This is a genomic window from Bacteroides sp. 14(A) (assembly GCF_000526555.1).
Lineage (GTDB): Bacteria > Bacteroidota > Bacteroidia > Bacteroidales > Bacteroidaceae > Bacteroides > Bacteroides cellulosilyticus.
The window spans coordinates 230,686-692,058 of record NZ_JAGH01000004.1; the positions used below are offsets into that span (position 1 = coordinate 230,686).

Sequence of the window (461,373 nt, forward strand, 5' to 3'; positions counted from 1 at the left end):
CCTTTTTTAGTATGGGGATACATGACTGTGGTGACCTCTTTGCTGGTTTGGTATCTTTTGAAAGAAACCGGCAATTATTACTGGCAGTTTTTATGGCTTCTGATGCCGGCTGTTTCTTACCCGGTCACTATCTATAGCCAGAGGAAAAAGCAAAGGATGGCAAAAACGTATATTGACCGGATAGTAGGATATGTATGGGTAGTTTTCGGACTATGCGGATTACTGATTTCATGTGTATCTATGATCTATTGGAGTCTGCCTATACTCTTTGTGATCCTGTTGATGATGGGGATGGGAACTACTTTAACCGGACTAATTATAAATATGAAACTGGTTACGGTAAGCGGTGTGCTGGGTATATTTGCATCATTGGGTTGTCTGTATATAGACAAGTTTGATCAGATATTGCTTTTCGCTTTAGCCTTTGTTTTCATGATGGTCATCCCGGGACACTATTTGAACATAATGTCAAAACGAAGAGTTTAATGTATTATCTTTGCACTATAAAAATAGAAAGAAAGCATGTTTAAAGAACTGAACCCCTTACTGCATTCCGAACTGCGCCTGGCGGTGATGTCGTTGCTTATTGGTGTCGAAGAGGCAGACTTTGTCTTTATCCGGCAACAGACGGGAGCAACGGCGGGCAACCTCAGCGTACAGATTGATAAACTCAATAAAGCAGGGTATGTGGAGGTGACGAAGACGTTCAAGGGAAAGATGCCTTGCACTATCTGTAAGATTACGCCACAGGGAGTAGACGCTTTTGAGGAATATGTGGAAGCACTGAAAACGTATATTATAAAATAATGAAAGCAAACTTTATAATCAGAGCAGCTTTGCAGTCAGATGCTGTTGAGCTGAAAAATTTATTTCAGAATACCGTTCTCGCGATAAATAGGCGCGATTACTCACAGGCGGAAGTTGAAGACTGGGCATCATGTGGGGATGATCTTTCTAATATAGAAAATATGATAAAGACCCATTACTTTATTGTAGCTGTTAATCAACAGTCGGAAATCGTAGGTTTTTCATCTATCACTTCCCAGGGTTATTTACACTCTATGTTTGTTCACAAGGATTTTCAAGGTGAAGGCATTGCTACAATGCTTTTGAATGAAATAGAACAGTATGCAATTACAAATGGGATTATGCGGATTACATCCGAAGTGAGTTTAACAGCCCGCCCTTTCTTTGAAAAAAAAGGTTATATAGTGGAGGAAGAGCAAAAGCGCAAAGCTAATCAGCTTTCTCTTACTAATTTCTGGATGGCCAAACAGACGATATGTCCGAAAAACTTATAGAATAGACAAAAATCAGATTGAAGTTTTCCGATACTATTCTCTTTTTCTTGTAACATTTCGGAGTGACCCGTATCTAAAGGAAAAACTTTAGAATATATGGTGATGAAAAGATTACTTTTGACCCTGATGTTATTGGGAACTTCTCTTTTGATTTTTGCACAGGATTATCCTTTTTCGGTAGTAAAATCGGGAACAGGAAAACAAGCGGTTATATTTATACCCGGTTTTGCATGCTCGGGTGATGTCTGGGCGGAAACAGCCAGCGTATTGAAAGACAGCTATACCTGCTATGTGCTGACGATGGCGGGCTTTTCGGGTGTTGCACCTGAAGAGTGTCCATCATTCGAGAGATGGAAAATGCAGATTGCAAAGTTTATCAAAGAGGAGCGGATAGAGAAACCTATTCTCGTGGGGCATAGTATGGGAGGTGGTTTGGCACTTGCAATTGCGGCTGAATTCCCGGAGCTTACAGGAAAGATTGTGATTGTAGATGCCTTGCCTTGTCTGATGGCTTTGACAGTTCCTGATTTTAAATCTGCTCCTGATAATGACTGCACAGATTTAATTGACAGGATTACAGCTATGGATGAGGAGCAATTTGCACAGATGCAAAGAATGAGTGCGGCAACGCTTACCACTGATTCATTGAGATTTGCCGAAATAGTAAACTGGGGATTGGCATCTGACAGAAAGACGTATGCTAAACTATTCTGTGATTTCTCGAATACAGATTTAAGGGAATGTATAAAGAATATAGTTGTCCCTTCTCTCGTACTTTTGGAACCTTATTTCAAACATATAGATACGGTCATTAAGAATCAATATAAGAATTTGTCAGTAGCACAAATCAGATATGCAGATAAAGGCTTGCATTTTGTGATGTTTGATGATAGGGAATGGTTCATCCATCAAATTTGTGAATTTATAAAAGAGCGTTAAGTGGAATTTGAAGATATATATAGGAGATACTGGAATAAAATATTCCGCTTATGCATGGGGTATGTAAATGACTACAGCTTAGCTCAGGACATGGCTCAGGAAACTTTTATTAAAGTCTGGCAATATCTGCCCACCTTCAGGAATGAAGCCAATATTGATACCTGGATATTTCGTATTGCAACCAATAACTGCCTGCGTCAGCTGGAACGGAAGAAGCAAATCTTATCTACGCAGTTTCCTGCCGATTTATTTGAAGATGAAAAGACGGATATTGAGCCGCAGATTCAGTTGCTATATAAGTTTATTGCAGAACTTTCGGAGATAGACCGCATTATCATTTCGTTGGAACTGGAAGAGGTCAGGCAAGCGGATATAGCGCAAATCATTGGATTGTCGGAGAGTAATGTCCGTGTAAGAATTCATCGTATAAAAGTTCAGTTAACAAGAAAATTCAAAGAATATGGAGAGTAATATTGATATAAAAGAGTTGTGGAACAGGCAGACTGTTCCGGCTGCCGATCAATCTGAAATATTGAATAAGATCAGCCGTTTCAGAAAAAACGGTCTTAAAAAGGGGATATTTCTTGATGTTATCTTAGTGTTGACTATCCTTTTTATGATATTTATCTGGATCTATTTCAAACCGCAATTCTTGAGTACTAAGATTGGAATCATTGTGGGAATCCTGCCGATGTGTATTGTGGTGGTGGTCAATCGGAAGATAACTTCTTTGTATAGGTCATTGGACGAGAAACAGTCGAATATCGATTATCTGAATAATTTGCTTATGCTGAAAGGGAAAGAAACTTTCATGCAGACTAAGGTAATGAGTTTATATTTCATTTTGCTATCCTCCGGTATCCTTCTTTATATGTATGAATATACTCTTAATTCATCTTTTACGTTCAGACTGATAGCGTATTCTGTTTTGTTTTTATGGATTGCCCTTAATTGGTTTGTTCTACGTCCTGTAATGATTAGAAAGAATAGGCGGAAGATGGATTGCTTGATCAGACAGATCGAAAAGATAAAGTCGCAAGTGAATGAATTTTAGTTTCTAAAAAAAAGTTGTACATTTACTCGCTCAAAATAAAAAGATGCAGTATGAAAATTTTAGTTACTTACGCCGTACAGGGCGAGTTTACGGAGTTAAAGTTTCCCGGATTGATAGGAGAGGAAGAAGTTCACATCGGCTATATTCGTACGGGAGTAGGCAAAGTGAAGTCAGCTTATTATGTTTCTGAAGTGCTCAATCAGGCCAAGCCGGACTTGGTGATCAACGTAGGTACGGCGGGAAGCATTGATTGCCAGGTAGGAGATATTCTGGTGTGCCGTCATTTTATAGACCGTGATATGCAGAAGTTAGCCGATATGGGTTTGGAATATGAGATTGATTCTTCTGCCTTGCTGGCAGAGAAGGGATACTGTATGCATTGGGCAGGAGAAGGCATTTGTAATACAGGTGATACTTTTCTGACGGAACTTTCGGATGTGAAAGGCGATGTGGTTGATATGGAAGCTTTTGCGCAAGCCTTTGTTTGCCGTGCTAAAAATGTGCCTTTTATTGCTGTGAAGTATGTGACGGATATCATAGGACAGAACTCCGTGAAGCATTGGGAGGATAAACTGGCTGATGCACGTAAGGGGCTGGGAGAATTCTTTGAACAGATAGGTGGAGCGGTAAAATAAGCATCTACTTCAGCGTCTTAAATGAAAGGATATGATAGGTTACTCCTGCTGCAATAATCAGGAGTATTACTTTTACCCACATATATGGAACGATAAAAAATACGCAGTAGAGCATGGTGATCCACATCAGCGAGATGGAAATTATCTTTGCGCGTAGAGGGATGGCTTTGTTTTCACGAAAGTTGCGGATATAAGGGCCGAGATGCTTTTGATTTAATAACCAGTTATATAGGCGAGGCGAACTTTTAAAGTAGAGTGCAGCCGTGAGTAGCAGAAATGGAGTAGTGGGTAACAACGGCAGAAAAATGCCGAGGATACCAAGTGCTAAAGAGAGTGTACCAAGTGCTATATAAAGGGTTTTCATGCCGCAAAAGTACTCTTTTTTTGTTTACGGAGAAAGTTCTGTTTGCTTTGTTGTCTGACATTCGCTTTAAATGCTTATGTTTGCGAAGAATTTTCAATAAAGTCAAAACATGTATTTGAGAAAGTCCGTCTTCACGCTATTGCTGATACTGTGTAATGTATTTGTTGTGGTGGCACAGACCACCGCAGACTCTTTAGCACTTGTTACTGCTCATTGGAATGTAATTTCTATGGGAAAAGGTGTACTTTGTCGCGAAGCGGAGTTCGTTTCTTTGTATGGTGTTCCGCAGCATGTTGCTATTCTTGAAATCAAACCGGAGCAACATCGGTTTGACATTTTAATTCATTCTCCTAAAGAAGAAACCAGTAGTGCGGCCCGTCGTTCCGGTGCAGTGGCGGCTATTAACGGTTCATATTTCGATATCAAGCAAGGAACTTCTATCTGCTATTTGCGGAAAGACGGGGTGGTGGTAGATACTACTGCGACCGGTGTACTCAGCACTGTATCCAATGGTGCCGTGAAAATAGATAAAGGGAAACTGGACATCATAGCCTGGAAGAAACAGGATGAGAAAACTTGCGAACAGAAAGAAGGGAGTATTCTCGTTTCCGGTCCGTTGATGCTGCTGGATGGAAAAGCTTGTGACTTGTCTGCTTGTAACCGGTCATTCGTTCAGACTAAACATCCACGGAGTGCCGTGGCTCTGATGAAGGACGGAACGGTGTTTCTGATTGCGGTTGCGGGCCGTTTCGAAGGTAAGGCGGAAGGTATCAATATCCCTGAGTTGACACATCTTCTCCGTGTATTGGGTGCAAAAAAAGCTTTGAATCTGGATGGTGGTGGCTCTACTACACTTTGGAGCGCTTCTGCACCGGATAATGGAATTGTAAACAAGCTTACTGACAATAAACTTTATGATAATAAAGGGGAGCGTAAGGTTGCCAATTCACTTTGTGTTTACGAATAAAAGCGGAAGATTTAAACTGTAATCCTTAGAATTTTTGTACTTTTGTGCCGTGCCGAGGTGACATTAGGTGCGACAACAGACAAAGTATTTTCTTAATTAGCGTATTAACAAGAATATGTATACAGTTATCAAACGCATGGAAATATCAGCTGCCCATAGCCTGAAACTTTCCTATCGCAGCAAATGTGAGGATCTGCATGGTCACAATTGGATTATCACAGTCTACTGCCGTTCCCGGGAACTCAATGCCGATGGAATGGTAGTTGATTTCAGTCACATCAAAGAAACGGTGAAAGGAAAGCTAGATCACCGTAATTTGAATGAAGTTCTTCCATTCAATCCTACCGCAGAGAATATAGCCCGCTGGATATGCGAGCAGATACCTACTTGCTTTAAAGTCGAGGTGCAGGAATCTGAATCCAATGTAGCCACTTATGAGAAAGAATAACCCTACTGAAAGCCGGCACAAATATTTTTTATGAGAAAGATTAATGAGATTTTTTATAGCTTGCAGGGTGAAGGCTATTACACCGGCACGCCTGCTGTCTTTATCCGCTTTTCCGGTTGCAATCTGAAATGCTCTTTTTGCGATACACGGCATGAAGAAGGTGTGCTGATGTCCGATGATGAAATTATTGCCGAAGTAGGAAAGTATCCGGCTGTTACGGTTATCCTGACGGGTGGAGAACCTTCTCTCTGGATTGATGAGGTTTTTATCGACCGTTTGCACCAGGCGGGAAAGTATGTCTGTATCGAAACGAATGGAACGAACCCATTGCCCCAAAATATTGATTGGGTGACTTGTTCTCCCAAGCAAGGGGTGAAGTTGGGGATTACCCGTATGGATGAGGTGAAGGTCGTTTACGAAGGTCAGGACATTGAAGTCTACGAGTTGCTTCCTGCTGAATATTTCTTTCTGCAACCCTGTTCATGTAGTAATACTGCGGAAACAGTGGCGTGCGTCATGCAACATCCTAAATGGCGGTTAAGTCTGCAAACACATAAACTGATTGACATTCGTTAATGAATCGGGTAGTGTTATAGGAATGTAATGTGAATGACATCTTTCTTTTGCTTTTTAGGGCTTACTTTGCCGTGAAATTAAAATTCTAAAAAGAGAAGAAACATGAAATCAATTCGTTTTTTATCCTTGCTGCTTTTGCTGAACTTGTTTGCAGCAGGAGGGTACGCAGTAGACCAACCCGTTAAAAAAGAGATTGTCGTAAGTGGTGTGGTGACAGATACGCAGAAACAACCTGTCGCAGGTGTTGTTGTGACAGATGGTGTTAATTTTACGCAGACTGATGATAAAGGGCGTTATCAGTTGGTATCTGATCCCGCACAGTCTAAATTCGTTTATCTTTCTGTTCCGGCGGACTACAAAACTAATGTAGAGAATGCATTACCTGTTGGCTATTATGCCCGGATTGATGCAAAAAAGAAAAAGAATCGTTGTGATTTCAGCTTGGTGAAGAGAGAACAGCCGGTTCAGGATTTTACCTTTATAGCTATCTCTGATCCGCAGGCAAGAAATGAGGAACAGCTGGATCGCTTTGCTTCGGAAACTGTGGTTGATTTGAAGGAAACATTGAAGCAATTGTCTTCGCAGGAAGTTTACGGAATGGTTCTGGGAGATATCGTCTGGGATGTTATGCCTTTGTATGATTCGTATAAGAAGGTTATCTCTGATTTGGACTTAACCATGTATCATGTGATTGGTAATCACGACTTTGATCAGCAATATACGGCACTGAGCCTTGCTACGAACAAGGAAGAATACGGGGAATCGGTGTTCGGTGACCATTTTGGACCGACGGATTATTCTCTTAATGTAGGGAAAGTGCATATTATTTCGATGAAGGACATAGACTATAAAGGTAAGAAAAAATATACGGAGCAGTTTACCCCTGAACAATTGGAATGGTTGAAAAAGGATCTGAGCTATGTGAAGCCGGGTACTACCGTACTGTTGAATCTTCATGCTCCTACGGCCAACAGTACGGGTAGAGGAGGAGCCAATGCCCGTAATGCCGAACAACTTTTTGAGATACTAAAAGATTATAAGACGCATATCTTTGTCGGTCATACTCATTTTTATGAAAACCGCATTGTGACTCCTGTTATCTATGAACATAATATTGGTGCAGCTTGTGGTGCCTGGTGGGCAGGACATGTAAATCGTTGCGGTGCTCCCAATGGTTATCTGGTGGTAAATGTGACCGGTGATGACATCTCTTGGCAGTATAAGGCTACCGGTCGGCCATTCGATTATCAGTTTCGTGTGTATAAGCCGGGTGAGTTTCAGAGCCAACCTAGGTATCTGGTGGTTAATGTCTGGGATTATGATCCGGCATGGAAGTTATCCTACTATGAAGAAGGTGTTGAGAAACCGGGTGTAATGGAGGCTTTTGACGATGAGGATCAGGATTATATTACAATGAAAGAAGGAAAGGCTACAGGGTATCATACATCGCACTTATTCCGGGTACGTCCTACGGATAAGGCTAAATCAGTGAAGATCGTAGCAACAAATCGTTTCGGTCAGAGCTTTACCCAGACTGTAGATTTGAAATGACAGGCTTTGAATACTCGTTTATGACGGGTTTATAAACAAAAATAGCTGCAAGTAAAAACTTGCAGCTATTTTCATCTTGCACGGGAGGAGAGGCTCGAACTCCCGACACCTGGTTTTGGAGACCAGTGCTCTACCAACTGAGCTACTCCCGTGTTTGCGGCTGCAAAGGTAATGTAAACTTTCAAATATGCAAGAGGGATGAGCGATTATTTTAACGCTCTCTCGTCTTATAACATCTGTAAGTCCTGATACATAATGCGGTAGGCTGCTGCTTTTTTTTCTAAAGCAAGCGGATAAGCGCGCGAAGAAGAAGGCATCCGATAGAGTCGCATAGGTCTGCCATCAAAAACAAACTCTGTAAAATCTCCCACTTTCGGCTTTTCAAGAGAGAACTGTTCGCATAAAGTTTCCGTTGCTTTCTCACCTGTGGTAACTATGGCTTTACATTCCGGTAAGCGATGGAGCATACCCTCGATATCCGTAGGTTCTACAACTTCCAGAAATTTGTCGGATGCATTGTCCTGTAACCGTCGTATGGCGGTAGCTGTATCAAATAGGGCAATACCTTTTTCTTGCAGGAAAGGGATAATGCGATCTTTGTCGAAAGCTTTTGCCGCTTCGTTCAGAAAATGGTTTTTATCATTGAAGAACAAGAGTCCTACAATCCGCCACATATCATTGTTCCAGTTCGGATAATAAAACTCCATCGACCACCTTTTCTTTTGAGGTGGAAAACTTCCCAGCATCAGCAAACGGGCGTTAGCAGGAAGAAAGGGTTCTAAAGGGTGTCGCTCGATTTCCATACTTACTATTTTTAGGATAAAAAATGTCTGAAAAGCCCGGAATATGATTCAGACTTCTCAGACGACTCTGTGATTTTCTTATGCAAAAGTATAGATTATTTCCGGAAGTTACTCTGCTATTTCCAAATTACTCATCTTTTCTGTGATGCGGAAAGGGAAGTCCGGATATTCGTACAGGCTGAACCGTGATTCGGTTTTGCCTTCCGTATAATTCCAGATACTTGCGTAGTCTTCCACATCTTCTCCCATGGCACGCAGTTGTCTCAGGTAGGCGGCTATGGACTTATTCTCTACGATATATACCTGTCCGAGCTGATTGATTATCGGGCTGTGGCGACGTGTTCCGTCGTGGTCGAAACGAAGGATACGCTTTCCGTCTTCGGTCATTCCCACCAAATTGAACGTCATGCTCTTGCCAATGGCGGGCAGGTTTAACACGCTGCGGTCTGTGGCAAGGAACGGAAGATGATGTATCTTCAGGAACTGGCGGATACAGGATGCAGGATCAAGTGCGGTTTCGAGCGATGCAGACAGATTGAAGGCATCTTCTTTATTCAGTTTGCCGAAACGCTTTTCTTCTTGCTGTTCCTGCATGGAACGGCTGTTTGGTGTAAAGACTGCATTATTTTCTTCGAAACCTTTTACGGAGAATGTATAGTAACAGACAACTCCCAGTTCGTTAAGTACCTGACGTAGGCGAGTGGTATGTCCCCGACGTGAGGCAGCTACGTTATACACAAGTTGGTTGGTAATCAGCCAGCCTGCCGATAATAATTTGCGAATACCTTCCTTTGCCTCGGGAGTAACCTCCAGTGGAGTTTGGAAATGCGTTTGAATAATGAACTGACGGATACCGATGACGGATGCTTTCTCCTTGAAAGTTCGCAGAATTTCTACCAATTCATTGTTGATACGCATTGGCAGATAAGCTGGCAAACGCGATCCGAGGCGGATACGCTGTAATTCGGCATACTTTTCTCCTTCCGGGCGTTCCTGATTGGCTTTCCGTTTACGGGCAGCCATACGGTAAACGGCTTCCAGAATTGTGTTCAGCGTCTTGTTCTGACTCATGAGGGCATCTCCACCTGTGATGAGGATGTCACGCAATTGGGTATCTTCCTCGAAGTAAGTCATCAGACGGCGTAATTTCTTCTCCCATGTTTCTTTAGGACGCAGGGAGTCAAACTCAAAATTGAGTCGTTTACTCTGGAAGTCATACATACGCTGGCATGAAGCACAAAGCCCGCCACAAGCGCGTCCCATGGTGTCGGGAATGAGGATGGCTACTTCCGGATAACGACGGTGAATATTGTGTCCGTCGGGCAGGAGCCAGCCGGCCGCATTGGGTTTTCCGGCTTCTACTATGTCTTCACGTTCCCAGGCGCGGATTTGCCCGTAAGTTTCCACCAGTTGCGGGGAGTAGAGGATATAGCTGCGCAGAGATTCATCGTTGTATCCTGTGCTACCGGGATTTAACAAGTGCAGATAGTAAGGCGTAACGAAGAAAGGCATTCCTTTCTTACGGGCACGAGATAACAGATACATGGTTTCGGCAGAAAGTGAATTGCCCAGAAATCGATTCAGTTCTGTAGGGCTTTTGGCAGCCATGGCCAGATGGAAACGGAAGTCATTCCACCATTCGTTGACGAGGCGATATTTCTCTTCGTAGCTGATGCCTTCTTCAAAGTGGTAGCGGGAAACAGCGGTACGGTGCTCTATCTTCTGTATCAATGCGTGCAGAATACGCTCTTTATTTTTGGCATGGATCAGTTGTACGTCTTCGTCCAGTCCGCTGGGCCAGCGCTCGGTCCACGCTTTGACGCGTTGGGGTGCGGGGAGTGGGGCAGCAGGATGCTGTAAGCGTTTGAATTGCTGGAAAATATCCAGGAACACGTCTGTTTCCACATCTTCTTCCAGGTTTCCGGTAAGAAACGCGTATAGAAGTGACAGGGTAGAAACAATCATTTGTTCATCGGTAGAAAGTTCATGGACTTCCTGGCCGTCATATTCAATCAGAAGTCGAATTTGCCTGACAACTTCACTTTCCGTATCAGCCTGATTGGTAATGAATTCCGAAATGCCTTGCTTGAAGCTTTCCGTACCGTCGCTCTGTTCGGCGATGCGTACAATTTCGGGAAGTTCATTTCGATAAAGTTGCTTCAACTGGGATAAAGTGAGTGCAAGCATTTTCTTTTGTTTCATAAGCGGTTGTTTTTTAATGATTAATACTGAAATAGTTGCGAGCTGCGAACTGCAAACAATAAACTACGAGCTACAAATTACGAGCTACGAGTTACAAATTATAAGCTACAGATAACTCTGATAGCCTTTCAGGCTGCCTGACTTATTGAGCCTAAATCAAGCTATTTGAATTCTCAAATCTTCTGAATTATGAAATCTTCTGAATAATCAGATTACTTGAACTAATAGGTTTTGAACTATCAACTTATCAGAGTTTTTTTTAACTTACCCAGTGCAATGGTTTGTCACTGATAGCTTGTAGCCTGTGGCTTAGCGGATAAAGTCCGCTATATCTTACAACAATCTCTTTGCATAAAGTGTTGTTGCTCCTTCGAGCAAAAAAGTTGCATAAAAATAACAAAAAAAGGCGAGGAAATCATTTCTCGCCTTTTCTATTGATTGTTTCTTTAGAAAACTTTTTCTTTTGATAACAGTTTTTACCTGATAGATATTTCAAACTTATTTCTCTTCCGTGGCTTTGTTTTTGGGTTCTTTTTTAGCCAGTAATACAACGTTGTACACGTATTCTGTCATCCACTGCTCGGAGTATCCCAGACGCTCTTTATATTGGCGGACTGCCATAGCCGTCTTATGTACATCGTCCTTTTTCCATACGGTTTTGGTGCAGACGTCATGTACGGTCTTTTCGGTCATACTGCGCAGTGCACCTTTAAAAACAGAGGGCACGCGGAACTTCCACTGCATCAAGTTGCCCATCAACATCATCAGGTCTTGTGAGAAACCTTGATACATAAACAAGTATGCCTGCACATCATTCTGTGTGCGGCAATGCTTCTTTACGGAAGCGTCGATTTCCTTGAAGAAGTTTTCACTCAGTCCATAGTCCTGCATCAGCATTTTGCGTGAAGCAGTCTTTTCGGCTTGTCCCAGTCGTCCGCCCTGAGTCGGTATTTTGAACAGGCGTTTGAAGTTGGCTACATCCGGCACGAAACGAATGTTCGTAATGCCTAGATTAGCGGCAATTACGGACTGGAAATAAACACGTGTCAGTGACACGAAATCTTCCACGTTTTTGGAGGAAGTACCCTCGGAATTCTTTTTAAATAGTTTGGCAAATATACCCATCTTATTTATGTTTTATGATTTATGATTTATAATTGCCGGGGCAATTGCGATTGCAAAAGTACGAAATAAGTTGATTTACACCAACAATTGTATAAATCATAATTTATAAATCATAAATCTCTTACCAGCACTCCACGTCATTTTCTACCTCTTTGAGGCGGTCTTTTGTGAAAACAGGGTCTTTGATACCCGCCCGTTTCTGTGCACGGTAGTCTTCCAGCAGTTTAAAAGCGTATTTACCGAGCAGGCTGATGGCAATCAGGTTACAGAGCGCCATCAATCCCATGGTGACATCTGCCAGACTCCAGGCCACATCCAGTGCGGCGAGTGCACCAAATAGCACCATACCACCTACCAGAATACGGTAGATGTTCAATATCCATTTCTTACGGGTAAGATAACGTACATTGGCTTCTCCATAATAATAATTACCCAGAATGCTGCTGAAGGCGAAGAAAAACAAAGCAATAGCAACAAAAATACTTCCTGCCGAACCAATCTCGTTCGTTAGCGCCTGTTGCGTAAGTTGTACTCCATTGGTAGAGCCGTCCAGTGGCGCACCGCTGAAAAGTATAATGAACGCGGTGCAGGTACATATAATTAATGTATCGGTGAAAACGCCCAAGGTCTGTATCAGCCCCTGCTTTACGGGATGTGTGACGTGTGCGGTGGCTGCCACATTGGGAGCGGAACCCATACCGGCTTCATTGCTGAACAATCCCCGCTTGATACCTTGCATCAATGCAATACCTACACCACCACCCAATGCCTGTTGCCAGCCGAAGGCATGGCTAACGATGAGTTTGATAACGGCAGGAAGTTCAGTGATATTGATAGCTACAATGATCAGTGCCAAAGCAATATATCCCAATGCCATAACGGGAACAATAATGCTGCTTACTTTAGCAATGCGCTGTACACCACCGAAGATAATAAGCAGCGTGGCTATGGTAATAACCCCTCCTACGATGGCGTGGTCGAAACCGAATGCATGTTCAAAAGCTGCACACAGCGTATTGCTTTGTACGGAGTTGAAGGCGAAGCCGAAAGTGATCGTAATGAGTACGGCAAACACAGTACCCATCCACGGTTGTTTCAATCCTTTTCGCATATAATAAGCGGGACCGCCAATGAAAGAGTCTTTGCCTCTTACCTTATATAATTGTGCCAATGTGGACTCTACGAATGAACTGGCAGCACCAAACAGGGCAATGACCCACATCCAGAACACTGCTCCCGGCCCGCCTACAGCGATGGCAGTGGCCACACCCGCCAGATTGCCCGTACCTACACGGCTGGCAATGGAGATGGCAAATGCCTGGAATGAAGAGATATGCTTTTCACCCGGCTTTCCATTCGTTCCTGCCGAATCACCCAGTAAACGTACCATTTCACCTATCATGCGGAACTGTACGAAGCGGGTTTTCAGCGTGAACCAAAAGGCACATCCCAAAAGCAGAGCGATAAGGATATAAGTCCAGAGAATATCGTTGATTGAATTGATTATATTCATGCTATATTGTTTAATATTTACTTGTTTAATGATAAACTGTCGGTTCTTCTGTCTGAATTTATTGATTATAAAGGTCGCAAAAGATATATTTTGTAACTGATTGAATATTACTGTGTTGTGTTGAGGCGTTCTAAGACTGCGACTGAGGTACCCTAAGTATACGACTGAGATACCCTAAGTATGGGACTGAGGTACCCTAAGTATCATACTGAGATACCCTAAAATAACAACAGTTTTGGTTTTTTGTTTTTCTGTAAATAACTTTTTCTTCATAACCCAAAAGTAAAAGTCAGGATAGAAGAATAATCATTTATTTTAGTCTGAAGTGAAACTTATGCCCTTCAAATACCGGTTCTACAATATCAAACCGGATGAACTTGGCAAGTAAATGTTCCGCTGCACGTCGGGAAAGGCGTGCCAGCCTACAATACCTGTTTAACGATAGACTGTCATTTTCTTCCAACAAGTCAAGCAACAACTGTTCGCGCTCAGTATAAGTTATCAGTTCTCCCCGCGGACTACCACTTTGCTGCCATACACGCAGATGAACCGGTGTAGCGAGTATATTCTCATCCTTGATGCGCAGATAAGCCAACGGTTTTCCTGTTTCATCCTTGGCATATACGGGTTTTTGCAGACTTTCTTCAATCTGCACTACCAGCACGCTGCGTCCTTCCGCCTGAAAGGTCTGCATGGTATAATTCACTTCCGGCTGACAGTACATTTGTGCTGCCGCCTCTATCATATATTGTTCCTCATCGGAGCGAACTCCGGCGATCTTTCCGTTATCTTTTACCCCGATCAGCAACCGCCCGCCGTCCGTATTGGCAAAGGCGGAGAGCGTTTTTGCGATCTTACGGGCATCGGAAATCTCAAACTTAAAGTCCTGCCTTTGGTGTTCGCCTTCGGCTATGAGCAAGTGTATGTATTCCGTATCTGTAAGGGGTTTCATGCCTGCAAAAGTAGGTAAAAAACGCCAGAGGACGTTTTTTTGTGCAATTTTTGCGGATTATTTCAAAAAAAATATTGTTTTTCTGCATTTATTTCAAGAAAGAGTGTATTTTTGCCAGACATTATTAACGAAGTAATATTAATAAGAAAAGGATTATGAAAGAATTAGTTGAAAAAGTTGCTGAATTGTATGCAGCATTCGAGAAAGATGCAAAAGCTCAGATTGAAAATGGTAACAAAGCTGCCGGTACTCGTGCACGTAAGGCTTCTTTGGAAATCGAAAAATCAATGAAAGCATTCCGCAAAGCATCTTTGGAAGCTGCTAAATAATAAGCACGCTTACTGAAAGAATTGAAAGACCGTCTCAATGAGAACGGTCTTTTTTGTTTTATCCGGTACAAACATAGGGCCACCCGATATTTTCGGTATACCCATCAAATAATAAGCAATTTGTTCAGCCGCAAGATAACGCGGATCTCTTTATTAATTCTTTTTCAAACTATATACATTGTGTATATGATATATCTTTTATATCTTTGTAAAAAAAGAAAGGAGTTATTATGGCGACAATGACATTAGAGAAAAAAAGGAAAAATATAGATTTGCCTGTTGACGTATTACAGCGCTTATCGGTTTTGGCTGCTTCACAAGGTAAGAGTTTGAAAGCTTTCATAGAGCACCTCTTGGTGGTAAAAGCAAATTCTATTTCTGTGGAAGTTTTAGAAAATCCCAGTCCAAGTGGCGATTCCTTTTTCGAAGATGCAGAAAATATGGCTGAGATTTCAGCACGAGTGAAAGCACATAAAGCAGGAAAGACAAAATCTGCCATAAAGCTTAAATCAGCCGAGGAAATCAAGAGCTTTATAGATAATCTCTGAGATGAAATATATCATAGAGTTTGAAGCCAAGGCTATAGAGGATTTAGCTAAATTGAAGAAATCGGGAAATAAAGCATTAATTACTAAAATCGAAAGATTACTTTTGGAAATAGCAGAACACCCTACTGTGGGAACTGGACAAGTGGAAGCATTGAAAGGTACTCTATCCGGTTATTGGAGCAGGAGAATTGATAAGTTTAATCGTATTATTTATACCATTGAAGAAGAAATTGTGACAGTTACAATAATTTCGGCTAAAGGGCACTATGGTGATAAGTGATAAGTTGTGTAGTGGATATGAATGAAAACGTCCTCAATAAACTGAAAATACTGGCGGAGTCGGCTAAATACGATGTCTCATGCTCGTCCAGCGGTACCGTGCGTTCCAACAAACCAGGTATGTTGGGTAATACTGTCGGCGGCTGGGGCATTTGCCATAGTTTTGCTGAAGACGGGCGTTGCATTTCACTACTGAAAGTGATGCTGACGAACTATTGCATCTACGACTGTGCATATTGCATCAATCGTCGTTCTAATGATTTGCCGCGTGCTACGCTTTCTGTCAGCGAGTTGGTAGATCTGACGATGGAGTTCTATCGCCGCAATTATATAGAAGGATTATTTCTGAGCAGTGGTGTGGTGCGAAGTCCGGATTATACCATGGAACGCCTGGTGCGTGTGGCCAAGGACTTGCGCACAGTGCATCGTTTCAATGGCTATATTCATTTGAAAAGTATCCCCGGTGCCAGTCGTGAACTGGTGAACGAAGCGGGATTGTATGCCGACCGCCTCAGCGTTAATGTAGAAATACCGAAAGAGGAGAATCTGAAACTTCTTGCCCCCGAGAAAGATCATAAAAGTGTATATGCACCGATGCGTTATATTCAGCAAGGCGTATTGGAAAGTTCGGAGGAACGGAAGAAACACCGCCATGCACCACGTTTTGCTCCTGCCGGACAGAGTACGCAAATGATTGTAGGGGCTACGGCGGAAACGGACAAAGATATCCTTTTTCTTTCATCTGCTCTTTACAAAGGACCTACAATGAGGCGTGTTTATTATTCCGGTTATATCTCTGTGAATACGTATGATACGCGTTTGCCGGCCCTGAAGCAACCACCGCTGGTGCGTGAAAATCGCCTGTATCAGGCAGATTGGCTCATGCGCTTTTATCAGTTTAAGGTGGAAGAAATTGTGGATGATGCATATCCTGACCTGGACTTGGAGATTGATCCTAAACTGTCGTGGGCCTTGCGCCATCCGGAGCAGTTTCCGGTAGATATTAATCGGGCGGATTATGAGATGTTATTGCGTATTCCGGGTGTCGGAGTGAAGTCGGCAAGATTGATCGTGGCATCCCGTCGTTTTTCTAAGTTAGGTTTCTATGAGTTGAAGAAGATAGGAGTGGTGATGAAGAAGGCGCAGTACTTTATTACTTGCCATGAACTCCCCATGAAGACGGTGAATGAGATGACTCCGCAAGCAGTGCGCAGTTTGCTGATTACGAAACCGAACAAGAAGAAAGTGGACGAAAGGCAGTTGTTGCTTGATTTCCACGACTAAGAGAGTTCCTTTCCATGAATATATTTGTTTTTGATAATACTTTCGAGGGCTTGCTGACTTCTGTTTTTGAAGCCTATTCCCGTCGTGTTTTTCCTGATGCATTGTCTCCGGAAGGAGAGCCATTACCCTTATTTCATGATGAAGTCTTCACGGTAATCACCGAAGAAGAAAAGGCGAAGCGCGTATGGCGTGGTCTGCAAAAGAAACTCTCTTCCGGTGCTCTGTCTTGCCTTGCCCAATGTTGGCTGGCGGAGGAACAGGAAACTCCGATGCTTTTGTTCCGCTATATCTGTAAGGCGATTGATGCCCCCCGTTCCATTGAAACCAATTTTGCCGATCCGGATGTGCTGGAATTCTCGCGTATGTGGAAGCGGGTGGATTGGGAACGTCTTCGTATGCTCCAGTTTATCCGTTTTCAGAAAGCTGCCGACGGCACCTTCTTTGCTGCGGTAGAGCCGGAAAAGAATGCTCTACCACTGGCTATCGATCATTTTAAGGATCGTTTTGCCGATCAGCCCTGGCTGATATACGACATAAAACGGGCGTATGGCTTCTATTATGATTTGAAAGAAGTACGTCAGGTTACCTTTGAAGAAGGTTCACGCGAGGGACATCTGGTCACGGGTATGCTGGACGAAAGCTTGATGGATAAAGACGAGAAGCTTTTTCAGCAACTCTGGAAGACATACTTTAAAGCCATCTGTATCAAAGAACGACTAAATCCGCGGAAGCATAAACAAGATATGCCTGTACGTTACTGGAAACACATGACAGAGAAGCAGTAACAAGATCATTCGATTTGTTCTACTGTTACATCCGGCCATTCCTGCATCAGTGACAGCATGTGCCCTTCGTCATTACTCCGCTTGGATTTGATAACCATAGTCACTATATACCTTTCTGTATCTCCGGAACCTAATCTTTCCATTTTGTAGGAGACTAACATATAATTTCGGGAGTTAAAGCGATCGGATACTTCCTTAAGGATATCCTTATTTTCGGTAGAGAATGTTATCATGGAGCTTTTCATCCCTACACTTTTGAACAGGATGCTGAGCAGTTCCAATCCAGCCAGAGTGAGCAGGGTAGCAGCTATACTTATTACATACATTCCGGCTCCAACCGCCAGACCGATGCCAGCTGTAGCCCATATTCCGGCAGCAGTGGTCAGCCCCCTGACAATTTGTTTTTGTAATATGATGGTACCGGCACCGATAAAACCGATACCGCTGACTACCTGGGCCGCTACACGGCTCGGGTCCAGCGAGACGCTGTTTTCTTTGATAATGTCCTGAAAGCCATATTGGGAAACAATCATGATGAGGGCACTGCCCAATGATACTAAAAAGTGAGTACGGTATCCTGCTTCTTTGGCACGGTATTCTCTGTCCAAGCCGATGATGGCACCTAAGATGCCGGCTACTAATAATCTGAGTACGAAATCGAAATCTAATGTCATATTGGCTCCTTTCTGTGTTTTAAGTTACTGTACTTTTTCTTTCGGCTTGCCCCGAAAGAAAAAGATACCAAAAAGAAAGAGGCACCGGCTACGTCTCCGGAGTAGCCCCGGAAGTGCAGCCTTGAGTTTTTCTTTTGGTATCTTTTCTTTTGTCTCAAGACAAAAGAAAAGTACTTAATTTATAACCCATGCCCTATTATGCGGCACCGTCTTCTTCGGATCATAGTGCATTCCCGCCTGTGTCGGTATTTTAAGAACGTATGTACGTCCGCTTTTGTTTTGTAAAGAACTATCGCGCAGCCATGGGTTGGCATCCTTCAGTTGGGCGTAGGTAATACCTTTACTCTTGGCAAATTGTGCCAGATTGTCGATACTCGTTGTTACATTGACCTCTGTATGGGGGATGACCGGGTAAAGATGTTCCCGTTTCAGTAAAAAGCCATAGCGCTGCGGATTACTGATGACGGCTTTAGCGGCAAGCAGGCGGAACATGTAACGGGAAGTTTCTTCTACAAGCCAAAGGTCTACGGCTTGATCTACGAGCTGTTTTTTCAGTTCGGAGGAGATGCGGCCTTGTCCGCCATTGTAGGCAGCGGCTACGCAGAGCCAGTTACCATATCTTTGGTAGGCATCTTTCAGATACTGGCATGCGGCACGGGTGGCCTTCTCCACGTGATAACGTTCGTCGATATTGGGGTTTACTTCAAGACCGAATTCGCGTCCGGTAGTTTGCATGAACTGCCACATTCCGGCTGCTCCTGCCGGACTACGGGCAAGGGTATTGAGGTTGCTCTCTATTACGGCGAGATATTTGAAATCATCGGGTACACCGTTTTCCTTCAATATAGGTTCTATGATGGGAAAGAAGCGGTTCGCACGCTTGATGGTGAGCATAGTGGTGGAGTGCATATAGGTGAACGACATTTGTTCGCGATCCATACGTTCACGATGATCGTAACGCGTCAGGTCAATTTCCTGTCCGGCAAAGGTGATTTTATCCGGTACGGAAGGGGAGGTGACACAATAGGGAACTTCGGATTTAACGGATTGCTGTTCAGGGTCTATCGTGCTGTGCCCAAACAGAAATGGAAGTGTGGCACCGGCGCATAGAGCAACTGAGGTAACTATCAGGATATGTATTGAGCTTTTTTTCATTTTCAAAAGTTTGTTTGGTTCGAGGTCGAATATACAATATTTACGGGAATGAGGCAAGAACTATGGTGTCTTTACAACGAATCTTAGTTCTTTATAGGTAATCTTTCCCATAACCACCGGGGGATCATTCGCCAGAAAAAGACAACTACACGGTATCTGCCGTCGATTACAATGACCCGTTTTTTCCGGTTCAAGGCACGGACGATACTCTTCGCTACCTGATTGGCTTGCATCAACATAGGGAACTTACCACTTTTCAGTAAGTCGGTGGCGACGAAACCCGGGCGTATGTCTGTGAAATGGATATTCAAGTGTTGCATCCGGGAGAGTTGTGCCAAGGCTTCGATGTAAGTATTCTGGAAGCGTTTTGTTGCGGAATAGGCCGGGGCGATGCCCAATCCTTTGGTGCCTGCAATGGAACTGATGACAGCGATGTGCCCACCTCCTTGGGTTTTGAAGTGATTGAAGGCGGCGGTCACCATGCGGGTGAATCCTTCTACGTTGGTACGGGCGGTATTAAGTTCTATTTCCGGTTTCAGGTCCGGGTTCTGGCTACCTATGCCGGAGCTGAGAAAGAATAAATCCATGCCACCTAACTTCCGGATGAGTGTTTCCAGCAGGGTGGGGGTATTCGCATCTGTTACGTCCAGACGTTGAATTTCGATTTGTCCCGGGGCGGTGGCTTGCAGTTTCTCCAATGCTTCTTCCCGTCTTCCGGCAATACCGATGTGCCAACCTTGCTGAATTAGCAGTTTGGCAACTTCTTCTCCTATGCCGGAGGTGGCTCCTATAATAATGGCTCGTTTCATAATTGCTGTATTAGTAGTTTGTTAATTGCATGTGCAGGATGGGAAAGGGCTTACCTTGCGCATCTGTTTCATCCCGACTTATTACTTCAAACCCCCTGTTACGGTAGAAGCGGAAAGCCTGTTTGTTTTGTTCATTGACATCCACTTTGTGGAAACCTCGTTCGTTTACGGCAAACTCTAATAATGTCTTGCCATATCCTTTTCCCTGTTCGTCGGGGTGGATAAACAGCATTTCTATTAAATCGTCGCTTAGTCCTAGAAAGCCACTGATGTGGTTGTCTTTATTCTTTATAATATGGAGTTGCACTGCGGGGAAATAAACGTTCTGTACCAGAGGTTTGTAGTATTGAATATCTTCTTCACTCAGAAAGTGATGTGTACTGCGTACGGATGCTTCCCAAAGCTCAGAGAGTTCGTGATAATCTTTCTCCGTGGCGACGAAGATATTTGTAGGAAGATTGTTCATTTTCATATATTCTATTGTCCGATGACGGTTGCTACTATTTTTCTTCCACCGCCACGATTGCGGAATTCACAGAGGTATATACCTTGCCAGATACCCATATTCAGTCTACCGTCAGTGATAGGTATGCTGAGACTATTACCTGTCAGGGTCGATTTGGCATGGGCGGGCATGTCATCATCTCCTTCACAGGTATGCATATAGTAGGGTTCCCGTTCTTTTACCAGGTGGTTGAAGATGGCTTCCATGTCCGTCTGAACATCCGGATCAGCATTTTCATTGATGCTAAGTCCGGCAGAAGTATGCTTGATGAACAGATGTAAAAGTCCGGCTTGCGGCAGACGCGGCAGGTTACGTATTATTTCATCCGTTATCAGGTGAAAACCACGTGCGCGGGGACGTAGGGTAAATTCTTTTTGAGTAACAAAACTTTGTTCCATTTTTATATATTTCTATGCGTTATTATTTGCCGATATGATTTAGAATGAAAGTCTTTCTATTCTTGAGGGGCTTTATCAAGTGATGATCCGCAATACTTACAGAACTGCGCACTTTCTTCGTGTCCTCGCCTGTGACAGTTGGGGCACTCTCTTGCTACATTCTTTTCATGTCTTTTCATCAGCGATACGGAAACGATGCCGGTAGGTACTGCGATAATAGTGTAACCTATCAGCATGACACAACCCGAAAGGAATTTCCCTAGGGCGGTGACAGGAGTTATATCTCCGTAACCTACGGTGGTAAGGGTGACGCAGGCCCAATAGATACTGTTGGGAATATTGCTGAACTGCGTATTGGGTTTTCCTCCTTCAATCATGTACATCAGTGTTCCGATAGATATCACCAGAATAACCACAAACATAAAGAAAACTGCGATTTTCTTGCTACTGTCTCGTAGTGCTGTCAGTAGCATTTGCCCTTCCATCCAGAAGTTGAATAACTTGAAAACGCGGAATATCCGTATCAGGCGGAATGCCCGTATAATAAGCAGATAGCGTGCTCCGGGAAACAGGAAAGCGAGATAAAGCGGCAGTGTAGCCAGCAAGTCGATGATGCCGAAAGCACTGAAAGCGTATTTGGAAGGTTTAGGCGAACAATACAACCGGGTGATATATTCGAAAGTAAAGAAAGCGGTCAGTAAATACTCCATAACAATAAATGGAGTTTTCAGCCATACCGGCAATCCTTGCAGGCTTTCCAGGATAACAAGTCCCACGCTAAGCAATATGCACCAGATCAGGGTAACGTCGAATAGCTTCCCGGCAGGTGTGTCAGCTTCGAATATGATGACATATAGTTTTCGCTTCAAAGCCTGATTATGCATCAGTTCTGTGAATTTATCTTTCAGTTTCATGTTTCACAATGTTTGTTACAAAAGTAGGAAAACCTTTCCGAATGAGAAAAAGGGTACTTGACTTTTTGTAACTTGCTGGAATATGGAGTATATTTGTTACCTGTTTTCACGATTTAAAAGTAAACAACCATGAATCGAATAATAACCTTCGTTATCGGGGTTTTGTTCATCATACTTAAAATAAAGAGCGTATGAATAAAGTATGTGTAGTAACAGGTGGTGCCGCCGGTATCGGTCGTTGCATTGTCGAGATGTTTGCAGAATCGGGATATACGGTGTATTTCATTGATAAGACACCCGAGGCGGTGGAACTGGCGGAAGGAAAGATGTCGGAAAGAGGGCTTTCGGTTACAGGCTTTGTCGGAGATATTGCCGAGGAACAGACGCTGCGGGATTTTGTAGACTTTGTCTTATCCATAGAAGATCAGATTGACTGTCTGATAAATAATGCTTGCCTGACAAATGGAGGAATATTGAGCAATTGTTCGTATGAAGACTTCCTGTATGTGCAACGTGTGGGAGTAGCGGCTCCTTATTTCCTGGCTTTGTCGTTTAAAGACTATTTCAGTGGTGCAGGTGCTATTGTGAATATTTCTTCTACCCGTGCTTTTCAGTCGCAGGCCAATACGGAAAGTTATACGGCAGCCAAAGGTGGAATAACGGCTCTGACCCATGCACTTGCGGTCAGTCTTTCGGGAATTGCCCGCGTGAATTCTATCGCTCCCGGTTGGATTGATACGGGAAGCTATCATGAAGAGGATTATGTGCCGGCATATACGGAAGGAGATATCATGCAGCATCCCTCGCAAAGGGTAGGAGAACCGGCCGATATAGCCCGTGCAGTTCTTTTCCTTTGTGACGAACGGAACTCCTTTATCAACGGGGAGAATATTACGATTGACGGAGGCATGAGTAAACTAATGATTTATCATAATGATTATGGTTGGGATTATCAACCGTAGAAACTATTAAATATAAAAAGAGAATAATGGAAAAAGTAATTATCAACTCGTATGAGGATTTTGAAAAGCTGGTAGGTCAGCAAATTGGTGTTTCCGATTATGTGGAACTTTCGCAGGAACGTATCAATCTGTTTGCTGATGCTACGTTGGATCATCAGTGGATACATGTAGATACGGAACGTGCTAAAACAGAGAGCCATTTCAAGACTACTATTGCGCATGGTTATCTCACTTTGTCTATGTTGCCGTATCTGTGGAACCAGATTATTGAGGTGAACAACCTGAAGATGATGGTTAATTATGGTATGGATCAGATGAAGTTCGGTCAGGCGGTATTGTCGGGACAGAGTATTCGTTTGGTTGCGAAACTGCACTCATTGACAAACTTGCGCGGTGTGGCAAAGGCTGAGATTAAATTTACGATTGAGATAAAAGACCAACCGAAGAAGGCACTTGATGGAATTGCAGTGTTCTTGTATTATTTCAATTAAAATTCTTTCATTATAAATTACACGGATATTCACAGATTAAGAAGAAGAGCTTTACTGAAGCTTCATTATTAAATTTGTGAATATCCATGTAATCTGTGATGTATTCTTTATTGCTTCCTAATATACTCCTGCCACAAATGCCGGATAGCCGCTACCGGATGATACAACAACATTCTTGGCCCTGCCCATCTCATGATTTCTCTCATCCGTTCCCGCATCTCCGGTTTGTAACAATGTATGGTACAGAGTCGGCAAGTACCTTTCTTTTCTCCGAATGGACAACGTGACAACCGTGCATGTGCATATTCCAACACTTCCCTGCATTGCGGGCACAAAGTTTCGTTCCCCTCTTTCTTCCGGCAGTAGAGGCGGATCATTTGTTCCACGGTTTGTTTTTCCTGTTCGATGCGGGACATTATTTATGCTTGCCAGCGTTTCAACTTCGGAAACTCTTGCTTCATCATCGCAATAGCTTCTTCTTTAGTAACTTTCTGCTCCGAGTCTTTATTGAATTCTTCTACAAACTGGGCACAATGTTCTATCATTTCATCCATGGTGCAGTCTTGTGCGAATTTACCTTGCTGATAGCAGTAAGTGCAATAATCTGCGCTGAGGCTACCGTCAGCATTTGTTCCGCATACTTCATCGGATGTGAGCGGCATTCCGCAACTTTGGCAAAATTTCATTTCCATAATAATTTTGTTTTAACAATATTAATTTATTGATTATATCTGGGAGATAAGCTTTTATATTTTTCAAAGCCATTATCCTGACTTTTATAAATGATTGTATCGATAAAATAAAGATGCCCGTCATTTCCTACTAATACATTATTAGGAAGAGCATCGAATATATCATAATTGCCATTTGAGAAAAATTCACCATCTAATTCAGAACTGAATCCCATTTTATTAAGCTCTTCTTCTATTTCGGGTTCAGTAGCTTCACGCATAGCTACAATAAATGGTTGTGAAAGTACGGCACAAACTTTTTCGGCTTTATTATATGCAAAACCTATTAGCTTATAAGAACAATCTGGAAAATAAATGTTATGAATCCTTATACGTTCAAAAAACTGAGAGAGATTGTCATCTGAGTAGCGAAAATCATTTAATTTGTAAACAGTAGTGTTATTCTCTATTGATAGATATACTTCATTTTCAGATCCTCTATCAGAAAATATTCCTATTGTATTAATATCTTCTATCCAATACCCTCTGTCTCTTGCGAATCTTTCGAGGTTTGAAATCTGGACTCCCTTAACGACCGTTGTTCCCGCAATTGCTTGAATTGATTCAAGCACTCCTCGCGCGACATTGGATGCTTCCTCCAATAAGCAATGGATTTCATTTTCTTCGCTATGGCTTGGCGATGATATTGATTCAGTTTTTCCATATTGTTTGTTTTTATTATACATATAATGCAAAGATACTGTTTTTGTTCTTTCCTTAATTATCGTAGCAGCAATTTTTTCAGTAAACCTTCATTCAACAGGTGCACTGTTTCGAACTTTCCATTATAGAATACAGCCCAATTATTAAAGATGCAAGGCAGTTGTTTAGCTTTCTCCAAAGTATCTATCTCTACCAACCGGAGAGGTATTTGATTGTTCTCGCAATAATTGTATATCTGTTCGATACAATTGGGAATATAGGGACATTGCACACCGTAATAGATGGTCAGTTCTTTGCCCTCAATGCTCTGTTTCCGCACGTTTGATGTGAATTGCGGTTGGGTGCCGTCAAAGGAAAGAGCTAATAATTCATATTCGTCATTGATGGTATCCACTACTTTGAAGCCATATTTCAACATGAACTTCTTTTCTGATAAGAAAGGTTTCTTCTTTTTGGAAGAAAGGAGGCAGATGCCGGATTTTCCTTGCGCTTTTGCGTCGTCGATGCACGATTGTAACAATTCCTTTCCGTATCCCTTTCCTTTGTAACTGCCGGATACCCACAGGCAATAAATATAGAAATAATTATCACCGGTTACGGGAACCCAGGCTTTTTCCAACGGGGCATACTCGATGAACACTTTTCCCTGCGCATCCAGTTTGCGGAAGACGTGTCCTTCTTTGATACGCTCTGCCAGCCAGTTGCGTTTATCGTTTACGCCGGTTTGGTGTTTTTTGTCTGCAATGGCGCAACATAGGTGTTCGCTCATTACGTTCTCAGGGGTTAGTGTGATGAATGCCATATTTTTATCCATTCTTGCTAATTTTGAGATAAACCATATCTTTCAGAAGCTTTCCATCTTCATACATGGGATGATCGTAGTTATCAGTAAAAAAGTTGGGTATGCGGTGCGAGTAGGTAAATCCGCATTGTTTGTAGAAATCCTCTGTGTACGTATCTTCTGCTGTACCTACCAATAGCGTATGATAACGATCTTTGTAGTGCTCTAATAGAAATTCTATCAGCCGTTTTCCATATCCTTTTCGTTGGTAGTGGGGATAAGTGGCGATGTTCTTGATTTCATAGACTCCGTTTCCTTCATCTGTTATCACACACGCTGCCTTTAAGTCGCCGTCGTAGAGAGCATACATTTCTCCCCGTTCCAGGTAGAGATCTATCATGGACTCTTGTTCGTCGGCAAGTAGCAGTAGTTCGAGGAACTCCTTTTTGTTCTTTAAAATAGGGACGATGTTTATCATTCGTGTAGATTTAGTTGTTCTTGAATCACCTCAAAGGTAGGCAATTGGTATGAGAAAGACAAATTCTGCTACCAAGTTGAAAAACATTATTCCGAAATTTGCTACTTATAATTAATTTCTGTTCTTTCGTACAGGAATTTATGGTTGCCCGATAATGGTCTATGCTTTTTAGGGAGAGCGAGTTTTCTAAGTCAATTCATTTGGGGGATAAGATTAAAAGTAGTCAACCTATGTGAAAAGACTATGTGCTCAATATCAGTAGATTATGATTCTCAGTTATTCTCGCTATATTGAGAATCTTTTCTCACTATGATGAGTATTTATTCTCATCGCATTGAGAAGTTCTTCTCATCGTATTGAGAATACTTTCTCTTTACGTTGAGAAAATCTTCATTATAGGCATCCTGTTTCCGACTGATAAGTATTGTATTGCAAAGTAATATAGGTTATGGATAAAACATCCTTTGGAGAAGAAGTATATAGCGTTGTCGCCTCCATCCCTCCGGGACGTGTGCTGACGTATGGACAGATTGCTTATCTTATAGGTAAGCCCCAGTGTTCACGTATGGTGGGGCAGGCCATGCATAACGCACCTGAGGAACAAAATCTGCCTTGCCACCGGGTAGTGAATAGTCAGGGACGACTGGCCCCTTTCTGGCCCGAACAACGGGAGTTGCTGGAAAAAGAGGGTACCGTCTTTAAGAAGAACGGATGCGTAGATATCAAGGCATCCGGTTGGGAAATACTGAAGGAAGTTATTTCTTAGCGAATATATTGATGAGCAGCGAGCAACTTGTCAGCAAGATACCTGTTCCCACCACTCCCGTCCAGCCGAACCATTGCCAGAAGGTTCCGGCAAGGAAAGTTCCGGTGGAACCGCCAATGAAATAGGTAGTCATGAAAATAGTATTGATGCGATTGGATGCCTGCGGACAAAGGGCAAATGCACTTGTCTGATTGCTGAGCTGGATGCATTGCATACCTATATCTATCAACAAAATACCGGCTATGATACCTGCATAACTATATTGTCCCGCATAGAGCACTATCCATGCACTGATTATCAGCGAACATCCTATATAAGTAAGCCGTTTCACCCCGACCGTATTGATGAATCTTCCGATGGAAGAAGCGGTCAGTGCCCCGGCTATGCCACAAAGTCCCAACATTCCTATGATATTGTTTCCCGCAAAGAAAGGCGCCTGTTCCATCTTGAAAGCCAGACAACTCCACATGGCAAGGAACGATCCGAACGAGAAACCTGCACGCAACGAAGCTATGCGGAGTTGGGGGTACTTCTTGACGATGGAAAACAGGGATTTCATCAGTCCGGTGTAACTTCCCTGATAATTGGAAGGAAGGTCCGGGAGTATCCTTATTATGATAAGCAAACAAACGACCATCAATCCCGCGGCAATAAAGTAGATAAACCGCCATCCCATGTATTCGCCTACAATGCCGCTCACTACGCGCGAAGCAAGAATACCCGTCAGTAGTCCCGAAAGAATAATACCTACATTCTTTCCTTTGGTTTCGGGAGTGGAATATTGTGCTGCAAGGGGCATGAATATCTGGGGTATAACCGAACAGGCACCCGTCAGCAGAGAAGCGAACAGTATCAGGTGGATATTGGGAGCTAAAGCAATGGTGAGCAGTGAGACTACCAGAATGGAAATATTTACGAGGATAATATTTCTTCTGCGGTATAAATCGCCCAGTGGAATGATGAACAATAGTCCGATGGCATATCCTATCTGCGAGCACATGGCTATCAGATTGGCGGTGAACTCACTGATGTTCAGGTCACGGCTGATACGGTTCAGTAGTGGTTGGTTGTAGTATATGTTGGCTACCGTTACGCCTGAGATGATGGCCAGCGTCCAAAGCAGGGACGAGGGTACTCCTTGATTTTCTTTTAGTTCCAATTTCATGCCGCAAAGGTAGTAATTTCATGAAAAAGAAACATGCATAATGATCAATGATTCATATACAGGGGCATCAGGCGATGGTAGGCCTTCAGATATTTCCTGAGTCTGGTGACTTCTTTTTCTCCGATGCAGGGCATGCGGCGCACATCCATATTATCCGTCAGGTCGTGAATCTTAACGGCAACGGCTATGGGATTGGAGGCACATCTTTCGACGTATTCTTCGTAATCTTCTTCATCGGAGGTCTTTGTGACACACCGCACGGCTTCAATGATTTCGGCAGAGAATCCTTCCTTTTCCAGGTCTTCGAATGTCCATTCCGTATCTTCTACAACGTCGTGTAGAATACCGACAATCCTTTCTTTCAGATTCCGTCCCATATTCATTACGCGGATGGGATGATGCAGATATTCCTGTCCGTATTTGTCTTTTTGTCCTTTGTGAGCTTCGGTGGCAATAGCGATGGCATGTGAGAGAAGATGATTGTCCATAAGATTTTTTTTAGAATTGTTCGATACAAAGTTACTGAAATCTGTTATTAAATATAAGAGAGGCTTATTATTAAAATTGTATATTAACCCAATAAATGAAACAGATTATGAATATAGAACATTTTCCGGAGAAAAAAGTTTTTCAGACCGTAGTCGATGGAGAGACTGCCCGCCTGATGTATCATGTAGCTGACGGTGCTTTGGATGTGCGCCACACGATTGTACCCGGTGAAATAGGTGGTAGGGGAATTGCCTCTGCTTTAGTAAAGGCAGCCTATGATTATGCATTGACTAATGAACTGGTGCCTGTGGCAACCTGTTCCTATGCCGTGAAGTGGCTGGAAAGGCATCCTGAATATAATGGAAAGACGGGAAAGGATTATGCGGGAGAGGGGACTTGTGCATTATAGAAACTCCTTAAAACTTTGGGCAGCCATATATTATCTATATATGACTGCTCAAAGTTTATTCACTTAATTATTCTGATTGATAAGGTTTATCACAACCTTTACCATTATATCTTTTTCTTCTGTTCTGCTTTCTGCAATCATTTATGTAAGGGCGACTAATGTGTTGTTGCTTATTAATTTTTCTCTCTGTATTCTTTAGGCGACAAACCAGTAATTCTTTTAAAATACTTCCCAAAGAATGATTGGGAGGGGAAATTTAGTTCATCACTAATTTGTTGTATCGTCAGGTTGGTAGATTTAAGGAGCGCTTTGGCTTCTAATGTAACATAGTCATCAATCCATTCCGCAGCAGTTTTCCCACTGACACGTTTTATAATGGTTGATAAATAGCCTGCGGATAAATGTAGCCTGTCCGCATAATAAAGTACCTTTCTTTCTTTTTTGTAGGACAATTGGACTTCCTTTGAAAAGTTATTCATTAATGCTTCGTCGTTTGATAGTATTTTATTTTTCGATATTTCATGAAAATAGTATCCCATGCCATAAAAGAAAGCGCAGGTTAAATGCCTGATAACATCTAACTGGTAGGGATGTTTATTCTCTATAACCTTACGAACCATTGTACAATAAGAAATCATGGCTTCAAGTTGCCCGGATTGCAAATCTAGAACGGGGTTATCTTGTAGCAGCATATAGGTCTGAAAATTATAGGGTAATCCTAAGCTATTGATAAAGTCGTTAGACATAAAAATACAAATCCCTTTAAAATCGTCACTTATAGATATCTGCTCCAGGATTTGCCCCGATACGTTGATTGACATTTTTGAACTACTCATGTGATGGGGTAGCAAGTTTATTTTCCCGATGCTTTCCCCTTGAAGGCAGATGCAACAAATGTACATATCTATTTTGAATGGATGATTTGATAAGTCATTGCCGGCTACATCAAAAATATAAAAATCATCATTCACACATAAGAACCGTCCCTTGTTTTGTATTTCAGCCCGTAAGTTTAGTGTATTCATTTTATTTGCGAAATTAAAGATTCGGACACAAAAATAGGGCAATTTTATCACAAGTGAAATGATTATTGAAAGTTTCGTCCAATATCGTCAATGAAATGACCTTTTGGCACTGTGTGGCTTTACCTACTTTTGCGGCATCAAAAAAACATTAATATGAAGAAAAAGTATTTTATTATCTTATTATTAGCCGTAGGTTGTATGAGTGCTCTGAAAGCACAACCTCTAAGTGTAGTCAAAAAAGATACAGAGTCCTCGAAAGAGCAAAAAATCATCTTTACAGGCGGTCCGATTTTAGAAATGAACGTATCTAATTTTATTCATTCGGGTATTGGGGATAGCAAGAGCAAAATGAAGTTTGGCTTCAGTACCGGTGGATTCTTGAATTTAGGTATTTCAAAATCTTTCTCCGTACAGGGAGAAATGCTATTTCATTACAAAACTTCTGATTTTGAATGGAGTAACCAAACAGGCGAGTATCGTTATTGGGGAATGGAGATTCCTGTTTATGCTATGTACCATTATTGTTTCTCGAAGGGTAACCGTCTACACATTGGTATAGGACCTTATACGGAATTTGGTTTAGGAGCATCATTCAAGTACGGCGGAATCAAACAAGACCTTTACGAAAAAGACAGCGCTACAGGATTGCCTGCTTTATGCGATTCAAATACAGGTTTTGGTATTAAGGTAGGCTATGAGTTTGTTTCAGGATTTCAGATTAATGCCACTTATAAGGCGAGCGTAACCAATCTGCTCGACGAGAATAGCAGTAGGATAAAAATGCATCCTCAAACATTCAGTATTGGAATTGCCTATCGGTTTGCAAAGTAAAAGTATGACGAATATGAATATAAAACACTCTGTTTTTAGCACAATTATCCTTTTTGTTTTTGTAACAAACGTTCTTGGCCAGTCAGACTCGATACAAGAGAAAGGATTAAAGAAATACTGGAATAGCCTTTTTCATGGTAATATAGACAGAACATTCGAGAAAAAAATGGATATGAGTTTTGTGGTAGCTCCTTGTTATACAAAAGAAGGGAGTTTTGGTATCGGGGGAGCTGCAACTGCATTGTACCGTTTAGATCGTAAGGATTCTATTATGCAACCTTCTGACATATCATTATCCGGAAGTGCAACGATTAATGGATTTTATGGGATTACCATAAAAGGAAACAATCACTTCAAAGGAAATAAAGCCCGTTTAAGTTATCGCCTGCAATTTCAGCATAAGACATTGGATTTCTGGGGGATTACATATAATGCCTGTAATGTGAATCCTATTTCCGAATATACCAAACGACTCGTCAATTGGGAGTCGGATTATGTTTATAAACTTACCAAGAATATTCATGTAGGTGCAGCTCTCAATATAAAATATGCCGATTTGGCCAAAATGGCTAATCCGGCTTATTTAGAAGGGCAGAGAAAAGCCTACTTTTTTACAGGTTTTGGAGTGTCCATTCAATATGATACACGGGATTTTATTTTAAATCCTAAACGTGGTATTTATTTTATGGCAAGAGAGATTTTCTATCCGGATTTTATGAGTTCTTACCATAAGACTCTATTTAATACTACTATGATTTTCGATGCTTATAATCGTATGTGGAGTGGCAGTGTTCTCGCATTCGACCTCTACGGACAATTTAATAATCAATATACTCCGTGGCCATTAAGGGAAGAATTGGGAAGTGGAGATAGTAGGATGCGTGGTTACTATGGCGGTCGTTATATAGATTGTAACCAAATGACGGCGCAATTGGAATTGAGGCAGCATATTTATAGTCGCATTGGTTGTGTAGCATGGATGGGTTGTGGAACAGTGTTTCCATCTTTTGATAAATTAAAAGTGGAACACATTTTACCTAATTATGGTATAGGTTTGCGGATTGAGTTCAAACATAATGTAAATGTACGTATTGATTATGGCTTCGGTAAAGATACTGCTGGATTTTTATTTCAGTTTGCAGAAGCATTCTGAAAATGTATGTTTGGAAAAATAGAAACATTGAGTAGTCCATATATTATCTATTGTGACTACTCAATGTTTATTCATTTAATTATTCTGATTGATAAGGTTTATCACGACCTTTACCATTATATCTTTTTCTTCTGTTCTGCTTTCTGCAATCATTAATGTAAGGGCGACTAATGTGTTGTTGCTTATTAACCGGGAACCATCAGGTTTATATAAAATTCTGTTTTTCTCGAGAAACCATAGGAAGAGAAAAGCAGCAATACGTTTGTTTCCATCATTTCGAGATTGTAATATTCTACCTGCCGGGTAACGCTTCTTTCACCCTCTTGTTGAACTGTCGCAAATTTTGCGACAGTTGGAATTTCTTTTAGTTCTTCCTTTAGTGCATTAGTGATATGCTTACCAATCGTTTTTACATCACGGTCAAACAGTTCAGCCATTTGTTGGCGATTAATCCATACCGTTTCATTTTCCAGTCTCACATCTATCAAAGTTTGTCCATCCTTAGTCTGGTAGATGATAATATTTCCTTTGTCGTTCATTTTTTATTCTTTTTAAATACGAATTTGTAAAGGTAAGCATTTTCTTCTTTGCTGCCTTCGGATTTTTCTCTATCTTGCTTCCGTTTTTAATCATTCACTAAAGAAAAACTGAATATGAAGAAATATATAGGAGCGCACGTAAGTGCGAGTGGGGGAGTTGAGATAGCTCCTGTTAATGCGCATGAGATAGGTGCGGATGCATTTGCTTTGTTTACAAAGAACCAACGGCAATGGGTGGCCAAACCTCTGACCGAAGAAAGTATTCGCGGATTTAAAGACAATTGTGAGAAATACTCTTTTGATGCCCGCTATATCCTGCCTCATGATAGTTATTTAATCAATCTGGGACATCCTGAAGAAGAAGGACTGGAGAAAAGCCGTGCCGCATTTCTGGATGAAATGCAACGTTGTGAGCAATTGGGTCTGAAGCTTCTGAATTTCCATCCGGGCAGTCATCTGAATAAGATTTCAATAGAGGAATGTCTGGATAGGGTGGCAGAATCTATCAATATCACATTAAGTAAAACGAAAGGAGTGACTGCTGTTATTGAGAATACAGCCGGACAAGGAAGTAATGTTGGCAATGAGTTTTGGCAACTAAAGCATATCATTGATCGTGTGGATGATGAATCCCGTGTAGGTGTATGCTTGGATACTTGTCATACTTACTCGGCAGGATACGATATCGTAAAGGAATATGATAAAGTGTTTCAGGAGTTTGATGAAGTCGTTGGTTTTAACTATTTGCGGGGTATCCACCTGAATGATACTAAGAAAGAACTGGGTAGCCATGTAGACCGCCATGACAGCATAGGGAAAGGCTTGTTAGGCATAGACTTCTTTAAGCGTTTTATGAAAGATGAACGGTTTAATGATATGCCTGTTATTCTTGAAACGCCGGATGAGAGTTTATGGGCGGACGAGATAAAGTTGTTGCGTAGCTTTGAAGAATAGATACGCGGACGACGCGGACTAAACGGACGAACACGGACTTCTTATTATGAATTAAGAAAATCCGTGTTCGTCCGTTTAGTCCGCGTCGTCCGCGTATCCTTTTATTGATTTACCTTCACATTATTCCATTCAGATGACGGGATAATCGACTTGTCATACTCACCATCTTTCGCTTTAATATTCAGATTCTCAAATTTGAAATTCGTCAGTTTGTACTGCTCGGATGCACTTACGTTGAAAAATACGTCACATTCAAAGTCTATATTACGCATTGTTACATGGTCCGAGTAAGACATCGGAATATCTTTACGGTCTTTCAGATCAAAGAACTGAGTCCACGGCTTGATGTATAGGAAGCTTTTGGCATTTCCTTTAATATCCTCCACAAGGATATATTCATAATTTTGGGGAGTATCGGCACGCATCTTCAACCACAACAGACGGCTTGCCTGATTGATGGTACAACGACGGAGAATAATATTACGGTTATGGATAGACTCGCTACCACAAGTCAGTGCACTATGGCAGAAACCGTACGTACAATCTTCTATAATAATATTAGTGTTACTTCCGTTGTTAGAATCCTTATCAGCCCAGGGGCCTTTTCCACCTTTAAGAGCAATAGCATCATCGTTTACAGAAAGGTAGCAGTTCTTAACCAACACATTGTTGCATACATCAATATCTATGGCATCCGTGCTGGGTGCCTTAACAGGAGCAGCCGGAGAGAAAATATATAGGCCTAATAGCTTCACATTGTTACATTTGTAAATGTGTGTCGTCCAGAAAGGAGAGTTGATGAGGTGTACGCCGGAAAGCTGTACATCATTGCTATTGGAAATGTGTACCAGGCGCGGACGCAACTCATCCATATTCGTGCATTTCGGAATAACGGTGCGGCGCAACCAGAAAGATTTCCAATAGCGTAGTCCGTTGCCATTGATGGTTCCCTTACCGGAAATGGTGAAATCATCTACTTTGTCGGCATTAACCAGTGCGGCAAAGTATTTAAGTGATTGCCCCTCGATGCGGGTGTTGATTATAGGGAAGTTGCTGATATCATCGCTACCTTTCAAAACAGCTCCTTCTTCCAGATAAAGGTGCGTTTTAGGCTTGAAAAAGAGTGCACCGCTCAGATAAGTACCTTTCGGGATGATGATCACACCGCCACCTTTGGATGATACCTGGTCGATAACCGCCTGAATTTTCTCTGTTTGAAGTAAGGTGCTGTCATTTACCACACCATGATCAGTAATCTTATATTTACCGCCAAGGGTTTCGATATTTACAATTTCGTTCTGTCTGAACCAGTCGGGAATAAGGGTACCATCGGGGAATTTCTCTTGTGCAAAAGATGGTAGGCAGAAAAGCAAACTACATACTAAAGTTACGAATTTCATGGTCTTTATCATTAATTGAGTTAATAGTGTCTGATCGGATAGATTTATCCGTTTGCAAAAATAGGGATTAAAATCTACATGCTGCTTATGAGGATAAGCCCATTTCCTAAGTTATTTGTTGGTTTATATAGGCTTTTTGATTCTTTCTCATTTTGGTAGGCACCCTTTCAAAATGGAAAGGTACGTGGTTTGGGAATCTTGTATGCCGGATAATATATATGATTGTAGATTAATCTATTATAGATATTCCTTTCATTTTGGCATGGTATTGGTCGGCTATGGGGCATTGAAACTTTTACGAATGAAATATGAATGGGTGTATTAATAGTAAAATGATAGGTCGTGTACTGGGCGTTTTACTTCTCATTGAAATAGGGATGCTACTACTATGCGGTGGAATATCATTCTGTTATGGAGAAAATGATTATATCTATTTCCTTTATACCTGCGGCATCAATGCTGTGGCGGGAATTCTCCTTTTACTTTATGGGCGCGGTGCGGAAAATAAGATGAACCGGAGGGACGGATATTGCGTCGTGAGCCTTTCCTGGTTGTTTTTTACGATCTTCGGTATGCTTCCTTTTTATCTGAGTGGTAGTGTAGATACAATTACAAATGCCTTTTTTGAGACGATGTCGGGCTTTACCACTACCGGAGCCACCATTTTGGACGATATTGAATCTTTGTCTCATGGCATGCTGTTTTGGCGAAGCCTTACACAATGGATTGGTGGTCTGGGTATTGTATTCTTTACGATTGCCATTCTACCCATATTCACAAGTGGGGGCGTCCAGCTTTTCTCTGCCGAGTCTACAGGGGTTATTCATAACCGTACCCATCCTAAAATCAATGTGATGGCTAAATGGTTGTGGGCGGTGTATTTAATTTTGACCTTGCTTGAAACTATTTTGTTGATGTTCGGTGGCATGAATCTATTTGATGCCATTTGCCACTCATTCACTACTACGGCTACAGGCGGTTATTCTACAAAACAAGCAAGTATTTCTTATTGGAACTCGCCTTTTATAGAATATGTGGTGTCTGTATTCATGTTACTTTCAAGTATGAATTTTGCCCTGTTCCTGATGTGTCTGAAAGGGAAGGTAGGGAAAATATTTAAGGATGAGGAAGTGCGTTGGTTCTTAGGTTCAGTAGCTATTCTGACCGGAATGATAACGATAGCTCTTGTCTTTCATAATCATTATGATTGGGAACTGGCATTCAGGAAATCTCTTTTTCAGGTTACTACGGTACATACTTCTTGTGGTTTTGCTACGGACGATTATAACTTATGGCCTCCTTTCACCTGGTTATTGCTATTCATTGCCATGTTATCTGGTGGATGTACAGGTTCTACGAGTGGAGGTATCAAGAACATGAGACTACTCATCGTGGCACGGGCCATCCGTAACGAATTCAAGCATTTGCTACATCCTAATGCCGTGCTTCCGGTACGCGTGAACCAACGTACGGTTTCTTCTTCTATCGTTTCTACTGTAGTGATTTTTATTGTTTTCTATTTCATCATAATCCTGGCAGGATGGACTATCCTGTTGTTTCTGGGAGTAGGTTTTACGGAGTCTGTCAGTACAGTTATATCCAGTATAGGTAATGTGGGACCGGGACTTGGATCTTGTGGTCCAGCTTATTCATGGAATGCATTGCCCGATACGGCTAAATGGGTGCTTTCCTTTTTGATGCTGATCGGTCGTCTGGAATTGTTTAGTGTGTTGCTTTTGTTCTATCCGAGCTTTTGGAAAAAGCAATAATCAGAAGTCTGCTTTTTCCGTAATACACATGGACTGCCCGTTGACGGGATGGGTGAACTCTATGGATTCAGCGTGCAGATAGAGCCTTTTGTCTTTCTTTCCATAAAGCTCGTCGCCTATGATGGGGCAATGCAGTCCTGACGGATGTGCCGCATGTACGCGAAGTTGGTGAGTACGTCCGGTATGGGGATAAAAGGCTATACGTGTATATTTATCTGTACGTTCGAGAACCTGATAATAAGTGATGGCAGGCTTGCCATATTGTGTGTCTACCATTTGTCGGGGGCGGTCCAATGGATTGGGGCAAAGCGGTAGTTCAATAGTGCCCTCATCTTCCGGGACGACGCCATCGAGCAAAGCTATGTACTTCTTCCGGATACTACGATTCTTGAATTGTGCCTGTAAGTGTTGGTGTGTCTTCTTATCTTTGGCAATGATTAAAAGTCCTGATGTAGCCATATCCAGCCGATGTACGATCATGGGACCCTCTGCTTCCGGATAAGCCTTTCTTGCCAGGTCGTATATGGATGTTTGTCTTTCTTTTCCGGGTACTGAAAGCATTCCGGCAGGCTTATTAATAATCAATAGCCATTGGTCTTCATAAACTATATTCAATTTTTCATTGCCTCGTTCCGCCTCCTGTTGCATAGGATTTGCTTCTACCTCCAATCCCAGCAACATGTGCCGGAGAATTGGTTCGCATTTACCCTTACAGGCTGGATAGTAATAACCGTGATGCCGTACTTCGTTTTTGGGAGAATTACCCCACCAGAATTCGGCCATGGCTATCGGTTTCCAATGATGCAGATAAGCTTGTTGTAACATTTTAGGAGCGGCACATTCACCCGCACCGGCGGGAGGAGTCTTATGTACGGTTTGCTCGAATATGTCGCATAAAGTTATCACTTCTCCTCGGTAGTTCAACATTCTGAATTGTTCGAATAGTTGTTGTTGCAAGGCGGCAGAGCGGACTTTACGTTCTGCTTTCAGCTCCTGTATTTGTTTTTCCCAATTACCTACTTCTACTTGCAAGGAAGCTATCTTATCTTTCCAGGAGCGTTCCAACCGCTTATATTCTGCCTTCTGGAACTGGCTCTCTCGTATCAGATCAGCTTCTTCCTTTGCATCAAGCTGACCTGTTTTTCTGAGCAATTCTCTTTTATCTTTTGCTTCTTTCAATTGTATCTTGGCAATTGACAATGCATCTTGTGCAGATTGGGTGGTCTGGGTAAGATCTGATAACAAGTCAATATATTTCTTATCCTCTTCCAACCGGCGGATACGACGGTTGATAGTGGATATGTTTTCTTCTTCTATTTTGAAGAAGCCTTGAGGTTGTAATAAATCGTACACGGGAGGTACAAAATACGGATGTATATTCTTCCCGGCTAATATGCCCGAAAAGGCGGTTAAATAACCTATGCTTCCATCTTCGGTTTGCACAATCAGCACCCCGAACATTTTCCCCTGGCTTAATTCCTCTTGCCAGTCGCTTTGCTTGCTGAGGTAGTTTTGTACCTCTTCCGCCGCCATTACACACAATGGATGAGGAGTATAACAGAAAGGATAAGTAAACCTTTCCGGAAGTGGAATATCGCTGATTGAAGTAGTAAAACGGTGCAACATAATGGTGCAAAGATACTACATTCTTTGGGTATCTGTGAAGTTATCCGGCAGAAAAGAATTCCTCGCTTTCATTATGGTAGGGTAGGAGGAAAGTGAACCGGCTTCCTTTTCCAATCTCTGAGGCCACACTAATCTTCCCACCGAGTTTTTCCGCAATTACCATGCTGATGGAAAGTCCCAGACCCGTGCCTTGAACAAATTCATCTTGTTTGTAGAAGCGTTCGAATATCATTCGTTGCTCTTCTTTCGGAATACCTTTGCCGGTATCTTCTACGTAAATGGAGACTTCGTATGTTGAAAAATCAATTTCATAGCCCAGTTTGATGTATCCTGATTTGGTAAACTTAGTGGCATTATTCAGGAAGTTAGTCATTATCTGGCTGAGGCGGTTCACGTCTGTATTGATGAAGAATGCGGCATCGGGCACTTCTTTGATGAACTCTATTTCCTTGGGTATCAATAAGGAATGTGTCAAATACATACTATCCACCCAATTATTCAGATTACACGTTGAATAGGAGAAAGTCATGTTGCCCGATTCGATACGGGAGAGTTCCAGTATATCATTGATGAGTTTCAGAAGCAATTCGCAATTCGTATTGATCGTATTGATGAAGTCAGCTTTCTCTTCATCGGGGAGGTCGTCTTCGCTGACAAGTAAGTTGGAGAACCCCACAATTGCATTCAGTGGAGTACGTATTTCATGGCTCATATTGGCGAGGAAAGATTGCTTCAGTTCTGCCTCTATCGCCAGGTCTTTTGCTCTCATGAGTTCCTCTTCTTTGTCCTTGAAGTGTTGCACATTGGTGATTAAGCCTATAATGGAGGCTGTTTCCGCCATTGCTTCCGTGGGATTGACATAACGGAGTTCATACCAGATATACCCTTTACCATTAAAGTTGCACCGGCATTGGGTGTGCGTTTTGGAATCCGGTTGGTTTTTTACATGATAAAACGTGTTCAACACATCCACTCTGTCTTCCAGATGTATCGCTTCGGCCATTTCTTGTAGGGTGAAAGCACGGAAAGGCATATCCAGATGCTCAAAGAATTCTTTATCACAGATGAAAGCATTTGTTTTCTCTATGTATTTCCAGGCATAGATGTTGCTCTTTTCGAGTGATAGCGATAATAATTCCTTTTCCCTGGTTAGTTCCCTTTGGGCGGTGCGCTTTCTTTTAGACTCTCTGACATAGAGAAGTAGCGGATAGATGATGAAAAAACAAATGGAAGAGAGAGCCAGAACAATGATACAAATAAAAAGAGGCTTGTACTTGGCTTGGAAAGGTATCTTGATTACAATATAATCTTGTGGATGTTCTTCAACTTCAACATTGGTTTCTGTTTTCTGAATATCTTGGGATTCAGCGTACTGGGGTTCTACCGCATGCATCTTTGTAAATAGGACAAAGAAGATCAGAATAATCGAAACTCTTTTCAGTAGCTGATAGCGTTTTTTCATAGCTGAAGAATAACTCATTTTGCAAATGTACATGAATATTTTAAATTCTTGCACAAATAAATAAAAATGTGAGAATTAACTCGTTTTATGTCCGAATAGCATATTTTTTTCATCTTAAAAAAAGACTATTTTAATGTAAATCTTATTTTTTTATTTTATATACTGATTTTTCGCAATTCACGGCTTGGCCAGATAGTAACATTGATGGTCGTATAAATGTCCATCGTAGGTTAACTCGGCCTGATGGAGAGTACCTTCATAAATAAAACCGTGGCGTTTCAAAACCTGTTGTGAGCGCTCGTTATGGGGATAGCAATTTGCGGTGATGAGGTTTAGTTGGAGGGTGTTGAATCCGTAATCGAGAACAGATTGCACCGCTTCCGTCATGTAGCCCTTTCCCCAATGGGATTCATCGAGCCAGTATCCCAGCATGCGTGCTTGCGGGTTTTCACGCTTGGGATCTGGAATGATGCCGACTGAACCGATCAAACGTCCGTCTTCTTTTAGGATGATAGCCCATATCCCGGACTGGGATATAAATACGGAACGAAGGATTTCTTGTGATTCTTCTAAGGATCCGTGAGGTTTCCAGCCGGCATTGTTTCCTATATTCGGATTTTGGCAACATTCGAAGAAGGCTTCCGCATCACTTTCCCGGAAAGGGCGTAATAGTAGCCGTTCCGTTTCAATCGGAGCATCAGGTTCATTACCGGTTTCTTCCTTTCTGTATACACATTCCACTCGATTGCCATCCGGATCGAGTATGACGCTTTCGAAATATCCATCGCCCGAAGTCCGCGGTTCGCCGGCTATGGTATACCCATCGCTACGGAGTTGTTCAGTAGTGCGGAGAACGTCTTCTTTGCTTTGGAAAGAGAGAGCAAAGTGCGTGAGTCCCAACTTGTTCTCTTCTATCGGAGTGTTTTGCACATCTGTGCGGCTCATTAATTCTAATGCCGCGCCATCATCAAAATAGATGAAATAGGACTCGAAACCCTTTTTCGGATTGATGTATTTTTCATTGCTTGTTCCGTTAAAGTAGCGGATATAAAACTCTCTCAATTCTTCCAGGCGAAAAGTCCAGATGGCGATATGATGTATTTTCATGCGATATAATAGTTTGAATATCTGTTCTTTGTAGTTAATTAAAAACTACTTTTCATGCAAATATAATGATTATTCCTTATAAAAGCCTACCTTTGCGCCCTAATTAAAAGAAATGATGACATTTAAACAGATGAATATTTCGGAGCCGGTGTGCCGTGCGCTCCTTGAAAAAAACTATTCTACTCCTACTCTTATACAAGAACAAGCCATACCGGAAGCTCTGACAGGGCGTGATCTATTAGGACTGGCTCAAACCGGAACCGGTAAAACGGCGGCATTTGCCATACCTATCATAGAACAATTGCTTGCCGACCCCACATCTCAGCAGAAAGGTGCTCCACGTAAGATTCGTGCTCTTATCCTTACTCCAACGCGTGAGTTGGCAATCCAGATTGATGAATCGCTGGCAGACTATACACGATATACCACGTTGCGCCATACCGTTATTTTCGGTGGGGTAAAGCAGAAGTCGCAAACCGATGAATTGCGTGCCGGAACGGATATCCTGACGGCTACTCCCGGTCGTTTGCTCGATCTGATGTCACAAGGATTTATCCGCCTCGACCATGTGCGGCACTTCGTGCTTGACGAAGCTGACCGTATGCTCGATATGGGATTCATCCACGATGTGAAGCGCTTGTTGCCTAAGCTCCCACCCAAGAAGCAAACCTTGTTCTTTTCGGCTACCATGCCTGATAGTATTGACCGCCTGGCTAAAAGTTTATTGCGCAATCCGGCGAGGGTGGAAGTCACTCCGGCATCCAGCGTAGTGGAAATCATCAGTCAGTCCGTCTATCGTGTGGAAAAGCCTCAGAAGAAGGAATTGCTGGCACAACTATTACTCGGAGAGGCCGGACATCAGGTACTTGTATTTTCCCGCACCAAACATGGGGCGGATAATATAGCACGTTATTTATCACGTCGTGGCATCACTTGTGAAAGTATCCATGGAGATAAGTCACAAAATTCCCGCCAGCGTGCATTGAGTAATTTCAAGGAAGGTCGTTCCAATGTAATTATCGCTACGGATATTGCGGCACGCGGTATTGATATCAAAGGTTTGGATTTGGTTCTCAACTACGATTTGCCCGATGTACCGGAAACTTATGTCCATCGTATCGGACGTACGGGACGTGCGGGTTGCGAGGGACGTGCCATTGCCTTTTGTTCGGGCGAAGAAGTGCCGATGTTGCGTGAAATAGAGAAACTTACAGGTATCAAACTGGAGCAACGGAAACATGATTTACCGCCTTTGGAGGAGACGAAAACAGCTCCGGTTGTCAATGTTGCACGAAAGGTACAAGCGAAAGCACCGGCAGAGAAGCAACAAGGCAAGCAGAACAATAAGAGGCGGGAGGGCAGAAAGCCTGCCGAACCCTTGAAGAATACTCAGCAAGCAACGGTTGTTGCCGAAAAGCCCAAACGTCATAATCGTCCGGCGAAACCGATATTAGCTCGGGAATCGCAACAAAAGCAATCGGCGGATAAAACGGAGCAAGCATCCAGTCGTTCGGCAAAGTTGCGTTCGCGTTATGAAAATTATGAATGATTGGCTATAGTTTATCTAACGATTAAAGTTTTCCATTGGTGGAGTTGGTTTATTCTGGAAAAGAAATGAATAAATAGATACGCGGACGACGCGGACAAGGCGGACGAACGCGGATTTTTATTTTTCATCCGCAGATGACGCAGATAACGCTGATTCTTTTTCAATCTTCCACTAAACATAGCGCAGCTTTAAAAATCTGTGTTATCTGCGTCATCTGCGGATGAAAAATTACTTGCATACCGAAAGGCAATTTTACTCCGCGTTCGTCCGCCTTGTCCGCGTCGTCCGCGTACCTATTTTACTCATTACCGTATAGAAAGAAATAGCTTTCGCCAACGGATTAAAGTTGTATTTCTTAATAAATGAACTTGTAAAATAAATTAGTTTTTATGCTTCTTGTTTTGTTCGAAAAGAAGAAAAAAGGTGATAGTTAAGTACATAGAAAATCTTTTTTATTCTTTTAAAAGTTTGTATATTAGCGCCTTGAAGATACTCGAAAATGTATTTTATTTTTGTTTTAAGTGTCTCTAACCCTAAGGTGTAAAAAGTAATATGATCGAAAAGAACAAGAGTTTAAGTGTATTTCTCCTTCATTTCTTAGAGCGTTTAAATGGATGTGAATCCATTGAAAAGAAAATCACGGAATCATTGACGGATATTTGTACTTTCTATAAGTTTAAAAAAGGATTTGTCTATCAGACCGATGGTTTTCGCTATTTCTTCCTGAAAGAAACCATTGGAAATGAAGACCATTCTCTGAAGCCTCGCTTTGAGATGAGTGAAATGACCAAAATACATTCCGATCGTATGAAGGTCAAGAACCGTCCTTTTTATGCCAGTAGAAACGATGACAATTCCTTAGTCGATCTTGACGTTCTGGATTTTTATGGAACGGACTCCTTGCTGGTCCGTCAATTTGAAGATAGTGAAGGAAAGATTATCGGGTTTATTGGATTTGCGGATAGGGAGGATACAACTCCTTTCACGGATGAGGAATTGCAAACCATTCATCTATTGCTGGGGTCGCTTTCTAAAGAAATAGCCGTTCGTGAATATAAAGAGCGGGAAGTGCGGGCAAGCAATACGCTGGGTAGCATCATGAACAATATGGGAGTCGACATTTATGTGAACTCTTTTGATTCTCATGATATGTTGTATGCCAATGCGTCTATGGCGGCTCCGTATGGTGGCATTAAGCATTTTGAAGGAAAGAAGTGCTGGCAGGCCCTTTATACCGATAAAACGGGCGAATGTGAGTTTTGTCCTAAAAGACACCTGATCGACGAAAACGGTCTACCTACTAAAGTTTACTCCTGGGATTACCAACGCCCGTTCGATCAATGTTGGTTTCGTGTATTCAGTGCGGCATTTCCCTGGATAGACGGCCAGATGGCACATGTCATTACCAGCGTTGATATCGACCATCAGAAAAAGATAGAAGAAGAATTGATAATAGCCAAGGATAAGGCCGAAAATCTGGATCGCTTGAAGTCCGCCTTTCTGGCTAACATGAGTCATGAGATTCGTACTCCGTTGAATTCCATAGTCGGTTTCGCAAGTATGCTTGTTGAGGAGGAGGATAAAGAAGAGCGTCAGGGCTATATTGAAATCATGCAAGAGAACACGGAATTGCTCTTACAATTGATATCCGACATTCTGGATTTATCCAAGATAGAGGCGGGAACGCTCGATTTCAACATGGGATATTTGAATATCAGGGACTTCTGTGAAGATATACTGCGTGGTTATGAAATCAAGGAAGATAAGCCTGTACCGGTTGTGTTGGCTTCCGGTCTGCCCGATTATCGTATCTATACGGATAAGAAACGTCTGATGCAGGTCATCACCAACTTTATAAATAATGCTCTGAAATTCACCAGTAAGGGGCAGATCACTCTGGAGTACCATTTTAAAGAGGGGACCAATGAAATAGAGTTCTCGGTTACGGATACGGGTATCGGCATCGCACCGGATGCGGTAGGTCAGGTTTTCGACCGATTTGTGAAGTTGAACACATTCTCCAAGGGCACCGGCTTAGGGTTGTCCATCTGCCGGAGTATCGTGGAGCACCTTGGTGGCACGATTGGCGCCGAATCGGAAATAGGGGTCGGGAGTCGTTTCTGGTTTACGCATCCTTGCGCGGAATCGGCCTGATTATGGAGTAGTCTATTATTTATAAACTAAATTTATAAGCTAATGAGAAACAAAACGTGGAAGTATCTGGTTGTTACATCTGCAATATTCGTGTTATCAGCTTGTGGCGGAGGCACAAAAAAGCAAGTAAATGAGGATGTAAGTATGGATAGTGTAAATGTGGTGTGCGATGGCCTGAAGACATTGCAACTGGATGAAGTGAAAGTTACCTGGATACAGGATAATGCGAAAGAGCGCCTGATGGAAAGAACGCTTTTCGCGGATGCTGACGATAGTCTGATAGAGAGTTTGAAACTACAAGGCGGAATACCTTCGTCCATGAGTGCTTTTCTGGTAGAAACGGGTGGAATCCGAATCCTGTTCGATACGGGCATGGGAGCACCGGATAGCCGTTTGCTATCGGGCTTGGCTTCTTTGGGAGTTACCCCTTCCGATATTAAATATTTGTATCTCACCCATTTCCATGGCGATCACATCGGTGGAATGATGAAAGGGGATCGTGTTGTGTTTCCTGATGCTGAAGTGTATGCATCGAAAGTGGAATATGATGCCTGGCTCAAGATGCCTGCCGACAGGAATGCGCAAGTGTTGAAAACGATGAATGCTTATAAAGACCGTTTGCATCTGTTTGAGTTCGGAGAAACATTGCCGGGTAATGTCGTTGCGATGAATGCTGAGGGACATACTCCCGGGCATACCGTGTTCCAGGCGAACAAATTGTTGGTGATTGCCGATCTTATCCATGGAGCCGCCCTTCAGTTGGAGCATCCCGAAATCTGCGCTACGTATGATATGGATAAGGAGAAGGCGGTGAAATCACGTAAGTATTTCCTTCAATATGCCAAAGACAATGGTTTGACGATGGCAGGTATGCATTTGCCGGCTCCGGCATTCAAATAGTATTTTCCAAATTGGTACTAACAGAGGGTGTTTCTTCACCCTCTTTTGATTTTTCCAAAGTTTTCGGACGCTTCATAGGAGAGGGTTTCTTTCCGTATTTACGTTCTTTTTCCCAAGCGGCTTTTCGGGCTTGGTATGTTTCGTATTGCTTTTCTAAATAATTGTCGGCCATGGTGTAATCGTTTAAAATAAAGTTGCTTATCGTTGGGTAGGTAATGAGAACTCTTGCCAGTCGTACTCCTGTCCGTTTTCATCGGCTACGGCAACGCGTATGATGACTTCTCCCGTCTTTATCCGTTCTCCGGCATTGATGCTGGCGGTATATTTCACACCTTCATGAGGCTTAATCTGCTCTATCATGACCGAGGGTGAAATATAGATACGCTTCATGCCCGTGATTTCGGCCACTACCGGTACTACGTTGAAAGCTGTTCTGTTTCCTTCGTTTATGATTTCGAAGATCACTTTACAATTTTCGCCTGAGTTGATTGTGTGGTCGCGATTGGCGTCAATGAAACGTATATTATGTATTCTCAGATTCTCGATAGCTGATGAATATTGGGGTTGGGGTCTGGAAGGTTGAGTCCTTTCTACCCGGTAGCTATATTCTTCTGTCTGCTTGGGGGCGGTAGCGGCATTTGCGATGGCTGCTCCGGCGATGGTCCCGACGATGGTACCAATGGCGGAACCCCGGTAGCCACCTCTCCATCCTCTGTTGCTTTCGCCAATGAGGCCTCCGATGGCGCCTCCCACATTTCCTCCGATGGATGCTCCGGCCAACACCGCGCCCGGGTCACCTGCCGCCATACGATTGGTACTACATCCGCTACATAGCATGGCTAATGCTAATATTCCTATGAAATACGTAGTAATTCGTTTCTTCATATCTGAATTCTTTAACACCTGCTTGATAACCGTTGATTTGCCTATCTGACGAGTACCCATTACGACTTGAATGAACTTTCGCTGTTCTTTAAGCCGATTCATAATTACTTGATATTCTGATCTTTTATACATAGGGTTACATTTTACTCAGTGCACTAAGTGTTTTTACTCAATACAAAGATAACAAATATATTAAATTAATAATCATGTGTTTACGAAGAAAATCCGATTTTTGCAATTAGACAAGTGTTCTGTAATACAAATGTGATCAGTACAACTTGTGAGAACCAGATAGCCGGAAAGGTGAGTTTTGGGAACAAAAGTTCTTTAGAATATTGTGGATTTGGAGGATATAGCCTATTTTTACGAGAAATAAAATGCAAGATTGGCTATGAGTGCTTTTCGTTCCATAGAAGAATTCGTGAAGAGTCTTTTGTAATTTATCCAACGGAAGGAACTTCTGTTTTTATAGAAGATTATGAGCACTTCCGAATTCCCGATGATGTGGTTGTGGTAGGGATGGAAAATGGAGCGAATTTTCAACGGATTCGTGGGCGGAAATACTTATTTGAGGACTTGAAAGTTCTTTTTGTGTCCCGTTATCCTCAATCAACAGATTTGCATACTTGGTTGCAGATGATTCATAGATATGGGAAGGGAGCAAGAGGGGTATATAATTGGATTATAAGAGACGGGCTGATTTTAATACAATGAATAACAAAAATAAAATCTGTATTTTATGGTAACAATATCTAACTTTGAACGCTATGTTCTTCCTAAGATTCTGGCGCGCGGTGAAGATTATTACGACTCTGGTGCTGTGCTGGGAATTGAAGAAGAGTCTCCGGGGGAATGGTTTGCAACAGTCTGTGGAACGGAGCACTATGAGGTAACCGTGTCGCTGGCAGGGGATGAAATTGCTGAGTGGGAATGTGATTGTCCTTACGATGGAAATATTTGTAAGCATGTGGTGGCTACGCTTCTGGCAATTCGTGATAATAGAAGCAAAGCCGGCTGTTTTTTGTCTGCTAAAGAAGTGGATGCTCGAATGAATATACTGGGACAGAGTGTATCCGAAATTGTGAAGGATAAAGAAGTAGAGCAGGTCCTTCGGTTTGTAGAATCGGATAAGTTATCCGGTTTTGTTTTGCAATATGCTTCTTCACATTCTGATTTTAAGTCAGCTTTGATGGAGGCTTTTTTGCCTAAGAAACCGGCGAAAAAGGTGGATTATCGAAGTGAAATAGAGAGTTGCTTTAATTCTTCATATAGAAAAAACTTCAAGAGGGGAAGATATTATGAACCAGAGATTGATTGGGATGAGTTATCTGATAAAATAGAGAAATATTTGACTAAAGCAACTTTGTTGTTTCAACGGCAGGCTTTGGAAGAGGCGGCGACAATTGCTCTTCAGATACTTCATTCTATAGGAGGTCATTATATTGAAGAAGATTTTCTGTATAATGATGGTTATATTGATTTTGGAATTAGTTGTGAAGACGCCGGGGATTTATTGCTTAAGGTAGTTCAACATTCGGATACGTCACAGGCATTGAAGGAGAATATATTGAGCGAAATTATCCAAATAGGTAAAATGGCAACATATCGTGAGTATGATATTTTTGATATGGATGATTTGATACAACAAATTATGCTTTCAGTGCAATCTAAAGAGGAGGCGTTGGCAACTGTAAACCAGCTTATAATGGAGAAGAAGGAACATTGGGACCTCTATAAGCTGGTGGTTCGGAAAATAGAAATATTAAAGGAATTGGGTAAGACTGCCGAAGTTGAAACTACGATATCTGAATTTCTTTATTTGCCTGAAATAAGGCGGCAGGAAATTGCAAAGCTATTGGAAGGGAAATGTTATGAGAAGGCTATCGGTATGCTGAATGAAGGGATAGTGATAGCTGAAAGAGCGGGAGAGCTTGGTATAGTAGGAGAATGGCAGGAACAATTACTTTCCATTTATGAGGAAATGCATGATGTCGCCAAAATTATTGAGATGTGTCGATTGCTATTTATTCATACGGATGGAAGTCTGGGTTATTATCATAAACTCAAATCATTGGTGCCTTCCATGGATTGGAAAGAGTACTTAAACGCATTGATGCAGGAAACCACTTTCTATGATTACTGGGGGACTGGAAATAATAAAGCCGAGATTTATATAGAAGAAAAGGATTATGATAAATTATTTGGTTATCTGTCCGCTTTGGAATACAGGCGTTTGGATGCTCTTTTGCAGTATGCCTCTCATCTGAATGCTACTCATTCCTCCCAAATTCTTCCTTTATTTACAGATGATCTTCGTACGTATGCGGAGAAAAATCTGGGGCGGAACCATTATGAATATATAGCCCGGGTGCTGCGAGGTATGCGGAAATTGAATGGTGGGAAGGAGGCCGTGAAACAATTGGTGGAAGAATTCAGGATCTTGTATAAACGTCGTCCGGCGATGATGCAGGAATTGGGGGAATTCTAAAGATTATCCAATTCACTAGTGTCTCTTTATTCATGGGACACTAGTGAATCGCTCTATTACAGAAAATAAAACTTTTATAAATTATAGTAGTACGATTTTATCTTTTGAGCCATTAGCCTACGGCGTTCATTCAAAAAGGAATCATAGTCAGTGTGTTCCATCTCAATTATGTTGGCTGGAATGCATTACATCGAGGTTGTAATGGTCGATGTTACGTTTTACTTGCCGTGCACCTTCTTGACGAACTAATAAGAATTTCTTATAAGTTCGATTTTCATCCAATTCTTTATCCTCGTAGATGTTTTTGATATGCATAGAGATATTCTCCTGCGTAGTATCATAAATTTCGGCTAACTGATTTTGAGTCAACCAAACATCTTCATTAGAAAAGCGTACATTGACTTTTGTTACGCCGTCTTCATCTTGATAGATGATGATTCCATTATTTTCTTTCATAAGTAGATATTCATAATTATTTCAGTTGCTTTCCTTCTATTCCTCTTCCTACACCATTGGAACCTATCAACACGTTCAGGCTGTTCAGCCTAATCTTTGCGTTGCGGATGGATTTATAGTTTTCTATGAAGATTTGTTCTATCATACTCAATGTTTTTATTTCACAAAGTTAGAAAAAGAAATTGTATAAGTGGTATGAGTGATGATGTTTTCTGCTGTATAAAGAAAATACAATTCTATATTCTTTCCACCTTCTTCACCCACAAAAAATAACTCTTCAGCAACGTCTCTTCCGGTATAAGTTCCATCATTCCGTGCTCTTCCAGATACAACTCCGTAGCCCTTGTAAACATCATCCCGTTCTTAAACTTGTTCCTGCGCAGGAAGCGGTAATAATCCATTCTCATTTCATAGTTGATTTCCTGTTCCAGGATTTTTACGGCTTCTTCTCCTAAATAATTGTAGGTTCGTGGATCTTTCCCTACACTGGGGCAGGGTAGGGAAAAGGTGATATTTCCCTGATCCCGCCATGACACACCTTTGGGGCGGGGAGTGGTGAGCTGTAGTAAGCAACTGTAAAGATTCTGATTTTTTGTGAAACGGATGGCACCCTCTATGGTACAATGCGCGTATGCGCTTTGCAGATAAGCCGCGAGATAGGGCTTTACCTGAATGGTAACTGTAATCATTTTGTATATTGTTTTGAAGTGAAAAATATTTCCATACGTTTGTGTCCCTGTGGCGGGGAGCGTTCCTCGGAGCAGTGGAAGAAGGCAGATGTGTTACTCCGGCAAACGATGGAAAATCAAATGATTACGGTATGTCGATGTTGCTCTACGACCAATAGGTCGTTTCTCTACGAGGAAGGGTGCTTTGCCCGTAGAGGAACGCATGGCTCTTCTACGGGACTAAATCACCCGCCTCTGACCTTTGGTGCAAATATCTGTCAAATTAACATTTCTGGCAAAACTTGAAGGCGGTGGTTAAAGATAGTATTGTAATGAAACATTTGTCTTTAATGCCTGTTTGTGACGTAGTATATGCGCGTGCAATAACGTGCGAAAAAATGAATGAATATGAAGACAGTCTATTTAAACAATTTTATGAGTTCGGTGGTCACTGAACTTGAAAGAAACGGGCAGTACAGTACCGCCCATGTATGTGGTAGCGTGTTACGGTCCGTGATGGCCTTTGATGGCGACGGGTTGCTCCTGTCCGGCATTACGCCCCTGTGGTTGAAGGCGTATGAGTATTACCTCCTCCATAAGGGCGAAAAAGGCCTGGAGTGGAATACAATCTCTACCTATATGCGTATGCTTCGGGCGGTTTATAACCGGGCAGTAGTGCGTAAACTGGTGCCTTTCGTTCCCCATTTGTTCAGGGAAGTGTTCACAGGGCGCAAGGCAGACCATCGGCGGGTATTGGAACGGGATGATATGCGGCAATTACTGGCAGAAAAGGATTTGGATATTATCTCTCCCGGTATGGAGTGGGCACGCGTATGTTTGGAACTTATGTTTCGCTTTCATGGGATGCCTTTTGTTGATCTTGCCCATCTTCGGAAGTCCGATTTGAAGGATGGCTATCTGACCTTGCGTCGCAGAAAGACGGGGATGCCGCTTTCTGCGCGTGTGGATAGTCGAGCTATGCAGTTGTTGGAGCGCTACCGGAACCGGGACGACACTTCGCCTTATCTGCTTTGTTTTTTGGATGGAAGTCTGGAAGGAATGGCTGCTTACAGGGATTACTTGCGGATATTACGCTTGCTTAACAGTAAACTGCGTGCGCTTGCTCTGTGGAGGAAAGTACAGGGTAAAGTGACATCGTACACGGCCAGACATACGTGGGCTACTGCGGGCAAGTACTGTCACATTCCCATTGAAATCATTTCCGAAGGGCTGGGACACGCTTCCGTAACTACTACCGAGGGGTATATGAAAGGGTTTGGAAATAGTCGGATGGATCGGGCGAATAAGGTTATAATGAATTACATATTTGAGAGCTAGTCTAATATGTTATTTGAAGATTAAATGCTTGATTTATAGTTTGATGTGAATAAATTACCTTGTAGGTAACGTAGATGTTATTATGGCGCAAAAGTAGATAATATATTTCTAAATCCCAAGAGAAATATATTTTATTTGCTTGTTTACATGCATTTATCAACCGGTGATTTATATTAGAAAACAAATACTACAGATTTTACAAGTTTCTTTTCCTGTATACAGGTCTGGCGAATGATTATTTTCTCCTGCACCGTGCAAATTTGTATACTACTTCCCTTACCCGTTTCTGGAAGCTGAAGACGGGAAAAGGATTATTGTACACCGTGAATCATATGTACATATAAATTTTTGTATATATCGGGCTTGTATGAGTCTTGTATCTTGCTGTATATGTGTATATCCGTTACCTACAAGGTAATGCCAGTGCATATAATGGATAAAACAGAACAATTACCATGATAACATCCAAAACACAAGCTGCCATCGCAGTACTTAACGACATCTATGCGGGAGGAGACATAATCCATGCGGATGCTTGCCAGCTTACAGAGCAAGATATGGACATCCTGCTTTCAAAGCTTTTAAGTGCCGGACTCATAAAACTGTCTGACAAGGGAGGTTCCCGTGATATACAGGTGTACAGTCCTGCACGTGACTCTTCTGATGTTTCCCTTCTTGATATCCTCGAAGCTACTGGCGAGCATCTGGATTGCAATCACCCCACTACTGAAGAATTTCACATGCGATATGGGAAAGCTGCGCAGAAACTCGGTATAGTAAACTATATCACAAGGGAATATCTGAAAGAGATAAAGCTGTTTGAGTTGTAAACGTAATTGGCGAAACCTTTTGAAAAGAAATACTTTCATATTGTCCCTGATTATGCTGCTGTTCTGTCTTGCAGACTTGCATTCTCAGATTCTTGCAGTGAAGAGTGATCTGCTGACGGGAATACTTTCTTCGCCCAATTTCGGGGTGGAAGTGAAGCTTTCCAATCGGCTCACATTAGAAGCTGGTTTTCATTACAATCCTTTTCCGGCAGGCGGAGACAAGCGTTGGAAACATTGGTTTGTGCAGTCTGAACTGCGCTACTGGATGTGCCAGCCTTTTGGCGGCCACTTCTTCGGTGCGCATTTGTTGTACGGAGTATATAATGTGGGAGGTATGAAACTCCCTCTGGGGCTCTTTAAAGGAGTACATTCTTCAAGATATGAAGGGGACTTCATGGGGCTGGGAGTATCATACGGCTACCACTTTATTCTCGCCCCCCGGTGGAGTATCGAGACAAGCGTCGGCGTAGGATTTCTGCATACCGGATACGAACGCTACCGTTGTTTGCATTGCGGTGAACAGACTGGAGGAGAACATAAAAACTTCATTGCGCCAACCCGGGTTGCGGTATCACTGGTATATCTGATAAATTGAGAGTTGTTTATAATTTAGTAATTTGTAATTAAACATAGAGCATGAAAAACTTAATCCGTATTCCTTTGACATTGACACTCTTGTTCGCTACGTGCTGTCTCTGTCTCGGGCAGGAGTTTTACCGGGGAGAACTATTTGTTACCGGACAACATTTTTCGCTGACGAATGGGCACCTGAATGTGGAATTGTCCGTTGACTTCGAAGGACTGAAAATGCCTTCGGATGAGTCGCTGACCGTGACCCCCGTACTTAAAAACGGTGAATACGAGCAGGAACTTCCTGCCGTACTCATCAACGGGGCGGAGAAACAAAAAGTATATCAGCGGACACAGGCTTTGGCGGCTGGTAAACGCAATAGCGCTAAGGCACGCACTTCGCCAATTCCGGCAGTGGTGATACGCAACGATCATGCGGTTTCCCGCGCGTTTACCTATAAAGTGTCGGTACCCTATGGGCAGTGGATGGAGCGGGCTATACTCTTGTTGCGTTCACAGGAATGTGCCTGCCATGGTAAGAAAGGGGATGTTTATGAAGATAAGATAGCGGATGGAATCCACCTGCCGAAGATAAGGGTATCCCGGTTGGATGCGGATATCGATGCCGAGTTTCTTTCATTGGTGAACTTTATTCAGCCTGCACCGGATAAGGACACGTTGCATTGCATAACGGGATCTATCCCATATTTCAAACGGAAGGAAGGACAGAAAGATGGGAAGCAACTTGGCGAACTCTCCGAGGAAAAGCAGAACTTCGAGATTTACTGCCGTCTTCGCGACGCACTGCATGATGTACGTCAGGAGATGGGTACAGAATTGGCGAAAATCAGTGTAACCGGTTACGGTGTGCCTGTGGGAAACCTGAAGAAAAACGAGACAAATGCCCTGATACGTGCTATTAAGCTAAAGGAGTATTTACGTGAAAACCGCCTGGCGGGAAGAGCCTTGCTGGATGTGAGTTGGATTTCTGAAGATTGGGACTCTATCACCAGTCTGGTGAGAAAAAGTGATATGTTACTGAAGGAGGCTACCCTCGATCTTATTAATAATATAGAGATTGTTAAAGGCCGCGAACGTATGTTGATGTCGTTTGCAGACGGAAAGCCTTACAAGTATCTTATGGAGAAGATATTTCCTGAAGTAATGCGTGTGGACTATCGGATAGAATACACCCGCAAGCCTCTGGGCGCTGCTGAAAGTCTTCAGTTGCTACGTAGCGGAAAACAGCGCGCCCTTCATCTGAATGAATTCTTTGCCGTGGCAGGTAGCTATCCGGTGGGTTCTACTGAATATAATGATATACTGGACCTTGCTGCAAGGCTTTTCCCGGAGAGCCCGGAAGCCAGCATCAATGCGGCGGCAGTGGCTTTGAGCAAAAAGGAACTGTCTAAGGCGCGTGGGTATCTGGAATCTTTTGCCACCCTTCCGATAGCCTATAATAACATGGGGATTCTTTGTCTGCTTGAAGGTAACCGGGATAAGGCGGAGGTGTATCTTACGATGGCGGCAGCTGCCGGAGTGGAACAGGCGATTCAGGCGTTGGAACAATTGAAAACTAAGGATTAAGGATTAAGCAATGAACAAATAACCATAAACGGTATAATATATGAAAACAAGTAATTATTTGTGGGCGGTGCTGGCAACAGCAACCCTTTCGCTGTCTGCATGCAGCAGTGATGAAAACGAGAATGGAATGCAGCCGAAAGAAAAGACTGCAAAACTTGAACTTACATTAGTGGGAGCACCAGCGGACAGCCGTGCTACGGGGACTCTGCCCACCACCGATGAATCCCAGATCAACCGCCTGACAGTAGCTGTATTCACCGGAGCGATGGGTAACCCTGTCAATGCCTTGCGAGAATTTACAGGCAAGGATATCAAAGACGCAGCGACTGGTAGTGGAAAGACGATTTCGATACTTTGTGAACCCGGCGACGAGCAAACAATCTATGTGGTAGCCAATGCTTCACCGGCACTTTTTGCGGGAGTAACCAACCTTGCCGGGTTCAAGGCCAAGCTGATGCTTCTTTCGGAAACGACCAAGGCTGCGGGAGCAGGTGAGATAACGGATGCACAAAAGGCCAATAACCTTCCGATGTTGGGAATAGTAAACAAACAGAATCTCACGGCGGGTGCAGAAGCCACGGCTACCGCGGAGCTAACCCGTCTTGTTGCGAGGGTATCCATAAGCAGCATCAAGACCGCTTTCGACAAAGCAGGGCAATTTAAAGATGCCACATTCAACGTGACCGGTATCTATCTGAAGAATGCGAACAGTTCCGTCAATGCGGAAAAGACTGGCAGTGTTCCTATCAGTGGGAGTGACAAGGCCAATAAATACCTGTATGAAGCGGTGGCTTCCCATACAGCTAATACGGAACTCACCACTCCGTACTATTTCTATGCATTTCCGAATGCTTCGGCTACACCGACCAAACTTATAATTAAAGGAACATTTGATGCAGATGGAACCGGTTCAACCAGCGCTCCCGTGACCCGGTATTATCCCATCACTATTAATAAAAAACAGGCGAACACCACTATTACAGGAGGAGAGGGCACAGACAAAGGCAGCATAGTGGCTAACACCCGATACGTGCTTACCGCCGTTATCAAGGGAGAGGGGGTAGACGATGATGATACAGAAATAGACCCTGCTACCTTGCAACTCACGGTTACTGTTGCCGATTGGGAGCTTACTATCAACCAGAATGTGACTTTCGAGTGATATTTCTACGAGACAGAATATGATATTATAAACCAATCCGTACCAGCCTATGCGAGTTCTCGGAATATTTCCCATCTTTCCGCTTCTTTTTATTCTTCTTTGTTGCGTTTCGTGCGTACGTGAGGATATGGAAGGTTGTGTCCGGTATGAACTGCATGTCCGTGCGGTGGATGCGGACGGGAACGACCTTACCGGAAATGGAGTTTTGCAGAAATCGGATATCTATCTTTTTAATGAACAAGGTTTCGTCAGAATGATTCCCTCTGAGGGCTTCTCGGAGTTTTCATTTGGAGAGGATAGGGGCGAACGGCTAACGCTCGTAGCTTGGGGTAATTTGAAAGAAGATACTCTGATTACTACGGAGATAGCACCGGGAACATCCCTGAAAGATGCGAAACTCCAGCTTCGGCAATATACCCACGGTACGCACATTCCAATAACAGACCTGTTCTATTGCCGCAGAGAAATAGGGGAGATAAACACGCGGGGTGTGGAAGGAACGGATATTACGCTCGTAATGGAACGTATGGTGGCGGGCCTCAGTATACGCACGCGTTATCTTGCCGAACGTTATCCTTATAACGGTGAAGCATACCGTTTCATCGTACACTGCATCGGTACGGAAATGGATTTTATGGGTGAGGCTTCGGGGGACGGAGCCGGATACGAACCGGTTTCCGTTACCGATGCCAAGGGGGATGTCTATGCACCGCTTTTTCATATATTCCCTACCGGGGAGGGAAAAACGTTGGAAATAGACGTCTACCGGAAAGATGAGAAATTATTTACTATCACTAAAGATAATGAACTTCGTCCTTTGTATGCCCCTGTGGGGCAACAGACCAACATTGATATAGACTTTCGTTATGCGGAGGTTAAGGTTTTTGTGAGTGTGGTTCCCTGGGGAACGGTCGGTCAGGATGTAGAAATGTAAGTAAGAAATGTATGAATAGGTTATTTGAATACAGGGTATACCCGAAAACGGAAGAACCCATACCGTTTTGTTGGAAGGTACTTTTCGTGCTGTTCATGCTGGGTACACTGTTGGCAATGACGGCTGTGTGCAGTTCTTGCCAACCGGAAGAAGGGGGTATGGAGGATTTGGATATGGAGGAAGGTTTGCCCGCTACCATTCGGGTGGAAGTGCAGGGGGAAGAACAGGCGAACTTCGTTACCCGGACAGTCAATGAGAGTGTGATCAGTGACCTGCACATTTTGGTCTATAACAGTGCGGGTGAGCTGATCGGACAGAAATACCAGACGGGTAGTTCTACGGTTACCATTAATACGCGTAGTGCTACCGGATGTACCATATATGCCGTTGCCAATACGGATAAAGCTGACTTGTTCAAGGGATATACCATGCATAAGGAGTCTTATCTGAAAAGTATGGTATACAGCCTGACCAATTGGGATGACTTGAATAAAGGCACCAATCTGCCAATGACGGGAAGCATGAAGAGTGTGAATATCAAGACGGGAACACAAACTTTATCTGCAAAACTGGTATTAACCCGTATGGTAGCCAAAGTTGTATTGAATATCAAAGTACAAGAGAGCAGTGGGATTACTATTACGAATTATTCCGTAAAGAACATTCCTGCACGTTCCTATTATGTAGCCCGTGTATCGGAAGATGCCGTTCAGGCTGCTACTGCTGCACATTGGAAAGAAAGTGGGGTTATAACTACGTCTGGAGCAACTTCGGTGAGTAAGACTTTTTATATGTTTGAGAACCGTAGGGGAACTAAAACGATTTCTGCCCAGAAAGATAAAACGACTGCCAATGCACCTGCCAATGCTACCTGTGTAGTCATTCATGGATTAGTTGGTTCTATAGCCGTAACGTGGACAGTGTATCTTGGCGAGAACAATACGAACGATTTTAATATTAAACGGAACAGTTATTATACTTATAACATTACGCTGAAGGCTACATTTGATGGATATGGTATGACTAGTGACTCCAGGGTTATTGTTGGGGTTGATCTCAGCACAGAAGGCTGTGCAAACTGTTATCTGGCGGCTACAGATAATGCATGGTATAATTTCAATGCAACCGTAAGAGGCAACGGTGAGACAGAAGATTATGCAGCACAACAGTATGGTTCGGGCATAAGTTTGATGCCTAGTAGGATTACAGGAAGTACGAGTGCTGTAACAATTCCCAAAGCGCAAATAAAAGATGCTATTCTCGTATGGGAGACAAATAGTGGAATTATTACCTCTTTAACATGGGACGATAATTCCGGGTACGTAAAATTTAAGACAGGAATTGCCAAAGGGAATGCTCTGATAGCTGTGCGAGATAATTCAAACCAAATATTATGGAGTTGGCATATCTGGCGTACCGATGGAGTGAATTTGACAGAATTAAATAAAAACCATACTCTAAAGATAAAGACTAATACTAAACGGGAATGGTATGCAAATACATTTCCGGATGAAGCTGTAAAAAGGATAGCCATGCGTGAACGTGAATTAGTCTTGATGGAGTGTAAATTGGGCGCATTATTAGACAAGGGTAATAGCTCTCTGACGTTTGAGGGAAACACCGGAGCCTTTAACTTGAATTATCAGTTTGGGCGGAAAGATCCTTTTCCCTTGAATGGTACAAATGGTTCGACCAGTGATACTTTTTATACAAAAGCTGTAGATGCCAAGATGACAGGGAGTGCTATTCAAAATAATTTGGATTATAGTATCCAGCATCCTGATATATTTATTAAGGGGGATAATTGGATAAATAATGCAACATTGAATTCCAATCAATGGAAAGTCTCGAACTGTTTATGGGGTGACAATGATACAGCGAAAGGTAAGAGTAATAGTACAAATCCTCCTCCTTGTACAATTTTGGATCCTGCTCCTTGGGGTACGGAAGATGAACGTGGAAAAAAGACAATCTATGATCCTTGTCCTGCAGGCTGGCGTGTTGCTCCGGCGGATACTTGGACAGGGATTGGATATAGCGATATCGGATCTTGGTATAATTTATTGAATCTTGTTTGGAAAACGACAAGTGGCAGTAATTATTTTTTGTATTTTGGTGGTATGACGGGCGCGACTGCCTTTTTGCCGGTATCTGGTTTCCGTAATGGTTCTGATGCCCTAATTAAAGGAATAGGAACAAATGCATACTTATGGATGGCATCTCCTTGTGGTCCAGAATATACAATGGCATGCGTTATGTATGCTGGAACTGATCAGATACATATAGCACATGCAGGAAAACGTTCGCTCGGGTTTTCAGCGCGTTGTGTTAAAGAAGTATCTCGGTGAGTAAATATTCCGTTTAATCAAATGGCGGTAAAGATATGAATGGGAATGTGATTTTTGTTTCAAAAATGACACTTATACGTTTGATAAGATAAATAAAAGACTAAAGACACGTTTAGAATGAAAGAGTTCAATATTGCATCGAACTCTTTATTTTATGCTTTTACTCCGTTTAACTTTATAAAGCGTCAACTTTTTCTGTTATCAAGTATATTCCAATACTTTAATGAACCTTGTTTTATTGGAGAAAATGTGTTATTTTTTTACGTATATAAATGATAGAACTCATGGAAGAAGAAAAATATCAGAAGAAAAGAAAGCTAAAGGAAAGAACTGTGAGTAGGACATGGGAAACTGCGATGAAACTTTAAAGGTCGTTTGATAGTGAACAATCTTAAATTTTACTGTAGTTAATGAGATATATAGATAACCGAGCTTTATTACAGGGCTATGCAACGAAAAATAAATAGTATATTCATATTGTAAATCTGTATCCTGTTTGACTGGAATATACTTGTGGATAATATCCTTCGAAAGCAACTATTATATATTTATTGGTTTACTTTTGTAGAAAACATCCTTATGTGAAGAATTATCCTATAAATGCAATAGGCAACAAATATATTAGAGTAGCTAAAGGCTATTAAGCTGCAAATTCATTCTATGAAAATATGAATGATAAAAACAGTCAATATAGAATTGATGTACTTTTATTGGTGGTTGGGGCGAATGATTTCTCTAAAACTGAAAGAGCAGAATTAGGGTGATAGGGTAATTAACAAGCTTTCAATAGATTTGCACAATGATTTTCCTGATGTGTAGGGCTTTTCCTGTCAAAATCTATACTATAGTAAGAACCTCTATGAATTCTACACGGAGTAAATACACTTTTTACCCAGTAATGTAATTGTTTTCCAATTGCTGTTCAATCACCATCCATAACTTTCTATTTATTGAATATTGTTTTCTAGCAGATCCCCCCCAAAAATATCCTAGATAAAAATATTCAAAATCTAAACAATACCATTTTTATTTTATATTTTTGCAAAAGAATAGACAAATCAAAAAAAGATAATGAATAGATTTGGACATAGAATTAGAGAATTACGTGAAACAGAAAGACTTTTACTTAGGCAAGTCGCTTCTAATCTGGAAACAGATATTGCTCCTATGAGTAAACTAGAGCGAGGCAAACGTAAAGTAAAAAAGTAAGTCTTAAAATTAGCACGAATGCTCAATGCTAATCTTGATGAGTTATTAACCTTGGGGTTGGCAGATTAAGTATATGAATTGGTGAAAAATCCAATAGTAGGTATTGAAAATTGTAAAAACTGAAATGACAAACAAAGATATATGAATTTAATAAATAAGGGTATACAAAAGAAACTGGTACAGATAAGTGAAGATGGTAAGTTTATAACTTATCTGCGTCAAGGAAAGAAGCCTCGTAGTTACACAAATCCCGAAGAAATAATACAGGCTGAAACATACTTGAAATTGATATTTGATTATGGCTATAAAGCTGAAAAAATCAAATTGTATGAGTCTGTTAAAATGGGTAGCGGATCTAAAGAAGCTGATATTATTGTATATAAAGATGATGAATGTACAGAACCATATATTGTTGTTGAATGTAAAAAACAAGAAGTAAGTGAAGCTGAGTTTCAGCAAGCGATAGAGCAAGCTTATAGTTATGCTTACGCATTGCCGAATGATGTAAAGTACATTTGGGTAACTTCCGGTATTAAAAATGAATATTATGAAGTAAACAAAAATAAATATTCTCGTGTAGGTAAATCAAATATACCCAAATATGGTGTACACCAACTCCCGAATTATAATTTTGTATATGACGCAAAGAGTGTTTCGATACAAGAAGGAGAACAGACATTTTCAGATTTATCGGTTATTACACAAGATGAGCTAACCCGCACTTTTAAACAAGCTCATGATGCTCTTTGGGGCGGTGGTCAATTAAATCCTTCAGAAGCTTTTGACGAACTCGACAAACTTATTTTTTGTAAAATATGGGATGAACGTAAGGATCGACGAATAGGAGAACCTTATGATTTTCAAATAATAACAGTTGACAAGGACGAAATTAAAAACTGGAATAAATTAGGTGAAAGAGAGTTGAATCAAGCGATTCGAGATTTAGAAAACAGAAGGTTAACCGAAAGAATAAATAAATTATATGAAGAAGGACGTAAAAAAGACCCGGAAGTGTTCAGAGATAATATTCGTCTTTCTCCCGAAAAAATAAGAACAGTTGTAGGCTATTTACAAGGAATAGATTTAAGTCAAACTGATTTAGATGCCAAAGGAAGAGCATTTGAGACTTTTATGGATTCTTTCTTTCGTGGAAACTTTGGCCAATACTTTACCCCTCGTCCAATCGTGAAATTTGTAACAGATGTGCTTCCTATCACAAATGAATCTTTGGTATTAGATACTTCATGCGGTAGTGGAGGTTTTCTTTTATATTCATTAGATAAAGTTCGTAAACAGGCTAGTGAACTATACCCCAATTACAAAAATGATATCAGACAAAATCAGAGGCATTATAAACATTGGCATGATTTTGCTGAAAAGAAACTTTATGGCATAGAAATAAACGAGCAAATATCCCGTGCGGCTAAAATGAATATGATTATTCATGATGACGGACATACTAATGTTATAACAGCAGATGGACTTCTTTCACCGGAGAAGTTGGAAGAGATAACGAAGAACAGAGGTTTTCAATATAATAGTTTCGATTTTATTGTAACCAACCCTCCTTTTGGTAGTATTGTTCGTCAAACAGAAAAAGCTTATATAAGGGAGTATAAGCTCGGCAAAAAAGAAGATGATTGGTTGGCTGTAATAACTAAACCTGAAACTCAAAGAGATAATCAGAGTACTGAAATATTATTCATAGAACAAGCCTATCATTTTCTAAAAGAAGGTGGATACTTAGGTATTGTTATCCCGGATGGCATTTTGACCAACAGCAGTTTACAATATGTGCGTAACCAAATTGAAGATTGGTTCCGGATCGTTGCTGTCGTATCTATGCCCCAAACTGCATTTATGTCAACAGGAGCAGGAGTGAAAAGTTCGGTAATTTTTTTGAAAAAATGGACGAAAAAAGAATCAGAAAAGATTACTGTTCAAAAATCCACTTTACAACAGGCTTTAAGAGAAGAGCAGAGATACTTAATGCGTATAGAAGCATTAGACAAAGAAAAAAAGCAGATTGTCAAAGATTGGGCTGGATTTGAAAACACAACAGGAAAAACCGATAAAAAACAAGTGGAGGGTACAGATGCTTTCAAAGCATGGAAAGCAGATATAAATGCATTGTATTCTCAAAAAGTGAGTGACATAAAAGACGAGCTAATCGAATTATATCAGATAAAGAAAGCTCAAACACTTGCCGATTACCCTATTTTTATGGCTATTGCGCAAGAGATTGGTTATGATGCAACAGGTAAACCGACTGCAACTAATGAGTTGGATATAATTAGTGAAGAGTTAACCAAATTCATAAACTCAATTGAGGAGGACGGATTATGATTTTAAGAGGTATATTAGATCATTCATTAAATGGGCAAATATGTATAAGAGGGTTCGCTCCCATTAAAGAGTTAGCTCGTATATCAAAAGCTGATTATTCCTATCAACGTAGTCCTATAAATCGAAGTGATATTACAGATTTTCTTGAAAACCAATCCTATTTGTTTTTTCCGGAGATTATATTGGGATATAAGTTCAGACACTCATTTGCAAAAGGAAAATCAAGCCTTACTCCTATGAAAAGTGTTCCTGAGGGAAAATCATACAAATCTAATGTCGATAATACACAAATAAAATTTAGAACAGTCGATTATAAACAAAGTCAGGATATTCGAGGGGAAAATAGTATACAAGTTGCAGAATTAGTTTTTGATGATGTAGAGCTTTCAAAGCTCATACAAGATAATATGCAGCCTTTATCCCGAATAGATGGCAATCATCGTTTGCGTGCAGCAGAAAGTGTAAATTCATCAAAAGTGGAGAGAATGATCGCTCCTTTTTGTATAATACTAGGTGAGGAAATTTACGGTTCGGAAACATTGAATGCTATTAATGAATTTGATAAAGCTACTAAAGTTTTTTTTCATAATATTAATACAAAAACAATACCTCTTACTTCTGAAGAGAATCTAAAAGTACTTATTGATGACCAGATTTGTTTTCCTGATAATGAACTTAAAGATATTTTAGGAAAAGAAGGAGTCTTAGTGCGTCAGTTAATTGAAAAATATAATTATAAAGAGTTTACTGGAATTGAGCATATTATTGGTGACAACTTTCGTTCCTGTTATCTTGATATTTTTAATATTCTTGAAGGTAAGAATAAAAATGTAAATAAAGTTCTTGACGCTCTTAAATCTGTTGATCGTCTTTATGCTGATAATGACAGATTAAAAGCAAATTCAAGTTTTGGTTTATTATATGCTTTCTTGTATTATTGGATTCTTGACAAGAAAGGGAAGTTTTCAATGTTCAAGAATTGGGTGCTCAATAATAATCTATTTGAAACAGAAGAGGTTTTAGCAGAAAATTTGATTAAGATTTTTGATAAAATTGCTGAGCAAGAAATCATGGTCTTTATTGCTATGCCATATTTTAGTGATGAAGAAGTTGAGGCGCATAATGATATATATAAGACGGTTATAGAAGATCTTAAGAATGATTATCATATAAATATAGGTCACTATGAAATCATGAAATATCAAGGAAAAACTGTTGATATTACACAAGATATTTTAAACAAAATTGAAGAGTGTGGAATATTTGTCGCCAATATTACCAACAATAATCCGAATGTAACTTATGAGATGGGGTGGGCGAGAGCTTTAAGAAAACCAACGATTTTAGTTAGAGAAGAAAAATCGAAAGAGCCTAAATCCGATTACAAAATGTTGTATCATGCAACTTATAAAAAAGAAGCTCATACAACACTAAAGAAAACTATTAGAGAAAATATGGAAGCTATTTTAGCTAAAGAATATGGATATGTTTTAGATAAATCGTAAAATCTATGCAGACAAACATGAGCAATATATTTATAGTAAATTATTCAAATCTTCAAGATAGATATGACGCTGAGTTTTATAGCCCATATTATACTATAAAAGGAATTCGCCATTTTCTTCCTTTAAAGAAACTAACAACTAGTATTATTCATCCACCTGAATATCCGAGAGAATTTTCCGAAGAAGGTACTCAGTTAATTAGATCGCAAAATGTACGTCCTTTAGGAATTAATTTGGAAGAAAATCCAGTCTTTTTCTCGCAAATTTTTTTAGAGAATCGGCGCATTATAAAACCTAAAATCGGTGATGTTTTAGTTGTAAGATCAGGAGTAAATGCGGGAGATACTGCTGCTATAGAGCAGAATTATTCAAATGCTATAATTGGAGCAGATACCTTGCTCTGTAAATGTGATGCGAAGATTTATCCTAAGTTTTTGCAAGTGTATTTTTTTACTGATCTAGGAAAAAGGCAAATGACAAGGCACATTACTGGTGCTACTAATAAGCATTTAAATTCAAGTAATTTGGGAAAGGTCCAAATCCCTTTACTTAATTTGAGCGAACAGATAAAGTGTGTTGATTTTTATGAAAATGCCATTAAAGTAAAGCTGCAAAAGGAAAATGAAGCTAAAGCATTGTTAGTTACAATTGATGATTATTTACTTAGGGAGCTTGGGATAATACTACCAGAAAAAGATGAATGTTTAAAGAGCCGCATATTTACGACTCAATTTATAGAAGTGTCGGGGAAAAGACTTGATCCAATCCCTTATGATATAAATACAAGGAAAATTAAAAAGGCGATTACTAATGTTGATAAAACAAAGTTCAAGGTTGAAAAATTAAACAAATATGTAATTAATAGTATTTCTGGAGATTGGGGAATTGAGGAAGCGAAAGAGGATTATACAAAATGTTTAGTCATACGATCAACAGAATTTGATAATCAGAATAATTTGAATCTGGAAAATAATAGAATAAAATATCGCTATATCAAGGATGATAAATTACAAAAGATGGATATTCAGGAAAATGATTTGCTTATAGAGAAATCTGGAGGAAGTCCTGATCAGCCAGTAGGAAGAATTGCGATTATTACAAAAAATATTATTGAAAATAACATCATCTGCTTCAGTAATTTCATCCATAAGATAAGAGTCAACAATCAAATAGATGTTATGTATTTGTTTTATTATTTAAGGACTATTTATAATATTGGATTAACAAATTCGATGCAGAGCCAAACTAATGGCATTAGAAATCTTATTATGAATGAATATTTTAATCAAAATATAATTTTACCATTGAAAGAAAACGGAGATGTTGACTTTAATAAACAAAGGAAAATTGTATCACACATAAGAGATATCCATATTAAAGCACAACTACTTCAGCAAGAAGCAAATGATATTTTAGAACAAGCTAAGAATCAAATTGAAAAAGAGATATTAGGAGAAACAATATGATGAAAATTCCATTATATCCAGACTATAGCATGACAATTATGCTATTAAAAATAATAGTTGGTATGCCTATTGCCGATTTTAAAAACATGTGGAATACCATTTGGGGATTGCGGGGGACTCCTCAAAATACAGTAGACTGGACTAATCCCGATGAATGGATTGACCAACGGCTTTTAGGAAAAGATAAAGAAATCGCAAATAAAATCTGGCAAAGGAGTAATAAAAATGTAAATCCTCGTTGGACCCGTGGTTGCCAATTCCTTATTTCTGGTTATAATTTAATTTCCGAGGATAATGGAACTTATCAATTAACAGATGCTGGAAAAGATTTTGTCTCTAATCCGACAAGTGATATTGTAAAAAAGATAGATATGGAAGAAGGCTTGATTCAGATTCTTCGGCAACTGTCTTTGATCGAAAGGGGCAAACGAGCCGACTTGCTTGTCGAATGGGGAGAATACACTAAATACCATTCCAATATCAAGCAGGATTCTGTTCGCAAAGATTATCTTCGGAGAAGATTAGCCAATCTTGTAGATCGTAAATATGTAAAACGTAATGGTGTAACTTATTGCATTACAGATAAAGGCTTGAACTATCTTCAATCGGCAGAAGACACTAATTCGAATCCAACTATAAATAAGGAAAATCGACTAAATAGAGATATTGAGCTTTTTAACAAGGAGCAAAGGATACTGTTGAAAAAGTTTTTATCTGAAACTACTCCTTATCGGTTTGAGAATATAATTAAAGATCTTCTCTCTGCGATGGGATATGATGATGTTAAGGTTACTTCTCCAACAAATGATAAAGGCGTAGATGTAACAGGTATTAGTCAGAACGGGATAACAACGGTTAAAGAAGTAATTCAAGTAAAACGAAATACGAATTCAAATGTAACTCGTCCCGTTTTAGACGCACTTCGTGGATGTCTTCATCGTTTCGATGCTTTTCAAGGTACAATAATTACATTATCCGACTTTGCTAAGGGAGCAAAAGATGCTGCATTTGAAAAAGGTGCCGCACCTCTTACTCTTATCAATGGAGATAAGCTTGTTGATCTTCTGATAAAAAATAATATTGGAATTATACCTAAAATAGCTAATTACTATCTTGTTGATGAGAAATATTTTGAAGAAGAAGAGAATACAGATTAACGTAAAGAAACAATATTAATAAAATTGGCGTGGCCAAATTTATACTATAGTTTAGATAAAATCACCTAATAAATATATATCTAAATGACGAAGTTAATAGATTAGGATTTAGGATATGCAGAATCATTGAAAGTTTGAGAGACAAGAAGATATAATGTTCTTGAATTTTCATATTTTAACGAAAGTCGGAATATCTTCTGTTGTATTTGATTTTTGCTTTACTTTTTATATAAAGAGTCGTTTGGAGCTATGCAATGTACAGAAATACAGGATATTCTGTATGTCATTAATTTGCAATCTATTTTACGATGAGGTAGTCAGATTCTGATAATTAATAACTAATCTCAATTTTATATATTCTGGATACGAAGTAGGGATCACTTGGTAATTCTGTTCTCTTTCGTCCAAGGCCTTATTAGCAGGTTTGCCTGTACGGCACACGGCAAGTTGAAAACATGATCCTCTGGTGTCTTGTCGCCACGCTCCGACATCCATTTCAACACTTCGGGAGAAAGTGGCAGATAAATAGCTTTTAGGGCTTCTGCATGGATATTGTCAAATGGTATTTTCCTCTATTGACAAATACATCTTTTCACCTCAAACCTATAAAATCGTTTATTTGATTCCGCAGAAGCTGGAAAAACGGATTTTGTTCGAGTTGTTGATTTGGGTAAACGGATTGACTTTGATTATATCCACACGGAAAACAGTGCTCAAAGCTCCATTTGTTAGAAATTGCTATATCTAGCATATATTTAGCAGATTGGCACATTAAAGTATGACTAATCATTATACACAATCGTTGTTACAATAAAGTATATAGTTGTGCTTTTTAATTTCTGCGCTTGATTTAGTCTCTTGAATTTTCCGGATATACTACCGTGTTTTCTTCCTGTTTTTTTGAGTAGGTATGTGATATGTACATACGAGTAAATGATGATTCGCTCTTACAAGGCGTATAGGTCTTATATTGTATAGGTGTATAGCTTTGAAATACCATAGTAAGTGTTCATTTGAGCTTTATAGAAGTTGCCGCATCTTTGCAACGTTAACGTTAGCAAAGAGGTTTTGAACATGATTTATTTAATTTAAAAAGAAAGAACTATGAGTATTTTGTATAAGAAGGTTTGGAGATTATTAAATCCCCTCGATAAGAAATCGGCAAAGAAGGTATATCCGGTAATCACCTATAAGTATGGTGTGGCGATGGATCTGAAGCAGATTGCGAAAAAGATCAGCCGACTTTCCGGTGTGAGTGAAGGTGTAGTGAACTCTGTGTTAAAAGATTTCCGTACGGAGTTGAAAGAAGAGTTGCTTTTGGGGCGGTCGGTGAATATTGATGGACTGGGATTTTTTTATCTTGCCGCCCGTAGCAAGGGGGCGGATACAGCAGAGGCGTTTACGGCGAATGATATCACTGGCTTGCGCGTTTGTTTCCGTGCCAACAAGGAAATTCGTATTACGGCTAACGGAAGCACCCGCTCCGAAGGACTTAGCCTCAAAGATGTGGATCGCATCAATGACGAACTTCCTACAGAAGGTGGCGGTTCATCGTCACCTGACGGAGGAATAGTGGAAAACCCGCTTGGATAAAGTTTAAAGCTGAGGGTTTTAGAGATTAAAAAATGAAGAATTAAAAATTAAACGATTGTATTTATGAAGAAGTCTGTTTTGAAAAAAATACTGAAAGTAGTGATGGCTATTGTTTCGGCTGCGCTGGGAGCACTGGGGAACAATGCAATGAAGTGATGACGAGGAGATATAAGATCTGAGTTAAATAGATAGATAGGGGAGTGTCGGAATTCAGGCACTTCCCTATATTTTTAATGAACCATTCCGTAAAGTAAAGATCGTAAAAAAGCTATTCTGTGGAGTCAGTACTGTGCTTGTTGTATTGATGAGCAAAAGAACTATGTGTAAATAACGAATGAAAATGCGTAAGAAAAAACTCGTTACTTAATTGTGTTTTCGCCTGAATAACTTTACCTTTGTTTTCATAAACCTAAAAAACCGGTAAGTCATGAAATACAAACTATTAGTTCTTGATGTAGACGGAACTCTGCTCGATAGTGAGAAGAAAATCAGCAAGCGCACACTGGCCGCCTTGTTGAAAGTGCAACAGATGGGCGTACGCATCGTATTAGCTTCCGGCAGGCCCACCTATGGCCTTATGCCCATTGCCAAGGCTCTGGAACTGGGCAATTACGGAGGCTTCATCCTCTCCTACAATGGCGGGCAAATTATCAATGCTCAAAGTGGCGAACTACTCTTTGAACGTAGGATAAACCCCGAAATGCTGCCCTATCTTGAAAAAAAATCCCGTAAGAACGGGTTTGCCATTTTTACGTATCACGAAGATACCATCATCACCGACTCGCCCGAAAACGAGCACATACGCCACGAAGCCGAGCTGAATGGCCTGAAGATAATTGCCGAAACCGAATTTTCGATAGCGGTGGACTTTGCCCCTTGCAAGTGCATGCTGGTAAGCGATGACGAAGAAGCCCTCGTGGGACTGGAAGACCACTGGCGCCGGAGGTTGAACGGAGCGCTGGATGTATTTCGTTCGGAACCCTATTTCCTGGAAGTGGTGCCCTGTTCCATTGATAAATCCAATACGCTGGGCGCCTTGCTTGAGAAGTTAGGCATCAACTCCGAAGAAGTCATCGCCATTGGCGACGGAGTTTGCGATGTCTCCATGATACAATCCGCCGGACTGGGCATCGCCATGGGAAACGCCCAAGACTCGGTGAAGGTCTGTGCCGACCGCATCACCGCCTCCAACGATGAAGACGGCGTGGCCGAAGCCGTGGAGAAGGCGATACTTGCCGAAATCCGCCCCGCCGACGTGCCTCTGGAGCAACTCAACCAGCGTGCCCGCCATGCATTGATGGGAAATCTGGGCATACAATACACTTATGCCTCCGAAGATAGGGTAGAGGCCACTATGCCCGTGGACGAACGTACCCGCCAACCTTTCGGCATCCTGCACGGAGGTGCCAGCCTGGCATTGGCCGAAACCGTGGCCGGACTGGGTTCCATGATACTTTGCAAGCCGGACGAAATAGTGGTCGGCATGCAAGTCAGCGGAAACCATATCTCCTCCGCCCATGAGGGGGATACGGTAAGGGCGGTGGCGACCATCGTGCATAAAGGCCGCTCCTCGCATGTGTGGAATGTGGATGTGTTTACTTCCACGGCCAAGCTGGTGTCTTCGGTGCGTGTAGTCAATAGCATACTGAAAAAGGGATGATCGAAAATGAATTGGACAACGGGCCACAAGAACCACCCGTTGAATCCGCTAAGAAGAACAATACCCGGACCCTCGTAAAAAGAACACTTGCGATTGCCGGTTTAGCCTTGGTTGTATATTTTTTGTACTCCATCGTTCACCTGTTTGTTTCGCCCGACCGCAACATTCAGCAAATCTACCTGGTGCCCGAAGACGCGGCATTTATCATCCAGTCCTCGGCGCCCATCGACGATTGGGCAAAGTTCAGCGGAAGCGCAACCTGGCAATGCCTGAAGCGGGCGAAAGCCTTCGAGGACGTCACCCGGAATGTGGAAACACTCGACACCGTGGTCCGAAGCAATAAAATGTTGTTATCGCTTGTGGGCAAACGGGATATGCTCATCTCGATCCATAAAGTCCGTGCCCGCGATTGGGATTTCCTGATTGTGCTGGACATGCAAAAGGCCTCCAAGATGGACTTGTTGAAGGATCAGCTTGAAACGGTGCTCACCATGGCGGGCAGTTCCGTGACCAACCGGATGCACAACGGGATTAACATCCTCGAAATGCGCGATCCGGATACACGCGATATTTTTTATTGCGCCTTCGTGGACAATCATTTTGAAGGTTCCTATACCTCCAAACTTGTAGAATCGGCCATCGACTCACGCAACAAGCCCAAAATCGGTCTCGATCATTCTTTTATCGAAGCCGAAAAACTGGTGTCCGGCAAAGGACTTGTCCGCGTTTTTATCAATTATGCACGCCTGCCCCAATTCCTGAATATTTATCTGGGAACCGGGAACGAGTACATCGATATGTTCAGCAATTCCATGGATTTTGCCGGACTCTATTTCAATACCGACCACAAACGGATGGAGGTGAAAGGATATACCTTGCGGAAAGATACCGCCGATCCGTACATCATGGCCTTGCTGAACTCGGGCAAGCACCGGATGAAAGCCCACGAAATCCTGTCCGGACGGACGGCACTCTATACCAACATCGGTTTTAGCAATCCGGTGACATTTGTAAAGGAACTGGAGAATGCACTCGCGGTCCACGATCCGCAATGGTGCGAATCTTATAGGAGTTCCCGGAAGAAGATTGAAAGCCTGTTCGACATCTCTCTGGAAGAAAACTTCCTGAGCTGGATGTCGGGAGAATTTGCCATTACCCAATCCGAGCCGGGGCTGTTGGGGCACGATCCGGAACTGATTCTGGCCATCGGCGCCAAAAGCATCAAGGACGCCCGTAAGAATATGGAGTTTATAGAAAAGAAGATCAGGCGACGCACCCCGCTCCGGATAAAGACGGTTGATTATAAGGGATTTGAAATCAACTATGTGGAAATGAAAGGCTTCTTCCGTTTGTTCTTCGGAGGGCTGTTCGACAAGTTCGAAAAACCCTATTACACGTACGTGGACGATTATGTGGTGTTTAGCAACAAAGCCTCGTCTCTGCTCTCATTTGTAGAAGATTACGATCAGAAGAACCTGTTGAAGGATAATCCGGGTTTTAAAAATGCCTTCTCGTACCTGAATTCGAGCTCTACCGTTTTCTTATATACGGATGTGCATAAGTTTTATTACCAGTTGAAGCCTATGATGAATGCCGTTACGTGGGGAGAGATACAATCGGACAAGGACATTGTCTACTCATTTCCCTATTGGACCATGCAGATTACGGGAGACGGCCAGTCCGCCTCGTTGCAATGCGTGATGGACTATAAACCTTATCAACCGGAAGAAGCGGCCGTAGCGGTGGTAGTGGACGATGAAGCCGACGAAGTAATGAACGAAGATGCCGAAACGGAGAAGGAGCAAATGAGTGAGTTGCAACGCTTCTATGTTGAGAAATTTGAGGGCAACGTCTTGCGGGAGTTTTATCCCGAAGGAGCGCTGAAGAGTGAAGCGGAAGTGAAAGAGGGAAAACGCCACGGACGCTATCGCGAATATTATGAGAACGGCAAACTGAAACTCCGCGGAAAATACGGAAATAACATACCCAAGGGCACATGGAAGTACTATACGGAGGAGGGAGAGTTTGAACGGAAAGAGAAGTATTAAAAAAGAGAAAAACAATGCTTGCATATACTTATATTGAACACGGAAAATTTGAACTTATAGAAAAACCGAAACCCGGGTTGAAAGACCCCCGCGACGCCATTGTCCGCGTGACGCTCGGCAGCATCTGCACCAGCGATTTGCACATCAAGCACGGTAGCGTGCCGCGTGCCTTGCCCGGAACCACGGTGGGGCACGAAATGGTAGGCATCGTGGAGCAAGTGGGCGCGGACGTCACTTCCATCAGGCCCGGCGACAGGGTTACGGTGAACGTAGAAACCTTTTGTGGCGAATGCTTCTTTTGCCGACACGGATATGTGAACAATTGCACCGATGCCAATGGTGGTTGGGCACTGGGTTGCCGCATCGACGGAGGTCAGGCCGAGTACGTCCGCGTGCCTTATGCCGACCAGGGACTGAACCGCATTCCGGATGCGGTGAGCGACGAACAAGCGCTCTTTGTGGGCGACGTGCTTGCCACGGGCTTTTGGGCGGCCCGCATATCGGAGATTACCGAAAAGGATACGGTGCTCATCATCGGCGCCGGCCCTACCGGAATCTGCACCCTGCTTTGCGTGATGCTCAAGCACCCCCGCCGCATCATTGTTTGCGAGAAATCTCCTGAAAGAATACGCCTTGTGCGTGAACATTATCCGGACGTACAGGTGGTGAAGCCGGAGGATTGCCGGGAGATTGTGTTGCGGAGTAGCGATCATGGCGGAGCCGACGTCGTGCTCGAGGTGGCAGGAACCGACGACACCTTCCGTCTGGCGTGGGAGTGTGCACGCCCCAATGCCATCGTCACCGTGGTGGCTCTCTACGACCGCCCCCAGGTGCTTCCCCTGCCCGATATGTACGGAAAAAACCTGACCTTCAAGACCGGTGGCGTGGACGGGTGCGATTGCGCCGAGATACTTCGCCTGATTGAAGAAGGCAAGATAGACACCACGCCACTTATCACACACCGCTTCCCGTTGAATGAGATTGAGGAGGCTTACCGGATTTTTGAAAATAAACTGGACGGGGTGATGAAAGTTGCGGTATCTGAAAAAGAAAAGAAAGGAATAAGAGTGATTAGGGTTTAGTGATAAGTGATTAGCACCATTCGGTATATGATTTCAGTGGATTCTTTGTACCGGAGACATAACAAATGATGCGGGAACTGTACACCGAATGGTGCTAATCACTTATCACTAAACTCTAATCACTTTATCCATACCCTTATTAAAAAGAATACAGCCTTATGCCCATTATTGAAATATCCTCCTTGTCGCACCCCGGAATCGAGGTGTTCTCCACCCTCACCGAGGCCCAGTTGCGCAATCGCATCGAGCCCGATAAAGGCCTGTTCATAGCCGAAAGCCCGAAGGTGATCCGTGTAGCATTGGATGCCGGATATGAACCTCTGGCCCTCTTGTGCGAGCAAAAACACATCACCGGTGATGCCGCCGACATCATCAGTCGTTGCGGCGACGTGCCCGTCTATACGGGCGGACGGGAGTTACTCGCCACGCTGACGGGCTATGTCCTGACGCGCGGAGTGTTGTGCGCCATGCGTCGCCCTGCGCCTCGCACGGTGGAAGACACATGTCGGGATGCCCGGCGTATCGTCGTCATCGATGGTGTGGTGGACACCACGAACATTGGTGCCATTTTTCGTTCGGCGGCCGCCCTCGGGATGGATGCCGTGTTGCTGACGCGTAACTCTTGCGATCCGTTGAACCGTCGTGCGGTTAGGGTGTCCATGGGTTCGGTCTTTTTGGTTCCCTGGACGTGGCTGGACGGCACTCTCAGTGATCTGGCCCACCACGGCTTCCGCACCGCCGCCATGGCACTTACGGACGATTCTATCTCCATTGCCGATCCTGTCTTGACGTCCGAACCCCGGCTGGCCATCGTGATGGGAACGGAGGGAGAGGGGCTTCCACCCGATACGATTGCGGTAGCGGACTATGTAGTCCGTATCCCGATGGCGCATGGGGTTGATTCGCTCAATGTGGCGGCGGCGGCCGCCGTGGCGTTCTGGCAACTTAGGGCTACGGATTAAAACTATTCTTGTTTTAATTTCGATATGGATAATCTTCGGATGTATAAAGAATTACTTGCGGATAAATATTTCTAAGGAAGGAATTCCATGTGGCTGTTGGATGTGTAGAGAGGAAGAGTATGGCCGTAAGGAATATAAAAGAGAAACTTGGTGCATTATCAAAGAATGAGCCAATAGATTAAAATACCATTCCTCGCTCTTTCTATACTATAAGCGTGAAATGGTATTTTGTTATTCAGTGCGTAATGTTGGGAATTCTTGTTTTTTTATTGATAATTTATTATAGGTTACTTACCAATACAAAAATGTTGAAATATATTTTGTAGCACCATATCATTCGTCACCTCCCCCGCGATGTCGCTCAAATGGAAGATGCACTCCCTGATGTCCTGGGCCACGAAGTCCCCGGAAAGATTGTTTGCCAATCCCTGTTGTACGCGTCCGATGGCTTCTAAAGCATGCGTAAGGGCTTCGTAATGGCGGGCATTGGTCACTATCACGTCGTTCTGGGTTATCGTAGGCAGATTGGCGGCGGCTATAAGTTTCTTCTGAAGCACATCCGTATTTTGCCTTTTCTTGGCGGAAATAAAAATACATTCGGCGTCAGGAATGATGGAAGAGGCAGCAGACAGCACCTCATCAGAATGAGCTGTGCCCAACAAATCCGCTTTGTTGAATACCAATATCAAATGCTTTCTTTCCAGGCGCGGAAGTATCTGCCCCGATAGCTGATTCATTTGCGACGTTGCGTCCGTTGCATCAATCATCCAAAGCACGATCTCCGCTTGTTCCAGTTTTTGGAACGTACGCTCTATGCCCAGACTCTCAATCGTATCATTGGTTTCGCGGATACCTGCCGTGTCAATGAAACGGAAAGTAATGCCGCCGATACTGGTCGTATCTTCAATCACGTCGCGCGTAGTGCCGTGAATGTCGCTCACGATAGCCTTGTCCTCGTTCAACAATACATTGAGAAGCGTTGATTTCCCGGCATTCGTTTCGCCGATGATGGCTACCGGTACGCCGTTTTTGATCGCATTTCCTACGCTGAACGAATGTACCAGTCGGGAAATGACCCCCTCGATATGATCCGCCAATCGGCAAAGCTCCGTTCTGTCCGCAAACTCCAACTCCTCATGGTCGCTGAAATCCAGTTCCAGCTCAATCAGTGAAGTGAAGTGTAGCAACTGGTTGCGTAGCTCCGTAAGCTCCTTGCTGAATCCGCCACGCATCTGGCTCATGGCAAGGCGGTGGGTGGCGGCAGATGAAGAAGCAATCAGGTCCGCCACGGCTTCGGCCTGGCTCAAATCCATCTTGCCATTGAGAAAGGCGCGTTGCGTGTATTCTCCCGGTCCCGCCAGGCGGCAACCGTGCTTGATGAGCAATTGCAAAACCTGTTGCAAGATATAGCTCGAACCGTGGCAGGTGATCTCCGTACTATCTTCGCCCGTGTAAGAGTGCGGGGCGCGAAACAGGCTGACAAGAACCTCGTCGATGATTTCCTCTCCATCGTGTATCTTCCCGAAAGTCAGTGTATAAGGTTTGCAATCCGCCAGCGTTTTACCGGATTTTGCCGGGGTGAAAATGCGGCTGGTGATACGAATGGCGTCCGCTCCTGAGACGCGAATGCTTCCGATTGCTCCTCCTTGGGCCGTGGCAATGGCACAGATGGTATCCTGATTCATCATAAAAATTGTTATTTGAGTTGCAAAGATAGCCTTTTGGGGTAAAAAAAAGAACGCGATTGTATATTACTTACTCTTTTTTATTACATTTGCTCAATTTTCGTAGCCTTTACATGATACACTTTGTTATTATGGCGCAAGACAAAATAAAAATGCATGATTCCGCTTCTCATACTACCGAGAAAGACGAGAACACGGAACTACTGAAAGAGAAATTATTGAAGGTCAACTCCGTTCTGGCTGCCCATCAAATTGCTCTCTGGGAGATAAATATCAATACCCTGGAGTGCACTTTCACTCAGGAATATTTCGAAAGTTTAGGCTTGGATAAAGTCGGCATCCGTTATCAGAATTTGGAAGAGTTCTGTAGCTTTGTGCATCCCGATGATAAGCATTTGGTGTCGTTGGAGGGCTTTCAAAAGAAATTGGATGGCTTTGATGAGTCCAATGTCTTACGGGTGCGTTGCGTAGGTGCGCATGGCGAAATAGTCTGGTTGGAGGACCACCTCTTATCTGTAGAGAAAGATAAAAGTGGAAATCCGGAAAGGCTCTTATGCTATACCGTGAACGTCACCGGGCAGTGCGAACGCGAAGCACACATATCGCGCGTGGAAGAGCGAAACCGGAAGATAATACAGGCATTGCCTGAATTTATATTTATTTTGGATCAGGATTTCTTCATCACCGACGTGTTAATGTCTTCTGACACCATTTTGCTCCATCCCGTTGAACAGCTACGGGGAGCGGACGGGCGCACCATCTATTCTCCCGAAGTCAGCGACCTGTTTCTACGGAACATACGTCAATGCCTCGAAGACGGGGAGTTGAAGGAGATAGAGTATCCCCTGGATGTGGATGATTGCGAAAGGCATTATTTCCAGGCACGCATCGCGCCGTTCGAAGATAATAAAGTGATGGCATTGATACACGATATCGGTGACAGGGTGCAACGCTCCAATGAACTCATCGAGGCGAAGCAACGGGCAGAAGAGGCCGACCGCATGAAATCGGTGTTCCTGGCCAATATGAGCCACGAAATCCGCACTCCTTTGAATGCTATCGTGGGATTCTCTGAAATCATAGCTTTGACGGAAGATGAAGTGGAGAAAGCCGAATACCTGAACATCATCCAGAAGAATAGCAACCTGTTGTTGCAACTCATAAATGACATTCTGGACCTTTCCCGCATCGAGTCGGGAAAATCGGAAATGAACTTCCAGTTGGTCGAAATGACCGGACTGATTGACGAAGTGGAGAAAGTGCATCGCCTGAAAATGAAAACGGGCATCCGACTGAATGTGATGCGTCCCGATGAGGAAATCTGGATTATGGTGGACCGGAACAGGATTACGCAAGTGCTGTTCAACTTCCTCTCCAATGCCATTAAGAATACCCATGAAGGGGCCATCACCCTGGGGTTGGAGGTCTGCGGAGAATGGTTGAAGGTGTATGTAACGGATACCGGTTGCGGCATTGCGAAGGAGAAATTGCCCTTGATTTTCAACCGTTTCGAAAAGCTGAACGATTTTGTTCAGGGCACGGGTCTGGGGCTCCCCATCTGCCAGAGCATCGTGGAGAGATTGGGAGGAAAAATTTCCGTAGAGTCCGAAGTAGGAGTGGGGAGCACTTTCGTGATGACCCTTCCTTACCGCCAGTTTGTGTTGGGAGCGGATGGTGAACCTGTTGAAATCAATGCCCACGTAGAGCGAAGATCAGACGGCAGGAAGAAAATTCTGATAGCCGAAGATACGGAGTCTAACTTTATGCAGATAAACATTTTGCTGAAGAAAGACTACACCATTTCGTGGGTTACCAATGGCGAAGAGGCCGTAAATAGTTTCTTGCGTGAGCGTCCCGACCTGATATTGATGGACATCCGCATGCCGGTGATGAACGGTATTCAGGCTACGGAAAAGATACGTACCATCGATATCGATTTGCCTATCGTTGCGGTGACGGCCAATGCTTTCCTGATAGAACAACAACAAGCATTAGCCGCCGGATGCAATGATATTATTGCCAAACCATATACTTACGAAAGATTGAAGGAAACAATCATCAAGTATATTTGAGTGGGTGTTTCTTAAATTCTGTCCAGTACGGTTTTTATCAAAGTGTCAATCGTATTCTTGTAGCCTGTATTGGCTTCTTTAATCAACCGGTTGGCTATGACCATGCATACCGTGGTCGCCTTGTGTCCCATCAGGCGGCTCAAACCGGCCAGTGCGGAGCTTTCCATCTCGAAGTTCGTAATGCGATAGCCATTGTATTCAAAGTTCTCGATTTTTTCATTCTGCTTCGGGTCGGCCAGCGGAATACGTAGTTCGCGTCCTTGCGGGCCAAAGAAACCACCGGCGGCAATCGTTACACCACGTACCATATCGTCTCCGGCAATGCGCTCTATCAGTTCGGCATTGGCGTCGATCACATACGGAGCAGGTGCGCACATATTCCCCGACCATCCCATGTGGTTCAGGAACGCACGTTCAAATGGCAGGTCGCACACTTCATTGCGCCCTGAATAGAAGTTCAGCAGGCCATCGAAACCAATGGACTTTTGCGAGCAGATAAATGTACCTACGGGCGTATTCGGTTGCAAACCGCCACAAGTACCGATGCGTACCAGTTCTAACTGGCGAAGTTGGGGCTTTTCTTCACGTGTGTTGAAGTCGATGTTGGCCAAGGCGTCCAGTTCGTTCATCACAATATCGATGTTGTCGCAACCAATACCCGTAGAAACCACCGTGATGCGTTTGCCCTTGTAAGTACCTGTAATGGTTTTGAACTCGCGGCTTTCCACTTCACATTCTTTATTCTCAAGGTGTGAGCCTACCAGTGCTACTCTGCCCGGGTCGCCCACCAGGATTACTTTGTCTGCCAGCCACTCAGGCTTTACGTGCAGATGAAAAACTGAACCGTCATCATTGATAATAAGTTCGGAAGATGCAAAATACTTTTTCATATTCTGGATTTTTTGGTTGATACGTTTATAAATAGAAAACGCCGGAACGGGATTACTGTTCACCGGTTCCGACGTTTTTCTGAGGCAATAATATTCTACCGGTTATTTACTCAACGGCTGGTTTGAGTTGTTTCCCGATGGTTTGGCTATGGTTTCGCGCATGGAAGTATCAGCTTCGATGTTCTTCATCCGATAATAATCCATGATGCCCAGGTTGCCGTTACGGAATGCTTCTGCCATGGCCTTAGGTACTTCGGCTTCCGCCTCGATCACCTTGGCGCGTGCTTCCTGAGCTTTCGCCTTCATTTCCTGTTCGCTGGCCACGGCCATTGCACGGCGTTCCTCAGCTTTGGCCTGGGCGATATTCTTATCGGCATTTGCCTGGTCTATCTGCAAAGCCGCACCGATGTTCTTACCTATATCGATATCAGCGATATCAATGGACAGGATTTCGAAAGCCGTACCGGCATCCAGACCTTTGCGGAGCACAAGTTTGGAGATTGAATCCGGGTTTTCCAATACTGACTTGTGGTTTTCGGACGAACCGATGGAAGATACGATACCTTCGCCTACACGGGCCAGGATAGTGTCTTCACCGGCACCACCCACCAACTGGCGGATATTGGCGCGTACCGTTACACGGGCTTTGGCTATCAACTGGATACCATCTTTTGCTACGGCGGTCACCGGAGGAGTATCGATCACTTTCGGGTTTACCGACATCTGAACGGCTTCGAACACATCACGTCCGGCAAGGTCGATTGCGGTAGCCATCTGGAAGGATAATTCAATATTAGCTTTAGAGGCGGATACCAAGGCGTGTACCACTCTTTCTACGTGTCCACCGGCCAGGTAGTGAGCTTCCAGCTCGTCGCGGGTAATGTTGCTCAATCCGGCTTTGTGTGCTTCAATCATACCCGGTACAATGATGTAGGGAGGTACGTTACGGATACGCATTAAAAACAATTGCACCAATGAAATCCTGACTCCCGAAACTTTGGCGGACAACCATAGGAAGAAAGGAACATAGTGGAAGAACAGTACGATGAAGATAATGCCTCCTATCACAAGAAAGGCAGTTAGGTACATAGTGTCTACGTTCATGATTTATAAGATATTAAGTGTGAATATTAATCTTTTTTCTTTTCTACCATGATAACGCCGTCCGTAATACGGTTTACAATGATAGGGGTTTTTTCATTCAGAAATCCGTCCATGGATTTCACTTCCACGATGTTGCCGTCTATTTCGGCATTGCCGATCAGTGCCAGGCGTGTAATGGCCACACCCGTATCGCCTACTTTTACTTGATCCGCGGCCGTACGGTCCACCTTCGATGTGATATTCTTTTTCAACGCCACTTTATCCAAGGTCTTGGAGCGCATGAAGAGTATCAATGAGCCTATGCAGGCTATTGCCGATACACCGAGCGTGATGAAACCAGCCGTTGTACCCAGATAGGCAAAGGCATAGTAGTTGGCATAGATCATGCAAGCTCCGGCCAGAATTCCGGCTATGCTGATGCCCGGGATGACGAACAGTTCTACCAAGAACAGGATAACTGCCGCAACAATGAGTACAATGATGATAAGTATGTCCATAGTTTTCTATTTAAAGGATTGTTTTTCTGTATTACGCACTTCAATGGCGGCCTTCTCCAATTCACCTGATAATTGTTGTATCTGCTTTTCCAGGTCGAGTATGGCGGGAGCCAGTTTGGTTTTATCGCTTTCCTTGGCGCGGGAGTACAAGGAACGTTGCTCTTCCAATTTGTTTTGCTGCTGTCTGAAGCTTTTCTCCAATTGGCGGTATTTGCTGAATAAGCTCTTGGCCTGAGGAGATTTGAAATCACTCCATTGATAATACGTAGTGTGGTCATCAATTACAAATTCAAAGTCATAGCTCCGTTCGGCTTGTGGCTTTTCACTGATAGCGGCTTGCAGGCGGCGTTTGGCATCAGATACTGTATTTTGATCTACCCATGTATCTTTCAGGGAGTGAATTTGAGCAAGTCGGACAACTTTTTTCTTGTCCATAGCTTCGTAGTTATACACCCGTTTGGAAGAGTTGGGAATAAATACGTAAATACATACTTTCCCTTCCGGCTGGTAGCGATCGGAAGCAAACCATCCGAGGTTGTTGAACTCGTCGATGGCAAACATATAGTCGTTATAAGGAGAATTGAATGGCATGCCCACATTCTCCGGAGTCAGATAAGTGTTGGTATTCGTATTGTAGCGGGTAACGAATATGTCGTATCCACCTATTGAATTCTCACCGTCGGCGGCATAGTAGATAGTTGCACCATCCGTTAATACGTACGGATAATTAGCGTTGATGGAGTCGTTGATGCTACCGGGCAATAGGCTGCCTTTACTCCATTCGCCTTGCATCTTGTTGCGGGCAAGGATGCTGAGTTTGCCATCAGGCTGGCGTTCACCGTAATAAATCTTATTACCGAGTTCAGTTTCGTATACAGTAGCTTCTATTTCTTCTTTATTCTGGAAGAAATCGTTGTACGTGAATAATTTACCGGATTCCGGACTGATTTTATAAGCTTCCAAAAAGCGGTCTTTATCCACTACGATACTATCGATAATGCACACTTCTTCAATACCTTTCAGCATGCGGAGATTGGTCTTGCTCTTTTCCAGAAGTTTTTCAGCTTCTGCGGTAGACCTTTTTCGTTTGGAAAGATCACTGATATACTCTTCGTAACACTTGATGGCATCTTCAAAACGATACAGGTCGTTATAATTTCGTGCCAGATACAGTTGTCCGCTGGGGATACGTTTCTTAACGGCTGTTTCCAGGTATTTCAGGGCTACGTCAGGTTCTCCTGTTTCCAAGCAGCATACACCGTACCATAAATTATAATTTCCGTTTGCCGGTTGTGTCCTGACGAATTTTTTGAAAACGGGTTTGGCTTTCTCGTACTGCCCCTTGTTGTAAAAAGCTTTAGCTTGTTCCAACGTCTGTGCCGATGCACCGACTAATACGAGACAAAATAGAAGGAGTAAAATATATCTCTTTTTCATGCTAGTTATCCAACTTACAAATTCGAATGTTCAAAAATACAAATTAATCGGGAATAATGCTGCTTTCCGTTATTCTATTATGTTAATTCTTCTTTAAATCATTCTTTTCTCTTACTTTTGCAGGACAAAGAGTAAAAGAGCTATAAGCTACATGAGCTACAAGCTACAAGTAGTTGCGTAACGTCCGCATGGGACTTGTAGCTCTTAGCTTGTAACTCGTAGCTTTGAATTATTATGGCGCAATTTACTGAAGATGAGAAGACCATCCGCCGCATAGAAAAGCGGTTTAGTAAGGGACTGGTAGAATATGGGCTGATAGAGGATGGGGATAAAATCCTCATCGGGCTTTCCGGTGGCAAAGACTCTTTGGCGTTGGTGGAATTGTTGGCAAAGCGCGCCCGTGTCTTTAAGCCCAGATTCTCCGTGGTTGCCGTTCATGTGGTTATGAAGAATATACCTTATCAGAGTGATTTAGCATATCTGCGTGAGTATGTTGAGTCGTGGAATATCCCTTTCGTACTGTATGAGACGGAGTTCGATGCAAGTACGGATACGCGTAAGTCACCTTGTTTTCTTTGTTCATGGAATCGGCGTAAAGCGTTGTTTACTGTTGCCAAGGAACAAGGTTGTAATAAAATAGCATTGGGACATCACATGGATGATATTCTGGAAACATTATTGATGAATATCACTTTTCAGGGCGCGTTTAGTTCCATGCCTCCTCGTTTGGTAATGAAGAAGTTCGATATGACGATTATCCGTCCGATGTGTTTGGTACATGAGTCTGATTTGCTGGAACTGGCACAGATAAGGGGATATCGGAAACAGGTGAAGAATTGCCCTTATGAAGTGCAATCTCATCGAAGCAATATGAAAGACATTTTGCATCAACTGGAAGAAATGAATCCGGAAGCTCGTTATAGTCTTTGGGGAAGTATGGCAAATGTTCAGGAAGAGCTTCTTCCTAAAAAAGTTAGTAATTTAGATTAATTAATTATCGCTTAAATATTCATAACTGAAATGAAAGGTCTTTATACGATTCTGCTTTTAATTGTCTCCAATGTCTTTATGACTTTTGCTTGGTATGGTCATCTGAAGTTGCAAGACATGAAAATTATTACAAACTGGCCGCTTTATGCCATCATTTTGTTTTCGTGGAGCATTGCTCTTGCGGAATATTTCTGCTTGGTTCCGGCCAACCGTATTGGGTTTATAGGCAATGGCGGTCCTTTTTCATTGATACAGTTGAAGATAATTCAGGAGGTGATTACTCTTATTATTTTCACTGTATTTACTACTGTCCTTTTTAAAGGTGAAAGCCTGCACTGGAATCATTTTGCGGCATTCATTTGCCTGGTATTGGCAGTGTATTTTGTATTCTATAAATGATAATTTACCAGCGTAGCGCTGGAGCAAGGTTCTCCTTCGGCGTGCAAGTAATCTTTCAGACACGGATGACACGGATGACGCGGATTCTTTTTTCCTTCGGTGTGATATGCCGGTATGTATAGCGCAGCTTTAAAAATCCGCGTCATCCGTGTCATCCGCGTCTAAAAGATTAAAGTCCGCGTTCGTCCGCCTTATCCGTGTCGTCCGCGTACCAATTCCCCACCGCTAAATTATCATTTTTTTGTTATAAACCGTTCCATTCCTTTCGTATAGTACGTTTGAAGTTCTCCATTCCCATCCGTATAAATGAAGCACGCATCAATATCCGGATGAGCATTGGCAAAACGTTCCGCTTCTTCCAATCCCATTACCATGAATGCGGTGGCATAAGCATCAGCGCTCATACAGTCTTTGGCTACTACAGTGGCAGATAAGATATTGTGTTGTACGGGATATCCTGTTCTTGGGTCTATGGTATGTGCATATTTCTTTCCGTCTCTGTAATAGAAGTTGCGATAATTGCCTGAGGTTGCAATGCCTACATCCGTTACATTCAGTACTGTTTGTAGCTCCTGATTAATGGACAGTGAATCATCAACCGGCTTATTGATTCCAATGCGCCATAGTTCTTTCTTGGGATTTTCTCCCCGTGCTACGATCTCTCCGCCTATATCTACCATGAAATTCTTGATGCTTTTCTTTGCAAGAAACTGCGCTATTACATCCACTGCATATCCCTTGGCTACTGCACTGCACGAGAGCATCATGCGCTCATCCTGTTTCACTACTTTGCCTTCTTCTGACAGAACCACTTTCGTATATCCTGTAATTTCCAGCAGGCTGTCTATCATAGCGGAGTCAGGAAATGCGCCTTTTTTAAAACCAAACCCCCAGGCATTGGCCAGTGGAGCAACCGTAATATCGAATGCACCATTCGTTTCTTTGGATATTTCCATACTACGACGGAATACATTTGTAAAGAAGGTATCTGGTACAATATCCTCATTCCGATTGATTCGTGTAATTGTGGCCGTATCATTGAAGGGAGATAGCGAACCGTCAAATCTCTTCAATTCTTCATCGATTTCAGCTTTCAGATCACCGTCATATTGATAAGTTATATTATAAACTGTGCCGAATATCAGTCCGTTGACTGTATAATAAGGTTGCGTACGGTTATGACGTGCAAGTATCCAGATTGTTCCCAATACAAGCAGGGCAATCCATAAGAAATTTCTCTGTACTTTCTTTTCCATAAGCGAAGTTTAACTGAAGAACAAATGTTCTATTAATATTTTTGTGCCGATGATAATCAGGATAATACCTCCCCAGAGTTCTGCCCGCAACTTTCGTGCAATGCCGCAACCAAAACGGATACCGAACAGTAATCCGATGAGGGACATAATGAAAGATACGAAACCGATGATAGAAATGGGTGCCAGTATTTCCGAGAAATCCCGCATCCCCAGAAATGCAAATGAGACACCAATGGCCAGTGCATCTATACTGGTTGCAACGGCTAATGCGAGTACTACTTTCAGACTTTTCGGGTCATACTCTTTTTTACAATCTTCGTCTTTGAAAGACTCTCTGACCATGCGTCCGCCCAGGAAAGCAAGGATGATGAACGCAATCCAATGATCCAGACTTTCTATTAGGTGGCTGAACGTGCTGGCACCTATCCATCCGAGGAGTGGCATGATAGCTTGGAATAATCCAAAGAAAAAAGCCATGGTCAGCATGGGCCGCCACAGCGTACGTTTCAGAAGAATACCACTGGCTATGGAAATTGCGAAACAGTCCATCGCGAGTCCCACAGCAAGAAGCCAAATCTCTAATCCGTTCATAGTTTAATAGGGTAGTTTATATGTGATTGTATAGGTTACGCCCATGGTGTTAGAGCCATATTTGCCGAATCCGGGTACATACCACGGATCACCGTATTCTCCGGTTGATGAACTTGTACGGAATTTGAAGCGCAATCCCCAACCCATGTAGAACTGTTTCCAGATATGTGCGCGTATGCCAACGCAGAATTCAAACCATTGCATTGAACCTTTCATTCCTTTATGGTTGAATGGTACGCTTCCTCCCCAGATACCATCCATTTGATTGGGGTTTCCGATACTTCCGTCAAAAATGGGATCAGTCACAGGGAGAGTTGTTATATCATACTTGAAACTACTCATTGCATAACGTAAACCGACAAACAGGAAATTATCGAATTTCTTCTTATAAAGAGCGTTGTAGTTCATACCGATACGGAAATAAGGTGCATTACTTTTGTAATTCGTTCCGTTATCATTCCATGCGTCGGTGCTGCCATATCCAAGTTCCACTATCGGGAAGAAACGGTTTTTAAGGTTGACGTCGACAGCTACTTCCGAGCTTAAGAAATCACCTCCCAGAACTTTGCTTCCGATTCCCCACAGGTCTACACTGACAGTCACGCCATTGTATAGCGGGAAGACATTCTCATCCGCTTCTTTCTTTTCCTCCTTCTTGGGTGGATTGGAAGCGGGAGGCCGGTTGCTGTTCTGTGCCTGTACCGGAAGCCCTGTCAGCAAGAAAAATGCCAGACTAAGGCTGAGGATAAAAGAGCTTAAGATTTTCCGTTCCATAAATGCTTACTTCTTTTTCTTGAATATATATGGAGTCAAGTAGATAGCGACTGTACGCTCCGCCTGTGATGCTTTGTTTCATCTGATAGCCACAATCCATTGACAGGAAATAGGGCGTATTCTTTTGATAGATAATAATAGTGTCTTTTTTAATCTTGGGATCTTTGCTATAGTGAAATATCAATACGGTAGAATCTGCTGTATAGCGCAGAGGCAATGATAGCGAATGTACTCTTTTCTGATTGTTAAGAATGACGGAGTCCGTATCGAAAGCTGTAATAGTCAGTGAGTCGAGTGTATCGTTGAGCACTCTTTTACTTTCCCTGTCCACCGTATATAGATAACATTCCATCATCGGACGTGCATTCATGGAGCAATCTTCTTCTTCTGAACAAGAAGAAACGATACTGATGATGGGATAAGCAATCAGACAAAGCAATATCAGTTTTACTAATTTTTTCATAGTCTATATTGTTTTTTCTATTTGATATTTATTTCGTTCAGGAGCGTTACGCGAAATCAGTTCGCCAAGGAAGCCTGCAAGGAACAGTTGAGTTCCGATGATCATGGCGGTCAGTGACAAGTAGAAGTAGGGAGAGTCCGTAACTAGGCGGTAAGGCATTCCGTTATACATATTATACAGTTTCGTGATTCCTACAATAATCACTGAGATAAAGCCGAAGATGAACATCAGTGAACCGAGCAACCCGAAAAAATGCATGGGTTTTACTCCGAAGGCTGACAAGAACCAGAGTGAAATCAAATCCAGATATCCATTGAAGAAACGGTTTAAACCACCGAACTTTGTCTTTCCGAATTTACGTGCCTGGTGCTGAACTACTTTTTCTCCGATCTTTTTGAAACCGGCATTTTTGGCGAGGTAGGGGATATAGCGGTGCATTTCTCCGTACACTTCGATGTTCTTCACCACATCCATTTTGTAGGCTTTCAATCCACAGTTAAAGTCGTGCAGGTTCTTGATGCCCGACACTTTACGAGCTGTTGCATTGAATATTTTTGTAGGAATGGTTTTTGAAAGTGGGTCGTAGCGTTTCTTTTTCCATCCGGATACCAGATCATAGCCGTCTTCCGTAATCATGCGGTACAGTTCGGGTATTTCGTCCGGGCTATCCTGCAAATCTGCATCCATGGTGATGACTACATCTCCCTGTGCCTTCTCAAAGCCACAGTACAATGCCGGCGATTTGCCATAGTTACGGCGGAACTTGATGCCATGCACGGTATCTGATTTTCGGCTTAGTTCTTCGATAATTTGCCAGGAACGGTCGGTACTTCCGTCATTTACGAAAATTACTTCGTATGAAAAACCATTGGCTTTCATTACCCGTTCAATCCATGCGTACAGTTCCGGAAGTGATTCTTCTTCATTATATAAAGGAACGACAACTGAAATATCCATCTTGTGATTTATGATTTATGAATTATGAATTAGGGTTGAAATCACATCTGCTTTTTTACTTTATCACTCATTTTAATGATTCATCTTTATCTTCCGCCTATATGCTCTGCCGGTGGGCGCTTCATGACAAACAAGGCGGTGGGGATAGCAAGTAATGATCCGTAGAATACATTCTGAGACATCAGTTGCATGGTGATATCTGTTGGAGATAGCGAACGCATCGCACTTATAATTTCTTTAAACTGCTCTACATAGGCATCCATCCCCGGTATGGTATGACTGGTCAGGCTGTTCAGTAAGCTTTCGTATGTGTTTAGCACAAACCCTTGATCAATAAAACGGAAATATACATAATGAGCTACCGCTGTAAGCAATGCGGCAAACATATACATAAATACAGTGAAAATCCACGCGTGAAGAAAACTGATGGCACCACCGCAAACTTGGTTACGGTACATTCGTACATAATAATACGCCATAAAAGGCACGCATAGAGTTAGTCCTGCAAAGAGGAAAAATAGGAACGGTGTAGTTAACCCTAAAGGAAATAAAATGAACTTCAAAATCCAAAATCCTCCCAGGTAAGTGCCGAATAACATGGCATATCGTTGTAAGTAACCTTTGTTCTCTGTCATCTTTCATTAGGAATAATGGCGCAAAGGTATAAATAATATTGTTTGTAACCCCCGTATTCTTGTTAAAGTTGAAAAAAGTTTGGGCAAAGTATTGCAGGTTTAATAAAAATGCATACCTTTGCACCCGCAAACGAAAATACGGGTAAGTCCTATACGGCCAGCTCCCTTCGAATCCTCCAGGGCTTGATCGCAGCAAAGGTAGTTGGTTGTAGCGGCGCGATATAGTAAGCTTACCCACCCGCCTCTTTAGCTCAGCTGGCCAGAGCACGTGATTTGTAATCTCGGGGTCGTTGGTTCGAATCCGACAAGAGGCTCAAAGAAAAGGAGATATGTTCTAACAAGAATGTATCTCTTTTTTATTTGTTTTTTACGAAAAAAGTAATAGCTTTGCTCTGTAAAACCTAATATTATGATACGAAAACAACCTTATACCTTCTATGTACTCTTCGTTTTTCTCTTTCTGATCCCTTTTGGTAAGGCGTTTGCCGGTTGGAACAACTTCATTGTAAACTTTGATAAAAGCCTTTATGGGAAAGGTCCCCAGACTTGGCAAATAGCTCCTTATGATGACCATTGGGTGTATTTTGCCAATAAAAACGGCATGGTGCAATTTGATGGTAATGTGTGGAAAGTATTTCCGTTAAATAACTTCTCGGATGTGCGTTCCGTATTGGCATCCACTATTCAGAAAAGAATCTATGCCGGTGGTATTAATGAATTTGGCTATTACGAACCGGCAGAAGACGGCGAACTGATTTACCACTGTATGTCCGATACGCTTGACAACTCTGTTCGTATGCTTGGCAATGTGTGGGGAATCCATGAGGCGGATAATATCCTTTATATACAAGGCGATGATCGTGTAGTGAAATATCTGAATGGAAAATATACCGCTATCGAAATGAATGCCAAGATCGACTGTTCCAATATGGTGAACGGTATCCTCTATATAGGTACCGATCGTGGTGTGTGGGTACTGGTCGGAAATACTTTCTTTCCATTGCAGGGTGCGGATTCCCTGGCTTCCAATCGTATCCGTGGAATCATTCCACATAAGGGTGGGGGAATCATCATCGTGACGGCGTATGACGGTCTGTTTTATTATAATGGCCGTACCATTGCTCCTTTTATTACCGGTGCAGAGGACTTTATGCGTGAGAACGAAGTTTTTTGTGTGGCTGCTCAAGATGATAAGATAGCTTTGGGAACTATTCATAAAGGCTTATTACTGATAGATTGCGCTACCATGGATGTGAAATACTTCAACGAGAATAACGGACTGCGTAATAATACGGTGCTTTCCGTAGCCTTCGACGGCCAGGGAAACTTGTGGGCGGGTTTGGATAGTGGTATTGATCATGTTTGTCTGAGCTCTCCTTTTACCAATTTGTATTCATATCCTTATTCTTACGGTACGGGCTATGCGGCTGCTGTTGAGAATGGCTATTTGTATCTGGGTACCAATCGGGGGCTTTATTATACTTCTTATCCGGTGAAGCTGAACGGTAGTTTACCGGATATTCATCCCGTTCCTCAATCCAGTGGTCAGGTGTGGAACCTTTGTAAAATTGGTGATGATCTGTTTTGTCTTCATGATCGTGGAATTTTTCAGATTAAAGGTACAAGTATACATAGAATCACGGATATTACGGGTGCCTGGTGCTGTCAAGAGGTTATGGGGCGACCCGATCGTATGTTTGTAGGGGTGTATAATGGCATTTATCTTTTGGAGAAGAAAGCGGGCGAATGGCATATGCTTTGTAAGATCGAAGGATTTGTTGACTCAAGCCGTTTGTTTGAGCAGGAGTCTGCCAGGATTCTATGGGTTCATAATTCCGGCATTATCACCCGTGTGGAGTTGAGTGAGGATTTAACCCGTCAGATCAGTGTAAAATCCTATGGTGTGGCAGAAGGCTTTCCGGTTGAGCGTGATATTTATGTAGCTAAAATAGAAGGCCGTGTTTATTTTGCCACTTCCCACGGCATCTATAAATATAATATTCACAAAGATATGATGGAGCCTTGCGGTGATATGAATAATTTGTTGAATGGCACTGTTCCCTATACACGTCTATTGGAATATCATGACCGGCTCATCAGTCTGAGCCCTTATGAAATTTGTATAGCTAATCTGGGGACTTATAAGAGGGGAGCCAATACCAGTATCAATTCCATTCCCCAATCTTTGCTTGAGTTGGTGCCGACGTATGCCATTGTTCCTTTATCGGATTCGCTTATGGTGATTCCGAATGAAGAGGGATTTGCCTTGTTCACGATTCCGGCGGTGAAGCACCGGCAAGATCTTGCCCATTCCGTATATATCCGGAATATGTATATTACCTATCCTAAAGATTCTTTGATATATACAGCTAATTTTCTAGGAAAGAAGCCGTCCCTCGCTATTAACTATACATCCAATTCGGTTCGGTTCGATTATAGTCTTTCTTTCTTGGCTTTTGGAGGAGATGATATTCGTTTTCAGTATCGTTTGAATGAAGGAGCATGGTCGGACTATACCACTGTGCATACCAAGGAATATAGTAATCTGTCCGAAGGTGATTATACTTTTGAAGTAAAAGCCATTTATCCGGACGGTACTACTTCATTGGATGAACTTTCTTTCCGTGTTCTTCCGCCTTGGTATCGCAGTGTGCCCGCCTATGTCTTCTATTTCGTCCTTATGTTGTTGGGCGTCTGGTATATTTACCGCTGGGATGATGTACGTGTGAAACGGAAGAAGCAACAGGCAGTTGTGGAGAAAGATAAAGAATTGCATGAAATGGAGAAGGAGTTTGAGGCTGAAAAATCCCGGCGAGAGAAACAGATTATGCAATTGGAGAAAGAAAAGCTGGAGTACGACTTGCAGCATAAAAGCCAGGAGATGGCTAACCTGATGATAAACTTTGTCCGTAAAAACGAGATGTTGACGGAGATCAAATCGGAAATTTTCAAAGTGGCTTCCTCTCTGAAAGGGGAGGGCGCCCGTGAAGGTAAGCAGCTCCTTCTGATTATAAATGGTAAAATAGACTCTAATATCCAAAGTGATGAAGTGCTGAAACGCATCGAAGATCAGTTCGATTTGATTCATAACAACTTTATGAAACGCCTTCATGCCCGTCATCCCGATCTCTCAGATAATGAGCGTATGATGTGTGCCTATCTGAAAATGAATCTTTCCACTAAAGAGATTGCTCCTTTGCTGAATATCTCTGTTCGTGGCGTTGAAACTATCCGCTACCGGTTGCGCAAAAAGTTTGGTTTGGAACGTGAGGATAGTTTGACGGATTATTTAAGTAACAAGCTGTAGAGTAATCTTCTGCTTCAAGCTTTTTCCTTAAGTTTGAACTTACGGGGAGAAGGTGTACTTTTCGGTATTACTATGAGTAGGAAAAAGTTTCCTGTGGAGGAACCATTAGTTTCAAGGCATGAAACTACCAGTTTCTCGGTGTGAAACTACTGGTTTCAAGCGATGAAACTGTTTGTTTCACACCGGGAAACTGATTACCACCTATGGAGGGCCGTACTATCCCTCACTCAGTTGCTATTTTTATGCTTTTAATTCGTACTCTTTCACTGCCTTTTCTAGTCTTTCCAAAGGCAATTCTCCCGATTGTCTCCAAAGCTGTTCACCTTTTCTCATTAATATAAATGTGGGATACATTTCAATGGTGTAGAAATCAGCAAGGGCACTTTCCTGGTCGATATCCACTTGCACTACTTCAAGGGTTCCTTCCATTGCCTTTTTAAATTCTTCTACAATAGGCTGCATGCGTTTGCAATGCGGGCACCAGCTTGCGTAAAATTCTGCCATAACCCAGTCTCCATTGGCTAACTTTTCCCTGTTCCGTTCTTCACGGGCTTCTTTTTTCTCTTCCATGATGGTATGTTTTAAAATGATTGATTATACGTTGAACAATACGGGAAGAAAAAAAGTTTCTATCATTACAATTATTAATGCTATAAAAATTGCTACTTTTGTAAGCAAAAACACGAAAGGACAAATAATATGTCACACTTGGCTACTTTAATAAACGATTTGGCGTTGATACTGATTTGTGCAGGAATCATGACGCTATTGTTCAAGAAACTGAAACAGCCGTTGGTGCTGGGGTATGTGGTGGCAGGCTTTTTGGCCAGTCCGCATATGCCATATACTCCCTCGGTGATGGATACGGCTAATATACAGACTTGGGCGGATATCGGTGTAATATTCCTTCTGTTCGCGCTGGGACTGGAATTTAGTTTCAAGAAAATTGTAAAAGTTGGTGGAGCGGCTATCATTGCTGCCTGTACCATCATATTCTGTATGATTCTTTTGGGAATAACTGTCGGTACGGGCTTTGGTTGGCAGCGTATGGACAGCATCTTCCTGGGAGGTATGATTGCCATGTCTTCCACTACCATTATTTATAAAGCGTTTGATGATTTGGGAATGCGTAAGAAGCAATTCACCGGATTGGTGCTTAGCGTGCTGATATTGGAAGATATTCTTGCTATTGTCTTGATGGTGATGCTGTCTACCATGGCGGTAAGGCATAATTTTGAAGGTTCGGAAATGCTGGAAAGTATCGGAAAACTGCTCTTCTTCCTGATACTTTGGTTTGTGGTCGGTATCTACCTGATACCCGAATTACTGAAGCGATGCCGCAAGTTGATGAGTGAAGAAACACTGCTTATTGTCTCCCTTGGACTTTGTTTCGGTATGGTGGTTATGGCAGCTCATACGGGTTTCTCTGCTGCATTCGGAGCTTTTATCATGGGTTCCATTCTTGCTGAAACGGTTGAGGCTGAGAGTATAGAACGGTTGGTGAAACCGGTGAAAGATCTTTTTGGTGCCGTATTCTTCGTGTCGGTAGGTATGATGGTGGATCCTGCGATGATTGTGGAATATGCACTCCCTATCATTGTAATAACACTGGCTGTTATTCTGGGACAGTCCTTGTTCGGTACGTTGGGTGTGCTGTTGGCCGGGCAGCCTTTGAAGACGGCTATGCAATGCGGTTTCAGTTTAACTCAGATTGGTGAGTTTGCTTTTATTATTGCATCGCTGGGGGTATCGCTCCATGTGACGAGTGATTTTCTGTATCCTATTGTGGTGGCAGTTTCGGTTATTACCACCTTTCTTACTCCCTATATGATTCGCTTTGCCGAGCCGGCTTCAAATTTCGTTGATACTCATTTGCCGGCAAAGTGGAAAAACTTCTTGTTGCATTACTCATCCGGTTCACAGACTATGAATCATGAGAGCCTGTGGAAGAAGTTTATTTTGGCTTTGACGCGAATCACTATTGTCTATTCCATAGTGAGCATTGCGGTTGTTGCGTTAGCTTTCCGCTTTCTTGTTCCGTTGCTTTTGGAACATATACCCGGAATCTGGGGGAAGCTGCTTGCCGCTTTCCTGACTATTCTGTTTATTGCTCCATTCTTGCGGGCTATTATGATAAAAAAGAATCATTCGGCTGAATTTGTAACTTTATGGAAGGATAGTCGGGGAAATCGTGCACCGTTGGTAGCTACAATCGTTATACGTATTCTGATAGCTGTATCTTTTGTAATGTTTGTGATAGCAGGCTTGTTTGAAGTCTCTGTTGGTTTATTGTTGGGTGTAGCTGTTTTATTGGTTACGATGATGATATTGTCCCGGCAACTGAAGAAACAGTCTATCATGATAGAACGGAAATTCTTCCAGAATCTGCGCTATCGCGATATGCGGGCCGAGTATATGGGAGAGAAGAAGCCGGAATATGCAGGACGTTTGTTGTCCCGTGACTTGCATCTGGCGGATTTCGAAATCCCCGGTGAATCGGCATGGGCGGGAAAGACATTGCTGGAGCTTAATTTTGGAAAACAATTTGGCGTACATGTCGTCTCTATTCTTCGAGGAAAGAAGCGGATTAATATACCGGGAGCTTCCGTAAGGCTTTTCCCGGAAGATAAGATTCAGGTCATAGGTACAGATGAAGAACTGAACCAGTTTGGTACCGAAATGGAGAAAGCTTCTGCTCTGGATACGAATGTAGTTGAAAAGAGTGAAACTATCCTGCGTCAGTTCCGCGTGGATGAGCAATCAGAATTTCTGGGCAAGACGATGCGTGAATCCGGTATTCGTGAGAAGTATCATTGCCTTATAGTAGGGGTGGAGAGAGGAGAAGAAGCCTTGCATGCTCCCGATCCGCATGAGCTGTTTATGGAGGACGATGTGGTATGGGTAGTGGGAGAAAAAGCCGATGTGTATAAATTAGTCGGCCAAAAGAATGAAAATATCGACATGGAATAAAGATGGAAAGTTTATCTTTGTTCCGTAAACATAAATAATAAACCAAGAATATCATGAAAAGTGATCCGAAAGAATGTCTGTATTGTCAGAATAACGAGACGCTGCACAATCTGATGATTGAGTTTGCCGAACTGAGTGTATCCCGTGTGTTTTTGTTTAAGGAACAAACATATAGAGGACGTTGCCTTGTGTCTTACAAAGACCACGTCAATGATTTGAATGAATTGAGCGATGAGGATCGTAATGCTTTTATGGAGGATGTGGCGCGTGTAACTCGTGCCATGCAGAAAGCGTTTAATCCCGAAAAAATTAATTATGGTGCATATTCCGATAAGTTGTCGCATCTGCACTTTCATCTTGCTCCCAAATATGTAGATGGTCCCGATTACGGTGGTACTTTCCAGATGAACCCGGGAAAAGTATACTTAACGGATGCTGAATACAAAGAATTGATTGAGGCTGTGAAGAAAGAGCTTTGATAGTGATTAGGGGTGAGTGATTAGTGATTAACACCATGCGGCGTGTAGCTACTAATCACTCACCCCTAGTTGCTAATTAAAGTTTATTCAGTATTTTGTCCATTGCCCAATTAGTGAGCGTTGCGCTTGCTCCGTCGCAAGTGCAGATGGATTTGCCTAAAAGGTGGTCGACAACGGCTTGGATAAGCGGTTGTTGTACATGTTCCGGATTAGCTACCGGGATTTCTTCTCTTCCTTTTTCTGTGTGAAGGGCGATAGGATCGTAAGTAAATACAGAGAAACAGATCATTCCTTTGTCTCCTATCACTTCAATGCGGTCTTCGCGTGCGGAGTCGTGCGCTACGAAACACCAGGAGCCACTACCTACCAATCCGTTATCAAACTGGAAGCATGCACTCAGAGTGTCTTCGGCAGGATAAAGTCCGCCACGATTACTCTTATATCCACAGGCTTCGAGGATACAACCGAACATGTTTTGTAATAAATCAATCTGATGTGGGGCTAAATCATAAAAATAGCCGCCGCCGGCAATATCCGGTTGTACACGCCACGGGAGATTTTCTTTGTTGTAATCTAAGTCACGGGGAGGTTGGGCAAAACGAATTTGAACATTGATGACATTGCCTATGCTTCCATTCTCTATCAATTCTTTTACTTTGAGGAAGTAAGGCAGATAGCGACGGTAATAAGCAACGAAGCAGGGAACCCCGGTTTCATTGGAGATACGGTTGATGCGGCAGCACTCTTCGTAGGTTACGGCCATGGGCTTTTCTATATATACAGGCTTGCCGGCTTTCATTGCCATGATAGCATAAGTGGCGTGTGAAGAGGGAGGGGTGGCAATGTAGATAGCATTCACATCTTCATCGTCAATCAATTCCTGGGCATCATCATACCACTTTGGAATACCTCTTTCCTTAGCATAAGCTTTGGCTTTGGCGCCATCGCGACTCATGACAGCAATTACTTCCGAACCTTCCACCTTTTGGAAGGCGGGACCACTTTTATATTTGGTCACTTCTCCGCAACCAATGAATCCCCATTTAATCTTCTTTTCGCTCATAATGATGTAATGTGATTATCACTCTTTTTTATTCTTCCTCAAAATCGAATTCAAAATCAAAGTCGTCCATGAATTCGGGAGTTGTAAACTCTTCCAAAGTTCGTCGATCCTTTTTTGTGGGACGACCTGCACCTTTGGCACGGTCAATGAAACCACTGATACGGCTCATCTCCAGCAGTTCATACTGATCGGGAGTCGTAACGTTCTCCATCATTTCCGTAACGAGCTTTGCACCAATACGTTTCTCGATAGCTTGCAATACTTTGAAAGAGTAGGTCACAGGTGGTTTGCGCACTTGTATCACGTCGCCTGGTTTCACCGTACGGGCAGCTTTTGCTAATCCTCCATTGATACTGATGCGTCCTTTCTTACATGCTTCGGCGGCAATGGTACGTGTCTTGAAAATACGTACAGCCCACATCCATTTATCTATTCTTGCTTCACTCATATCATTTTTTAGTAGTTAGTAGGAAGTAGTTAACTACTATCTACTTCTTATTAAATTGGTTCATTGTAATATCAATTCCTGCCAGGCAGAAGCTTTTGATAATATCTCCTGCAGTCTTTAAGCGTTCGTCCATGGTCTTCCAGTCTTCGTCAGTGAAGTGACCCAGAACATAATCTATCTGACCACCTCGTGGGAACTCGTTGCCGATACCGAAACGGAGCCGGGCATAGTTCTGTGTGCCCAGGATGGCTGCAATGTGTTTTAGTCCATTGTGTCCGGCGTCGCTACCTTTTCCTTTCAGGCGCAGAGTACCAAATGGCAGAGCAAGGTCATCTACTATTACTAACACGTTTTCCAATGGAATGTTCTCTTTCTGCATCCAGTATCGTACGGCATTTCCGCTGAGGTTCATGAATGTAGAAGGTTTCAGCAGTAAAAGCTGGCGTCCTTTCACGGATAGGGTAGTGGTAAAGCCGTAGCGGCCATCATTGAAAGTGACCCCTGCTTCTTTTGCCAACGCATCCACTACCATGAATCCTATATTATGGCGGGTTTCGTGATAGTCAGGACCGATATTTCCTAATCCAACAATTAAGTATTTCATTTCTCTGAGAAATTATATTTTTCACCACGGGGTTGCGCTGAATTTCACGGAGTTTTTTCTTTAATAATATAATTCTGTGATGCTCTGTGTAACTCAGTGGTGAATAATTATAGAAACAAGGAACGCGGATTATCACAGCTTTCGCGGATTAATGAAATCTGCGTCTTCTGCGTTAATCCGCGTTCCGGAATGTGTCTTCTTGTGAAAGAGCTGATTAGTTGCCAGCAGCAGCGGCAGCACCTCTTGCAGCACGAGTCAACTTAACTGCGCATACAACAGCTTCTTTTGCATTCATCAATTCCAAACCTTCGAAGTTCAACTCACCAACTTTAACAGTCTTACCCAGACCCAGGTGAGCAACATTTACTGTCAGTTTTTCAGGAATAATGTTGTATAAAGCTTTTACTTTTAGCTTACGCATCTGCAATACCAGCTTACCACCGGCTTTTACACCTTCTGCTAAACCTTCCATCTGTACAGGAACTTCCATTACGATGGGTTTAGACTCGTCAATCTGATAGAAGTCAACGTGCAGGATTGTATCTTTTACCGGATGAAATTGGATATCTTTCATGATAGCGTTGATTTTCTTGCCGTCGATAATCAGGTCAACTACGTAGATGTGCGGAGTATAAACCAGGTTACGCAGACCATCAGCAGATACAGTGAAGTGAATGTTTTCACTTCCTCCGTAGAGTACGCAAGGTACACCGTTGTCTTTACGAATAGCTTTCAAAGCTCTTGCTTGTTCCGAAGAACGTTCTGCAATAGTTCTTGCAGTACCTTTTACTTCAATTGATTTCATTTTTTTAATTTTTTGTGTTACTCTAAATTAAGTTGTTTTGTTGCTTAATTCACCATCGCACGATGTGGGGGTAGCCACACAATGTTGCAAAAAAGCGGTGCAAAAGTACAGCTTCTTTTTGAATTATCAAAGAGTTGGCTCTTCAAAATCAATATCAATCTTGATTTCTCCGTCCAATTCCATTCCTTTGGTATTCATTTCAGCTATAGCATCCAACTCTGCTTCTGCATTTTCATCTGCTTCTGCATTCATATCGCTTATAACTTCCAACATCTCTTTCCGGTTAATGAAATCAATAGCTTCGTTCAGGCCGTTCATGAATTTCTCAAAATCTTCTCTATATAAGAAAATCTTATGTTTTTCAAAACTTACCTGCAAATCTTCGCCTTCACCGGTCACTACCTTCTTACTTTCAGTAATGGCCAGGAACATTTCATCTTTTCTGTTCTTCTTTACATCCAGATAGTAGATTCGTTTACCTGCTTTAATGGATTTGGAGAATACAATCTCCTTATCGTTCATGTCCGCACCGTTTTTCTTCTTTAAGTCTTCCATATTTTAGGTTTCTTGTTGTAATTGGCTTCAAAAATGACGATTTTTTTTAAACTGTCAAAAGAAAAAGCCCGGATAATGAATATCTGCATTAAAAAATGTGATTTATTTGCGTAAACTCATTAAAAATGTCTACTTTTGCATCTCGTTAACAACAGTATTGATTAATAGATTTATGATTAACAGAGTTCTTATTCGTCTTAAGATTATACAGATTGTATATGCTTATTATCAGAATGGCAGTAAAAATTTAGACTCAGCGGAGAAAGAATTATTCTTTAGTCTTTCAAAAGCGTATGACCTTTATAATTATTTGCTGATGCTGATGGTGGCTCTGACGACGTACGCACAAAAACGCATTGATGCGGCAAAGTCCAAGTTAGCTCCGACCGCAGAGGAGTTGTATCCCAACATGAAATTCGTAGAAAACAAGTTCGTTTCACAACTGGAAGTGAATAAGCAGTTGATGGAGTTTGCTGCCAACCAGAAACGTTCGTGGGCAAATGACGAAGACTTTATCAAGGGTTTGTATGACAAGATTATAGTTTCTGATATATATAAGGAATATATGGCTTCGTCTGATAAATCTTATGAAGTTGACCGTGAACTATGGAGAAAGCTCTATAAGGCATTTGTTTTCAATAACGAAGAGTTGGATGTTTTGCTGGAAGATCAGAGCCTTTATTGGAATGATGACAAAGAAATAGTAGACACTTTCGTGCTGAAGACGATTAAACGTTTTGAGGCAAAAAATGGTGCTAACCAGACTTTGTTGCCGGAATTTAAGGATGAGGAAGACCAGGAGTTTGCCCGTCGCTTGTTCCGTCGCGCTATACTGAATTGTGACTATTACCGTCATCTGATCAGTGAAAATACACGCAACTGGGATTTGGATCGTGTAGCCTTTATGGATGTGATAATAATGCAATGTGCATTGGCGGAAATTCTAAGTTTTCCGAACATTCCGGTAAGTGTTTCGTTAAATGAATATGTTGAGATCGCTAAAGTCTATAGTACGATAAAGAGCGGAAGCTTCGTAAACGGTACATTGGACGGAATAGTTAATCAATTAAAAAAAGAAGGTAAGTTAGCGAAAAACTGATACCTTTGTTGAGTATTAAAAACTAAAAACGAATATTTTATGAATTTAATGACCGTATTCTTGCAAGCTCCTGCCGCAGCCCCTGGTGGTGGTAGCATGATGTGGATTCTTCTGATTGCTATGTTTGCTATCATGTATTTTTTCATGATTCGTCCGCAAAACAAAAAGCAGAAAGAAATTGCAAACTTCCGTAAATCACTTCAAGTAAACCAAAAGGTGATTACTGCCGGCGGTATTCATGGTGTGATTAAAGAAATTAATGACAATGATATAGTACTTGAAATCGCTTCTAATGTTAAGATTAGAATAGATAAAAATTCTATATTTGCGGCTGCTGCTGATGCTAACAGTAATCAGGCTGCTAAATAATTTTGAATAAGTGAGCCTATGATTGATCGTAGGAACATAAAACGCATATATTTAAAAACAGCGAGAAAAGTTAAGGACTTTCTGCTCAGTGATAAGAGCAGAGAGTTCTTAATTTTTTTATTCTTCTTTTTTATAGCCAGTGGTTTCTGGCTACTTCAGACGCTGAACAACGATTATGAAACGGAATTCTCCATTCCGGTACGTTTGAAGGGAGTGCCCAATAATGTGGTTATAACTTCCGAACCACCTTCTGAATTGCATATCCGGGTGAAAGACAAGGGCACGGTGCTGCTCAACTACATGCTTGGAAAGAGCTTTTTTCCTATTACTCTGGATTTTTCTGATTATAAAGGGACTGATAATCATGTACGTATCTACTCTTCACAGTTTGAGAAGAGGTTGCTTAATCAGTTGAATGTATCTACAAAACTGCTTTCTGTAAAACCTGATACTTTGGAGTATATTTATTCTACAGGTGCTTCCAAACTGGTTCCGGTAAAGTTTCAGGGCACGGTGAGTGCAGGGCGGCAATATTATATATCCGATACGGTTTGCAAGCCTGATTCTGTGTTGGCTTATGCGCCGGAGGGAGCATTGGATACCATAACAGTTGCTTATACGCGAAAAGTGAAATTCGAGGATATTTCCGATACATTGAGGCAACAGGTTCCTCTGTTGGCTCCAAGAGGAATTAAGTTTGTGCCCGCTTCGGTAGAAATGGTTTTTCCGGTAGATATTTATACTGAGAAAACGGTGGAAGTTCCCTTGCGGGGAGTTAACTTTCCGGCAGGAAAAGTGCTGCGTGCGTTTCCTTCGAAAGTCAGTGTCACCTTTCAGGTTGGTTTAAGCCGCTTCAATAAGATAACGGAAAGTGATTTCCATATCAATGTTTCTTATGAAGAACTCTTGAAACTGGGTTCGGATAAGAAGTACACAGTAAAACTGAAGTCAGTACCCAAAGGAGTTAATCAGATACGTATCAATCCGGAACAGGTCGACTTTCTTATCGAGCAAGTATCCTTCGAATATGGCGATTAAAATAGGAATAACCGGTGGGATTGGTAGTGGGAAAAGCCTTGTTTCCCGTTTGTTGGAAGTAATGGGGATTCCTGTTTATATCTCAGATATTGAGTCGAAGCGGTTGACGAATTCGGATGCTTTGATCCGTCGTGAATTGATTGCTTTGCTGGGTGAAGAGGTGTATGCCGGTGATGAACTAAACAAACCTTTGCTTGCTTCCTATATTTTTGGAGATCCTGAGCATATCCGTACAGTAAACAGTATTATCCATCCGCGGGTACGGGACGATTTCCGTCGGTGGGTAGAGCGTCATACTACCTATCCGGTAGTAGGCATGGAGTCTGCAATTCTGATCGAAGCAGGATTTGCAGGCGAAGTAGATGCTGTGGTTCTGGTTTATGCGCCCGAAGAACTTCGCATCATGCGTGCCATGCAGCGTGACACCGCTCCTCGCGAATTGATAGAACGCCGTGTTCGTAGCCAGATGAGTGATGAAGAGAAGCGTACTCAGGCTGATTTTGTAATTGTAAACGACGGTAAAACTCCGTTAATTCCGCAGGTTTTAGAGGTAATAACTTCTCTATCTAAAAATATTGCTTACCTTTGCTTAAGCGAAAATAGGCTGCACCTTGGTAAAAACAAATAAATTTGCTTTTACTCTCGGTTTGCACTATCTTTGCCCACCGAAAAAATAAAATATTACTAATAAAAAATAGAACATACTATGTTGAAGACTATTTTGTCTATTTCCGGTAAACCGGGATTGTATAAACTCATTTCACAAGGTAGAAATATGTTGATCGTAGAGTCTCTCACGGACAAGAAACGCTTCCCCGCTTATGGTAACGAGAAAATAATCTCTTTGGGTGATATTGCCATGTATACGGATACGGACGACGTACCTTTGAAGGATGTGTTGACTGCTATGAAAGAGAAAGAAAACGGTGCTGCCGTAGTAATGGATTTAAAGAAAGCTACTGCTGATGAACTTCGTGCTTATCTGGGTGAAGTTTTGCCGACTTTTGATCGCGATCGTGTATATCTGGCTGATATCAAAAAGCTTATTTCCTGGTACAATCTGTTAGTTGCTTGTGGAATAACTGATTTTGAAGATACAGCGGAAGCGGAAACTACAGAAGAAGGAAAGACGGAAGAATAAATTTGAAATAAACTGTTCTTTTAACAGAAAAGGCGGATTATCAGGGGCATCCCGGATAATCCGCTTTTTTTTATGCGGTATCTTTAATTTTGATTACTTTTTTTATACCTTTGTTGCCATCCTGAAATGCAGAGTGGGCGGTGGCCTCTCTCACAAAGATTGAGGGATAATTATGGATAAAAGCGTTTAATATTATCTTGTACTTGAAATCTGGACAATTTCATGCTATTCAAGGATGATAGACAACAAACGCTCATGCTCTGTTGTATATGCATATTCAAATGTATAGTACGGAGCGTGGGCTGTTGTATATTATTTGAATAGTGGCAGTCCAGAGCCCCAGGTACAGTAATAACAGCAGTTCCCACGCTTTTTTTATATGAATTTATTGCCTTTAAGGGGGACTTGAGGCTGGCATTAATTAAGATGGAAGAGCATAAGAGCGTAACAGTACAGGTGGATAAAGCCGCTGGTAAGATATATGTGGATGGAGTGTTGCCAAACGCTACGCTTTGTTTATATCATATCCGGGGGAAGGTGATTGAGGTAAAACAGGCGAGGGAAGAGAGCGCTTCGTTTGATTTGCCATGTTCTGGAGAGTATGTGTTGGTTATAACACATGCGTTGTCCGTACCGGTTGTTAAGCAGCTCGTTATAGAATAAGAAAAAAGCTGCCTTGCCTTCAGTGGCAAGACAGCTTTTTTTATTTGCGGATATTTTAGTTTAGTTTTTGAATACCAGTCCTTCACCACCGGCATCTACTATGATTGGTTTACTGCGGTCTACTTCTTGAGCGAGCAGCTTTTTCGACAAGTCATTCAGTAAGTAATGTTGGATGGCTCGTTTCACCGGACGGGCACCAAATTCCGGATCATATCCGACCTTTGTCAAGAACTCTATAGCTCCATCTGTCAATATCAGTTCCACACCATTCTGGGCCAACATCTTTTGTACACCTTTTATCTGGAGTACTACAATCTGCTTGATTTCGCTTTCATTCAGTGGCAGGAACATGATTGTCTCATCAATACGGTTTAGGAATTCCGGGCGAATTGTCTTTTTCAACATATTCATCACTTCCTTCTTCGTCTCTTCAATCACTTGTTCTTTGTTAGTACCATTCAGCTTTTCCATCTGACTCTGAATGTAAGCACTTCCCATGTTGGACGTCATAATGATGATGGTGTTCTTGAAGTTTACCACACGTCCCTTATTGTCTGTCAATCGTCCGTCATCCAATACTTGCAGCAAGATGTTGAATACATCCGGATGCGCCTTTTCTATTTCGTCGAATAGTACGACTGAGTATGGTTTACGACGAATAGCTTCAGTCAATTGTCCACCTTCATCATAGCCTACATATCCCGGAGGCGCTCCAACCAGGCGTGACACACTATGTTTTTCCTGATATTCACTCATGTCGATACGTGTCATCATGCTTTCATCATCAAAGAGGAATTCAGCGAGTGCCTTGGCAAGTTCCGTCTTACCCACACCGGTGGTACCGAGGAAGATAAACGAACCAATCGGACGTTTCGGATCTTGCAGACCTGCACGACTACGGCGTACGGCATCGGCAACAGCTTCAATGGCTTCATCTTGCCCGATGACACGCTGGTGAAGTTCATCTTCCAGATGTAACAGTTTATCCTTTTCGCTTTGCAGCATCTTGCTGACGGGGATGCCTGTCCAACGGGATACTACATCTGCAATGTCTTCGGCATCTACTTCTTCCTTAATCATGGCTTTGTCGCCCTGCATGGCATGAAGCTCCTTTTGAGTATCCTCAATCTCCTGATTCAAAGCCTGCAACTTACCGTAACGGATTTCGGCAACTTTACCGTAATCTCCCTCACGTTCAGCTTTGTCTGCTTCGAATTTAAGGTTTTCTATTTCAACCTTATTTTGCTGGATTCTGTTGACCAATGTCTTTTCACTTTGCCATTTGGCTTTGTACGATTTTTCCTGTTCTTTCAGTTCGGCAAGTTCCTTACCGATTTGTTCCAGTTTCGGTTTATCGTTTTCGCGTTTGATGGCTTCGCGCTCAATCTCCAGTTGTTTGATCTTACGTGAAATTTCATCCAATTCCTCCGGTACGGAGTCTACTTCCATACGTAACTTGGCAGCAGCTTCATCCATCAGGTCGATAGCCTTATCCGGCAAGAAACGATCTGTAATATAGCGGTTGCTCAGCTCTACGGCAGCTATGATGGCGTCATCTTTAATCCGTACATGATGATGATTCTCGTAACGCTCCTTCAATCCACGCAGGATGGAGATGGTGCTTAATGTATCCGGTTCGTTCACGTATACAATCTGGAAACGGCGCTCCAGTGCCTTATCTTTTTCGAAGTATTTCTGATACTCGTCAAGAGTTGTTGCACCGATGCTTCTTAACTCACCGCGCGCTAATGCAGGTTTCAGAATATTGGCAGCATCCATGGCACCTTCACCCTTTCCGGCACCAACCAGCGTGTGAATTTCATCAATGAAGAGAATGATATCTCCTTCTGATTTCTTTACCTCATTGATAACGGCTTTCAGACGTTCTTCAAATTCACCTTTATACTTTGCTCCGGCAACCAGCGCACCCATATCCAATGAGTAAACTTGCTTGTTCTTCAGATTTTCCGGCACGTCACCACGCAGGATACGATGGGCAAGTCCTTCCACAATGGCAGTCTTACCGGTACCCGGTTCACCTATTAATATAGGATTGTTTTTGGTACGGCGACTCAGGATTTGCAACACACGACGGATTTCTTCATCACGGCCGATAACCGGGTCGAGCTTTCCGCTTCGGGCAGCTTCATTCAGGTTGATGGCATACTTTTCCAGTGACTGATAAGTATCCTCGCTGGATTGTGAAGTAACTTTTTCTCCTTTGCGCAGTTCTGTGATGGCTCCTCGGAGCTCGTGCTCCGTCATTCCCGCATCTTTCAGGATGGTGGCAACTGTGCTTTTTACAGTCAGCAATGCCAACAGTAAATGTTCCAGTGAAACAAATTCGTCACCCATCTCTTTGGAATACTGGGTAGCCTTCTGGAATACTTCGTTCGTTTCACGACTCAGGTAAGGCTCTCCACCCGAAACTTTGGGTAATGAATCTGTTTGTTTGTCAAGGACGAGTGCGATCTGCTGTCCGTTCATGCCCAGTTTCTGGAAAATGAAGTTAGTGACGTTTTCGCCCACCTTCATCACTCCCTGCATAACATGAACCGGCTCGATAGCCTGCTGTCCACGGCTCTTGGCCAGGTTCAGCGCTTCTTGCACCGCCTCTTGCGATTTAATGGTAAAGTTGTTAAAGTTCATATCTTATATCTCCTTTCTATTTTCATTTTCAATAACACTTGAATGGGCGCAAAAGATTTGCCAATAGCCTGTACCTGACAATTTTACAGTTAAAAGATGAAAGATAATGCCAAAATGTCTTTATTGTGCCATGCTATTGATATATATATATGACGCATCGGACGTATAGATTCCACAATAGAATACTTAGAAACAATAAGTAGAATGTGAAGGAAGTCGTATGAAAACCACGCTTTGCCTTATTGTTTTCGTTCTTTTGCCCGTAGCAAAACTTCGTCCCACAGTTGTGGGCTCTACGTTTTCCATATGGGGGCTGTGTAGCCCGCAATTGAGGGCCGAACAGCCCTCAGCTGGAAAATAAGGTTTTGCTTATAGCATAATGACATTAACCTTAAGGCTTTAAGGGGAAAAGGAAGGATCATATCAAGTTTCTCCTCTGTAATATCTGCTTTCTATATAACGAGATAATGGAGTATAACTCCTTAATTCCTAACGAAGTGATACTCCTTTTACACTTGCGATGAATAATTCAGGCTAAAAAAGGAGATATTTGCATCAATTCGGCCAAAGTTTGCATAATGCATATTAAGGACTTGTGAATTAGTGAATTACAAACATAAAAACGCTCTTTTCTTCTGTTTTTCGGTGTAGGATGCAACTTTCCTACACCTTCCTACACACCTTCCTACACCACCTATCTATTTGATAACCAGATAAAAATAATAGCGGGTGTAGGATGTAGGAAATATTGAGATAAACTCGACAATACGAGTTTTCCTTTCAGCGATTATCTTTTTATGAAAGAGCAGTGACGAAATTCCAGAGAATCTTATTTTCTAAGCATTACTAAAATATACTAATGTGTAAATTTTGAGTAAAACTAGTGCAGGGCTGAAAGGAATATTGTATCTTTATCCCTCAAAAATAGAATAGAATAGATTATGGCAGAAAATGTAAAGCTCGCAGAGAATGTGATACTGGTGGACGTAGCATACTTTAATGACGTAGTTAAAGATCTGAAGAGATATTTTGAGTTGCAGCTGGGACGTCCGTTGCAGAATATTTATGTAGAAGAGTGGGCTTCTTATCTGGCACTCGACTCCGGTGTTCGTGATAAGGATAATAACATAGAAGTACTTTTTGTACATGACAGTCAGACCAATAAGTTGCTTCACTGTGATCCGTCTGATTTGAATAAAGATTTGAACGGGGTGGGCTATACAAATCAGTTAGGTGAGTTTACATTTACTTCTGTATCTTCTGAAGGATTGGTTCCACGGGCAAATCTCTATCTTGATCTGCTGAATATAGCACTTAACTCTGCCGATGTTAAACGGCTTATGCTGGTTCCGTTTATTGATGATTACGGTGCTAAATTAATGGAAGTTTTGGATGAGTATTTAAGAAATGCTGATACTGAAAACTCAAAAGGATTGTTTCTTTTCAATATGGATGAACCTGCGCATCCCCTTGGTTGCAAATGGGATTTACTGGGTTACTCCATGATGCGTGCATTGGGCATCAAGGCCGAAGAACTTGAATAATACCTGTTACTTATCACTAATCGCTAACCTTTAATCACTAACTCCCGTGTCTGATTTTCGTTTAAAAGTATTTCAGTCTGTAGCGAAGAACCTGAGTTTCACGAAAGCTTCGCAAGAGTTGTTTGTCAGTCAGCCTGCCATAACAAAGCATATACAAGAGTTGGAAAGCACTTATCAGGCGCGTTTGTTTGACAGGCAAGGTAGCAAGATTAGTTTGACCGAAGCGGGAAAGTTACTTTTGGAACATTGTGGCCGTATTCTGGAAGATTATAAGCGATTGGAATATGAGATGCATTTGCTGCATAATGAATATACCGGAGAATTGCGTCTGGGTGCCAGTACTACCATTGCCCAATATGTTTTACCTCCATTGCTTGCCAGCTTCATCAAAAAGTTTCCGCAAGTAAATCTTTCATTGATGAACGGCAATTCACGTGAGATAGAAGCGGCTTTGCAGGAACACCGCATAGATCTTGGGTTAGTGGAAGGTGTTTTCCGGTTACCAAATTTGAAATATACTACTTTTTTGGAGGATGAACTGGTGGCTGTGACACGTACGGGAAGTAAACTACAGGTAGGTGAAGAAATTACTCCCGAAGAGTTGCTTCATATTCCTTTAGTGCTTCGTGAAAGAGGATCGGGCACCTTGGATGTCTTTGAGAAGGCATTGCAACAGCATAATATAAAGTTATCGTCTCTTCAGGTATTAATGTATCTGGGTAGTACGGAAAGTATCAAACTTTTCCTGGAACATACTGACTGCATGGGGATCGTTTCCATTCGTTCTATCACCCGTGAACTCTATGCCGGACAACTGCGTGTCATTGAGATAAAAGACATGGTTATGCTTCGTGATTTTAGTTTTGCCCAACCTCAGGGACAGGAGAGCGGGCTTTCCCAGGTCTTTATGCAGTTTGCTGCACATCATAACCATAAGTTATAGCGTATAAACAGATACAATTGGTGTATATAGGTAAAGAAGCCTACCTTTGCACCCGGAAATCAGAAATAATATAAATATTGATATACAAGAAAAATTATGGCTTCAATTCAAACAGCGAGTGTAAACACTCTGGCGTATCTTCAACGGAAGAACAAAATTACTTATGTGTCTTTAGTGGTGCTTTTATCAATCTTCTTATTATTGGATTATATCCCCGGTTATTCTACTTGGGTGACACCTCCTGTCGCTTTGTTCCTGGGATTGATTTTTGCTTTGTCAAGCGGGCAGGCACATCCGAAGTTTAATAAGAAAGTATCCAAATATCTTTTGCAGTATTCAGTGGTGGGATTGGGATTCGGTATGAATCTTCAGGCATCTTTAGCCTCGGGTAAAGAAGGAATGGAGTTCACTGTTATTTCAGTAGTGGGTACTATGCTTATCGGTTGGTTCATCGGGCGTAAATTCCTGAAGGTAGACCGTGATACTTCTTACCTCATTAGTTCCGGTACAGCTATCTGTGGCGGTAGTGCTATTGCGGCGGTAGGTCCTGTGTTGCGGGCAAAAGATACGGAGATGTCTGTAGCGCTGGGTACCATCTTTATTCTGAATGCTATTGCACTGTTTATCTTTCCGGTAATTGGCCATGCTTTAGATATGAGTCAGCAAGAATTCGGAACATGGGCGGCAATTGCTATACACGATACCAGTTCGGTAGTGGGTGCCGGTGCGGCTTATGGTGAAGAAGCTTTGCAAATTGCTACGACCATTAAATTGACACGTGCCTTGTGGATTATTCCTTTGGCTTTGATTACTTCTTTTGTATTCAAGAGTAAAGGACAGAAGATAAGTATCCCCTGGTTTATTTTCTTCTTTATTCTGGCTATGGTATTCAATACATATGTATTAAATTCATCGGAAACCGGTATTATGATAGGAGAGGGAATTAACAGTCTGGCCAGAAAGACACTGACTATCACTTTGTTCTTTATCGGTGCTTCCCTTTCACGTGATGTATTGAAGGCAGTGGGCATCAAACCACTTATTCAAGGTGTGTTGTTGTGGGTTACAATTAGCGTAAGCACGCTGGCGTATATTTATTGGTTCTAAAGAAAACACTTATTAATATAAGGTATGCGGCAGAAGAAAATTTCTTTTGCCGCATTTTTGTATAAAATTCATTTTCTTTGTAACAAACTTCTGTCTCTTTACGTCTAATCAATAGATACAACCAATAAACAGGATTGAGATACAGAAAAAGCCCATGGATGCTGAAAGTTTTAAAAATGAGTTTCTGCCCTACCACCGCAAGCTGTACAGTGTAGCCTATCGGCTGCTTGAGAATGCGGCAGATGCGGAGGACCTGGTTCAGGAAGCCTATCTGAAGCTATGGGATAAGCGGGAAGGATTGATGGTTATCAGCAACCCGGAAGCGTTCAGTGTCACTTTGGTAAAGAATATGTGCTTTGATTTGCTTCGTTCAGGGAAGTATGTCTTATCCAGGCAAACTGTGGAATTGACTGCTGTACAGGATATTTCTCAAGCTGATAATCTGGAGGTACGTGACGAGGTAAGGCAAGTAAAAGATATCATTGCCCACTTGCCCGAACAGCAGCAGCGGATTGTGAACCTGCGTGATGTCAAAGGCTGTTCTTACGAAGAGATAGAACAAGTGACCGGGTTGAACTCTACAAATATCCGTGTACTGCTGTCCCGGGCGAGGAAAAGAATACGTGAGGAATTTAATAAATGGAATAACTATGAAAGTCGAGGAAATTGAAAGGCTGCTCGCCGAGTTTTATGAGGGGAACACTACCGAGAGCCAGGAAGAGGCGTTGAGAGATTATTTCAGAACAACGGAAGTGCCCGAACATCTGCAAAAGGATAAAGAAATTTTTCTTAGCCTTAACCAGGGTGCAGATAGAGATGTGGAAGTTCCTGCGGGCTTGGGGGATAAACTGAGCCGGCTGATTGATGAAAAGGCTGAAGAAGAACAACGTTTCTTCCGGCCTAACAAATCCAGACGTAACTGGCGCTGGATTGGGAGTGTTGCAGCAACCATACTGGTAATTATAGGCATCGGATATGGTGTGGAAAATCTGGGAAAAGATGTGTGTCCGCCCACACCGCAGGATACATTCTCTGATCCGGAAGAAGCTTATCAGGTTTTGCAAGCCACTTTGATTGAAGTTTCCACCAATCTGAACCAAGGCATTGCCCAGGTGAAGGAAACGCAAATGGATATGAAAAAAGTTAATCAGGAAGTAAAAAAAGAAATGCAAAGATAAACGATTATGAAACTCAACAAGATTTTATTGGCAGGTGTGCTGCTGATGCTCCCCCTGCTCTGCCAGGCGCAGAAAAATATATTCAATACGTATAATGATATGAAAGGGGTTTCCTCTGTTTATATCTCAAAAGCGATGATTGAAATGAACCCCAATCTTTTCACGAAGGATATCTATATTGGGAAAGTATCCGGTAAGCTGGAAAGCGTACAGATCGTTTCTACAATGGATAATAATATCAAGAAGGATTTGCGGAAAGATTTGCGTACACTGGTACAGTCGTCCAAATATGAGCTGTTGATGAAGCAGAAAGGGAATGTCTCCAGTTCCGAATTCTATATTAATAGGAAAGGGGATAAGGTGAAGGAACTGATTATGATTATAGACGGTGCTGCTAACTTGAAGTTCGTTTATCTGGAAGGAGAAATGACTTTGAAAGATATTCAGAATATCATGATGTATCAAAATACCAGTATGAATGTGGGAGGGAATGTATATCGTATCGTAGACGGTACTCTTGATTTGGCGGATTTGGGCGTTTTGGACGGTTTGAAAGGATTGGAAAGCTTACAGGGCTTAGAAGGTTTGAAGAGTCTGGAAAGCCTGAAAAGTCTGGAAAGCCTGAAAGGATTAAAGAATTTGAAAGACTTAGGTAAACTAAAAGATAGCGAATATTTAAAGAAACAGATGGATGCCGATTCCTGGAAACGTTTTGAGGAGAGCATGGAGATGCTGGAAAAACGCTTGGAAGACTTGGAATGAGGCTGTCTGCTGATAGGTGTAAATAGTTTGTTGAGAAAGGGGAACCGATTCCGGTTCCCCTTTTGTTATGAGTGAAAATTTGATTACTTGTCTTTTCTTAAAGCTTCGAAAATCAATCCTTCCAATTCTTCTGCCAATTCCGGATTGTCAGCAATAACTTGTTTGGCTGCGTCGCGGCCTTGGGCTATCTTGGTATCATTGTAGCTAAACCAGGAACCACTCTTTTTGACGATACCCAGTTCGGCACCCAAGTCAATGATTTCTCCGGCACGGGAAATGCCTTCTCCGAACATGATATCAAATTCTGCTCTGCGGAAAGGAGGTGCCACTTTGTTCTTTACCACTTTTACTTTAGTTTGTTTACCCAGCACTTCGTCACCATTCTTGATAGCCTGGCTTCCGCGGATATCAAGGCGTACGGAAGCGTAGAATTTCAGAGCGTTACCACCAGTGGTTGTTTCTGGATTACCGAACATTACACCGATCTTTTCGCGCAACTGGTTGATAAAGATACATGTGGTGCGTGTCTTACTCACGGCTGCCGTAAGTTTACGCAATGCCTGAGACATCAGACGTGCCTGCAAACCTACTTTATTATCCCCCATGTCGCCTTCGATTTCGGCTTTTGGAGTCAAAGCGGCAACAGAGTCCACAACGATGATGTCGATTGCAGAAGAACGGATCAGCTGTTCTGCAATTTCCAATGCTTGTTCTCCGTTATCCGGTTGAGAAATCAACAGGTTGTCTACATCTACCCCCAGTTTGGCCGCATAGAAACGGTCGAAGGCGTGTTCAGCATCAATAAACGCGGCGATACCACCTGCTTTTTGTGCTTCAGCAATGGCATGGATAGCCAGAGTTGTTTTACCGGAAGATTCCGGGCCATAAATCTCGATGATACGTCCGCGGGGATAGCCGCCAACGCCCAGTGCTACGTTCAGTCCGATAGAGCCTGAGGGGATTACTTCTACTTGTTCAACGCTTTCATCTCCCATTTTCATGATAGAACCTTTGCCGAAGCTCTTTTCTATCTTGTCCATAGCTGCCTGTAACGCTTTCAGCTTTTCGCTTGATGCCATATTGTTTTCGTTTTCAAAATTAAGTTCGTCTTTCTTTGCCATATACTTGCTGTTATTAGAGTTGACAAGCTAATAAGATATCAATTGATAATGAACTGACTTTTTATCTGTTTGTCAACTTGTCTTCTTGTTGATTATAATATTTGTGCGGCGTGGTCTTTGGTTTTCACCTCCTTGGGGGTGATGATTCTCTCTATCACTCCTTCTTCATTGATAATGAAAGTGGTGCGGAAGGTTCCCATATATTTACGTCCGTACATGCTTTTTTCTCCCCAAACACCGAATTGCTCCACGAGTTTCTTATCCGTATCTGCAATCAGCGGGAAAGGTAAGTTGTTTTTCTCAATAAATTTTTGGTGCGACTTTTCATTATCTACGCTTACGCCAATCACTTCGTAGCCGGCTTTGCGTAATTCTGAATAATTATCGCGCAGGTTGCAGGCTTGTGCCGTACATCCTGAAGTCATATCTTTGGGATAGAAATAAAGAACTATCTTCTTTCCTTTATAATCGCTGAGGCGGATTTCTTCGCCTTTTTCATTGATGCCCAATACTTCGGGCGCTTTATCTCCAACTTGCATAATCTATAATTAAATTAAAAATGAAGAATTATACTTCCAAATCTTTATCAAACACTTCATGCCAAGGCAATCCCTGTTTGTTCAACTGTTCCATGAACGGGTCCGGATTAAACTCTTCCACATTCCATACTCCCGGTTTCTTCCACAATCCTTTGAGGAACATCATGGCACCTATCATGGCAGGAACTCCTGTTGTATAGCTTACACCCTGCATACCTGTTTCCTTGTAGGCTTCCTGGTGGCTACAATTATTGTAAACGTAGTAGGTGCGTTCTTTACCGTCTTTCAATCCCCGGATGCGGCAGCCAATGGAAGTTTCTCCTTCATAATTTTCGCCCAGATCCTGCGGGTTAGGCAATACGGCTTTCAGGAATTGCAGCGGAACGATTTTCACCCCGTTGTAATCCACTTCATCGATACGAGCCATACCGATGTTCTGGATTACTCGCAGGTGAGTCAGGTATTCCTGACCGAAAGTCATCCAGAAACGTGCACGCTTGATGGTAGGGAAGTTTTTTACCAAAGATTCCAATTCTTCGTGATATAACAGATAGGAATCACGTGGTCCGATATTCGGATAAGTCAGGTCCTTATGGATTTCCAACGGTTGGGTAGTTACCCATTGGCCATTCTCATAGTAACGTCCGTTCTGCGTGATTTCACGAATATTGATTTCCGGATTGAAGTTCGTTGCAAATGCCTTATGATGATTACCTGCGTTGCAATCTACGATATCCAGATATTGCATTTCATCGAAATAATGTTTGGCAGCATATGCAGTATAAATACCACTTACCCCCGGATCGAAGCCGCAACCAAGGATGGCGGTCAGTCCGGCATCCTCAAAACGTTTCTTATATGCCCATTGCCAGCTGTATTCAAAGTGAGCCACATCTTTCGGCTCATAGTTGGCAGTGTCCAGATAGTTGACTCCGCTTTTAAGACAAGCTTCCATAATGGTAAGATCCTGATAGGGAAGTGCTACGTTTATGACGATTTCGGGTTTGAAGCTATTAAAGAGAGCAACCAGTTCATCCACATTGTCGGCATCTACCTGTGCGGTCTGGATGTTAGGGTTACCGATTGCTTTTACGATAGCGTCGCATTTGGACTTTGTGCGGCTGGCAATCATGATCTCAGTGAATACATCCGGATTTTGAGCCACCTTGTGCGCAACGACGGTACCTACACCGCCTGCACCGATAATAAGAACTTTACCCATTTCTTTTAATAACAAATTACGAGTTACAAATTATAAATTATCCTTCTTTTTTATTGGTGAGCAAATATAGGATTTAATTCGCAGATAAACATTAAAATCCTACTAAATACTTTTTATAAAAAGCTTCTATTTCTAAACAAACTGCTTGTATTTGGGTTATTTTGTATATATTTGCCCCGCGAAAATTAACTTAAACAACGAATAACAATGAAGAAAGTAATAGTTTCTCTTTGTATGGCAGGAGCTTTGATAGCTCTGTCATCTTGTCGCTCTTCCAAAGATGCTGCGACATTATCTTCCATCAATGGTGAATGGAATATTATTGAAATAAACGGCGCTGCCGTAGTGCCTGCTCCCAATCAGGAATTCCCTTTTATCGGTTTTGATACGAATACCGGAAAAGTATTCGGTAACAGCGGTTGTAATCGTATGATGGGTTCGTTCGATGTGAACGCTAAACCCGGTACAATTGATCTTGGAGCTATGGCAAGTACGCGTATGGCTTGTCCGGATATGACGCTGGAACAAAACGTGTTGTCTGCTTTGGGACAAGTGAAGAAGTATAAAAAGTTAGGTAAGGAGAACATCGCTTTGTGCGGTTCATCCAATCGTCCTATTATTGTATTACAAAAGAAAGCTTCTACAGTGAAACTATCAGATTTGAGTGGTAAGTGGATTATTTCCGAAGCCGGTGGTCAGTCCATTCCCGAAGGTATGGAGAAACAGCCGTTTATTGAGTTCAATCTTTCTGAAAAGAGAATACACGGCAATGCCGGTTGTAATCTTATTAATGGCGGATTTGTTGCAGACAATGAGAACAGTTCTGCAATTTCTTTCCCGCAACTTATCAGCACTATGATGGCTTGTCCGGATATGGAAGTAGAAGGTCGTGTGATGAAAGCACTGAATGAAGTGAAGTCTTTCGGTAAACTGGCCGGTGGTGGCATCGGACTTTATGATGCGGATAATACACTGGTGATGGTACTGGTAAAGAAGTAATCCAGATAATTCAGAATATAGAAAAACAGGATGTCAATATCAATTGGCATCCTGTTTTTTTGCTTTAATGAGATACTGCTTTCAAACCGATAATCGAACCTATCAGCGTTGCAATAAAAAATAACCTCCATATAGTGGAAGGTTCCTTGAAAATCAGTATGCCCGCCAATACGGTTCCTACCGCACCTATCCCTGTCCATACAGCATAAGCCGTACCAATAGGCAGGGCTTGCGTTGCCTTTATCAGCAAAAACATGCTGATACTCATAGAAATAATGAAACCGGTGAACCACCAGTACATTTCACTGCCGGTTGTTTCTTTAACCTTGCCCATACAGGAGGTAAACGCTACTTCGAACAATCCGGCCACAATCAAATATATCCAACTCATAACTTTTATTTTTTGTGTGCAAAGTTCATGAATTGGTTTGACTTCTTATTTAACAAATGATAAAAAGTGATTTATCTGAATTTTGCCCGAATACGGCTTAAACTGACCTGTGTAATACCAAGATAGGAAGCGATATAGCCTAATTGTACTCTTTGCAAAAGATCCGGAGTATGATTCATCAGGTCTCTATAACGTTCCAGGGATGTCTTGAACTGTCGGCCGATAAACCTTTCTTCTGTTTTGAGCAATTCCTTTTCTGCAAATTCTCTTCCCCAGTTGGCGATGTGTATATCCTTGCAGAATAATTCATGTAAGGCTCGTTTCCTGACTTCATATAGTTCACATTCTTCCAGAAGTTCTATATTTTCATAGCCTCTTTGGTTGGACACATAGCTTTTCATGGATACCACCGTATCGCCTTCGCGTCCGAACCAGAATGTTATTTCGTTGTCAGCTAACTCGGTATAGGCACGTACAATGCCTTTCTTGATGAAGTATACTTTGGTTTCTACTTTGTCCGCCCTGAATAGGATATGTCCTTTGGGGTGAGTGACTTCAGAGATGATCTCCTTCAGCGCATTCTTTGACGGCTCCGGCAGCTTGCCTATATTATCGATAATCTGATCTAAATCCATGTTGAGTATTGTATTATGTATCTTTCTTATGGCATTTGCACGGCATTATCTCCGTAGCATTTCCGTGCTATCTCCGTACCGCCTCTGTATCTGCTCCGTACCATCTCCATAGTTATAGGTATAGGTTTGGTACGGAGTAGATACGGAGCTGACAGATTGTGAAGCATAGATTCTGAAAAGGGAATGGATGTATTGGGATGATTTATTTCCTTCTCTTCAGCCCTGCCCGTATTCTGCTCAAAGATTGTGGTGTAATATATAAATACGATGCTAAATGTTTTAACGGAACATATTGCAACAGTTCCGGATTTTCTTCCATCAAGGTCAGATAACGCTCTTTGGCACTTGGGGTACCGTATGCCAATGTGTAGCTATCAATAAATAAAATTTCCTGTTCAAAGATTTTTCGGCCGAAGTTGGATAACTCTATAGAACTATTGAATAGTTCTTCTAAATCCGGTTTGGCAATACCATAGGCAATACTTTCATTTACAGATTCAATATTCACTTGTGAAACTTCATTATTGACATATCCCCAGGAGGAAAAAGCTATTTCTCCTGTTCCGGCAAACCAGAGGGAACTTTCAGTACCGTCTATCATATAATAAGCACGCCAGATACCCTTTTTCAAGATGTAGAAGTTACTGTTACGTTCTCCTTCTTTCACAATGGATTCCCCTTTACCGAAATGATATTCTGTCATGTGTGACAAAAGTTCATGCAGGCTTTTTTCCGGGAGTCTGTATCTTTGGCAGAATTTCTTTATCATCATTTCCATGCTGCAAAGATACTATATTTTTTTTGTGCTTTCTTTTTGCTTTTATATAAATAGTAAGTATGAAAAGGGTGGTCAGTAGCTCAGCCAGAGGGGTTGCCAACCAGATACCCGGATTACCAAAGAGTAGGGGAAGTCCGAAGAAGCACGCTGTCAGCAGGACGAAACCACGCAACAGGGTAATGATAGTGGCATAACGAGCCTGTTCCACACTTTGAAAATATCCGATGGAAACGATATTGACAGCAAAGAAAATAAAGCCGGTGGCATATAGAGGAAGTCCTTTGCTGGCTATTTCATAGGCCGGATAACTGCGGTCGATGAACATGGAAACAATCTCCGAACTGAAGAAGATGGTGACCAGAGCGAAGACAGTACCACAGCCGATGGCTGTTTTCAGTGCCAATAAATAGGCACGACGTACGCGGGTTTCTTCATGAAGTCCGTGATTGTAACTGATAATGGGTTGAGCGGATTGTGCAATGGCGTTGTACACCATAAATATAATAGGGAAGAAGTAACATGCAATGCTGAATGCAGCTACACCTTCTTCTTGTAAATAATGTATAAACACGATGTTTCCGACAAACATCATGCAGGCAATAGCTATTTCACACAGAAAAGCAGAAGACCCTAGCCGGCACATATAACCTATATTACGACGCGTCAGTTGCATACTTTTGCGAGTGAATTTTACGGGGTAAAAGCGTAAAGCGCATTTGTGGCGGGAGAGGTAGATGATTATCATCAATGCTCCCACCGTAGTACCGATGGCACTGGCAATAGCTGCACCGAACATGCCCCAACCGAAAGGAAAGATGAACAGGTAATCGAGAATGATATTCAGGACGGCAGCTACTATATTGCACATCATGGCAAAGTTAGGTGATCCGTCCAGGCGCAGGAAGAACATCCCTGAGTTAAGCAGGGCGGTAAATACCGAGAACGGAACAAACCATACCATATACTCTACAGCCAGTGGAGTCAAACGCTCGGAACCGCCCAAAAGATGTACTACCTGTGGGGCGAATGAACAGAATAGCGTGGAGGTACCTATCAACAACAATGAAGATACAACTGTAGACTGAGTAATATTGATGCGGGCAGCTTTTACTTTTCCATGTGACAAGTGGATGGAGGCTACAACAGATGCTCCTACGCCAAACATCAGTCCGATGCCCGTAGAGAATAACCATAATGGCGCCACTATATTTACTGCTGCAAGTGCATCACTGCCAATACCTTTTCCTACGAATATTCCATCCGTAATGACAAATAATGCGGAAAATATCATTCCCAGTACAGTAGGGAGTAATAATTTGCGGAACAATGCCGCGATGTCTGTGTTTTTAAAATCAATGCTATCTCTTTCCATAATTATATTTAGTTACGAGCTACAAGCTACGAGTTACGAGTGGCTGCGCTATGATGCCGAAAGGTACTCGTAGCTTGTAGCCTGTAGCTCGTAGCTTGTACTCTACTGCTTTTTCGTCGGCAAAATTACTGCTTTTATGTGGGAGGACGATTAACAAATGGTAATTTTCGACAGAAAAACAAAGAAGAATTCTGCCAAACTGACAGCCTTTCTGCCAACCTATAAAATTACAACCTCCCTGAACATTTTGGCACGACGTTTGTCTTTTTATTGGCGTCTGCTGCTGATGCAGGCGACCGAAACTTGAATAATAACAAATAAAATATTAAAGATCATGGGAAAAATTATTGGTATTGACTTAGGAACTACAAACTCTTGCGTTGCTGTATTTGAAGGTAACGAACCTGTAGTAATTGCAAACAGTGAAGGAAAACGCACTACTCCGTCTATCGTAGCATTCGTTGACGGCGGTGAGCGTAAAGTGGGTGACCCTGCAAAACGTCAGGCTATCACGAACCCGACAAGAACCGTATCTTCAATCAAACGTTTCATGGGTGAAACTTGGGATCAGGTACAGAAAGAAGTTGCCCGTATGCCATATAAGGTTGTAAAGGGTGATAACAACATGCCGCGTGTAGATATCGACGGACGTCTGTATACTCCGCAGGAAATCTCAGCTATGATTCTTCAGAAAATGAAGAAGACTGCTGAGGACTATTTGGGACAAGAAATTACGGAAGCAGTTATTACTGTTCCGGCTTACTTCTCCGATTCTCAACGTCAGGCTACAAAAGAAGCCGGTCAGATTGCCGGTCTGGAAGTGAAACGTATCGTAAACGAACCGACAGCTGCTGCTTTGGCTTACGGTATCGATAAAGCGAACAAAGATATGAAGGTTGCCGTATTCGACCTTGGTGGTGGTACATTCGATATCTCTATCCTGGAATTCGGTGGCGGTGTATTCGAAGTATTGTCAACAAACGGTGATACTCACCTGGGTGGTGATGACTTCGACCAGGTAATCATCACTTGGTTGGTAGATGAATTCAAGAATGACGAAGGCGCTGACCTGACTCAGGATCCGATGGCTATGCAACGTCTGAAGGAAGCTGCTGAAAAAGCTAAGATTGAATTGTCTTCTTCTACAAGTACTGAAATCAACTTGCCGTACATTATGCCGGTAGGTGGTGTGCCTAAGCACTTGGTGAAGACTTTGACTCGTGCTAAGTTCGAAGCTCTGGCTCACACTTTGATTCAGGCTTGTCTGGAACCGTGTAAGAAGGCTATGTCTGATGCTGGTTTGAACAATGCTGATATTGATGAGGTAATCCTTGTAGGTGGTTCTTCACGTATACCGGCCGTACAGAAACTGGTTGAAGATTTCTTCGGTAAAGCTCCTTCTAAAGGTGTGAATCCGGATGAAGTAGTAGCTGTAGGTGCTGCCGTACAAGGTGCTGTGTTGACGGATGAAATCAAGGGTGTGGTATTGCTGGATGTTACTCCGCTGTCTATGGGTATCGAAACTCTGGGTGGTGTAATGACAAAGTTGATTGACGCTAACACTACTATTCCGTGCAAGAAGAGCGAAACATTCTCTACTGCTGCTGATAACCAGAGTGAAGTAACGATCCACGTATTGCAAGGCGAGCGTCCGATGGCTGCTCAGAATAAGTCAATCGGTCAGTTTAACCTGTCAGGTATTGCTCCGGCTCGTCGTGGTGTTCCTCAGATTGAGGTAACGTTCGATATTGATGCTAACGGTATCTTGAAGGTGTCTGCCAAGGATAAGGCTACTGGTAAGGAACAGGCTATTCGTATCGAGGCGTCCAGCGGTTTGAGTAAAGAAGAAATTGAAAAGATGAAAGCTGAAGCTGAAGCTAATGCAGAAGCTGATAAGAAAGAGCGTGAAAAGATTGACAAGCTGAATCAGGCTGACTCAATGATCTTCACAACTGAAAATCAGTTGAAGGAATTGGGAGACAAGTTGCCGGCTGATAAGAAAGCTCCGATTGAAGCTGCTTTGCAGAAACTGAAAGATGCTCATAAAGCACAGGATTTGGCTGCTGTTGATACTGCTATGGCAGAATTGAATACTGCATTCCAGGCTGCAAGTGCTGAAATGTATGCACAAAGTGGTGCTCAAGGTGGTGCACAGGCTGGTCCTGATATGAATGCCGGACAAGCTGGCGGTGCTCAGGATAGTGGTAAGCATGGTGATAATGTGCAGGATGCAGATTTCGAAGAGGTGAAGTAAATAGACTGTCATATTAAAAAAAGAGTCGTAAATCAATGATTTACGACTCTTTTTTTGCTTTAGGTTTCTTCTAGCCATTGCTATAGCGTAAGCAATGATATTCAGTCGCTGCGTCGAAGCAAGGACATTCTTCCAGCCATGATTCCGGTTCTATTAATGAATGGTTATCCATAATTTGAGGTAAATCACGATGCCCGCAAATATGACAGTCCGGATAATCAATAAGGAGCGTTTTGAGTAAAACAATCATGGAGTGCTTTTGCCATTGAGTGCGTGTATCTTTGGGAAGTCCGTGCCGGTTAAGACCACCTTCGTAACATATAGCGATGCTGTCAAGATTATGCCCTTGGGCATGAGCTCCGGGTTTTCGAACAGAACGTGTACTCTTAATATTTCCGTCTCTCCGAATGTAATAATGATAACCGATACCATTTAGTCCACGTTGGCGGTGCGACTTTTCCAATTCAATTTCCGTTAATGTTTCATTCTCCTTCGTTGCGGAGCAATGAATAACTATCAGATGAACAGTTCTCATAGCTGTTAAATGTTTTGTAAGGTGAATAGTTTGTTTATTAATCGCATGAGAACAACAGAAAGAGACCAAGGTTCACATTAACAGTTACTTATTTCCCCTTTTTGTATTCTTTTATAATAAACCAGACGACAAAATAACTGTTCGAAATATTTTAAGCCGGAAACATTTTCCTCACTTTTTCTTCCAAAACCGATAGGGTTTTTCATTTCTGAGCGATCTTAGTAGTAGAAAACGAGAATTGTTCACCTTTAAAATCATACGAAGATGAAAAAGTTAGCTAATATTGCAGTTGGGTGGTTGATGGCATTTTTGCTGTTGGGTATTTCACCTTTATGGGCACAGGAAGAAGCCGGGAACTATTTCACTATTACAGGAATAGTGAAAAATAAGGATAATAAGAGAAAACTGGAGAATGTGAATGTGTCTGTTCCCGGTACGAACATCGGAACCGTTACGAATGCGGATGGTGTGTTCTCTCTGAAGATAAAGGGCACGGAGACTATTCTGGGATTGGAGGTTTCACATATTGGGTATTTGAATTCTCAAGTTTCTCTGAAGGATAAGGAAGATGTATCTGATCTCACTATCTGGATGCTGCCGGCTCCTAATCTACTGAGTGAGATTGTTGTCTTTGGCAATAACGCCCGGGGGCTTGTGGAAGAGGCGATTAAAAAAATTCCGGTGAACTATTCGGTTGATAAGAATTTGCTGACTGCATTTTATCGGGAGACAGTACAGAAAAGGCGACGCTATATCAGTGTATCGGAGGCTGTGATAGATGTGTCTAAAACTGCGTACAGTGACCGGGAACCATCGAACGATAGAGTGCAACTACAAAAAGGACGTCGCCTGCTGAGCCCGAAAACCAGTGATACACTGGCAGTAAAAGTGGTGGGCGGACCTAATCTTTCTATTTATCTGGATATTGTGAAGAACGGAGATGCATTGTTGAGCATGGAAAATCTGAATTATTATGATTTTCATATTGAGGAACCTGTGAATCTGGATAATCGTATGCAATATGTAGTCAGTTTTCGTCCCAGAGTCAGCCTGATGTATGCATTGTTTTACGGAAAACTCTATATTGATTTTGAGAAACTGGCATTCACCCGTGCGGAATTCTCTCTGGATATGCAAAACAGGGTGAAGGCGGTGGAAGCTATTCTTCATAAGAAGCCTCTCGGATTACGTTTCAGGCCACAGGAAGTTTCCTATCTGGTGACGTATAAGGAACAGAATGGAAAAACTTATCTGAATTACATACGGAATGAAATACGTTTCAAGTGCGATTGGAAAAAGCGTTTATTCTCTTCCAGCTATACCGTATTTTCCGAAATGGTGGTAACAGATAGAAAGAGCGACTTTGCAGCCATTCCTAGCAAAAAGGCTTTCAAAGAAAAACAAGTGTTCTATGATTTGGTAGACGAATATTGGAATGAGGATTTCTGGAAGACATACAATATTATTGAACCTACAGAGTCTTTGGAACATGCTGTGAGTAAATTGAAAAAGCAATCCCGTTAGATTTCAGATAGTTTTCTTATATTTGGAGACCAACAATAATTCCGGAGTATGCTGAATGAGCTGTTCATACTGACTAAAATAAAAGAGGGCGATATAAAGGCGTTTGAGGAAATCTTCCGTCGTTACTATTCCCCTCTTTGCTGGTATGCCACAGGTATTACGGGAGAGATGGAAGCTGCCGAGGAAATTGTGGAAGAATTGTTTTACGTGTTTTGGAAGGACCGGGAACATTTGCAGATATTCCAGTCCGTAAAAAGCTATTTATATAAAGCTGTACGAAATGCAGCACTCCAGTTTTGCGAGCATAAGGAAGTCAAGGAACGGTATCGCGAATATGTATTGGCGGGTAATGCTACGGAACAGGATTCTGATCCTCACCGGCAGTTGGAGTATGAAGAGTTACAAGGACTGATCCGTCATACTCTTGATAAATTACCCGTGCGCCGGCTCCGGATATTTGAAATGCATCGCATGGAGGGAAAGAAATATGCGGAGATAGCTTCTTCATTATCTCTGTCCGTCAAGACGGTAGAGGCTGAAATGACGAAAGCGCTGCGAACCTTACGAAATGAAATTGATAATTATATCCTTACGAAATGATTGAAGTGAATAAAAATAGGACGAAGACGGATGAGGCATGGGAACGGTTGTATGCCCGTTTGGATGAAGATAACCTGCTCACAGGAGCAGGGCGGGAAGGGGTAGTGCGTCGCAAACTTCTCTTGAAATGGGGAACATTGGCGGCTGCCGTAATTGCCGGTTTCGTCTATCTGGCATCTGCGTTGTGGTTTGTTCCGGGAGGAGAGATCGAAAGCCTCAATCTGGTGACGCAAGAAAATCGTGAAGCATCCATGTTGGTTACCACGCTCGAAGACGGTTCTGTAGTATATCTGGCACAGGAGAGCACGCTGAAGTATCCCGAACATTTTGCTACGGACAAGCGGGAAGTGAACTTACAGGGAGAAGCTTTCTTTGATGTAGCAAAGAAACATGAACAAACTTTTCTGATTGAAACGGAAAAGGTACAGATAGAAGTGTTGGGTACAGCTTTCAATGTCCGTAGTCATGGAGATGACTCTTTCCGGCTCTCCGTGCAGCGGGGCAGAGTGAAGGTCTCGCTGAAGCAAGGTGGACAAAGTGTACTGGTAAATGCCGGGGAAACCGTTACCTTGCAGGCGCGGCAGTTACAACTGAGTGAGACAGGAGATTCCGATGAGTTCAGACAATATACAAAGAATATACGCTTCAAGGACGAATGCCTGGAAGATATTCTGCGAGTGGTGAATGCCGAGGCTTCCGCTTTGCAGATACAGACGGCATCACCGGTTCTGAGTAAACGGAAGCTGACCATTGAATTTGAGAATAATTCCCCCGAAACAGTAGCGGAACTTATTTGCTGGGCGCTGAGTTTGAAATGTTCGCGTGAAGGTGATAAACTGATTTTATCCGAATGATAACTTAACTATATAAATCATGAAACTTCATCGTTTCTTCATAATTTTTCTGAGCCTGCTTCTCATTACCTGTGATATGAGGGCGGACGGAGGAGATGTGTTGGAACGTATCATCCGGTTACCCGGGACGAAAGGAACGGTATATTCCCTGTTGAGTAAAGTGTCGGAACAATCTGGCTATCTTTTCGTATATGACAGTAAGGTGGTGAATAATGACATTGAAGTTAGGACAAAAAAGAAAAACTGTACGGTCCGGCAAGCCATCTATGAAATTGTAGGCGACCGGACATTAGAACTGAAAGTGATAGGAAATCATATCTTGATTCTGCCTCCTGCGGAGAAGGTCGTACGGAAGCGGAAAGTCTCGGAAGAGACACCTTTGCCAGCCTATTTCACCATTACCGGTCTTTTGCGGGATAAAGAAACGGGTGATCCCGTTGTGAGTGCGTCGGTCATTCTTCAAGGAACTTCAATAGGTAATATTACAAATAAGAACGGGGAGTTCAGGCTTAATCTGCCTGACTCCCTGAAAAATGGCAAGCTTTCTTTTTCCCATTTAGGATATGTTGCACAAAGCATTGAAGCATCTACGCTGATTGGCCGGGACAATGTGTTGAGCCTGGAACCTAAAATTGTTCCTTTGCAAGAAGTGTTGATACGGTTGGTGGAACCCAAGAAACTATTGCGTGAAATGGTAAATCAGCGCGGGGAAAACTATTCATTGAATCCCGCTTATCTGACTACGTTCTATCGGGAGGGGGTGCAGTTGAAAAATAAATTCCAGAGCTTGACGGAAGCTGTTTTCAAAGTTTATAAATCTTCTTTGCCGGAGATGAACGTATCCGATCAGGTGAAGCTGCTAAAGATGAGTAAGATTGATAACCGGGAGAGTACAGACAGTCTGGTTGCTAAGATCAGGGCCGGTATCCAGGCTTGTTTGCAGTTGGATATAATGAAAGACCTGCCGGATTTTCTGTCGGTTGATGCGGAAGATAATCCGTATATGTATACCTCCGGTGACATTACATTCATAGATGACCGTTGTGTCAATGTGGTTTATTTTGAGCAGAAGCGGAGTGTCAGGTCGCCTCTTTATTGTGGGGCGTTGTATATTGACTCTGAGAACAGTGCTTTGGTGCAGGCCCGCATTGAGATAAATCCCAAGTACATCAAGGAGGCTACACGGATCTTTGTTGTCAGACAGGCGCCAAAGATAAATCTGACGACACAGAAGGTGGTATATACTATTTCGTATAAACCGTGGAAAGGTACTTATTATATCCATCATATCCGTGGCGACCTTTACTTCAAGATGAAGCGGAAACGTTTTTTCTTTAGCAACCCTACTTTGCATACTTGGTTCGAGATGGTGACCTGTCTGGTGGATACGGAGAATGTAACCCGCTTCTCCCGAGCTGAAAGATTGCCTCCCCGTACCGTACTTGCAGATGAAGAGTTTAAGTATGATGAACATTTCTGGGAGGACTTCAACGTTATTCCATTGGAGGAAGAACTCAGTAGAATTATAGAGAAAGTAGCGTTAAAGATAGAAAAAATAGATCAGCAGGAGGAATAAGATAGTCCGGATAATTGTAATTTTGCAGCCGGAATCAATAAGTATTAGTAGAAAGATGGAATTACCTAAAGACCCGATGATGCTTTTCAGCTTCATCAATACGAAATTGCGTGACTGTTATTCTTCATTGGATGAACTCTGTGATGATATGAATGTCAATAAAGAGACGATTGTAGGACTGTTGCAGTCAGCCGGATTTGAATATAGCGCAGAACATAATAAGTTCTGGTAATTTGCGGATAGATTATTTTTTCTTCCGGTGCTCTTTCTTCAGATAGAAATTGAATCCGGCATATATTTGCAACGTCCCGAATCCATTGTTCAGGGAGAAGTTATCCCGGTAATAATCATACGTCCTGCCCAGAAAGGAAGTACCTACAAAATATTTGCTGTTATTGTATACCACACCCGCCCGTAATATAAAATCAATATTGAAGTTCTTGTACCAGTCGCTGGGCTCTTCTGTGTCTTTCTCTATGCGCGACGTCTTATAAGCAACAGCCGGACTGAGCGACAGGCATGCCAGGCAGTTACGGGCAAATACCCAGTTATAGGCATATCCGAAGTTGAGGCTGATATTGGTATATTTTATATGTCTAACCTTCATTCCGGGGTTCATTGTTTCTTGAATGATTTCGGGTAGCTTGGCATAATCAAACTTCAAATTATGCGTAGATACGGAAAGGCCGGCTGTGAGTGTACCTGCATTCCGACGTTGGTTGGTGGACTGGCTGAAAGCTGCCGGATAAGAGAAATGCCGGTTGTTGAAGATATAATATAAGTTGAATCCTTTCATATTTACTTTCAGACCGTTGAAGTCTTCCGAATAATTAGAAGGAACACGGTCGGAAAAGCCTGTTACTTTATGTATCTTGTAATCGTTACCTGTGCGACGGTAGAAAATATCCACCCCTAACTTGGAACTGTAAAGGCTGAGGTCAAATTCTGTCCCTCTGTTTTTCCCACTTTTCTTTCCAAGGAGCCCGTCCGTATCTACTGACCATCCTAAAAATATCCAGCGCCAACCAAAGTAAGCCCCTATCTTGTTGCGAGGATTGGGGGTGAAGCGGAGCCGTTGGGGCTCGGGGGCGGCGGTACCTACGGAGTAATATTCGTAGTTTGTGAAATGATCGAGCATCAAGGCATAGTTGTATCGGTTGGGGCTTATATAAGTTGTGTCGAAATCATTGAAGTTGAGGAACTTCTTTATAGCCTTCATGAAGGCCCCCTGATGCTTTTCGGTACTAAGGCTATCGTGTGCGGTAGAACTTTCCTCTTTGTTTTGCGCAAACAAAGAGAAGGGTAACAATATCCACAGGCAGAAGATAAGTCTTTTCAGCATCAATCTTATTTCTTAATTAATAGTTCGGGTCTCTATGCTATAAACAACGCAAAAAGAAAAAGTGCAATTGTTCTATTTGCGAATTTAACAGTTCTTTTGCATATATCCAATAATATGGAGGGATTGTTTCATTATACCTCTTCTTTTTCGTCGTTCCTCATCGTCTGTAGTTTCACCGCTTGAAACTGTTGGTTTCTCGGTGTGAAACTGTCAGTTTCAAAGCATGAAACTCTTGGTTTCTCGGCATGAAACTATGAGTTTCAAGCAATGAAACAAATCAGAAAATGCAGAGGTTAATATAATCGGACAGATAATGCAGAGAAAGGAGATACAGTGTTAGCAATAGATTATTACTACACTTACCAATATTGCGTCAGTCAAAGATTGGATATGTTAATTATTAACACAATGAATCCTTAATGGTTAACGAAAATATAGTGTCTATTAAAACATGTTGTAATATGTTGTAGATCACCCTGAAAATTTGGAGATATCCTCAAAGTCCGTATCTTTGCAATGTGTTTTTCATAGTATTAGATTTAAGGTTAACAAAAGATTGGCTGTCTGGGATAGATAGCCTTTTTTTATGTCCTTTCGTTATCAGTCTTGAGGAGTGAATACATCTTCATATCCAGAATCTGTCCGTTCTTGACTGCATTACTTCTGAGTGTTCCTTCGTCTTTGAATCCGCTTTTTTCAAGAATCCGGCAGGAAGCGATATTATAGCTAAACGGCTCTGCAAAAATACGGAGGATATCAGTGTTACTAAAAACATACTGGCAGGTCTGTTTGATAGCGCAGGTTCCCAAGCCTTTGCCCCAAAAAGGTTCTGCTATATAATAGCCCATTTCGGCAGTCAGCGAGTGGATGTTGTCTTTGCGAAACACACCAATACTTCCCACTACTTTGTCATCAGCGGTGATGGCGAAGGCGAAAATACTGTTCTTATCGGCCTTCAGCATTTCATTGATATAATATTTTGCATCGTCTTCAGTGTAGGGATAAGGCAGACCGTCCCGAAGGTTGTCCTGAATGTTTTTGTTATTTAGGGTTGCTGCAAGTTCGGCGGCATCGTCTATTTTCCATTTTCTGATTTTACATTCCATATCGATATCCTTCTTTTTTAGTTAATCTGAAACGGGAGAGTTGCCGGCAAAGATAAGAAACTTTATTTTTAACCACTTATTTAATAAATGCAAAATGTGAACTTCCCGATTTAACTTCATTCTTCTTTCTGTTTCTAACCTAATAAAGCTAAGAAACTGAATTGATGATAAACGAGGATAAGATCCGGCAGGTATATGCTTCCGACCCGAAGAAAGGGTTTAAGATGCTGATGGATAACTTCCAGGTACCTATATATAATTATATACGGCGTTTGGTTGTGTCGCACGAGGATGCAGAAGATGTTCTTCAGGAAGTCTTTATCCGGGTGTACCGTAATTTGGACCAGTTTCGTGGTGAAAGCTCGCTGAGCACCTGGATATACAGGATTGCAACCAATGAAAGTTTGCGCTTGCTGAATACACGAAAGGATGAAGAAGCAATTCCTGCCGAAGAAGTGCAAGAGGAACTGATAGGTAAACTGAAGGCTTCCGATTACATTGATTACGAAAATGAACTGGCGGTCAAGTTTCAGGAAGCCATACTGAGTTTGCCCGAAAAACAACGGCTAATATTCAACCTACGCTATTACGATGAGCTCGATTATGAAGAAATCAGCCGTATACTGGATAGTAAGGTCGATACTCTCAAAGTGAATTATCACTATGCGAAAGAAAAAATAAAAGAATACATCTTAAACAGATAGGACGATGAATAAAGAATTTGATTTTGACGATATCGGTAAAAAGACCCCTTACCGCACTCCTGATAATTTTTTTGAGGATATGCAGCAGAAGGTGATGGAACGTACTTGCGGCGGGCAACGCCGGAAACATCGTTTACAGATAATGTTTTCTACTGCCATAGCGGCAGCTGCAATACTGGCAGGGGTATTGTTTGTTCCGTCTTATCTCCGGACGGAAGATGCACCTGCAGGAACTTCGGATATGTTGGCTATAGAAAGAAGTAGCAGCGATCCGGTTGATAAATGGATTCACGAACTGTCGGATGAGGAGTTGGAAGAGCTCGTCAACTTCTCTGAGAATGACATATTTTTAAATTAGGTATTAATTAAAAACAAGAAGATTATGAAGACTAAGTTTATTTATGTAATTTTGGCTGCGCTCCTGATTGGCAGCCAGACAATTTCTGCTCAGAACAAGGATAACAAAACCAATAAGCAACGTCCTACACCTGAACAAATGATTCAAAGACAAGCCAATCAGATGGTGACGACACTGATGCTGGATGATGCAACAGCTGCCAAGTTCACTCCGGTTTACGAAAAATATCTGAAAGATTTAAGCGAATGTCGGATGATGAACCGCAGGGAAAGGCCCAGGAACAATAATGCGGAAGCAACCCCGGCTACCAAACCTGTACTGACAGATGCGGAAATAGAAAAGCAGATCAAGGATCAGTTTGCGCAAAGTCGTAAGATACTGGATATTCGCGAGAAATATTATAATGAATTCCGCAAGATTCTGTCTCCCAAGCAGATTGCAAAAATCTATCAGACAGAAAAAAGCAATGCGAATAAATTCAGAAAAGAATTTGACAGAAGAAAAGGTCAGAAACATGGTCAGGGAAAACGGCCGGCTCATGCAAGACCAGCTTCAAATAATAAATAACATTTTTCATTAAACTACTTGATAAACACGAATGGATCATGGCAGGCATACATATTTGACTTTCCGAAACATCTTAATCTATGTTGTTTTGTTGTGGTCAGGTATGACTGTTAATGCACAGTCCGGCAAAGGAAGCTTTGCCGGACGTGTTGTTGATAAGGATACGAAGCAGCCGGTGGGGTATGCGGCGGTACGTTTATTGACCTTGCCGGACAGTACTTTTCTGGCAGGTGTAGCCACTACGGACGACGGTAAATTCAGGATGCCGGTTGTCTGGCCCAAAGACAAGAAATTGCTTTTAGAGATTTCTTTCATTGGCTATACCACTTTTTCTAAATCTATTCCCTCTTCATTCAGAGGTACTTCGCAGAACTTGGGTGATATTGCACTATTTTCCGATGGCATTTTGTTGGGCGAAACGGTAGTGGTGGGTAAAGCTCCTCTGGCAGTTACCGAACAGGATACCACGGTCTTCAATGCCTCTGCCTATCGTACCCCCGAAGGTTCCATGCTCGAAGATCTTGTAAAACAATTGCCTGGTGGAGAGATCGATGGCGATGGAAAGCTGTTGATTCATGGTAAGGAAGTTAAGAAGATATTGGTAGACGGCAAAGAGTTCTTTGCGGATGATCCGAAAGCTGCCTTGAAAAATCTGCCGGTGGAAATGGTGGAGAAGCTGAGAGCTTATGAACGTAAATCCGATTTGGCACGTCTGACCGGAATTGATGACGGGGATGAGGAAATGATACTTGACTTGGGGGTGAAAAAGGACATGAAGAAAGGATGGATGGATAATTTCATGGCAGGTACGGGTAATAAAGGGAGGTATGAACTTGCCAATACCCTGAACCGCTTCCGGGATAATTCTCAACTTACTATTATCGGTAATCTGAATAACACTAACAATCAAGGCTTCTCGGAGTTGCAACGGGAGTCGTCGGCTGCCAGTGGAAATATTCTGAATAGGGTGGGACTGGTCACCTCACATTCTTTAGGCATGAACTTCACTCATGACTGGGACAGAGTGAAGCTTCGCTCCAATGTGCAATATACGGGTACCGACCGTTCGGAGGATAACAGTACTACGGTGGATAATTTCCTGAAACAGGATAAATCGATAAGCCACAGCACTAACAGCAATCACATGAAGAACCACAACCTGACGGCGAATGCTTATCTGGAATGGAAAATTGATTCAGTCACCAATCTGGTGTTTCGTCCGCAATATCGCTATGTGGCAAGTGACAGGAGGAATAGTGGATATCAACAGAGTTGGTCGGACGAAACACTTCTGAATGAAAGAACGGCTTCTAATCTTTACGATAATTCCCAGTATAATCTGACCTTTATGTTGCAAGTCAACCGTAAGTTCAGTCGTAAAGGACGGAATCTGGCTTTGAAAGTGGATTATGGAACGAATACTTCTTCTGCCGACAGGAAAAACTTTTCTACTACACATTATTTTAAGAATGATACAGAGAAAGTAGTCAACCAGCGTGTGGATGATGAAGGTGACGGATATAATTATCGTCTGCAACTGGTGTATGTGGAGCCGTTGCCTAACCGTTATTTTCTTCAGTTTCGTTACAGCTATCAATACCGGGTAACTAATTCGGACCGCTTTGTCTATAACTGGGATGAGGCAATGGAAGATTTTGTTGCCGATTACGATTCTCTGGCCAGTAATAGTTTTGAGAGCCAATACAGCACCCATCTTTTCAATATGGCTGTCCGTACTTCCCGGAAAAAGTACAACTACAATATAGGTGTCGATCTGGAACCCCAGAAACTGGATAGCCGTTCTTTTCTGGATGATGTTTCCAAACATCAAATGAGTAAAACGGTTTTGAACTTTTCACCGACACTGAATTTCCGTTATAAGTTTTCCAAGCGTACACAGTTGCAGGCAATTTATAGAGGAAAAGGACGACAGCCGAGTGTTCGTGACCTACAACCGGTTGCCGACATGACGAATCCATTGAATATCCGCATCGGTAATCCTTCTTTGAAACCTTCATATACCAATACGTTTACACTGAATTATAATTCGTATAATGTGAAACATCAGCGCAACATGGTGGTATCTCTTTTTGTGGAGAATGTGCTCAACAGTGTAACGAACCAGGTGACTTACGACAGCGAAACGGGAGGCAGAACCACCATGCCTGTTAATTTGAATGGTAACTGGCGGGCATCAGGTGCACTTTCATTGAGCGGGCCTTTCAAGAACCGCAACTGGCTGTTTCGTACCTATTCCTATTTGCAATATAGAAATCAGAACGGATATACTACTCAGAACAAAGAAGAGCCGATGAAGAGTTCCGTGAAGCACCTCACAGCGCGTGAACGCCTGCAATTTACTTTTCGTACCCGGCAACTCGAACTGAGTGCGCGTGGAGAAGTGCTGTATAATAATTCGTATAATAACGTGAAAGATATGCGCACGGAAACGTTCGACTATCAACTTGGAGGAGACTTGCAGTATTATCTCCCCTGGGGCTTCGAGTGCAGCAGTGATCTCACATATTTTCTTCGTACCGGATATGGATACGACAGCAGCGGGCGGAAGAACCTGATATGGAACTGCCAACTGTCGAAAGCTTTCTTGAAAAAGAAACAATTGCTACTGCGTTTCAAGTTTTATGATATTCTTCGCCAGGAGATTTCAATGGTACGCACCATCTCGGCTACTGCCATACGTGATGCGGATTACAATGTATTGGGACGTTATTTTATGGTGCACGCTATCCTGCGATTGAATATGATGGGGAAAAAGTAAAAAACGCAAAGTGTGGAAACTTCAACAGGGTTAATTTGTTGTAGATACTCAAATTAATAAAAGAAAACTCTGAGGAATGTTTCAAAGGTTCAAAAACTTTAGAAAACTGAGGAAGTGGTATGTTGTGAAACTGAAACTGGTTGATGCCCGCCTGTATTTCGTCAGCATCTTCGTAGGATTGCTGACGGGGTTGGTGGCTGTTCCCTATCATTACTGCCTATATTATTTCTTTAACTTGCGAAGTGAGTTTTTTGCTTCCCGTCCGGAGTGGTACTGGCATATTCCTCTTTTTCTTTTCTTTTGGGCGGTACTGATATTCGTATCCTGGCTGGTGATGAAAATGCCGCTTATCACCGGAGGAGGTATTCCTCAAACACGTGCTGCCATCAACGGGCGCATTACTTATAAGCATCCTTTCATAGAGTTGGTTTCTAAGTTTTTCGGTGGAATTCTTTCGGTTTCGGCCGGATTATCGCTGGGACGTGAAGGGCCTTCCGTACAAATAGGTTCGTATGTAGGATGCCTTGTGGCACGCTGGACACGTATTCTACGTGGTGAACGAAAGCAATTGCTTGCTGCCGGTGCCGGTGCCGGCCTTGCGGCTGCGTTTGCGGCGCCGCTGGCTTCTTCATTGCTTGTCATCGAATCCATCGAACGTTTTGATGCTCCCAAAACCGCTATCACTACCTTGCTGGCCGGTGTAGTGGCCGGTGCGGTGGCAAGCATGGTTTTTCCGGTAAATTCTTATCATTTGATACAAGTGGCCGAGCCCGGTTTTTCTTTTGGAATCCAGGTGAAGTACTTCCTGTTGCTTGCAGTGATTATTTCTGTTTGCGGAAAATTATATTCCATGATGATGGTCTCTTTCAAACGAGTGTATGCAACGGTAAAATCTTCGGTATATATGAAGATGTTCTATCTGTTGCTGGTCGCTTATATTATTTCCTTTATGCAGGTCAACTTGACGGGTGGGGGAGAACAGTTTCTTTTGGAGCAGGCGCAATCCGGCAGCCATGCACCAATTATGTGGGTAACGGCAATGATGCTGTTGCATTTCGGTTTTTCCGTTATCTGCGTTTCATCCGGTTTGCCGGGTGGAAGTTTTATTCCTACACTGGTCACCGGTGGATTACTGGGGCAGATTGTTGGTCTGTTGGGAGTGGAATATGGGGTTATTGAGCCGGAGAATGTCAGTTATGTAATGCTGATTTCAATGTCTGCCTTCCTGGTGGCTGTGATACGTACCCCTTTGACAGCTATTGTATTGATTACCGAGATAACAGGACATTTTGAGGTGTTCTACCCATCGGTGGTAGTGGGTGGATTGACTTATTATTTTACGGAACTTCTTCAGATAAGACCTTTCAACGTGACGCTTTATGAGGATATGATCAATACTCCTGCTTTCCAGGAACAGACAAGGTATAAACTATCCATAGAGGTGATGACGGGTTCATATATGGATGGCAAACTTGTAGACGAACTTTCTTTGCCTGAAAACTGTACCATTATCAATGTACACCGGGATGGTAAAGACGCAAATCCCCCCGGAATACGGTTGATTCCGGGGGACCAGGTTGATATTGAATTGGATGCGCAGGATATTGAAAAACTCTATGAGCCGCTCGTCAGCCTGGCAAACATTTATTGATATGGATGAGGTATCCTTATGCCAGACTGCCTATTTCATCCAGATTCTTCTGAATATCCTGATCGGTCAGTTCGTAGTTTACGAGGTCACCGGAGAGATATTTATCGTATGAGGCCATGTCAATCAATCCGTGACCGGAGAGGTTGAACAGGATTACTTTCTCTTCACCTGTTTCCTTGCATTTGTTTGCTTCGCGGATGGCGGCAGCAATAGCGTGGCAAGATTCCGGTGCGGGAATAATACCTTCAGCTTGGGCAAATAAACAGCCGGCTTCGAATGATTCCAGTTGCTTGATGTCTACAGCTTCCATCAGACCGTCTTTCAATAGTTGAGAAACGATGACGCCTGCACCGTGGTAACGCAATCCACCTGCATGAATATTAGCGGGAGCAAAGTTATGTCCCAGCGTGTACATAGGCAGTAATGGAGTGTATCCTGCTTCGTCACCGAAATCATATTGGAATTTACCGCGTGTCAGTTTCGGGCAAGAAGCCGGTTCGGCAGCAATGAAGCGTGTTTGCTTACCTTCCAGGATCTTGTGGCGCATGAATGGGAATGCGATACCACCGAAATTGGAACCACCACCAAAACAAGCAATCACCATATCAGGATATTCTCCTGCCATTTCCATCTGTTTTTCGGCTTCCAGACCGATTACAGTCTGGTGCAGAGCTACATGGCTCAATACAGAGCCTAATGTATATTTACAATTCGGTGTAGTCTGAGCCAGTTCGATGGCTTCTGAAATAGCGGTTCCCAATGAACCCTGGTAGTTGGGGTGAGCCGTCAGAATATCTTTTCCTGCACGGGTGGACATAGACGGAGACGGTGTAACCTGTGCGCCGAACGTCTGCATGATGCTGCGGCGGTAAGGTTTTTGCTCATAACTGATTTTCACTTGGTAAACGGCAGCTTCCAGTCCAAACAGACGGGCAGCATAAGCCAGCGAAGCTCCCCATTGTCCGGCACCGGTTTCAGTGGTAACGTTGGTAACTCCTTCTTTCTTGCAATAATAAGCCTGGGGAATGGCAGAATTCAGCTTGTGCGATCCCATCGGACTTACACTCTCATTCTTGAAATAGATATGTGCCGGAGTACCTAATGCTTTTTCCAGTCCATAAGCACGAACCAGTGGAGTACTACGATAATATTTGTACATTTCGCGTACTTCTTCGGGAATCTCGATCCACTTATCGGTCTGATTCAGTTCCTGTTTGCACAGTTCCTGTGCAAAGATAGGATATAAATCTTCGGCTTTCAGTGGTTGTTTGGTACCGGGATGAAGCGGAGGCATCGGTTTGTTCACCATATCTGCCTGTATATTGTACCAATAATGTGGTATTTCCTCTTCCGGGAGGAAATATCTTTTTGTCTTGTTGCTCATAGTGGTTACTTCTATTAAAATTTTTACGAGGCCAAATGTAACTATTATTTTTAAAACAATTTCTTTTTTCTTTTGTTTTTTGTCTATACGCATTGTTTTGTTTATGTTTGCCCGATATTTAATTTGATGTCTACATGAAGATTTATCATAAATTCTTGTTGTATCAGAATAAATGGATTCATCCGTACACTCGGATCATTCTTGGAGGGGTGACTTATATAGCCTACCTGGCTTCTATTCTGTTAATTATGGGAGTGGTATATGAACACGGCTTTACTATTTCCGAACACGAGGCTTCTCAACTGCAAACACTCTATCGGTTTGTATGGGGTGTTTTCTTATCCGAAGTCACTTTGCGCCTGTTATTGGAATACAGGGACACAAAGCGTACTTTTAAGAAATTGACGTGGATATTGATTGCCTTGCTTTACCTTACCCTTATCCCTGTTATTTTTCATCGACCGGAAGAGGAGGGAGCTATTCTGCATTTTTGGGAAATATTGAATGGAAAGCCCTATCATATAGTGCTTCTGTTGATCTTCTCTTTCCTTAATTTATCCAATGGCTTGGTCAGGGTGTTGGGACGGCGAACGAATCCTTCTTTGATTCTGGCTGGTAGTTTTCTGATAATCATCCTTATTGGAACAGGTTTGCTAATGTTGCCCCGATGTACGGTGAGCGGTATTTCGTGGGTGGACTCGCTGTTTATCTCTACCAGTGCGGTTTGTGTTACGGGTTTGACTTCGGTGGATGTAGCGTCTACTTTTACTACGCCCGGTTTTGTGGTGATTATCCTGCTGATACAGATTGGCGGCCTAGGGGTAATGACACTGACCAGTTTCTTTGCGATGTTCTTTATGGGGAATACATCCTTTTATAATCAGTTGGTGGTTCGTGATATGGTCAGTTCCAATTCGTTGAATTCGTTACTTTCCACTTTGCTGTACATATTGGGATTCACGTTGGCTATTGAAGGTATTGGTATGCTTGCCATCTGGAGCGACATTCATGGTACGATGGGGATGACGTTTGAGGAAGAAGTGGCGTTCTCGGCCTTTCATGCTATTTCCGCATTCTGTAATGCCGGTTTTTCCACGTTGCCCGGAAATCTAGGCAATCCGCTGGTGATGACAGGGCATAATCCATTCCTTATCTATATATCCCTGTTGATTATTCTGGGAGGTATAGGCTTCCCGATATTGGTGAATTTCAAAGATATAGTACTCCATCATTTGCGCCGCATCTGGAAATTTTTGCATACGTGGGAGTGGGACAGGCATCGTTTTTATCATCTGTATAATCTGAATACACGGATTGTTCTGATTATGACTTTCCTGCTATTGGTGTTTGGTACGGTGCTTATTGCTGTTTTTGAGTGGAATCATGCTTTTGCCGGTATGTCCGTCGCTGATAAATGGACACAGGCGTTCTTTAATGCGACTTGTCCGCGTACTGCCGGGTTTACAAGCGTGGACCTGGCTTCGCTGGGAGTACAGAGTGTATTGGTTTATATCTTCCTGATGTGGGTGGGCGGTGCTGCACAGTCCACGGCGGGTGGTATCAAGGTGAATGCGTTTGCAGTAGTTGTATTGAATCTGGTTGCTGTGTTGCGCGGTACGGAGCGAGTGGAGGTATTTGGCCGTGAACTGTCTTACGATTCCATTCGCCGTTCCAATGCGACGGTAGTGATGTCTATCAGTGTTTTGTTTGTATTTGTGTTTATTCTGACAATCTGGGAACCTCAGGCATCTGTCATGGTACTTCTGTTTGAGTGTGTGTCGGCGTTGAGTACGGTAGGTTCCAGTCTGAATCTTACTCCGACTTTGGGGGATAACAGTAAATTGCTTGTTGCTTTTCTGATGTTCATCGGACGTGTGGGACTGATTACTCTGATGTTGGGTATCATCAAGCAAAAGAAACATACGAAATATCAGTATCCGAGTGGGCAGATCATTATAAATTAGTAGTAAGTAGTAAAAACAGAAATTATGAAGTATATTATTATCGGTTTAGGAAATTACGGGCACATGCTTGCCGAAGAATTATCGGTGTTGGGACACGAAGTAATTGGGGCGGATGTGAGTGCAAGTCGCGTAGACAGTATCAAAGAAAAGATTGCTACGGCTTTTGTGTTGGATGCAACAGATGAACAGGCACTTGCCGCTCTCCCCTTGAGTGGTGTGGATGTGGTAATCGTGGCTATTGGCGAGAATTTTGGTGCTTCTATTCGCGTGGTGGCTTTGTTGAAACAACAAAAAGTGGCTCACATTTATGCGCGGGCCATTGATAATGTACATCGTTCCGTACTTGAGGCTTTTGGTTTGGAACGGATTCTTACTCCGGAGGAAGATGCAGCCCGTGGTTTGGTGCATTTGTTAGAGTTTGGCTCCAATATGGAAACCTTCCGGGTAGATACGGATTACTATGTGGTGAAGTTCGCTGTGCCGGAGAAGATGATAGGATATTATGCTAATGAATTGAATCTGGATAAGGAATTCGGCTTGAAGTTATTGGCTTTAAAGCGTGCCAAGACTTTGAAAAACTGTCTGGGTATTTCATTTACCGAACATGATGTGATGAATGAATTGCCTGAAAATGATCAGGTACAAGCTGGTGATGAACTGGTTTGTTATGGACGTTACAAAGACTTCCAGAAGTTCTGGAAAGCGATGTAATTACGCTTTCCTATAAGATTTTCTGTCATCTAATATATCATTCATATTTTCTTGTGCCCATGAAATTAAGGAGTTTATATGGGGCAATAACGACATGGCTCTATCTGTCAGCGAGTATTCCACTTTAGGAGGGACTTGTGCATAGATTTTTCTTTTCACAAGTCCGTCTTCTTCTAATGTGCGTAGAGTAACTGTCAGCATCTTTTGTGATATGTCAGGTATTGTCTTTTGCAGTTCATTGAACCGCATGACGGGTGCCTGCGTTAGTGTGAAGAGCGTCAGTATCGACCATTTATCACTGATTCGTGATAGTATCATTCGGATAGGACAATCGGCATAAGAGCTATTTTGTATATCTATTCTATTCATATCTTTCTGATTTATAAAACACTCTACAAAAGTAACTAATATGCCGATCGTATGCAACTAATCTTATTGAAATATATCCGGGCTTGGACTGTTTTAGTGTAGTCCACTCAGCCACTCTATCATCTTCGGATCACGATGCGAGAAGAAGCAACTGGTATTGGTATCCAGTGCCGCAATCTTTTCCATATCTTCTTTCGTCAGTTCAAAATCGAATACATTGAAGTTTTCAATAATTCGTTCTTTGCGGATGGATTTCGGGATAACGACAATATTTCTTTGTATCAACCATCGCAATACGACTTGTGCTATGGATTTACCATATTTGCTTGCAATGGCTGCCAATGTTTCATTCTGGAACATATTGTTTTTTCCTTCGGCAAATGGAGCCCATGATTCTATCTGAACGCCTTTCTCTTGCATGAATGCCTCTGCTTCGATTTGTTGATAGAAAGGATTAGTTTCTACCTGATTGACGGCAGGTGTGATTTCATTATGAAGGATCAGATCTACCAAGCGGTCGGGCATAAAGTTGCTGACGCCGATGGAACGAATACTGCCTTCCTTGTATAATTCTTCCATAGCACGCCAAGCACCGTAATAGTCATTGAATGGCTGATGAATAAGGTACAGGTCCAGATAATCGAGTTGCAAACGTTTCATGGATGCTTCGAAGGCTTTCTTTGCTTTGTCATAACCGGCATCTGATATCCAGAGTTTGGTAGTGATAAACAAGTCTTCGCGGGGGACACCACTGCGTTTGATGGCTCTTCCTACAGCTTCTTCATTACCATAAGCGGCAGCCGTATCTATAGAACGGTAACCTGTTTCAATAGCGTCATATACACATTGTTCACACAAGGCTTGATCTTCGATCTGATATACGCCGAAACCAAGAATTGGCATTTCGATGCCATTATTTAATTTTACTTTCTGCATAATAACTTTCTCTTTATTGGATTTTATATTAAAACACTTTACTTCCTTAATATCCCCGGACATTGCAGATTATTGTATTATTTTAAGCCCTTTGGTTATTTGCCTACTCTTTTTGCTAACTCTGCCGGATAGCGGTCTCCTGACACTGGAATAGAATTAAGCATATCATTGATCCAGGTCAACTCTTCCGGGCTTATTTCCACATTGATACTTTGTATATTCTCTTCCAAGCGTTTCAGTTTGGTGGTTCCTGGAATGGGAGCGATCCAGGGTTTTACAGCGAGTACCCAGGCCAATGCAATCTGTGCAGGTGTTGCATTTTTCTCTTCCGCCAGCTTTCTCACAAAGTCAACTATAACCTGATTGGCATTCAGATTCTCGGCAGTGAAGCGTGGAACGATACTGCGGAAATCGTCTTTACCGAATTGTGTGTCTCTGCTGATGTTTCCCGTCAGGAAACCTTTACCCAGAGGGCTGAAAGGAACGAAACCGATGCCTAGTTCTTCGAGAGTGGGCAATAATTCTTTCTCCGGTTCGCGCCACCACATAGAGTATTCGCTTTGAATGGCAGTCAGCGGATAGACCTGGTGTGCCCGGCGGATGGTCTGTACACCAGCTTCTGATAGTCCCCAATGTAGAATTTTGCCTTCTTGTTTTAATTCTTTCATGGTTTCTGCCACTTCTTCTATAGGAACATTCGGGTCTACACGGTGCAGATAGTACAAATCTACATGATCTGTCCGCAGACGCCTGAGGGAACCTTCAATAGAACTTCGTATTACTTCCGGTTTACCAATGACAACTTGTTTACCGTCGATCATCTGAATACCACATTTGGTAGCAATGACTACATCTTTCCGATAAGGTTCTAAGGCTTCACCTACTAATTCCTCATTGGTGTATGGACCATATACTTCAGCGGTATCAAAAAAGGTGATTCCTTGTTCTATAGCTTGATGAATAAGGCCGATCATTTCTTTCTTATCAGCGGCAGCACCATAACCGTGGCTCATACCCATGCAACCTAAACCCAATGCGGAAATTTTAAGTCCACTCTTTCCTAATTCTCTGTATTTCATAACTCTTGATTTTTTTATTGTTTTTGATGTTGCAAAGGTAAGTGGTGAGATGAAGTTTGTAAATAGACAGATTACTGCTTTATGCACCATTATTACAGGTTTAAGATATTGATTGAATACTTGATAATGAACTGTATACACAGGTTACAGTTTCTTATACCAATATTACAGATTTTGCAATACAAGTGATGGAATGCTGAAAGAAAACTGTTATTTTTGTCATCAGATTAAATTATCAGATTATGGGTACAATCGTAAAATTGAATACTGTTCAGGAGTATAATATGGCAATGGGAGTGGAGACATTGCATCCGCTTGTTAGTGTGGTCGACTTCTCAACATTGAAGTCTTTAAAGCATGGACGTAAGAATTTTGGCTTTTATTGTGTTTTTCTGAAACAGCTCAAGTGTGGGGAATTGTCTTATGGACGCAGCACGTACGATTACCAGGAAGGCACGCTGGTATTTGTGGCTCCTGGACAAGTGGCAGGAATTGATGATGACGGAGAAACACTGAATCCTCAAGGGTGGGTGTTGGCTTTTCATCCCGATTTGCTACGGGGTACTTCACTGGGACGTAAAATGAAAGATTACAGCTTTTTCTCGTATGAAGCCAATGAGGCTTTGCACATGTCCGAGCGTGAACGGCAGATTATCTTTAATTGTTTCATTGAAATACAAGAAGAATTGGAGCGTGCCATAGATAAGCATAGCAAAGATATTATTGCCTCTACAATTGAGCTTCTGCTGAACCATTGCCAGCGTTTCTATGACCGTCAATTTATTACGCGTGAAAACATAAATAAAGATATTCTAGTGCGTTTTGAAAACCTGCTCAGTGATTACTTTGAATCAGACCAACCGCAAACTGTCGGTTTGCCATCCGTGCAATATGCCGCAGACCGATTGCATCTTTCTCCTAATTATTTCGGAGATTTGATAAAGAAAGAAACAGGTAAATCAGCTCAGGAATCCATTCAGCTTTTTGTGATAGAGAAGGCAAAAGAACGGCTTTATGATGAGAATAAGACTGTCAGCGAAGTTGCCTATGAACTGGGCTTCAAGTATCCGCATCATTTAAGCCGTCTATTTAAAAAGGTGGTGGGGATGACCCCGAACGAATACAGGATGTAGTTATTTAATTTTGTACCCTAACAACGAACTGAACTTTTTGCAAATACCAGGGAATAATCCCATTAGCCTTCCGCCTAATCCCCATCTTTTTGGGAAGAATTTCTGGTAGAGTGCCTGGTCAATAAGTTGCAGGCGTGGTTCCCAGTTTTCCACTTCATGCCCGTCTTTCAGGCCGGAGCGGATTTGAGCTTCGTGTCCCCGGAGTGAGTCGGGTTTTATATACTTGGAGTTTGCCATCATAGGCCCGCATACATCGAACCATACTTCGCTACCACTGAATCGGTCGGCCAATCGGGTGAGTAATTGCCGTACCTGCTTTTCATAGAAATACATCAGTACGCCTTCGATAACAATGATAAACTCTCCTTCGGGATGCTTTTTACGGAGATCATCCATCCATTGGGTTTCTAACAAAGAGCCGGCTATGTAATGATCGCCCGCAGGTTCCGGTAGTAAATCGCGTCGCAAGTCGATTACTTCGGGCAAATCCATTTCGTAAAATATGGCTTTGTCATGTTCTTCAATACGTTGATAGCGGGTATCCAGTCCGCAACCTACATTCACTACAATTGGATTCCTTCGTGTGGCAATGAAGCGTCGGATAGCATTATCAAAGTATAATCCACGTACGACACATCCTATGGCACTCAATTTGGCACCATCAAATTTGGAGTAGTCATATTCGATACTTTCTACCAGTTGTTCGGCTTGCCGATCACGCAAAATGGCATCTTTCCGGCGACTCTCTTTGGCTCTCATGTAAAGAGGTATCAGCAGTGTCTCAGCTACTACACTCTTAAATTCATATTTCTTTTTCATTTTTATTTGGGAATTATTGGAATTAATACGATCTGGCAAAAAAGAACAATATTCAAATTCATTCAAAAAAAAGAGAGAACTTATACTTTGATAAATTCTCTCTTTTTGCTGTTCCTCACATTTTCTTCCGGGGTCCATAGGCTACTTTTATTTTTTGCCAAAGTTACGGTTCTTGAGTAAGGGAAGCAATACCTAAAAGTAGGGAAATTGTGTTTTAGTAATTTCTTTTTCGTGTATATCTCAGATACCAGATACATATAAATAAGGAAACTACTGTGGAAATGGGTGGAGCGAAGCCCATGATAAACAGTGAAGAACTGTCTATCTGGCTGAACCAGTAAGATAACGGAATACGAAACAGGAAGGTCGCTATCAGACTGTGAATCATAGGGAATAGTGAATTCCCCTGTCCACTGAAATAAGAATTGATACAAAAAACGAAACTGACCACAACACAGTCTATGCTGTATCCCCGTAGATATTCTGCTGCCATTGCCACCACCGCAGGATCTTTAGTGAAGAATGCTGTGAGCGTTTCCGGCAGGAATTGCGAATACAGGCAGACCGATAGGCCAAAAATAAGAGCAAATCCTATTCCGGAAAGTAGGCACTTATTCATTCTCTGTATAAGTCCTGCACCGTAATTCTGTGCTGTCATTGTAGCTACAGCCGATGATATAGCCATAGGAGGCAACATGGCAAAAACAATAATTTTCTCAACCACACCCAGAGAAGCTGATGCAATGACTCCCATCTGATTTACAATCACAGTGATTATCAGGAATGAAACATTGATCAATGCATCCTGCAATGCTATGGGGGCGCCCAAGGTCAGGACTCTTTTAGATAAAACTCTATTCAATCGGATATCCCGTCGTGTAAATTCGAAATGAAATCCGCGTCGGTATAAAAACCAGAGTGCTATCGTAAAGCTGACACCTTGTGCCGTTACAGTAGCAATGGCTGCCCCGGTAGGACCGAGATGAAAAGCTCCCACTAATATAAAGTCAAGGACAATATTGATTATACAGGCCAGTCCCACAAAATAGAGTGGTGTTTTCGAATCACCCAGTCCGCGCAGGATACCACACACGACATTATAGCCTACAATAAACAGTATACCGACTGAGCAAACCAGAATGTAACTTTTCGTGTCTTCCATAGCTTCTGCCGGAGTGTGCATCAAGCTGGAAATTCGGTCATGGAACAATACCATGACCAGAGTAAGTACGATGCCGATAATTGAAAACAACCAAACGGAAGAACCGATTGTAGACGCCACTTGCCGGTCGTCTTTCGCTCCGGTTGCAATGGCAATCAGTACGGTTGTTCCGGTGGTAATGCCTAAGATAATACCTGTAATGGTTTGCATTACTTGGCTACCAATGGCTACGGCCGCTACGCTTGCGGAGTCATCATATTGTCCCACAACAAAAAGGTCGGCACCTCCGTAAAGTGCCTGGAGCACGTTGGCTATCAGGAATGGAACCGCAAATTGTAATAGTACTTTAGGGACACTGCCCTGTGTCAAATCTAACTCTTTCATCCAATTTATTCTTTCATCAATTTAGTAGAAGCTATAGATATGGCATAAAAAAAGTGCCGGACAGGATGAATGATTCTCACCATTCATCTTATCCGGCACTATAATTATTGATTATAATGCCCTCCGATGAGGATTTTTATATTCCTGTCTTTATTTTCGGGGGTGCAAATTTGGGCATTGTTTTTATAACCACCAAATTTATTCGGAATTTTAATACTCTTTGCGTGGTTTCGTCTTTATACCTTATTTTTTCGTTTTGATTCTTTGGTGCTATCAAGTCTCAAAAAAATTATCTTTCTTTGTAGAAAAGAAGAAATGTTTTATGCTCTCATTTGATACTTATATAAGTCGTAAACTGCCACTGGTCGGTCTGATTAGTGCTGTCTTTATCATATACCCTAATATAGCCTGTCTACCTTGGGATATAAAATTTCTGGAGGGAGTCAGTTGTACGGGATTTTATTGGTATTTTGTTTATCGTTTCTTTTTCTTCTGGGGACTGATTTGTTTGTTGTTACGTTATAATTTGCGACAACTGTCGACAGCGCAGTTTAAGGAACGTTTTGGCCGTAACTTCTTATATTCATTGGCTGCCTATGCAGGCTTCGCGTCTATTTCCTATTGGATTCACTCTTATGGTATCCGTACTGATTTTCTGGGTAGTACATTGATCTCCCAATTCTTTATTTTGTGTTCTCTGTGTACGTTGATCGGGCATATTTCCATGTTATACTCCACGCAGCGTGAAAAAGAACGTGAGATAGAACGTTTGCGTATAGAGAATCTGCAAAGCCGATGTGATGCATTGGCTAATCAGATCAATCCACATTTTTTCTTTAACTCCTTGAATGGAGTGCAATCGCTTATTCGGAAGAAGGATGATGAAAAAACACTGATGTATGTGCATGAATTGTCCGATATCTTCCGTTATATTCTTCAAAGTGATAAGAGAGGACTGGTTACTTTGAGGGAAGAACTGGAATTTATTCAATCTTTCCGTTATGTGATGGAAGTACGCTTTGCCAATAAACTGGTTTTCTCGATCCAAGTGGATGAGGCTATGCAGGATGAACTGACGTTGCCTGTGCTTTCACTGCTTCCGTTGGTAGAGAATGTGACCGTTCATAATAGGATAGACAGTGAGCATAAAATGGAAATTACTATCAGGCTGAACGAGCAAAAAGAACTGGTGGTGAGTAATCCTATTTATCCTAAACTATCTCCGCCTGATACGAACGGAACAGGGTTGAGAAATCTGGAAAGCCGTTTTACCTTGTTGATGAACAGGCAAATACGGATAGAATGTGATGAAAATACATTCAGAGTATATCTTCCTTTAAATAAACAGAACTGATATCAAAATTGCATAAAGATATGAGAGTGTTGATTGTAGAAGACGAGACTGCCGCTTATGAGAATCTGGTGGATATTCTTGGCGAAGTCTCTTATGATATTCAAATAGCCGGTAATACAGAAAGCGTAACTCAAACCATTCATTGGCTGCAATCGAATCCTGCGCCGGATTTGATATTTATGGATATTCATTTATCGGACGGTTCGGCATTTACCATTTTTGATAAAATGGAGTTGGAAACTCCTATTATTTTCACGACGGCTTATGACAGATACGCCATAGAAGCTTTCAAAGTGAATAGCATTGATTATTTGCTAAAACCTGTCAAGGTGGAAGATGTAAAACAGGCGCTGGATAAATACAAAAAATTGACGCGCCAGGATGTGATTCACTACTTATCCAAATTGACTCAACTGGTGCCGACTCCTAAATATAAAGACAAGTTATTAATTCCATATAAAGATAAGCTGTTACCTATTGACCTGAAAGAAGTTTCATGCTTTTATACAGCGGATAAAAATACCTGTATCTACTTGAAAGACGGGAATGTGTATCCATACTCCAAAACACTGGAACAGATAATGGCTTCTCTGAATCCGGCAGATTTTATCCGGGCGAATAAGCAATTCATCCTGGTAAGGAATAGTGTGACGGATATAACTATCTGGTTTGATAACCGTTTGCTGGTAACACTGGATGTAGAAACTCCCGAACGTATCTATATCAGTAAGAATAAAGCATCCGAGTTCAAGTCCTGGATAGTGAATAACACGTAAGTTAGAATACGTTAATCAGTAATTATGGTATTTACAACCGTAATTTATCTACGGTTTCTATCAGTAACGATCCCTATATTTGCAATCGGGAACTATTATAAAATTAAAGAGTTATTTCAAGATGAAAAAAGAGAGATTTGTACTTGCATTCTTTACAGGCTGCCTGATTAGTGCGGTAAGCCTACAAGCACAAACCGGCAAGGACAGCACAAAGGTAGCAAGAAGTTATGCGATCAATGAAGTAGTAGTAACAGGTACGCGAAGTGAAACGGATGTGCGTCATTTACCCATGACCGTATCGGTAGTGGGGCGTCCGCAACTTGAAGCGAGCCAGCAGACTTCCGTACTTCCTGTGTTGAATTCACAAGTGCCGGGCTTTTTCTCCACTTCACGTGGCGTAATGGGATATGGTGTAGCTACCGGTGCATCAGGGCAAATGTCTTTAAGAGGCATTGGAGGGCCCGCACAGGCCGGTCTTCCCACTACAGGATTATTGGTTTTGATTGACGGACATCCTCAGTATATGGGACTGATGGGACACCCCATTGCCGATGCATATCAGACTATGATGGCAGAACGTGTGGAAGTGCTCCGTGGCCCCGCATCCGTGCTTTATGGTTCTAACGCCATGGGTGGGGTTATTAACATTGTTACCCGTAAGATGCAGGAAGACGGAATACGTACAAACATCAACATTGGTGCCGGATCCTATGGAAGCATACAGACCGAAGCCACTAACCGCATAAGGAAAGGGCGCTTCAGTAGTACGGTGACTGCCTCTTATAACCGTACAGACGGACATCGCGCTGACATGGCCTTTGAACAGTACGGCGGGTATGCCAAATTAGTCTATGACTTTACGGATAACTGGAAAGTTTGGGGCGATGTAAATGTCACTCGTTTTAATGCTACTAATCCGGGATCGGTAATGAAACCATATATAGACAATGATCAGCGTATTACACGTGGCATGACTTCTTTTGCATTGGAGAATTATTACGAAAAGACTTCCGGTGCATTGAGTTTTTTCTATAATTGGGGTGATCACTGGATAAATGACGGATATCAGCCAGGAGGAGAACCGCTTCAGTATCGTTTCAACTCTAACGATCAGATGCTTGGAGTATCATGGTATCAGAGTGTACAACTTTTCCAAGGCAACAGACTGACTGTAGGAGCTGATTATTTTCACTTTGGCGGTGAGGCATGGAACCAATTCTTTGATGGGCATCGTGAAACTTCGGCGAATAAGTCATTGAATGAAGTAGCAGGTTATGTAGATTTTCGTCAGGATATTGCTGCATGGCTTACGCTGGATGCCGGAGCACGAGTAGATTATCATTCGCAAACGGGTACAGAGTTCATTCCGCAAGTGGGGCTGGCTTTCCATCTTCCGGAGAATGCAGAAATCAAGGCAATGGCAAGTAAGGGATTCCGCAATCCTACCATTCGTGAAATGTATATGTTCCCTCCGCAGAATCCGGATTTGAAACCTGAGAAACTTTGGAATTATGAGCTTTCTTTCTCACAACGTCTTATGGATAATCGTTTGTCCTATGGACTCAATGTGTTCTATATCAATGGTGAAAACCTCATTATACGTCTTCCAAATCCAAATGGTAGCGGCATGTTGAACCAGAATTCCGGCGGGATTGAAAACTGGGGAGCGGAAGCTAATGTAGGATACCAGTTTAATCCGGTGTGGAGCGTGATGGCAAATTACAGCTGGCTTCACATGGAAAATCCGGTATTGGCTTCTCCGGAGCATAAACTGTATGGAGGAGTGAACTTCAGAAAAGGACGTTGGAGTGCATCTACCGGTATCCAGTATGTGAAGGGGCTTTATACTGACCTGGACGCTGCGACCAAAGAGAACTTCGTGTTATGGGATATGCAGGGAAGCTTTAAGGCAACCAATTATCTGTCATTCTATGCGCGTGGTGAGAACTTGTTGGCACAACGTTATGAGATCAATGCAGGTTATCCTATGCCGAAAGCAACTTTTATGGGTGGAGTAAATATCAATTTTTAATAAGCATATTATATGAAAACAACAACTATCAGACTTTATTCACTGGATTACAGCAATGTGAAGACATATTTTGCTGCAGCTCTTTTCATTTTGGGTAATCTGGTTTTGCCACAACTTTGCCATCTTATTCCACAGGGTGGCCTTACTTTGTTACCGATTTATTTCTTTACGCTTATTGCTGCTTATAAATACGGTTGGAAAGTTGGATTGCTGACAGCCGTCTTTTCACCGGTTTTGAACCATTTGCTTTTCGGTATGCCTCCTGCAGGAGTATTGCCGGCCATCCTTTTAAAATCCGTTTTACTGGCAGTGGTTGCCGGATATGCAGCCAATCGTTTTAAACGTATCTCTATTCCTGTTTTAGCATTAGTAGTACTGGCTTATCAGTTTATCGGGACGCTGGGCGAGTGGGCAATGATAGGTAACTTTGCGCTTGCTTTCCAGGATTTTCGCATCGGCATACCGGGAATGGGATTACAGATTCTCGGCGGTTATTTGTTTATCAAGTATTTGGTTTATAAATGATATTCCATAAAATAAAAGTATGTTACGAAAAATCAGACTAACGTTTGCCATATTCTTTTTCGTGCTGATCACGCTTTTGTTCCTTGATTTTACGGGAACGTTGCATGCTTGGTTCGGTTGGATGGCTAAAATTCAGTTTTTGCCTGCTTTGTTGGCACTGAATGTCGGGGTTGTGATAATCCTGATAGCATTGACACTGCTCTTTGGGCGTGTATATTGTTCTGTAATCTGTCCGTTGGGTGTATTTCAGGATGTAGTTTCATGGTTGGGTAAAAAGCGGAAAAAGAATCGCTATTCGTATTCACCTGCACTTAGTTGGTTGCGTTACGGAGTGCTGGGAGTATTTATTTTGGCTCTGATAGGAGGAGTTGGTTCATTGGTCGCCTTATTGGCACCTTATAGTTCTTACGGACGAATAGCTTCTAATCTGTTTGCTCCGGTTTATCAGTGGGGAAACAACCTGCTTGCTCTTTTGGCCGAACGGGCAGATAGCTACATGTTTTATTCTGTAGACGTCTGGATGAAGGCTATGGGAACTTTTGTAATAGCTGTTCTGACATTTGTTATTCTGGCTGTGCTGGCTTGGCGCAACGGGCGTACATATTGCAATACAATTTGTCCGGTAGGAACAGTATTGGGATTCTTTTCACGTTTTTCTTTGCTGAAACCGGTAATCGATACGAGTAAATGTAATGGTTGCGGTTTGTGCGCACGTAATTGTAAGGCGGCATGCATTGATTCTAAGAATCATAAAATAGATTATAGCCGCTGTGTGGCTTGTATGGATTGCATCGGTAAATGTAAAAAAGGAGCTATCCGTTATGAGCGTCCTCATAAGGAAGTGCAGAAACCGTTAGCTGCTGAAAAAGTGACAGGTGTTTCACCGGAACAGGTGGACAATGCACGCCGTGCTTTCTTTTCTGCTGGTGCCATATTTGCTACAGGTACATTGCTGAAGGCACAGGAGAAAAAAGTGGATGGTGGATTGGCTGTCATTGAGGATAAGAAAATACCGGAGCGGACGACACCTATTGTACCGGCAGGTGCGTTGAGTATTCGTAATTTTGCGCAGCATTGTACGGCTTGCCAGCTTTGTGTATCAGTGTGCCCTAATCAAGTTTTACGCCCATCCGGTAATCTGATGACGTTGATGCAGCCGGAGATGTCATACGAACGTGGTTATTGTCGTCCGGAATGCGCGAAGTGTGCCGAAGTATGTCCGACAGATGCGATTCATCTTACCAGTCTGGCTGATAAATCATCTATCCAGATCGGTCATGCCGTATGGATCAGGAAGAATTGTGTACCGTTGACTGATGGAGTAAATTGCGGTAATTGCGCCCGTCATTGCCCGGTAGCGGCGATAGAGATGGTTCCGTCTGAGGTAGATAATCCGGATTCTCCAAAGATTCCGGTTGTTAATGTAGAGCGTTGTATTGGTTGTGGTGCCTGTGAGAATCTTTGTCCGGCACGTCCTTTCAGTGCTATCTATGTAGAGGGACATGAGAGACATCGGGTGATATAGAGGTGGTAATGTGATAGGGTGATAAAGTGATAAATGTTAGAAGAACAGATATGGAAGAACATAATAAAAATATAAACCGTAGGGATTTTCTGAAAATTGTGGGCATCAGTGCCGCTACGACAACGGCTGCTGCGACTCTTTATAGTTGCAAACAGAAGGATGGGGTGATTCCGGGAGGCAGTGCATCGACTCCGGTGCCTACTGATAAGATGACTTACCGCACTTCTGTGGCTCAGAAAGATCGTGTTTCACTTCTGGGTTATGGCTGTATGCGCTGGCCGACTGTTCCTTCACCGGATGGGAAAGGAGATATGATTGACCAGGATGCTGTGAACGAATTAGTAGATTATGCCATTGCGCATGGCGTGAATTATTTCGATACATCTCCGGTATATGTACAGGGATGGTCGGAAAAATCTACTGGTATTGCATTAAAACGTCATCCGCGTGAGAAACTGTTTATTGCTACAAAGTTATCCAACTTTAGTAATTATAGCCGTGAAAACTCTATAGCCATGTATCGTAAATCTTTCGAGGATTTACAGACAGATTATATCGATTACTATTTGTTGCACTCTATCGGTAATGGTGGAATAGAAGCATTCAAAGCGCGATATATAGACAATGGTATGATGGAGTTTCTGTTGAAAGAACGTGAGGCAGGGCGTATCCGTAATCTGGGATTTTCTTTCCACGGCACAGTGGATACTTATGACTATGCACTTTCTCTGCATGATGAGGTGAAATGGGACTTTGTACAGATACAGCTCAATTATGTGGACTGGAAACATTCTTCGGGACGTAATGTAAATGCGGACTACCTATATGATGAATTGGTAAAACGTAATATTCCGGCAATCATTATGGAGCCATTGCTGGGGGGAAGATTGTCTAATGTACCGACTCATATTATGACACGTCTTAAGCAGCGCCGTCCGGAAGATAGTGTGGCTTCGTGGGCTTTCCGTTTTGCAGGCTCACCGGAACTGGTGTTAACGGTATTGAGTGGCATGACGTATATGGAGCATCTTCAGGATAATATCCGTACCTACTCTCCACTGATTCCTTTGACAGATGATGATAAAGAGTTTTTGGAAGAAACGGCACAATTGATGTTGAAGTACCCTACTGTACCGTGCAATGACTGTAAATACTGTATGCCTTGTCCGTATGGCATTGATATTCCTGCTGTGCTTATACATTATAATAAATGTGTGAATGAGGGGAATGTACCGAAGAGCCAACAAGACGAGAATTATAGAAAGGCACGCCAGGCTTTTCTTGTTGGTTATGACCGTAGTGTGCCACGCCTGCGACAGGCAAATCATTGTATTGGTTGCGATCAATGTTCGCCTCACTGCCCGCAGAGTATTAATATTCCCAAGGAGTTGCGTCGTATCGACGGGTTCGTGGAGCAACTGAAACAAGGAACATTGTAAGAGTCACAAAAGCTACGAGTTACAAGCTATGAGTGGCTGCGCTATGTTTGTGGGCGAAAAATCACTTGTCCGGCTATCACACCGAAAGGTACTTGTAGCTCGTAGCTAATAAGCTAATTTAGAATGAGCAAAAATAAAAAACAGATGTGGCTTTGGATTGTGTTGGCGGTTATAGGCATAATATGCGCTTCCGTATTTATTTTTATTAATCAGCCGAGTTTCGGCAGTTTGCCTCAGGGAGCGCGTTTAGAGCGAATCAAACGCTCACCTCATTACCGTGACGGCCAGTTCAATAATCTGCATCCGACGCAGATGATGACTTCGGACGAAGGACGCTTTGGTGCTATGCTTTCTTTCTTATTCCGCAAAACAGAGAACCTGCGTCCGGAGAATGAAGTTCCGGTTATCAAAACGGATTTGCATAAGTTGGGGCGTGATGAAAATGTACTGATCTGGTTTGGACATTCTTCCTACTTTATTCAGGTAGATGGAAAGCGATTTCTCGTTGATCCTGTTTTTTGCATGGCTTCGCCTGTATCTTTCGTCAACAAATCATTTAAAGGAACTGATGTTTATAAACCCGAAGATATGCCGGATATCGATTATATGGTGATTTCGCACGATCATTGGGATCACCTGGATTACCGGACAGTGAAAAGTCTGAAAGACCGGGTAGGAAAAGTGATTTGCGGACTCGGCGTTGGCGAACATTTCGAATATTGGGGATATGATAAAGACCGGCTTGTAGAATTGGACTGGTATGAAGACGCTGTTTTGGAAAATGGTTTTGCTGTCCATTGTCTTCCGACACGCCATTTCTCCGGTCGTGGTTTAAAGGCCAATCAGACATTGTGGGCATCCTTTCTGATAGAAACTCCATCACAGAAAATATATATGGCCGGTGACGGTGGTTATGACTCTCATTTTGAGGAAATAGGGAAGCACTTTCCGGATATAGACCTTGCGATTCTGGAAAACGGCCAGTATAATGAAGGTTGGAACCTTATCCATCTAATGCCTTCTAATATGGCAAAGGCAGCTAAAGATCTGAAAGCAAAAAAAATAATGACTGTACATCATTCAAAGTATGCATTGGCAAAGCATCCTTGGAATGAGCCTTTGACGAATGAGAAAAAGATGCAGGAACAAGACTCGCTGAATATGATGATTCCTGAGATAGGGGAGGTAATGCCGTTATAGAATTTTCATCTCTGTAATAATAGTGAGTGGCTGATATGATTGCTATGTAAAGGCAGTCATATCAGCTTTTTTGTTTTTTTCTATCCCCAAATAGTAGACTTTTTGAGTATTGGTGTAACTTTGTCAGCAGATATTAAAAACATTCTAAATACGAATCTTATGAAACAAGAAGTCTTATTCCTGCTTTTAAATGAATATGCCGACTGGGAAGGCGCTTTCCTTGCCATTTCCCTAAATACCGGGGTAATACCAGGTAGTGAAGTGAAATATATACCGAAGGTAGTTGCCCCTACATTGGATGTTGTGCGTTCTGTCGGCGGTTTTCGTACTTTGCCTGATTATAGTTTTCAAACGATGCCTGCTGACTATGCGGCATTGGTATTGGTTGGTGGTATGCACTGGCAATCGCCTGAGGCAGAACAGGTGGTGCCAATTGTGCAGGATGCATTACAGCGTGGCAAGATAGTTGGAGCTATTTGCAATGCTTCTGCCTTTATGGGAGCGCATGGTTTCCTGAATGATGTAAAGCATACCAGTAATACGCTTCCATATCTGAAGCAGTTTGCAGGTAGTGCATATACCAATGAAGCCGGGTACCAGGAAAAGCAGGCAGTCAGCGATAAGAATATCGTAACTGCTAACGGAACCGGGCATTTGGAGTTTACCCGTGAATTATTACTTCTTTTGCATGCAGATACTCCGGAAAAAATTGATGCTGCTTATGATTATTATAAAAATGGCTTTGTGAGGTAACTTTAGTCTTGTCATTATTCATATTCCTCAATCACATTGCGGAATATATCTACTCCGACGATTTCTCTTGTTGAGACATCTGTGACCCATAGTCGGTTGTTATAAACCAATAACTTTTGTCCGCCTTTGAATGTATAGCCGGGCACTGATTTGAAAGTCAGGAAGAATTTCTTTTTCTCTCTGTCATAGCATCGGATACTACCGTCGGCTGCTGAGATGTACATCAGATTTTTGTATAAAGCTATTCCTCTGGGATTAAATTCCAGAGGAAGCGTCTGACTGGTAGTCATTGTGATATTGCTTCCCTTCTGGATAAGGGTAGTATCAATCACATGTATTTTCCGGTTGCCGTATTGTCCGTAATCGGCGAGAAATACCAATCCGGTTGTATCTACTGCCATCTGATGCGAATAAAATCCGTTGTTTACATCGAAACCATCCAGACTTCCACGTGAGTAGTAATTTAGATTCTGATATTTTTCCGCACTCACATCACTTTGCAAGGTTACTTGCAGGCCATCTTTCATGCGCACTATTATGTAATCGTCTACAATAGCCATTGCATGTGTATGAAACAACTGTGTGTTTCCATGCCCCCAGTTACGGTTCCCGATTCGGGTGATAAATTTCAGTGTATGTACATCAAACACATCAATGCACGAGCTTATATTGGCGAGATAAAGCCTCTCATTAGCTACGGAAATGGCCTCTACGTAATTACCGAATGTTTGCATTACATCATTGTAGGTCCATGTATTTAATGAACCTAATTTCTGATGAGCGGACAAACTGTATAATTCCACGCTGAAATGTCCGTTTTGAGTATTGGCAATGAAAAGGGTGTCACCGTATATATATGTACAACCGGGCATGAATTCATCGGAAGCATACCCAAGCTTTTCTGCATTAATCACTTCTCCGGCTTTGTATGAGTAGTAATAATGTATGGATGAAGGTTGGTCCGGTTCCACTTCCCGGATAACGTCTTCTATCTTTGTCTTTTCACATGAAAGCAGGCATAAACCTGCGAATAGTATATATATTATCTTCATTTCTTTCTTCTTACTTCAATTCATTTAATGGGATGCTTGTCACTGTACCTGTTCCGCGGTTTATCACAAAGAGAGTCTGGCGGGCCAGGGCTATTTTCTCCGGATTGCTAAAAGACTTTCCGTTTATGGTAGAATAGTCTTTTAAGATGCTTCCATCCTGGGGATTGATTTCTACAAGACATTCTGTCTTTTGATTTAAAGTCACAAACATACGACCGTCCCAGGAAACCACATCATAGGCTTGCGTTGGTAACTTCAGGGTGCGGACCGGGTTTAATACTTTCTGTTCACGCATGGTAGTAAGATCATAGGCATAGATTTCCTTTTTACCAATGTGGGTAGTATAAAGTATATTGTCTTTATCTATTGTCATTCCGTATGTTCCCATCACTTCGCCTACATTGTTGAAACGGCAGTAGTTCGGTATGCGCATACAATTATCCGCTGTGACATCTTTTTCCATAAAGACGCAAACACGCCTTTTATCACGGATGAATACACAACCGTTTTTTACTAAAGTTTCGAAAGCATGCACGGTTTGATAGCTGCCTTCACCCCATTGTCCGTTTCCGATACATGTTATAAATTTCAGTGTCGTGGCATCAAAAACATCTGTCCGGCTACTCGTATTGGTTACATATATTTTGCCATGGGCGGCTGTAATTCCATTGGGTTCACCGGCAAAAGTTTCGGATGTGCCGTTGCGTGTCCAGTTTCTGATACGTCCACAATGGATTACTTGCCCGTTCTTCTCTTGGAAGACTTCTATACTATAGTTTCCGGTAGCATTATTAACTATGTAAATGCGATCCTGATAGGCTGTAACATCTTTAGGTTTGAAAGTCGTTTCCGTAGCTTCGGGCACGTCCGACCATTTTAATGACACCGATAATGGGGTACCGTCTGCAATGTTTTCGTTGTCTTCTACTGGATGAAAACCGAGGCCGCCGTCTATTGCATCCAGTTCCGGATCTTCTATGACGAATGTGGAACCTACATATTTAGAACTACCGTATAGGGTAGTCGCATTTTTACGGGTATGCATAAAACGCCGTGAGTAAACAGGGAGACGTTTCTCCTGACCTAACTTCAGATAGACAGCACGTCCCAGGGTGATCCATCCGGGACCTGTCTGCTCATAGGTCATGTTACCGTCGTGCCCGTATCCGAGGCAATGCCCTATTTCGTGGAAGATGGTATGTATGTTGTATTCATCATCGGGATAATGCTGTAGAAAGCACCATTCTGCCAGACCTAAAGTGTAGCCTCCACCCAAACCGTTTACACCACTGACGTGTCCGAGAAGGTATGCGCCGTGGTTTAGTACTTTCTGTTTCAATTGATCGACATTGATGACTGTCTTATTATTATCGCTATGTAGCTTTCCTCTGTATTTCTCCAGTTCGTCTGCGAATTCCTGTGAAGAGAATGCGTATGCTAGGTTTAACATCAGAGCCACGCCTTCCCGACAATGGGCAGGGCGTATCGGATAAGCCCAGCTTCCTTGGCGGCTATAGGCAGAGAAAGAAACTTTATACTGAGGTATTACATCGGTCATTTTCTTATAAAGCGGATCTTCACAGTCGATGCGTAAAGTCAAATCTGCCGCACTGATATGGGGATTAGCTTTGATCACGATTGTTTTTCCGGAAGCAGTGGTGTATTCCTTGTCTCCGGAAATTATGGGAAGCGCTTTATGAAATTCAATGAAGCCGGGTACCGTAAGTTGTTGGCCTTTATTAGTGTAATATGCCGGGCTTTGATGCAGACGATAGGGTATATCGGGCTATATTCCTTTTTTATGTTAAAACGAAAGATCCTATTAAACTTTTTGCTTTTCCTGTTGTCTTATAAACATCAAGATTCAATAGGTATAAATAAAATATAGTATGGTATTAGTTTTATGAAACGGGCGGAACATTTTCGCCCGTTTTTATTTCTTTTGCTTTTCCCTTGCATTTTTGCCTCCCTTTTTGTTCCTTTGTTCCCGTTAATTGTAAACAAATGGTAGAATGAGAAACGTATTTTACTTCTGGATATGTATAGCGATGTGGCTGTTGTCAGCTTGTTCTTCTCAGAAAAAAGAGGATAGGGGAGATATACAGGTACTGATGAAAGACAGTGTGGATGCTAATGGTTTGCAACGTATGCAGGTATCTGATAGTAAGACCAGTTTTACGTATAAAGGTAAGGAATATCAATCGAGCGTGGTTCGCAGGCCGGATGACAGTTTACCTGTTGTGATTAATGAACAAGGAGATAAATTTGTTGATAATAGCATTACTCTGCGTATAACTTCCGGCGGTAAGTCTATTGTTGACAAGGTGTTTACAAAAGAGAGTTTTGCTTCGTTAGTGGATGCAAAGTTCATGAAACATTCTATCCTTGAGGGACTGGTGTATGATAAGACCACACCTCAGGGGATCGTTTATGCGGCAAGTGTGTGCTATCCGCAGTCCGACCTTTACATTCCACTATCGATTACTGTATCTGCCGATGGCAAAATATCCTTGGCGAAAGAAGAATTGCTGGAAGATTTGCACGAAACAGACAGCATTTGATCAAAGATTCCAGATTGTTTCCTAATTTATGAGTTTCCTTTGCCGGTATGAAAATCCTGATTGTAGAAGATGAACCGGATTTGCGGGAAACGATCCGCATTTCCCTTGTAAAAGAGCATTTCGTTGTGGAAACTGCTGCCGATTACTTTTCGGCACTGGATAAAGTGAATGACTACGATTATGACTGTATCCTGCTGGACATTATGCTGCCTGGTGGAAGCGGTCTGGATTTGCTGCGCGAACTCAAACGCCTGCATCGTAGTGACAGTGTGTTGATTATTTCTGCCAAGGATTCTTTGGATGATAAGGTGGAAGGGCTGGAATTGGGCGCTGATGACTATCTTACGAAGCCTTTCCATTTGGCCGAGCTCAATGCGCGGGTGAAGTCTGTTATTCGCCGTCGACAAGCAAAGGGTGATGTTTCCATTACAATGGGAAATCTGTTGCTGTATCCTGACAAACGCCAGGTAGAGGTAGGAGGAGTGCCTTTACAACTTAACCGGAAAGAATTTGATCTGCTTTATTATTTTATAGTCAATCCTGATCGCGTTATTAATAAAATGAGTCTCGCGGAGTCTGTGTGGGGAGATAATATCGATCAGGTAGATTCATTGGATTTCATTTACTCACAAGTGAAAAATCTTCGTCGTAAACTGAAACAAGCTGAAGCTACCGTAGAACTGAAGGCAGTATATGGTTTTGGCTATAAACTCTCTGAAGTATGAAACTGCTTCATTATACCTATCGGAAACTCTCATTGCTGCTATTGCTGTTGATGGCGGTATGGGGGGTATTGTTTTATTATGCCATTATTGACGAAGTGATGGATGAAACGGATGATACGCTTGAAAATTACAGTGAGATATTAATCAATAATGCCTTGATGGACCCGTCTATTCTTGATACGGAGGGGACATTGATGTCTTTCTACAAATTCCGGCCTATATCCGAAGAAGAAGCTGAGGACTATGATGAAGAGTTTTATGACTCTACTGTCTATATAGAAAGCGAAGATGAAGATGAGCCGGTGAGGGTACTAAAGACGGCTTTCCGTATGCCGGATGGGCAGTTTTATGAACTGGAACTGATGATTTCCATCTTGGAGCGTGATGATATGGTGGAGGCTATCCTGTGGTATTTGGGAGCATTGTTTCTGCTGTTTTTGATTTGCACATCCATCGGGACACGACTGATACTGCAAAGTGTATTTCGCCCGTTGCATCGCCTGCTGAACTGGCTGCAACAAATTCAGCCGGGCAAGGAGCTTCCGGTGTTGGACAACCCGACGAAGATACGGGAATTTCAGCAGTTGGGTGATGCGGCTGTGGATATGGGAAACCGTAGTTATAAGGCGTATGAGGAACAGAAGCAGTTTATAGAAAATGCTTCGCATGAGTTGCAGACACCGCTTGCCATTGTTCGTGGCAAGATTGAGTTGCTTGCGGAGAATGAGTCGATGACGGAAGAACAGTTGAAAGAGCTGGATGAAATATATACTACATTGGGCAGAGCTGTCAGACTGAATAAATCTTTGTTGTTGCTTTCCCGTATTGAAAACGGACAATATACCGAAACAGAAGATGTTTCGGTAGATGAAGTCTTGGATGAACTATTGCCTGATTTGATGGATATATATGAAGGCAAGAAAATACATCTGGTACGTACGAAAGAGACGGAACCTTTCGTGATTCGCTGCAACCTTTCCCTGGCACAGATTTTGGTTTCCAATTTGGTGAAAAATTCTTTGGTGCATAATCGTGAAGGCGGTGAACTGCATATAGCGACTACGCCTTCTTCTCTTACTATCATGAACAGTGGTGAACATCCGTTGGATGGAGAAAAGTTGTTCCGGCGTTTTTATCGCAGTATTGACGGGAAGAAGGATTCTACCGGTTTGGGGCTTGCCATCGCCCGTTCCATTGCTTTGTCCGCCTCTCTCAGTCTGACTTATAAATGGCAGGAAGGAATGCATCTGTTCTTGCTTGTTAAAGAATCTCAAAAGAAAAGCTAAAGGCGAATATTCCCAAATCTTTCCCGATTCAGTATCGTTATTTGCAGTGTGAATAAAAACAGGAAATAAATTAGTAACACTTAAAAACAATAACGATTATGAAGAAGGTTTTATCTATTCTCGTATTGGCTATCGTAGCCGTTCAGTTCGCTTTTGCTGGTGATGTGATTACCAAAGACGTAAAGGAACTTCCATTGACTGCGCGTAACTTTATCAATCAGTATTTCAGTAAACCGCAGATTTCATACATCAAGATAGACAGTGAGTTCCTGTCCAAGAAGTATGAAGTGACACTGACTGACCGCACGGAGATTGACTTCGACAAGAAAGGTAATTGGATGGAAGTAGACTGTAAAAAGAATGCTGTGCCTGCCGCCCTTATCCCAGCCTCTGTAAAAGATTACGTAAAGGCTAATTTTCCTAATGAAATTATCACTAAGATAGAGCGTAAAAGTACGGGGATTGAGGTGGAACTTGCCAATGATTTCTCTTTGAAATTCAATAAGAAAGGACAGTTTGTCAGTTTGGATGACTAATGGAGGGAGAAAATGATGAAAACAAGATTCTTGATGTTAGCGATGATGATGTGCATGACTGCATTGACATTCAGTGCATGCAGCGATGATGATGACGATGATAAGAGTATCAATGTGCCGGAGGCTGTAACACAGGCTTTGAAGCAGAAATATCCAAATGCTACGGACGTAGACTGGAAGCAGAAAAGCTCGTATTTTGTAGCCGATTGCTGGCTGGACGGAAAAGATTCCGATATATGGTTTGATGCCAATGGAAACTGGTGGATGACAGAATCGGAAATATACTGGAATGATGTTCCCGGAGCTGTCCAGACTGCATTTAATAATAGCGAATATGCAAACTGGGTACAAGATGATTATTATTTTTTGCTGTATCCGTTGCAACCCATGCAATATGTGATTGAAGTGAAGCAGGGGAATCAGAAGTATCAGTTATTCTATTCGGAAGATGGAGGGCTGATGAATACTGTGAATGTAACGGGAAAGGATGATACGATTTATCCACCGGAAGAGTGAGAAAGCTACAAGCTACGAGCTACAAGAGTCCTGCGGCTTGATAGCGTTTAGCAGTTCAAAGACTGACATAGCGCAGCAACTTGTAACTCGTAGCTTGTAACTCAATTACATTGGTCGGTAATCTTTTGCCAATCCCCCTTCGCTGGTTTCTTTATAGAGTGAAGGCAGGTCGTTTCCGGTTTCTTTCATTACTTCTACAACCTTATCGAAAGATACACGGTGCATTCCATCGGTGAATGAGGAATAAAGGTTGGCATCCAGTGCACGGGCGGCGGCATAGGCATTTCGTTCGATACAGGGGATCTGTACTAATCCGCAAACCGGGTCACAGGTCATTCCCAGATGATGCTCTAATCCCATTTCAGCTGCATATTCTATTTGAGCCGGACTGCCACCGAATAATTGATTGGCAGCGGCTGAGGCCATAGCACAAGCTACCCCCACTTCTCCCTGACATCCAACTTCCGCTCCCGATATGGATGCGTTTGTCTTTACAATGTTTCCTACAAGACCGGCAGTGGCAAGTGCGCGGAGGATGCGGATATCGCTGAAATCGCGGCTCTTTGCCAAATGATATAACACTGCCGGCATTACACCGCAGGAACCGCAGGTAGGTGCAGTAACTATGGTTCCGCCTGAAGCGTTCTCTTCACTTACGGCAAGGGCATAGGCAAATACCAGTCCACGGGATTGCAGGGATTGTTTGTATCCGCTGGCGCGTATATAATAAGTAGAGGCTTTGCGACGCAGGTTCAATGGACCGGGCAATACGCCTTCCTGTTCCAGTCCGCGGCGAACGGCTGCCTGCATGGTTTTCCAAACTTCTTGCAAGTAATCCCAGATATCTTCTTCCTCACATTCCTTAACGTATTCCCAATAACTTTTTCCGGTTTTTTCGCACCATTGCAGAATCTCAGTCATGTGGTTCATAGAGTAGATATCAGGAGTGTTGACGGAAGATGCACCATCGTTTTCTTCGGCTAAAGCACCACCGCCCACGCTAAATACTGTCCATGAATCTGTTTCATTGCCTGCTGCATCTACAGAAACGAACTTCATCCCGTTGGGATGAAAAGGCAGGAATATTTTCGGTTCCCAGATGATTTCTACCGGAGCGGCAGGTTGCAGGGTATCGGTTATGGCTATATTAGTCATATGCCCTTTACCGGTGGCGGCAAGGCTACCGTATAAAGTAACTTTAAATGAGGAGGCTTCCGGATGTTTTTCCAGAAATAGCTCGGCAGCTTTGCGAGGGCCCATTGTATGGCTGCTTGATGGCCCTGTACCGATACGGTAGAGTTCTTTGATTGATTTCATACTATTTTATTTATAGGTCAACAACTGTAATTCCTGCACCGCCAAATTGCACATGCTCATCGGCAAAGTGTCTGATACCGGGAACTGTTTGCAGGTACTGGCGAATAAGTGTACGCAAAATGCCCGTACCTGTTCCGTGAAGAATACGTACGCGGGACATCCCAACAAGAATGGCATCGTCAATAAAGTAGGTCACTGCCTGCAAAGCTTCATCACCCCGCATACCGCGTACGTCGATGTCTTGTTTGAAGTTCAGTTTCTTTTCGTACATACTGTCCTGCGTCTGGTTGCTGACGAATGTGCTCTTGGTAGAACTGTCTACCTTTTGCGGAACAATGTTTGTACGCTCCAGACGTTCCACTTTAATGGTAGTCTTTATACTACCGAATGCTACAACGGCATTTTTTCCATTTACTTCCAGGACTTCGCCTACTGAATTTTGTCCTTTTATCTTCACCATCGCTCCCGGTACAATGCTTGCCAGGCGCTCTGCTTCCTGCTTGGCTTTTTGCGCAGCCTGCTCCTGTGCTGATAATCCGTTATCAGTATCTCTTGTTTTCTTTTCTTTCTTACGATTCTGCTTTTCCTGCAATTTCTGCATTTTACGGGCTATTTTCTCCTCCTGTTCTTTAGAGGCAAGAGCTTCCATCGATTGACGGAATTCCGTCAACTCTTGGCGTGCCTGGCGAGTCTTTTCTTTTTCAGCCTGTGCTTCCTTAATGGTACGGATGGTATTCTCAATTCGGGCATTGGCCTCTTGTACCAGTTGTTCTGCTTCTTCCTTGGCTTTTTTAATAATCTCCTTGCGAGATTTTTGTAAGTCTTCCATTTCTGCCTGATAACGGGCGATGGTGCCTTCCATATGTTTCTCGCGTTGGCGGATGGTCTGGCGTTTGCCTTCCCAATATTGCTTGTCACGTACAATGTCTTGCAGGTATTTATCAGCATTGATGTATTCACTGCCCACAATTTCGGATGCGTCAGCAATCACATCTTCCGGAAGACCGATCTTTCTGGCTATTTCTACGGCAAATGAACTTCCGGGGTTACCGATCTGAAGTTGGAATAAGGCCTGCATCAGGTGGCGCTCATATAGCATAGCTCCATTTACTACCCCCTCATGGTCTTCGGCAAAGTGCTTCAGATTCTGGTAGTGTGTAGTAATAACACCGAAAGTTAACTTTTGGTTGAAACGTTTCAGTACGGCTTCGGCTATGGCACCACCGATTTGCGGTTCTGTTCCGCCGCCGAATTCATCGATCAGGATGAGGCTGCGTTCATTGCAGTTCTTCATCATTATCTTCATATTGGTAAGATGAGAAGAATAGGTACTTAAATCATCTTCAATGGATTGCTCGTCACCTATATCAATGAATATGCTGCTGAAAATACCCGCATGGCTGCGTTCATGCATGGGAATGAGCATACCACATTGCAGCATATACTGTAATAACCCTACTGTTTTGAGACAAACGGACTTACCACCGGCGTTTGGACCGGATATAATCAATATGCGCTGTTTCTCGGTTAGTTCTATATCGAGGGGAACTACCTTTTTCCCATGTTTGGAGAGGGAGAGTTGCAGTAACGGATGGACTGCCATAGTCCAATCCAGTAAGCGCGTATTCTCAAGTGCGGGTTTTATACCGGATATTTGCAGGGCAAACAAGCTCTTGGCACGGATAAAGTCTATCTCGGCAAGGAATTCGTAAGACTGCAATACCTCGGGAATAGAAGGACGCAGCAGATTGGAGAATTCCACCAGAATACGGATAATCTCTCTACGCTCATCTCCTTCCAGTTCACGGATACGGTTGTTGGCTTCCACTACCTCGGCAGGTTCTATGAACACGGTTTTTCCACTTGCCGATTCATCATGCACGATACCTTTTATTTTCCGTTTCAGCCCCGGAGCAACCGGAATTACCAAACGTCCGTCACGCATAGTAGGAGTAACATCTTTGTCTACCACACCTTCGGATTGGGCGTTGCGCAGGATACCATTCAATGAACGGGAAATACTGTTCATGGTGTTTGTCAATTCCCGGCGGATACGTGCCAGTTCGGATGAAGCATTGTCTTTTATCTTTCCGTACGGTGAAAGTATATTATTTATCTTCTGGATCAATTGCGGGAATGCCAGGATATCTTTGGCGAGATTCCGAAGGCAAGGGTAGGGGGAATCTTCCTCCTCCATATCTTCTTTTTCCAGAAAGCGTACGATGTCCCGTATCGTTTCCAGCGAACGGCGTAAGTCGAAAAGTTCCTGTTCGTCCAGATACATTCCTTCAACGCGTATCCGTTTGAGGGATGGACGGACGTCGAAAAAATACTGTGCGGGGAAGTTGTCTTCTTCCTGTATAATGCGTACAAATTCAGTCACGAGGTTCAGGCGCTCCTCCACTTCCTCAAAGTGATCGGAGAATGCCATATCGGTAACTCGTTCGGCGCCTAGCGTACTAAGGCATTTTTCACTTAGTAACTGGCGTATTTGGTCGAAACCTATTTTATATTCAAAGTTCTGCGGGTATATCATGTTGCAAAAGTACGATTTATTCGTGAAAAAAATAGCAGGAAGTTTGTAGATTTAAAAATGATTTGTACCTTTGCACCGCTTTAAGAGAAAAGCACTTCTTGAAAGAGGAGTTTGGAGAGGTGGCAGAGTGGTCGATTGCGGCGGTCTTGAAAACCGTTGTACTGCGAGGTACCCGGGGTTCGAATCCCTGTCTCTCCGCTAAAAGCAGCTAAATAATGGCTGCTTTTTTATTGAAAATACTTACCGGAATATACAAGGAGAGATGCTCGAGTGGTTGAAGAGGCACGCCTGGAAAGCGTGTATACCCCTAAAGGGTATCCGGGGTTCGAATCCCCGTCTCTCCGCAGGTTGATAAACCGTTTTTATTATTTCTTTCTACTACTTTCCCTGATTTGCAGATTTGTCGGAATGATTACTTGTCTGACTGTTCTATCCCCTTTGATTTGGTCTATTAATAAACGACAAGCCGTTTCTCCCATTTTATAGGTCTGATGTGATACTGCCGATAGTTTCGGTTCTACATAGTTGGCATGTTGTTCGTCTGTATAACCGATGATAGCTATATCTTCCGGAATGCGAAGGCCGTGACTTTTAATAACTTCTATGGCGGCAAAGGCTAATGTGTCATTCATGGCAAGAATGGCATCGGGAGGTTGAGGAAGGGATAACAAAGCTTCCGTTGCTATTTTGCCCTCTTCATAATCTATTTTCCGACAGATTACCAGTTCTTTTTCAATGGGAATATGATTGTCACGGAGAGCTTCCAGGTAACCGTGTTTTCTTCTTGTCACAATATCCAAATGGTTAGCTCCTCCTATGAAAGCCACTCGTTTACTACCAGTATCCAATAAATGTTGGGTAGCCATTTGTGCCGATTGCACTCCATCTGCTACTACCGAAGAAAACTGGTCGGTCAGGCAAACACGGTCGAAGAGGATGAGTGGCATATTAATATCCTTCAGGGCAGCAAGATGAGTATAATCTGTAGTTTCTTGGGACAGACAGGCAATGATACCCTCTACCCGCATATTGACTAAATTCTCAATATTCCTTTTTTCATATTCGTAGGATTCGTGTGAAGTGGTGATGATGATAAAGTATCCGTTGTCCACTGCCATATTCTCTATCCCGTTCAGGATGGATGCGAAGAAATGGGTAACGATATCCGGTACAACAACTCCAATGATACGCGGGGTATTCTTTCGCAGGCTCATGGCAAAAGGATTGGGACGGTAATTCATTTCTTTTGCCAGCTTCTTGGCTTTAGCGCAAAGCTCACTGCTAATTTCAGGGCTGTCTTTTAGTGCCCTGGATACAGTGGGAATGGATACGCCTAATGCTTGGGCGAGATCTTTTAATGAAGTATGTTTCCGGTATTCCATTTCTTAAGTCAGCTATATTAGATTCATTTACAAAGAAAACACATTCCCCGATAAAAGAGGGTATGGAAGGACGTTTTTTTTACGTAAACCATTACGTATTGTTTTCGCTTCTTATATGCTGTCCTGAAATTATTCTTACCCTATTTTTGTCGCATCTAAAAACTTTTAAATTTAATTAGTTATGCAATACCATGAAATCGGAAAGACAGGGATGAAAGTATCATCTCTCAGTTTTGGAGCTTCTTCTTTAGGAGGGGTTTTCCATGATGTTAAAGAGAAAGAAGGAATTGAGGCTGTGTTTACTGCTGTCGAATCGGGCATGAATTTTATAGATGTTTCCCCTTATTATGGGCATTATAAAGCAGAGACTGTTTTAGGAAAGGCCTTGAAAGACATTTCACGTGACCGGTATTATCTTTCTACCAAGGTGGGACGTTATGGAAAAGATGGTGTCAATACCTGGGATTACTCTACAAAACGTGCGGTAGAAAGTGTATATGAGAGCATGGAACGTCTGAATATCGACTTTATCGATTTGATTAATGTACACGATATTGAGTTTGCTGATCTGAACCAGGTTGTTAATGAGACATTGCCGGCATTGGTAGAATTGCGTGAAAAAGGAGTTGTCGGACATGTCGGAATCACTGACTTGCAACTTGAAAACCTGAAATGGGTAATTGATCACTCACCCAGTGGTACGGTAGAATCTATACTCAATTTCTGCCATTATTGCCTGTGCGATGACAAGCTAGCGGATTTTCTTGATTATTTTGAATCGAAAGGAATAGGCGTGATAAATGCCTCTCCGCTATCCATGGGATTGTTGAGTGAACGGGGCGTTCCTGCATGGCATCCAGCTCCAGAACCTTTGGTGGATGCTTGTCGCAAAGCAATGGAATACTGTAAAGCAAAGAATTATCCTATTGAGAAATTAGCTATGCAGTTCTCTGTTAGTAATCCTCGGATTGCGACTACATTGTTCAGTACAGCCAATCCGCTGAATGTGAAAAAGAATGTCTCTTTTATTGAAGAGCCGATTGACTGGGCGCTGGTGCATGAAGTACAGGAAATTATTGGGGAACAGCAACGCGTAAGTTGGGCTAATTCTTAAAATATAGCTGTCTATATGGACTATACAATAATTGATGCCCATGCCCATCTATGGTTGCGGCAAGATACAGTGGTGGATGGATTTCCCATTCGTACACTGGATAATGGACGTTCGTTGTTTATGGGAGAAATCCGCCAAATGGTTCCTCCCTTTATGATGGACGGGGTGAATAGTGCAGAAGTTTTCCTGTCGAACATGGACTATGCGCAAGTGGCTGCTGCTGTTATTACACAGGAATTTATTGATGGTATTCAGAATGAATATCTGGCAGAAGTTATTTCTCGTTATCCTGATCGCTTCTTTGTTTGCGGAATGTGTGAGTTCCGTAAGCCCGGGTTTCTGGCACAGGCAAAAGAACTCATTGCAAGAGGTTTCAAAGCTATTAAAATTCCGGCCCAACGCCTGTTGCTTACAGAGGGACGGGTGATGCTGAATAGTGAGGAAATGATGCAGATGTTCCGATATATGGAAGAGCGGGATGTGATGCTTTCCATAGACTTGGCGGACGGAGCAACGCAAGTTCCCGAGATGCAGGAGGTCATTCAGGAGTGTCCCCGGTTGAGAATTGCTATCGGGCATTTCGGAATGGTGACACGTCCGGATTGGGAAGAACAGATACGGCTGGCTCTTCATCCCAATGTGATGATTGAATCAGGAGGAATAACCTGGCTTTTCAATGATGAGTTCTATCCTTTTAAGGGAGCAGTAAAAGCTATACGGAAAGCTGCCGAACTGGTCGGGATGAAGAAACTGATGTGGGGATCGGATTATCCGCGTACTATTACCGCAATCACTTACAAAATGTCGTATGATTTTATCGTGAAATCACCCGATTTGCAAGAAGATGAAAAAAGGCTGTTCCTTGGAGAAAATGCCCGGAAATTCTATGGATTTACTGATCTTCCTGTATTGCCATATATCAAAAACATGTCTGAATAAGAAGATAATAATACCATGAAAAAAAATACTTATACGATACCTTTGGCGCTGGTCTTCTGCCTTTTTTTCCTTTGGGCAATTAGCAGCAATCTGCTCCCGACAATGATACGGCAGTTGATGAAAACCTGTGAACTGAACACCTTTGAGGCGTCATTTACCGAAACTGCCTATTGGCTTGCTTACTTCATTTTCCCGATTCCGATAGCTATGTTCATGAAGCGTTATAGCTACAAAGCAGGCATTATTTTCGGTTTATTGTTGGCGGCATTGGGTGGTTTGCTCTTTTTCCCGGCTGCCATGTTGAAAGCCTATTGGGCCTATCTCTGCATTTTCTTTATCATAGCTACCGGTATGTGTTTCCTGGAGACTGCTGCTAATCCGTATGTTACCGTTTTGGGGGCGCCCGAAACAGCACCACGACGGTTGAATCTGGCACAATCTTTCAACGGACTCGGCGCCTTTATCTCTGCTATGTTTCTGAGTAAACTGATTCTGAGTGGCACGCATTATACACGTGATACTTTACCCGTAGATTATCCGGGTGGCTGGCAGGCTTATATACAAGTAGAGACGGATGCAATGAAGTTCCCTTATCTGATGCTGGCCTTGCTGTTGGTGATTATAGCAGTGGTGTTCATATTTTCCAAATTGCCGCAGATAGGAGATGAAAGTAAGACTCCTTCTTCCGGTTCAAAGAAAGAAAAGTTGATTGACTTTGGTGTACTGAAACATTCACACTTGCGTTGGGGGGTAATTGCGCAGTTCTTTTATAATGGCGGGCAGACAGCGATCAACAGTTTGTTCCTTGTCTATTGCTGTTCTTATGCAGGACTTCCGGAAGAAACCGCAACAACTTTCTTCGGACTTTATATGCTTGCTTTCCTTGTAGGGCGCTGGATTGGTACAGGACTGATGGTGAAATTCCGTCCGCAGGATATGTTGTTGGTTTATTCCTTAATGAATATTCTTTTGTGCGGAGTGGTAATGATTTGGGGAGGTATGGTAGGATTATATGCCATGCTGGCTATCTCTTTTTTCATGTCTATTATGTATCCTACCCAGTTCTCTCTGGCTCTGAAGGGATTGGGTGACCAGACAAAAAGTGGTTCGGCTTTTCTCGTGATGGCTATTGTCGGTAATGCCTGTCTCCCTCAGTTGACGGCTTATTTCATGCACGCCAATGAGCACATTTATTATGCAGCTTACTGTGTACCGATGATTTGCTTTATATTCTGTGCCTACTATGGCTGGAAAGGTTATAAGGTTATTGATTAAACAATTAATTTCAAATATATAAAATGAAAGCAGTTCAAATAGTCAACCCCTCTGAAATGAAGGTGGTTGAACTTGAAAAACCGGTGGTTGGTGCCGGTGAGGTGTTAGTGAGAATTAAATATGTGGGTTTCTGCGGTTCCGATTTGAACACCTTCCTGGGGCGTAATCCGATGGTAAAATTGCCTGTAGTGCCAGGGCATGAAGTAGGTGCGGTAATTGAAGAAATAGGTCCGGATGTTCCGGCAGGCTTTGAAAAAGGAATGAATGTGACTCTGAATCCATATACTAATTGTGGTAAATGTGCCTCGTGCCGCAATGGTCGTGTCAATGCCTGCGAACATAATGAAACATTGGGAGTGCAGCGGAATGGCGTGATGTGTGAGTATGCTGTATTGCCCTGGACTAAAATTATTCCGGCAGGTGATATTTCTCCGCGTGATTGTGCCTTGATTGAGCCGATGAGTGTGGGATTTCATGCCGTTTCGCGCGGTCAGGTGATTGACAATGAATATGTGATGGTCATCGGTTGCGGTATGATTGGTATAGGTGCTATTGTTCGTGCCGCTCTTAGAGGTGCCATTGTTATTGCTGTGGACTTGGATGATGAGAAGTTGGAGCTGGCTCGGAGAATGGGAGCGTCTCATACGGTTAATTCTAAAACGGAAGATGTACATAGCCGGATTCAAGAGATTACGGAAGGTTTTGGAGCTGATGTTGTGATTGAAGCTGTCGGTAGTCCTGTGACTTATGTAATGGCTGTGGATGAAGTTGCTTTTTCAGGGCGTGTCGTTTGCATTGGTTATGCGAAAAGTGAAGTCGCTTTCCAGACGAAGTATTTTGTCCAGAAAGAATTGGACATACGTGGTTCCAGAAATGCATTGCCGGCCGACTTTCGTGCGGTCATCAACTATATGAAGGCAGGAACTTGCCCGGTAGAAGAATTAATAACGAAGGTAGCAGTACCTGAAGATGCATTGGAAGCTATGACGGAGTGGGCGGCTAATCCTGGAAAAGTATTCCGTATCCTTGTACAGTTATAAGAGATTTCAAGGTCTTTTAAATAAGGCTTTTTTAAAGTAAAAGAGGGTGTATTCACTGTAGGAATGCACCCTCTCCGTTTTCAATCGGTCAGTTTAGGTTGGTCTCTTATTGTTTAATCCTATTTTACTATTTTTTCAGATCTATCGTATAGGTTTGTTTTCCGTCATAAATCGTATTGACGATTATTTTTAATCCTTTCTTTCCTGCCAATTGCTCGGTTATTTTATCCAGTCTGAATGATACGATTCCCCAACCCGGCGTACGTTGTTCATCGTTATAGGCATTGTGCCGGAATTCCAAAGTGAAATACTCGTCTTCCGGATCAGGTGTCTCGGCTGTTTCATTTATGACCAGGTTCAGCATGTGCTTCTTATCTGGATTATTGCTGTGGAAGAATTGGTGTTCTATGTTCAGATAATTTCCCGTAATCCATAATGAGGTAGCATTGATACGGTCATTACCGATGCTGTCAGCCGTTTCCTCGGTAAGTGGAATAATATCTTTTGTCAGTATGTTCTCAAGTTGGATAAGTTTCACATTATAGTCATAGCCCGGGATATCTTCTTCCAATGGAAGGAAATGAATAAATACACGTTGGTTGTTTTCCACAGTGTAGTTATGGATGTAAGTAGTATCGCTGGGATACATCTTATCACCGTCATCCAGATTAAAAAAGTATTCCTTTTCTCCTATAACTTCTATAGTACCGATTGTGAAACGAGTACCACGATTTTCGTCATCATCATTCAGACAAGACTGTAACATCGGTATTATTAAAAGTGCAAATGTAAATACTACCGAATAAAATCTCAGCTTCTTCATCAATTGTTGTTTTTTGGGTGTTAATCTTATTTTCTACATGTATTCAAAAAATGCAATGGGAGGGTAAATACTGCATAAAGGACTGTTAAAGAAACAAAAGAGTTAATTTCTTGTTCGCTACGTGCAGTATTTCTATCTTTGCCGCATTTATAAGGTAAACACGTGTCAAAGGAAAGAATGGAAGAACAGGAACTGGCAGGACGGTGCAGGCAAGGCGACAACCTTGCCAGGAAGGAGCTGTACGAGCGCTATGCAGGGCGGATGCTCAGCGTGTGTCTTCGTTATGCGGGTGACCGTGATACAGCAGAGGACCTCATGCACGATGGTTTCCTGAAGCTCTTCGATTCTTTTGATAAATTCACTTGGCGAGGTGATGGATCCTTGCGGGCGTGGATGGAGCGTGTTATGGTGAATACGGCGCTGCAATACTTGCGCAAGAATGATGTAATAAACCAGTCGGAGGGGCTGGACAACGTACCCGAAACGTACGAGGAACCCGATGCTTCGACAGTGGAAACTATTCCTCAGAAGGTGCTGATGCAGTTTATCAGTGAATTACCTGCCGGTTATCGCACCGTATTCAACTTATATATATTTGAAGAAAAGTCTCATAAGGAAATTGCCCAGATGCTGGGTATTAATGAGAAGTCATCGGCTTCGCAGCTGACACGTGCTAAAGCTACTTTGGCTACAAAAGTGCGGGAGTGGATGAAGAACAATGCTTAATGAAGGAAAGGACGTATGATGAAAGATGATGAATTATGGTTGAAAAAGATAAAGGAGCGGCTGGATGATTATTCCGAACCGTTGCCTGATACCGGCTGGGAACGGTTGGAGAAGGTATTGCCTGCCTCCGCACCCATGTCTGTAGGGAAGAAGAAACAGATCATGTTCCGTCGTTGGGCGATGACGGCTGCGGCAGTTGTGCTGGTGGCTGTATCGTCTGTTAGCTTGTGGTTGCTGCAAAGTCCGGTAGTGGACGAGGTGCGTCGTGCGGCTGAACCGGCTTTGGCAACGATACCTGATGTATTGCCGGAACAGACAAAGCCGGATACTCAAGGAGAACAGCCGGAACCTGTTATCCGGCGAGTAATTGAACAAGGGGATTCTCGTTATCAAACTCTTGTAGCGCAGCATTTGGAAACAGAAAGCAATGTTCAGGAAGTAAACGTGAACCGACAAGAAGAAATAGTGAATTCAGATTTGAATTCAAATGTGACAGAAGAAACGGGAAAAACGGAACAGGCAAAGGAAACGGAAACTTCATCTTCGATTCCGGAAAAGAAAGAACGCGAAGTATATCGTCCTTCCGGCAGAGATAAACTCCATTTGCCTACTGAAAAGAAATCATCTACTGGAAATAAAGGTTGGGCGGTTGGCATGTCTGTAGGAAATACAGGAGCACTTGCGACGCTGGATAATGCAAATGGTGGTATGCAGTCAAGTCCGAATTCAACTCCTATGTTTAGTGATAAACTGGATTTACCGAATGTTTCCAGTGGTATTCTGGATATTCCTGAAGGACAGGAACTGGTATTTGAAGGTGGAGTACCTTATCTGCGGAAAAATACCCGTCAGGTTAAAAATATCAAGCATAAGCAACCTCTTAGTTTCGGCTTATCGGTACGAAAAGCATTGCCGAAAAACTTTTCTGTGGAAACCGGTGTGACTTATACGATGCTGTCGTCTGAAATAACTTATGAAAATAGTTCGGAAAAAACAGATCAGAAACTGCACTATATCGGTATTCCGGTGCGTGCGAACTGGAGTTTCGTTAATGACAAACGTTTCACAGTGTATGTATCTGCTGGTGGTGCAATAGAGAAGTGTGTCTATGGTAAGGTAGGAAGCGAAAAGGAAACGGTGAAACCTGTGCAATTGTCTGTAATGGGTGCGGTAGGTGCTCAATATAATATTAGTAATAGAGTGGGAATATATGTAGAGCCTGGTGTTTCCTATTTCTTTGACGATGGCTCTCCGATAGAGACTATACGAAAGGAGAACCCGACGAACTTTACGTTGCAGGCAGGTATCCGTCTGACTTACTAATCAGTACATAACCGTTTCCTTCAAAAGGAAATGACTATATATGTAACGGGTGATAACAATATATGTAATGCAGTATTACATTTTTTGTTATCACCCGTCCCTTTTATTCTTATTTCTTAGTTTACTATAACCGTTTCAAAGTATTCCTTGAATAACTTTTCTGCACGTTCCAGTTGTTCGGGAGTATTTTCTTTTACTTCTTTCAATTGGTAATCCCATCCCATAGCTTCGTACTTATGCACGCCCAGACGATGATAAGGAAGAATTTCTACCCGCTGTATACTTTTATATTGGCCGAGATGTTCGCCTAAACTGCGAATGTCTTCCTCAAAATCACTATATCCCGGTACTAATACATAGCGTAGCCAGAAAGGTCGGTTCTGTTCCTCCAACCAAGCTGCCGTATGTAAAGTTTTTGTATTGCTGCATCCGGTCAGCTTCTTATGGCGTTCGGGATTGAATTCTTTGAGATCCAGTAGCACTAAATCCGTCAGACTCACTAGTTCTTCAACTTTTTCATTCCAGATGCCGCCATTGGTATCCAGGCAGATGTGAATGCCGTTTGCTTTCAAATCTTTGAACAGAGGTATAAGCGCTTCGGCCTGTAATGTAGGCTCACCACCCGAGAATGTGATGCCACCCTTTTTTCCGAAAAATACTTTCTGGCTGATAGCCATTTGCAGAATTTCTTCCGGTGGGGTAGGTGTCCCCCCTTTTGCATCTATTGTATCCGGGTTGGCACAATACAGACAACGGAACGGACAGCCTTGCAGGAAAACGACGAGCCGGAGACCCGGCCCGTCGAATGTTCCCATACTTTCGTAGGAGTGTACGTTTATCATATTACATTCTTTCGTGGAAACTACGGCTGATAACTTCTAACTGATGCTCGCGGCTCAGTTTCACGAAGTTCACAGCATAGCCGGAAACACGAATTGTGAGTTGCGGATACTTCTCCGGATGTTCCATGGCATCTTCCAACATTTCACGGTTCAGCACGTTTACGTTCAGGTGGTGTGCACCTTTAGTAAAGTAACCGTCCATCATTGTTACCAGGTTTTCAACACGATCTTCCGGTGTCGGACCGAGAGATTTCGGGACGATAGAGAATGTATTACTGATACCGTCCTGTGAGTCACGATAACGCAACTTGGCTACGGAGCTCAGTGATGCGATGGCACCGTTCTTATCGCGTCCGTGCATCGGGTTGGCACCCGGGGCGAAAGCTACACCTTTGGCACGTCCGTCAGGAGTAGCACCTGTTTTCTTACCGTACATTACATTAGAAGTAATCGTCAGCAATGAAAGAGTAGGACGGGCATTCTTGTAAACGGGCAACTTTTTCAGTTCTTCGCTGAAATAATATACCAAGTCTACCCCAAGGTGGTCCACACGGTCGTCATTATTACCGAAACATGGGAATGTACCGTCGATATCGAAACCTTCCGTCAAGCCGATGTCGTTGCGACGGGCTGTAACCTTTGCATTCTTGATGGCTGACAGTGAGTCGATGGCAATGGAAAGACCGGCTACACCATAAGCCAGATTGATGCGTGGATTCGTATCGATAAATGCCATCTGAGCCTTTTCGTAATAATACTTATCGTGCATGAAGTGGATGATGTTCATTGCCTCGTTGTAGACACGGGCAATTTCGGTCAGAACTTTCTTATAGTTCGACATTACTTCCTCGAACTTCAATGTTTCACCGGTCAATACGGGAATACCTTTTACCATGACAGTACCGGTATTTTCGCAACGTCCGCCGTTGATGGCAAGCAACAAGGCTTTTGCCAGGTTGGCACGTGCCCCGAAGAACTGTATCTGCTTGCCGATAGCCTGATAGGATACACAACATGCGATACCATAGTCGTCGCAGTTACGTACTTCGCGCATCAGGTTATCATTTTCGTATTGGATGGAGCTGGTGTCTACGGATACTTGTGCGCAGAATTCCTTGAAACCTTCAGGGAGTTCAGGCCCCCAAAGTATGGTCAGGTTCGGTTCGGGAGAAGGACCGAGGTTATACAATGTTTGCAGGAAGCGGAAGGAAGTCTTTGTTACCTTTACGCGTCCGTCGTTGAAACGTCCGCCAATGGCTTCCGTTACCCAGGTCGGGTCTCCGGCAAAGATATCGTTGTATGACTGCATACGCAGATGGCGTACCATGCGGAGTTTGATAACGAACTGGTCGATCAGTTCCTGGGCAAATGTTTCATTGATTTTACCGTGTGCCAGGTCATATTCAATAAAGATGTCGAGGAACGAAGAAACGTTACCCAGAGACATAGCTGCACCGTCTTGTTCTTTTACAGCGGCCAGATAAGCCATGTACACCCATTGTACAGCTTCCTGTGCGGAAGTAGCCGGGCGACTAAGATCGAGTCCGTAATATTCGCCCATTATCTTAATATCTTTCAAAGCCTTGATCTGCTCTGCCACTTCTTCGCGCAGGCGAATACGGTCATCAGTCATCGGACCGGTCAGATTGTGTAAATCTTCCATTTTGGCTTCGATGAGGCGGTCGATACCGTAAAGTGCCAGACGCCGGTAATCACCGATGATACGTCCGCGGGCATAGTTATCGGGAAGTCCGGTGAGGAAACCCAATGAACGGAATGAGCGGATTTCTTCAGTATATACGTCGAATACGCCGTCATTGTGTGTCTTGCGATAATGGGTAAAGATATCCTTTACTTTATCATCTACTTCTACACCGTTTTCGCGGCAAGCTTTAGCTACTACATTGATACCACCGAATGGTTTGATGGCACGTTTCAATAGCTCGTCTGTCTGCAAACCAACGATAAGTTCATTCTCCTTATCTATATAGCCGGCCTGGTGTGAAGTAATAGTTGATACAGTGTGGGGGTCGAGAGAACGTACTCCGTTGTTAGCTCTTTCTTCTTCGAGTGCTTTGAGGCAAAGCTCCCAAATATGTTTGGTACGTTCGGTAGGTCCTTGCAGGAAAGAAGCGTCTCCAGTATAAGGCGCGATATTTTTACTCACGAAATCACTGACATTGATTTCTTTGCTCCAAAGCCCGTCGATAAAGGTTTTGTTCAATTCCATAATATTCATTTTGTTAGTGGGTAATGGTTGTTATCCTAATAAGGACTGCAAAATTACTATCTTTTTTCCACATAGCAGTGCATGAATACTCGGTTTTTATGTTGTACGACATAAAATAACTATTGTTAGGTATAGGAGTTACCGGTAAAGTCGGCTTTTTTGTGTTCATTACCTGCACTCTTTTACTAATTTATTGGTAAATTGTAGGTTGATAGCGAAGTTGATACTTTTCTGTTATTTTACAAAATATACATATGGATTATTTCAGGCATAGGGCTGCGTCAACTGCGCTGCGATTATAAAATATCGTAGAAATAATATTTTTGTGCTGAAATATTTGTGATATCAAAAAAGAATAGTACTTTTGCATCGCTTTAAGAGAAAAGCACTTCTTGAAAGAGAAGTTTTTGGAGAGGTGGCAGAGTGGTCGATTGCGGCGGTCTTGAAAACCGTTGTACTGCGAGGTACCCGGGGTTCGAATCCCTGTCTCTCCGCGATGAATTTAATAAATCCCCTATAAACAATTTGTTTATAGGGGATTTTTATTTTAGTTGCACGTAACTAAAGCAAAGAATGATGTACTATTCGGTGTTCTTTTTTATCGACTTTTTGCATTACTCTTTTCGATTTCCTTCGTTGATCCGCTAATATTACAATGATAACAGACGTTTGAACAGACTCAGCGTTAATCAAAGTGTTTCTAACAGTTTGATCAGTTTTTTAGCATGTTCTACAGATTTTACCTTTTGTTGTTCTATCAATTCCGGTGTTGTACGCGTGCCGTAACTTACGCCACCAGTATAGATATATCCCGCAAATTCCATTTGGCAAAGATTACATGTGGCTTTGTAGCAAGGTAAGAACTCTTCAATCGTATACCCCATTGCCCCTTTGTGAGAATACATTTCTTGCGGGGCACCGGTGGTAAATGAGAGTATCATCTTTTTGCCTTTCAGTTTGTTGCCGGTACTGCCATGAGAGAAGCCGTGCCGGAATGTTTCTTCCATCCAGCGTTCCAGTATGGAGGGTGCGCTGTACCAGAAGATTGGAAATTGCAACACGATAATGTCGGCTTTCAGCAGGCGTTGTTGCTCTGCGTCAACATCAATTTTAAAGTCGGGATAAAGGGTATCAAGCTTTACAATTTCGGTTTCGGGAAGGTATTGCTCGATTGTATCAAGAATCGTTTTGTTAGCTACCGAAGTAGCAAGGTCTGTATGACCGGATATTACAAGTACTTTTTTCATGCTTCAATAGATCATTTAAAATATTCTATACTTCAATTTGTAACCTTAATCTTTTTCTGATGCAAAGATACGGCAGTTGACTGTATATGTAATTAGATACATTACGGATTAAAATACCATTTTTACAGATTTTTATTTAGACGTTCAAATGGCTGATGCTTACTAAAAAGAATGTTGATTCACAGAGAAAAAAGGGTAATTCATCTATTTTAGTTTCTATTATTTTTTCAAATTTATATATTTGCAATAAGCAAACAGGCAATATCATCATCAAAAGCAGGGATATAAAAAATTATTTGGAATAGCTTTTTATAGAAACTGATTATGAAGAAAATTAGTCTTATAACAGGATTAGCATCCGTGTTTATGTGCCTTCTTTTCATGGGGCTCCGGGATATAGGTCGTTATCCGGAGAAAATATGGCTTCATCGTTGCAATTCTTTGGAAAAATTGTACGAGAAACAGAGTCGATATCCGAATGTAGAGGTTGATCTCGTCTTTCGGAAAGACCGTGTATTTGATGTAACGCATGATGTAGATACAAGTTTTAATCTGAGTTTGGGTTCCTATTTTTCTTATATGAAAGATCATGAAGGAAAAATGTGGCTGGATATAAAGAACCTGACCGTTGGAAATAAACATGTAGCACTAGAGAGAATGAATGAGATGACGGAATATTTCCAGATTGCAAAAGACCGTTTGATTATAGAAGGCAAAGATTGGAAAGCTTTGGAAGCTTTCACTCAAGACGGTTATTATACTTCGTATTATGTAACTTATGATGAACCGGATGATTTGAGTGAAGAAGAAGTGGATGATTGCATCGAAGAATTACAGGAAATTGCGGATAAAGAGGTGGTTAGCGCTCTCTCATTTCCGGGATATTGGTATACTGAGATAAAAGAAGGTTTGAACCGTTCCATAGATTTACTGACCTGGAAACACAGGAGTAGTCAGTTGCAGTTCTTGTTGTCTTCTGTCGGACGTGAGATGTTGGCCGATCCACAACTGAAAGTAGTATTGGTAAAAGAAAAAGGGCGGTTTCATAGATGATCATTCGGATACTGACTTGCTCTGAGAGAAGCAATCGTTTTTCGGCTTCGCGATGAAACAATCGACAAGGAAAACTGTTTATTTAGTATGATTCTAAATTAAAAAATGAATATATTATGAGTAAAACAGTTGATTTGTTGGGACAACAGGCAGAATATTACCTGAACCATACGTGTAAGACAATAGATAAGAAATTAATTCATGTTCCTGGACCTGATGTGATTGATAAAATCTGGGTGGACTCTGACAGAAATGTACGTACCCTTAATAGCTTGCAAGCTTTGTACGGACATGGACGCCTTGCGAATACCGGGTATGTATCCATTCTGCCGGTCGACCAGGATATAGAACATACAGCCGGAGCATCATTCGCTCCTAATCCGATCTATTTTGATCCTGAAAATATAGTGAAACTGGCAATCGAAGGAGGTTGTAATGCAGTTGCGTCCACATTTGGCATATTAGGGGCTGTTGCCCGTAAATATGCCCATAAGATACCTTTCGTTGTAAAACTGAACCATAATGAACTGCTTACTTATCCAAACTCTTACGATCAGGTGATGTTTGGAACCGTAAAAGAAGCATGGAATATGGGTGCGGTAGCTGTTGGCGCTACTATCTATTTCGGTTCGGAGCAAAGTCGTCGTCAGATTATTGAGATATCACAAGCTTTTGAATATGCTCATGAGTTAGGTATGGCAACTATTCTCTGGTGTTATCTCAGAAATAATGATTTTAAGAAGGACGGCACAGATTACCATGCGGCAGCCGACCTTACCGGACAGGCCAACCACATCGGAGTGACCATCAAGGCTGATATTGTAAAGCAAAAACTTCCGTCCAATAATGGCGGATTCACAGCTATTCACTTTGGTAAAACGGATGAAAGAATGTATTCTGAACTCGCAACTTCACATCCTATCGACCTTTGCCGTTACCAGGTTGCTAATGGCTATATGGGGCGTGTCGGTTTGATTAATTCCGGTGGTGAATCTCATGGAGAATCGGATTTGCGTGATGCTGTTGTTACGGCGGTTATTAATAAACGTGCCGGTGGAATGGGGTTGATCAGCGGCCGGAAAGCATTCCAAAAACCAATGGAAGAGGGCGTTCAATTATTGAATACCATTCAGGATGTTTATTTGGATTCTTCAATAACGATTGCATAAAGTATTTGAGGTTGTGTCAAAATTGAACTGCACCCCAAAAGTTAGACATAAAACTTTTGGGGTGTTTTTTATGAAGTACAGTTATGAACAAAGGCTCATCATCGTTAGCCGAGTAAAACAAGGAGAAGCAATAGCGCACTTGTCGAAAGAGTATCATATCAGTGCGACTGAGATATTGGCATGGGTGAGAATGTGGGACCACTATGGTCGTTCCGGACTGGAACAACAATCCCATTGCCGTCCTACGGTTAAATTAAAGGAAGAAGTAGTACGTTTAATATTAGAAAAAGGCGTACCTTTGGCCCATGTAAGAGTAGAATACAGAATTGGCAAGACGGCACTACAACGCTGGGTCAGCGTAGTACGCAAGTATGGTTATGGGGCTCTTGAGCCGTCCAAACGCCGAGGAAGACCACCGAAATATCCTATGGGACGCCCAAAGAAGAAAGAACCGCAAACGGAACTTGAGAGGCTTCAGGCTGAAAATCTCCGCCTGAAGGCGGAGAACGCGCTGCTAAAAAAAGCGAAGGCCTTAGTCGAGGCAAAGAAAGCCCAAGCACTTCTGAATGGGCACGGACCATCGACGAACTAAGGTCGGATTATCCTCTTGACTTGCTATTGGAGTTAAGAAAGATGGCTCGTTCTGTGTTCTATTACCATCTGAATCGCCTTAAAGCCGCTGACAGATATGCCAATGAAAAGGAATCGATTAAACTGATTTTTCATGAGCATAAGGGACGCTACGGCTATCGCCGTGTGACAGCGGAGATGCATAATCGTGGTTTTATGTTAAACCACAAGACCATTCAAAAGCTTATGGGTGACTTGGGGCTTAAAAGCAAAATACGCCAGGTGCGCTACCGGTCATACAAAGGTGAGGTCGGTAAGATTGCCCCAAACATAATAGACAGGGATTTTACGGCAGAAGCTCCAAACCGCAAATGGGCGACAGATGTAACACAGATAAATATCGGTTCCGTCAAACTTTATCTCTCGCCGATATTGGATATGTTCAACGGCGAGATAATATCATACAATATCTCCCGGAACCCAAATCTGGAACAGATATACGATATGTTGGATAAAGCGTTTGCAAAGTTCGACAATCTTGACGGCCTTATACTCCATTCTGATCAAGGATGGCAATACCAACATTACGGCTACCGTAAGCGTTTGGAAGAACACCATATAGTACAAAGTATGTCTCGCAAAGGCAACTGCCTTGACAACGCTATGGTGGAGAACTTTTTCGGTATTATGAAGTCTGAACTTCTATATGCCGAGCAATTTGAATCGACCGAAACCTTTATAAAGGCTTTAGATAGCTATATTGAATATTATAATAATAAAAGAATCAAAGCCCGGTTAAATGGAAAGAGCCCGGTACAATACCGAACTCTTTCTATTACGGGATAATGTTTAACCTGTCCAACTTTTGGGGTGCAGTTCATTTTGACACAACCTCATTTAAATGTAAAAGTGAACTTTTGAACTGTCATCAGAACCGGAGTTTATCTCCAGTTAACCTTGAGTATACTTTCCATCCATGGGAACCGTACAAGTTTGTATGACCAGGGAATGCTATCCAATAATATATCGTATGCACGTTCCTCTACAGTTAGAGTACATTCCCATTCAGTTTTTTCTATAAAACCCGCTCTATTCAAAAATGATTCTTGGAGGGCTCTGATTGAAGTGTTCCTCATTTTTGACCAGTTTGTCTTTGCTGTTTCCAATAGAGAATCTATTGTGTTAAGTTCATCTTGATTTAGTTCCACTCTTTTGGGGAGTGGCTCGTTGGAGGGATAATTTATTAACAAACGGTTGAGGAACAGATCTTTTTCATCATACTCCCTGTCTTCATTTGCTATAAGGCGTTGTAAAATGAATATAGCTCGTACTTTTGATTCGTTACTATTGAAACTCCTGCGATCTTGGCTTAACATATTAAGCCTCATAAAAAGCATTGGTAGAAAAGGGGAGAGAATGGCCAATCCTGCATTGGGTATAGGTATATGTTTCAAATCTCCATATTGTTCTGTACCAAAATGAGGAGTAGGCTCAGGGTTAGGAGTAGGAATTGGAGTATGAGTTGGTTCTGAAGTAGCGAAGCCATACACACACATATCGGGAGCTATTGCATTCTTATTTACTTTTACATTGCCACAAGTTCCTTCATCCCCCGGGCCAATATCCCAGTTTCCTTTGTCGCGTTTGGCTATGATTTTTCCTCCTAAAATAATTATGTTTCCACATTTACTTTTTCGACCTGCGTATTGACCGGCACCTCCTATTCCAGCAGATCCCGCACGCCAGGAAGTCTCGTGCTGATAACCCGCATAGGCTTCTATAGTTCCACTTTCGATAATAATGTCGCCACATTCGGTAGCATATCCGCATCCTATACCGGCTGCACCTTCTCCACCGTATGCAATTAATTTTCCATTGCCTTTAATGTTTAAAACAGATTGCTTTCTCAACTGAATTGCAGCCATTTCACGACCACTGTGCAGTATGTTTTTTCCTTCAAGAATTACCGTGATATGGCAGTTTTCCGCAATATGAAATGCAACACCCATGTCTCCCAGATCACATAAGTTGACATCTTGCAGAAATATTGTTGCACGTACTCCGGCAGATACTGTTATTCCATGTCTTGAATTGGTACCTGTGATAGTGTACACTCCATCTTGGGAGACGTGGAAAGTATCCGATTCCCTACTCATGTCTATTTTTTCATTTTTCATAAGAATAAAAATTAATATTAATATTGTATTTGTTGATTATCATATATTGATTTTCAGCCTGCTTTTAATTGTTTCTGCCTTGAGTGACCGTTAGTGCTTCATAACGATTATCCGGCAGTTTATATTATTTGTAATTTGAAGAGAAACTGCAAATGAACACAGGCAAAAATAGTAGGAAGCGGGGAAATCTAAATACTAAAATCAGTAAACTAAAATAATAATTATAAGTGCTTGAAATACAGCGAAAAAGTTTGGGGTTAATCTTCCTGTTTTTACGATTTCAGCCTTTTTTTGATGATATGAAGTGTGTGCTAAACAGGATTCAGCCCATGTGTTTTGCGGTAAAAGCTTCAATAGTGATTAGAAAGCAAACAGGGGACCATTTGTTTTTACCCTGCGTGTGTTGTATTTTCCAATAAGCTTTATTGGGTGTTGACCTTGGCTAACGAGCCTGTCAACCAAGGTTAATCGGCTCGTTAACCAAGGTTGATAGGCCTGTTAACCTTGGTCAACACCCGACTATTCCTAAGGATAAAGAGATATATCTCTGGTTATCAGTAGAATAACGCCTAATATGAAATGAATAAATGCCTCGTCCGGATATGGGTTGACTGCGAAAGTGAGAGTAAGCCACTTACCCTCACACTGGATTTTTTACTACCACCACACTTAATATCTTAGCTATCAACGATTCACATTAAAAGTGAGGGTAGTGAGAGTAACTTGAACCAACTTTTTATTGAATGCCCTGCATTCAACTTTTAAGTGAGACATTTTCTTCTCCATTCCGAGGGAGAGTAACCATATCGGTTTTTAAAAGCTTTGTGAAATGCAGAAGGGCTGTTGAAACCTGTATTATAACAGATGTCTTCTATTTCTGCATTCGAGTTTCTTAGAAGCATTTCTGCTTGTTCGATGCGAAGTGACGTAAGGTATTGAAGGAAACTACATCCATATTCTTGATTGAAATATCTATTTAAATAGGTGGAATTGACTGCCACTCTTTGAGCAAACTGCTCCAATTTTATTTTTTGATCATAAATGAATTCCGGTGTTTGTAATAGTTGGTTTATTTCATCGATCTTTTGAGGAGTCAAGTATACTTTGGAGTTCTTCTTGCCATTTATGAGCACCTCTTTTTCTACAACATCTTTTTCTGATTTACTTTCTAGTTGTTGATTTAGGGTATTCACTGGGAACGGGGACAATGTTTCCCGATAAATATGTGACTTGAACTTTTGTTTTACGAATTGGTGTAAGAGAGAATTATAAAAGATATATCCACTTAATACGCCAATACAAAGGTTGTATAAAAGATTGCAGATGTATGAAGAAGTGAACATATTCAATAAGAACATGAAGAAGAACCCTGATATTAGGATGCTTTTTCTTTGAATATCGGAAGCTGATTTTAGGAATATACAGTCTGTTTCATTCATATTTCGCAAGAGTAATACGTAAATGAAAGTCTGTGTGATCCCTGTTATTATACACGTTAAACGGAAAAGTGTCCACCAAGCCGGGAACGATGATAGAATTTCAGCCCAACTGTAAGTTAAGCGATCTGCCACCGGACTTAAAACTGACATCAATATGTAACAACACGATAAGACCATCGAAGGTAACATATGTTTCCACCATTGTGACTTTAGGGGAAATATTCCGGTAATACGGAAGCGGATAAAGAAATAGAGTAAAGGCGAGAGAAAAGTCAGTCCCCAACAGTATAGGGTGGGTAAGAGGGATGTTCTTTGAAGCAGGAAGAAATTTTCGTATAATGTGCTATACGACGTTAACCCCCAGTATATTAGTAGGATTGGTGCTAATAATATGATCAAATCCTTTTTATGCTTGTTTCTCCAAATTAGAGAGATAGAAGCAAGACCTAGTACAGCCCAAGTCAGCAGAAAAGTACAAATAAGTAATGTTTTTAATATGAAAAATGGCATGATATTGTTGTTCTGTTGCTTGCAAATGTACACACAAAAGTCCGAAAAGAGTGATTTTATTCTGCATTTTTTTAAAGTTTGGTAATGAAATGTTGGTAGAAAATTGTTTCCTTTGCCCCCCTAATCTGAGGGTTACTATATAACGCTCGTTAGGTATGTAAATTACCATCTTGGGTTGTACAAATGAATAATTGTTACAGGGGCTATATATTAATTGCTTTTTGGGTTTGTTCGCTGGCGGTATATGGACAGACTGAAATGCAGGCTATAGATACTCTTCGCAACATCCGGTTACAGGAGGTGATTGTTACTGCTACTCAATCAAATGCTCCGGGAACACGTTCTGTCATTGGGCAGGATGCTATTCGTCATATACAGGCTACTGATCTTTCTGTCTTATCTCAATTACTACCCGGTGTTCTTGTACGCAATCCGGATCTGAATGCTCCGGCTGCCTTTACCATCCGCAGTGCAACTTATGAAAATACGACTAATGCTTTAGGGACAGCCATAGTGGTGGATGGACTCCGCATGAATAATAATGCCAATATGCAGCAAATGGGACTTGAAGGTAGGGGAAGCCTCTTTAATAGCACGGTGTTATCCGGTTTCGATGTGCGTTCTTTGTCTCCATCTTCTGTGGAGTCGATTGAGGTGATACGTGGTGTTCCTTCGGCACGTTATGGAGATGTGACCAGTGGGGTTGTTCTGGTTAAGTCGAAAGCCGGAATACAACCTTTTACTATCGGCATTCGTCTGACGGCTACGGAGAAACTTGCTTCTGTGGGGAAGGGTATTGCGATCAGTAATAATGGGGGAACTCTCTATTTAGGAGCAGATTATGCACTTTCAAATCAATCGCCTCAAGTCTTTGAAGAATCTTTTCAAAGATTTGGAATCCAAGCGGCTTATGCGAAGGATTTCCGGTCGGCTACTTTGCGTCTTAATATGCGTGGTTATTGGATGAAGGACAATGATAAAAGAGGGCAGAATACGGTGGATGGTGAATTTCGGAAATACCAGGATCAAAATATATCCTTTTCTGCTAACGGACAGTGGAAATTGAATCGTTCCTGGATTTCCAATCTTGAATATCAGCTAGGGTTTACGTATGGGAGCCAGAAGAATGAATCCAGTACATATTATTCGGGAACACAGCAAGTCACTACCTATACCGCGCAGGCAGGTGAACATGCCGGAGTGTTCCTGCCTCCTCATTATTTCTCTCAGTTATCCGTTGACGGCAAGCCATTGAGCGGAGATGTATCGTTGACTGCCAATCACAGAAAAACGATGGGTGAGAACATCAGTAACCATTTTCAACTGGGGCTTCATGCTGAGGTGGAAGGGAATCGTGGAAAAGGAATCTGTTTCGATCCTCTTCGTCCTCCCTTGGAAATGCTCAGAGTGCGAACAAGGTCTTATCGGGATATACCTTTATTATATAAGTATTCTGCTTTTGCTGAAAATCACTTTATTCTCCGTTATGGGAAGATGCGGACCGAAGTGCAGGCGGGAGTACGTTTTACTCAATTGCCGACTAAGCGTCTACAACGGAACTCTTCTGTTGATCCGCGTATCAATCTTTCCCAGATATTTATTGATAGGACGGATGATGTTTTTCTAAGTCGTTTCAGTGTACGTCTGGGGTGGGGATTGATGCATAAGATGCCTGTACTTGCTTATTTGTATCCCGATAAATCGTATACGGATATGAATTGTTTTACGTACAATGATGCTGAGAATAATCAGCGTCTGACCGTCATGCATACATTTGTAACTGACCGTAATTTTGACTCCGACTTGCGTTTGCCTGTTAATCAGAAGTTTGAAATAGGGGTGAATTTCCAGATAGGAGGTGTTACTGCGGATGTGGTATGGTTTAAGGAACATCTCAAAAATGGCTATTGCACCTCCCAACTTGCCGAACCTTTTTCCTATCGCCGCTATTCCCCTTTGATCAGTAAAGGAGAACAACCGGAATTGACGGATGAGGGTATCATGAATGATGGTGAACTTCTTCCATATACTTTGAATACTACGTTTGCTACCTATTTATCACCCCAGAATGGTATAGAGCAGGAAAAACAAGGCGTTGAGTATACTATTGGTCCGATTCATTCAAAGGCACTGCGTTCTTCATTTTACATAAGTGGCGGATATCTGGATGTATGTGAAAAGAATACGGCACTTTCTGCCTTGCATCCTCAGATAGAAGTGAATGGAAAAACATACCCTTATGTAGGTATTTATGAAACAGGGTCTTCTGTTGCGAATACTCAAATCTGGCAACAATTGAATAGCCGGTTTCAGTGTGTTACTCAAATTCACAGAATCGGTTTGATCACGAGCCTAACGCTTCAGGCTGTGTGGATGGATAAACAACAGCGGGGAATGGAGAGCCGGTTTAATAACCCTGTGTACACAGACAGTAATAATCAGAAGTGCCTGAATCCGGTTTATTATATAGACGGAGAGGGAAATCAACATCCTTTCACGCCGGATATGGCAACGGATGAACGTTTTGCTGACTTAGTGATCAGGGCGAATACAACTACCGCTTTTCTGAAGGACTCGTATAAACCTTATTTCTTATTGAATCTTCGGGTTACTAAAGAGATAGGACGTCATGTTTCAGTTGCTTTTTGTGCTAATAACCTGCTACAATCCAATCCGAAACGATATCGGCGGAGCATACAGAAATATGCAGTTGTGAATCCGGATTTATATTATGGTGCGGAAATTAGTATCCGTTTTTAAAGTTAGTATTGGTATTAAATTTTAGATATTGAAAGAGCATGAAATATTATGTATTGTTTTTCTTTGTGTTATTCCTATGTGCTTGTACCGGGGATGAGAATAGTTCCTCATGCTCTGTGAGTGTCCAACTGCTTTCTCCTACGGATGAAGTGACCTTGCCTTTCGAAGAGATGGAGGTGGTATTGACAAATAAGGATCAAGGTACGGTTTATACCTCTTCATGTGCTTCTGATGGAGTAGCTTTGTTTAATGTGGAATATGGATATTATACAGTTGCCGTACATTATCAATCTGTTTCCGGAATTATTTTCAGTGGAAGATTGGAATCTTTGTCGTTATTGCCCGAACAGGGTGAAGAAGTGATGAAAGTTCAGTTGCAACTGGCGCGCTCTAAAATAAATGCATTGGTCATTAAAGAGATTTATTATGTGGGCTGTAAAAGAGAGTTGGGAGCAGATTATCAGGCAGATCAATATGTTACACTCTATAATAACTCTGATGAGACTGTATATCTGGATGGATTGTGTCTGGCTTTGGTGGATCCGATGCCGGGTATTGTATCTCCCTGGGTGAAATATACGGATATGAAACGGATTCCCATTGCTGATATGACCTGGCAATTTCCGGGTAGCGGTAAGGAGTATCCTTTATTGCCCGGAGCAGAAACTACCATTGCAACGAATGCTGTAGATCATACCGGAGGCGAATATCAGCATGCTAATTCGGTTGATTTATCTAAAGTTGACTGGGGATTCTGGCATGTAAGTTTGAGCAAACAGAACATAGCACCCGGTGTGAAACCATTGAACCTGCTTTTAAATCTTAACTCGACTGCATGGATGTATTCATTTCCGGTGGTTGGACCCACATTCATGATATTTGGATTTGAAGGCATTAGTGCAGAGGAATATGTAAATAATCCATTGAACAGGGAAAATAGACCGGGAGCTTCTAATAAGACTAAATTCTATTTGATGATTCCGAAAGAGTGGGTGATTGATTGTGTGGAGTGTGTGGAAAATGAAGCCAATGCCAATAAGCGTGTGCCTGATGAACTGAACCATGGACCTGTGTATATTCCGGAAGGAGATTATTCCGGGAAATCGTTGATACGTAAAAGTGCAGCATCAACCAACGGGCGTTTCATTTATCAGGATACGAACAATGCGGCGGAGGACTTTATCGTATCCGAACCGTCTTTAAAAAAATAAGCAAGCAACTATGCGGAGTACATTATTTATTTTATGGCTTCTGTCGGCGATTCCCGTATATGCGCAGTCTGATTCATTGCATATCTATTCTATGCAAGGGGTTTATCAGCAGAATAATTGGCTGACAGGAGCTAATCCAGTAGGAATATCATTCAACCGTTTCCGCTCGTTCTCTGTGGCGGAAGTGGGGTATAGGTTTGAAGATGGAAACTTTGGTAATGTCAGTTTGCCCGCTTCATCCAATAAGTATGCGGTGTTTGGTGAATCTTACCAGACTATAGGTAATGTCTCTTTATATGGAAAAATAGGATATGTGAATAACCGGAAGCAAGAGGTGAACTGGAATGGGATGACCGGTGACTGCTGGCGTGGAATAAATCTTTGTGACTCAGTGAGTGGCAATCAACGTTCGGAACAATATCAACTGTCCGGTGCATTTTCATTACCCGTTTCTTCGCATTGGCTGATGGGTTCGAGGTTCGATTATTTAGTTGACCTGAATGCCAAGGATACAGATCCCCGGAATGAAAACCAGTGGATGGAGTGGAAAATAACTCCTGGAGTTGGTTATGAGTGTGGAAGTCATCGTTTGGGGGCTTCCATATTTTATGGCAATCGTAAAGAAACAGTGGACTATCAGAATGTAGGTACTCATACGACATATCCTTTCTTTGTTTCTTATCCGTTAGGGTACTTTAAAACTTTGCCTAAAGGAGAAAATATAAAATGGTATTATTCTGCACAGGAGTTCGGAGGATTCTTACAAGAAGAAGGAGTTTATGGATGCTTCCGGCTATTTCAACAGATAGGAGGGAGCCTTGTCAGACAAAATATAGTAAGTGACCGTATACAAAACAAGAAAGAAGGTGAGACAGATGGCTGGAAACTGGATTATAAAGGTATAGGTTCATTAGTTTCTCCATTGAATCGCCATGAATGGAGTTGGAAAGTTTTGTTTGACAAGTCGGATAGTTATGATCTTTTGCAGCAGCAGGAAGAGAACATGAGTACATGGCATTCTTCGGGGAAGGTTCTTCGTTCTACTTCCCGTATTAATGAATATGGGTTGACTTATGGTTACTATCGACTTTATAATGAGTGGAATAGTCGTTATTCTATCGTTTCGGGAATTGACTTTAAGCAGACAAAAAGTCAATTGCTTTTTTATCCGGCTGAATATATGCAAACTGTACGCCGTTTTACTGCATATTCTACATTTACTCGGAATTTCTTATTATCTAATGCCCGAATTGATTTAGCTATTGGGGCAGAGTACGGTAAAGGAGGTGGAACTATGATAGCTGAAAAAAAGTTGCAATCAGGACAGAATACGCCCGCAATCAAATTATGGCAGAATATGGATCGGTTGGGGCAGGAGTACAATTACTTAACAGAGCCCAGATGGGCATTGCATTTATCTCTAACTTATACTCATACCGTTTCTTTTACTTGGTTTGCCCGATTGACGATGGGGTATGAAAATGCTTCTAAAAATCTTTTTAATTCAAATAAGGAAAATATTTCTGTACAAATAGGATTGTTTTTCTAAATAGATTCCGTAGTTTTGAAGCGACTAACTAAAAAACAATAGAGTTATGGAAAAAAAAGAAATTTTGGATAATCAGAAATCAGATCCGAGACCTGTTGGTAGATGGATTATTTACATTGACAAGTGTACGGGATGTGGCGAGTGTGTGGATGTTTGCAGTTTGGGACTTCTTTACATAGAAGATGAGAAAGTACAAATGAAAGAGGAGAGATACTGCAGTCAATGTGAAGATTGTGCCAGTGCTTGTGCTTTCAGAGCAATAACATTTAAATAGCTATATCAAGTGAGGAGTATCTATCTATTTCTTTTTCTGTTCTTATGTAGTGCTTGTTCTGATTTTGACAATAAAGAAGTTTTAGATCGAGAATTGTCAGATGTGTCGATTCTATCGGTCTCTTTTGACTCTTTATTATCAGAAGTAAGAAAAATGCCTTCTCGGGATAGGGTGGCATGCATAATTAACGTATCGCGTAGGAATGAAAAAGAAATAGATGGAGTAAAAAAGCAAGAAAGGCTTCTAATGGAGATTTTGCCTATAAGTTATGGTAAAAAGAGAAAAGAGGTTTTGCTTCATTTAGTGACAATTTGTAGTAATCTTGATAGATTTGGCATTCCTTGTGCTGAATTGAGGGGACTCAAATGGATCGAATTGTTAGAAAAAAATCATTCTCTTTCGCAAGAGGAAGAGTGGCAAGTGAGTGAAATAAAGGCACTGTTGCTTAACAGATCTGGAAATCAAGACGAATTTCTCCCTATTTGGTATAAATTATTGAAACAGTATCGTGAGGCTGATAGACCGGAAGATGTGGGTAAGTGTCTTCTAACTATAGCGAATCATTTTGTGATGTTGGAAGATTACGATAATGCCTTACCATTATATGAAGAGGCTTATCAGTTAGCTGTAGAATATGAATTTGTAGATTTACAGAAATCATCTGGCATAATGTTGATAAAACATTTATGTGGGGCGGGATATTACTCAAGATCATTGGAATATTATAATAAAACTAATCAGGAAATAACGTTTAATCCTGCGATGCAGAATGAAGTTGTAAAAAGCTATATGGAGCTTAATAAGCCTGATAGTGCACGAATTTATTTAGCTAAAAGATTATTGTTAGAAGGAGGCAATAAGATTGCTCTAAACTGTATGATGGCTGAAACCTATATCCTTGAAGGGCAGGAAGATTCTGCTTTTGTGTTTTTGGATAGGGCTATGAAATCTTATAAAGAAAAAGCGAAGAATTATCAAAGAAAAGACAGAGAAGCAATTTTACCTAATTGCTTTTTATCTCCTTGTTATTTGTTTGCTGATTTATTGTGGAAAAAAGGTAAGATTCAACAAGCGAGCCTATATTATACGATTGTTGAACCTTTAATGAAAGAGATTGTTAAAACTCCCGTTCGGATGGAGCTTCAAATGAAAGCCCTTACCAATTTTAGTTCTTTCTGCCGTGAAACTAAGCAATACGAAAAAGCTTTGGATTTATTAGATCGACGAGATTCTATTCTGCAAACGTATTTGGAATTTAAAGCGAAGAACGATAAAAAGAATTATGCAGAGCGTTTAAAGATTCAGGAATTGAAGCATGAGCTTAATGAGAGTGAAGATGTAAATAGAATAAATACACATGTGGCTGCAATCTGTATTTTTCTATTAGTGATTTCTGTAGCAGCCACATTCAAGTCCATATCTATGTACCGTAAGTTGAAGAAACAAGGTGCTGTAAATTATAGACTTCAAGGAATGATTAAGAAATGCGATGAAGGAGATGTGCCTGAATCACATTCTGCATCTATGGATCAATATGAACTTTTATTTTGGCAAGCCTTACATAAAGTTCGTGACGAACAATACTTCCTTAAAAGTGACCTTACGATAGAGACATTGGCTGATGTACTGAATACGAATCGTTCTTATTTATCGGTTAGCATCAATAGATTCTGTGATAAAGGCTTCAGTGTTTGGCTGAATAATTTCCGTATTCAGCATGCCGAACAACTGATGAGAGAAAATCCTTCAATTGCCCTTAAAGACTTGCCGGAACAGTGTGGCTATGCAACCACTGGTACTTTTGTTCGAAACTTTAAGCGGTGTCATAACATGAGTCCAAGTGAATTTATGAATAAACTTCTCATTGAACAAACACTTCCTAAAGTAGAGAAGACTTTTCAGTAAATTGATTATCTTTGAGCACACTAAATGATTCATAACTTAATTATCCTATATCAATGAAAACAACTATTTTATTACCGGTAATCAGTCTTTTCTTATTCCTTGCATCTTGCACGAATCCTAGTGATAAGAAAGTAAATGATCAAACTTCCGAATCTTCCGAAAGTGGTGTAACCTCTACTGATTGGCAATCTCGTTACGATAAACTTGAAGCCTCCGATTTGCCCGACAATGTGATTCAACTGATCGGTAAGGAGTGGATGCTTGTAACGGCAGGTGATGAAAGTTCCTTCAATACAATGACTGCCAGTTGGGGTGGTATGGGATACATTTGGGAACGTCCTTCTACCTTTATTTTTATACGCGATACCCGCTATACTTATCAATTCCTCCAACAGCATGAGAGTTTTACCCTCAGCTTCTTTAATGAAAAATATCGCGATGCCTTGCGTATATGCGGTACAATGTCAGGAAGGAATACGGATAAGGTGAAAGAGGCCGGACTTACTCCTCTGGAAACTCCTTCAGGATTAATGAGCTTTGAAGAAGCACGAATGATTATTGAGTGCAAGAAGATGTTTATTCAGGAGTTGGACTATGCCAACCTGACCGAACCTTATAAATCAAAAATCATGGAAGAAGCTTATAAAAACGAACTTTCCAAACATCAAATGTTTATCTCAGAAATCGTCAATATTTGGATTAAGAAATAATATTCAACGAAATTTTGGTCAATTATTCCTTTTCATTGGTAAAAGACCAAAGTGTTTTTGACCAATTCTTGGAATTCATAGTCTTTTCTGTATATTTGCGCCCGCATTTTCTTAAGTATCACTTATATATAATTGTCCCTATAATCAGAATTTACTAAACTAGGTAGAGTTTATGGAGAAAATAAACGCAGTAATTACAGGAGTCGGAGGATATGTACCCGATTATATCCTGACCAATGATGAGATTTCCAAAATGGTCGATACCACCGATGAATGGATTATGGGACGTATAGGCATAAAGGAAAGACGTATTTTGCATGAAGAGGGACTGGGAACTTCGTATATGGCTCGCAAAGCTGCCAAACAGTTAATTCAACGTACGAATTCTCAACCGGATGAAATTGATCTGGTGATTGTTGCTACTACCACTCCTGACTATCGTTTACCTTCTACAGCCTCCATTCTGTGTGAGCGACTGGGATTAAAACGTGCTTTTGCTTTCGATGTGCAGGCAGTTTGCAGTGGTTTCCTGTATGCGTTGGAGACGGGAGCAAACTTTATTCGCTCGGGAAACTACAAGAAGATTATCGTGGTAGGGGCTGAGAAAATGTCTTCAATCATAGATTATACGGATCGTGCCACTTGTCCCATATTCGGTGATGGTGCGGCAGCCTTCATGCTGGAACCTACTACGGAAGATTTAGGTGTAATGGATTCAGTGCTGAGAACAGATGGTAAGGGACTGCCTTTCCTACATATTAAAGCAGGTGGTTCTGTATGTACTCCTTCGTATTATACGCTGGATAATCACATGCATTACATTTATCAGGAAGGGCGTACGGTTTTCAAATACGCTGTGGCCAATATGGCTAATGCTTGTGAAGCTGTCATTGAAAGAAACCATTTAAGTAAAGACGATATTGACTGGGTAATTCCCCACCAGGCCAACCAACGCATTATCACTGCTGTAACGCAACGCTTGGAGATTCCAACCGAGAAAGTGATGGTTAATATAGAGCGTTATGGTAATACGAGTGCCGCCACACTTCCGCTTTGTATCTGGGATTTTGAAGATAAGCTAAAGAAAGGCGATAACCTCATTTTTACAGCATTTGGGGCAGGGTTTGCCTGGGGTGCTATTTATGTAAAGTGGGGATATGACGGAAAAAAGGAATAGTAGCCCGGGTTACTATTCCCTATAACTTTTCTTATTATAACAACCCGGATATACAAATAGTTTATCTCATCACCTTTTGCCAAACCTTCATTCTATTTCTTTTTTTGGGTATCATATATATTGAAGTTATTATAAAATATTATCTTTGTGGGGAATCATTGCATGACAACACATTGTTAACCATACAATAACTTAAAAAACAACCAACGTATGAATCATGAACTATCGATGAGTGCCAACCAACTGGTGGCTGCTCTTCAAAAACCGGCTTCCGAATTTACGAAAGCAGACATTATTTCTTATATCAAGGAGAACGATATCCGCATGGTGAACTTCATGTATCCCGCAGCAGACGGGCGACTGAAAACATTGAATTTTGTCATTAACGACGCTGCTTACCTTGATGCCATACTGACTTGTGGTGAACGTGTAGACGGATCAAGCCTTTTCCCATTTATTGAAGCGGGCAGTAGCGACTTGTATGTAGTACCGCGTTTTTGTACAGCCTTTATCGATCCTTTTGCTGAAACCACAACACTTTCCATGCTTTGCTCTTACTTCAATAAAGATGGCGAACTTCTGGAAAGCTCACCGGAATATACGTTGCGTAAAGCTTGCAAAGCCTTTACTGACGTAACCGGAATGGAATTTCAGGCTATGGGTGAATTGGAATATTATGTGATATCAGAAGATAGTGGACTGTTCCCTGCTACGGATCAACGTGGCTATCATGAATCTGCTCCTTATGCCAAGTTCAATGATTTCCGTACCGACTGTATGCTGCATATTGCAAAGGCGGGCGGACAGATCAAATACGGGCATTCTGAGGTGGGTAACTTCACGCTTGACGGTAAAATCTATGAGCAGAATGAAATTGAATTCCTGCCGGTACGTGCCGACCTGGCTGCCGATCAGTTGATGATTGCGAAATGGGTTATCCGTAATCTGGCCTATCAATATGGGTATGACATTACGTTTGCTCCGAAAATTACAGCCGGAAAGGCCGGTTCAGGATTGCATATCCATATGCGTATTATGAAAGACGGTCAAAACCAGATGTTGAAAGATGGTGTACTTTCTGAAGCTGCCCGTAAGGCTATTGCGGGAATGATGGAGCTTGCACCTTCCATTACAGCTTTTGGTAATACGAATCCTACTTCTTATTTCCGTTTGGTGCCGCATCAGGAAGCTCCGACAAATATTTGCTGGGGTGACCGTAACCGTTCCGTATTGGTACGTGTTCCGCTTGGATGGTCGGCAAAGACAGATATGTGTATGCTGGCTAATCCGTTGGAAGCTCCCAGCCACTATGATACTACACAGAAGCAAACTGTGGAAATGCGTTCTCCGGACGGTTCTGCCGATTTGTACCAACTGATAGCCGGATTGGCCGTAGCATGTCGTCATGGTTTTGAAATTGAAAATGCTTTGGAGATTGCAGAAAAGACCTATGTGAATGTGAATATTCATAAGAAGGAAAATGAGGATAAGCTGAAACAATTGGCTCAACTCCCTGATAGCTGTGCCGCTTCTGCCGATTGCCTGGAAAAACAGCGTGCTATTTTCGAACAGTATCATGTATTTAGTCCTGCAATGGTCGATGGAATTATCAGTAAATTGCGTTCCTATGAAGATCGTACCTTGCGTAGTGAAGTACGTGACAATCAGGAGGAAATGCTGAAACTGGTTAATAAGTATTTCCATTGCGGATAAAGCAAAACTTGTATTTGTAGATAGGAGTATAGAATAGGGAGGTTCGGATGTAGAAGTCCGGATCTCCCTGTTTTCTTATGCAGGGGTATGTAGTTGCATTGGTAGAGCTTGAGAGAGCTTGTGGTGTATGGGACATCTGTTTTTCATGAAAGAATTGTGGTTCAGGTAAAACAATATCCCCAAAAGGGCTTGCTTTTCCAGTTGATTTTAATAGATTTGTTGTTTACTCAATAAATTGATTATAAAACAGAGCTTTATGACATCAAATGTGAAATCTTTAGTCTATAAGATGAATATAGTGGTTGACTGTAAAGATGCAGGAGTTGGAAGAGGCTGAATAAATACACAAGACAGTTACTGAACATTAAAGAATACACCATGTCCGAAATTGCGAACTATTTCCTTTATAGAAATGCCGAAGGCGAAACCGGTTTATCCGCTAACAGCATTGACGACCTGAATCTGGATGACCTGTTTGCCGAAATAGATTATTGTCATTCCAGTATAGGCAGGCAGTATTTGTATTATCTTCTGCTATCGGATAAAACCTCCGGCATGGAAAAGCAGGAAGCACTTCTGTCTTCATTGGCAACTCATACGGGGTTACGTACTCTTTTAAGCAATACACTGAAAGAACTGGATAAACCGGATGCTTATTCCATCGTATCCATTCTGGAAAATGATAATACAGGGATTGGTGCCAAGGAGATGGTTCTTATTAATATCTGCCGGTTTCTGCCTTTGCTGTTTCTGGCTCTGATGCTGCTCACTCATTCGGGAGTGTTTCTTACTTTATTTGTCTTTTCATTCGTGGCAAATGCAGTGTTGCACTATCGTAATAAGGCGAAAATCCAGAGATACTTTTTCTCCATACCTCAGCTTCTGAAGATGATAAGGCAGGCGGGAAAGCTGGCGCAGAATAAGGAGTTTATCTCTGTAGATCCTTCTATCACGACTGACTTGAAAGCTGTGGAAGGTCTGAAGAAGTATATCTCTTATTTCCGTTTCAACCTCAGTCTGGATAACGACATGGCTATTATGTTTTATATGGTAGCGGAATTAATCCGGGTATTCTTTCTCCACGAGGCGTATGCGGTAGGCAGAACTTTTCATCTGTTGAAGGAGAAGGCGACGGCTATCCACAATGTTTACCGCTTCATCGGTTTTCTGGATTCTATTTTGTCTGTTGCCATCTTGAGGGAGGAGCTACCTTATTACTGTCTGCCGGGAGATAACAGGGCAGGGGAGCGATTGCGTACACAGGCAGTGTATCATCCTCTGATAGAAAACTGTATTCCGAACGATATGGTGCTTCATGAGAAATCTGCATTGATAACCGGTTCGAATATGGCAGGTAAGACCTGTTTCATGCGTACGATAGGGGTGAATCTGTTGGCAGCGAAAGCACTTCATACTTGTTTCGCGGAAGTCTTTGAGATAAATACCGGAATTTCTCTTCTGTCCTCCATTCACCAGGGAGATAACCTAATGGAAAATAAGAGTTATTTTATGCAGGAAGTGACGACTATCAAAGATTTCGTAGATGAAAGCGGTCATGGGAACCATCTCTTCCTGCTCGATGAATTGTTCAGAGGGACCAATACCAAGGAGCGGATAGCTATTTCGAAAGCTGTGCTTTCCTGGCTGGTGAAAAGTGATAATCTGGTATTTGTATCTACGCATGATCTGGAACTGGCCGATATGCTGGAAGATGAATACGAATTATACTATTTCAGCGAGTCGGTGAAAGATGGTATCCTGTCTTTCGATTACAAGTTGAAACGCGGAGTTGCGACCGAACATAATGCAATTAAGATATTGGAGATTTGCGATTATCCGGCTTCGTTGGTGAGTGAGGCCCATTCAATCACAAGTATATAATGAAAAACAGAGAGAGTGTAGGTATGATACCCCGCCTCCCTCTGTTTTTACGGTAATGAACAGATTGATTACTTCTTAGCTTCATCAGCCATAGAGTGCACTTTGCCTTTGATATCATTGGCTTTTTCGGCAATGACAGATGTTTCATTGGCCACTCTGTCAGCAACTTTTTCTCCGGCATACAATGCCTTTTCTTTAGCAGATTCGATCAGGCATTCGGTATGTCCTTCAATTCTGTGCAGGGCATCGAATACTTCTGCTTTCATTTTTTTTGCTCTTGCACTGCGGGCAAAGCCATAAGCCAGTGCTCCAAAGATTGAACCTATTCCAAGGCCAATCAAAAAGTGAGAATCTTTACATGTCATAATTAAACAGGTTTAATGGTTAAAAACTAAATAAATGTTCTATTTTGGTCAGAGAACAGAGTGCACAAGGCATTAGTTCAACGGGGAGGGAAAGAATTACTACTATTTCACAATTTATGAGAATCAGGAGTTGAATTAACTCTTTATTTTCGGGTTATGAACTAAATGATAAATAATCTTTTAGACGCGGATGACACGGATGACGCGGATCTTTTTTTTATCCACTTTTATAGCGCAGCCTTTTAAATCCGCGTTATCCGCGTCTAAAAAATAATATACCGAATGGCGCCTATCACTAAACACTAATCACTTTTGTTCTTTTTTTTGTTATAAATCAAATTCAATACCAGATTTGTATAATTTATAAATATTCTCTTGCCGGATTCCTTTAGCTTTATCTTTGGCGCCCATAAACATTACTACTGCACGTACGTTCTGTGGTACAAGCAGTTTTTTGAATCATGTAATTAAAATCAATGCTTTATGAATGTAGAAAGAAAAAATGCGAAAGATGACTTACGGCTCTACATGCCGGAAGTTATCGAGATGCTGAAGCGGGAAGGAAAGTTCCCGGCAATGCATGTTTATGCTTGCACGCTGCGTTCCTATGAGAAGTTTTGTGCAGAGGAAAGGTATCCGAAAAACACCACTGCTTCCCTGTCCATGCAGGAGATTTTCACCCCTGAGAGGCTGAAAGAGTATGAGGACTGGTTGGCTGGACAACAGTCCAGTCCGAACACGATCTCCACTTATATGCGTACATTGCAGGCGGTATACAATCGCTGGATGTCACCGGGTATAGAGGGGTACAATCCGGTGCTGTTCAAGGATGTTTATACGAAAGTGGAGTCGCGCACCAAGCGGGCGCTGACGGCAGAGCAGATGGAGCAACTCAGGAATACGGACTTTAGTGTGCTGACACTGCGTCAACAGCAAGTGCTTACCTACTTCTTGCTAATGTTCATGTTGCGCGGTATGCCGTTCATTGATCTGGCACACTTGCGGAAGTCGGATTTGAGAAATAGGCGCATCACTTACCGTCGGCACAAGACGGGGAAACTGATGGTGGTGGATGTGCCGCCCGATGCGATGAGGCTGTTGCAGAAGTACAGGGACAAGACGGATTCGGAATATTTGTTCCCGTTGCTGCATGGTGGCTTGTTCATGGAGGAACATCACCACCGTTATCAAGAAACATTACGGCATTTCAACCGGGAGTTGGCGCGGCTGATGAAACAGTTATTGCCCGGTGTTTCCGTAAGTTCGTACACCGCACGCCATACATGGGCTACAATTGCTTATCATAGTGGTGTACCTGTGGGACTGATAAGCCAGTCGTTGGGGCACTCGTCCATTCGGGTGACGATGACTTATCTGAAACCGTTTGATGCGGAGGTGATAGACAGAATAAACAGGCAAGTGATTTCCTTAGTGAAGAAAAGTAAAAAGAAGAAAGATGGCAGATTTAATATGCTGTATGGCACTTCGTTGAGGTGAAATTACTTGCATAGTAACGGCAAATAGCAGCTACAAAGTTGCGTCTTTTTTGACAGAAAAGCAAACAAACCCTAACAAAATATGAATAAATCTTATATCGGACAGCAAAAACAATATTAAAATTAGTCCCTAATACATACAGCTTTCGATTTTTTATCCCAGCAGGCAAAAGGAATCGTGTTTCCGCTTTATCCTTTGAAAGTGGAATGCTTCTTTACGTACCTTATTATCAGGAAAACTTCTTTTTACCATAAAATGATACCGTCTGAAAACGCCTTTCCGGTCTGCATCAAATGGTAGTTTGCCGTTACTATGCAAGTAATTCCAACAAACGCATTAATTATACTGTTTATGAAGAATATAGAACTTCCCATCAAAAGAGGAGACCGTGTGTGGGTGAAGGTTTATAATGAACGAAATGGCTCATTCACTTCGCGTATGGCGGAGGTTATATCTATATTGCAAATGTATGTTTCCGGGGCAGATGTACCGTATGTAGCATTGCGTTATCTGGACGACCGCAGCTATGGATGTATTCCTTATGAACAAGTTACCGAAGTATGCGACGAGTCTTTTTCTGAATAATGACACTGTAGTTTTGTTGATACTATAGCCCTGCTTTCTTCATCCGCCAGTGTCGTCTGACAAAGAAGAAAGCAGGGCTTTCTTTTATAACCAACCCGAAAACTTTCTGATATACCAGTTCTTTACCAATTGAGTCAGCACGCAATAGGAGAGCAGAATACCCACCAGCCACGGGAAGTAACTCAATGGAAGTGCCTGCAAACCAATGGATGCCCCGAAAGATGTGAACGGTATCACAATTCCTATAACCATCACCAAAGTAGTCATACCGATTACGGGCCAAGTGGCACGGCTCTGTATGAACGGAATTTTCCGTGTACGTATCATGTGTACAATCAGAGTTTGCGAAAGCAGCCCCTCAATAAACCATCCCGATTGAAACAAGGACTGATGTTCCGGACTATTACAGCCAAACACATGCCACATCACCAGATACGTGACGATGTCAAATATGGAACTGATGGGCCCGATATAAATCATAAAACGTTTCAGGTCTGACGCATCCCATCTGCGTGGCTTTCTCAGAAACTCCGGATCCATGCGGTCGAACGGAATTGTAGTTTGCGAGATATCATATAGTAGATTCTGGATGAGCAGATGAATCGGCATCATCGGCAAGAACGGCAGAAATGCACTGGCAAACATGACACTGAACATATTACCGAAGTTTGAACTTGCCGTCATCTTGATGTACTTATTGATATTTCCGAAAGTCTTCCGGCCTTCCAATACTCCATCTTCCAGTACCATCAGGTCTTTTTCCAGCAGGATAATATCGGCGCTTTCCTTGGCGATGTCTACGGCAGAATCTACCGAAATGCCAATATCCGATTGCCGTAAGGCGGAAGCATCATTGATGCCGTCTCCCAGAAATCCTACGGTATTCTCCTGTTCTTGTAAGATGGAAATAATCTGTGTTTTTTGTAGAGGCGTCAATTTGGAAAAGCAGGTAGTGGTCTTTACACGCTCTTTCAAAGTAGCCTCATCCATATTCTCAATATCCGGTCCGGTCAATGAATAACTTGTGTCGATACCGACTTGCCGACCTATGGCTTTCACTACAATATCATTATCCCCCGATAAGATTTTAACTTCCACACCATACTCATGCAGTTGCTTAATGGCTTCTGCCGCAGATGGTTTCGGGGGATCAAGAAAAGCCAGGAAGCCAATCAGAACCATTTCCTTTTCATCACTCACGGAGAAATTACCCACCTTCTCTATATAGCTTTTCTGAGCAACGGCCAGCACTCTCATTCCTTTCCGGTTCATTTCTTCACTGATCTTTTGGGCTTTAACCTTCAGTTCATCCGTCAGAGATTGCACTTCTCCATTGAATTCAGTGTGCGAACAGATACTGAGCATCTCTTCCACGGCGCCTTTGGTGATGATCTGGCGTTTCCCTTGTTTGTCTTCTATCACTACGGACATTCTCCGACGGATGAAATCGAACGGTATTTCGTCCACTTTGGTGTAGGCATCCTTCAGATGTTCCAGCTTCAGTTCCTTTACGTGCGAGAGGATGGCTTTGTCCATCAGATTCTTTAATCCGGTCTGGAAATAGCTGTTGAAGTAGGCGTGACGCAATATCCGTTTGCTTTCGTCATTGCTGCCATCGGCATTGATGTACTTTTCCAGAACAATCTTGTCGCATGTCAGCGTACCCGTTTTATCGGTGCAAAGAATATTCATCGCACCGAAGTTTTGGATGGCATTCAGATTCTTGACAATCGTTTTCTTCTTCGACATGGACAGAGCGCCTTTAGAGAGGTTCGCGGTTACAATCATCGGAAGCATTTCGGGCGTGAGTCCCACGGCTACCGAAATGGCGAAGATGAAAGCCTCGAACCAATCCCCTTTCGTAAACCCGTTGATGAAGAAGACGAAAGGAACCATGACCAGCATAAAACGGATGAGCAGCAGGCTTACTTTGCTGATTCCTCTGTCGAAAGCAGTAGTGGCACGGTGTCCCGTGAGGTTGCGGGCGATAGTACCGAGGAAAGTCCTGTTGCCGGTTTCAAACACGATACCTTGGGCTGCGCCACTGATAACGGTGGAACCCATGTAGCAGATGTTATCCAGTTCCACGATGCTGCCTTTCCGGTATTGCTTTTCCTTTACTTCCGGAAACTTCTCTATCGGTTCCGACTCCCCGGTCAGGGAAGCCTGGCTGATGAACAAGTCCTTGGATTCGATGATGCGCAGGTCTGCCGGAATCATGTCTCCGGCTGCCAGGAAGACGATGTCTCCCGGAACCAGTTCCGTGATATCCAGTTCTTCCTCACCACTTCCGGCACGCTTCACGAGACAGGTATTCTTTACCATTTTCATTAGTGAATCTGTGGCTTCATTGGCTTTCCATTCCTGCCAGAAACGCAGGATGGCACTACACACCACCATGACGGCGATGATGACGACTCCCGTCCATTCCTGTTCTCCCGGTTCTGCCATGAGTACGTCGATGACGAGTGATATGACTGCCAATCCGGTCAGCACTCCTATGAACGGATTGATGAAAGTTTTGATGAATACGATGAACGGATTTTTCTTTTGTTCGTGAACCACTTCGTTCTTTCCATACGTAAGTTGGCGGTCTTCAACTTCTGCTCTTGTCAACCCGAGCCTTGTCGTTTGCAGGTATGAGTAAACGGATTTTGCCGGTTGTGTGGCAGTCAGGAATACTTTCTCGGAGTTGAGCGCATACTGAGGCTGCTGTAACTTTTTCTTCCACTTCATAATCTCTTTCCTTTTTTTGAAGTTACTAATTGCGTTTCTATTTCACGGCGCAAAAGTAAGAACGGCTTCGTGGAGAAGCCGTTAGAGATTTATTAGAATGGTATTAGAAAACCATTAGAGAAATCAGATATGCGGGAGTTTAACGACGTAAGTGGTCCCTTCACCCGGATGCGAGAAGACGGATATTTCCCCTTTGTGCAGGCTCAGTATCTTTTGTGCCAAAGTCATGCCGATGCCGTAGCCGGATGCCACATCTTTGTTTTCGCCGCGGTAGAAGAGTTGGAACAAGTGCTCTTTGTCCTTGTCCGACATGCCCACACCGTCGTCCGAAAGGCGGATGATGGACCATTCTTCCCAGAAAGAAATCTGGATAAAAGAAGTTTGGTTCCGGGAGTACTTGCAATTGTTTTCGATGAGGTTTACGAACGCTGTTGTAAGCAGGTAACTATTACCGATCACTGTGAGCACCTTGTCGTCTTCGGCTTCCTGCTCGAATACGAGTTCCACATGGAAATCGGGGTACGCCCTCAAGACAAGTTCCCTTGCATCGAGCAACAGTTCGTCCAGACGGATTTCTTCTCTTTTGATCTGTTCCGGTTCATAATCCGCTTTGGCAAGGTTCAGTAATCCGTCGATGAGTTTAATCACTCTTTGCGAATCCTGCAACGCGTTGTGGATGGCGTTTTGGTATTGTTCGGGACTTCGTTCTTTCTGCACGGCAAGATCAAGTTCGGCAGAAAGTGTAGCCATAGGGGTACGCAGTTCGTGCGACACGTTGCTGACAAACATCTTCTGCGAATTGAATGACTTTTCCAGTCTGTCGAGCAGGGCATTGAAGGTAAGGCTCAGTTCGCCTAATTCGTCTTTCTCATTCTTGACGGGCAGGCGTTTGTTGATTCGTGAGGCGGTTATGTTCTCCGCTTCTTTTACGATGCTTCTGATGGGGGCCAATGCGCTCCGGGCAAGGAGGTAGCCTACAATAATCAGCACGGTCAGTCCGCTGAATAGTAATAGGGCGAGTGTTTCTTTCAGGATTTCCCGTTTGGCATATCCGTAGCCGTCATAAGCGGCGGCGGTAACGATGTAATCCTTACCTTCGAAAGTATAGATGATGCCTACGCCCTGGTAATCTTCGATGTAGAAGTCTATTTCTTTTTTCTGGAGGATGCGCTCTATCATTTCCGGAGTTTCCTTTATTATGTCGTTTTGCAAGGCATCGTGGTATAACATCCGGAAGTCGGTGTCGTAGACGGCTACTTCTACTTCGTCGATAAACTTTTTATTGTTCAGGTAAATGGATTGCATGGTTTCGGCATCCACCTGGTTGTTCAGAAACAGATGTGCCTTGGTGATGGCTTCGCTTTTCAGATTCCGGAAAAAGGCATTGCTGCGCGAGTGCTCACTGACGTAATAGATGGCGGTGATAAATACCAGGAACACGGCGGCTGTGATACAAGTGTACCGCAGGGTTAAGGCTGTTCTGATCTTCATAGTTTATCCGTCAGTATAAAGCCCATACCGGCTTTGGTATGGATCAGTTTGGTGTCGAAGTCCTTATCTATCTTTTTGCGGAGATAGTTGATGTATACGTCGATAAAATTGGTCCCGGTATCAAAGTGGGTATTCCAAACCTTTTCGGCTATCTCTATGCGGCTGAGAACCCGCTCTGCATTCTCGGCCATGTAGAGCAACAGGTTGTATTCTTTGGGTGAAAGTTTGATGGGAGTGCCGTTTCGGGTTACATTTTTTCCTTGTAGGTCAATGTACAGGTCGGAATATCTGATCTCCCGGGGTTGCGGTGCGGCTGCTTCATTATTACGTTTCAGCAGTACCCTGATTCTTGCGTAGAGTTCGCGGAAATCGAAAGGTTTCACCATGTAGTCATCGGCTCCTGCATCGAATCCGTCCAGTTTATCATCTGTAGAGCCTAAGGCTGTCAGCATCAGGATAGGGATGCCTGGGTTTGTCTTACGGATTTCTTTACATAGCTCAAAACCATCCATCTTGGGCAGGATAATATCAGAAATCACCAGGTCGAACGTATGGACACGGAAGAGACGCAGTCCCATGACACCATCGTAAGCTACCATGGTTTGATAACCATTCTCTTCCAGTCCATTCTTGAGCAGGCTGGCTACTCTTGGTTCGTCTTCAATAATCAATATCGTATGCATGGTCTGTATTTTTTGTAGATTCCAGTTGTTTTTGTTTGAGACCATACAAATATAGAGATTATTTGTGAGTTTCTCTTTTCTTACTCTTTTAATAAAGGCAACTGGTTCAGCATATTCCTGATTTTAATAGCGATACGTGGCATTGGTTCGGCTACGGTCAGCCCTACCAGGTCATATTCGGAGGCAATGTCGTTAATCACGCGGACTACTTCCTCGGTCTTCATACCGTCCGGTTCTACACCGACTCCTGCTATCATGTCGGCAGGATCTATCACGTCCAAGTCAAAGTGGACGACAACCTTGGAAGCTCCGGTACTTTTCAGCCATTCCATAATGGCGGAACTGTTGTCCGCTGTTTCTTTCGGTGCCAGACCTTTTATGCCCAATTCCTTTTGCCGTTCCTGCATGCCTTTGTCCCATGAACGAAGCCCTACGATTAATGCTTTGGAAGCGTCAAACTTACCGGGCAGTAAGTTCATAATCTCTTCGTCACCCATTCCCAAGCAAGCGGTGAGGGCCATGGCATGATATCCTTTGTAATCATCATAAGGCAGGTTGATGTCCGGATGCGCATCTATCCAGACTACGGCTACATCGTTCGGGTATCGGGCAGCCAGATAAGTGAACGGAACAACGCTGACCGAACATTCTCCGCCTAGGGTGATGATCCGGTCCGGTTTGTTTTCGTTAAGTATATCGAGCGCAGCCTTGCTTTGTTTGACAATCACGTTACGGGAGCTGATACCTTTTTCCGTTGCTCTGTCGTTTATATCGAGAGATACCGGAACTTCCACGGTTTTCTGATTGCTGTCCGGAGCCAGCAGGTTCAGTAACTGGGCACCTAAATAATAACCTCTGGAAGAGTCTTCTGCCGGAATATCCGGCATCCAGTGATCTACAATTCCGCCTTGCCATTGCGGATAAATCAGGCGGAGAGGAGTGGTTTCTTTCTTCATATCTTTACTTTTTACGGGTGTTTTTTTTAGTCGAATGGCACCTTCCAGTTTTCATCCTGATAGGCGGCGAAACACATGGCTATCTGTTCTTTATTGTTCTTTTCTTCGGCCAATGCAGGTATCTTGTCCAAAGAAAAATATCTACTTTCGGTAGTCTCTATATTACTCTGAAAACTTCCGCCTGTTACTTCGCAAAGAACAAAGGCTTTACAAACATTGTATGCATAAGGAGGCACATTGTGCAGGTTTCTATCCTGCAAAGCAATCAGGCGTACGGCTTTTACGTCCAGTCCGGCTTCTTCTTTGACTTCTTTCTCCGTATTGGTTTTGATGCTTTGGTTGACGTCTACCCAGCCACCAGGCATAGACCATACACCGGCTTTTTCCTTTACCAAGAGTATTTTCCCGTTTTTAAAGATGGCGGCACGGGTATCCAGTTTAGGTGTTTGGAAACCGGTTTCATTGCAGAATAATTCTTTTACTTTCTCTATCGGCAGATCGCTTTGATGGCTCATGATCTCTGCCGATATTTCCCGGATACGTTCAAAACGCTCGATGTCGAAGGGATCGCGGGAGTAGGTCAGTCCTGCCTGAGCTATGAATTGTAATTCCTTGGCCCATTCGAGCCAGCGGGGATCAGTGTTCTTATTCATTGGATATCTGAGTTTAAAGTATCATATACAATTTTAGATATACTGGCGATGATAGCTGCATTATCTGCATCGGTTTCCTGCGACTCCATGACGAAGACAGCTATATAATATTTCTGTCCGTTGGGCAGGATAACAAAACCTGCATCGTTATCAGCAATCTTTATCCCTTCCGGAGTCCGGTCGGAAGAGCCTGTCTTATGGCCTACGATTACGTCGGCAGGCAACTGGCCTTTCAGCTTATCTTTGCCGGTAGAAGTTTCCTGCATGGTTGCTTGAAGGAAGTCTTTGTATTGAGTTGCAAACAGGGGTTGCTTGTCGGCTATATTCAATAGTCTGACTACTTCTTCCGGAGTACTCCAGTTCAGATAGGCATCTCCGGAGGTATGCATGAGAGTTTCTGTTGCCGCAAGATTACAATCCTTTATTCCTAACGATTTCACATACTCATTTACTTGGTCTATGCCGCCGACATATTCTATAAGGATATCACATGTATTGTTATCGCTTTTCGAAATGGTGTATTTTAGCAACTCTCCGAGAGAAATTGTAATATCCTGATCAGGAAACTCATCTCTTAACGGACTGTATGTATCAGGCTTCAGTTGAGAAGACTTCACTTCGATAAGGCTGTCTAAGCCGATGTGATCTTTATCCATCTTATCCAGAACAGCCAGTCCCACATGAAACTTGAAGACGCTTAACAGGGGAAAATGGATTTGATTATTATAAACGGCTACAATCTCATCATTGGCGAGTACGGCAACGCCTACCGTAGCTTTCTTATCTTTCAGAAAGGAATCTATTTGTTGCTCTATCTTCTGCTTCGGGGTGCGGTTGGTGGTATTGCATGCACTGAATAAGATTGCCAGCGCCATACAACTTAAAAAGAATTTTGCTTTCATACGTGAATTATAAAGGATTAATAATATCAGATGGTAATCAATTTCTCATTAGTTTTTATAGTTGTTAATTTTTGGGTGATTCAGGAGTTAGTATCAATTCATAATCAAACACGTCCAGCCAGCGATCGAATTTCAATCCGACTTTCTCAAAGTGGGAAACTTGCTTAAAACCAAGTTTCTGATGCAGGGAATTACTGGCTTCGTTGCCTTCCGTGATGCAGGCTATCAATGCGTGATAACCTCTGTGACAGCATTCGTTAATCAACGTCTGCATGAGTTGTTTTCCTATTCCTTTGCCTTGATATTCGGATGCCAAATAAACGGTTGTTTCCAGCGTATGCCTGTAAGCCGCTCTTTCTTTCCAGGCATGGGCATAACAGTACCCGGCAATTTTACCTTCCGTTTCATAAACGAAGTAAGGAAAGTGTGATACTATTCCGGTTATGCGTGAACGCATTTCCTCTTCGCGTACAGGTTCTGTTTCAAATGTAATCACACTGTGTGCGACATACTCGTTGTAAATGGCTGTAATGCTTCCGGTATCTTCCGGCCTTACTTCTCTTATCATAACAAGTGCAATTCTTTAGCAATCCGGCAAGCTTCAATAGAATTGTTTACCTGAAGTTTCTCTAGGATATTTTGCCGGTGCCGGTTTACGGTGTTTATACTAATGGATAATGTCTGGGCAATGTCCTTACTCATTTTTCCCTTATTTATCAATTGTAGGATTTCTTTTTCCCGGTCTGACAACAGGTCGTTGCAATTCTGCTTTTCCAGTTCGAGGGTTTGCCCGTCTGCCGAGTTAAGAATGGTGCAACTTAACGACGTATCCATTGAAAAGTTGTAAAGGCATAAGGATAACCATACACTTCCGTTTGAGTGGCTCGCTATATAAAACATCCTGTGCAAGATGTGTACATACCTGCCCGAATGATCGCGCATGCGCATATTGTGTATAAGGTAGTAGTCCGGGCGTTTCTTTTCCGGGACACTTTTCAGGAAGTGGAAGAAGCGGAGTTCCTGCAAATGCTTCTCCTGTAAGTCGTCCGGATGAATGCGGCTGAATATTTCTTCTTCCCATATCGACTGAATGGTCTTGGTGGTATTTCGTTCTGCCAGTCCCAGTTTCTCGGCTACTCCACCGTAATAAATATAACTAATATTGGCTTTCATATCGCTCAACACTGCTATGGCATTTTCAGTCTGTGCATATATGGAAGCTATATGTTTGCACTCATTCAGGCGTTCCGTCTGTTTCTGTTCCTCGGTGAACGCTTGTTTCAGTAGCTCTTTCTTCAGTTTATTTACGATGTCCATACGGTATGGAGATGGAAAAATGGTTATTAATCAGTATTGCCGACTTATCTGTAAGCCTTTACCTTTGCAAAGGTAATGAAAACTAATGGTTATTTATTTTAAGTGCAATAAATTATGGAGAGTGAAAAAGCAAAAGCGAAAGCCGGGAAATTGTATGATGCCAATAATGATATAGAGCTTGTGTCGGAGAGGGAAGCTTGCAAAGAAGTATGTTATGAACTGAATAGCTTGCGCCCTTCACAAAAGAAGGAGCGGGAGAGCATTATCCGCCGACTGTTCGGTAAGACCGGAAAATCGTTCTTGATAGAACAACCATTTTATTGTGATTACGGATATAATATCGAAATAGGGGAGAACTTCTATTCGAATGTAAATTGCGTCATTCTGGATGGAGCTAAAGTTACATTTGGCGATAATGTTTTTGTGGCTCCGAATTGTGGTTTCTATACTGCCGGACATGCCTTGGATGCGGAACAGAGAATCCAGGGGCTTGAATATGCCTATCCTATCACTATCGGAAATAATGTGTGGATTGGTGCCCAGGTCTGTGTGTTGCCGGGAGTGACGATTGGTGACAATACGATTATTGGTGCCGGCAGTGTGGTCACAAAAAGTATTCCTGCCAATGTGCTGGCCGTCGGTAATCCTTGCCGGGTGCTACGTACGATCACCGAAGCGGACAGGGCTAAATATATGTCAGAATAATAATTCATTAAAATAACACGAGAAATGAAAAAATTACTTTTTAGTCTGTTGATGATGATTGGGGTACAAGCCTCTTTTGCTCAGACATTGGAAAAAATGCAGTGGTTCAACGAACCTGAACAGTGGGAAATAAAGGATAAAAGCCTTTCGATGTTTGTCACTCCGCAGAGTGATTACTGGCGTATCTCTCATTATGGCTTTACTGTGGATGACGCCCCTTTCTATTATGCAACGTATGGCGGTGAATTTGAAGTTAAAGTGAAAGTGACTGGCGATTATAAGGCACGCTTTGACCAAGCGGGACTGATGTTGCGCATCGATCATGAAAACTACATCAAAGCAGGCATTGAGTTTGTAGACGGAAAATTCAATCTGAGTACAGTGGTGACTCACAAGACCAGTGACTGGAGTGTAATCACGTTGGATAAACCTGTTCCTTATATTTGGATTAAAGCTGTCCGCAGGCTGGATGCCGTTGAAATCTTCTATTCGTTCGATGACAAGACTTATACGATGATGCGGAATGCATGGTTGCAGGATAATATTCTGGTGAAGGTTGGATTTATGGCTGCCTGTCCCGATGGAGGCGGATTTAATGTTAAGTTTGAGAACTTCAAGGTAAAGCACCTGCCTGATATGCGCAGGTTGGAATGGCTGAAAAAGAATGCAGAATAAATAGGGTTAGTTCAATTAAGTTTGGTAAAAAGACAAATGCCGGCTAAAAAGAAGAGTGATTCTTTATTTGCCGGCATTTATTCTGTTTTGAAATTTAAAGAAATCCTTTTCTGAAATAGCCTTGTTTAATATCCTATGGTGAAGCGCTCCTTGTGGTGGTGCTTCTGTTCCAATTCGTCTACCATTGCCACGGCATAGTCTTCAACGGAGATATTGCTGTCTCCATTTACATCTACCACTAAGTCGTCTTTTCCGATACGGAACTTTCCGGTACGTTCTCCCGGTGTCATGTTGGCGGCAGGGGAGAGGAATATCCAGTCAATATCGTTTTCTTTACGAAGCGTGTTCAGATAGAATTCTCCGAGGGATTTGATTCCGGGCAACAGTTTGGCTGGAACATCGTCAGCATCCATCACCATCTTTCCGGGAGCATAGAACAGGGTTCCGGCACCGCCCACGATAAGTAGACGCTCAACACCGGCCTTCTTCACACTATCCACTATCAGCGGATAGTTCTTCAGTGTTTCTTCGTATATATTGGGATTCTTCCAGCCGGGGTTATAAGCACTGATGACGGCGTCTTTACCTTTACTGGCCTCAATCAGAACATCGGTATCGGTTACATCTGCCTGAACGACTTTCAGGTTCGGATTGCTGGCGTTCACCTTGGCCGGGTCGCGTACAATGGCAGTTACTTTATGGCCTCTGTTCAGCAATTCATTCAGGATGGCGGTTCCTACAAAACCGCTGGCTCCTATGAGTATTACATTTTTCATATTGGTTCGTTGTTTATATTTATATATAGAACTATTTATCTTCAATAAAAGTTTGACAGTGATTGCTCTTTTTGAGAATGTTTAATAACTTATCCTCTTTTCAATCCGTTTAATCTCCGGGATACAAGAAATTATTCTTGAAAGTGCTAAAAAATAATCTTACAACAATTATACTTCTTTCTTACAACATCTATTGTAAGAAAGAAGCACAACTGTTGTAAGAAATAATAATATTTGTTGTAATAATAATAATGTGTATAAACAGAGTTAGTTTCTTGCGAATAGGATTTTAGTTCTATGCAATTACAGAAATAATTTATAATAAATTGTCAATGGGCCCTTTGCAACCCAGTTGCATTTCCTATTCCTTACCTTTGTACCAACTAAAAAAATAAAAAGATTATGGAAAGTAAATGTCAGTGTTGTTGTTCACATACTCATTCGCAAAGCAAAGAAAAAGAGAAATCTATCATTAAGAAGTGGTGGGCTCCGGTATTGTCCGGTGTCTTCCTTCTGTTGGGTATTGTCTTTCAGCATCAGGAGTGGACGTGGTTCGCTAATCCGGTTATCGAGTTCTTTTGGTTTCTTATAGGCTTCCTGCCTGTCGGACTGCCTGTGATGCGCGAAGCTTGGGAGAGTATTTTGCAAAAAGACTGGTTCAATGAGTTTTCGCTGATGGCATTGGCTTCCCTTGGAGCTTTCTATATCGGAGAATATCCGGAAGCACTGGCAGTAATGCTACTCTATTCCATCGGAGAGATGTTGCAGGATAAGGCTGTGAACCAGGCATCCCGTAATATCAAGGATTTGCTGGATGTACGTCCCGAACAAGTAGATGTGTACCGAAAGGGGATACTAAATACTGTTTCCCCCCGTGAGGTAAATGTAGGAGAAGTGATCGAAGTGAAGCCCGGTGAACGGGTTCCCTTGGATGGTAGCTTGCAAAATCCTTATGCCGTCTTCGATACTTCGGCACTGACGGGGGAGAGTATGCCGCGCAATGTCTCCGAAGGAGGCGAGGTGCTTGCCGGTATGATTGTCAGCGGACAGGCAGTGCGCATACAAGTGACGAAACCTTATGATCATAGCACTCTGGCACGTATTCTTACTTTAGTTCAGGATGCGGCGGAACGGAAAGCACCGGCGGAACTTTTTATCCGGAAGTTTGCCCGTATCTATACACCGATTGTAGTCCTGTTGGCTTTTCTTATCGTTGCTCTTCCTGCACTTGTTGCGGCTGTGCATCCGGGATTTGACTATGTGTTCAATGACTGGCTCTATCGGGGACTGGTGTTTCTGGTGATATCCTGCCCTTGTGCATTGGTTATCAGCATCCCATTGGGCTATTTTGGCGGAATAGGAGCGGCTTCGCGTACAGGTATCTTGTTTAAAGGAAGTAATTATCTGGATGCCATAACCCGTATCAATGCAGTTGTATTCGATAAAACAGGTACGTTGACTACCGGTAGTTTCCGTGTGACGTCCATACAGGCTACAGATATCCCCGAAGATGAATTACTGAGTTTAGTGGCATCTGTAGAAAAGAAAAGTACCCATCCTGTGGCACAAGCCATTGTTCACTATGCTTCCGGACGTGGTGTGAAACCTGCGATTGTGACTTCTTTGAATGAATTGGCAGGATACGGTTTGGAAGCTGAGGTGGAACACCATCAGGTACTTGTCGGTAATATCCGTTTATTGACTGACCGTCAGATAGCTGTACCCGAAGAACTTGCGGATTGTGTAGCTACGGTAGTGGTCTGTGCCGTGGATGGGAAGTATGCCGGACAACTGCTACTTTCAGACACTCTGAAAGAGGATGCGGTAGATGCTATTAAAAAATTAAAGGCTTTAAAAATAGATAATATTCAAATGTTATCCGGGGATAAACAAGAGATTGTTAATATCTTTGCAAAGGAATTGGGAATTGACAAAGCCTACGGTGACTTATTGCCGGAAGATAAGGCCGTTCATTTGGAACAACTCAATTCTGTTCCGGGTATGTCTGTCGCATTTGTCGGAGATGGTATGAACGATGCTCCTGTATTGGCTCTCAGTGATGTAGGTATTGCCATGGGAGGGTTAGGTTCGGACGCTGCCATCGAAAGCGCGGATGTCGTTATTCAGACTGATCAGCCATCCAAAGTTGCAACCGCTATCTCTATAGGGCGGGCAACACGACGGATAGTGATACAAAATATAGTAGGTGCTATTACGGTGAAGGTGTTGGTGTTGCTGGCGGGTGCCTGCGGATTTGCCACTCTTTGGGCGGCAGTGTTTGCTGACGTCGGCGTAGCTTTGTTGGTGGTGCTGAATTCAGTCCGTATATTGAGAAAGAAGTTTTAAGAAATATGGAAGAAATATATTTGCATAAATTGTCCCTGCGGGATATAAAGCCTACGGCCATGCGGCTGCTGATTCTCCGTACCATGATGGAGATGAAGCGGGCCGTGTCCGTGACTGACCTGGAGGATAAACTCGACACGGTTGATAAATCTACTATCTTCCGGACATTAACCCTGTTTCTTTCCCATCACCTGATACATGGAGTGGATGATGGAAGCGGTTCGCTGAAATATGCGGTTTGCGAAGATTGCTGTATGTGCACGGTGGAAGACCAGCACATGCATTTCTATTGTGAGCAGTGCCACAAGACGTACTGCATCCGAAGTGTGCATGCTCCAACGGTCAACCTTCCGGAAGGGTTTATGCAGACCGGTATAAATTACGTTATCAAGGGCATTTGCGCAGACTGTGCAGTCCATCAGAAAATAGACACAGAAGAATAAGAAAGATATTATGAGACATTTCTACTACTTGTGCTTCCTTTTATTGGGATTCCTATCTCTGCCTGTCCGGGCAGGGGGGGATAACCGTGCGCCGGAACAATATACCAGGGAGTATATTATGAAGGATTATATGAAAGATCCTGTTCGGACCTTGCAATTATTGGATAAAGCTGAAGTAAACAGTGCAATGCCTCTAAATATTGTTGATGAGCTGCGCAGTGCGGTTTATCGTAATATGTACAGAAATAAATCCGCTCTTTATTATGCTCGCAGGGCTTATGTCAGCGATTCCCTGTCACATGATAATCCTTCACATTTGTTGAGGATGACGGTATCCATGGCTGAATTATTTTCTCTATTAAGTGAATATAAGGAAAGCATGCGCTATGCTGTTCAGGGGGTGGAGCTGGCGCGCGAACTTAAAGATATACAGTCCGAATGTAAGTTATTGTTTTGTATGGGAGAGAACAAAAGAAGGCTTTCTTTCAAAGAAGAGGGGTATCTGTTCTTTGATCAGGCCATTGACTTGCTCGATAATTCTAAAAATGAAGACTATGAAACGATGCTTTCCTATTTCTATGGAGTGAAGATGGGCTATCTGATTGCTGACAAGCGATCGAACGAGGCTTTGGAAATAGGTCTGCAACGCGAAAAGTTACTTGACAGGATGAGTGAACAATCGAAAATCCGTGCGGACTTATTGGATCTGCAATTTGCGTATGTATACTCCAAATTGGCTTATCTTTTCCATTTGATGGGAGACCAGAAGCGTGCAGCTGTATATTATAAGAAATATCAGTCGACAAATGCTGCTTCCACTCCTGATGGTAAATTTGATGCTACTCCTTATTTATTGCTTTTGGGAAAATATCAGGCCGTATTGGATAATTGTCGTGATTTTAAGGAAGTAATGCGTCAGCAGGATACATTGAATAGCCAGTATCTCAGTATCCTGAATTTGGAAATACAAGCCAATGTTAAATTAGAGAACTATAAAACGGTTATAAATCTTCAAAGGGATATCACTGCAATAAAAGATAGCATTTACCAGCGGGAAAAGCAGAATGCCGCACTGGAACTGGATGCACTTTATGAGCTAAACGAGAAAGAAGCCCGTATCTCGGAACAGGCGTTTCAGCTGAAGATACGAACCATTACGCTGATATGTATTCTGAGTGGCGCATTACTGGCTTTATTCTTTTTGTGGAGACTATGGCATCAAAATTGTGTAATCAGAAACAAAAATAAAGCGCTGGTAAAACGCATTAACGAGCAATTTTCCATGCAGGAAGAAATGGACCGTTCGCAACTGGGTGTAGAGAAAGATCTCTCTTTTCCAGAGAAAGTGGAAGACGAATCCGGTGATAACGAGGAGCAGGATAAGCAGATGAATAAGATGATTTTCGAAAAACTGGATTATATTATAAAACGGGATAAAATGTATCTTTCTCCCGACTTATCGAGAGAAGAGCTGACTAGAATTGTCCGCATGAATAATACTCGTTTTGCCAAGATGATAAAGGAGAATACGGACACTAACCTGAACGGATATATCAATAACCTGCGCCTGAATTATGCGATACATTTAATGAAGGAACAACCCGATTACACTTTGCGTGCAATTGCTGAATCATCAGGCATCAACAGCATGCCTACATTCCATCAGTTGTTTAAGGGAAGAACGGGAATGACTCCTTCGGAATTTAAGAATGCTCAAAAGGATATGGATGCCTAATGTGCTGTTTGTTAGATATATAATACTTTTCTTAATAACTTTTGGTACTATTTTTAATAACCAATTAAAATATATTTTAAGGCTTATCTGAGAATTGATTTCCTTTGTGGTTCAATTATAAGGATAACCTGAATTATGATGTATGTTTTATATTTAATAACTCTGTTTGCCTTCATTGCTTCACTGATAGCGGCAGTCTATTATTTCCGAAAATATAATAAGCTTCGCAATCGTCTTCCAGGGATATCTATTGATGGTAAACAGGAATTGATGAAGCCCTATAGTCTCTTGATGCATGAATTGGGGGAAAAGCAACAGCAATTGAAACAGCAGAATCTTCAGCACCGTTTGCTGGTGAAAGCCATTAAACTGAAACTGTGGAAATGGGATTTGAAACGTAAAGAGATTATCTGGGATGGAGATTTGGAGAGAGATGAGCAGGGAGTTACAGTAGTGAATGCAGATGAGCACCTGTCGCATGTATTGCCGGAATACAGAAAAAGAATCTATGAAGCGATAGATGGATTGGAGAAAGGTTGTTCCAAGCTTATTGATGAAGAGTTCTTATACCAGAATGCGGACAATACTTTATCTTGGAGAAATATCTATGGTATCATATATGAGTATGATGAGGGTGGAAAACCTGCTATTCTGATTGGAGGCACCCAGATTATTGACGAGAGGAAAAAGCTGGAAAGCGATTTGCGGAAAGCGAAAGACAAAGCAGAGGAAGCCAATCGACTGAAGACGGCTTTCCTGGCAAATATGAGTCACGAGATCCGTACTCCTTTGAATGCTATTGTTGGTTTCTCCAGCATATTGGCGGATACTGAGGATATAGCGGAAAAGAAAGAATTTTGTAATCTGATCAATCACAACAATGCGCTTCTACTGAAAATAGTTGATGATATTCTTGATATTTCGAAGATAGAGGCGGGGTATATAGATCTGCATCCCACGTGGTTCTGTCTGTCCGACTTGATAATGGAAAGTACTACCGAGTACAGGATGAAAGCAGCCGGAAGGCTGGATATCCGTATTCATAAACCGGGACAGGGCTATATGGCTGAACTGGATACAAAGCGTGTGAAACAGATATTGAATAACTTCTTGTCGAATGCTTTGAAGCATACTCAGGAAGGGTATATTGATATTACTTACGGCGTTACAGAACAAGGTATTGAGATAAAGGTTACGGATACCGGATGTGGTATTCCGCAGGATAAATTGCCTGTTATTTTTGAACGTTTTGAAAAAGTGGACTCTTTTACACAAGGAGTTGGGTTAGGGTTGCCTATATGTAAGTCCATTGCGGAATGTATGGGTGGATCTATTGGGTTGACTTCGGAAGTAGGTGTAGGTACAACTGTTTGGGTTACATTACCTTGTAGTACTGCACCTACTCCCAAGTTATACAAGGAGAAGTTAATCGACAACTTCTATTCCTAATCCTGTAAGCAACCCTTCCAGTCCGTAGCGGGAGAACTTCGCTTTTTTCAGACGGTTGGCAGCAGGATTTAAAGTATAATTGCGTGCAGTAGTGAAATCTGCTTTCTCTAGGTTGGTATGATGGAAAGAAGCATAACAGAGGTCGCAATCTTTAAATACTGCATTGGAAAGGTCGGTTTCCATAAAGTCTGTGTTTTGCAAATCACACCCTATAAAACGGGTTCCTTTCAGTTTCATCTCAGTAAAAAGGGCGTATGACAACAGACAATTATGGAATTCCACAGACAAGCCGAAGCGGTTGCTGAGGCTGAAGTTGATGCCTGTCATTTTGCAATCGGTGAACAGGACATCCAACCAAGAGGTATTACTGGTTTTTACTAATGAAAGGTTGCACTCTTTGAATGTACATTTTTCGAATATAACTCTTCCGATAGGCTTATCTGAAAAGTTACATTTGTCAAATGTACATTCATAATAATTTGTTTCCAGTTCCTCGATGGAGAAATCTACTTTTTCTATGGTCTTGTCTTCCATTTATCTTTTCAGTTAATTCATTGCTTTGAATACGGGTTCCGGCTTCTGTATCTCCGATTCGAAACCAAACCAATAGCCTTGATTGGTTTCCTCATTGACAGGCAGGAAACAAAGGCGGAGATTCTCTTTGTATTGGCCATACAGTACTTGCCAGTTCTCCGGGGGAACCTGCCGTTTGGTCTTTACCTTTTCTGCCGGAAGTTTTTTCAGTGACATGCCGGCCTCTATCCAAGCAATGCTGGCTTCTAACTGATATTCCGGATAGTTGTGCTTACAGAATTCATACAGAATAAGTCCTCGTTTTTCCAGACTTATCGGTTGGTCTATCAAACCTATTTGTATCAGGTGTTCCAGGAACCGATACAGGAATTTTTCTTCTTTCAGAATGAGTTTACGGGTGATGGATTGCCAGGCTGGAGTATTATAAAATCCATCCAACAGGCGGGAGAGTTGACGGGCTGTTTGCAATTCACTTACATTGATCTCGCGGGTTTGAAGCACTTCATAGGGTGGGAGGGGAGAATATTGGATGCCCAATTCTTCCGCTCTTCTACGCATTTCCGTACCGGGGAGTAATTTGAGAGACTCCAGTTGTATTTCTCCTGCACCGTATGCTGCCAGAACACGGATATCTTCGAATATTTCTGAAAGATGGTAGAGTGGGAGTCCTGCTATTAAATCGGCATGTGTTTCCATATTGGGGAGAGAACACAGGAATTTCAGACCTTCCAATGCGTCTGTCAGCTTTCCCATCCTCCGGCTTTTTTCGAGTACAGGTTCACGCAGGCTTTGTATGCCTGCTTCCAGGTGTAACAGACCTTCGGGCAAGTGTTTCAATTCTTCTTTCAGTTCTTCGGAAAGAAGTGCAGGGTGTATTTCCAGATGGAAGCGTATATCAGGGTGGTATTCAAGAAAAAGCTCAAGCAGTTCTTTTGCCCGGCGGGTATTGTAATTGAAAGTACGGTCGAGTACACGCACGTTTTTAATACCATGTTGATGAATGATTTGGAGTCGTTCGCGAATAGCTTCTATGGAAAGTGTACGTACAGGCTTTTCGCCTCCACTGACGCAGAAAGCACAGGTATTGAAACAGCCTCGTGTCGTTTCCAGCTGTACGAATGGTTTGCTCCAATTAAAGAAGCGGCTTTTTTCGGGAGGTATGAGATCAGAGAATTTCAGTACACGTGCTATGCCGTTGTCTCTGTACTGCCCGTTGGAGTCGAGATAACAGAGTCCGGGAATGGTATTCCACTTTTCCTGTTCGTTCCGGCATGCGAGCCATTGCGGGAACACTTCTTCTCCTTCTCCTCTGAATACACAGCTGACATAAGGGTTCTTATGTAGGAAGTATTCATTGTCTCCCAAATACTCAGGGCCGCCTAATACAATGCAGCATTGTGGCAGTAGTGCTTTTACTCTTGAAAGGATATGGAGCAATTGCTCATGGTTGAAGAGCCAGGTTGTAGCGGCAAGTATGTCAGGTTTGCGATGGTAGACTTCATTGACAGTCAGACCTACATTCTCATTGATAGTGGCTGATACGATATCCCATTCTATGGATGTATCATCAGCAATCTGGGCATGTAGTGCCGGAAGTGCCAGGGAAGAATGTGCGTATGAACTGTTGAGGTCGAGCCAGAGTAACTTCATTTTATATAGGGTTGGGTTTACAAAAACAGTTGCAAAGATAATGAATGTATTCCTATCTGCCTCTTTTCTGCCTGCCCAATCCTTTGCTTTACCGGTTTACGGTATGCTCTTTTAGCCTGCTTTAGGTCCGACAACGGATATTCTGACGCATTCGCTGGGAACTAATGTCAATAATTCATCCAGGAACTCACGGCTACATTCCAACAAGGTTTCCTGCGTCATTTCTTCTTTTGAGGTAGCGAAGAAGTGAAAGAGGTTATCAGAATCAGGAAGTTTCTTTACTGAATAGACTATATCCGTTGATTTCTCATTGTATGCTTGCGCCAAATCATCAGCTCTTGCCCAGAATTGAGTTGCTTTGTCACCACCGATTTCTACGACTGCAATTAATTTCTCGTTTGTTTCCATAATCATTTATTTTTAGTTATACATGTTGTCATACTAATATCAGGAGTATATTGGTTAATACTCTGTAATAATATCCGTAAATCGAGTGCCAGCAAACAGAAAATAAGCGTAGGATTATCTACTTTCAACTTTTTTAAACTAAAAGACTGTTTGTTGTACACCTGATAATTCCGAATATTTAGATAACAATTGAGCCTTTTTTATGGTTTTGGACATTTACTTTTTTTACAGAAACATGGGCATACAGGTGCCTGAATTTATACTAACTTTGCAGTGCTTTTAACGAGTTAATAATAAAATCATTTTTAAGATGAGAACACTTCAAGAAGAATTAAAGTGTATGCGCGAAGGGCTTCATTACGATGCTCATACTCCTGAAATGTATGCCTATCGGGCTGAAGTAAAAAAGAAGCTGCATCAGTTGAATGTGACTGAATATCATACCTCTAAAATGCCGGAGGTTACCCGTTCACTTTTCCCGAATTCCGCTCCGGATTTTTTTGTAGAACCACCCTTTTATTGCGATTATGGGGATGGTATATATGCAGCTGAAGGAGTTTTTATCAATTTCGGTGCTGTTATTTTGGATGGTGCTAAAGTTACTATTGGCCGGAAAACGCTGATTGCTCCGGGAGTACATATTTATACGGCGCAACATCCGCTTGATGCTGACGAAAGGGATGCCTATGAGAATTGTCTGCCGGTAACCATTGGTGAACGTTGCTGGATTGGCGGTCATGCGACAATTTGCCCGGGAGTGACTATTGGCGACCGTTGTGTAATCGGTGCGGGTTCAGTGGTTACGCATGATATTCCGGCAGACTCGTTGGCTGTGGGAAATCCTGCTAAAGTGATACGTAAATTGAATCAGAAATAATCCTGTTATTGGGGTTGTTGTTTGAAATATCTGAAAAGTAAATCCATTAATTCTCGTTTTTTGACGGGCTTGGTCATGAAATGATTGCATCCTGCGGCTAATGCATTCTCTCTGTCGGAGTCGAATGCATTGGCAGTAAGGGCGATAATAGGGGTAGTCTGGTTGAATTCCCGGATGAGGGAAGTTGCTTCCAGTCCATTCATTACCGGCATCCGCATATCCATAAAGACGATGTCAAAGGTCTGGGCTTTGATTTTCTCGATAGCTTCTACTCCGGTTATGGTGCGGGTTAGTTGATTGTCTTTAAGAAGTTTCTTGATTAACAGGTAATTGCTGTCATTATCTTCCGCTATCAGAATATTCAGATCTTTAATCTTTACTGAGGAATCTGCGGAAAGGTGTTCTGTACTTTTGTTATTTAAATCCTCGTCTGCAACCTCTGATTTTTCGACATATTCGACATCGGTATATCCGATGTACCAGAACTCAGAACCTATGTTGGCTTTGGATTTAAAGCCTACTTCTCCGCCTGTAGCATCGGCAATGGCTTTACAGATAGAAAGTCCTAAGCCGGTTCCCTGGGCAAAAGTATCTAATTTCTCGAAACGACTGAAGATACGGTTCTTTTTCTCCTCCGGTATTCCGATGCCACTATCCTTTACATAGATTCTTACCTGTCCGGGCATACATTCGTATCCCATCACAATTTCACCTTGTGGCGTATATTTAATGGCATTCGTAGCAAAGTTTGTGAATATTTGCATAAAGCGATATTTGTCGAAATTCGCCACACATTTGGTATATGGGTTGATGAGTTTGAGGGTAACTTTGGGATTTTTAATCCGTTGCTGGAAGGATCGGTACAATTCATCGCAAAGCTGGCACAAATTCAGTTTCTGACGATTGATATCAATGGAGCCAACTTCAATTTTTGATAGATCGAGAATGTCCCCGATTAATTTCAGGAGTATCTCACTGTTGGTTTCAATCAGTTGTTTATATTCAAATTTTTCTTCCGCATCATCCGTTTCGGTCAGCAATTCGGAGAATCCTACAATTGCATTGAGTGGAGTACGGATTTCGTGACTCATGTTAGCGAGGAATGTGGACTTCAATTTGTCCGCTTCTTCTGCTTTGTTTTTGGCTGTAATCAGATTTTGCTGGTATATAATGTCTTCGGTAATATCCCGTTGAATAAATGTGATGACCACTACATTGCCTGCTTCATCTTCTACTGCACTGTAGGTAAAGCTGGAGTAACTATAATCTGTTGCATTGTTTTCCAGAACTCTTAATATAATCCTGTTTTCCGGGAGCTTCTGTTTATGAGCAACTGCTTCCAGTAATGCCATGAATTTATTTCTGTCGTCGGGATGAATGCTCTCATATATGGATTGCAATGATCTTTTCTCAATATTTTCGATATGAACATCGAATTTGCAAAACAGACCCTCTTTTATATTGTAGTTCCATGAGGATAGCTTCCCAGCATTCAAGGCTAGTGATAATTCCTTTTGTGTTGCTTTTATTTTCTTGTAGCTTTCAATAATTTCCCGCTCTTGTGCTTTCTTTACGGTGATATCTTCACAGGCTAGTAAATAGCCTTGACGATTTCCTACGGGATCGCGCATGATAGTTACTTTGGTAACAAAGTATTTTTTGATTCCTTTGATGGGTGTTTCGTAGAAGTTTTCACAAAGATCGAAATCATAATCGGTTTCAAAAGAGACGTTCAACCCCTGCTTTAGGAGAGTTTTATCTTCTGCCGTGATGTTAGGGTCATCGAAGATATTAATATTATAAATATCCTTCATAGTTACACCGAACATTTTTAGTGTAGTGTCATTGGCGTATTTCAGATATCCATCTTTATCATATACGCCGAGCCCTAAAGGTATATATTCAGGAATGAGCGACAGAAGTTCATTTTCCATGTTTATTATTGCACCTATGATGTTTTTATAAGTGTGGTGCAAATGTATGCAAATTCCCGGAACTTTATGATTATCGTGGTTAATATTTGTTGGGGGCTGGTCGGAATAGTAAACTTTAACATAGAGGATAGTAAAGTGTTATGAACAAAAAATCCTGTAAGTCATAAACTTACAGGATTTCTTTGGGTGACTGATGGGACTCGAACCCACGACATTCAGAACCACAATCTGACGCTCTAACCAACTGAACTACAGTCACCATGTTTGCGTCATTTCTCAAACGCGGTGCAAAGATAGGTATTATCTTTGATACTGCAAATATTTGGCGAAATATTTTATTGAAATCTGCATTATTTTTTATTCTCTTTAATTCCTATATTGTGTTGGTGGAGGAGCTTCCGGGAGTTTTTGACGAAGATATTCAGATGGTTACGTGCAGCTTCCGGGAGCTTTGAAATAGATGTGGAATCTGTGGGATAAAGCACATAGTTTTTTTCTTTGGTGAAATTGGGACGTGCTGTCCATACGAAATTATATCCGCAACGTTGTACTCGAACTTGTGGGGAGGTAGATGTTGTGGTGTCTTTTTCTAATTCTAATGTGAATATAAGTCCTCCGTCAGTATTTACTTTACTCATGTTGGAGATGAAATTCCCTAAAGAATATACTACAGCGTGTTGTGCTCCGGTAATGCTATCGGTACGTAGTTCCATCGGTTGTATAACATGAGGATGGCTACTGATGATATGGGTAACGCCCTGTTCCAATAACCAATCAGCCAACTGTCGTTGTTCGCGACTAGGTAGCGATTGGTATTCGTTTCCCCAATGCATACAGGCAATGATAACATCAGGTTGCCATGTTCGTGCTGTATCGATATCCTGTAACATGATTTTCTTATCAATATAGTTCACTATGTTGGGAGAGGATGGCTTAACCCCATTGGTATCATAGGTATAGTTAAGAAGGGCAATTCGAAAACCGTTTTTGTGAATGAGTAATGGGTATCGTTGACGGCGTTCTTCTTCATTTCTATAAGTTCCGGTGTAGGGGATACGTAAGGAATCTAACATTAGGATTGTACGTTCCAAACCTTTTTTACCGCGGTCGAGACAGTGATTGTTAGCAGTTAATAGAACATTGAAACCGGCCTCTTTAATGGCATATAAATATTCATCAGGTGCAGAGAAAGCCGGATAACCACTATAAGGTTTTCCACCGATAGGTACTTCTAAATTGCCGATAGCGATATCCGCCCCACTGATTTGCTCTTTTACTAGAGAGAAGCAGGGAGAGTAGTCATAAGTCCCTTTATCTGTACGCGCGGCGTCAAGCTGGGCTTGGTGTTGCATCAGATCACCTACAAATAATAGAGTGATTTTTGCAGGGGGGATTGTATCAGTGGATTCCGGTACTACTTGTTCCTGTGCTGTGCTACAACACGATATAAAGAAGAAAAGTAATGCAAGAGGGATTGTCTGTCTCATGACTTTGAGCGGATTAAGGTTCCACTGGATAAAATAAATACCGAAAGGAGTCAAGTTGTCACAAGAGGTTCCTTCCGGTATTCGGTATTTTTATTATTGATATATTGCTTTCTTGCCAGCCAGCAATGTATTCTTCATCAAAGAAACGATGGTCATCGGTCCTACACCACCCGGCACAGGAGTGATAAATGAACATTTCGGAGCAACCTCGTCAAACTTAACATCTCCAGTCAGTTTGAAGCCTGATTTTTTTGTAGAATCCGGTACACGTGTAGTACCTACATCAATAACTACGGCACCTTCTTTTACCATTTCAGCTTTCACAAAGTTGGGTTGTCCCAATGCAGCGATGATGATATCGGCTTCTTGGCATTCTTTTACAAGATCTTTGCTCCGGCTATGGCATACGGTTACAGTAGCATCTCCTGGATAGGCTTTCTGCATCATCAGTGCAGCCATTGGTTTACCGACGATATTACTACGTCCCAATACTACACACTTCTTACCCGAAGTTTCTATTTGATAGCGTTTCAGTAGTTCAAGAATACCGTTAGGGGTTGCTGATACATAGCAAGGCAATCCTATGGACATGCGACCTACATTGATAGGATGAAACCCGTCTACATCTTTACGATAATCGATAGTTTCAATCACTTTTTGCTCAGAGATATGCTTGGGTAATGGGAGTTGTACGATAAATCCGTCAACATCTGCATCTTCATTTAATTCACGTACTTTAGCAAGGAGCTCTTCTTCCGTAACATCCGCTTCATAACGGATGAGGCTGGATTTGAATCCACAAACTTCGCATGCTTTCACTTTGGCAGCAACATACGTTTCGCTGCCACCATCGTGGCCTACAAGAATTGCAGCAAGGTGAGGGCATTTGCCACCTTTTGCTACAATTTCTGCTACTTCTGCAGCAATCTCCTGTTTTACTTGTTCAGAGATTGCTTTTCCATCAATTAATGTCATATAAATATTTTTGTTTTGATTATAATTTATCTTGTATTAGGGGTCTAAAAGAGTATCGCAAATATAGAGCAAATAACCGAATATAACAACAATCCCGCTGACTTCATTTAAAATATGAAATTAGCGGGATTGGTATGCTTGCAGTTTATCTTTATTATTTCATCTTCGGCATCATTTTGCCCATCTTGCTACCCGTTACCATTTTCATCATCTTGCGGGTTTGGTCAAATTGTTTCAACAGACGGTTTACTTCTTGAATATTCGTACCACTACCTTTGGCAATGCGTTGACGACGCGAACCGTTCAGAAGAGCCGGATTACTGCGTTCTGCCGGAGTCATCGAATAGATGATAGCCTCAATACTTTTAAATGCATTATCATCAATATCAATGTCCTTAATAGCTTTACCTACACCCGGTATCATAGAAGCCAAGTCTTTCAGGTTGCCCATCTTTTTGATCTGTGCAATCTGACTCAAGAAATCGTTGAAATCGAATTGATTCTTGGCAATCTTCTTTTGCAGGCGTTTTGCTTCTTCTTCATCGTACTGCTCCTGGGCACGTTCCACCAATGAAACGATGTCACCCATACCAAGGATACGGTCTGACATACGTGAGGGATGGAATTGATCAATAGCATCCAGTTTTTCACCTGTACCCACAAACTTGATCGGCTTGTTCACCACCGAACGAATGGAAAGAGCGGCACCACCACGGGTGTCACCATCTAATTTAGTTAGTACAACACCGTTGAAGTCAAGTCGTTCGTTAAACTCTTTTGCTGTGTTTACAGCGTCCTGGCCGGTCATGGAGTCTACTACGAATAGGATTTCGTTTGGATTGATTGCTTTTTTAATAGCGGCAATCTCGTTCATCATCTCTTCGTCTACTGCCAGACGTCCGGCTGTATCGACAATAACTACATCGTATCCTTTGGCTTTAGCCTCTTGAATGGCGTTTTCAGCAATTTTCACCGGATTCTTGCTGTCAGGTTCAGAGTATATTGGAACTCCAATTTGTTCAGCTAGTACGCGCAACTGTTCAATAGCGGCAGGGCGGTATACATCACAAGCCACCAACAATGGCTTCTTGTTCTTTTTCGTTTTCAGCATTCGTGCCAGCTTACCTGAGAAAGTTGTCTTACCGGAACCTTGCAGACCGGACATCAAAATAACTGCCGGCTTTCCTTCCAAATCAATCTCTGCTGTTTCGCCACCCATCAATTGAGTCAGTTCATCGTGCACGATTTTTACCATCAACTGACTGGGCTTTACAGCTGTCAGCACGTTTTGTCCTAATGCTTTTTCCTTAACAGTATCAGTGAAAGTTTTGGCTACTTTGTAGTTTACGTCAGCGTCCAACAGTGCTTTACGCACATCTTTCAGGGTTTCCGCAACATTGATTTCGGTGATCTTTCCTTCACCTTTCAGAATTTTAAACGACCTTTCCAGTCTTTCGCTTAAATTATCGAACATGATGATATAATTCTATTTATAAATTACAAATTACTCTTATTGAGGCGCAAAAGTACAAAAAATCCACGTATCTACCTTCATTTAAGGCAATAATATTATTCAACCGAGGTAGCGGGATAAGTGAAAAGAATAGTTGGACCTTCTTTGCTATCGGGGATTACTTGATATGTACCGCCAAAGTGTTTTATAAACAGACGGTTGACATCATTACGCAAAGCGGAGTCTTGATTGGCATATTTGAGGTCTGCGAGAGGGCAGTTGGTGATTTTAAAACGTAATATTTCTCCGTTCTTGTTCAGAGTGAAGTTGAGATCGCGTTCTTCTTTGAAAGAAGCGAATGGACAAGTTAGAATACTGACAACGAATTGCATGAACCGGTTTGTGTCTGTATGGATGATATATTCGTCAATGTTACTGATGAAATGAGTATGCAAGGTAGAATTCTGCATATGTGCCATTCCTACAGCATCGTTGCAGAGCTGTACGATGTCATAATTACTCATTTGGAATTTCATCATACCGGCTTCCAGGCGCGACAAATCAAGGACATTGTTGACTAAACGCATTAGCTGATCCGTGTTTTGCTGAATAATTTCCGCATATTCTTTACGGGTTTGATCGTCTATTTCCGCTTCGTTTGCTATGATTTGTGAGAACCCCAATACTCCGTTTAGGGGAACACGGATGGCGTGACTCATATTGGAGAGGAAACGATTCTTCATTTCATTGGCTTCTTCTGTCTGTCGTGTGGCTTTATGAGTCTCTTTTTCTGATATCTTTAGTGCTTTTCGTATCAGATTGATGCGGAACATATAGCCGATACATAAGATCAAAATGATTCCGAGACTCAAAAGAATACTGGTTTGTACACGATTTCTTAGTTTTCCACGCTCCCATACCAATTGGTTCAGATGATGTATTTCTTTGATTTCCTCCAGCTGTTTAGCTGATATGGCGGCAGTCAGTGAATCCTGAATATGATTGGAACTTTCGTACAGTGGCAGGGCTTCTGCATATTTACCCATTTCTTGCAGAATGTCAGCTTTCCGCGATAATTGTTTGGCATACTCCATTTGGGCAGATTCAAATTGTTTCATCTTTATCAGAGCAGAATCTATATAGAGAAGTGCAGCCTGATAATCTTTTGTATGCCGGTAATACTCCGCACTTGCATCATAATACAGGGCCATATAGGGAATATAACTCTGCGGAGTTATGAAGTCTTGAGCTTCTTCTATATGATATTTAGCCGAGTCTGTCTTTCCTATCCCTGTATAATAGTAAGTTTGAAAAATTTCTGAGAATAGATAAAGATTGAAATATGATTCATACATATCCGGATCTAAACTAAGCATTTTTTGCAATAGCTGTTTGTTTTCTTTCAGATACGTCTTCAGGCTTGAATAGTCTTTCTGGTCTTTACTGAATACAATTAATTGATTCAGAACATTAAACTGTGTACTGCTGGTTGTTTGTTCCGAAACATATTTGTGAGCTTTTCGAAGCGCTTCTCCTTCTTCTTTTGTACGGTTGGTTTCATGGTATGCACTTGCCAGACATGAATAAGCAGCTATACGGCCGTCTGTGTTATTCAGTTCTTCTGCTTTCTCAAGCATTTTTAATGATTCATTGATGGCATATTCATATTTCTCCTTATATGTATAAGTATAAATAAGCAATTTTTGTGCATTGAAGTACAACCTGAAAAACTCCATGCGTTCAGCAATGGGTTTCACGTAGTTCACCAGTTTACTGACACTATCGACTTCATTCTTATTATAATAGTACAATATTTTGAAATATGTACTGCTGCATATATATTTAGGATTCTTTTGGTACTGTGCTTCGTTGAACATTTCTTCAGCATATTCTATATAATGCGGAGAGTTTTGTTCGGTAAGCACGAGTTTCTCAAGTAATTTTAATCTTGTGGTGTCATGCGGAAGTGCACGTAGTTCGATTAACAGACTGTCTGCCACAGATGATTTTTCTGTTATATTTTCTGCAAATGCGAGGATACTTTGTAGGAAAAGAGCGAGTATTAACAAGGTTTGTTTCATTGCGCTGCCTCCTTTCTGTTGGTAGAGTGAATTGGATGAGTAAACAAGAAGCGGGAACCATCCTTATATTCAGGATCTATCCATATTCTTCCGCCGAAACGTTCTACAATTAATTGACAGATAGAGAGTCCCAATCCGCTGCCTTGGGCATTTTCATTCAGCTTTTCAAAACGGTTAAATATCTGTCCCTGTTTTTCCGGGGCGATCCCACAACCGGTATCTGTAACCGAAAACACAGTCATTTCTTCTGATTCTTTCTCCAATAATAAGGTTATGCTACCTTCTGTGGTAAATTTGGTTGCATTAATCAACAGATTGATAAGTAACTGCTGGAGGCGTGCCTCATCCGTATAGATTTCCATTTTTTCCTGAGACGTTTGGAATAGGACTGTGGCGGATGTTTGCTTTATCTTCTCTACCGTATCCACTACATTGCGACAAATAGCTACTGCATCGCTGTTTCCAAACTGGAATTGCATTTTCCCGATTTCCAAACTGGAAAGGTCAACAACATCGTCTATCAGCTTCAAAAGTAAGTCTGAATTTTGCTGAATGATTTCATTGCATTGTTGTCGGGTTCCGATGTCAATATTAGCATCGGTCAGAATAGATGAGAAACCGGACAAGGCATTTAGTGGAGTACGTATTTCATGACTCATATTCGACAGAAAAAGACTTTTGGTACGAATGGAGTTCTCAGCACTTTGCCGGGCTTTTTCCAATTTATGTTGAGATGCAATCAAGCGTGCATTGATTTTACGAATATAAAGTACGGATACAATAGATATGCCTAGAATGAGGATACAACCTATAATTGAATAAAAAAGCAGACGGCTTCGCTCGCTTTGATTATCCATCTCGAGACGGTCCACCTGATATATGGTTCGCAACAGATTTATCTGGGTAGAATAGTTACGGGCATTGATAGAATCCCGTGCAATATTGATGTCTTGAAAAATGGCACATGCCTCTCTAGGCCTGTTTTGTTTGGTATACAGTTGTGCCAGTGAATTCTTCATTTTTAGATATCTGTTATAGACATTGGCACTGCTGGTATTTATGGTCAGCTCATTATATAATTTGATAGCTAGTTCGTCATCTCCAATTCTTTTGGCATATTCAGCTTGTATATATTTCAAGATAGAACTATGAAAATAAAACGGATAGTATTCATACCATTCTTCTGCTTCCTGAATATATTTCCGGACTTTATCCATATCATTATTATGGAGGTAATAATATGCTTGGAAGATATTTTCTATGAAACGGCTGTGCTGATAATCATTCATTTGTTCCATTTGATCCAAATAGGCTTTAGCTTTATCCATCCTCCGCATTCTGATGAGGGTTGGAATTAGTTGAATCAAGACTTTTTCCTGTAATTTTTCGGAGTCGGATACTTTATGCAATTTCTGCATGGCTATTTCGTATTCTTCGATAGCCTCATTATTCATGTTGGCATTAAGATAAGTATCTCCTATTGCATAATGAGCTATGGCTATGCCGATATCGTATTTCATTTGAGTGGCCTGTTTCAGCATAACATTTGCTTTTTCCAACGCTTCGTTGATGTGGCCGTCTGAAACGAGGGCATATACAGCCATCTGCTGCATAAGGAACATGTATTTATAGTCCTTTCTGCTACGGAATACTTCTACAAGTTCATTTTCCCATTGGGCGATATCTCTTAATCTGACTTCCTGAGAATAACCTAAGTTATTATCCATCAGGTATTCCATAAGATGTATACGCTCATCTTCCGAATCCTTGCTTGCAGACAGGATATAGGAAGTACCGTAAAATAACATCAACAATAATAGTATGATCGTTTTACTGAGCTTCACCTTATTAACTAATACGTTTATACAATGATATGTGATTAATTGCGACAAAAATAACTAAAAAGGACGAGATATCCGAAAATGTCTCGTCCTTTTTGTATATTTAATCCTATTTCTTGTTGATTATATCCTTTGGCTTCAGTTTTAGCTGTTCATACTCATTAGGAATTCGTCGTTGTCTTTGGTTTTTTCCATACGATCTTTTACGAAATCCATAGCTTCTATCGGGTTCATATCAGCCAGATATTTGCGGAGTATCCACATGCGATCCAATGTTTGCTTATCCTGCAACAGATCATCACGACGAGTGCTGGAAGCAACAATGTTGACTGCAGGGAAAATACGTTTGTTGGACAGGTTGCGGTCGAGTTGCAACTCCATGTTACCTGTACCTTTGAATTCTTCGAAGATAACTTCGTCCATTTTAGAACCGGTATCAATCAATGCAGTAGCCAGGATAGTGAGTGAACCACCATTTTCAATATTACGGGCGGCACCGAAGAAACGTTTGGGCTTGTGTAGTGCATTGGCGTCCACACCACCTGAAAGAACTTTACCGGAAGCCGGGGATACCGTATTGTAAGCACGTGCCAGACGAGTGATAGAATCCAGGAAGATAACGACATCATGGCCACATTCTACAAGTCTCTTTGCTTTCTCCAGTACGATACCTGCAATCTTTACGTGACGTTCGGCTGGTTCATCGAAAGTTGAAGCAATCACTTCGGCATTTACGGTACGAGCCATGTCGGTTACTTCTTCGGGGCGTTCGTCGATAAGCAACATGATCATGTAAACTTCCGGATGATTTGCTGCAATTGCATTGGCTATATCTTTCATCAGGATGGTCTTACCGGTTTTAGGCTGTGCCACGATCAATGCACGCTGACCTTTACCGATAGGAGCAAAGAGATCTACTACACGGGCAGACATGGAGTCGGAGTAGCCACCTTTGCATAATCTGAATTTTTCATCGGGGAATAACGGAGTAAGATGCTCAAATGGTACACGATCACGTACGAAAGCCGGATCACGTCCATTGATTTTTCCTACCTTTACCAATGGGAAATATTTTTCTCCTTCTTTCGGCGGACGAATTACACCTTCCACAACGTCACCTGTTTTCAGTCCGAACAATTTAATTTGGGATTGTGATACGTAAATATCATCCGGTGAAGAAAGATAATTGTAATCGGAAGAACGAAGGAACCCGTAACCATCCTGCATAATTTCCAGTACACCGGTACCGGTCAAGATATCATCGAATTCGTATACTTTTTCGCGCTCAATTACCGGTCTGCGTTCTTGCACAGGAGCATAGTTATCACCAGCATTTTGCTGCGCGGGACGTTGTTGCTGAACAGGACGCGGGTTGTTGTTACGATTATTATTGTTGTTATTATTATAAGGAGTATTATTATTGTCGCGAGGACGAAGGCGTGGGCGTTGTGCGGTTGCAGGCGTGGGTTCTGCTACGGGTGCTATAGGAGTCTCGGCTTTGGTAGCTTCGAATTTGCCCAGCAGTTCTGAAGGGAGCTCTATTTTCTCAGTCGGGAGATCTTCGATGGGAATGAAGTCATCTTCGGGTTCTGATAAGATAGGACTGTCCTCTATTACGACTTTCTTAACTACTTTAGGTGCTTCGGTTTCAAAGTTCAATTCAGGTTCAGCTTTTTTAGGCTCTTCCTTCTTTGCAACAGGCATAGGTGCGGGTATGGGAGCTTTTTCTTCCGTCTTGGTTTTGCGCGGACGCCCCGGTTTACGTTTCGGAGTAGCGTCTTCGGCTTTTTCGGGAGCGGATGCAGTGGTTACAACTGCTTCAGGAGCTTTCTCAGCTACCGGTGCTTTTGTTGCCTCAGCTACTGGTTGTACCTTGGCAGCTGCAACTGTGGTTTCAGCTTTTGCCTTAGTGAGGTCACCATTTTTGTTGGCGGTGAAGACTTTGTCAGTACTCTCTTTTTTTACGGTTACGCGGGTACGTTTTTGTTGTCTATCCACTTTACGCTCTTCTTTCAGCTTTTCAGCAGCAACCTTTTTGGTAGCACCTGCGATGGCTTGTTCATCAAGTATCTTGTAAACAAGTTCTTCTTTTTTTAGTGAGTCTGTCTTTTTAATACCCAGTTCTTGGGCAATAGATTGAAGTTCCGACAAATTTTTGTCGTTCAATTGAATGATATTATACATACAGTATATATGTGAATGGTTTAAAATTTCTTTTGTTATTGGACAGATATGTTCACACGGCTGCGGTTGTCGTCACAAGCAACGTGGCAAATATACCTTTATTTAATATAATGATTATGGGATATTTATTATTGAACCGGAAAACTGTTAGCTACCCGCACTTAGGAGTTTACAGAATGTTTCAACGGTGCAAAGGTAATAAATATTTTTGGTTTCATAAACAATTCGTCTTTTTTTTAATTTTAAAACTTTATCTTTGCTTGATAAACCAAGAAAAAGCGCATATATTTATGGATATAAACGAAGTTCATTTCATCTATTTTTCGCCTACTCGTACATCTAAACAAGTTGGCGAGGCAATTGTTCGCGGAACAGGATTAACAAATGTTGTTACTACGAATTTAACACTGCATACTGCTGAGGTAGATATTCCGGAGAATACACTGACTGTTATTGCTGTGCCAGTGTATGGTGGCAAGGTAGCTCCTTTGGCTATGGAACGTTTGCAGGGTATTCGTGCGTCAGGATCTCCAGTTGTGTTGGTAGTAGTCTATGGTAACCGCGCGTATGAAAAGGCTTTGATAGAATTGGACGCATTTGCTTCTGCCCAGGGTTTCAAAGTTATTGCCGGGGCTACTTTTGTGGGAGAACATTCGTATAGTACGGAACAAAATCCAATAGCCCCAGGGCGTCCGGATGCAAATGATTTGCAATATGCGGAGGAATTTGGTGCGAAGATACGGACGAAAATAAATGCCGCCGTTGATATGGAACACTTGTATCCGGTGGATGTGAACCGTATTCAGCGCCCGCGCCAGCCTTTTCTGCCTTTGTTCAAGTTTCTGCGCCGGGTGATAAAGTTGCGTAAAAGTGGTGTTCCTTTGCCGCGTGTACCGGAAGTGAATGCGGAACTTTGCACGCATTGTGGCGTTTGCGCTGTACATTGTCCTTCGGGAGCTATCCTGAAAGGTGACGAATGTAATACGATTGCCGAAAAGTGCATAAAGTGTTGTGCATGTGTCAAAGGATGTTCGTTCAAGGCGCGGACGTATGATACTCCGTTTGCTTCGTTGCTTTCAGACTGCTTTGTGCGACAGAAAGAGGACCGGATTATTTTATAGCTTTAATCCTACATGCAATAAACTCCTTTCATTCAGAATTTCTACAGAATTCTCCGATACATTTGTGTCTGTATTTAAAATTAGGAACTATGAAATTATTGATAGTAGAGGATGAACGTGAGTTGTCCGACAGCATTGTGAGCTTTCTGTGTCGGGAAGATTATCTGTGCGAACAAGCCTTTTCTTTTGCTGAGGCTGCCATGAAGGTAGAACTCTACGAATATGACTGTATCTTGCTGGATTTAATGCTTCCCGGAGGAAATGGATTGGATGTGCTGCGAAAAATAAAAAGTACATCGCCTCAGACGGGAGTTATCATCGTGTCGGCAAAGGATTCTTTAGACGATAAAGTGGCGGGACTGAAGATCGGTGCGGACGATTATTTAGCCAAGCCTTTTCATCTGCCGGAATTGAGTATGCGTATTTTTGCTTTGTTGAGGAGGAAATGTTTTACGAACAGCAACACTTTACAGAATGGTCCGATAAGTATTGATTTGCTTGGTAAGGTGGTTAGTGTCGGAACTGTCACGCTTGATTTGACCAAAACAGAATATGAACTTCTGTTATTCCTTATTGAAAACCGTCGTCGTGTTGTTTCTAAGAGTGCATTGGCCGAACATCTTAGCGGGGACATGGCGGATATGATGAATGACTTTAACTTCGTCTATGCCCACATCAAAAACTTAAAAGCGAAAATGGCGGATGTGGGTATGGCAGATTGCATTAAGACATATTATGGAACCGGATATAAATGGGCTATAGAATCATGAAAAGTCTTTTGCATAAAACACTCTCGCAGTTCCTTGTCTGTACGGTGGCAATCTTTATACTAGCCACTCCCTTGTTTTTCCTGCTCACCAAGTATTTCTATGCGGAGGATATGATAGACATTATCGAGGCGGTGCAATTGGGGACGTCTATTCCACACATTGACTTAGAACGGGATATTATGGTGGGAATGATGCTTCAGTTCCTGCTTATTTTTCTGGTTCTCAGCCTTGCTTTGTTTATTATGATGCGTTTCATTACACATTGCCTGTGGTTGCCGTTTGATGACACGTTGCAGAAGACAGAACAGTTCAACTTGGCGCAAAGTGCAGTGCCTCAGTTTCAGAAAACCGAAATAAAAGAATTTGCCCGGCTCAACAATTCGTTGGCAAAGCTGATGCAGAAAGATAAGGAGATTTATCGTATACAGAAAGAGTTTACCGAGAATGCTTCGCATGAACTCCAAACACCTATTTCTATTATTCGCAGTAAACTGGACTTGTTGATGCAGGAAGAACTGGACGAGCGGTCAATGAATCTTGTTTCCGATCTTTACGACCTCAATACCCGGATGGAACATTTGAATCGCAATTTACTACTCTTGGCAAAAATAGAGAATTCACAGTACACAGAGATGGAGGAGGTCGACTTAGGCAGCTTTATTCGTGAGTCAATGCCTACTTACAATGTACTGCACAGTGATTTGAACATTTCATTCCTTGACCAGCGTACGTGCCATGTTGTGCACAATGTGAACACAATTCTGTTAAGTTGCCTGCTGAATAACCTTGTTGTCAATGCCATTCGCCATACTGCTGCAATGAATGGAGAGATTAGACTTTTGCTTTGCAATAGCTATTTTACGGTCAGTAATCCGGCGGATGGAGTATCTCTTAATGCCCGTACACTTTTCCAGCGTTTCAGTTCTGATGATACAAAGACGTCCGGGAATGGACTTGGACTTTCTATTGCGAAAGCTATTTGCGACTATCATGGTTGGAGGTTGCAGTACGTTTTCGAAGAGAATCACCATGTATTTTCAGTGCATTTTAGGTGATTTGTTGGTGAAATTATTTCAAAGCTTTTCGGTTATGAATTAATTCACCACAGATTACACAGATTGACACAGATCCTATTTTGCTGATTATTAGATTAATAAATCTGTGTGAATCTGTGGTGAGTCTTATTCATTCCTTTTCCGATATGAGCTATATAGGAGTGCTGAAAAGGATGTAACTGTCTGTGTGATAATGCACTTGGTGTTCCACTAAGATCAGTCGTAGTGGAACACGAGTTCAGTCCTAGTGGGAAGTGGCTTCAGTCGTAGTGGGAAGTACCTTCAGTCCTAATGGGAACTATCCTCAGTCGTAGTAGGAAAATAGCTCGCTATACAGTTGTAAATTCCTCTAATGGGAAATGAATGAATTCCGTTAACGGCTTTTCGATAATCAGTTGACGTATCCTAAAAGATCTCCTCAAAAAGATTATCTTCCCCGATAAAATTCAAAATGTCTTCTAATTTGCCTTTTACTTTTGCCTCAGAATTTTGAGATAAAAGAAAGAAAAGGTATGAAAAGATTTGTTTTAGGCATCGTGGTCATTTGTTGGATTACGATTGTATTCGCTGCAGGAAATGGCAGTAAAGTGACAGGAATCTTAAGTGGTAAAACGAATAAAGCACCGGTGGAGTTTGCCACGATAGCTTTGTACGAGGCAACAACAAAAAAACTTGTGACGGGAGCTATGACAGATTCTACCGGATGCTTTCATCTGGAAGATGTGCCAACGGGTCGTTATTATCTGGTGGGTAGTTATGTCGGTTATGGTGAAACACAATCTGAAATGTTCATCGTGGGTAATGGTAATCAGACGGTTGATGTCGGTGTATTATGGATTGACGATAAAGGTCAGGTATTGAATGAAGTGGTGGTAGCCGGGCGAAAATCCACTTTTGTGCCTAAACTGGATCGTAAGGTATTTAATGTCGGACAGGATTTGATGAGTTCGGCAGGCTCGGCAAGCGATTTGATGCAGAATATTCCTTCGGTGGAGGTGGATTTGGAAGGTACGGTCAGCCTGCGTGGTAATGAGAATGTGACTATCCTTATTAATGGAAAACCATCCGCACTGATGAGCGGCAGGACACGGACTGATGCTCTGAATCAACTTGCCGCAAACAGTATCGAACGTATCGAGGTAATTACTAATCCTTCGGCAGAGTATAAACCCGATGGTGTGAGCGGTATTATTAACATCGTATTGAAAAAGGAGGGCAAGGCGGGACTGAATGGCACTTTGACGGCGAATACCGGTAGCCACGACCGTTACAATGCCGGAGTGAATTTGAATTACGGCATCAATGGGGTGAATTTCTTTGGTGGTTATGCTTTCCGGCAAGATCGCTATGACCGTAGTATTTTTGACAATCGTACATCGCCCACGGAATACATTAACCAGACGACCCTCGGTACAGGGCGTCCCGTGTCGCACACATTACGACTTGGAATGGGAGCAAACCTTTCGACTCATGATGTCATGGAAATTTCGGGAAGCTATAATCGCCGTCATTTCCTGCGAAGTGAGCGTATAGAATCTGTTACGGAAGATATAAATCATCATTTGGAAGATTTTTATTTTCGCAATCGCAGGGCTGATGCCAGAGAGAATATGTGGGAAGGAAACTTTCTTTATACCCACACCTATGGAAAGGGCAATGAATGGAGTGTGAACTATACTTATTCTTCCGAAAGTGAAGACGAACAGAATGAATATTCTACCATGCAAATGGAGAATGACACTAAAGACAATGAGTGGGTATGGGATGCCAATTATTTACATATCGGAAAAGTGCATTGGCAGCATCATTTGTCGGAATGGACAAAACTATCGGCAGGTTATGAACTGGAAGCGCTTCGTGCCGAACAGAATTATCATGTGGAGAATTGGGATGGTGCATCTTTCATTCCTGATCTTGACCGCACAAGTGATTTTACCCATCATCGCACCCTTCATTCTTTCTTCGCTACTTTAGAAATGAATCCGGGAGAGTGGAGTCTTATGGCCGGACTGCGTGGAGAATATGCTGATATCCGGAACAATCTTTATTCTCTTGACAGCATCACGAGGCAGTACTATACCAATATTTATCCTACGTTACACGCCTCCCGCAAACTGAATGAGCACAATGAACTCCAACTAAGCTATAGCCTTCGTGTGAACCGTCCCGAAGGTAATGATATGAATCCATTTGCCGAGCGTATCAATCCACTCAGTCTTTCGGCAGGTAATCCTGATTTGAAACCGGAAAAGATACATTCGGTGGAGGCGGGATGGCTGTGGCACAATGATACAAATGCATCGTTGATGACTACAGTCTATTATCGCTATCTTACCAATCAGATTACCGAAGTATCACGCTATATAGACGGTGGCGTACTGCTGACTACTAAAGAGAATCTGGATAAGAGTCACAATGCAGGATTGGAGCTGATCTGGAGTTATTCTATCAATCGTTGGCTCTCTTTTAACTGGAATGCAAACGGATATTTCAATCAGATCAATGCAGAAAAGTTGGGCTTTTCACGACACAGGAATACTTTCTCGTGGAGCACGTTGTTCAATGCCAACTTCATGCCGTTCAAATATTATATGATGCAGCTCAATGCACGTTATCGTTCTGCCACACTGGTGCCGCAAGGTCGTAGGGATGCCGATTATTGTATCAATCTGGGTATGAAGTATGATATTCCGAGTATCAATCTTTCCGTATTGGCTTCGGTTACTGATTTGTTTGATACCTATCGGAAGTCGTATACGCTTGATACACCCGAACTGAAACAGAAGGTAGAAAAACGCCGTAATCCCCGTATTTTCTATATCGGCGTTTCTTATACATTTGGTGGAAACAAGAGCAAAAAACACACAGCGAAGTTAGAATATGATGAGAGTATGTAAAATCCTTATATTACTTGTACTTTGTACATTTACAGTAATTGGACAAGCACAGGAGGATTCTGTCAAAACGGATACGGTTCGGGTAATGGATAATAATCCATACCGTTTCCGCATCCGGCAGGTCATTTTACCTGCAACTTTGATTGGAGTGGGGATTATCGGGTTGGAAAGCCATTGGCTGCAATATCAGAACCGGGAGTTACGTGACGAGCTACGGGAAAACATTGACAGCAAATTTACGATTGATGATTTTTCGCAGTATGCTCCGATGTTTGCTGTTTATGGCTTGAATTTGTGTGGTGTAAAAGGAAGGCATAGCTTTACGGATCGTACCATAATCCTTGCTACTGCCTATGCACTAATGGGTATCACCGTAAACACATTTAAAATGACGGCCAGTGTAGAGCGTCCTGATGGAAGTAGCCGTAACTCCTTCCCGTCGGGGCATACCGCAACCGCTTTTATGGGTGCGGAGTTTTTGCGTAAGGAATATTGGGACGTTTCTCCATGGATAGGTGTTGCCGGGTATGCAGTAGCTGCTGGTACAGGCTTCTTTCGTATGTATAACAATCGTCATTGGCTGACAGATGTGCTTACCGGAGCCGGAATCGGAATACTGAGTACTCAGGCGGCTTATTGGCTTTATCCAACTATTACAAAGACTTTCTTCCGTAAGCGGTATAAGAATATATTTATTTCTCCTTATTTCTCAAAAGAAGAAAAAGGAGTAAGTTGTCATATCGCTTTCTAAAGGATACTCGTTGCAATTAATAAGGAATAAACTTCAGAATAATAACTTTCTGTGTTTGGTCGTCTATTCTGAAACGATTATCAGTACGTTCGCCTATCAACCAAATGATATGGGAGCCACTGCAAAGCACCCATTGTTGCTCTTTGCGGGAAAGGGAGAATTTTCGATCAGTAAGGTAGTCACTGACCTTTTTTCGCCCAGTCATACCAAAGGGAACGAATGTGTCGCCTTGTCGGTAGTGTCTGACTGTGAGAGGTTGTTTTAGTTTGTCTGCATCGAAGCAAGCAGTGTTTCGGTCACGGGGAATGATGAAATCATCTGTGACTTCTAATTCTTCCATTGTCAAACGGAAGGGTAGGGCAGGATCATCTGGAGAAAAGACTGTTGAAACATCTTCTGAACAGATCGGTTCTAACAGTAGAAGCTCTCGATCTTTAATCACGCGCCATTCTCCACTGAGGAATATTTTCCCCGGTTGCCCATTCAGAGAGGTGAAAATATCTTTGATCTGTGCACTGTTAAATCCTAATGGAGATAAGATCTCAAATAATAAGGTTTCCGGTGCAGATTCTTGGAGCAAAACACTGATCAGGATACCTTGTTCGGTTTGCACTTTCTGCTTGCCTTCTTCTATTCCTTTTTTATATAAGAGAGCTGCATCATTCAGATGTTCTGCAGTGCGGAGAAGGCTTTCTTTTACAGAGGGATTGATTTCCTGCATAAGTGGCAAGAGGTTGAGGCGTATCTTGTTGCGTGTATATTCGTCTTGCAGGTTAGTGCTGTCCGTTACGTAAGATTGTCCGATTTCTTGTAGGTATTCGGTTATTTCTTTCCGGTCGAGGCATAACAAGGGGCGGACAATGTTTCCGTTTTTGGGACGGATACCCAATAGTCCGTTGATGCCTGTTCCACGGATAAGGTTGAGCAGGAGAGTTTCTACACTATCATCTTTATGATGGGCCACGGCGATAACGTTGGCTCCTTGTTGTAGACGGAGCTGCTCAAACCAAGCATAACGTAATTCCCGTGCTGCCATTTCAATGGATATGTGGCGCTTTTCCGCTTCTTCCGTGGTTTGGAAATGTTGGACATGTAACGGAACTTCCAACTGCAAGCATAGTTCGCGGACAAACATTTCATCTCGAACCGACTCATCGCCCCGCAGATGGAAATTGCAATGTGCCGCCTCGCAGGTGTACCTCATAGCAAGAAGTAGACGCAACAAAGCTACTGAGTCCGCTCCGCCACTCAGCGTTACCAGTATTTTGTCTTCTCGTGTGAAAAGCTTCTCCTGATCAATATATTGCGCTATTTTCTTTATATTCATAATGGTGCAAAGATAATATTAACGGATTGAATTCTTTCTAATTCTTCGGAACAAAGTGGAGAATGGAGAATATTTCTCCTTATTTAAAAACAATCTAAATAATTTGTAGGCTAAATACAAATCATTTATCTTTGCATCCAAATTAAAGAAAGAGAGAAGACTATGCGTTTATCCGAATTAAAAACTGGAGAAAAAGGTGTAATCGTTAAAGTACTGGGGCATGGCGGTTTCCGCAAACGAATTGTAGAAATGGGTTTTATTAAAGGCAAGACTGTAGAGGTTTTGCTGAATGCCCCGCTGAAAGACCCAATAAAATACAAAGTAATGGGGTATGAAATCTCTTTGCGCCGACAGGAGGCAGGGATGATTGAAATACTCAGCGAACATGAGGCGAAAGAGCAAGTGACAAAACCGAATTATCATCCGGGAATGAGTGAAGATATTTATCCGGGGGAAGAAGAACTGAAACGTATCGCTCTTGGTAAACGCCGCACCATTAATGTTGCATTAGTGGGTAATCCAAATTGTGGAAAAACTTCTCTGTTTAATATTGCTTCCGGTTCACACGAACATGTTGGTAACTACAGCGGCGTTACAGTGGATGCTAAGGAAGGTCATTTTAATTTCCAAGGTTATCATTTCCGCATAGTCGATTTGCCGGGTACATATTCGCTATCAGCATATAGTCCTGAAGAAATGTATGTCCGTCATCATATTATTGATGAAACACCGGACATTGTTATCAATGTGGTAGATTCGTCCAATCTGGAACGTAATCTGTACCTCACTACCCAGTTGATTGACATGAACGTGCGTATGGTGATGGCGCTCAATATGTACGATGAACTGGAAGCCAGTGGCAACACGCTGGATTACATGAAACTGAGTGAACTCTTTGGTGTTCCTATGGTTCCTACCGTTTCGCGTACGGGCAAAGGCATCGAAGATCTTTTTCACGTTGTTATCAGTATTTACGAAGGTGCCGACTTCCTCGATCAGAAAGGCAAGGTACGTGCAGAAGTGTTGAATGACCTGCGTGAATGGCATCGGGAGTATGTGCCCGGCTATACCGGTGGGGCTCATAAAGAAGAAGAAGTACGTCATCATGGATTCTATCGTCATATTCACATTAACCACGGTCCTGAACTGGAACGCAGCATTGAAGAGGTGAAGCGGGTGATTAGTGAGAATGAGGGTATCCGTCATAAGTATTCTACCCGCTTTCTTGCCATCAAACTTCTGGAGAATGATCCGGATTTGGAAACGCTGATTAAAACTTTACCCAACGGCAAAGAAATCATAGATGTCCGTGATCAGGAAAGCCGCCGTATCCGAGACGTGCTGAATGAGGATTGCGATCAGGCAATTACCGATGCAAAATATGGTTTTATATCCGGTGCACTGAAAGAAACCTTTGTGGATAATCACTTGGATAAAGAACATACTACACGTGTGATAGACTCTATCGTAACGCACCGTGTGTGGGGATTCCCCATTTTCTTCCTGTTCATGTATCTCATGTTCGAAGGGACGTTCGTGCTTGGCGAATACCCGATGATGGGTATCGAATGGCTGGTAGAAACTCTCGGTAACTTTATACATGCCAATATGGCGGACGGACCGTTGAAAGATCTATTGGTAGATGGTATTGTAGGTGGTGTTGGTGGTGTGATTGTCTTCCTGCCAAACATTCTTATTCTTTATTTTTGTATATCGTTGATGGAAGACTCCGGTTATATGGCGCGTGCTGCATTTATCATGGATAAGATTATGCATAAGATGGGGCTGCATGGTAAATCCTTCATTCCTCTGATTATGGGTTTCGGATGTAACGTACCTGCTATTATGGCTTCGCGCACTATTGAGAACCGTAAAAGCCGACTTATTACCATGCTCGTCAATCCGTTGATGTCATGTAGTGCTCGCCTGCCTATTTATTTGTTGCTGGTAGGTGCATTTTTTCCGAACAATGGTAGTTTGATACTGTTATTAATATATTCAATAGGTATTCTGTTGGCGGTATTGCTGGCGCGTTTATTCAGCCGTTTTCTGGTGAAGGGGGATGATACTCCGTTCGTAATGGAGCTTCCGCCTTACCGTTTACCGACAGCAAAAGCTATTTTCCGTCACACGTGGGAGAAGGGGGCACAATATCTTCGTAAAATGGGAGGTATTATCATGATAGCTTCCATCGTAATATGGGCATTGGGATATTATCCTGACCATGATGCGTATGAAACGGTTGCCGAACAGCAGGAGAATTCCTACATCGGACAGATAGGAAAGGCTATGGAGCCGGTGATTGCACCTTTGGGTTTTGACTGGAAACTTGGTATCGGTATACTTTCAGGTGTGGGCGCTAAGGAATTAGTGGTAAGTACACTGGGCGTGCTTTATACGAATGATGCTGAAGCAGATGCCGTAAGTCTTGCCGAACGTATTCCGATTACACCGTTGGTAGCTTTCTGTTATATGGTGTTTGTATTGATCTATTTCCCATGTATAGCTACGATTGTAGCAATCAAGCAAGAATCTGGTAGCTGGAAATGGGCATTATTTACGGCAGTGTATACCACGCTGCTTGCGTGGGTAATGGCATTTGCCATTTATAGAATAGGAGGATTATTTGTATGATGAATTGGCAACAATGGGTAGTTGCAATCCTGTTACTGTTGTGTATTGTCCGAATCGGATGGGGAATTTATGCTTTTTTTCGCCGGACAAGAGAAAATGGTAATCCATGTGCAAATTGCGTAACCGGTTGTGACTTAAAGCGATTGATGGATGAGAAGCGTGCAGAGTGTAGTGCGACGAAAAAAGAAAAGAAGAAAAATTGCTGCGGATAGTTGGAATTTCCAAAAAATGTACTACCTTTGCAACCGCAAATGAGAAAGATTGGTTCCTTGGATGAGTGGCTTAGTCAGCGGTCTGCAAAACCGTGTACGGCGGTTCGAATCCGCCAGGAACCTCAAAACGAACAAAATGCCCTGAGTAGAAATACTCGGGGCATTTGTTGTTTATTGACCTTCAGTAACTTAGCTACCCCGCCATTTGGGTAGAAAATCGTGCGAGTGTAGACCGAATGTAGTCCGAGCCTCCTAAAACGATACGATTGTAGCACATGAAAAGTATTAATTTTAGGTTTTTCCCTATCAATAATTATAGAATTCACCAGTTAGTTATCATTTTCCCATATTACTTTTGTTACAAACCAAAAGAAATACGCCATGAAAAAGATTCTATTCATCCTATTTACAGTTCAGTTTGTTTTGGCTCCCCATATAACGAAGAGCTATAGTGTTAATTCTATCGAGGATCGTTACGAATATTCGATAGTCAATCAAGAAAAGAAAACAGTCAAAAAAGACATTTTAGGCAATACGATTATTGAAGATGATAATGGTAATAAGATTACGATTAAAAAAGATATTCTGGGAAATATTATTATTGAAGGTAATAATGGTGATAAGATTACAATCAAAAAAGACATTTTAGGAAATATTACTATTGAAAACAATAATGGTAATAAGAAAACTATTAAAGAAGATATTTTAGGGAATACGATTATTGAGGACAATAATGGCAATAGGAAGACTGTCAAAAAAGATATCTTTGGCAATACTATTATTGAAGACAATAAAGGGCACAAGCAGATTATCAAAAAGGATATATTTGGAAATTCCACTATCGAAGACTATTAGGTAGACATTCTTTTCCATCTTGTTTTCTTCCCTTTCGGAAAAAAGTATCCATGAACCCTAATTGTTCATGGATACCATTCCGTTCGCATGGCTGAATATTCCTTGATCAATCAGCAATTGTATAGTCTGTTCCGTTACCATATCTAGATTGTTTCCTTTCCTACTGAAACCGAGAAGTTGGGAAGTCAGCCGTTTCAGATCTTCAGTCGGCATAGATATCTGTTGCTCTATGGCATAGCGGGCGGCGCTCATTACTTCCAGGATTGGAATATCCAGAATATCGCGTTTGGAGTTGATGCGATAAAAGTCGCAGTCTTTAGCTTTCTCTTCATCTTCCCAGTAAATTATAGTATCTCCCGATAAAGGGTCTTTATATGCATCTTCAAGAAGATTGTCGATAAATACCTGTAAACGGGTGGTAACCCTTGTTAGATTCCAAATTCGTAATATTCTTTTATATAGCAGAGTATTTGTTATGGGTTGTTCAATCTTGACTATTTGTTGAAGTTGTTTTTTAACTTGATAGGAGGAAGCCATTACGGTATCGATATCTGTACTGTAGCCTATATCGGGCAAGTCAGCAAATATATATTCTCTTTCTCGATTGTTCACTAACTCTACAACAGGTTCATTCTCTATACTGAATGTTTTCAGAACATTATTCTCTATCGGAAGAGGAGGCTGTTCTTCTACTTTTGTGTTTTTTAAATCTTCCAGCTTTTTGATAATGCGCTCCACGACGTTCTCCTTATGTTCAAACCAGTCGACGGACCATACACGCATTACATTCCAGTGGAGCATCTGCAAAACATTCGGTTGTACTATTTCACGGTCCCTTGTAGTCTTGGTTTCATAATAGTTTCTGCCGTCACACAATATCCCTAGAATATATGTATCCGGTTGCAATGGATTGACAATCGCTAAATCCACCTTAAAGTTTGACCGTCCTACCAGAGTATCCACTTTATAACCACGCTGAGTAAGTTCCTGTGCAATTAAAGTAATAAGATTACTTTGTTGCAGGTTCTGTAGTTGGATGGCCGGAACAGGTGAGGTGCCGCGTTCTGCAAATTCAAGGAACCTCTTTAAGCCTTCCACACCTTTGGACTTTGTACGTTTCAAATCTATTTGTTCGGAGCGTAAGGTTGAGAAGATAATCATTTCATAACGTGCACGCGATACGGCTACATTCAGACGACGTTCGCCACCTTGATTATTCAATGGTCCGAAATTCATAGATACATTGCCATTCCTGTCCGGACCGTATCCTATAGAGAAAAGAATAATATCCCGTTCATCACCTTGCACATTCTCCAGATTCTTGATGAAAATAGGCTCATTACTTTGGAAAGCTTTTTCTTCCAATTCGGGATATTTGTTCAGTTCCTCAATGAGCATATCTTCTATCAAATTTTGCTGTACTTGGCTGAAAGATACGACGCCTATGCTTTTTTCAGGAACTTCAGGTGTACGTAGCCGGTTCAGTATTTCTTTCACAATGGCTTCAGCTTCGGCATGATTGCTGCGTGTACGTCCTTTATCATATGTACCATCTACCTGAACTAAACGTACTTTTGAAACTCTGTCATCCACAGAAGGAAAAGTATATAGCTTTCCATTGTAATACTGAGAATTACTGAAAGCAATCAGACTTTCGTGTTTGCTCCGATAGTGCCAAGTCAGATAACGGGATGGAATGGATAACGAGATGCAATCATCCAGAATGCTCTCCATATCGTCAAATTCAGCTTCTTCCTCGTCTACTTGTGAAGAGGAGAAGAAACTTGTCGGAGGCATTTGCTTGGGATCACCTACTACGACTAATGCGTTGCCGCGGGCTATTGCACCGACTGCCTCGCTGGTAGGCATCTGTGATGCTTCGTCGAAAATAACAAGATCGAACTTCTCTGCATCCAGATCGATATACTGAGCCACTGATATCGGACTCATCAACATGCATGGACATAGCTTGGACAACAGAGTTGGTATCTGGTCTATAATTCTCCGGATAGATGTGCCGCGTCCTCCATTTGAAATGTTCCTTTTTAGAATTCCTATTTCGGAACTGGAGGCGGCTTCCATTGTTAGTGATGGTATTCTGGCTGCTAATCTACAGTATAGTTCTTTTTTACTCAACTCCTGAAAATCGATAGTCAGTTGTTTGTATTTACTGATCATTTCCTCAAATAGCAACCCGTTGAAAAGGCGTAAAGTTTCGTCCGCATCAACGGTTTTTAGAGCTAATTGGTGATAAACGCCTTTCATATACGCATTAGAAGCTTCCGATCCGCTTTTATGCTTATCTGTTATATAGTTGATAACTACGGTTAAATGAAGAGATTCCAATTCTCTCTTACGGATGCACCATTGTCCCCAATCTTTAATCTTATTGAAGTGAGTTAGCCAGGTATTCAGTAGAACCGGTAGTTTCACTTCAAGATTATTATCCGGCAGTTGTATGTAGCATAAACCTTTTATTTCATTGAGAACCGTATTCAACTCGTTGGATGTATCGATTAGTTGCCTGAATGTATCTTTATTAGACTGTTGGAATGCGTTCCAGTCAATACTGATTTTATTTGCAAATTGATTCAGAACTTCTGCGAATGGCTGTTGAACGATTGCTGCGTATTCCGATAAAGTGTTGTAAATTATCGGAAGATTCTTAAGTATAGAATCAATATCATCCCATTTCTCTTTGCTCTTTCTTCCTAAGAAGCCGAAAGAAGATGATAATTCGGAAGATTGTTCTTGAATGATCTTATTATTCTTTTGATAAGCATTGAGCTTTTCTAACAGGCTTGGTATTTGTGCTGCCTGCAAACTTATATTGTAAAGTCTGAGCTTTTTCAGATAAGAACGTTTGGCAAAGAATTTAGGTAAGAACCATTTCAATTCGATAGCTTTCCATTCTTGTTGGAGGGCAAATGCATTTTCTCCCAGAATTTGAGGTGCATACTCTTTACCCAGTTCAGCTTGTAACTGATCTCGCTTACGACCGGACAGGATAATATCTTTCCATTCTTCTATCAAGTCGGTATTACCACCCATTTCCAATAACGTTTTATTCAGATATGGGATGGATAGAAGCTGGTTACATATCTTGCCCATCCAGTTGATCCCATCCCAATTATCAGGTATCGAGATTCCCAGACTATTTGAAAGCAACTTTCTGTTAGCGGTAATCGAGGTGAATAAATTAATAAAGCGCCTGATTCCGGCTTGTAATTTCTGAGAGTTCTCTATGGAAGTATCGTATGGCTCCAGTCCCTTTAACGGGTGATCTTGCGGATGCCCTGTTATCTGAAAAACTGTATCCAGTTCCTGGATATTTTCGCAAAAGTCTATCAGTTGATTTTTGGTGATAGAGGGAAACAGAGAAAAGTCGATAGACAATTCATCTCCCTGTATCGATAAGTAGTTTGTAATGCAATCATAAAGAGAAAAGCCGGAAGCATGGGGATGATGCAATGCTTCCATATAATCGATTAATTTCTTTCTACGCTCAAATAATTGCTTTGAAGTGCTTTCAAACTCGGCTGGAGACTGAATGTGAATGACTTCTATAGCCTTCTGAAGCTGAGCCAGAAAATGAGATTTAGTGACCTTATTAGAATGTAGTTCCAGACAGAACGGATCTAATCCTATCTTAGTCAGACGGTTTTGTACTACAGAAAGTGCCGCCATCTTTTCTGCTACAAACAGCACACGTTTTCCTTTGTACAGGGCATTGGCTATCATATTGGTAATGGTCTGTGATTTACCGGTTCCCGGAGGTCCATGCAATATGAAGCTCTTTCCTTCTCCTGATTCAATAACGGCTTCCAGCTGCGAAGAGTCAACATCAACAGGGATGGCAAAATGGATAGGTTCAAGATTTCTGTCTATTTCTCTGGCGTCAATTTCCGGAGTCGTATCCTGCCATTGAATACGATTTTCCATCAGACTGGCTATAATGGCGTTCTCTTTCAATTTGTCTGCATTGGTATGAATATCGTTCCACATGACAAACTTGTTGAATGAGAATAGCCCCAACATCGATTCTTCCACTACATCCCAACCTTTCATATTACGAATGCAGGTACGAATCGTAGCGAATATCTTTTTCACGTCTACGCCACTATCATCTTTTGGCAACGGATTCAACCCGGAAAGATTAACACTGAACTGTTGTTTCAATAGTTCGACGAGCGTTATGTTCAATATTATTTCTTCGTCTCTGGTGCGGATGATATATCCGCTTGAACCTCCACGGCGCACAATGTCTACCGGTAACAGTAAGATAGGAGCAAAGCGTGGTTTCACGCTCTTAGGAGACTCGTACCACTTCAGGATTCCTAAAACGAGGAACAGTGAATTGGCGCCATTTTCTTCGATGGCGGTTCGCGATGTACGGTATACAAATTTAAGTGAGTTCTGAAGTTCGCTTTCGGTCAGATAAGAACGGAGTTTTTTGTTTCTCAGCTCGCTGATTACTAATTCTTCCAAATTCTCTTTCCATAAAGAAGAATCATAGAGACCAGTCTCACCAGGTTCTATTTTACTTTTAGCGGGACTGGGTAATATCTGGTAGTTTTCTCCGGCTTGCAAATGATCTTCCAGATGGTCAATTTCAAAAGATATGAATGGTATAACCCTTCTACCAAGACGGATGTTAATCAGATTATTGCGTAGAGAAAAATCCAGCAGTTTTCTTTCCCAAATAATCTGCTTGGTTATTTCATCCTTACTGTCCTCCAGTTTTATTTCATACCGGTCCAGTCGGTGTATTCTTTGGGTTACATTCTCATGTTCTATTCCACTGTTTTCTATTTGCCATTCACCGTTATGGTTTATGCGTTGTGGTAATGGACGGATTTTATCCAGTCTGCACCTATATACATCAATAAACAGCTCGAATCTGTTTTCTTCTTTGAGTTCTCTCTGAGCCATTGTAGCAGCTTCTTCAAATGAAATATTTTGAGAAGATGCCAGTGCGGTTGTCTCTACTAATACAATGTCGCTGATGCCATTTGCACTCCCTTTGAGTAAAAAGGAAGCATCATCGCCTACGGTTTGATGATAAATATCTTCTGTAAGCCATGCACCTACCAATATATGTCCTTTCAACAAGACTAAAAGAGGATGAATGCCATTGGCTTCCAGACAGGAAGCATAGAGTAAAGTCAGGTCTATACATGTACCTAGTTTGCTGGTGAGTACATTATCTACCAAGCGGATACGCTGCCCCGAAGTTTCAAAGCTGGCTGGAACTGTAGAATATATTAAAGACTCAGACCGGAGAGCTTCATAAATAGCAGCTACCTGTGCACGTACTCGGTTGGGGTCCTGTGTCTGATACTCGTCTAAGGCAGAGTTTCCGGTCCACTTTTCGAGGAATTGTGAGGCTTTTACGCTTATTCTTGAAAGTATGGGATGATTGGGAGTAACAAATGTAGCTAAGAGTTCGGGCATAATCCTGGAACCGGTCCACTGATCGTATGCCATCAGTTTGATGGGAAATGTTTGCTGATGGGCTATCTCACCGGAAATCGTAATAACCAGATGAAAGATAGTATCGATGCCTTCTGTCAATTCGATTAATTTTACACTTTCAGGTGATATTTCCAGGTTGTTGATTTGAATGTTCTGTCCGTGCGGAATGACTTCGAGAATACTCTCTGAGTACTTAATTAGTTCTCCATCTATCGAAACTTTGATATTGTTCCAATCGACTTCATCACTGTTCATTAGTTCGCAGAAATTGCATGAAGGTACATGGTTGTGTATCATTGCATAATTGATGCATGGCAGGTATTCCAGGTGGATTGTTCCATTGAAGGTGCCTGTAATTGTGTTGTCGTTTCCCATTGTTGTTATAGAATTTAACTGATAAAAGAGGTGATCCCATAATATCATTCCCGGATTCAAAGTTATAAATATAATGCTAATAATCTATACTTTATTTATAATTTAGTGAGATATTTGTCGCTTATTTAGTTCAAAAAGGATTCACCCTATTGTTCATTGTGCTGATTTTTGTGATATTTGCAACGCCTTAGAACAAAAATCACTGTTGAATTGTTTAATAACTGACAAATTTTATATCTATATGTATATTACTCTCATTGTTTTATTCCTTTCTGCGATATTCTTTATGAGTGGCAAAGTGCGTTCGGATTTGGTGGCGCTTTGTGCTTTGGTGTTACTAATTATATTCGGTATTCTAACTCCGGAGGAAGCATTGACCGGTTTCTCCAATTCCGTCGTGATCATGATGATAGGATTGTTCGTTGTGGGCGGTGCCATTTTTCAGACGGGTTTGGCGAAGATGATCAGTAGTCGTATTCTAAAATTAGCCGGTGACAGCGAATTAAAGCTTTTTATTCTTATTGTACTGGTGACTGCCTTCATCGGCGCTTTTGTCAGCAATACCGGAACGGTAGCTTTGATGCTTCCTATTGTTGTCAGTATGGCTATGGGGACACAGATTAATGTCAGTCGCCTGCTGATGCCACTTGCATTTGCCAGTAGTATGGGAGGTATGATGACACTTATCGGTACACCACCGAACCTTGTAATTCAGGAAGCACTGACTTCTGCTGGATATGCGCCCCTTACTTTTTTCTCATTTACTCCTGTCGGACTGGTTTGTGTAGCTGTCGGATTGGTGATACTGATTCCATTGAGCAAAATTTTCCTGACTAAGAAAGGCGATAAGGATCGTAAGGGCAAAAAGAATAAATCACTGAAAGAGCTGGCAGGGGAGTACCAATTGTTCCAGAACTTGTGTCGGGTACGAGTGGAAAGTAGATCCCCTTTAACTGGAAAGACCATACAGGAACTGAGTATTCCACAACGTTATAATGTGGGTATAATGGAGGTTCGCCGTCAGTCATCTTCTTCGCGTCGTCATTTCTTTAAGACGATGAGCCAGGAAATGGCTGCTGCTGATACCATTATTCAGGAGAATGATATTCTGTATGTACTGGGAGATTTTACGAATGTGGAGCGCTTTGCAGAAGAAAATACATTGAAGTTACTGGATACGCATGATGCAGAAGGCACCGTAGAATCAAAGAGTGATGAACTTGAATTCACGGAAATCGGTATTGCTGAAATTGTATTGATGCCTGCTTCTAACCTGGTCAATAAGCCGGTAAAGGATTCTGGTTTCAGAGAGAAATATGGGGTGAATATTCTGGGTATCCAACGCAAACGTCAGTATATCCTAAAGAATTTGAAGGATGAAAAGATGCATTCGGGAGATGTGCTGTTGGTGCAAGGAACATGGGAGAATATAGCGCGTTTGAGTGAAGATCCCTCTGATTGGGTAGTACTTGGACAACCGCTTGCCGAGGCTGCCAAAGTAACCCTGAATCATAAAGCACCTGTTGCCGCCATTATCATGTTGGGAATGGTGGTAATGATGATGTTCGATTTTATCCCTGTCGCTCCGGTAACGGCAGTAATGATTGCAGGTTTGCTGATGGTGCTTACCGGCTGTTTCCGAAATGTGGAAGCGGCATATAAAACTATTAACTGGGAAAGTATTGTTCTGATTGCCGCTATGTTGCCTATGTCGTTGGCGCTGGAAAAGACCGGAGCTTCCGAATTGGTGTCCCAATCGCTGGTAAACGGGCTAGGTAGTTACGGACCTTATGTGTTATTAGCAGGTATTTATTTCACCACTTCGCTGATGACTATGTTTATTAGTAATACGGCTACGGCAGTACTTCTTGCACCGATTGCGCTTCAGTCTGCCATACAGTTGGATTTGAGTCCGTATCCGTTCCTATTTGCTGTAACTGTGGCAGCCAGTATGTGTTTTGCTTCTCCGTTCTCGACTCCGCCCAATGCATTGGTGATGCCTGCAGGACGTTATACATTCATGGATTATGTTAAAGTAGGTTTGCCTTTACAGATAATTATGGGAATTGTGATGATCTTTGTGCTCCCGTTATTGTTCCCGTTTTAAAATAACTAAAGTATAAGATCGATGAAAGTAGTAAAGAGTTTGATTTTTATCTTGTTTGCCCTTTGTAGTTTATCGGGCAAAGCACAGGAAGTAGCTGCCGATAGCACCGGCTACATTGTAAGAGTAGGGGAGATGGCTCCTAACTTTACCATTACCCTGACAGACGGTAAGAAAGTTACCCTTTCCGAACTTCGTGGAAAGGTAGTGATGTTACAGTTCACTGCCAGTTGGTGTGGGGTATGCCGCAAAGAGATGCCTTTCATAGAAAAAGATATCTGGCTGAAACACAAAGATAATTCAGCATTTGCTCTTATTGGTATAGACCGTGATGAGCCGCTGGACAAAGTGATTGCATTCGGTAAATCAACCGGTGTTACTTATCCTTTGGGATTAGATCCGGGTGCAGATATCTTTGCCAAATATGCGCTTCGTAATGCCGGCATTACTCGCAATGTACTGATTGATAAAGACGGACGCATTGTGATGCTGACCCGCTTGTACAATGAGGAGGAATTTGCCGCATTAACGAAGAAGATAGACGAAATGCTGGCAAAGAAATAATAAACAGAAAGTCCGGGTTGACCTTATTTCAAGGTCAACTTGGCTAAATAATCGTAGTGCTTTCCCTCTTTTACCAATTCCGCTTGGAAACCATTTTCGGCTGCATAAAGACTGAGTGTCTGGAAATCAATGTAAAGCCAGTCGAATGACTCTCCCAGAATATCCTTATATTGCATCTGGAAGTCTATTTCTCCATAATAGTCACCTGCCAGATCGATCACAAAACTTCCGTCTTCTTCCTCAAACAGATAGCGCAGATCACTGGAGTCCATAAAGATGCAGCCGCTGGGTTGTAGCAGTTGCTTCATTCTTTTGAAGAAGGCAGGCAGGTTCTCCAACTTACCGATGATTCCAGAACCGTTCATCAACATTAATATTGTGTCGTATGTCTCTTGGAAATGTTCATCGAACAGATTGAGTAATGTGGCATGCCGTACACCGCGTTGTTGCATTACTTCTACTGAAAGCGGTGAAATATCAATGGCATGTACATCTTTGCCTGCTTCCTGCAAGGCAAGACTATGACAACCGCTTCCGGCTCCCACATCCAGAATCTTTCCCGTAGCCAGTTGCAGGGCGGTACGTTCCAGAAGAGGCATCTGCTTTTCCATGCGAAAAAGTTCCTTTACCGGAATTTCATCCTCATCGAACTGTGAGGAGAAAACCCGTAGTCGTTCGGCCTTGTGTCGTTTATAATAATCTGCAATAGCAGTACCCATCGGATCCTTGTCAACAGAAAGCAGCGTAGTGTTCATTCTATTCAATATTTAAAAGTTGTCCGCAAAGATACGAAAAATGCAGTCTGTTAGTAGAAAAAAGCTATCTTTGTGGTCAATATATGGATAAAGCCATACTTCGCACTGGCTTATAAATGTAATAGTAATAGAAACCGAATATGAGTATAGAAGATGCAATAATGGGCGGTATCGTCTTTAGAGGAAAGAAAGACAAACCTAAGGAAGATGGAAAGGTGAAAACTAAAGCCAAGAAGAAATCGTATATTACCGGGAAACATGGTTCCGGTGCTGCCAAGATGAAGGCGGATATACGAAAGAAAAGGGCAGGTCGTCATAAATGAGATGATAAGATGGTAAAATGATAAATGGTAAGATGATAGGATTACATTTCCTCATCTTACCATTTATCATTTTACCATTCTTTCATCATTTTGCCGGAAGCACCTCTATCCAGTAATCATCCGGATCATGGATGAAGTACAATCCCATAGCTGTATTTTCAAAGCATACCCAACCCATTTCTTTATGGTATTGGTGAATAGCTTCATAATCACCGGCAACACGGAAGCATAAATGGCTTTCGTTCTCTCCAAGTTCATAAGCTTGCGGATGATCTTTCAGACAAGTCAGTTCCAAGAGGAAACCTGTGCTGTTATCTGTCAGGTAAACCAATGTGAAGGAGCCATTTGAGGCTTCTTTACGATGATGTTCTTTCAATCCCAATGCCTTTTCATAGAAAGCAATACTACGTTCCAGATTGGTAACGTTGATATTAAAATGATCGAATTTAGCTTTTATTTCCACGTAATTAGTGATTAGTAATTAGTAATTATTTAACGAATGCTTTCAGAATTTCACCCACATACATGCGTGGCTGACCTTCCATCGGAGTCTGTGAAGGCATCTTCTTACATTCCAAAACAACTGACGGTTCGGTTTGGTTTGCCGGATAGAAACGAACGGTGTAAGTATCTGCCGTCTCCATCTGTTCGTAAGGCTGGTCGGGAGAAAGGAAGCTGAAAATAACAGGCTTGCCTGATGATTTGCCCAATGAACCACCTGCGTTTGCTGTCATCATGGTCATGTTGAAAGCATCCGAGCCGATTACAAGCACTAACTTGCCCGCACCCATTTGGATGGCATTTGCCGGCAATTGATCCGGAGCTACTTCTTTGTAACCGGGCACTGTACCTGACGTTGCAGGAGTAGCCGGGGTGAGCGGAGTGGCGGGGATTACTGTGACTTTGCCGGTTTCAGCCGGAGTCTTCACTTCAACTTCTGTTTTTGGGGCAATTACTATCGGACCAGAGTTTACAACACTCTTTTCCTCTTTCTTAGCTTCCTTCTGCTCAGCTGCTTCGGCTGCTTTCTTAGCAGTGCTTGCACTGAGGGCTTCGGCTGCTCCAAGGGCCAGGTCGTCTACAAAGTCTACTGTTTTTCTACGCCATTTGGCAAGTCCGCGCACCAATTTGGTTTTGGCCTTGTTCAGTGCGTACTTGTCTACTATCCATTCTTCTGCCGTATATTTCTCTTTGCCTTCGCGATAGTTGAAACGGATTTTCTCTACTTCCATCGTACACTTCTCAGGTGCACAGACAACTGAAAGCTGATAGAGTATCTTTGTACGGTCCAGAGAAAGCGCACTCGAACTGAATACGATCCATTCATCTCCCGTGCCTACGATTTGTCCTTCTTCCGGATTGGTGTAGACTACGCGACTGGTGTTCGCGTTTTTCTTCAGCCGCGCTTCCATCCAAGCCTGTATGCGTTTGAAGATTTCTTCCTGCGACATGCCGGGAATGCTGAATTCTTTGGTGAATACCACTTTTCCATCTACTTCGGGTACTGCACCTGCCAGATACTTGCTGTCGTCATCTTTATCTTTATTGGCGTCTGCAAACGCTGTGGCCGGCAGACAGATGCATAACAGCATAAAAAGAAACTGTGTCAAATTTTTCATAATGCGTATGTTTTATTGAGTAATATCGAAACTTTCGCCCCTGCGGGTAATGGACAGGAAACGGCAACCTTTGCTTTCGGCAAACTCGCGGAAAGCATTTCCGCCCTTGTATTCCTCGCTGAAGTGCATAGGAACAAAGATAGCGGTTTTTATTCGTTCCACGAATTGTTCCGCACCTCTCATATAGTCTTTCCCGATGCGGTTGTCCACTGGAAACATGGCTACGTCTACCGAAGGGGCGGTCTGCTGGAGGTACTTCACCTCGGCAAGGAAGTCGCCTTCCGCTTTCCGGATTTCCTGTGGGGTGGACTCTTCACTCCAATGCCAGTTATTCAGGTCTCCGGCATGGAACAGCCGGATGCCTTGCAGGTCGATCAGAAAAGAGATGCCCACGTCCGTGGAGCCGAATGCTTCGATACGGATATTCGGGTCTTCGTACACATCACCTTTATTTATATAGGTGGCATCCTCACGTGTGGCGCGACGATGTTTCAGGATGTCCTTGGAGAAGATGTAGTGAATATCCGGACGCTCGACCTTCCATAAAAGAACTTCGCGATTAAAGTGGTCGGGGTGAAAATGGGAAGAGAGTACATATAGTTCTCCGGGTCTTCCCAACAGATAGTCATGAACGATACCTTTATTATATTCCGTTTCAGAGGAATCTTTGTAGTAATCGATAATGACTGTCACTCCGTCCGCTTCAATCGCGAAGCCGCTATGGTAAATGTAATCAAGTTTCATGCAAGGATCAATTTATAGCGCAATATTACGAAAAACGCTACACAAACCTTGGCTTTTAGCTGTTATTTTTATCTAAAAGACTTACATGGGTACTTCCATCAACAAGATATGCGAGTCTTTCAGTGTTTCCAGCTCAAAGCTGTGAGTGTCATATACACCCATGCCGTCACGGCGTGAGAGTACAGTGTCGTCCACCTTCACTTCACCTTCGATCACGAAGATGTACACCCCTGCATGCGACTGGTGCATGTGGTAGCCGATTTTTTTGCCTGCTTCTATCTCTCCGATGGAGAACCATGCCTGTTGCAGCATCTTGGCAGGAGCGTCACCGTCCGGTGAAACAATCAACGTCAGTTCGTTCTTGCGCAGTAACGGGCGGATGTCATAATCCTGATAGGCAGGTGGTGTATTCAGCTTCTCCGGCATTACCCAGATTTGTAGGAACTCTACCGGTTCGGTGTCGCTGCCGTTCATTTCGCTGTGATAAATACCGGTACCGGCACTCATGGTCTGTATGTCACCCGGCGTGATGGATCGGCTGTTCTTCTGGCTATCACCATGTTTCAGCTTTCCTTTCAAGGGGATGGAGATAATTTCCATGTTTTTATGCGGGTGGGTGCCGAAGCCTTTACCTGGTTCTACACGGTCATCGTTCAGTACGCGCAGGGCACCGAAGTTCATACGGCGCGGGTTGTAGTAGGTGTCGAAACTGAATGTATGGTGACTGTCGAGCCAATCATATAGAGCACGTCCACGGCTTTCCGCTTTGTCTATTACTTTTTTCATAATTAATTCCTTTCTTTTAAATGGTTGATATGTTTAGATAACAAACTGGTTTTGAAAAAGTTTATGGTCAGATGTTATCCTCTGCTTATTGCAGATTCTTATTGTTAATTTTATATCTTGACTTCATTTTCCAAGGCTTTTCCGCTTGCAAAGTCTTTGATATTCTGAAGTGTGGTAGTGGCGATATTCTCCAATGCTTCACGGGTGAAGAACGCCTGGTGTGAGGTGACGATGACATTGTTGAAGGAAAGCAGACGCGCCAGTACATCATCATCGATGATGCGGTCCGACTGGTCTTCGTAGAAGTATTCGCCTTCTTCTTCGTACACATCCAGTCCGGCAGAACCGATTTTCTTGTTCTTCAATCCTTCTATCAGTGCGTTGGTATGAATCAGTTGTCCGCGTCCGGTATTGATAATCATTACGCCCTCTTTCATCTTGCTGATGGAGTAGTCGTTAATGAGATATTTGGTCTGCTCGGTGAGAGGGCAGTGCAGGGAAATGATGTCTGAACTGTGGTAAAGTTCGTCCAGCGTGGTGTACACCACTTGGTGCTCACGGGCAAAGTTATAGTCGGGGTATAGGTCATAAGCCAGTACGTTCATGCCGAAGCCGCGCAGAATCATAATAAGTTTCTTGGCAATCTTTCCCGTACCGATGATGCCGACCGTCTTGCCGTACATATCGAAACCAAGCAGTCCGTGCAGAGAGAAATTACCGTCTCGTGTACGCCAGGTGGCACGGGGGATTTTCCGGTTCAGCGACAGCATGAGGGCTACGGTATATTCTGCTACGGCATAGGGCGAGTAGGCGGGTACACGTACCACTGTGATACCACAATCGGCAGCCGCTTTCAGGTCTACATTGTTATATCCGGCACAACGCAATGCCAATAATTTCACGCCATTGTCCGCCATCATATGGAGCACTTCCGCATCTGCGGTGTCATTTACAAATATGCAGACGGCATCTACATTTTGCGTTAGTATCACGTTGTGTTTATTCAGATGACCTTTGTAATAGCGGAGTTCAAAACCGTATTCTTTGTTCTTATCATTGAACGAAGCCTCGTCATAGGGCTTCGTGCCGAAAAAAGCAATTGTATATGCCATAGTTTATGGAGTTTTTAGAATTTATCGTCTGTCAATATAACACACGCGTGGCTAATAAGGTTCATTGGCGACAGTTGACTACGATATTGTGGATAGTTGTTGGTGACTGCGGATTATCTCAGTTTGGTGAGTCTTGTTCATAACGCTGCTGAAAGGAAATAATTTATCATTTCAAATAGTTTGTTTGTTTTGATTTTTTGATGTCGAAGAGGCGTTTTGTAAATGGCTGATTATCAGATGTATTACGATGGTGGTATCTCAGTATACGACTGAGGTAGCCTAAGTATCATATTGAGGTACCCTAAGTATCATACTGAGATACCCTAAGTATATGACTGATCGCACAATTATTCTGTTGTGTAAATATTTATCATAAACGCATGAAATGTTTATCATACAGGGTCATCGTTTTGCCCATAGCGGACGGGTTATGAATATAATTTTAGGCGCGGATTACGCGGATTACACGGATTAATGGCTGCGCTATCACACTATATTACAGGAAAAGAATCCGTGTAATCCGCGTAATCCGCGCCTAAATCATTATCAGCATTAGTTCATTACTTTTCCCTTATGAGCAACGGATATCATCTATCTTTTTTTTTATCAGTTTCATTAGAAACAGTTTCTATTTTCAATTAATTATTGGTCTGATGCGACATTTTTGCACAAAATGCTTTCAGCCGTGCAATATTATTGTAACTTTGCGCCCGCTAACAATTAAAAAAGATTTAGATGAGAAAATTTTCGTTGATTAGCCTTATGTTGCTAATCGTTTCAACTTCAACTTTTGCTGGAGGTCTCCTTACGAATACAAATCAGCATGCTGCTTTTCTTCGTATGCTATCCCGTGGCGCTACAACTGAAATAGACGGTGCTTTGTCCAATCCGGCAGGTCTGGCGTTTTTACCGACTGACGGCTTTCATATGTCTTTGAGTATTCAGAGTGCTTTTCAAACAAGAAATATCGATGCTTCGTGCGAAGGTTTGGGGCTGAATAAGTATTATGAGGGTAAGGCATCTGCTCCTGTCATTCCCAGTTTGTTTGCCGCTTATAAGACGGGTGACTGGACGCTTTCCGGCTTCTTCGGCATCACCGGTGGCGGTGGAAAGGCTTCGTTTGATGATGGTCTTCCCATGTTCGATGCTATGGTGATAGGCGGATTGGGAGCCCAAAAGATTCCGAGCAATGCCTATTCGCTGAAAAGCTACATGGATGGCAAGCAGTACATTTACTCTGTACAGTTGGGCTTGACTTATAAGGCAACAGACTGGCTTTCTGTTTTTGCAGGTGGTCGCATGAACTATTTCACCGGTGGCTATCAGGGTGCATTAAATGCCAGTGCCGCCACTAATTTGCCTTTGCCTACCGGAGGAACGATAACTACCGGAACAGAACTTATCGGCATCGATTTGGATTGCAGCCAGACCGGATGGGGATTTACTCCGGTTATCGGTTTGGATGCCAAGTTGGGCAAGCTGAACATTGGCGCAAAGTATGAGTTCATGACTAATTTGAATATTGAGAATTCCACTAAAGAAAACTCGCTTCGTATGATTGGTGCCGCTGAAAGTGAATTGGCGGATTACAAGCATGGTGTGAATACTCCGAATGATATCCCTTCCATGCTATCCGTGGCTGTTGCCTATGAGTTCATACCGGTATTGCGCGCATCTGTGGAATATCACTTCTTTGATGACAAGAATGCAGGAATGGCCAATGGCAAGCAGAAGTTTCTGACAAAGGGAACAAACGAGTATCTGGCAGGTATTGAGTGGGATGTAACCAAACAGCTGACAGTGAGCTGTGGTGGTCAGATTACAGATTACGGATTGTCTAACGATTATCAGAGTGATACCAGTTTCTCTTGTGATTCTTATACTCTGGGCTTTGGAGCCAAGCTGAAGTTAAGTGAAAGAGCTGCCTTGAACGTTGGTTATATGTGGACTACCTATGATGACTATACTAAAGTGTCTCAAAACTATAATGGTACCGGATTGAGTGGTACAAATGTTTATAGTCGTACTAATAAGGTGTTCGGCCTTAGTATTGATTACAGGTTCTGATTTCATAATTACTTCTAATATGATAGAAGAAGCCGTCTCGAACATTGTTTTGAGGCGGCTTCCCTGTTTATATATCTGATTAGAAAGAATATTGTACTAACAAATTCATTCGGTTGGCATGGTGTGTTGAATTACTGAAATCTGTACGCCAGCCACGGAGGTATTCGGCTCCTACCTGCATGTTTGGAGTGACATTCCAGAATACATTGGCTACGAGATACTGTCCGTAGCGATAACTGCTTGGTTGATCGTTGGGATAACCATTCTCAGAATATAATCTGGACATACTATATGTGCCGGATACGAATATTTTCGGACAGATATTATACTGTGCCCCGGCAAACCAGCCCAGCATAGGCAATGCCTGCATCTTGCCTTCTTTTTCAGGATTGGGAACGATGTCCACATTCAGATTGCTTATATCATTCAAATATTGTCCGATACCTTTTCCGTAAGTAGCTTGCCCGAAGATTTCCCATTTCTTACTGAGATTGAACGAAGTAGATGCCTGTACACCCCATCCGGTAACATCGGACGCATGATTGCTGAGCGTGCTGGTATACGTCATGCTGCGCACGATACCACCCACACGAAGATGGCTGTTAGCTCCCCATCCATATTGGGCGTAAGCGGTGAAGTCCGGCATACGTTGTTGGGCTACGCTGAGTTCGTCATTCGTGGCGCCATCTACGCTTGGCACTTCGATAGATGCATGGAAACGCCAGTTTTTCAGACCTTTGTAAGTGTAGGCAAGTTGAGTGGCACGGTAGAAAGTTGCACCATTGGGGCCTTGGAAGTCGATAGTGGAAGGCAATGCAGCCAAATCCATGAACCCACCATAAGTATAACCCACCGTTACATTACGGAACGACATATAAGCATTTCGCAACTGGAATACCTTATCTCCGCCACGGAAGTTACCGGCAGTATATACAACGAAATCGCCCAGCAATTTAGTATGCCCTACCAGTTTCAGGAAGATGGTGGAAGTACTTGCATCCATTTGGAACTGGTTCTTTACTTTGCTGGCATTCGGAATGTAGGCAGGGATGAAGTCCATGTTGTCCACGATGCCGCCAAAGTCATATTCGGCAGTGGCACGCACATATCCGCCGATACCAAGGGCGAATTTCCCTTTTTTATCCATCAACAGGAAGCGGGGAGCTTTAGGATCGTGGATGTACCTGAATTGCGATTCGTTCATGATACGGACGATCTCGTCGCCTGCCTTGTCGATGGTAACCATGACGATGCCGTTAGGTGCTTCGTCATCAATAATCACTTTTTCTTGTGCTCTGGCTATGGACGGAATGAAACCGATGCCGCACAATAGAAACATTACTTTTAAGATTGTCTTCATTATTAAGTTAGGTTTTGGTGAATGCCCTTTGAACAACTTAAATTAGAAATGGTTTTGCGGTCAATGGAAGAAAATGTATCTTTGCAGCCGATTTAACGATCTTATGATGCCGTGAATAGCGGTCGTGTATTCTAGAACACCACGTAAAAAACAGGATTTATGAAGCAAAAAGTATCTGTACCCTTTATGCTGCTGGGTATTCTATTTAATGTTTGTCTGATTGCAGCTAATCTTCTTGAAACTAAAGTTATCCAGGTTTTCGGTATTACCGTTACCGCAGGGTTGCTGGTTTTCCCTATTTCTTATATTATCAATGATTGCATTGCTGAGGTGTGGGGCTTTCGTAAAGCACGTCTCATTATCTGGAGTGGTTTTGCTATGAATTTCTTTGTGGTGATGCTTGGATTGATAGCCGTAGCATTACCGGCTGCACCATTTTGGGAGGGGGAGGCTCATTTCAACTTTGTTTTTGGGATGGCACCGCGTATTGTGGCGGCGAGTCTGACAGCTTTTCTGGTTGGTTCGTTTCTCAACGCTTATGTCATGAGCCGCATGAAAGTGGCAAGTGGTGGACGGCATTTCTCTGCCCGTGCCATCTGGTCCACTGTAGTGGGGGAGACGGCAGACTCTCTAATATTCTTTCCTGTTGCTTTCGGAGGAATTATTGCCTGGCCTGAATTGCTGGTGATGATGTGTATTCAGATCGTATTGAAATCCCTGTATGAGGTGCTGATTCTTCCGGTTACTATCCGTGTTGTGGCGGCTATTAAACGTATTGACGGTAGTGATGTATATGATCAGGATATCTCTTACAATATATTGAAAATCAAAGATATTTGAAGTAATGATAAATACTGTAAATCAGGAGTTAAGCGAAGCAATAACTTCCTTTAACTCCTGATTCGCATTAATAATGAATAGTTGTGAATAAAGAAGTTGCATTAGTTGTATTCAGTGGTGGACAAGATTCTACCACTTGCCTGTTTTGGGCAAAACGTGAGTTTAAGAGAGTAGTTGCTTTGAGCTTCCTGTACGGACAGAAGCATGAGAAAGAGGTGGAACTGGCACGGGAAATAGCCCGTAAAGCTGATGTGGAGTTTGAAGCAATGGATGTGTCTTTTATCGGTAAGTTGGGGCACAACTCACTGACGGATACAACGATGCTTATGGATCAGGAAAAGCCAGCCGGTAGTTATCCCAATACATTTGTGCCGGGACGTAACCTCTTCTTTCTAAGTATTGCTGCTGTATATGCCCGTGAACATGGTATCAATCATATCGTGACAGGAGTGTCGCAGACTGATTTCAGCGGATACCCTGATTGTCGGGATGCTTTTATCAAGTCGCTCAATGTTACATTGAACTTGGCTATGGACGAGCAGTTCGTAATTCATACTCCATTGATGTGGATCGACAAAGCGGAAACCTGGGAGTTAGCAGATGAACTGGGAGTGCTCGATCTGGTACGGAACGAAACATTGACTTGCTATAACGGGATACAGGGTGATGGCTGCGGGCATTGTCCGGCATGTAAGTTACGTCGTGAGGGATTAGAGAAATATTTAAAGCAGTTAAGTATTTAAAGGAATTATCGCTTCGCTTAACTCCTGATTTACATTAAAAACAAATAGTTATGACCGAATTAAAAGATCAACTGTCCCTTTTGGGGAGAAAAACAGAATATAAGCAGGACTATGCTCCTGAAGTGCTGGAAGCTTTTGATAATAAGCATCCCGAGAATGATTATTGGGTACGTTTTAATTGTCCGGAATTTACCAGCCTATGTCCTATAACCGGGCAGCCGGACTTTGCGGAAATCCGTATTAGTTATATTCCTGATATAAAGATGGTGGAAAGTAAAAGCTTGAAACTTTATCTGTTTAGTTTCCGTAATCATGGCGCTTTTCATGAAGACTGTGTGAACATTATAATGAAGGATCTTATTCACCTGATGAATCCTAAATATATTGAGGTAACAGGACTTTTTACTCCGCGTGGTGGCATATCCATTTATCCTTATGCTAACTATGGACGCCCGGGTACGAAGTATGAGGGCATAGCTGAACAACGATTAATGAATAGAGAATAAAAAGAGATAGGGGTGATTTTTCGGAACACCCCTTATTTATATGAATATCACTTCTTGATTATTACCAGTTCGGTAGCTTTCAGGATTTCCCCACCTTCAATCTTTTCTTTGATACATGTTACTTCTACACTGTCCTCCAGTAATACACCGGGAACTTTATCCGGATTGGCATCCATAGTGCTGATGTTTATTGTATCACCTTTTCCCGTAATCAAGGTGATATTATTCATTGTAGCATCGTAAACTATTCCATTGAGTACTTGAGGGTGATTCTCTTGTTTACAAGAACTGATACTTCCCGCAAAGAAAGCAAGAACGGAGAGATAAATTAACTTTTTCATATATAATAGCTTTTCGTGATAATTGTTGAATGCAAATATAAAACTATTTCTAAGAGAATATTGATAATCATAAGGAAAGTCTTTCTTTTCATGAACTAAATGCTGCTTTTCTGTGTTTTAATACAGTCAAGTTATGCAATCATGAGAATACTACATATTAGATATCTTTTACTTATTTTCCTTTTATCTTTCTCTGCTCTAGCGTCTGCTGATGATAAGAAAGAGAATTCTGGTACCGATTTGCTGATTATCAGTAGTTATGTATCGGGTGCCCCATGGAGTCAGACTATCATTTCACACATCATGCAGAAAGAGTATGACCGGAAGGATGTGAGTATGAATGTGGAGTACATGAATATCCTGACGATAGAAACTCCTGAGATACTGAACCAATATAAAGAAAATCTTTTTTCAACTTATGGTAACAACCCGCCTAAAGCTGTGTTGATGTTGGGAAATGCTCCTTTGATATTACGTGATGATATGCGTAGACACTGGGGAGATATACCTTTGATAGTATGTGCTGAAAGTAGATATATAGGGCCGGATTCTACTTATATGTACAATCAGATTATTCCATATAAAGATCGTATCTACTTGAAAGATCTGCGTAATGAGTATAATATGACTTTTCTTGCTGCACGTGCTTTTATACCGGAAAGTGTCCAGTTGCTGCGTCGTATGATTCCGAAGATGAAGAGTTTACTGTTAATAGGTGATCAGACTGACCGTGACATTGATTATGACCAGCAACTCTCAGAGTTGATTAACACTGAATATACAGATATTAATTATAAGTTTTTATCGGCAGGTGCTTGGAGTCCGGAACAGTTGTTGGATACATTGCGACAAGTGGTTCCGGAGGAAACCGGTATTTTGTTCGCTTCATGGTTCCACAAACGAATGTTTGCGGGCAATATGCTTATGATGGCAAACTCTTATAAGGTGATTGCCAATTCTACATTGCCTTGTCCATTTTTTGCATTATCTTCTTCTATTTCAAGTATTGAAGAAGATGGGACTATAATAGGAGGGTGTGTATATGATATGAACCTGTACTGTGAGGAAATTGTGAAGATGATTAATGCTGTAGCTGATGGAAAACAGGCACGGGATATCCCGTATTATGATCCGAAGCCTATGGTTCTTTTCAACTATCCTTATATGGTCGATTTTGGTTTGTCTCCTAAAAATTGCCCTCCGGGAACCATTTACTTGAATGCTCCTCCTACTTTCTTTGAAAAATATCGGTCTGCCTTGGTAGTAGGAAGTATTGTTTTATTGTTGGTTGTTCTCTTTTTCCAACTTCGGCGAAATAAGATTTTGGAACAACTTCAGTTGGTTGAACAGAATCAGCGCTTCACTCACTCCAAAATGGCTATGGCATTGGAGGTTGTTGATTTACTACCCTGGCAATGGGATTTACGGACGGATGAAATCACATATAGTTCTTACAAACCAATAGAACAGGGTAAAAAAGAAGTTTCGGAAATGACCTATACGACTGATATTAACGACTATCTAACTTTTGTTTGTGAAGAAGATAGAGAACGTATCCGACAGGTTTTTAAGGATGTACGCGCTAATAAAGTTGATAGAATAAAGGAAGAATATCGCGTCCATCGTCCAGGTAAACCATATGATTCGGAAGACTGGATGGAAGCACGTGCTTTTGTTGAACAATATGATGAAAAGGGAAACCCCTTGATCGTGGTGGGATCATCATTGTTTATTACAGAACGTAAAATAGCAGAACGCGAACTGATTGCTGCCAAAGAGCGTGCGGAAGAATCCAACCGTCTGAAATCTGCCTTTCTTGCTAATATCAGTCATGAAATCCGCACTCCGTTGAATGCAATTATTGGCTTCTCCAGTATATTGGCTATGACTGAAGATGAAGAAGAGAAGAAGGAGTATGTCAGCATCATAGAGAAGAATAATGGAATCTTGCTGCAACTTATCAATGATGTTCTGGATTTATCCAAGATTGAGGCTGGAGTTCTTGATTTGTATTATTCGGAATTTGGATTAAATGGAGTGTTAGCGACTTTGAAGGGAGTTGTTGAGTCTCGTTTGCAGGATAGGGTTGATCTGATTTTTGAGCCGGGGATGCCGGATGATTATGTTGTTTATTCAGAGAAAAACAGACTTCAACAATTGGTTTTGAACTTCCTGACTAATGCTTGTAAATTTACATCGACCGGCAGCATTCGCTATGGCTATGAAGTGCGTGACAAAGACATCTATTATTATGTAACTGATACGGGAACTGGTATTCCGGAAGATAAACTCCATCTTATATTCGAACGTTTCATCAAGTTGGATAGTTTTAAACAGGGCACCGGTTTAGGTTTGCCTATTTGCCAGCTCATTATTCAGAATATGGGAGGCGAAATCGGAGTGAATTCTAAATTGGGAGAAGGTTCTACATTTTGGTTTACGCTTCCCCTCAAACCAAAACAGTAAGAGGGGATAACGTTGCTTCTATATGACAGCTTTATTTTCAATTAAGTTCTTCAATCGAACCAAGGCTTCGATATAATAATAGTCTGCATAAATGATGGCGGCATCTATTTCTGAATTATTCGGCAAGTGTCCGGTGGAGTGGAGGAGGAATGCCGGCTTGCTTTTGCCGCATTGATACTTGTCCGAACTCAGGCTTGCCAACATTTTTATAGCTGCATTCTTATATTCTTCTCCTTTTTTGCCAGGCAGGTAAGTGGAGAGTTCCAGTAAAGCCGATGCGGTTACACTTGCAGCGGAGGCATCACGTGGGACATTCGGGATATTGGGGTCATCAAAATCCCAGTAAGGCACATAGTCTTCCGACAATCTTTCTAAATATACATCTGTTACTTTCTGTACAAAATCCAGATATCGTGGATCTAATGTTTCCCTGTAGACTACTGTATATCCATAGATAGCCCACGCCTGTCCGCGTGCCCACATGGTATTGTCTGCATATCCCTGATGTGTAACTCCTTTTATGAAGTCGCCCGTCAAAGTATCATAGACAGCGACATGATAGGAAGTGTAGTCGGGACGGAACTGATATTTCATAGTCTTATCGGCGTGCGATACGGCTATATCTGCCAGATATGGATTTCCTCCGTTCTTGGCAGCCCAGAAAAGCATTTCCAGGTTTATCATATTATCCATGATCGTATTGTGTCCACCGAACATTTCTATATTGCGTGGCCATGAAAGTATGGTACCTACACGAGGTCTGAACAAAGTTGCCAGTGAATCTGCTGTATCCAGAATCACTTGTTTGTATTCCGGATTATGTGTCAACCGATATCCATTGCCGTAGCTGCAAAAGATAAGAAAACCCAGATCATGGTCGTATGCCGGAATTTGTGACAGGAACTTCAACGGTTCGGTGAATTTCTCTGCTTCTTCCTTTATGGTTGCTTTACCGGTATATTCGTAATCATACCATAAAACTCCTGGCCAGAACCCACTGCACCATTCATCCTTTGTTGCTTTTCGGCAATGCCAGGTGTTGAGGCTGTCCATGATGTTACGGGGCATCATCGAGTAGTCGATAGTACCTTCTGCCGCTTTTAGTTCTGTTAAAGTGCGTTGTACCTGGGCGTCACAGTAATCCAGCGCCTCATATACATCCACATCCATTCCTTTCTCGGGCATGTTGCAAGCTGTAAACATGCACAAGCATGCACCGAACAGTAGTTCTTTTGTTTTCATATAATCAGTCTTTTTATTTATCTATGTGAAACCAGTCGGCATCTACCCATCCCCGTTCCTTACCATAAGGAGTGGTACTGAATAATCCTACTTTGGCACCTATCCATTTTCCCTGGCGGGCCGTGAAAGGCATACCTATTGCTTTATATTTCTTACCATCCAGGCTGTAATAGAAGTGGCAGATACCGCCTTTCTCTATTTTTACCCGTAGATAGATATCTCTTTCGTAGTTGGGAAACAAACCTGCTTCGTACTTTCTGCTGGCAGGTAATTCTGCCAGGCGAGTGACTGTTTCGGGTATCTTTTGCTCTGCATCCTTGCAGGTCACTTGTTTCAATATAAACTTATCGCCCTCTTTCTCTACTCCGAGGTAACAATAGTCCCAGCCCATTACAATCAATCCGGATTGCTGTCCGTCCATTTTGGCGGAAACTTTTAGTTTGGTAGTTGCTGTGAACTCTTCTGCCATGAATTTCTGCAATAAAAGGTTTGGTACTTCCCAGAAATTCACAAAATTTTCGGAGAGAATATGTCCGTAAATACGGATGAATCCCAAGTCGGAAGTATATCCGAATGTATCCTGATAATTGGCATGCCATTCCCATTGTAGTCCTAACTGACGGGTATTGAACTCGTCACTGTCCGCAGGTGTTTCTACTGGGTAATTCTTACCTACATTGGGCTTTTTATAACGGGTTACGGGTTCGCCACAACCATCGCCGTCCTTATCTTCTCCAATTACAGGCCAGTCGTTTACCCACTTCATCGGGTTCAGATGAACGACACGCCCATACATGGCTTTATCCTGAAAGTGAACGAACCAGGATTCCTCTGTTTGCGTATCAACCCATGCGCCTTGGTGGGGACCATTGATGTCGGTAGAGCCTTGCGCCATGACAATCTTCTTCTCATAAGGACCGTATATATTCTGCGAACGCAATACTAACTGCCATCCGGTTGCTACTCCGCCTGCCGGAGCAAAAATATAGTAGTAACCATTTCGCTTATAGAGTTTGGGACCTTCAATTGTATGGTTGATTCCATCATTACCATCAAAGACCAGTACCGGATCACTGATCACTTTTGTTCCTTCTGCATTCATCTCACAAATTGTGATAACACTGTTCAGTGCGGCACGACTTCCTGCCCATGCGTGTACCAGATATACTTTTCCATCTTCATCCCATAGTGGAGCAGGGTCTATCATGCCACGGCCGGCTTTTACCAATATCGGTTTCTCCCATTCTCCAGCCGGGTCTTTGGTCTTTACCATGAAGATGCCATGATCCGGATCTCCCCAATAGATATAAAACTCTCCATTATGATGGCGGATGGATGGTGCCCAAACACCTTTTCCATGCTGGGGAGCATTGAAGAACTCGATGGGTTCTATCTGTTTCAACGCATAGCCTACATATTTCCAGTTAACCAGATCTTTGGAATGGAGAATGGGCAAACCGGGAGCACATCCGAAGCTGGAAGCCGTCATATAGAAATCTTCACCTGCCGCGCAGACATCCGGATCGGAATAATCGGCATGCAGCACCGGATTGATATATGTGCCATCCTTCTGGTCAGATACCCAGGCTTTGGATACATGTTGGGCTTCCGCCTGCCAACAGGCAGCGTATAGCAATGTAGTAAGCAGAAATATCTTTTTCATCTTTTTAGTTACCTTTTTAAAATATCCTGAAAAACAAAGATTTTACCTAAACAAACTCTTACCTTTATCTACTGAAAATAATCTTAATGTGTTATTTGCCTATTAATACGAGCGAATCTGTTTATTCACTCAATGAAATATCATATTTTATAATCTTTCTCCTTTGTACTTTTTATACTTCTTCATTTCCTGCCTGTCTATAGGTACCAGTCTTATGGCAGCTCCACCACTGGGTTTCAGCTGGAACTTCATAGTTTGTGAAGCGTTGACAAGCAGATAAGTACATTTTACCTGTGTACTTGTTTTTATCTTTTCTCCCCCATCCGTATAGATGCAGGCGAGGTAATTCTTTTCTTTATCGAGGAACGTGAGAGGTATTTCTTCTTCAGAACCTTCATTGTTGGTCATTGCTGCAACAAACCATTCCTGACCTTTCCGGCGTGCCATTGTTATGTTTTTGCCGGGAGCGCCATCTAATACTTTCGTATCGTCGAATACAGTTTGTAAGTGCTCAAACCATTCCATTTCCGGTTCTCCGTGATAGAACGATGGTTTGTCATACCAGAAGATAGTTTGCAGAGGGCTGTAGAACACGAGGGATGCTGCCAGTTGATGAGCATGAGTCGTTTTCAGCCGTTTGTCGAAATAACAGATCGTATAGTCGGCTGCACCGTTTATCATACGAGTGAAGGGGAGCGTGACATTATGAGTTGCATCGGGAAATTCTTCGTTTCCACAAATGCCTTCCTGAGTTAACAAATTCGGATAAGTACGGCTGAAGCCTGAAGGGCGATATTCATCATGTATATTCATCAGCAGATGATTCTCTGCTGCCAAGCGAACCATGTCGTGCATCCAAGTTGCCCAGCGATGGCTGGCGTATTGTACGAAACCGGATTTCACTCCGACAATCCCCCATTTGCGGAGCAATGGGAAAAGTTCACGCATTTGCTTCATGAGTGCATGCTGGTTTACGTACACCCAGATACCAACTCCTTTTTCCTTACCATAAGCTATAACACGGGGCATATCCAGTTTGGCAACCACTTTTGTGGCATCCCCGTCATGTGAAGTACAGGGCATATACCATTGCCAGTCGAAAAGCATATACGGGATATTATGTGCTGCACAGAAGTCGATGGTTGCAATAGCTCCTTCGGTTGTGATAGTTGTTTCGCGCATAATCTTGCCTGGTTTTACCCATGCGGCGGCATCGGCAATTTCACACGGCGGATTCAGATTCTGGATGATATCATTGTGTTCCAGCAATTCACCCGGTTTGTCGGCTGCCATGACTATCTTCCAGGGAGTGGCATAATAAGTCACTACATCCACGGGGCTATACATTACAGAAGTCAGTGTATTCTTCTTGTCTGTGGAGGCAAGGTATTTGGTCAGACACCAGTCGTCAACATCAGCATCTGCCAATGCGGCCCATTTACCATTCGGGAGTTCCAGCGTAAGGGCACGTTCTACCGGATGTTTGATATCATCAATGTTCAGGTACTCAAAGAAAGCCTGTGCCCATTGTTCGGTCCATGCTTTTGTACCTGCCGGTAAGGCGTATTCTGTGAGATCACCTACTACTTTATGAAAGATAGCCTTTGGGTGTTCCGGGAAGAAATAGCGGAAAGCTACTCCTTCATTATAGGCACGCACCTCAATGTTGAGCCGGTAGCCGGAGTTATCTTTCTTGGAGAGATAAAGGGTGCCGGTCCGGTAATGATCGCGTACACTGCTACGTTCACCGTAAAGTGGCTGCCAGGTGATGTCTGTTTCGGGTTGGTAAGTCACAGAGTCCACTTCCAGATTGTCCATCCAGCAGGCAGGCTGTTTCAGGTTTCGTGCTCCCAGAGCCATTTCCCATATCCGGTTGTCCAGTTCCAGCCCGGCACGTGATTCATTGACTACAGGTTGTGATTTGTAATCTACCCGATAACAAAGTTCGTTTGCCGCAGGTGAAACCTGCTTCTGGTAAAATGCTATTTCATGTGTTCCGTCAGGAGATGTCAGCTTCAGTTCCTTGCCATTGTCTGCAAAGAGGGAAGGAGTGAGAACTAACATAATAATTGCTGAGCCGATAGTCTTCATATCTTCGTATTTATTGTTTTTATATAAATACGATTTGGGATATGAGGATACTCAATGTATTCTATCTTTTTAGGGAAATAATGTTCGAGACAGTTTGTGAAATGACAGGACTTCCAAAAAATGACGAGAATCCATCTTCCTTTTGTGAACTTCCCTGTACATGGGCTATGAAGAATCCATATACCCGGTCCTGTTTATTGATCCATGGATAGGCGCCGGCCCAACCCGGTGAACTGATCTGATAGGCTTCTCCTGTTGCTTCATCAATAAGTTCCCGCCATTCTCCCAAACCATATATGCCAGTATGATATTTTTTCAGTGCACGTTCCACATATTCACCCGGATGAACTTCTGCATTTCCCACTTGGTTTGCTTGCATTTCATGTATGGTTTCGGGTTTCAGTAGTTGCTTTTCTTCAAATACGCCATTGTGGTAGATCATATCAAGAAAACGCATGTAGTCGTGCAAAGTGGTACAGAGACCTCCACCCAACATGGGAGCGTGTCCTCCATCTGTATTCACGGGCGTGAAATGGGAATTTTTCATTCCTAAAGGTCGGGCTATTAATTCCTGAAATAATTCCTCGAATTCTTTATTCATAGCTTTTTCTGCCATCCGGCCGGCTATCTGCATGGCAAGTCCGCCATATTCAAAGCGGGTGCCGGGAGTGAAAACCGTGTCAAGCGGAAGAATCTCCATGATTGCCGAATCCAGATGATTGTAATTGTCTACGCGTGGTTCCGGCAGATAAGGGCGGACACCCGATGTGTGCGAAAGCAACTGACGTAAAGTAATCATTCCTTTTATGTCGTTTTTAAATTCAGGAATCCATTTCTTTACACTGTCATTCCAGTCCAGTTCGGTGCAGTCTACCACAGCTCCGATTACTGCGGCGGCTACCCATTTTCCGGCAGAGGCTACATAGACTTTAGTATCAGGGGTAACGTCTTTGTAGTTTTTCTGAAAGATAACGCTATCGTCTCTGACTACACAGATTGAGGCTCCCGGATAGTATCCTTTATTCATCCATGAGGTGATAATGGAGTCAAGTGGTGTAAAATCATAATCCGCCTGCCGGTTATCGGCAGGACGGCATGATGTGAATGACAGATAAATACCTATGAGAGAAACTATAATAATAATTTGTTTCATTTTTACTTTTCTATTAAATCCCAGTATACAACGTAACGTTGGTGATGTAAGTCATACAGTGGCTTTAAAACATTGCCCTGTGATGTTTTAAATATCAGTTCCTCGCCTGTACGCTGTAAACTGTGTCCGGGGTGTTTCCGGTCTATTTGTAAGGTGGTATTCAGCTCAGCCGGAATATGATAATTGTAAGTATAGTAATCATTGTATAATGCCGGATCAGAGAATGGTGCCGGAGATTGCATACCTTCTGTTCCCGATTCACCGGCCAATACCAGCGGTCCGTATAGCAGGGCCCCCTTTTGTGGATTGTCTGGCGTTGTTTCCAATTGCAGGCTCATCGGATAATTAGCTTCAATGCGATCACCGTCTTTCCATTGGCGGGTTACGGCAATGTATGATCCCGGTTTCTGTTTTACCGATACTTTTTTTCCATTGACGTTTACTTTCACATTTTTACTCCATGATGGATAGCGCAGATAAATCGTAGTGGTGACAGGTTTGTCCGTTTGGATGGTCAATGCAGTGTTCTCTTCTGCGGGGAAAGCTGTTTCCTGGTGCAGAGTTATTCCTTTCGCTTTCCAGTTTACTTCTGACGGGATAAAGAGGTTTACGTAGATTCCCTGGTCATTGTGATAATAGATAGCTTCTCCATATTTAGCATGGTTTTCGAAACCACTGCCTACACAACACCAGAAGGAATTCTCCCGGGTACTATAAACTTTGTGAGAGCCGGAGAGCAAAGGCAAGAAATAGGATACCATTCCTGTTTCAGGATCTTGTTGCCCAAGGATATGATTATAGAGTGCACGTTCGTAGTAGTCAGCAACTTTGGCATCTCCTGTCCAGCAAAACAGGTGGCGACTGAGTTTCAGCATATTGTACGTACAACAAGTTTCACCGGTATATCCGGTCAGATGTTTGGATAATTGTTGTGGATCGAAATAATGCTCTTTATCACTGCTGCATCCCGGTGCAAAGGTATGATGGTCTATCATGGTATGCCAGAAAAAATCAGTCAGCTTCCGACTGTCATTATCCTGCGTCAGCTCGTAGTTACGTGCTTCGGCAAGAACTTTTGGGATAAAGGTATTCGTGTGCTTGGTTCCTAAATCATCGCGTTGTTCTTTCAGCGGATCGATAACATCATTGTGATAGAAAAATTCAGCAAGCCATTGATAACGCTCGTCACCGGTGATGGCATAAAGATTATAGAAAGATTCGTTCACACCGCCGAATTCATTCCGTATCATCCTTTTCCGGGTGGGTTCATCCAGCGGTTTAAGTTTATTATAAGCCCAGTCGCCCATGCGGGTAACTACTTCCAATGCCTGTTTGTTATCTGTATAGAGGTATTGGTCGATCAATCCGGAGAAGAGCTTGTGTAATGTATACCAGGGTGCCCATACACTTGTCCCACGTATGTTCCGATTGATCAATTCTTCCGGATATGCACTGAGATACCCGTTTCCCAAAGCTGCCTGTACTTCTGCCAGACCTGTAACAAGACTGTCACCTTTCAGCTTGAATATTTCACTTCCGGTAGATGCGTACATGAGCGCATAGGCTGATAGTAAATGCCCTGTTGTATGTCCGCGCAGTTCGCAGTCCAGTGATTCCCAGCCGCCTAGTTTCTTTACGGTCATATATCCACCTTCACGTCCGGCAAATACTCCGGCGTTGTTGCGGAAACTGTGTAGCAAACGATTGGTTGCTATAGAAGTCATCCAAACAGAATCACGCATCATATTGTCGCGAAAACGGCTTGGTAATAAACGCACGTCTTTTAAGTCGAAACTCTCTACCTGTATCGGCGCTGTTGTCACTTTTTTCATTTTTCCGGCATGTTGTCCGGGATAAATGGATTGAGCGGAAAGGCCGGTTGATAGAGCCGCACAGATTGTCATTAGGATTAAACTCTTATTTCTCATAACTTTTTTATTAATTCTTTCTTTATATATACGAAGTAGAGGGATATATTACTCAAAACCCGTTAGAGGAATTTAAAACTGTATAGCGAGCTATTTTCCTATTACGACTGAGGATAGTTCCCACTAGGACTGAAGGTATTTCCCACTAGGACTGAAGGCACTTCCCACTAGGACTGAACTCGTGTTCCACTACGACTGATCTTAGTGGAACACCAAGTGCGTTGTCACACAGATAGTTATGCTTTTTGCTGCACTTCTATATAGTTCATATCGGAAAAGAACAAAAGTGATTAGTGTTTGGTGATAAGTGATTAGCGCCATTCGGTATATTATTTTTTAGACGCGGATGACGCGGATAACGCGGATTTAAAAGGCTGCGCTATAAAAAAATAAAAAAAAGATCCGCGTCATCCGTGTCATCCGCGTCTAAAAGATTATTTATCATTTAGTTCATAACCGAAAAGAAATGAACTAGTCTTGTCAGCGGATTACTTTATATTTTTTAGTGTAAGAATCGAAAATGGATTCATGAGCATTGCGCACATAACTTCCATATCCGATGAACCATTCCAATATGTTTTTGGAAACTGCGGGGTCAGTTCCTTTCTTATAAGAAAAAGCAAGTAAATATGCGTCTGTATCCCAACCGTTCACATTGGTGCAGGAATTCCGGTGCATAATATGCCCATCTGCCCGTGTGTTTAAATAAACATCGGTTATTTTGTCACCTTTAGCAATACGGACACCTTGCAGATCGTCTCCTTTCAGGCGAGTTACTTGAGGAATATTTTTACTTGTAGGAGAATCTTTCAAGATGATTGCCGTTATAAACTTGACACTTTGTGCCTTTATCGGATAGGTTACCGAATAATACGTTTCCATTTCGTCGGTCTTCTTTGCTTTGGGACCTTGGTGAGCTTTCAGTTTCAGGTTATAAGGGAAATCATGTTCGAAGTCGCTTTCTGTCAGATAATCCGGCCATAAAGGGCGTATATCCACAGCAGCCTGTTGGTTGACGACACTCAAATCAATACCATTTTTCCTGCTTACTCCATCCGGGTGAAAAAGCAGACTGAATGTACCGTCTTCATGCGAACAGACATCATCAATAACCAGTATTACATCATCTATCCACAAAAAACTACGGTGGTTTTTAGAAAAGTAGCGGGAAGTAGGCCCGGTCACGTTGGCCAGGATGTATTTGATATTTCCTTCGTCTGTAAGATGATGCAAAGAACCATCGAGCATCGAACCTTTGTACTGTTGCTCTTGAGGCTGGGCCTGTCCATTAAACAACAGTACATTATGGGCTTGGCTATGGAAGAAATATTCACGATACCACGGATTGGGATACCAACAGTTTCCGCCATCCTTAATTACTTGTTGTCCATTATGAAAAAGGATAAATGAACCTGCGTCTGCATGAGAGTGATTCCATGTATGTCCGCATTTCACTCCTAACAGGGTTGTGTTTTTCTCCCAAGAAGTACGCATCATACTCCAACCCATTCTTTCATATACCACAGATAGCGACAGGGAAGGTTGCATTGGAGCCGTAGATAAATCGGGAGTGTACAATAATCCCATGGGTGTATCAGTTGGCATACTTTCTTTGGCCTGGTTTTTCCGTACCTGTGTGAGATACCATAACATATCCGTTTTCTGAAAACCTAATGTCCAAAGTAATTTCAAGACTCCTTCACCATTGGCAGCAATGTTGCTGTCGCCAAAATAAAGGGAAGGAAGATAATCACCGTCGGCAGGATAACAGGTATACATAAAATAATCTGCTGCACGCTCAAATAGCTTCCTTTCCGGCCATTCTGCCCGGGGATTGAAATTCTGCATGGCAAGGCGGAAGGTCAGGTATTGGGTGAGCCCGTAATTGGCATAACTCACACTTTCGTAATAAGCTCCATTATCGAAGTTAGCCGGTTTGTTTTGTAAGATATCTCCTTGGAAATTAGCCCAGTCTGTTGTTGCCCTACTTACCATATCAATCCATTCGGCAGCTTCGGGAATTTCGTTGCTGACGGCCATGGCAGCGATTCCGGTCATGGCAATACAGGATACCCAATAGTTGTGCCCCATGGAATTGATTGCATGGAAACGTGTTGCCGGTGATAGCCAATCGTGTAGCGTCGGACGGATTCCTATTTTGTAAATGGCTTGTGCCAGCTCTTTCCGTTCTTCATCTGAGAGTTCGTTATAGATAGCATCGAAACCGATAGCCATTTGATGATTGGCATGGGCGGTACTTAGCAATGAAGTCCAGGCAGGTTCCCGATTCAGCATATCCTTTGCTTCGAGGGTTTCTTTTCCACCTGTCTGCCGGATTGATTCTTTGATCTTATCTGCATATCTTTTTTCGCCTGTCACCTGGTATGCCAATGCCAGATATTCCAACTTGCGGTAAGGATTGTTTTCTTTCAAGGCTTCCCTGGCTACTTGTTCTACCTGGGCATAATTGGCTTTGATTTCTTTATCCGATTTGAGTTGTTCTTTCAGTGTCGCTATCCGATCGGGGGTAAAGAACAGATAGGGGTGTTGTTGCTGCGCCCGGATTGAGAAAACCAGGGAACAAAACAGAATGAGCGTCAGTACATGCTTTCTTTTATTTCTCATAATTTCTTTGTTAATTCTTTCTTTAGTATATATACGAAGGAAAGAAATATATTACTCAAATATCTTCCAGCTTTTCAAATGAGCGAATCCATTCCACAATTACCGATTCATTACCGATATTCCCAAAATTGAGAATAAGAGTAATGTTTGTTGGTCTTTCTGTGAAGTGCGTTCCATTATTTGACAGATAGTCTGTAATCTTGAATACATAGATATCTTTTCCTATCTTTTTAGCCTTATCCGAATCTAACTTCCAAAATTCCGGAGCACTGGCAACGCTATAGCTTAATTGTAACCAGTCTTTATTTGCGGATGTTGGAATTTTGGGTGCCTTTACAGCAATATACGGATAGTTTCCTGCCTGGTAGGAAATCCTTTTCTTTTGCATATTTACTCCGGATGATACAAATGACATTAGATTATCCACCTGTTTATAAGAGCAATTGGCGAAAGTCCATCCTTCCAGTTGGGAAAGATCCTCATTTATTTGTCCGGGGACTTTCCTTTCATTTAAGTCTTTTCCCAAATAGAACAGCAGGCTGCCGAAGCCCGGGTTATCACAAGTAAATCCCGGTCCTTCAGGACGTATCATGCCTAATACAATTTGGGTATATGGCATTTCTAACCCTTTGCGTTCAACATAGTGGTTGTAGGCTATTTCAAATAATGAGCGGAAACGTCCCATTCCTTCTTCCCCTAACGTAGTCCAGTTTGAATATTTTCCGGTTATATCTTTCCAGGTAAAGAAAGGTACTTCATAGCCCAGATTGGATTTGGCCAAGTATTCATAACCTTTCATAAGGCGATTATCCAAAGCGCTATACAGGTCTCTGCCTTGTGTCCAGGCTATTTCGGCAATTTCCGAGAGGCATCCTAACCCTAACATGGCATGTTGCTGGTCACGTCCACTTTCCTGTATCTGGCCGGATTCTGCTACGTAGTTTGGAAGAGTTCCATTATCATGGCCTTTCAGAAAAAACTCTATAGCGTCTTCATACAACTTCTTATCGTTCAGAAATACTCCGAATGCCATTTGTGCCTTAGTTACTGCAATTCCCCAGTTACCGTTGGTGTAAGGTTTGGTATTGTAGAAAGTAGTAAGTATCGGCTGGAATACATCTCGGAACATACTTTCTACTTTGGGTGTATCTTTTGCATCCCATCCGTTAGTATATTTATCTGCTGTATATGTATATCTCATGATTTCTGCTGCGTTTACCAGCATAAATCCTTGAAGGCCGGCACAAAGCGGATCGTCCGGACCTTCTATTTTCTTTAGGGTACTTGCATACGCTCTGATAATCTCCATTGCTTTGTCTGCATGAGGCTCTTTTCCTGTGACTATCCAAAGAATAGCATTGTAGTAAGCTGCATTAAAATCTCGTTCACAAGGATCTTTGGTATAACCATATCTGCCGGCACGGCTGATAGTTTCGAAAGGTCCTTTTATGCAATAATCAGCTTTTCCCTCAGGCATTCCTCGCATGATGTTAAATGAACCGTAAGCCGGTTGTATCTCATTTCTGACAAGTTCCCGGATTCTTTTTAATGAAGATTCAGAATGGAGTAAGCCCGGATGAGTAAACTCTTGGCTGTTTATATTCAGCATATAAAAGAGAAGAATAAATAACGGAATAAATTTCTTTTTCATCATATTCTTAAAATAATAAGGTTAATACATATTAGATAGAAGTCAATATGTATATAGCGTATTTACGTGCCGATTTACCTAAAGCGACATCGCACTTTTTAGTTTAATTATGAAAAACAATTCTGCGTATAATGCATCATGAGATTAAACTAAGTTTTAGTGAGCAAAACTATACATTCTATCAAAAAAATCATTAAGTTTGTCGGACTTCTTAGTAATAATGAGGAGAAAATGATCGATTTTTATGAATGTATGAAGGACACATATTATTATATAGGGAGAGTTGCTCCATTTGTCATTCGTTATTTATTTATGGTGATAATGTTGTTGTTGCCATTATCTCTGTATTCAATCCAACAGTCTCCTGTTTTTCGTTCTGTAACTGTATCTGAAGGTTTATCCCATAATACGATAAATGCTATATATAAGGATACCCGTGGTTTCGTATGGTTAGGAACACAGATGGGATTGGATCGTTTTGATGGGGTAAATGTGACGACTTATCCTCAATTTTCCGGGAGAACTGTTTTTTCGATAGCAGAGACTGATTCTGTAAATTTATGGGTGGGTACAGATATAGGATTGATAAAGTTTAATCGTAAGACAGAGACGGGTGAACCGATTGTTTTAGATGGCAAATCTTTGTCTGTAAAAGTGGTTTTTGTGAGTAAGAAGGGGAGATTACTACTTGGTAGTTCACGTGGATTATTTCTGTATGAAAGTGGTGTATTCAGAAAGATTCTGCTGGACTCCAATGCCTTGTCTGCTGTGAATGGCCTAATGGATATTGTAGATGGAGAGGATGATAGTGTTTGGATCGCTTCAAATGGAGGATTGATCCATTATAATATGGAAACTGGAAGATCACGAGTGTTTGAGAATAATATTAGAGGAGGATTAAATTACTATAGTTGTCTGGCTTTGATGGGAAATACTATTTATTTAGGTACGGCAAACCAAGGCATGCTGAAGTTTGATATTGGGCAGGAAGTTTTCTCCATATATCCGCAAATAGGTAATGGATGTATTAAGGATTTGGTACCTGTAGGTAATGATACATTGTATGTAGGAACCAATGGAAGTGGTGTCAAAATTATAAAAGCATCTTCCGGACAAGAAATAACGTCAATAGAACATTCTATACAGGAAGATGCCATTTGTTCGAATGCTGTTTATTCATTACTGAAAGATAAAAATATCCTTTATATCGGTACTTACATGGGTGGAATGAGTTATACGCCTACGCGTGGGAATACCTTTTCCATCTATTCTTTTAAGGATAAATTTGATTCCCATAATCTGAATGTGCGTGCGTTCTGGATTGGTAAACAAGGGCGAAAAGTAATAGGTACCCGTGACGGACTTTATTATATTTCCGAAGAAGAGAATATAGTGAAACATTACACTATAAAATCTTCGATATTACGTTCGGATATTATTTTGTCGGTTAAACCTTTGGGAGAAGATTATTTGATAGGAACTTATGGTGGTGGCATGTATTTGCTGCATGCAGAGACGGGTAAACTGTCTTTCTTTAAACCGGATGATTGCTTCAGGCAAAATTCATTTACCGGATGTGAAAGAGATAAAGAGGGCAAATACTGGATAGGGAGTTCTTATGGGGTGTATGTCTATAATGAATTGACCGGACAGTATGTAAATTACAATAATAGAAATTCGTCTCTTGCCATAAATTCAATATTTACTTTAAAAGCAGATTCAAAGGATAGAATCTGGATAGGAACGAATGGAGCTGTTTTTTTGTATGATATGTCAACCGGTACTTTCAAGTCGGATGTATTTCCTGAACATATAGAACCGTTTACAAAAAGCATACGGTATATTTATGAGGATAATCATAAAAATCTATGGTTTTGTGACGATAAAGAGGGAGTTGTTAAAGTTGATGAGCATTTTACTAAATTTGAGCATCTGACAGTTGATGATTTCCTTCCCAATAATTCGGTCATGAGTATTATTGAAGATCCGCATGATGGAGGACTGTGGTTTAGTACACAACGTGGTTTACTGTATATCAAAGATAATCATCACAAGATTTTCTCTCTTTATGATGGCATTCCCGGATACATATTTAATAACCCTGTACAGATTACAGATGATGGCTCTATTTGGTGGGGCAATGAAAGGGGATTAGTAAAATATACTTCTCAGCTTAAACATGAAAGAAAGGTAATTCCATTACCTCCTGCCATTACATCAGTAGCTGTTGCTGGTAGAATCCTTCAGACGGGAGATGAATTGTTGCCTTTTTCTTCTTCATTTATGGAGAAGATCTCTTTGCCTGCAGATAAGAATAATATTGCATTTACGTTTTCTGCCTTGAATTATGCTGTTGTAAATACGGATATCTATGAATATTTTTTGGAAGGGTATGATAAGGAATGGTTGACTTTGATGAAAGGCAATCAAGTAGCCTATATGAATCTTCCAGTTGGCAACTATGTTTTTAAAGTACGGGCGGCGTCTAATCCGGGTGCAGTTATGGCGGTTAAGGTGGAAGTTGTACGGGGACTTTCTTTCACCTTATGGATGGTGGTACTTTGTTTTTTAACATGTTTGGTACTTCTCTATAGCTATTATGCTTTGCTGGGTAAATATAGGAAAATGAAAGAGGATATGCGTGAGAATACAGTACAAGTCGAAGGAGTACAGAAGGAGAAGTATCAGAAATCCAGGGTGGATGAAGAAGAGGTATCACGGATAAAACAAAGGTTAACAGAATGTATGAATAAGGATAAGATGTATCTGAATCCGGATTTGAAGTTGCAGGATGTAGCGAATACTATTGGCTGTAATGCGGGAGATTTGTCACAGGTTCTAAATTTATATTTGAATATAAACTTTACCGATTATATCAACCAATATCGTGTGGAAGAATTTATTATCCGCGTGCAGGATAAATCAGCTTCCAAATATACTTTGGCGTTTCTTTCTGAGCAGTGTGGATTTAGCTCCCGGACATCTTTTTTCCGTTCATTTAAGAAATTGAAGGGTAAATCACCTGCAGAGTATATTAAGGAGAAAGATATCATTTTAGAAATATAACTTCCTGAAAAGAGTACCAAAATAATTTGGTACTCTTTCTTTTTATATAATTAAAATATTGAAATATAGCTGTTTATTGAGAAACTCGTTTCAGCCTTTAGGTTGGTACCTATTACACTTCTCAGAATGTCTGAAAAGAATTTCAACTTACTAATTTTGTTGTCGTTGAAATCAATTTGTTCATTTAAAAAGTGCTATATCATGAAACACAAAACCATTCTTTTGCTTGCTTCTTTATTTGTAGTGGGAATTGCTTGTAAGCAATTCGACCGGGAATTCTCAGTAAATACCAATATTGATTATTGTGAGGCCCAGGCTTTACGTACATTGGCCATTGTTCCTTCTGGCTCAGAAGGAGGTATTCCTAACTCGATCGATGGAGATGATGTTAATTGGCATTTCACCAGTCCCGGTTCATGGACTTCAGGTTTCTGGCCTGGTATTCTTTGGTATTTATATGAGAATACAAAGGATAATATGTGGAAAGTTGCAGCTGAAAACTATACTCAAAAGATTCTTCCTGTAACTCACAGAAAAGCAAGGAGCCATGATATGGGATTCATTACGATGTGTAGTTTGGGCAATGGATATCGTTTGACGGGTAATACGGAATATAAAGAAGGATTATTACGTGCAGCTGATTCTCTTTCAATTCTGTTTAATCCTGAAGTTGGTACTTTTCTTTCATGGCCGGGTATGGTAAAAAAGGAAAATTGGCCTCATAATACTATTATTGATAATATGATGAATCTTGAACTGCTATTTTGGGCTGCCCGAAACGGGGGAGAACGCCGTCTATATGATATGGCGTGTGAGCATGCCGATACCACAATGAAATATCAGTTTCGCAAAGATTATTCATGCTATCATGTTGCCGTATATGACACGATTACCGGACATTTTATAAAAGGTGTGACTCATCAAGGGCTGAGCGATAACTCCATGTGGGCACGTGGGCAAGCATGGGCTATTTATGGTTATACTATGGTATATCGTGAAACGGGAGAAGTGCGTTTTCTGAACTTTGCCCGAAAAGTAGCAGATGCTTATTTATCCCGTTTACCGGAGGATTTAATTCCTTATTGGGATTTTGATGCTCCCGACTTGTCTTCTGGAGAACCTAAAGATGCTTCCGCAGCGGCTATTACAGCTTCTGCTTTACTGGAACTTTCTACTTATGTAACCGAGCGTGACTCTTCACATTATTATTATGACCAGGCAGAAAAGATGCTTGAAATGTTATCATCTTCTGCTTATAAGGCAGGAGATACAAAATATGCTTTTTTGTTACATTCGGTAGGTCATATGCCTCGTGGTGGAGAAGTTGATGCATCCATTATTTATGCGGACTATTATTATCTTGAAGCATTAATTCGTTTTAAGAGATTACAAGAGAAACGTTCTATACTGGCTAATTTATAAATACTTCCTTAATCTTATCTATTATGAATACACAATTGATGATTGCCGGATATTGTCCGGTTGGAAATTACTCTTTCGAGATAATTTATAAAAAGTATCACACTTTTTTCGTGCACTATGCTGAAAAAACGATGGGAGAGGAATTGTATGCTGAAGATGTTGTACAAGATGTATTTATCAATTTGCTACAGCAGACTAATTATTTTGTATCGGAAGGTGCAGTATTGAAATACATCTACAAAGCGCTTTATAACCGCTGTATTGATTTGATACGTCATAAGCAAATAGAACAGCATTATGAAGAAGTCTCTGGAAATGACTTTATATCTGCATTGAATAGAGATGGGCACAATACTCTTTTGACAAAAGAATTTTTTGTAATAGTAGAAAATCGTATAAAAGGGTTACCTCCTAAATGTAAACAGATATTTGTAATGAAGTATAAGAATGAGTACTCTAATCCAGAAATCAGCGAAAAGTTAGGATTATCGATACGAACAGTAGAGAATCAAATATATATCGCCCGCAACGTGTTACGAGAATATGTGGATTCTTATCTATGTTCCTAAAAAAAATAGCGAAAATTATCTTTTGTTTGAGTGAATGAAAGTTTATTCCCGTTTAATCTATGTTCATTGAAGATATATTGACTAAATAATTAAATGTGATTTTTTATGTTAAACTTAAAATGCATGCTATGAATAAGAAAGACAAATTCTTTATGCTTTTAGCATTGTCCTGTTTGCCATTAAGTGAAATGGCTGCAGAACAAGTGGATGGTATGGCTGTATCTCCTATAACTCAGGAGGTATTGCAGAATTCGGTTAAAATTACCGGAAAGGTAGTGGATGTTCAAGGAGAACCGGTTATTGGTGCTACAGTAATGGAAAAAGGTACCACCAATGGCATCATTACAGATGTTGACGGTAACTTTACATTAAATGTTTCTCCCAACCGGAAGTTGCAGGTTTCGTATGTTGGTTATCAGACTCAGGAAATTACAATTGGCTCCAATCGTACGTTGAGAATAACCTTGAAAGAGGACTCTGAATTGCTGGATGAAGTTGTGGTAGTAGGATATGGTACGATGAAAAAATCAGATTTGACAGGTGCGGTATCCTCCGTTTCTACTCAGGACTTAATGAGAAGTGGTAGAACGGATGCGGTAGGGGCTATGCAGGGAGCTTTACCGGGTGTACAAATCCAGCGTTCGAATAATAAACCGGGTGGTGAATATAATATTCTGATCCGTGGCTTGAATACAATTAGCGGGAGCACGTCTCCTTTAATAGTGGTAGATGGCGTACCAGGCGCATCTTTATCTAATCTGAATCCAGATGATATCGAAAAAATAGATATTCTAAAAGATGCGTCGTCTACAGCAATCTATGGTTCCCGTGCCACTAATGGTGTGGTAATGGTTACTACCAAAAGAGGAAAGATAGGTAAAGTGAAAATTGACTATAGCGGTTATGCCGGATATAGGAAATATACCAATATGCCCGATATGATGTCCGGTGAAGAATATGTGCAGTTGGCGCGAGAGGCGAAGAGAGCCGGAAATAATAATGAATATGTGGATGATAGTCAAATTTTTACAACCTCAGAATTGAAGGCCATTCAGGATGGTAACTATTTTGATTGGGTGGATGCGGTTTCCAAGCCGGCCTTTATGACGAATCATACCATATCGGCTACCGGAGGTAATGAAATGGCTACTTACGCCTTGTCTGCCGGATATTATTTTGAAAATGGTATGCTGGAACCTCAAGAATATTCCCGTTATAATCTTCGGGCAGTGGTAGATGTAAAGCCTAGTAAATACATGAAATTTGGTATTAATATGTATGGAACCCATTCTGTACGTGATACAGGTAATTCGGACCTGTTGCAGGACGCTTTCCGTTTACGTCCTACTTATCATCCGACTGACTTGGTGACAGGGGAGGAAATGTGGGCTTATTCCAATGGTCAATATAATGCGTTGACTACCATGAAGAATGAACTGAATAAAACAAAGAAGTACAATCTGTTAAGTAATATTTACTTAGAAGTCACTCCTATGCAGGGGTTGACATTGAAAACTACTTTCTCTCCGGATATAAATCTGGAGGAGATTGGCCAGTACAGAGGTAAATATACGAAGGCTAATAAGGGACAAAATAAGGCAACCAGTAATTATGCGAAAAACAGTTATGTGGATTGGGTTTGGGATAATCTTGTGAATTATAATTTTCAGTTGAAAGATCATCGTGTTGATTTGACCGGAGTATTTTCGATGCAGCAGTCACAGGATGAGAAGTTGAAAGGAATTGGCAATGGATTGTCATATAATTCTTTGTGGTACAATTTGGCTGGGGGATCGGCAAGCAATACTTCTTCTTCAGGTTTTACCAAAACAAATTTGATGTCCTATTTGGCACGTGCCAATTATGTGTACAAGGACAAGTATTTTCTGACTGCAAGTATCCGTTTGGATGGTTCGTCAAAATTGGCGGAAGGTAATAAATGGGGAAGTTTTCCATCGGTTGCTGTGGCATGGAGAGTGTCGGAGGAAGAATTTATGAAGAGTTTGTCTTGGTTGAGTAATTTGAAGTTACGTTTGAGTTATGGCCAGACTGGTAATGATAATGTAAGTGCATATCAGACACAGGGCTCTATTAGCGGAGCTAAATATTATACATTTGGTTCAAATGAGTCTATCGGCTATGTTCCCAATAATTTGCGAAATTTGGATTTAGGGTGGGAACGTACTACAGAGTATAATGTGGGTATTGACTTCGGATTATTGAATAATCGTATTTCAGGTAGTGTGGAATATTATAATCGTTTGACAGAAGATTTGATTATGAATAAGACAGTGCCTGTTACTACCGGCTATTCTTCTGTGAAAGCGAATGTGGGATCTGTCAGAAATGAAGGTTTCGAAGTAAACATTCATTCAGATAATATCCGTACCAAAGATTTCTCATGGAGAACCAGTCTGAACTTTGCCTATAACAAAAATAAGATTGTAGATTTGCAATATAAGGAAGATCTGACTTCCCGTGGACAATTTTTAGCAGGAATGAGTGGTGACTACAGTAATCTTTGGATTATCGGTCAGCCTATTGATATAAATTACAATTTGATGACATTGGGAGTATGGCAGTTGGACGAAGCCGAAGAAGCAGCTAAATATGGTTGTAAGCCGGGACAATATAAACCGTTGGACTTGAATGATGATGGTGTAATTGATGATAAAGACCGTGTGATTGATGGTAAACGTACTCCGGATTGGACAGGTGGTATGACTAATACATTTACATACAAGGAATTCGATCTGTCATTTCAAGCGGCCTTCCAAGCGGGAGCAAGAGCTAGAAACCAGTTTTATGTTTCGTATGCATTGGAAAACAACAATCTCAATTTTAATAACTTAAGAAAAGATTATTGGACTCCGGAGAATCCTACCAATGCTTCTGCGCAGCCTAGCAACATGGGTACTTATCGGAGTAAAGCAGGATCATGGGGAAATGCGAAGTCAGAGATGTCGCATACGATGTTCTCTAGTAATTTTCTTAAAATCTCATATATTACTTTGGGGTATACTTTCAAACCGTCAGTTCTTGAAAAAATGAAATTAGGTAATTTGCGTCTATATGCAACTGTTCAGAATCCATTTATTTTTTGTGCAAAGGATGTGGTTGATCCTGAACAGTTGAATGTCAGTATCAATACATCGGATGCAATGACTCGAAATGTGATTTTCGGTATTAATTTATCATTCAAATAATTAGGATAATATGAAAGCAAAAAATATTTTTACTAAAGGTCTCCTGCTGGCGTCTGTATTCGCAGTTTCGGGGTGTTCGTCTTTTCTAGATGAAAAAAATTGGTCCAGTCAGTCTGCCGAAGAATATTATGCTACGGCTGAAGGATATGAATCTCTTATAAATGGAGCTTATTCCACTTTAAAATCAGTATATAATACAACGAATTATTTTCTGTTGACCCAACTTGGGACGGATTTGGGAACTCAGAATGACGGTACGGCTACCAATGCATTAAATCAGTATACGGTGGATTATGCTAATGACAATGCTACTGTTTATAATCAATGGAAAGTAGTATACGAATCGTTGAAGAATGTCAATGCCGCTATTGGTCGTGCCGGTGCGGTAGTTACAAAAGATCAGGATCTATTTGATGGCATTGATAAGGGGGTATTGGCTCAGCGGGTTGCGGAAGCCAAGTTTTTGCGTGCTTTATATCTTTTTGAAATCGTGAAGAATTGGGGACAAGCTCCGTTGATTTTGGAAGAGCCGACTTCACCTTCTACAACTTCGCAATTGAATAGTGGTGCTGATTTTTACAGACAAATTCTGGCTGATTTGCAGGATGTCATGGACTCTTCTCTTCCAATGAAGCAGACTGCGGCTAATTATGGACGTGCCTCAAAAGCTGCGGCAAAACATCTTCGTTCCCTTGTTTATTTAACTCGCGGATATCAGAGTTATGCGGAAGATGATGATTTTAAAAAGGCTTATGATGATGCCGTAGATGTAATTAATAATTCCGGACATGCCTTGTTGGATGATTATGCAATGGTTCATCGTCAGGCAAATGAAGAGAACGATGAAATTATCTTTGGTATTAATTTCTCTGCCGGATCAGGATGGAATAATAATATTCAGACAGAATTCTATTTGTTTGTTTATCGTGAAGGTTGGACTGATTTGGGATTTTCTTCGATTTATTGTAATGATTATGCTTCTGTAATGCCGACCAAATATAGTTATTTATTATTCGACTGGAAAAAAGACAGACGTACGGAAGTTACTTTTATGAGCCCGTTGAATGGTGATCCGGCAACTTCTATAGATGGACGCGCTTATGGTAGAAACTGGTTTGAAAGTACGAATGGTGTGAATGTAGCAAAGGGGGATACAGTTATTTATTTCCCCGTTCCCGGGGAGAGTGGATATAAGCAATATACAGATGCTGAGAAAACAGCGGCCAATAACCGTGGGCGTTTTTTCTATAATTATCCTGAGGGAACGTATACTGATGCCGGTAATGATGATTATTATAAAACAGGTTATCAGAGCTTTAACTCTAAGTCACGCGCTTGGCTTCCTGTTTGGAAATTTAAAGATTGCAATACTCGTTATAACAGTTCAGGAACAGTCGAAAATGGAACTCGTGATATTTATTTGTTCCGTTTAGCTGAGACTTATTTAATTGCTGCTGAGGCTGCTGTTAAAATGGGAGATAATTCTAATGCTTTGTATTATATAAATCAGATACGTAAACGTGCCATGAATAATACACCGGAAAGTGGACTGCAAGAATATGCAGGTACTGTTACAGTGGATAATGTATTGGATGAAAGAGCATTGGAACTTTATGGAGAAGCACCACGTTGGAACGACCTGCAACGTACAGGAAAACTGGCTGAAAGGGTTTTGAAATACAACTGGGATGTTACAAATATTACAGGTGGATTAATCCAGACCCAATTAAATGAGACTACTTTTAAAAGTAAATATAAACTTCGTCCTATTCCTGTTACATGGTTAAATACTTTGTCTAATGGACAGGAACTTGGTAATAATCCTGGATGGGAATAGGTATAACAGATGACTGATATTTAGAGGACTATCTTCACAGACGAAGGTAGTCCTTCTTTTCATTTTCTCTTTTACTTTGTTTTATCTTTACCTCTTGAACTTCCAATTATACGATAAACATCAATGCGGAAAAGAGTTAAATATAGCTAAGGTCCTTTTCAAAAGTACGTTTTTGTACTTTTATCCCCCCAGCCCATCCGAGAACACATATAAAAGAAAAAGGGATTTAAATCTTTCTGTGTTGAGTAAAAACAAGCCGCTATACGTCTTTTAGTAAAAGATGATACATCAAAAAACAATAATTTACTAACTTTGAAAATATGAAAAGTATTATGGAAACATCATTGAAAAGAATTGTTCATCTGTTACTGTTAGCTGCATTGTCAATATTAACAGTCAATGCCAAAGTTATTAGCTATCCAGCTCCGAAAGGAGAGACTTTATCTTCCGATTATATGGTAGAGGTGGATGGCGTTTCGGTACCCGTTTATATGGCGAAAACACAGCATCATGATAAAAAATATTCGATTGCATATTTTGATTTCTCAGGAACAGTGACTGTTAAGATTAAGAGTAAACTATCTCTGGATCACTTGAATATATTACCGGATAAATATGCAATTCATCCTTCTGTTAATAAAGATATTGCTACTTTCCATCTGAACGAACCTTGTGATATATCTTTTGAACCGGATGGTTGTAACAGCCCGTTGATTCTATTCTGTAATGAATTGGAAACAGATATTCCTTCAAAGAATGATCCGAATGTTATTTATTTTGGTCCTGGGGAACATAATCCTGAAAACGGTTTGATCAGACTGGGCAGTAATCAAACACTTTATCTGGCAGGGGGGGCGGTAGTTAATGCCGGTATAGAGGCTACAGGCGATAATATTACAATTTGCGGTAGGGGAATTTTAGATGGTTCCGATTGGGAACATAATGCCGGCCCCACTGATTATATGATAAATGCTAAGAACTGCAATAATTTGGTAATGAGGGATATTATCATAAAAGGTTCTTATTATTGGACTATTGTACCTCAGAATTGTGATCGGGTTTTGATAGATCGTATTCGTTTGGCAGGTTCCCGTGTAGGTAATGATGACGGTGTAGATCCTTGCAATTCCAGTAACGTGACGATTCGGAATTGTTTTTTTCGGACAGATGATGATTCGGTTTCTCCGAAGGGGATAACCCGTGCCGGAGGAGAAAGAGAATCAAAACCGGTTGAGAACATAGTAGTAGAGAACTGTGTGTTCTGGGTTGATTTTGCCAATGTATTTCGTATGGCAACGGAAAGCAGTTGTCCGGTATTTCGTAATTTCACAGCGCGTAATGTGGATGTGATTCATTTTCCTGACCGTGACCGTGTTCAGATATTCTGGTTGCATCCTACAGGAGAAATGCCAATGGAGAATTTGTGTTTTGAGAATATCAGGATTAATGGAGAAATTCCGTATAATCTGATAAAGCTGACACCTGCACTTCAGTTAGTGGGTACACGTCCGATAGAGAAACCCACTCCGAATGATATAAAGGTGGGACCTGGCAGACGTGGTCCCGGAAGTTGTGGTTATGGAGAATTTGTAGTTGTTCCTTCTTATGGTCCTTATATTCATAATGTAACTTTCCGTAATATTACCACTTATGGTAAAGAAAGTGATCGCAAGGCGGAAAGAGGAGCCGTACTGATTCAGGGAATCGATGAACGGCATGATGTTTCCGGTATCATATTCGATAATGTCGAATACTATGGCACAAGAATAGGTGCTGATAGCCCGAATATACAAACTGGCGATTTTGTGAAACACGTACAATATGTAAAGTAATAATATAAAGTAGAATTCTGAAATGAAAAAATTATTTGTAGGAGTGTTATGGGTAGCTTTGTCTTTGAGTGTACAGGGCAAGGAGGTGAATATGACATCACCGGATGGAAAATACCAGTTTACGTTGAGTGATAGCGGTGGACAATTACACTATTCTTTGACCTGGAACGGAAAACAGACAGTAAAACCTTCCTTATTGGGAATTAATGCAAATGTAGAATGGCGGGATGGAGTTGAAATCGGAACTGTGGATAGTAGTCGGAAAGATACGATCTGGCATCCGGTCTATGGTGAAAGAAGTGAAATTAAAGACTGCTATAATGCATGGAAAATACTTGTCAATCGTCAGAATGGACGTGATAAGTTGATTCTTGATATCCGTGCCTATGATGAGGGAATTGCCTTCCGTTACCATTTTCCGGGCGGACAATATCTGAAGATTACAGATGAGTATACAGAATATACCATGCCCGAAGGTACTAAAGCCTATTTTACCCCTAAAGCTCAGACCTCGTATTCTTATCTGCCTCTTGAAAACTGGCCGGGCGAGTCGGACCGTCCATTGCTGCTGACACTGGCAGGTGGAGGATATGTCTGCCTGGCTGAAGCGCAAGTGGTGGATTATGTACGTACGAAGTTCAATGTGTCATCGACTAAAAAGAATACGATCATATCGGCTATGTATGGTCCGGTAGAAGATATTGCACCTTATTCTACTCCGTGGCGTGTAATCATGTGTGCTGACAAGCCGGGTGAGATTTTAGAACACAACGATATCCTGTTAAATCTTAATCCGCCATATCGGATTAAGGATACTTCCTGGATTAAACCGGGAAAAGTGATGCGTGAAGTGACCTTGACCACAGAAGGTGGAAAAGCTTTGGTAGACTTTGCTGTAAAACGGAATCTGCAATATATCCACTTTGATGCCGGTTGGTATGGTTTTGAGTATGATAAGGCTTCAGATGCCACTACTGTAACACTTGATCCGCGTAGGAATCCGAAAATAGATGCACTGAATCTGAAAGAAGTGGTTGCTTATGCGAAGCAGCATGGCATCGGAGTTATGCTCTATGTTAATCAGCGGGCTTTGCAGCAACAGCTGGATGAGATACTTCCTTTGTATAAATCATGGGGAATTTCTGGAATTAAGTTTGGGTTTGTGCAGGTAGGTTCGCAGGTGTGGACAAAATGGATGCACGAAGCCGTGAAAAAGTGTGCTGATTATGGGCTGATGGTAGACATCCATGATGAATACCGTCCGACAGGCTTTAGTCGTACTTATCCTAATCTGATGACTCAGGAAGGTATTCGCGGCAATGAAGAATTTCCGGATGCCACTCACAATGTTACGTTGCCTTTTACCCGCTTTGTAGCCGGAGCAGCTGATTATACAATATGTTACTATCGCCAGGACTTTGGCAGGCTGAATGTTGAAAAAGATAATTATGGTGTTCCCCGTTCTAAGTCCATCCAGACTACACCGGCGCATCAATTGGCCTTAGCAGCTGTCTATTACAGTCCCCTGCAATATATGTACTGGTATGATAAACCTTCGGATTCACAGGACGAACCGGAATTAAAGTTCTTTGATGATGTGTACACCACCTGGGATGATACGAAGGTTTTACAAGGTGAAGTCGGTGAGTTTATTACTGTAGCTCGCCGGAGAGGAGAGGAATGGTTCATAGGCTCAATTACAAATAATGAAGCACGGACGTTGCCGGTTGATTTGAGTTTTCTGCCTGCCGGAAAAGATTATGTGGCTGAAATCTATACGGATGGCGACAAATCTATTCCTACACGAACGAAAGTCAGAGTCTCAAAATTCCGCGTCAATGCCAAGACTGTGCTGCATTTTAATCTGAGGGCTTCGGGAGGTTTTGCCATTCGTTTAGTGCCCGAGGTTACTAAGGATAAATCTTTAAAAACTTATAAACAACAGAAACTGTGATGAAACATGTGAAAACAAGAAATAGAGTGGTACGGAAAGTATCTGATAAGCATACTATGAATATACGAGTTTTGTTTTCGTTGGTATTTTTTATTGTAATCACGTTCACTGTCTCAGCCCAGACTGCCGTATGGCAGTGGGCTGTGCCGGTACGTAATTTTGCTAAACAACCGAAAAATCCTGATGCCAAAGCCTATTTATGGATACCAGAGAAATGTAAACACGTGAAAGCTGTGCTTGTGGCACAGCATAATATGGAAGAAATTTCTATAATGGAAGATGAGAACTTCCGCATTAAGATGGCAGAATTGGATGTAGCACAAATATGGGTTTGTCCTTCTTTCAATCATGGATTCGACTTTACAGATGGAGCATGGGAAACTTTAGAGGGTTTTCTGAAAGATCTGGCGTCAGTTTCAGGATATACGGAGTTGGCATCGGCTCCATTGATTGGTATCGGACATTCGGCAGCTGCCAGCTGGCCTTACTATTTAGCTGCATATATGCCCGACCGTACATTAGCTTGTATCTCAGTCAGTGGACAGTGGCCTTATGTACGTGATAAATGGCTGAATCTGGATATCTGGGGAGAGCGTAATATCGACTATATCCCATGTCTTGAAACAATGGGGGAGTATGAATCTGCACATACCTGGAGTAATGAGGGATTGAAGGAGCGGAAAGAACATCCTTTGTTGCCATTGAGCATGTTGGCTTGTCCTGCCGAAGGCCATTTTGCTTATTCGCCCGGTAAGGCTGAGTATATCGCACTTTATATAAAGAAAGCATTGCAATACGGGCATGTGGATCCTACTAAAACCGGTTGGCTCGCTGAGCGTTGGAAAAAGAATCAACCACCCACTTGTATGCCTGCGCCTGTAGCAGAATATAAAGGTAATCCGGATGATGCTTTCTGGTTTTTTGATAAAGAGATGGTAGAAGCTACTCAGGCCTATCAAGCCCGTTTCCGGAACATGAAGCCGCAGTTAGTGGGTGTCGTGCAAGAAGGTAAGCCGGTAGTTCAGCGTGACAGTCATTTGCAACTTCACCCGGTATTTCTGCCTCAGGGAGATGGAGTTTCTTTTCATCTGACTCCTGTTTTCTTGGATACGGTTCCCGGTGATAGTCCCCGCCTGAAGAATTGGACGGACTTGCCTATAGGTACACGCATTGGCCATGCAGCGGATAATTCCATTTGCTTTGAAATGATAACAGGCCCCGCAGTAATTCACAACCATACCTTCAAGGTCGAATGGAATCGGAGTATTTCCTGGGCATCCTCTAAGGCTGATATTGTTTTTGCTGTTCGTCATCCGGGAGATAAGGAATATAAACCGATTGTTCAGCAGGCGCAGATCACCATACCTGTTCGCAATATAGATGGAGCACCACAGAAAGTCTCCTTTGCTGCGTTGGCTGATGTCAAACGAGGAATAAAGTCTGTCACATTACAAGCTTCTTCCGACAGTGGCTTGCCTGTTGGCTTTTATGTAGAATCCGGACCGGCCAGAGTGGAGGGAAATCAGTTGATATTTACACCGATTCCTCCGCGTGCTGTTTATCCGGTAAAAGTTACGGTAGTGGCGTGGCAGTATGGCAGGAGTGGAGAACCTAAGATTCAAACGGCCGAACCTATCACACAAACATTCTATATTTTATAGCATTATTTGTATTGCGTGAATTTATTGTTTCAGGAATTCACGCAATGCAGCATTAAATGCTTCAGGTTGTTCCATGTTCAGCATGTGTCCGCAGTCTTCCAACACCTTTAGCTTTCCGTTCGGCAGATATTTCAGAATTTCCGGTTGATTGGAATAGCGGTTGTTGGGTGACTTGCCTTCCACGATTAAAGTCGGCACTGTGGGATGATTCTTTTTTATGGCTTCATAAGCATCCAGACCTGCAACTACCCGTACTTCTTTGTGTAATGGTTGCCAGGCATCCCAGTCATCAATCATTTCCCATAAAGGCTGACGCATCCTTTCTTTCCGGGTACCTCCCGAACTCATCAGCCCTTCAAACCATTCACGCTTCATGACGTCGACTCCTTTCACTTTCAGGGCGGCAATTTCTTCATCCCGTTTCAGAGCTTCTTCTTTGGTCATAGGTTGGCTAGGTCCTTTCGACTTACGTATATTTCCACTTGCAAGGAAAGCTGATGCCATGCGTTCGGGAAACCAACCTAACATATCGGCACCGATGAAACCACCTAACGACAAGCCAACTATATGTGCTTTCCGGATATGGAGAGAATCCATCAGTGTCACCAGGTCTTGTACATGGGTAAACTGATAATCTTCGGTCTGAGAGGAAGAAGCACCATACCCCCGTAAGTCGTAACGGATCACACGGTATTCTTTGGCAAATTCAGCGAATTGTTCATCCCACATTCTGTGATCCAGTGAATGGCCATGTACAAAGATTACAGGTTCTCCGCTTCCGGCTTCTTCATAATAGAGCGAGCCATTGCCAACATCAATGCGACCGGACTTAAAATCAGCCGTCTCTCCCGAAATGCGGAGTTGAGCATCTATTTTATGTTGCCATACATTATGCATTAAAACGTCTGTGTCAGTTTTTCGGCTATCCACTTGTATACGGTTCATTTGCAGCTTACCTACATTTACGGCAATCACGGGAATACGTGGGTCCGGTTTTTCGGGCATGAACGTAGCGTCATTTACTGTGATATTCTCCACATTTCTGATGAACAATCCATAACTTGGCAGATTTCCCCATACAGTGGGCTGGGGATAACCCTTTTCGTCTTCCTTCACTTCTTTGAAAGAAGACCAGTATCTATTCCATTTCGTTCCGCTTGCTACATCGTGGCGTTTTCCTTCCATTGCCGGATCAGGCAGAAAAGCACCTTCCACCAGTCCGCCGCGATTCATGAAACGGATATTGTTCAGATATATGTTCTCTATTTTTGCATTCTCGATACCCGTGATTGAAGAACAGAAATTACCGGTTCCGTAGGCAGTAATATTGCTGATTTGGATATTTCGCATTCTTCCGACGGGAGGAACCGGTGCATCATCCGGGTACTGTCTTCCTCTATTGGCTAAGCGTATGTAAAGTGGACATTCAGTCCCTTCAATCAAAACATTATTGATGGTAACCCCATCCATTATTCCGCCGTCTACAATTTCCAATGAAATGGCGGTAATGCCACTTGGAGTTGATTTTAGAATCCGCTCCCCGGTATGACGGCTTGGTTTTACGATACAGTCGGAGATTGAAATATTCTTAAAGCCGCCCGTTGATTCTGTTCCACATTTAATGGCGTTGGCAAAGCTGCTGACAATACAGTTGCTGATAATTACATTTTCACAGGGAGCCGTACCCGTACTCTTCAATACGATACCATCATCGTCAGAGTCGATAATGCTGTTGGAAAGGATAAAACGGCGGCAACCGTCGATGTCTATTCCGTCATTATTGCCATTACTATGATTGTACACTTTTATGTGATCGATGGTAACATCTTCGCAATTCAAATAATGCTGATTCCAAAGTGCGGAATTTCTCATTGTAATACCTTCCACATGCACATCTTTGCATGAGATAAACAGAATGTTACGAGGCCGTCCGTTGCGGTCGCCGCCCAATCCGCTGATACGCCCTTTTCGTCCTTTTCCTTTTCCGTCTATCGTACCTTTTCCGGTAATACTGATGTTTTTTGCATCTACTGCATAGATGAGGGAAACCCAGCCACCGGCATCTTTTTGTGAACGGTAAGATGCTTGTGGTTGCACAGGAAAGTCATCGTAATTATCACTGGCATAGAGGTATGCCCCGCTTTCAAGATGTAGTTCTACATTATCTTTCAGGAAAATCGTTCCTGATTTATAAATCCCTGAAGGAATGATAACCTTGCCTCCGCCTTGCCGGTGACAATTTTCAATAGCGGCATTGATGGCTTGAGTTTGTACGACAGAGGTGTCTTTGGAAGCTCCGAACTGGAAAATGTTATATTCCGTCGAATGTGCATTCCCTGTAAGATAACAACAGATGGCACATATAAATAGAAAATATGTTTTCATGGCTTATAATGTTTATTTCAATATATAGAAGTTTCGTTCCACCGGTTCAGCCGTCTGTACTTTGCCTGCAATACCGTATTGCCAGGCAACTACCGTTACTTTTACCGGAAATTTACTGCGGGGTGGGATAGGAGTGAATACAATTTGGTCTCCTTTTATTTCAGCCGGACCTTCTTTGATGTAGTAAGAGACGGGCAGTCCACAGTCGCTTGTGGCTTTTAAAGATAAAGAACCGCTTTCCGCTTTCACATCGGGTAATCCTGGAAATAATATATACTGCCTTTGTCCTTCCGTATTCCGGTAGGGGATGCGGATACTGACTTCTTGAACAGCACTTTTATACTTCCGGTCTCCTGTCTGGCTTGCCAACAGACATATATCACCGGTACGGCGCGGATTATTCATACCCATCCGATAGAAAGATACTATGAATGTGGTGTCATTTACCTTTTCTACTGGTCCACAGATGCGACTGATTATCGGTGTTGCATCTGCATGCTCATCAGATAGTTTGGTTCTCAGGGAATCCGTACATACGGCTTTCAGGTGGAAAGTGATTCCATCGGCTTCCGGATTGAAGCGGGGCTGTACACGTACATGCTGCTTCTTGTTGTATGTCAGTAAACTACCGTTTTGCTCAAAACCCAGATATTGTTCTTTCTTTCCACGGCTTTGCGTATACCGTGTTTCGGTCGCTTCCGCTATTTCACGGTCAAAATACCAGAAAGCATCGTGAGGATCACCTTTATATTGTGAATAGGGGGCGGCTTTGGCTCGCTTCTTCTGATCGGGATGCCAGCGTTCTGCCAGCCAGCCTTTGGTTGGGTTCACCGGATTCAGTTTTACTTTACCGTCTTTCGTTACTTCATCCGTCAGTCGTTGATTGATAGCTTTTTCCAGAAATAGAGCAATGTATGCGGCTGTTTCATCTGCCACATCGAAATGTCCCCGTCCTGCGTCACACAGAAATGAGATGCAACTTTCAGGATACATCATGCGGAAGGCCAGTGCCGGATTTACCCGGGCTTCCCACCATTCATATTCTCCTTCAATCATCAGTCCGGGTATTCCATCTATATTACGGGTACGTCCCCATTCCAGATTCTCACGCCCGTAGCCGGTAAGATTCGTACGCGGAGCATCGCCATGCAGGGAAATGATAGCCAAAGTGCGTTCCGGATTCCATGCTGCGAAGTTCCAGGGATAGGTAGCCATAGCCGAATGGCCTATGGGAACGATGGGGACATTTTTCAGTTCGCTATATCCGCTGACGTCTGCCAGGGAGACCATCATTTTCTCAAATATCTGTTGTGTGCCTTTCGATACATCCCATTGCTGATCGATACCGGGAGTTATCCATACAAAGCCGATTCCAAGCTTCTGCATCTTTTCGCGGAAAAGGGGATTATCAAAAAGAGTTTCTTCGCTCATATTGTGTTGTCCTACAATAATTGCTTTTATCTGCATACAGTCAGCGGGTATCCATAAGAAAGCCGTAGGATTCCGGTTCGTTTCATTAGAGACGAATCCGTCAAGGGTCACAGACCATTGCCATTCCCCTGCCCGCAAACAGGGAGAGAAGAACAACAAGAGGATGATCGAAAAAAGCAGTCTATATCTATTCATGTTTTTTTGTTTTTTACAGTATTAATACGAACGAGGAATAAGCTTCACTCAAAAATAAGGGATTTAAAACAATGATTCCACAAATCTTATAAGATTTATGGAATTGAATCCATAAAAATCAAAAGATTTGTGGAATCAGCCTGTTTTTGTTATATTTCGGTGAGCCTTAGTATTCGTTAATAATCTTTTATTTAGAGGCTTCTTTCAGTTGTTCCGTCAACTTATCCATATCTTCCGGGCTGGCTGCCGATGGGAATTGTAGTTCTCCTTCTTTATTGACAATGGCATAATGCGGGATTGACAACATACCGTTCCGCCCGAACTTCTCATAAATTTCCATTTTGAAAGCCTCGTTGATGATGACATGCTCTCCTTTTAAGTTATAGTGCCCTGTCATTTTTTTCCAGAGTTCAGCTTTCTGGGGAGTATCGATGGAAACATACAATAACACGATATCATTTTCAGCAGCATATTTCTGCAAAGGTTTGATGTGTGCAAACGATGCACGACAAGGACCGCACCAGGTAGCCCATACGTCGATAAAGATCACTTTACCCGGGTATAAGTCAGTAATTTCCTTAAAGGTGCGTACACTGTCCGTATTCAATATATGAATATCTTTCGGAAGTTCGGCTTCATTGAACGCTTTGTTCCTTTGTATCGCTGTTTCTAATTTCGGCATTAGCACGCTTTGGGGATATAATGTCTTGAATTCCTCATACAATGCAGGAATACCAGTTGCAAAATACTCACGGCTTTCATCTTCCAGAATGAGAAGTCCCATTGCAGCCTCCTGTACCCGGCCTTGCAGATTTGTTTTATACCAATCGAATAACAGTTGATTGCGTTCATTGTCATCATTCGTGCGCCTTTCATGTTTCATGAAAATATCTATGCCTGCCATATTCGATACGACATCTGCAAATGCAGGAGAGAATACGCTTTCAGCCTGACCGACGTTTGCAAAATCCAACATCTGGGCGTAAGCGTCGTCCCATTCCTTCTTGAGCGTTTCGGAACCTCTCCGGTAGTTACCGAAATACTGATTCATATATGCCATCAAAGCCTGTATACGTATATCTTGTATGGCTCTCTGTCTGAGCTGATCGTCCACTTCTGCCACTTCGTTTTCTAATGTAGTAGCGTAGTCTGTCAGCTTTTGATATACGGATGAGGCAACCGTGTCCTTGCCGACGTTAAAGATATCTCCCCGGCGTGCACGCAGATTAAATACGTTTTCATTCAGATCAGCCAGTTTCTTGAGTATTTCATTTTCTTTCGTCAAGCCGTCAACCGGGTTTAGTTCATTGGATTTGGAAGCATCGATATCGAGCGTCTGTTTTCCCGGAGCAAGATAGATACTACCTAAGTTTCGCTCACCATATAGAAAAAGGGTCAGCTTTTCGTTCCCGTTTACAGGTAAGGTAATCTGATACGTACTGTCGGCATTTAAACGTAAAGTATCAATCTTGTTCGGTAAGTAAATGCCATCTGTAGTGATATTATATACAATGGGAGCGCCGGATGTATTCGTTACTTTGCCTTCTAAAGTAATATTCTTCTGGGTACATCCGCTCAGGAGCATAGTGGTTGTTATGCCGCCAAGGCATAAAGATTTGATGAATTCCATTATTTGTTTTTCATTTGGTTTATAATCTGAGACGCTAAAATAGTGATAAGGTTACATCGGGACAATTATTTTCTGTTATTTCTCCGTGATTGTTCATTTTATCTTAATCCCTTTTATAAAATCATTGGTTACTATTCCTTTCAAGTCCTTCATCCGTTCTCCATTGATTACTACATTTTCAAACGTCACGTTTTGCACGGTTCGTTCTTTGTCCAGTCCTTGAATCAACGATGGATTTTCTCCTATGCCTGTATATGTAATATTTCTGAAAGTAATGCCTTCAATGCCGCTTCCCGGCTGTTTATCATATTTCTCGTTGAAACGTACTTTTACATAAAACAGTCGTCCTTCCTGAATATTCTCTACCCGGATATCTTCGAAGAGAATATTACGAACCTGATTCTTATCACCACAATCTACTGTCATGCAACCTTGATAAATCGGGTCATCCTCGTCATGTTCCAGGATGTCGATGTTACGGAAAGTCAGATTCTCTATCACTTCTCCTGTCGGTGAGTCCGGATCGCCATGACCGCCTACATTGATGGGATGTGCCACATCTGCCCAAAGAATAGAATTTTGCACGGTAATATCAGATGAACCTCCCCACCAGTTCCAGCGGTGATTGTACAAAGCAATGCAATCGTCCGAATTGCGCATAAAGACATTGTCGATAAGTACCTGACGGCAGCACATCATATCTATACCGTCACTCCATCCTTTACAACTGAAGGACTTCAGATTTTTAATCGTAATTCCTGTGGAACCACCTCCAAATACGGTATAATGGTCCGGATTCACTACTGTAATGCCATCTATCCATATATTTTTGGAATCAGTGATTTCAATGCCCCGTACAGCGTGGTCTATGATTCCCCGTCCGATGATGCGGACATTCTCGGCTTTGTCTACCACGAGTTTTGCCTTGACCACAGCTCCGGGGGCCAGATATACGGTTGTATTACTTGGTATCCGTATCTGATTGTTGGGTAAGTCTTTGGGGCGGTGTGTGCCCGGACCGAAATACATTACTCCTTTAGTTTCTTTTTCATATTTTTCAGTCTCCATCGGGTTGGCAAAAAGATGCAGGTTGTGCAGTCGGTCACCATTAAACTCAATGGATAGATATTGTGGCTTTTCCAGAGTGAAAAGAATGGCGTTTTGTATCTGCTTGTATTCAATACCTTTACTCAAAGGGCGTATGGCTACTTCGCGCACAGTGCCATTGTTCTTCTTCACCATTACTTCTACGGGACTTCCCATATCAAATTGCACCATGGAAGCATCCTGCACTTTGTCCATATCTACCTGTACGTTGTATTCGAACAAATCTTTCCATTCGCCGCCGGGGATGCGTACGCGTACGGTATAGTCATCATTGTGCGGCATCCCGGTACTCAGTGTACCGGGATAAGTCACTAGTTGTGCCTGTATGGACAAGCAGAAGAAGGCTGATAAGATAGTTGTAATAAATTTCATTGTATAATCGTTTTTTGAATAATTTTCTTCATATCTTGATTAAGATACGAATTAAGGTAAAATATTACTCAATATATAGAAATTCATCATTTTCATTGAATCACTACTTTATTTTGCACCGGTGTCATGATGAATGTAAATTCATAATCACCATACGGTAACATGAACTCCGGTTCTGGAAGTGCACTCCAACTGTCTATGCAAGCCAGTCCCATCTGGGCTTTATCAATCAATACATTTGTCAGATCGGCTTTTTCTACTTCCTCAGAGTGTCCTTGTTGTTTTTCCAAACCTTCGTCCAGTGATTCGATTGTGTAGTGCAAAGCAGAAGCTGAAAAAGGAGCGTCAGCTACGAACTGCAATCCATTTCCACTTATATTCAACTGTCTCCACCAGCGGATATCCGTTTTTGTGCCATTTTCTTGCGGACGGATATAAGGAGAGAATTGCTCATCAACAGTTTGATTGTAAATGCCTAAATCCGTACAATGATTACGATTACTATAGTTTTCCATTGGACCACGGCCATAATAGGAAATATTTTCAAATGACCTCGGCATAACCAGTTGCATGCCGAAGCGGAACATATTGGAAACGTTGGCCGCCTTGTCCGTTATCATTTTTTGGTTTACCTGAACCGCTCCTTGGTTATTGATGGTATAAGTGATATACAGTTTAGCAGAAACCTGTTTCATCTCATATTCTGCTGAAATAACCGCTTGATTGTCTACAATGTTATTTTTCAGTGATATGAGTTTGATATCCGGATTCTTCCATGCACTATATTTCAGTTGCAATTTTGCTCCATAATCATTGTCGGTAGGTGCCCGCCAGAAATTCGGGGTAAGTGCGGCACCGTCTTTAATCATGTCCAGACCGTTGACAATGTATTTATCCATATAGCCGGTAGATCTCTTGAATCTGATAAGGAAGTTCTCACCTTTTACAATCCAGTGGCGGATATTCGTATCGTTTACCTGAGGTGTGATTACGGGGATATAGTTTTCAGTAACATTCTTCAGCTTCATTTCAGGAGTTTTGTATGGATGTAACACTAATTGGTCTTTGGCAACTATGTGGCCGACAGGGATCAAGCCTTCGCGATCTTTTTGTCGGTATCTGACATTCAATAACCATTCTCCGTTCTCATCGGTTTCTCCCAGCTTGAGGATGAGAGATACTGTTTGCAATGGGGCTACATTCAGTTTTTCTATACGTCCGCTACGTATGACTCTGCCGTTGTTCAGCACTTCCCATTCCATATAATAGGCAGACAGATCACGGAAGAAATTCTCATTGTAAATATTGATTTCACCTTTTGACAGATCCCCCGGAGTGGTCCAGATGTTCTGATAGAAATATCCCACTTCATATACATGCGGATTGGGGATGCGGTCCGGATTGAGTAAACCGTTGTCGCTATAGTTGTCGTCACCGGTTTTAATCGTATCGAAATCACCATCATAACCATAGATCATTTTGCCACTTTTGCCTGTCCAGTGGGGTGACTGATCTATTAGATCCCAAATAAATCCACCTTGGAATTTCGGGTATTTACGGATAAGATCCCAATATATTTTAAAGTCACCTAATGCATTTCCCATTGCGTGAGCATATTCACACATGATCATAGGTTTCTGTTTACTTTCGTCTTCACAATAACTGATGCACTTGGAGTAAACGGGATACATCGGGCAATAAACGTCAGTGTTGCTTCCTGTGTCATAGGCTTGTTCAAAATGCACGAAGCGACTGGGGTCTTCTGCTCTCACCCATTGATAACATGCTTCAAAGTTCGGTCCATCGCCACATTCATTTCCCAATGACCAGAAGATAATGCTCGGATGATTGAAGTTGCGTTGTACATTACGTTGATTACGTTCCAGATGTGCTTTCCTATATGAATCCACTCTTGCCAATGAAGTCTCTTTGAATCCCATTCCATGTGATTCCAGGTTAGCTTCAGCCACTACATACAAACCATATTTGTCACACAACTCATACCAGAAACTGTCGTCCGGATAATGGCAGGTACGAACGGCATTTATATTGAACATTTTCATTAATTGAATATCCTGAATCATACGTTCCCGAGAGATAACATATCCGCCGTCCGGGTCCATTTCGTGACGGTTGGCTCCTTTAATAAGTATTGGTTGTCCATTTACCCAGAGTTGTGCATTCTTCATTTCTATCTTGCGGAAGCCTACTTTTATGGGAACAACTTCTGTGATTTCTCCATTTTCTTTCAGAGTAGCCCGAAGCGTATAGAGATAGGGAGTTTCCGCACTCCATTTATGGGGATTTTCAAGTTTCATAATGGTAGATATATTGCCGTTACCTTTTACTTCGGTTGCTGTCACGGTCTTGCCTTTTGCATCAAGCAGTTCCAGAGTTACCAGGTTATTTCCTTTTAGATTCAGATCAATAGCCAGTGTACCGTTTTTGTATTGACTATCTAAATCCGGGGTTACACGTAGGTCTTCAATACGTTTTTTATTGCGTGAATAGAGATAGCAATCGCGTGCAACACCATGATACCGGAAGAAGTCCTGATCTTCCAGATAACTGCCGTCGCACCAGCGGAATACCTGAAACGCTATGAGATTTTTCTGTCCCGGTTTCAGGTAAGAAGTTAGATTGAACTCAGCTTCCAGCTTGCTGTCTTCACTATAACCGACAAACTTTCCATTCACCCATAAATAGATGTTTGAAGAAACCGAACCGAAATGCGCAATGATATCTTTACCTTTCCAATCAGACGGAACGATTATTTCCCGACGATAGGAACCTACATGGTTGTTCTCCACAGGTACTACGGGCGGATTATTCTTACACCAGCCTTTCCATAATTTCCAGTCGAAACCTACTCCCGAATAGAGTGGAACATCATATCCGTTCAATTCCCACATTGCCGGAATAGGCAGATCATCCCATCCTTTGTCATTATACCCTATCTTCCAGAAATCAGTCGGACGAGCGTCCGAGTCTTTTACCCAACGAAATTTCCAGATACCGTTTAAAGTCATAAAGTTGGCGGATTTTTCTTTTACGGCTTCTGTCGCTGCTTCAGTGCTTTCATAAGCAAAGAAGTTGGTATGCATCGGAGCACGGTTTACGGCATTGATTTCCGGGTCTTGCCATTCTTTGAAAGTTTGTGCATCCATTGTTGTTAAACTGATTAGAAAGAATCCGATTAAAAAAAGTATTTTCATGATAATTCAGTATATATTAATAAATGGTTTACTTTTCATTTAGCAGTTATTCTTATTACAGTAAATGAATATTGTGGCATTTTATAAGAGAATTTTTCTCCGATGGCAAGGTTTCCATTTACAGGTATGGCTGTTTTAGACCTTATATCACCGGTGAGTATGCTGGTTGATGCTATCGGGTTGTATCCCTGAAGTGAAGGCAGATATAAATTAGTGTTGACGCTGATAGGCAACAGATTGACCAATTTTATAATAATGTCACCTGTTTTTGATTCACGTATCACCGATTGCCCTATGCGAAGATTCACCTTGCGATCTTGTTGATCGGTATTTAGTTCAGCGGGAATATATTCGTCACCACTATTTTGCCCAAACATTCTTTGAGTATAATAGCTTGCTGTAGGGTGGACTTCAGAGTTATTGAAGTATATAAGGTCCGGATTCCAATGAATATGTCCTTCTTTAGCGAGTAAGGGAGCATAACTTGTCATACATACAATATCTCCATTTCGCTCCAGGTTGGTCATGTGGAGGGCTTCGGCAAGGGCACTCTCTAAGCTTGTTTGTGAATGGCTATAACTGCGTGCCGCCCATTCACCGAGATAAACTTTCGACTTTGAACGATCATAGTGGTCGTAAAAGTTCTGGTTATAAATATACCATCCGGTTGGACGATAACAGTGCTCGTCAACAATCGGTACCTGCAATTCTGTGGCGTACTTCCATCCTTCTTCGTAGTCTATTCCCTTAATATCAGGACCGGCAGTGCCTATGATAGTGATGTCAGGATAATACTCTTTTACTACATCATATATCATTTTAAATCTGATTTTAAATTCTTCAGAGATCATATCTTCATTACCCAGGCCGATATACTTCAGATTAAAGGGTGCAGGATGTCCGGCATCAGCACGTATTTTGGCCCACTTTGATGTTCGGGGATTTCCATTTGCCCATTCTATTAAATCAAGTACATCTTGTATGTACTGTGGCATTTTATCCATAGGGATTCCACCTTGTTGCCCTTCTGAAAAAAGTTCTGGTAGGTCCGATTTCATTTTACCACTTTCAATTAGAGACTTGTGCAACAGACCGGAGTTTTGGCAACTTACACCTGCTGCAATAATAGGTAGAGGTTCTGCTCCGACATCTTCACAAAACTGGAAATATTCGAAATAACCCAGTCCACGTGTCTGATGATAATGCCAGATATTGGGCAGATGTCGGCGTTCGTGGAGTGGTCCGACAGAGCCTTTCCAGTCATACATATTATCAAGTCCGTCACCGTGTGCAAGGCATCCACCGGGGAAACGGATAAAGCGGGGCTGAAGATCAGCTATAAGCTGTGCAAGGTCACGACGAAGCCCGTTTTTACGCCCTTTGAATGTATTCTGTGGGAAAAGAGAAATCATGTCGAGTGCATAAGTACCTGTTTGCAAAGGCATTATTTCGAGTCGGGCATCAGTATCATCAGCAGTAGCAATAAGTGTACATGTCTGCTGTTTCCAATCTTTTGCATTGAGACTGATTTTGTTTTGGGCTATGATATCTCCGTTTTTAGATACTATTCTTACTTCTGCAAATTCTTTCTTTGCGCTAGAATGAATAGAAGATACGAAAAGAGAGAAGTCATATTTTTCTCCTTTTTTCATATATATGCCGTCGAATCCTGAATTTATGAGAGTTCCGCCAACCTGTGTCACATCAAGTACTGCATAAAACTTGTTATTAGGATGTATCGGTTTTATATCTGTAATAGTAAGTGAGGCACCACTGCTTGTACTCCAGGCGTAATCATGTGTCCAGTTCTTTTCTCGTGCAAAACTGTCTTCACAGTATTCAAAATCTCTGTTTTGTATCAATTCGGCATAGAGTCCTCCATCGGCAGCATGACTTAAATCTTCGAAGAAGACCCCAATGAGCATGTCAGATATAGGTTTGGCTTTTGATATATCGGTTTTTATATCTACGTTGACAGGTTGGAGATTCAGAAAGCGTGCGTTGTCATGTTCGGCCCGTTCATTGTATTCCGCATTCTTAAAATCTTCATATTGGAAATGATTTATTACAGCCTGCATTTCATTATAGCCTATTTTCACTATGGGAGAGTGCTTTGTGGCTATTTGTTTTTTCTTTTCAAAATATCTCTGCCTTTCCCATGTGATGAGATTTTCACTCTTTGCTTGAGCGTAAATCTGTCCGCTTTTGCTTATTTGCCACGTGGCAAGATATTCACCATCGGCAGTACGTTCAATGCAAGGGTTGATCATTGTCTTCCATGATCCCCAGTCACTTCTGATCACAGTACGTCCGTCACACAACATTTCCCAGTTTTCTCCATCTGAACTCCATTTAAGTTTCATACCCGAACGTCCTGTATTATGTGTTTCTGCAAACGGCATAATATATACGGAGTCTGGTTCCTCGGCCATTGCTGATGTCACCATAGCAGCAATGGCTATAGACACAATAATTAGTTTTGGTTTCATATTATTGGGGGGTGAATTGTTACAATGTAGGGGTTATTCTTTTTATCTTGCCATCCTCATCAAATTCCATTTTATCAATGCACACTTCTCTGTGGAACCCGGCTTTTCTGCCCATTGTTACGGCATCCGGAAACTTGAATCGATGGTAAACAATCCGCCATTCATCTTTACCCGGCAATTGCATAACTGAATGATGTCCGGTAGCAAAGATTCCCTGATCCGGTTTCTTGCAAAGGATAACCTGGCTTTCGGACGGCTCAATAGGTCCGACCGGAGATTTGGAACGTACATAACGCACTTCATAATCCACACTTCTCGTGTCGTTTTTCGACCATGTGAAATAGTAATACCCATCTCTATAGAATACATGAGCGGCCTCGCTGTAATAAGTGTCGTTCTTTATCAACAACCGTGTTGTATTGGGTTTTACGGATATCATATCATCATTCAGTTCACATACAGCCATGTAATAATTTCCCCAGTACAGATAAGTCTTGCCACTGACAGGATCGGTAAAGACATCCGGGTCTATATTCTGTCCTCTGGTCATACCCTTGGGGCGTTCTTTATCAATCAGAGGTTTTCCGGAATCTACAAAAGGTCCGGTCGGATGATCGGCGATTGCTACTCCGATTTGTTGCTCGGCTGTATAATAGTAATAATATTTGTAACTGCCGTCCTCCTGTTTCTTTTCAATGATACAGGGAGCCCATGCATTCTTTTGGGCCCATGATACATTCTTCAGATCAAGGATAACTCCTTCTTCTTTCCAGTTTAGAAGGTCATCGGAAGAAAAAGCCTTGAATAGCGTACTGCCCCAGTTCAGTATCCCGTCGGTAGTCGGATAGATATAATATTTTCCGGTTTTCTTCGAATACATCACTTCCGGATCTGCATAGAATCCCGGAAATACCGGATTTTTCTTTATGGATGCCGTAGAGACATATTTCCTTTTGTTCTGTTTCCAGTACTCCTCTAATCTTTCCACTTCCTCTGCTGTCAAATGGATGACTGCACCATGCTTGGGCGATGTAAAGTTAGTCGTTTCCATCACCCCTTCATTGAAACGTCCCAGATTTTTAAAGTTAACAAAGTCTGAAGTCTCGATGAAAGCGAAGTTGTGCGGATTGACGCTGTACACATCATACATCAGTACCCATTTGTCTTCTCCGATACGCTTCCAAACATTGGGAGCTTCACAGGCTTTGGGCTCTAAATCATACCAACGGGGATCGAATGTATAATCGCCGTTAGCTATATTCGAAACCGCATGCTTTATACCTGCTTCTCCGTCATGGGCTACGTAAAATAAGTGATATTGATCACCTATTTTCGTGATGTCTCCATCAATTGCCGAAACTTTTTCGTTGGGATATTCAAATAAAGTCCGTGGCAATGTCTCAATGGTGTCGAATTCATCATTCACATATACATAGTATAGTTTATTCGGTTCGTTCCTGAAGCGCATTGTGAAATAAATCATCAGTTTTCCTTTCTTCTCGTCAAAAGTTATTTCGGGCGCCCAGGCACAACCTATTTCACTAAGTCCTGCCGACATCTGGTCGAAGCATATGTTTGTACGTTTCCAGTTTATCAGGTCCCATGACTTCATCAATACCAGTCCGCGGTTATTTCCCCAGCCGTACTTTCCGTCCCGTTCCCATTGGGTTTCCCGGTAGCCGTCCCTTTGGGCAAAGACATGTAAGTCCGTCATAGCCATGTAGAAAGCCCCATCCGGTCCACGATAAATATGTGGGTCACGAATCCCCCTTTGATAGGCAATCGTATCTCCGGCAATTACGGGTTCACCATCATTCAAGGCGGTGAAGTTATATCCGTCATGGCTCACAGCCATATATAGACCATGTGTCTCGTCTTTATGGAAAACCATCAGATACGCACTCATATCTTTTTCTTCCGGAATGGCATTCCTGTAGCGGAATTTCCTGAATCCCGCATTTCCTTTGCCGGCGGAAAGCAATCCGATGCGCAACGCATAGAAGCCTTTATAATTGTTATGATGCAGTTGGGAGACATCTATATTCTCGGCTAAAGTGTTCCATTCTTTACCGTCTTTGCTGACCATAACCCGCATGATGTTTCCCTGATTTTGAATTTTGGCAAAGAAGCGTTTGCCTATCTTGTTGGGAAGTCCGAAGCTCTTTTCTGCATTTTGATGGATGGTAAAGCTTTTTCCGTCAGAGGTGATTCCGGCGTAAGCTTTTTCATTGTAATAGAGAATCAGACCGGCTGTATTTCCATTTCCTGTGTTTACCTCCACCTGTGTTTCATAATTCTTGTCTTCAACGGTAGCCAGCAGAAGGCGGGCATCGGCGGGAGTTTTTCCTTTAGCATTCATCCACAGTGTTTGCTGTTTGAATTTCAGGGATTGGGGAGCATATTCTTTCCAGAATGTCCATTGCAGTCCGAGATCCGGCCCATTGAAATCGTCAGATAATTCTAAACCATGTTTGATTTTCTGTTTGGGAGTGATTGGGGTAACTGTCGACTTGGTGCGATACCAGCCATCCTGTGTCCATTCAATTGGTTCGATAAGCGTGGAACGTCCCAGAGTGTGATACCCTTTTGCATACGCATGATATACAATCCACCAGTTACCGTTTACATCGTCAATCAGTGTACCGTGTCCCTTCGACCACCAGTTATCCGTTGCACTGTAAGTATGTACCACCGGATTATAAGGAGAATTTTCCCACGGCCCTGTGACATTTTTCGAACGGGCGGAGACCACCATGTGGCTAGTTGCTGGACCTGCTGTTCCTCCTTGGGCGGAAGTCATGTAATAGTAGCCGTTCCGATAATTCAGTTTGGGCGATTCCAGACACATACATTCCGTATCCCATCCTTTGGGGTATATCCAACCCTCGTATACTTGTTTTTTTTCTCCGATGGTGCCCAATCCGTCATTTGTAAGCTGAATCACTTCTCCTTCGTTCACATATAAGTAGCGGTTTCCGTTCTCATCGACAATGTGCCCTGGATCTATGCCATGTACTTTCAGGTCGGTCGGTTTGCTCCACGGACCTTTGATGTCATTGGCCCAGATCACCCAGTTGGTACCTCCTGCGGGATAATAAATGTAGTATTTCCCTTTATATTTCAACAGATCGGGAGCCATGGCAGAACCCTCGTATTCCGGCATTACCCGACATACGGGTTCCCAGTTCATTAAATCCCGAGAGTGCCAGATCAGGAATCCCGGTGCATAATAAAAGGGTGAATGAGTCATGTAATAATCTTCCCCATCGCGCATGATGGAGGGGTCAGGATAATCGCCCGGCAAGATTGCTTTTGGATATTCCTGTGCATCCGTCCGGGTTATCAACAAGGTCAGAAAAACAAAGAATAAAAGTTGTTTCATGATATTTATATTTATGTTACGTTTGAATCCGGAGTTACCTTACGCTTATTTTGCGCTCCTTATTTTGTTAATACGAATAAGAATAAATTGCACTCATTCCAATTTGAAATTATGCCGCTATAATTCGTTTTACCTGAAGGAAAGTGTATCTTTGATACTATAAATGTGGGTAGGAGGATGAGTGTTATGCTTATTTTGTTCGTACTACATTGAAAACATCCATGATACATACTATGATGAAAAAGATATTATTGATAGTGGCATATAGCCTGATTGTTTTATATGTATCTGCCCAAAGCACATTGCCCGAAAGATATGTACCGTATATTGTAGATGCAATTTATACATCGGACGATCATGTTCGAACCAGTGGAAAAGGAGAATCTCTCACTTACCGGATGAAAACGGATACCGTTCCGCAATTGTTAGTTGTGCAGTATTCCGGTGAGAATAAGCCCGGAAAAGGGGAGAATTTCTTATTTAATATATCTGTCAATGGTACCCTCTTGTATACTGAAGGGCTCAATCGTAACCGGCACGGACTATTTGAAGTGGTATATCCCATTCCGGCGGAAGCATTGAAGAACGGAAATTCTGCACTTGTCCGCTTTGAAGCGTATGATCAGTCGGCATCTATAGGCGAGATTTATGCAGTTGCCATTGTCCGCCAAAAGCTGAAAACCGGTTTATTTGCTGATAAACAGAATTGGCAAGGGCTTACAAACGATTGGACTTGTGCTTCCGACGACACTTTTATCTATACGGAGCCTGATGGCCCCCAACATCCATATACTGACAATTCCGTGATCGACCTGATGTCTTATTATGGTCTTGAACTTAATCTGAAGTTATCCGGCACAAACGATATACCCGTTGAAATACTTGTTTCAAGTAATGCCCTGAAGTTCGGAGAACCGGAGAAAATAGACAATCCGTTTGATACCCGTAAAATCCGGTTAACCTTACAAAATCAAAAGAATGGTGCCGGCAGATTATTTATTCCTTTTTCTGTCTTTGATACTCCGAAAGCCTCACAGAGCACTATACGGCGGATTAAATCCATTGCTGTTCGTCTTTTCGGAAAGCATGGCGGTAAAGTGAAATTACTTTCTACCCGTCTGATAGAAGGAAACTCGGTGAAAGTAGTAGCCGACTCTTATTCCAAATCGGGAGAAGCCGGAGAAACAGTTGTCTATCCGGTATGGATTACTAATTGTGAATCAAAATCACAAACAGTTTCTTTTTCTATCCCTAAATATGGTTGGGAAGCTTTTCCGGTTACAGTAGAACCGGCACAAATAGAGTTGGCACCGGGTGAGAAACGGAAAGTGGAATTACAGGTGGTGGTACCGCCGGGTATTCCCGCCGGAGGCCGTGAAAAGCAGGTACTACAGATTTTACCTTCTGCCAATCCTGCTGCTGTGCAGACATCAACGTTTACCACTTTGCGCAGTATGCCACATCCGTTTACAATCCATACGACGGAAGGATGGGAAGAAGTTCGCGCGAAAGCGGAAAAATATGACTGGGCTATGGAGCGCAAAAAACGTTATGTGCAGGATGCAGAACGTTGGGGAGTGCCTTCACGTCCTCCTTATGCTGCTAACAGTGACGGTATTCCTTATTTATGTGCGACCACTCATGAGTACGGTCTGATGAATAATGCCATTGCATGGCAGTTGACGCGTAAAACGGAATTTGCCCATAAGGTAAAGCAATTCCTGCTGATGATCAGTGATTATCAGACCGGTTTCCCGCTAACCCGGAAAGCTTCCAACCAGGCAAGTGTACAAGAAGGGCACTTCTTTCAGCATCTGGCGCAGGCTTATGATCTGATTATGGATGCCAATATCATGAACAAACAGGAAAAGACTCAGATAGAATATACTTTCCGGCTTTATATCGACCAATATCTGCGCTACAAATCAACGGGCGGAGCTAACTGGGCGGTTTCACAACTGACGGGAGTCTTTTTCTGCGCTTTAGCCATACAGGATTTCAACCTGGTGGACGAAGTGCTTTACGCACCTTCCTGCCTGATGGATAAGTTCCGCACTTATACAATGCCCGATGGATGGTGGTATGAGTGCACGGTCAGCTATAATCTTTGGGTCGCGAGCGAATATATACAAATAGGGTTGGCATTGAATCCTTTCGGATATTCTCTGCTGACGGAGAAATTCCCCGTTGATTATAACCTCACTCCAGAGTATGAGAAAGTCGGGACCAATGAACGTGAAGAGAGCCGTAATCTTCATCATGGACACAGTTTCCGTATTCGCGGCCCCATTCACCAACCTTATGTCACTATCAAAATGATGTCGGATGCCCTTTTGCCTTTCCTCGATTATCGGGGCTGGATATTCGGAATCAATGACGCCACTGAACGTGAAGTGGGTGGCGACAGTTTTGAGATGGCGTACTATGCTTTCCGTGATCCGCGCTATGCTGCTTTCATACGGATGTCTCCCGGGCGGAATGATTTGATCTATGGTGTACCCGAGTTGCCCGAGGTGGAGCCGGGAGATGTCCGGGGAGCTTATGCTGACAATGCAGGAGCATTAATGTTGCGTTCCACCCAGCAGGAGGCGCGCGAAAAGATACAGGCTGTTTTGAAATATGGAACACACGGTGGTTATCACGGACATTTTGATCGTACTGCCATGCTTTCACTGATGCGTTATGGGCGTAGTTTCTATAATCCGGAGATGGTGTGGTACAGCTATGCTCCTTATATGTATAATTTCTATGTACAGAGCAGTATCTCCAAAAACATGGTTACTGTTGATTTGAAGCAGCAGGAAACAGATGACAGCAAGCGTAGCCTGTTCTATACAGGTGATTTATTTCAGGCCGGTTGTGTGGAAGGAACTGCCGCATGGAGTTATCCAGCTTATGGCGGACTGCGGCACAGTATGCGTGGACCGAGGGATTTCAAAGAGAAAACAGAGTGGGAAGCCCGTTATTTCCCCGTACCCGAAAAGCATCCCGGATTCGGAGTGCTGACAGGATTTACCGAACCTGTCTTTCAACGCAGACTGATGGTTGTGACGGACGATTATGTAGTTCTTGCAGATTATGACAAAAGTACAGAGAACAAGCAACATCGTTTCGATCTTCTTTTCCAGATAAAAGGCTTGTTAGGATTGTCCGCCGATAAGAAAGAGTTCATTTCCCATCAGGCACAATTGGATACCGATGCCCTGAGTGCCGCACCGTTAGTAACTGATATCAATCAATATTCCGTAACCGGAACTCTGAAAGCCAGTTTCCTGACCAAATTCGGTCCCGAAGCTGATAACCGGGGAACACGTATGTACGGTGAGTCGGGTAATCTCTACATGGATATTTATAATGCTTGGCCTAATATCCAACGGATTGCTTATACCGGACGTGCTCCCGAAGATCACGGAACGCAGCGCAACCTGAAGTACATGGTAGAGGGAGATGGTAAACTACTTGCCGAAGGCAGCTTCGGTGCCTGGATTCTGGGTGAAGGAAAGGTAGATGTGGATATTACGGGTATCCGGAAATTAACACTGTCTTCCGCCACTCAACATGCCAACCGCTCTAAAACTCTGTTCTGGGCAGAAGCTGTCTTGGAAACGAAAGACGGTAAACAAATCCGTCTTGCCGATCTTCCGGTTGTCAAGAACAACGTACAGGATAATCCTTTTGGGAATACTAAAGACTATGCCGATGGTCGTATCAATATCAGTGGAGAGAACTACAGTTGGGGGCTTCCTGCCGAACCTGTGAATGCAGGTTTTGAAACGCCTGCCCAATATACCTTTGATCTGGATGGACTTCAGGCTATCCGCCTGAAAACAGTTATCGGCGGAGATTATCCTCTGGGTGATGAGGCTGAAAGGCGTATTACTTTCGGGGTACGTATGGACGCTGCTCAGGTCCGTTATCTGACTGTCATAGAACCCTTTGAGAAAGAGAATAGTGTACATTCTGTATTTGCTCCTTCGGCGGACGAGCTGATTGTGATACTGAAGGACGGCAGGGAACAACGTCTTTACTTTTCAGGAATGGAAGAGGAGGGAGGTGCACCTACTGTAAGGATGGAGGAATGGAAAGAAGGGGTACTGTTGCGTAAAGAACGTACAGGCTGTAATTGAAAAAAAAGAATACGGAGCTCATCGCGGGCTCCGTATTCACGAGATGAAAAGGATTGGAAAAAACGGGTATGTATATATTGGTTAGATGAGGGTCTTATTCTTTTTTATGATAAAGAAGTGATAAAGAAAAGGCCAAATTCCCCCTTTCCCGGATATCTTATTCTCATAATCTTTCATCATTTTCTCATGAATTTCAAGGATTTCATGTGTATAATTCATCATTTTCTCTAAGTTCTCTCCCAGTTCTGTTTCCCGTCGGGCGTGCTTATGAATTTCTTCTAATAAATCATCGTTGACTTTTTCCAGACGGGCTTTTTCCTGATAAAGCCAATTCAAATGCTCTTTTCGCACTCGTTCCATCATGGTATCATCAGGATAAGATTTTAGTGAATTAAATTCGAGAGCTTTGTCAAGTTCGTCAGTATCTATCAGTGGGTCATTGTCTTCATAAGGTTCTGTGCCTATAGAAGAGCATGTCAGATAACGTAACCTAATCCATTCCCGGATTTGCTCTTTCGGTATGCCGTATTTCTCAGCTACTGACTTTGTAGATAACCAATTAGCCATATAGTGTTTGATTATAAGTTTAAAATCATTCCCTATACGGCTATAATGGCTTTATATTATAAAGGTACGGGGCATTACTCAATCCCTGTTAGTAGGTATGTGGATACCCTGAACCACGGAAGAGTAAGCCCGTACCAATAACTGATACAGGCTACGCTCGTCCGATGGTTCATTAAATTTCCACATTTTACTAACATCGGAAGAGGACATGTATATATACAAGATATATCATGTCGCACGTTCAGTTGCAAAGATACGCCTTTTTTCACATTTAACAACGAAATCATGGATTTGTTTCTCCATTTTGCGTAACTTTTTATTCAGTAACGCTTAAAAAATAACTTGGTACATAAGCAAGTGCGGCGAGTAAGTGCATAAATGATAATTTAGCGGCGAGGGAATGGGTACGCGGACTACGCGGATAAGGCGGACGAACGCGGACTTTAATCTTTTAGACGCGGATGACACGGATGACGCGGATTTTTAAAGCTGCGCTATACATACCGGCATATCACACCGAAGGAAAAAAGAATCCGCGTCATCCGTGTCATCCGTGTCTGAAAGATTACTTGCACGCCGAAGGAGAACCTTGCTCCAGCGCTACGCTGGTAAATTATCATTTATGTACCAAGTTATTTTTTAAGCATTACTTTGTCTTTTGAGTTTTTTTGCGATTTATCGGTAACTTTGTATCGCGCTCAATGACATCGAAAGGAATTTCGCTCTGCTTGATGGCAAAAAGTGACTTGATAACATCTTTCCTGAATAAAAGGAAATACTCGATGTTTTTTTTGTTTTCTTGGAAAAACGGCATAAAAGCGTCTGTTTTCCTTGGATAAGTGGCGTAATTGTACTAATTTCGTCTTGGAAAAACGGCAAGCGGGTGCTTTTGTCGTTTAGGATAAACTGTAGAAGCCATGCTGAAAAGAAAGATTGACCATTACATTAAGCGTTATTATGAGACCACTCGTAATGCTTTGCTGATTACCGGCGCGCGTCAAATCGGTAAAACTTATTCTATCCGGCAATTTGGAAAGTCGTTCAAGAGTTTTGTTGAGATAAATTTTATAGATAATCCTGAAGCTGTAGACGTTTTTAAAGGTGCAAAGGGTAGTGCGGATATACTATTTCGTCTGTCGGCCATGACTACAATTCCACTGATTAAAGGTGAAACACTCATATTTTTCGATGAGGTACAGAAGTGTCCTGAGATGGTTACAGCCATCAAATTCTTAGTAGATGAGGGTTCGTATCGTTATATTTTGAGTGGATCATTGCTTGGTGTAGAGCTGAAGGATTTGCGTTCGGAACCTGTGGGATATATGGGAATCAAAGATATGTATCCCCTCGATTTCGAGGAGTTTATTTCGTGTGTGGGCATTAATGATAAAATAATCGACTCTCTGCGTAATGCTTGGGAAAGTCGCGTGGCAGTGGATGAGTTTGTCCACTCTAAAATCATGGAATTGTTCCGCTTGTATCTGGTTGTGGGCGGTATGCCTGCTGCCGTGAGCAAATATATCGAGAGTAATAATTTGCAAGCAGTAATGGCTGTGCAGCAGGATATCATTCGTTTGTATAAGCGTGACATTGCTCAATATGATCCTGATAACAAACTTTATATAGAAGAGATTTTTAATCTCATTCCGCCTGAACTCAATGCCAAGAATAAACGGTTTATCTTGAAAAAGCTCAACGAGAATGCCAAGTTTGAACGTTATCAGAACAGTTTTCTTTGGTTGAAAAATGCGGGTGTTGCATTATCTGTTTATAATGTGGAAGAACCTAAGATACCCTTATTGCTTGCTCGCTCACGCAATCTGTTCAAACTTTTTCAGAACGATATAGGTTTGCTCGCCGCTCAATACGCCGAAGGTATTCAGTTGCGAATTATCAGGGGGGAGAAGAATATTAATTTTGGTTCCGTATACGAGAATGCGGTTGCTCAGGAATTGGTGGCGCATGGTATAGATCCCTATTATTATAACAATAAGAAGCGAGGCGAACTGGACTTTGTCATCGAACTTGATGGTAAAGTATTACCCATCGAGGTGAAGTCGGGAAAGGATTATGAGGTGCATCGTGCTCTGTCTAATATCATGGATTGTAAAGAGTATGATCTTTCCGAGGCTGTAGTGTTCTGTAATGATAATCTGCGAGTGGAGGGCAAATTAGTGTATGCTCCCGTTTACATGGTGATGTTCCTTGAAAAGAATAATGTGGCGCCAACTTATTACAAGGTCGATTTGTCGATGTTACAATAACCTCATTTTTCCTTTGGTTTTGATCTAAAATAACCCTGTTTTTCCTTTGGCTTTAGACTTTATTCAGTACTTTTGTATTGAATATTAAATGTTTGTCTATGTTTCAACGATTAGCTCTTACAGCCCTTCATCGGTGGGGCGAAAAGGAAGGACGGAAACCTTTGGTTTTGAGAGGTGCGAGGCAAGTGGGAAAAACTACGTTAGTGAAGCTCTTTGCCCGAGAGTTTGATGTCTTTATTGAATTAAATCTGGAAGAGAAGGAAAATGCGCGCCTGTTTGCCGGGGAAGTATCGTTTGATGATTTGCTGGCAGGTATCTATGCCAAGGCAGGTGTCAGGATGGAAAATAAACGAACTCTTATCTTTATTGATGAGATTCAAAATGAACCGGAAGCGGTCAGGTCTTTACGCTATTTTTATGAGAAACGTCCTGATCTTCATGTGATAGCCGCCGGGTCATTGTTGGAGAGTCTGGTGGGGAACCATATTTCTTTCCCTGTAGGGCGTGTGGAATATATGGCTTTGCATCCATGTACCTTTACCGAATTTCTGGGTGCATTGGGCGAAAACGTTTTAGTGGAACAAATAGAACGATTGACGGTTCCACAGTCGGTGCATAGCTATGTGATGGACTTATTCAGGAAATATATGATTGTGGGCGGATTACCCGAAGCGGTGGCGAACTATGCGAAGTACAAGGATTGGGTAAGGCTGAATGATATTTTTAATTCGTTGATAGCTGGTTATAAAGATGATATTGAAAAGTATGCAAAAAAGAACAAAGAACAAGATATACTCCGTTACATCTTAAATTACGGTTGGGGATTGGCGGGACAACGCTTTCAGTTTGCCAAATTCGCAGGTTCTTCCTACAAGTCGTCCGAGATGGGGGATGCCTTTAGGATTTTGGAGAAAACGCTTTTACTGGAACTTGTTTATCCTTTAATTTCCACCTCGTTTCCTATTCTTCCGGATTTAAAGAGAAGTCCTAAGCTGTTGTGGTTAGATACGGGATTGGTCAATTATGTGGCGGAAATGCAGGAACGCCTATTGTTCACTTCTGCAACAGACGAACTGTGGAATGGAGACATAGCCGAACAAGTGGTGGGGCAAGAATTGTTGGGGGCATCTGTTACATTTGGTACTAAACGAATGTTCTGGGTACGCGATGCCCGTAATTCGCAGGCGGAGGTTGATTTCGTTTATAAGTTCAAGTCCCGTTTATTACCGATAGAAGTGAAAACGGGAGATAATTCCCGATTGCGCTCTCTGCATCAATTTATGGAAGAGTCGAAAGAGAATATTGCCATACGTTTGTGGAACGGAACGTTTTGCTCGGATGAAATACGGTTACCTTCCGGGAAACAATATACGTTGTATAACCTTCCATTTTATTATGCAGGGCAGCTTGAAAGTTTCCTGAATGATAAAGTGGAGTAGGAGTTGAAATTTTAATAATTATTCTCAAAAGACTGCTTTTCATCCTTGCTTCCGTTGCAGCTCTATCATCACTTCATCTACCACGTAGAGGTCGCCCATAAGATATAAGCCGGAAGTTTCGTCATGCAGGTGTTCGCAAGTGTCACTTTCATAGAAGATGTCGAAAGCACGTTCCGGTTCTATATTGAGACGCTTTGCCAGTAGTACGGAAATCCGTCCTATACGATTCCATAGAATAATGTCTCGTACGGTGATATCATCATTTATTGAGGGTTCTTGCTTTGGAGTATTAGGGATGTTGTTCATGGTTGGCCTCCTTTCTGGCGAGCTTCGTTGTTGAGGAATTCGCAGCCTATATAATGCAGGCATTCGTCCGTGAGGGACTGGTTGAGCAGACATATTTGATTATTAGGTTGATGCTGTGCCAGTCGTCCGATGGCAGTATTGATATCCATAAGTCCGAGCATATAGAGCTGCACAGTATCTACCACACGGTCGTCCGCTACTCCCCCTTCTATGTAATCGTATTCTTGCCATAAGGACTCCCCTGAACGGCATCCTACAATGAAGTCAAGCCATTGTCGGTCGTAGGCTTCGAAGCGTAGGCAGCGATAAGTCGCATGGATACGATCAGTGTCCAGCTCGTAGATGTTGAGCCATTGTGGTAGGTGGGCGTTGACAGGGCGTACAGCCCAACTAACAGCTTGCTCCCGTAAGTTAGTAACATAAAATCCTCGCCCGAAATCAAGATTAGAACGTCCGGCGTTACAAAGAGGCTGACTGACGGGGCATGTGGCTCCGTGATAGACGGTTAGCATGGTTTGTTTTCTTTTGGTTCGATACCTTGTTGCGCCTCAAGACGTTGAACTGCCTTCACAATGTCCTGTGTGACGTATTCACGACTTTGTGTATGTAGCGGATCCAACTGATGGGCTATCTGTTGGATCAGTCCTATACGCTTCATTCGCTGGTACATTTCCCGGGCTGTACATCCCAGCCGCTTAGCGGCACATTCTACGCAGAGGGCGGCAAAGGCGAGGCGACTTTCGGTTTCGGTGAATTCAAAATTTCGTTCCATACGTATATTTCCCTTTCTGTTCTAAAACAACAGCAAAGATAGTACGGTAGAAAGCGAAAGCCAAGTATTTAAGCAAGTTATTCTGCATTTATTGCAAAAAAAGTTCAGCCCATTCATATAAGAGTAAAAGCTTCAATAGTAATTGAGAGGTTGGCAATGAAAAGATTTTCGATAGTTGTCAGCACTCCAGCACTAAGACAGCTAATGTGCAATAAAACAAATGGTTGTCTTGTGATGACAACCATTGTTACCAGTGCTGACAAACTGTTTATCAGCACTGTTTTTCCGACATATTTACGCATTTTCTGATTTAATCTCCTGGGATTCACCACGTACATACACTTTATGCGAACCACGCCCAATTGTGCTCAAATATCCCTTTTCCACAAGCAAATTGAGGTCATTCAGCGCTTTATTCTTCAAAAGTCCTGTGATACTGCTGTAATCTTTGCGTGTAATGAAGGGATGCGTCTCCAAAAACACCAGTAAACGGCGGTAACGCTCGGCACCGCCAAGCTCCGCACTCTTACGAAAACCATATTTGGCACGCTCCACAAAACCGGCGCACCGCTTGCGGAAATCGGGCGATACGCGGAAATGCACTTTGCCGAAAAAGATAGTCTGCGCGTGGATCTCTTTCGGGTCCATCACCGGACGCCCCTTCAGGCCCGCCGAGAAGTATCCCATATTCCCCAACTGAACATGATGTCCTTCGGATAAATAAAACGATACCCGATCCTCTATTGCTGCCAACAAACCATTGATGTCACCGGGACTGAAACTGGACATTCGGGAAATGTCACTAACCAAACGCTCTGTGTCAATCGTACCTTTATTCACGATGCGTGGATACAAAGGTTGCAATTCGCCGTCACCCTTCGGGTTAGGTCGTCTTTGGAAATCATACTGTGCTGCCATTGTTTTTTGTTTCTGTTTAAAGGGTTAATACTGTTCTTCCCAAGTGATTGAAAGCTACAACAAGGCAGAAAAATGTGCAGATAGTCTGTCGTTTTTGTACTTTTGGCTTAGGATAAATGTTCTTATGCTTAGTCTAAAACTTCGTCTTGCAATTGTGGGTTGTCCGGTGGGCAGTTGCAGGCTGTTCAGTTCCCATATCGAAACCGTCGGGTCCGCAATTGCAGGATGAAATTTTAGACTAAGCAAAGATACGAAATAAATAAGGCAAAAGCAAGTGTTCTCTTAAGTATTCGTTAATTTTTCTCATGCATTTAGGAGGGTAATCTTTAAGGATGAATAGAATAACAAAAGGCATTTATAATTTGTTTGCAGCGTATATTATGCGTACCTTGCAGCCGCTAAGGAACAACCCTTATTGCTCAATTATTTCAAAAACATATACTGATGAAAATAACTCTTATCAGAGAAAGCCGGGAGAGTGGAAAAGAAACCCTCAGCACCTGCGAAGCTGACGCATGGATAGACCGGATAAAAACAGAAACCAAAGAGGAACACGTCACAAGATTGCGCTCTATGCTCCTTTATACGAATCCTGACAGCGGAGGATACTACGAACACATTGACAAGTTGCCGCGCATTTATCCCTCCGTGGAATTCGGAAGAAGCAGAAACAACGGGCGAAAACTGAAACACTACAACGGCATAGTGATGTTGGAGGTAAACCATCTGGCCGGATTGTCCGAAGTGGAGCTGGTGAAACGGCAGGCGGCTTTGTTACCACAAACCTGGGCAGCTTTTGCCGGAAGTAGCGGACGAAGTGTGAAAATCTGGGTGAAATTCGCCCTGCCGGACGGGAATTTGCCGGTGAAAGTAGAAAATATGGAATCTTTTCACGCACATGCCTACCGCATGGCCGTGCAATGTTACCAGCCCATATTGCCGTTTCCCCTCACGCTGCGAGAGCCTTCTATGACACAAAGCTGCCGCATGACAGTGGATGCATATCCCTACTTCAACCGGCAAGCCATCCCTTTCTGCCTTGAACAGCCCTTCGGTATGCCCGGTGAAGAGACTTTCCGGCAACGCCAATTGACGGAAAAGAACCCATTGTTAAGACTGAAACCGGGTTACGAAACCTCGCAGACCTTCACATTATTATTTGAAACAACCCTCAGCAAAGCACTGAATGAAATGGAAGAATGGAAACGAGGCGATGACTTGCAGCAACTGCTGGTGTGTCTGGCAGAACATTGCTTCAAGGCAGGCATACCGGAGGAAGAGACTGTACGCCAAGTCATGATACACTATTTCAAGCAGACGGACGAACAAACCGTGCGGACAACTGTCCACAACCTCTATCAGGAGTGTAAGGGGTTCGGCAAAAAGAAATCTCTGACACCGGAACAGGCTATCGCCTTCCAACTGAACGAATTTATGGAACGCAGATACGAATTCCGCTTCAACGCTTTGACGAACGACCTGGAATACCGGCAACGGGACTCCATTCATTTTTATTTCAAACCCGTAGACCAACGCGTAAAAAACAGCATAGCCATGGATGCCCTGCAAGAAGGTATCCGTGTGTGGGACAGGGATGTGAACAGGTATTTATCCTCTAATCGCGTACCGCTTTATAATCCGGTGGAAGACTATCTCTGCAACCTGGGCCGTTGGGACGGAAAAGACCGCATTCGCGCGCTGGCCGACCTTGTGCCCTGCAACAATCCTCATTGGAGGGAACTTTTCTACCGTTGGTTCCTGAATATGGTGGCTCATTGGAGGGGGCTCGATAAGTTGCATTCCAACAGTACATCTCCCCTATTGGTAGGTGCGCAGGGTTTTCGGAAATCCACCTATTGCCGCATCATTCTTCCACCCGAACTCCGTTTCGGCTACACCGACAGCCTGGACTTCAAAAGCAAACGGGATGCAGAACTATACTTAGGGCGCTTTATGCTGATCAACATCGATGAATTCGACCAGGTCAGTATCAATCAGCAGGGATTTCTGAAGCATTTATTGCAAAAGCCTGTTGCCAACCTGCGCAAACCGTATGGCAGCAGCATACAGGAAATGCGGCGATATGCCTCGTTCATCGGGACAAGCAATCAGAAAGACTTGCTGACCGATCCGAGCGGCAGCCGCCGTTTCATCTGTATAGAAGTGACGGCACCGATTGATACAAACGTAACCATCAACTACCGCCAACTCTATGCACAGGCGATGGAAGCCATCGTAAAGGGCGAACGTTATTGGTTTGATGATGCCGATGAAGCTATTTTGCGTGAAGCGAACCGGGAATTCGAGCAAATGAGTCCGGTTGAGCAGTTATTCCATTGTTATTTTCGTTCACCGGAGGAGGGAGAAGAAGGCGAATACTTGTCCCCCATGCAAATATTGGAACATCTACGGAGTAAGAGTAGGGATATAAAGCTGACAGCTAGCAATGTAAATCACTTCGGAAGAATATTACGAAAGAACAACCTGGAATATAAGCGAACTTGCAAGGGTATTGTATATCGGGTGGAAAAGTTATAATAATTTATTTTTTTAGTGTGACGACAAACGGTTTGTCGTCACTTATCACAACGGTTGCCATTATACGGCAATCGTTTCTGTTTCAATAGAATAAATGGAGTTGTGCTGAAGTGCTGACAAACTATGCAAACTTATTATTGAAAAACCTGAGGGAGCCACAGGACTTGATAATTCCTCCCTTCCTTTTTCATCGATAAAAAGCTTCTGTTAGTCGATTTTTCTATTTATGGATTAAACTATATCCCGGGAATATTGTCATAGATACGTGTTTCATAAATAAAATGGAATTAACTCACTTTTAAATGAATAGAATTATGAAGAAGCAAATTTTAAGTTTGGCCCTTGCCCTGTTTCTGGGAACGGCTGTAGGTATGGCACAGGAAAACAGAGGCGAACGTCCTGATCCGTCAAAACGCATCGAACAGATGGTAACTGATCTGGGACTGAATGAAACTCAGGCTAAAGAGTTTAAGGCAGTAATGGAGGAGATGAGACCAAACAGAGATGCTTCGGGCGAAAGACCTTCACGCGAGGAAATGGAGAAGAAGCGTAATGAGGCAGATGCGAAACTCAAAAAGATTCTGACGGACGAACAGTATAAAAAGTATCAGAACATGAGGCCTCAGAGAGGACAGAGAAGAGGGAAATAATCTTCTATAAGATATTCTTCATCCGCAGATGACGCGGATGAAGAATATAGGTTATTTACTGAATGTAACCTCTTCCGTATGCTCACCCACAAAGATACGTGCCATATCTCCAGTTTTATACCATTTAGGTTTCTCGGGCATATCATCGTAAATCACTTCACCGTTTATCGTCAGGTTTTCGAAACGAATGTTTTTCACTTTCCGTTCTTTGTCATAGCCGATAATCATGGAGACTTCCGCATCCTTTCCCGTATAAGAAATGTCTTTGAACAGGATATTCTCAATGCCTCTGCCGGGTGCCTTGCAATATTTTTCGTTGAAGAAGATACGGAGATTGACCAGTTGTCCTTGTCTGAAGTCTTCTATCCGGATATTTTCAAAGCGTACGTTCCGTATCAGGTTGTTGTCTCCGGCGTTGATGGCAAGACAGCCCTGATAATCCAGTTGCTTTTCTTTATGATCCAATATATCTATATTGATATAATTCAGGTTTTCCAGAATCTCAGGATTTTCCACATTTCCATGGATACCGATGAAGATGGGGTGAGCTACATCTGCCCAGAGAGTAGAGTTCTGCATAGTGATGTTTTTGCAACCACCGGTAAAGCCCATACGGGTGCCGTAGACCGTAGTGCAATCGTCCGAATTACGACAGAATACGCCATCGAACAATATATTGTTACTGGCAAAAACATTCAGTCCGTCGCCCCAGCCATAGGAACTGATAACTTTTAAATTGCGTATCGTTATGCTGTCCGAGCCTCCGGTGGGACATTGCGTTGTGATCAGACCTTCTACCAATACATTTTTGGAATGGACGATACGAATTCCCGCCCAGCGTTCCGGAAGGACCAGCCCTCTGCCCAGTATCTTCACATCTTGTGCATCGACCACTTGAATACGCCCTTTTATGACTGCTCCCCCTGCCACGTAAACGGTTTTTCCGGATGGAACATTCAGAGTGTCACCGGGTAAATGGTGCACTCCCGGTCCAAAGTAAATCAGATTACGGTCTTTAAGTTTTCTGGGTTTGTTTTCGTCTATCGGATTGGCAAAAAGATGGAGATTGTGGAAGATATCTCCATTGACTTCTACCGATAGATTGCGTGGACGATTCAACTTAAAGGTCATGGTATTGTTGGTTATTGTAGGAGTGATTCCATAGGAGAGAGGACGTACTCTGCCACTTTGAATCGCTCCGTGATTGAAAGTAACTGATACCTCGACCTCACCTGAAAAGTCGAAATAACTCATTGAAGCTCTTTCTACATGATGTTTGATATTCCGCACTTCATCTACTTTGACAAGGTATGTGTCAACCGGTTTCCAGTCTTTTCCTGTTTCCCGTACTTTCACTGTGAAATCATTCATTAAATCAGCCCCCTCCGGTGCCGGATAGGTGACTAACCGGTTCTGCGAGTTTGCATAGTGGATGGTGCTTAATAAAACACCTGTGATAACTATAAATTTGCTCAGTTTCATTTTTATGGTATTCTCAGTGAGATTAGCTCTTATGGTAATAGCCTGCAATATACATTTTAAAATGTAATATTGCAGGCTGATGATTTTTTATCTTATTTTTTACTGATGCTGGTCAACAGAATCATATAATGCTTTTTACTTGCATCCGTATCGGCAGGACGATAATCGGTAATCTGTCCGATACCGGCAAATACAACATCTGTTACGTCTCCCAAGGCTTTAACCTTTGCCGCATCTTCTTCGCGGTCAACAATAAATACGCATGGAGTTATTCCCCATTCGGTGGCTGCGCCTTCCACGTATTCGGTCAAGACGTAATAGGTACCGTCATAAGTGACTTTAGCTGTACGTTTCGCAACTTGTACGAATTCATCTGCTGTGATATTAGGTTCGCCGGCTTCGTCATCACTGCATGCTGTAAACAGTAATGGTAGCAACAACATTCCAAGAATAAATTTTATAGTTTTCATTGTTCAATACATTTTAGTTATTATTCATATTTACCATCCCGGATTTTGTTTCAATTGCGGATTCAAACGAATCTGTACCAAAGGAATGGGAGACAGATAATCGCGCTGGCTGAAAAGCAGGTTGCCTGCCAGTGTAGCAATGGAACGTCCATAGTCGGGATCATTGGGGCCGCTTCCTTGATAGATGCCGTAGAGCAACGGATATTTTTCAGGATAATAACAGGGTTCGCCAAAGTAAGTGGCATCATTTGCTTTTTCTGTTTCGTAAGCCGTGCCAAGAATATGACGACCCAATTTCTGGCCTCTGAGGTTGATGTGTGCAATACCCCAGCGCTTCAGATCGTCAGAACGGAAACCTTCGCCAAAGAGCTCACAGGCACGTTCGCGACGAATTTCATCGAGCATATTCATCTTTTTGCAGATTGTTTTTCCCGTAGCGTGATCAAACCAGCCGGCATCCCATACATTGGCGATCAAGGCATTGGTGAGTGGAGCTACGCGGGCACGGGCACGGTTCTTATTAATGGATTTATTCAGATCCTCATCGGAAATGGTTCCGCCGTTCAATTCGCAAGTTGCTTCCGCATAAATCAAGTGCACTTCGGCCAGACGGATGAGCGGATAATCGGCAGATTCGGTATTTTGTGGTCTGTTGGCACCTTCGATCAGGAACTTACGGCTACCGTATGTGGCGGCTGTGGCATTTGTACGAAGAGTAGGCTTGAATATTCCGCAAGGACTGCCATATGCAGGATCTGAACCATCATACACTTCGTTATTTTTCGGGAACAGTGCTTCCGGATAAGGATTTCCGGTTTGCGTCAATTGGCGGCCATCTTCCGGACGACTGCTCCAGATGGTACGGTCAGGTATGGACATACAGCAACTGATGAAACGGTAGTCGCGATTGCGGAACTCACCTACAAATGTATCATAGCCGGCGAATTCAGGATTGTTTTGAGCATCGGACATATTGCCTGTATAGCTGATACGGATAGGTAGTCCGTTGCGGCATGGGAAAGACTCACCGAACGAAGCACTGATGTCCGTAGCCTGCCAGGTGATAACCGTATGAGATAAGTTAATACCTATGCGTGCTAAATTGTAGTCAAACTTCTGACTAAAAATGAATTCTTTATTTGTACTTTTACCTTTTCCCTTGAAGTTGGGAATGTTGCCATCTCCGTCGTCAATATTGAATAAATAGAAATAACTCAAAGAGTCGCATTCATTCCAAAGTTGGAAAGTACCGGATTCGGCTTCTTTAATTACTTCACCGGACAGTCGTTTGGCTTCGGTCAACATCTTCTCTATTGAGTAATATCCTTCGGGTTTTGCTGTACCGGCACCTACGTTACTGCCGTCTCCGTCTAAATCATAGTCGATGCTGGGAACATATTTCTCCCAGGTGGCTTCATAAAGTAATACTCTTGCCAGAAATGCTTGTGCGGCTTCCTGACTAACTTTGCCTTTGGCATTTTCTGCAATGGTGCTTTCTTTAGGCAGCATCGGGATAGCTTTCTCCAGATCGGAAATTATGAAGTGGGCTACTTCATAACGACTCTTGCGAGGACCGAATAATACATTTCCGTCTGTTACATCCAATACACGGTCTACAATAGGTACGCCACCGAACACTCTTAGCAGATAGAAGTGCTGCCATGCGCGGAAGAAATAGGCAGTACCTACAGACTGGGCAATGCCGCTGGGATCTCCTGAGTATTCTTCAGCTTTCTGCAAGAGGATATTGCAGGTGCGGATATGTCCATAAGGTTTGTCCCATTGGAAATTGCTTTCAGGTGCCGAGCCGCCTCCGTTAGAACCTAATCCTGAAATATCGAGCCCACGGTCCATGTTGCCGTAATTGGCTTTATTCTCATAGTTTTTCCATCCCTCTGTATTATAGAGTGCATTGGCGGCCTGTTCAAATTGCTGGGGAGTTTTGAAAACAATAGCTTCTGTTCCCTTATCCAGTGGCTCTTTATCAAGAAAATCACTGCATGAAGCTAATGGAAGTGCCATTGCGGACACTAATAGTATATTCTTTATTATCGTTTTCATATTCTGTAATTATATAAGTTTGTTTTTAGAATGTAACGTCTATACCGAAAGTCAGCAAGCGGCTGAATGGGAATGTCGTATTACCTCCTTCACCATTTTCCGGGTCATAACCATCTTTGATTTTTGTCCATTCCCACAAGTCATCACCAGAGAAGTAGACTCTTAGTTTGTTGAGGCCGGCTTTGGCAATCCATTGCTTAGGCAGTGAGTAACCTACAACGAGAGATTTCAAACGTATATATCTGTTTTTCTGTACACTGGCATCAATATTATTATAGTTGAACTTGTTGAAGTTTTGATTACGGGACAGGATCGGATATTCAGCATTCGTATGATCGGGTGCCCATGTTTTCCCCATGAATGTATAATTCTGTCTTACGTAGTTTACGACAAACGGTGCATACACACTTCCACCTCTTAAAATAACCTGTTTGCCAACTCCCTGGAAGAAAGCGGAAACATCAATACCTTTCCATTCTAAACCGGCTTTAAATCCGAATGTCAGACGCGGAGATGTTTCACCTGCATAGTAAATGTCTTTGTTTGTAATGGCACCGTCACCATCCAAATCTACGTACCTGCGAGCTCCCGGGCGAAGACGTTCCAGATTGGTTTCTGACGGAGCCGGAAGAATATTACCGGCTTTAGGACCTGTATGATCTGCATTCCAATAAAACATTTCATAAAATGCATCCACTTCTTCCTGAGTTTGGAAAAGACCGTCTGTCTGATAAACATAAATCGCATTCAACGGTTTGCCGACTAAACGTTTTGAGTTATAACCTGGCTGAGGTATTTCTTCATTATTGGGCAATGTGAGGAGTTTTGTCCAGGCGTCGGAAAGAGAACCGCCGATATTGTATTTCACTTGCCCGATCTGGTCATTCCAATTCAAGGCTATTTCCCAACCTTTGGCACGTAATTTTCCGTCATTCAACTTCGGTGCTCCGGCGCCCAGCACTGCCGGATAGGATGTTGTGATAAACATACCGTCATTGGTCTTTATAAAATATTCCATTGTAGCTCTCAGCCGGTTGTTGAGGACTGCTACGTCCATACCGATATTATGGCTGTTTAGAGTTTCCCAGGTACGGTCGGCAGAACGCATACCATCTACCCAAAGTGAAGTATGCTGTGTAGGGGTGATTCCGAAAAGAGCTGTTCCCGTCTTGATTTCTGAGAAACGTTCGTAATTGCTGATTCCTTCTACACTGCCTGTTTTACCGTAGTTATAACGGACTTTTAAATCGCTCAGCCAGGGAATATCTTTCAGGAAGTTCTCACGTGAGAGTCTCCAGAATCCGGAAACAGAATAGAAATTCTGCCAACGCTGTGATTTGTCCAGTTTGGAAGAACCGTCCCGGCGCCCTAATACTTCGACTGAATATTTGTCATCATAGATATAGTTCAGACGTCCCATATAGGATACGAATCCCCAGGAACCCTGTCCGCCTTCTGCTGTGTTATTGTCGCCTGTAATCCACACATTTAAGTCCGTTAAACCGGAGCCCGGATACATGGGCCCCATGTTGCGTGCAGCAACTACTTTCTTGGATGTTTCTTGTTCAGCAGTCATACCGATCATGGCGGAAATACTGTGTATATTTGCAAATGTCCGTTCATAATTGGCAAAGCCACCCAAAGTAACATTTTCCCATTTTTCGACGCTTTCGTTTAACGAACCCGGACCGTTTTTGCTACCGTTTACCGTACCGATCCAATCATAATAGGTTACCTCATTCTTTACCTCTGTCTTATTCCTTTGTGCCAACTTGTAGTTGCCGGATGCTACCAGGGATAATCCTTTTACCCATTTCGACAAATCAAGTGTGATCTTCATGTCTCCACGGAAGGTAGTCAGTGAATTGTCGATACGACCACCATACAGAAGACCTCCGATCGGATTACGGCTACCACTGAATGTATCATAAGGATCACCATTCATATTGAGTATAGGCCAGAGCCAAGGGTCCATCCAGCCGGTACCTACATCGGTAGAGGGGGTGGAAATATCACGCTTTTCATAAGCCATGCTCGTGGAGAATTTTAACAGTTCATTGGCTTGGTAATCAGCATTCAGGCGTGCACTATATTTCTTTTCGCCATCGTCCGCCACTTTTAGTTGTGACTGGCTGTCTGAAAAACCCAATGAAGCGTAATAATTGAATTTGTCATCTGCTCCGGAAATTGTTACCGTATGTTTATGCGAAGTGGCCTGACCATACAGGTAATCTTCCATATAAACATTGGGATCCCAGCGTTTGATTTTACTTCCATCCGCTATTGTAACCACTTTTCCTGCTCTGAGTGCATCAAACAGGTTTGAACCACCATACGACATGATTGCACCTGTATTGGGATCGATAATCGTCGGATCATCTTCCCACTTGCCTGTTTCCGGATTCCAGGCAGTAGCTTTTCCACCACCAAGAATCCAATAATTTACATTTTGATAGGTCTGGCGTGGATCTAGCATTCCCGGAGTACCGTAATTGGCATCCCAGTATTGTGCTTCAAAGAACATGTCCAGCCATTGTCTGTTATCGGTGAGGGGAGGCTGAATACCATTTGTAGTACGGCTGATAGAACCGCTATAAGCTATTTGCGCCTTACCTTTCTTACCGCGTTTAGTCGTTACCAGCACGACTCCTGCCGCTGAACGGGCACCGTAGATAGCAGCGGAAGCATCTTTCAGAACGGAGATATTCTCAATGTCATTAGGGTTCATAGCATTCAGTTCGTCCAAAGAACCGGACATACCATCAATGATGATCAGCGGACTGGAGTTACCGTTGATGGATATATCACCACGTATTTTCATGGCTGCATTTTCACTACCTGGACGGCTGGAAGTACGGGTGATCACCAAACCCGGAACTTCACCCTGCAAGGCAACTGTAGCATTGGAGATACCTTTGTTGGCAAACGCTTCTTCACCTTTAATCTGGGTAATAGCGGAGGTTAATGATGCCTTTTTCTGTGTTCCATAACCCACGACCACTACTTCGTCCAATAATTCAGAATCTTCCTGTAGTGTGACATTGATAGTAGTTTTATTTGTTATAGGAATTTCCTGAGTTTTGTAGCCGACGAAGGAAACAACCAATGTGCCTTTGGCATTATTTAAAATGAAATTACCGTCTATATCGGTTATTACACCATTCGTTGTACCTTTTATGGTAACGTTTGCACCAATAACAGGCTCTCCGGTGTTATCAATGACTGTACCACGTATGGTCCGTCCGTCTTGTTGTACTTCCTGCGTAATTTGTACGGCTGCATTGATATTATCTGTGAGAGATAACGTCGTCAGGCATAGAGCTGCCGCAAATATAAATTTCTTTCTCATATCATAAAATTTAATGTTTTCAGTATTAGATTTATTTTTCCGGGCTGAACACATTCACCTCGGAAATCATCACGAAATTGCTTGAACCTTTATCACTTTCAGCAAAAGAAACTTTGACATAACGGGCTGTAGCAGGTGATGGGAAACGGAATAATTGAGGGGTATCTGTATTCGGATCAAATGAATAATGTCCTTGTTCTTCCCAACCCCAGCTGTCCGGTTTATTTTTATCTACAGCTGCTGCATTGGAACAAGTGTAGAAAGTTTGTCCCTTATGAGTTCCGTTGTTTCCAAGACGTCTTCTGATGTCCATATGACTGATCTGGTAATCCTTTCCCATGTCAATAATAAAGAAGTGCGGATAAGCTGATGACGTTTTCCATGCAGTGTGCCAGAAAGTGGCGGGATCATTATCAAGCATGGTTATTACACGTCCGTTAACGGCGCCTTCACCTACCGTTTCTTGCGAACTATAACCAATTGTGCCATCGTTGGAGGAATCATTGTAATCAGGAAATTTCCAATCTGCTTTGGGTAATTTCTCCATAGTGCCTACCGCTACTTCGAAGGGGAACACTTCGGAAGCATTCTCTTCCGCATCTTGTGTAGTGACATTGATAACACAATCTTCACCCGAGAAGTAATTCACTGTTTCGTAAGTAAGAGGTACAAAACGTTTCTCCTTACTGCCGGCAGCAGCCAAAATTTTGGTACTTCCGGTTTTCGAAGGTGTACTTTTCGAATAATAGTCGAGCACTACATAAACCGGAGCTACTGATTCGTTATTCCAGCTTACGTTTACCCCTCCCGGTTGAGTTTCGATTTCTACGGTTTCGGCCACTACGGCAAAAGCAGGTGTATCAGGTTCGGCTGTTACTTCTACAGCACCTTTGTTGTTACCTTTGACGGAGCAGGAAAAGATGGAGAATGTAACCGGATCTGTATTGGCAAAACCACTGACTGTTGCTTTGGCAACCCCATTGTCTGCATTTTCCTTAGAAATGAGCTGGTATTTTTTCTCACCTTTCGAAGTTGTGTATTCTATTTTAGTATACATAAAACTTTCATTAGTAGGATTGGTCCATGTCAGGTACACTTCACCGGGGCCGGCTTCTGTTTTCACATTTGTAACTTTCTCCGGAGCTGCATTGTTAACTGAAATTCTACCTTCCACATCATCTCCACAGGAGCTGAATATGGCAGATAAAGAGAATAAAATCACCGTAGAGAAAAGGGCTTTCCTTAACGGAAACTTTAGAAAATCTTTCTTCATAAACTATAAATTTAAAATTAACACTATTGTATATTATCTAATTAGATACATTGCTTGATGAATTCGCGTATCTCTCTGCGGCTGACGAATAGGTGATTCTCGACCGTACGGGGGGAAATGCTTAATTCAGTGGATATTTCGGAGATTGACTTTTCATCAAAACGACTCATTACATATATTTTTTTGCGTTGAGCGGTGAGAGTTTCCAATTTATGTCTCTCCAGAAGGGATAGTTCTTTGGCGATTACATGGCTTTCCGTTTCGTTCGTATAAGTAACTGCATGATCGTACAGATAAGAAGTAATTTCTTGTTTCTTATAGTAGCGGCGCAGATAATCGGTTAGTAAATTACGGGCTATCGTGAAAATGAAGAATTTCACAGTATCCGGACGAAGCATTTGTTTATAGTCAATAAGACGCAGAAATACATCCTGAGATAAGTCCTTTGCTGTTTCCCAATTATTAATCCTATAATTAATATAAGAACATACCGAATTATAATGTTCTTTGTAGGAACTGGTGATGAGGCAGGGCGATGTTACTTTTATGTCTTCCATGCTTTCGATTTTTGGTTTCACATTTTTCTGTTTATAGTATTTCTTTTGTCAAGAAGTACAATGCAAAAATAGATAACTGTAAACAGAGTAAAAACTAAAAAAACATGGAATCTGTATCAAACTTATGGAAGATACTATTTGAATATAATACTATTGATTATCAGGTTGATATGTCGGTATCACAAATGAGTGATACCGACCGGAAATAGAAAGGAGAGTTATTCTTTATCGTATTGCTGAATATATTCGTTGGGGGTTGTACCTGTAAACTTCTTGAAGGCACGGAAAAAAGAAGCTTTTGACTTGAAACCGCATTTCTCGGCTAAGGTTACCAGCGTATATTTTTTATGTTGTCCTTCACTGATGGCCTGCTTAAATTTCTCAACACGGTAACTATTGACGAAATCGTAATATCCCATTTTGAGATAGTGGGTGAATACAGCGGACAGGAGGTAAGTGGGATAGCCAATGGCGGCAGCAACATCTGATTGTTTTAAATCGACATTCAGATAGGGCTGCTGATCCTGCATATATTTCTTTAATGTATGAATGACGTCTCCGGCTTCTTCATCACTTAGTTTCACGTAGCTTTCAGTAGATGATGCCGGAATCTTAGTTTCTGGCTGGTCGAGATTTACCGATTCAACCGGTGTCGTAGCACTCACTATAGTTTTTCTTTTTCTGAATACGAAGATGAATATTGCTATCAGCAAGATTCCTGTAATAGTAGCGTAAGTTAACCATGACCGATCTTGCTTGATGCTGAATGACACACGGTTAACGGATTCCAGATCTAGAAATTTACGAATCTGAAAAACATAGTTGCCCGCCGGCAGATTAAAATAAGAAACCTTATCTTCATTTGCCAGTTCTATCCAGATAGAATCTTTTCCTTCCAGCATATACTCATATTTAATGAGTTCCGGACTTTCATATCCTAAGGATGTAAACCGGAAAGTTATGGTATTTTCATTGGATTTTAGTTTAATAACAGAATCGGCACTTAGTTTATAATCATTGGCATACAGTTTACCATTTACCTGCATTTCCGTAATTCGTATTGGTGAGGGAGTAAACTCTGCTAATGGATTTACCATAAAAAGCCCTTTTATGCCACATACCCATAATAACCCGTTCTTGTCTTTTGAGATGGGCGGCCCTGCATTGGCGGCAAGATCATTTATAGCTGGAAAGAAAGTAAAACGATCCAGTTTCTCATTGACCCGCAGTAGACCATCCCATTGTCCCAGCCAATAATATCCCTGATCGTCTTGTACGATACTGGGGCAAATCGGTGAGAGATACCGGAAATGATTTAATGATTTATCGGATATGAAAAGACGGTTGTTTAGCTGGCCAAAAAAGAGTGTACCATCTCTTCCTTCATATATATAACGGATAGCTTCTTTTCTGAAAGCTTCGGGCAGAATATTTTGGGTACATTTACCTGTGCTATCCAGAATGGCCAATCCTTTATCTGTACCCACCCAAAAGCGTTTGGATGAATCCTGATAAATGCCGTATACAATATTACCTGGCATATTACTGTTCGATGCATTGTATTCTTTTACAGTTTGAGTTTGTTTGTCATAAGAATAGAGGCCGTCGGAAGTTGCCAGCCATAATTTATTGTTTTCATCTTCCAGAAACATGAAGATATCATTCGATACGCAGGTACGTGTCAGAGGTGTTTCATTGAATGTGCCTGTCCGAGGATCAAAAGCAGATAGACCACCGGCACAGGTCCCGATTAAAATCTCACCTCCATATTCATAAAAAGAGAATATGAGATTGGAACGCAGTTTACCACTCTTGTCATTCTGAACATTTACATAGTGTATTTTTTCGTTCTGTTCGTTTACGTAATAGAAACCTTCGCGTGTGCCGATGAAGCGATAGTCTTTTGTGGAGAGATGGCTGCGTATCGAGATGTCTTTTGATTTGAAGAGTCCTTTGTCGTATCGCCTGAAAGCCTCGTTTCTTTTTCTTAATAAATTCAGTCCCAGATAATAGCCTGTTCCGCACCATACATCTCCTTGGGATAGTAATATAAAAGATATATTATTGGACAGGAGATCTTGTCCCGGTTCTGTTCCGCAAATGGCAGAGTATATGCTTTTCCCATTGGTCAGTGACAGCAGGTAAATGCCTTGTCCGGAAGTGGCAACTCCTAAAATCCCTTTTTCATAAGTGAGGTTTGTTACTGGAACTTTAATGTCGTTCCAATAAGGAGCAAACGTTTGATGCAGTAGGTCAAAAGTTAAAAGACCTCCTTTTTCCGTACCGATATATAATTTATCTTTTACTTTAATGAAACATTTGAATTGTCCGCAAGAGGAGAGGGAGGAAGAATATTGCTTAAGTGCTCCGGATTTGGCATCACAAAGAACAATTCCATTGGTAGTCAGTAGCCAGACAGAATTAGGACTTTGTACTACGATATCCAGAATCCGATTATTTATGGAAAGAATGTTTTTTTCGTTGATCATGATATGCCGTAATTCTTTCCCGTCATAAATATAGAGACCGTTCACTGTTCCTATGTAAAGCCGATTCTCTTCATCTTTTGCTAATTTCTGAACAGAGAAATTTATTTCTTTGGCAAACATTCGCTCTAAAGTGAAATTATTGTGATTCATGTGCCAAAGTCCTTGCACTGTACCTACCCAAAAATCATGTTTGTGGTTTTCTATGAGTGCATTAACCAAAAAAGGGGAAGGGGTTATTCCTTCTTGCTTTTCCGTAAAATGATAGGGTAAGGTGTATTGTCCGTTTATTCGTTCAACGGTAAGCCCCGTACCGATCCAGATGAATCCATCTGAATCTTTATAAATGCAGTTGACACGAGTGTCTTCAAATTTGCATGTCGTTCCTTCGTTTCCGATACTATATATTGTGTAATTAGCATCTGACGCGAAGATATGGAATACTCCAATAAAAAATATTAAGAAGACTAATATGTGTTTTCTTAAGGCCATAGGCATTTTTTTTCTTTGTGGTATGCAAATTTAGTAAAAAAATGTATCTGTTAATGTCTATAAATGAAAAATATCTGTTTGAGGAGGTTATGTAGTTCTTGCGGTCTACCTAAATGAGCATAAAAAAAACAGAGTAGTTTCGAAAATTTGAAACTACCCTGTTTTTTTATCAATCCTAATATGGAATTATTCGCGATACAGCATTAATGTTCCCCAACCCAATTGGTCGAAAGCGCCACTGTTTGTGCCGTAACGGCTTCCACCGTCCACACCACCTTCGGGACGCATTTTGTCAGCAGCCATCTTGGCGTACTTGTAGCCACTGCCCAACTTCTTCACTTTGGCGTAGTGATTGAAGAGAATTTCCCATCCCGGACGGAGGTTGCCACGGCCATTATCATCAGCTACGGCTGTATGTATGGCACCGTGGTTCTTGTCGGCGCAACTGCAATCAACGCAATATTCATAGCGGTTGAACGGCATCTGCTCTTTGGTTGCTAGCCAGGAACCGGCAGCATTCAGTTGGTCAGAGCCATTACGTAGATTGAAGAGAGCAGTATATTCACCCATTTTCATTATTGCGTTATCTTTTGCAGCAAAGAAGTCGAGTTGGGTCACTGTTGGATTACACTGTAAGAGGGTGTAGGCCATTTGACAAAGATTAGCTGTTACAGCTATTGACATCATGGCGTGTCCCTGGTCACGGCCGCTCTCCTGGTTTTGGGCTATCTCTTCACCGCTACCCAGAGGATCGGAGAAGGTGCCCTGAATGAGTTTGCCAATATATCCGTTACCTGCTCCATTGTAGAAGTAGTTCACTATATAGTTCACCATTTCGTCGTCTTCATTCAGGATACCGATAGCAAGGTATGAACACATATTTACCAAATCCCAATTAGACCAATAGTGATCGCTGCAAGTACCTTGATGACGTTTCATGAAGTCAAGGTTTTTAGGAGCAAATACATCTTTCATCCATTTCTTAAAAGCTGTCACATCATTGGCCGCCCAACCGGCATAAGTTTGCATGATTTCACCTGCATTCGCAAAGGTATAACCTTGTGCACCTGCGGCAAGCATGTGGTTGGAATCATTTGAAGTAACTTCTTTGCAAACCTTCACCCAGGCATTCAGAATTTTGATGGAAGTATCGGCGTACTTCGTATCACCTGTCAATTTCCACAATAATGATAACTGATAGGCAGCGGCGGCATCACGCATCGCATTGCTGTAGTTTTCATTCGTCCCTGTTCCCGTAGCATCACCACGCACTATCTTTTCGGTAGGTGAAGGGGTGTAAGTAACATTTGTAAACTGACTGCTCTTCAGCAGATTGAATTCATCCTTTACTGCCTGTGGTGCGCTTCCGTTATCGAGCATTGTCTTCACACGTGTAAAGTCGGCCTCGTTGAACATGGCGCAAGGATGAGTATAGGTGTATTTGGCGACCACTTCTTCATAAGGCATCTCCCAACTGTCGATATCTGTCGTTCCGTCTTCGATTTCACTGGAACAGGCTGTGAAGCCTGTTATCAGTGAGAGACCTAATGCGAATATTAAATTCTTTTTCATTGTGAGTATTCTTTAGAGTTATATTTTAGTTTCCGGCTGATATTTCAGCTTCAGCAAAGGCTTTTGCTTCGGCTATGCTCTTGAATGTGCGAATCCAGTAAACCGTATATTGACCGGTAGGCAGGTTCTCATTGTAAATGTCTGCCACCTTGATCTGGAAAGTATTGGCTTCTACCACACCATTGCCTAATGCCGCATTAATTGATGGTATATCATAATATATCAGATTCGTACCGTCACTCAGAAGCTCTCCAACGTGAGCTTTACCGGCATTTCCGGACTTAGTCACCATGTCCAGTGTGTAAGCACCACCTTGCCCGATTCCTTTTCCGCCGACAGGCAGTGTGGAACGCATGGCAAGTATCGGATAGTTGGAGAAATCAAGGTTTATGGGGACATTTTTGAAACTCAAGTCCGCACGTCTCATAGTAGCGTTTTGAGCACCGGCTGTAACCACCATTTTACCATTTTCTATCACATAGCTTGAATAATTCTGTCCGATTTTCCAGCCATCGAAATTATTCTGGCCATCCCAAATGACCCAACCGCTTTCTACGGTTACAGATACGGAAGCCGTCTGACCTGTTGCCTTACAAGTTGCCGTAATAGTAGCAGTTCCGAAACCCTTCGGTGTTACAATACCCAAATCTACCGTAGCAATGTTTTCGTCACTTGAAGTCCAGTCTACTGAACCTGTGGTAGCGTTGGCCGGTGTGTAAGCAACATCCAGCTGAACCGGGCCGCGAGAGATACAAAGCGGTTCTGTCAAAGCAGAGATAGAGACACTTTCTACCGGAATGTACTCTTTGATATTCAGCTCATAAGAAGCAGATACACCACTACGGTCGTGTGTGTAAGCTGTAATGATTGCCTTGCCCGGTGTCAGACAGTTTACCAGGCCATTTTCTGATACTGTAGCGATGCTTGGGTTACTGCTTGCCCATGTCAGATAAGAGTAGGTATGATTAGCCGGAAGGATGGATGCCTCCAACTGAATTCGGTCTGTCTCATAAATATCTTCTCCTTCTTTCGGATTGACCAACGTCATATCGGTAGCTTTTATGATTTCGGGTATTACATTGACCGTCACTGAGGCTGATGGACCGAAACCTATAGCGGGAGTCACACTAATGATGGCCGTACCTTCGGCTATACCGGTAATAGTACCTTGCTGCGAAACTTTGGCGACAGTTTCATCGGTTGACTTCCAGATAATGGAACGATCTTCCAGTTCTTCGGGAGCATCAATCGCAAAAACAATAGTAGAGTCCATGCCAATGGCAAGCGGCAGGTTTTCACTGACTTTAAACGTGATGCCGTTAATCAGTTTGGCTTCGGGCATGGCAGGAGTAAATTCTTGATCCTTATCACATGCAGTCAGAGTCATGCAGGCCGCCAGCATCCCAATGGATGCCCGGCTCAAGCCTTGATATATAGAATTTCTATTCTTCATGTTGTTATCTTCTTTTTATGAATGAAAAACATTGATTTATTCTCCCCAACCCGGGTTCTGTTTCAGGTTCGGGTTCAACTGCAACTGGTCGGTAGGTAATGGGTAAAGATAGTGCTTATCTTCCCATTTACGTCCTGACTCCAGGATGATGAAACCGTCGCTGTTTCTTTCATTGGTAACGCCCGGCCATTTGTTCTGGAACTCTGTACCTGTCCATCTGATACCCAGGAAATCTTGCGGCATTTCCGTTTCAGCTGTCTTCCAACGTTTCAGGTCGTCTATACGGAAACCTTCGTTGAATAATTCAATGGTACGTTCGCGGCGAATTTCAGTTCTCATATCCAGATCGTGAGTGCTGGCAAATGCATTGGTTAGTTTAGGCATTTTGGCGTTGATGCGGCAACGAACCAAGTTGAGAGATAGATTCAGATCCTCGTCAGAGATAGCTCCATCCCGTTCGAATACGGCTTCTGCATAGTTCAACAGAACTTCTGCGTAGCGGATGATGGGGTAGTCGTAGCTTTCATAGGTATCGTTCACATAGCGTTCGCAAGCCCACTTCTGATTGTTATAACCACTTCCTCCGGTAGGTACCAATCCTTTGATGGAAGCTGAGGCGCGGTCAACGGCATCACCTGTCCAGTTAACGCGTGAATTCAGGTTACTCCAAAAATATTCATAAGGTTTGCAGAGGGTATAAATCATACGGTTATCTCTGTTCAGATATTCGTCCAAAATCTTCAGGTCTCCTTTATATACTTCCGATTTTTCAATGGGGAGTCCATCCTGGCAGAGATACATTGCAGCAAATTTGTGAGAGATCATTTGGGCATTTGCCAAACACTCTTTTGTGATATTTACACCGATAGGAGCCAACGCTTCGTCATGACGGCGGGAGAAAATATACTCCGTATTGGCGCTTTTCTGTAATCCGGCAGGGTTACACTTCGTATCTTCCAGGATAAACATATACTTCTGTGCACTGTCGCCTAAGATAGCAGGTGCAAACAGTGAGAAGTTTTTAGTGTTGATCACTTCCTTTGCTGCATTTGCCGCAATGTCCAACAAGTCTTTGCCACGAGCTGTGTTACCACGGAACTTTTGCCATGTGCCTTCGTAGAGTGCTACACGGGAAAGCATTGCCCAGGCGCCTTCGCGACCTACACGTCCTTTTTCCACTGTGGAAGTGACGGGAAGTAATTCGGCGGCATCTTTCAGATCCTGAATGATGAGGTCGGCTACTTCGCTGCGGTCGTTGCGTGCTGCTTGCATTTCGGGAGCAGTAACATCAATCGGTGTAGTGACTACTATGACATTTCCAAAAAGCTGTAACAGGTCAAAGTAGCAGTAAGCGCGGAAAAACTTGGCTTCACCGATATATTGTGCGATGTCACTCTGATTTGCAAAACTCTCTGCTTTCTGTAAGAGGATATTTGTACGGCGAATGCGATTGTAAGCATCGGTGTAGTTGCCGTCGGAAGCCGGTATGCTGTTGGTTCCGTTAGCAAATACATTTTTACTGCCTTTATCCATGATAAGGTCAGAACGCTTATCGGAGTGGGGGGCATCGTAGACGCTGTTTTTAAAATCGCGTGTCCAGCCATAGAACTGATTGGAGAATAACTTGAAGTCTGTAGCAGTCTGCCAATAGTTACCATCGGCAATCTGGTCTTTCGGATCCAGGTCGAGACAGGAATGTAACATACATCCTATTGCCAGTATCAAAATAGATTTAATTGTATATTTTTTCATTTTTGTCTTCAATTAAAAGGTTAAATTCAATCCAAAAGTTACAGTGCGCAGGAAAGGATATCGCTTGGAGTTGTCCACTTTACGATTTGCTTCCGGATCCCATCCATCATTAATTTTGCTGTGTTCCCACAAATCGCTACCTGTTACATATACGCGCGCCTTACTTAATATTTTTGTTTTGGCAAGCAGAGAAGCCGGAAGTGAATAACCCAGAGTTACATTTTTCAAGCGCAAATATGCTCCGTCTTCTACCGACCATGAAGAGCATTGGTAGTTGTAGTTGTTAAGTTCGGACTGGTTGGTCAGCGCAGGGAAGAATGCACCCGGATTATCCGGAGACCATGTGTTGCCTATGTGCTGATCGCTCGTGTTCAGATAAACGGCACGCATCGGAATCCTCCATGTACTTTCCTCACGCCAGATAGTACGTTTGCCTGCTCCCTGGAAAACGATGGCAAGGTCAAAACCATTCCACTCCAGACCTGCATTGATAGAGAATTGTACTTTAGGATCGTCTGTACCCAGATATACCAAATCTTCTTCTGTCAGTTTGCCATCTTTATTCACATCTTCGAACATGTTATCGCCAAGGCGCAGATTGTTGAGTGTACCGATGGTACTGGTGTTTTTGTACTTATCCACATACTTTTTCAGTTGTTCTTCTGTCTGGATCTTGCCACAGTAACGGAGACCGAATACAGAATTCAGAGGATATCCTTCACGGTCGGAGCGTACACCTGCTTTGATGGCTCCACTGCCACCGTTATCCACTAATTCGTTGGTGGTGTAGGTAAAAGTACCGCCGATATGATAGTTTACTTTTCCAATCTTATCCGACCAGTTGATCATACCTTCCCAACCGTGTGCCTTGAATGCACCGTAGTTTGCCGTGGGAGCTTTGTCACCCAGAATACCCGGGTAGATTACGTCGATCAACATATTGTCACTCTTCTTCCAGAAGATTTCTGCCGTACCCGTCAGGCGGTTGCGCAAGAATCCGAAATCAAGACCAATATTGTAGTTATGGATGCGTTCCCATGTACGGTCGGTACTCGGCAACTTACCGTTAGTATCTACATAAGAGATTTTTCCATTACCTATCAATGCACCGCCACTGGGGGTGAAGTTGTATAACTGTGCACCGTCATAGCGGTCAACGCCACTCTGATTACCTACGCTACCGTAAGAAGCTCTCAGCTTTAGTTCGTCTACAAATGACAGGTTCTTCATGAATGCTTCTTCTGAAATTCTCCATCCGGCAGAAGTACCCCAATAGAATACCCAACGGTTTTCGGGCTGGAATTTGGAAGAACCGTCGTAACGTCCCTGTGCTTCCAACATGTATTTAGAACGATAATTGTAGTTGATACGACCAAAGTAAGACATTACTGCCTCTTGCCATTTGGTTGATTTGTCGTCACCGTTCTTCAGGTAAACAACATCTTTTGTGCTATTAGGAATTTCCAATGAGGGCAGTATACCTTCTGTATAGAGGAAAGTGCCTTCATACTCTTTTAGGTTATATTGCGACCCCACCATCACTTTTACATCGTGAACATCGGCAAAGATATGCGACCAGTCGATGTGTCCGGACAATGAGTAAAAGTCGGTACGTGAATTGGATTTGGAATACGAGCTCTTGTCTTCGGTCGGATTGCTACGAACCACGCGGTCACCTGCATAGTTATACCAATCAATAGCTTTACTTTGTTTATCACGGATGGCTGTCGATGTATTATAACCGGCCGTTACTGAAGCAGTCAGATCTTTCAGGATGGAGTATCTGAATGTCTCGCTGATGTTGATAGCAGATACTTTCAGTTTGTTGTCACCACCCAATTCACAATACCAGTTGGGTGCGCCCCATGTTCCCCATGCATAAGGCTTGCCATTAGCAGTAGCAGATGGGAAACCCGGTTGCTGTGAGTTGGTGGTCAGTGCCGAACCAATCTGTGTAGGTGCCACTTGATCCTGACGGTTGTAGGCTATCACTGACTCAATAGAAGCGCGGTTGGACAGTTTAAAGGTATTTGTCAAGCGCAGGTTATAACGATTATTATTGTTGTTACCCCACTTCAAGTTACTGTCATCATACATATAGCCTAAAGACAAACGGTATTTTGAGGCATCCGAACCACCAGCTATAGCAAGTTCGTGTTGCGTGGAAGCAGCTGTTCCCCACATGATATCCTGCCAGTTGGTATCGAAAAATACAAAGTCTGCTACGTCTGTGAAGGCATTACCAAAGGGATTTGTTGTATGGTCAAGATTGATATACTGATTTTTATACGCCAATGCTAGTTTTGCATAACGCATCCAGGTATCATCGTCACCGTAACCGTCATTGGTACGTGCATCTATCACGGAGGAAGCCCATTGTTCCAGACTCATCAGATGAGGAGACAGACCGATAAACTTACTTGTTACCGAACCGCTATAGTCTACCTGCACTTTGCCTGCCTGGGCTTTCTTGGTAGTTACCAATACTACACCACCAGCAGCTTTGCTACCGTAGATGGAAGCTGAAGCATCTTTCAAGAAGTTGATAGACTCAATATCAGAGGGATTCAACAAACGCAATTCGTTTACGCTTTCATATTCCACGCCGTCGATAATGACTAATGGACTGGTAGTGTTTTTTGAAACTGCACCGCGCAGACTCATATTCCAGCTTTCATCGCCCGGGGCTGTAGAATTACGCGTGATAATGACACCGGGAACCTGTCCTTGCAATGCCTGTACAGGACTGGACATTGTTCCTTTATTCTCTAACATCTTCTGATTCACCACTGTTACCGAACCGGTCATTGTAGCTTTTTTTTGTGTGCCGTAACCCACAACTACCACTTCGTCCAGCATTTCCGAATCTTCTGCTAGAACCACTTTCAGATTGGTTTCATTTCCTTTTACCACAATCTCCTGTGACTTATAGCCTATAAATGAAACCACTAAAGTACCTTTTGCATTACTCAGACTGAAATTACCGTCAATGTCGGTAATGCAACCGTTCGTGGTGCCTTTCACCATAACGTTGGCACCAATGATGGGTTCACCGGTAGCATCCACTACGGTACCTTTTACTGTACCGGCCTGCATAATGGCTTGTACCTCATTTACATTGGCAAAAGCCTGCTGCGGGCTACCTACACAGAGCGCAGATGCCATTGCTGCTGAGAATAAAATTCTTTTCGATGAGAATTTCAGAAATTCATTCTTCATAATTTATAAATTTAAAATTAACACTATTATTTCTATTGTACTCTAATTAGATACATTGTTTCATATATTCACGTATTTCTTTCCGGCTGATAAACAAATGGTTTTCGACCGTACGGCGTGAAAGGTTCAATTTGGCGGAAATTTCCGATGAGGATTTATCTTCAAAACGGCTCATGATATAAATCTTTCTGCGTTGTTCCGGAAGAGTGCGCAATTTGCGCTTCTCACAAGCCAGTAAATCATTGGCAACAATCTGGTTTTCCGTTTCATTGGTACAGGTCGTTGCATGATCATATATATAAGATGTTATTTCTTGCTTCTTATAGTGACGGCGCAGGTAATCGTTCACCAGATTGCGGGATATGGTGTAAATGAAAAACTTTACGGTATCCGGACGGAGCATTTGCTTATAGTCCATTAAACGCAGAAATACATCTTGGGCTATGTCTTCAGCTTCCTCTTTATTGTTTATCCTATAACATATATAGAGATAGACGGAGCGGTGGTAACTCGTATAAGAGTCAGCTATCAATTGAACGGATGTCATCTTTTTGTTTTCCATGCTTCAGACTTTGGTTACGTTTTACGTTAGCTTTACGATTGCAAATATAAAAGGTAAAAAACGGAAAACAATTTTTTATAGTGCTTAACAAATCTCATCTCATTAACTTAGACTGAAAACTAATTAATTTGCTGTAATATAGTGGCTTAAGAATTTGAGACTCGTAGTATCAACTAATAATTTGAGACTCCGGAGGTAAGTTGGACAGAATATTCTTGCTGTTTATTGCAATAAAAATGCACTTATCTTTCGATATTCTGAAAGATAAGTGCAGAAAATGATGGAGTATATCTTAAATGCTATAGATTATTCGTCGTTATTCTTTCCGATGCTCCGGATATATTCATTGGGAGTGATGCCGGTAGCCTTCTTGAAATAGCGGAAGAAGGAGGCGCGTGAGCTAAAACCACAGAGTTCGGCAAGTGCTCCCAGTGTATATTTGGAATATTCATCTTCGTTGATAAGACGCTTGAACTCCTCAATACGGTAATCATTGATGTAATCGTAATAATTACGGTTCAGATGTTGATTGAACAGATAAGATAAAGTATGTGCTGACCTGCCGAGCATGGTTGCCAGATCGGCAATTTTCAGATCCGGGTTCGTATATGGCTTATCACGATGCATCAGAGCCTCCAGCTTTTCTGTCAGGCGCTGACATTCTTCCGTGCTTATCTTATTGGTCTTATATTTCAATTCTACTGTCTTTTCTTGCTTTTCGGGTTCTTGCACATCTTCCGGAAGCTGGATTTGAATATTTTTCGTTTGCCTTGCTTTTCTTTTCCGCTGATAGTAAATATAGCCGATAAAAGCTAAAGCAATGGAAACGGCGATGATGCTCCACGTTTCTACAGGATAGGCAATGTGGACGGCGGTACGTACTTCAGAATCTGGATTTCCGATATAGCGTAGCTTGAAAAGATAGTTTCCGGATGACAAATCATAATAAGTAATTTCCGACTTTCCGGTCAATATCTGCCAGTCCTCATCTTCACCTTCCAATTTGTATTCATAAGTCATATAAGCCGGTTCGGTATAGGTAAAACCGGAGAAGTGAAATGTCAGGTTGTTTTGGGAGGATTCAAGTTGTATTTCAGGGACTTTCCCACTCTCAACAACAGGATGAAGCGATTTCTTTCCGTTGACGTAAATATCTGTAATCGTCAGCGGATAAGTGTATCTTTTCATCTGATTATTTTGCTTGAAGTTCATATAAATCAGCCCTTTGGAATTTCCCATCCATATATTTCCCTGTTGATCCTGTACGGGAGGGCACAGTGTGAAAATAGAACTGGGAATACCATCAATGAAATTATAAGGAATAAAAGTTTCTTTCTTGTCGTAGCGGTAGAGTCCGTTATTGGTTCCTATCCAGAGCCATTTTTCGTCATCTTCCAGAATAAACATACCATCTTTTCCTTCCAGTTGTGTATCAGGTTGTAGCCTTCTGAAACGGCTCATGGAGAGATCGGATATACACATACTTCCTTTGTCCGGCAGGAAATAAAGATTATGGTCGGAGTCTTCATATACAACTCTGATCTTTTCTTTATGAATAAAGTTTTCCGGGAAGATGTCGGTTTTCAGACTTTCAGAAGAGGGGTCCCAGATGCACATGCCATTCTCTGTACAAATCCATCCTTTATGTGTGGAGTCGAAATAGATTTCGTAAACATTCCCTTCGGGTAATTTGGAGTTGGCACTGGTATATTGCTTGATTCTTTTCCCATCCTTATAACAATAGAGGCCCATTGAGGTACCTATCCACAATTGGTCTTTGTTATCCGCTTTTATACTGAAAATCTGTCCCCGCATGAAAGGTTGCGGTTCATTAGGTTCGAAGTCGTGAATAGTAAGATCAGCAGGATTGAATATGTACATACCCCCGCCATAGGTTCCGATATAATATTTATCCTGAAATTTGTAGATACAGAAGATCATACTGGAACGCAATTCGGGAGATTTAAAGTTTTTGAAGCGTCGTTGCTCTTCGTTTATGTAGAATAGGCCGTCGCGGGAGCCGACTAATTTCTCATGCTCGGTAATTGCAATACTGCGTACAGGCATATCTTTGGAGTCAAAATACGGGAGATAACTGTAAGTAGAGAAAAGTCCGCTCTGGTACAGACTGTAATCCAATCCCAGTTGATAGAAACCTATCCAGATAAGCCCGTCACGATCCACTAAAAGGGAGTACACGGAGTTGGAACGGATACTTTCGTCTTTTCCCGGTTCGTGGCGCAAAGAGCGTAGAACTTTCATTTGTTTGGTAGAAATGAAATGTACTCCATTTCCATCCGTACCCACATACAACATATCTTTCCCATCACCGGACAGCGAAGATATCACATTGCATCCTACATCGATGAAGGGCCTGAACTTATGTGTTTGTGTATCGAAGCTGATAATACCTTGGCCCATAGTACCCAGATAAAGTACGTTGCCGATGCGGGTGATATTGTTGTAAGAGCAAAAATGTTTGTCTTCTACTATATTATGATAAGGGACGATTTTCTTGTCGGCAAGTGTCAGGGAATAAAGTCCGTCGTTGGTGGCTATCCAGAGAATGCCATCCTCACTAAGACTTAGTCCGGTGATGATATTAGAGGCTGAAAGGACATTGGGATCTATGAGCTTTTGTTCCAGGTTCCCGTTTTTATAGATAAACAGACCGGCCTCACTTCCTATATATAAAGTACCTTTCCCATCAGGTAGGAGCGTCCGGACGCCATAGTGTAAAGTTTCAGCAGCAATCGGTTCGAGAATATCTTTTTCGGTATTTATCCGCCAAAGTCCCATGCCGTTTCCCATCCATATCTGGTTGCCTTCCATTTCGGCGATAGCATTGACTCGCTTGATTTTTTCATTCGCTCCGGAAATTAGGAAATGTTTCAGACGTGTGCCGTCAAAACGTTCCAAAGAATTACCGGTACCTATCCAAACATAGCCAATGGAGTCTTTATAAAGTGCATTTACTACTAAGTCGGAAAGTCCTTCGGTGACGGACAGTCCCCGGAAGACAGAGGGGAGCGAATAGCCCGGAAGGAAGCCAAACAGCAGGAATAGCAGGATGATATATTTCGATATGTTTTTCACGATATGGTATCTTTCGTTTCTATACATTATGTTTCTGTACAGCAAATATAAGGAAAAAGAACGAAAATATTCGGGTTTAGGATGATTATTCGGCAGTCGAAGAGTCTTTGCTGACTTATTGGCTTGCGGACAGGGTACGGATCAGATACGGAGATGATATGGATTTGATGCTATTGTTTTCACTTCAATTCCATTTCCGCTGTATTGGCTTTTAGTTTATACGTCTTCTTTTTGATACTGATGGCGCAATCGGCGGATGCAGTGTAGTACCATGCCCCTTTCTTGAATTCCAGTAATATCTCTGCGGGAGTTTCCGCCTTGATAACTACATTCGGGGTACTTAGCAAAGTGCCATGTCCTAAAAAGAAGGTACAGTCATCGCCCTTTTTATTTCCCCATAAAGCATAGGTGGCTTGTGCACTCATTTTTCCACTGGTGCAGATATCCGTGGGGGTATCTGATGACAGGATATAATCTATACGTCCATCTTTTTGTACAACACATATGCTGGTGGCACTGTTTTCCGTTTTACTTTTTACTTCGGGGAAGCTTACTTCGGCAATGCAGCCGGGTTCTTTTACGGATGAGGGCTCATAGATAGCGACGAATGGTCGGTTCCAGGCTTCTCCTTTCTGGCGGGCTACAAATGTCAGGGTAGGTTGTTCTTTTATATTATATGGCATCCCTGGGGTACGGCTCAAACCTTCCGTCATGGGAGACAAGGCGGTGAAAACTTCCCGGTCCGTTTCTCCTTTCATCCACAAGTTCATTGAAATGTCATCCTTGTCGGGCATGGCAATGGTAAATGTAGCTTTTATATCTTTGTCGGTAGTAGCTGACTTTTTATCATAGATATAAGAATAAGCATAAAGGTGAGCACCGGCAAAGGCCAGTTCTTCGGTGGGTTGTAGATTCAAGTCTGTACCGTCTGTGCCTGTCAGTGTTAGGGTTTGCCCCAGATTATGGTAGAAATAGTCATGCATTTTATCACCACCACGTTCTTTCCGGCTGCGGAAGATATCTACATAGTAACCGGTTTCCGGACCGGTAGTGACGATACTCATCATGCGGGTCTGGTCGGCACGGCTTTCCGGTTCACGGAAAGAAACATCGCTATAGGTTACGGAAGTGAAAGCTTTTCCCGGTTCGGAAGAAACAGGGAAACTGGATTTAAGATCAAAGGAGTGATTACTTTTCATAACCGGGTAACTGGAAATGCCATCCACGCAAACCGTGTTGTGACTGGGAAATTGAGAATAATATTCCAGATAATCCAGTCCGCTGTATAAGTAAAGGCCGATTCCGGCATCGGGAGCCAGAACATATCCCTTACCATAAAGCTCCATGGATATGCCATTGGCATGCATGTGGTTTCCTTCACTGGCATTCAGAGATATCATAAGGCTGTTACGGGGATTCATTCCGTTTCGTTGTACCAGCCAGGAAACGTTCGGTGCATAGAAGAAGGGAGAGACATATTGTTCTATTTTTCCGGCTTCGATATTGGGATTCAGTTCCAATGGCTTTTCATCAAAGAAAGAACTGATGGAAACGGGGACACTTTTTTTGTTGTCTTTGGTTTTTCCCGCATCAGGATGGAAGCATTTCAGCATGGCAGTGAAATATTCTTCTTGCTCTTTCTTGCCGTTGTGCTGCGCGTTTCGTATCATGCGGGATATAGGATTGGTGTTCAGATATCCCGGGTGGGTATCACCGAAACCACAGATCATCCGGTTGGGGAACAAATATTGCGGAGTAGCGACTACCGCTTTAGAGAGAACCGGCATTGCTTTCACCAGATCATAATTCAGATTCCGGTCGAAGAGAGTAGCAAAACTGGTGTAGTCATTCAGTACTACATTGCTGTACCCGGGACATTCGGCCCAGATACCTGTTTTCGGATCGAAGCCATAATCGGCTAATTTAGTCAGACTCCATTGGCGAATACTGGAACGGTTGAGTACATAATCAATGTAATATTCGCGCCCTTTACCATCGGCATATTGCTTGTTGTTTTCCAGTATCATACCGATATTCATAACATAGCGAGCCTGCATCAGGTTCCAGTTATTGTGAGGAACACCGTTTGCAATGATATTGTCCGCCCATTTCTTGAAAGCTCCTGCGTATATATCCATCTTGTCGGTATGCCGGGTATTCAGGTAGTCATACAGGAAATCGTAAAGGGGAACGATATCATAAAGAATATCTTCGTGGATAACCTCGAAAGAACTCATTCCTACCAGCGTTTGCTGATGGCCGTGGTTGAGGTCGATAGGAACATTCCGGTAATAGATACCGGTCATATAGGTATCGAATACTCCGGCGGCAAGTTTTGCATATCTTTCTTCTCCGGTAAGCCAGTAAAGGAAGGCGGCATCACGGGCGATACCCATGATTTCACGGTTCAGGCTTTCGATGTTACGGCCGGTTTTAGAAGGATGTACACTCTCCATGGGGCGGCCGGGCAGGGCATTGTTACAGAAGGTCACATTTCCTTCAGCATCGTCATCGTATGGCACTACATCTTCCAGACGGGGACGTCCGTGGGTGGCGAATGTGCCACGCGTACCGGTATAGCGAACGGTGGGTGCCGGTGCTTTTTCGCCTCCGGCATGGTCGAAGGTTTCACCTTTTATATATACATCCGTAGCATGAGACTTCCAATACATGGCAAGGCGCGAAAGTAACCAGTCCGGTTGGGCGTCTGTCAGGTTAGCATAAAGATCGGTTCGCTTTTTCAATTTCTCAAATACGTCTTTTGCCCAATCTTCTTTTTCTATCAGATTCAGGGTTTCACTCTTACCGTTACTGTCTGTCAGGTAACGTGGATGGCTATTCGGCAATTGCTGTTGGAAGGCGATTTTCACCTCCTGAGCTTGTAATATCCCTGAAAAGAGAAGACATATCAATAAACTAAGTACTTTCATATTCTATCAATAACATTAGGTGTTTAAAGAATATACGGATGAGGGTGGATAATTACTCAACGAAATTCTTCAAAGATAGCGCAAGACTGTATAAAAGATGTAATCATTATTACACTTTTTTAAAAATAAAGCCCCTACTTTTGTGAAAAATACTATTTCCTATGAAGAAATTGTCATTTATAAACAGGTTTTTACCTTCGTACAAATGGAAAGTGGCTGCGATAATAATTTGCGGTGTTGTGGTAGGCGGGGGAGGCTTGTTCATGTATTTGCTGCGGGCGCATACCTACTTGGGGGATGAGCCGTCAGCGTGCGTGAACTGTCATATTATGGCACCTTACTATGCTACATGGTTCCACAGTTCACATAGTCGGGATGCCACTTGTAATGATTGTCATGTTCCTCATGAGAATGCCGTTAAGAAATGGACATTCAAAGGGATGGATGGTATGAAGCATGTAGCTGCTTTTTTGACAAAGAGCGAGCCGCAGGTTATCAGGGCGCATGAAGCCAGTTCAGAGGTGATTATGAACAACTGTATTCGTTGCCATACGCAGTTGAATACGGAGTTTGTGAAAACCGGAAAAATAGATTATATGATGTCTCAGGTAGGCGAGGGTAAGGCTTGCTGGGATTGTCACCGGGATGTGCCGCATGGTGGAAGCAATTCGTTGTCATCTACTCCCAATGCACTGGTGCCTTATCCCGAATCGCCCGTTCCGGACTGGCTGCAAAAGATGCTTAAGAAATAATGAAATAAAATCAATATACTTATGGAAAAGAAATTGAAGTCATGGCAAGGCTGGCTGCTGTTCGGTGGTTCGATGGTAGTCGTGTTTGTATTAGGATTATGTGTTTCCGCACTGATGGAGAGGCGGGCGGAATTAGAAAGCGTGTTCAATAACCGCAGGACTGTTATTACAGGCATTGAAGCCCGTAATGAAGTGTTCAAAAGTGATTTCCCCCGTGAATATCAGACTTGGACGGAAACAGCGAAGACAGATTTCCAGAGTGAATTCAACGGAAACATTGCAGTCGATGTATTGGAGCAACGTCCTGAAATGGTAGTTCTGTGGGCAGGATATGCTTTCTCAAAGGACTATTCGACTCCGCGTGGCCATATGCATGCGATAGAGGATATTACGGCAAGTCTTCGTACGGGTGCACCTGCTACTCCCGAAGATGGCCCGCAACCGTCTACCTGCTGGACATGTAAGAGTCCGGATGTTCCCCGTATGATGGAGGCTATCGGTGTGGATGCATTCTATAATAATAAGTGGGGAGCAATGGGTGATGAGATTGTAAATCCTATCGGATGTGCCGATTGCCACGAACCGGAAAATATGAACCTGCACATCAGCCGTCCGGCATTGATCGAGGCTTTTGCACGCCAGGGTAAGGATATTACGAAAGCTACTCCGCAGGAAATGCGCTCGCTGGTTTGTGCGCAGTGCCACGTGGAATATTACTTCAAAGGTGATGGTAAGTACCTGACTTTCCCTTGGGATAAAGGCTTTACTGTGGAAGATATGGAGGCTTATTATGATAATGAAGGTTTCTATGACTATATTCATAAACTGAGCCGTGCTCCGATATTGAAAGCGCAGCATCCTGATTATGAAATCTGTCAGATGGGTATTCACGGTCAGAGAGGTGTGTCATGTGCAGATTGCCACATGCCTTATAAGAGCGAAGGTGGTGTGAAATTCAGCGATCACCATATTCAAAGCCCGCTGGCGATGATAGACCGCACTTGTCAGACTTGCCACCGCGAAAGTGAAGAAACACTGCGTAACAATGTGTACGAACGTCAACGTAAGGCTAACGAAATACGTAACCGTTTGGAACAGGAACTCGCTAAGGCTCATATCGAAGCTAAGTTTGCATGGGACAAGGGGGCTACGGAAGATCAGATGAAAGATGTACTTGCCCTTATCCGTCAGGCGCAGTGGCGTTGGGATTTCGGTGTGGCTTCTCACGGTGGTTCTTTCCATGCTCCGCAGGAAATCCAACGTATCCTTTCACATGGATTGGACAAGGCTATGCAGGCTCGTCTGGCTGTATCAAGAGTATTGGCTAAGCATGGTTTTACGGATGATGTGCCGATGCCGGATATTTCAACCAAAGAGAAAGCGCAACAATACATTGGTCTCGACATGGATGCGGAAAGAGCTGCTAAAGAGAAATTCTTGAAAACAACTGTACCTGCGTGGCTGGAAAAAGCGAAAGCTAACGGTCGCCTGGCCCAGAAATAAAACAGAGATATGTGGATCAGACCGTGGGGATTTAAAGAAGGATGCCTGATAGGCGCAGGACTGTTGGTGACGGGATGGCTGCTACAGATTACAATCGGTGAAATAGATTGGAGTCTGTTTGCCTATCCGGTGAACATCATTGTTCTGGTTTTATATATAGCCGGAATAGTTGCCATGCATTGCCTGCGCAAACGTGTCTATTTCTTCGGTTGGATGAGTCATTATACATCAGCTGTCTCTTCTCTTTTATGGGTGGCGGGCATTACGGTGGTGATGGGACTTATCCGTCAGCTCCCTTCCGGTCATCCGGCAGATATGCTTGGCTTTTCGCGAATGCTTTCAGCATGGCCTTTTGTATTGCTTTATATCTGGATGGTGACTGTGCTGGGGTTGACCACGCTTCGTGCTGGATTTCCATTCAGATGGAAGAAGCTTGCTTTCCTTTTGAATCATGCCGGGCTGTTCATTGCCTTGATTACGGCAACCTTGGGAAATGCCGATATGCAGCGGCTGAAAATGACTACCCGGATAGATAATGCCGAATGGCGTGCAATGGATGAGCACGGTAAATTGATAGAACTTCCGCTGGCCATTGAACTGAAAGACTTCACGATTGACGAGTATCCTCCGAAACTGATGCTGATTGATAATGAAACAGGACGTACATTGCCTGAGAAAGCACCGGAACATTTGTTGCTGGAAGAAGGTGTAACGGATGGGCAACTGTCCGATTGGCTGGTGACTATCCGGCAAACGATTCCCTGGGCGGCTTCTGTGGCTACGGAAGATACGGTGAAGTTTACCGAATTCCATTCGATGGGAGCCACATATGCCGTTTATTTGCAGGCTATCAATCAAAAGACGAAAATTGCAAAGGAGGGCTGGGTAAGTTGCGGTAGTTTTATTTTCCCATATAAAGCATTGCGTCTGGATTCGTTGACAAGCCTTATCATGCCGGAACGCGAGCCGCAGCGTTTTGCTTCTACAGTGAAAGTTTACACGGAAGACGGCAAACAGGTGGAAGATACGATTGCAGTGAACCATCCTCTGAATGTGGCCGGATGGAATATTTATCAATTGAGTTATGATGATACGAAAGGGCGTTGGAGCGATATCAGTGTGTTTGAACTGGTACGTGATCCGTGGTTGCCTGCTGTCTATACGGGTATTATCATGATGGTGCTGGGAGCTATCTGTCTGTTTGTTAACGCACAAAAAAGAAAAGAGGAGGACGCTGAATGACGTGGGATTATTTTGTACCGTTTTCAATTGCCGCCCTGCACTTCTGGGGATTCGGTGCCTTTGCCGCCTGGCGCGGAAGAAAACCGTATGTTATTGGCGGGCTTACCTTGATAGGACTTGTTATCTTCTTTTGCTTTATTGTGGGAATGTGGATTTCTCTGGAGCGTCCGCCTATGCGGACCATGGGAGAGACGCGCCTGTGGTACTCTTTCTTTCTTCCACTGGCAGGACTCATCACATACAGCCGTTGGAGGTATAAGTGGATACTCAGTTTCAGTTTTATTCTGTCACTGGTATTTATCTGCATCAATATCTTCAAACCGGAAATACATAACAAAACTTTGATGCCGGCTTTGCAAAGCCCGTGGTTTACGCCGCATGTCATCGTATATATGTTTGCCTATGCTATGCTGGGTGCGGCTACCGTGATGGCTATTTATCTGCTTTGGTTCAAGAAGAAGCCGATTGACAGCCGGGAGATGGACCTATGCGATAATCTGACTTATGTAGGATTGGCATTCATGACATTAGGCATGCTGTCGGGGGCTGTATGGGCAAAAGAGGCGTGGGGACATTACTGGTCGTGGGACCCGAAAGAGACATGGGCGGCTGCTACATGGTTCTCCTATCTTATTTATATACATTTCCGCCTTGGAAAACCTTTGTTACACCGTAAGGCCTTAATTTTACTTCTGATATCATTTGTTTTGCTGCAAATGTGCTGGTACGGCATAAACTATCTGCCCTCTGCACAGGGAGTCAGCATTCATACGTATAATTTAAACTGATAATCATTATGAAAACTACTTATTGGGCAATGCTTCTCATGCTTTTGCCAAGCATGGCGTATACGCAAACAACAGAAAAAGAGAATGAATTTACAATGTCCATCCAGATCAGACCTCGTGCAGAATATCGTAATGGTGCTCTGATGCCCCGTAGCGAAGGAGAGGAACCTGCAGGATTCATCAATAACCGTGCACGACTTTCTATGGAGTACAAGCGTTCTGATTTGCAAATGAAAATCTCGGCTCAGCATGTGGGGGTATGGGGACAAGATCCGCAGATTGACAAGAATGGACGTTTCATCATGAATGAGGCATGGGCTAAACTGAATTTCAGTAAAAACTTCTTTGCACAATTAGGTCGTCAGACCCTTTCGTACGATGACGAACGCATTTTGGGCGGACTGGATTGGAACATAGCCGGACGCTATCATGATGCATTGAAACTGGGCTATGCCGACCCCAACAATCAATTGCATCTTATCCTCGCTTTCAACCAGAATGACGAGACTAAGATAGGTGGTACCTATTACGTGCAGGCCGGAGCACAGCCTTACAAGAATATGCAGACATTCTGGTATCACTATAAATCTGATTATACTCCCTTTGATGCATCCTTACTGTTCATGAATCTGGGACTGGAGACCGGAGATGCAGCAACAAAAGAATCCCATACCCGCTATCTGCAAACGATGGGTACTTATATTACTTATAAGGATAATGGCTGGAATGTGGACGGTGCTTTCTACTACCAGATGGGGAAGAACCTGAATGCAGAAAAGGTATCTGCCTTTATGGCAAGCCTGCAGGCCGCTTATGCCATTGACAAGACCTGGACCGTAGTGGCAAGTGCCGATTATCTAAGCGGAGACAGCGGTGACAGTGACAAGTACAAGGCATTCAATGTTCTGTATGGCACACATCACAAGTTCTACGGAGCTATGGATTATTTCTACGCATCCGATTTTAAAAACGGATATGCTCCCGGGTTATTTGACAAACGTCTGGGTGTACGTTTCCGTGCTTCCGATAAGGTGGATATGGACTTGAACTACCACCATTTCTCAACAGCGGCGAAATTGCCGAATCTGAAGAAAGCATTAGGCTCGGAAGTCGATTACCAGATTAACTGGTCGGTGATGAAAGATGTGAAACTCTCTGCCGGATATTCCTTCATGCGCGGAACGGAAACCATGGATGTCGTGAAAGGCGGTAATCACAAAAGCTGGCAAGACTGGGGATGGGTTTCAGTAAATATCAATCCGAGAGTATTGTTTGTGAAGTGGTAAAGATAGATAAAAGAGAATACGTATGGGGAGCTTCCTCATACGTATTTTTCTAATGATGGTTCGTCCAGAACACGGACTGTCTTTCCGTCCATCTCTATAATTCCTTCCTTTATCATTTTATTAATTTCCTTCGATAGTGCAGGGCGGGTTACATTCAGATATTCGGCAAGGGTTGCCTGATTGTGAATGATGTTGACTGTTGAAGAATTCTTTTTCTTGTGTTCCAGCAAGTAGACAACGAAACGTTCACGCACTGTTTTTCGTGATAGGGTTTTTAGGCGGGATACTGTGCAGACATTACAATTGCCCGTGATGCAAAGAAAGTTGTGTAATATTTTAGGTTCCTCGCTGATAAGCTTAAACATGGACTCTTTACTGGCAGTGAGTAGGGTACTGTCTTCCATGGCAGTAAAGGTTGCCGGCAGCACTCCGTCTGAACTGAATAAATGAGGAGTAGCGAATGCACGTGCTGCAACGATATATTCTATCATGACTTCATTTCCCAATCCGTCAATAATATCTACCCGTAGTTTTCCTTCTAACAATACATATAACTTCTTGCAGAGTGTTCCCTGGGTGGCAATGATATCTTTTTTGTCTACCGAGTACAGGGAGATATCCAACCTGTCGAGCAATGAATGCTTGATGTTAAGGGGAAGGTCACGAAACAGCGGAATCTGGAAAAGTAATTCCTGATGTTTGTCGGTTAATGTTATTTTCCTCATTATATTAGGTAGTTGGTTGTACAAAGATACGATGAAAAAGTAGAATTAGAAGTATTTCTTCGAATTCTCCTCGTCAATAAACATTTCTTTTCCTTCTATTTGTATGCAGCCCTCATTGCTCAATTCAGATATGGCACGTGCCAATGACGGACGGGCTACCCCAAGTATATGTGCCACCTCCTGTTGGGAACCGATACCTCCATGCATCTTTACATAATTGAGTAATCTGGATTTCAGGCTTTGTAAGGCAAACTCGTTCAGTTTCTTGGATAGAAATAAGCTCCGGTCGGAAATCAACTTCAGGAAATTCTGCATAATGATCGGGTACTGGTGCATGAACTCCAGAAAAGCATCCTTATTCAGAATCAATACTTCCGAAGTTTCCAGGGTTTCGATATTCACCGGGAAACGGTTTTCGGAGGCGAAGATGAAAGCCGGTGCAAGGAGTTTCGGAGCACGGAGAGTCTCTATGGTGAGTTGTTTTCCTTCTGCACTGACCATTTGCGTACGCACTGTTCCATTGCACAGAATATAGAGAGAACGGTAAATATCTCCCTGCATGGCGATAAACTCTCCCGATTTATAAGATTTAAGGGTATGTTGGTGCAACAGAACGAACTTTAACAGCGTTTCTTCTGTTATGCCTCGAAATAATGGCATCTGTAATAATATATGTGGTTCCATTCTTTTTTAAGTTTTTTGTGATTGGGTGTAACATACGTGACAATTTACCTGCTATAAACTCTCCATCTTTGCACAAAGATAATGCAAATGTATTTTATAGATGCCCGATTACAATTAATTTATAGTATGGTAAATGATAATTTATCGGCGAGGGAATGGGTACGCGGACTACGCGGATAAGGCGGACGAACGCGGACTTTAATCTTTTAGACGCGGATGACACGGATGACGCGGATTTTTAAAGCTGCGCTATACATACCGGCATATCACACCGAAGGAAAAAAGAATCCGCGTCATCCGTGTCTGAAAGATTACTTGCACGCCGAAGGAGAACCTTGCTCCAGCGCTACGCTGGTAAATTATCATTTATAGAACAACCTAATTTTGCATGAGTATTTAACTAAATAAAAAGAATAAGATGATGGAAGCTAAAATGTTTTGTTATCAGTGCCAGGAGACAATGAAAGGCACCGGTTGTATCTTGAAAGGTGTGTGTGGAAAAGAAAGTCATACAGCAAAGGCAATGGATTTGCTGATGTTCGTGGTACGTGGAATATCAGTCGTTACTGATGAATTCCGTAACGCCGGACATCCCGTAGCTGCCGAAGTGAACCGTTTTGTTGTGGATGCCTTATTCTGCACCATTACAAATGCCAACTTCGATGATGAAAGCATTCTGAACAGGGTGGATAAAGGTATGATATTGCGTAACCGTTTAATAGAAGAAGCCAAAGAAAAAGGTATTTCCTTGCCTGAAATCGACGAACTGCAATGGCAGGGTGGACGTGATGAGTATGCTTCCAAAGCGGAAAGCGTAGGTGTGCTGCGTGAGCCCGACATAGACCTGCGTTCCCTGAAAGAATTGATGACTTATGGTCTGAAAGGTATGGCGGCATATCTGGAACATGCCATGCGTCTGGGATATGACGATGCTTCTATCCATACTTTTATGCAACATGCTTTGGCCGCCACTGCCACAAAATCACTTCCGGCAGGCGAATGGGTAAAGATGGTGCTCCAGACCGGAGAATACGGTGTGAAGACTATGGCTTTACTGGATAAAGCGAATACCAAACGCTATGGCAATCCGGAAATGACAAAAGTAAATATCGGAGTAGGGAAGCGTCCGGGTATCCTGATAAGCGGCCACGACCTGAAAGATATGGAAGAACTATTGAAGCAAACCGAAGGTACAGGAGTCGACGTGTACACACATAGCGAAATGCTTCCTGCTCACTATTATCCTGCTTTCAAGAAGTATTCCCACTTCGTAGGCAACTATGGAAATGCTTGGTGGAAGCAGCGTGAAGAGTTCACTACTTTCAATGGTCCTATCCTGTTTACAACAAACTGTATCGTCCCTCCGTTGGCAAATGCTGAATATAAAGAACGTATGTTTACAACAAATTCCACCGGATATCCCGGTTGCAAGTACATTCAGGCAGATGCCGAAGGTAGAAAAGACTTCTCCGAAATTATTGAGATAGCCAAGCAATGCCAGCCGCCTACGGAAATAGAACGTGGAGAAATCATCGGTGGATTTGCCCATAATCAGGTGTTGCAACTGGCAGATAAAGTGGTAGATGCCGTGAAGAGCGGTGCTATTCGTCGCTTTGTGGTTATGGCAGGTTGCGACGGACGTATGAAGGGACGTGATTATTATACCGAATTTGCCAAGGCGTTGCCTAAAGATACAGTCATCCTGACAGCAGGTTGTGCCAAGTATCGTTACAATAAGTTGCCTCTGGGAGATATCAACGGCATTCCACGTGTACTGGATGCAGGACAGTGCAACGACAGCTATTCACTGGCAGTCATTGCAATGAAACTGAAAGAAGTGTTCGAACTGAATGATATCAACGAACTCCCGATTGTGTATAACATTGCCTGGTACGAGCAGAAAGCCGTTATCGTACTGCTGGCCTTGTTGAGTCTGGGTGTGAAGAAAATCCATTTAGGGCCTACGCTGCCTGCCTTCCTGTCGCCCAATGTGGCAAAGGTTTTGGTAGATACTTTCCAGATAGGTACCATCAGTGATGTGGAAGATGACTTGAAGATGTTCCAATTATCATAAATGATTAATAAATTCTGAAGTATATTCGGATGGATAATTCCCGCCCCTACGAGTTAATCATATCGTGATTAATTTGTAGGGGCGAATTATTATTTTAGTAGAATTCTTTTGAGTGGTCTTTGAGATTTACAACTTCCACCCCAATGTCTTTTCCTGTATATTCCATAGCTTGGCGTATAGCCCCTTATTATCGAGTAGTTCCTGATGCTTACCTTGTTCAGCAATGCGTCCTTCCTCCAACACTATGATGTTATCTGCATTCTTGATCGTCTTCAGGCGATGGGCAATCACGATTACCGTACGTCCTGCAATCAATGTATTGATGGCACGCTGTACTTCCACTTCATTTTCCGGATCGAGTGAAGCCGTTGCTTCATCCAGAAGTACTACGGGAGCTTCTTTCAATATAGCTCGTGCGATAGAAATGCGCTGCTTCTCTCCACCGGACAAGGTACAACCCCCTTCACCGACCTGCGTATCATATCCTTTGGGCAATCGCATGATGAAATCGTGGCAACATGCTTTGCGGGCCGCCGCTTCTATTTCTTCGTCCGTAGCGTCGGTTTTGCCGAAACGGATATTGTTGCGAATGGTATCCTGAAACAGATACACATCCTGGAATACCATTGAGATATGACTCATCAATGATTCCGGTTCCAGGGTTTTCATATCTACTCCATTAAATAAAACCTGTCCCTGTTGCGGATCGTAAAAACGTGCGCATAGTTTCAGCATGGTGCTTTTTCCACTGCCCGAAGGACCTACCAGAGCGGTGAGTGTATTCTTGCGCAGTGTTACCGATACATCATGCAGTACCTGTTTTTTCTGATAGCCGAACGATACGTGATAGAAAGTAATATCACCGCTTTCCGGAGCTTCTTTACTTCCTTGCATTTCCGGTTCGTTCATCAGCGCCAGGATGCGCCCTCCGGCAATGGAGAAATATCGGAATTCTGCAAAGTTGGTCAGTGCCGAAGTCAGCGGATCGAAGACGCGGGAACCGACAACGAGGAACATAACGAACGTGAGCAAGGATAAATCTCCTCCTATCAATAAGTACGTACCACAAAGTATCATCAACGTCAGACCTGCTCGTATCAACGTTACAGAAAGCAGTATGAACGGGCCGAGTAATGCTTCCTGGCGGATACAGGCACGGCGTAGTTCAGCAAAGGCATTCTTCAGACGGACAAACTTGTCGCCCAGCAGATTATATGCTTTCATTACCCGTATTCCCTGCAAGTACTCTTCCAGGCGATTGCCTGCATTGATTTTGGCAGCAATCTGTTTGCCGCTCAGTTTGTATTGCAGGTAAGTACTGCCCAGCAATATTCCTACAGCAAGTGGCAGGGCTATAAACATGGCAACGGCCATTCGCCAATCTATCCATAGCAAGCCGAGGAAGGCAAGTACAGGCATCACCAGTGCACCCATCAATTGGGGCAGATGATGCGAAATACCTGTTTCCGCCATGGTAAAGTCTGTAATCAGCATGGACGAAAGATCACCCGGATCGCGGCGTGAGAGGAAACCCAATGAGAGTTTCCGCAAATGCTCTGCCAGGCTGACACGTCCTGCGGCACTCATTTCATAGGCACCCCGGAAATTGGCGCGGTAAGAAGCCCTTTCGGCCAATGCCATGACAAATACATACACTACAAGCAGGATAAAAATAGTCCAGAGCCGTTGAGTGTCCAGTGGCATTCCGCTGCCATCGAAAGCGCGGAATATCACGTTGATCGCTTCGATGGACAGGCAGAATGGGACAATATTTACCAGGTTGGCAAGCATCGTGTAGCCCACAGGTTTGCGAAGGCGTTCGGTGTGCCCTATCGTAATATTTTCTATTGCATTCATTCTTTTACCTCCTTCTTACTGTTTAGTTCCCAGCGGAACGCATCCGTATAAGCGTCCCACATATTCTTATATAATCCTTCCGTTTTACTTAATATCTCGTGTTTCCCATGCTGTACGAGCTTTCCTTCGTTCAATACGATGATTTGCTGTGCCGAAATGATGGATGAGAGACGGTGTGCAATGATGATAACCGTTTTATTCTGGATCAGATGTTGCAAAGCCTGCTGCATCTTATATTCATTTTCGGGATCGGCAAAAGCAGTCGCTTCGTCCAGCACCAGGATAGGGGCATTTTTCAGGATAGCCCTTGCCACACAGACACGTTGCGACTCGCCACCGGAAAGGTAGACGCCCTCATCTCCGATGCGGGTTTCGTAACCTTGCGGAAGGCTTTCTATAAACTCATGACACTGTGCGGCTTTTGCAGCTGCTATCACTTCTTCGCGTCCTGCACTGGAGTTTCCTACCCGGATATTCTCATAGAGGGTATCAAAGAAAAGAAAGCTATCCTGGAAAACAAAGGAAACAATGTCCATCAACTTTTCGGTGGGAATATTTTTGATGTTGACTCCTCCGATCCGTATTTCGCCTTCCGCTACATCCCAGAAGCGGGGAATCAGATTGGCTACTGTCGATTTTCCTGAACCCGAAGGACCTACGAGTGCTGTAATTTCACCTTGGCGTGCTGTGAAGGTGATGTCGCGCAGCGCTTCGGTACGGGTTGTCTCCGCTTTATTCTCATAAGCGAAACTAACCTTACGGAATTCAATGTCATAACCGGCGGGTGCTTGCGGTGTTTGTGCTTCCGGTACGGGCGGCTCGGCAAAGATACGATCAATACGTTCTACGCCCTCGTCTATTTCCCGTGTGCCTGATCCGAGATACATCAGTTTATAAATAGGGGAGGCTACTCCGGGTCCCATAATAATAAAGAATAGATAGACAGCGGCTAATACCAGATTTTGTGGCTCATGACTCAGTAATAGTAGACCTATCGGCAGAATAAACGTAATGAGTGAGTTCAGTAATATGGTGAAGACCATCATACCGGGTTCGTATGTATCGCATACTTTCAGTGCATATTCCTTATACGCCTCAATCTCACTATTGAAACGGCGGAATGACCGGACGCTCTGACCGAAGATTTTTACCACCGGCATACCGCGTACATATTGTACGGCTGAGGCGCTCATTCGTTCCTGTGTATCAAAGTAGATTTTAGTAAACTCCTGTGCCTTTTTCCCGAAGAAGTTGGCAAACTGTAATCCTATACTCAATGCGATACAGAATAGACAGATCGCTGCCATCCATCCATTCAGGGAGAAGAAGATAATAAACATCAGAGTGACCGTAGCCAATACATTCACAAGGTCGGGGATGGTATGGGCAATGAAGTTTTCAATCTTTTCTACATTCTGTTCCATAATTTTCTTGATGCTTCCGGTAGATGTACCGTTCAGGTATCCTAACGATAAGCGTCCAATGTGTTCCGATAGCTTGATACGCAGTCCGTATAGGATACGGAAAGCTGCTACATGTGAGGCCATCAGTGCCGCATAAAGTAGCAATAATCCTCCGATCAGTCCGAAGAAGGCAAACCATCCCCAATATATCAGTATCCCGCTATCTATTTTTTCTAAGTCACTGGCGTGAAGCAGTAACTCCTGCAATACGCGGTATACCGACCAGTAGGGAACCAACATGCACGTAGCGCTTCCTGCCGACAAGATACCGGCCAGGATCAGCAACCCTTTCCGCTCGCCTGCAATCTCAAACAGGCGGGCGATTCCTTTTTTCTTTTTCAGTTTCTCTTTCATAATCTATCATACTTTTAAAAACGAACAATATTCAGATTCATTCAAAAAAAGAGAGAGCTTATATTTTCATAAGCTCTCTCCAACCAGTTACTTCGAATGTGATGTATTCTGTAACTATCTGTTCCAAATTTTCTATCCCGACTCGATGCATGATCAATTCCTCAAACATGGTGAACATCCATGCCGTGTGCAGGTGGATGGAAAAGTCGGTTACATTGATATTCATTTGCGGATGTTTCTCTTTCATATCCCTGAAGTACTCTTTCACGAGTGATGTGGAGCGTTCGGTGAAGTTCTCTTTGAAGTTTTCCAGTGAAGAACCCTGTGCATGGAAAAATAGCAATACCAACAATTTGCGATGCTTTTGTATCAATGTCATGTACTCTTCTATCACACATCTTAGGTATTCGCTGGAATACATCTCCATGATATCTGCTCCATAACGGCCATGATGTTCGTGCAGCATTCTATCGAATGCACTGATCACGGGCCGTACTACTGTACAGAAAATATCATCCTTGTTTTTGAAATAGTTATAGATATTGCTCAACCCTACCTGGGCTTCTTGCGCAATTTCACGCATGGAAGCCTTCGGAAAGCCGTTTTCGAGGAATACTTTTTCGGCAGCTTTCAAAATTTCTTTTTGTATGTCATCTTTAGGGTATTGCATAAGTTTTATTTCTCGACTGCAAAGTAGGGGAGAATCCGCGTTTTCTGAAATACCCATTAATGATGGTTTTTTGTTAGATTTTTATAAAAATCACAATTATTGGGTATTGCCAAGGTCACTGAAAGCATGCAACTTTGCGCGTATAATCTAACTATAAACTACTATATGGTGAAACTAACCAATCATAAAAAGGCAATTGACAGACCTTTAAGTTGTAAGAGATGGGGAATAATAGCTATTATTATTCTTTTTGCAGGTAGCTTATCTTTTTTACTGTACTCTTACTTTTCTCATGACGCTGATAATCCTCAGTGTAACTGTTTGCTATGTATGCTTAATCATGTTCCTGAAGAGGGAGAGTACATTTATAACCGCTATTTGATATTTATTAGTTTTATCTGGATTGCTGTGATCTTTGCGGCTGTCTTTTTAGTGAATTACTGCTTTGTAAAAAAGAACAAAAAGAAATAGTGTTCGTTTAAGTACCTACTTGTTATTATTTTTAATAACACAATACTCATATTTGGGTATTGCCCGCCTTTTTAACTCCCTCTACCTTTGCGCCAACAAAATTTAAGATAAAAGATGAGAAAATTAACTTGCTTATTCGCCTTAGGTTTCTTTCTTTTTAACAATACTTTACGGGCTAATGAACCTGAAAAAGTAACCTCAACAGAAGAGGTATCTGAAACTACGGCAAAGAAAGAGAGAATAAAACAGGTAACAAAAGATGACGACTACGAAAAGTTCCGTTTCGGTGGATACGGAGAAATGGTAGCAAAGTTTATGAATTACGGAACGAATCGTTTCTATGGTGGGGTCGATAACAGTGATCACCGCAATACCATTGCAATTCCTCGTTTTGTGTTGGCTTTTGACTACAAGTTTAATTCCAAGTGGATACTGGGTGCTGAAATAGAATTTGAAGCAGGAGGCGTAGGTATTGAAACAGAACTTGAGAATTCAGAAAACGGTGAGTATGAAACAGAAATGGAAAAGGGTGGAGAAGTTGCTCTTGAGCAGTTTCACATTACCCGTCTGATACATTCGGCTTTCAATGTTCGTGCCGGTCATTTGATTGTACCTATGGGATTGACCAATGCACACCATGAGCCTATCAACTTCTTTGGAACATCTCGTCCTGAGGGTGAAACCACAATTATTCCTTCTACTTGGCATGAGACAGGATTGGAATTCTTCGGCTCTTTTGGTAAAGGATATGCGCGCTTTGATTATCAGGCAATGATTGTTGCCGGCTTGAATGCTGATGGATTTGGTCGCGATAATTGGGTTGCCGGTGGTAAGCAGGGACTCTTTGAACAAGATAACTTTACTTCACCTGCTTATGTAGCACGTCTGGACTATAAAGGGGTACCGGGGCTGCGTGTAGGTGCTGCCTTTTACTATTGTAATGACGTGACAGCCAATGCTGATAAGAATTATAAGTATAGCAGTGTAGGCCGCTCATCAGTGAAAATCTACTCTGCCGATGCACAGTATAAAAATAAATATGTTACCGCTCGTGGTAATATCATTTATGGTGATTTAGAGAATTCTTCCAAGATCAGCAAGGTTACTCTTTCCAATAACTCCAATTATTACCACGGTGCTATGCGTAATGTAGCTAAGAATGCCCTGTGCTATGGCTTGGAGGCTGGTCTCAACCTGAGTGCTTTCTTCTCACAGAAGAAATGTCCAGTTATTTATCCTTATGCCCGTTATGAATACTACAACCCGCAGGAAGAGGCAGAAGGTTCTGCCACAATGGAGAAACGCTGCCAGGTAAGCAAATGGACGGCAGGAGTTAACTGGTTTGCATTGCCGAATCTGGTTGTGAAAGCCGATTATACTACCCGTCATATTGGTACGAACAAGGTATTTGGATCGACTAAATATAACAATGAAAATGAATTTGCTATCGGCATAGCTTATGTCGGTTGGTTTACCAAGAGATAGTTCAAATAGGTATTTATAATTAATTTAATGTTTAAGTAATATGAAAAAGTTTTTTTATTTGTCGGCTCTTTCATTGGGCATGATGTGTTCCATTACGGCTTGTAGTGATGATGACACTACGACTATAGATGCTAAGAATCTTGACTATACGGCAGAGAATGCAAGTAGTTGGGGAAATTACATGCGAGTAGTTGCACAATTGTTGGTGAATGATGCTACTGCTCTTTATGATGACTGGGCGGTTAAATACAACGAAGGTGGAAGTTATGCAGATTTCTTTAAGAATCAAGATGCTTTGACGAGCGTTGAGCAGTTGATTGATGGCTGTGTAGACATTGCCAATGAAGTAGGTACTGCCAAAATTGGTGACCCTTACGATCTTTTCATACATAATAATGAAGAAAAGGCTTTGTATGCTGTAGAGTCATGGTATAGCTGGCATTCTCGTGAAGACTATCGTAACAATATCTATTCTATTCGTAATGCTTATTACGGAACACGTACAGGAGCTATTAGCGAGTCATCTCTCTCAAAAGCAGTAGCTGCAGTAAATGCTAATCTTGATACTGAAGTGAAAAAAGCGATTGATGATGCAGCAGCAGCAATTTGGGCTATCCCGAGTCCTTTCCGCAACAATATCAATAGCCCGGAAGCAGTAAGTGCTATGGAAGCTTGTGCCACTTTGGAGGGAGTACTCAAGGGAAGCTTGAAGAATTGTATCGAAAGTATTGATAAAACAGTGTTGGCTGAAGTCGTAAAAAATTATGTGGATGTAGTTGTATTACCTACTTACTCTGATTTGAAAGCGGGAAATCAAGCTCTTTTCGATGCTGTTGAGACATTCCGTACTTCTCCCAGCAATGCTAACTTCAAGGCTTGTGCCACAGCATGGCTTGCTGCTCGTACACCGTGGGAAACCAGTGAGGCATTCCTTTTTGGTCCGGTTGCCGACAAAGGTCTTGACCCCAATATGGATAGTTGGCCGCTTGACCAGGATGGTATCGTACAGATACTGACTTCCGGTAACTATTCAGACTTAAACTGGGATGGTGACTATGATGAAGAAGATGATAAAATTGCCGGTGCACAAGCTTTGCGTGGTTACCACACTTTGGAATATTTGATCTTCAAAGATGGTGAAGCCCGTACCATTCAGTAAGATTTTTACTTGTTAGAAATAAGATTTTGCGGAAACAGCGGGATAATGAATATTCTGTTGTTTCCGCAACATCTGCGTTAAAAAGATAAATGTTAGTTACGTATTTTGCAATAATAATTCAATAACGAATGAATGGCTTATTAAAATACTCATTTCCAATCTGTTTTTCGCTTCTGGCATTGTTCGCTTGCGAAAATGATGGAATTGATGTGGATGATATAGAAGTACCTGCCGGCTTTGCCCTCTCTGCCGGTACTGCTACCAACTTCCTGACTTCCTCTTATGCTTATGACAGGTCTGCTGACTGGATAACAGGGGCATACGATAAACGTTTCACCCGTGGTGACAAATTGTATGATGATATCCGCACCAGTAGTAATGGAATAGGTGGAGGACTGGGACCGGTTTATGCCGGTTATTCTTGTGGTAGCTGTCACCGAAATGCCGGACGTACGCAACCTACTTTGTGGAGCGAAGGTGGTTCCGGTAGCTCCGGTTTTTCGTCTATGTTGGTTTATATTAGTCGTAAGAATGGGGCTTTCTTTCAGGATTATGGACGTGTGCTTCATGATCAGGCTATTTATGGTGTGAAGCCCGAGGGAAAACTGAAAGTGGAATATACCTATGAGACTTTCCAATTCCCTGATGGTGAGACGTATGAACTCTGCAAACCCAATTATTCTATTTATGAATGGTATGCGGACAGCATCAAACCCGAAGACCTGTTCTGTACGGTGCGTATTCCTTTGCGCCACGTAGGTATGGGACAAATGATGGCGCTCGATCCTACTGAAATTGAAGCTTTGGCTGCTAAAAGCAATTATCCGGAATATGGTATCAGTGGCCGTTGCAATTACATCTCCGAGAGAGGAGTGAGAAGTTTAGGCTTGTCCGGTAATAAAGCACAGCATGCCGACCTGACAGTGGAACTTGGTTTCTCCAGCGATATGGGAGTTACGAACAGCCGCTATCCCGAAGAAATCTGTGAAGGACAGGCACAAGTAAATCAAGGCAGTATGATGGGACTTTCTTATGCCCAATTGGATGTATCTACAGAAGAGATGGAGAATGTAGACCTCTACATGCAGAGCCTTAGTGTTCCGGCACGTCGCAATGTGAATAATGAACAAGTGATCAAGGGTGAGCAGAATTTTTATAAGGCGAAGTGCCATCTCTGTCATGTAACCACCTTGCACACAAAACCACGTGGGTCTGTACTGTTGAACGGAACTCGTCTTCCCTGGCTGGGTAGTCAGACAATTCATCCATACTCGGACTTCCTGCTTCATGACATGGGCTCTGAAATTATGGGCGTAGGACTGAATGACAACTATGTAAGCGGTTTGGCCCGTGGCAACGAATGGCGTACGACTCCGCTTTGGGGTATCGGATTGCAGGAAACTGTGAATGGTCATACTTACTTCCTGCATGATGGGCGCGCTCGTAACTATGTTGAGGCTATCATGTGGCACGGGGGTGAAGGTGAAGCATCGAAGAATCTCTTCAAAAAGATGAGTAAAGAAGATCGTGATGCTTTGATCGCATTCCTGAAATCATTATAAAACAAATAACGAACAATAAAACCAATAAGTATTATATAAGCAATTATGAAGAAATTAATTTTAATGGTTGTAATGGCTGCCCTTTCGTTGGCTGCTATGGCACAGCATGAAGAAGATACAGAAAACGGTGTAGTGTCACTTGCCGGAAGAGAGGGATTTACGATAGAAACCAAGAAGGGAGACTTTGTATTCAAGCCCTACCTGTTGGTACAGACTTGTGCAAATTTCAATTGGTATGATGATGAAGGTTTGGATAAAGCGTACAATCAGGATAATGTAGCTAATTCCGGTTTCTCAATTCCCTATGCTGTATTAGGCTTCACCGGTAAAGCTTTTGGTAAAGTAGCCTTTAATCTTTCTATCAATGCGGCTGCCAGTGGGGGAGCATTGCTTCAACAAGCATGGTTCGATGTACAACTTAAAAAACAGTTTGCCGTGCGTGTCGGTAAATTCAAAACACCTTTCTCGCATGCTTATCTGACGACGTTGGGTGAAACATTGTTGCCGCAGTTGCCGGTATCATTGACTTCTGCCGTCATTCTACCTTATTCTTTGAATGCGGTAACGCCTAACATCGGTACCGGTTTTGACCTCGGTGTTGAAATTCACGGATTGGTAGCTGATAAATTTGGCTATGAAGTAGGTTTATTCAATGGCACCGGTTCTTCTGTAAATACAGCTACAAAAACTTTGAGTGATGATTGGCATATCCCTTCTTTACTGTATGCGGGACGCTTTACTTATATGCCTAAAGGTGTGATGCCGTCCACTCAAGGTAATCCCAACCGTTTGAATGAAGATAAGATCATGTTCGGTGTATCGGCTTCAATCAATGTGGAAAGTGAGAATGAAAGTACCAATGATACCCGTGTGGGAGTGGAATTTGCCATGTTAAAGAACAAACTATATCTGGGTGCTGAAGCATATTATATGAATGTAGGTTTCACGGATCGCCAGAAGATCAATGAAAGCTACAATTATTTGGGTGGTTATGTACAGGGCGGCTACTTTGTTGCTCCCCGTTTGCAGGCTGCCTTGCGTTATGACTTCTTTAACCGTAACGGTACCGGCGATGACGGATTTTTGAATATGCCGGCTGTGGGTATGAATTATTTCTTTAAGGGTTGTAACCTGAAACTCCAAGCTATGTACCAGTATATTGCCCGTACAGGTCACGATACACAGCTCGACCGCGATAATGATAATTTAGGTCTGGCCACTCATTCTGCAACAGTAATGCTGCAATATACTTTCTAAAAAACAAAGAGAGTCGTTATGAAGAAATGTATATTATTCTTTGCCGCTATCTGGATGACACTCTGCTTCTGTTCATGTGATGATGGAAGAATCTATGAGAAGGAGGTCAATATACAGCGTGGTGGACGTGCTATGAAGTTGACAGGTCGTTTCAGTGGCATCAGCAATTGGACGGATGATTATAGTGTCGTAGTGGCAGGCTTCAATGATAAAAGTGAATACGCCGTTATAACGAAATCACTACCAGTCAATGTAGCCGACGGAACAGATATCGTTATGACACTGGGAGGTATCAGTGATGATGTGAAATCACTCAAATTGTGTGTTATCAGTCGTTTGCGCGAATGCATTGTTGAATTTAAGACGATGGAAGACGAAGAACTCACAGCCGTCACAGATACTATATTAATGGATGTGGGAACACTGGACGTGGGTATGTTCAGTTCTATCCAGTCACAGGTTTTCGATAAAAGATGTGTAGCGTGCCATGGGCAGACCGGTTCTGCATCGGGTAATTTATTTCTGACGGAGGGTAAGAGCTATCATGCGTTGGTCAACCAGCCGGCGCATAAGAATAGTGATATACTATTGGTGAAACCCGGCAGTGCAGAAGAGAGTTTTCTACATCTGGTCTTGAACAGGGCTGGTGATACGAGTATGAACCATACCGATATGCTGTCAGAAGATGAGCAACCCTTATTGAAACTGATAGATAATTGGATAAACGAAGGTATTTTTTTGAATAACGAGTAAACGATATTGAAAATGAACAACAAAAAACAACAAACCAACCAATCAGAGAATACATTAACCAAGATTTTTAAATATGAAGTAAAAGAAGGCGTTTCAGAGTTTCATGTAATGATTCACTCTACCCGGCCGGAAGACACTTATGAAGAACAATTAAATGCAGTGGCCAATGCCTACAACGATTTGCTTGCAGGTGAATTGAAAGGTGCCATGGCTGTGTTTAAACGTTATTTTCTGAGTGATACCGCCAATCAGGCTGACCTCCTGCTGGCTATCACTACCGAAAGTTCCGACTGTGCTCTTTCCGTGGTAGAGCAGCCCCCTTTGGATGGGACGAAAATAGCTTTGTGGGCTTATTTACAGACCGATATACAGACACAAGTGCTGCACAACGGACTGTTTGAAGTAAAACACAATGCGTATCGCCACCTGTGGGGAGGCAGTGCTTTCAATCGTGCTGCTAATTCTGAATACCAGACCCGTTTGTTGCTGAATGACTACGTGATGCAGCTTATGGAACAAGGATGTAAATTGGCGGATAACTGTATCCGTACCTGGTTCTTCGTACAGAATGTGGATGTGAATTATGCCGGTGTGGTAAAGGCACGTAATGAGGTGTTTGTTACTCAGAATCTGACGGAAAAAACACACTATATTGCCAGTACAGGTATCGGCGGACGTCATGCTGATCCTAAAGTATTGGTGCAAATGGATACCTATGCTGTGGCAGGCTTAAAGCCGGAACAGATACACTTTCTTTATGCTCCTACGCATCTGAATCCTACTTATGAGTATGGTGTCAGCTTTGAACGCGGAACGTATGTCGATTACGGTGACCGGCGTCAAGTGTTTATTTCTGGTACGGCAAGTATCAACAATAAAGGGGAAGTGGTATACCCCGGCGACATCCGCAGGCAGACGGAACGGATGTGGGAAAATGTAGAAGCCTTGCTGAAAGAGGCTGAGTGTACATTTGATGACTTGGGACACATGATTGTTTACCTGCGTGACATTGCAGACTATGCAGTTGTGAAGAGTATGTATGACAAGCGTTTCCCGGATACTCCAAAAGTATTTGTACATGCGCCTGTATGCCGTCCCGGATGGTTGATCGAAATGGAATGTATGGGAGTTAAGGCTTTGAAGAATAAGGAATATGCACCTTTTTAATTTGAAGAAAAGTCTCGTCTTCTTATATATCTGTCTGGTGGCTTTGCTCGCTGCGGTGACCTTTGTGGAGCATGTACATGGAACAGAGTTTGTAGAAAAGTATGTTTATCATACAGTTTGGTTTTGTTGTTTGTGGGGAGTACTTGCCGCATTGGCAGTTGCCGTGTTGGTTAAGCGGCAGTTGTGGCGGCGTCTCCCGACATTGTTGTTGCATGGCTCCTTCCTCGTTATCTTGGTGGGAGCCATGATTACATTTTCATACAGCAAAAAAGGATATATGCATCTCACAGTAGGTACTGAGGTGGGAACTTTCATAGACCAAGACAGTAAGCGGGTAATCGAACTACCGTTCACCCTATGTTTAGACAGTTTTCGGGTGGAGTATTATCCGGGGACGGATGCTCCGGCAGATTACGTTAGCTATATTCGGGATGCGGAACCTGTTTCCATGAATCGTATCCTCTCTCGTCAGGGGTATCGCTTTTACCAGTCTTCTTTTGATGATGATAAAGAGGGGAGTTGGTTGTCGGTGAATTATGATCCGTGGGGAATAGGGATTACGTATGCAGGATATATTTTGCTGGGTATCTCCATGTTGTGGATGCTTGTCGGTCGCAGTGGGGAATTCCGTAGATTGCTCAGGCATCCGTTGCTTCGAAAAGGGGGAATGTTTGTGTGGTTGCTCATGGTTACGGGAGCGGCGATGCAAGCTGAAAACAGAAGTCTTCCGGCACTTGCACTCAGACAGGCGGATAGCCTGGCATCCAAACAAGTGATTTATCATGATCGCGTAGTACCTTTTAATACCCTTGCACGAGACTTTGTATTGAAACTGACCGGGAAATCTTCTTATGGTGGCATGACACCCGAACAGGTTGTCGGAGGTTGGTTACTTCGTCCGGAGGTTTGGCAGAATGAACCGATGATTTATATAAAGAGTGCGGAACTTCGTCATTTACTCCGATTGCCTTCTTCCTATGCTTGTCTTACTGATTTGTTTGATGGACAAAACTATCGCTTGCAGGAATTTTGGAAAGGAGGACAAAAGCCACACATGAAAATGACTTCGTTGGAAAAGGCTATCATGGAAACGGATGAAAAGGTAGGATTGATACTGATGTTACGGAGTGGAACACTTATCCGTCCTTTACCGGAAGATGGGAGTATAAAACCACTGTCTGACGTAAAGGTGCAGGCTGAAATATTGTACAATCGCATTCCATTCAGCAAACTGTTGTTCATGTTCAATTTGACTGTAGGGATGTTGGCATTTTTCTATCTGCTTTATTGCAGCATGCATCGTTCGGCAGGTAAGGCATGGAGCGTTTTTACAGTTGCACTTTATGCGGCATTCCTTTTTCAACTCTTTGGCTACTGTTTGCGGTGGTATATTGGCGGGCGTATTCCGTTGAGTAATGGATATGAAACCATGCAGTTTATGGCACTGTGTACACTTTTGCTTGCATGCATGTTCCGGCGTCGCTTCTCTTTTACATTGCCTTTTGGACTGCTTATTTCGGGTTTTGCTTTGTTGGTAGCTTATCTTGGGCAGAACAATCCTCAGATCACTCCTTTGATGCCTGTGTTGCTGTCTCCTTGGTTAAGTATCCATGTTTCTCTGATTATGGTATCTTATGCATTGTTTGCCTTTATGATGCTAAATGGATTACTGGCATTCTGCATAGGAGGCTGGCGAAAAAAGACAATCGATTCGGAGATTCAGGAACAGCGTAAGGTTCGTGTGGAGCAATTGATGCTTTTCAGTCGGTTGATGCTCTATCCGGCAGTATTTTGTCTGGGGGCGGGAATTTTTATTGGTGCTGTGTGGGCAAATGTTTCATGGGGGCGTTATTGGGCCTGGGACCCGAAAGAAGTCTGGGCTTTGATCACCTTTTTAATCTATGGTGCGGCATTCCACGGACAATCGCTTGCCGTCTTCCGGCAACCCCGGTTCTTCCATGCTTATATGGTGTTGGCTTTCCTTACGGTGCTGATGACTTACTTCGGAGTAAATTATCTACTGGGCGGTATGCATAGCTATGCCTGATTATCTTTCTATTTTCGGATGATATAATAAAAATGCCTACGGAATCCGCAGGCATTTTTTACAAAAACAACTAACTAAACACATGCAAAGTTAATCAAGCGCACCGGACTTTTCTTTCACAGTACCGTTCGCATTGCGCACATATATCATAACCTAACATTGCCCCGAGTATGAAATCTTCTTCGGGAGACAGCTTGTTCAGTGGCTGCCTTACCAAAAGACGGATTGCTTTGATGCATTCCTTGCGTCCAAAGAAAAGATTGATCCTACCGTTTCCTACCGGCTGGATAACATAGCTTATCTTTTGGTCTGTCAGGCGTTTCACGGCAAAAGCTTCATACTTCTTGTTTGTAGTATAAAGTACCATCTGGCGTACTCCTTTCTTAAATTCGTAGATGTGGTTCAGGAATACTTTCAATTCTACCGGGTTAATGTCAGATATTGTCATAAGGCTATGGAATAAGAGAAAATTATGCCAAGTGATTTTTTATGTCGCTCACCCAAGCGTCGATACGTTCTTCCGTCTTATCACTTTCGTTGATGTCATCAAGAGCGAGTCCGACAAACATACCGTCGATGACGGCAATAGAGGAGGAGAAAGAATAATCTTTTGCAGATACCTTACCAACGATGGTACAACCGGAATCCTTGATATCTTCGTATATGATACCCATGCCATCGCAGAATGTATCGCAATAAGACTCAGCATCACCACAACCGAACAGGGCAATTGTTTTTTCTTTCAGGTCTGATTCTTTCAACACTTTAACGCCATCATACCAGTCATCCTGCAATTCACCGTCACCCCAGGTGGAAGTTCCTAAAAGAAGAACTTCGTATTCTTTTACCATGTCGGCATTCATTTTGCTGACATCGATTACATCAGATGCGGGAACACCAAGTTTAGAAGCGATTGTTTCGGCAATGCCTTGTGTAGTTCCGGTTGAGGAACCATAAAATATTCCTATTTTCTTCATACTATAAAATGGTTTAATTTGTACGGTTGCAAAGTAACGGCATCAGAGGGGTTTATGAAATACCCACAAATAATGAAATGTTTCTTTGTAGCTAACCACTTATAGGTATGACTGAAAACAAATGATAATCCATTAAGAAATATAGAAGTTTTATCTATCTTTGCTGATGGATACTAAAAATAAATCGATTATGAACACTTTAGAATTGGAAGCTTATAAAGCGGCATTAGCCAGAGAAGTGTTGAACATCAATAACCAAGAGGTGCTCGATACAATAAAAGATATTATACAGAGAAGTGGAAATCTGACCAATGCTCCTTATCAGATAGGTGTCAAAGAGGCCCGAAAACAGTTGCAGGACTCCGAAAAGCGCTTTGATGAAGGGGAATACGTGAGTGAAGAGGAAATGGAAGAGTTTTATAATGCACTGCAATAATGAAAATACAATACGACATTGAAGCACGACGACAAATCGGTGAGATTTTCAAATATGGAAAAGTGAAATTTGGTACTCAGATTGCTCTGAAATATAAAGAGAAGCTCAGAGAAAAAATAAATACTTTAAAACAGAATCCCTTAATTGGCAATATTGAGTGGATGCTGACTGATGAAGAGCATGAATACAGATTTCTTTTAGTGAAACCTTACAAGATAATATACTCCGTAAAGGGAGATATTATAAGAATTCATCTTTTCTGGCATATTCACCGTAATCCTGATATTTTAAAAGATTATCCGATAGGAGTCTGTGAAGAAGCACCTCCTTATGGAAATATATAATTATTTACGGTTTTTCTTCAAATCAGGCAAAAACCAGGTAACCAATCCGAGTAACGGCATATAAGCGCAGACATTATAAACAGCTTCGATGCCGAACTTATCCGCCATATTTCCCAATACAGCCGAGGCAATACCTGCCACTCCGAAAGCAAATCCGAAGAATAATCCGGAGATCAGTCCCAGTTTACTGGGTAATAATTCCTGCGCATATAACAGTATGGCGGGGAAAGCAGATGAAAGAATCAGGCCGACACAGAAACTCATAATAATTGTGGCAAGCAAGCCGACATGAGGCATCAGCATACTGAAAGGTGCAGCACCGAGGATGGAACCCCAGATGACGTACTTTCTTCCGATACGATCTCCGATAGGACCACCCATCAGTGTTCCGATGGCTGTAGCCACAAGAAACACAAAGAGATAAAGCTGGGAGTCCTGCACACTTACTCCGAATTTATCAATCAGATAGAAGGTGTAATAGCTGCTTAAACTTGCCATATAAATATATTTGGAGAAGATAAGTATCAGCAGGATAGAAATGGAAAGAACCGTTTTCCCCATAGGCAAAGGCATCTGCATATGAGGTTGCAGGGCAATATGATCACGTTTCATCCGGGTAATGTATCCTTTGTACCATTTGCCGACAGGTATCATTACCATGATTGCTATCACTGATAAAATTGCGAATAATGCGATGTTGTGCCTACCATAAGGTGCTACAATTAAAGCTACCAGTAACGGACCCAATGATCCTCCCAGGTTTCCACCCACCTGAAACAGGGATTGTGCCAATCCTCTTCTGCCTCCGGAGGCGAGCGAAGTGATGCGGGATGCTTCCGGGTGAAGTACGGAAGAACCTATACCTATGATGAACACTGAGAATAATACCCAATAAAGATTCGTGGAAAAGGCCAGATTCAACATCCCCGTCATAGTGAACAACATACCCATCGGTAGTGTCCAGGCAAACGGGCGCTTATCAAAAAATAATCCGAATACGGGTTGGAATACCGATGCGGACATCTGATAAACCAGCGTAATCAATCCGATTTGTGCAAAACTCAATGTCAAGTCCTCTTTGAAAAGCGGATATGTGGCGGTTATGACGGATTGCAATAAGTCGTTCAGACAATGGGAAATACTTAATGCGATCAATATCGGATAAGCTATCGAGCTTACCGGGCGTTGTGTATTCTGTTGCATGATGGTTGCGTCTCTAATGTAAATCGGGCGCAAAGGTACAAAATAAAATGATTAATACGGATGAGTAAACCAAAAGCATGAACCTTCTCCTTCGGTTGATTCCACTCCGATTTTTCCTCCCATCTGAGATACTAAACTTTTGCAGATGGAAAGTCCGAGACCGGTACCCTGTACAAAGGTATTGAGTTTCACAAACCGTTCGAATATGCTATCAATTTTCTCTTTGGGAATCCCGAAACCTGTATCACGTACATAGAATTTTATTTCGTGAGGTGCCGTCTGTTCATATCCTAAAGCGATAGTGCCTTGTTTCGTAAACTTCAATGCATTGTTTATGAAATTGGTTATGACCTGCATGAATCGGTTCTTGTCTGTATAAATATGGCAATCGGGCATATACTTCTCAAAGACCAGATCCACAGTTTCCGGCACTTTCATCTCCATCGATTTGATGATTTTCATGCAGCTTTCGTTTACATCCAGGTCGGAACGTACGAAGTCGAATGTTCCGGACTCTATCTTCGAAAGATCGAGAATATCAGAAACCAGTTGCAGAAGCAATTCATTATTTGTTTCTACTATTTTGATATATTCCTGGCGTTCTTCCCTGTCGTCTGTTTCTGCCAGCAGACTGGAAAAACCAACGATAGAATTGAGCGGAGTACGTATTTCATGACTCATATTGGCAAGGAAAGCAGATTTCAAGCGGTCCAGTTCTTCGGCTTTGTCACGGGCAATGATCAGCTTCTGTTCTGTCTCTTTCAAGGGAGTGATATCATAGTTGATACACAGCATTTCAATAACTCCATCCTGAGGACGATAATCCCTGACCATTACGTTTATACTGGTCCACGAATATTTTCCGTTACCTCTGTTGATGCGTACTTCTTTACTTAAACTAGTGGCTTTCCCTTCTTTAACCTGACCTACAAATTGTTTCAGAACAGCGCAATCTTCCGGGTGAACATGAGAATACACTCCGATAACCTGAGGCATGGGAGTGTTTTCTTTTTCACCCAAATTCCTGTACCATGTATTCTGGGCATACCCGTCTCTTGTCATTATATTAAAATGAGCAAACCCTACTTTGGCATAGTCACCTATTAAGAGGAACAGATGCTCAAACTCTTGTATTTTGGTGTATGCACTGGTGGTTTCTGTTGTATCTATATTGATAAACAGGTAATTGCTGAATTGATTCTGCGAATCGTAAAGCAGAGCCACTTTGGTTTGAAGATTGATAACATCTTTTCTTCGACTTGTGACGTATCGGTCGATTTTAGAAAAGTCATAATTAATAGAGAAGTCCACATTCTCTTTGGCATGTAATTTTTCTTTCACGTCTTCGGGAATATTGGGATTCTCAAACAGTGATACCCCCAGTGCTTCTTTCATATCCGCCAAGCCGAATATTTCAAGTTCTTTATCATTCATATCTACCAGATACCCGTCTTTGTCATAGAGCTCGATACCTACCGGCAGATTCTTATAAATATTACGAAGAATTTTCTCACTGTGATCCAATGCGCGGCGATCCTCTTTAGCCTGAAGTTCCGCTTTACGTAATTGGAGGCAAATGCTGATGATGTTTCCTAAAGAAGAAAACCATTGATGGTCGATGTTACTCCAGCTGCGGTGTGTTCTGACCATATCGATGCCCATATATCCCCATACCTTATCTTTCGATAGGAGAGGGACTACCATTACCGATTTAATGTCTTGCACCTCCAAGGTATCACGGTAAACTTTTGCTTCAGGAGGCATATCATCCAATGTATTCAGAATGATTGATCTCTTTTCTGAGATTTGGCGATCCCACCAGAGAGAATCATCCCAAGGTACATCTTGCAGGAAATCCAGTTCCTGGGATATTCCTTCGGCTGTTGCTTCGTAAATGCAACTTTGTATTTTATGTTCCCGGTCTATTTCGAATATATAGGTACGGTCTCCTTTGGTTTGTTTGAGGAGATCTGCCAATATTTTATTGATGATCTGTGTAATATCATCCGATTGCAGAAAAGCGAGTAATGAATAAGAAAGGCTGTTTTGTTGATAAAGCAGGCTGTTTACCTGGAGAGAGTCTGCATTTTCACTCGTTTCTCCGGTCTGCTTGTCTATACATTGCAGATATCCTATCATATTTTTGTACCCCTCTTCATCCGGTTGTTTGAAGCTGATTTTAGAATAGACCCATATATCCCCATCTTTTGCCCGGATGGGGAACATCTGCTCATAGGTTTCTATGTTTGTGAGCGAAAAGTATTCATTCCTGAGTCGCCTCCGATGATCCTCCCGTATTCTTTCATGAAAATCTTCGAAACTGATCCGGTCGCTTTCAAGTCCGAGTAAGTCAATTATAAAGTCTGAACAAATATATTGGCGATTCTTCAGGTCCGATTCCCACCAACCCATTTTAGCCATTTGCGCAATCTGGCGATATTTCTCACAGTCAATATTTGGCTTCTCTTTCATATATCTTTTTGCTCCTGTTTTCTATCCTTTATTAAAATCTCAGTGGGCAAATATAGAGATAACTTTTATATTTTGAGGAATTTGTTGTCAAAAGAATGTTATTGCTTGCAGTATGGTACTTATAAAGGGCTTTGGGGGAATCGTTGAAGGAAGGAGGAGGATGAGTACAAAATAGGCGGTTTTTCGTCTTTGGGGTATGGTTATGAATTAATAAACCCCTTACTTATATAAATAATTTAAGATAAGAATGAAAACTCAGTTTAAATTCCGAATATTCATAGCATCCTTACTGTTGTGGATCGTTGCCAACCCTACCTCCGCTCAACAGATACGTTCACTTCACGAACAATTTCTTCATCCTTCAGAAGAGGCAAAACCCTGGACGTTCTGGTATTGGATGTATGGTGCCGTATCAAAAGAAGGGATTACTGCCGATTTGGAGGCTATGAAGCAAGCTGGGCTGGGAGGTACGTATCTGATGCCGATTAAGGGAATTAATGAAGGAGCGCAATATAATGGAAAAGCACAACAATTGACACCTGAATGGTGGGAGATGGTGCGTTTCAGTATGGAAGAAGCCAATCGTTTGGGATTAAAGTTGGGTATGCATATCTGTGATGGTTTTGCATTAGCCGGTGGCCCTTGGATCAGTCCGGAGGAATCTATGCAGAAGGTGGTATGGAGTGACACAATCGTTGAGGGGGGTAAACATAAGGCGCTCCGTCTGCCACAGCCCGAGGCCTATGAAGGTTTTTATGAAGATATCTCTCTGTTTGCTTTGCCCATAAAGGAAGTACCGGATGAGATGCCGGCCCGAATAACATGTGTCAATATAGCTATGGAAGAGCATGCTGATTCTCCCAAAGCGGTGAATATGGATGCTGTCGGTGTTATCCGTTCTTCATATCCTTGTTATATCCAGTATGAATACGAGCGTCCTTTTACCTGTCGTAACGTTGAAGTGATTCTGAGTGGTAATAACTATCAGGCGCATCGACTGAAAGTGATGGCAAGTGATGACGGAGTGAATTTTCATTTGGTGAAACAGTTGGTACCTGCCCGTCAGGGATGGCAGAATACGGATGAGAATTCAACGCATGCCATTCCTGCAACTATCGCTCGCTATTTCCGCTTCTATTGGACTCCTGAAGGGAGTGAGCCGGGAAGTGAGGATATGGATGCAGCCAAGTGGAAACCTAATTTGAAGATAAAGCAGTTGCGACTGCACCGGGAAGCCCGGTTGAATCAGTGGGAAGGGAAAGCTGGACTGGTATGGCGTGTTGCCTCGGCTACGAAAGAAGCGGAAGTCGGAAAGAAAGATTGCTATTCTCTTTCACAGATTATCAATCTGACCGATCAATGTAAAGCGGGTATATTGACAACTACTCTTCCCAAGGGAAAATGGAAATTATTGCGTATGGGGCATACTGCCACCGGACATACCAATGCCACTGCCGGAGGGGGAAAGGGGTTGGAATGTGATAAGTTCAGTGCGAAAACAGTGCGTAAACAGTTCGACAACTGGTTTGCACAGGCATTTCTAAAGACAGATTCAGACGTTGCACGCTGTGTATTGAAGTACATGCATGTGGATAGCTGGGAATGTGGCAGTCAGAATTGGAGTGATACGTTTGTAGCTGAATTCCGGAAACGTCGCGGATACGACCTGATGCCTTATTTACCGTTACTGGCGGGTATTCCGATGGAAAGTGTAGAACGGAGTGAAGAGATTCTGAGGGATGTTCGTACTACTATATCCGAGCTTGTTGTTGATGTCTTTTATAAAGTATTGGCGGATTGTGCTAAAGAATATGATTGTCAGTTCTCGGCAGAATGTGTAGCTCCCACGATGGTGAGCGATGGGTTGTTGCATTACCAAATGGTGGACCTTCCCATGGGAGAATTCTGGCTGAACAGTCCTACCCATGACAAACTGAATGATATGCTGGATGCTGTCAGTGGGGCACATATTTATGGAAAGAGTATTATCCAGGCAGAAGGATTTACGGAGGTGCGCGGTACATGGGATGAACATCCCGGAATGTTGAAGGCGTTGCTCGACCGGAATTATGCATTGGGGATTAACCGCCTTTTTTATCATGTGTATGTCCACAATCCATGGCTGGATCGCAAACCCGGTATGACATTGGATGGCATCGGCCTTTTCTTTCAGAGAGATCAGACCTGGTGGAATAAAGGGGCAAAGGCACTTTCTGATTATGCCACACGTTGTCAAGCATTGCTACAGTATGGACATCCGGTAGTAGATATTGCCGTTTTCACAGGAGAAGAGATTCCAAGGCGTGCAGTACTGCCGGACCGATTGGTTCCTTCTCTTCCGGGTATTTTCGGGGCGGAGCGTGTGGAAAGTGAGCGTATTCGTCGGACGAATGAAGGACAACCTTTGCGTGTGCGTCCTGTGGGCGTTACGCATTCTGCCAATATGGTTGATCCGGAGAAATGGGTGAATCCGCTTCGTGGTTATGCTTATGATAGTTTCAACAAGGATGCATTGCTCCGGTTGGCGAAAGTGGAAGATGGCAGGATGACATTGCCGGGTGGAGTCAGTTATAAAGTGTTGGTCGTACCGCTTCCTCGACCGATGAATCCGGAACAGGCAGAGTTGTCTCCTGAAGTAGAGAAGAAGATTAATGAATTGAAGAAAGCGGGCATATTGATTCCTGACCTTCCTTATACCGGAGATGACTTCTCGGCATACGGATTGGAACGTGATCTGATTGTGCCGGAAGATGTTGCTTGGACGCATCGTCGGGGAGAACAGGGGGATATTTATTTTATTGCTAACCAACGGGAAGAGACACGTACTTTCACTGCAAGTATGCGTATCTACGGCAGAAAGCCCGAATGTTGGAATCCATTGACAGGAGAAATAGACTTCCGGCCTTCGTATGAACAGAAGAATAATCGAACGGAAGTTACACTGACGTTGGCGCCGAATGAATCCGTATTCATCGTATATCCGACAGAAAAGAACTGTTTCGGTGATGAGAAGAGTTTACAGAAGCAACAGAAGGAGGGGAGTTATTCTGCGAAAGAGTTTTCGGAGGTTGCAGTAGAATTGGGAGAGTATACAGTGAATTTCATAACTAATGGCAGGACCGTAAATCGGAAAGAACTTTTCGATTGGAGCCGGGAGCAGGATGAGAAGATCCGGTACTATTCGGGAACAGCCGTCTACAGGACTGCATTCCATTGGAAAGACAAACCGGAAACAACTGTTTATCTGAATTTGGGAAAGGTCTGCAACCTGGCAACTGTCCGCGTGAATGGTGTGGACTGTGGAACAATCTGGACTGCTCCTTACCGGACTAATATTACGGCAGCTTTAAAGGAGGGTACAAATGAACTCGAAATAGAGGTGACCAATACTTGGGCGAATGCTCTCAAAGGAGCTGATGAAGGAAAAGCACCATTCAGCGGAATCTGGACGAATGCCAAATATAGGAGACAGGAAAAAACACTGCTTCCGGCGGGACTGCTGGGACCGGTTTCATTCCTTTCTGTAGGGTTATGAATTAATTCACCACAGAGTAACACTGAGTTTCACAGAGTTTAATCAATTTGAAATCAAAAGAATAGAACTCCGTGAAACTCTGTGTTACTCTGTGGTGAAAACTCATTACCTTTCCCGATATGAGTTATATAGGAGTGATGCAAAGAGCATAACTGTCTGTGTGGCAATGCACTTGCTGTTCCACTAATGTCAGTCGTAGTGGAACACGAGTTCAGTCCTAGTGGGAAGTGGCTTCAGTCCTAGTGGGAAGTACCTTCAGTCCTAATGGGAACTATCTTCAGTCGTAGTGGGAAAAGAGCTTATCACTGATGGATTCTAAGCTAAAGTAAATAACGGACTATAAACAACAAGTATCTTTCTGTATGTTAGCGTTAAGCTAATATCTGATAGTTTTTTGATACACAGTTCGGATACTTGCCACTGGTAGCTCGTTGTTTGGGCGGGCTTTGCCCGCTAAATTTTCATTTTATTGAGTACAAACTTCCCTCTTTTCCGTCTTCTCTTTACGGAATCCGGTTCTTCTCTTTTTGGGATGCTTATCCTGAACTCTGTGAGAACCCTAAATATACAACGATGAAAAACTTAATAGCTACAGCAGGCACTACACTTGCTCTTTTTCTATTTGCAGTTTGCCTGTCAACTCATGCAGAAGTGCACCTGCCTGCCATCTTCTCGGATGGCATGGTTATGCAGCAACAGACCCATGCCAATCTCTGGGGGACGGCAACTCCCAATAAGAAAGTAACCGTCCGCACTAGCTGGGATGGAAAACTGTATGCAGCAACAACGGATAAACAAGGTGCATGGAAACTAGCCGTTTCCACTCCCGAAGCAGGCGGACCTTATACTGTTACTTTTGATGATGGAACTCCGAAAGTTCTGAGCAATATTCTGATAGGGGAATTATGGCTTTGCTCCGGTCAAAGCAATATGGAGATGCCTATGAAAGGCTTTAAAAACCAGCCTGTAGAGAACGCTAATATGGATATTCTCCGTAGCAGGAACCCTAAGATAAGACTATTCACAGTGAAACGTACCTCTACGTTCACTCCGCAAAATGATGTGACAGGCTCTTGGAAAGAGGCAAGTCCGGCTACAGTGCGTGATTTCAGTGCGACAGCCTATTACTTCGGGCGGTTGGTAAATGAAATATTGGATGTTCCGGTAGGCTTGATAGTGGCTGCCTGGGGTGGTTCGGCTTGCGAAGCTTGGATGACTGCCGACTGGCTGAAAGCTTTTCCGGATGCAAAGATACCCCGGTCGGAGACAGATATCAAATCAAAGAACCGTACTCCAACCGTACTGTATAATGGTATGTTGCACCCATTGATCGGACTGACCATGAAAGGAGTCATCTGGTATCAGGGTGAGGATAACTGGAATCGTGCCCATACCTATGCGGATATGTTTACGACACTCATTAACGGATGGCGTACCGAATGGAAACAAGGTGATTTTCCTTTTTATTACTGCCAGATAGCTCCATACGATTATGGAATTATCACGGAACGTGGAAAAGAAGTAATCAATACAGCCTATCTCCGCGAAGCACAGGCGCAAGTAGAGCACCGTGTACCCAATACCGGTATGGCCGTACTGCTGGATGCAGGGATGGAAAAAGGCATTCATCCTGCCCGTAAGCAAGTTGCCGGTGAGCGATTGGCACTTCTTGCCCTGACAAAGACTTACGGGATAGAAGGAGTAAACGGTGAAAGCCCTTATTATAAAAGCATTGAAATAAAGAATGACACGGTCATTGTGAGTTTCGAACGTGCTGGCATGTGGATTAGTGGCAAGAACTGTTTTGAATCGAAGAATTTTGAGGTAGCGGGTGAAGACAAAGTATTCTATCCGGCTAAAGCATGGATCGAACGCAGCAAGATGCTTGTAAAAAGTGAGATGGTACCACATCCTGTTGCTGTGCGATATGGTTTTGTGAATTATGTGGAAGGAGATGTCTATTGTGACGGTTTGCCGTTAGGTTCTTTCCGTTCGGATGACTGGTGATGCGTGTGAAATATGAAAAGAATTTATCTGATTATAATCCTGATTCTTGTTGGCGTGTCGGCTCTTTGGAGCCAGCATGCCAATGTTGTTTGGAATACCCCCAGTCGTAATTCTTCCGAATCAATGCCGTGTGGAGGTGGAGATATCGGTATGAATGTGTGGGTAGAAGAGGGTGATGTATTGTTTTATCTGAGTCGCAGCGGTACTTTTGATGAGAATAATTGTCTGCTGAAACAGGGGCGTTTTCGTATCCGCCTGTCTCCCAATCCTTTTAAAGAAACAAAAGAGTTCCGGCAGGAATTAATGCTTAATGACGGATTCGTAGAGATTTCGGCAGAAGGTACACGAATTCAAATTTGGGCGGATGTATTCCATCCCGTAGTTCATGTAGAGATTGTCAATGCCCGTCCCTTGCAGGCAGAAATCTTTTATGAGAATTGGAGATACCGGGACCGGCCGATCCGGAAAGGAGAGGGGCAACAATGCTCTTACAAATGGGCTCCTCCCCAGGGAGCAGTAACAAGTGCCGACACTATCCGTCCCCTCCCAAACTCTCAATTCTCCACTCTTAATTCTCCACTTATTACGTTTTATCACCGTAATCCGGAAGAGACCGTTTTTGATGTAGCAGTATCCCAGCAAGGTATGGATACAGTCAAATCCCGGTTGATGAATCCTTTAAAGAACCTGACGTTCGGAGGATGCCTGTCAGGTGAGAATCTGGAATATGCCGGAATCTCAGATGCGGTATATGCCGGAACTGATTATCGGGCCTGGAAGTTTCGTTCATCGAAAGTATCCCGAAAACAACACTTTTTCGTTGTACTGCATACAGATCAGACGGAGACAGAAGAACAGTGGATACAAGACTTACAAGTCGGCCTGAGGAGAATAATGCCACATGGAAAGGTTTCTATGAAAGTGCTTTCGCAAGATAAGAAACAAACCCGCCAATGGTGGAACGCTTTCTGGCAACGTAGTTTCATTGTGGCAGAAGGAGAGGCTGGGGAGATAACCCGGAATTATACTCTTTTCCGCTATATGCTAGGCTGTAATGCTTATGGCAATGTTCCTACCAAGTTCAATGGTGGCTTGTTCACCTTTGATCCTTCACATATAGATCCGAAACAGGCATTTACTCCTGATTATCGGAAATGGGGAGGTGGCACAATGACTGCACAGAATCAACGTCTGGTATATTGGCCGATGTTGAAAAGCGGTGATTCTGACATGATGCCTGCCCAGTTTGATTTCTATAACCGGATGTTGAAGAATGCCGAATTGCGCAGCCGTGTGTATTGGCAACACGGGGGAGCCTGTTTCTGCGAACAGATAGAGAATTTCGGTTTACCCAATCCTGCCGAATATGGTTTTAAACGCCCGGAAGGGTTCGATAAAGGACTGGAATACAACGCATGGTTGGAATACGAATGGGATACCGCACTCGAATTCTGCCAAATGATACTTGAGACGAATAATTATACCGATGCGGATATCACTTCCTATTTGCCTTTGATTGAAAGTTCATTGACTTTCTTTGATGAGCATTATCGTATGCTTGCTTCCCGTCGTGGACGGAAGGAGTTGGATGGAGAAGGACACCTGATTCTCTTTCCGGGTTCTGCCTGTGAAACCTATAAAATGACTAATAATGCCAGCAGCACTATTGCCGCATTGCGGACCGTGCTGGAAACTTACGGACGGAAGAACGAAATGCTGGAAGTAATCCCACCGATACCATTGCGTTATATCGAAGTAAAGGATTCTGCGAATTCCATAACTATGCCGGTGCTGAAACAAACGATTGCCCCTGCTAAGAGTTGGGAGCGTATTAATAATGTGGAGACTCCGCAACTCTATCCCGTATTTCCGTGGCGTGTTTACGGCATTGGCAAAGAAAAGTTGGAGGTTGCCCGCAACACTTATTTCTATGATCCCGAAGCGGTTAATTTTCGTTCGCATATCGGATGGAAACAAGATAATATCTGGGCTGCATGTTTAGGATTGACTGAAGAATCCCGACGGCTTAATCTGGCTAAATTATCCAACGGCCCGCATCGCTTTCCGGCTTTCTGGGGCCCCGGCTATGACTGGACGCCTGATCACAACTGGGGAGGAAGCGGCATGATAGGGCTTCAGGAGATGCTGTTGCAGACAAACGGAGAACTGATACTCCTGTTTCCGGCTTGGCCTCTAGAATGGAATGTGCACTTCAAACTTCATGCACCCGGTAAAACAACAGTAGAGGCTACTTTGAAAGAGGGTAAAGTGACAGATTTAAAAGTGTCACCGGAAAGTAGGAAGAAGGATGTGGTGATAATGATTCAAGAGACAAAATGATGATATCAAACTAAGAAATATGAATAAGAACTTGTTTTTAACTTTGTCAGCCTTTTTGTTTTTATTCCCATTATCAGGGAAAGCGACAGGAACTTACCGTCCCGAGACCTCAGTTGCCGGTTTCATTCAGCTTCCCGGAAGCGGACGGCAGGTATATGATTTCAATCCGGGCTGGCGCTTCTTCAAAGGCGACATATCTGGAGCGGAAACAGTGAACTTCGATGATTGTTCATGGGAAGTTGTCTCCACCCCTCACACAGTGGAACTAATGCCTGCTGAGGCCAGTGGATGCCGGAACTATCAGGGACCTGTCTGGTATCGCAAGCATTTCGTCGTTCCCGCAGAGACTAAAGGTCAACGGGTATCCATCCATTTTGAAGCTGCGATGGGGAAACAAATTCTTTATCTGAACGGAAAACGTATTCAGGAGCATATAGGCGGTTATCTGCCTTTCACACTGGACTTGACAACCTATGGAGTGCAAGCCGGAGACTCCTGCCTGCTTGCTGTTTTTGTAGATAACAGCGATGATAAATCCTATCCTCCGGGTAAGCGTCAGTATACCTTGGATTTCACCTATCATGGAGGCATCTATCGGGATGTATGGATGATTGCCAAATCCCCTATATCCATTACTGATGCCATCGAATCGCAGACAGTTGCCGGAGGTGGTGTGTTTGTTCACTTCGATCAGATCAGTGAAAAGAGTGCGCAAGTCTGTGTCAATACGGAAGTACAGAATGAAAATACCCGTTCTGAATCTGTGATTGTAGAGACGACACTGACAGATGCTGACGGCAAAATAATCAGGCGCATATCCGGTAAACTCTCCTTGCAATCGGGAGAGAAGAAAATAATCCGTCAGCAAATGGAAGTGAAGAATCCGAAGCTATGGTCGCCGGATACACCTTATTTATATAGAGTACAGTCTCGCCTTAAAAAAGGCAATCAGTCCATAGATGGCGGAATCACCCGTGTCGGAATTCGTCTGGCGGAATTCCGTGGTAAAGATGGCTTTTGGCTGAATGGCAAACTTTTCGGTCAGTTGGTGGGAGCCAACCGTCATCAGGATTTCGCTTATGTGGGCAATGCCTTACCAAACTCCCAGCAATGGCGTGATGCCAAGCGTTTACGTGATGCAGGATGCACTATTATCCGTACAGCCCATTATCCGCAGGACCCGTCTTTCATGGATGCATGTGACGAACTTGGCCTATTTGTAATTGTCGCTACGCCGGGGTGGCAATATTGGAACAAAGATCTGCAATTTGGAGAGCTTGTCCATCGGAATACACGTGAAATGATCCGTCGTGACCGCAATCATCCTTCTGTTTTGATGTGGGAACCTATCTTGAATGAAACCCGTTACCCGCTTGATTTCGCTTTGAAGGCTCTTGATATTACCAAAGAAGAATATCCGTATCCGGGGCGTCCGGTAGCTGCTGCTGATGTACATTCGGCAGGAGTAAAAGAACATTATGATGTGGTTTATGGTTGGCCCGGTGATGATGAAAAGGAAGACAGGCCGGAGCAATGTATCTTCACTCGTGAGTTCGGGGAGAATGTGGATGACTGGTATGCCCACAATAATGATAACCGTGCAAGCCGCAGCTGGGGAGAACATCCGTTGCTGGTGCAGGCACTTTCTCTGGCTAAGAGTTATGATGAGATGTATCGCACTACGGGCCTGTTTATCGGTGGTGCCCAGTGGCATCCGTTCGATCACCAACGAGGGTATCACCCTGACCCATATTGGGGAGGTATTTATGATGCTTTTCGTCAGAAAAAATATGCATACGAGATGTTCCGCAGTCAGTCTTCAGCCAGTCTGCGGCATCCTTTGGCTGAGTGTGGACCCATGGTTTTCGTTGCTCATGAAATGTCGCAGTTCTCTGATAAAGATGTAGTGGTTTTCAGTAATTGTGATTCTGTCAGACTTTCTGTCTATGATGGAACAAAGACATGGACGAAGCCGGTGGTTCATGCCAAAGGTCATCTGCCGAATGCCCCTGTTGTTTTTGAAAATGTATGGGATTTCTGGGAAGCTCGCAGTTATAGTTATACTCAGAAGAATTGGCAAAAAGTGAATATGATTGTAGAAGGCATTATAAATGGGAAAGTAGTATGCACTCAGAAGAAGATGCCTTCACGGCGTTCCACTAAATTGAGGCTATATGCGGATACAGGGAATGTGAATCTGGTGGCGGATGGTTCTGATTTCATTGTAGTGGTGGCTGAGGTGACTGATGACAATGAAAATGTGAGACGCCTGGCTAAAGAGAATATCGTCTTTACCGTAGAAGGGGAAGGAGATATTATTGGCGATGCTACTATTGGTGCGAATCCCCGTGCAGTGGAGTTCGGTTCTGCCCCTGTACTGATTCGTTCTACCAGAAAAGCCGGAAAGATCAAAGTGAAAGCCCGTGTGCTATTTGAGGGTACACAAGCTCCGACGGCTGCGGAGCTGGAGTTCGAAAGTGTTCCTGCAGAATTTCCTTTTTGTTATGAGGAGCGGGAAATAGCTTCTGCGGCTGTGAGAACAAGGTTACAAAAAGATACAACTGACAAGAAAATACAGTTGACGGAAGAAGAACGCCAAAAGGTGTTGGATGAGGTAGAGCGTCAGCAGACGGAGTTCGGAACAAAAGAATAATCTAAAATAAGGGAGTGATAATTTTAGTCACTGTTAGAAAAAGCTTATCTTTGGATACATTTTATATCAACTGTTGTTATAAATGAAGAAACGATCTATTCTAATACTATTTCTATCGGTGATAGGGCTTACAAGCTTTGCCTATCCCAGCATGATTGTGGAACATTACACGGCCGAACGAGGGTTACCTAATAATATTGTAAACTGTACTTTAAAAGGTAGCGAAGGCTTTGTCTGGTTCGGCACTTGGTATGGCTTATGTAGTTTTGACGGCACTAAGTTTCGTTCGTACGATAATCGTGACGGATTCTATTCGGCTGATATTCCTCCACGTAAGATTCAGCGTATCATAGAAGATAAAAATGGTTTTCTTTGGATCAAGACCATTGATCGCAAACTTTATCTGTTTGATAAGAAGCATGAAAGTTTTCATGCGGTTTATGACGATGTGAAGGAATACTCTGAAAATATTCAGATTATCAAGATTCAGACAACTGCGGATGGGGATGTCCTATTGCTGACCAAGGATAAGAGTCTGCTTCGTGCGCATACTGATAAAGAGGGCAAAATTACAATGAAGCAATTGCACGATTCACGCCCTAATATCAATCACTACGATATGCGTTTGAAGCATAATGTGTTATGCGAGACTTCCGAATTTATCAATTGGGTGGGTATGGATTATCAGATACTTTCGTTAAGGAAAGGAGCGGGGTTGAAAGATAAGCCTGCCGATTTCATTCAGAAGAAGATAGCCGGTAGCCCCGACCAGTTCACCTGTGCATCTTATAACTCCAGATGCTTATGGTTAGGTGACCGGAACGGACATATTTATAGTATTGATCCGGAAAATGGAGTGGTCAATCGTTATGAAATACCGGGAATAGATCAGTCGGTCGTAAATTTGCTGGTAACAGAGACAGGGTTGGTCTATATTACTACAGGTGAAGGAGTATATGAATATAATATCGGTTATAAGCAATTGACAAAGTTGCCGCTTTCCATCGACGGGAGAGAAACAGGAACTATATTTATAGACAAATATGATAAAATTTGGTTTCAGGAAGGTAATAATGCATTGGTATACTATGATCCTTTAAATAAAGCCAATCGCCGCTTTACATTTCCTAAACAGAATTCCATAGGAAATTTTGAAATGCAAGATGCCGGTGAACAGGGTATGTTTTTTCTGACTCCGGGTGGAGAGATTCTTTTGTTCGACCGGGAGAAACTGGAGATGGTTCGTCTGAATCAATCAAAGCCTTTCGTTGATGATGCTCCCGGACAACTGTTTTTTCATCTATTGCTGGACAAAGACGAGATTCTCTGGTTGGCTTCTACAGATAATGGGGTGTACAGGGTTAACTTTCCCAAGAAGCAGTTCCAAGTACTTAAAGAAGTGTCACCGGTGCCGGTTGGTGATGAAAAACCTAATTCCTGGAATCAGGGGATACGCGCTCTGTATCAGGCAAAGAATGGCGATATCTGGGCAGGAACCCGTTGGCAGGCCCTTTATCGCCTTGATAGTAATGGACAGGTAAAGCAGGTTTTCTCGGAAAAGAATTATCTGGTGGGAGCTGTATATCATATCATGGAAGATAAAGATGGGAATCTTTGGTTCTCTACCAAAGGCAATGGTCTTGTGAAGGCTGAACCGGATATGAATTCTCCTCAAGGGTTACGCTTCGTACGTTATAAAAATGATCCTAAGAATCCGAATTCAATCAGTAGTAATGATGTGTATTTCACTTATCAGGATAGCCAGGGGCGTATTTGGGTTGGTTTGTTAGGTGGTGGTTTGAATCTGATCAGTGAAGCGAACGGGACAATTGCCTTCAAGCATAAGTATAATGGTTTGAAGCAATATCCGCTTTATGGGCTTTATATGGAAGTGCGTACAATGACGGAGGATAATGACGGACGTATCTGGGTAGGAACAATGGATGGTCTGATGTCTTTTGATGGTCATTTCACCAATCCCGAAGAGATTCAATTTGAAACTTACCGCCAGGTGAGTGAACGTTCGAATGTTGCTGACAATGATATTTATGTATTGTACAAAGATTCCGAATCACAAATCTGGGTAAGCGTATTTGGGGGAGGATTGAATAAACTGGTACACTATGATAAAGAAAGGCGGGTACCTGTCTTTAAATCTTACGGCATCCGTGAAGGTATGAATAATGATGTAGTAAAATCAATAGTAGAAGATAAAGACGGAAATCTCTGGTTTACTACAGAAATAGGATTGTCTTGTTTCAATAAAGACACCGAACAGTTCCGTAATTACGACAGGTACGATGGATTCCTGAATGTTGAGTTGGAAGAAAGCAGCGCGCTCCGTACTTTGAGTGGTGACTTATGGCTTGGTTCCAGGCAAGGTATTCTCACATTTTCACCTAATAAACTGGAAACGCAGAATATGAACTATGATACGCGCATAGTCGACTTCAAAATCTCCAATCGTGATTTGCGTAGTTTTCATGAAGATCCTGTATTGAAAGAATCGATTACATTTGCCGATGCAATCAGGTTAAAGTATAATCAGTCTATGTTTACCATTGAATTTGCTGCGTTGAACTTCTATAATCCCAATCGTGTGTTTTATCGATATATCCTTGAAGGATACGAAAAGGAGTGGCATTACAATGGCAAAAACCGTATTGCTTCTTACACGAATGTGCCGCCTGGATCCTATACTTTCCGGGTGGAAACAATAGATGAAGCCAATCCGGAGCTCGTTTCCAATCGTACATTGGCCATCACTATTCTTCCGCCCTGGTGGTTAAGTTGGTGGGCTATTGTGATTTATGTAGTCTTGGGTATTATAGCCCTTTATTTCAGTTTGCGTCTGGCTTTCTTTATGATTAAAATGAAGAATGACATCTACATCGAACAGAAGGTTTCGGAAATGAAGATCAAGTTCTTTACAAATATTTCTCATGAACTACGTACTCCTCTGACTTTAATAAAAGGTCCGATACAGGAATTGAGAGAGCATGAGACACTTTCACCAAAAGGTGTGCAATATGTGGAACTAATGGAGAAGAACACTAACCAGATGTTACAACTTGTCAATCAGATACTTGATTTCCGAAAGATACAGAATGGAAAGATGCGTTTGCATGTGTCGTTGATTGATTTTAATGAGTTGGTAGTCTCTTTCCAAAAGGAATTCCGTGTTCTTTCCGAAGAAAATGAAGTTAGCTTTACTTTCCAGTTACCGGATGCGGCTATTATGATATGGGCGGATAAGGAGAAGCTGAGTATTGTTATTCGGAACATCATATCCAATGCCTTCAAGTTTACCCCTTCCGGTGGCAGCATCCATGTAGTTGCCGGACTGACAGAAGATGGGGAACACTGTTTCCTGAGAGTGGAAGATAACGGGATCGGAATCCCCCAGAATAAGCTGACCGAGGTTTTTGAACGCTTCTCGCAAGGAGAGAATGCCAAAAACTCGTATTATCAGGGCACGGGTATCGGGCTGGCACTTTCCAAAGAAATCGTTAATCTGCATCATGGAGTGATTCGTGCTGAAAGCCCTGAAGGAAAGGGAACCGTGTTTATTGTAGAACTATTGCTCGGAAAGGAACATTATCGCATTTCGGAAGTCGATTTTTATGTCAGTGACACTGAAACAGCTCCTGCCGGAGATGTGTCTTCTACTGATATCATGGCAGAAGAAGATTCCGAAGAACAGACGGAAATAGATGCTTCTTTGCCGAATCTTTTATTGGTGGAAGACAATAAAGACCTCTGTCAGCTGATAAAACTGCAATTAGAAGACAAGTTTAATATTCATATAGCCAATAATGGAGTAGATGGATTAAAGAAAGTCCACCTGTATCATCCCGATATCGTGGTCACCGATCAGATGATGCCTGAAATGGATGGTTTGGAGATGTTGCAGTCTATTCGTAAAGATTTCCAGATCAGTCATATTCCGGTTATCATCCTGACCGCAAAGAATGATGAAGGCGCCAAGACGAAAGCAATCACTTTGGGAGCCAATGCTTACATAACGAAGCCTTTTAGCAAGGAATATCTGTTGGCACGCATTGATCAGTTGCTATCTGAGCGGCTGCTCTTCCGGGAACGGATTCGCCTGCAAATGGAGAATCAAAAAACAACGGAGGAAGATAGTTATGAGCAATATCTTGTGAAGAAGGATGTGCAGTTCCTTGAAAAGATACATCAGGTGATTGAGGAGAACATGGACGACAGCGATTTTAATATCGATACTATAGCTTCTGGAATAGGATTAAGCCGCTCGGCATTCTTTAAGAAATTGAAGAGCCTTACCGGACTGGCACCTGTCGACCTGGTTAAAGAGATTCGTTTGAATAAGTCTGTCGAATTGATTAAGAACACAGACTTGAGTATCTCGGAGATTGCCTTTGCCGTCGGATTTAAAGACTCGGGTTATTATAGCAAGTGCTTCCGGAAGAAATATAACCAGACTCCCCGCGAATATATGAGTGAATGGCGGAAAGGAGAGAAATAACCGATTACAAAATGTTTTCTTAACCGTCTTCTTAGAAAACCTATTAAGATTCGAAAGAATGAACAACATTAAGAAAGTATTATCAGTATGGATGCTGGCTACGTGCGTATTACCGGTGGCAGCACAGTATCCTGTCATTCCCGACTCGGTGAAAGCGAGAGCGGCAAAACAAGAAGCGGAGTTCGACCGGAAATCAGATGCGGCATGGAAGAAAGCCCTTCCGGTTGTTATGGAAGAAGCACAAAAAGGACGTCCTTATAAGCCGTGGGCTTCCAAACCGGAAGATTTGGTGAAAAGTAATATTCCGGCTTTTCCCGGTGCGGAAGGCGGAGGCATGTATACTCCCGGTGGGCGTGGTGGCAAAGTGATTGTGGTTACTTCTTTGGAAGACTCAGGGCCCGGAACTTTGCGTGAGGCTTGTGAAACAGGAGGTGCTCGTGTCATTGTGTTTAATGTTTCCGGAGTTATCCGTTTGAAGGCACCTATCAGCCTGCGTGCTCCTTATGTCACAATTGCCGGACAGACCGCTCCGGGAGATGGTATCTGTGTTACCGGACATTCTTTTCTGGTTGATACGCATGATGTCATAATTAGGCATATGCGCTTCCGCCGTGGTGCGCAGGATGTAGCTTTCCGTGATGATGCGTTGGGAGGAAATGCTGTAGGGAATATCATTATAGACCACTGTTCGGCCAGTTGGGGATTGGATGAGAATATGTCTATCTACCGCCATGTGTATAACCGGGGAGCGGATGGACATGGACTGAAATTGCCGACTGTAAATATCACGATTCAGAATTCAATATTTTCGGAAGCATTGGATGCCTACAATCATGCTTTCGGGGCAACAATCGGTGGGCATAACAGTATGTTTTGCCGGAATCTTTTTGCTTCAAATATCAGTCGTAACAGCTCGGTAGGTATGGACGGAGACTTTAACTTTGTCAATAATGTTGTTTTCAACTGGTGGAATCGCTCTATTGACGGTGGTGATAATAAGAGTTTCTATAACATTATAAATAACTATTTCAAGCCCGGACCTATCACACCATTGGATAAACCAATATCTTATCGTATTCTGAAGCCGGAAGCCGGACGTGACAAAAGTCAGCCGATGTCCTTTGGTAAGGCTTATGTAAATGGAAATATCGTCCATGGAAATGCAAAGGTTACAAAAGACAACTGGGATGGTGGTGTACAACTAGCCAATGAAGTGGATGCCGGAAAATTTATTCCGCAGATAAGGGTAGATGAGCCTTTCAAAACATCTCCTGTAACTATAATGGATGCTCAAAAGGCTTATAATTTCGTGTTAAGTAATGTGGGAGCGACTTTTCCGAAACGGGATGCTGTTGATACGAGAGTTATCAAAACAGTGAAGACTGGGAAAGCCATTTATGTGAAAGACGCTCCGGAATTCATTTCTCCTTATGTGAAAAGACGTTTGCCTGCAGACTCTTATAAACAAGGTATCATTACGGACATCCGTCAGGTAGGCGGATTGCCCGAGTACAAAGGAGAGCCTATTGTAGACTCCGATGGTGACGGTATGCCTGATGCGTGGGAAATAGCTAACGGATTGAACCCGAATGATCCGAGTGATGCCGTGAAGGATTGCAATGGAGATGGTTACACTAATATTGAGAAATACGTCAACGGTATGGATACGAAGAAGAAAGTGGACTGGACGGATTTGAAGAACAACTACGATACATTATCCAAACGGAAAAGTCTGCTATAAAAGTATGTGTAGAAAATAAAGTTTATTGTAATGAATATGCAATTGAGAACAATCCTTCTGGGATTATTGAGTATAGGGTTTGTGCAGGGATATGCGCAAACCTTTGCTTTACAGGTTAAGAATGAAGGAATTACTTACCTGAATGATGAACGGGGAAACCGGATACTTGATTTCTCCTATTGCGGCTACCATGCTTCTGGTCAGGATATTCCTTCTGTTGGCAATGCAGTGTTTGTACCCTGGAAGGCGGGTGATAATACTGCGCGAATCCAGCGTGCCATTGACTATGTAGCGTCATTGACTCCCAATACTTCCGGTTTCCGTGGAGCCGTATTGCTGGATCGTGGAGAATTCAGCTTATCCGGGGAACTTCGTATTTCCGCGTCCGGCATTGTTCTGCGTGGTATGGATAGAGAAAAAACTATTCTGCTAAAGAAAGGTGTAGACAGAGGAGCACTTATTTATATGGAAGGAATAGATAATTTGAATGCAAAAGATACCTTGCAGGTTCTTTCAGCTTATGTCCCTGTGAATGAAAGGACATTACAAGTTGCCTCGGGCACTTCTTTAAAGAAAGGAGATCGGATAATGGTGACTCGCCCTTCCGGTAAGGAGTGGATTACCGCTTTAGGGTGTGATATCTTTGGAGGAGGCATCGGTGCTTTAGGATGGAAGGCGGGTGATATGGACCTGACATGGGATCGGACAATCAGCGAAGTAAACGGTAATCAGATTACTCTGGATGCACCATTGACGGTAGCATTGGATACTCAATATGGGACTTCTTCTCTCATTCTTTATCAATGGAACGGTCGCATTCAGGAGTGTGGAATTGAAAATATGACATTGGTCTCCGATTATGACAGGCGTTATTCCAAAGATGAAGACCATTGCTGGACAGGTATTTCTATCGGAGAGGCGGAGAACTGTTGGGTGAGACAAGTGAGTTTCAGACATTTTTCAGGTAGTGCGGTTATTGTCCAGCGCACCGGATCAAGAATTACGGTTGAGGACTGTATTTCCCGGGAACCGGTATCTGAAATAGGAGGAATGCGCCGTTGTACTTTCCATACATTGGGACAGCAGACTTTGTTTCAGCGTTGTTATTCTGAGCAGGGCATTCATGACTTTGCTGCCGGATATTGTGCTGCCGGGCCCAATGCCTTTGTGCAATGCGATTCGTATGAATCGTTGGGATTCAGCGGATCTATTGATTCTTGGGCGTGCGGATTGCTGTTTGATGTGGTTAATATCGACGGTCATAATCTTACATTTAAGAATCTGGGACAAGATAAGAATGGAGCAGGTTGGAATACGGCGAATAGTTTGTTCTGGCAATGTACAGCCGCTGAGATAGAGTGTTATACTCCGGCAAAAGAGGCGAAAAACCGCGCGTATGGGTGTTGGGCACAGTTCTCCGGCGACGGTGAATGGGCGGAATCGAATAATCATGTGCAACCTCGTAGCATCTTTTATGCCCAGTTGGAAGAGCGTTTGCAGAAGAAATGTGCTGAGCGTGCCCGTATTCTGCCTAGAAATACAAGTGCAACGAGCAGTCCTACTGTAGAGGTGGCGATGGAACTTGCCAAAGAAGCTTATGAGCCACGTCTGACGTTGGAACATTGGATTGAGGAGAGGGAATTTGCTCCTTCGGTGTCAGTTGCCGGTTTGAAATCTATTGAGGATATTAAAGAGAAAAAGACAATTCAGGGCGAAACGCGAGACTTACCGGAAATGGTTATTGCAAATGGGCGTGTTCAAATGGATGGGGCCTTGTTGGTGGGAAAAAGCCGCACTACTCCTTGGTGGAATGGTAAGCTCAGAACCAACTATTTGAAGAAAGCAAGTCCGGCAATTACCCGCTTTGTTCCCGGTCGTGAGGGGCTGGGACTGACAGACCGTATAGATTCAGTCGTCAACTTTATGAAGCGGAATAATATACTCGTATTTGACCAGAATTATGGACTTTGGTATGATCGTCGCCGGGATGACCATGAACGCATCCGTCGGCGCGATGGAGATGTATGGGGCCCCTTTTATGAACAACCTTTCGGACGTAGCGGTCAAGGCATTGCCTGGGAAGGCTTGAGTAAATATGATCTGAACCGTCCCAATGCATGGTATTGGGCACGTCTGAAAGAATTTGCGGAAAAGGGTAGTAGAGAAGGATTGCTCTTGTTCCATGAGAACTATTTCCAGCATAATATTTTGGAAGCCGGTGCACATTGGGTGGACTGTCCTTGGAGAAGCAGTAATAATATTAATGAAACGGACTTCCCGGAACCTGTTCCTTTTGCAGGCGATAAACGCATTTTTGTTGCGGATATGTTTTATGATATCAATCATCCTGTGCGACGTGAGCTGCATAGACGATACATTCGTCAGTGCTTGGACAACTTTGCCGATAATCCGAATGTGATTCAATTGACCAGTGCAGAGTTTACCGGTCCTCTGCATTTTGTACAGTTCTGGTTGGATGTAATAGCTGAATGGGAGGTGGAAACCGGTAAGAAGGCTAAAGTCGCTTTAAGTACAACGAAAGATGTGCAGGATGCTATTCTTGCTGATCCAAAGCGGGCAGCTGTAGTAGATATTATTGATATCCGATATTGGCATTATAAAACAGATGGCATTTTTGCTCCGGAAGGGGGAAAGAATATGGCTCCCCGACAACATATGCGCAAGATGAAAGTCGGGAAAGTTACTTTTACTGAAGCGTATAAAGCGGTAAATGAATATCGACGTAAGTTTCCGGAGAAAGCAGTCACTTTCTATGCACAGAATTATCCGGCTATGGGATGGGCTGTTTTCATGGCTGGTGGTTCTTGTCCGGTAATTCCTTGCAAAGATAAGGCGTTTCTGAAAGATGCTGCAGTGATGGAAGTAGAAGAAACTGACTCTGAGGATTATAAGAAAATGGTAAAATTTGGTATCGGAAGTATCATTTATTCCAATTCGGGGGTAGAGGTGCCTGTGCAATTGTCATCCGGGAAATACATTTTAAGATATATTCATCCTAATTCGGGAGAAATGGAAGTGATTAGTAAATCATTGAAGATTAACAATGTATATACTCTGAAAGTGCCTGATGGAAAAGAAGGTGTTTATTGGTTCCATAGATTATAGAACAGAAAATCCCGTTGAATGACCTTCAACGGGATTTTCTCTTTTTGCTGGTAATATCTAATAAAAAAGTGTTATAAAACATAGTACTTGTTTTTTCAATCCACAGATCAGATTTTACCTAGAGTTTGGGTTGATTCCCCATAGCTTTGCAACATCAAAATAACTGAATTAATGCTATGATGGAACAGACTAATAATTCAACCGAAACTTTACTTGCTTCTTTTCAAGCAGGAAATATGGCTGCTTTTTCTCAGCTGTATGATTTGCACGTACGTATTCTTTTTAATTATGGTTTGAAGTTGACCCTTGATAAGGAGTTGCTGAAAGATTGTATTCATGATATTTTCGTGAAACTTTATGTGAAGAAGGATGAATTAGGGACTATTGATAATTTGAAATCCTATTTATTCATTTCATTGAAGAATAAACTTTGTGATGAGCTTCGCAGGCGTATGTATATGTCCGACACGGCCGTAGAAGAGGTGAATGCGATATCATCTATGGATGTGGAAGAAGATTATGTGGAGGAGGAACAGCAGAAGAATGATTTCTCATTGGTGAAACATTTATTGGGGCAGTTATCTCCCCGTCAGCGCGAAGCGCTTACATTATATTATATAGAAGAAAGGAAATATGAAGATATTTGTGAGATAATGGATATGAATTACCAGTCTGTACGTAACTTGATGCACCGGGGATTGACGAAGTTGCGTGCTCTGGTGAGTTAATTTAGGTAAAAGGGTTTTCCGATTGAGTACAGGTTCAGGGTAACAGCGTCCTATCTTTGTAAACGTTTAAAATAGGATGCAAATATGGTTTCTAAGGTAAGGGATTTTTTGATGGATGAAGGTTTCATTGAATATGTACTGGGTGTATCTCCGGAGTTGGTTTCTCAATGGGAGGCTTATTTCCGGGTACACCCGGAAGACATAAGAGATGCAGAAGAGGCTAAAGCAGTTCTATTAGCTCCGCCCGACGTTGCCTGCGGCTTTTCAATGAATGAGTATAATGATTTGAAGGATAGGATTATTAGTAGTATCAGATGAAAAGGAATTTATTAGGATACATGCTCTGCGTGTTCATACTGTTGGAGTGCTTTCCACAATTGGCTATTGCTGCTCCCGAACAGGAAGGGGAGCGCTATAAGGTTGCCATATGCGACTGGATGATTCTGAAGCGTCAGAAAATTGGCTCGTTTCAGCTGGTACATGAATTGAACGGAGATGGAGTAGAACTGGATATGGGTTCTTTGGGTAAAAGGGAGAACTTCGATAATAAGTTGCGTGATCCTCATTTTCAACAATTGTTTCGTGAAACGGCACGGAAATTCAAACTGGAAGTTCCTTCTGTCGCTATGTCCGGTTTCTATGGTCAGTCTTTTCTGGACCGAGCTAATTATCAGGAATTGGTAAGGGAATGTCTGGATGCAATGAAAGTAATGAATGCCAAAGTTGCTTTTCTTCCTTTAGGGGGTATAAAGGCAGGCTGGGAGCAGGAACCGGAACTTCGGACGAGAGTTGTGAAGCGTTTGAAAGAGGTAGGAGATATGGCTGCTTCCGAAGGTTTGGTTATAGGGATTGAAACCCAACTGGATGCTAAAGGAGATGTGAGGTTATTGAAAGAGATAGATTCCCCGGGCATTAAAATCTATTTTAAATTTCAGAATGTATTGGAAAACGGACGTGATCTGTGCAAGGAGCTCAAGATTCTGGGGAAGAAGAGAATCTGCCAGATTCATTGTACGGATACGGACGGAGTAACTCTTCCTTTTAACGAACGTTTGGATATAAAGAAGGTTAAAAATACGCTCGACAAAATGGGATGGAGTGGATGGCTGGTAGTAGAACGCTCACGGGATAAGGATGATGTGCATAATGTGAGAAAGAACTATGGGACGAATGTCAGATATTTGAAGGAAGTGTTTCAGAAATAAATGAAATAATAGCAGTCTAATAAAGTAGACACTGAAGATGTAAAAGCGCTTTCTTTTACTCAGAAAAATATCTCTCAATTTCCTACATCCTACACCGGAGACCTTTTTCTTTTGATTATCAAATAGATATACGGTGTAGGAAGTGGTGTAGGATGGTGTAGGTTAATTTCATCCTACACCCAAGAATAGGTATTTGAGACGTGCTTTTAATTACAATAGACTAATAATCAGACTATCAACATTGTTTTTGCCCACCTTGCGCAAATCCCTGTAAAACCATCTCTTTTACAAGAAAACAGAGGGTATCTCTGCGTTATCCTTCAAAAGACTCCTGATTTCTTTCATAATGTCAGCCTGCGAAAGGAAGCTGAACATCCTATCGCGAGATCTGTAGATCCCACGCGTCAGATCTGTAGATCTCACAATAAAATGCTTAGGAACAATAAGAAGGATAGGAAGAAGGTGGTACGAAAACTACGCTTTGCTTTATTGTTTTTGTTCTTTTGCCCGTAGCAAAACTTCGTCCTACAGTTGCGGGCTCTATGTTTTCCATATGTGGGCTATGTAGCCCGCAATTGCAGGCCGGACAGCCCTCAACCGGAAAACAAGGTTTTGCTTATAGCATAATGACAATAACATTAAGGCTTTAAAGGAAAAAGGAAGGGGCATATCAAGTTTTTCCTCTATAATTCGGCCTTCTCTATAATCTCATTATAGAGAAGGCTCCCTTAATTCCTGACGAAATGATAACTCTTTTAACCCTTTTGATAAATAATTCAGGCTAAAAAAGAGGTATTCGCGTGAATTCGGTGCAGGATGAAACTTTCCTACACCACTTCCTACAGCATCTATCTGTTTGATAATCAAACAAAAAAAACGATATCGGGTGTAGGATGTAGGAAATACTGATGAAAACTCGAACTCAGGAGTTTTCCTTCTTCGATTATCCTTCATGAAAGACTGGTGACGAAATCCCAGAGAATCAAGAATCAGCCGGACTATATTCAGATAACTTTTTAACGGATATGAAATATTTGTTCTTATGGAAACTGTATCAAGTTGTTTTTTTAACGTTACTTGATAACTTTTACTCATAGCCATACTGAAATGCTCCAATTCCGCCAATGAGTAGCTCTTTTTTACATAAATAGCAATCAAATGCGCAAGTATATGCAGAGATATTGCATTATTATTTGCTATTTATTTGCAAAAGATTCTGAAACACTGCTTTTGAAGCTGATGTCCGTTGTGTAAAGTGTTAATATAGCGATATTGTGACCCCGATACTCCTGTATACTTGTCCTTTTGATATTTAGAGCCTTATCTTTTTTCTGTTGGAAATAATCGTAAATAGAAAACTTTACTTTTTTATTCTTTTTAGGTGATTACATATTTTTTAGTTGTTCGTCTTTAGTTCATGAAATATAGATTGAGTCCAATCAATAGTTTTTATATTTTTGAATTTAAATTAGTGAATAGATGAAAAAAGAAGAGATCTTTTCTAGAAAAACACAGAGCAGGTATCTGAGCGCAGCAAAGATAATCTGTCTCTCTTTCTTGTTTTCGATTCCTGTGACGCAGGCTTTTGCGGAAAGCATTGGAGAGACTGCTGCAATGAATGTTGTCCAACAACAGAAGTCAGTGAAAGGAACTGTGGTAGATACGACCGGAGAACCTGTGATTGGTGCGAATATAAAGGCACAAGGAACTGATACGGGAACGATTACCGACTTGGATGGAAATTTCAGTCTGGTGATTCCGGCAAGTGCTAAACTCGAAGTTTCGTTTATAGGATACGTCACACAAGTGGTGAGTGTGCCTGCGAACGGAATTGTAAACGTGACTCTGGCTGAAGATTCCAAACTTCTGGACGAAGTGGTTGTGGTAGGTTACGGTACTCAGAAAAAAGCACATCTTACTGGCTCTATATCCACGGTTAACCCCAATGACCTAAAGGAAATGCCCTATAGCAATATGGGTGCCATGCTGGCAGGTACGGTAGCTGGTTTGAATGTAAGCGGCGGTGATGGTCGCCCTGGTGTCGGTGCAACGATGACCATTCGTGATCCGTTCTCTACCGGCGTTTCGGGAAGTACGACTGCGCCGATTTATGTGATTGATGGTGTCATTCAGTCTGATAATCCGCGTAATGGAATATCGGCTTCGGAAGCGTTTAATAACCTTGATCCGAACGAAATAGAATCTATATCTATCTTGAAGGATGCTGCTGCGGCAGTGTATGGAGCACGTGGCGCACAAGGTGCCATCATTGTTACTACGAAGAAAGGCAGCAAGGACGGAAAACCTCGCATCAGTTACACTGGTTCGGTGACGATGAATGATGAAATTTCACGTCCAAAGATGTTGGATGCATATCAGTATGGTCAATTCTGGAATGGATTTAAAGGTGCTGACGGCAATGATGCTATCGGTAATCGTAAAAAAGACCTTTTCCAATTGGACGAGTTGGAAGCTATGAAAAGCATGAACTATGACTGGCTGGACAAAGCCTGGTCGGCTGCCTATAGCACGAAGCATAATGTGAATATCAGTGGCGGCGGAAATAACTCATCTTATTTCGGAAGCATATCTTATCAGAGCCAGGAGGGTAACCTGAGCATGTTGGATTATGACCGTTGGAATTATCGTGTAGGAATGAGTACAACAGTGGCTAAGCATCTGAAAGTGAATTTATCTATTTCGGGTAACTATGGTGACCGGAAAACAACTTTCAATAAGATTGGCGGAGAGAAGGATGATAATGATTACCTGGCATTGCTGACTACACCCCGCTATGTGCCATGGTCTGTGGAAAATGACAAAGGCGAAGATATCTGGTTGTTGAGATATGGACCTAAGAATACCAACAGTAGTGTTCTCGGAAACTCGAACTATTTGCGTTACAACTATTTCGCTGTTGAAGATTTAGGTAATCAGAAACAAACCAAAACTCAGGATATGACCATCAATGGTTCATTGGAGTATGATTTTGATTGGTTGGAGACATTGAAAGGTTTGAAACTACGTTTCAGCTATGCAAAAAGTATCGGTAATACGGAAGGAAGACAATTGGGATCTAAATATAACGGTTATTATTTTACCACCCGTGGTGGTTCAGGTAATCACCTTTATATTGATGAAGGTGCGCCAAGTAATAACCTGACTTTGCCGTCTAATATGAAAACACAGTCGGTTGATAATGGAAACCGCGTACTGCGTGACTTCGACCGTACAGACAATTATCAGGTCAACTTCCAGGCAAGTTATGCGCGCGACTTCGGAAAACATTCGGTAAGTGCCATGTTCGCTATGGAAAAGCGTGAAATGAACTACGAGTTTTCACGTATTCTGAAAGAAGGTCCGCTGAATGGTGATCTTGCTAATGGTGAAACCAATACAGCTACAGGTTCGGTAAGTTCCAGTAGCCAGACGGCGAGAAGTGAAAGTGGTGACTTATCTTACATTGGTCGTGTTAACTATGCCTATGACGGTCGTTACCTGTTTGAGTTCCTGATTCGTTCTGACGCTTCAACCAAATTCTCGCCGGATAACTATTGGGGAGTATTCCCTTCCGTATCTGTGGGCTGGATTGTTTCAGAAGAAAAGTGGTATAAGCTGGATTGGATGGATTATCTGAAGGTACGTGCCTCATTCGGTATTTTGGGACAAGATAATACGGCAGCTTGGCTGTGGCGTCAGCGATATACGTATCAGGCTAATTATGGTGCAATATTTGGCACTTCACCGAGCAACAATTTAGGTTGGGCTTTAAAGACTGAGGCTGCTCCCAACTATGATGCGCACTGGGATAAAGACTACAAATTCAACTTAGGAATTGACATGAAATTCCTGAAGAACCGTTTATCAGTAGGTATTGACGCTTATTTGGACAAGAGAACCGATATGTTGGTAGTGCGTAGTGGTGTGCCTGTAACTGTAGGTGCCAAATCGGCTGCCGAGAATTTCGATGCGGTAGATAACTATGGTGTAGAACTTTCATTAGGCTGGCGCGATCATGTGTCTGACTTCAACTATTCCGTTCAACTGAATGGACAATGGCGTGACGCCCGCTATCGCAAAAAAGACTGGCCGGCCATATCAACCTACAAAGATGTTTATCGCAATGGACCGGTTGACATGGGGCAGTGGGGATATGACTGTTTGGGAATGTTCCGTAACCAAGCTGAAATTGACAAGTTTGTTGAGGACTACAATATAACGCAGTATATGGGCTATAAACCGGATCAGATTAAACCGGGTATGCTGATATACCGTGATGTTCGTGGCGAACAGAATCCGGACGGTTCTTATAAAGATGCAGACGGTATCGTAGACGATAAGGATATGGTTCGTTTGAGCAGAAGAAAGAGCAATCCTTATGGCATGTCTCTGATTCTGGGTGGTAGCTGGAAAGGTATCTCTTTGAATGCCAACATCTCTAGTTCATGGGGTGGATATTCTACGTATGCGGGAGGTTCCTATATCTTCATGAACGAGAATTCACTGGATGGTGCCAACCTTCCGATATATTGGAAAGATATGTTCGTTCCCGAAGATGTAGTGGATGATGGAGGCAATGTGGTTGTTAAACAGAATTTGTCTGCCAAATACCCTAACATGAAATACAGTATGAATAATGAAGCGTCCAATTTCTGGCAGATTAGTTCATTCCGCATGTATCTTCGTAATGTATCCTTAGGTTATACATTGCCTAAGGAATGGCTGAGCAAAGTAGGAATCTCAAGCTGTAAGATCAATGTGACGGGAACCAACCTCTTCAGTTTCTTCAATCCTTATCCCGAAAGTTATACGGATCCTCTGACCGGTTACGGTACGTTCCCGGCATTGCGCAGCTGGACTGTGGGATTGAATCTTTCTTTTTAAATGATATAATTGATAAACAAGATTAGAATATGAAAATAGATAATATCATACATAAAGGTGTGGGGATAGTTGCCTTCAGCGCAATATTTCTGCTGGGCAGTTGTAGCGATGACTTCTTGAGGGAGAAGAAGGATTATAATGGCTTCAATGACGAAATATACAGTAATTTCAGTATGGCGCAGGCCAGTGTAGACTATATTCACAGGCAGGTTGAACCCAAAGTAGGTGGTGTAAGCGCATTGAATGGTAGCACAGGATCTGCCGATGAATTTTCTAAGTCTACATTAGAGTATGCCGGTTCTACACAGTTTGTGGGTTTGGCTGAAATACTTTCCAGTAACGTGAATTGTTATTTCAACGGTTCCAATGATCCGGCTAATAATAACGGTGTATGGTTAAATGTCCGTCGTTGCAATCTATTTCTCGACAATATTGACAAAGGAACATTGTCGGAAGAGGAAAGAAATCTCCTTAAAGGACAAGTTTACTTCTGGCGTGCATGGTTGTATTATCGTTTGGTGACTACTTATGGTGGTGTTCCTATTATAAAGAGCGCGCAAAATCCGACAATTGGAGACGGTACAATAGAAGAATCGACTTTGAATGTTGAACGTAGTTCTACGGATGATTGCGTGACGTTTGTCTGCGAGGATCTGGATAATGCGGCTTCTCTGTTGCCATCTGTTTGGGCTGATCCGTCGGTAAATTACGGTCGTGTGACTAAGGGTGCGGCTATGGCTTTGAAGGGACGCTTGCTGCTCTTCTATGCAAGTCCATTGTTCAACCGTTCCAACGATAAGGCACGCTGGGATGCCGCCTATACTGCAAACAAGGCTGCTTATGATGAACTTACTACCAATGGTGACAGAGAATTGGTAGGTGCAACGAGTAAAAGAGCGCAGGATTGGGAAAAAATGTTTGTGAACCCCTTGTCTAAAGAGGCTGTACTGATAACATTGTACAATAATATCTCTGATGATCAGTTCAAGTTCAATAACAGCTGGGAACAAAGTGCCCGTCCCAAAGACATCAAAGGTGGTGGTGGTATCGCTGCCACGGCTGAAATGGTGGATTTATTCCCCATGGCTGATGGTAAGAAACCAAGTGAAAGCTCATTGTCTTATGACCCGTTGAAGTTCTACAAGGATCGTGATCCACGCTTCTATCGCACCTTTGCATTTAACGGAGTTTGCTGGCCTTATAATACCAATAAGACATATACGGTATGGAATTACCAATGGTTTAAGGATGCTGCCGCAGCCGTTGAAGGCAAACCGGGTAACTCAGCGCTTTATGACGGTGATGTCAGTTCAAGTATCTTTGTACGCAAACGTACGGATCCGAATGCTTACAATACTTCCAATCTCAGTAGCGGAGTATTTTCGCAGAGTAGTAGTCCGTATATGGAAATACGTATGGCGGAAGTTATTCTTAACGTAGCGGAAGCAGCTTGCGGAAAAGGAGATAATGCTACGGCATTGACTTTCCTGAAATATATTCGCGAACGTGTAGGCTATACGGGTGATTGCGGCTTTTCTTCTACTTTAGCGGGTGATGCCTTGATGGGTGCTATTCTTTATGAGCGTCAGATAGAACTGGCCTATGAGGGAAAGAGATTCGATGATATGCGTCGTTGGCTTTTGTGGGACGACAGTTTTGGTACTTGCACACGGTTGGGTGTTGAGCCTATCAGCGGAAACCAAACGCGCAGGCATGGTATTATCCTGGCTGTGAAACCTGAACTCTATACGAATAGCAAGGCCGGCAAGGATTGTGATCCGTTCAATCCGGAAGCTTCAGAATACTTGGGAACATCAGACCGTACAAAAATCAGTCTTAATCCGGATGCTTCAGACTCAGACTGGGAAAATCAGATTGCTACCTTGGACAATTTTTACGAAAACAATCTGAATCGTGTAGTAAACGATCAGCTTGATGGTACAAGTACGCCTACATTCTATATTACTCACCTGAACAAATACTATTTCCTAGGTATCAAGCAGAATGTATTGCAAAACAGTATTAAGTTGCAACAGAATATTGGCTGGACGGATTATTATGGTTCCGAAGGAACGTTTAATCCTATCGGTAACGGTAGTTTGTTGCCGTAAGTTGGCTTTTAATTTTTTTGTGAGATAGTTAAAACTGCCGGGTGATCCTTCATCCGGCAGTTTTTTTAGAGTGGTTGCCATCATTCTATGGATTATTTTTCTACTAAAATAGTTTCATGTGATTACAAAACATTTTTATCTTCGTCTAATAAATACAATTAATTAATAGATACGAGAATAATGAAAAAGAAAGCATTCCTGATAGTTTGTACAGCTGCAATGCTGGCTCCGACCATTGCATGGGCACAATACCCGCAATTGACCGATGAAGCCAAGGAGACTTATAAGAAAATGATAACTGAAGAACGCCGGCGTTCGGATGAAGCTTGGGCGAAAGCATTGCCTATCGTTGAGAAAGAAGCCAGAGAAGGGCGTCCGTATATCGAGTGGGCTTCCCGTCCGGATGATCTTCCTCAAGCCGGTATTCCCGCTTTTCCCGGAGCTGAGGGTGGGGGAATGTTCACTCCCGGTGGCCGTGGCGGCAAGGTAATTACAGTAACTAATTTGAATGATCGCGGCCCGGGCTCTTTCCGTGAAGCTTGCGAAACCGGTGGTGCACGTATCATTGTATTCAATGTGGCTGGTATCATTCGATTGGAATCTCCCATTATTGTCCGTGCTCCATACGTAACGATAGCCGGACAAACAGCCCCAGGTGACGGTGTATGTATTGCCGGAGAATCTTTCTGGGTTGACACTCACGATGTAGTGGTACGTCATATGCGTTTCCGTCGTGGTGAAACGAAGGTTCATCACCGTGACGATTCATTTGGGGGTAATCCGATTGGTAACATTATGATCGATCACTGTTCCTGTACTTGGGGGCTGGATGAGAATATTTCTTTCTATCGTCACATGTACAGTCCTGGTGAAGGATATAAAGATGAGAAACTTCCGACTGTCAATGTAACCATTCAAAATACAATTTCCGCTAAGGCACTGGATACATACAATCATGCTTTCGGTAGTACATTGGGTGGTGAGAACTGTGCTTTTATGCGCAATCTTTGGGCCAGTAATGCTGGGCGTAACCCGTCTATTGGCTGGTATGGGATTTTCAATTTCGTGAATAATGTTGTCTACAATTGGGTACATCGTTCAGCTGATGGTGGCGATTATCGTGCTATGTTCAATATGATAAATAATTACTATAAACCGGGTCCTTTGACTCCGAGAGATTCTCCGGTCGGTCATCGCATTCTGAAGCCGGAAGCCGGACGCAGCAAGCTGGATTATAAAGTATATGGCCGTGTCTTTGCAGATGGCAATGTGATGGAAGGATATCCTGAAATCACGAAGGATAACTGGGCTGGTGGTATTCAGATTGAGACTCAAAAGGATACAGAGGGGTATACCGAGCAGATGCGTACGTATCAACCTTTCGTAATGCCTTATATTAATATTATGTCTGCAAATGATGCTTATGATTATGTTTTGAAATATGTAGGTGCTAATATTCCTTGCCGTGACATTGTTGATGAGCGGGTTATTGAGGAAGTGAAAACCGGTCAAGCTTATTATGAAAAGAAACTTCCGAAAGATGCCTATGGAGATAAATGGGGATTAGCTCCAAAATCTCAGGATGAGGAAGGTTATTTTAAATACCGTCGTTTGCCGAAAGATTCTTATAAACAGGGTATTATAACTGATATTCGCCAAATGGGTGGCTATCCGGAATATAAGGGAACTCCTTATGTGGATACGGATGGTGACGGTATGCCGGATGAATGGGAAATTGCGAATGGTCTGAATCCAAACGATCCGAGTGATGCCAATAAAGATTGCACTGGTGATGGGTATACTAATATTGAGAAATATATCAATGGTATCAGTACGAAGAATAAGGTAGACTGGACTGATATGAAGAATAACTACGATACATTGGCAGAAAAAGGTAAATTAATGTAATGTCAATGAAAAAGATAATATTAATTTCTTTATTACTGGTTTTCGGTTGGTTATCAGCCGGAGCGGTAGACTTGAATAAGGATAATCGTGATCCTCAATATGTGGAATCTATTGTTAAACGATCTCAGAAGATCGTAGATAAACTTGGGCTTACAGATGTAAAGGTGGCTGAAGATGTTCGTAATGTGATTGCCAATCGGTACTTCGAACTGAATGATATTTATGAAGTTCGTGATGCCAAAGTGAAGAAAATAAAGGAGTCGGGATTGAGTGGTGCTGCAAAGGATGATGCCTTGAAAGCGGCTGAGTATGAAAAGGATGCGGCATTATACCGTTCTCACTTTGCATATCCCGCGAATTTATCTCTTTTTCTGGATGAGAAGCAAATAGAAGTGGTGAAGGATGGGATGACTTATGGCGTTGTGAAAGTGACGTATGATGCTACAATTGACATGATCCCTTCTTTGAAGGAAGAAGAAAAAGCACAAATCTATGCCTGGCTCATAGAAGCCCGTGAGTTTGCCTTGGATGCTGAGAATTCGGATAAGAAACATGCAGCCTTTGGTAAATATAAGGGGCGTATCAATAACTATTTGGTTAAGCGTGGATATGATTTAACAAAAGAACGTGAAGAGTGGTACAAGCGTGTGAAAGCACGTGGAGGCTCTCTCTGATAATTAGGATAGATAAAAACTGGTTAGTTATGTGATGTGAAGGGTGGCTGAGAAGTCACCCTTTTCTGTGTTCTGATTTTTGGAATATGGCGAATCTTCCATTATCTTTGAGTACAAATTCGTCTTATTGCCGTCTCCTCTGTATACAGAATACGATATAAAAACAAAAGTATTATTTAGAAAATGAGAAAATTAAGAAATACATTAGCTGCAATAAGCATTTTGTTCTTAGCTTCTTGTGGAGGAAACAAAGACTACTATATGTTCACCTCATTCCATGAGCCGGCTAATGAAGGTTTAAGATATCTATATAGTGAAGACGGCATGCATTGGGATAGTGTTCCCGGTGTTTGGCTGAAACCGGAATTGGGACAACATCAGTTGATGCGCGATCCTTCGATGGTACGTACTCCGGACGGTACTTATCATTTGGTTTGGACCACCAGTTGGAAAGGTGATTTGGGATTTGGCTATGCATATTCCAAAGACTTGATTCACTGGTCGGAGCAACAAATGATTCCGGTAATGGCCCATGAACCGACGACCGTCAACGTGTGGGCACCGGAGATTTTTTATGATGATGAGGCTGAACAATTCATGGTGGTCTGGGCATCTTGTGTTCCGGGGCGTTTTGAAAAGGGTATAGAAGAAGAAAAGAATAACCATCGCTTATATTACATCACTACAAAAGACTTTAAGACGATATCCGAAACCAAACTTTTGTATGATCCGGGCTTCAGTTCAATTGATGCTACCATCATAAAACGTGCAAAGAATGATTATGTAATGGTGCTTAAAGATAATACACGTCCCGAGCGTAATCTGAAAGTTGCTTTTGCCGATTCATTGACAGGACCTTATTCGCCTGCATCGCAACCTTTCACGGAATCGTTTGTAGAAGGTCCCTCTGTAGAGAAGATAGGAGATGACTATCTTATCTATTTCGATGTCTACAGGAAGAAAATATATGGCGCTGTGCGTACCAGGGATTTTCGTAATTTTACGGATGAAACCGGAAACGTAAGTGTACCCACAGGCCATAAACATGGGACTATTTTCAAAGCCCCGGAGTCGCTCGTTAAGGAGTTGTTGAAAGAAAGCAAGAAGAAATAATATATAAAACAGGAACAGATAATGAACAGCCCTATCAAAATACTTTTTGTTCTGGCAACTGGATGGCTGACACTAACGTCGGCTTCAGCACAAGACAGGATACATTACACTGGAACCGAACTTTCTAATCCCACCTATCATGATGGACAATTGTCACCGGTAGTGGGAGTGCATAATATTCAATTGGTACGTGCCAATCGTGAACATCCGGATGCGTCGAATGGTGGAGGATGGACTTATAATCACCAACCGATGTTGGCCTATTGGAATGGGCAATTCTATTATCAATATCTGGCAGATCCGTCGGATGAGCATATTCCGCCTTCCCAGACTTTTCTGATGACTTCTAAAGACGGATATAACTGGACAAATCCGGAAATCGTGTTTCCTCCTTATAAAGTTCCCGACGGATATACGAAGACTTCCCGTCCGGGTATGCAGGCAAAAGACTTGATTGCCATCATGCATCAGCGTGTGGGCTTTTATGTATCCAAGTCCGGCAGACTGATTACAATGGGGAATTATGGAGTTGCGTTGGATAAAAAAGATGATCCGAATGATGGAAACGGTATTGGTCGGGTAGTTCGTGAAATTAAGAAAGACGGTTCATTCGGTCCCATCTACTTTATATATTATAATCATGGATTTAATGAAAAAAATACTGATTACCCTTATTTCAAGAAAAGTAAGGATCGTGAGTTTGTAAAGGCTTGTCAGGAAATTCTGGATAATCCATTGTATAGAATGCAATGGGTGGAAGAGGCGGATCGGGAAGACCCGATTATTCCTTTGAAGAAGGGATATAAAGCGTTCAATTGCTATACTTTACCCGACGGGCGTATTGTCAGCCTTTGGAAACATGCACTGACTTCAATCACTGAAGACGGTGGCTATACTTGGGCGGAACCGGTGCTTCGTGCCAAAGGATTCGTTAATAGCAATGCAAAGATTTGGGGACAACGCCTGACTGATGGTATGTATGCTACCGTGTATAATCCTTCGGAGTTTCGCTGGCCGCTGGCTATATCGTTGAGTAAGGATGGGCTGGAATATACGACCTTGAACCTCGTGCATGGTGAAATTCCGCCGATGCGTTATGGAGGAAACTATAAGTCGTATGGTCCGCAATATCCCCGCGGTATTCAAGAAGGAAATGGAATTCCTGCGGATGGTGATTTATGGGTTGCTTACAGTGTGAATAAAGAAGATATGTGGGTATCACGTATTCCTGTTCCGGTACAGATACAAGCCTCTGCACATGCAGACGATGATTTCTCAAAAGCCGGATCAATAGCTGAGTTGACCGACTGGAATATTTACTCTCCCCTTTGGGCTCCAGTCACTTTAGACGGAAAGTGGCTGCGTTTGCAAGATAAAGATCCTTTTGATTATGCCAAGGTAGAACGAAAAATACCGGCTTCTAAAGAACTGAAAATCTCATTTGATCTACAGGCCGGACAAAACGATAAAGGTACTCTTCAGATTGACTTCCTGGATGAGAACAGCATTGCTTGTTCCCGGCTTGAGCTGACTCCTGATGGGATTTTTCGTGCTAAAGGCGGTTCCCGCTTTGGGAACCTGATGAAATATGAACCGGGAAAAAACTATCATGTAGAGGCTATCCTTTCAGTGACCGATCGTAATATTCAGGTATTTGTGGATGGTAAGAGAGTAGGATTGCGCATGTTCTATGCACCGGTACCTGCTATTGAACGTATTGCGTTCCGTACAGGAGTTCCACGAACATTTCCCACTGTAGATACACCGGCTGATCAGACCTATGATCTGCCGAATGCCGGTGACCAGGAGCCACTAGCTGAATATCGTATCGCCAATGTGAAGACCTCTTCTGTGGATAAAGATGCGACTGCTGCTGTTTTGAAGTATGCGGATTTCAGCCATTATGCAGATTATTTCAATGGTATGGAAGATGAGAATATAGCCCAGGCCATTCCGAATGCAAAGGCTTCGGAATGGATGGAAGAGAATATACCGTTGTTTGAATGTCCGCAACGTAATTTTGAAGAGATGTACTATTACCGCTGGTGGTCGTTGCGGAAGCATATCAAAGAAACACCTGTGGGATATGGTATGACGGAATTTCTGGTTCAGCGTTCCTATTCTGATAAATATAATTTGATAGCCTGCGCTATCGGGCATCATATTTATGAAAGCCGTTGGTTGCGTGATCCGAAGTATCTGGATCAGATTATTCATACGTGGTATCGGGGGAATGATGGCGGGCCGATGAATAAGATGAATAAGTTTAGTTCGTGGAATGCGGATGCTGTGCTGGCACGTTATATGGTGGATGCTGATAAGGATTTCATGCTGGATATGAAGGAAAATCTGGAAGCCGAGTATCAACGCTGGGAGTGCACGAACCGTTTGCAAAACGGATTATATTGGCAAGGAGATGTACAGGATGGCATGGAAGAATCAATTAGTGGCGGACGTAAGAAAAAGTATGCCCGCCCCACCATTAATAGCTATATGTATGGTAATGCAAAAGCTCTTTCACTGATGGGAATCCTTTCGGATGATGAAGGAATGGCTATGAGATATGGTATGCGGGCGGATACATTGAAAAGGCTGGTGCAAGATAAGTTGTGGAATTCACGTCACCAGTTTTTTGAGACAATGCGTGCGGACTCTTCTGCGAATGTACGCGAGGCTATCGGGTATATACCTTGGTACTTTAATTTGCCGGACACAGTGAAGCAATATGAAGTTGCCTGGAAAGAGATTATGGATGAGAACGGTTTTTCTGCTCCTTACGGATTAACTACTGCCGAGCGCCGTCATCCGGAATTTCGTACCCACGGAGTTGGTAAATGTGAATGGGACGGAGCAATCTGGCCGTTTGCTTCTGCCCAGACATTGACAGCAATGGCTAACTTTATGAATAATTATCCACAGAGAGTATTATCCGATAGTGTGTATTTCCGTCAAATGGAATTGTATGTCGAGTCGCAATATCATCGCGGACGTCCTTACATTGGTGAATATCTGGATGAGGTGACAGGTTATTGGCTGAAGGGTGACCAGGAACGGAGTCGTTACTATAACCATTCTACTTTTAATGATTTGATGATTACCGGTCTGATTGGATTACGCCCGCGCCTGGATGATACGGTGGAAGTAAATCCGTTGATACCGGCAGATAAGTGGGATTGGTTCTGTCTGGATAATGTTTTATATCATGGTCGTAACCTGACAATTCTTTGGGATAAATATGGTGATCGTTACCATCGCGGAAAAGGATTGCGTATTTTTGTAGATGGAAAACAAGTTGGATATGCAGATAGATTGACGAGAATCATTTGTGAGAACGTCTTGAAATAATGGTTACTACTGAAATCGAAAAAAACGAATGATGTTTTTAAAAAGATATATTTTCTTTCTTCTTTGCTTGCCGTGTCTGGCACAGGCAAAGAATATAACGGTCAGCCATCTCACTTGCGAAATGCAGGAAGGGTTGGTGCTTGTTGAAGCCTATCCCCGGCTGGGGTGGACCATGGAGTCGCCGGAGAATGGGACGAGGCAGACTGCTTATGAGATTGAGATTCGGGAAGCCTGCACCGGACGTACGGTTTGGAATACGGGAAAGGTCCAATCTTCGCAAAGCCAGTTGATACCGACTCATGGAGCGAAGTTTCTCCGATTTAGTTTCTATAACTACATCTGGCGTGTACGGGTTTGGGATGAAACGGACGCGCCTTCCGAATGGAGTCGAGAAGCAAAGTTTCGTTTAGTTCCCCAAGGTTTTTCTTCGGCTGAATGGATTGGGGCCATCACCCGTAAAGACGCACGCTTGCCCGAAGGACGGAAATTCCACGGAGGCGAGTTGAAGAAGCCGGAGGTAAAGGCGGCATGGGAAGACGTGGATACATTGGCAAAGAAAAGCATTTGCTTGCGTAAGACGTTCCGCACGGACAAAAAGATTGCGGAGGCTACCGCATACATCTGTGGCCTTGGATTCTATGAGTTCACCTTGAATGGGAAGAAAGTCGGTGACAGTGAATTTGCTCCCCTCTGGAGTGATTATGACAAGAGCGTCTATTATAATATGTATGATGTAACGGAACTGTTGCAGGAGGGCGAGAATGTGGCGGGAGTTTTATTGGGAAACGGGTTCTATAATGTGCAGGGCGGACGTTACCGCAAGTTACAGATCAGCTTCGGGGCACCGACTCTTTTATTCTCACTGCTTGTCAATTATGAAGATGGAACACGGGATGTGGTTTGCTCTGACGACAGTTGGAAATATGACTTAAGCCCCCTCACCTTTAATTGTATTTATGGAGGCGAAGATTATGATGCGCGTCGCGAACAAAAAGGGTGGAACCGGGCAGGTTTTAATGATGCGCGTTGGAGCCCGGTAGTGGTTCAGGAAGCTCCGAAGGGAACGTTGCGTCCGCAAATGGCGGCTCCGGTGAAAATCATGGAACGTTATGGTGTCCGGAAAGTGACGAAACTGACCCCGGAACAGATTGCCTCTGCCTGTAAATCGACCAAGAGAACCATCGACCTTTCCGCTTTCGTACTGGATATGGGGCAGAACCTTTCCGGTTTTCCGGAAATTACCGTGCGTGGTAAACGAGGTCAGAAAGTTACTTTGGTGGTGGCTGAGGCTCTGACGGAGGAAGGAGCCTGTAACCAACGGCAAACGGGACGTCAGCATTACTACGAATATACCTTGAAGGGTGAGGGGGACGAGACCTGGCGTCCCCGTTTCTCATACTATGGTTATCGCTACATTCAGGTAGAGGGTGCCGTACTGAAGGGGGAGAAGAATCCCCGGAAATTGCCTGTTCTGAAAGATATTCAATCCTGCTTTGTTTATAACTCGGCAAAAAAGGTGTCTGCTTTCGAGTGTTCCAATCCGATATTCAACGCTGCCCATCGTCTGATAGAGAAGGCGGTTCGCAGCAATATGCAGTCTGTATTTACCGATTGTCCCCATCGGGAAAAGCTGGGATGGCTGGAACAGGTGCACCTCAACGGGCCGGGGCTTTTATACAATTATGACCTGACAGCTTTCGCTCCGCAGATTATGCAGAATATGGCGGATGCCCAACATCGCAACGGGGCCATGCCAAGCACCGCACCGGAGTATGTCGTGTTCGAAGGACCGGGCATGGATGCCTTTGCCGAATCTCCCGAGTGGGGAGGTGCTTTGGTCATTTTCCCGTATATGTATTACGAAACCTATGGGGACGATTCGCTGATTAAGAAGTATTACCAGAATATGCGCCGATATGTGGACTATCTCTCTACCCGCGCAGATAATCATATCCTTTCTTTCGGTTTGGGTGACTGGTATGATTACGGTGACTTCCGTGCAGGATTCTCCCGCAATACGCCTGTCCCGCTGGTGGCTACGGCACACTATTACATGATTGTCGAATATCTGATAAAGGCTGCTCGCATTGTGGGTAATGCTGATGATGTCAGGTATTACAATTCGTTGGCGAATGATATCGTGGTAGCATTCAACGAGCGCTTTCTGGATTACGATGCGGCGCAGTATGGTACGGGAAGCCAGTGCAGCAATGCTTTGCCGCTTTTTCTGGATATGGTTCTGAGTAGAGGCCATTCTGGAGGTTATGAAACGGATCGTCATCTGGAGCGCAAAGTATTTAAGAACCTGATAAAAGATGTGGAAGCACACGGCAATCGTCTGACTACCGGAGATGTGGGAAACCGCTATCTGATCCAGACATTGGCCAATTACGGAGCCGATGAACTCATCTATAAAATGTTCAACCATGAGGAAACGCCCGGATATGGCTTTCAACTCAAGTTTGGTGCAACGACTCTGACTGAACAATGGGACCCTCGTCAGGGCTCCTCTTGGAATCATTTTATGATGGGGCAGATTGATGAATGGTTCTTTAACTCGTTGGTCGGTATCTCTCCGGACGTGAAGCATGGATACCAGAAGTTCAGAATCGCCCCAACGCCTGTCGGTGATCTGAAATACGTGCAGTCGTCTTATGAAACCCTTTACGGTAAGATAACTGTGGACTGGACCCGCGAGAACGGCCGGTTTAAGCTGAAGTTGTCCGTTCCGGTAAACACTGTGGCGGTGGTTACACTTCCGGGAGAGAAAGAACCGAGAGAGGTGGAGAGCGGGAAACATGAATTTGTAGTGAATGAACAACAAACTATAAACGAACCATAAACAACCATACTATGACCATGAAATATAGAATACTTCTTTGTTCACTCTTCTGCCTTTGTGCGGTTACGGTGCTTCGTGCAGAGCGTGTAGATATGCTGAAAGTAGGAGCGAAGGTGGATGGAAAGACGTTGAATACCAAACTTATCAATTCTACCATCGACCGCCTGAACGCGAACGGTGGCGGTACCCTTTTTTTTCCTGCCGGCACTTATCTGACGGGAAGCATCCGGATGAAGAGCCACATCACTTTGGAGTTGGAGGCGGGAGCCACTTTGCTGTTTTCTGATAGCTTCGATGATTATCTTCCCTTTGTGGAGGTGCGTCATGAGGGAGTGATGATGAAGAGTTTCCAGCCTTTGATTTATGCCGTGGATGCGGAAAATATAACAATCAAAGGTGAAGGTACGCTGGACGGGCAGGGAAAGAAGTGGTGGATGGAGTTTTTTCGTGTGATGATTGATCTGCGCGACAATGGCATGCGGAATGTGAATAAGTATCAGACGATGTGGGACCAGGCAAATGATACAACGGCTATCTATGCTGAAACAAACAAGGACTACATCGGTACACTGCAACGTCGTTTTTTCCGTCCTCCGTTTATCCAGCCGGTTCGTTGCAAGGACGTGAAGATAGAGGGGGTGAAGATCGTCAACTCTCCGTTCTGGACGGTGAATCCCGAGTTCTGTGAAAACGTGAAGGTGAAGGGAGTAACCATTCATAATGTACCCTCGCCCAATACGGACGGCATCAATCCGGAGTCCTGCCGGAATGTACATATCAGCGACTGCCACATTTCGGTGGGAGATGATTGCATAACGATCAAGTCCGGTCGCGATGCGCAGGGGCGCCGGTTGGGAGTACCCTGTGAGAATATAACCATCACTAATTGCATCATGCTTTCCGGTCATGGTGGTGTAGTGATAGGCAGTGAGATGAGTGGAGGCGTGCGTAAGGTGACTATTTCCAATTGCATTTTCGATGGAACGGACCGGGGCATTCGTCTCAAGTCCACCCGGGGCAGGGGAGGAGTGGTCGAAGATATCCGTGTCAGTAACATTGTGATGCGCAATATCAAGCAGGAGGCTGTGGTACTGAATCTGAAGTATAGCGGTATGCCTGCCGAACCCAAGAGTGAACGCACTCCGCTGTTTCGCAACATACATATCAGTGGAATGACGGTTACGGATGTCAAGACTCCTGTTAAGATAGTTGGGCTGGAAGAAGCTCCGATCTCTGATATTGTACTGCGCGACATCCATGTGCAGGGAGCCGGTGAGGAATGTGTCTTTGAGGATTGCGAACGCATCACGATGGAAGATGTCATGGTGAATGGTAAAAAGGTGTATCCAAAGGAAGTCGATGAAAAGTAAACAATAATATATAGAACAATGAAACGTATTCTTTTCTCTGTGCTTTTTGCTGCATCTCTTTCGGCTGAAGCACAAACACAAACATTTGAAACGGCCTTTGCCCGTCCTTTGAACGAAGTTCTTACGGACATACAAAATCGTTTTGGTATCCGCCTGAAATACGATATTGATACGGTCGGTAAAGTGTTGCCTTATGCGGATTTTCGTATCCGTCCTTATTCAGTGGAAGAATCGCTGACGAATGTATTGTCCCCTTTCGATTATAAGTTTGTGAAACAAACTGGCAATATATATAAGTTGAAAGCTTATGAATATCCTCGGCGGACAGATGCTGACGGAGAGAAAATGCTGGCTTACCTTAATACGCTTTATGCAGATAAGGAAGCTTTTGAACTCCGTGCCGATTCTTTAAGAAAAGAAGTCCGGCAACGTCTGGGAATTGACCTTTTACTCGCACAATGTGTGGAGTCGAAGCCGATTCTTTCCAAAGTGAGGAAATATGATGGCTATACAGTTCAGAATTTTGCACTTGAGACGCTTCCAGGGCTGTATGTTTGCGGTTCTGTTTATGCCCCTAAATCGAAAGAGAAGCATGCGCTGATCATTTGTCCGAATGGACACTTTGGAGGAGGTCGTTATCGCGAAGATCAACAACAGCGTATGGGAACCCTGGCACGTATGGGGGCTGTTTGTGTGGATTATGATCTCTTCGGTTGGGGAGAGTCAATTTTGCAGGTTGGCAGTGCGACACACCGCAGTAGTGCAGCTCATACCATTCAGGCGATGAATGGTTTGCTGATTCTCGACTATATGCTTGCTGCCCGTAAAGATATTGACAGGAAAAGAATCGGTGTGAATGGCGGTTCCGGTGGTGGCACGCAAACAGTTCTGCTGAGTGCACTGGATGATCGCTTCACGGCTTCGGCGCCGGTGGTAAGTTTGGCTTCTCATTTTGATGGAGGATGCCCCTGTGAAAGCGGTATGCCTATTCAATTGGCGGCGGGTGGCACATGCAATGCCGAATTGGCAGCAATCTTTGCTCCCCGTCCGCAATTAGTAGTGTCTGATGGTGGTGATTGGACGGCAAGTGTGCCTACACTGGAATATCCTTATTTGCAGCGTGTTTATGGATTCTACGATGCAAAAGATAAAGTGACGAACATACATCTTCCGAAAGAAAGACATGACTTTGGTCCTAATAAGCGGAATGCTGTCTATACATTTTTTGCTGAGGTGTTCGGCTTGAATAGAAATATGCTGGATGAAACAAAAGTCACCATCGAACCGGAATCCGCTATGTATAGTTTCGGTGAGAAAGGAGAACTTTTGCCGGAAAGCGCAATTCGTTCGTTTGATAAAGTAGCTGTTTATATTGACAAGAAAGCTTTTGCCCAATTAAAGTCGGATGCTTCTCTTGAGAAAAAGGCAATGGACTGGGTGGCTTCCTTAAATATGGAGGATGATAAGAAAGCGGGCTTTGCTGTAACAACTATCTATAATCATTTGCGCAAGGTTCGTGATTGGCATAATGAACACCCTTATTCCACTGTTCCGGAGGGTATCAATCCTGTCACTGGTAAATCTTTAAGTAAATTGGATCGGGAAATGATTGCCGATTCCGCCATGCCGAAAGAAGTTCATGAAAAGCTGATGAAAGATTTGCGCAGAGTGCTGACGGAAGAACAAGTAGAGCAGATTCTTGATAAATATACTGTAGGCAAAGTAGCTTTCACTTTGAAAGGTTATCAGGCCATTGTCCCTGATATGACGGAGGAAGAAACCGCTTTTGTGTTGGAACAGTTGAAGCTGGCTCGTGAACAGGCTATTGATTATAAAAACATGAAGCAGATATCTGCCATCTTTGAAATCTACAAGACCAAGTGCGAACAGTATTTTAATGAGCATGGTCGTAACTGGCGCCAGATGTTCAAGGATTATGTAAATAAGAGAAAAGCGGAAAAGGCTCAGAACAAGAAATAAAAAAGGAAGCCCCGGAACTCAGATCATAATAAGAGTTCCGGGGCTTTTTTCTTATATTCAGATATATCCAGAAAAGCCTTATCGAAGTTTTGATAAATCTATTTCCGCATATTTAACTCGCTGCCTTCTCCATGTATAAACAGCATGCAGCCTACCATCTTTTCCCTGAATAATACTTGGATAGGAATATTGACTGATAGGGCTGTCTTCCAATGTAAGCACAGGTTGCCAATTTATACCATCTTCTGAAATGGCTACACAGAGAGGAGTTCGAGGTCCTTTGGGAGCGCCGGGTAGTGTCGAGAAATTATTGTAGATGAGTACATGGCGACCGTCCTGTAATGTTACGGCATCCGTTCCCGAATTATTATTCGGAACATCCAGAAGTGTTACTTTGCTCCAGGTATCGCCATTATCATTGCTCCAGGCTGTGGCAATCCGGGCATTGCGTGTGCGGCACAATACTTGTAATCTTCCGTCTTTGTGCATCAGTATGCTGGGCTGTATCGCATATATTGGTTTTGGACCTTCACCTTTGACGGCTTCGCCACCTTCCAGATCATCTACGTTGACACTTCCTTTTTTACGGTGCTGAGTAAGTACGGAAAGCTCCGCAGCCAGTGATTCCGTTGTCTTCCAGGTCTTGCCGTTGTCATCGGAAATTTCGAAATGAATGCGCCATCCCTTGCCACCTTCTCTGCTGGAAGGACAGAGGATACGACCATTAATGTACTCCGGTTTATTCTTGATAGGACCGAGGAATCCTTCCGGCAACGGTTCACGTTTACTCCAAGTCTTTCCTCCGTCGCGAGAGCGCACGAGCCAGCCAGTCCAGTCGCCTACGCTCAAGCCTATTTTATAGAAGAGAATCAGATCACCTCCCGGAATTTGAAAAAGTACCGGGTTCCAGCAAGCTTTCCGGCGGGCAATCAGTTTTCCCCGGGCATTTGTCACAGGAGTACAAGTGGAATCAATGCCTGCCAAGGTTGCCTGCGCATCTTTTATTGAAAATACGCCGTCGGCAGCGAGTTGTGGAGAGGTCCATTCTTTGGCACCTTTCGGCTTGCGACACACCCAGATGCAACAATCCGGATTGCGCTCTTTGGTACCGCCGAAAAATGAAGCGACAAGATCCCCGTTTTTCAATTCTACGATGGTGGCTCCATGACATTCCTGGAAGGAGGCTTTCTCATATAGGAACTCGTCACTCAGGATAGCTACATTCCGGGTAGGGATATCTACACTGAAGTGATGCTTGCCCGAACCTACCATTTCTTTCCGCCCGCCGGGAAGATATACTTCGCCTGTAGTGTTGGCGGGGAGTTCAATGTCCCATTTCAGATGTGTCGGGGTCTTTTTCCACCGGCTGGCTATTTTTCCGTAGATGCTTGTGTAGGAGGCATCTACATTGCTTAGTTCCTGAATGTCAAAGGCAGGCTGGAAGATGATATGTTTATAGCCGGGCTTCCAACGGTCGGCACGGATACCTGCCAGATTGTTGAAGCACCAGGGAAGCAGGTCGCCTAAGAGCATGACGTGATTTCCACTGTTCATTCCGGGATTTGCTTTGTCGCCATTCCAGAGTTCCCAGATGGTGGTGGCGCCTTGCGCGGCCATATATCCCCACGAAGGATAAGTCTTATTAGTGGCCAGAAGATAGGCGACATCGGCATGACCACGGCGGCTTAGTTCGCGTAGCAGCCATTGTGTACCGATGACTCCGGTGCTGATATGTCCTTTATTGGTAGTGATAATGGTAGCCACGGTATTCTTGGCAACTTCGTCCATGTACTGTTTGGGGACAAGTCCGAAAGCAAGCGGCAGAATATTGGCGGTAACCGTATTGTTACCGTAGAAGATGCTGTCCGGATATAAAGTATGTCCGGGTACGGGGGAAGTACCTTCCTTCACATGAAGGAAACGTGCGTTGAAGGCATCTTTTATCCGGCCTTCCAGTGCTCCCCATTCTTCGGCTTCGGCGGTTAGGCCTTGCAGGCTTGCAAAACGATGCATCAGTTGCAGGACTTTCAGATAGTAGGCGGTAGCTATAAGCGCACCATCCGTTTTGCGGGCAGGGTCATTGCTATGAATCATTTCCAAAGACTCGGGAGGTACGCACCAGTCACCGTATTTGTCTTTGGTAATAATGAATTCCTTGGTCAGGTAATACTCGCGGATATGAGATACCCATTTCTTTAAAGCCGGATAATTCTCTTCGATTGCGCGCCGGTCACCGTAGTTGGTGAAAAGCATGTCGCATACCAGGGGAAGGGTAGCCGGCCAGGTGACATTATCCGAATAGTAATTCCAGTAGGCCGGAGCTACATCCGGGATGCAGCCCTCCTCACGCTGTGCTTCACGAATATCACGTGTCCATTTGTTGTATAGGGCATGATTGTTGAAAAAGAGGCTTTCACCCCAGGAACCCATCGCGTGGTCTCCCAACCAAGGTTGGCGTTCGTTGCGTTGCGGGCAGTCGACGGGCATACCTTTGTAGTTACTGCGGATACCCCAAAAAGCATTGCGCAATACCTGATTGAGTGTTTCATCCGAGCAGGTGAAGGTCCCGGTATGAGCCATTTCGTCATCTACTACTTCAGCTGTAAAATCTTCGGTCTTGGCATTGGGATAACCGCTGATTTCCACATAGCGAAAACCGTGGTATACAAAGCGGGGAGCCCAGGTGGCATCTTGTGGTTCACGTCCGCTGACAACATATATATCCGTGCAATGTGCGTCGCGTAGATTCTTCGTAAAAATTTCGCCATCCGGTTGCAAGCGCTCGGCAAAGCGGAGACGGATACTGTCTCCTGCCTGGCCTTTGATACGAATACGTAGCCATCCTGCCATATTCTGACCGATGTCCAAAATCTGTTTGTCTCCCTGTTTCCGGATAGAAACAGGCTTCAGGCTTTCCGTTACTTTCATGCCCGGCATCATTTGCGCACGCAAGGTTCCTGAGGGAATGCTGACGCGCCCGGCGGGTATCCAATTCGTATCATCATAGCCTGCCCGATTCCAGTCTCCTAATTCCTTGCGTGCATCGTATTCTTCGCCATCGTACTCATTATTGCTGCGTATAGGGCCTTCGGTGGTTAGTTTCCAGGAAATGTCCGAGGCGATTGTCTGTCTGCTGCTGTCCGTATATTCAACAATCAGATTCAGACGTAGTTTGGGATAGCCGAAAGTAGGTATCTTGTAGGGTTTGTAATTCTGGCGCATGGTGTAGAAGCGCCCGTTGCCGAGGATGACACCGATGGCATTTTCTTTTTGGAGTTGGGGGGTGACGTCATACGTGTTGTACAGGATAGTTTTCCGGTAATCGGTAGGGGCAGGTGCCAGGACTTGTTCACCGATGCGCTGACCGTTGATAAAGAGTTCGTAAAGTCCCATTCCGGCAATGTGTACTGTGGCTCGTTTCACTTCTTTGGTCAGTGCAAACTCTTTGCGGAGGTAGCGGGCGGCAAGGCGGCTCCATTGTGTCTCGCTGTCACCGGGGGCGGGGTGGTCCAGGCCGATCCACTGCCCTTGCCAGTCTGCTTCATTCAGTAATCCCATACTCCAGAAGGCGGGTTCGCTCCAGTCGGTTTCATTAGTATGGGTATAGACTTTTACTTTCCAGTAGTAAGGGGTGTTACGCTTCAACGTTTCACCTTGATAAGTGATCCATTGGGAAGCGTCTGTTTTCACCTTGCCTGAATCCCAGCAGTCTCCTTTGCCTTGTGCCAGGAGTTCAGGGGAGGAGGCTACAAGAATATGATAGGCGGTCTGCATCACATTTTGTTCGTCCGATTCGATACGCCAGCCCAGACGGGGGTGGCGGATATCGATTCCCAGTGGATTCTTCAATTGCTCTGTTCGCAGGTCGGTGACGCGCAAGGCTGCGTGTGCCGTACCAGCGAGGATGAGGAGGTAAAGTAGGGATATTAATATCTTCTTATTCATATTGATTACGTTATGATATTGAGTAATAGTTCAAGATTACTTTTTCTCCCATCGTTGTTGTGCATCGGGCAGTTCGTCCCATTCCTTATTTACATAGTCTTTACTGCTGTCCACTACAATCAAGATATGATCGTTTCCGCTGCTGTAGCCACTATCGTGCTGGAAATTGTGTATTCCGTTTTCAAACTCACCGATATATTCCAGTTTGCCGTCTTTGGTGGTATACCACCAGGTATTCTTTTTGGCACCGCTGATTTTGCTGAAATCTACTTTCATCGGACGTCCGGTGTAGTTGTACACCATCAGATAATCTTTGCCGCGTGTAGCGATGGCGCGGTCGTAGCGTTCCCCGTTTGTGCCGGCAATGATGGACTGGTCAGGTACACGTTCAAAAAATGGGAAAGTCAGCATCAGGTTTTTGAGATACTTCATTTGGTTGAAGCCCGGATTGTTCAGAGCATCGTACCAAGGTTCCTTTGCACCGTATGCACCGCCAACACCCGGTTTAATGAATTGCATGATGGAATTATTACCATAGGTATGTCCAAAAGAACCGGCAAAAACCGACCAGTAGGCATAACGGCGCACATCGTAATCTTTCCAGCGCAGTTCATTCTCATCGTGCAGACCGTGAGGAATTTCCTCGTAGATAGGTTCACCGTCAATTACGGGTTTCATGGGATTTGTGGCCATACTGCGTTCTACAAAGCGCCAGTTATCTTCTTCGGTATTCTCTTCGATTGGATAATCACCGTCACCGAAACGTTGCCCGTAGCGGCGATGCCCGCTTTGGAACATGTTGAAGTCCAGCCAGGGAGCGGCATTGAACCAAGTTGAGGAAATGGTACGGCCGCGTGGGTGGAAGGTCATCAGGTGATTCTTGTCTATTGCTTTGATGGATGTGGCGAGAGCTTCCCATTCAGCAGTTTTTACGTCACCACGAATATCGCCTCCGATAAACCAGATGATATTCGGCTCGTCTTTATAGCGTTCGGCGAGGAATTTGCCGTAAGCCTTGGCTTGCTCTACCGTCATTTCTCCGCGACTCACAGGACTGCCCCAGATACAGACCATACCGATATAAAGTCCTTTCCGGGCAGCTGTACGGATAATGTAATCCATGTGGTCCCAATAGCCGTATACGCCTTTCTGATTGATGTTTTTGAAGTTATATCCATCAGTCATAGAATATTGTCCGTAGGTATTTATGGAGGGGACATTATTCAGGGTCTGAACTTGAATGACGTTATATCCCCGTTGTTTACATTGTTCCAGATAATACTCGGCTTCATCGCGGTTCAGACGTTGAGGTAGTAGCCATCCAGTTTCTCCTAGCCAAAAGAAAGGAGTGCCGTTTTCATGTTTCAGATAGCGACCTTCTTCGGAGACCATTAGTTTACCATTGTTCCAGGGGATATACGTTTTCTGTGCTTTCTTCTGTGCAGAGGCGGGCATTGCCATAGTCAGCAAAAGCAGAAGAAAAGGGATTAGTTTGAATGTTTTCATTGTTATTGATGTTATTATAATTGTTTGCTTAATCACTAATTCATTCGTTCATATTCAATTGCTGCCAATATGAACGCCCCTACGGATTTGGGATCATTTTCTATCACGGGTTCGCCAATATAATACTCGAACGAGCCGTCACGATACTTTCCGGAGTTCCCACCCAGTCCGGCTACGGCACAACAATGGGTCAATGTGTAAGTGCCGTCTTCTTCAAGACGGGTGAACTCACGGATCATGCCGTCGAATGCTTTCTGTACAGGGGTGATGTATTCGTTTCCGATATATCCCTCATTGATGGCTTTAGCAAGTGTATATATGAACAGGGCTGTTGCCGATGATTCCAGATAATTACCCTTGCGTGCTCCCTGGTCGGTCACTTGATACCAGGTTCCGGATTGCGGGTCCTGATACCTCACCATTGCCTGTGCCAGGCCTTGTAGAATTTGCAGTACGCTGTCGCGTCCTTCGGTTTCCTGTGGCAAGTAATCCAATACATCCACTATGGCGGCTCCATACCATCCGATGCTGCGACTCCAGAAATTCGGTGAACAACCTGTTTCCCGGCTTGCCCATTTCTGCTCGCGGCTTTCATCCCATCCGTGATAATAGAGTCCTGTAGCCGGATCATAAGTCTTGCGGGCTATAAGCAGAATTTGTTTCACAGCTTCGTCTTGCAGGATCGGCTCCCCAAAAGTGGCGCCATATTGTGCCAGATAAGGAGAGGCCATAAAGATACCGTCCAGCCACATCTGGTGCGGATACCTCAGCTTGTGCCAAAAACCGCCTTCGCTTGTGCGGGGCTGCTCCCTCATTTGTTTGCGCAAGGTGTCCATGGCTATTTTATAGCGTTCATCTCCCGTTTGGGCATAGAAGTCGAAAAGAATCTTTCCGGCATTGACGTTGTCTATATTGAATGAAAGATATTTCATGGTTCTGATGTGTCCATCGTTATCAATCAGACTGTCCGCATAGATTTTGGCATAATCGTAGTAAGTGCTGTCTCCTGTATGCTTCCATTCTTCGAGCATGGATTTTACTACAAGTCCGTGTGTATATCCCCAGCGCGGTTTGCTGGCCTTTTCAATCATCCAGGGTTCAGGAAAACGCTTCATTTCGGAGCGTGCCATACGCTCGCTCCATTTTTCGGTCTTTGGTTTTTGGGTGGTTGTGCAGGCCATGAAACAGGTAATCCCGCACACCGTCAGTAGTTTCAGTGAGATACGATTCATATAAGTTCAGTATTTAGTTTCCAATCAATGTATATTCTTGTCCTGCCCGGGTGGGCAGATCGTATAAATAGGTCTTTGCTATTTCCACTTTGTTCAATTTGGCTTCGGGGCTGATTAACGGTTGGGCAATGACGGGAACTGCATAAAGCGGGTTGGGATTCTCACCTTTGGCACGTTTCAGACCTTTGCCTGTCAACGGACTCGTTGAGCGAAGGCGGCAATTGCCTCCTTTATGAGATTTTACAACCAGACGCTCCACTTTCCCGTTTTTCCAGCTTAGTTCCAGCTCGAAACCTCCGCGGGCGATGATTCCTTTCACAGTTCCGTCCTTCCAAACCGTCGGTAATGCGGGTAGCAGATAGATGAAACCGTCATGGCTTTGCATCAGCATTTCGGCAATGCCTGCGGCACAACCAAAGTTTCCGTCAATCTGGAAGGGTGGGTGTGCATCGAACAGGTTGGGGTAGGTGCCTCCTTTCTTTTTTTCATTACGCACCAGGGTCAGTTGGTCTGTAATGAGCTTGTAGGCATGGTTGCCGTCGAGCAGACGCGCCCACAGGCAAACTTTCCATCCCATGCTCCAGCCAGTGGATGGGTCGCCGCGATGAATGAGGGAAGTGCGGGCAGCGTCGAATAACTCCGGGCTGCGGTAGGGAGATATCTGGTTGCTTGGAAACAGTCCGTACAGATGGGAAACGTGGCGGTGTACATCCTTCGGGTCATCCCAGTCGAACATCCATTCCTGCAACTGTCCCCAGCGTCCTACCTGCATGGGAGCCATTTCACGGAGGCGCTGTGAGAGTCGGGCGGCAAATGCCCGGTCTGTATCCAGGATGTCCGAGGCGGCTATGATGGCTGTCCAAAGGTCGAATATCAATTGATTGTCGAGGGTGCATCCGGCAGCTGTGGTAGACTTGCCGTTACTGCCCGAATGTACATTTTCGGGTGAGTTGCTGGGACAGACCACCAGCCAGTTGTGCGCAGGTTCTTTCACCATGATGTCGTCGAAAAAGCGTCCGGACTCTCTCAAGATGGGATAGACGGAGTGCAGGAATTTAGTGTCTCCGGTGTAGAGGTAACGTTCCCAAAGATGCCGGCAAAGCCATGCGCCGCCGCTGGGCCATAAACCTGACGGAGCTTTGTCTACTGCGCCCGTGATGCGCCATATATCGGTGTTGTGATGTAGCACCCAGCCATTGGCGCCATACATGATGCGAGCGGTTTCCTTACCTGTTTCGCTGACTTCGCGTATCAGGCGGAATAGGGGTTCGTTCAGTTCGCTCAGGTTGGTGACTTCCGAGGGCCAATAGTTCATTTCCAGGTTAATGTTACAGGTATATTTGCTGTCCCAGGAGGGGAAAAGCTTATCGTTCCAGATTCCCTGAAGATTGGCGGGTTGCCCGCCGGGTTGGGATGAACAAATCAGGAGGTAACGTCCGAACTGAAAATAAGTAGCCACCAGATGTGCGTCATTGGTCTGTTTGAAGTTCTCCACGCGCTTGTCGGTAGTCACGTGTTCGTATCGGTTGTCTCCTAAATCTAGGGAGACGCGTGTCAGGTATCGGCGATAAAAGTCCGTATGGTTCTTCCGGGCTTCAGTGAATGAATGTGTCATAGCTCTTACCAGATAATCTTTGGCACGTTCGGCCGGATTGCCTGTGATGTCCTGATAGTTATTGAAGTTGGTGGCGATGGAGACGTAGACGATGGCTTCATCGGCTCCTTCTACTGAAAGCACACCGTCGGCACATGTCATCCGGCCGCCGGTGTTCCGGGCGGTCAGTCTTCCCTGAAACTCCACTTTGCCTTTCAGTCCTTCGTGCAGGGAAGATACGCCGGAAAGTGTTACGCAGTTTCCTTCTTCGGAAGTGACGACGACGTCCTGATGAGGGGAGGTGAGTTGAGCGTTGAAAGTAATCCGTCCCGGACGGTTGGCGGTTAAACGTACCATAATTACCTGATCGGTAAATGAAGTGATGGTTTCGCGCCGGTATTGCACCCCATCCACTTCATAGCGGACGAGGGTGCGGGCGGAGTCGAGACTTAGTTCCCGGTAATAGTTCGTGTAACGGGTATGTCCGGGAAACGCGATCCGCAGGTCGCCAAAGCTTTGATAGGGCATTCCCGAATTGCTCTTTGCCATGACCTTTTCGGTGGCGAGCGTCTGTGCTTCCAGATATTTGCCGGCAAATACAAGGTCGCGTACCCGGGGAATGTATTCCAGTGCATTGGGGTTGGCGTTGTTGTTGGGGCGTCCCGCCCAGATGGTTTCTTCGTTCAGTTGTATCTGCTCCGTGGCGGGCGTGCCGTATACCATAGCTCCTAGACGCCCGTTCCCTAAGGGGAGGGCTTCCGTCCATACTTGTGCGGGGCGGTCGTACCAAAGTTTGTATTCCTGTGCGGACAGGCGTGACTCCTGTGCAGAAATATTGCCCACGGATACCAGTACAAACAGATAGCCGAATAATCTCTTTTTATTCATCTTTTCTAATAGCTTTTATACTTTTAGAAAAGGACGGTTAAAGATAGCTTTTGTACCCAGCAAATAGGTGATAAAATGTCGTATTAATCCGGTCATTGCATGTAATAGCACTTGCTGGACCATTTCTTGTTGAGTACAAAACGCGCTTCATTGCGTCTCTTCTTTAAAGATATTGTATGAAATTTCAGATGATTCATATTCATGAGACAGATTAAACTGATACTTCTTTTAGCTTCCGCCTCCGTCACGGGAGCATTTGCACAGAACAACGGACTGACGGATATGAGCCGGAGCCGCTACGCCCGGATGGTGAACACCGGCATTGATGCCGTACATTGGACGGATGGCTTCTGGGCAGAGCGCTTTGATGTGTTTAGCCGCACCTCCCTGCAAAGCATGTGGAACACCTGGAACACGCCCGAAGTATCTCACGGTTTCCGTAATTTTGAGATCGCTGCCGGCATTTGCGAGGGCGAGCACTGGGGACCACCCTTTCACGATGGGGACATGTATAAATGGATGGAAGGAGTAGCCTCAGTTTATGCAGTTAACAAAGACCCCGAACTGGACAAACTAATGGACCGTTTCATTACTTGCGTCGTAAAGGCTCAGCGAACAGATGGATATATCCATACCCCGGTTATTATCGAAGAGCTTAATAAAGGAATCGATACTCATACTCTGGAAGAGCCGCATAAGCAAACAGTCGTCGGAACCAAGGTAGGATCCGAAGATGAGAAAGGCGCCTTTGCCAATCGCCTGAACTTTGAAACCTACAATCTGGGACATCTGATGATGGCCGCCATCGTTCATCGTCGTGCCACCGGGAAGACCACTCTTTTTGATGCAGCCGTCCGTGCCACCGATTTCCTTTGTCATTTCTATGAAACCGCTTCCGCTGAATTGGCCCGTAACGCTATATGTCCTTCCCATTATATGGGGGTAGTCGAAATGTACCGCGCCACGGGGAATCCACGTTATCTGGAACTGTCGAAGAATCTGATTGACATTCGGGGGATGGTGGAAAATGGTACGGATGATAATCAGGACCGCATTCCTTTCCGTGAGCAGTACCGGGCGATGGGACATGCGGTACGTGCCAATTACCTGTATGCCGGGGTGGCGGATGTCTATGCCGAAACCGGTGAAGAGCAATTGATGAAGAACCTGACCAGTATTTGGAATGACATCGTTACCCGGAAAATGTATGTGACCGGGGCTTGCGGTGCCCTTTATGACGGTACTTCGCCCGACGGCACCTGTTATGAGCCGGATAGTATTCAGAAGGTACATCAAAGCTATGGTCGCCCTTATCAATTACCCAATAGTACAGCTCATAATGAAACCTGCGCTAACATCGGCAATATGCTTTTTAACTGGCGCATGCTGGAAGTGACGGGAGATGCCAAGTATGCGGAGCTAGTGGAAACATGTCTTTATAACAGTATTCTGAGTGGTATCAGTTTGGATGGAAAGAAATATTTCTATACGAATCCGCTCCGTATCAGTGCTGATTTACCTTATACACTTCGCTGGCCGAAAGAACGGACGGAGTATATCAGTTGCTTCTGCTGCCCGCCTAATACGTTGCGTACACTCTGCCAGGCACAGAACTATGCTTATACATTGGGTTCCGAAGGCATTTATTGCAATTTGTATGGTGCGAATACATTGACTACAAACTGGAGAGATAAAGGAGAAATTGCTTTGACACAGAAGACCGCTTATCCTTGGGAAGGCAATGTACGTGTAGAGTTTGACCGGGTGCCCCGCAAAGCCGGTGTATTCTCCCTTTTCCTCCGTATACCGGAGTGGTGTGAGAAAGCTATGCTGACCGTAAATGGAGAGCTGGTTCCGGTTGCCGCAAAAGCAAATACGTATGCGGAGGTAAAACGTACCTGGAAGAAGGGGGATGTGGTAGAGTGGGTGATGGATATGTCTGTCCGCCTGCTTGAGGCTCATCCGTTGGCGGAAGAAATACGCAATCAGGTAGTGGTGAAGCGCGGACCGTTGGTATATTGCTTGGAGAGCATGGATATGAGAGGTGGCGGAAGCATTGATAATGTACTGATCCCTGCTGATATCAAACTCATTCCAAAGAAAGTGACGATTGAAGGTAGTCCGGTTGTTGCTCTTGAGGGCAAGGCTCGTCTGATTTCATCCAATTCCTGGGAAGGGATACTTTACCGGCCTGTCAGTTTCGCCGGGAAGACGGTGGATATCCGTTTGATTCCTTACTATGCTTGGGGGAATAGGGGGAAAGGAGAAATGACCGTTTGGATGCCTCTGGGGAGATAAATACAGATACGCGTTGTTCGCGTATCTATAATCAAACATTATGTCGAATAGAAGAATCATACTAATAACTGCCTTGTCGCTCCTCACCCTTGTAGGGCATGCAGGCGATATTTGGGTTTCCCCACGTGGAAATGATCAGAATGATGGTACCCGCCAATCTCCGAAGGCAACACTGACCTCCGCCCTGCGTCAGGCACGCGAGTGGCGCCGGACAGGAGATAATCGTGTGCTGGGAGGCATCACAGTGTATATGGAGGGCGGTGTTTATTTCCTCTATGAACCGATATTCATTCGTCCTGAAGATAGCGGGACAAAGGGCTCGCCCACCGTTATTCGCTCCGTTCGTGGCGAGGATGCCGTATTAAGTGGTGGTGTGTCTATCAGGAACTGGAAAAAACAAGGAAAACTATGGGTGGCGGATGTACCGATGTTCAATGGCCGTCCGCTGGATTTCCGCCAACTGTGGGTGGATGGACAGAAGGCCACACGTGCCCGTGATGTGGAGGACTTTGAGAATATGCATCGCATTTGCAGTGTCGACGAGAAGACTGAAACTCTTTATGTGCCTGCCGCCGCCGTTCGGCAGATTACGGATGGGAAAGGCGCGTTAAAGTCAAGATACGCCGAAATGGTACTTCACCAGATGTGGTGTGTGGCTAATCTTCGGATTCGTTCTGTGCAGGTTTTGGGAGATAGTGCGGCAGTCCGTTTCCATCAGCCCGAGAGTCGTATCCAGTTTGAACATCCCTGGCCGCGTCCCATGGTAACGACCGATGGACACAATTCAGCTTTTTATCTGACCAATGCACGTGAACTGCTGGATGTTCCGGAAGAGTGGTATCATGATATAGATACCCGTAAGCTTTATTATTATCCGCGTGAGGGAGAAAATATGCAATCAGTGGAAGCGATTGTGCCTGCTATTGAGACATTGGTGCAAATTGAAGGTACTTTGGATCGTCCGGTTACTAATCTTCGTTTCGAGCGGATCACTTTCTCATATACCACCTGGATGCGTCCTTCCGTAAAAGGGCACGTTCCTCTTCAGGGTGGTATGTATCTGACGGATGGGTATCGTATCGATCCGAAAATGAAACGGAATTACAGGAATCATCCGTTGGATAACCAGGGCTGGTTGGGACGTCCTGCGGCGGCAGTTCGGGTGGCTGCCGCTGGGACGATAGACTTTGAACGCTGCCATTTCGAGCATCTGGGCTCCACGGGGGTGGATTATGAAGAAGCGGTGCATGGAGGAATCATCCGTGGTTGTCTTTTCCGTGATATTGCGGGGAATGGTTTATTGGTCGGGAGTTTCTCCCCGGCTGCTCACGAGACACATCTTCCGTACGATCCTGCCGACCGTCGTGAAGTGTGTACACATCAACGGATTGATAATTGTTATTTTACGGAGACGGGTAACGAAGATTGGGGTTGTCTTGCCATTGCTGCGGGATATGTAAGCGACATCCATATCGTGCACAATGAAATATGCGAAGTGCCTTATAGCGGTATCAGCCTTGGCTGGGGATGGACTCAGACAGTGAATTGTATGAAGAATAATCAGGTTCATGCCAATCTGATCCATCACTATGCGAAGCATATGTATGATGTGGCAGGAATTTATACGTTAGGTTCCCAGCCCAAGACCTATGTAACGGAGAATTGTGTGCATAGCATTTATAAGCCGGGTTATGTGCATGACCCTAACCACTGGTTTTATCTCTATACCGATGAGGGTTCGTCTTTTATCACCGTCCGCGATAATTGGACGGAAGGGGAGAAGTATCTGCAAAATGCGAATGGACCCGGAAATGTGTGGGAGAATAACGGGCCGGGAGTGGATGCGGCTATTCGTGAACGGGCAGGGCTGGAAGAGGAATATAAAGACTTGAAGAATAAATGATAATTTATCGGCGAGAGAATTGTTACGCGGAAGTATCTTAAATTCTCCTCCTCTTGGGAGGAGGGGAATTGAGATAGTCAGAATATCAATAGCTACGCCGATAAATTATCATTCAACGAATCTGGAAATCTTAATTCAATATTATAGTAGAAATGAAAAACAGATGGATCGTAGTTTTGGTTGCCATATCATTGGCAACTTGCACTTTTGCCCAGACTTGGATATGGTATCCGGGCGATTATGAAATATGGTTAGGCAACCGGATGAATAACCGTCGTACGGAGCGGGGTGCTTTTTTTCCTCCTTTTTGGAAGACCGACAGCCACTATGTAGTCGTGGAATTCAGCAAACAACTGAACCTTTCCGAACCGGAAGAAATCTTCATTGCCGCTGAAGGAAAGTATAACGTTAAGCTGGATGGAAAACTCCAATTCGGTATGCTGGAAACCTTATTGCTTCCGGCCGGGACACATGATTTGAATATTAAAGTCTGGAATCAGTCGACTCCCCCTGCCATCTACGTAAAAGGTAAGACTGTAAACTCCGATGCTACCTGGCGTGTGACTTATGAAGACAAGGAATGGATTGACGAAAGCGGCAAAGCCAGTGACACCTCAGCCACCATCTATATGGATGCCGGCTGCTGGAACTTTGACGGAGCCACACAACTCCCTTCCCAATTCCGATTGATGCGGACACTCCATCAACCCACCTCCCGTGCTACACAACCCGAAGGAGGCATCCTCTATGATTTCGGAAAAGAAACATTCGGTTACCTCACTCTGAAGAATCTCTCCGGTAAAGGTATCATCGACATCTATTACGGTGAAAGTCCGGAAGAGGCGAAAGACAAGGCATACTGCGAAACATTGGATAAACTGCAACTGGAAGCAGGACAAGTCACTGATCTTGCCATCCGCCAAACATCCCCGCTGTCCGGTATCGAAAACGAATATACCCTGGAAAACAGTAAGGCTTTCCGCTACGTCTATATCACTCATGAACCGGGGGTACAGATAGGTGAGGTATCTATGCAGTACGAATACCTTCCCGAAGAATATCGTGGAACTTTCCGTTGCAACGATGAAGAACTGAACCGTATTTGGGAAGTAGGTGCCTACACTATGCACCTCACTACCCGTGAGTTTTTTATCGACGGCATCAAGCGTGACCGTTGGGTGTGGAGCGGAGACGCCATTCAGAGTTATTTGATGAACTACTATCTCTTTTTTGACAGTGAGTCGGTGAAGCGTACTATTTGGTTGCTTCGGGGTAAAGATCCTGTGACCAGTCATAGCAATACGATTATGGATTATACATTCTATTGGTTTCTCAGCGTCTACGATTATTACCTGTATAGTGGTGACCGGCAGTTTGTCAATCAACTCTATCCACGTATGCAGACTATGATGGATTATGTATTGGGACGCACCAATAAGAACGGTATGGTTGAAGGTATGTCCGGTGATTGGGTATTTGTAGACTGGGCCGACGGTTATCTGGATAAAAAGGGAGAACTCTCTTTTGAGCAGGTTCTGTTCTGCCGGAGTCTTGAGACAATGGCGCTCTGTGCAGGGTTGGTGGGAGACCGGACCAACCAACAGAAATATGAGAAACTGGCTGCTACCTTGAAAGCTAAACTGGAAACGATATTCTGGAATGCCTCAAAACAGGCCCTTGTACATAACAGCATCAATGGTGTTCAGAGCGATGCCGTCACCCGTTATGCCAATATGTTTTCCGTTTTCTTCAACTATCTGACTCCGGAGAAACAGCAGGCCATCAAACATTCCGTTCTTTTGAATGACAGCATCCTGAAGATCACGACTCCCTATATGCGCTTTTATGAGTTAGAAGCCCTTTGTGCGCTTGGTGAACAAGAAACAGTGATGCAGGAAATGAAAGCGTACTGGGGAGGAATGTTGAAAGAAGGTGCCACTTCCTTTTGGGAAAAATATAATCCGGAGGAAAGCGGTACGCAGCATCTCTCCATGTATGGTCGTCCTTATGGGAAGAGTCTGTGTCATGCTTGGGGAGCAAGTCCTATTTATCTGCTCGGCAAATATTACCTGGGAGTGAAACCTGTGAAAGAAGGCTATAAGGAATTCTCTATAACTCCGGTATTGGGAGGTCTGAAATGGATGGAAGGCAGTGTACCTACACCGAACGGAAATATACATATCCATATGGACCGGAAAATGATTAAGGTACGCGCAACAGAAGGCAAAGGGTATCTGACGATAAAAAGCTGCCGGCAGCCAAAGGCTAATATTGGAACTGTGGAAAAGATTGATGAGAATACCTGGCGCCTCTGGATAGATACTCCGGAAGAGAGAATTGTTAGCGGATTGAAGTACTGAAAGGCAGAATATGAGTACAAACGGATACTTATTGCGTCTTTTTACTATAAACTCAGGTTTGGCAAGTGTAGTGAGTAAAATTATCATTTGTAAACTTCTCTCAAAGTTTACCACACTTCAATATAAAGTAAAACCATCCTCTCCTCTTCTTTCGTAGAAAGAGAGAGAGTTATCATAAATAGAAATATGAGAAATATCAGATTATTCATGTTTGCGGCATGTACACTCCTTTTTGCAGCGTGCGGCAAGCAAACCGTGAAGATTATAACTCCGCCGGATGCGTCGAATCGTATTCTGTTTGGTGCGGAACAGTTACAAACCACTCTGGATAAAGCGGGCTATCAGGTTGTGATGCAACAGGAAGATACTATATTCTCCAACCCGGATGTCCGAACCATCCTGCTGACAGAAACCAATGATACGACTTTAAAGAAAGAAGGCTTTCAGATTACAACAGTCGGTAATCTGACGAAAGTATCCGGCAGGGATGGCAGCGGTGTCATCTATGGATGCCGTGAACTGATAGACCGTGTGAGTAGTTCAAAAGGCAAACTGAACCTTCCCGAGAAGCTGACGGATGGGCCGGAAATGGTATTGCGTGGCGCCTGCGTAGGATTGCAGAAGATGACTTATCTGCCGGGTCACGGCGTATATGAATATCCTTATACACCAGAGAGTTTTCCCTGGTTCTATGATAAAGAACAATGGATTAAATATCTGGATATGCTGGTTGCTAATCGTATGAACTCACTTTATCTCTGGAACGGGCATCCGTTTGCTTCGTTAGTGAAGCTGAAAGACTACCCGTTTGCATTGGAAGTGGACGAAGAGACCTTCAAAAAGAACGAAGAAATGTTTTCTTTCCTCACGGAAGAAGCGGATAAACGTGGTATCTTTGTGATACAAATGTTCTACAATATCATTCTTTCAAAGCCGTTTGCCGAACATTACGGTCTGAGAACACAGGATCGTAACCGTCCTATTACTCCTTTAATTGCGGATTATACTCGTAAGAGCATTGCCGCTTTTATTGAGAAATATCCTAATGTAGGATTGCTTGTTTGCTTGGGTGAAGCCATGTGTACTGTGGAGGATGATGTGGAATGGTTCACAAAGACAATTATCCCCGGAGTAAAGGATGGATTACAGGCACTTGGACGTACAGATGAACCGCCTCTCTTGTTGCGTGCACACGATACAGACTGTAAATTAGTGATGGATGCCGCCCTGCCACTCTATAAGAATCTTTATACCATGCATAAGTATAACGGTGAATCACTGACCACATACGAACCTCGCGGACCATGGGCAAAGATACATACGGATTTGAGTTCACTCGGTTCTATCCATATCAGTAATGTTCATATTCTGGCGAATCTGGAACCTTTCCGTTGGGGGTCTCCCGATTTTGTACAGAAGGCTGTAAAGGCCATGCACGATGTTCATGGCGCAAATGCCCTGCATCTTTACCCACAGGCTTCTTATTGGGATTGGCCATACACCGCCGACAAATTACCGGATGGCAAGCGGGAATTTCAGCTTGACCGTGACTGGATATGGTATCAGACCTGGGGACGATATGCATGGAACTGTCGTCGTGATCGTTCACAGGAAATTGATTACTGGAATTATCAGTTAGGTAAATTCTATGGTACATCTGATGAAAATGCCGGACTGATTCGTGAGGCGTATGAAGAAAGTGGCGAAATAGCACCGAAGTTGCTGCGTCGTTTCGGCATCACAGAAGGAAATCGCCAGACATTGTTGCTGGGTATGTTTATGAGTCAGTTTGTCAATCCATACAAATACACCATCTATCCGGGGTTCTATGAAAGTTGCGGACCGGAAGGTGAGAAACTGATAGAATATGTAGAAAAGGAATGGAAAAAGCAACCTCATGCAGGTGAGTTGCCTTTGGATATCATTGCCCAGGCTATAGAGCATGGAGATAAAGCGGTAGCCGCCATTGATAAGGCAGCAAATTCCGTATCTGACAATAAAGATGAGTTCGCACGTTTGCAGAATGACATACATTGTTATCGCGAGTTTGCATATGCGTTTAATCTGAAAGTGAGAGCTGCCAAACTGGTATTGGATTATCAGTGGGGAAAAGATCTAAAGAATCTGGAAAATGCCATTCCTCTGATGGAGCAGAGTCTGGAACATTATCGTAAATTAGTGAAACTTACAGATGAACATTATCTGTATGCCAATAGTATGCAGACAGCACAACGCCGTATTCCTATAGGTGGAGATGGCGGCAACAATAAGACTTGGAAAGAATTGCTGGTACATTACGAAAAGGAACTGGAGAATTTTAAAGCGAACCTTGTTCTGCTGGAGGAAAAACAAAATGGAAAAGCAACTACTGAATCGGTAGATATTCCGGCCTGGGCTTCCGCCAGCGTGAAAATTCTATCCGGTTATCCGACCGTTAAATTAAGTGAGGGCGCTTCCCTATTTACTAATCTTCCGGGAAAGATAGAAGCCATGGCTCCTGAACTGGAAGGATTGAAAGCATTTCGTTTCAATGCCAATGAGCAGCGTGAAAAGGGAACAAGTATTACTTTTGAAACGGATGCGCCGGTAAAACTTCTGGTCGCCTATTTCAAGGATGACCAAAAGAAGTATGCCAAAGCACCGAAACTTGAGATTGATGCTTCGGCTAATGATTACGGTCAGGCCGAGCCGATATTGACGAATGCTGTTCGTATCAGTGGAATGCCACTGGCCAATGTACATGCATATAGTTTTCAGGCAGGCAAGCATACGCTGATGTTGCCGAAAGGATATCTCCAGGTTCTGGGATTTACGGATGCGGATATGAAAGCCCGTAATGCAGGATTGGCCGGAGACGAAGAAACAATGGATTGGTTGTTTTATTAATACTGAATCATGAGAAAACTATCACTGACATTCTTTTGCATGATATCTGCCCTGTCTGCTTTTGCTCAGCGTGATGTTGCGCAGGAGCGGATGGAGCAGATTTTCGAAGAAGCAAAAACACCCTATAAATATGGACTGGTGGTTGCTCCGGAGGATAATCACCATAAAATAGATTGCCCTACGGTCTTCCGTCAGGGAGACAAATGGCTGATGACCTATGTTGTTTATAACGGTGAGGGAGGGACAGACGGCCGTGGTTATGAAACCTGGCTGGCAGAAAGTGATAATTTGCTTGAGTGGCGCACATTGGGGCGGGTTCTTTCGTACCGGGATGGTGAATGGGATTGCAATCAAAGAGGTGGATTTCCTGCTCTACCGGATATGGAGTGGGGAGGAAGCTATGAACTTCAGACTTATAAGGACCGTCATTGGATGACTTACATCGGTGGAGAAGGAACGGGGTATGAGGCTGTGAAGGCACCGCTTTTTGTCGGTTTGGCATGGACGAAAGGAGATTTGTCTACTGCGCACGAGTGGGAGTCTCTGAATAAGCCCATTCTGAGTATCCATGACAAGGATGCCCAATGGTGGGAAAAGCTGACTCAATATAAAAGTACCGTCTATTGGGATAAGGATAAGACGTTGGGTGCCCCCTTTGTTATGTTCTATAATGCGGGAGGCCGCCATCCGGAAACAGGTCTGAAAGGGGAACGTGTAGGGATAGCCCTTTCTAAAGATATGAAAACATGGAAACGTTATCCCGGAAATCCTGTTTTTGCACACGAAGCTGATGGAACCATTACAGGAGATGCCCATATACAGAAAATGGGAGATGTGTATGTAATGTTCTATTTTTCAGCTTTTGAACCGTCACGGAGATACAAGGCTTTCAATACTTTTGCTGCCAGCTATGATTTGGTGCACTGGACCGACTGGACTGGAGAAGACCTTATTATTCCCTCTAAAAACTATGATGAACTGTTTGCCCATAAAAGTTATGTGGTAAAGCATGATGGAGTTGTTTATCACTTCTATTGTGCGGTTAATAATGCGGAGCAGCGGGGGATTGCGGTTGCTACCAGTAAACCGATGGGACGTTCTGCCGTCCGTTTCCCAAAAATGGAGACGAAGAATCGTCGTATACTGACCGAATTGAATGAAGATTGGAAAACATGGCTGATTGATCATTCACAACCGGTGAATACTAATTCATTGCAGCGTGGTAATGCAATCAATTGTCAACTGCCTCACAACTGGGATGATTACTATGGTTATCGTCAGCTTACTCATGGCAATCTGCATGGCACTGCTATGTATGTGAAAGATTTTGCTTTGGATAATTACCAATCCCGGAAGCGCTATTTTCTTCGTTTCGAAGGAGTAGGCACTTATGCCACAATTCAATTGAACGGTCAGGATTTTGGGCGGCATCCCGTAGGACGCACGACATTGACCTTGGATGTGACCGATGCATTGAGGCAAGGTAGCAATCATCTGGAGGTAAAAGCTGAGCACCCGGAAATGATTGCCGATATGCCTTGGGTGTGTGGCGGCTGTTCTTCGGAATGGGGATTCAGTGAAGGCTCGCAACCTTTAGGAATCTTCCGGCCTGTGGTGTTGGAAGGTACAGATGAAATCCGTATCGAACCTTTCGGAGTACATATCTGGAATGATGAGAAAGCAGCTAATGTATTTGTCGATACGGAGGTTAAGAACTATGGTAAGACTACGGAAACGATTGAAGTGGTCAATAAATTGAGCAATGCAGATGGAAAGCAAGTGTTCCGTCTGGCCAGGAAAGTGACATTGGCACCGGGAGAGATGAAGGTGGTTCGCCAGCACTCTCCTGTAGAGAATCCGGTGTTGTGGAGTACAGATAATCCTTATCTGTATAAACTGGCAAGCATGATTAAACGGGATACGAAGACTACGGATGAGATATCGACTCCTTTCGGTATCCGTACCATCAGCTGGCCGGTGAAACGGAATGACGGAGACGGACGTTTCTATTTGAATGGAAAGCCTGTCTTTATCAATGGAGTTTGCGAGTACGAACATCAGTTCGGACAAAGTCACGCGTTCAGCAGGGAGCAGATAGCTGCAAGGGTAAAGCAGATATGTGCGGCAGGCTTTAACGGTTTCCGTGACGCCCATCAGCCCCATCATCTTGATTATCAGAAATACTGGGATGAAAAAGGTATTTTGTTCTGGACGCAATTCTCCGCACATGTATGGTATGACACACCGGAATTCCGGGAGAATTTTAAGAAGCTGCTTCGCCAGTGGGTGAAAGAGCGTCGCAATTCCCCCTCAGTCGTTATATGGGGATTGCAGAATGAAAGTACATTGCCCCGTGAATTTGCACAGGAATGTAGTGAGATTATCCGGGAGATGGATCCGACGGCGCGTACGATGCGTGTCATCACTACCTGTAATGGTGGGGAAGGAACCGACTGGAATGTAATCCAGAATTGGAGTGGTACGTACGGGGGAGATGTCACCAAATATGGAAAAGAACTCTCCCGGAAGAATCAACTGTTGAACGGAGAATATGGTGCATGGAGAAGCATCGGATTGCATACGGAATCCGGAGAGTTTGAGGTGAACGGAACGTGGAGTGAAGATCGTATGTGCCGGCTGATGGAAACTAAGATCCGTTTGGCGGAGCAGGCAAGAGATAGTGTTTGCGGACAATTCCAATGGATATATAGCAGTCATGACAATCCCGGACGCCGCCAGCCGGATGAAGCTTACCGGAAAATAGATAAAGTAGGACCATTCAATTATAAAGGATTGGTGACTCCGTGGGAAGAGCCGCTGGACGTATATTATATGTATCGTGCCAACTATGTTTCGGCAGCCAAAGATCCTATGGTTTATCTCGTATCGCATACCTGGACGGATCGTTTTAAGGAGGGGCGTCACCGGGCTACTATCGAGGCTTATAGTAATTGCGATTCTGTATTGCTCTATAACGATATGTCTGATGAGAAAGTCACTTTCCTCGGACGGAAGGGGAATAATGGAGTGGGAACTCATTTCGTGTGGGAGAACCGGGATATCCGCTACAATGTGCTTCGTGCGGTAGGTTATTACAAAGGAAAACCTGTCGCGGAAGATATAATCATTCTGGAAGGATTAGAGCGGGCGCCTCGCTTTGATGCGCTTTATCAGGAAGCAAAGCCTGTACTGAAGGGAGAGGAGGGATATAATTACCTGTATCGCATCAATTGCGGTGGAGATGAATATACGGATAGCTTCGGGCAACTCTGGTCACAGGATAATCTGGGGTATTCCCGTTCATGGGCTGCAAATTTTGAAGGTCTGAATCCTTATCTTGCCAGTCAGCGTACGACGTCTGATCCGATACGTGGCACGCGCGATTGGACGTTATTCCAGTCCTTCCGCTTTGGCCGTCACCAGTTGGAATATCGTTTTCCTGTAGCCGACGGAACCTATCGTATCGAATTTTACTTTACAGAGCCCTGGCATGGTACGGGAGGAAGTGCTTCTACCGATTGTGAAGGTTTGCGCATATTTGATGTAATGGTGAACGATTCCCTCGTGTTGGATGATCTGGACGTATGGGCTGAAAGTGGTCATGACGGTGCATGCAAAAAGGTAGTATATGCCGTTGCGAAGCAAGGCCTGCTGAAAATACACTTCCCGGAAGTAAAGGCCGGTCAGGCACTGATTTCCGGAATTGCCATTGCTTCTGCAAATCAGGAACTGAAACCGTCTGTGTTTCCGGCTTTAGGACTGAAAGCTTCGGAACTACTTTCAGCGGCGGACAGGAACTGGGTGGCTCCGGACTGGAGTTGGGTGGCGGCAGACAAAGAGCTTTTGGTGAAGACTCCCAAGGAATTGCTTCCGGAAGATAAAAATGCTCGTGCCAGTGTGGCGTATGAGGCTGAGACAGCTTCTGTAAAAGGTGCTTTTACGAAGAGGGAGCATCGCAAACAGATGGGCGTCTTCTTTGGAAAAGGAAAGAAGAATAGCATCGAGTGGAGTGTTTCTACCGGATTGGCCCAAATCTACGCTCTCCGGTTTAAGTATATGAATACAACTGGTAAGCCGCTGCCTGTACGGATGCAGTTTATCGACAGCAAAGGTGTGATGTTGAAAGATGATATCCTTACTTTCCCTGAAACACCCGATAAGTGGAAAATGGTGAGTACCACTACCGGAACATTCATCAATGCGGGCTATTATAAAGTGCTGCTTTCGGCGGAAGATATGAATGGATTGGCATTTGACGCATTGGAGATTCAGTAAAGAGTACAAAATACATCTTCGTCCGTCTATCCTAATATTAATAGTGTAACGAATGAAGATATATACTTTACTCTTTGGTCTATTGCTCCCCATCCAGCCGTCAGCACAAACTGTGCATGACTGGGAGAATCACCATGTACTTCAAATCAACCGCGAACCGGCGCGGGCCGCATTTACTCCTTTCCACGCACAGAAGGGAGATTGTTCCATCTGTCTGAATGGAACATGGAAGTTTCGCTGGACACCTGTGCCCGATGAAAGAATTGTAGAGTTCTATCAGACGGATTTCAATGATAAAGACTGGGTCGGTTTTCCCGTACCTGCCAATTGGGAAGTAAACGGATATGGTACGCCGATATACGTTTCGGCAGGCTATCCGTTCAAGATAGATCCACCCCGGGTGATGGGTGAACCAAAGGTTGACTATACGACTTACAAAGAACGGAATCCCGTAGGACAGTATCGCCGTTCGTTTCAGTTGCCTGCCGGTTGGGAAGCAAGAGGCCAGACCTTTCTTCGTTTCGAAGGAGTGATGAGTGCTTTCTATGTCTGGATAAATGGAGAACGGGTAGGGTATAGCCAGGGAAGTATGGAACCGAGTGAATTCAATATTACAAACTACCTGCATGCCGGAGAGAATCAGATCGCACTGGAAGTTTACCGGTATAGTGACGGCTCTTATCTTGAAGATCAGGACTTCTGGCGTTTTGGTGGTATCCACCGCAGCATCCATTTGCTGCACACACCCGATATCCGTATCCGTGATTATGCAGTGCGGACTCTTCCGGTTTCTACGGACTATCAGGATTTCATCTTGCAGATAGATCCTCAATTCAGCGTTTACCGAGGGATGACCGGAAAAGGAACTACCCTGCAGGGAGTATTGAAAGATGCTTCCGGACGAGAAATCGCGACACTGAAAGGGGATGTGGAAGATATACTCGACCTGGAACATAAAGCGGGCAGGATGAACGAATGGTATCCTCAACGTGGTCCCCGTAAATTGGGACGTATGTCGGCAACGATAAAATCTCCGAAAAGGTGGACTGCTGAAACCCCTTATTTGTATAAACTACACCTGGCTCTGCTGACTGCCGAAGGTGAAGTAATAGAGCAGGTAGAACAATCTGTCGGTTTCCGTTCAGTGGAAATACGAAACGGACAACTGCTGGTTAATGGCGCACCGGTTCGTTTCCGTGGGGTGAACCGCCATGAACACGATCCCCGTACGGCTCGTGTCATGAGCGAAGAACGTATGTTGCAGGATATTCTTCTGATGAAGCAAGCCAATATTAATGCGGTGCGAACCAGTCATTATCCCAATGTCAGCCGCTGGTATGAGCTTTGTGACAGTCTGGGGCTTTATGTAATGGATGAGGCTGACATTGAGGAGCATGGTTTGCGCGGAACCTTAGCCAGCACTCCCGATTGGCATGCCGCATTTCTGGACCGTGCCGTGCGGATGGCAGAACGGGATAAAAATCATCCAAGCATTGTAATGTGGAGTATGGGTAATGAGAGTGGTTATGGTCCGAATTTTGCCGCTATTTCAGCTTGGCTGCATGACTTCGATCCGACACGTCCCGTGCATTATGAAGGTGCACAGGGAGCCGGCGGTGAACCTGATCCGAAGACGGTAGATGTAATCAGTCGTTTCTATACCCGGGTAAAACAGGAGTATCTGAATCCCGGCATTGCCGAGGGAGAAGATAAGGAACGTGCGGAAAATGCACGTTGGGAGCGGCTGTTGGAAATTGCGGAACGTACCAATGACAACCGTCCCGTGATGACGAGTGAATACGCTCACTCCATGGGAAATGCTCTGGGGAATTTCAAGGAATATTGGGACGAGATATACAGTAATCCCCGTATGCTGGGCGGATTTATCTGGGATTGGGTAGATCAGGGCATCTACAAGACGTTACCCGATGGACGTATCATGGTAGCTTACGGTGGTGATTTTGGCGATAAACCGAATCTGAAGGCTTTTTGCTTCAATGGTCTGTTGATGAGTGACCGCGAAACAACTCCTAAATATTGGGAGGTGAAGAAAGTATACTCACCCGTGGAGTTGAGAGTGGAGAGTGGAGAGCTGAGAGTGACGAATAGGAATCATCATACGGATTTGTCCCAATATCGCTGTTTGTGGACGTTGTCCATAGATGGGAAGCAGAAGGATCAAGGAGAAATAACATTGCCCGAGGTAGCTCCCGGAGAAAGTGAAACGATCCCTTTACCTGTTTCCATAGCCGGCAAGAAAGCTTCGGCAAAGGCTACTTCTGACCTGCGTCTCACGATAAGCTTCATCTTGAAGCGGGATGCTCTTTGGGCGAAAGCCGGGCATGAAGTGGCATGGGAACAGTTCTGCATTCAGGAAAGCGCATTATTGTCTTCCAAACTTGAGAATAGAGGGAGACTGAAGGTAAGGGCAGATGAAGAACATTTATCCATCAGTGGGAGCGGCTTTTCTATTCAATGGGAGAAAAACGTAACCGGGAGCCTGACTTCCCTTACTTATCATGGAAAAGAAATGCTGGCTCATCCGGCTGATTTTCCTCTTCAACCTGTAACACAGGCCTTCCGTGCACCGACAGATAATGATAAGAGTTTTGGCAACTGGTTGGCTAAAGACTGGAGTTTGCATCAAATGGATAATCCTCGTATTAGTCTGGACTCTTTTAAGCATGAGGTCCGTGAGGACGGAGCGGTCATTGTCCGGATTCAAACCAGGAATCGCTATAAAGAAGGTATGATCGTGACAAAGTTTCTTTATACTATCCTTTCCGATGGAACCATAGACTTGAAAACTACTTTCCAACCGCAGGGAATTCTGCCCGAATTACCCCGTTTGGGAATAGCATTCTGCCTTTCATCCGATTATAATACTTTTATCTGGCAGGGGCGTGGTCCGCAGGATAATTATCCTGACCGTAAGACTTCCGCAGCTGTTGGACTTTGGAAAAGATCGGTTGCCGACCAGTATGTGCATTATCCCCGTCCGCAAGATAGTGGAAATAAGGAAGAAGTGCGTCGCCTTATGCTGACCGACAGGCATGGCAAAGGTATTCGTGTCGATGCTGTGGAAGATGTTTTTTCTGCTTCTGCCCTGCACTATACCGCACAGGATTTATATAAAGAAACGCATGACTGTAATCTGAAACCCCGCCCCGAGGTTATCCTGAGTCTGGATGCCGCCGTACTTGGATTGGGTAACAGCAGTTGCGGACCGGGCGTACTGAAGAAGTATGCCATTGATAAGAAGGAACATACCTTGCATATACGGATTTGTAATGAGAAATAGGAGCCGGCATAGTGCTGGAGCAAGATTTCCCTTCGGCATACTATTTTTATAGGCATTACTATCTCAATTGAAGGTGTGTCAAAACTGGAAAGTAACTTAAGCTCCCCTCCTCCCAGGAGGAGAATTAAGATAGTCTGGTTAGCACGCCGAAGGGAAAACCTGCTTCAGTACCGCCCCGGTATCAGTAACTAAGAATAACTAACACAATAATGAAAGTAACAATGAGAAACGTAACCACTTTATTATCAACCTTGGCATTAGCCACCACCCTGACTGCCCAGACACTTCCGCAGACAGAGCGGCAATACCTCTCCGGCCACGGATGCGACGACACAGTAGAATGGGACTTTTTCTGTACCGACGGACGTAACTCCGGTCGATGGACGAAAATAGGTGTCCCCTCTTGCTGGGAGTTGCAGGGTTTTGGTACCTATCAGTATGGAATTAGTTTTTATGGTAAAGCCTTTCCCGAAGGCATTGCCGGTGAGAAAGGAATGTATAAATATGAGTTTGAAGTTCCCGAGGAATTTCGTGGCAAGCAGGTCAGCCTTGTGTTCGAAGCATCCATGACCGATACGGAAGTTAAGGTTAACGGACGTAAGGCAGGATCGAAACACCAGGGAGCCTTCTATCGCTTTTCATATAATGTCACGGATTTACTGAAATATGGCAAGAAGAATCAGCTGGAAGTAACAGTTTCCAAAGAGAGCGAGAATGCCAGTGTGAACCTTGCCGAACGGCGCGCCGATTATTGGAACTTTGGCGGTATCTTCCGCCCGGTATTTCTGGAAGTAAAACCTGCCGTCAATCTCCGTCATATTGCTATTGATGCACAAATGGACGGATCATTCCGTGCCAATTGCTACACGAATATCTCCGGTGACGGAATGAGTATCCGTGCACAGATTTTGGACGGTAAAGGGAAGAAACTGGCAGATACCACCGTACCCCTAAAAGCCGGAAGCGACTGGACTACTTTACAATTGAACGTTTCTGCCCCTGCCTTATGGACGGCAGAAACTCCGAATCTTTATAAAGCTCAATTTTCACTGTTGGATAAAGGAGGTAAAGTCCTGCATCATGAGACCGAGACATTCGGTTTCCGTACTATCGAAGTTCGTGAAAGTGACGGATTGTACGTGAACGGGGTGCGTATCAACGTGCGTGGTGTCAACCGTCATAGTTTCCGTCCCGAAAGCGGTCGTACCCTAAGTAAAGCGAAGAATATTGAAGATGTACTTCTGATGAAGGGCATGAATATGAATTCTGTCCGTCTGAGCCACTATCCGGCGGACCCGGAATTTCTGGAAACGTGCGACTCTCTTGGACTCTATGTTATGGATGAACTGGGTGGCTGGCATGGCAAGTACGATACCCCTACGGGAGTACGTCTGATTGAAGGCATGATAGAACGTGATGTGAACCATCCGTCCATTATCTGGTGGAGCAATGGTAATGAAAAAGGCTGGAACATTGAACTGGACGGAGAATTCCATAAATACGATCTGCAGAAACGCCCGGTCATCCATCCGCAAGGTAACTTCTCCGGTTTCGAAACCATGCACTATCGTTCGTATGGAGAAAGCCAGAACTACATGCGCCTGCCGGAAATCTTTATGCCTACTGAATTCCTGCATGGTTTGTACGACGGAGGTCATGGTGCCGGCCTGTATGATTACTGGGAAATGATGCGTAAACATCCGCGTTGTATCGGTGGTTTCCTGTGGGTATTGGCGGATGAAGGCGTGAAGCGCGTGGATATGGACGGGTTCATAGACAATCAGGGAAATTTCGGAGCTGACGGAATTGTAGGCCCTCACCATGAAAAGGAAGGCAGCTATTACACTATCAAGCAGCTATGGAGCCCGGTGCAGGTTATGAATACCGCTATCGACCGGAATTTCGACGGTAAACTCTCTGTGGAGAACCGTTATGATTATCTGAACCTGAACACCTGTCGTTTTATCTGGCAGCAAGTGAAGTTCCCGTCGGTAACGGATGCTTCCAATACAACTACACGAATTCTGAAACAAGGTGAAGTGCAAGGAAGCGATGTAGCAGCCCATGGAGTGGGAGTGGTGGATATCAAGACTTCTATTCTTCCCGAAGCGGATGCTCTTTTCCTGACAGTTATAGATAAATATGGGTATGAACTTTGGCGCTGGACTTTCCCCGTAGATAAACTGAATCGGGAAACAGAACAGTTTTCTGCATCATCCGGCCGTGCATCCTATACGGAAACAGAAAAAGGTATTACGGTAAAAGCAAACGGGCGTACTTTTGTCTTTTCAAAGAAAGACGGGCAGCTGAAAGATGTATCCGTCAATAACCGTAAGATTAGTTTTGCTAACGGTCCCCGTTTTATCGGTGCACGTCGTGCAGACCGTTCCCTGGATCAGTTCTATAATCATGATGACGAAAAAGCCAAGGCAAAGGACCGTACTTACAGTGAATTTACCGATGCGGCAGTCTTCACGAAACTGGATGTGAAAGAAGAGGGGGGGGATCTGATCCTCACCGCTAATTATAAACTGGGTAATTTAGACAAAGCTCAGTGGACAATTCATCCGGACGGCATGGCTACTCTTGATTATACCTACAACTTCTCCGGTGTGGTAGACCTGATGGGTATTTGCTTTGATTACCCTGAAGAACAAGTGCTCAGCAAGCGTTGGTTGGGAGCAGGTCCGTATCGTGTATGGCAGAATCGTATTCATGGCACGCAGTATGATATCTGGGAGAATGATTATAACGATCCTATTCCGGGTGAGACATTCACCTATCCTGAATTCAAGGGATATTTTGGCAGTGTCTCCTGGATGAGTATTCGCACGAAAGAGGGAACCATCAGCCTGACGAATGAAACACCTGATTCCTATATCGGAGTATATCAACCCCGTGATGGTCGTGACCGGTTACTGTATACACTTCCCGAAAGCGGAATTTCTGTTTTGAATGTAATTCCTCCGGTGCGTAATAAAGTAAATTCCACGGACTTGTGCGGTCCTTCTTCACAACCAAAATGGGTGGATGGCTCGCAAACGGGACGCCTTGTTCTCCGGTTTGAATAAGACTTTGTAATTCCGGTTCAGGCGGAAAGAGATCAGCTATTTGTCCTGAACCGGTAAGTAATATCATTCATTTCTCCTTGTACAATCTTGTAAAGCCGCTGGTTGGTTTGTTCAGACTTCAAGCCACCGCGACTTTCTACGTAAGGCCCAAGTTTTATGTATTGGAAGTTCCGTATCGGGAATCCGTCAGGCAGTTCCTGCTTACCGGAATACCAACCCACTTTTACCGGGGCAATCTGCTGTTGCTGTAGAAAATTGGCAAAATACGCTACATCATAAGGATCTGCATCTCCACCCATAAAACAGACGCATGTAACAGCCTTTCCATACTTTTGTAAAAGTACGGAAAGGTTTTCTTCTGTCAGCGCTTCTCCAACATTTTGTTGCAGATAGGGACTATGGCAACCTTTACACCTGTTCGGACAGTTCGAAAGGTTGATTGCCAATGTCACCTCATCCGGTATCTCCTGAAAAACAATGTCGTAATCAGTGTACTTCAGCATAATATCTTCGGGCAGCCTCCTTTTGCCGGGCTTGAGAGAAATTGCTGATTCGTTTCATGTAGCCGATAACGCGGGTCAGATAATCCACGTTCTGGCTATGACATTCCGGACACTCTTTCAAGTATCTTTTGTCAATGTGGTTGCATTCGTTGCAGACCGTGTTAGGTATATTGAAAGTAAAGTAATTGCAGCCCTCAGTGGCGGCTACCCGAAGTAATTGCCTGTATTGCTCTTTGCTTAAGTGCTCTTCCAGATTCATGTGGAGTGCCGAACCGCCCGTCAGATGCTCTATATACCTGTGTCCATGCATACGGAACTTATCGATGACGTTCAGCGACTCATCCTCTACGATGTAGAAATAGCTGTTATAGCACTCGCGGAATGTCTGGAAACCGGCTTCTTTGTCCCATTTGGCATGTTTCACGCCTACATTCTCGGCCGGTATCATTTCGCAGTTAAAGAGTATATCTTTCGTTCGATATTTCTTATTGTATTTTTCAACTATTCCCAGAATCTCCTGCACAAAAGCTTCATATTTAGGATTATCGTTGATTTCAATTCCCATGAATTGAGCGGCTTCCACCAGCCCGTTTACACCGATTGTCAGATATTGGCGTCCCATATTGATGTATCCGGCATCGAACAAAGGCAACATTCCTTTGCTTTGCAGATGCTTTAAGTTTTCGTTATAGGCCAGTTGTACCTTGTGTACCAGATCTACTACCTCTTCAAGGAAGAAATGATAAAGCAATCCGGATTTCACTGCATGCTGGATGCAACGGTTCAGGTTGATAGTCAACACACTTTTTGATCCGGTAGATACGCCGCCTGCACCCAGGGTGTAACTAAATCCGTTATCCTGTATTTCATTACGTAAGCGGCAACAACTACTTAACGAGTCGGCATTATCACTCATATATGTAAAGAAAGAGTGTCCTTCCGCATACATTTCGGCCGTGAAGTCACCGTATTCCTTATCCAGTACATCTCCGTCTTTGGTCAGTAAAGCCATTGTCTCTACGGGGAAAGTAAGAACGGCTTTGGTGCGTTCCTTATTGAACCACTTCATGAAACGCTTCTGCAACCAGCTCAATGATTCCCAATGGGGAGCGTTTCCGTCCGGGAAGACGAAATGTTCGAAAAGGCTATTGAAATAATATTGATCATAGTAAGCTACATTCCAGAATACTGCCTGAAAATTCCGTGCCCCCGTAGGTTGATTGATGGAATATACGATCTGTTCAAAACAATCGGTGATTATTTTATCTATGGTCCTTTGTTTGGAGGAAAGGTCGGCAAGTTGTTCCGGATGTTTATAGTAATCCTCTCCGTATTCTTTTTCTATGAAATAATTCATATACATCAGAAATTCCGGTGTGGCACAGGCGCCGCTGAGCATACTCGATACGATAAATACCATATTGATGAATCCTCCGCAGAAAGACTTCAGATTGGTGGGTGCCGTGGAGTTACCGCCTACGGATGCGGTTCCGCTGATCAGCCACGGATACATGGTGATGCTTGCGCAATAATTGGCAAGATTGGTTTCATCATTCTTATATATGAAGTGTTGGTTCAGCAATTCGATGTAGCGGTCTGAAAGTTCCTTGCCGTACATGTCCTTCAGACGGTCAGTCAGCAAACGGCGGTTCAGACGGATGAAGTTCGATTTGGGGAGCTCGCCTATCAGTGTGGCTATATTTTTATTTTCCACATTGGCGTTAGCGTCATACTTGCTACCGGTGGCAGGGTTGGAGGCATCGCAGTAATCCATCAGGAAACGGAGCTTGTCACGTACTTCCCGGTCTTCCAGATGTTTCTGTCTGTATAGCATGAACGCTTTTGCTACACTGTAATAGTGTTCAGCCATCAGTGCAATTTCTACCTGGTTCTGTATATCTTCTACACTGGTTCCATCACTGATGTTCACGCGGCTGAGTATGTTGGTGATCACATCTTGTGTGGCAAAACTGCCGACAGATAAAAATGCTTTACTAATTGCGTTCTTGATCTTGTCAAGTGAAAACGCTTCTTTTTTCCCATCTCTTTTGACGATGAAAGTCTCCGAATTGATCATACCTGTAATTTAAGATTTAACAAATAAATATTCTTTGTTTAGTTAGCTATACTAAATCAAACGACAAAATAAGGAGAGTAAGTAATAAAATGAATCTTGGAGGATGCATTCTATCGCTTTTCACCCGAAAGCCTGAATGATTACAGATATCGGCAGGTCTTCTGACTTGTTTCCGTTATGGCGCCTTCCCGGTCTTTGCAGGACCAGTGGCTAAAGAGTGCCACAATCTTTTCTCCACATGGTAGGGAGATGAAACTTACAGCTACGGGGATAGTCCCTGATTTTCACAGGATTCCCTTTTAATTCCATTTCACGCTTGCGGTGATTTGGAAACCGTTATCGCTGACAAAGTTAGAAATAAAATCTATAATCCAACGGATGATAGAAAAAAATATTCCCAGCTTATATTTTTTGTTTTAAAAAGCATCTCCAATGATAATTTCCACTATCTTTGCCCCGAATTGGTTTCGGATGAACATTTCTGTCATTTGGATTAAAAGGGAATCGGGTGTAAATCCCGGACAGTCCCGCTGCTGTGAAGCTCCATAACTTTCTTGATAAATACTTTAGCCACTGGCTGTGAATTGGAGGCCGGGAAGGAATCAGAAAGGGAGTCAGTCAGAAGACCTGCCATTCGTTAAAGTCTGTTGCTACTCGTGGGATTAGGGGAACAGTACGAACGTATAATTGTTTTAATTTAATTAATGCGAAAGGGATGCCTATGAAAAAGGTATGTCCGCGTTGTGGTGCAACCTTTGAGTGTATGCACGATCGGATTTTGTCATGCCATTGCGCTACGGTACGACTGAATGAGCAGCAACGTGCTTATTTGCAAAAGAATTACCCGGGCTGTTTATGTCATGACTGTCTGACGGCAGTCAAAGAGGGTATCGTTATGGATGTATGTGATGCACCCCTTTGTGATAAACAGAAGAACAATGATAAAAAAAGTATTGATTGCCAATAGAGGCGAGATTGCTGTACGTGTAATGCGTTCCTGCAAAGAGATGGGAATACGTACAGTAGCTGTCTATTCGGAAGCGGACCGTGCAGCAAAACACGTCATGTATGCCGATGAAGCCTGTCTGATAGGTCCGGCAGCTTCCAGAGACAGTTATTTGAATATAGAGAATATAATTCGTGCTGCCCGGCAGCATGAAGCGGATGCCATCCATCCCGGATATGGTTTCTTATCTGAAAATGCGGACTTTGCCCGTCGTTGCAAAGAAGAAGGCATTATTTTTATCGGGCCCTCTGCCGAAACAATGGAAGCGATGGGCGATAAAATCTCAGCCCGTAAACACATGATTGCAGCCGGAGTACCGGTAGTTCCCGGTACGGAACAACCCTTGCAGAGTGCCGGGGAGGCTGTGATGATATGTAATAAGATCGGCTATCCCGTGATGCTGAAAGCCTCTATGGGTGGTGGCGGAAAAGGTATGCGACTGATACATAGTGAGGATGAAGTAGTTGAGGCTTATAATACCGCCCGTTCGGAGTCTATGTCTGCTTTTGGTGACGATACGGTATATCTGGAGAAATTTGTGGAGGAACCCCATCATATTGAATTTCAGGTATTGGGTGATAATCATGGCAATGTGATTCATTTATTTGATCGCGAATGTTCTGTTCAGCGTAGAAATCAAAAGATTGTGGAGGAAAGTCCGTCTCCCTTCCTCACTCCGGAATTACGCAGAGAGATGGGAGAGAAGGCTGTAGCTGCCGCCAAAGCAGTGAACTATTCGGGTGCAGGTACTATCGAATTTCTGGTGGATAAGCATCGTCATTTCTATTTCCTGGAAATGAACACCCGTTTGCAAGTGGAACATCCCATTACGGAAGAAGTGGTGGGTGTGGACTTGGTGAAAGAACAGATCATGATTGCATCCGGTTATCCGTTGCATCTTAAACAGGAAGATTTGTTTCAGCGGGGACATGCTATCGAATGTCGTATCTGTGCGGAAGATACGGAGAATAATTTTATGCCGTCTCCGGGAATCATTAAGTTATTGGCTGAACCGAACGGTATCGGTGTCCGAATCGATAGCTATGTTTACGAAGGGTATGAGATTCCTATTTATTATGATCCCATGATCGGAAAACTGATCGTATGGGCCACCAATCGGCAGTATGCCATTGAGCGTATGCGCCGTGTGCTGTATGAGTATAAAATTACCGGATTGAAGACGAATCTTACTTATCTGAAGCGCATCATGCACAACCCCGATTTCGTAAAGGGAGAATACAACACGCTGTTTATCGAGAAAAACTCGCGTATGTTGCAGCGTCCTAACAGTAATAATGAAGAAATTGAGAATATTGCCATGATTGCCGCTTATATAGATTACCTGATGAACCTGGAAGAGAATTCTTCTACGCAGTCGTCTGATGGTCGTCCTATCAGTCGCTGGCGTGAGTTTGGTTTGCAAAAAGGAGTTTTACGTATTTAAAGAGGGAGGAAGTAGTTAATGGAAATACATATTGGAAACCGCGTTGCCGACGTGACGTTGGTCAGTAAAGAAGATAATAAAGTCCGGTTGAATGTTGATGGAAGAATCTACGATGTGGATATTGCCATGGCAGAAAACGGCAGCTGCTCCATCTTACACGACGGAAATTCTTACAATACGGAAGTCATCCGCGGTGAAGGAGGAAAAAGCTATGATGTGAATTTGTTCTATCGCTCTTATCATGTGGATATAGCAGATACCCAGGTGAAATACTTGCGTATGCGAAAAGGAGGAGAAGAGAGACAGGACGATAAGATTATTGCTCCGATGCCGGGTAAGGTTATGAAGATTCCTGTAAAGAAAGGGGACCGTTTGTCGGCGGGAGATATTGTAGTGGTGCTTGAAGCTATGAAAATGCAAAGCAACTATAAGGTCAATTCGGACTGTGTAGTGAGAGAAATCTTGGTGGCGGAAGGTGATTCAGTGAGCAGTAACCAGATTTTAATGACATTGGATATTATAAATGAAGAATAAGTATGGAAAGGACAGAAATATATAATCAGTTTGAAGAACTTAATAAGCGTGCCTCGCAGGGTGGAGGCATTGATAAGATAGAAAAACAACATGCTGCCGGGCGGATGACCGCACGCGAACGCATAGAAGCCTTGCTGGATAAAGGGACATTCAATGAGTTGGATAAGTTTGTAAATCACCGTTGCACCAATTTCGGAATGGAGAAAAAACAAATTCCAGGTGATGGCATGGTGACTGGTTACGGCAAGATTGACGGTCGTCCGGTATTTGTGTACGCCTATGACTTTACGGTGCATGGTGGTTCTTTGAGTGAAACTAATGCAGCGAAAATAGTGAAAGTACAGCAACTGGCACTCAAAAATGGTGCTCCGGTTATTGCTCTGAATGACTCGGGAGGTGCCCGTATTCAGGAAGGTGTCGGCAGTTTGTCAGGATATGCTTCTATTTTCTATCAGAATACGATTGCTTCCGGGGTGATCCCTCAAATCTCAGCTATTCTGGGCCCATGTGCCGGCGGTGCCTGTTATTCACCTGCATTGACGGATTTTATTTTTATGGTGAAAGAGAAAAGTCATATGTTCATCACAGGGCCGGATGTAGTGAAAACGGTTACGCATGAAGAAGTGGACAAGGAAGAGCTGGGTGGAGCCTATGCACATAGCAGTAAGAGTGGCGTTACTCACTTCATGTGTAACACTGAAGAAGAAACCATGCTGGCCATACGCGAATTGCTCAGCTTCCTGCCTTCCAATAATATGGAGGATGCTCCGCTTATTCCTTGTACGGATGATGCCAGACGTCAGTCAGAAGAACTTCAAACTGTGATTCCGGAAGACCCGAACATTCCTTATGACATTAAGGATATTATAGAGCCTGTTATGGATAACCAATATTTCTTTGAAGTGATGCCTCATTTTGCAAAGAATATTGTGGTGGGTTTCGCCCGTCTGAATGGTCGTTCGGTAGGAGTTGTAGCCAACCAGCCGGCTTATCTGGCTGGTGTGCTGGATATAGATGCTTCCGATAAGGCTGCACGTTTCATCCGTTTTTGCGACTGCTTCAACATTCCGTTGATTACCTTCGAAGATGTACCGGGCTTCCTGCCTGGCGTGACGCAGGAGCATAATGGCATCATTCGTCACGGGGCAAAAATCGTCTATGCTTATGCAGAAGCTACTGTCCCTAAAATTACCCTGATAACCCGTAAGGCTTATGGCGGTGCGTACATCGTGATGTCCAGCAAACAGACAGGGGCAGACATCAATCTGGCCTATCCGCAGGCTGAAATAGCTGTGATGGGAGCCGAAGGTGCTGTGAATATATTATATAGAAATGTTACACCGGAAGAAAAATCCGGTCTGATCCAGGAATATGAATTTAAGTTTTCTAATCCGTATCGGGCTGCCGAGCGTGGTTTTATTGATGAGATTATCATGCCTCGTGATACCCGGTATAAGCTGATTCAGGCGTTAGAAATGACGCATAACAAGAGTCAGAGCAACCCACCTAAAAAGCACGGCAATATGCCACTATGATTTAGTTATGTTTCAATGTGTGCGTCTCCCCGTAGAAGTGATTTCTCCGGGGAGACTTTAAACGGATTATATGAAGAAAAAATTATATATGCTTTAAATTATGGAACTATTGAAGAACCTTTTTGAAGGATACCCTGATCTTTGGGGTGGAGGAGTGGCTCATTCCGTACTGATCCTTTCACTTGTGATAGCATTTGGCATTATGCTGGCTAAAATCAAAGTGGCGGGAGTTTCATTAGGTATCACATGGATACTTTTTGTGGGGATTGTATTCGGGCATTTTGATATGACTCTGAATGAACACTTGCTTCATTTTATGAAAGAGTTCGGTCTGATCTTGTTTGTTTACTCCATAGGGCTACAAGTGGGACCCGGTTTCTTTTCTGCTTTCAAAAAAGGCGGACTTACCTTGAATCTGTTGGCTATGCTGGTCGTTTTTCTGGGAGTAGTCATCACGATTATATTACATTTTGTCACGGGTACGCCTATCACTACTATGGTCGGTATCCTTTCCGGTGCGGTAACAAATACTCCGGGACTTGGAGCTGCCCAGCAGGCGAACAGTGATTTGAACGGAATAGATGCCCCTGAGATAGCATTGGGATATGCGGTTGCTTATCCACTGGGTGTAGTCGGCATTATCTTGTCATTGATAGCCTTGAAATATATTTTGCGTATCAATACCAAGACAGAAGAGGCGGAAGCTGAACGTGGACTGGGACACATACAGGAACTCACTGTGCGTCCTATTTCGTTTGAAATCCGTAATGAAGCTATCGACGGAAAAAAGATAAAAGATATACGTCCGCTGATGAACCGTGATTTTGTGATTTCGCGTGTACAGTATCATGACGGGCAAGGAACGGAATTGGCTAATTCAGATACGGTATTGCATCTGAATGATAAAATTTTGGTTATCTCTACCCCTAAAGATATTGAAGCTATTAGCGTCTTCTTCGGTAAGCAGATTGATATGCAATGGGAGCAATTGGACAAGAAACTGATTTCCCGTCGTATCTTGATAACGAAACCTGAACTGAATGGAAAGATGCTTTCCCAATTGAAGATACGTAATAATTTCGGAGCCAGTATTACCCGGGTGAATCGTTCGGGAGTAGACTTGGTTGCTGCTCCGCAATTACAATTGCAGATGGGCGACCGTGTTACTATTGTTGGTAGCGAGCTGGCGGTCAGTCATGCGGAAAAAGTATTGGGAAATTCAATGAAACGCTTGGATCATCCTAATCTGATACCTATATTCTTGGGGATAGCGTTAGGATGTATCCTGGGTAGTACACCTTTCGTATTTCCGGGCATTCCACAGCCGGTAAAGTTAGGATTGGCGGGCGGCCCTCTTATTGTTTCCATTCTGATCAGTCGCTTCGGTCCTCAGTACAAAATGATTACTTATACTACCATGAGTGCCAATCTGATGCTGCGTGAGATAGGAATTTCCCTTTTCCTGGCTTGTGTGGGATTGGGTGCCGGTAAAGGATTTGTGGAAACGGTGATTTATGACGGTGGATATGTCTGGGTAGGTTATGGTGTTATTATAACTATTGTTCCTTTGCTGATAGCCGGGCTTGTCGGACGATACGTCTTTAAATTAAACTATTATACGTTGATCGGAGTATTGGGTGGCTCAACCACGAATCCGCCCGCGTTGGCGTATTCCAATGATCTGACTTCGTGTGATGCTCCTGCGGTGGGATATGCCACTGTTTATCCGCTTACCATGTTTTTACGTGTGCTTACTGCACAAATACTGATACTTGCATTAGCTTAATTCCTAAACTTTAATTGAATCAAACATTTTCTCTTTTAGCTTGTTCTTTACTCCCCGTAAGATTATCTTTGCGGGGAGTTTTTTTATGTGAAAGAAAAAATGTAGTAACCAAGATGTATACAAATAAAGTAAAGAGAATAGCTGCCGTTCATGACTTGTCTGGTTTTGGGCGTGTATCCCTTACGGTTGTAATTCCGATTTTGTCTTCCATGGGCTTTCAGGTTTGCCCTTTACCTACGGCTGTGCTCTCCAGTCATACGCAATATCCGGAGTTTTCTATTCTTGACCTGACGGATGAAATGCCTCGAATTATTGCCGAATGGAAAAAGCTGGATGTACAGTTTGATGCTTTCTATACAGGATATCTCGGAGCTCCGCGTCAGGTACAGATTGTTTCGGATTTTATTGATGACTTCCGCCAGCCGGACAGCTTGGTGGTAGTTGACCCCGTATTGGGAGATAACGGACGGCTATACACAAACTTTGATGAATCAATGATTTGCGAAATGCGCCACTTGGCAACGAAGGCGGATGTGATCACCCCAAATCTCACTGAACTTTTTTATCTGATGGACAAGCCTTATAAAGCAGATAATACGGATGAAGAATTGAAATCTTACCTTCGTCTTTTGTCTGATGCAGGCCCTCAGGTGGTTATTATAACCAGCGTTCCTGTTCATGAAGAGAGTCACAAGACCTCGGTATATGCTTATAATCGGGTAGGGGATCGATACTGGAAAATTACTTGTCCGTATTTGCCGGCCCATTATCCGGGAACCGGGGATACTTTTACAAGTGTCATAACCGGTGCTTTATTGCAAGGGGATAGTCTTCCTATTGCTTTGGACCGTGCCACGCAATTCATTCTTCAGGGCATTCGTGCTACTTTTGGGTATGAGTACGACAATCGGGAGGGTATTTTACTGGAAAAAGTACTGCACAATCTGGATATGCCTATCCAAAGCGCCAGCTACGAATTGATTTAAAATGTAGTTATGTTACTCGTTGGCGGAATTTATTTCTTTTTTTGGGGTTATGAATTAATTCACCACAGAGTAACACAGAGTTTCACGGAGTTTAATCAATTTGAAATCAAAAGAATATAACTCCGTGAAACTCTGTGTTACTCTGTGGTGAAAATTCATTACTATACCGAAATGAATAAATTCCGCCAACAGATTTATGTTATTTGTTTGGAAGTGACGCTTTTAATAAGATAGGTACTTCTGCCGGTTCATTTGCCACTTGTATTCCAGCTGCCGTCAGTGCTGCAATCTTTTCCTCGGCAGAGCCGGAATTACCGGAAATAATGGCACCTGCATGTCCCATTTGCTTTCCCGGAGGTGCAGATTGTCCGGCAATAAAAGCTACGACAGGTTTTGTTACGTGCTTCTTTATATATTCAGCCGCCAGTTCTTCTGCGTTTCCACCAATCTCACCGATCATGACGATGGATTCCGTATCCTTATCATTCTGGAACATTTCCAATAGTTCACGGAAGTAAAGTCCTACTACGGGATCACCTCCCATGCCAATAGCGGTAGATTGGCCCATGCCGTTGGCTGTAAGATGGTAAACAATCTCGTAAGTCAATGTTCCGCTACGGCTGATCACTCCGACATTTCCTTTTTTAAAAACGTTGCCGGGTAAGATTCCGGCCAGGCTCTTTTCCGGAGAAATTAAACCGGGGCAGTTCGGCCCGATCAGCATGGCTCCTTTCAGTTGAGTGAAGCGATACGCTTTGATTACATCGAGGGTAGGGATACCTTCGGAGATACAGATAATCAGTTTGATTCCGGCATCTGCGGCTTCCATGATAGCATCTGCCGCATAGCTGGCGGGAACAAAAAGAATGGAGGCATTGGCCTGCGTCTTTTCCACTGCCTCGTACATGGTGTTGAAAACGGGAAGCCCGTCTACGGTGCTGCCTCCTTTTCCGGGAGACGTACCACCTACCACATTCGTACCGTATTCTTTCATTTTCACAGCATGAAAATGTCCGTCTCTGCCCGTAATACCTTGTACCAACAGACGGGTCGATTTATCAATAAGTATGCTCATAATGTTTCTCCTTTCACAGATTTTACTACCATCAGGGTGGCTTCATTCATGGTTTCCGCTACCTGAAAGCGGTTACTGTCTTTTAATAGTTTCCTGCCGATTTTTTCATTGGTTCCCGTCAGTCTTACAATGACAGGAATTTCCGTTTGCAATTGGTCGAAAGCCTGTATCAATCCTATAGCTACATCGTCGCAACGAGTGATGCCGCCAAATATATTGATGAAGACCGCTTTTACTTTCGAATCATTCAGCAGTATCTTCATGGCTTCAATCACCTTCACGGGGTTTGAACTCCCACCGATATCCAGGAAATTGGCAGGTGAACCGCCATATAACTTAATCATGTCCATGGTAGTCATTGCCAGTCCGGCGCCGTTTACCATGCAACCGATGTCTCCGTCCATACGTACATAGCTGAATCCTCTTTCTTTGGCTGTAGCTTCGAGTTGTTCCTCCGATGTAGGTTCGAAAAGTGAGTGTATCTCGAGGTGACGATAAAGAGAGTTATCATCGAACACCATCTTGGCATCAATGGCTGTAAGGGTACCTTTAGCCGTCAACACTAACGGGTTGATTTCAGCAAGCGATGCATCGTTTTCCATGAAGGCTTTATAGAGATTCTGAAGGATGGAAGTCATACGCCTGGCTTGTTCCGCCTGGTCAAAAAGCATGAATGCAAAACTCTGTGCCAGATATTGAGGCAATCCTATCAACGGGTCGATATTATAGCGAATGATTTTCTCCGGAGTGTTGCGGGCTACTTCTTCAATATCCATTCCTCCTGCCGCGCTCATGATAAGCACTACTGAACGCGTGTTGCGGTCAATGGTAAAACTGACATAATATTCAGCTGCGATATCTACAGCTTCGCTGATTAAAATTCGGGTTACAGGAAAACCTTTGATGGTCATTTTCAGAATTTCCCGGGCGTGCTGTCTTACCAGTTCTTCATTGTCAGCTAGTTTTATGCCTCCTGCCTTTCCTCGTCCACCGGTCAACACTTGTGCTTTCACAACTACTTTGTCCACTTCTAACTGCCGGAAAGCTTTTACGGCTTCATCGGGCGTATTGCATAACACATGTCG

The 461,373-nt window shown here is 42.9% G+C and carries 349 protein-coding genes, 7 tRNA genes, 5 pseudogenes and 2 riboswitches (2 of these 363 cut by a window edge); of the genes and pseudogenes, 203 read left to right on the forward strand and 158 right to left on the reverse strand.

Features of this window, described 5'->3' with window-relative positions:
• The 7 genes from K429_RS0119855 to K429_RS0119885 form a co-directional block, all read left to right on the forward strand.
• Positions 1-486, forward strand: partial view of a hypothetical protein gene (locus K429_RS0119855; RefSeq protein ID WP_029327811.1) — the 3' portion only. It extends 96 nt beyond the left edge of the window; the window shows 486 of its 582 coding nt (coding positions 97-582); the start codon falls outside the window, past its left edge; it ends in the stop codon at positions 484-486.
• A 36-nt stretch (positions 487-522) separates the two neighbouring features.
• Complete coding sequence (locus K429_RS0119860) at positions 523-807, forward strand: transcriptional regulator (RefSeq protein WP_007213050.1); 285 nt, start codon at positions 523-525, stop codon at positions 805-807.
• Positions 807-1,301: a GNAT family N-acetyltransferase gene (locus K429_RS0119865; RefSeq protein WP_029327812.1), complete on the forward strand. Its 495-nt coding sequence runs from the start codon at positions 807-809 to the stop codon at positions 1,299-1,301. Before K429_RS0119860 ends, K429_RS0119865 begins: the two co-directional genes overlap by 1 nt.
• Before the next feature lie 96 nt (positions 1,302-1,397).
• Positions 1,398-2,240 carry an alpha/beta fold hydrolase gene (locus tag K429_RS0119870; protein WP_044096999.1) on the forward strand — a complete coding sequence of 281 codons (843 nt, stop codon included), beginning with the start codon at positions 1,398-1,400 and terminating at the stop codon, positions 2,238-2,240.
• Positions 2,241-2,711 (forward strand): RNA polymerase sigma factor, encoded by a 471-nt coding sequence (locus K429_RS0119875; RefSeq protein ID WP_029327814.1) that lies wholly within the window; start codon positions 2,241-2,243, stop codon positions 2,709-2,711.
• A complete protein-coding gene (locus tag K429_RS0119880; RefSeq protein ID WP_029327815.1) occupies positions 2,701-3,294 on the forward strand; it encodes a hypothetical protein in 594 nt (197 codons plus the stop codon). Before K429_RS0119875 ends, K429_RS0119880 begins: the two co-directional genes overlap by 11 nt.
• Positions 3,295-3,344: 50 nt before the next feature.
• Positions 3,345-3,929 (forward strand): MTA/SAH nucleosidase, encoded by a 585-nt coding sequence (locus K429_RS0119885; RefSeq protein WP_007215732.1) that lies wholly within the window; start codon positions 3,345-3,347, stop codon positions 3,927-3,929.
• Between the two features lie 4 nt (positions 3,930-3,933).
• On the opposite strand, the gene K429_RS0119890 is transcribed toward K429_RS0119885, so the two are convergent.
• Complete coding sequence (locus tag K429_RS0119890) at positions 3,934-4,293, reverse strand: YbaN family protein (RefSeq protein ID WP_007215733.1); 360 nt, start codon at positions 4,291-4,293, stop codon at positions 3,934-3,936.
• Positions 4,294-4,402: 109 nt separating this feature from the next.
• On the opposite strand from K429_RS0119890, the gene K429_RS0119895 reads away from it, so the two are divergent.
• From K429_RS0119895 to K429_RS0119910, 4 genes are all read left to right on the forward strand, one after another.
• Positions 4,403-5,260 (forward strand): phosphodiester glycosidase family protein, encoded by an 858-nt coding sequence (locus K429_RS0119895; protein ID WP_033160674.1) that lies wholly within the window; start codon positions 4,403-4,405, stop codon positions 5,258-5,260.
• Between the two features lie 115 nt (positions 5,261-5,375).
• Positions 5,376-5,708, forward strand: a complete 333-nt coding sequence (gene queD, locus K429_RS0119900) for a 6-carboxytetrahydropterin synthase QueD (RefSeq protein ID WP_007213057.1) — start codon at positions 5,376-5,378, stop codon at positions 5,706-5,708.
• Between the two features lie 30 nt (positions 5,709-5,738).
• Positions 5,739-6,284, forward strand: a complete 546-nt coding sequence (locus K429_RS0119905; RefSeq protein ID WP_029327817.1) for a radical SAM protein — start codon at positions 5,739-5,741, stop codon at positions 6,282-6,284.
• 102 nt (positions 6,285-6,386) lie between these two features.
• Entirely contained in the window at positions 6,387-7,835 is a 1,449-nt protein-coding gene (locus K429_RS0119910; RefSeq protein ID WP_029327818.1) for a calcineurin-like phosphoesterase family protein, read from the forward strand.
• A gap of 79 nt (positions 7,836-7,914) precedes the next feature.
• Here the strand turns inward: K429_RS0119910 and K429_RS0119915 are convergent.
• The 6 genes from K429_RS0119915 to K429_RS0119940 all read right to left on the reverse strand — a co-directional run bounded on the left by K429_RS0119915 (position 7,915) and on the right by K429_RS0119940 (position 14,430).
• Positions 7,915-7,987, reverse strand: a tRNA-Trp gene (locus K429_RS0119915).
• 75 nt (positions 7,988-8,062) lie between these two features.
• A complete protein-coding gene (locus K429_RS0119920; protein ID WP_029327819.1) occupies positions 8,063-8,638 on the reverse strand; it encodes a uracil-DNA glycosylase family protein in 576 nt (191 codons plus the stop codon).
• A 108-nt stretch (positions 8,639-8,746) separates the two neighbouring features.
• Positions 8,747-10,840: a KamA family radical SAM protein gene (locus tag K429_RS0119925; RefSeq protein WP_022209540.1), complete on the reverse strand. Its 2,094-nt coding sequence runs from the start codon at positions 10,838-10,840 to the stop codon at positions 8,747-8,749.
• 498 nt (positions 10,841-11,338) lie between these two features.
• Entirely contained in the window at positions 11,339-11,965 is a 627-nt protein-coding gene (locus K429_RS0119930; protein ID WP_007213063.1) for a hypothetical protein, read from the reverse strand.
• A gap of 121 nt (positions 11,966-12,086) precedes the next feature.
• The gene (locus K429_RS0119935; RefSeq protein ID WP_029327820.1) at positions 12,087-13,478 is read right to left on the reverse strand and encodes a sodium:alanine symporter family protein; all 1,392 of its coding nucleotides are present in this window, start codon (positions 13,476-13,478) and stop codon (positions 12,087-12,089) included.
• 310 nt (positions 13,479-13,788) lie between these two features.
• Complete coding sequence (locus K429_RS0119940; RefSeq protein WP_007213065.1) at positions 13,789-14,430, reverse strand: helix-turn-helix domain-containing protein; 642 nt, start codon at positions 14,428-14,430, stop codon at positions 13,789-13,791.
• 155 nt (positions 14,431-14,585) lie between these two features.
• Here K429_RS0119940 and K429_RS0119945 point away from each other — a divergent pair, with 155 nt between their 5' ends.
• The 5 genes from K429_RS0119945 (at position 14,586) to K429_RS0119965 (ending at position 17,655) form a co-directional block, all read left to right on the forward strand.
• Entirely contained in the window at positions 14,586-14,759 is a 174-nt protein-coding gene (locus tag K429_RS0119945; protein WP_007213067.1) for a histone H1, read from the forward strand.
• A gap of 230 nt (positions 14,760-14,989) precedes the next feature.
• Complete coding sequence (locus K429_RS0119950) at positions 14,990-15,307, forward strand: hypothetical protein (protein ID WP_007215740.1); 318 nt, start codon at positions 14,990-14,992, stop codon at positions 15,305-15,307.
• Between the two features lies 1 nt (position 15,308).
• Positions 15,309-15,587, forward strand: a complete 279-nt coding sequence (locus K429_RS0119955; RefSeq protein ID WP_007215741.1) for a Txe/YoeB family addiction module toxin — start codon at positions 15,309-15,311, stop codon at positions 15,585-15,587.
• A gap of 17 nt (positions 15,588-15,604) precedes the next feature.
• Positions 15,605-16,870: a putative DNA modification/repair radical SAM protein gene (locus K429_RS0119960; protein ID WP_007215742.1), complete on the forward strand. Its 1,266-nt coding sequence runs from the start codon at positions 15,605-15,607 to the stop codon at positions 16,868-16,870.
• A 14-nt stretch (positions 16,871-16,884) separates the two neighbouring features.
• Positions 16,885-17,655 carry a TIGR03915 family putative DNA repair protein gene (locus K429_RS0119965; protein ID WP_007215743.1) on the forward strand — a complete coding sequence of 257 codons (771 nt, stop codon included), beginning with the start codon at positions 16,885-16,887 and terminating at the stop codon, positions 17,653-17,655.
• A 5-nt stretch (positions 17,656-17,660) separates the two neighbouring features.
• Here K429_RS0119965 and K429_RS0119970 read toward each other — a convergent pair whose 3' ends face one another.
• The 6 genes from K429_RS0119970 to K429_RS0119995 form a co-directional block, all read right to left on the reverse strand.
• Positions 17,661-18,329 carry an MgtC/SapB family protein gene (locus K429_RS0119970; protein ID WP_007213072.1) on the reverse strand — a complete coding sequence of 223 codons (669 nt, stop codon included), beginning with the start codon at positions 18,327-18,329 and terminating at the stop codon, positions 17,661-17,663.
• 174 nt (positions 18,330-18,503) lie between these two features.
• Positions 18,504-19,484, reverse strand: coding sequence for a lytic transglycosylase domain-containing protein (locus K429_RS0119975; RefSeq protein ID WP_022209095.1), 981 nt, complete (start codon positions 19,482-19,484; stop codon positions 18,504-18,506).
• Positions 19,485-19,567: 83 nt separating this feature from the next.
• Positions 19,568-20,293, reverse strand: a complete 726-nt coding sequence (locus K429_RS0119980; protein WP_029327821.1) for an SDR family oxidoreductase — start codon at positions 20,291-20,293, stop codon at positions 19,568-19,570.
• Between the two features lie 10 nt (positions 20,294-20,303).
• The gene (locus tag K429_RS0119985) at positions 20,304-20,765 is read right to left on the reverse strand and encodes a GNAT family N-acetyltransferase (protein WP_029327822.1); all 462 of its coding nucleotides are present in this window, start codon (positions 20,763-20,765) and stop codon (positions 20,304-20,306) included.
• Positions 20,766-20,770: 5 nt separating this feature from the next.
• Positions 20,771-21,196 (reverse strand): secondary thiamine-phosphate synthase enzyme YjbQ, encoded by a 426-nt coding sequence (locus tag K429_RS0119990; protein WP_007213081.1) that lies wholly within the window; start codon positions 21,194-21,196, stop codon positions 20,771-20,773.
• Between the two features lie 56 nt (positions 21,197-21,252).
• On the reverse strand, positions 21,253-22,110 hold the full coding sequence (locus K429_RS0119995; protein WP_029327823.1) for an ion transporter: 858 nt from the start codon (positions 22,108-22,110) through the stop codon (positions 21,253-21,255).
• 191 nt (positions 22,111-22,301) lie between these two features.
• On the opposite strand from K429_RS0119995, the gene K429_RS0120000 reads away from it, so the two are divergent.
• Both K429_RS0120000 and K429_RS0120005 read left to right on the forward strand, forming a co-directional pair.
• Positions 22,302-23,072, forward strand: coding sequence for an SDR family oxidoreductase (locus K429_RS0120000; protein ID WP_007213083.1), 771 nt, complete (start codon positions 22,302-22,304; stop codon positions 23,070-23,072).
• Positions 23,073-23,098: 26 nt separating this feature from the next.
• Positions 23,099-23,563 carry a MaoC family dehydratase gene (locus tag K429_RS0120005; protein ID WP_007213084.1) on the forward strand — a complete coding sequence of 155 codons (465 nt, stop codon included), beginning with the start codon at positions 23,099-23,101 and terminating at the stop codon, positions 23,561-23,563.
• Between the two features lie 107 nt (positions 23,564-23,670).
• Here the strand turns inward: K429_RS0120005 and K429_RS0120010 are convergent, their stop codons facing one another.
• From K429_RS0120010 to K429_RS0120030, 5 genes are read right to left on the reverse strand one after another with little or no spacing between them, the layout of a single operon-like run.
• A complete protein-coding gene (locus K429_RS0120010; protein WP_007215751.1) occupies positions 23,671-23,979 on the reverse strand; it encodes a nitrous oxide-stimulated promoter family protein in 309 nt (102 codons plus the stop codon).
• Between the two features lie 3 nt (positions 23,980-23,982).
• Entirely contained in the window at positions 23,983-24,255 is a 273-nt protein-coding gene (locus K429_RS0120015; protein ID WP_007213086.1) for a zinc ribbon domain-containing protein, read from the reverse strand.
• Between the two features lie 26 nt (positions 24,256-24,281).
• Positions 24,282-24,980, reverse strand: a complete 699-nt coding sequence (locus K429_RS0120020; protein WP_029327824.1) for a hypothetical protein — start codon at positions 24,978-24,980, stop codon at positions 24,282-24,284.
• 35 nt (positions 24,981-25,015) lie between these two features.
• Complete coding sequence (locus tag K429_RS0120025) at positions 25,016-25,771, reverse strand: GNAT family N-acetyltransferase (protein WP_226810650.1); 756 nt, start codon at positions 25,769-25,771, stop codon at positions 25,016-25,018.
• Entirely contained in the window at positions 25,764-26,216 is a 453-nt protein-coding gene (locus tag K429_RS0120030) for a GNAT family N-acetyltransferase (RefSeq protein WP_007213088.1), read from the reverse strand. Before K429_RS0120030 ends, K429_RS0120025 begins: the two co-directional genes overlap by 8 nt.
• Before the next feature lie 448 nt (positions 26,217-26,664).
• Here K429_RS0120030 and K429_RS0120035 point away from each other — a divergent pair, with 448 nt between their 5' ends.
• A complete protein-coding gene (locus tag K429_RS0120035) occupies positions 26,665-26,982 on the forward strand; it encodes an MGMT family protein (RefSeq protein WP_029327825.1) in 318 nt (105 codons plus the stop codon).
• On the opposite strand, the gene K429_RS0120040 is transcribed toward K429_RS0120035, so the two are convergent.
• Positions 26,972-28,147 carry an MFS transporter gene (locus K429_RS0120040; RefSeq protein ID WP_029327826.1) on the reverse strand — a complete coding sequence of 392 codons (1,176 nt, stop codon included), beginning with the start codon at positions 28,145-28,147 and terminating at the stop codon, positions 26,972-26,974. The genes K429_RS0120035 and K429_RS0120040 overlap by 11 nt on opposite strands.
• Positions 28,148-28,191: 44 nt before the next feature.
• Positions 28,192-28,635 (reverse strand): HD domain-containing protein, encoded by a 444-nt coding sequence (locus tag K429_RS0120045; RefSeq protein WP_007215757.1) that lies wholly within the window; start codon positions 28,633-28,635, stop codon positions 28,192-28,194.
• Positions 28,636-28,742: 107 nt separating this feature from the next.
• Here K429_RS0120045 and K429_RS0120050 point away from each other — a divergent pair, with 107 nt between their 5' ends.
• A complete protein-coding gene (locus K429_RS0120050) occupies positions 28,743-29,045 on the forward strand; it encodes a GNAT family N-acetyltransferase (RefSeq protein WP_029327827.1) in 303 nt (100 codons plus the stop codon).
• Between the two features lie 63 nt (positions 29,046-29,108).
• On the opposite strand, the pseudogene K429_RS30990 reads toward K429_RS0120050, so the two are convergent.
• Both K429_RS30990 and K429_RS0120055 read right to left on the reverse strand, forming a co-directional pair.
• Positions 29,109-29,225 (reverse strand): annotated as a pseudogene (locus K429_RS30990) (cytochrome C biogenesis protein CycH); the annotation flags it as partial.
• On the reverse strand, positions 29,219-30,070 hold the full coding sequence (locus K429_RS0120055; protein ID WP_029327828.1) for a helix-turn-helix domain-containing protein: 852 nt from the start codon (positions 30,068-30,070) through the stop codon (positions 29,219-29,221). The gene K429_RS0120055 and the pseudogene K429_RS30990, both read right to left, overlap by 7 nt.
• A 153-nt stretch (positions 30,071-30,223) precedes the next feature.
• On the opposite strand from K429_RS0120055, the gene K429_RS0120060 reads away from it, so the two are divergent.
• Together K429_RS0120060 and K429_RS0120065 are read left to right on the forward strand one after the other, a co-directional pair.
• The gene (locus tag K429_RS0120060) at positions 30,224-30,901 is read left to right on the forward strand and encodes a porin family protein (RefSeq protein ID WP_007215760.1); all 678 of its coding nucleotides are present in this window, start codon (positions 30,224-30,226) and stop codon (positions 30,899-30,901) included.
• A 13-nt stretch (positions 30,902-30,914) separates the two neighbouring features.
• On the forward strand, positions 30,915-32,054 hold the full coding sequence (locus tag K429_RS0120065) for a BamA/TamA family outer membrane protein (RefSeq protein ID WP_029327829.1): 1,140 nt from the start codon (positions 30,915-30,917) through the stop codon (positions 32,052-32,054).
• Between the two features lie 75 nt (positions 32,055-32,129).
• On the opposite strand, the pseudogene K429_RS0120070 reads toward K429_RS0120065, so the two are convergent.
• Positions 32,130-32,593 (reverse strand): annotated as a pseudogene (locus tag K429_RS0120070) (hypothetical protein).
• Positions 32,594-32,707: 114 nt separating this feature from the next.
• On the opposite strand from K429_RS0120070, the gene nfo reads away from it, so the two are divergent.
• Positions 32,708-33,547, forward strand: coding sequence for a deoxyribonuclease IV (gene nfo / locus K429_RS0120075; protein ID WP_029327830.1), 840 nt, complete (start codon positions 32,708-32,710; stop codon positions 33,545-33,547).
• A 101-nt stretch (positions 33,548-33,648) separates the two neighbouring features.
• On the opposite strand, the gene K429_RS0120080 is transcribed toward nfo, so the two are convergent.
• The gene (locus tag K429_RS0120080; RefSeq protein ID WP_029327831.1) at positions 33,649-34,947 is read right to left on the reverse strand and encodes a glycoside hydrolase family 28 protein; all 1,299 of its coding nucleotides are present in this window, start codon (positions 34,945-34,947) and stop codon (positions 33,649-33,651) included.
• A 308-nt stretch (positions 34,948-35,255) separates the two neighbouring features.
• On the opposite strand from K429_RS0120080, the gene K429_RS0120085 reads away from it, so the two are divergent.
• Positions 35,256-36,716 carry a TrkH family potassium uptake protein gene (locus K429_RS0120085; RefSeq protein WP_044097002.1) on the forward strand — a complete coding sequence of 487 codons (1,461 nt, stop codon included), beginning with the start codon at positions 35,256-35,258 and terminating at the stop codon, positions 36,714-36,716.
• Here K429_RS0120085 and K429_RS0120090 read toward each other — a convergent pair whose 3' ends face one another.
• The 3 genes from K429_RS0120090 to K429_RS0120100 all read right to left on the reverse strand — a co-directional run bounded on the left by K429_RS0120090 (position 36,717) and on the right by K429_RS0120100 (position 40,911).
• On the reverse strand, positions 36,717-38,342 hold the full coding sequence (locus tag K429_RS0120090; protein WP_029327833.1) for an RluA family pseudouridine synthase: 1,626 nt from the start codon (positions 38,340-38,342) through the stop codon (positions 36,717-36,719).
• A 40-nt stretch (positions 38,343-38,382) separates the two neighbouring features.
• On the reverse strand, positions 38,383-39,804 hold the full coding sequence (locus tag K429_RS0120095) for a HAMP domain-containing sensor histidine kinase (RefSeq protein WP_029327834.1): 1,422 nt from the start codon (positions 39,802-39,804) through the stop codon (positions 38,383-38,385).
• A gap of 177 nt (positions 39,805-39,981) precedes the next feature.
• Complete coding sequence (locus K429_RS0120100) at positions 39,982-40,911, reverse strand: GNAT family N-acetyltransferase (RefSeq protein ID WP_007215768.1); 930 nt, start codon at positions 40,909-40,911, stop codon at positions 39,982-39,984.
• A 115-nt stretch (positions 40,912-41,026) separates the two neighbouring features.
• Between K429_RS0120100 and K429_RS0120105 the strand changes: the two genes are divergently transcribed.
• The 3 genes from K429_RS0120105 to K429_RS0120115 all read left to right on the forward strand — a co-directional run bounded on the left by K429_RS0120105 (position 41,027) and on the right by K429_RS0120115 (position 45,514).
• The gene (locus K429_RS0120105) at positions 41,027-42,460 is read left to right on the forward strand and encodes a DEAD/DEAH box helicase (RefSeq protein WP_029327835.1); all 1,434 of its coding nucleotides are present in this window, start codon (positions 41,027-41,029) and stop codon (positions 42,458-42,460) included.
• Between the two features lie 552 nt (positions 42,461-43,012).
• A complete protein-coding gene (locus tag K429_RS0120110) occupies positions 43,013-44,614 on the forward strand; it encodes a sensor histidine kinase KdpD (RefSeq protein WP_029327836.1) in 1,602 nt (533 codons plus the stop codon).
• Between the two features lie 42 nt (positions 44,615-44,656).
• Positions 44,657-45,514: an MBL fold metallo-hydrolase gene (locus tag K429_RS0120115; protein ID WP_029327837.1), complete on the forward strand. Its 858-nt coding sequence runs from the start codon at positions 44,657-44,659 to the stop codon at positions 45,512-45,514.
• Here the strand turns inward: K429_RS0120115 and K429_RS0120120 are convergent.
• The gene (locus K429_RS0120120; protein ID WP_029327838.1) at positions 45,507-45,686 is read right to left on the reverse strand and encodes a hypothetical protein; all 180 of its coding nucleotides are present in this window, start codon (positions 45,684-45,686) and stop codon (positions 45,507-45,509) included. The genes K429_RS0120115 and K429_RS0120120 overlap by 8 nt on opposite strands.
• 26 nt (positions 45,687-45,712) lie before the next feature.
• Entirely contained in the window at positions 45,713-46,399 is a 687-nt protein-coding gene (locus K429_RS0120125; protein ID WP_029327839.1) for a hypothetical protein, read from the reverse strand.
• Between the two features lie 426 nt (positions 46,400-46,825).
• Here K429_RS0120125 and K429_RS30040 point away from each other — a divergent pair.
• Together K429_RS30040 and K429_RS0120135 are read left to right on the forward strand one after the other, a co-directional pair.
• A pseudogene (locus K429_RS30040) lies at positions 46,826-47,050 on the forward strand (hypothetical protein); the annotation flags it as partial.
• 88 nt (positions 47,051-47,138) lie between these two features.
• Positions 47,139-48,887 carry an SWIM zinc finger domain-containing protein gene (locus K429_RS0120135; protein WP_029327841.1) on the forward strand — a complete coding sequence of 583 codons (1,749 nt, stop codon included), beginning with the start codon at positions 47,139-47,141 and terminating at the stop codon, positions 48,885-48,887.
• A gap of 183 nt (positions 48,888-49,070) precedes the next feature.
• Here the strand turns inward: K429_RS0120135 and K429_RS0120140 are convergent.
• From K429_RS0120140 to K429_RS0120150, 3 genes and pseudogenes are all read right to left on the reverse strand, one after another.
• Positions 49,071-49,343, reverse strand: a pseudogene (locus K429_RS0120140) (cell filamentation protein Fic); the annotation flags it as partial.
• 16 nt (positions 49,344-49,359) lie between these two features.
• Positions 49,360-49,488 carry an AAA family ATPase gene (locus K429_RS30390; protein WP_007215777.1) on the reverse strand — a complete coding sequence of 43 codons (129 nt, stop codon included), beginning with the start codon at positions 49,486-49,488 and terminating at the stop codon, positions 49,360-49,362.
• Positions 49,489-49,579: 91 nt separating this feature from the next.
• The gene (locus K429_RS0120150; RefSeq protein WP_029327842.1) at positions 49,580-50,032 is read right to left on the reverse strand and encodes a hypothetical protein; all 453 of its coding nucleotides are present in this window, start codon (positions 50,030-50,032) and stop codon (positions 49,580-49,582) included.
• Positions 50,033-50,413: 381 nt separating this feature from the next.
• Between K429_RS0120150 and K429_RS0120155 the strand changes: the two genes are divergently transcribed.
• The 18 genes from K429_RS0120155 (at position 50,414) to K429_RS0120255 (ending at position 73,808) form a co-directional block, all read left to right on the forward strand.
• Positions 50,414-51,349: a site-specific integrase gene (locus tag K429_RS0120155; protein ID WP_052340674.1), complete on the forward strand. Its 936-nt coding sequence runs from the start codon at positions 50,414-50,416 to the stop codon at positions 51,347-51,349.
• Between the two features lie 455 nt (positions 51,350-51,804).
• A complete protein-coding gene (locus tag K429_RS0120160) occupies positions 51,805-52,179 on the forward strand; it encodes a hypothetical protein (protein ID WP_029327844.1) in 375 nt (124 codons plus the stop codon).
• 52 nt (positions 52,180-52,231) lie between these two features.
• Positions 52,232-52,774 carry a DUF3575 domain-containing protein gene (locus tag K429_RS0120165; protein WP_044097007.1) on the forward strand — a complete coding sequence of 181 codons (543 nt, stop codon included), beginning with the start codon at positions 52,232-52,234 and terminating at the stop codon, positions 52,772-52,774.
• A gap of 41 nt (positions 52,775-52,815) precedes the next feature.
• Positions 52,816-54,336: a DUF3868 domain-containing protein gene (locus tag K429_RS0120170; protein WP_029327846.1), complete on the forward strand. Its 1,521-nt coding sequence runs from the start codon at positions 52,816-52,818 to the stop codon at positions 54,334-54,336.
• Positions 54,337-54,376: 40 nt separating this feature from the next.
• A complete protein-coding gene (locus tag K429_RS0120175) occupies positions 54,377-55,498 on the forward strand; it encodes a fimbrial protein (protein ID WP_029327847.1) in 1,122 nt (373 codons plus the stop codon).
• Positions 55,499-55,625: 127 nt separating this feature from the next.
• Entirely contained in the window at positions 55,626-56,432 is an 807-nt protein-coding gene (locus tag K429_RS0120180; protein WP_044097061.1) for a FimB/Mfa2 family fimbrial subunit, read from the forward strand.
• Between the two features lie 11 nt (positions 56,433-56,443).
• Positions 56,444-58,780: a DUF4906 domain-containing protein gene (locus tag K429_RS0120185; RefSeq protein WP_029327849.1), complete on the forward strand. Its 2,337-nt coding sequence runs from the start codon at positions 56,444-56,446 to the stop codon at positions 58,778-58,780.
• A 1,071-nt stretch (positions 58,781-59,851) separates the two neighbouring features.
• Positions 59,852-59,989: a helix-turn-helix domain-containing protein gene (locus K429_RS30395; RefSeq protein ID WP_155923450.1), complete on the forward strand. Its 138-nt coding sequence runs from the start codon at positions 59,852-59,854 to the stop codon at positions 59,987-59,989.
• A 141-nt stretch (positions 59,990-60,130) separates the two neighbouring features.
• Complete coding sequence (locus tag K429_RS0120205; protein ID WP_029327850.1) at positions 60,131-62,335, forward strand: N-6 DNA methylase; 2,205 nt, start codon at positions 60,131-60,133, stop codon at positions 62,333-62,335.
• Positions 62,332-63,840, forward strand: coding sequence for a nucleoside 2-deoxyribosyltransferase (locus K429_RS0120210; RefSeq protein ID WP_029327851.1), 1,509 nt, complete (start codon positions 62,332-62,334; stop codon positions 63,838-63,840). The genes K429_RS0120205 and K429_RS0120210 overlap by 4 nt, the downstream gene beginning before the upstream one ends.
• Before the next feature lie 5 nt (positions 63,841-63,845).
• Entirely contained in the window at positions 63,846-65,306 is a 1,461-nt protein-coding gene (locus tag K429_RS29015; protein ID WP_029327852.1) for a restriction endonuclease subunit S, read from the forward strand.
• Positions 65,303-66,463 (forward strand): restriction endonuclease, encoded by a 1,161-nt coding sequence (locus K429_RS0120220; protein WP_029327853.1) that lies wholly within the window; start codon positions 65,303-65,305, stop codon positions 66,461-66,463. Before K429_RS29015 ends, K429_RS0120220 begins: the two co-directional genes overlap by 4 nt.
• A 1,104-nt stretch (positions 66,464-67,567) precedes the next feature.
• Positions 67,568-68,056, forward strand: coding sequence for an HU family DNA-binding protein (locus K429_RS0120230; RefSeq protein WP_029327855.1), 489 nt, complete (start codon positions 67,568-67,570; stop codon positions 68,054-68,056).
• Between the two features lie 63 nt (positions 68,057-68,119).
• Positions 68,120-68,212 (forward strand): smalltalk protein, encoded by a 93-nt coding sequence (locus K429_RS30400; RefSeq protein WP_007215796.1) that lies wholly within the window; start codon positions 68,120-68,122, stop codon positions 68,210-68,212.
• A gap of 271 nt (positions 68,213-68,483) precedes the next feature.
• The gene (locus K429_RS0120240; protein ID WP_007215797.1) at positions 68,484-69,716 is read left to right on the forward strand and encodes a Cof-type HAD-IIB family hydrolase; all 1,233 of its coding nucleotides are present in this window, start codon (positions 68,484-68,486) and stop codon (positions 69,714-69,716) included.
• Positions 69,713-71,764, forward strand: a complete 2,052-nt coding sequence (locus tag K429_RS0120245) for a toxin-antitoxin system YwqK family antitoxin (protein WP_029327856.1) — start codon at positions 69,713-69,715, stop codon at positions 71,762-71,764. The genes K429_RS0120240 and K429_RS0120245 overlap by 4 nt, the downstream gene beginning before the upstream one ends.
• Positions 71,765-71,778: 14 nt before the next feature.
• Positions 71,779-72,846, forward strand: coding sequence for a Zn-dependent alcohol dehydrogenase (locus K429_RS0120250; protein WP_029327857.1), 1,068 nt, complete (start codon positions 71,779-71,781; stop codon positions 72,844-72,846).
• Positions 72,847-73,004: 158 nt separating this feature from the next.
• Positions 73,005-73,808: an RNA methyltransferase gene (locus K429_RS0120255; RefSeq protein ID WP_029327858.1), complete on the forward strand. Its 804-nt coding sequence runs from the start codon at positions 73,005-73,007 to the stop codon at positions 73,806-73,808.
• 287 nt (positions 73,809-74,095) lie between these two features.
• On the opposite strand, the gene mnmE is transcribed toward K429_RS0120255, so the two are convergent.
• Positions 74,096-75,493: a tRNA uridine-5-carboxymethylaminomethyl(34) synthesis GTPase MnmE gene (gene mnmE / locus K429_RS0120260; protein WP_007215878.1), complete on the reverse strand. Its 1,398-nt coding sequence runs from the start codon at positions 75,491-75,493 to the stop codon at positions 74,096-74,098.
• A gap of 113 nt (positions 75,494-75,606) precedes the next feature.
• Here mnmE and K429_RS0120265 point away from each other — a divergent pair, with 113 nt between their 5' ends.
• Positions 75,607-77,565, forward strand: a complete 1,959-nt coding sequence (locus K429_RS0120265) for an ATP-binding protein (RefSeq protein WP_007213152.1) — start codon at positions 75,607-75,609, stop codon at positions 77,563-77,565.
• A gap of 11 nt (positions 77,566-77,576) precedes the next feature.
• On the opposite strand, the gene K429_RS0120270 is transcribed toward K429_RS0120265, so the two are convergent.
• The 4 genes from K429_RS0120270 to K429_RS0120285 form a co-directional block, all read right to left on the reverse strand.
• Positions 77,577-78,455: a nucleoside phosphorylase gene (locus K429_RS0120270; protein WP_007215880.1), complete on the reverse strand. Its 879-nt coding sequence runs from the start codon at positions 78,453-78,455 to the stop codon at positions 77,577-77,579.
• A gap of 102 nt (positions 78,456-78,557) precedes the next feature.
• A complete protein-coding gene (gene floA / locus K429_RS0120275) occupies positions 78,558-79,559 on the reverse strand; it encodes a flotillin-like protein FloA (protein WP_007213154.1) in 1,002 nt (333 codons plus the stop codon).
• Between the two features lie 26 nt (positions 79,560-79,585).
• Positions 79,586-80,056 carry an NfeD family protein gene (locus K429_RS0120280; protein ID WP_007215881.1) on the reverse strand — a complete coding sequence of 157 codons (471 nt, stop codon included), beginning with the start codon at positions 80,054-80,056 and terminating at the stop codon, positions 79,586-79,588.
• 6 nt (positions 80,057-80,062) lie between these two features.
• On the reverse strand, positions 80,063-81,493 hold the full coding sequence (locus K429_RS0120285) for a M48 family metallopeptidase (protein ID WP_029327859.1): 1,431 nt from the start codon (positions 81,491-81,493) through the stop codon (positions 80,063-80,065).
• Between the two features lie 234 nt (positions 81,494-81,727).
• On the opposite strand from K429_RS0120285, the gene K429_RS0120290 reads away from it, so the two are divergent.
• Both K429_RS0120290 and K429_RS0120295 read left to right on the forward strand, forming a co-directional pair.
• On the forward strand, positions 81,728-82,483 hold the full coding sequence (locus tag K429_RS0120290) for an ATP-binding protein (RefSeq protein WP_029327860.1): 756 nt from the start codon (positions 81,728-81,730) through the stop codon (positions 82,481-82,483).
• 30 nt (positions 82,484-82,513) lie between these two features.
• Complete coding sequence (locus K429_RS0120295; protein WP_007215884.1) at positions 82,514-82,882, forward strand: DMT family protein; 369 nt, start codon at positions 82,514-82,516, stop codon at positions 82,880-82,882.
• Between the two features lie 233 nt (positions 82,883-83,115).
• On the opposite strand, the gene K429_RS0120300 is transcribed toward K429_RS0120295, so the two are convergent.
• From K429_RS0120300 to K429_RS0120325, 6 genes are all read right to left on the reverse strand, one after another.
• Positions 83,116-84,138: an FAD:protein FMN transferase gene (locus K429_RS0120300; RefSeq protein ID WP_029327861.1), complete on the reverse strand. Its 1,023-nt coding sequence runs from the start codon at positions 84,136-84,138 to the stop codon at positions 83,116-83,118.
• Positions 84,139-84,147: 9 nt separating this feature from the next.
• Positions 84,148-84,729, reverse strand: coding sequence for a manganese efflux pump MntP family protein (locus K429_RS0120305; RefSeq protein ID WP_007213160.1), 582 nt, complete (start codon positions 84,727-84,729; stop codon positions 84,148-84,150).
• Positions 84,730-84,732: 3 nt separating this feature from the next.
• Positions 84,733-85,503: a DUF6048 family protein gene (locus K429_RS0120310; RefSeq protein ID WP_007213161.1), complete on the reverse strand. Its 771-nt coding sequence runs from the start codon at positions 85,501-85,503 to the stop codon at positions 84,733-84,735.
• Entirely contained in the window at positions 85,463-85,966 is a 504-nt protein-coding gene (locus K429_RS0120315; protein ID WP_022208474.1) for a DUF6452 family protein, read from the reverse strand. Before K429_RS0120315 ends, K429_RS0120310 begins: the two co-directional genes overlap by 41 nt.
• Positions 85,967-85,969: 3 nt before the next feature.
• Positions 85,970-86,923, reverse strand: coding sequence for a glycosyltransferase family 2 protein (locus K429_RS0120320; RefSeq protein WP_007213163.1), 954 nt, complete (start codon positions 86,921-86,923; stop codon positions 85,970-85,972).
• Positions 86,924-87,009: 86 nt separating this feature from the next.
• Positions 87,010-87,558: a DUF4199 domain-containing protein gene (locus K429_RS0120325; RefSeq protein ID WP_007213164.1), complete on the reverse strand. Its 549-nt coding sequence runs from the start codon at positions 87,556-87,558 to the stop codon at positions 87,010-87,012.
• Between the two features lie 240 nt (positions 87,559-87,798).
• On the opposite strand from K429_RS0120325, the gene K429_RS0120335 reads away from it, so the two are divergent.
• Both K429_RS0120335 and K429_RS0120340 read left to right on the forward strand, forming a co-directional pair.
• Positions 87,799-87,872, forward strand: a tRNA-Thr gene (locus K429_RS0120335).
• A gap of 95 nt (positions 87,873-87,967) precedes the next feature.
• Complete coding sequence (locus K429_RS0120340) at positions 87,968-90,865, forward strand: triple tyrosine motif-containing protein (protein WP_029327862.1); 2,898 nt, start codon at positions 87,968-87,970, stop codon at positions 90,863-90,865.
• A 240-nt stretch (positions 90,866-91,105) separates the two neighbouring features.
• On the opposite strand, the gene K429_RS0120345 is transcribed toward K429_RS0120340, so the two are convergent.
• Positions 91,106-91,435, reverse strand: a complete 330-nt coding sequence (locus tag K429_RS0120345; protein WP_022208383.1) for a co-chaperone YbbN — start codon at positions 91,433-91,435, stop codon at positions 91,106-91,108.
• A 129-nt stretch (positions 91,436-91,564) separates the two neighbouring features.
• Here K429_RS0120345 and K429_RS0120350 point away from each other — a divergent pair, with 129 nt between their 5' ends.
• Positions 91,565-93,835, forward strand: a complete 2,271-nt coding sequence (locus tag K429_RS0120350; RefSeq protein WP_029327864.1) for a cation:proton antiporter — start codon at positions 91,565-91,567, stop codon at positions 93,833-93,835.
• Positions 93,836-93,888: 53 nt separating this feature from the next.
• On the forward strand, positions 93,889-94,314 hold the full coding sequence (locus K429_RS0120355) for an HIT family protein (protein ID WP_007213177.1): 426 nt from the start codon (positions 93,889-93,891) through the stop codon (positions 94,312-94,314).
• Between the two features lie 76 nt (positions 94,315-94,390).
• On the opposite strand, the gene K429_RS0120360 is transcribed toward K429_RS0120355, so the two are convergent.
• From K429_RS0120360 to K429_RS0120380, 5 genes are all read right to left on the reverse strand, one after another.
• On the reverse strand, positions 94,391-95,377 hold the full coding sequence (locus K429_RS0120360) for a Gfo/Idh/MocA family protein (RefSeq protein WP_007213178.1): 987 nt from the start codon (positions 95,375-95,377) through the stop codon (positions 94,391-94,393).
• A 28-nt stretch (positions 95,378-95,405) separates the two neighbouring features.
• Positions 95,406-95,825, reverse strand: a complete 420-nt coding sequence (locus tag K429_RS0120365) for an RNA-binding S4 domain-containing protein (protein WP_022208384.1) — start codon at positions 95,823-95,825, stop codon at positions 95,406-95,408.
• A 40-nt stretch (positions 95,826-95,865) separates the two neighbouring features.
• Positions 95,866-96,429 (reverse strand): aminoacyl-tRNA hydrolase, encoded by a 564-nt coding sequence (gene pth, locus K429_RS0120370; protein WP_007215890.1) that lies wholly within the window; start codon positions 96,427-96,429, stop codon positions 95,866-95,868.
• Positions 96,430-96,643: 214 nt separating this feature from the next.
• Entirely contained in the window at positions 96,644-97,234 is a 591-nt protein-coding gene (locus K429_RS0120375; protein ID WP_007213181.1) for a 50S ribosomal protein L25/general stress protein Ctc, read from the reverse strand.
• Positions 97,235-97,360: 126 nt separating this feature from the next.
• On the reverse strand, positions 97,361-97,789 hold the full coding sequence (locus tag K429_RS0120380) for a PUR family DNA/RNA-binding protein (RefSeq protein WP_007213182.1): 429 nt from the start codon (positions 97,787-97,789) through the stop codon (positions 97,361-97,363).
• A gap of 172 nt (positions 97,790-97,961) precedes the next feature.
• Between K429_RS0120380 and nusB the strand changes: the two genes are divergently transcribed.
• The 6 genes from nusB (at position 97,962) to K429_RS0120410 (ending at position 102,099) form a co-directional block, all read left to right on the forward strand.
• Positions 97,962-98,888 carry a transcription antitermination factor NusB gene (nusB, locus tag K429_RS0120385; protein WP_007213183.1) on the forward strand — a complete coding sequence of 309 codons (927 nt, stop codon included), beginning with the start codon at positions 97,962-97,964 and terminating at the stop codon, positions 98,886-98,888.
• A 39-nt stretch (positions 98,889-98,927) separates the two neighbouring features.
• Positions 98,928-99,257, forward strand: a complete 330-nt coding sequence (gene yajC / locus K429_RS0120390) for a preprotein translocase subunit YajC (RefSeq protein ID WP_007213184.1) — start codon at positions 98,928-98,930, stop codon at positions 99,255-99,257.
• 18 nt (positions 99,258-99,275) lie between these two features.
• Positions 99,276-100,295, forward strand: coding sequence for a CdaR family protein (locus tag K429_RS0120395; RefSeq protein ID WP_007213185.1), 1,020 nt, complete (start codon positions 99,276-99,278; stop codon positions 100,293-100,295).
• Positions 100,285-100,923 (forward strand): dephospho-CoA kinase, encoded by a 639-nt coding sequence (gene coaE / locus K429_RS0120400; RefSeq protein WP_029327865.1) that lies wholly within the window; start codon positions 100,285-100,287, stop codon positions 100,921-100,923. Before K429_RS0120395 ends, coaE begins: the two co-directional genes overlap by 11 nt.
• A 78-nt stretch (positions 100,924-101,001) precedes the next feature.
• Positions 101,002-101,436, forward strand: a complete 435-nt coding sequence (locus tag K429_RS0120405) for a DUF5606 domain-containing protein (RefSeq protein ID WP_007213187.1) — start codon at positions 101,002-101,004, stop codon at positions 101,434-101,436.
• 426 nt (positions 101,437-101,862) lie between these two features.
• A complete protein-coding gene (locus K429_RS0120410) occupies positions 101,863-102,099 on the forward strand; it encodes a hypothetical protein (RefSeq protein ID WP_007213188.1) in 237 nt (78 codons plus the stop codon).
• 60 nt (positions 102,100-102,159) lie between these two features.
• On the opposite strand, the gene clpB is transcribed toward K429_RS0120410, so the two are convergent.
• A complete protein-coding gene (gene clpB / locus K429_RS0120415; protein ID WP_022208385.1) occupies positions 102,160-104,748 on the reverse strand; it encodes an ATP-dependent chaperone ClpB in 2,589 nt (862 codons plus the stop codon).
• Positions 104,749-105,689: 941 nt separating this feature from the next.
• On the opposite strand from clpB, the gene K429_RS0120420 reads away from it, so the two are divergent.
• The 6 genes from K429_RS0120420 to K429_RS0120445 all read left to right on the forward strand — a co-directional run bounded on the left by K429_RS0120420 (position 105,690) and on the right by K429_RS0120445 (position 110,282).
• Complete coding sequence (locus K429_RS0120420) at positions 105,690-106,292, forward strand: DUF6621 family protein (RefSeq protein WP_007213202.1); 603 nt, start codon at positions 105,690-105,692, stop codon at positions 106,290-106,292.
• Between the two features lie 46 nt (positions 106,293-106,338).
• Entirely contained in the window at positions 106,339-107,235 is an 897-nt protein-coding gene (locus K429_RS0120425; RefSeq protein WP_007213203.1) for a LysR family transcriptional regulator, read from the forward strand.
• Positions 107,236-107,331: 96 nt separating this feature from the next.
• Positions 107,332-108,342: a YeiH family protein gene (locus K429_RS0120430; protein WP_007213204.1), complete on the forward strand. Its 1,011-nt coding sequence runs from the start codon at positions 107,332-107,334 to the stop codon at positions 108,340-108,342.
• Between the two features lie 154 nt (positions 108,343-108,496).
• On the forward strand, positions 108,497-109,012 hold the full coding sequence (locus K429_RS0120435) for an RNA polymerase sigma factor (RefSeq protein ID WP_007213205.1): 516 nt from the start codon (positions 108,497-108,499) through the stop codon (positions 109,010-109,012).
• Entirely contained in the window at positions 108,993-109,520 is a 528-nt protein-coding gene (locus K429_RS0120440; protein ID WP_007215899.1) for a hypothetical protein, read from the forward strand. The genes K429_RS0120435 and K429_RS0120440 overlap by 20 nt, the downstream gene beginning before the upstream one ends.
• Before the next feature lie 6 nt (positions 109,521-109,526).
• On the forward strand, positions 109,527-110,282 hold the full coding sequence (locus K429_RS0120445) for a DUF4252 domain-containing protein (RefSeq protein ID WP_007213207.1): 756 nt from the start codon (positions 109,527-109,529) through the stop codon (positions 110,280-110,282).
• A gap of 83 nt (positions 110,283-110,365) precedes the next feature.
• Here K429_RS0120445 and recA read toward each other — a convergent pair whose 3' ends face one another.
• From recA to K429_RS0120460, 3 genes are all read right to left on the reverse strand, one after another.
• The gene (recA, locus tag K429_RS0120450; protein ID WP_007215900.1) at positions 110,366-111,403 is read right to left on the reverse strand and encodes a recombinase RecA; all 1,038 of its coding nucleotides are present in this window, start codon (positions 111,401-111,403) and stop codon (positions 110,366-110,368) included.
• 92 nt (positions 111,404-111,495) lie between these two features.
• Positions 111,496-111,942 carry a thioredoxin-dependent thiol peroxidase gene (bcp, locus tag K429_RS0120455; protein WP_007215901.1) on the reverse strand — a complete coding sequence of 149 codons (447 nt, stop codon included), beginning with the start codon at positions 111,940-111,942 and terminating at the stop codon, positions 111,496-111,498.
• A gap of 28 nt (positions 111,943-111,970) precedes the next feature.
• On the reverse strand, positions 111,971-113,164 hold the full coding sequence (locus K429_RS0120460; RefSeq protein WP_007213211.1) for a saccharopine dehydrogenase family protein: 1,194 nt from the start codon (positions 113,162-113,164) through the stop codon (positions 111,971-111,973).
• 207 nt (positions 113,165-113,371) lie between these two features.
• Between K429_RS0120460 and K429_RS0120465 the strand changes: the two genes are divergently transcribed.
• On the forward strand, positions 113,372-114,163 hold the full coding sequence (locus K429_RS0120465; protein ID WP_029327867.1) for an META domain-containing protein: 792 nt from the start codon (positions 113,372-113,374) through the stop codon (positions 114,161-114,163).
• A gap of 64 nt (positions 114,164-114,227) precedes the next feature.
• Here K429_RS0120465 and K429_RS0120470 read toward each other — a convergent pair whose 3' ends face one another.
• The 4 genes from K429_RS0120470 to K429_RS0120485 all read right to left on the reverse strand — a co-directional run bounded on the left by K429_RS0120470 (position 114,228) and on the right by K429_RS0120485 (position 117,339).
• Positions 114,228-114,554 carry a multidrug efflux SMR transporter gene (locus tag K429_RS0120470; RefSeq protein ID WP_007213213.1) on the reverse strand — a complete coding sequence of 109 codons (327 nt, stop codon included), beginning with the start codon at positions 114,552-114,554 and terminating at the stop codon, positions 114,228-114,230.
• A 71-nt stretch (positions 114,555-114,625) separates the two neighbouring features.
• Positions 114,626-115,189, reverse strand: coding sequence for a Crp/Fnr family transcriptional regulator (locus K429_RS0120475; RefSeq protein ID WP_007213214.1), 564 nt, complete (start codon positions 115,187-115,189; stop codon positions 114,626-114,628).
• Positions 115,190-115,391: 202 nt separating this feature from the next.
• Positions 115,392-115,967 (reverse strand): Crp/Fnr family transcriptional regulator, encoded by a 576-nt coding sequence (locus K429_RS0120480; RefSeq protein WP_007215903.1) that lies wholly within the window; start codon positions 115,965-115,967, stop codon positions 115,392-115,394.
• Positions 115,906-117,339 (reverse strand): MATE family efflux transporter, encoded by a 1,434-nt coding sequence (locus K429_RS0120485; RefSeq protein WP_029327868.1) that lies wholly within the window; start codon positions 117,337-117,339, stop codon positions 115,906-115,908. Before K429_RS0120485 ends, K429_RS0120480 begins: the two co-directional genes overlap by 62 nt.
• A 334-nt stretch (positions 117,340-117,673) precedes the next feature.
• Between K429_RS0120485 and dnaK the strand changes: the two genes are divergently transcribed.
• Positions 117,674-119,593, forward strand: a complete 1,920-nt coding sequence (gene dnaK / locus K429_RS0120495) for a molecular chaperone DnaK (RefSeq protein WP_007215905.1) — start codon at positions 117,674-117,676, stop codon at positions 119,591-119,593.
• Between the two features lie 70 nt (positions 119,594-119,663).
• Here the strand turns inward: dnaK and K429_RS0120500 are convergent, their stop codons facing one another.
• Positions 119,664-120,128, reverse strand: a complete 465-nt coding sequence (locus K429_RS0120500) for an N-acetylmuramoyl-L-alanine amidase (RefSeq protein WP_029327869.1) — start codon at positions 120,126-120,128, stop codon at positions 119,664-119,666.
• Between the two features lie 264 nt (positions 120,129-120,392).
• Between K429_RS0120500 and K429_RS0120505 the strand changes: the two genes are divergently transcribed.
• From K429_RS0120505 to K429_RS0120525, 5 genes are read left to right on the forward strand one after another with little or no spacing between them, the layout of a single operon-like run.
• The gene (locus K429_RS0120505) at positions 120,393-121,652 is read left to right on the forward strand and encodes a carboxypeptidase-like regulatory domain-containing protein (protein ID WP_029327870.1); all 1,260 of its coding nucleotides are present in this window, start codon (positions 120,393-120,395) and stop codon (positions 121,650-121,652) included.
• Positions 121,653-121,700: 48 nt separating this feature from the next.
• Complete coding sequence (locus tag K429_RS0120510) at positions 121,701-122,252, forward strand: RNA polymerase sigma-70 factor (RefSeq protein ID WP_029327871.1); 552 nt, start codon at positions 121,701-121,703, stop codon at positions 122,250-122,252.
• Positions 122,249-123,106, forward strand: coding sequence for a FecR family protein (locus tag K429_RS0120515; RefSeq protein ID WP_029327872.1), 858 nt, complete (start codon positions 122,249-122,251; stop codon positions 123,104-123,106). The genes K429_RS0120510 and K429_RS0120515 overlap by 4 nt, the downstream gene beginning before the upstream one ends.
• Before the next feature lie 19 nt (positions 123,107-123,125).
• Positions 123,126-124,682, forward strand: a complete 1,557-nt coding sequence (locus K429_RS0120520) for a carboxypeptidase-like regulatory domain-containing protein (RefSeq protein WP_022209790.1) — start codon at positions 123,126-123,128, stop codon at positions 124,680-124,682.
• A 55-nt stretch (positions 124,683-124,737) separates the two neighbouring features.
• On the forward strand, positions 124,738-124,914 hold the full coding sequence (locus tag K429_RS0120525; RefSeq protein ID WP_007213229.1) for a DUF4250 domain-containing protein: 177 nt from the start codon (positions 124,738-124,740) through the stop codon (positions 124,912-124,914).
• A 12-nt stretch (positions 124,915-124,926) separates the two neighbouring features.
• Here the strand turns inward: K429_RS0120525 and K429_RS0120530 are convergent, their stop codons facing one another.
• Both K429_RS0120530 and K429_RS0120535 read right to left on the reverse strand, forming a co-directional pair.
• Positions 124,927-126,024 (reverse strand): DUF4421 domain-containing protein, encoded by a 1,098-nt coding sequence (locus K429_RS0120530; RefSeq protein WP_029327873.1) that lies wholly within the window; start codon positions 126,022-126,024, stop codon positions 124,927-124,929.
• 584 nt (positions 126,025-126,608) lie between these two features.
• Positions 126,609-127,130 (reverse strand): GNAT family N-acetyltransferase, encoded by a 522-nt coding sequence (locus K429_RS0120535; protein WP_029327874.1) that lies wholly within the window; start codon positions 127,128-127,130, stop codon positions 126,609-126,611.
• A gap of 164 nt (positions 127,131-127,294) precedes the next feature.
• Here K429_RS0120535 and K429_RS0120540 point away from each other — a divergent pair, with 164 nt between their 5' ends.
• The 5 genes from K429_RS0120540 to K429_RS0120560 all read left to right on the forward strand — a co-directional run bounded on the left by K429_RS0120540 (position 127,295) and on the right by K429_RS0120560 (position 133,189).
• Positions 127,295-127,834 (forward strand): RNA polymerase sigma factor, encoded by a 540-nt coding sequence (locus K429_RS0120540; protein ID WP_007213233.1) that lies wholly within the window; start codon positions 127,295-127,297, stop codon positions 127,832-127,834.
• Between the two features lie 4 nt (positions 127,835-127,838).
• The gene (locus K429_RS0120545) at positions 127,839-128,192 is read left to right on the forward strand and encodes a hypothetical protein (RefSeq protein WP_022209788.1); all 354 of its coding nucleotides are present in this window, start codon (positions 127,839-127,841) and stop codon (positions 128,190-128,192) included.
• 24 nt (positions 128,193-128,216) lie between these two features.
• On the forward strand, positions 128,217-128,759 hold the full coding sequence (locus K429_RS0120550; protein ID WP_007215935.1) for a hypothetical protein: 543 nt from the start codon (positions 128,217-128,219) through the stop codon (positions 128,757-128,759).
• A 31-nt stretch (positions 128,760-128,790) separates the two neighbouring features.
• On the forward strand, positions 128,791-131,538 hold the full coding sequence (locus K429_RS0120555; protein WP_029327875.1) for an outer membrane beta-barrel protein: 2,748 nt from the start codon (positions 128,791-128,793) through the stop codon (positions 131,536-131,538).
• Positions 131,539-131,614: 76 nt separating this feature from the next.
• Complete coding sequence (locus tag K429_RS0120560; protein ID WP_029327876.1) at positions 131,615-133,189, forward strand: ClC family H(+)/Cl(-) exchange transporter; 1,575 nt, start codon at positions 131,615-131,617, stop codon at positions 133,187-133,189.
• 16 nt (positions 133,190-133,205) lie between these two features.
• Here the strand turns inward: K429_RS0120560 and K429_RS0120565 are convergent, their stop codons facing one another.
• Positions 133,206-134,573, reverse strand: a complete 1,368-nt coding sequence (locus tag K429_RS0120565; RefSeq protein WP_029327877.1) for a TrpB-like pyridoxal phosphate-dependent enzyme — start codon at positions 134,571-134,573, stop codon at positions 133,206-133,208.
• Between the two features lie 134 nt (positions 134,574-134,707).
• Here K429_RS0120565 and K429_RS0120570 point away from each other — a divergent pair, with 134 nt between their 5' ends.
• Both K429_RS0120570 and K429_RS0120575 read left to right on the forward strand, forming a co-directional pair.
• Positions 134,708-136,537, forward strand: a complete 1,830-nt coding sequence (locus tag K429_RS0120570) for a TrkH family potassium uptake protein (RefSeq protein WP_029327878.1) — start codon at positions 134,708-134,710, stop codon at positions 136,535-136,537.
• 24 nt (positions 136,538-136,561) lie between these two features.
• Positions 136,562-137,248: a TrkA family potassium uptake protein gene (locus K429_RS0120575; protein WP_007213240.1), complete on the forward strand. Its 687-nt coding sequence runs from the start codon at positions 136,562-136,564 to the stop codon at positions 137,246-137,248.
• On the opposite strand, the gene K429_RS0120580 is transcribed toward K429_RS0120575, so the two are convergent.
• From K429_RS0120580 to K429_RS0120590, 3 genes are all read right to left on the reverse strand, one after another.
• Positions 137,249-137,617, reverse strand: a complete 369-nt coding sequence (locus tag K429_RS0120580) for a helix-turn-helix domain-containing protein (RefSeq protein WP_007215937.1) — start codon at positions 137,615-137,617, stop codon at positions 137,249-137,251.
• 93 nt (positions 137,618-137,710) lie between these two features.
• On the reverse strand, positions 137,711-138,553 hold the full coding sequence (locus K429_RS0120585; protein ID WP_029327879.1) for an aldo/keto reductase: 843 nt from the start codon (positions 138,551-138,553) through the stop codon (positions 137,711-137,713).
• Positions 138,554-138,648: 95 nt separating this feature from the next.
• Positions 138,649-139,632, reverse strand: a complete 984-nt coding sequence (locus K429_RS0120590) for an aldo/keto reductase (protein WP_007215939.1) — start codon at positions 139,630-139,632, stop codon at positions 138,649-138,651.
• 242 nt (positions 139,633-139,874) lie between these two features.
• On the opposite strand from K429_RS0120590, the gene K429_RS0120595 reads away from it, so the two are divergent.
• Positions 139,875-140,765: an AraC family transcriptional regulator gene (locus K429_RS0120595; RefSeq protein WP_007213244.1), complete on the forward strand. Its 891-nt coding sequence runs from the start codon at positions 139,875-139,877 to the stop codon at positions 140,763-140,765.
• On the opposite strand, the gene K429_RS0120600 is transcribed toward K429_RS0120595, so the two are convergent.
• Both K429_RS0120600 and K429_RS0120605 read right to left on the reverse strand, forming a co-directional pair.
• Entirely contained in the window at positions 140,766-141,584 is an 819-nt protein-coding gene (locus K429_RS0120600; RefSeq protein WP_029327880.1) for a class I SAM-dependent methyltransferase, read from the reverse strand. It lies immediately after the preceding gene.
• A 214-nt stretch (positions 141,585-141,798) separates the two neighbouring features.
• Complete coding sequence (locus K429_RS0120605) at positions 141,799-143,130, reverse strand: MATE family efflux transporter (RefSeq protein WP_007213246.1); 1,332 nt, start codon at positions 143,128-143,130, stop codon at positions 141,799-141,801.
• 322 nt (positions 143,131-143,452) lie between these two features.
• Here K429_RS0120605 and K429_RS0120610 point away from each other — a divergent pair, with 322 nt between their 5' ends.
• From K429_RS0120610 to K429_RS0120645, 8 genes are all read left to right on the forward strand, one after another.
• Positions 143,453-144,484, forward strand: a complete 1,032-nt coding sequence (locus K429_RS0120610) for a sensor histidine kinase (RefSeq protein WP_007215941.1) — start codon at positions 143,453-143,455, stop codon at positions 144,482-144,484.
• Between the two features lie 20 nt (positions 144,485-144,504).
• Entirely contained in the window at positions 144,505-145,260 is a 756-nt protein-coding gene (locus tag K429_RS0120615) for a LytTR family DNA-binding domain-containing protein (protein ID WP_029327882.1), read from the forward strand.
• Between the two features lie 121 nt (positions 145,261-145,381).
• Complete coding sequence (locus tag K429_RS0120620; RefSeq protein WP_029327883.1) at positions 145,382-147,292, forward strand: TonB-dependent receptor; 1,911 nt, start codon at positions 145,382-145,384, stop codon at positions 147,290-147,292.
• A 12-nt stretch (positions 147,293-147,304) separates the two neighbouring features.
• Positions 147,305-147,817 (forward strand): hypothetical protein, encoded by a 513-nt coding sequence (locus K429_RS0120625; RefSeq protein ID WP_029327884.1) that lies wholly within the window; start codon positions 147,305-147,307, stop codon positions 147,815-147,817.
• Between the two features lie 19 nt (positions 147,818-147,836).
• A complete protein-coding gene (locus tag K429_RS0120630; RefSeq protein WP_029327885.1) occupies positions 147,837-149,342 on the forward strand; it encodes a 4Fe-4S binding protein in 1,506 nt (501 codons plus the stop codon).
• A 50-nt stretch (positions 149,343-149,392) separates the two neighbouring features.
• Positions 149,393-150,781: an aldo/keto reductase gene (locus K429_RS0120635; RefSeq protein WP_007213254.1), complete on the forward strand. Its 1,389-nt coding sequence runs from the start codon at positions 149,393-149,395 to the stop codon at positions 150,779-150,781.
• 123 nt (positions 150,782-150,904) lie between these two features.
• Positions 150,905-151,981 carry an MBL fold metallo-hydrolase gene (locus K429_RS0120640; RefSeq protein ID WP_029327886.1) on the forward strand — a complete coding sequence of 359 codons (1,077 nt, stop codon included), beginning with the start codon at positions 150,905-150,907 and terminating at the stop codon, positions 151,979-151,981.
• A gap of 159 nt (positions 151,982-152,140) precedes the next feature.
• Positions 152,141-152,734, forward strand: coding sequence for a type 1 glutamine amidotransferase family protein (locus K429_RS0120645; RefSeq protein WP_007213256.1), 594 nt, complete (start codon positions 152,141-152,143; stop codon positions 152,732-152,734).
• A 14-nt stretch (positions 152,735-152,748) separates the two neighbouring features.
• Here the strand turns inward: K429_RS0120645 and K429_RS0120650 are convergent, their stop codons facing one another.
• Both K429_RS0120650 and K429_RS0120655 read right to left on the reverse strand, forming a co-directional pair.
• Positions 152,749-153,786 carry a hypothetical protein gene (locus K429_RS0120650; RefSeq protein ID WP_029327887.1) on the reverse strand — a complete coding sequence of 346 codons (1,038 nt, stop codon included), beginning with the start codon at positions 153,784-153,786 and terminating at the stop codon, positions 152,749-152,751.
• Positions 153,787-153,796: 10 nt separating this feature from the next.
• Complete coding sequence (locus tag K429_RS0120655; protein ID WP_029327888.1) at positions 153,797-155,422, reverse strand: hypothetical protein; 1,626 nt, start codon at positions 155,420-155,422, stop codon at positions 153,797-153,799.
• A gap of 376 nt (positions 155,423-155,798) precedes the next feature.
• Between K429_RS0120655 and K429_RS0120660 the strand changes: the two genes are divergently transcribed.
• From K429_RS0120660 to K429_RS0120680, 5 genes are all read left to right on the forward strand, one after another.
• A complete protein-coding gene (locus K429_RS0120660; RefSeq protein WP_007213261.1) occupies positions 155,799-156,347 on the forward strand; it encodes a DUF4738 domain-containing protein in 549 nt (182 codons plus the stop codon).
• Between the two features lie 47 nt (positions 156,348-156,394).
• Positions 156,395-157,072 carry a response regulator transcription factor gene (locus K429_RS0120665; RefSeq protein WP_007213262.1) on the forward strand — a complete coding sequence of 226 codons (678 nt, stop codon included), beginning with the start codon at positions 156,395-156,397 and terminating at the stop codon, positions 157,070-157,072.
• Positions 157,069-158,358 carry a HAMP domain-containing sensor histidine kinase gene (locus K429_RS0120670; RefSeq protein WP_007213263.1) on the forward strand — a complete coding sequence of 430 codons (1,290 nt, stop codon included), beginning with the start codon at positions 157,069-157,071 and terminating at the stop codon, positions 158,356-158,358. Before K429_RS0120665 ends, K429_RS0120670 begins: the two co-directional genes overlap by 4 nt.
• 98 nt (positions 158,359-158,456) lie before the next feature.
• Positions 158,457-158,894, forward strand: coding sequence for a PepSY-like domain-containing protein (locus tag K429_RS0120675; protein ID WP_007213264.1), 438 nt, complete (start codon positions 158,457-158,459; stop codon positions 158,892-158,894).
• Positions 158,895-158,906: 12 nt separating this feature from the next.
• Entirely contained in the window at positions 158,907-159,410 is a 504-nt protein-coding gene (locus K429_RS0120680; RefSeq protein ID WP_007213265.1) for a PepSY-like domain-containing protein, read from the forward strand.
• Positions 159,411-159,515: 105 nt separating this feature from the next.
• On the opposite strand, the gene K429_RS0120685 is transcribed toward K429_RS0120680, so the two are convergent.
• Both K429_RS0120685 and K429_RS0120690 read right to left on the reverse strand, forming a co-directional pair.
• The gene (locus tag K429_RS0120685; protein ID WP_029327889.1) at positions 159,516-160,727 is read right to left on the reverse strand and encodes an L-serine ammonia-lyase; all 1,212 of its coding nucleotides are present in this window, start codon (positions 160,725-160,727) and stop codon (positions 159,516-159,518) included.
• A 10-nt stretch (positions 160,728-160,737) separates the two neighbouring features.
• The gene (locus K429_RS0120690) at positions 160,738-163,263 is read right to left on the reverse strand and encodes an endonuclease MutS2 (protein WP_029327890.1); all 2,526 of its coding nucleotides are present in this window, start codon (positions 163,261-163,263) and stop codon (positions 160,738-160,740) included.
• Between the two features lie 113 nt (positions 163,264-163,376).
• Between K429_RS0120690 and K429_RS0120695 the strand changes: the two genes are divergently transcribed.
• A tRNA-Ser gene (locus K429_RS0120695) sits at positions 163,377-163,461 on the forward strand.
• A 58-nt stretch (positions 163,462-163,519) separates the two neighbouring features.
• Positions 163,520-163,607 (forward strand) — tRNA-Ser (locus tag K429_RS0120700).
• 21 nt (positions 163,608-163,628) lie between these two features.
• Here K429_RS0120700 and K429_RS0120705 read toward each other — a convergent pair.
• Entirely contained in the window at positions 163,629-164,645 is a 1,017-nt protein-coding gene (locus tag K429_RS0120705) for a LacI family DNA-binding transcriptional regulator (protein ID WP_007213268.1), read from the reverse strand.
• A gap of 181 nt (positions 164,646-164,826) precedes the next feature.
• On the opposite strand from K429_RS0120705, the gene K429_RS0120710 reads away from it, so the two are divergent.
• Genes K429_RS0120710 through K429_RS0120725 form a run of 4 tightly spaced genes read left to right on the forward strand, consistent with a single transcriptional unit; the run spans position 164,827 to position 169,013 of the window.
• Positions 164,827-165,759: an aldo/keto reductase gene (locus tag K429_RS0120710; RefSeq protein ID WP_029327891.1), complete on the forward strand. Its 933-nt coding sequence runs from the start codon at positions 164,827-164,829 to the stop codon at positions 165,757-165,759.
• 15 nt (positions 165,760-165,774) lie between these two features.
• Positions 165,775-166,698 (forward strand): amidohydrolase, encoded by a 924-nt coding sequence (locus tag K429_RS0120715; protein WP_007213270.1) that lies wholly within the window; start codon positions 165,775-165,777, stop codon positions 166,696-166,698.
• 15 nt (positions 166,699-166,713) lie between these two features.
• Positions 166,714-167,973 (forward strand): L-fucose:H+ symporter permease, encoded by a 1,260-nt coding sequence (fucP, locus tag K429_RS0120720; protein WP_007213271.1) that lies wholly within the window; start codon positions 166,714-166,716, stop codon positions 167,971-167,973.
• A gap of 23 nt (positions 167,974-167,996) precedes the next feature.
• Complete coding sequence (locus K429_RS0120725) at positions 167,997-169,013, forward strand: zinc-binding alcohol dehydrogenase family protein (RefSeq protein WP_022209764.1); 1,017 nt, start codon at positions 167,997-167,999, stop codon at positions 169,011-169,013.
• A 127-nt stretch (positions 169,014-169,140) separates the two neighbouring features.
• Here K429_RS0120725 and K429_RS0120730 read toward each other — a convergent pair whose 3' ends face one another.
• A complete protein-coding gene (locus tag K429_RS0120730) occupies positions 169,141-169,836 on the reverse strand; it encodes a NigD-like protein (RefSeq protein ID WP_029327892.1) in 696 nt (231 codons plus the stop codon).
• A 177-nt stretch (positions 169,837-170,013) separates the two neighbouring features.
• Here K429_RS0120730 and K429_RS0120735 point away from each other — a divergent pair, with 177 nt between their 5' ends.
• Both K429_RS0120735 and K429_RS0120740 read left to right on the forward strand, forming a co-directional pair.
• Positions 170,014-170,562, forward strand: a complete 549-nt coding sequence (locus K429_RS0120735; protein WP_007213274.1) for an RNA polymerase sigma factor — start codon at positions 170,014-170,016, stop codon at positions 170,560-170,562.
• Between the two features lie 15 nt (positions 170,563-170,577).
• Positions 170,578-171,885: a porin family protein gene (locus K429_RS0120740; protein ID WP_022209763.1), complete on the forward strand. Its 1,308-nt coding sequence runs from the start codon at positions 170,578-170,580 to the stop codon at positions 171,883-171,885.
• A 116-nt stretch (positions 171,886-172,001) separates the two neighbouring features.
• On the opposite strand, the gene pflA is transcribed toward K429_RS0120740, so the two are convergent.
• Together pflA and pflB are read right to left on the reverse strand one after the other, a co-directional pair.
• On the reverse strand, positions 172,002-172,727 hold the full coding sequence (pflA, locus tag K429_RS0120745) for a pyruvate formate-lyase-activating protein (protein ID WP_022209762.1): 726 nt from the start codon (positions 172,725-172,727) through the stop codon (positions 172,002-172,004).
• A 1-nt stretch (position 172,728) separates the two neighbouring features.
• Positions 172,729-174,957, reverse strand: coding sequence for a formate C-acetyltransferase (pflB, locus tag K429_RS0120750; RefSeq protein WP_007216038.1), 2,229 nt, complete (start codon positions 174,955-174,957; stop codon positions 172,729-172,731).
• 409 nt (positions 174,958-175,366) lie between these two features.
• On the opposite strand from pflB, the gene K429_RS0120755 reads away from it, so the two are divergent.
• A tRNA-Ser gene (locus K429_RS0120755) sits at positions 175,367-175,451 on the forward strand.
• 195 nt (positions 175,452-175,646) lie between these two features.
• On the opposite strand, the gene K429_RS0120760 is transcribed toward K429_RS0120755, so the two are convergent.
• On the reverse strand, positions 175,647-176,204 hold the full coding sequence (locus tag K429_RS0120760) for an NAD(P)H-dependent oxidoreductase (RefSeq protein ID WP_029327893.1): 558 nt from the start codon (positions 176,202-176,204) through the stop codon (positions 175,647-175,649).
• A gap of 324 nt (positions 176,205-176,528) precedes the next feature.
• Between K429_RS0120760 and K429_RS0120765 the strand changes: the two genes are divergently transcribed.
• From K429_RS0120765 to K429_RS0120780, 4 genes and pseudogenes are all read left to right on the forward strand, one after another.
• On the forward strand, positions 176,529-177,257 hold the full coding sequence (locus K429_RS0120765) for a hypothetical protein (protein ID WP_231501901.1): 729 nt from the start codon (positions 176,529-176,531) through the stop codon (positions 177,255-177,257).
• A gap of 116 nt (positions 177,258-177,373) precedes the next feature.
• Entirely contained in the window at positions 177,374-178,426 is a 1,053-nt protein-coding gene (locus K429_RS0120770) for a class I fructose-bisphosphate aldolase (RefSeq protein ID WP_007216083.1), read from the forward strand.
• Positions 178,427-178,496: 70 nt separating this feature from the next.
• On the forward strand, positions 178,497-179,018 hold the full coding sequence (locus K429_RS0120775) for a helix-turn-helix domain-containing protein (RefSeq protein ID WP_025726501.1): 522 nt from the start codon (positions 178,497-178,499) through the stop codon (positions 179,016-179,018).
• Positions 179,003-179,842 (forward strand): annotated as a pseudogene (locus K429_RS0120780) (IS3 family transposase); the annotation flags it as partial. The gene K429_RS0120775 and the pseudogene K429_RS0120780, both read left to right, overlap by 16 nt.
• Positions 179,843-179,937: 95 nt before the next feature.
• On the opposite strand, the gene K429_RS0120785 reads toward K429_RS0120780, so the two are convergent.
• Entirely contained in the window at positions 179,938-181,173 is a 1,236-nt protein-coding gene (locus K429_RS0120785) for a contractile injection system tape measure protein (RefSeq protein ID WP_029327895.1), read from the reverse strand.
• A gap of 761 nt (positions 181,174-181,934) precedes the next feature.
• Positions 181,935-182,612, reverse strand: coding sequence for an AraC family transcriptional regulator (locus K429_RS30995; protein ID WP_231501902.1), 678 nt, complete (start codon positions 182,610-182,612; stop codon positions 181,935-181,937).
• Between the two features lie 693 nt (positions 182,613-183,305).
• On the opposite strand from K429_RS30995, the gene K429_RS0120795 reads away from it, so the two are divergent.
• The 9 genes from K429_RS0120795 to K429_RS0120835 all read left to right on the forward strand — a co-directional run bounded on the left by K429_RS0120795 (position 183,306) and on the right by K429_RS0120835 (position 196,302).
• A complete protein-coding gene (locus tag K429_RS0120795; protein WP_029327897.1) occupies positions 183,306-185,882 on the forward strand; it encodes a TonB-dependent siderophore receptor in 2,577 nt (858 codons plus the stop codon).
• 38 nt (positions 185,883-185,920) lie between these two features.
• Complete coding sequence (locus tag K429_RS0120800; protein ID WP_029327898.1) at positions 185,921-187,093, forward strand: DUF4876 domain-containing protein; 1,173 nt, start codon at positions 185,921-185,923, stop codon at positions 187,091-187,093.
• 10 nt (positions 187,094-187,103) lie between these two features.
• Positions 187,104-188,642, forward strand: coding sequence for a DUF6850 family outer membrane beta-barrel protein (locus tag K429_RS0120805; protein WP_044097011.1), 1,539 nt, complete (start codon positions 187,104-187,106; stop codon positions 188,640-188,642).
• A 46-nt stretch (positions 188,643-188,688) separates the two neighbouring features.
• The gene (locus K429_RS0120810; RefSeq protein WP_029327900.1) at positions 188,689-188,916 is read left to right on the forward strand and encodes an ATP-binding protein; all 228 of its coding nucleotides are present in this window, start codon (positions 188,689-188,691) and stop codon (positions 188,914-188,916) included.
• 9 nt (positions 188,917-188,925) lie between these two features.
• Positions 188,926-190,821, forward strand: a complete 1,896-nt coding sequence (locus K429_RS0120815) for a helix-turn-helix domain-containing protein (RefSeq protein ID WP_231501903.1) — start codon at positions 188,926-188,928, stop codon at positions 190,819-190,821.
• A 53-nt stretch (positions 190,822-190,874) separates the two neighbouring features.
• Positions 190,875-191,531, forward strand: a complete 657-nt coding sequence (locus K429_RS0120820) for a flavin reductase (RefSeq protein ID WP_029327902.1) — start codon at positions 190,875-190,877, stop codon at positions 191,529-191,531.
• A gap of 172 nt (positions 191,532-191,703) precedes the next feature.
• Complete coding sequence (locus tag K429_RS0120825; RefSeq protein ID WP_029327903.1) at positions 191,704-192,708, forward strand: beta-ketoacyl-ACP synthase III; 1,005 nt, start codon at positions 191,704-191,706, stop codon at positions 192,706-192,708.
• Positions 192,709-192,918: 210 nt separating this feature from the next.
• Positions 192,919-194,421 (forward strand): glutamine synthetase family protein, encoded by a 1,503-nt coding sequence (locus K429_RS0120830; protein WP_029327904.1) that lies wholly within the window; start codon positions 192,919-192,921, stop codon positions 194,419-194,421.
• 378 nt (positions 194,422-194,799) lie between these two features.
• Positions 194,800-196,302 carry a hypothetical protein gene (locus K429_RS0120835; protein ID WP_029327906.1) on the forward strand — a complete coding sequence of 501 codons (1,503 nt, stop codon included), beginning with the start codon at positions 194,800-194,802 and terminating at the stop codon, positions 196,300-196,302.
• A 68-nt stretch (positions 196,303-196,370) separates the two neighbouring features.
• Here K429_RS0120835 and K429_RS0120840 read toward each other — a convergent pair whose 3' ends face one another.
• Positions 196,371-196,667, reverse strand: coding sequence for a hypothetical protein (locus K429_RS0120840; RefSeq protein WP_007213302.1), 297 nt, complete (start codon positions 196,665-196,667; stop codon positions 196,371-196,373).
• A 483-nt stretch (positions 196,668-197,150) separates the two neighbouring features.
• Here K429_RS0120840 and K429_RS0120850 point away from each other — a divergent pair, with 483 nt between their 5' ends.
• Positions 197,151-198,164: a site-specific integrase gene (locus K429_RS0120850; RefSeq protein WP_029327907.1), complete on the forward strand. Its 1,014-nt coding sequence runs from the start codon at positions 197,151-197,153 to the stop codon at positions 198,162-198,164.
• A 351-nt stretch (positions 198,165-198,515) separates the two neighbouring features.
• Positions 198,516-198,749: a hypothetical protein gene (locus K429_RS0120855; RefSeq protein WP_022391614.1), complete on the forward strand. Its 234-nt coding sequence runs from the start codon at positions 198,516-198,518 to the stop codon at positions 198,747-198,749.
• Between the two features lie 84 nt (positions 198,750-198,833).
• Here K429_RS0120855 and mgtA read toward each other — a convergent pair whose 3' ends face one another.
• From mgtA to K429_RS0120895, 8 genes are all read right to left on the reverse strand, one after another.
• Positions 198,834-201,485, reverse strand: a complete 2,652-nt coding sequence (gene mgtA, locus K429_RS0120860) for a magnesium-translocating P-type ATPase (protein WP_029327909.1) — start codon at positions 201,483-201,485, stop codon at positions 198,834-198,836.
• A gap of 123 nt (positions 201,486-201,608) precedes the next feature.
• Positions 201,609-202,976 carry a HAMP domain-containing sensor histidine kinase gene (locus tag K429_RS0120865; RefSeq protein WP_029327910.1) on the reverse strand — a complete coding sequence of 456 codons (1,368 nt, stop codon included), beginning with the start codon at positions 202,974-202,976 and terminating at the stop codon, positions 201,609-201,611.
• A complete protein-coding gene (locus K429_RS0120870; RefSeq protein WP_029327911.1) occupies positions 202,973-203,659 on the reverse strand; it encodes a response regulator transcription factor in 687 nt (228 codons plus the stop codon). Before K429_RS0120870 ends, K429_RS0120865 begins: the two co-directional genes overlap by 4 nt.
• An 80-nt stretch (positions 203,660-203,739) precedes the next feature.
• Positions 203,740-204,615: an arginase family protein gene (locus tag K429_RS0120875; protein WP_029327912.1), complete on the reverse strand. Its 876-nt coding sequence runs from the start codon at positions 204,613-204,615 to the stop codon at positions 203,740-203,742.
• Positions 204,616-204,641: 26 nt separating this feature from the next.
• On the reverse strand, positions 204,642-205,268 hold the full coding sequence (locus tag K429_RS0120880; protein ID WP_029327913.1) for an NUDIX hydrolase: 627 nt from the start codon (positions 205,266-205,268) through the stop codon (positions 204,642-204,644).
• The gene (gene bla, locus K429_RS0120885; RefSeq protein WP_029327914.1) at positions 205,265-206,170 is read right to left on the reverse strand and encodes a class A beta-lactamase, subclass A2; all 906 of its coding nucleotides are present in this window, start codon (positions 206,168-206,170) and stop codon (positions 205,265-205,267) included. Before bla ends, K429_RS0120880 begins: the two co-directional genes overlap by 4 nt.
• Before the next feature lie 64 nt (positions 206,171-206,234).
• Positions 206,235-206,738: a GNAT family N-acetyltransferase gene (locus K429_RS0120890; protein ID WP_029327915.1), complete on the reverse strand. Its 504-nt coding sequence runs from the start codon at positions 206,736-206,738 to the stop codon at positions 206,235-206,237.
• Complete coding sequence (locus K429_RS0120895) at positions 206,735-207,487, reverse strand: response regulator transcription factor (RefSeq protein ID WP_029327916.1); 753 nt, start codon at positions 207,485-207,487, stop codon at positions 206,735-206,737. Before K429_RS0120895 ends, K429_RS0120890 begins: the two co-directional genes overlap by 4 nt.
• 114 nt (positions 207,488-207,601) lie before the next feature.
• On the opposite strand from K429_RS0120895, the gene K429_RS0120900 reads away from it, so the two are divergent.
• Complete coding sequence (locus tag K429_RS0120900) at positions 207,602-208,192, forward strand: sugar O-acetyltransferase (protein WP_007213317.1); 591 nt, start codon at positions 207,602-207,604, stop codon at positions 208,190-208,192.
• Positions 208,193-208,216: 24 nt separating this feature from the next.
• On the forward strand, positions 208,217-208,867 hold the full coding sequence (locus K429_RS0120905) for a DUF1349 domain-containing protein (RefSeq protein ID WP_029327917.1): 651 nt from the start codon (positions 208,217-208,219) through the stop codon (positions 208,865-208,867).
• A 125-nt stretch (positions 208,868-208,992) separates the two neighbouring features.
• On the opposite strand, the gene K429_RS0120915 is transcribed toward K429_RS0120905, so the two are convergent.
• Positions 208,993-209,643: an NAD(P)-dependent oxidoreductase gene (locus K429_RS0120915; protein ID WP_029327918.1), complete on the reverse strand. Its 651-nt coding sequence runs from the start codon at positions 209,641-209,643 to the stop codon at positions 208,993-208,995.
• Positions 209,644-210,045: 402 nt separating this feature from the next.
• On the opposite strand from K429_RS0120915, the gene K429_RS0120920 reads away from it, so the two are divergent.
• The 4 genes from K429_RS0120920 (at position 210,046) to K429_RS0120935 (ending at position 215,616) form a co-directional block, all read left to right on the forward strand.
• Positions 210,046-211,989: a heavy metal translocating P-type ATPase gene (locus K429_RS0120920; RefSeq protein ID WP_029327919.1), complete on the forward strand. Its 1,944-nt coding sequence runs from the start codon at positions 210,046-210,048 to the stop codon at positions 211,987-211,989.
• A gap of 5 nt (positions 211,990-211,994) precedes the next feature.
• Positions 211,995-212,432, forward strand: coding sequence for a Fur family transcriptional regulator (locus tag K429_RS0120925; RefSeq protein WP_007213321.1), 438 nt, complete (start codon positions 211,995-211,997; stop codon positions 212,430-212,432).
• A 10-nt stretch (positions 212,433-212,442) separates the two neighbouring features.
• A complete protein-coding gene (locus K429_RS0120930) occupies positions 212,443-214,167 on the forward strand; it encodes an AraC family transcriptional regulator (RefSeq protein ID WP_029327920.1) in 1,725 nt (574 codons plus the stop codon).
• A gap of 135 nt (positions 214,168-214,302) precedes the next feature.
• On the forward strand, positions 214,303-215,616 hold the full coding sequence (locus K429_RS0120935) for a HAMP domain-containing sensor histidine kinase (protein ID WP_029327921.1): 1,314 nt from the start codon (positions 214,303-214,305) through the stop codon (positions 215,614-215,616).
• Here K429_RS0120935 and K429_RS0120940 read toward each other — a convergent pair.
• The 3 genes from K429_RS0120940 to K429_RS0120950 form a co-directional block, all read right to left on the reverse strand.
• A complete protein-coding gene (locus K429_RS0120940; RefSeq protein ID WP_029327922.1) occupies positions 215,593-216,150 on the reverse strand; it encodes a pentapeptide repeat-containing protein in 558 nt (185 codons plus the stop codon). The genes K429_RS0120935 and K429_RS0120940 overlap by 24 nt on opposite strands.
• A gap of 12 nt (positions 216,151-216,162) precedes the next feature.
• Complete coding sequence (locus K429_RS0120945; RefSeq protein WP_029327923.1) at positions 216,163-217,800, reverse strand: B12-binding domain-containing radical SAM protein; 1,638 nt, start codon at positions 217,798-217,800, stop codon at positions 216,163-216,165.
• A gap of 111 nt (positions 217,801-217,911) precedes the next feature.
• A complete protein-coding gene (locus K429_RS0120950) occupies positions 217,912-218,208 on the reverse strand; it encodes a hypothetical protein (protein WP_007216110.1) in 297 nt (98 codons plus the stop codon).
• Between the two features lie 310 nt (positions 218,209-218,518).
• On the opposite strand from K429_RS0120950, the gene K429_RS0120955 reads away from it, so the two are divergent.
• Positions 218,519-219,085 carry a sugar O-acetyltransferase gene (locus K429_RS0120955; protein ID WP_007216111.1) on the forward strand — a complete coding sequence of 189 codons (567 nt, stop codon included), beginning with the start codon at positions 218,519-218,521 and terminating at the stop codon, positions 219,083-219,085.
• A gap of 5 nt (positions 219,086-219,090) precedes the next feature.
• Here K429_RS0120955 and K429_RS0120960 read toward each other — a convergent pair whose 3' ends face one another.
• From K429_RS0120960 to rho, 8 genes are all read right to left on the reverse strand, one after another.
• Positions 219,091-221,019 carry a PAS domain-containing hybrid sensor histidine kinase/response regulator gene (locus K429_RS0120960; RefSeq protein ID WP_029327924.1) on the reverse strand — a complete coding sequence of 643 codons (1,929 nt, stop codon included), beginning with the start codon at positions 221,017-221,019 and terminating at the stop codon, positions 219,091-219,093.
• A 185-nt stretch (positions 221,020-221,204) separates the two neighbouring features.
• Positions 221,205-221,278: transfer RNA gene (locus K429_RS0120965), tRNA-His, on the reverse strand.
• 91 nt (positions 221,279-221,369) lie between these two features.
• The gene (locus K429_RS0120970) at positions 221,370-222,506 is read right to left on the reverse strand and encodes a CapA family protein (RefSeq protein ID WP_029327925.1); all 1,137 of its coding nucleotides are present in this window, start codon (positions 222,504-222,506) and stop codon (positions 221,370-221,372) included.
• Positions 222,507-222,599: 93 nt separating this feature from the next.
• The gene (folD, locus tag K429_RS0120975; RefSeq protein ID WP_007216115.1) at positions 222,600-223,481 is read right to left on the reverse strand and encodes a bifunctional methylenetetrahydrofolate dehydrogenase/methenyltetrahydrofolate cyclohydrolase FolD; all 882 of its coding nucleotides are present in this window, start codon (positions 223,479-223,481) and stop codon (positions 222,600-222,602) included.
• Between the two features lie 154 nt (positions 223,482-223,635).
• The gene (gene ffh / locus K429_RS0120980; RefSeq protein WP_007213341.1) at positions 223,636-224,955 is read right to left on the reverse strand and encodes a signal recognition particle protein; all 1,320 of its coding nucleotides are present in this window, start codon (positions 224,953-224,955) and stop codon (positions 223,636-223,638) included.
• A gap of 95 nt (positions 224,956-225,050) precedes the next feature.
• Positions 225,051-227,015, reverse strand: a complete 1,965-nt coding sequence (locus tag K429_RS0120985; protein ID WP_029327926.1) for a histidine kinase dimerization/phospho-acceptor domain-containing protein — start codon at positions 227,013-227,015, stop codon at positions 225,051-225,053.
• Complete coding sequence (locus tag K429_RS0120990; RefSeq protein ID WP_044097013.1) at positions 227,012-228,823, reverse strand: HAMP domain-containing sensor histidine kinase; 1,812 nt, start codon at positions 228,821-228,823, stop codon at positions 227,012-227,014. Before K429_RS0120990 ends, K429_RS0120985 begins: the two co-directional genes overlap by 4 nt.
• 177 nt (positions 228,824-229,000) lie before the next feature.
• Positions 229,001-231,040 carry a transcription termination factor Rho gene (gene rho / locus K429_RS0120995; protein WP_007213344.1) on the reverse strand — a complete coding sequence of 680 codons (2,040 nt, stop codon included), beginning with the start codon at positions 231,038-231,040 and terminating at the stop codon, positions 229,001-229,003.
• Between the two features lie 290 nt (positions 231,041-231,330).
• Here rho and K429_RS0121000 point away from each other — a divergent pair, with 290 nt between their 5' ends.
• From K429_RS0121000 to K429_RS0121020, 5 genes are all read left to right on the forward strand, one after another.
• Positions 231,331-232,161 (forward strand): 4Fe-4S binding protein, encoded by an 831-nt coding sequence (locus K429_RS0121000; RefSeq protein WP_022209384.1) that lies wholly within the window; start codon positions 231,331-231,333, stop codon positions 232,159-232,161.
• Positions 232,162-232,250: 89 nt separating this feature from the next.
• Positions 232,251-232,931, forward strand: coding sequence for a response regulator transcription factor (locus K429_RS0121005; RefSeq protein ID WP_007216120.1), 681 nt, complete (start codon positions 232,251-232,253; stop codon positions 232,929-232,931).
• Positions 232,928-233,986 carry a HAMP domain-containing sensor histidine kinase gene (locus K429_RS0121010; RefSeq protein ID WP_029327928.1) on the forward strand — a complete coding sequence of 353 codons (1,059 nt, stop codon included), beginning with the start codon at positions 232,928-232,930 and terminating at the stop codon, positions 233,984-233,986. Before K429_RS0121005 ends, K429_RS0121010 begins: the two co-directional genes overlap by 4 nt.
• Positions 233,987-234,498: 512 nt before the next feature.
• Complete coding sequence (locus K429_RS0121015) at positions 234,499-236,883, forward strand: outer membrane beta-barrel family protein (protein ID WP_029327929.1); 2,385 nt, start codon at positions 234,499-234,501, stop codon at positions 236,881-236,883.
• The gene (locus K429_RS0121020) at positions 236,867-237,634 is read left to right on the forward strand and encodes a phosphatase PAP2 family protein (protein WP_052340675.1); all 768 of its coding nucleotides are present in this window, start codon (positions 236,867-236,869) and stop codon (positions 237,632-237,634) included. Before K429_RS0121015 ends, K429_RS0121020 begins: the two co-directional genes overlap by 17 nt.
• Positions 237,635-237,650: 16 nt before the next feature.
• Here K429_RS0121020 and tilS read toward each other — a convergent pair whose 3' ends face one another.
• Positions 237,651-238,961: a tRNA lysidine(34) synthetase TilS gene (gene tilS / locus K429_RS0121025; RefSeq protein ID WP_029327931.1), complete on the reverse strand. Its 1,311-nt coding sequence runs from the start codon at positions 238,959-238,961 to the stop codon at positions 237,651-237,653.
• Between the two features lie 162 nt (positions 238,962-239,123).
• Here tilS and feoB point away from each other — a divergent pair, with 162 nt between their 5' ends.
• The 4 genes from feoB to K429_RS0121045 all read left to right on the forward strand — a co-directional run bounded on the left by feoB (position 239,124) and on the right by K429_RS0121045 (position 242,662).
• Complete coding sequence (gene feoB, locus K429_RS0121030; RefSeq protein ID WP_007213352.1) at positions 239,124-241,595, forward strand: ferrous iron transport protein B; 2,472 nt, start codon at positions 239,124-239,126, stop codon at positions 241,593-241,595.
• Positions 241,592-241,807, forward strand: coding sequence for a hypothetical protein (locus tag K429_RS31000; protein WP_007213353.1), 216 nt, complete (start codon positions 241,592-241,594; stop codon positions 241,805-241,807). Before feoB ends, K429_RS31000 begins: the two co-directional genes overlap by 4 nt.
• A gap of 51 nt (positions 241,808-241,858) precedes the next feature.
• Positions 241,859-241,930 (forward strand) — tRNA-Cys (locus K429_RS0121040).
• Between the two features lie 258 nt (positions 241,931-242,188).
• Entirely contained in the window at positions 242,189-242,662 is a 474-nt protein-coding gene (locus tag K429_RS0121045) for a hypothetical protein (RefSeq protein ID WP_029327932.1), read from the forward strand.
• Positions 242,663-242,719: 57 nt separating this feature from the next.
• On the opposite strand, the gene K429_RS0121050 is transcribed toward K429_RS0121045, so the two are convergent.
• Entirely contained in the window at positions 242,720-248,512 is a 5,793-nt protein-coding gene (locus K429_RS0121050; RefSeq protein WP_044097014.1) for a DUF3320 domain-containing protein, read from the reverse strand.
• A 241-nt stretch (positions 248,513-248,753) separates the two neighbouring features.
• Between K429_RS0121050 and K429_RS0121055 the strand changes: the two genes are divergently transcribed.
• Both K429_RS0121055 and K429_RS0121060 read left to right on the forward strand, forming a co-directional pair.
• Positions 248,754-250,619, forward strand: coding sequence for an SLC13 family permease (locus K429_RS0121055; protein ID WP_007213356.1), 1,866 nt, complete (start codon positions 248,754-248,756; stop codon positions 250,617-250,619).
• Positions 250,620-250,640: 21 nt separating this feature from the next.
• A complete protein-coding gene (locus K429_RS0121060; RefSeq protein ID WP_007216138.1) occupies positions 250,641-251,180 on the forward strand; it encodes a TlpA disulfide reductase family protein in 540 nt (179 codons plus the stop codon).
• A 23-nt stretch (positions 251,181-251,203) separates the two neighbouring features.
• On the opposite strand, the gene K429_RS0121065 is transcribed toward K429_RS0121060, so the two are convergent.
• Complete coding sequence (locus K429_RS0121065) at positions 251,204-251,935, reverse strand: bifunctional 2-polyprenyl-6-hydroxyphenol methylase/3-demethylubiquinol 3-O-methyltransferase UbiG (protein ID WP_029327934.1); 732 nt, start codon at positions 251,933-251,935, stop codon at positions 251,204-251,206.
• Positions 251,936-252,075: 140 nt separating this feature from the next.
• Between K429_RS0121065 and K429_RS0121070 the strand changes: the two genes are divergently transcribed.
• The gene (locus tag K429_RS0121070) at positions 252,076-252,258 is read left to right on the forward strand and encodes a hypothetical protein (RefSeq protein ID WP_007213360.1); all 183 of its coding nucleotides are present in this window, start codon (positions 252,076-252,078) and stop codon (positions 252,256-252,258) included.
• A gap of 85 nt (positions 252,259-252,343) precedes the next feature.
• Here K429_RS0121070 and K429_RS0121075 read toward each other — a convergent pair whose 3' ends face one another.
• The 5 genes from K429_RS0121075 to K429_RS0121095 all read right to left on the reverse strand — a co-directional run bounded on the left by K429_RS0121075 (position 252,344) and on the right by K429_RS0121095 (position 256,519).
• The gene (locus K429_RS0121075) at positions 252,344-252,721 is read right to left on the reverse strand and encodes a VOC family protein (protein ID WP_007216139.1); all 378 of its coding nucleotides are present in this window, start codon (positions 252,719-252,721) and stop codon (positions 252,344-252,346) included.
• Positions 252,722-252,746: 25 nt separating this feature from the next.
• On the reverse strand, positions 252,747-253,877 hold the full coding sequence (locus tag K429_RS0121080) for a DUF4468 domain-containing protein (protein ID WP_029327936.1): 1,131 nt from the start codon (positions 253,875-253,877) through the stop codon (positions 252,747-252,749).
• A 12-nt stretch (positions 253,878-253,889) separates the two neighbouring features.
• Positions 253,890-254,621, reverse strand: a complete 732-nt coding sequence (locus tag K429_RS0121085) for an MBL fold metallo-hydrolase (protein ID WP_007216141.1) — start codon at positions 254,619-254,621, stop codon at positions 253,890-253,892.
• 81 nt (positions 254,622-254,702) lie between these two features.
• Complete coding sequence (locus K429_RS0121090) at positions 254,703-255,407, reverse strand: pirin family protein (protein WP_007213364.1); 705 nt, start codon at positions 255,405-255,407, stop codon at positions 254,703-254,705.
• Between the two features lie 110 nt (positions 255,408-255,517).
• Complete coding sequence (locus K429_RS0121095; RefSeq protein WP_007216143.1) at positions 255,518-256,519, reverse strand: 2-hydroxyacid dehydrogenase; 1,002 nt, start codon at positions 256,517-256,519, stop codon at positions 255,518-255,520.
• Between the two features lie 735 nt (positions 256,520-257,254).
• Between K429_RS0121095 and K429_RS0121100 the strand changes: the two genes are divergently transcribed.
• Positions 257,255-258,586 carry an OmpP1/FadL family transporter gene (locus tag K429_RS0121100; RefSeq protein ID WP_007213366.1) on the forward strand — a complete coding sequence of 444 codons (1,332 nt, stop codon included), beginning with the start codon at positions 257,255-257,257 and terminating at the stop codon, positions 258,584-258,586.
• Positions 258,587-258,665: 79 nt separating this feature from the next.
• Here K429_RS0121100 and K429_RS0121105 read toward each other — a convergent pair whose 3' ends face one another.
• Positions 258,666-259,946: a DcaP family trimeric outer membrane transporter gene (locus K429_RS0121105; RefSeq protein WP_029327937.1), complete on the reverse strand. Its 1,281-nt coding sequence runs from the start codon at positions 259,944-259,946 to the stop codon at positions 258,666-258,668.
• A gap of 159 nt (positions 259,947-260,105) precedes the next feature.
• Between K429_RS0121105 and K429_RS0121110 the strand changes: the two genes are divergently transcribed.
• The 3 genes from K429_RS0121110 (at position 260,106) to queF (ending at position 262,035) form a co-directional block, all read left to right on the forward strand.
• Positions 260,106-260,786 carry a queuosine precursor transporter gene (locus K429_RS0121110; protein WP_007213368.1) on the forward strand — a complete coding sequence of 227 codons (681 nt, stop codon included), beginning with the start codon at positions 260,106-260,108 and terminating at the stop codon, positions 260,784-260,786.
• 83 nt (positions 260,787-260,869) lie between these two features.
• On the forward strand, positions 260,870-261,529 hold the full coding sequence (queC, locus tag K429_RS0121115; RefSeq protein ID WP_029327938.1) for a 7-cyano-7-deazaguanine synthase QueC: 660 nt from the start codon (positions 260,870-260,872) through the stop codon (positions 261,527-261,529).
• A gap of 50 nt (positions 261,530-261,579) precedes the next feature.
• Complete coding sequence (gene queF, locus K429_RS0121120) at positions 261,580-262,035, forward strand: preQ(1) synthase (RefSeq protein WP_007216146.1); 456 nt, start codon at positions 261,580-261,582, stop codon at positions 262,033-262,035.
• Between the two features lie 47 nt (positions 262,036-262,082).
• Here the strand turns inward: queF and K429_RS0121125 are convergent, their stop codons facing one another.
• The gene (locus tag K429_RS0121125; RefSeq protein WP_029327940.1) at positions 262,083-262,376 is read right to left on the reverse strand and encodes a hypothetical protein; all 294 of its coding nucleotides are present in this window, start codon (positions 262,374-262,376) and stop codon (positions 262,083-262,085) included.
• Positions 262,377-262,517: 141 nt separating this feature from the next.
• On the opposite strand from K429_RS0121125, the gene K429_RS0121130 reads away from it, so the two are divergent.
• Positions 262,518-264,842: a HAMP domain-containing sensor histidine kinase gene (locus tag K429_RS0121130; protein ID WP_231501904.1), complete on the forward strand. Its 2,325-nt coding sequence runs from the start codon at positions 262,518-262,520 to the stop codon at positions 264,840-264,842.
• Between the two features lie 18 nt (positions 264,843-264,860).
• On the opposite strand, the gene K429_RS0121135 is transcribed toward K429_RS0121130, so the two are convergent.
• The 7 genes from K429_RS0121135 to K429_RS0121165 all read right to left on the reverse strand — a co-directional run bounded on the left by K429_RS0121135 (position 264,861) and on the right by K429_RS0121165 (position 277,198).
• Positions 264,861-266,084, reverse strand: a complete 1,224-nt coding sequence (locus K429_RS0121135; protein ID WP_029327942.1) for a glycoside hydrolase family 88 protein — start codon at positions 266,082-266,084, stop codon at positions 264,861-264,863.
• A 13-nt stretch (positions 266,085-266,097) separates the two neighbouring features.
• A complete protein-coding gene (locus K429_RS0121140; RefSeq protein WP_029327944.1) occupies positions 266,098-267,747 on the reverse strand; it encodes a glycoside hydrolase 43 family protein in 1,650 nt (549 codons plus the stop codon).
• Between the two features lie 147 nt (positions 267,748-267,894).
• On the reverse strand, positions 267,895-269,838 hold the full coding sequence (locus K429_RS0121145; protein WP_029327945.1) for a glycoside hydrolase family 97 protein: 1,944 nt from the start codon (positions 269,836-269,838) through the stop codon (positions 267,895-267,897).
• Positions 269,839-269,899: 61 nt separating this feature from the next.
• On the reverse strand, positions 269,900-270,991 hold the full coding sequence (locus K429_RS0121150) for a serine hydrolase (protein ID WP_007213378.1): 1,092 nt from the start codon (positions 270,989-270,991) through the stop codon (positions 269,900-269,902).
• 2 nt (positions 270,992-270,993) lie between these two features.
• A complete protein-coding gene (locus K429_RS0121155; protein WP_029327946.1) occupies positions 270,994-272,919 on the reverse strand; it encodes a glycoside hydrolase family 127 protein in 1,926 nt (641 codons plus the stop codon).
• A 480-nt stretch (positions 272,920-273,399) separates the two neighbouring features.
• On the reverse strand, positions 273,400-275,544 hold the full coding sequence (locus K429_RS29020; RefSeq protein ID WP_044097069.1) for a heparinase II/III family protein: 2,145 nt from the start codon (positions 275,542-275,544) through the stop codon (positions 273,400-273,402).
• Between the two features lie 55 nt (positions 275,545-275,599).
• A complete protein-coding gene (locus tag K429_RS0121165; protein WP_052340676.1) occupies positions 275,600-277,198 on the reverse strand; it encodes an alginate lyase family protein in 1,599 nt (532 codons plus the stop codon).
• A gap of 249 nt (positions 277,199-277,447) precedes the next feature.
• Between K429_RS0121165 and K429_RS0121170 the strand changes: the two genes are divergently transcribed.
• The 8 genes from K429_RS0121170 (at position 277,448) to K429_RS0121205 (ending at position 292,742) form a co-directional block, all read left to right on the forward strand.
• Positions 277,448-280,261 carry a two-component regulator propeller domain-containing protein gene (locus tag K429_RS0121170; RefSeq protein WP_029327948.1) on the forward strand — a complete coding sequence of 938 codons (2,814 nt, stop codon included), beginning with the start codon at positions 277,448-277,450 and terminating at the stop codon, positions 280,259-280,261.
• 201 nt (positions 280,262-280,462) lie between these two features.
• Entirely contained in the window at positions 280,463-281,683 is a 1,221-nt protein-coding gene (locus K429_RS0121175; protein WP_007216157.1) for a glycoside hydrolase family 88 protein, read from the forward strand.
• A 23-nt stretch (positions 281,684-281,706) separates the two neighbouring features.
• Positions 281,707-282,252: an RNA polymerase sigma-70 factor gene (locus tag K429_RS0121180; protein WP_007213384.1), complete on the forward strand. Its 546-nt coding sequence runs from the start codon at positions 281,707-281,709 to the stop codon at positions 282,250-282,252.
• A 128-nt stretch (positions 282,253-282,380) separates the two neighbouring features.
• A complete protein-coding gene (locus K429_RS0121185; RefSeq protein ID WP_022210616.1) occupies positions 282,381-285,458 on the forward strand; it encodes a TonB-dependent receptor in 3,078 nt (1,025 codons plus the stop codon).
• Between the two features lie 10 nt (positions 285,459-285,468).
• Positions 285,469-287,295, forward strand: coding sequence for a RagB/SusD family nutrient uptake outer membrane protein (locus K429_RS0121190; RefSeq protein ID WP_022210615.1), 1,827 nt, complete (start codon positions 285,469-285,471; stop codon positions 287,293-287,295).
• 320 nt (positions 287,296-287,615) lie between these two features.
• Positions 287,616-289,127: a glycosyl hydrolase family 28 protein gene (locus K429_RS0121195; RefSeq protein ID WP_231501905.1), complete on the forward strand. Its 1,512-nt coding sequence runs from the start codon at positions 287,616-287,618 to the stop codon at positions 289,125-289,127.
• Between the two features lie 22 nt (positions 289,128-289,149).
• Complete coding sequence (locus tag K429_RS0121200; protein WP_029327951.1) at positions 289,150-291,081, forward strand: glycoside hydrolase family 97 protein; 1,932 nt, start codon at positions 289,150-289,152, stop codon at positions 291,079-291,081.
• Between the two features lie 56 nt (positions 291,082-291,137).
• On the forward strand, positions 291,138-292,742 hold the full coding sequence (locus K429_RS0121205) for a hypothetical protein (protein WP_029327953.1): 1,605 nt from the start codon (positions 291,138-291,140) through the stop codon (positions 292,740-292,742).
• Positions 292,743-292,763: 21 nt separating this feature from the next.
• Here the strand turns inward: K429_RS0121205 and K429_RS29030 are convergent, their stop codons facing one another.
• The 7 genes from K429_RS29030 to K429_RS29035 form a co-directional block, all read right to left on the reverse strand.
• Positions 292,764-295,127, reverse strand: coding sequence for an alpha/beta fold hydrolase (locus tag K429_RS29030; protein WP_029327954.1), 2,364 nt, complete (start codon positions 295,125-295,127; stop codon positions 292,764-292,766).
• A gap of 12 nt (positions 295,128-295,139) precedes the next feature.
• Positions 295,140-296,753, reverse strand: coding sequence for a hypothetical protein (locus K429_RS0121215; protein WP_029327956.1), 1,614 nt, complete (start codon positions 296,751-296,753; stop codon positions 295,140-295,142).
• A 187-nt stretch (positions 296,754-296,940) separates the two neighbouring features.
• On the reverse strand, positions 296,941-298,383 hold the full coding sequence (locus K429_RS0121220) for a TlpA family protein disulfide reductase (RefSeq protein WP_029327958.1): 1,443 nt from the start codon (positions 298,381-298,383) through the stop codon (positions 296,941-296,943).
• A 93-nt stretch (positions 298,384-298,476) separates the two neighbouring features.
• The gene (locus tag K429_RS0121225) at positions 298,477-299,862 is read right to left on the reverse strand and encodes a glycosyl hydrolase family 28 protein (RefSeq protein WP_029327959.1); all 1,386 of its coding nucleotides are present in this window, start codon (positions 299,860-299,862) and stop codon (positions 298,477-298,479) included.
• A 92-nt stretch (positions 299,863-299,954) separates the two neighbouring features.
• A complete protein-coding gene (locus K429_RS0121230) occupies positions 299,955-303,077 on the reverse strand; it encodes a glycoside hydrolase family 2 TIM barrel-domain containing protein (RefSeq protein ID WP_029327960.1) in 3,123 nt (1,040 codons plus the stop codon).
• Positions 303,078-303,112: 35 nt separating this feature from the next.
• Entirely contained in the window at positions 303,113-305,566 is a 2,454-nt protein-coding gene (locus K429_RS0121235) for an alpha-L-arabinofuranosidase C-terminal domain-containing protein (protein ID WP_029327961.1), read from the reverse strand.
• Between the two features lie 19 nt (positions 305,567-305,585).
• Complete coding sequence (locus K429_RS29035; RefSeq protein WP_029327962.1) at positions 305,586-308,948, reverse strand: family 43 glycosylhydrolase; 3,363 nt, start codon at positions 308,946-308,948, stop codon at positions 305,586-305,588.
• A gap of 233 nt (positions 308,949-309,181) precedes the next feature.
• Here K429_RS29035 and K429_RS0121245 point away from each other — a divergent pair, with 233 nt between their 5' ends.
• Entirely contained in the window at positions 309,182-313,075 is a 3,894-nt protein-coding gene (locus K429_RS0121245; protein ID WP_029327963.1) for a hypothetical protein, read from the forward strand.
• 81 nt (positions 313,076-313,156) lie between these two features.
• Here K429_RS0121245 and K429_RS0121250 read toward each other — a convergent pair whose 3' ends face one another.
• Positions 313,157-313,642 carry a hypothetical protein gene (locus K429_RS0121250; RefSeq protein ID WP_029327964.1) on the reverse strand — a complete coding sequence of 162 codons (486 nt, stop codon included), beginning with the start codon at positions 313,640-313,642 and terminating at the stop codon, positions 313,157-313,159.
• A gap of 917 nt (positions 313,643-314,559) precedes the next feature.
• Between K429_RS0121250 and K429_RS0121260 the strand changes: the two genes are divergently transcribed.
• Together K429_RS0121260 and K429_RS0121265 are read left to right on the forward strand one after the other, a co-directional pair.
• Positions 314,560-315,906, forward strand: a complete 1,347-nt coding sequence (locus tag K429_RS0121260) for an ATP-binding protein (RefSeq protein ID WP_029327965.1) — start codon at positions 314,560-314,562, stop codon at positions 315,904-315,906.
• 98 nt (positions 315,907-316,004) lie between these two features.
• The gene (locus K429_RS0121265) at positions 316,005-317,345 is read left to right on the forward strand and encodes an ATP-binding protein (RefSeq protein ID WP_029327966.1); all 1,341 of its coding nucleotides are present in this window, start codon (positions 316,005-316,007) and stop codon (positions 317,343-317,345) included.
• A gap of 39 nt (positions 317,346-317,384) precedes the next feature.
• On the opposite strand, the gene K429_RS0121270 is transcribed toward K429_RS0121265, so the two are convergent.
• From K429_RS0121270 to K429_RS0121290, 4 genes are all read right to left on the reverse strand, one after another.
• A complete protein-coding gene (locus K429_RS0121270) occupies positions 317,385-317,651 on the reverse strand; it encodes a DUF3791 domain-containing protein (protein WP_007212173.1) in 267 nt (88 codons plus the stop codon).
• On the reverse strand, positions 317,648-318,163 hold the full coding sequence (locus tag K429_RS0121275) for a DUF3990 domain-containing protein (protein WP_007212174.1): 516 nt from the start codon (positions 318,161-318,163) through the stop codon (positions 317,648-317,650). Before K429_RS0121275 ends, K429_RS0121270 begins: the two co-directional genes overlap by 4 nt.
• A complete protein-coding gene (locus K429_RS0121280; protein ID WP_007212175.1) occupies positions 318,157-318,423 on the reverse strand; it encodes a DUF3791 domain-containing protein in 267 nt (88 codons plus the stop codon). The genes K429_RS0121275 and K429_RS0121280 overlap by 7 nt, the downstream gene beginning before the upstream one ends.
• Positions 318,424-318,717: 294 nt before the next feature.
• Positions 318,718-319,341 (reverse strand): HU family DNA-binding protein, encoded by a 624-nt coding sequence (locus tag K429_RS0121290; protein WP_022393587.1) that lies wholly within the window; start codon positions 319,339-319,341, stop codon positions 318,718-318,720.
• A 444-nt stretch (positions 319,342-319,785) separates the two neighbouring features.
• Between K429_RS0121290 and K429_RS0121295 the strand changes: the two genes are divergently transcribed.
• Positions 319,786-321,879 carry a BT4734/BF3469 family protein gene (locus K429_RS0121295; RefSeq protein WP_029327968.1) on the forward strand — a complete coding sequence of 698 codons (2,094 nt, stop codon included), beginning with the start codon at positions 319,786-319,788 and terminating at the stop codon, positions 321,877-321,879.
• Between the two features lie 314 nt (positions 321,880-322,193).
• Positions 322,194-322,529, forward strand: coding sequence for a Spy/CpxP family protein refolding chaperone (locus K429_RS0121300; protein ID WP_022393589.1), 336 nt, complete (start codon positions 322,194-322,196; stop codon positions 322,527-322,529).
• A gap of 51 nt (positions 322,530-322,580) precedes the next feature.
• On the opposite strand, the gene K429_RS0121305 is transcribed toward K429_RS0121300, so the two are convergent.
• The 14 genes from K429_RS0121305 to K429_RS0121375 form a co-directional block, all read right to left on the reverse strand.
• Positions 322,581-324,011: a glycosyl hydrolase family 28 protein gene (locus tag K429_RS0121305; protein ID WP_029327969.1), complete on the reverse strand. Its 1,431-nt coding sequence runs from the start codon at positions 324,009-324,011 to the stop codon at positions 322,581-322,583.
• Between the two features lie 92 nt (positions 324,012-324,103).
• A complete protein-coding gene (locus K429_RS0121310; protein ID WP_007212180.1) occupies positions 324,104-324,481 on the reverse strand; it encodes a hypothetical protein in 378 nt (125 codons plus the stop codon).
• 30 nt (positions 324,482-324,511) lie between these two features.
• Positions 324,512-326,542, reverse strand: coding sequence for a RagB/SusD family nutrient uptake outer membrane protein (locus K429_RS0121315; protein WP_007212181.1), 2,031 nt, complete (start codon positions 326,540-326,542; stop codon positions 324,512-324,514).
• A gap of 25 nt (positions 326,543-326,567) precedes the next feature.
• On the reverse strand, positions 326,568-329,891 hold the full coding sequence (locus K429_RS0121320) for a TonB-dependent receptor (RefSeq protein WP_022393590.1): 3,324 nt from the start codon (positions 329,889-329,891) through the stop codon (positions 326,568-326,570).
• Positions 329,892-329,922: 31 nt separating this feature from the next.
• Positions 329,923-331,164, reverse strand: a complete 1,242-nt coding sequence (locus K429_RS0121325) for a DUF4959 domain-containing protein (RefSeq protein ID WP_007212183.1) — start codon at positions 331,162-331,164, stop codon at positions 329,923-329,925.
• A gap of 41 nt (positions 331,165-331,205) precedes the next feature.
• The gene (locus tag K429_RS0121330; RefSeq protein ID WP_007212184.1) at positions 331,206-331,721 is read right to left on the reverse strand and encodes a sigma-70 family RNA polymerase sigma factor; all 516 of its coding nucleotides are present in this window, start codon (positions 331,719-331,721) and stop codon (positions 331,206-331,208) included.
• A 218-nt stretch (positions 331,722-331,939) separates the two neighbouring features.
• Positions 331,940-334,699, reverse strand: coding sequence for a two-component regulator propeller domain-containing protein (locus K429_RS0121340; RefSeq protein ID WP_029327971.1), 2,760 nt, complete (start codon positions 334,697-334,699; stop codon positions 331,940-331,942).
• 186 nt (positions 334,700-334,885) lie between these two features.
• Positions 334,886-336,271: an alginate lyase family protein gene (locus K429_RS0121345; RefSeq protein ID WP_029327972.1), complete on the reverse strand. Its 1,386-nt coding sequence runs from the start codon at positions 336,269-336,271 to the stop codon at positions 334,886-334,888.
• A gap of 25 nt (positions 336,272-336,296) precedes the next feature.
• Positions 336,297-337,724, reverse strand: coding sequence for an Ig-like domain-containing protein (locus K429_RS0121350; protein ID WP_029327973.1), 1,428 nt, complete (start codon positions 337,722-337,724; stop codon positions 336,297-336,299).
• Between the two features lie 36 nt (positions 337,725-337,760).
• Positions 337,761-339,476, reverse strand: coding sequence for a RagB/SusD family nutrient uptake outer membrane protein (locus K429_RS0121355; RefSeq protein ID WP_022210559.1), 1,716 nt, complete (start codon positions 339,474-339,476; stop codon positions 337,761-337,763).
• A gap of 12 nt (positions 339,477-339,488) precedes the next feature.
• The gene (locus K429_RS0121360) at positions 339,489-342,695 is read right to left on the reverse strand and encodes a TonB-dependent receptor (RefSeq protein ID WP_029327974.1); all 3,207 of its coding nucleotides are present in this window, start codon (positions 342,693-342,695) and stop codon (positions 339,489-339,491) included.
• Positions 342,696-342,741: 46 nt separating this feature from the next.
• A complete protein-coding gene (locus K429_RS0121365; protein WP_007212192.1) occupies positions 342,742-343,257 on the reverse strand; it encodes a sigma-70 family RNA polymerase sigma factor in 516 nt (171 codons plus the stop codon).
• 306 nt (positions 343,258-343,563) lie between these two features.
• Positions 343,564-346,380 (reverse strand): two-component regulator propeller domain-containing protein, encoded by a 2,817-nt coding sequence (locus K429_RS0121370; RefSeq protein WP_044097030.1) that lies wholly within the window; start codon positions 346,378-346,380, stop codon positions 343,564-343,566.
• A gap of 152 nt (positions 346,381-346,532) precedes the next feature.
• On the reverse strand, positions 346,533-349,283 hold the full coding sequence (locus K429_RS0121375; RefSeq protein WP_029327977.1) for a heparinase II/III family protein: 2,751 nt from the start codon (positions 349,281-349,283) through the stop codon (positions 346,533-346,535).
• 161 nt (positions 349,284-349,444) lie between these two features.
• Here K429_RS0121375 and nrfH point away from each other — a divergent pair, with 161 nt between their 5' ends.
• The 5 genes from nrfH to K429_RS0121400 are packed head-to-tail and all read left to right on the forward strand — an operon-like array spanning position 349,445 to position 354,854.
• Positions 349,445-350,035 (forward strand): cytochrome c nitrite reductase small subunit, encoded by a 591-nt coding sequence (gene nrfH / locus K429_RS0121380; RefSeq protein ID WP_022210562.1) that lies wholly within the window; start codon positions 349,445-349,447, stop codon positions 350,033-350,035.
• A 21-nt stretch (positions 350,036-350,056) separates the two neighbouring features.
• Positions 350,057-351,538 (forward strand): ammonia-forming cytochrome c nitrite reductase, encoded by a 1,482-nt coding sequence (nrfA, locus tag K429_RS0121385; protein WP_007212199.1) that lies wholly within the window; start codon positions 350,057-350,059, stop codon positions 351,536-351,538.
• A 9-nt stretch (positions 351,539-351,547) separates the two neighbouring features.
• Positions 351,548-352,780, forward strand: coding sequence for a cytochrome c biogenesis protein ResB (locus K429_RS0121390; protein ID WP_029327978.1), 1,233 nt, complete (start codon positions 351,548-351,550; stop codon positions 352,778-352,780).
• Positions 352,777-353,568, forward strand: a complete 792-nt coding sequence (gene ccsA / locus K429_RS0121395) for a cytochrome c biogenesis protein CcsA (protein WP_029327979.1) — start codon at positions 352,777-352,779, stop codon at positions 353,566-353,568. Before K429_RS0121390 ends, ccsA (K429_RS0121395) begins: the two co-directional genes overlap by 4 nt.
• Before the next feature lie 8 nt (positions 353,569-353,576).
• Positions 353,577-354,854, forward strand: a complete 1,278-nt coding sequence (locus K429_RS0121400; protein ID WP_029327980.1) for an alginate export family protein — start codon at positions 353,577-353,579, stop codon at positions 354,852-354,854.
• A gap of 35 nt (positions 354,855-354,889) precedes the next feature.
• Here the strand turns inward: K429_RS0121400 and K429_RS0121405 are convergent, their stop codons facing one another.
• Together K429_RS0121405 and K429_RS0121410 are read right to left on the reverse strand one after the other, a co-directional pair.
• Complete coding sequence (locus K429_RS0121405) at positions 354,890-355,579, reverse strand: Crp/Fnr family transcriptional regulator (protein ID WP_007212203.1); 690 nt, start codon at positions 355,577-355,579, stop codon at positions 354,890-354,892.
• Between the two features lie 45 nt (positions 355,580-355,624).
• Positions 355,625-356,263, reverse strand: a complete 639-nt coding sequence (locus tag K429_RS0121410) for a Crp/Fnr family transcriptional regulator (RefSeq protein ID WP_022210566.1) — start codon at positions 356,261-356,263, stop codon at positions 355,625-355,627.
• A 421-nt stretch (positions 356,264-356,684) separates the two neighbouring features.
• Between K429_RS0121410 and hcp the strand changes: the two genes are divergently transcribed.
• Positions 356,685-358,337: a hydroxylamine reductase gene (gene hcp / locus K429_RS0121415; protein WP_029327981.1), complete on the forward strand. Its 1,653-nt coding sequence runs from the start codon at positions 356,685-356,687 to the stop codon at positions 358,335-358,337.
• A gap of 126 nt (positions 358,338-358,463) precedes the next feature.
• On the opposite strand, the gene K429_RS0121420 is transcribed toward hcp, so the two are convergent.
• Genes K429_RS0121420 through K429_RS0121430 form a run of 3 tightly spaced genes read right to left on the reverse strand, consistent with a single transcriptional unit; the run spans position 358,464 to position 362,681 of the window.
• On the reverse strand, positions 358,464-360,194 hold the full coding sequence (locus tag K429_RS0121420; RefSeq protein ID WP_029327982.1) for an ABC transporter ATP-binding protein: 1,731 nt from the start codon (positions 360,192-360,194) through the stop codon (positions 358,464-358,466).
• Positions 360,191-362,011: an ABC transporter ATP-binding protein gene (locus K429_RS0121425; RefSeq protein WP_029327983.1), complete on the reverse strand. Its 1,821-nt coding sequence runs from the start codon at positions 362,009-362,011 to the stop codon at positions 360,191-360,193. Before K429_RS0121425 ends, K429_RS0121420 begins: the two co-directional genes overlap by 4 nt.
• Positions 362,012-362,069: 58 nt before the next feature.
• A complete protein-coding gene (locus K429_RS0121430) occupies positions 362,070-362,681 on the reverse strand; it encodes a TetR/AcrR family transcriptional regulator (protein WP_029327984.1) in 612 nt (203 codons plus the stop codon).
• Between the two features lie 99 nt (positions 362,682-362,780).
• On the opposite strand from K429_RS0121430, the gene K429_RS0121435 reads away from it, so the two are divergent.
• From K429_RS0121435 to ccsA (K429_RS0121470), 8 genes are all read left to right on the forward strand, one after another.
• A complete protein-coding gene (locus tag K429_RS0121435) occupies positions 362,781-363,152 on the forward strand; it encodes a hypothetical protein (RefSeq protein ID WP_022210572.1) in 372 nt (123 codons plus the stop codon).
• A gap of 114 nt (positions 363,153-363,266) precedes the next feature.
• The gene (locus K429_RS0121440; protein ID WP_029327986.1) at positions 363,267-364,637 is read left to right on the forward strand and encodes a hypothetical protein; all 1,371 of its coding nucleotides are present in this window, start codon (positions 363,267-363,269) and stop codon (positions 364,635-364,637) included.
• 40 nt (positions 364,638-364,677) lie between these two features.
• A complete protein-coding gene (locus K429_RS0121445; RefSeq protein WP_007212212.1) occupies positions 364,678-365,796 on the forward strand; it encodes an imelysin family protein in 1,119 nt (372 codons plus the stop codon).
• A gap of 128 nt (positions 365,797-365,924) precedes the next feature.
• A complete protein-coding gene (locus K429_RS0121450) occupies positions 365,925-367,358 on the forward strand; it encodes a di-heme oxidoredictase family protein (protein ID WP_007212213.1) in 1,434 nt (477 codons plus the stop codon).
• Between the two features lie 45 nt (positions 367,359-367,403).
• The gene (locus K429_RS0121455) at positions 367,404-368,615 is read left to right on the forward strand and encodes a porin (protein WP_007212214.1); all 1,212 of its coding nucleotides are present in this window, start codon (positions 367,404-367,406) and stop codon (positions 368,613-368,615) included.
• Positions 368,616-368,633: 18 nt separating this feature from the next.
• On the forward strand, positions 368,634-369,368 hold the full coding sequence (locus tag K429_RS0121460; RefSeq protein WP_007212215.1) for a hypothetical protein: 735 nt from the start codon (positions 368,634-368,636) through the stop codon (positions 369,366-369,368).
• 12 nt (positions 369,369-369,380) lie between these two features.
• On the forward strand, positions 369,381-370,535 hold the full coding sequence (locus tag K429_RS0121465; RefSeq protein ID WP_029327987.1) for a Rid family hydrolase: 1,155 nt from the start codon (positions 369,381-369,383) through the stop codon (positions 370,533-370,535).
• Positions 370,522-372,582 carry a cytochrome c biogenesis protein CcsA gene (gene ccsA / locus K429_RS0121470; RefSeq protein ID WP_044097035.1) on the forward strand — a complete coding sequence of 687 codons (2,061 nt, stop codon included), beginning with the start codon at positions 370,522-370,524 and terminating at the stop codon, positions 372,580-372,582. Before K429_RS0121465 ends, ccsA (K429_RS0121470) begins: the two co-directional genes overlap by 14 nt.
• A 94-nt stretch (positions 372,583-372,676) precedes the next feature.
• Here ccsA (K429_RS0121470) and K429_RS0121475 read toward each other — a convergent pair whose 3' ends face one another.
• Positions 372,677-373,030, reverse strand: a complete 354-nt coding sequence (locus K429_RS0121475; protein WP_029327989.1) for a DUF2023 family protein — start codon at positions 373,028-373,030, stop codon at positions 372,677-372,679.
• Between the two features lie 22 nt (positions 373,031-373,052).
• Positions 373,053-373,559: a flavodoxin gene (gene fldA, locus K429_RS0121480; RefSeq protein ID WP_007212219.1), complete on the reverse strand. Its 507-nt coding sequence runs from the start codon at positions 373,557-373,559 to the stop codon at positions 373,053-373,055.
• A gap of 190 nt (positions 373,560-373,749) precedes the next feature.
• Between fldA and K429_RS0121485 the strand changes: the two genes are divergently transcribed.
• Both K429_RS0121485 and K429_RS0121490 read left to right on the forward strand, forming a co-directional pair.
• Entirely contained in the window at positions 373,750-373,995 is a 246-nt protein-coding gene (locus tag K429_RS0121485) for a hypothetical protein (protein ID WP_022210577.1), read from the forward strand.
• Complete coding sequence (locus tag K429_RS0121490) at positions 373,995-374,339, forward strand: type II toxin-antitoxin system RelE/ParE family toxin (protein WP_029327990.1); 345 nt, start codon at positions 373,995-373,997, stop codon at positions 374,337-374,339. Before K429_RS0121485 ends, K429_RS0121490 begins: the two co-directional genes overlap by 1 nt.
• Here K429_RS0121490 and K429_RS0121495 read toward each other — a convergent pair whose 3' ends face one another.
• Positions 374,340-375,542, reverse strand: a complete 1,203-nt coding sequence (locus K429_RS0121495) for an MFS transporter (protein ID WP_022210579.1) — start codon at positions 375,540-375,542, stop codon at positions 374,340-374,342. It abuts the gene before it with no gap.
• A 51-nt stretch (positions 375,543-375,593) separates the two neighbouring features.
• Complete coding sequence (locus K429_RS0121500; RefSeq protein WP_029327991.1) at positions 375,594-378,014, reverse strand: ATP-binding protein; 2,421 nt, start codon at positions 378,012-378,014, stop codon at positions 375,594-375,596.
• Positions 378,015-378,261: 247 nt separating this feature from the next.
• Between K429_RS0121500 and K429_RS0121505 the strand changes: the two genes are divergently transcribed.
• The 19 genes from K429_RS0121505 to K429_RS0121600 all read left to right on the forward strand — a co-directional run bounded on the left by K429_RS0121505 (position 378,262) and on the right by K429_RS0121600 (position 420,083).
• The gene (locus tag K429_RS0121505) at positions 378,262-381,549 is read left to right on the forward strand and encodes a glycosyl hydrolase (protein WP_029327992.1); all 3,288 of its coding nucleotides are present in this window, start codon (positions 378,262-378,264) and stop codon (positions 381,547-381,549) included.
• Positions 381,550-382,122: 573 nt separating this feature from the next.
• Entirely contained in the window at positions 382,123-383,556 is a 1,434-nt protein-coding gene (locus K429_RS0121510; protein ID WP_029327993.1) for a sialate O-acetylesterase, read from the forward strand.
• Between the two features lie 12 nt (positions 383,557-383,568).
• Positions 383,569-385,896, forward strand: a complete 2,328-nt coding sequence (locus K429_RS0121515) for a DUF5703 domain-containing protein (protein ID WP_029327995.1) — start codon at positions 383,569-383,571, stop codon at positions 385,894-385,896.
• A gap of 19 nt (positions 385,897-385,915) precedes the next feature.
• The gene (locus K429_RS0121520) at positions 385,916-388,549 is read left to right on the forward strand and encodes a glycoside hydrolase family 2 (RefSeq protein WP_029327996.1); all 2,634 of its coding nucleotides are present in this window, start codon (positions 385,916-385,918) and stop codon (positions 388,547-388,549) included.
• Positions 388,550-388,631: 82 nt separating this feature from the next.
• On the forward strand, positions 388,632-393,056 hold the full coding sequence (locus tag K429_RS0121525; protein WP_029327997.1) for a two-component regulator propeller domain-containing protein: 4,425 nt from the start codon (positions 388,632-388,634) through the stop codon (positions 393,054-393,056).
• A 58-nt stretch (positions 393,057-393,114) separates the two neighbouring features.
• Positions 393,115-394,797 carry a polysaccharide lyase gene (locus K429_RS0121530; RefSeq protein ID WP_029327998.1) on the forward strand — a complete coding sequence of 561 codons (1,683 nt, stop codon included), beginning with the start codon at positions 393,115-393,117 and terminating at the stop codon, positions 394,795-394,797.
• Positions 394,798-394,827: 30 nt separating this feature from the next.
• A complete protein-coding gene (locus K429_RS0121535; protein WP_029327999.1) occupies positions 394,828-397,923 on the forward strand; it encodes a DUF6298 domain-containing protein in 3,096 nt (1,031 codons plus the stop codon).
• Between the two features lie 176 nt (positions 397,924-398,099).
• Entirely contained in the window at positions 398,100-398,651 is a 552-nt protein-coding gene (locus K429_RS0121540; RefSeq protein ID WP_007212231.1) for an RNA polymerase sigma factor, read from the forward strand.
• An 84-nt stretch (positions 398,652-398,735) separates the two neighbouring features.
• Positions 398,736-398,969, forward strand: coding sequence for a hypothetical protein (locus K429_RS0121545; protein WP_007212232.1), 234 nt, complete (start codon positions 398,736-398,738; stop codon positions 398,967-398,969).
• Positions 398,966-399,856, forward strand: coding sequence for a sugar phosphate isomerase/epimerase (locus K429_RS0121550; protein WP_007212233.1), 891 nt, complete (start codon positions 398,966-398,968; stop codon positions 399,854-399,856). The genes K429_RS0121545 and K429_RS0121550 overlap by 4 nt, the downstream gene beginning before the upstream one ends.
• A 1,479-nt stretch (positions 399,857-401,335) precedes the next feature.
• Complete coding sequence (locus tag K429_RS0121560) at positions 401,336-404,740, forward strand: TonB-dependent receptor (RefSeq protein WP_029328001.1); 3,405 nt, start codon at positions 401,336-401,338, stop codon at positions 404,738-404,740.
• Positions 404,741-404,769: 29 nt separating this feature from the next.
• Positions 404,770-406,851: a RagB/SusD family nutrient uptake outer membrane protein gene (locus K429_RS0121565; protein ID WP_029328002.1), complete on the forward strand. Its 2,082-nt coding sequence runs from the start codon at positions 404,770-404,772 to the stop codon at positions 406,849-406,851.
• Between the two features lie 180 nt (positions 406,852-407,031).
• Positions 407,032-408,759 carry a hypothetical protein gene (locus tag K429_RS0121570; RefSeq protein WP_007212239.1) on the forward strand — a complete coding sequence of 576 codons (1,728 nt, stop codon included), beginning with the start codon at positions 407,032-407,034 and terminating at the stop codon, positions 408,757-408,759.
• A 5-nt stretch (positions 408,760-408,764) separates the two neighbouring features.
• Entirely contained in the window at positions 408,765-409,433 is a 669-nt protein-coding gene (locus K429_RS0121575) for a DUF3826 domain-containing protein (protein ID WP_029328004.1), read from the forward strand.
• 183 nt (positions 409,434-409,616) lie between these two features.
• Positions 409,617-410,546, forward strand: coding sequence for a glycoside hydrolase family 43 protein (locus tag K429_RS0121580; protein ID WP_029328006.1), 930 nt, complete (start codon positions 409,617-409,619; stop codon positions 410,544-410,546).
• A 21-nt stretch (positions 410,547-410,567) separates the two neighbouring features.
• Positions 410,568-413,891 (forward strand): glycosyl hydrolase family 65 protein, encoded by a 3,324-nt coding sequence (locus tag K429_RS0121585; protein WP_029328007.1) that lies wholly within the window; start codon positions 410,568-410,570, stop codon positions 413,889-413,891.
• A 28-nt stretch (positions 413,892-413,919) separates the two neighbouring features.
• On the forward strand, positions 413,920-416,733 hold the full coding sequence (locus K429_RS0121590; RefSeq protein ID WP_029328008.1) for a glycoside hydrolase family 78 protein: 2,814 nt from the start codon (positions 413,920-413,922) through the stop codon (positions 416,731-416,733).
• A gap of 17 nt (positions 416,734-416,750) precedes the next feature.
• The gene (locus K429_RS0121595) at positions 416,751-418,103 is read left to right on the forward strand and encodes a glycoside hydrolase family 28 protein (RefSeq protein WP_029328009.1); all 1,353 of its coding nucleotides are present in this window, start codon (positions 416,751-416,753) and stop codon (positions 418,101-418,103) included.
• 18 nt (positions 418,104-418,121) lie between these two features.
• A complete protein-coding gene (locus tag K429_RS0121600; RefSeq protein ID WP_029328010.1) occupies positions 418,122-420,083 on the forward strand; it encodes a DUF3826 domain-containing protein in 1,962 nt (653 codons plus the stop codon).
• Positions 420,084-420,161: 78 nt separating this feature from the next.
• Here the strand turns inward: K429_RS0121600 and K429_RS0121605 are convergent, their stop codons facing one another.
• Genes K429_RS0121605 through K429_RS0121620 form a run of 4 tightly spaced genes read right to left on the reverse strand, consistent with a single transcriptional unit; the run spans position 420,162 to position 429,248 of the window.
• A complete protein-coding gene (locus K429_RS0121605) occupies positions 420,162-424,028 on the reverse strand; it encodes a family 78 glycoside hydrolase catalytic domain (RefSeq protein ID WP_029328011.1) in 3,867 nt (1,288 codons plus the stop codon).
• Positions 424,029-424,064: 36 nt separating this feature from the next.
• Positions 424,065-425,534, reverse strand: a complete 1,470-nt coding sequence (locus K429_RS0121610; RefSeq protein ID WP_029328013.1) for a glycoside hydrolase family 140 protein — start codon at positions 425,532-425,534, stop codon at positions 424,065-424,067.
• Between the two features lie 35 nt (positions 425,535-425,569).
• Positions 425,570-426,766 carry a glycoside hydrolase family 105 protein gene (locus K429_RS0121615; protein WP_029328014.1) on the reverse strand — a complete coding sequence of 399 codons (1,197 nt, stop codon included), beginning with the start codon at positions 426,764-426,766 and terminating at the stop codon, positions 425,570-425,572.
• A 13-nt stretch (positions 426,767-426,779) separates the two neighbouring features.
• Positions 426,780-429,248, reverse strand: a complete 2,469-nt coding sequence (locus K429_RS0121620) for a glycoside hydrolase N-terminal domain-containing protein (RefSeq protein ID WP_029328015.1) — start codon at positions 429,246-429,248, stop codon at positions 426,780-426,782.
• A gap of 201 nt (positions 429,249-429,449) precedes the next feature.
• Here K429_RS0121620 and K429_RS0121630 point away from each other — a divergent pair, with 201 nt between their 5' ends.
• From K429_RS0121630 to K429_RS0121660, 7 genes are all read left to right on the forward strand, one after another.
• Complete coding sequence (locus K429_RS0121630) at positions 429,450-431,546, forward strand: glycoside hydrolase family 127 protein (protein WP_029328017.1); 2,097 nt, start codon at positions 429,450-429,452, stop codon at positions 431,544-431,546.
• A gap of 40 nt (positions 431,547-431,586) precedes the next feature.
• Complete coding sequence (locus K429_RS0121635; protein WP_029328018.1) at positions 431,587-433,449, forward strand: right-handed parallel beta-helix repeat-containing protein; 1,863 nt, start codon at positions 431,587-431,589, stop codon at positions 433,447-433,449.
• 152 nt (positions 433,450-433,601) lie between these two features.
• A complete protein-coding gene (locus K429_RS0121640; RefSeq protein WP_029328019.1) occupies positions 433,602-435,809 on the forward strand; it encodes an alpha-L-rhamnosidase C-terminal domain-containing protein in 2,208 nt (735 codons plus the stop codon).
• 186 nt (positions 435,810-435,995) lie between these two features.
• Complete coding sequence (locus tag K429_RS0121645) at positions 435,996-438,695, forward strand: hypothetical protein (protein ID WP_029328020.1); 2,700 nt, start codon at positions 435,996-435,998, stop codon at positions 438,693-438,695.
• A gap of 9 nt (positions 438,696-438,704) precedes the next feature.
• Positions 438,705-442,970, forward strand: coding sequence for a malectin domain-containing carbohydrate-binding protein (locus tag K429_RS0121650; protein WP_029328021.1), 4,266 nt, complete (start codon positions 438,705-438,707; stop codon positions 442,968-442,970).
• 52 nt (positions 442,971-443,022) lie between these two features.
• Complete coding sequence (locus K429_RS0121655; RefSeq protein ID WP_029328022.1) at positions 443,023-446,271, forward strand: glycoside hydrolase family 2 TIM barrel-domain containing protein; 3,249 nt, start codon at positions 443,023-443,025, stop codon at positions 446,269-446,271.
• Positions 446,272-446,492: 221 nt separating this feature from the next.
• Positions 446,493-449,342: a glycoside hydrolase family 2 TIM barrel-domain containing protein gene (locus K429_RS0121660; protein WP_029328024.1), complete on the forward strand. Its 2,850-nt coding sequence runs from the start codon at positions 446,493-446,495 to the stop codon at positions 449,340-449,342.
• 32 nt (positions 449,343-449,374) lie between these two features.
• On the opposite strand, the gene nrdG is transcribed toward K429_RS0121660, so the two are convergent.
• Together nrdG and nrdD are read right to left on the reverse strand one after the other, a co-directional pair.
• Complete coding sequence (gene nrdG / locus K429_RS0121665) at positions 449,375-449,845, reverse strand: anaerobic ribonucleoside-triphosphate reductase activating protein (protein ID WP_029328025.1); 471 nt, start codon at positions 449,843-449,845, stop codon at positions 449,375-449,377.
• Positions 449,829-451,922, reverse strand: a complete 2,094-nt coding sequence (nrdD, locus tag K429_RS0121670; RefSeq protein ID WP_007209956.1) for an anaerobic ribonucleoside-triphosphate reductase — start codon at positions 451,920-451,922, stop codon at positions 449,829-449,831. Before nrdD ends, nrdG begins: the two co-directional genes overlap by 17 nt.
• A gap of 133 nt (positions 451,923-452,055) precedes the next feature.
• Positions 452,056-452,275, reverse strand: a riboswitch (cobalamin riboswitch).
• A 92-nt stretch (positions 452,276-452,367) separates the two neighbouring features.
• Positions 452,368-452,572, forward strand: a riboswitch (cobalamin riboswitch).
• Between the two features lie 65 nt (positions 452,573-452,637).
• Here nrdD and K429_RS0121675 point away from each other — a divergent pair.
• From K429_RS0121675 to K429_RS0121700, 6 genes are all read left to right on the forward strand, one after another.
• Complete coding sequence (locus K429_RS0121675) at positions 452,638-452,889, forward strand: cysteine-rich CWC family protein (RefSeq protein ID WP_022209063.1); 252 nt, start codon at positions 452,638-452,640, stop codon at positions 452,887-452,889.
• Positions 452,861-454,372, forward strand: coding sequence for an acetyl-CoA carboxylase biotin carboxylase subunit (gene accC / locus K429_RS0121680; RefSeq protein WP_007209953.1), 1,512 nt, complete (start codon positions 452,861-452,863; stop codon positions 454,370-454,372). The genes K429_RS0121675 and accC overlap by 29 nt, the downstream gene beginning before the upstream one ends.
• Before the next feature lie 18 nt (positions 454,373-454,390).
• A complete protein-coding gene (locus tag K429_RS0121685; protein WP_007209952.1) occupies positions 454,391-454,906 on the forward strand; it encodes a biotin/lipoyl-containing protein in 516 nt (171 codons plus the stop codon).
• 2 nt (positions 454,907-454,908) lie between these two features.
• Positions 454,909-456,441, forward strand: coding sequence for an acyl-CoA carboxylase subunit beta (locus K429_RS0121690; RefSeq protein ID WP_022209061.1), 1,533 nt, complete (start codon positions 454,909-454,911; stop codon positions 456,439-456,441).
• A gap of 100 nt (positions 456,442-456,541) precedes the next feature.
• Entirely contained in the window at positions 456,542-458,227 is a 1,686-nt protein-coding gene (locus tag K429_RS0121695; RefSeq protein ID WP_022209060.1) for a putative transporter, read from the forward strand.
• Positions 458,228-458,340: 113 nt separating this feature from the next.
• Complete coding sequence (locus K429_RS0121700; protein WP_029328026.1) at positions 458,341-459,213, forward strand: pyridoxamine kinase; 873 nt, start codon at positions 458,341-458,343, stop codon at positions 459,211-459,213.
• Between the two features lie 199 nt (positions 459,214-459,412).
• On the opposite strand, the gene sucD is transcribed toward K429_RS0121700, so the two are convergent.
• Positions 459,413-460,288: a succinate--CoA ligase subunit alpha gene (gene sucD, locus K429_RS0121705; protein WP_007209947.1), complete on the reverse strand. Its 876-nt coding sequence runs from the start codon at positions 460,286-460,288 to the stop codon at positions 459,413-459,415.
• Positions 460,285-461,373, reverse strand: partial view of an ADP-forming succinate--CoA ligase subunit beta gene (gene sucC, locus K429_RS0121710; RefSeq protein WP_029328027.1) — the 3' portion only. 60 nt of this gene lie beyond the right edge of the window; 1,089 of the gene's 1,149 nt are visible here — the last part of the coding sequence; the start codon falls outside the window, past its right edge; the stop codon is at positions 460,285-460,287. The genes sucD and sucC overlap by 4 nt, the downstream gene beginning before the upstream one ends.

Excerpts from the sequence above, each read along its gene's own strand:
- K429_RS0120460 (WP_007213211.1), bottom strand. The coding sequence starts at position 113,164 with ATGGGTAAAGTTCTTATTATCGGTGCAGGCGGTGTAGGTACCGTCGTT.
- K429_RS0120285 (WP_029327859.1), bottom strand. The coding sequence starts at position 81,493 with ATGAAAAAGAGATATATTTTACTCCTTCTATTTTGTCTCGTATTAGTC.
- K429_RS0120960 (WP_029327924.1), bottom strand. The coding sequence starts at position 221,019 with ATGGAAAATGAACTTCTGTCGCTCATTCCTGAATATATACCTTTAGGG.
- K429_RS0120340 (WP_029327862.1), top strand. The coding sequence starts at position 87,968 with ATGATACGAAAACAACCTTATACCTTCTATGTACTCTTCGTTTTTCTC.
- K429_RS0121290 (WP_022393587.1), bottom strand. The coding sequence starts at position 319,341 with ATGGCAGCACAGTATGATTTCCAAAGACGACCTAACCCGAAGGGTGAC.
- K429_RS0120855 (WP_022391614.1), top strand. The coding sequence starts at position 198,516 with ATGAAGAATATAGAACTTCCCATCAAAAGAGGAGACCGTGTGTGGGTG.
- K429_RS0120080 (WP_029327831.1), bottom strand. The coding sequence starts at position 34,947 with ATGAAATTCGTAACTTTAGTATGTAGTTTGCTTTTCTGCCTACCATCT.
- K429_RS0121170 (WP_029327948.1), top strand. The coding sequence starts at position 277,448 with ATGAAGGACACATATTATTATATAGGGAGAGTTGCTCCATTTGTCATT.
- K429_RS0121490 (WP_029327990.1), top strand. The coding sequence starts at position 373,995 with ATGAAAATACAATACGACATTGAAGCACGACGACAAATCGGTGAGATT.
- K429_RS0120795 (WP_029327897.1), top strand. The coding sequence starts at position 183,306 with ATGAATAATTGTTACAGGGGCTATATATTAATTGCTTTTTGGGTTTGT.
- K429_RS0120345 (WP_022208383.1), bottom strand. The coding sequence starts at position 91,435 with ATGGAAGAGAAAAAAGAAGCCCGTGAAGAACGGAACAGGGAAAAGTTA.
- K429_RS0119980 (WP_029327821.1), bottom strand. The coding sequence starts at position 20,293 with ATGAAACGAGCCATTATTATAGGAGCCACCTCCGGCATAGGAGAAGAA.
- K429_RS0120800 (WP_029327898.1), top strand. The coding sequence starts at position 185,921 with ATGAAATATTATGTATTGTTTTTCTTTGTGTTATTCCTATGTGCTTGT.
- K429_RS0120175 (WP_029327847.1), top strand. The coding sequence starts at position 54,377 with ATGAAAACAAGTAATTATTTGTGGGCGGTGCTGGCAACAGCAACCCTT.
- K429_RS29030 (WP_029327954.1), bottom strand. The coding sequence starts at position 295,127 with ATGAAAACATATTTTCTATTTATATGTGCCATCTGTTGTTATCTTACA.
- K429_RS0120025 (WP_226810650.1), bottom strand. The coding sequence starts at position 25,771 with ATGGATAAAAATATGGCATTCATCACACTAACCCCTGAGAACGTAATG.
- K429_RS0121655 (WP_029328022.1), top strand. The coding sequence starts at position 443,023 with ATGAAGATATATACTTTACTCTTTGGTCTATTGCTCCCCATCCAGCCG.
- K429_RS0121440 (WP_029327986.1), top strand. The coding sequence starts at position 363,267 with ATGAGAAAATTAACTTGCTTATTCGCCTTAGGTTTCTTTCTTTTTAAC.
- K429_RS0121630 (WP_029328017.1), top strand. The coding sequence starts at position 429,450 with ATGAGACAGATTAAACTGATACTTCTTTTAGCTTCCGCCTCCGTCACG.
- K429_RS0120810 (WP_029327900.1), top strand. The coding sequence starts at position 188,689 with ATGGAAAAAAAAGAAATTTTGGATAATCAGAAATCAGATCCGAGACCT.
- K429_RS0121400 (WP_029327980.1), top strand. The coding sequence starts at position 353,577 with ATGAAAACTACTTATTGGGCAATGCTTCTCATGCTTTTGCCAAGCATG.
- K429_RS0120850 (WP_029327907.1), top strand. The coding sequence starts at position 197,151 with ATGAATGTAGAAAGAAAAAATGCGAAAGATGACTTACGGCTCTACATG.
- K429_RS0120830 (WP_029327904.1), top strand. The coding sequence starts at position 192,919 with ATGAATCATGAACTATCGATGAGTGCCAACCAACTGGTGGCTGCTCTT.
- hcp (WP_029327981.1), top strand. The coding sequence starts at position 356,685 with ATGGAAGCTAAAATGTTTTGTTATCAGTGCCAGGAGACAATGAAAGGC.
- K429_RS0121020 (WP_052340675.1), top strand. The coding sequence starts at position 236,867 with ATGATGAGAGTATGTAAAATCCTTATATTACTTGTACTTTGTACATTT.
- K429_RS0120445 (WP_007213207.1), top strand. The coding sequence starts at position 109,527 with ATGAAACTCAACAAGATTTTATTGGCAGGTGTGCTGCTGATGCTCCCC.
- K429_RS0120555 (WP_029327875.1), top strand. The coding sequence starts at position 128,791 with ATGGATCATGGCAGGCATACATATTTGACTTTCCGAAACATCTTAATC.
- K429_RS0121270 (WP_007212173.1), bottom strand. The coding sequence starts at position 317,651 with ATGAACAACATCCCTAATACTCCAAAGCAAGAACCCTCAATAAATGAT.
- queD (WP_007213057.1), top strand. The coding sequence starts at position 5,376 with ATGTATACAGTTATCAAACGCATGGAAATATCAGCTGCCCATAGCCTG.
- K429_RS0120895 (WP_029327916.1), bottom strand. The coding sequence starts at position 207,487 with ATGGACATCGTAAATAAACTGAAGAAAGAGCTACTGAAACAAGCGTTC.
- K429_RS0120150 (WP_029327842.1), bottom strand. The coding sequence starts at position 50,032 with ATGATTACAGTTACCATTCAGGTAAAGCCCTATCTCGCGGCTTATCTG.
- K429_RS0121310 (WP_007212180.1), bottom strand. The coding sequence starts at position 324,481 with ATGAAAACTATAAAATTTATTCTTGGAATGTTGTTGCTACCATTACTG.
- ccsA (WP_044097035.1), top strand. The coding sequence starts at position 370,522 with ATGCACCTTTTTAATTTGAAGAAAAGTCTCGTCTTCTTATATATCTGT.
- K429_RS0120735 (WP_007213274.1), top strand. The coding sequence starts at position 170,014 with ATGGAAGAACAGGAACTGGCAGGACGGTGCAGGCAAGGCGACAACCTT.
- K429_RS0120930 (WP_029327920.1), top strand. The coding sequence starts at position 212,443 with ATGAGACATTTCTACTACTTGTGCTTCCTTTTATTGGGATTCCTATCT.
- K429_RS0120630 (WP_029327885.1), top strand. The coding sequence starts at position 147,837 with ATGTTACGAAAAATCAGACTAACGTTTGCCATATTCTTTTTCGTGCTG.
- K429_RS0119975 (WP_022209095.1), bottom strand. The coding sequence starts at position 19,484 with ATGAAAAAAAGCTCAATACATATCCTGATAGTTACCTCAGTTGCTCTA.
- K429_RS0120935 (WP_029327921.1), top strand. The coding sequence starts at position 214,303 with ATGATGTATGTTTTATATTTAATAACTCTGTTTGCCTTCATTGCTTCA.
- K429_RS0120565 (WP_029327877.1), bottom strand. The coding sequence starts at position 134,573 with ATGAGCAACAAGACAAAAAGATATTTCCTCCCGGAAGAGGAAATACCA.
- K429_RS30400 (WP_007215796.1), top strand. The coding sequence starts at position 68,120 with ATGAAGAAGTCTGTTTTGAAAAAAATACTGAAAGTAGTGATGGCTATT.
- K429_RS0120245 (WP_029327856.1), top strand. The coding sequence starts at position 69,713 with ATGATCGAAAATGAATTGGACAACGGGCCACAAGAACCACCCGTTGAA.
- K429_RS0121355 (WP_022210559.1), bottom strand. The coding sequence starts at position 339,476 with ATGAAAAAATATACAATTAAATCTATTTTGATACTGGCAATAGGATGT.
- K429_RS0120320 (WP_007213163.1), bottom strand. The coding sequence starts at position 86,923 with ATGGATATTTCAGTTGTCGTTCCTTTATATAATGAAGAAGAATCACTT.
- K429_RS0120265 (WP_007213152.1), top strand. The coding sequence starts at position 75,607 with ATGATACACTTTGTTATTATGGCGCAAGACAAAATAAAAATGCATGAT.
- mgtA (WP_029327909.1), bottom strand. The coding sequence starts at position 201,485 with ATGAAGTGGAAGAAAAAGTTACAGCAGCCTCAGTATGCGCTCAACTCC.
- K429_RS0119995 (WP_029327823.1), bottom strand. The coding sequence starts at position 22,110 with ATGAAACTGAAAGATAAATTCACAGAACTGATGCATAATCAGGCTTTG.
- K429_RS0120315 (WP_022208474.1), bottom strand. The coding sequence starts at position 85,966 with ATGAAAAAATTAGTAAAACTGATATTGCTTTGTCTGATTGCTTATCCC.
- K429_RS0121430 (WP_029327984.1), bottom strand. The coding sequence starts at position 362,681 with ATGCAATACCCTAAAGATGACATACAAAAAGAAATTTTGAAAGCTGCC.
- K429_RS0121690 (WP_022209061.1), top strand. The coding sequence starts at position 454,909 with ATGGAAAGGACAGAAATATATAATCAGTTTGAAGAACTTAATAAGCGT.
- K429_RS0120250 (WP_029327857.1), top strand. The coding sequence starts at position 71,779 with ATGCTTGCATATACTTATATTGAACACGGAAAATTTGAACTTATAGAA.
- K429_RS0120820 (WP_029327902.1), top strand. The coding sequence starts at position 190,875 with ATGAAAACAACTATTTTATTACCGGTAATCAGTCTTTTCTTATTCCTT.
- K429_RS0119990 (WP_007213081.1), bottom strand. The coding sequence starts at position 21,196 with ATGGAACAAAGTTTTGTTACTCAAAAAGAATTTACCCTACGTCCCCGC.
- K429_RS0121275 (WP_007212174.1), bottom strand. The coding sequence starts at position 318,163 with ATGCTAACCGTCTATCACGGAGCCACATGCCCCGTCAGTCAGCCTCTT.
- K429_RS0120530 (WP_029327873.1), bottom strand. The coding sequence starts at position 126,024 with ATGCTGAAAAGACTTATCTTCTGCCTGTGGATATTGTTACCCTTCTCT.
- K429_RS0120180 (WP_044097061.1), top strand. The coding sequence starts at position 55,626 with ATGGAAGGTTGTGTCCGGTATGAACTGCATGTCCGTGCGGTGGATGCG.
- K429_RS0121350 (WP_029327973.1), bottom strand. The coding sequence starts at position 337,724 with ATGAAGAATAGAAATTCTATATATCAAGGCTTGAGCCGGGCATCCATT.
- K429_RS0120410 (WP_007213188.1), top strand. The coding sequence starts at position 101,863 with ATGGAAGAGCATAAGAGCGTAACAGTACAGGTGGATAAAGCCGCTGGT.
- K429_RS0120985 (WP_029327926.1), bottom strand. The coding sequence starts at position 227,015 with ATGAAACAAACCTTGTTAATACTCGCTCTTTTCCTACAAAGTATCCTC.
- nusB (WP_007213183.1), top strand. The coding sequence starts at position 97,962 with ATGATTAACAGAGTTCTTATTCGTCTTAAGATTATACAGATTGTATAT.
- K429_RS0120875 (WP_029327912.1), bottom strand. The coding sequence starts at position 204,615 with ATGAAGAAAGAAACCACTCCTCTCCGCCTGATTTATCCGCAATGGCAA.
- K429_RS0120365 (WP_022208384.1), bottom strand. The coding sequence starts at position 95,825 with ATGAGTGAAGCAAGAATAGATAAATGGATGTGGGCTGTACGTATTTTC.
- K429_RS0121330 (WP_007212184.1), bottom strand. The coding sequence starts at position 331,721 with ATGGAAGACATAAAAGTAACATCGCCCTGCCTCATCACCAGTTCCTAC.
- K429_RS0120560 (WP_029327876.1), top strand. The coding sequence starts at position 131,615 with ATGTTTCAAAGGTTCAAAAACTTTAGAAAACTGAGGAAGTGGTATGTT.
- K429_RS0121215 (WP_029327956.1), bottom strand. The coding sequence starts at position 296,753 with ATGAATAGATATAGACTGCTTTTTTCGATCATCCTCTTGTTGTTCTTC.
- yajC (WP_007213184.1), top strand. The coding sequence starts at position 98,928 with ATGAATTTAATGACCGTATTCTTGCAAGCTCCTGCCGCAGCCCCTGGT.
- K429_RS0121195 (WP_231501905.1), top strand. The coding sequence starts at position 287,616 with ATGAAAAGTATTATGGAAACATCATTGAAAAGAATTGTTCATCTGTTA.
- K429_RS0119955 (WP_007215741.1), top strand. The coding sequence starts at position 15,309 with ATGAAATATATCATAGAGTTTGAAGCCAAGGCTATAGAGGATTTAGCT.
- K429_RS0120775 (WP_025726501.1), top strand. The coding sequence starts at position 178,497 with ATGAAGTACAGTTATGAACAAAGGCTCATCATCGTTAGCCGAGTAAAA.
- K429_RS0120065 (WP_029327829.1), top strand. The coding sequence starts at position 30,915 with ATGAATATAAAACACTCTGTTTTTAGCACAATTATCCTTTTTGTTTTT.
- K429_RS0121700 (WP_029328026.1), top strand. The coding sequence starts at position 458,341 with ATGTATACAAATAAAGTAAAGAGAATAGCTGCCGTTCATGACTTGTCT.
- accC (WP_007209953.1), top strand. The coding sequence starts at position 452,861 with ATGATAAAAAAAGTATTGATTGCCAATAGAGGCGAGATTGCTGTACGT.
- K429_RS0121090 (WP_007213364.1), bottom strand. The coding sequence starts at position 255,407 with ATGAAAAAAGTAATAGACAAAGCGGAAAGCCGTGGACGTGCTCTATAT.
- K429_RS0121695 (WP_022209060.1), top strand. The coding sequence starts at position 456,542 with ATGGAACTATTGAAGAACCTTTTTGAAGGATACCCTGATCTTTGGGGT.
- K429_RS0120765 (WP_231501901.1), top strand. The coding sequence starts at position 176,529 with ATGAAGAAAATTAGTCTTATAACAGGATTAGCATCCGTGTTTATGTGC.
- K429_RS0119970 (WP_007213072.1), bottom strand. The coding sequence starts at position 18,329 with ATGACATTAGATTTCGATTTCGTACTCAGATTATTAGTAGCCGGCATC.
- K429_RS0120915 (WP_029327918.1), bottom strand. The coding sequence starts at position 209,643 with ATGAAAAATGTAATACTCATAGGAGCCAGCGGTTTTGTAGGAACCGCC.
- K429_RS0120325 (WP_007213164.1), bottom strand. The coding sequence starts at position 87,558 with ATGACAGAGAACAAAGGTTACTTACAACGATATGCCATGTTATTCGGC.
- K429_RS0121450 (WP_007212213.1), top strand. The coding sequence starts at position 365,925 with ATGAATGGCTTATTAAAATACTCATTTCCAATCTGTTTTTCGCTTCTG.
- K429_RS0120890 (WP_029327915.1), bottom strand. The coding sequence starts at position 206,738 with ATGATAAGAGAAGTAAGGCCGGAAGATACCGGAAGCATTACAGCCATT.
- nrfH (WP_022210562.1), top strand. The coding sequence starts at position 349,445 with ATGAAGAAATTGTCATTTATAAACAGGTTTTTACCTTCGTACAAATGG.
- K429_RS0121545 (WP_007212232.1), top strand. The coding sequence starts at position 398,736 with ATGGTTTCTAAGGTAAGGGATTTTTTGATGGATGAAGGTTTCATTGAA.
- K429_RS0120030 (WP_007213088.1), bottom strand. The coding sequence starts at position 26,216 with ATGATAAACATCGTCCCTATTTTAAAGAACAAAAAGGAGTTCCTCGAA.
- K429_RS0120660 (WP_007213261.1), top strand. The coding sequence starts at position 155,799 with ATGAGAAACGTATTTTACTTCTGGATATGTATAGCGATGTGGCTGTTG.
- K429_RS0119885 (WP_007215732.1), top strand. The coding sequence starts at position 3,345 with ATGAAAATTTTAGTTACTTACGCCGTACAGGGCGAGTTTACGGAGTTA.
- K429_RS0121365 (WP_007212192.1), bottom strand. The coding sequence starts at position 343,257 with ATGGAAAACAAAAAGATGACATCCGTTCAATTGATAGCTGACTCTTAT.
- K429_RS0119935 (WP_029327820.1), bottom strand. The coding sequence starts at position 13,478 with ATGAATATAATCAATTCAATCAACGATATTCTCTGGACTTATATCCTT.
- K429_RS0120350 (WP_029327864.1), top strand. The coding sequence starts at position 91,565 with ATGTCACACTTGGCTACTTTAATAAACGATTTGGCGTTGATACTGATT.
- fucP (WP_007213271.1), top strand. The coding sequence starts at position 166,714 with ATGAAAAAAAATACTTATACGATACCTTTGGCGCTGGTCTTCTGCCTT.
- K429_RS0120240 (WP_007215797.1), top strand. The coding sequence starts at position 68,484 with ATGAAATACAAACTATTAGTTCTTGATGTAGACGGAACTCTGCTCGAT.
- K429_RS0121065 (WP_029327934.1), bottom strand. The coding sequence starts at position 251,935 with ATGAACACTACGCTGCTTTCTGTTGACAAGGATCCGATGGGTACTGCT.
- K429_RS0121445 (WP_007212212.1), top strand. The coding sequence starts at position 364,678 with ATGAAAAAGTTTTTTTATTTGTCGGCTCTTTCATTGGGCATGATGTGT.
- K429_RS0121155 (WP_029327946.1), bottom strand. The coding sequence starts at position 272,919 with ATGAGAAATAAGAGTTTAATCCTAATGACAATCTGTGCGGCTCTATCA.
- K429_RS0120270 (WP_007215880.1), bottom strand. The coding sequence starts at position 78,455 with ATGAAAAAGTATTTTGCATCTTCCGAACTTATTATCAATGATGACGGT.
- K429_RS0121055 (WP_007213356.1), top strand. The coding sequence starts at position 248,754 with ATGTATATTACTCTCATTGTTTTATTCCTTTCTGCGATATTCTTTATG.
- K429_RS0120970 (WP_029327925.1), bottom strand. The coding sequence starts at position 222,506 with ATGAGACAGACAATCCCTCTTGCATTACTTTTCTTCTTTATATCGTGT.
- K429_RS0121405 (WP_007212203.1), bottom strand. The coding sequence starts at position 355,579 with ATGAGGAAAATAACATTAACCGACAAACATCAGGAATTACTTTTCCAG.
- K429_RS0121530 (WP_029327998.1), top strand. The coding sequence starts at position 393,115 with ATGAACAACATTAAGAAAGTATTATCAGTATGGATGCTGGCTACGTGC.
- K429_RS0120730 (WP_029327892.1), bottom strand. The coding sequence starts at position 169,836 with ATGAAGAAGCTGAGATTTTATTCGGTAGTATTTACATTTGCACTTTTA.
- K429_RS0121615 (WP_029328014.1), bottom strand. The coding sequence starts at position 426,766 with ATGAATCGTATCTCACTGAAACTACTGACGGTGTGCGGGATTACCTGT.
- K429_RS0120585 (WP_029327879.1), bottom strand. The coding sequence starts at position 138,553 with ATGCAGAAAGTAAAATTAAATAATGGCATCGAAATGCCAATTCTTGGT.
- tilS (WP_029327931.1), bottom strand. The coding sequence starts at position 238,961 with ATGAATATAAAGAAAATAGCGCAATATATTGATCAGGAGAAGCTTTTC.
- K429_RS0119905 (WP_029327817.1), top strand. The coding sequence starts at position 5,739 with ATGAGAAAGATTAATGAGATTTTTTATAGCTTGCAGGGTGAAGGCTAT.
- nrdG (WP_029328025.1), bottom strand. The coding sequence starts at position 449,845 with ATGCTGAAGTACACTGATTACGACATTGTTTTTCAGGAGATACCGGAT.
- K429_RS0121515 (WP_029327995.1), top strand. The coding sequence starts at position 383,569 with ATGAAAAGAATTTATCTGATTATAATCCTGATTCTTGTTGGCGTGTCG.
- K429_RS0120135 (WP_029327841.1), top strand. The coding sequence starts at position 47,139 with ATGGTAACAATATCTAACTTTGAACGCTATGTTCTTCCTAAGATTCTG.
- K429_RS0121230 (WP_029327960.1), bottom strand. The coding sequence starts at position 303,077 with ATGAAAATACTTTTTTTAATCGGATTCTTTCTAATCAGTTTAACAACA.
- K429_RS29015 (WP_029327852.1), top strand. The coding sequence starts at position 63,846 with ATGCAGACAAACATGAGCAATATATTTATAGTAAATTATTCAAATCTT.
- K429_RS0120230 (WP_029327855.1), top strand. The coding sequence starts at position 67,568 with ATGAGTATTTTGTATAAGAAGGTTTGGAGATTATTAAATCCCCTCGAT.
- K429_RS0120290 (WP_029327860.1), top strand. The coding sequence starts at position 81,728 with ATGGCGCAATTTACTGAAGATGAGAAGACCATCCGCCGCATAGAAAAG.
- K429_RS0120155 (WP_052340674.1), top strand. The coding sequence starts at position 50,414 with ATGAATATGAAGACAGTCTATTTAAACAATTTTATGAGTTCGGTGGTC.
- pflA (WP_022209762.1), bottom strand. The coding sequence starts at position 172,727 with ATGATAAACGTACACTCCTACGAAAGTATGGGAACATTCGACGGGCCG.
- K429_RS0121535 (WP_029327999.1), top strand. The coding sequence starts at position 394,828 with ATGAATATGCAATTGAGAACAATCCTTCTGGGATTATTGAGTATAGGG.
- K429_RS0121660 (WP_029328024.1), top strand. The coding sequence starts at position 446,493 with ATGAGAAACGTAACCACTTTATTATCAACCTTGGCATTAGCCACCACC.
- K429_RS0119870 (WP_044096999.1), top strand. The coding sequence starts at position 1,398 with ATGGTGATGAAAAGATTACTTTTGACCCTGATGTTATTGGGAACTTCT.
- K429_RS0120520 (WP_022209790.1), top strand. The coding sequence starts at position 123,126 with ATGAAACTTCATCGTTTCTTCATAATTTTTCTGAGCCTGCTTCTCATT.
- K429_RS0121455 (WP_007212214.1), top strand. The coding sequence starts at position 367,404 with ATGAAGAAATTAATTTTAATGGTTGTAATGGCTGCCCTTTCGTTGGCT.
- K429_RS0120010 (WP_007215751.1), bottom strand. The coding sequence starts at position 23,979 with ATGTCCCGCATCGAACAGGAAAAACAAACCGTGGAACAAATGATCCGC.
- K429_RS0120305 (WP_007213160.1), bottom strand. The coding sequence starts at position 84,729 with ATGAACGGATTAGAGATTTGGCTTCTTGCTGTGGGACTCGCGATGGAC.
- K429_RS0120640 (WP_029327886.1), top strand. The coding sequence starts at position 150,905 with ATGAGCAAAAATAAAAAACAGATGTGGCTTTGGATTGTGTTGGCGGTT.
- K429_RS0120545 (WP_022209788.1), top strand. The coding sequence starts at position 127,839 with ATGAATAAAGAATTTGATTTTGACGATATCGGTAAAAAGACCCCTTAC.
- K429_RS0121570 (WP_007212239.1), top strand. The coding sequence starts at position 407,032 with ATGAAAAAGAAAGCATTCCTGATAGTTTGTACAGCTGCAATGCTGGCT.
- K429_RS0121610 (WP_029328013.1), bottom strand. The coding sequence starts at position 425,534 with ATGAAAACATTCAAACTAATCCCTTTTCTTCTGCTTTTGCTGACTATG.
- coaE (WP_029327865.1), top strand. The coding sequence starts at position 100,285 with ATGGCGATTAAAATAGGAATAACCGGTGGGATTGGTAGTGGGAAAAGC.
- K429_RS0120090 (WP_029327833.1), bottom strand. The coding sequence starts at position 38,342 with ATGTTGCACCGTTTTACTACTTCAATCAGCGATATTCCACTTCCGGAA.
- K429_RS0120115 (WP_029327837.1), top strand. The coding sequence starts at position 44,657 with ATGAGAAACAAAACGTGGAAGTATCTGGTTGTTACATCTGCAATATTC.
- K429_RS0119890 (WP_007215733.1), bottom strand. The coding sequence starts at position 4,293 with ATGAAAACCCTTTATATAGCACTTGGTACACTCTCTTTAGCACTTGGT.
- K429_RS0121305 (WP_029327969.1), bottom strand. The coding sequence starts at position 324,011 with ATGAAACTGAGCAAATTTATAGTTATCACAGGTGTTTTATTAAGCACC.
- K429_RS0120355 (WP_007213177.1), top strand. The coding sequence starts at position 93,889 with ATGAAAAGTGATCCGAAAGAATGTCTGTATTGTCAGAATAACGAGACG.
- K429_RS0121565 (WP_029328002.1), top strand. The coding sequence starts at position 404,770 with ATGAAAATAGATAATATCATACATAAAGGTGTGGGGATAGTTGCCTTC.
- bla (WP_029327914.1), bottom strand. The coding sequence starts at position 206,170 with ATGAAAGCAAAATTCTTTTTAAGTTGTATGGCGCTGGCAATCTTATTC.
- K429_RS0120060 (WP_007215760.1), top strand. The coding sequence starts at position 30,224 with ATGAAGAAAAAGTATTTTATTATCTTATTATTAGCCGTAGGTTGTATG.
- K429_RS0121345 (WP_029327972.1), bottom strand. The coding sequence starts at position 336,271 with ATGAAAAAGAATTTAATATTCGCATTAGGTCTCTCACTGATAACAGGC.
- K429_RS0120675 (WP_007213264.1), top strand. The coding sequence starts at position 158,457 with ATGAAGAAGGTTTTATCTATTCTCGTATTGGCTATCGTAGCCGTTCAG.
- sucD (WP_007209947.1), bottom strand. The coding sequence starts at position 460,288 with ATGAGCATACTTATTGATAAATCGACCCGTCTGTTGGTACAAGGTATT.
- ccsA (WP_029327979.1), top strand. The coding sequence starts at position 352,777 with ATGACGTGGGATTATTTTGTACCGTTTTCAATTGCCGCCCTGCACTTC.
- K429_RS0121600 (WP_029328010.1), top strand. The coding sequence starts at position 418,122 with ATGAAACGTATTCTTTTCTCTGTGCTTTTTGCTGCATCTCTTTCGGCT.
- K429_RS0120840 (WP_007213302.1), bottom strand. The coding sequence starts at position 196,667 with ATGACATGTAAAGATTCTCACTTTTTGATTGGCCTTGGAATAGGTTCA.
- K429_RS0121650 (WP_029328021.1), top strand. The coding sequence starts at position 438,705 with ATGAGAAAACTATCACTGACATTCTTTTGCATGATATCTGCCCTGTCT.
- K429_RS0121140 (WP_029327944.1), bottom strand. The coding sequence starts at position 267,747 with ATGAAAAAGATATTTCTGCTTACTACATTGCTATACGCTGCCTGTTGG.
- K429_RS0121180 (WP_007213384.1), top strand. The coding sequence starts at position 281,707 with ATGAATACACAATTGATGATTGCCGGATATTGTCCGGTTGGAAATTAC.
- K429_RS0119940 (WP_007213065.1), bottom strand. The coding sequence starts at position 14,430 with ATGAAACCCCTTACAGATACGGAATACATACACTTGCTCATAGCCGAA.
- K429_RS0121475 (WP_029327989.1), bottom strand. The coding sequence starts at position 373,030 with ATGACAATATCTGACATTAACCCGGTAGAATTGAAAGTATTCCTGAAC.
- K429_RS0120920 (WP_029327919.1), top strand. The coding sequence starts at position 210,046 with ATGGAAAGTAAATGTCAGTGTTGTTGTTCACATACTCATTCGCAAAGC.
- K429_RS0120600 (WP_029327880.1), bottom strand. The coding sequence starts at position 141,584 with ATGAAAAAGAAATATGAATTTAAGAGTGTAGTAGCTGAGACACTGCTG.
- K429_RS0121185 (WP_022210616.1), top strand. The coding sequence starts at position 282,381 with ATGAATAAGAAAGACAAATTCTTTATGCTTTTAGCATTGTCCTGTTTG.
- K429_RS0121685 (WP_007209952.1), top strand. The coding sequence starts at position 454,391 with ATGGAAATACATATTGGAAACCGCGTTGCCGACGTGACGTTGGTCAGT.
- K429_RS0120740 (WP_022209763.1), top strand. The coding sequence starts at position 170,578 with ATGATGAAAGATGATGAATTATGGTTGAAAAAGATAAAGGAGCGGCTG.
- K429_RS0121175 (WP_007216157.1), top strand. The coding sequence starts at position 280,463 with ATGAAACACAAAACCATTCTTTTGCTTGCTTCTTTATTTGTAGTGGGA.
- K429_RS0120515 (WP_029327872.1), top strand. The coding sequence starts at position 122,249 with ATGATTGAAGTGAATAAAAATAGGACGAAGACGGATGAGGCATGGGAA.
- K429_RS0120625 (WP_029327884.1), top strand. The coding sequence starts at position 147,305 with ATGAAAACAACAACTATCAGACTTTATTCACTGGATTACAGCAATGTG.
- K429_RS0121315 (WP_007212181.1), bottom strand. The coding sequence starts at position 326,542 with ATGAAAACGATAATAAAGAATATACTATTAGTGTCCGCAATGGCACTT.
- K429_RS0121205 (WP_029327953.1), top strand. The coding sequence starts at position 291,138 with ATGAATATACGAGTTTTGTTTTCGTTGGTATTTTTTATTGTAATCACG.
- K429_RS0120620 (WP_029327883.1), top strand. The coding sequence starts at position 145,382 with ATGAAAAAAGAGAGATTTGTACTTGCATTCTTTACAGGCTGCCTGATT.
- K429_RS0121525 (WP_029327997.1), top strand. The coding sequence starts at position 388,632 with ATGAAGAAACGATCTATTCTAATACTATTTCTATCGGTGATAGGGCTT.
- K429_RS0120035 (WP_029327825.1), top strand. The coding sequence starts at position 26,665 with ATGGATAAAACATCCTTTGGAGAAGAAGTATATAGCGTTGTCGCCTCC.
- K429_RS0121130 (WP_231501904.1), top strand. The coding sequence starts at position 262,518 with ATGAGAATACTACATATTAGATATCTTTTACTTATTTTCCTTTTATCT.
- K429_RS0121200 (WP_029327951.1), top strand. The coding sequence starts at position 289,150 with ATGAAAAAATTATTTGTAGGAGTGTTATGGGTAGCTTTGTCTTTGAGT.
- K429_RS0121225 (WP_029327959.1), bottom strand. The coding sequence starts at position 299,862 with ATGAAATTTATTACAACTATCTTATCAGCCTTCTTCTGCTTGTCCATA.
- K429_RS0121500 (WP_029327991.1), bottom strand. The coding sequence starts at position 378,014 with ATGAAAGAGAAGCCAAATATTGACTGTGAGAAATATCGCCAGATTGCG.
- K429_RS0121100 (WP_007213366.1), top strand. The coding sequence starts at position 257,255 with ATGAGAAAATTTTCGTTGATTAGCCTTATGTTGCTAATCGTTTCAACT.
- K429_RS0119925 (WP_022209540.1), bottom strand. The coding sequence starts at position 10,840 with ATGAAACAAAAGAAAATGCTTGCACTCACTTTATCCCAGTTGAAGCAA.
- K429_RS0120525 (WP_007213229.1), top strand. The coding sequence starts at position 124,738 with ATGGAATTACCTAAAGACCCGATGATGCTTTTCAGCTTCATCAATACG.
- K429_RS0120805 (WP_044097011.1), top strand. The coding sequence starts at position 187,104 with ATGCGGAGTACATTATTTATTTTATGGCTTCTGTCGGCGATTCCCGTA.
- K429_RS0120880 (WP_029327913.1), bottom strand. The coding sequence starts at position 205,268 with ATGAATAAGAACACTGATCCCCGCTGGCTCGAATGGGCCAAGGAATTA.
- K429_RS0121425 (WP_029327983.1), bottom strand. The coding sequence starts at position 362,011 with ATGAAAGAGAAACTGAAAAAGAAAAAAGGAATCGCCCGCCTGTTTGAG.
- K429_RS0120480 (WP_007215903.1), bottom strand. The coding sequence starts at position 115,967 with ATGGAAATGATGATAAAGAAATTCTGCCAAAGATACAGACTCCCGGAA.
- K429_RS0121485 (WP_022210577.1), top strand. The coding sequence starts at position 373,750 with ATGAACACTTTAGAATTGGAAGCTTATAAAGCGGCATTAGCCAGAGAA.
- K429_RS0121165 (WP_052340676.1), bottom strand. The coding sequence starts at position 277,198 with ATGATGAAAAAGAAATTTATTCCGTTATTTATTCTTCTCTTTTATATG.
- K429_RS0120210 (WP_029327851.1), top strand. The coding sequence starts at position 62,332 with ATGATTTTAAGAGGTATATTAGATCATTCATTAAATGGGCAAATATGT.
- K429_RS0121190 (WP_022210615.1), top strand. The coding sequence starts at position 285,469 with ATGAAAGCAAAAAATATTTTTACTAAAGGTCTCCTGCTGGCGTCTGTA.
- K429_RS0121505 (WP_029327992.1), top strand. The coding sequence starts at position 378,262 with ATGAAAACTCAGTTTAAATTCCGAATATTCATAGCATCCTTACTGTTG.
- K429_RS0120825 (WP_029327903.1), top strand. The coding sequence starts at position 191,704 with ATGGAGAAAATAAACGCAGTAATTACAGGAGTCGGAGGATATGTACCC.
- K429_RS0120710 (WP_029327891.1), top strand. The coding sequence starts at position 164,827 with ATGCAATACCATGAAATCGGAAAGACAGGGATGAAAGTATCATCTCTC.
- K429_RS0119920 (WP_029327819.1), bottom strand. The coding sequence starts at position 8,638 with ATGGAAATCGAGCGACACCCTTTAGAACCCTTTCTTCCTGCTAACGCC.
- queF (WP_007216146.1), top strand. The coding sequence starts at position 261,580 with ATGACCGAATTAAAAGATCAACTGTCCCTTTTGGGGAGAAAAACAGAA.
- K429_RS0120510 (WP_029327871.1), top strand. The coding sequence starts at position 121,701 with ATGCTGAATGAGCTGTTCATACTGACTAAAATAAAAGAGGGCGATATA.
- K429_RS0120375 (WP_007213181.1), bottom strand. The coding sequence starts at position 97,234 with ATGAAATCAATTGAAGTAAAAGGTACTGCAAGAACTATTGCAGAACGT.
- K429_RS0121250 (WP_029327964.1), bottom strand. The coding sequence starts at position 313,642 with ATGGCTAATTGGTTATCTACAAAGTCAGTAGCTGAGAAATACGGCATA.
- mnmE (WP_007215878.1), bottom strand. The coding sequence starts at position 75,493 with ATGAATCAGGATACCATCTGTGCCATTGCCACGGCCCAAGGAGGAGCA.
- K429_RS0120360 (WP_007213178.1), bottom strand. The coding sequence starts at position 95,377 with ATGAGCGAAAAGAAGATTAAATGGGGATTCATTGGTTGCGGAGAAGTG.
- K429_RS0119985 (WP_029327822.1), bottom strand. The coding sequence starts at position 20,765 with ATGAAAATGAACAATCTTCCTACAAATATCTTCGTCGCCACGGAGAAA.
- K429_RS0121595 (WP_029328009.1), top strand. The coding sequence starts at position 416,751 with ATGAAATATAGAATACTTCTTTGTTCACTCTTCTGCCTTTGTGCGGTT.
- K429_RS0120770 (WP_007216083.1), top strand. The coding sequence starts at position 177,374 with ATGAGTAAAACAGTTGATTTGTTGGGACAACAGGCAGAATATTACCTG.
- K429_RS0120835 (WP_029327906.1), top strand. The coding sequence starts at position 194,800 with ATGTCCGAAATTGCGAACTATTTCCTTTATAGAAATGCCGAAGGCGAA.
- K429_RS0121105 (WP_029327937.1), bottom strand. The coding sequence starts at position 259,946 with ATGAAGACAATCTTAAAAGTAATGTTTCTATTGTGCGGCATCGGTTTC.
- K429_RS0121085 (WP_007216141.1), bottom strand. The coding sequence starts at position 254,621 with ATGAAACTTGATTACATTTACCATAGCGGCTTCGCGATTGAAGCGGAC.
- K429_RS0121010 (WP_029327928.1), top strand. The coding sequence starts at position 232,928 with ATGAAAAGTCTTTTGCATAAAACACTCTCGCAGTTCCTTGTCTGTACG.
- K429_RS0121550 (WP_007212233.1), top strand. The coding sequence starts at position 398,966 with ATGAAAAGGAATTTATTAGGATACATGCTCTGCGTGTTCATACTGTTG.
- K429_RS0120940 (WP_029327922.1), bottom strand. The coding sequence starts at position 216,150 with ATGGAAGACAAGACCATAGAAAAAGTAGATTTCTCCATCGAGGAACTG.
- K429_RS0121300 (WP_022393589.1), top strand. The coding sequence starts at position 322,194 with ATGAAGAAGCAAATTTTAAGTTTGGCCCTTGCCCTGTTTCTGGGAACG.
- K429_RS0120395 (WP_007213185.1), top strand. The coding sequence starts at position 99,276 with ATGATTGATCGTAGGAACATAAAACGCATATATTTAAAAACAGCGAGA.
- fldA (WP_007212219.1), bottom strand. The coding sequence starts at position 373,559 with ATGAAGAAAATAGGAATATTTTATGGTTCCTCAACCGGAACTACACAA.
- nrdD (WP_007209956.1), bottom strand. The coding sequence starts at position 451,922 with ATGATCAATTCGGAGACTTTCATCGTCAAAAGAGATGGGAAAAAAGAA.
- K429_RS0120725 (WP_022209764.1), top strand. The coding sequence starts at position 167,997 with ATGAAAGCAGTTCAAATAGTCAACCCCTCTGAAATGAAGGTGGTTGAA.
- K429_RS0120690 (WP_029327890.1), bottom strand. The coding sequence starts at position 163,263 with ATGATATACCCGCAGAACTTTGAATATAAAATAGGTTTCGACCAAATA.
- K429_RS0120100 (WP_007215768.1), bottom strand. The coding sequence starts at position 40,911 with ATGAAAATACATCATATCGCCATCTGGACTTTTCGCCTGGAAGAATTG.
- K429_RS0121325 (WP_007212183.1), bottom strand. The coding sequence starts at position 331,164 with ATGAAGAAAGATTTTCTAAAGTTTCCGTTAAGGAAAGCCCTTTTCTCT.
- K429_RS0120405 (WP_007213187.1), top strand. The coding sequence starts at position 101,002 with ATGTTGAAGACTATTTTGTCTATTTCCGGTAAACCGGGATTGTATAAA.
- K429_RS0120170 (WP_029327846.1), top strand. The coding sequence starts at position 52,816 with ATGAAAAACTTAATCCGTATTCCTTTGACATTGACACTCTTGTTCGCT.
- K429_RS0120670 (WP_007213263.1), top strand. The coding sequence starts at position 157,069 with ATGAAACTGCTTCATTATACCTATCGGAAACTCTCATTGCTGCTATTG.
- clpB (WP_022208385.1), bottom strand. The coding sequence starts at position 104,748 with ATGAACTTTAACAACTTTACCATTAAATCGCAAGAGGCGGTGCAAGAA.
- K429_RS0120900 (WP_007213317.1), top strand. The coding sequence starts at position 207,602 with ATGGAGAGTGAAAAAGCAAAAGCGAAAGCCGGGAAATTGTATGATGCC.
- K429_RS0121045 (WP_029327932.1), top strand. The coding sequence starts at position 242,189 with ATGAAAAAGATTCTATTCATCCTATTTACAGTTCAGTTTGTTTTGGCT.
- K429_RS0120925 (WP_007213321.1), top strand. The coding sequence starts at position 211,995 with ATGGAAGAAATATATTTGCATAAATTGTCCCTGCGGGATATAAAGCCT.
- K429_RS0119910 (WP_029327818.1), top strand. The coding sequence starts at position 6,387 with ATGAAATCAATTCGTTTTTTATCCTTGCTGCTTTTGCTGAACTTGTTT.
- K429_RS0120580 (WP_007215937.1), bottom strand. The coding sequence starts at position 137,617 with ATGAATAGAATAGATATACAAAATAGCTCTTATGCCGATTGTCCTATC.
- K429_RS0121050 (WP_044097014.1), bottom strand. The coding sequence starts at position 248,512 with ATGGGAAACGACAACACAATTACAGGCACCTTCAATGGAACAATCCAC.
- nrfA (WP_007212199.1), top strand. The coding sequence starts at position 350,057 with ATGGAAAAGAAATTGAAGTCATGGCAAGGCTGGCTGCTGTTCGGTGGT.
- K429_RS0120300 (WP_029327861.1), bottom strand. The coding sequence starts at position 84,138 with ATGGAAAAGAAAGTACAGAGAAATTTCTTATGGATTGCCCTGCTTGTA.
- K429_RS0120420 (WP_007213202.1), top strand. The coding sequence starts at position 105,690 with ATGGCAGAAAATGTAAAGCTCGCAGAGAATGTGATACTGGTGGACGTA.
- K429_RS0121320 (WP_022393590.1), bottom strand. The coding sequence starts at position 329,891 with ATGAGAAAGAAATTTATATTTGCGGCAGCTCTATGCCTGACGACGTTA.
- K429_RS0121540 (WP_007212231.1), top strand. The coding sequence starts at position 398,100 with ATGATGGAACAGACTAATAATTCAACCGAAACTTTACTTGCTTCTTTT.
- K429_RS0120550 (WP_007215935.1), top strand. The coding sequence starts at position 128,217 with ATGAAGACTAAGTTTATTTATGTAATTTTGGCTGCGCTCCTGATTGGC.
- K429_RS0120665 (WP_007213262.1), top strand. The coding sequence starts at position 156,395 with ATGAAAATCCTGATTGTAGAAGATGAACCGGATTTGCGGGAAACGATC.
- floA (WP_007213154.1), bottom strand. The coding sequence starts at position 79,559 with ATGAACGTAGACACTATGTACCTAACTGCCTTTCTTGTGATAGGAGGC.
- K429_RS0119880 (WP_029327815.1), top strand. The coding sequence starts at position 2,701 with ATGGAGAGTAATATTGATATAAAAGAGTTGTGGAACAGGCAGACTGTT.
- K429_RS0121260 (WP_029327965.1), top strand. The coding sequence starts at position 314,560 with ATGCTGAAAAGAAAGATTGACCATTACATTAAGCGTTATTATGAGACC.
- K429_RS0121360 (WP_029327974.1), bottom strand. The coding sequence starts at position 342,695 with ATGAAGAATGAATTTCTGAAATTCTCATCGAAAAGAATTTTATTCTCA.
- K429_RS0120380 (WP_007213182.1), bottom strand. The coding sequence starts at position 97,789 with ATGGAAGACTTAAAGAAGAAAAACGGTGCGGACATGAACGATAAGGAG.
- K429_RS0120295 (WP_007215884.1), top strand. The coding sequence starts at position 82,514 with ATGAAAGGTCTTTATACGATTCTGCTTTTAATTGTCTCCAATGTCTTT.
- K429_RS0120015 (WP_007213086.1), bottom strand. The coding sequence starts at position 24,255 with ATGGAAATGAAATTTTGCCAAAGTTGCGGAATGCCGCTCACATCCGAT.
- K429_RS0121420 (WP_029327982.1), bottom strand. The coding sequence starts at position 360,194 with ATGAATGCAATAGAAAATATTACGATAGGGCACACCGAACGCCTTCGC.
- K429_RS0120465 (WP_029327867.1), top strand. The coding sequence starts at position 113,372 with ATGAAGAAAGTAATAGTTTCTCTTTGTATGGCAGGAGCTTTGATAGCT.
- K429_RS0121640 (WP_029328019.1), top strand. The coding sequence starts at position 433,602 with ATGAAAAACAGATGGATCGTAGTTTTGGTTGCCATATCATTGGCAACT.
- K429_RS0121645 (WP_029328020.1), top strand. The coding sequence starts at position 435,996 with ATGAGAAATATCAGATTATTCATGTTTGCGGCATGTACACTCCTTTTT.
- K429_RS0120220 (WP_029327853.1), top strand. The coding sequence starts at position 65,303 with ATGATGAAAATTCCATTATATCCAGACTATAGCATGACAATTATGCTA.
- K429_RS0121125 (WP_029327940.1), bottom strand. The coding sequence starts at position 262,376 with ATGAAAAAGTTAATTTATCTCTCCGTTCTTGCTTTCTTTGCGGGAAGT.
- K429_RS0119895 (WP_033160674.1), top strand. The coding sequence starts at position 4,403 with ATGTATTTGAGAAAGTCCGTCTTCACGCTATTGCTGATACTGTGTAAT.
- K429_RS0121560 (WP_029328001.1), top strand. The coding sequence starts at position 401,336 with ATGAAAAAAGAAGAGATCTTTTCTAGAAAAACACAGAGCAGGTATCTG.
- K429_RS0120045 (WP_007215757.1), bottom strand. The coding sequence starts at position 28,635 with ATGGACAATCATCTTCTCTCACATGCCATCGCTATTGCCACCGAAGCT.
- K429_RS0121070 (WP_007213360.1), top strand. The coding sequence starts at position 252,076 with ATGAGTATAGAAGATGCAATAATGGGCGGTATCGTCTTTAGAGGAAAG.
- K429_RS0121265 (WP_029327966.1), top strand. The coding sequence starts at position 316,005 with ATGTTTCAACGATTAGCTCTTACAGCCCTTCATCGGTGGGGCGAAAAG.
- K429_RS30395 (WP_155923450.1), top strand. The coding sequence starts at position 59,852 with ATGAATAGATTTGGACATAGAATTAGAGAATTACGTGAAACAGAAAGA.
- K429_RS0120595 (WP_007213244.1), top strand. The coding sequence starts at position 139,875 with ATGGGTACAATCGTAAAATTGAATACTGTTCAGGAGTATAATATGGCA.
- K429_RS0120610 (WP_007215941.1), top strand. The coding sequence starts at position 143,453 with ATGCTCTCATTTGATACTTATATAAGTCGTAAACTGCCACTGGTCGGT.
- K429_RS0121245 (WP_029327963.1), top strand. The coding sequence starts at position 309,182 with ATGATGAAAAAGATATTATTGATAGTGGCATATAGCCTGATTGTTTTA.
- K429_RS0120760 (WP_029327893.1), bottom strand. The coding sequence starts at position 176,204 with ATGAAAAAAGTACTTGTAATATCCGGTCATACAGACCTTGCTACTTCG.
- K429_RS0121410 (WP_022210566.1), bottom strand. The coding sequence starts at position 356,263 with ATGGAACCACATATATTATTACAGATGCCATTATTTCGAGGCATAACA.
- K429_RS0121635 (WP_029328018.1), top strand. The coding sequence starts at position 431,587 with ATGTCGAATAGAAGAATCATACTAATAACTGCCTTGTCGCTCCTCACC.
- K429_RS0120570 (WP_029327878.1), top strand. The coding sequence starts at position 134,708 with ATGAAGATTTATCATAAATTCTTGTTGTATCAGAATAAATGGATTCAT.
- K429_RS0120950 (WP_007216110.1), bottom strand. The coding sequence starts at position 218,208 with ATGGAAACAAACGAGAAATTAATTGCAGTCGTAGAAATCGGTGGTGAC.
- K429_RS0121095 (WP_007216143.1), bottom strand. The coding sequence starts at position 256,519 with ATGGCATATACAATTGCTTTTTTCGGCACGAAGCCCTATGACGAGGCT.
- K429_RS0120575 (WP_007213240.1), top strand. The coding sequence starts at position 136,562 with ATGAAGTATATTATTATCGGTTTAGGAAATTACGGGCACATGCTTGCC.
- K429_RS0120680 (WP_007213265.1), top strand. The coding sequence starts at position 158,907 with ATGATGAAAACAAGATTCTTGATGTTAGCGATGATGATGTGCATGACT.
- K429_RS0121465 (WP_029327987.1), top strand. The coding sequence starts at position 369,381 with ATGAACAACAAAAAACAACAAACCAACCAATCAGAGAATACATTAACC.
- K429_RS0120500 (WP_029327869.1), bottom strand. The coding sequence starts at position 120,128 with ATGAGAACTGTTCATCTGATAGTTATTCATTGCTCCGCAACGAAGGAG.
- K429_RS0120255 (WP_029327858.1), top strand. The coding sequence starts at position 73,005 with ATGCCCATTATTGAAATATCCTCCTTGTCGCACCCCGGAATCGAGGTG.
- K429_RS0119960 (WP_007215742.1), top strand. The coding sequence starts at position 15,605 with ATGAATGAAAACGTCCTCAATAAACTGAAAATACTGGCGGAGTCGGCT.
- K429_RS0119860 (WP_007213050.1), top strand. The coding sequence starts at position 523 with ATGTTTAAAGAACTGAACCCCTTACTGCATTCCGAACTGCGCCTGGCG.
- K429_RS0121150 (WP_007213378.1), bottom strand. The coding sequence starts at position 270,991 with ATGAAACAAATTATTATTATAGTTTCTCTCATAGGTATTTATCTGTCA.
- K429_RS0120685 (WP_029327889.1), bottom strand. The coding sequence starts at position 160,727 with ATGAAATCAATCAAAGAACTCTACCGTATCGGTACAGGGCCATCAAGC.
- K429_RS0120110 (WP_029327836.1), top strand. The coding sequence starts at position 43,013 with ATGATCGAAAAGAACAAGAGTTTAAGTGTATTTCTCCTTCATTTCTTA.
- rho (WP_007213344.1), bottom strand. The coding sequence starts at position 231,040 with ATGTATAATATCATTCAATTGAACGACAAAAATTTGTCGGAACTTCAA.
- K429_RS0120120 (WP_029327838.1), bottom strand. The coding sequence starts at position 45,686 with ATGGCCGACAATTATTTAGAAAAGCAATACGAAACATACCAAGCCCGA.
- K429_RS0120435 (WP_007213205.1), top strand. The coding sequence starts at position 108,497 with ATGGATGCTGAAAGTTTTAAAAATGAGTTTCTGCCCTACCACCGCAAG.
- K429_RS0121110 (WP_007213368.1), top strand. The coding sequence starts at position 260,106 with ATGAAGCAAAAAGTATCTGTACCCTTTATGCTGCTGGGTATTCTATTT.
- K429_RS0121675 (WP_022209063.1), top strand. The coding sequence starts at position 452,638 with ATGCCTATGAAAAAGGTATGTCCGCGTTGTGGTGCAACCTTTGAGTGT.
- K429_RS0120870 (WP_029327911.1), bottom strand. The coding sequence starts at position 203,659 with ATGCATACGATATTGATTATTGAAGACGAACCAAGAGTAGCCAGCCTG.
- K429_RS0120715 (WP_007213270.1), top strand. The coding sequence starts at position 165,775 with ATGGACTATACAATAATTGATGCCCATGCCCATCTATGGTTGCGGCAA.
- K429_RS0119965 (WP_007215743.1), top strand. The coding sequence starts at position 16,885 with ATGAATATATTTGTTTTTGATAATACTTTCGAGGGCTTGCTGACTTCT.
- K429_RS0121295 (WP_029327968.1), top strand. The coding sequence starts at position 319,786 with ATGAAAATAACTCTTATCAGAGAAAGCCGGGAGAGTGGAAAAGAAACC.
- K429_RS29020 (WP_044097069.1), bottom strand. The coding sequence starts at position 275,544 with ATGAGAAATAAAAGAAAGCATGTACTGACGCTCATTCTGTTTTGTTCC.
- K429_RS0120280 (WP_007215881.1), bottom strand. The coding sequence starts at position 80,056 with ATGGACATACTTATCATCATTGTACTCATTGTTGCGGCAGTTATCCTG.
- K429_RS0121510 (WP_029327993.1), top strand. The coding sequence starts at position 382,123 with ATGAAAAACTTAATAGCTACAGCAGGCACTACACTTGCTCTTTTTCTA.
- K429_RS0120605 (WP_007213246.1), bottom strand. The coding sequence starts at position 143,130 with ATGAAAGAGTTAGATTTGACACAGGGCAGTGTCCCTAAAGTACTATTA.
- ffh (WP_007213341.1), bottom strand. The coding sequence starts at position 224,955 with ATGTTCGATAATTTAAGCGAAAGACTGGAAAGGTCGTTTAAAATTCTG.
- K429_RS0120440 (WP_007215899.1), top strand. The coding sequence starts at position 108,993 with ATGAAAGTCGAGGAAATTGAAAGGCTGCTCGCCGAGTTTTATGAGGGG.
- K429_RS0120470 (WP_007213213.1), bottom strand. The coding sequence starts at position 114,554 with ATGAGTTGGATATATTTGATTGTGGCCGGATTGTTCGAAGTAGCGTTT.
- K429_RS30390 (WP_007215777.1), bottom strand. The coding sequence starts at position 49,488 with ATGATAGAACAAATCTTCATAGAAAACTATAAATCCATCCGCAACGCA.
- nfo (WP_029327830.1), top strand. The coding sequence starts at position 32,708 with ATGAAGAAATATATAGGAGCGCACGTAAGTGCGAGTGGGGGAGTTGAG.
- K429_RS0120635 (WP_007213254.1), top strand. The coding sequence starts at position 149,393 with ATGGAAGAACATAATAAAAATATAAACCGTAGGGATTTTCTGAAAATT.
- K429_RS0120615 (WP_029327882.1), top strand. The coding sequence starts at position 144,505 with ATGAGAGTGTTGATTGTAGAAGACGAGACTGCCGCTTATGAGAATCTG.
- K429_RS0119865 (WP_029327812.1), top strand. The coding sequence starts at position 807 with ATGAAAGCAAACTTTATAATCAGAGCAGCTTTGCAGTCAGATGCTGTT.
- K429_RS0120205 (WP_029327850.1), top strand. The coding sequence starts at position 60,131 with ATGAATTTAATAAATAAGGGTATACAAAAGAAACTGGTACAGATAAGT.
- K429_RS0121015 (WP_029327929.1), top strand. The coding sequence starts at position 234,499 with ATGAAAAGATTTGTTTTAGGCATCGTGGTCATTTGTTGGATTACGATT.
- K429_RS0120540 (WP_007213233.1), top strand. The coding sequence starts at position 127,295 with ATGATAAACGAGGATAAGATCCGGCAGGTATATGCTTCCGACCCGAAG.
- K429_RS0120590 (WP_007215939.1), bottom strand. The coding sequence starts at position 139,632 with ATGAAATACAGAGAATTAGGAAAGAGTGGACTTAAAATTTCCGCATTG.
- K429_RS30995 (WP_231501902.1), bottom strand. The coding sequence starts at position 182,612 with ATGAATGAAACAGACTGTATATTCCTAAAATCAGCTTCCGATATTCAA.
- K429_RS0120645 (WP_007213256.1), top strand. The coding sequence starts at position 152,141 with ATGAAACAAGAAGTCTTATTCCTGCTTTTAAATGAATATGCCGACTGG.
- K429_RS0120040 (WP_029327826.1), bottom strand. The coding sequence starts at position 28,147 with ATGAAATTGGAACTAAAAGAAAATCAAGGAGTACCCTCGTCCCTGCTT.
- K429_RS0120050 (WP_029327827.1), top strand. The coding sequence starts at position 28,743 with ATGAATATAGAACATTTTCCGGAGAAAAAAGTTTTTCAGACCGTAGTC.
- K429_RS0121135 (WP_029327942.1), bottom strand. The coding sequence starts at position 266,084 with ATGAAAACAAAAGAACTACTGTTCGGTGCATGCTTGTGCATGTTTACA.
- feoB (WP_007213352.1), top strand. The coding sequence starts at position 239,124 with ATGCGTTTATCCGAATTAAAAACTGGAGAAAAAGGTGTAATCGTTAAA.
- dnaK (WP_007215905.1), top strand. The coding sequence starts at position 117,674 with ATGGGAAAAATTATTGGTATTGACTTAGGAACTACAAACTCTTGCGTT.
- K429_RS0121620 (WP_029328015.1), bottom strand. The coding sequence starts at position 429,248 with ATGAATAAAAAGAGATTATTCGGCTATCTGTTTGTACTGGTATCCGTG.
- K429_RS0121000 (WP_022209384.1), top strand. The coding sequence starts at position 231,331 with ATGGATATAAACGAAGTTCATTTCATCTATTTTTCGCCTACTCGTACA.
- K429_RS0121220 (WP_029327958.1), bottom strand. The coding sequence starts at position 298,383 with ATGGAATTCATCAAATCTTTATGCCTTGGCGGCATAACAACCACTATG.
- recA (WP_007215900.1), bottom strand. The coding sequence starts at position 111,403 with ATGGCAAAGAAAGACGAACTTAATTTTGAAAACGAAAACAATATGGCA.
- K429_RS0120485 (WP_029327868.1), bottom strand. The coding sequence starts at position 117,339 with ATGGAAAGAGATAGCATTGATTTTAAAAACACAGACATCGCGGCATTG.
- K429_RS29035 (WP_029327962.1), bottom strand. The coding sequence starts at position 308,948 with ATGAAACAACTTTTATTCTTTGTTTTTCTGACCTTGTTGATAACCCGG.
- K429_RS31000 (WP_007213353.1), top strand. The coding sequence starts at position 241,592 with ATGATGAATTGGCAACAATGGGTAGTTGCAATCCTGTTACTGTTGTGT.
- K429_RS0120430 (WP_007213204.1), top strand. The coding sequence starts at position 107,332 with ATGGCTTCAATTCAAACAGCGAGTGTAAACACTCTGGCGTATCTTCAA.
- K429_RS0121060 (WP_007216138.1), top strand. The coding sequence starts at position 250,641 with ATGAAAGTAGTAAAGAGTTTGATTTTTATCTTGTTTGCCCTTTGTAGT.
- K429_RS0120945 (WP_029327923.1), bottom strand. The coding sequence starts at position 217,800 with ATGAAGTTACTCTGGCTCGACCTCAACAGTTCATACGCACATTCTTCC.
- K429_RS0121605 (WP_029328011.1), bottom strand. The coding sequence starts at position 424,028 with ATGAATAAGAAGATATTAATATCCCTACTTTACCTCCTCATCCTCGCT.
- K429_RS0119930 (WP_007213063.1), bottom strand. The coding sequence starts at position 11,965 with ATGGGTATATTTGCCAAACTATTTAAAAAGAATTCCGAGGGTACTTCC.
- bcp (WP_007215901.1), bottom strand. The coding sequence starts at position 111,942 with ATGCAAGTTGGAGATAAAGCGCCCGAAGTATTGGGCATCAATGAAAAA.
- K429_RS0120160 (WP_029327844.1), top strand. The coding sequence starts at position 51,805 with ATGATAACATCCAAAACACAAGCTGCCATCGCAGTACTTAACGACATC.
- K429_RS0121005 (WP_007216120.1), top strand. The coding sequence starts at position 232,251 with ATGAAATTATTGATAGTAGAGGATGAACGTGAGTTGTCCGACAGCATT.
- K429_RS0121575 (WP_029328004.1), top strand. The coding sequence starts at position 408,765 with ATGAAAAAGATAATATTAATTTCTTTATTACTGGTTTTCGGTTGGTTA.
- K429_RS0120125 (WP_029327839.1), bottom strand. The coding sequence starts at position 46,399 with ATGAAGAAACGAATTACTACGTATTTCATAGGAATATTAGCATTAGCC.
- K429_RS0121145 (WP_029327945.1), bottom strand. The coding sequence starts at position 269,838 with ATGAAGACTATCGGCTCAGCAATTATTATGTTAGTTCTCACTCCTTCC.
- K429_RS0121340 (WP_029327971.1), bottom strand. The coding sequence starts at position 334,699 with ATGGCCTTAAGAAAACACATATTAGTCTTCTTAATATTTTTTATTGGA.
- K429_RS0121580 (WP_029328006.1), top strand. The coding sequence starts at position 409,617 with ATGAGAAAATTAAGAAATACATTAGCTGCAATAAGCATTTTGTTCTTA.
- K429_RS0120105 (WP_029327835.1), top strand. The coding sequence starts at position 41,027 with ATGACATTTAAACAGATGAATATTTCGGAGCCGGTGTGCCGTGCGCTC.
- K429_RS0120475 (WP_007213214.1), bottom strand. The coding sequence starts at position 115,189 with ATGGATTTAGATCAGATTATCGATAATATAGGCAAGCTGCCGGAGCCG.
- K429_RS0120020 (WP_029327824.1), bottom strand. The coding sequence starts at position 24,980 with ATGTATAATAAAAACAAACAATATGGAAAAACTGAATCAATATCATCG.
- K429_RS0121495 (WP_022210579.1), bottom strand. The coding sequence starts at position 375,542 with ATGCAACAGAATACACAACGCCCGGTAAGCTCGATAGCTTATCCGATA.
- K429_RS0120905 (WP_029327917.1), top strand. The coding sequence starts at position 208,217 with ATGAAAAAATTACTTTTTAGTCTGTTGATGATGATTGGGGTACAAGCC.
- K429_RS0121375 (WP_029327977.1), bottom strand. The coding sequence starts at position 349,283 with ATGAAAGTACTTAGTTTATTGATATGTCTTCTCTTTTCAGGGATATTA.
- K429_RS0119945 (WP_007213067.1), top strand. The coding sequence starts at position 14,586 with ATGAAAGAATTAGTTGAAAAAGTTGCTGAATTGTATGCAGCATTCGAG.
- K429_RS0120535 (WP_029327874.1), bottom strand. The coding sequence starts at position 127,130 with ATGGAATGTAAAATCAGAAAATGGAAAATAGACGATGCCGCCGAACTT.
- K429_RS0120990 (WP_044097013.1), bottom strand. The coding sequence starts at position 228,823 with ATGTTATTTTACGGTACTTCCTATATCCTGTCTGCAAGCAAGGATTCG.
- K429_RS0120865 (WP_029327910.1), bottom strand. The coding sequence starts at position 202,976 with ATGAAGATCAGAACAGCCTTAACCCTGCGGTACACTTGTATCACAGCC.
- K429_RS0120505 (WP_029327870.1), top strand. The coding sequence starts at position 120,393 with ATGAAAAAGTTAGCTAATATTGCAGTTGGGTGGTTGATGGCATTTTTG.
- K429_RS0120095 (WP_029327834.1), bottom strand. The coding sequence starts at position 39,804 with ATGAAAAAACGCTATCAGCTACTGAAAAGAGTTTCGATTATTCTGATC.
- K429_RS0120705 (WP_007213268.1), bottom strand. The coding sequence starts at position 164,645 with ATGGAATACCGGAAACATACTTCATTAAAAGATCTCGCCCAAGCATTA.
- K429_RS0120310 (WP_007213161.1), bottom strand. The coding sequence starts at position 85,503 with ATGGAACGGAAAATCTTAAGCTCTTTTATCCTCAGCCTTAGTCTGGCA.
- K429_RS0120650 (WP_029327887.1), bottom strand. The coding sequence starts at position 153,786 with ATGAAGATAATATATATACTATTCGCAGGTTTATGCCTGCTTTCATGT.
- K429_RS0121460 (WP_007212215.1), top strand. The coding sequence starts at position 368,634 with ATGAAGAAATGTATATTATTCTTTGCCGCTATCTGGATGACACTCTGC.
- K429_RS0120185 (WP_029327849.1), top strand. The coding sequence starts at position 56,444 with ATGAATAGGTTATTTGAATACAGGGTATACCCGAAAACGGAAGAACCC.
- K429_RS0121235 (WP_029327961.1), bottom strand. The coding sequence starts at position 305,566 with ATGAAACCAAAACTAATTATTGTGTCTATAGCCATTGCTGCTATGGTG.
- K429_RS0121080 (WP_029327936.1), bottom strand. The coding sequence starts at position 253,877 with ATGAAAAATTTGACACAGTTTCTTTTTATGCTGTTATGCATCTGTCTG.
- K429_RS0120055 (WP_029327828.1), bottom strand. The coding sequence starts at position 30,070 with ATGAATACACTAAACTTACGGGCTGAAATACAAAACAAGGGACGGTTC.
- K429_RS0121390 (WP_029327978.1), top strand. The coding sequence starts at position 351,548 with ATGTGGATCAGACCGTGGGGATTTAAAGAAGGATGCCTGATAGGCGCA.
- K429_RS0120005 (WP_007213084.1), top strand. The coding sequence starts at position 23,099 with ATGGAAAAAGTAATTATCAACTCGTATGAGGATTTTGAAAAGCTGGTA.
- K429_RS0121520 (WP_029327996.1), top strand. The coding sequence starts at position 385,916 with ATGAATAAGAACTTGTTTTTAACTTTGTCAGCCTTTTTGTTTTTATTC.
- K429_RS0120085 (WP_044097002.1), top strand. The coding sequence starts at position 35,256 with ATGAATGGGTGTATTAATAGTAAAATGATAGGTCGTGTACTGGGCGTT.
- pth (WP_007215890.1), bottom strand. The coding sequence starts at position 96,429 with ATGAAATACTTAATTGTTGGATTAGGAAATATCGGTCCTGACTATCAC.
- K429_RS0120165 (WP_044097007.1), top strand. The coding sequence starts at position 52,232 with ATGCTGCTGTTCTGTCTTGCAGACTTGCATTCTCAGATTCTTGCAGTG.
- pflB (WP_007216038.1), bottom strand. The coding sequence starts at position 174,957 with ATGGAATTGAACAAAACCTTTATCGACGGGCTTTGGAGCAAAGAAATC.
- K429_RS0121585 (WP_029328007.1), top strand. The coding sequence starts at position 410,568 with ATGAACAGCCCTATCAAAATACTTTTTGTTCTGGCAACTGGATGGCTG.
- K429_RS0119950 (WP_007215740.1), top strand. The coding sequence starts at position 14,990 with ATGGCGACAATGACATTAGAGAAAAAAAGGAAAAATATAGATTTGCCT.
- K429_RS0120955 (WP_007216111.1), top strand. The coding sequence starts at position 218,519 with ATGAGAACACTTCAAGAAGAATTAAAGTGTATGCGCGAAGGGCTTCAT.
- folD (WP_007216115.1), bottom strand. The coding sequence starts at position 223,481 with ATGACATTAATTGATGGAAAAGCAATCTCTGAACAAGTAAAACAGGAG.
- K429_RS0121590 (WP_029328008.1), top strand. The coding sequence starts at position 413,920 with ATGATGTTTTTAAAAAGATATATTTTCTTTCTTCTTTGCTTGCCGTGT.
- K429_RS0121370 (WP_044097030.1), bottom strand. The coding sequence starts at position 346,380 with ATGTATAGAAACGAAAGATACCATATCGTGAAAAACATATCGAAATAT.
- K429_RS0121280 (WP_007212175.1), bottom strand. The coding sequence starts at position 318,423 with ATGGAACGAAATTTTGAATTCACCGAAACCGAAAGTCGCCTCGCCTTT.
- K429_RS0120785 (WP_029327895.1), bottom strand. The coding sequence starts at position 181,173 with ATGAAAAATGAAAAAATAGACATGAGTAGGGAATCGGATACTTTCCAC.
- K429_RS0120000 (WP_007213083.1), top strand. The coding sequence starts at position 22,302 with ATGAATAAAGTATGTGTAGTAACAGGTGGTGCCGCCGGTATCGGTCGT.